General features: G+C 62.4%; 388 protein-coding genes and 13 pseudogenes (1 of these 401 cut by a window edge). 221 read left to right on the top strand and 180 right to left on the bottom strand.

From position 1 onward, the window contains the following. Positions 1 to 297: 297 nt before the first annotated feature. The 4 genes and pseudogenes from OH764_RS09945 to OH764_RS09930 form a co-directional block, all read left to right on the top strand. Positions 298 to 585: pseudogene (locus tag OH764_RS09945) on the top strand (RraA family protein); the annotation flags it as partial. Positions 586 to 606: 21 nt separating this feature from the next. Further along, positions 607 to 996 (top strand): annotated as a pseudogene (locus OH764_RS09940) (RraA family protein); the annotation flags it as partial. Positions 997 to 1,021: 25 nt separating this feature from the next. Further along, positions 1,022 to 1,984: an SOS response-associated peptidase family protein gene (locus tag OH764_RS09935; protein WP_498846659.1), complete on the top strand. Its 963-nt coding sequence runs from the start codon at positions 1,022 to 1,024 to the stop codon at positions 1,982 to 1,984. Between the two features lie 71 nt (positions 1,985 to 2,055). Next, positions 2,056 to 2,328, top strand: coding sequence for a hypothetical protein (locus OH764_RS09930; protein WP_498846658.1), 273 nt, complete (start codon positions 2,056 to 2,058; stop codon positions 2,326 to 2,328). Positions 2,329 to 2,479: 151 nt separating this feature from the next. Here the strand turns inward: OH764_RS09930 and OH764_RS09925 are convergent, their stop codons facing one another. Then, a complete protein-coding gene (locus OH764_RS09925) occupies positions 2,480 to 2,932 on the bottom strand; it encodes a DUF3597 domain-containing protein (RefSeq protein WP_408165392.1) in 453 nt (150 codons plus the stop codon). Positions 2,933 to 3,187: 255 nt separating this feature from the next. On the opposite strand from OH764_RS09925, the gene OH764_RS09920 reads away from it, so the two are divergent. Further along, entirely contained in the window at positions 3,188 to 3,466 is a 279-nt protein-coding gene (locus OH764_RS09920; RefSeq protein WP_498846657.1) for an ElaB/YgaM/YqjD family protein, read from the top strand. A 92-nt stretch (positions 3,467 to 3,558) separates the two neighbouring features. Here OH764_RS09920 and OH764_RS09915 read toward each other — a convergent pair whose 3' ends face one another. The 3 genes from OH764_RS09915 to OH764_RS09905 all read right to left on the bottom strand — a co-directional run bounded on the left by OH764_RS09915 (position 3,559) and on the right by OH764_RS09905 (position 5,992). Beyond that, on the bottom strand, positions 3,559 to 4,032 hold the full coding sequence (locus OH764_RS09915) for a PRC-barrel domain-containing protein (protein ID WP_498846656.1): 474 nt from the start codon (positions 4,030 to 4,032) through the stop codon (positions 3,559 to 3,561). 145 nt (positions 4,033 to 4,177) lie between these two features. Beyond that, positions 4,178 to 4,558, bottom strand: coding sequence for a fluoride efflux transporter CrcB (crcB, locus tag OH764_RS09910; protein ID WP_498846655.1), 381 nt, complete (start codon positions 4,556 to 4,558; stop codon positions 4,178 to 4,180). A 231-nt stretch (positions 4,559 to 4,789) separates the two neighbouring features. After that, complete coding sequence (locus OH764_RS09905; protein WP_020070085.1) at positions 4,790 to 5,992, bottom strand: ammonium transporter; 1,203 nt, start codon at positions 5,990 to 5,992, stop codon at positions 4,790 to 4,792. Between the two features lie 404 nt (positions 5,993 to 6,396). Here OH764_RS09905 and OH764_RS09900 point away from each other — a divergent pair, with 404 nt between their 5' ends. Beyond that, entirely contained in the window at positions 6,397 to 8,079 is a 1,683-nt protein-coding gene (locus OH764_RS09900; protein WP_498846654.1) for a sensor histidine kinase, read from the top strand. Between the two features lie 77 nt (positions 8,080 to 8,156). On the opposite strand, the gene OH764_RS09895 is transcribed toward OH764_RS09900, so the two are convergent. Next, on the bottom strand, positions 8,157 to 8,483 hold the full coding sequence (locus OH764_RS09895) for a hypothetical protein (RefSeq protein ID WP_020070087.1): 327 nt from the start codon (positions 8,481 to 8,483) through the stop codon (positions 8,157 to 8,159). 114 nt (positions 8,484 to 8,597) lie between these two features. Beyond that, positions 8,598 to 9,179: a DJ-1/PfpI family protein gene (locus OH764_RS09890; protein ID WP_498846653.1), complete on the bottom strand. Its 582-nt coding sequence runs from the start codon at positions 9,177 to 9,179 to the stop codon at positions 8,598 to 8,600. Between the two features lie 218 nt (positions 9,180 to 9,397). Between OH764_RS09890 and OH764_RS09885 the strand changes: the two genes are divergently transcribed. From OH764_RS09885 to OH764_RS09870, 4 genes are all read left to right on the top strand, one after another. Next, a complete protein-coding gene (locus tag OH764_RS09885; RefSeq protein WP_498846652.1) occupies positions 9,398 to 9,874 on the top strand; it encodes a BCAL1086 family glycoprotein in 477 nt (158 codons plus the stop codon). Between the two features lie 129 nt (positions 9,875 to 10,003). Beyond that, positions 10,004 to 10,459, top strand: coding sequence for an Rrf2 family transcriptional regulator (locus OH764_RS09880; RefSeq protein WP_020070091.1), 456 nt, complete (start codon positions 10,004 to 10,006; stop codon positions 10,457 to 10,459). Between the two features lie 150 nt (positions 10,460 to 10,609). After that, positions 10,610 to 11,257 (top strand): NAD(P)-dependent oxidoreductase, encoded by a 648-nt coding sequence (locus OH764_RS09875; RefSeq protein WP_498846651.1) that lies wholly within the window; start codon positions 10,610 to 10,612, stop codon positions 11,255 to 11,257. A 242-nt stretch (positions 11,258 to 11,499) separates the two neighbouring features. After that, positions 11,500 to 14,184 carry a mechanosensitive ion channel family protein gene (locus OH764_RS09870; protein WP_498846650.1) on the top strand — a complete coding sequence of 895 codons (2,685 nt, stop codon included), beginning with the start codon at positions 11,500 to 11,502 and terminating at the stop codon, positions 14,182 to 14,184. A 10-nt stretch (positions 14,185 to 14,194) separates the two neighbouring features. Here OH764_RS09870 and OH764_RS09865 read toward each other — a convergent pair whose 3' ends face one another. Continuing rightward, entirely contained in the window at positions 14,195 to 14,824 is a 630-nt protein-coding gene (locus OH764_RS09865) for a cysteine dioxygenase family protein (RefSeq protein WP_498846649.1), read from the bottom strand. Between the two features lie 138 nt (positions 14,825 to 14,962). Here OH764_RS09865 and OH764_RS09860 point away from each other — a divergent pair, with 138 nt between their 5' ends. Both OH764_RS09860 and OH764_RS09855 read left to right on the top strand, forming a co-directional pair. After that, positions 14,963 to 15,430 (top strand): Lrp/AsnC family transcriptional regulator, encoded by a 468-nt coding sequence (locus OH764_RS09860; RefSeq protein ID WP_020070096.1) that lies wholly within the window; start codon positions 14,963 to 14,965, stop codon positions 15,428 to 15,430. Positions 15,431 to 15,590: 160 nt separating this feature from the next. Beyond that, positions 15,591 to 15,818, top strand: coding sequence for a hypothetical protein (locus OH764_RS09855; protein ID WP_020070097.1), 228 nt, complete (start codon positions 15,591 to 15,593; stop codon positions 15,816 to 15,818). Positions 15,819 to 15,985: 167 nt separating this feature from the next. Here OH764_RS09855 and OH764_RS09850 read toward each other — a convergent pair whose 3' ends face one another. Next, positions 15,986 to 18,487, bottom strand: coding sequence for an FUSC family protein (locus OH764_RS09850; protein WP_498846648.1), 2,502 nt, complete (start codon positions 18,485 to 18,487; stop codon positions 15,986 to 15,988). 225 nt (positions 18,488 to 18,712) lie between these two features. Between OH764_RS09850 and recC the strand changes: the two genes are divergently transcribed. The 4 genes from recC (at position 18,713) to arfB (ending at position 28,669) form a co-directional block, all read left to right on the top strand. Further along, a complete protein-coding gene (recC, locus tag OH764_RS09845) occupies positions 18,713 to 22,090 on the top strand; it encodes an exodeoxyribonuclease V subunit gamma (RefSeq protein ID WP_498846647.1) in 3,378 nt (1,125 codons plus the stop codon). Beyond that, positions 22,087 to 25,788 (top strand): exodeoxyribonuclease V subunit beta, encoded by a 3,702-nt coding sequence (gene recB, locus OH764_RS09840; RefSeq protein ID WP_498846646.1) that lies wholly within the window; start codon positions 22,087 to 22,089, stop codon positions 25,786 to 25,788. Before recC ends, recB begins: the two co-directional genes overlap by 4 nt. Further along, positions 25,785 to 28,064, top strand: a complete 2,280-nt coding sequence (locus OH764_RS09835; RefSeq protein ID WP_498846645.1) for an exodeoxyribonuclease V subunit alpha family protein — start codon at positions 25,785 to 25,787, stop codon at positions 28,062 to 28,064. The genes recB and OH764_RS09835 overlap by 4 nt, the downstream gene beginning before the upstream one ends. 200 nt (positions 28,065 to 28,264) lie before the next feature. Then, on the top strand, positions 28,265 to 28,669 hold the full coding sequence (arfB, locus tag OH764_RS09830) for an alternative ribosome rescue aminoacyl-tRNA hydrolase ArfB (RefSeq protein ID WP_020070103.1): 405 nt from the start codon (positions 28,265 to 28,267) through the stop codon (positions 28,667 to 28,669). Here arfB and OH764_RS09825 read toward each other — a convergent pair. After that, positions 28,666 to 29,991 (bottom strand): EAL domain-containing protein, encoded by a 1,326-nt coding sequence (locus OH764_RS09825; RefSeq protein WP_020070104.1) that lies wholly within the window; start codon positions 29,989 to 29,991, stop codon positions 28,666 to 28,668. The two genes, arfB and OH764_RS09825, sit on opposite strands and share 4 nt — an antisense overlap. A 539-nt stretch (positions 29,992 to 30,530) precedes the next feature. Here OH764_RS09825 and OH764_RS09820 point away from each other — a divergent pair. Further along, positions 30,531 to 30,821 carry a putative quinol monooxygenase gene (locus OH764_RS09820; protein WP_498846644.1) on the top strand — a complete coding sequence of 97 codons (291 nt, stop codon included), beginning with the start codon at positions 30,531 to 30,533 and terminating at the stop codon, positions 30,819 to 30,821. 98 nt (positions 30,822 to 30,919) lie between these two features. On the opposite strand, the gene OH764_RS09815 is transcribed toward OH764_RS09820, so the two are convergent. From OH764_RS09815 to OH764_RS09805, 3 genes are all read right to left on the bottom strand, one after another. Beyond that, entirely contained in the window at positions 30,920 to 31,177 is a 258-nt protein-coding gene (locus tag OH764_RS09815; protein ID WP_006052974.1) for a hypothetical protein, read from the bottom strand. Positions 31,178 to 31,398: 221 nt separating this feature from the next. Next, positions 31,399 to 31,638, bottom strand: coding sequence for a hypothetical protein (locus OH764_RS09810; RefSeq protein WP_498846643.1), 240 nt, complete (start codon positions 31,636 to 31,638; stop codon positions 31,399 to 31,401). Between the two features lie 217 nt (positions 31,639 to 31,855). Then, the gene (locus OH764_RS09805; protein WP_498846642.1) at positions 31,856 to 32,533 is read right to left on the bottom strand and encodes a YdcF family protein; all 678 of its coding nucleotides are present in this window, start codon (positions 32,531 to 32,533) and stop codon (positions 31,856 to 31,858) included. A gap of 308 nt (positions 32,534 to 32,841) precedes the next feature. Here OH764_RS09805 and OH764_RS09800 point away from each other — a divergent pair, with 308 nt between their 5' ends. Continuing rightward, the gene (locus OH764_RS09800; protein ID WP_020070109.1) at positions 32,842 to 33,165 is read left to right on the top strand and encodes a hypothetical protein; all 324 of its coding nucleotides are present in this window, start codon (positions 32,842 to 32,844) and stop codon (positions 33,163 to 33,165) included. Between the two features lie 390 nt (positions 33,166 to 33,555). Here OH764_RS09800 and OH764_RS09795 read toward each other — a convergent pair whose 3' ends face one another. Then, complete coding sequence (locus tag OH764_RS09795) at positions 33,556 to 33,810, bottom strand: hypothetical protein (RefSeq protein ID WP_027777281.1); 255 nt, start codon at positions 33,808 to 33,810, stop codon at positions 33,556 to 33,558. Between the two features lie 545 nt (positions 33,811 to 34,355). After that, a pseudogene (locus OH764_RS09790) lies at positions 34,356 to 34,751 on the bottom strand (transposase); the annotation flags it as partial. Positions 34,752 to 35,159: 408 nt separating this feature from the next. On the opposite strand from OH764_RS09790, the gene OH764_RS09785 reads away from it, so the two are divergent. The 9 genes from OH764_RS09785 (at position 35,160) to truB (ending at position 48,002) form a co-directional block, all read left to right on the top strand. Further along, a complete protein-coding gene (locus OH764_RS09785; protein WP_087752122.1) occupies positions 35,160 to 36,062 on the top strand; it encodes a LysR family transcriptional regulator in 903 nt (300 codons plus the stop codon). 250 nt (positions 36,063 to 36,312) lie between these two features. Then, a complete protein-coding gene (locus OH764_RS09780; protein ID WP_498846641.1) occupies positions 36,313 to 37,539 on the top strand; it encodes a pyridoxal phosphate-dependent aminotransferase in 1,227 nt (408 codons plus the stop codon). 347 nt (positions 37,540 to 37,886) lie between these two features. After that, the gene (gene scpB / locus OH764_RS09775) at positions 37,887 to 39,020 is read left to right on the top strand and encodes an SMC-Scp complex subunit ScpB (RefSeq protein WP_498846640.1); all 1,134 of its coding nucleotides are present in this window, start codon (positions 37,887 to 37,889) and stop codon (positions 39,018 to 39,020) included. Positions 39,021 to 39,083: 63 nt separating this feature from the next. Then, positions 39,084 to 40,970 (top strand): pseudouridine synthase, encoded by a 1,887-nt coding sequence (gene rluB / locus OH764_RS09770; protein WP_498846639.1) that lies wholly within the window; start codon positions 39,084 to 39,086, stop codon positions 40,968 to 40,970. 474 nt (positions 40,971 to 41,444) lie between these two features. Then, the gene (rimP, locus tag OH764_RS09765; RefSeq protein WP_007182297.1) at positions 41,445 to 41,903 is read left to right on the top strand and encodes a ribosome maturation factor RimP; all 459 of its coding nucleotides are present in this window, start codon (positions 41,445 to 41,447) and stop codon (positions 41,901 to 41,903) included. Next, positions 41,900 to 43,375, top strand: coding sequence for a transcription termination factor NusA (gene nusA / locus OH764_RS09760; RefSeq protein ID WP_020070115.1), 1,476 nt, complete (start codon positions 41,900 to 41,902; stop codon positions 43,373 to 43,375). Before rimP ends, nusA begins: the two co-directional genes overlap by 4 nt. 94 nt (positions 43,376 to 43,469) lie before the next feature. Beyond that, positions 43,470 to 46,415, top strand: coding sequence for a translation initiation factor IF-2 (infB, locus tag OH764_RS09755; protein WP_498846638.1), 2,946 nt, complete (start codon positions 43,470 to 43,472; stop codon positions 46,413 to 46,415). A gap of 177 nt (positions 46,416 to 46,592) precedes the next feature. After that, positions 46,593 to 46,958 carry a 30S ribosome-binding factor RbfA gene (rbfA, locus tag OH764_RS09750; protein WP_027777275.1) on the top strand — a complete coding sequence of 122 codons (366 nt, stop codon included), beginning with the start codon at positions 46,593 to 46,595 and terminating at the stop codon, positions 46,956 to 46,958. A 108-nt stretch (positions 46,959 to 47,066) separates the two neighbouring features. Next, a complete protein-coding gene (truB, locus tag OH764_RS09745; RefSeq protein ID WP_498846637.1) occupies positions 47,067 to 48,002 on the top strand; it encodes a tRNA pseudouridine synthase B in 936 nt (311 codons plus the stop codon). Positions 48,003 to 48,152: 150 nt separating this feature from the next. Here truB and OH764_RS09740 read toward each other — a convergent pair whose 3' ends face one another. From OH764_RS09740 to OH764_RS09725, 4 genes are all read right to left on the bottom strand, one after another. Next, the gene (locus OH764_RS09740; RefSeq protein ID WP_498846636.1) at positions 48,153 to 49,715 is read right to left on the bottom strand and encodes an efflux MFS transporter permease; all 1,563 of its coding nucleotides are present in this window, start codon (positions 49,713 to 49,715) and stop codon (positions 48,153 to 48,155) included. A gap of 30 nt (positions 49,716 to 49,745) precedes the next feature. Then, entirely contained in the window at positions 49,746 to 51,002 is a 1,257-nt protein-coding gene (locus OH764_RS09735) for an HlyD family secretion protein (protein WP_498846635.1), read from the bottom strand. Positions 51,003 to 51,102: 100 nt separating this feature from the next. Beyond that, positions 51,103 to 52,686, bottom strand: a complete 1,584-nt coding sequence (locus OH764_RS09730; RefSeq protein ID WP_498846634.1) for an outer membrane factor lipoprotein domain-containing protein — start codon at positions 52,684 to 52,686, stop codon at positions 51,103 to 51,105. A gap of 49 nt (positions 52,687 to 52,735) precedes the next feature. Beyond that, positions 52,736 to 53,251: a MarR family winged helix-turn-helix transcriptional regulator gene (locus OH764_RS09725; protein ID WP_027777272.1), complete on the bottom strand. Its 516-nt coding sequence runs from the start codon at positions 53,249 to 53,251 to the stop codon at positions 52,736 to 52,738. Between the two features lie 347 nt (positions 53,252 to 53,598). Between OH764_RS09725 and typA the strand changes: the two genes are divergently transcribed. From typA to OH764_RS09695, 6 genes are all read left to right on the top strand, one after another. Next, positions 53,599 to 55,425, top strand: coding sequence for a translational GTPase TypA (gene typA, locus OH764_RS09720; protein WP_020070123.1), 1,827 nt, complete (start codon positions 53,599 to 53,601; stop codon positions 55,423 to 55,425). A 307-nt stretch (positions 55,426 to 55,732) separates the two neighbouring features. Next, positions 55,733 to 58,594, top strand: coding sequence for a 2-oxoglutarate dehydrogenase E1 component (locus OH764_RS09715; RefSeq protein ID WP_020070124.1), 2,862 nt, complete (start codon positions 55,733 to 55,735; stop codon positions 58,592 to 58,594). 144 nt (positions 58,595 to 58,738) lie between these two features. Continuing rightward, positions 58,739 to 60,028 carry a 2-oxoglutarate dehydrogenase complex dihydrolipoyllysine-residue succinyltransferase gene (odhB, locus tag OH764_RS09710; protein ID WP_498846633.1) on the top strand — a complete coding sequence of 430 codons (1,290 nt, stop codon included), beginning with the start codon at positions 58,739 to 58,741 and terminating at the stop codon, positions 60,026 to 60,028. A gap of 151 nt (positions 60,029 to 60,179) precedes the next feature. After that, positions 60,180 to 61,610: a dihydrolipoyl dehydrogenase gene (lpdA, locus tag OH764_RS09705; RefSeq protein WP_498846632.1), complete on the top strand. Its 1,431-nt coding sequence runs from the start codon at positions 60,180 to 60,182 to the stop codon at positions 61,608 to 61,610. Positions 61,611 to 61,699: 89 nt separating this feature from the next. Further along, positions 61,700 to 62,797 (top strand): cell division protein ZapE, encoded by a 1,098-nt coding sequence (gene zapE, locus OH764_RS09700; RefSeq protein WP_020070127.1) that lies wholly within the window; start codon positions 61,700 to 61,702, stop codon positions 62,795 to 62,797. Between the two features lie 171 nt (positions 62,798 to 62,968). Continuing rightward, complete coding sequence (locus OH764_RS09695; protein ID WP_498846631.1) at positions 62,969 to 63,451, top strand: transposase; 483 nt, start codon at positions 62,969 to 62,971, stop codon at positions 63,449 to 63,451. A gap of 102 nt (positions 63,452 to 63,553) precedes the next feature. Here OH764_RS09695 and OH764_RS09690 read toward each other — a convergent pair whose 3' ends face one another. Beyond that, the gene (locus OH764_RS09690; RefSeq protein WP_498846630.1) at positions 63,554 to 64,039 is read right to left on the bottom strand and encodes a DUF2147 domain-containing protein; all 486 of its coding nucleotides are present in this window, start codon (positions 64,037 to 64,039) and stop codon (positions 63,554 to 63,556) included. A gap of 1,041 nt (positions 64,040 to 65,080) precedes the next feature. Here OH764_RS09690 and OH764_RS09685 point away from each other — a divergent pair. Then, positions 65,081 to 65,809 (top strand): DUF2968 domain-containing protein, encoded by a 729-nt coding sequence (locus tag OH764_RS09685; protein WP_498846629.1) that lies wholly within the window; start codon positions 65,081 to 65,083, stop codon positions 65,807 to 65,809. 154 nt (positions 65,810 to 65,963) lie between these two features. Here the strand turns inward: OH764_RS09685 and OH764_RS09680 are convergent, their stop codons facing one another. Then, positions 65,964 to 66,158: a hypothetical protein gene (locus OH764_RS09680; RefSeq protein ID WP_498846628.1), complete on the bottom strand. Its 195-nt coding sequence runs from the start codon at positions 66,156 to 66,158 to the stop codon at positions 65,964 to 65,966. A gap of 328 nt (positions 66,159 to 66,486) precedes the next feature. Here OH764_RS09680 and OH764_RS09675 point away from each other — a divergent pair, with 328 nt between their 5' ends. Then, the gene (locus OH764_RS09675) at positions 66,487 to 66,711 is read left to right on the top strand and encodes a hypothetical protein (protein ID WP_498846627.1); all 225 of its coding nucleotides are present in this window, start codon (positions 66,487 to 66,489) and stop codon (positions 66,709 to 66,711) included. A gap of 29 nt (positions 66,712 to 66,740) precedes the next feature. Here OH764_RS09675 and hfq read toward each other — a convergent pair whose 3' ends face one another. Beyond that, positions 66,741 to 67,208 carry an RNA chaperone Hfq gene (gene hfq / locus OH764_RS09670; RefSeq protein ID WP_020070133.1) on the bottom strand — a complete coding sequence of 156 codons (468 nt, stop codon included), beginning with the start codon at positions 67,206 to 67,208 and terminating at the stop codon, positions 66,741 to 66,743. A gap of 595 nt (positions 67,209 to 67,803) precedes the next feature. Between hfq and OH764_RS09665 the strand changes: the two genes are divergently transcribed. The 5 genes from OH764_RS09665 (at position 67,804) to OH764_RS09645 (ending at position 71,687) form a co-directional block, all read left to right on the top strand. Next, positions 67,804 to 67,941 (top strand): hypothetical protein, encoded by a 138-nt coding sequence (locus OH764_RS09665; RefSeq protein ID WP_498846626.1) that lies wholly within the window; start codon positions 67,804 to 67,806, stop codon positions 67,939 to 67,941. A 14-nt stretch (positions 67,942 to 67,955) separates the two neighbouring features. Beyond that, positions 67,956 to 68,486, top strand: coding sequence for a sigma-70 family RNA polymerase sigma factor (locus tag OH764_RS09660; RefSeq protein ID WP_498846625.1), 531 nt, complete (start codon positions 67,956 to 67,958; stop codon positions 68,484 to 68,486). After that, on the top strand, positions 68,483 to 69,346 hold the full coding sequence (locus tag OH764_RS09655) for an anti-sigma factor family protein (protein WP_498846624.1): 864 nt from the start codon (positions 68,483 to 68,485) through the stop codon (positions 69,344 to 69,346). The genes OH764_RS09660 and OH764_RS09655 overlap by 4 nt, the downstream gene beginning before the upstream one ends. A 268-nt stretch (positions 69,347 to 69,614) precedes the next feature. Beyond that, positions 69,615 to 71,192: an FAD-binding oxidoreductase gene (locus OH764_RS09650; RefSeq protein WP_498846623.1), complete on the top strand. Its 1,578-nt coding sequence runs from the start codon at positions 69,615 to 69,617 to the stop codon at positions 71,190 to 71,192. A gap of 84 nt (positions 71,193 to 71,276) precedes the next feature. Next, complete coding sequence (locus OH764_RS09645) at positions 71,277 to 71,687, top strand: hypothetical protein (protein WP_498846622.1); 411 nt, start codon at positions 71,277 to 71,279, stop codon at positions 71,685 to 71,687. Here the strand turns inward: OH764_RS09645 and OH764_RS09640 are convergent. The 8 genes from OH764_RS09640 to OH764_RS09605 all read right to left on the bottom strand — a co-directional run bounded on the left by OH764_RS09640 (position 71,684) and on the right by OH764_RS09605 (position 83,491). After that, entirely contained in the window at positions 71,684 to 72,712 is a 1,029-nt protein-coding gene (locus tag OH764_RS09640; RefSeq protein ID WP_498846621.1) for a DUF1571 domain-containing protein, read from the bottom strand. The genes OH764_RS09645 and OH764_RS09640 overlap by 4 nt on opposite strands. Positions 72,713 to 72,761: 49 nt before the next feature. Further along, the gene (locus OH764_RS09635; protein WP_498846620.1) at positions 72,762 to 74,582 is read right to left on the bottom strand and encodes an acyl-CoA synthetase family protein; all 1,821 of its coding nucleotides are present in this window, start codon (positions 74,580 to 74,582) and stop codon (positions 72,762 to 72,764) included. Positions 74,583 to 74,673: 91 nt separating this feature from the next. Beyond that, positions 74,674 to 75,975 carry an acetyl-CoA C-acyltransferase gene (locus tag OH764_RS09630; RefSeq protein WP_498846619.1) on the bottom strand — a complete coding sequence of 434 codons (1,302 nt, stop codon included), beginning with the start codon at positions 75,973 to 75,975 and terminating at the stop codon, positions 74,674 to 74,676. 79 nt (positions 75,976 to 76,054) lie between these two features. Beyond that, on the bottom strand, positions 76,055 to 76,990 hold the full coding sequence (locus OH764_RS09625; RefSeq protein ID WP_498846618.1) for a MaoC/PaaZ C-terminal domain-containing protein: 936 nt from the start codon (positions 76,988 to 76,990) through the stop codon (positions 76,055 to 76,057). A gap of 2 nt (positions 76,991 to 76,992) precedes the next feature. Continuing rightward, a complete protein-coding gene (locus OH764_RS09620) occupies positions 76,993 to 78,447 on the bottom strand; it encodes a 3-oxoacyl-ACP reductase (protein ID WP_498846617.1) in 1,455 nt (484 codons plus the stop codon). Between the two features lie 116 nt (positions 78,448 to 78,563). Next, complete coding sequence (locus tag OH764_RS09615; RefSeq protein ID WP_498846616.1) at positions 78,564 to 81,062, bottom strand: acyl-CoA dehydrogenase; 2,499 nt, start codon at positions 81,060 to 81,062, stop codon at positions 78,564 to 78,566. Positions 81,063 to 81,163: 101 nt separating this feature from the next. Then, complete coding sequence (locus OH764_RS09610) at positions 81,164 to 81,997, bottom strand: TetR/AcrR family transcriptional regulator (protein WP_498846615.1); 834 nt, start codon at positions 81,995 to 81,997, stop codon at positions 81,164 to 81,166. A gap of 243 nt (positions 81,998 to 82,240) precedes the next feature. Next, positions 82,241 to 83,491, bottom strand: a complete 1,251-nt coding sequence (locus tag OH764_RS09605) for an MFS transporter (RefSeq protein ID WP_498846614.1) — start codon at positions 83,489 to 83,491, stop codon at positions 82,241 to 82,243. 393 nt (positions 83,492 to 83,884) lie between these two features. On the opposite strand from OH764_RS09605, the gene OH764_RS09600 reads away from it, so the two are divergent. Continuing rightward, a complete protein-coding gene (locus OH764_RS09600) occupies positions 83,885 to 85,045 on the top strand; it encodes a hybrid sensor histidine kinase/response regulator (RefSeq protein WP_498846613.1) in 1,161 nt (386 codons plus the stop codon). A gap of 10 nt (positions 85,046 to 85,055) precedes the next feature. Here OH764_RS09600 and OH764_RS09595 read toward each other — a convergent pair whose 3' ends face one another. Together OH764_RS09595 and OH764_RS09590 are read right to left on the bottom strand one after the other, a co-directional pair. Next, on the bottom strand, positions 85,056 to 87,767 hold the full coding sequence (locus tag OH764_RS09595) for an ATP-binding response regulator (protein ID WP_498846612.1): 2,712 nt from the start codon (positions 87,765 to 87,767) through the stop codon (positions 85,056 to 85,058). A gap of 28 nt (positions 87,768 to 87,795) precedes the next feature. Continuing rightward, positions 87,796 to 89,010 carry a hypothetical protein gene (locus OH764_RS09590; protein WP_498846611.1) on the bottom strand — a complete coding sequence of 405 codons (1,215 nt, stop codon included), beginning with the start codon at positions 89,008 to 89,010 and terminating at the stop codon, positions 87,796 to 87,798. Positions 89,011 to 89,543: 533 nt separating this feature from the next. Here OH764_RS09590 and OH764_RS09585 point away from each other — a divergent pair. From OH764_RS09585 to OH764_RS09565, 5 genes are all read left to right on the top strand, one after another. Next, entirely contained in the window at positions 89,544 to 90,338 is a 795-nt protein-coding gene (locus tag OH764_RS09585) for an OBAP family protein (protein ID WP_498846610.1), read from the top strand. A gap of 11 nt (positions 90,339 to 90,349) precedes the next feature. Continuing rightward, positions 90,350 to 90,517 carry a hypothetical protein gene (locus tag OH764_RS09580; RefSeq protein WP_498848857.1) on the top strand — a complete coding sequence of 56 codons (168 nt, stop codon included), beginning with the start codon at positions 90,350 to 90,352 and terminating at the stop codon, positions 90,515 to 90,517. 152 nt (positions 90,518 to 90,669) lie between these two features. Continuing rightward, positions 90,670 to 91,263, top strand: a complete 594-nt coding sequence (locus OH764_RS09575) for a cytochrome b/b6 domain-containing protein (protein ID WP_498846609.1) — start codon at positions 90,670 to 90,672, stop codon at positions 91,261 to 91,263. 2 nt (positions 91,264 to 91,265) lie between these two features. Continuing rightward, the gene (locus OH764_RS09570; RefSeq protein WP_498846608.1) at positions 91,266 to 92,057 is read left to right on the top strand and encodes a molybdopterin-binding protein; all 792 of its coding nucleotides are present in this window, start codon (positions 91,266 to 91,268) and stop codon (positions 92,055 to 92,057) included. A 58-nt stretch (positions 92,058 to 92,115) separates the two neighbouring features. Then, positions 92,116 to 92,730: a hypothetical protein gene (locus OH764_RS09565; protein WP_020070153.1), complete on the top strand. Its 615-nt coding sequence runs from the start codon at positions 92,116 to 92,118 to the stop codon at positions 92,728 to 92,730. A 163-nt stretch (positions 92,731 to 92,893) separates the two neighbouring features. On the opposite strand, the gene OH764_RS09560 is transcribed toward OH764_RS09565, so the two are convergent. The 3 genes and pseudogenes from OH764_RS09560 to OH764_RS09550 form a co-directional block, all read right to left on the bottom strand. Continuing rightward, positions 92,894 to 93,736, bottom strand: a complete 843-nt coding sequence (locus OH764_RS09560; protein ID WP_498846607.1) for a DMT family transporter — start codon at positions 93,734 to 93,736, stop codon at positions 92,894 to 92,896. A gap of 6 nt (positions 93,737 to 93,742) precedes the next feature. Continuing rightward, a complete protein-coding gene (locus tag OH764_RS09555; RefSeq protein ID WP_498846606.1) occupies positions 93,743 to 94,477 on the bottom strand; it encodes an ABC transporter substrate-binding protein in 735 nt (244 codons plus the stop codon). Positions 94,478 to 94,724: 247 nt separating this feature from the next. Continuing rightward, a pseudogene (locus OH764_RS09550) lies at positions 94,725 to 94,967 on the bottom strand (low affinity iron permease family protein); the annotation flags it as partial. Positions 94,968 to 95,185: 218 nt separating this feature from the next. Here OH764_RS09550 and OH764_RS09545 point away from each other — a divergent pair. Further along, positions 95,186 to 96,046, top strand: a complete 861-nt coding sequence (locus OH764_RS09545) for a class I SAM-dependent methyltransferase (RefSeq protein WP_498846605.1) — start codon at positions 95,186 to 95,188, stop codon at positions 96,044 to 96,046. Positions 96,047 to 96,090: 44 nt separating this feature from the next. On the opposite strand, the gene chrA is transcribed toward OH764_RS09545, so the two are convergent. From chrA to OH764_RS09530, 3 genes are all read right to left on the bottom strand, one after another. After that, positions 96,091 to 97,419 (bottom strand): chromate transporter, encoded by a 1,329-nt coding sequence (gene chrA / locus OH764_RS09540; RefSeq protein WP_498846604.1) that lies wholly within the window; start codon positions 97,417 to 97,419, stop codon positions 96,091 to 96,093. Positions 97,420 to 97,642: 223 nt separating this feature from the next. After that, positions 97,643 to 99,121, bottom strand: a complete 1,479-nt coding sequence (locus tag OH764_RS09535; protein WP_498846603.1) for a uracil-DNA glycosylase family protein — start codon at positions 99,119 to 99,121, stop codon at positions 97,643 to 97,645. A gap of 6 nt (positions 99,122 to 99,127) precedes the next feature. Beyond that, positions 99,128 to 100,342 carry a putative DNA modification/repair radical SAM protein gene (locus OH764_RS09530; RefSeq protein WP_204520987.1) on the bottom strand — a complete coding sequence of 405 codons (1,215 nt, stop codon included), beginning with the start codon at positions 100,340 to 100,342 and terminating at the stop codon, positions 99,128 to 99,130. A gap of 239 nt (positions 100,343 to 100,581) precedes the next feature. On the opposite strand from OH764_RS09530, the gene OH764_RS09525 reads away from it, so the two are divergent. From OH764_RS09525 to OH764_RS09475, 11 genes are all read left to right on the top strand, one after another. After that, positions 100,582 to 101,187 carry a 2'-5' RNA ligase family protein gene (locus tag OH764_RS09525; RefSeq protein WP_498848799.1) on the top strand — a complete coding sequence of 202 codons (606 nt, stop codon included), beginning with the start codon at positions 100,582 to 100,584 and terminating at the stop codon, positions 101,185 to 101,187. A gap of 632 nt (positions 101,188 to 101,819) precedes the next feature. Continuing rightward, positions 101,820 to 102,251, top strand: coding sequence for a DnaJ family domain-containing protein (locus OH764_RS09520; protein ID WP_498848798.1), 432 nt, complete (start codon positions 101,820 to 101,822; stop codon positions 102,249 to 102,251). Beyond that, entirely contained in the window at positions 102,248 to 102,994 is a 747-nt protein-coding gene (tadA, locus tag OH764_RS09515) for a tRNA adenosine(34) deaminase TadA (RefSeq protein ID WP_498846602.1), read from the top strand. The genes OH764_RS09520 and tadA overlap by 4 nt, the downstream gene beginning before the upstream one ends. Positions 102,995 to 103,043: 49 nt before the next feature. Next, positions 103,044 to 103,970, top strand: a complete 927-nt coding sequence (gene ldcA, locus OH764_RS09510) for an LD-carboxypeptidase (RefSeq protein ID WP_498846601.1) — start codon at positions 103,044 to 103,046, stop codon at positions 103,968 to 103,970. A 311-nt stretch (positions 103,971 to 104,281) separates the two neighbouring features. Then, positions 104,282 to 105,070: a GntR family transcriptional regulator gene (locus OH764_RS09505; protein ID WP_498846600.1), complete on the top strand. Its 789-nt coding sequence runs from the start codon at positions 104,282 to 104,284 to the stop codon at positions 105,068 to 105,070. 354 nt (positions 105,071 to 105,424) lie between these two features. Further along, entirely contained in the window at positions 105,425 to 106,906 is a 1,482-nt protein-coding gene (locus OH764_RS09500) for an NCS1 family nucleobase:cation symporter-1 (protein WP_498846599.1), read from the top strand. A gap of 91 nt (positions 106,907 to 106,997) precedes the next feature. Beyond that, on the top strand, positions 106,998 to 107,825 hold the full coding sequence (locus OH764_RS09495) for an aspartate/glutamate racemase family protein (protein WP_498846598.1): 828 nt from the start codon (positions 106,998 to 107,000) through the stop codon (positions 107,823 to 107,825). A gap of 191 nt (positions 107,826 to 108,016) precedes the next feature. Continuing rightward, a complete protein-coding gene (puuE, locus tag OH764_RS09490) occupies positions 108,017 to 108,967 on the top strand; it encodes a polysaccharide deacetylase family protein (RefSeq protein WP_498846597.1) in 951 nt (316 codons plus the stop codon). Then, positions 108,964 to 109,485, top strand: coding sequence for a 2-oxo-4-hydroxy-4-carboxy-5-ureidoimidazoline decarboxylase (uraD, locus tag OH764_RS09485; protein ID WP_498846596.1), 522 nt, complete (start codon positions 108,964 to 108,966; stop codon positions 109,483 to 109,485). Before puuE ends, uraD begins: the two co-directional genes overlap by 4 nt. A 142-nt stretch (positions 109,486 to 109,627) precedes the next feature. Further along, complete coding sequence (gene alc, locus OH764_RS09480; protein WP_498846595.1) at positions 109,628 to 110,641, top strand: allantoicase; 1,014 nt, start codon at positions 109,628 to 109,630, stop codon at positions 110,639 to 110,641. Continuing rightward, positions 110,638 to 111,150 (top strand): ureidoglycolate lyase, encoded by a 513-nt coding sequence (locus tag OH764_RS09475; RefSeq protein ID WP_408171677.1) that lies wholly within the window; start codon positions 110,638 to 110,640, stop codon positions 111,148 to 111,150. The genes alc and OH764_RS09475 overlap by 4 nt, the downstream gene beginning before the upstream one ends. A gap of 374 nt (positions 111,151 to 111,524) precedes the next feature. Here the strand turns inward: OH764_RS09475 and OH764_RS09470 are convergent, their stop codons facing one another. Both OH764_RS09470 and uraH read right to left on the bottom strand, forming a co-directional pair. After that, positions 111,525 to 112,718: a urate hydroxylase PuuD gene (locus OH764_RS09470; protein ID WP_087753202.1), complete on the bottom strand. Its 1,194-nt coding sequence runs from the start codon at positions 112,716 to 112,718 to the stop codon at positions 111,525 to 111,527. Between the two features lie 185 nt (positions 112,719 to 112,903). Beyond that, positions 112,904 to 113,257: a hydroxyisourate hydrolase gene (uraH, locus tag OH764_RS09465; RefSeq protein WP_498846594.1), complete on the bottom strand. Its 354-nt coding sequence runs from the start codon at positions 113,255 to 113,257 to the stop codon at positions 112,904 to 112,906. Between the two features lie 574 nt (positions 113,258 to 113,831). Between uraH and OH764_RS09460 the strand changes: the two genes are divergently transcribed. Next, positions 113,832 to 115,229 (top strand): amidohydrolase family protein, encoded by a 1,398-nt coding sequence (locus OH764_RS09460; protein WP_498846593.1) that lies wholly within the window; start codon positions 113,832 to 113,834, stop codon positions 115,227 to 115,229. Between the two features lie 76 nt (positions 115,230 to 115,305). Here the strand turns inward: OH764_RS09460 and OH764_RS09455 are convergent, their stop codons facing one another. Continuing rightward, positions 115,306 to 116,238 (bottom strand): LysR substrate-binding domain-containing protein, encoded by a 933-nt coding sequence (locus OH764_RS09455; protein WP_007181594.1) that lies wholly within the window; start codon positions 116,236 to 116,238, stop codon positions 115,306 to 115,308. A 249-nt stretch (positions 116,239 to 116,487) separates the two neighbouring features. Between OH764_RS09455 and OH764_RS09450 the strand changes: the two genes are divergently transcribed. The 4 genes from OH764_RS09450 to OH764_RS09435 all read left to right on the top strand — a co-directional run bounded on the left by OH764_RS09450 (position 116,488) and on the right by OH764_RS09435 (position 121,402). Continuing rightward, positions 116,488 to 118,089 carry an ABC transporter ATP-binding protein gene (locus OH764_RS09450; protein WP_458049940.1) on the top strand — a complete coding sequence of 534 codons (1,602 nt, stop codon included), beginning with the start codon at positions 116,488 to 116,490 and terminating at the stop codon, positions 118,087 to 118,089. A 75-nt stretch (positions 118,090 to 118,164) separates the two neighbouring features. Then, positions 118,165 to 119,271: an ABC transporter permease gene (locus OH764_RS09445; protein WP_087753198.1), complete on the top strand. Its 1,107-nt coding sequence runs from the start codon at positions 118,165 to 118,167 to the stop codon at positions 119,269 to 119,271. Positions 119,272 to 119,299: 28 nt separating this feature from the next. Beyond that, positions 119,300 to 120,229 carry an ABC transporter permease gene (locus tag OH764_RS09440; protein WP_020070179.1) on the top strand — a complete coding sequence of 310 codons (930 nt, stop codon included), beginning with the start codon at positions 119,300 to 119,302 and terminating at the stop codon, positions 120,227 to 120,229. 78 nt (positions 120,230 to 120,307) lie between these two features. Continuing rightward, positions 120,308 to 121,402 (top strand): BMP family ABC transporter substrate-binding protein, encoded by a 1,095-nt coding sequence (locus tag OH764_RS09435; protein ID WP_498846592.1) that lies wholly within the window; start codon positions 120,308 to 120,310, stop codon positions 121,400 to 121,402. A 126-nt stretch (positions 121,403 to 121,528) separates the two neighbouring features. On the opposite strand, the gene OH764_RS09430 is transcribed toward OH764_RS09435, so the two are convergent. Further along, a complete protein-coding gene (locus OH764_RS09430) occupies positions 121,529 to 121,738 on the bottom strand; it encodes a dodecin (RefSeq protein ID WP_020070181.1) in 210 nt (69 codons plus the stop codon). Between the two features lie 335 nt (positions 121,739 to 122,073). On the opposite strand from OH764_RS09430, the gene OH764_RS09425 reads away from it, so the two are divergent. Beyond that, positions 122,074 to 123,666 (top strand): ABC-F family ATPase, encoded by a 1,593-nt coding sequence (locus tag OH764_RS09425; protein ID WP_498846591.1) that lies wholly within the window; start codon positions 122,074 to 122,076, stop codon positions 123,664 to 123,666. Positions 123,667 to 123,821: 155 nt separating this feature from the next. On the opposite strand, the gene OH764_RS09420 is transcribed toward OH764_RS09425, so the two are convergent. Then, positions 123,822 to 123,983 carry a hypothetical protein gene (locus OH764_RS09420; RefSeq protein WP_498846590.1) on the bottom strand — a complete coding sequence of 54 codons (162 nt, stop codon included), beginning with the start codon at positions 123,981 to 123,983 and terminating at the stop codon, positions 123,822 to 123,824. 86 nt (positions 123,984 to 124,069) lie between these two features. On the opposite strand from OH764_RS09420, the gene OH764_RS09415 reads away from it, so the two are divergent. The 3 genes from OH764_RS09415 to OH764_RS09405 all read left to right on the top strand — a co-directional run bounded on the left by OH764_RS09415 (position 124,070) and on the right by OH764_RS09405 (position 127,537). Continuing rightward, positions 124,070 to 125,494, top strand: coding sequence for an aldehyde dehydrogenase family protein (locus OH764_RS09415; RefSeq protein ID WP_498846589.1), 1,425 nt, complete (start codon positions 124,070 to 124,072; stop codon positions 125,492 to 125,494). Positions 125,495 to 125,623: 129 nt separating this feature from the next. Beyond that, the gene (locus tag OH764_RS09410; RefSeq protein WP_498846588.1) at positions 125,624 to 126,814 is read left to right on the top strand and encodes an NAD(P)H-dependent flavin oxidoreductase; all 1,191 of its coding nucleotides are present in this window, start codon (positions 125,624 to 125,626) and stop codon (positions 126,812 to 126,814) included. 69 nt (positions 126,815 to 126,883) lie between these two features. After that, positions 126,884 to 127,537, top strand: a complete 654-nt coding sequence (locus OH764_RS09405) for an OmpW/AlkL family protein (protein ID WP_087753193.1) — start codon at positions 126,884 to 126,886, stop codon at positions 127,535 to 127,537. Positions 127,538 to 127,645: 108 nt separating this feature from the next. Here OH764_RS09405 and OH764_RS09400 read toward each other — a convergent pair whose 3' ends face one another. The 3 genes from OH764_RS09400 to OH764_RS09390 form a co-directional block, all read right to left on the bottom strand. Then, entirely contained in the window at positions 127,646 to 127,849 is a 204-nt protein-coding gene (locus OH764_RS09400) for a DUF1289 domain-containing protein (protein WP_020070188.1), read from the bottom strand. Positions 127,850 to 127,886: 37 nt separating this feature from the next. Beyond that, entirely contained in the window at positions 127,887 to 128,078 is a 192-nt protein-coding gene (locus OH764_RS09395) for a hypothetical protein (protein ID WP_498846587.1), read from the bottom strand. Between the two features lie 215 nt (positions 128,079 to 128,293). After that, positions 128,294 to 129,589 carry a divalent metal cation transporter gene (locus OH764_RS09390; RefSeq protein ID WP_498846586.1) on the bottom strand — a complete coding sequence of 432 codons (1,296 nt, stop codon included), beginning with the start codon at positions 129,587 to 129,589 and terminating at the stop codon, positions 128,294 to 128,296. A 561-nt stretch (positions 129,590 to 130,150) separates the two neighbouring features. Here OH764_RS09390 and OH764_RS09385 point away from each other — a divergent pair. The 4 genes from OH764_RS09385 (at position 130,151) to OH764_RS09370 (ending at position 134,251) form a co-directional block, all read left to right on the top strand. Then, positions 130,151 to 131,251: a polyamine ABC transporter substrate-binding protein gene (locus tag OH764_RS09385; RefSeq protein ID WP_498846585.1), complete on the top strand. Its 1,101-nt coding sequence runs from the start codon at positions 130,151 to 130,153 to the stop codon at positions 131,249 to 131,251. Between the two features lie 155 nt (positions 131,252 to 131,406). Further along, positions 131,407 to 132,507 (top strand): ABC transporter ATP-binding protein, encoded by a 1,101-nt coding sequence (locus OH764_RS09380; RefSeq protein WP_498848797.1) that lies wholly within the window; start codon positions 131,407 to 131,409, stop codon positions 132,505 to 132,507. Next, positions 132,504 to 133,433: an ABC transporter permease gene (locus tag OH764_RS09375; RefSeq protein WP_498846584.1), complete on the top strand. Its 930-nt coding sequence runs from the start codon at positions 132,504 to 132,506 to the stop codon at positions 133,431 to 133,433. Before OH764_RS09380 ends, OH764_RS09375 begins: the two co-directional genes overlap by 4 nt. Next, positions 133,433 to 134,251 carry an ABC transporter permease gene (locus OH764_RS09370; protein WP_498846583.1) on the top strand — a complete coding sequence of 273 codons (819 nt, stop codon included), beginning with the start codon at positions 133,433 to 133,435 and terminating at the stop codon, positions 134,249 to 134,251. The genes OH764_RS09375 and OH764_RS09370 overlap by 1 nt, the downstream gene beginning before the upstream one ends. A 91-nt stretch (positions 134,252 to 134,342) precedes the next feature. On the opposite strand, the gene OH764_RS09365 is transcribed toward OH764_RS09370, so the two are convergent. Together OH764_RS09365 and OH764_RS09360 are read right to left on the bottom strand one after the other, a co-directional pair. Then, the gene (locus OH764_RS09365) at positions 134,343 to 135,746 is read right to left on the bottom strand and encodes a methyl-accepting chemotaxis protein (RefSeq protein ID WP_498846582.1); all 1,404 of its coding nucleotides are present in this window, start codon (positions 135,744 to 135,746) and stop codon (positions 134,343 to 134,345) included. A 636-nt stretch (positions 135,747 to 136,382) separates the two neighbouring features. Continuing rightward, a complete protein-coding gene (locus OH764_RS09360) occupies positions 136,383 to 137,315 on the bottom strand; it encodes a LysR family transcriptional regulator (protein ID WP_498846581.1) in 933 nt (310 codons plus the stop codon). A 131-nt stretch (positions 137,316 to 137,446) separates the two neighbouring features. On the opposite strand from OH764_RS09360, the gene OH764_RS09355 reads away from it, so the two are divergent. The 7 genes from OH764_RS09355 (at position 137,447) to OH764_RS09325 (ending at position 144,444) form a co-directional block, all read left to right on the top strand. Continuing rightward, positions 137,447 to 138,322 (top strand): amidohydrolase family protein, encoded by an 876-nt coding sequence (locus OH764_RS09355; protein WP_169491245.1) that lies wholly within the window; start codon positions 137,447 to 137,449, stop codon positions 138,320 to 138,322. 97 nt (positions 138,323 to 138,419) lie between these two features. After that, entirely contained in the window at positions 138,420 to 139,721 is a 1,302-nt protein-coding gene (locus OH764_RS09350) for a dicarboxylate/amino acid:cation symporter (RefSeq protein WP_498846580.1), read from the top strand. A gap of 158 nt (positions 139,722 to 139,879) precedes the next feature. Then, complete coding sequence (locus OH764_RS09345) at positions 139,880 to 140,872, top strand: porin (protein WP_498848796.1); 993 nt, start codon at positions 139,880 to 139,882, stop codon at positions 140,870 to 140,872. A 113-nt stretch (positions 140,873 to 140,985) separates the two neighbouring features. After that, positions 140,986 to 142,011 (top strand): amidohydrolase family protein, encoded by a 1,026-nt coding sequence (locus OH764_RS09340; protein WP_498846579.1) that lies wholly within the window; start codon positions 140,986 to 140,988, stop codon positions 142,009 to 142,011. A 2-nt stretch (positions 142,012 to 142,013) separates the two neighbouring features. Further along, on the top strand, positions 142,014 to 142,697 hold the full coding sequence (ligK, locus tag OH764_RS09335) for a 4-hydroxy-4-methyl-2-oxoglutarate aldolase/4-carboxy-4-hydroxy-2-oxoadipate aldolase (RefSeq protein WP_498846578.1): 684 nt from the start codon (positions 142,014 to 142,016) through the stop codon (positions 142,695 to 142,697). Between the two features lie 15 nt (positions 142,698 to 142,712). Then, a complete protein-coding gene (locus OH764_RS09330; RefSeq protein ID WP_498846577.1) occupies positions 142,713 to 143,420 on the top strand; it encodes a substrate-binding domain-containing protein in 708 nt (235 codons plus the stop codon). Between the two features lie 121 nt (positions 143,421 to 143,541). Next, positions 143,542 to 144,444: an NAD(P)-dependent oxidoreductase gene (locus OH764_RS09325; RefSeq protein WP_498846576.1), complete on the top strand. Its 903-nt coding sequence runs from the start codon at positions 143,542 to 143,544 to the stop codon at positions 144,442 to 144,444. Between the two features lie 379 nt (positions 144,445 to 144,823). Here the strand turns inward: OH764_RS09325 and OH764_RS09320 are convergent, their stop codons facing one another. The 4 genes from OH764_RS09320 to OH764_RS09305 all read right to left on the bottom strand — a co-directional run bounded on the left by OH764_RS09320 (position 144,824) and on the right by OH764_RS09305 (position 148,544). Beyond that, positions 144,824 to 145,012, bottom strand: a complete 189-nt coding sequence (locus OH764_RS09320) for a hypothetical protein (protein ID WP_498846575.1) — start codon at positions 145,010 to 145,012, stop codon at positions 144,824 to 144,826. An 89-nt stretch (positions 145,013 to 145,101) separates the two neighbouring features. Next, complete coding sequence (locus tag OH764_RS09315; protein ID WP_498846574.1) at positions 145,102 to 145,536, bottom strand: hypothetical protein; 435 nt, start codon at positions 145,534 to 145,536, stop codon at positions 145,102 to 145,104. A gap of 408 nt (positions 145,537 to 145,944) precedes the next feature. Next, a complete protein-coding gene (locus OH764_RS09310; RefSeq protein ID WP_498846573.1) occupies positions 145,945 to 146,973 on the bottom strand; it encodes an alpha/beta fold hydrolase in 1,029 nt (342 codons plus the stop codon). A 71-nt stretch (positions 146,974 to 147,044) separates the two neighbouring features. Further along, entirely contained in the window at positions 147,045 to 148,544 is a 1,500-nt protein-coding gene (locus tag OH764_RS09305; protein ID WP_498846572.1) for a flavin-containing monooxygenase, read from the bottom strand. 184 nt (positions 148,545 to 148,728) lie between these two features. Here OH764_RS09305 and OH764_RS09300 point away from each other — a divergent pair, with 184 nt between their 5' ends. Beyond that, the gene (locus OH764_RS09300) at positions 148,729 to 149,457 is read left to right on the top strand and encodes a TetR family transcriptional regulator (protein ID WP_498846571.1); all 729 of its coding nucleotides are present in this window, start codon (positions 148,729 to 148,731) and stop codon (positions 149,455 to 149,457) included. Between the two features lie 107 nt (positions 149,458 to 149,564). Here OH764_RS09300 and OH764_RS09295 read toward each other — a convergent pair whose 3' ends face one another. From OH764_RS09295 to OH764_RS09285, 3 genes are all read right to left on the bottom strand, one after another. Then, entirely contained in the window at positions 149,565 to 150,782 is a 1,218-nt protein-coding gene (locus OH764_RS09295; protein WP_498846570.1) for a tetratricopeptide repeat protein, read from the bottom strand. Between the two features lie 164 nt (positions 150,783 to 150,946). Beyond that, positions 150,947 to 151,627 (bottom strand): PspA/IM30 family protein, encoded by a 681-nt coding sequence (locus tag OH764_RS09290; protein WP_020070205.1) that lies wholly within the window; start codon positions 151,625 to 151,627, stop codon positions 150,947 to 150,949. 453 nt (positions 151,628 to 152,080) lie between these two features. Continuing rightward, complete coding sequence (locus tag OH764_RS09285) at positions 152,081 to 152,713, bottom strand: hypothetical protein (protein WP_498846569.1); 633 nt, start codon at positions 152,711 to 152,713, stop codon at positions 152,081 to 152,083. 475 nt (positions 152,714 to 153,188) lie between these two features. Between OH764_RS09285 and OH764_RS09280 the strand changes: the two genes are divergently transcribed. Further along, a complete protein-coding gene (locus tag OH764_RS09280; RefSeq protein WP_498846568.1) occupies positions 153,189 to 155,690 on the top strand; it encodes a penicillin-binding protein 1A in 2,502 nt (833 codons plus the stop codon). Between the two features lie 388 nt (positions 155,691 to 156,078). Continuing rightward, a complete protein-coding gene (locus tag OH764_RS09275; protein WP_241077914.1) occupies positions 156,079 to 156,930 on the top strand; it encodes a lipid A biosynthesis lauroyl acyltransferase in 852 nt (283 codons plus the stop codon). 337 nt (positions 156,931 to 157,267) lie between these two features. Here OH764_RS09275 and OH764_RS09270 read toward each other — a convergent pair whose 3' ends face one another. From OH764_RS09270 to OH764_RS09260, 3 genes are read right to left on the bottom strand one after another with little or no spacing between them, the layout of a single operon-like run. Continuing rightward, positions 157,268 to 158,848, bottom strand: a complete 1,581-nt coding sequence (locus tag OH764_RS09270) for an outer membrane factor lipoprotein domain-containing protein (protein WP_498846567.1) — start codon at positions 158,846 to 158,848, stop codon at positions 157,268 to 157,270. 2 nt (positions 158,849 to 158,850) lie between these two features. Further along, the gene (locus OH764_RS09265) at positions 158,851 to 161,979 is read right to left on the bottom strand and encodes an efflux RND transporter permease subunit (protein WP_498846566.1); all 3,129 of its coding nucleotides are present in this window, start codon (positions 161,977 to 161,979) and stop codon (positions 158,851 to 158,853) included. Then, positions 161,976 to 163,139 (bottom strand): efflux RND transporter periplasmic adaptor subunit, encoded by a 1,164-nt coding sequence (locus OH764_RS09260; RefSeq protein ID WP_498848795.1) that lies wholly within the window; start codon positions 163,137 to 163,139, stop codon positions 161,976 to 161,978. The genes OH764_RS09265 and OH764_RS09260 overlap by 4 nt, the downstream gene beginning before the upstream one ends. Before the next feature lie 218 nt (positions 163,140 to 163,357). On the opposite strand from OH764_RS09260, the gene OH764_RS09255 reads away from it, so the two are divergent. Then, complete coding sequence (locus OH764_RS09255; protein ID WP_020070212.1) at positions 163,358 to 163,975, top strand: TetR/AcrR family transcriptional regulator; 618 nt, start codon at positions 163,358 to 163,360, stop codon at positions 163,973 to 163,975. Positions 163,976 to 164,023: 48 nt separating this feature from the next. On the opposite strand, the gene OH764_RS09250 is transcribed toward OH764_RS09255, so the two are convergent. Continuing rightward, positions 164,024 to 164,236, bottom strand: coding sequence for a hypothetical protein (locus OH764_RS09250; protein WP_020070213.1), 213 nt, complete (start codon positions 164,234 to 164,236; stop codon positions 164,024 to 164,026). A 273-nt stretch (positions 164,237 to 164,509) separates the two neighbouring features. Here OH764_RS09250 and OH764_RS09245 point away from each other — a divergent pair, with 273 nt between their 5' ends. Further along, positions 164,510 to 165,520 carry a LysR family transcriptional regulator gene (locus tag OH764_RS09245; RefSeq protein WP_498846565.1) on the top strand — a complete coding sequence of 337 codons (1,011 nt, stop codon included), beginning with the start codon at positions 164,510 to 164,512 and terminating at the stop codon, positions 165,518 to 165,520. Between the two features lie 13 nt (positions 165,521 to 165,533). Here OH764_RS09245 and OH764_RS09240 read toward each other — a convergent pair whose 3' ends face one another. From OH764_RS09240 to OH764_RS09205, 8 genes are all read right to left on the bottom strand, one after another. Next, positions 165,534 to 165,923 carry a cupin domain-containing protein gene (locus OH764_RS09240; RefSeq protein WP_498846564.1) on the bottom strand — a complete coding sequence of 130 codons (390 nt, stop codon included), beginning with the start codon at positions 165,921 to 165,923 and terminating at the stop codon, positions 165,534 to 165,536. Positions 165,924 to 166,040: 117 nt separating this feature from the next. Continuing rightward, the gene (locus OH764_RS09235) at positions 166,041 to 166,958 is read right to left on the bottom strand and encodes an AraC family transcriptional regulator (RefSeq protein WP_498846563.1); all 918 of its coding nucleotides are present in this window, start codon (positions 166,956 to 166,958) and stop codon (positions 166,041 to 166,043) included. Continuing rightward, on the bottom strand, positions 166,955 to 167,185 hold the full coding sequence (locus OH764_RS09230; protein ID WP_087752555.1) for a DUF2795 domain-containing protein: 231 nt from the start codon (positions 167,183 to 167,185) through the stop codon (positions 166,955 to 166,957). Before OH764_RS09230 ends, OH764_RS09235 begins: the two co-directional genes overlap by 4 nt. 336 nt (positions 167,186 to 167,521) lie before the next feature. Further along, entirely contained in the window at positions 167,522 to 167,776 is a 255-nt protein-coding gene (locus OH764_RS09225) for a hypothetical protein (protein ID WP_498846562.1), read from the bottom strand. Positions 167,777 to 168,024: 248 nt separating this feature from the next. Next, positions 168,025 to 169,362, bottom strand: a complete 1,338-nt coding sequence (locus OH764_RS09220) for a C45 family peptidase (protein WP_498846561.1) — start codon at positions 169,360 to 169,362, stop codon at positions 168,025 to 168,027. Between the two features lie 147 nt (positions 169,363 to 169,509). After that, positions 169,510 to 171,243, bottom strand: coding sequence for a ClcB-like voltage-gated chloride channel protein (locus tag OH764_RS09215; RefSeq protein WP_498846560.1), 1,734 nt, complete (start codon positions 171,241 to 171,243; stop codon positions 169,510 to 169,512). Positions 171,244 to 171,356: 113 nt separating this feature from the next. Then, on the bottom strand, positions 171,357 to 172,094 hold the full coding sequence (locus OH764_RS09210) for a glutathione S-transferase (RefSeq protein WP_498846559.1): 738 nt from the start codon (positions 172,092 to 172,094) through the stop codon (positions 171,357 to 171,359). Between the two features lie 159 nt (positions 172,095 to 172,253). Continuing rightward, a complete protein-coding gene (locus OH764_RS09205; protein ID WP_498846558.1) occupies positions 172,254 to 173,342 on the bottom strand; it encodes a YeiH family protein in 1,089 nt (362 codons plus the stop codon). Positions 173,343 to 173,458: 116 nt separating this feature from the next. Between OH764_RS09205 and OH764_RS09200 the strand changes: the two genes are divergently transcribed. The 8 genes from OH764_RS09200 to OH764_RS09165 all read left to right on the top strand — a co-directional run bounded on the left by OH764_RS09200 (position 173,459) and on the right by OH764_RS09165 (position 181,420). Beyond that, positions 173,459 to 174,349: a LysR family transcriptional regulator gene (locus OH764_RS09200; RefSeq protein ID WP_408410625.1), complete on the top strand. Its 891-nt coding sequence runs from the start codon at positions 173,459 to 173,461 to the stop codon at positions 174,347 to 174,349. 175 nt (positions 174,350 to 174,524) lie between these two features. After that, positions 174,525 to 175,298, top strand: a complete 774-nt coding sequence (locus OH764_RS09195) for an IolE/MocC family protein (RefSeq protein ID WP_498846557.1) — start codon at positions 174,525 to 174,527, stop codon at positions 175,296 to 175,298. An 87-nt stretch (positions 175,299 to 175,385) separates the two neighbouring features. After that, complete coding sequence (locus tag OH764_RS09190; RefSeq protein WP_498846556.1) at positions 175,386 to 176,375, top strand: sugar kinase; 990 nt, start codon at positions 175,386 to 175,388, stop codon at positions 176,373 to 176,375. 168 nt (positions 176,376 to 176,543) lie between these two features. Next, a complete protein-coding gene (locus OH764_RS09185) occupies positions 176,544 to 177,833 on the top strand; it encodes an MFS transporter (protein WP_498846555.1) in 1,290 nt (429 codons plus the stop codon). Positions 177,834 to 177,837: 4 nt separating this feature from the next. Further along, the gene (locus tag OH764_RS09180) at positions 177,838 to 178,803 is read left to right on the top strand and encodes a 2-hydroxyacid dehydrogenase (protein WP_498846554.1); all 966 of its coding nucleotides are present in this window, start codon (positions 177,838 to 177,840) and stop codon (positions 178,801 to 178,803) included. Positions 178,804 to 178,867: 64 nt separating this feature from the next. Beyond that, a complete protein-coding gene (locus OH764_RS09175; protein ID WP_498846553.1) occupies positions 178,868 to 179,950 on the top strand; it encodes a LacI family DNA-binding transcriptional regulator in 1,083 nt (360 codons plus the stop codon). A 119-nt stretch (positions 179,951 to 180,069) separates the two neighbouring features. After that, on the top strand, positions 180,070 to 180,939 hold the full coding sequence (locus tag OH764_RS09170; RefSeq protein WP_498846552.1) for a YhfC family intramembrane metalloprotease: 870 nt from the start codon (positions 180,070 to 180,072) through the stop codon (positions 180,937 to 180,939). Between the two features lie 115 nt (positions 180,940 to 181,054). Continuing rightward, positions 181,055 to 181,420 (top strand): DUF3022 domain-containing protein, encoded by a 366-nt coding sequence (locus tag OH764_RS09165; RefSeq protein ID WP_020070234.1) that lies wholly within the window; start codon positions 181,055 to 181,057, stop codon positions 181,418 to 181,420. 5 nt (positions 181,421 to 181,425) lie between these two features. Here OH764_RS09165 and OH764_RS09160 read toward each other — a convergent pair whose 3' ends face one another. Both OH764_RS09160 and OH764_RS09155 read right to left on the bottom strand, forming a co-directional pair. Continuing rightward, positions 181,426 to 181,863, bottom strand: coding sequence for a PGDYG domain-containing protein (locus tag OH764_RS09160; protein ID WP_498846551.1), 438 nt, complete (start codon positions 181,861 to 181,863; stop codon positions 181,426 to 181,428). A 190-nt stretch (positions 181,864 to 182,053) separates the two neighbouring features. Then, entirely contained in the window at positions 182,054 to 182,572 is a 519-nt protein-coding gene (locus OH764_RS09155) for a Spy/CpxP family protein refolding chaperone (protein ID WP_498846550.1), read from the bottom strand. Between the two features lie 199 nt (positions 182,573 to 182,771). Between OH764_RS09155 and OH764_RS09150 the strand changes: the two genes are divergently transcribed. The 3 genes from OH764_RS09150 (at position 182,772) to OH764_RS09140 (ending at position 185,744) form a co-directional block, all read left to right on the top strand. After that, positions 182,772 to 183,656 (top strand): LysR family transcriptional regulator, encoded by an 885-nt coding sequence (locus OH764_RS09150; protein WP_088176691.1) that lies wholly within the window; start codon positions 182,772 to 182,774, stop codon positions 183,654 to 183,656. A 66-nt stretch (positions 183,657 to 183,722) separates the two neighbouring features. Then, complete coding sequence (locus OH764_RS09145) at positions 183,723 to 184,181, top strand: Lrp/AsnC family transcriptional regulator (RefSeq protein WP_020070238.1); 459 nt, start codon at positions 183,723 to 183,725, stop codon at positions 184,179 to 184,181. 456 nt (positions 184,182 to 184,637) lie between these two features. Continuing rightward, entirely contained in the window at positions 184,638 to 185,744 is a 1,107-nt protein-coding gene (locus OH764_RS09140) for a saccharopine dehydrogenase family protein (RefSeq protein ID WP_110405111.1), read from the top strand. Between the two features lie 97 nt (positions 185,745 to 185,841). Here the strand turns inward: OH764_RS09140 and OH764_RS09135 are convergent, their stop codons facing one another. Then, positions 185,842 to 186,462, bottom strand: coding sequence for a P-loop nucleotide/nucleoside kinase family protein (locus OH764_RS09135; protein ID WP_498846549.1), 621 nt, complete (start codon positions 186,460 to 186,462; stop codon positions 185,842 to 185,844). Further along, entirely contained in the window at positions 186,459 to 186,599 is a 141-nt protein-coding gene (locus OH764_RS09130) for a cytochrome bd-I oxidase subunit CydX (RefSeq protein ID WP_498846548.1), read from the bottom strand. Before OH764_RS09130 ends, OH764_RS09135 begins: the two co-directional genes overlap by 4 nt. A gap of 228 nt (positions 186,600 to 186,827) precedes the next feature. On the opposite strand from OH764_RS09130, the gene corA reads away from it, so the two are divergent. The 11 genes from corA (at position 186,828) to OH764_RS09075 (ending at position 203,883) form a co-directional block, all read left to right on the top strand. Further along, entirely contained in the window at positions 186,828 to 187,805 is a 978-nt protein-coding gene (gene corA, locus OH764_RS09125) for a magnesium and cobalt transport protein CorA (protein ID WP_498846547.1), read from the top strand. 352 nt (positions 187,806 to 188,157) lie between these two features. Then, complete coding sequence (locus tag OH764_RS09120; protein ID WP_498846546.1) at positions 188,158 to 189,120, top strand: sugar ABC transporter substrate-binding protein; 963 nt, start codon at positions 188,158 to 188,160, stop codon at positions 189,118 to 189,120. Between the two features lie 533 nt (positions 189,121 to 189,653). Beyond that, complete coding sequence (locus OH764_RS09115; RefSeq protein WP_498846545.1) at positions 189,654 to 191,249, top strand: sugar ABC transporter ATP-binding protein; 1,596 nt, start codon at positions 189,654 to 189,656, stop codon at positions 191,247 to 191,249. Next, positions 191,246 to 192,322: an ABC transporter permease gene (locus OH764_RS09110; protein WP_498846544.1), complete on the top strand. Its 1,077-nt coding sequence runs from the start codon at positions 191,246 to 191,248 to the stop codon at positions 192,320 to 192,322. Before OH764_RS09115 ends, OH764_RS09110 begins: the two co-directional genes overlap by 4 nt. A gap of 151 nt (positions 192,323 to 192,473) precedes the next feature. Then, complete coding sequence (locus OH764_RS09105; RefSeq protein WP_498846543.1) at positions 192,474 to 193,514, top strand: LacI family DNA-binding transcriptional regulator; 1,041 nt, start codon at positions 192,474 to 192,476, stop codon at positions 193,512 to 193,514. 80 nt (positions 193,515 to 193,594) lie between these two features. Further along, positions 193,595 to 194,518 (top strand): ribokinase, encoded by a 924-nt coding sequence (gene rbsK / locus OH764_RS09100; RefSeq protein WP_498846542.1) that lies wholly within the window; start codon positions 193,595 to 193,597, stop codon positions 194,516 to 194,518. Positions 194,519 to 194,990: 472 nt separating this feature from the next. Beyond that, positions 194,991 to 196,805 carry a methyl-accepting chemotaxis protein gene (locus OH764_RS09095; RefSeq protein WP_498846541.1) on the top strand — a complete coding sequence of 605 codons (1,815 nt, stop codon included), beginning with the start codon at positions 194,991 to 194,993 and terminating at the stop codon, positions 196,803 to 196,805. Between the two features lie 406 nt (positions 196,806 to 197,211). Then, positions 197,212 to 197,973: a 2-keto-4-pentenoate hydratase gene (locus tag OH764_RS09090; RefSeq protein ID WP_498846540.1), complete on the top strand. Its 762-nt coding sequence runs from the start codon at positions 197,212 to 197,214 to the stop codon at positions 197,971 to 197,973. Positions 197,974 to 198,853: 880 nt separating this feature from the next. Continuing rightward, positions 198,854 to 200,776 (top strand): PrkA family serine protein kinase, encoded by a 1,923-nt coding sequence (locus OH764_RS09085; RefSeq protein ID WP_013339422.1) that lies wholly within the window; start codon positions 198,854 to 198,856, stop codon positions 200,774 to 200,776. 123 nt (positions 200,777 to 200,899) lie between these two features. Beyond that, a complete protein-coding gene (locus tag OH764_RS09080; protein WP_020070250.1) occupies positions 200,900 to 202,171 on the top strand; it encodes a YeaH/YhbH family protein in 1,272 nt (423 codons plus the stop codon). Then, positions 202,168 to 203,883, top strand: a complete 1,716-nt coding sequence (locus OH764_RS09075) for a SpoVR family protein (protein ID WP_027777162.1) — start codon at positions 202,168 to 202,170, stop codon at positions 203,881 to 203,883. Before OH764_RS09080 ends, OH764_RS09075 begins: the two co-directional genes overlap by 4 nt. 124 nt (positions 203,884 to 204,007) lie before the next feature. Here OH764_RS09075 and OH764_RS09070 read toward each other — a convergent pair whose 3' ends face one another. Continuing rightward, positions 204,008 to 205,045, bottom strand: a complete 1,038-nt coding sequence (locus OH764_RS09070; RefSeq protein ID WP_498846539.1) for a nucleotidyltransferase family protein — start codon at positions 205,043 to 205,045, stop codon at positions 204,008 to 204,010. A 271-nt stretch (positions 205,046 to 205,316) separates the two neighbouring features. Between OH764_RS09070 and OH764_RS09065 the strand changes: the two genes are divergently transcribed. Continuing rightward, positions 205,317 to 206,621, top strand: coding sequence for an MFS transporter (locus OH764_RS09065; RefSeq protein ID WP_498846538.1), 1,305 nt, complete (start codon positions 205,317 to 205,319; stop codon positions 206,619 to 206,621). Positions 206,622 to 206,668: 47 nt separating this feature from the next. Here OH764_RS09065 and OH764_RS09060 read toward each other — a convergent pair whose 3' ends face one another. The 5 genes from OH764_RS09060 to mdtD form a co-directional block, all read right to left on the bottom strand. Continuing rightward, complete coding sequence (locus OH764_RS09060; RefSeq protein ID WP_020070254.1) at positions 206,669 to 206,890, bottom strand: hypothetical protein; 222 nt, start codon at positions 206,888 to 206,890, stop codon at positions 206,669 to 206,671. Positions 206,891 to 207,034: 144 nt separating this feature from the next. Beyond that, positions 207,035 to 208,162, bottom strand: coding sequence for a glycosyltransferase family 2 protein (locus OH764_RS09055; RefSeq protein WP_498846537.1), 1,128 nt, complete (start codon positions 208,160 to 208,162; stop codon positions 207,035 to 207,037). Positions 208,163 to 208,375: 213 nt separating this feature from the next. Beyond that, entirely contained in the window at positions 208,376 to 208,555 is a 180-nt protein-coding gene (locus OH764_RS09050) for a hypothetical protein (RefSeq protein ID WP_498846536.1), read from the bottom strand. Between the two features lie 54 nt (positions 208,556 to 208,609). Then, the gene (locus OH764_RS09045; RefSeq protein ID WP_498846535.1) at positions 208,610 to 209,530 is read right to left on the bottom strand and encodes a LysR family transcriptional regulator; all 921 of its coding nucleotides are present in this window, start codon (positions 209,528 to 209,530) and stop codon (positions 208,610 to 208,612) included. A 193-nt stretch (positions 209,531 to 209,723) separates the two neighbouring features. Beyond that, a complete protein-coding gene (mdtD, locus tag OH764_RS09040; protein WP_498846534.1) occupies positions 209,724 to 211,115 on the bottom strand; it encodes a multidrug transporter subunit MdtD in 1,392 nt (463 codons plus the stop codon). Positions 211,116 to 211,394: 279 nt separating this feature from the next. Here mdtD and OH764_RS09035 point away from each other — a divergent pair, with 279 nt between their 5' ends. Next, positions 211,395 to 212,945, top strand: coding sequence for a methyl-accepting chemotaxis protein (locus OH764_RS09035; RefSeq protein WP_498846533.1), 1,551 nt, complete (start codon positions 211,395 to 211,397; stop codon positions 212,943 to 212,945). Positions 212,946 to 213,136: 191 nt separating this feature from the next. On the opposite strand, the gene OH764_RS09030 is transcribed toward OH764_RS09035, so the two are convergent. After that, entirely contained in the window at positions 213,137 to 213,574 is a 438-nt protein-coding gene (locus OH764_RS09030; protein ID WP_498846532.1) for a carboxymuconolactone decarboxylase family protein, read from the bottom strand. A 360-nt stretch (positions 213,575 to 213,934) separates the two neighbouring features. On the opposite strand from OH764_RS09030, the gene OH764_RS09025 reads away from it, so the two are divergent. Continuing rightward, entirely contained in the window at positions 213,935 to 214,951 is a 1,017-nt protein-coding gene (locus tag OH764_RS09025) for an NAD(P)/FAD-dependent oxidoreductase (protein ID WP_498848794.1), read from the top strand. A 73-nt stretch (positions 214,952 to 215,024) separates the two neighbouring features. Here the strand turns inward: OH764_RS09025 and OH764_RS09020 are convergent, their stop codons facing one another. After that, positions 215,025 to 215,261: a hypothetical protein gene (locus OH764_RS09020; protein ID WP_020070262.1), complete on the bottom strand. Its 237-nt coding sequence runs from the start codon at positions 215,259 to 215,261 to the stop codon at positions 215,025 to 215,027. A gap of 375 nt (positions 215,262 to 215,636) precedes the next feature. On the opposite strand from OH764_RS09020, the gene OH764_RS09015 reads away from it, so the two are divergent. Then, on the top strand, positions 215,637 to 216,131 hold the full coding sequence (locus OH764_RS09015; protein WP_027777152.1) for a DUF421 domain-containing protein: 495 nt from the start codon (positions 215,637 to 215,639) through the stop codon (positions 216,129 to 216,131). A gap of 23 nt (positions 216,132 to 216,154) precedes the next feature. On the opposite strand, the gene OH764_RS09010 is transcribed toward OH764_RS09015, so the two are convergent. Continuing rightward, the gene (locus tag OH764_RS09010; protein WP_498846531.1) at positions 216,155 to 217,552 is read right to left on the bottom strand and encodes an MFS transporter; all 1,398 of its coding nucleotides are present in this window, start codon (positions 217,550 to 217,552) and stop codon (positions 216,155 to 216,157) included. Positions 217,553 to 217,784: 232 nt separating this feature from the next. Here OH764_RS09010 and OH764_RS09005 point away from each other — a divergent pair, with 232 nt between their 5' ends. Further along, the gene (locus tag OH764_RS09005; protein ID WP_498846530.1) at positions 217,785 to 217,937 is read left to right on the top strand and encodes a hypothetical protein; all 153 of its coding nucleotides are present in this window, start codon (positions 217,785 to 217,787) and stop codon (positions 217,935 to 217,937) included. Between the two features lie 190 nt (positions 217,938 to 218,127). Here the strand turns inward: OH764_RS09005 and OH764_RS09000 are convergent, their stop codons facing one another. Then, complete coding sequence (locus OH764_RS09000) at positions 218,128 to 218,271, bottom strand: hypothetical protein (protein WP_498846529.1); 144 nt, start codon at positions 218,269 to 218,271, stop codon at positions 218,128 to 218,130. Positions 218,272 to 218,781: 510 nt separating this feature from the next. Here OH764_RS09000 and mprF point away from each other — a divergent pair. The 8 genes from mprF to OH764_RS08960 all read left to right on the top strand — a co-directional run bounded on the left by mprF (position 218,782) and on the right by OH764_RS08960 (position 230,656). Further along, positions 218,782 to 221,334, top strand: coding sequence for a putative bifunctional lysylphosphatidylglycerol flippase/synthetase (gene mprF / locus OH764_RS08995; protein ID WP_498848793.1), 2,553 nt, complete (start codon positions 218,782 to 218,784; stop codon positions 221,332 to 221,334). Then, positions 221,331 to 222,608, top strand: a complete 1,278-nt coding sequence (locus tag OH764_RS08990; protein WP_498846528.1) for a virulence factor family protein — start codon at positions 221,331 to 221,333, stop codon at positions 222,606 to 222,608. The genes mprF and OH764_RS08990 overlap by 4 nt, the downstream gene beginning before the upstream one ends. A 551-nt stretch (positions 222,609 to 223,159) precedes the next feature. Beyond that, positions 223,160 to 224,839, top strand: coding sequence for an acyl-CoA synthetase family protein (locus tag OH764_RS08985; protein ID WP_498846527.1), 1,680 nt, complete (start codon positions 223,160 to 223,162; stop codon positions 224,837 to 224,839). Then, the gene (locus OH764_RS08980) at positions 224,840 to 225,100 is read left to right on the top strand and encodes an acyl carrier protein (protein ID WP_498846526.1); all 261 of its coding nucleotides are present in this window, start codon (positions 224,840 to 224,842) and stop codon (positions 225,098 to 225,100) included. A 40-nt stretch (positions 225,101 to 225,140) separates the two neighbouring features. Continuing rightward, complete coding sequence (locus OH764_RS08975) at positions 225,141 to 227,000, top strand: alpha/beta fold hydrolase (RefSeq protein ID WP_498846525.1); 1,860 nt, start codon at positions 225,141 to 225,143, stop codon at positions 226,998 to 227,000. 242 nt (positions 227,001 to 227,242) lie between these two features. Continuing rightward, on the top strand, positions 227,243 to 228,814 hold the full coding sequence (ilvA, locus tag OH764_RS08970; RefSeq protein WP_498846524.1) for a threonine ammonia-lyase: 1,572 nt from the start codon (positions 227,243 to 227,245) through the stop codon (positions 228,812 to 228,814). Positions 228,815 to 229,069: 255 nt separating this feature from the next. Then, complete coding sequence (locus tag OH764_RS08965) at positions 229,070 to 230,248, top strand: 4-hydroxybenzoate 3-monooxygenase (protein ID WP_498846523.1); 1,179 nt, start codon at positions 229,070 to 229,072, stop codon at positions 230,246 to 230,248. 156 nt (positions 230,249 to 230,404) lie between these two features. Then, positions 230,405 to 230,656, top strand: coding sequence for a hypothetical protein (locus OH764_RS08960; protein ID WP_498846522.1), 252 nt, complete (start codon positions 230,405 to 230,407; stop codon positions 230,654 to 230,656). Positions 230,657 to 230,775: 119 nt separating this feature from the next. Here OH764_RS08960 and OH764_RS08955 read toward each other — a convergent pair whose 3' ends face one another. The 3 genes from OH764_RS08955 to OH764_RS08945 form a co-directional block, all read right to left on the bottom strand. After that, complete coding sequence (locus OH764_RS08955; RefSeq protein ID WP_088174366.1) at positions 230,776 to 231,045, bottom strand: hypothetical protein; 270 nt, start codon at positions 231,043 to 231,045, stop codon at positions 230,776 to 230,778. A gap of 83 nt (positions 231,046 to 231,128) precedes the next feature. Beyond that, positions 231,129 to 231,497: a hypothetical protein gene (locus OH764_RS08950; RefSeq protein ID WP_498846521.1), complete on the bottom strand. Its 369-nt coding sequence runs from the start codon at positions 231,495 to 231,497 to the stop codon at positions 231,129 to 231,131. 54 nt (positions 231,498 to 231,551) lie between these two features. After that, positions 231,552 to 231,674 carry a hypothetical protein gene (locus OH764_RS08945; RefSeq protein WP_020066184.1) on the bottom strand — a complete coding sequence of 41 codons (123 nt, stop codon included), beginning with the start codon at positions 231,672 to 231,674 and terminating at the stop codon, positions 231,552 to 231,554. A gap of 476 nt (positions 231,675 to 232,150) precedes the next feature. Between OH764_RS08945 and OH764_RS08940 the strand changes: the two genes are divergently transcribed. Then, positions 232,151 to 232,705 (top strand): cytochrome b, encoded by a 555-nt coding sequence (locus OH764_RS08940; protein ID WP_498846520.1) that lies wholly within the window; start codon positions 232,151 to 232,153, stop codon positions 232,703 to 232,705. Between the two features lie 261 nt (positions 232,706 to 232,966). Here OH764_RS08940 and kdgR read toward each other — a convergent pair whose 3' ends face one another. The 3 genes from kdgR to kduI all read right to left on the bottom strand — a co-directional run bounded on the left by kdgR (position 232,967) and on the right by kduI (position 235,618). Then, entirely contained in the window at positions 232,967 to 233,842 is an 876-nt protein-coding gene (gene kdgR, locus OH764_RS08935; protein WP_498846519.1) for a DNA-binding transcriptional regulator KdgR, read from the bottom strand. Between the two features lie 85 nt (positions 233,843 to 233,927). Next, positions 233,928 to 234,716 carry a 2-dehydro-3-deoxy-D-gluconate 5-dehydrogenase KduD gene (kduD, locus tag OH764_RS08930; RefSeq protein ID WP_498846518.1) on the bottom strand — a complete coding sequence of 263 codons (789 nt, stop codon included), beginning with the start codon at positions 234,714 to 234,716 and terminating at the stop codon, positions 233,928 to 233,930. A 65-nt stretch (positions 234,717 to 234,781) separates the two neighbouring features. Further along, entirely contained in the window at positions 234,782 to 235,618 is an 837-nt protein-coding gene (gene kduI, locus OH764_RS08925; RefSeq protein WP_498848792.1) for a 5-dehydro-4-deoxy-D-glucuronate isomerase, read from the bottom strand. Positions 235,619 to 235,928: 310 nt separating this feature from the next. Here kduI and kdgT point away from each other — a divergent pair, with 310 nt between their 5' ends. Further along, positions 235,929 to 236,945 (top strand): 2-keto-3-deoxygluconate permease, encoded by a 1,017-nt coding sequence (gene kdgT / locus OH764_RS08920; RefSeq protein WP_498846517.1) that lies wholly within the window; start codon positions 235,929 to 235,931, stop codon positions 236,943 to 236,945. 256 nt (positions 236,946 to 237,201) lie between these two features. Here the strand turns inward: kdgT and OH764_RS08915 are convergent, their stop codons facing one another. Then, positions 237,202 to 238,647 carry an NAD-dependent succinate-semialdehyde dehydrogenase gene (locus OH764_RS08915; protein ID WP_214884421.1) on the bottom strand — a complete coding sequence of 482 codons (1,446 nt, stop codon included), beginning with the start codon at positions 238,645 to 238,647 and terminating at the stop codon, positions 237,202 to 237,204. 324 nt (positions 238,648 to 238,971) lie between these two features. Between OH764_RS08915 and OH764_RS08910 the strand changes: the two genes are divergently transcribed. From OH764_RS08910 to OH764_RS08890, 5 genes are all read left to right on the top strand, one after another. Continuing rightward, positions 238,972 to 239,175 carry a cold-shock protein gene (locus tag OH764_RS08910; protein WP_006052818.1) on the top strand — a complete coding sequence of 68 codons (204 nt, stop codon included), beginning with the start codon at positions 238,972 to 238,974 and terminating at the stop codon, positions 239,173 to 239,175. A 127-nt stretch (positions 239,176 to 239,302) separates the two neighbouring features. Further along, positions 239,303 to 239,683 carry a hypothetical protein gene (locus OH764_RS08905; protein ID WP_288824752.1) on the top strand — a complete coding sequence of 127 codons (381 nt, stop codon included), beginning with the start codon at positions 239,303 to 239,305 and terminating at the stop codon, positions 239,681 to 239,683. A 227-nt stretch (positions 239,684 to 239,910) separates the two neighbouring features. After that, a complete protein-coding gene (hpnJ, locus tag OH764_RS08900; protein ID WP_498846516.1) occupies positions 239,911 to 241,332 on the top strand; it encodes a hopanoid biosynthesis associated radical SAM protein HpnJ in 1,422 nt (473 codons plus the stop codon). Then, positions 241,329 to 242,495 (top strand): bacteriohopanetetrol glucosamine biosynthesis glycosyltransferase HpnI, encoded by a 1,167-nt coding sequence (gene hpnI / locus OH764_RS08895; RefSeq protein WP_498846515.1) that lies wholly within the window; start codon positions 241,329 to 241,331, stop codon positions 242,493 to 242,495. The genes hpnJ and hpnI (OH764_RS08895) overlap by 4 nt, the downstream gene beginning before the upstream one ends. 153 nt (positions 242,496 to 242,648) lie before the next feature. Beyond that, entirely contained in the window at positions 242,649 to 243,746 is a 1,098-nt protein-coding gene (locus OH764_RS08890; protein ID WP_498846514.1) for a lysylphosphatidylglycerol synthase transmembrane domain-containing protein, read from the top strand. Here OH764_RS08890 and OH764_RS08885 read toward each other — a convergent pair. Together OH764_RS08885 and OH764_RS08880 are read right to left on the bottom strand one after the other, a co-directional pair. Beyond that, positions 243,743 to 245,239 (bottom strand): sensor histidine kinase family protein, encoded by a 1,497-nt coding sequence (locus OH764_RS08885; protein ID WP_498846513.1) that lies wholly within the window; start codon positions 245,237 to 245,239, stop codon positions 243,743 to 243,745. The genes OH764_RS08890 and OH764_RS08885 overlap by 4 nt on opposite strands. Then, positions 245,240 to 245,899: a response regulator transcription factor family protein gene (locus tag OH764_RS08880; protein ID WP_498846512.1), complete on the bottom strand. Its 660-nt coding sequence runs from the start codon at positions 245,897 to 245,899 to the stop codon at positions 245,240 to 245,242. A gap of 396 nt (positions 245,900 to 246,295) precedes the next feature. On the opposite strand from OH764_RS08880, the gene OH764_RS08875 reads away from it, so the two are divergent. From OH764_RS08875 to hpnK, 3 genes are read left to right on the top strand one after another with little or no spacing between them, the layout of a single operon-like run. Continuing rightward, positions 246,296 to 246,646, top strand: a complete 351-nt coding sequence (locus OH764_RS08875) for a hypothetical protein (RefSeq protein WP_498848791.1) — start codon at positions 246,296 to 246,298, stop codon at positions 246,644 to 246,646. Between the two features lie 12 nt (positions 246,647 to 246,658). Beyond that, positions 246,659 to 248,032 carry a bacteriohopanetetrol glucosamine biosynthesis glycosyltransferase HpnI gene (gene hpnI / locus OH764_RS08870; protein WP_498846511.1) on the top strand — a complete coding sequence of 458 codons (1,374 nt, stop codon included), beginning with the start codon at positions 246,659 to 246,661 and terminating at the stop codon, positions 248,030 to 248,032. Continuing rightward, the gene (hpnK, locus tag OH764_RS08865; RefSeq protein WP_498846510.1) at positions 248,022 to 248,948 is read left to right on the top strand and encodes a polysaccharide deacetylase family protein; all 927 of its coding nucleotides are present in this window, start codon (positions 248,022 to 248,024) and stop codon (positions 248,946 to 248,948) included. The genes hpnI (OH764_RS08870) and hpnK overlap by 11 nt, the downstream gene beginning before the upstream one ends. Before the next feature lie 23 nt (positions 248,949 to 248,971). On the opposite strand, the gene OH764_RS08860 is transcribed toward hpnK, so the two are convergent. Beyond that, the gene (locus tag OH764_RS08860) at positions 248,972 to 249,895 is read right to left on the bottom strand and encodes a LysR family transcriptional regulator (protein WP_498846509.1); all 924 of its coding nucleotides are present in this window, start codon (positions 249,893 to 249,895) and stop codon (positions 248,972 to 248,974) included. Positions 249,896 to 250,220: 325 nt separating this feature from the next. Between OH764_RS08860 and OH764_RS08855 the strand changes: the two genes are divergently transcribed. The 9 genes from OH764_RS08855 to OH764_RS08815 all read left to right on the top strand — a co-directional run bounded on the left by OH764_RS08855 (position 250,221) and on the right by OH764_RS08815 (position 262,445). Continuing rightward, positions 250,221 to 251,705 (top strand): UbiD family decarboxylase, encoded by a 1,485-nt coding sequence (locus OH764_RS08855; protein ID WP_498846508.1) that lies wholly within the window; start codon positions 250,221 to 250,223, stop codon positions 251,703 to 251,705. Beyond that, entirely contained in the window at positions 251,698 to 252,354 is a 657-nt protein-coding gene (locus OH764_RS08850) for a UbiX family flavin prenyltransferase (RefSeq protein ID WP_498846507.1), read from the top strand. Before OH764_RS08855 ends, OH764_RS08850 begins: the two co-directional genes overlap by 8 nt. Then, a complete protein-coding gene (locus tag OH764_RS08845; RefSeq protein ID WP_498846506.1) occupies positions 252,351 to 255,416 on the top strand; it encodes a xanthine dehydrogenase family protein molybdopterin-binding subunit in 3,066 nt (1,021 codons plus the stop codon). The genes OH764_RS08850 and OH764_RS08845 overlap by 4 nt, the downstream gene beginning before the upstream one ends. Next, positions 255,413 to 256,234, top strand: a complete 822-nt coding sequence (locus OH764_RS08840) for an FAD binding domain-containing protein (RefSeq protein WP_498846505.1) — start codon at positions 255,413 to 255,415, stop codon at positions 256,232 to 256,234. The genes OH764_RS08845 and OH764_RS08840 overlap by 4 nt, the downstream gene beginning before the upstream one ends. 20 nt (positions 256,235 to 256,254) lie before the next feature. Then, positions 256,255 to 256,800, top strand: coding sequence for a (2Fe-2S)-binding protein (locus OH764_RS08835; protein ID WP_498848790.1), 546 nt, complete (start codon positions 256,255 to 256,257; stop codon positions 256,798 to 256,800). After that, positions 256,793 to 258,373 carry an acyl-CoA synthetase family protein gene (locus OH764_RS08830; protein ID WP_498846504.1) on the top strand — a complete coding sequence of 527 codons (1,581 nt, stop codon included), beginning with the start codon at positions 256,793 to 256,795 and terminating at the stop codon, positions 258,371 to 258,373. Before OH764_RS08835 ends, OH764_RS08830 begins: the two co-directional genes overlap by 8 nt. A 5-nt stretch (positions 258,374 to 258,378) precedes the next feature. Further along, a complete protein-coding gene (locus OH764_RS08825) occupies positions 258,379 to 259,185 on the top strand; it encodes an enoyl-CoA hydratase/isomerase family protein (protein ID WP_498846503.1) in 807 nt (268 codons plus the stop codon). Between the two features lie 46 nt (positions 259,186 to 259,231). Continuing rightward, positions 259,232 to 260,980, top strand: a complete 1,749-nt coding sequence (locus OH764_RS08820; RefSeq protein ID WP_498846502.1) for a GMC family oxidoreductase — start codon at positions 259,232 to 259,234, stop codon at positions 260,978 to 260,980. Between the two features lie 79 nt (positions 260,981 to 261,059). Beyond that, a complete protein-coding gene (locus OH764_RS08815; protein ID WP_498846501.1) occupies positions 261,060 to 262,445 on the top strand; it encodes an MFS transporter in 1,386 nt (461 codons plus the stop codon). Positions 262,446 to 262,493: 48 nt separating this feature from the next. Here OH764_RS08815 and OH764_RS08810 read toward each other — a convergent pair whose 3' ends face one another. Next, positions 262,494 to 263,405, bottom strand: a complete 912-nt coding sequence (locus OH764_RS08810; protein WP_027777115.1) for a LysR family transcriptional regulator — start codon at positions 263,403 to 263,405, stop codon at positions 262,494 to 262,496. A 154-nt stretch (positions 263,406 to 263,559) separates the two neighbouring features. Here OH764_RS08810 and OH764_RS08805 point away from each other — a divergent pair, with 154 nt between their 5' ends. After that, positions 263,560 to 264,441, top strand: a complete 882-nt coding sequence (locus OH764_RS08805; RefSeq protein ID WP_498846500.1) for a ProQ/FinO family protein — start codon at positions 263,560 to 263,562, stop codon at positions 264,439 to 264,441. A 56-nt stretch (positions 264,442 to 264,497) separates the two neighbouring features. Here the strand turns inward: OH764_RS08805 and OH764_RS08800 are convergent, their stop codons facing one another. Further along, the gene (locus OH764_RS08800; protein ID WP_498846499.1) at positions 264,498 to 265,838 is read right to left on the bottom strand and encodes a TAXI family TRAP transporter solute-binding subunit; all 1,341 of its coding nucleotides are present in this window, start codon (positions 265,836 to 265,838) and stop codon (positions 264,498 to 264,500) included. 53 nt (positions 265,839 to 265,891) lie between these two features. On the opposite strand from OH764_RS08800, the gene OH764_RS08795 reads away from it, so the two are divergent. Both OH764_RS08795 and OH764_RS08790 read left to right on the top strand, forming a co-directional pair. After that, the gene (locus tag OH764_RS08795) at positions 265,892 to 266,149 is read left to right on the top strand and encodes a hypothetical protein (RefSeq protein ID WP_498846498.1); all 258 of its coding nucleotides are present in this window, start codon (positions 265,892 to 265,894) and stop codon (positions 266,147 to 266,149) included. A 232-nt stretch (positions 266,150 to 266,381) separates the two neighbouring features. Beyond that, positions 266,382 to 267,128: a Rossmann-fold NAD(P)-binding domain-containing protein gene (locus tag OH764_RS08790; RefSeq protein ID WP_498846497.1), complete on the top strand. Its 747-nt coding sequence runs from the start codon at positions 266,382 to 266,384 to the stop codon at positions 267,126 to 267,128. 171 nt (positions 267,129 to 267,299) lie between these two features. On the opposite strand, the gene OH764_RS08785 is transcribed toward OH764_RS08790, so the two are convergent. Beyond that, positions 267,300 to 268,178 (bottom strand): type 2 periplasmic-binding domain-containing protein, encoded by an 879-nt coding sequence (locus OH764_RS08785; RefSeq protein ID WP_498846496.1) that lies wholly within the window; start codon positions 268,176 to 268,178, stop codon positions 267,300 to 267,302. A gap of 133 nt (positions 268,179 to 268,311) precedes the next feature. On the opposite strand from OH764_RS08785, the gene OH764_RS08780 reads away from it, so the two are divergent. Further along, a complete protein-coding gene (locus OH764_RS08780; RefSeq protein ID WP_498846495.1) occupies positions 268,312 to 269,562 on the top strand; it encodes a 2-aminoethylphosphonate--pyruvate transaminase in 1,251 nt (416 codons plus the stop codon). Between the two features lie 74 nt (positions 269,563 to 269,636). Beyond that, positions 269,637 to 270,440: a phosphonoacetaldehyde hydrolase gene (phnX, locus tag OH764_RS08775; RefSeq protein ID WP_498846494.1), complete on the top strand. Its 804-nt coding sequence runs from the start codon at positions 269,637 to 269,639 to the stop codon at positions 270,438 to 270,440. A 6-nt stretch (positions 270,441 to 270,446) separates the two neighbouring features. On the opposite strand, the gene OH764_RS08770 is transcribed toward phnX, so the two are convergent. The 4 genes from OH764_RS08770 to OH764_RS08755 all read right to left on the bottom strand — a co-directional run bounded on the left by OH764_RS08770 (position 270,447) and on the right by OH764_RS08755 (position 277,132). Further along, complete coding sequence (locus OH764_RS08770; RefSeq protein WP_498846493.1) at positions 270,447 to 273,410, bottom strand: Hsp70 family protein; 2,964 nt, start codon at positions 273,408 to 273,410, stop codon at positions 270,447 to 270,449. Continuing rightward, entirely contained in the window at positions 273,407 to 275,266 is a 1,860-nt protein-coding gene (locus OH764_RS08765; RefSeq protein WP_498846492.1) for an Hsp70 family protein, read from the bottom strand. The genes OH764_RS08770 and OH764_RS08765 overlap by 4 nt, the downstream gene beginning before the upstream one ends. After that, positions 275,263 to 275,826 carry a DUF2760 domain-containing protein gene (locus OH764_RS08760; RefSeq protein WP_498846491.1) on the bottom strand — a complete coding sequence of 188 codons (564 nt, stop codon included), beginning with the start codon at positions 275,824 to 275,826 and terminating at the stop codon, positions 275,263 to 275,265. Before OH764_RS08760 ends, OH764_RS08765 begins: the two co-directional genes overlap by 4 nt. Positions 275,827 to 276,232: 406 nt before the next feature. After that, the gene (locus tag OH764_RS08755; RefSeq protein ID WP_498846490.1) at positions 276,233 to 277,132 is read right to left on the bottom strand and encodes a LysR family transcriptional regulator; all 900 of its coding nucleotides are present in this window, start codon (positions 277,130 to 277,132) and stop codon (positions 276,233 to 276,235) included. A 137-nt stretch (positions 277,133 to 277,269) separates the two neighbouring features. Here OH764_RS08755 and OH764_RS08750 point away from each other — a divergent pair, with 137 nt between their 5' ends. Continuing rightward, on the top strand, positions 277,270 to 277,929 hold the full coding sequence (locus OH764_RS08750; RefSeq protein WP_498846489.1) for an NADPH-dependent F420 reductase: 660 nt from the start codon (positions 277,270 to 277,272) through the stop codon (positions 277,927 to 277,929). A gap of 120 nt (positions 277,930 to 278,049) precedes the next feature. On the opposite strand, the gene OH764_RS08745 is transcribed toward OH764_RS08750, so the two are convergent. From OH764_RS08745 to OH764_RS08735, 3 genes are all read right to left on the bottom strand, one after another. Further along, positions 278,050 to 279,225, bottom strand: a complete 1,176-nt coding sequence (locus OH764_RS08745; RefSeq protein ID WP_498846488.1) for a substrate-binding domain-containing protein — start codon at positions 279,223 to 279,225, stop codon at positions 278,050 to 278,052. Positions 279,226 to 279,344: 119 nt separating this feature from the next. Next, on the bottom strand, positions 279,345 to 280,346 hold the full coding sequence (locus OH764_RS08740) for an ABC transporter permease (protein WP_088174391.1): 1,002 nt from the start codon (positions 280,344 to 280,346) through the stop codon (positions 279,345 to 279,347). Continuing rightward, positions 280,343 to 281,974 (bottom strand): sugar ABC transporter ATP-binding protein, encoded by a 1,632-nt coding sequence (locus OH764_RS08735; RefSeq protein WP_498846487.1) that lies wholly within the window; start codon positions 281,972 to 281,974, stop codon positions 280,343 to 280,345. Before OH764_RS08735 ends, OH764_RS08740 begins: the two co-directional genes overlap by 4 nt. A gap of 249 nt (positions 281,975 to 282,223) precedes the next feature. Between OH764_RS08735 and deoC the strand changes: the two genes are divergently transcribed. The 7 genes from deoC (at position 282,224) to OH764_RS08700 (ending at position 291,670) form a co-directional block, all read left to right on the top strand. Beyond that, entirely contained in the window at positions 282,224 to 283,237 is a 1,014-nt protein-coding gene (gene deoC / locus OH764_RS08730) for a deoxyribose-phosphate aldolase (RefSeq protein WP_214884343.1), read from the top strand. An 11-nt stretch (positions 283,238 to 283,248) separates the two neighbouring features. Then, complete coding sequence (locus tag OH764_RS08725) at positions 283,249 to 285,636, top strand: aldehyde dehydrogenase family protein (protein WP_498846486.1); 2,388 nt, start codon at positions 283,249 to 283,251, stop codon at positions 285,634 to 285,636. 138 nt (positions 285,637 to 285,774) lie between these two features. Further along, the gene (rbsK, locus tag OH764_RS08720) at positions 285,775 to 286,737 is read left to right on the top strand and encodes a ribokinase (protein WP_498846485.1); all 963 of its coding nucleotides are present in this window, start codon (positions 285,775 to 285,777) and stop codon (positions 286,735 to 286,737) included. Positions 286,738 to 286,771: 34 nt separating this feature from the next. Further along, a complete protein-coding gene (locus OH764_RS08715; RefSeq protein WP_498846484.1) occupies positions 286,772 to 287,845 on the top strand; it encodes an ABC transporter permease in 1,074 nt (357 codons plus the stop codon). Positions 287,846 to 287,947: 102 nt separating this feature from the next. Next, positions 287,948 to 288,952 (top strand): autoinducer 2 ABC transporter substrate-binding protein, encoded by a 1,005-nt coding sequence (locus OH764_RS08710; RefSeq protein ID WP_020066133.1) that lies wholly within the window; start codon positions 287,948 to 287,950, stop codon positions 288,950 to 288,952. Positions 288,953 to 289,012: 60 nt separating this feature from the next. After that, positions 289,013 to 290,560, top strand: a complete 1,548-nt coding sequence (locus tag OH764_RS08705; protein WP_498846483.1) for a sugar ABC transporter ATP-binding protein — start codon at positions 289,013 to 289,015, stop codon at positions 290,558 to 290,560. A gap of 75 nt (positions 290,561 to 290,635) precedes the next feature. Continuing rightward, entirely contained in the window at positions 290,636 to 291,670 is a 1,035-nt protein-coding gene (locus OH764_RS08700) for an ABC transporter permease (RefSeq protein WP_087754723.1), read from the top strand. 74 nt (positions 291,671 to 291,744) lie between these two features. Here OH764_RS08700 and OH764_RS08695 read toward each other — a convergent pair whose 3' ends face one another. Next, the gene (locus OH764_RS08695) at positions 291,745 to 292,470 is read right to left on the bottom strand and encodes a DeoR/GlpR family DNA-binding transcription regulator (protein WP_087754581.1); all 726 of its coding nucleotides are present in this window, start codon (positions 292,468 to 292,470) and stop codon (positions 291,745 to 291,747) included. Positions 292,471 to 292,724: 254 nt separating this feature from the next. Between OH764_RS08695 and OH764_RS08690 the strand changes: the two genes are divergently transcribed. From OH764_RS08690 to OH764_RS08675, 4 genes are all read left to right on the top strand, one after another. Then, on the top strand, positions 292,725 to 293,024 hold the full coding sequence (locus OH764_RS08690; protein WP_498846482.1) for a DUF2934 domain-containing protein: 300 nt from the start codon (positions 292,725 to 292,727) through the stop codon (positions 293,022 to 293,024). A 34-nt stretch (positions 293,025 to 293,058) separates the two neighbouring features. Beyond that, entirely contained in the window at positions 293,059 to 293,325 is a 267-nt protein-coding gene (locus OH764_RS08685) for a hypothetical protein (RefSeq protein WP_027777092.1), read from the top strand. 162 nt (positions 293,326 to 293,487) lie between these two features. Then, positions 293,488 to 294,543, top strand: coding sequence for a glycosyltransferase family 4 protein (locus tag OH764_RS08680; protein ID WP_498846481.1), 1,056 nt, complete (start codon positions 293,488 to 293,490; stop codon positions 294,541 to 294,543). 38 nt (positions 294,544 to 294,581) lie between these two features. Continuing rightward, entirely contained in the window at positions 294,582 to 296,429 is a 1,848-nt protein-coding gene (locus OH764_RS08675) for an HAD hydrolase family protein (protein WP_498846480.1), read from the top strand. 49 nt (positions 296,430 to 296,478) lie between these two features. Here the strand turns inward: OH764_RS08675 and OH764_RS08670 are convergent, their stop codons facing one another. From OH764_RS08670 to OH764_RS08655, 4 genes are all read right to left on the bottom strand, one after another. Beyond that, positions 296,479 to 299,400, bottom strand: a complete 2,922-nt coding sequence (locus OH764_RS08670) for an ATP-binding protein (RefSeq protein ID WP_498846479.1) — start codon at positions 299,398 to 299,400, stop codon at positions 296,479 to 296,481. A gap of 175 nt (positions 299,401 to 299,575) precedes the next feature. Continuing rightward, entirely contained in the window at positions 299,576 to 300,490 is a 915-nt protein-coding gene (locus OH764_RS08665; protein ID WP_498846478.1) for a helix-turn-helix transcriptional regulator, read from the bottom strand. Between the two features lie 441 nt (positions 300,491 to 300,931). Continuing rightward, positions 300,932 to 301,753, bottom strand: coding sequence for an alpha/beta fold hydrolase (locus OH764_RS08660; RefSeq protein ID WP_498846477.1), 822 nt, complete (start codon positions 301,751 to 301,753; stop codon positions 300,932 to 300,934). 352 nt (positions 301,754 to 302,105) lie between these two features. After that, positions 302,106 to 302,624: a Dps family protein gene (locus OH764_RS08655; RefSeq protein ID WP_498846476.1), complete on the bottom strand. Its 519-nt coding sequence runs from the start codon at positions 302,622 to 302,624 to the stop codon at positions 302,106 to 302,108. 350 nt (positions 302,625 to 302,974) lie between these two features. Between OH764_RS08655 and OH764_RS08650 the strand changes: the two genes are divergently transcribed. From OH764_RS08650 to OH764_RS08605, 10 genes are all read left to right on the top strand, one after another. Beyond that, positions 302,975 to 304,846, top strand: coding sequence for an amidohydrolase (locus OH764_RS08650; RefSeq protein ID WP_498846475.1), 1,872 nt, complete (start codon positions 302,975 to 302,977; stop codon positions 304,844 to 304,846). Between the two features lie 63 nt (positions 304,847 to 304,909). Then, positions 304,910 to 306,379 (top strand): mechanosensitive ion channel domain-containing protein, encoded by a 1,470-nt coding sequence (locus OH764_RS08645; RefSeq protein WP_498846474.1) that lies wholly within the window; start codon positions 304,910 to 304,912, stop codon positions 306,377 to 306,379. Between the two features lie 202 nt (positions 306,380 to 306,581). Beyond that, positions 306,582 to 307,223, top strand: coding sequence for a phosphohydrolase (locus OH764_RS08640; protein WP_498846473.1), 642 nt, complete (start codon positions 306,582 to 306,584; stop codon positions 307,221 to 307,223). Positions 307,224 to 307,246: 23 nt separating this feature from the next. Continuing rightward, positions 307,247 to 307,525 (top strand): DUF1427 family protein, encoded by a 279-nt coding sequence (locus OH764_RS08635; RefSeq protein ID WP_498846472.1) that lies wholly within the window; start codon positions 307,247 to 307,249, stop codon positions 307,523 to 307,525. A gap of 139 nt (positions 307,526 to 307,664) precedes the next feature. After that, positions 307,665 to 308,615, top strand: coding sequence for a VOC family protein (locus OH764_RS08630; RefSeq protein WP_020066116.1), 951 nt, complete (start codon positions 307,665 to 307,667; stop codon positions 308,613 to 308,615). Between the two features lie 160 nt (positions 308,616 to 308,775). Beyond that, positions 308,776 to 310,218 carry an alginate export family protein gene (locus OH764_RS08625; RefSeq protein ID WP_498848789.1) on the top strand — a complete coding sequence of 481 codons (1,443 nt, stop codon included), beginning with the start codon at positions 308,776 to 308,778 and terminating at the stop codon, positions 310,216 to 310,218. Between the two features lie 65 nt (positions 310,219 to 310,283). After that, the gene (locus OH764_RS08620; RefSeq protein ID WP_498846471.1) at positions 310,284 to 312,011 is read left to right on the top strand and encodes an FAD-dependent oxidoreductase; all 1,728 of its coding nucleotides are present in this window, start codon (positions 310,284 to 310,286) and stop codon (positions 312,009 to 312,011) included. Between the two features lie 11 nt (positions 312,012 to 312,022). Further along, the gene (locus tag OH764_RS08615) at positions 312,023 to 313,012 is read left to right on the top strand and encodes an MBL fold metallo-hydrolase (protein WP_498846470.1); all 990 of its coding nucleotides are present in this window, start codon (positions 312,023 to 312,025) and stop codon (positions 313,010 to 313,012) included. Positions 313,013 to 313,084: 72 nt separating this feature from the next. After that, positions 313,085 to 313,600, top strand: a complete 516-nt coding sequence (locus OH764_RS08610; RefSeq protein WP_498846469.1) for a DUF3331 domain-containing protein — start codon at positions 313,085 to 313,087, stop codon at positions 313,598 to 313,600. A 113-nt stretch (positions 313,601 to 313,713) separates the two neighbouring features. Beyond that, positions 313,714 to 316,740, top strand: a complete 3,027-nt coding sequence (locus tag OH764_RS08605; protein ID WP_498846468.1) for an ATP-binding protein — start codon at positions 313,714 to 313,716, stop codon at positions 316,738 to 316,740. A 48-nt stretch (positions 316,741 to 316,788) separates the two neighbouring features. Here OH764_RS08605 and OH764_RS08600 read toward each other — a convergent pair whose 3' ends face one another. Next, a complete protein-coding gene (locus OH764_RS08600; protein WP_498846467.1) occupies positions 316,789 to 317,721 on the bottom strand; it encodes a LysR family transcriptional regulator in 933 nt (310 codons plus the stop codon). Between the two features lie 147 nt (positions 317,722 to 317,868). After that, positions 317,869 to 318,780: an MBL fold metallo-hydrolase gene (locus tag OH764_RS08595; protein ID WP_498846466.1), complete on the bottom strand. Its 912-nt coding sequence runs from the start codon at positions 318,778 to 318,780 to the stop codon at positions 317,869 to 317,871. A gap of 203 nt (positions 318,781 to 318,983) precedes the next feature. On the opposite strand from OH764_RS08595, the gene OH764_RS08590 reads away from it, so the two are divergent. After that, positions 318,984 to 319,775 carry a phytanoyl-CoA dioxygenase family protein gene (locus OH764_RS08590; protein WP_440782779.1) on the top strand — a complete coding sequence of 264 codons (792 nt, stop codon included), beginning with the start codon at positions 318,984 to 318,986 and terminating at the stop codon, positions 319,773 to 319,775. A 57-nt stretch (positions 319,776 to 319,832) separates the two neighbouring features. On the opposite strand, the gene OH764_RS08585 is transcribed toward OH764_RS08590, so the two are convergent. Together OH764_RS08585 and OH764_RS08580 are read right to left on the bottom strand one after the other, a co-directional pair. Beyond that, positions 319,833 to 320,732, bottom strand: coding sequence for a LysR family transcriptional regulator (locus OH764_RS08585; protein WP_498848788.1), 900 nt, complete (start codon positions 320,730 to 320,732; stop codon positions 319,833 to 319,835). A gap of 88 nt (positions 320,733 to 320,820) precedes the next feature. Next, a complete protein-coding gene (locus tag OH764_RS08580; protein WP_498846465.1) occupies positions 320,821 to 321,774 on the bottom strand; it encodes a 2-hydroxyacid dehydrogenase in 954 nt (317 codons plus the stop codon). 383 nt (positions 321,775 to 322,157) lie between these two features. Between OH764_RS08580 and OH764_RS08575 the strand changes: the two genes are divergently transcribed. Continuing rightward, entirely contained in the window at positions 322,158 to 323,555 is a 1,398-nt protein-coding gene (locus OH764_RS08575; protein ID WP_498846464.1) for an MFS transporter, read from the top strand. 75 nt (positions 323,556 to 323,630) lie between these two features. On the opposite strand, the gene OH764_RS08570 is transcribed toward OH764_RS08575, so the two are convergent. Both OH764_RS08570 and OH764_RS08565 read right to left on the bottom strand, forming a co-directional pair. Further along, positions 323,631 to 323,924, bottom strand: coding sequence for a TFIIB-type zinc ribbon-containing protein (locus OH764_RS08570; protein ID WP_498846463.1), 294 nt, complete (start codon positions 323,922 to 323,924; stop codon positions 323,631 to 323,633). A gap of 86 nt (positions 323,925 to 324,010) precedes the next feature. After that, positions 324,011 to 324,763: a TerC family protein gene (locus OH764_RS08565; RefSeq protein ID WP_498846462.1), complete on the bottom strand. Its 753-nt coding sequence runs from the start codon at positions 324,761 to 324,763 to the stop codon at positions 324,011 to 324,013. A 132-nt stretch (positions 324,764 to 324,895) separates the two neighbouring features. Between OH764_RS08565 and OH764_RS08560 the strand changes: the two genes are divergently transcribed. After that, positions 324,896 to 325,777, top strand: coding sequence for a LysR family transcriptional regulator (locus OH764_RS08560; protein WP_498846461.1), 882 nt, complete (start codon positions 324,896 to 324,898; stop codon positions 325,775 to 325,777). Here OH764_RS08560 and OH764_RS08555 read toward each other — a convergent pair. The 11 genes from OH764_RS08555 to catA all read right to left on the bottom strand — a co-directional run bounded on the left by OH764_RS08555 (position 325,750) and on the right by catA (position 336,321). Continuing rightward, the gene (locus OH764_RS08555; protein ID WP_481366594.1) at positions 325,750 to 326,211 is read right to left on the bottom strand and encodes a TerB family tellurite resistance protein; all 462 of its coding nucleotides are present in this window, start codon (positions 326,209 to 326,211) and stop codon (positions 325,750 to 325,752) included. The genes OH764_RS08560 and OH764_RS08555 overlap by 28 nt on opposite strands. Before the next feature lie 169 nt (positions 326,212 to 326,380). Continuing rightward, complete coding sequence (locus tag OH764_RS08550; RefSeq protein WP_498846460.1) at positions 326,381 to 327,808, bottom strand: aspartate aminotransferase family protein; 1,428 nt, start codon at positions 327,806 to 327,808, stop codon at positions 326,381 to 326,383. A 52-nt stretch (positions 327,809 to 327,860) separates the two neighbouring features. Further along, positions 327,861 to 329,195 (bottom strand): glutamine synthetase family protein, encoded by a 1,335-nt coding sequence (locus tag OH764_RS08545; protein WP_498846459.1) that lies wholly within the window; start codon positions 329,193 to 329,195, stop codon positions 327,861 to 327,863. Positions 329,196 to 329,255: 60 nt separating this feature from the next. Beyond that, positions 329,256 to 330,026, bottom strand: coding sequence for a gamma-glutamyl-gamma-aminobutyrate hydrolase family protein (locus OH764_RS08540; protein WP_498846458.1), 771 nt, complete (start codon positions 330,024 to 330,026; stop codon positions 329,256 to 329,258). A gap of 321 nt (positions 330,027 to 330,347) precedes the next feature. Next, positions 330,348 to 330,569: a hypothetical protein gene (locus OH764_RS08535; RefSeq protein WP_498846457.1), complete on the bottom strand. Its 222-nt coding sequence runs from the start codon at positions 330,567 to 330,569 to the stop codon at positions 330,348 to 330,350. Positions 330,570 to 331,175: 606 nt separating this feature from the next. Next, positions 331,176 to 331,574: a RidA family protein gene (locus tag OH764_RS08530; protein WP_498846456.1), complete on the bottom strand. Its 399-nt coding sequence runs from the start codon at positions 331,572 to 331,574 to the stop codon at positions 331,176 to 331,178. A gap of 26 nt (positions 331,575 to 331,600) precedes the next feature. Continuing rightward, on the bottom strand, positions 331,601 to 332,377 hold the full coding sequence (gene benD / locus OH764_RS08525) for a 1,6-dihydroxycyclohexa-2,4-diene-1-carboxylate dehydrogenase (protein WP_498846455.1): 777 nt from the start codon (positions 332,375 to 332,377) through the stop codon (positions 331,601 to 331,603). Further along, entirely contained in the window at positions 332,374 to 333,396 is a 1,023-nt protein-coding gene (benC, locus tag OH764_RS08520) for a benzoate 1,2-dioxygenase electron transfer component BenC (RefSeq protein ID WP_498846454.1), read from the bottom strand. The genes benD and benC overlap by 4 nt, the downstream gene beginning before the upstream one ends. 39 nt (positions 333,397 to 333,435) lie before the next feature. Continuing rightward, the gene (benB, locus tag OH764_RS08515) at positions 333,436 to 333,924 is read right to left on the bottom strand and encodes a benzoate 1,2-dioxygenase small subunit (protein WP_214884260.1); all 489 of its coding nucleotides are present in this window, start codon (positions 333,922 to 333,924) and stop codon (positions 333,436 to 333,438) included. Then, entirely contained in the window at positions 333,921 to 335,279 is a 1,359-nt protein-coding gene (locus OH764_RS08510; protein WP_498846453.1) for a Rieske 2Fe-2S domain-containing protein, read from the bottom strand. Before OH764_RS08510 ends, benB begins: the two co-directional genes overlap by 4 nt. Positions 335,280 to 335,385: 106 nt before the next feature. After that, positions 335,386 to 336,321 (bottom strand): catechol 1,2-dioxygenase, encoded by a 936-nt coding sequence (catA, locus tag OH764_RS08505; RefSeq protein WP_498846452.1) that lies wholly within the window; start codon positions 336,319 to 336,321, stop codon positions 335,386 to 335,388. Positions 336,322 to 336,497: 176 nt separating this feature from the next. Here catA and OH764_RS08500 point away from each other — a divergent pair, with 176 nt between their 5' ends. From OH764_RS08500 to catC, 3 genes are all read left to right on the top strand, one after another. Next, positions 336,498 to 337,421, top strand: a complete 924-nt coding sequence (locus OH764_RS08500; protein ID WP_498846451.1) for a LysR family transcriptional regulator — start codon at positions 336,498 to 336,500, stop codon at positions 337,419 to 337,421. A 104-nt stretch (positions 337,422 to 337,525) separates the two neighbouring features. Then, positions 337,526 to 338,653, top strand: a complete 1,128-nt coding sequence (locus tag OH764_RS08495; RefSeq protein ID WP_498848787.1) for a muconate/chloromuconate family cycloisomerase — start codon at positions 337,526 to 337,528, stop codon at positions 338,651 to 338,653. Positions 338,654 to 338,728: 75 nt separating this feature from the next. After that, positions 338,729 to 339,007, top strand: coding sequence for a muconolactone Delta-isomerase (gene catC, locus OH764_RS08490; RefSeq protein ID WP_498846450.1), 279 nt, complete (start codon positions 338,729 to 338,731; stop codon positions 339,005 to 339,007). Positions 339,008 to 339,561: 554 nt separating this feature from the next. Here the strand turns inward: catC and OH764_RS08485 are convergent. After that, a pseudogene (locus tag OH764_RS08485) lies at positions 339,562 to 340,302 on the bottom strand (methyl-accepting chemotaxis protein); the annotation flags it as partial. A gap of 147 nt (positions 340,303 to 340,449) precedes the next feature. Beyond that, the gene (locus OH764_RS08480; RefSeq protein WP_498846449.1) at positions 340,450 to 341,349 is read right to left on the bottom strand and encodes a LysR family transcriptional regulator; all 900 of its coding nucleotides are present in this window, start codon (positions 341,347 to 341,349) and stop codon (positions 340,450 to 340,452) included. Positions 341,350 to 341,842: 493 nt separating this feature from the next. Here OH764_RS08480 and OH764_RS08475 point away from each other — a divergent pair, with 493 nt between their 5' ends. From OH764_RS08475 to OH764_RS08460, 4 genes are all read left to right on the top strand, one after another. Next, a complete protein-coding gene (locus tag OH764_RS08475; RefSeq protein ID WP_498848733.1) occupies positions 341,843 to 342,796 on the top strand; it encodes a LysR family transcriptional regulator in 954 nt (317 codons plus the stop codon). A gap of 63 nt (positions 342,797 to 342,859) precedes the next feature. Further along, positions 342,860 to 344,269, top strand: a complete 1,410-nt coding sequence (gene tcuA / locus OH764_RS08470; protein WP_498848732.1) for an FAD-binding dehydrogenase — start codon at positions 342,860 to 342,862, stop codon at positions 344,267 to 344,269. Further along, the gene (gene tcuB, locus OH764_RS08465; protein ID WP_498848731.1) at positions 344,256 to 345,470 is read left to right on the top strand and encodes a tricarballylate utilization 4Fe-4S protein TcuB; all 1,215 of its coding nucleotides are present in this window, start codon (positions 344,256 to 344,258) and stop codon (positions 345,468 to 345,470) included. The genes tcuA and tcuB overlap by 14 nt, the downstream gene beginning before the upstream one ends. A gap of 62 nt (positions 345,471 to 345,532) precedes the next feature. After that, positions 345,533 to 346,852, top strand: coding sequence for an MFS transporter (locus OH764_RS08460; protein WP_498848730.1), 1,320 nt, complete (start codon positions 345,533 to 345,535; stop codon positions 346,850 to 346,852). Between the two features lie 56 nt (positions 346,853 to 346,908). Here the strand turns inward: OH764_RS08460 and OH764_RS08455 are convergent, their stop codons facing one another. The 3 genes from OH764_RS08455 to OH764_RS08445 all read right to left on the bottom strand — a co-directional run bounded on the left by OH764_RS08455 (position 346,909) and on the right by OH764_RS08445 (position 350,037). After that, complete coding sequence (locus OH764_RS08455) at positions 346,909 to 347,697, bottom strand: class II aldolase/adducin family protein (protein WP_498848729.1); 789 nt, start codon at positions 347,695 to 347,697, stop codon at positions 346,909 to 346,911. A 47-nt stretch (positions 347,698 to 347,744) separates the two neighbouring features. Further along, a complete protein-coding gene (locus OH764_RS08450) occupies positions 347,745 to 348,899 on the bottom strand; it encodes an MFS transporter (protein WP_498848728.1) in 1,155 nt (384 codons plus the stop codon). Between the two features lie 148 nt (positions 348,900 to 349,047). Further along, a complete protein-coding gene (locus tag OH764_RS08445; RefSeq protein ID WP_498848786.1) occupies positions 349,048 to 350,037 on the bottom strand; it encodes a D-2-hydroxyacid dehydrogenase in 990 nt (329 codons plus the stop codon). Positions 350,038 to 350,302: 265 nt separating this feature from the next. Here OH764_RS08445 and OH764_RS08440 point away from each other — a divergent pair, with 265 nt between their 5' ends. Continuing rightward, entirely contained in the window at positions 350,303 to 350,635 is a 333-nt protein-coding gene (locus tag OH764_RS08440) for an amidohydrolase family protein (RefSeq protein ID WP_498848727.1), read from the top strand. Positions 350,636 to 350,890: 255 nt separating this feature from the next. Here OH764_RS08440 and OH764_RS08435 read toward each other — a convergent pair whose 3' ends face one another. The 6 genes from OH764_RS08435 to OH764_RS08410 are packed head-to-tail and all read right to left on the bottom strand — an operon-like array spanning position 350,891 to position 356,772. Beyond that, entirely contained in the window at positions 350,891 to 351,586 is a 696-nt protein-coding gene (locus tag OH764_RS08435) for an SDR family NAD(P)-dependent oxidoreductase (protein ID WP_498848726.1), read from the bottom strand. A 20-nt stretch (positions 351,587 to 351,606) separates the two neighbouring features. Then, entirely contained in the window at positions 351,607 to 352,947 is a 1,341-nt protein-coding gene (locus OH764_RS08430; RefSeq protein ID WP_498848725.1) for an NAD(P)/FAD-dependent oxidoreductase, read from the bottom strand. A gap of 23 nt (positions 352,948 to 352,970) precedes the next feature. Beyond that, positions 352,971 to 353,768: an amino acid ABC transporter permease gene (locus tag OH764_RS08425; protein WP_020067597.1), complete on the bottom strand. Its 798-nt coding sequence runs from the start codon at positions 353,766 to 353,768 to the stop codon at positions 352,971 to 352,973. Between the two features lie 54 nt (positions 353,769 to 353,822). Next, positions 353,823 to 354,635: a substrate-binding periplasmic protein gene (locus OH764_RS08420; protein ID WP_498848724.1), complete on the bottom strand. Its 813-nt coding sequence runs from the start codon at positions 354,633 to 354,635 to the stop codon at positions 353,823 to 353,825. A 33-nt stretch (positions 354,636 to 354,668) separates the two neighbouring features. Beyond that, the gene (locus OH764_RS08415) at positions 354,669 to 355,394 is read right to left on the bottom strand and encodes an amino acid ABC transporter ATP-binding protein (protein WP_498848723.1); all 726 of its coding nucleotides are present in this window, start codon (positions 355,392 to 355,394) and stop codon (positions 354,669 to 354,671) included. 52 nt (positions 355,395 to 355,446) lie between these two features. Continuing rightward, the gene (locus tag OH764_RS08410; protein ID WP_498848785.1) at positions 355,447 to 356,772 is read right to left on the bottom strand and encodes an NAD(P)/FAD-dependent oxidoreductase; all 1,326 of its coding nucleotides are present in this window, start codon (positions 356,770 to 356,772) and stop codon (positions 355,447 to 355,449) included. A 149-nt stretch (positions 356,773 to 356,921) separates the two neighbouring features. Between OH764_RS08410 and OH764_RS08405 the strand changes: the two genes are divergently transcribed. The 19 genes from OH764_RS08405 (at position 356,922) to OH764_RS08315 (ending at position 379,518) form a co-directional block, all read left to right on the top strand. Further along, positions 356,922 to 357,824, top strand: a complete 903-nt coding sequence (locus OH764_RS08405) for a LysR family transcriptional regulator (RefSeq protein WP_498848722.1) — start codon at positions 356,922 to 356,924, stop codon at positions 357,822 to 357,824. A gap of 251 nt (positions 357,825 to 358,075) precedes the next feature. Then, positions 358,076 to 359,098 (top strand): methyl-accepting chemotaxis protein, encoded by a 1,023-nt coding sequence (locus OH764_RS08400; protein ID WP_498848721.1) that lies wholly within the window; start codon positions 358,076 to 358,078, stop codon positions 359,096 to 359,098. A 444-nt stretch (positions 359,099 to 359,542) separates the two neighbouring features. After that, positions 359,543 to 360,568 (top strand): GlxA family transcriptional regulator, encoded by a 1,026-nt coding sequence (locus OH764_RS08395; protein ID WP_498848720.1) that lies wholly within the window; start codon positions 359,543 to 359,545, stop codon positions 360,566 to 360,568. A gap of 147 nt (positions 360,569 to 360,715) precedes the next feature. Further along, on the top strand, positions 360,716 to 362,404 hold the full coding sequence (locus OH764_RS08390) for an ABC transporter substrate-binding protein (protein ID WP_498848719.1): 1,689 nt from the start codon (positions 360,716 to 360,718) through the stop codon (positions 362,402 to 362,404). Positions 362,405 to 362,475: 71 nt separating this feature from the next. Beyond that, complete coding sequence (locus OH764_RS08385) at positions 362,476 to 363,495, top strand: ABC transporter permease (protein ID WP_498848718.1); 1,020 nt, start codon at positions 362,476 to 362,478, stop codon at positions 363,493 to 363,495. A 4-nt stretch (positions 363,496 to 363,499) separates the two neighbouring features. Then, positions 363,500 to 364,375: an ABC transporter permease gene (locus tag OH764_RS08380; RefSeq protein ID WP_498848717.1), complete on the top strand. Its 876-nt coding sequence runs from the start codon at positions 363,500 to 363,502 to the stop codon at positions 364,373 to 364,375. Then, positions 364,372 to 366,477: an ABC transporter ATP-binding protein gene (locus tag OH764_RS08375; RefSeq protein ID WP_498848716.1), complete on the top strand. Its 2,106-nt coding sequence runs from the start codon at positions 364,372 to 364,374 to the stop codon at positions 366,475 to 366,477. Before OH764_RS08380 ends, OH764_RS08375 begins: the two co-directional genes overlap by 4 nt. After that, positions 366,474 to 367,910: an amidohydrolase family protein gene (gene hydA, locus OH764_RS08370; protein WP_498848715.1), complete on the top strand. Its 1,437-nt coding sequence runs from the start codon at positions 366,474 to 366,476 to the stop codon at positions 367,908 to 367,910. Before OH764_RS08375 ends, hydA (OH764_RS08370) begins: the two co-directional genes overlap by 4 nt. Continuing rightward, positions 367,907 to 368,677 carry an SDR family NAD(P)-dependent oxidoreductase gene (locus OH764_RS08365; protein WP_498848714.1) on the top strand — a complete coding sequence of 257 codons (771 nt, stop codon included), beginning with the start codon at positions 367,907 to 367,909 and terminating at the stop codon, positions 368,675 to 368,677. Before hydA (OH764_RS08370) ends, OH764_RS08365 begins: the two co-directional genes overlap by 4 nt. 48 nt (positions 368,678 to 368,725) lie before the next feature. Further along, complete coding sequence (locus tag OH764_RS08360; protein ID WP_498848713.1) at positions 368,726 to 369,751, top strand: NAD-dependent epimerase/dehydratase family protein; 1,026 nt, start codon at positions 368,726 to 368,728, stop codon at positions 369,749 to 369,751. Positions 369,752 to 369,768: 17 nt separating this feature from the next. Further along, on the top strand, positions 369,769 to 370,701 hold the full coding sequence (locus OH764_RS08355; RefSeq protein WP_498848712.1) for a polysaccharide deacetylase family protein: 933 nt from the start codon (positions 369,769 to 369,771) through the stop codon (positions 370,699 to 370,701). A gap of 43 nt (positions 370,702 to 370,744) precedes the next feature. Beyond that, a complete protein-coding gene (locus OH764_RS08350) occupies positions 370,745 to 372,391 on the top strand; it encodes a thiamine pyrophosphate-requiring protein (RefSeq protein WP_498848711.1) in 1,647 nt (548 codons plus the stop codon). Positions 372,392 to 372,415: 24 nt separating this feature from the next. After that, the gene (locus OH764_RS08345) at positions 372,416 to 373,753 is read left to right on the top strand and encodes a dihydroorotase (RefSeq protein WP_498848710.1); all 1,338 of its coding nucleotides are present in this window, start codon (positions 372,416 to 372,418) and stop codon (positions 373,751 to 373,753) included. Beyond that, a complete protein-coding gene (locus OH764_RS08340; RefSeq protein ID WP_498848709.1) occupies positions 373,740 to 374,513 on the top strand; it encodes an SDR family NAD(P)-dependent oxidoreductase in 774 nt (257 codons plus the stop codon). Before OH764_RS08345 ends, OH764_RS08340 begins: the two co-directional genes overlap by 14 nt. Positions 374,514 to 374,547: 34 nt before the next feature. Then, a complete protein-coding gene (locus tag OH764_RS08335) occupies positions 374,548 to 375,519 on the top strand; it encodes a LysR family transcriptional regulator (RefSeq protein WP_498848708.1) in 972 nt (323 codons plus the stop codon). 109 nt (positions 375,520 to 375,628) lie between these two features. Next, a complete protein-coding gene (locus OH764_RS08330) occupies positions 375,629 to 376,414 on the top strand; it encodes a Rossmann-fold NAD(P)-binding domain-containing protein (protein WP_498848707.1) in 786 nt (261 codons plus the stop codon). A gap of 249 nt (positions 376,415 to 376,663) precedes the next feature. Further along, positions 376,664 to 377,827: a porin gene (locus OH764_RS08325; RefSeq protein ID WP_498848706.1), complete on the top strand. Its 1,164-nt coding sequence runs from the start codon at positions 376,664 to 376,666 to the stop codon at positions 377,825 to 377,827. A gap of 48 nt (positions 377,828 to 377,875) precedes the next feature. After that, positions 377,876 to 379,075: an MFS transporter gene (locus tag OH764_RS08320; protein ID WP_498848705.1), complete on the top strand. Its 1,200-nt coding sequence runs from the start codon at positions 377,876 to 377,878 to the stop codon at positions 379,073 to 379,075. Between the two features lie 98 nt (positions 379,076 to 379,173). Continuing rightward, positions 379,174 to 379,518, top strand: coding sequence for a 5-carboxymethyl-2-hydroxymuconate Delta-isomerase (locus OH764_RS08315; RefSeq protein WP_498848784.1), 345 nt, complete (start codon positions 379,174 to 379,176; stop codon positions 379,516 to 379,518). 1,134 nt (positions 379,519 to 380,652) lie between these two features. Here OH764_RS08315 and OH764_RS08310 read toward each other — a convergent pair. Continuing rightward, positions 380,653 to 381,294, bottom strand: a complete 642-nt coding sequence (locus tag OH764_RS08310) for an HD domain-containing protein (RefSeq protein ID WP_498848704.1) — start codon at positions 381,292 to 381,294, stop codon at positions 380,653 to 380,655. 125 nt (positions 381,295 to 381,419) lie between these two features. Beyond that, entirely contained in the window at positions 381,420 to 382,418 is a 999-nt protein-coding gene (locus tag OH764_RS08305; RefSeq protein ID WP_498848703.1) for a GlxA family transcriptional regulator, read from the bottom strand. Positions 382,419 to 382,805: 387 nt separating this feature from the next. Between OH764_RS08305 and OH764_RS08300 the strand changes: the two genes are divergently transcribed. From OH764_RS08300 to OH764_RS08275, 6 genes are all read left to right on the top strand, one after another. Beyond that, the gene (locus OH764_RS08300) at positions 382,806 to 383,429 is read left to right on the top strand and encodes an HD domain-containing protein (RefSeq protein ID WP_498848702.1); all 624 of its coding nucleotides are present in this window, start codon (positions 382,806 to 382,808) and stop codon (positions 383,427 to 383,429) included. 151 nt (positions 383,430 to 383,580) lie between these two features. Next, on the top strand, positions 383,581 to 384,177 hold the full coding sequence (locus OH764_RS08295; protein ID WP_498848701.1) for a carbonic anhydrase: 597 nt from the start codon (positions 383,581 to 383,583) through the stop codon (positions 384,175 to 384,177). A gap of 183 nt (positions 384,178 to 384,360) precedes the next feature. Further along, positions 384,361 to 385,242, top strand: a complete 882-nt coding sequence (locus OH764_RS08290) for an NAD(P)H-binding protein (RefSeq protein WP_496418899.1) — start codon at positions 384,361 to 384,363, stop codon at positions 385,240 to 385,242. 32 nt (positions 385,243 to 385,274) lie between these two features. Continuing rightward, complete coding sequence (locus OH764_RS08285; protein WP_498848700.1) at positions 385,275 to 385,994, top strand: SDR family oxidoreductase; 720 nt, start codon at positions 385,275 to 385,277, stop codon at positions 385,992 to 385,994. Between the two features lie 662 nt (positions 385,995 to 386,656). After that, positions 386,657 to 388,084 carry an ISNCY family transposase gene (locus OH764_RS08280; protein ID WP_498848699.1) on the top strand — a complete coding sequence of 476 codons (1,428 nt, stop codon included), beginning with the start codon at positions 386,657 to 386,659 and terminating at the stop codon, positions 388,082 to 388,084. A gap of 269 nt (positions 388,085 to 388,353) precedes the next feature. Further along, positions 388,354 to 389,364, top strand: coding sequence for an IS110 family RNA-guided transposase (locus OH764_RS08275; RefSeq protein WP_498848698.1), 1,011 nt, complete (start codon positions 388,354 to 388,356; stop codon positions 389,362 to 389,364). A 567-nt stretch (positions 389,365 to 389,931) separates the two neighbouring features. Here OH764_RS08275 and OH764_RS08270 read toward each other — a convergent pair. The 6 genes from OH764_RS08270 to OH764_RS08245 all read right to left on the bottom strand — a co-directional run bounded on the left by OH764_RS08270 (position 389,932) and on the right by OH764_RS08245 (position 397,173). Next, positions 389,932 to 391,569, bottom strand: a complete 1,638-nt coding sequence (locus OH764_RS08270) for a gamma-glutamyltransferase family protein (RefSeq protein WP_392393226.1) — start codon at positions 391,567 to 391,569, stop codon at positions 389,932 to 389,934. 66 nt (positions 391,570 to 391,635) lie between these two features. Beyond that, positions 391,636 to 392,520, bottom strand: coding sequence for an ABC transporter permease (locus tag OH764_RS08265; protein WP_288829049.1), 885 nt, complete (start codon positions 392,518 to 392,520; stop codon positions 391,636 to 391,638). After that, positions 392,520 to 393,464, bottom strand: a complete 945-nt coding sequence (locus tag OH764_RS08260) for an ABC transporter permease (protein ID WP_027780164.1) — start codon at positions 393,462 to 393,464, stop codon at positions 392,520 to 392,522. The genes OH764_RS08265 and OH764_RS08260 overlap by 1 nt, the downstream gene beginning before the upstream one ends. Before the next feature lie 5 nt (positions 393,465 to 393,469). Continuing rightward, on the bottom strand, positions 393,470 to 394,966 hold the full coding sequence (locus tag OH764_RS08255; RefSeq protein WP_498848697.1) for an ABC transporter substrate-binding protein: 1,497 nt from the start codon (positions 394,964 to 394,966) through the stop codon (positions 393,470 to 393,472). A 42-nt stretch (positions 394,967 to 395,008) separates the two neighbouring features. After that, positions 395,009 to 396,154, bottom strand: a complete 1,146-nt coding sequence (locus tag OH764_RS08250) for an ABC transporter ATP-binding protein (protein ID WP_498848696.1) — start codon at positions 396,152 to 396,154, stop codon at positions 395,009 to 395,011. Then, entirely contained in the window at positions 396,151 to 397,173 is a 1,023-nt protein-coding gene (locus OH764_RS08245) for an ABC transporter ATP-binding protein (RefSeq protein ID WP_498848695.1), read from the bottom strand. Before OH764_RS08245 ends, OH764_RS08250 begins: the two co-directional genes overlap by 4 nt. A 127-nt stretch (positions 397,174 to 397,300) precedes the next feature. On the opposite strand from OH764_RS08245, the gene OH764_RS08240 reads away from it, so the two are divergent. Beyond that, positions 397,301 to 398,182, top strand: a complete 882-nt coding sequence (locus OH764_RS08240; protein ID WP_498848694.1) for a LysR family transcriptional regulator — start codon at positions 397,301 to 397,303, stop codon at positions 398,180 to 398,182. A gap of 28 nt (positions 398,183 to 398,210) precedes the next feature. Here OH764_RS08240 and OH764_RS08235 read toward each other — a convergent pair. Continuing rightward, positions 398,211 to 398,606 (bottom strand): annotated as a pseudogene (locus tag OH764_RS08235) (transposase); the annotation flags it as partial. Here OH764_RS08235 and OH764_RS08230 point away from each other — a divergent pair. Further along, positions 398,599 to 398,786 (top strand): annotated as a pseudogene (locus OH764_RS08230) (UPF0182 family protein); the annotation flags it as partial. The pseudogenes OH764_RS08235 and OH764_RS08230 sit on opposite strands and share 8 nt — an antisense overlap. Positions 398,787 to 399,174: 388 nt before the next feature. On the opposite strand, the pseudogene OH764_RS08225 reads toward OH764_RS08230, so the two are convergent. Then, positions 399,175 to 399,387 (bottom strand): annotated as a pseudogene (locus tag OH764_RS08225) (ISNCY family transposase); the annotation flags it as partial. Positions 399,388 to 399,631: 244 nt separating this feature from the next. On the opposite strand from OH764_RS08225, the gene OH764_RS08220 reads away from it, so the two are divergent. Beyond that, on the top strand, positions 399,632 to 400,333 hold the full coding sequence (locus OH764_RS08220) for a sterol desaturase family protein (RefSeq protein ID WP_498848693.1): 702 nt from the start codon (positions 399,632 to 399,634) through the stop codon (positions 400,331 to 400,333). Between the two features lie 353 nt (positions 400,334 to 400,686). On the opposite strand, the gene OH764_RS08215 is transcribed toward OH764_RS08220, so the two are convergent. From OH764_RS08215 to OH764_RS08195, 5 genes are all read right to left on the bottom strand, one after another. After that, on the bottom strand, positions 400,687 to 402,060 hold the full coding sequence (locus tag OH764_RS08215; RefSeq protein ID WP_498848692.1) for a M14 family metallopeptidase: 1,374 nt from the start codon (positions 402,058 to 402,060) through the stop codon (positions 400,687 to 400,689). A gap of 349 nt (positions 402,061 to 402,409) precedes the next feature. Then, entirely contained in the window at positions 402,410 to 403,168 is a 759-nt protein-coding gene (locus OH764_RS08210) for an aspartate/glutamate racemase family protein (protein WP_498848691.1), read from the bottom strand. 14 nt (positions 403,169 to 403,182) lie between these two features. Beyond that, positions 403,183 to 404,598, bottom strand: a complete 1,416-nt coding sequence (hydA, locus tag OH764_RS08205; RefSeq protein WP_498848690.1) for an amidohydrolase family protein — start codon at positions 404,596 to 404,598, stop codon at positions 403,183 to 403,185. Between the two features lie 10 nt (positions 404,599 to 404,608). Next, positions 404,609 to 405,337 carry a maleate cis-trans isomerase family protein gene (locus tag OH764_RS08200; RefSeq protein WP_498848689.1) on the bottom strand — a complete coding sequence of 243 codons (729 nt, stop codon included), beginning with the start codon at positions 405,335 to 405,337 and terminating at the stop codon, positions 404,609 to 404,611. A 43-nt stretch (positions 405,338 to 405,380) separates the two neighbouring features. Beyond that, a complete protein-coding gene (locus OH764_RS08195; protein WP_498848688.1) occupies positions 405,381 to 406,676 on the bottom strand; it encodes an MFS transporter in 1,296 nt (431 codons plus the stop codon). A gap of 111 nt (positions 406,677 to 406,787) precedes the next feature. Here OH764_RS08195 and OH764_RS08190 point away from each other — a divergent pair, with 111 nt between their 5' ends. Beyond that, the gene (locus tag OH764_RS08190; RefSeq protein ID WP_498848687.1) at positions 406,788 to 407,603 is read left to right on the top strand and encodes a GntR family transcriptional regulator; all 816 of its coding nucleotides are present in this window, start codon (positions 406,788 to 406,790) and stop codon (positions 407,601 to 407,603) included. A gap of 358 nt (positions 407,604 to 407,961) precedes the next feature. On the opposite strand, the gene OH764_RS08185 is transcribed toward OH764_RS08190, so the two are convergent. Next, positions 407,962 to 408,195: a hypothetical protein gene (locus OH764_RS08185; protein WP_498848686.1), complete on the bottom strand. Its 234-nt coding sequence runs from the start codon at positions 408,193 to 408,195 to the stop codon at positions 407,962 to 407,964. A 240-nt stretch (positions 408,196 to 408,435) separates the two neighbouring features. Continuing rightward, the gene (locus tag OH764_RS08180) at positions 408,436 to 408,564 is read right to left on the bottom strand and encodes an immunity protein Imm33 domain-containing protein (RefSeq protein WP_498848783.1); all 129 of its coding nucleotides are present in this window, start codon (positions 408,562 to 408,564) and stop codon (positions 408,436 to 408,438) included. Between the two features lie 302 nt (positions 408,565 to 408,866). Between OH764_RS08180 and OH764_RS08175 the strand changes: the two genes are divergently transcribed. Beyond that, positions 408,867 to 409,649, top strand: a complete 783-nt coding sequence (locus OH764_RS08175; RefSeq protein WP_498848685.1) for a class I SAM-dependent methyltransferase — start codon at positions 408,867 to 408,869, stop codon at positions 409,647 to 409,649. Positions 409,650 to 410,079: 430 nt separating this feature from the next. Beyond that, positions 410,080 to 411,045: a glycosyltransferase family 2 protein gene (locus tag OH764_RS08170; RefSeq protein WP_498848684.1), complete on the top strand. Its 966-nt coding sequence runs from the start codon at positions 410,080 to 410,082 to the stop codon at positions 411,043 to 411,045. A gap of 255 nt (positions 411,046 to 411,300) precedes the next feature. On the opposite strand, the pseudogene OH764_RS08165 reads toward OH764_RS08170, so the two are convergent. From OH764_RS08165 to OH764_RS08155, 3 genes and pseudogenes are all read right to left on the bottom strand, one after another. Then, positions 411,301 to 411,426 (bottom strand): annotated as a pseudogene (locus OH764_RS08165) (DUF1810 family protein); the annotation flags it as partial. A 459-nt stretch (positions 411,427 to 411,885) separates the two neighbouring features. Further along, positions 411,886 to 411,966: pseudogene (locus OH764_RS08160) on the bottom strand (IS6 family transposase); the annotation flags it as partial. Between the two features lie 542 nt (positions 411,967 to 412,508). After that, positions 412,509 to 412,874, bottom strand: a complete 366-nt coding sequence (locus OH764_RS08155) for a BON domain-containing protein (protein ID WP_498848683.1) — start codon at positions 412,872 to 412,874, stop codon at positions 412,509 to 412,511. 1,140 nt (positions 412,875 to 414,014) lie between these two features. Here OH764_RS08155 and OH764_RS08150 point away from each other — a divergent pair. From OH764_RS08150 to OH764_RS08130, 5 genes and pseudogenes are all read left to right on the top strand, one after another. After that, the gene (locus OH764_RS08150) at positions 414,015 to 415,130 is read left to right on the top strand and encodes a hypothetical protein (RefSeq protein ID WP_498848682.1); all 1,116 of its coding nucleotides are present in this window, start codon (positions 414,015 to 414,017) and stop codon (positions 415,128 to 415,130) included. 15 nt (positions 415,131 to 415,145) lie between these two features. Further along, positions 415,146 to 415,454, top strand: a pseudogene (locus OH764_RS08145) (transposase); the annotation flags it as partial. 46 nt (positions 415,455 to 415,500) lie between these two features. Further along, entirely contained in the window at positions 415,501 to 416,526 is a 1,026-nt protein-coding gene (locus tag OH764_RS08140; protein ID WP_498848681.1) for an IS110 family RNA-guided transposase, read from the top strand. A 266-nt stretch (positions 416,527 to 416,792) separates the two neighbouring features. Continuing rightward, positions 416,793 to 417,730, top strand: a pseudogene (locus OH764_RS08135) (IS3 family transposase); the annotation flags it as partial. Positions 417,731 to 417,740: 10 nt separating this feature from the next. After that, positions 417,741 to 418,799 (top strand): hypothetical protein, encoded by a 1,059-nt coding sequence (locus tag OH764_RS08130; RefSeq protein ID WP_498848680.1) that lies wholly within the window; start codon positions 417,741 to 417,743, stop codon positions 418,797 to 418,799. 745 nt (positions 418,800 to 419,544) lie between these two features. Here OH764_RS08130 and OH764_RS08125 read toward each other — a convergent pair. The 9 genes from OH764_RS08125 to OH764_RS08085 form a co-directional block, all read right to left on the bottom strand. Next, positions 419,545 to 420,675 carry an IS110 family RNA-guided transposase gene (locus OH764_RS08125; protein WP_498848679.1) on the bottom strand — a complete coding sequence of 377 codons (1,131 nt, stop codon included), beginning with the start codon at positions 420,673 to 420,675 and terminating at the stop codon, positions 419,545 to 419,547. A 187-nt stretch (positions 420,676 to 420,862) separates the two neighbouring features. Next, positions 420,863 to 421,798, bottom strand: a complete 936-nt coding sequence (locus OH764_RS08120; protein WP_498848782.1) for an electron transfer flavoprotein subunit alpha/FixB family protein — start codon at positions 421,796 to 421,798, stop codon at positions 420,863 to 420,865. Between the two features lie 31 nt (positions 421,799 to 421,829). Next, positions 421,830 to 422,579: an electron transfer flavoprotein subunit beta/FixA family protein gene (locus OH764_RS08115; RefSeq protein WP_498848678.1), complete on the bottom strand. Its 750-nt coding sequence runs from the start codon at positions 422,577 to 422,579 to the stop codon at positions 421,830 to 421,832. Continuing rightward, positions 422,576 to 424,216 carry a GMC family oxidoreductase gene (locus OH764_RS08110; RefSeq protein WP_498848677.1) on the bottom strand — a complete coding sequence of 547 codons (1,641 nt, stop codon included), beginning with the start codon at positions 424,214 to 424,216 and terminating at the stop codon, positions 422,576 to 422,578. The genes OH764_RS08115 and OH764_RS08110 overlap by 4 nt, the downstream gene beginning before the upstream one ends. After that, a complete protein-coding gene (locus OH764_RS08105) occupies positions 424,213 to 425,436 on the bottom strand; it encodes a CaiB/BaiF CoA transferase family protein (RefSeq protein ID WP_408163152.1) in 1,224 nt (407 codons plus the stop codon). Before OH764_RS08105 ends, OH764_RS08110 begins: the two co-directional genes overlap by 4 nt. Next, positions 425,429 to 427,207 carry an L-aspartate oxidase gene (locus OH764_RS08100; protein WP_498848676.1) on the bottom strand — a complete coding sequence of 593 codons (1,779 nt, stop codon included), beginning with the start codon at positions 427,205 to 427,207 and terminating at the stop codon, positions 425,429 to 425,431. The genes OH764_RS08105 and OH764_RS08100 overlap by 8 nt, the downstream gene beginning before the upstream one ends. A 12-nt stretch (positions 427,208 to 427,219) precedes the next feature. After that, a complete protein-coding gene (locus tag OH764_RS08095; protein ID WP_498848675.1) occupies positions 427,220 to 428,401 on the bottom strand; it encodes an acyl-CoA dehydrogenase family protein in 1,182 nt (393 codons plus the stop codon). 20 nt (positions 428,402 to 428,421) lie between these two features. Beyond that, positions 428,422 to 429,246: an HpcH/HpaI aldolase family protein gene (locus OH764_RS08090; protein WP_498848674.1), complete on the bottom strand. Its 825-nt coding sequence runs from the start codon at positions 429,244 to 429,246 to the stop codon at positions 428,422 to 428,424. A gap of 12 nt (positions 429,247 to 429,258) precedes the next feature. Continuing rightward, positions 429,259 to 430,740, bottom strand: coding sequence for an NAD-dependent succinate-semialdehyde dehydrogenase (locus OH764_RS08085; protein ID WP_498848673.1), 1,482 nt, complete (start codon positions 430,738 to 430,740; stop codon positions 429,259 to 429,261). 242 nt (positions 430,741 to 430,982) lie between these two features. Between OH764_RS08085 and OH764_RS08080 the strand changes: the two genes are divergently transcribed. From OH764_RS08080 to OH764_RS08065, 4 genes are all read left to right on the top strand, one after another. Continuing rightward, the gene (locus tag OH764_RS08080) at positions 430,983 to 432,011 is read left to right on the top strand and encodes a TRAP transporter substrate-binding protein (protein WP_498848672.1); all 1,029 of its coding nucleotides are present in this window, start codon (positions 430,983 to 430,985) and stop codon (positions 432,009 to 432,011) included. A 77-nt stretch (positions 432,012 to 432,088) separates the two neighbouring features. Next, positions 432,089 to 433,960, top strand: a complete 1,872-nt coding sequence (locus OH764_RS08075) for a TRAP transporter large permease (protein ID WP_498848781.1) — start codon at positions 432,089 to 432,091, stop codon at positions 433,958 to 433,960. A gap of 34 nt (positions 433,961 to 433,994) precedes the next feature. Next, on the top strand, positions 433,995 to 434,705 hold the full coding sequence (locus OH764_RS08070; protein ID WP_498848671.1) for a GntR family transcriptional regulator: 711 nt from the start codon (positions 433,995 to 433,997) through the stop codon (positions 434,703 to 434,705). A 17-nt stretch (positions 434,706 to 434,722) separates the two neighbouring features. Further along, complete coding sequence (locus tag OH764_RS08065) at positions 434,723 to 435,652, top strand: D-2-hydroxyacid dehydrogenase (protein WP_498848670.1); 930 nt, start codon at positions 434,723 to 434,725, stop codon at positions 435,650 to 435,652. A gap of 363 nt (positions 435,653 to 436,015) precedes the next feature. On the opposite strand, the gene OH764_RS08060 is transcribed toward OH764_RS08065, so the two are convergent. From OH764_RS08060 to OH764_RS08045, 4 genes are all read right to left on the bottom strand, one after another. Then, positions 436,016 to 436,708, bottom strand: a complete 693-nt coding sequence (locus tag OH764_RS08060) for a hypothetical protein (protein ID WP_498848780.1) — start codon at positions 436,706 to 436,708, stop codon at positions 436,016 to 436,018. Next, positions 436,708 to 437,190 (bottom strand): glycoside hydrolase family 108 protein, encoded by a 483-nt coding sequence (locus tag OH764_RS08055; RefSeq protein ID WP_498848669.1) that lies wholly within the window; start codon positions 437,188 to 437,190, stop codon positions 436,708 to 436,710. Before OH764_RS08055 ends, OH764_RS08060 begins: the two co-directional genes overlap by 1 nt. Positions 437,191 to 437,271: 81 nt before the next feature. Then, positions 437,272 to 438,702: a tetratricopeptide repeat protein gene (locus OH764_RS08050; RefSeq protein ID WP_498848668.1), complete on the bottom strand. Its 1,431-nt coding sequence runs from the start codon at positions 438,700 to 438,702 to the stop codon at positions 437,272 to 437,274. Between the two features lie 419 nt (positions 438,703 to 439,121). Next, a complete protein-coding gene (locus OH764_RS08045) occupies positions 439,122 to 439,748 on the bottom strand; it encodes a CobW family GTP-binding protein (RefSeq protein WP_498848667.1) in 627 nt (208 codons plus the stop codon). Positions 439,749 to 440,315: 567 nt separating this feature from the next. Between OH764_RS08045 and OH764_RS08040 the strand changes: the two genes are divergently transcribed. Beyond that, positions 440,316 to 440,627, top strand: coding sequence for a DUF4148 domain-containing protein (locus tag OH764_RS08040; RefSeq protein WP_498848666.1), 312 nt, complete (start codon positions 440,316 to 440,318; stop codon positions 440,625 to 440,627). A 136-nt stretch (positions 440,628 to 440,763) separates the two neighbouring features. On the opposite strand, the gene OH764_RS08035 is transcribed toward OH764_RS08040, so the two are convergent. After that, a complete protein-coding gene (locus OH764_RS08035; protein ID WP_498848665.1) occupies positions 440,764 to 442,107 on the bottom strand; it encodes a hemagglutinin repeat-containing protein in 1,344 nt (447 codons plus the stop codon). Positions 442,108 to 442,230: 123 nt separating this feature from the next. Continuing rightward, positions 442,231 to 442,563 carry a hypothetical protein gene (locus tag OH764_RS08030; protein ID WP_498848664.1) on the bottom strand — a complete coding sequence of 111 codons (333 nt, stop codon included), beginning with the start codon at positions 442,561 to 442,563 and terminating at the stop codon, positions 442,231 to 442,233. A 479-nt stretch (positions 442,564 to 443,042) separates the two neighbouring features. On the opposite strand from OH764_RS08030, the gene OH764_RS08025 reads away from it, so the two are divergent. Then, complete coding sequence (locus tag OH764_RS08025; protein ID WP_498848663.1) at positions 443,043 to 444,179, top strand: AI-2E family transporter; 1,137 nt, start codon at positions 443,043 to 443,045, stop codon at positions 444,177 to 444,179. A gap of 23 nt (positions 444,180 to 444,202) precedes the next feature. Here the strand turns inward: OH764_RS08025 and OH764_RS08020 are convergent. Beyond that, a pseudogene (locus OH764_RS08020) lies at positions 444,203 to 444,391 on the bottom strand (hopanoid biosynthesis associated radical SAM protein HpnJ); the annotation flags it as partial. A gap of 411 nt (positions 444,392 to 444,802) precedes the next feature. Here OH764_RS08020 and OH764_RS08015 point away from each other — a divergent pair. The 3 genes from OH764_RS08015 (at position 444,803) to OH764_RS08005 (ending at position 448,745) form a co-directional block, all read left to right on the top strand. Beyond that, a complete protein-coding gene (locus OH764_RS08015; RefSeq protein WP_498848662.1) occupies positions 444,803 to 445,273 on the top strand; it encodes a hypothetical protein in 471 nt (156 codons plus the stop codon). A gap of 100 nt (positions 445,274 to 445,373) precedes the next feature. Beyond that, positions 445,374 to 447,794 (top strand): phosphoenolpyruvate synthase, encoded by a 2,421-nt coding sequence (gene ppsA, locus OH764_RS08010; protein WP_498848661.1) that lies wholly within the window; start codon positions 445,374 to 445,376, stop codon positions 447,792 to 447,794. A gap of 18 nt (positions 447,795 to 447,812) precedes the next feature. Beyond that, a complete protein-coding gene (locus tag OH764_RS08005; protein WP_498848660.1) occupies positions 447,813 to 448,745 on the top strand; it encodes a 1-phosphofructokinase family hexose kinase in 933 nt (310 codons plus the stop codon). Between the two features lie 135 nt (positions 448,746 to 448,880). On the opposite strand, the gene OH764_RS08000 is transcribed toward OH764_RS08005, so the two are convergent. From OH764_RS08000 to OH764_RS07985, 4 genes are all read right to left on the bottom strand, one after another. Continuing rightward, positions 448,881 to 449,531: a BON domain-containing protein gene (locus tag OH764_RS08000; RefSeq protein ID WP_498848659.1), complete on the bottom strand. Its 651-nt coding sequence runs from the start codon at positions 449,529 to 449,531 to the stop codon at positions 448,881 to 448,883. Positions 449,532 to 449,844: 313 nt separating this feature from the next. Then, positions 449,845 to 450,321 (bottom strand): universal stress protein, encoded by a 477-nt coding sequence (locus OH764_RS07995; RefSeq protein WP_498848658.1) that lies wholly within the window; start codon positions 450,319 to 450,321, stop codon positions 449,845 to 449,847. 132 nt (positions 450,322 to 450,453) lie between these two features. Further along, entirely contained in the window at positions 450,454 to 450,960 is a 507-nt protein-coding gene (phaP, locus tag OH764_RS07990) for a TIGR01841 family phasin (protein WP_498848657.1), read from the bottom strand. Positions 450,961 to 451,005: 45 nt separating this feature from the next. Further along, a complete protein-coding gene (locus OH764_RS07985; protein ID WP_498848656.1) occupies positions 451,006 to 451,695 on the bottom strand; it encodes a CBS domain-containing protein in 690 nt (229 codons plus the stop codon). A 242-nt stretch (positions 451,696 to 451,937) separates the two neighbouring features. On the opposite strand from OH764_RS07985, the gene OH764_RS07980 reads away from it, so the two are divergent. After that, positions 451,938 to 453,608 (top strand): bifunctional aminoglycoside phosphotransferase/ATP-binding protein, encoded by a 1,671-nt coding sequence (locus OH764_RS07980; RefSeq protein WP_498848655.1) that lies wholly within the window; start codon positions 451,938 to 451,940, stop codon positions 453,606 to 453,608. 113 nt (positions 453,609 to 453,721) lie between these two features. On the opposite strand, the gene OH764_RS07975 is transcribed toward OH764_RS07980, so the two are convergent. The 7 genes from OH764_RS07975 to mgtA all read right to left on the bottom strand — a co-directional run. Next, positions 453,722 to 455,107 (bottom strand): outer membrane factor lipoprotein domain-containing protein, encoded by a 1,386-nt coding sequence (locus OH764_RS07975; RefSeq protein ID WP_498848779.1) that lies wholly within the window; start codon positions 455,105 to 455,107, stop codon positions 453,722 to 453,724. Positions 455,108 to 455,195: 88 nt separating this feature from the next. Next, the gene (locus OH764_RS07970) at positions 455,196 to 456,281 is read right to left on the bottom strand and encodes an HlyD family secretion protein (RefSeq protein WP_498848654.1); all 1,086 of its coding nucleotides are present in this window, start codon (positions 456,279 to 456,281) and stop codon (positions 455,196 to 455,198) included. Next, complete coding sequence (locus OH764_RS07965) at positions 456,278 to 456,976, bottom strand: ABC transporter ATP-binding protein (protein WP_498848653.1); 699 nt, start codon at positions 456,974 to 456,976, stop codon at positions 456,278 to 456,280. Before OH764_RS07965 ends, OH764_RS07970 begins: the two co-directional genes overlap by 4 nt. 2 nt (positions 456,977 to 456,978) lie before the next feature. After that, positions 456,979 to 458,115 (bottom strand): ABC transporter permease, encoded by a 1,137-nt coding sequence (locus tag OH764_RS07960; RefSeq protein ID WP_498848652.1) that lies wholly within the window; start codon positions 458,113 to 458,115, stop codon positions 456,979 to 456,981. 408 nt (positions 458,116 to 458,523) lie between these two features. Beyond that, positions 458,524 to 459,216, bottom strand: a complete 693-nt coding sequence (locus OH764_RS07955) for a hypothetical protein (protein ID WP_498848651.1) — start codon at positions 459,214 to 459,216, stop codon at positions 458,524 to 458,526. A gap of 660 nt (positions 459,217 to 459,876) precedes the next feature. Then, positions 459,877 to 460,473, bottom strand: a complete 597-nt coding sequence (locus tag OH764_RS07950) for an NAD(P)H-dependent oxidoreductase (protein ID WP_498848650.1) — start codon at positions 460,471 to 460,473, stop codon at positions 459,877 to 459,879. A gap of 445 nt (positions 460,474 to 460,918) precedes the next feature. Further along, on the bottom strand, positions 460,919 to 461,373 hold the 3' portion of the coding sequence (mgtA, locus tag OH764_RS07945; protein WP_498848649.1) for an HAD family hydrolase. 2,218 nt of this gene lie beyond the right edge of the window; 455 of the gene's 2,673 nt are visible here — the last part of the coding sequence; its start codon lies beyond the right edge, outside the window; it ends in the stop codon at positions 460,919 to 460,921.

The following is a 461,373-nucleotide window of genomic DNA, read 5'->3' as shown; positions in this document are numbered from 1 at the left end:
CGCTGTATATCGCGAGGTGGGACGAACTTCTCCCTCTTCTATCGCATGTCTCCGTAGCGAGTATTGTCCTCGTGATTTCGCGTCGCAATACGTCGACCAAGCCCTCGGCAGTCGCGTCGAAATGGTGCTTAACGACGGTGCGCGAGCATAGACCTTTAATTGTCTCGTCGTTCTTGCCAAGATGCCTAGGTGTCTGCTCCGTGCCGACGACAGTAACACCGAGCACCTGCGCAATTTTCCCCAGTCGAAAGGCCTGACTTACGACCAACGTACCCTCGTGGATGACAGGCATGACCCTACCCGGTGTTTGGCCGTGGGGTAACGATGATTAGCGCGCGCAATCGCGTCGTGCAGGTCGACTCAGGCAAGCCGGTCGAAATCGCTGGTGTCACCGTCAATGAAGACGATTCCGTGATTGCCGACCGATGCGGCACTGTCTTTGTGCCAGCAGCCAGGATTGAAGAAGTTCTCGAACTTGGCGAGCGCATTGTTCGCCGTCAGGACGGTATGGTCGCGGCGGTACGGGCGGGGCGCTCCGTTGCCGAGGTCATGCACGACAAAGAATTCGAAGCGATTCGGGCCTGATAATTACTACTGGAGCTCCCCATGACGAATCCAAAAACCGCATCCGTTGAAGACCGCGAGTTAATCGAGCTTTTTGCAGGCCTGGACACGCCGGGTGTATCAGACGCGCTCGACAAGCCGGGCATTCACGGTCAGGCGCTTGGCATTGCACCGCTTGCAAACTACACCCGGGTTGTGGTCGGGCCGGCCTTCACGGTCAAGTACGTTCCAGCAAGCGTGCCGCCGGGAACGGTCGGTGACTTCATTGACGACGTCGCTGAAGGTGACGTTGTTGTCATCGACAACGATGGCCGAACCGATTGCACGGTATGGGGCGACATCATGACCCAATACTCGGGCCTGCGCGGTATCGCGGGTACCGTGATTGATGGGGTATGCCGCGACGTGAACAAGGCCTTGGGCGACGGCTATCATGACCACATCAAACGGAGGCACCATGTGCTACTCGGCTCAAGTCGTGGCGGACTATCGAAAATTCGTGCGTACCTTTGGCGCAATCATCGACATCCACGAGTTTGCGCGGTTGTTTTTTGAACGAACGGAGGGCATCGGCAAAGCGAAGATACCCAAAGCTATGGAAGGCGCCTTTGCCGATCCGCAGGACGAAGCAATGCGTGAGGTCAATGCTCTTATAGCGCGCTTCACATCGGCGCAAGTGACCAAGCTGGAACAGGATCTGTTCAAACAGCGCACGCGGCTTGCGGACGCCGAACGCGCGCTGCAGACGAAGGTCACGAAAGCCGCAACGGAAAGTCAGCGCATTGCCACCGACAAAATTGCATGGGTCAAGGGAAAACTTGAAGACCTGCAGCGAACCGACCTACAGCCGCGGGACTCGCGGATCTTTCCCGGTCACTACGCGCCAGTCATGGTGATGGAGAATGGGCAACGGGTCGTCAAACCTATGCGGTATCAATGCCGCATTGCAGGAAAACCTGCGTCGTACGATACGAAGTATCCCGGAACATACAATGCGCGACGGGATAGTCTTGAAGGTTTCTGGGCTCCATGCTTTGGGTACACGCATGCCGTCCTGCTTGTCGAAGTTTTCTATGAAAACGTCAGCCGGGCGAAGTACGAAGGCACGTTACTGGAAACTCACGAGCGGGACGAGAACGTCGTGCTGGAGTTTCGTCCGGGCAACGGGGAATTAATGCATGTCGCCTGTTTGTGGTCGCGCTGGTCCGCACCGGGCGAGCCGGACCTGCTGTCATTTGCGGCGATAACCGACGAGCCGCCACCGGAAGTCGCGGCGACCGGTCACGATCGTTGCATCATTCCTATCAAGCCGGAAAACGTAGATGCATGGCTCAACCCAAACCCGGACAACCTTGAGGCAATGTATGCAATTCTTGATGACAGGGACCGGCCGTACTATGAGCATAGATTGGCCGCATAGCGGTGACGCGCCCCAGATCGATGCGGCCTCACCTTGCTCCAGATGGCTCGAACGATCGGAAGGAGACTTGCATGATACGAAAAACGCTCAATGCGTCGCAGCTTCAGCAGGAGGTCAACCGGCGACTCCATCGGCTGCCGGAAATCGTCGAAGACGGCGTCAAGATTCGCGTGCCGCGACCGCAGTTGCAGGAGGCCGACAAGACAGGCTGCAACTGGACGATGACCAATTTCGGCAACGCGATCGGCTTTGAGCGCGACATCGAGAGCGTGCTAAAAGCCGTGCGCGCCGAATACAACCTCAGTACTGAAGTAAAAGACACGGGCAATCCGTTCGGAGACTGACCGCCAAAGACGCTTAACGTGTCATCGTCGGTCGCGCCGCTTACACGCCCGCTGGACGACAAGGCGCTGGCGCTCGGGTCTCTTCAGTCTGCGAGGCTCGAACGAGGACCCCGCGCGCCTTGCCACGCCCAGTTTGCCGCATGTGACCGGCTTAGTTCTTCAAATCATCGGGCACCTTGCCACCGTTTTCAGCGAGCTTCGTCATCACCTGCTTGTGCAGCCAGATGTTCATCGAAGCTGAATCCTCGGTACTACCCGTGTAGTGCAACTCGGATGCGAGTTCCTTGCGGGCCGCGAGACTGCTGTCGAGTCCAAGCAGCTTCAGCAGATCGACAATGGACGTACGCCAGTTCAATGTTTCGCCACTGCTTTCCTGCATTTTTATTAGAACTGCTTCGACGTCGACCGTCGGCATAGGGGTAACGGGAGGCTGTGAATTGCCGGCGGCGGCAGTGGAGGGTGTTGCTGGCGTTCCAGCCGGCGCAGTCGCGCTGCCCGGCGCCGCCGTCGCCGCGGCTGCCGGTCCGGCGGTGCCGCCCGAGCCCGTGTTCGCCGGATGATCATGCGGGAAGATCTTGTTGAGGATCGTCGAAAAAATGCTCATTTATCGCTCCTGGTTCGCGCCGGTCACTGCGACCGGCGTTTGGGGCGCGCAACGCCCGTGCCTGTGCTGACATACTTCGAGCCTCCTGGCATAGGGAGTGATATCACTCGTCATACTTCTGAACTGCATGGGCGGCAAGTTATATCGTGATCCTAACTAATTTAGCAGACTCGAAACGAGACCTGCCTCGAAAACATTGCGCGAGGCACGCTGTTTGCTGAAACTTGTCCACTTAACGGAGACAGGGAGGGTCAAATGGCCGAGTCTACTCAAGCCACCAGTTCGGGTTCCGCCGATGCATCGCGCGATGACAGCGTCGCCTCAAGGCCGAACGGCAGCGACGAACTTCGTGCCCGCAGCGCACAGAAACTTTCCGAATTGAAGGGCAGACTTGCGGACGCGCAGGACGTTGTCAAAACGAAATACCGCGTTGTATCTGAATCTACCGACGATTTCGTCCACGACAGTCCGTGGAAAGCGGTAACGATGGCGTTGATCGGCGGCCTGATCATCGGGATGCTGGCGGCCCGATAACGCGCGTTCTGCGCAATGTGCCCATGTCACCGCAGTACAACGCGGTGACATGGGCACTCACAGGTCTGCTACGGCTTGAGCGCTAGCTTGCGTCAATGCTCACTGGGCCGGATGGCGGGGTCTTCCTCGACGACTTCACGGGTCGCCGACCAGTACGGCTGCCGGTTGTAGTAGCTATAGGTCGATTCGCCCCAAGTCGGGTCGGCCATTGACGGCCAGTGGTCCGGGTCGAAGCCCGGGTCGTCCTTCAGACGTTGCGCCGTGATGTCGACGAAGAAGCATTTCTGGTCGGTATCGAGAGTCAGCGCGCTCCAGGGAATGGCGTGCAGATTCGCTCCCATGCCAAGGAACCCGCCTTCGGATAGAACCGCGTACGCGATACGTCCATTGCGGACGTCCAGCATGATGTCGGAAATCTTGCCGACATGCTCACCATCCGACGACATCACCTTCGTGCCGTCGAGCGTGGCCGCAGCCATGACGTCGGGCCCCGGACCTTCGCCGATACCGCCGCCGACAATTTTCGCTCCGCCGCCAAGGGCGCCTTGCGGATTGATTGAGCCCATCTTTCACCTCCTTTATGGAAAGGGTGCGCTTTGAAATGCGCAAGCGCTGTGCCCGCTGCTGGCCGCGGGAACTGCGGCCAGCAGCGGCAAAGCGAGTGCCATGAGGAGATGAAAGAAGCGAGGGGCCCGGGCGGGGCAGCGTTACTTAACGCGACAGCAGCGTAACCGTGGCAATGCCGAGAATCGTCATGACGAGCGACGCGCCCACATGTATCGCGACTTCGCCGGCGGCCCAGCCGAGGCGGCCGTCCTGCAGGTGCTGCACCACTTCGGCCGAGAAGGTCGAGAAGGTGGACAGTCCGCCCATCATTCCGGTGATCACGAAAAGCCGCCACTCGGGCGCAATTTGCGGCGCGCGCGCGAAGCCCGCGACGGCCACGCCGATGATGTAGCCGGCGATCACATTCGCCGCGAAGGTGCCGAGCGGCAACGAAGGAAAAAGCCCATTCAGACGCAGGCCGAGAAACCAGCGAAATAACGAGCCAAGTGCGCCGCCGACGGCGACCGCGAGTATCGACCAATACATGAGAGTGCCAGGCGAGACGTGGGAGTCAACAAACCGGGCAGAGGGCACGCAACAACGCGTTGGCTCTGTTCCGGGAAAGCAGGCATCGTTCGGAACGGGGACATGATCGGCATGCCATGCCGAGCGCATGGCAACCCTTTCGAGTGTTCAGCCTGCAGCGCGCAAGTCTATCATTCGCTATTCCATGGGGACAGGTCGCGCCAGCCGGCCCGGCGCGGCCGGCGCATGCCATCAGCCCAGGCTTTCGCGCTCCGGCGTAGCAGAGATTTTGTGGATCGACAGGTCGGCGCCGTTGTACTCGTCCTCCTGATCGAGGCGCAGGCCCACCGTCAGGCGGATGGCGCCGTAGACGAGCGTGCCGCCGAGCGAAGCCACGACGATACCGCCCAGCGTGCCGAGCACCTGTGCGCCGAACGAGACGCCGCCCAGACCGCCGAGCGCCCGCAAGCCGAAGATGCCTGCTGCGATGCCGCCCCACGCGCCGCACAGACCGTGTAGCGGCCAGACGCCGAGCACGTCGTCGATGCGCCAGCGGTTCTGCACGCACGTGAACATGTAGACGAACAGCGCGCCGGCGATGCCGCCCGTGACCAGCGCGCCGAGCGGATGCATCAGGTCCGAGCCGGCGCACACGGCGACGAGCCCGGCGAGCGGCCCGTTGTACGTGAAGCCCGGGTCGTTGCGTCCCGCGAGCCAGGCGGTCAACGTGCCGCCGACCATCGCCATCAACGAATTGACGGCGACGAGGCCGCTGATCTTGTCGACCGTCTGCGCGCTCATCACGTTAAAGCCGAACCAGCCGACGGCCAGCACCCACGCGCCGAGCGCGAGAAACGGAATGTTCGATGGCGGATGCGCGGCAATACCGCCATCGCGGTGATAGCGGCCGTGGCGCGCACCGAGCAGCAACACCGCGGGCAGCGCGACCCAGCCGCCAAACGCGTGAACGACGACGGAGCCCGCGAAGTCGTGGAACGGCGCACCGAACGTCTGGCTGATCCAGTTCTGCACGCCGAAGCGCTCATTCCAGGCGATGCCCTCGAAGAATGGATAGACGAAGCCGACCAGAACGAAAGTCGCGAAGAGTTGCGGATTGAATTTCGAGCGCTCGGCGATGCCGCCGGAGACGATTGCCGGAATGGCGGCGGCGAACGTCAACAGGAAGAAGAAGCGCACCAGCGCGTAGCCGTTGTGAACCGCAAGCGATTCGGCGTTGCCGAAGAACTGCACGCCGTACGCGATCGTATAACCGATGAAAAAATAGGCGATCGTCGAGACGGAGAAGTCCACCAGAATCTTCACCAGCGCGTTGACCTGGTTTTTCTTGCGAACCGTGCCCAGTTCAAGGAACGCAAATCCTGCGTGCATCGCGAGCACCATCGCGGCTCCGAGCAGGAGAAAGAGGGTATCGGTCCCGGATTTGAAACTTTCCATCGATTATTTCCGCTTGTGCCAAAAAGCCGCGCAAGAATGCAAGAAGCGGGCCAAAACGGTGCTGTTAAGCGCTGTGTCGGTGCAGTGCGCACTGCAAGGGACTGCACGTGCGCGGTCATGGTCTGCGCTGTCGCGTTGCGCACCTCTGACGCACATTGAAAGCACAATAGATGTGCGTAAACGTTCCGTTTTGGTATCGCATGAACCAAGTTGGTTCGTAATTTTTCGTCTTGCTTACGGATGCTGCCGATGCCGGGGAACACCCGCGAGTGCTCTCACCGGCTCCTAGATGCATTAGCAGGTGACGCTCAGCCGGTGGTGCACCGCTTTGTTTCGTAAGCAAACGCCGACATAATGTGCCGTACCGCGCACAATCTGCCGGCCCACATCTTCAACGCGTGCGCATGCGACTTACCACTAAAGGCCTGCTGCTGATTGCGATTCCTGCTGTCTTCGAACTGGCCCTTCTGTCCGGCCTGGTCAAGGCGCAGTCCGACGCCGCCGAAGCCGAGCGCACGGCCGCTCACGGCCAGGAGGTGATGCGCCAGACCACGGCGATTCTGGATCCGGTGCTAGGCGAGTCCGTCGCGTTGCGCGGCGCGGTGCTCGCCTCCGACAACCGTTTCGTGACGCCGTTGTCCGTATGGATCGACGTCGATCGACGCATAGATCAACTCGCCGAACTCGTGTCGGACAATCCGGCGCAGGTCGAACGCGTGGTCCAGGTGCGTCAGGCGGTGCAGGCCTATCGGCAATGGTCCGATCGCACGCAGGACATGTTGCATTCGGGGCGCCGCAAAGACGTTGTCAGCCGGTTCAGCGAACTGGCTCAGGCCGACGTGCTCGATCGTTTTCGCCAGCAACTGGCCGCCTTCCAGGCGGAAGAGCGGCGTCTGGACGCGCAGCGTGCGAGTGACGCCGATGCCGCCCGCGAACGGCAGCAGACGCTCGTGGTCGCAGCGGTGTTCGGTTCATTACTGTTCGTGGCGCTCGCCGTGTGGCTTTTCACGCGTGGGGTGCGCGGGCGGCTTGCGCTTCTTTCCGACAACGCTGGGCGCCTTGCAGGCAACGAGCCGCTCGCGCCTATCGAGCCGGGTCACGATGAAATCGCGCGCCTCGATCTGACGCTGCATGAGACCAGCCGGCGTCTGCTGGAAGCAGAGCGGATCCAGGCGCGCTTTCAGGCCGACCTTGCGCGCCGTGCGGACGAACTGTCGCGCATCAACGAAAGCTTGCGACAGCAGACGCAGGAAAACGAGATGTTCATTTACAGCGTGTCGCATGACCTGCGCGTGCCGCTTGTCAACCTGCAAGGCTTTTCGAAAGAACTGATCCGCGCCTGCGAGGAACTGCGAGTGGCCGTCAGCGACTCGTCGCTGCCCGCGCAGACCCGGCAGCGCATCGAACGGATAGTCGATGAGGATATTGGGGAAGCGCTCCACTATTTGCAGACGGCGGTGCTGCGCGCGTCGCACATCATCGACGCGTTATTGCGGCTGTCTCGCATTGGCCGCGTTGAATACCGGCAGCAGAAAGTCGAAGTGTGCGATATCGTGCAGCGCGTGATCGACGCGATGCAAGGCTCGATTCGCGCTCGCAACGCGCAAGTGCATGTAGGCGAATTGCCGGCTGTGTGGGGCGACCCGACCGCGCTCGAACAGGCGTTCGCCAATCTGATCGGGAATGCGGTGAATTATCTGGATCCGTCGCGCGAAGGCCGGATCGAGATCGGTACGACGCCTGCGCCGCCCGGCGTGCAATCGCTGCGGATTTTCTACGTGCGCGACAACGGTCTGGGCATTCCGGCGATCGCGCTGCCCCGGCTGTTCAACGCTTTTCAGAGATTGCACGGCACGGCGGTGGCGGGAGAGGGCATCGGCCTCGCGCTCGTGCGGCGCGTCGTGGAGCGGCATGGCGGACGCGTGTGGGCGGAGTCGACGGAAGGTGCGGGCACGACGTTCTACCTGTCGCTGCCCGAAGCCGGCGCACGGTCGGCATTAGCGGCTGCCGAAGTCCGTGCCGGGGCGCACGCCGCGAACGATCAGGCGATGGCCGATGAACACGAAAATTTGCGGATGGGGCGTTGAGGCGGGCTGGCAGGCTTCGTCGTAAAGCCTGCAGCCCATGAGCGCGGTGGGCGGCGCCACTTGAGCGCCGTCGCCGGCTAGCAGGAGATAAACAGACGGCGTGGCTTCAGGAGCCGCCGACCGCGCACCGACCAGTAGCAGCCGCACGCAAGCAGAATAGCCACGACGGCGAGCACTTCCTGAAACGTCGGGCGCAGCCCGAGCAAACCGTCAAGCGCGAACACACAACGCGCCACGATCAGCAAAGCTGCCCAGACGGAGCAGGCAGCTTGCACCAGCATCCGCGTTCCTGCCAGGCGTCGCGCGCGGTTCTCTCGCGACCAGCCGGCCGGCGTGTGCGCGCAGCGAAAAGCAATCGTCATCAGCGTGATGGCGAGAATCACGATCCAGTCGGTCAGTTCCATCGAAGAGCGCTCCCAAGTCAGCCCGTGACTATAGGAAGGCCCTCCAATGCGAACTATAGGACGACTCTCAAATGCCGCGCTTGCCAGCAATAGCGGCGCGGCGCTTGAACTGGCTCAAAGCTCAATACGCGTGCCCAGCAACACCAGGAACTGACGAAGCCATTCGGGATGAGCAGGCCATGCAGGAGCGGTCACGAAGTTGGCGTCGGTGATGGCGGCGTCGACCGGAATGTCGGCGAACTCGCCGCCAGCGAGTTTGACCTCGGGCGCGCAGGCCGGGTAAGCGGAGATGCGCTTGCCGCGGATCACGTCGGCGGCGGCCAGCAACTGGGCGGCGTGACAGATGGCGGCGATCGGTTTGCCGGCTTCCGCGAACTGCCGCACGAGCTCGATCACTTTGGGATTGAGACGCAGATACTCGGGTGCGCGCCCACCGGCGATAGCGAGTGCGTCGTACTGGCGCGGAACGACGTCTTCGAACGACGCGTTCAGCGCAAACAGATGGCCCGGCTTTTCCGTGTACGTCTGATCGCCTTCGAAATCATGAATCGCGGTCTTGATCCGATCGCCTGCTTTCTTGCCGGGGCACACGGCGTCCACTACATGGCCGACCGCCTGCAGTGCCTGAAACGGCACCATCGTCTCGTAATCCTCGGCGAAATCGCCGGTGAGAAACAGAATTTTCTTTGCCGCCATCGTATGCCTCCGATTGATCAATGGAACACAGCTAACCTGGACGGACCTTGGTTGCCCGCAGCCAGTCTACCGCACAACGTTTGACAGAACGGCGACTGCCGCGGCCGGCCAACCGCGTCGATCCGTCCTGCATGACTGCTTGCGGGGCGCTTCGCGGCAACGGCGTATGATGGGCGCGTTTTCGTCAGCTAAGCCGCCTCCTGCGGTTCAAAATACACATGACTTTATCTTTCCGTTCTCCGTTGCTGCGCCGTGCCGCCGTGGTCCTCTTCGTCTTCGGCGGTCTCGCGGCTTGCCAGAAGAACGATGCGTCGGCGGGGCAGGTCGCCGGCAAGCTCAACGACGCGGCGCAGGCCGCTGGCCAGAAGCTCGATCAGGCGGCGAGCTACGTCGGCCAGAAGGTCGACGAGACGAAATCCGCCGCGCAGCAGAACCTCGAATCCGCCTCGGCGCCGACGGTCACCATCGACCCCAATGCGCTCGCTTCGAGCGCGCAAGCCAATCTGCAAAACGCGGCCAGTACAGCCAACCTGCAACTTGGCAAAGCGGCGTCGCTGACGGGCCAGAGCCTGGAGAGCGCCGGGCGCAAGCTGCAGGAATGGTCGGCGCAAAGCTCTGCTTCGTCGACGAACGCCGCTGCCTCGTCGTCCGGTTCGAACTATGGCGGCGACGCGCAAAAGCAGATGGACAAGTGAGATGCGCATGTGCACGCTGAACCGCGTGCGCCTGCTCGGCCGCGATAACCATGCGTCCAGCAGCGTGTTTGACAGCGGCTATAAATGTAATTACCATGGTTACACATTGTCGTCGCAGGACGGGTTGTTGTGAACACGAGTAGCCGGTTTGCGTTTGCGGTGCATGTGCTCGCGTTGCTGTCGCTTCAGGAGGGCGCTCCGCTTTCGTCGGAAATGATCGCGGGCAGCGTGAATACGAATCCCGCGCTCATCCGGCGGCTTCTGACCATGCTTGCCGAGGCGGGCCTCACCACGTCGCAACTCGGCGCGGGCGGCGGCGCGTTGCTGGCTCGCGCGCCCGAGCAGATTTCCTTGCTCGACGTGTACCGCGCGGTGGACGACGCGCAGCTGTTCGCGCTTCACCGTGAGGAGCCGAATCCGGCCTGCATGGTGGGACGCAATATTCAGGTCGTGCTGCGTGGAATCATCGACGAAGCGCAGCAGGCCATGGAGGCGTCGCTCGCGCAACGGACGCTGGCCGATGCGACGGCGGACCTGTTGCGTGCCGAGCGCACGAGAGAGCGCAAGCGGCGACCGCCTGCGTGAGGCGGGCGTTTTCTGCTGCGGCGAGCGTCGATTCGGAATGAATGTTTTTCAATAATTGTTTTGCAGGAACCCCGGGGGCCATGCCCCTGTTTTTTTCGATGTATATGTAATCAATACGGTTACATATAAACCATGACAGGAGCAGTTGAAATGAGCAAACAGTTGAAGATCGCGTTGTTCGGCGCCACCGGCATGATCGGTTCGCGTATCGCGGCAGAGGCAACGCGTCGCGGGCATCAGGTGACGGCGCTCTCGCGCAACCCGGCGCGCGTGCCGGCTGGTGTGCCGAACCTGGTAGCGGCACAAGCCGATCTGCTCGACGCGGCGAGCGTCGGCGCGGCGGTGCGCGGTCACGACGTGGTGGCGAGCGCGTATGCGCCGCCGCAAGCCGATGTCAGCTTGCTGGACAAGGCGACCCGTGCGCTTGTCGAAGGTGCGCGCGCGGCGGGGCTCAAGCGCCTGGTCGTGGTGGGCGGCGCAGGCTCGCTCGAAGTCGCTCCGGGCAAGCAGCTCGTCGACACCGAGGGTTTCCCGGACGCCTATAAGGCCGTCGCGCTGGCTCACCGCGAGGCGTTGAACTACTACCGCAGCGTCGCGGATCTCGACTGGTCGTTCTTCTCGCCGGCCGCAATCATCGCTCCCGGCGAGCGCACCGGCACGTTCCGCACCGGCACCGACTCGCTGATTGCCGACGCGCAGGGCAACAGCCGGATTTCCGCCGAGGATTACGCAATCGCGTTCGTCGACGAACTGGAGCAGGGCCGCTTCGTCCGCCAGATCGCGACTGTCGCGTATTGAGCGTGGGCGTGCGTTGCTTGCGCGGCACCACGGCACCGGCGAGAACTTCGGGCACGCCGCACAGCAGGCGATAGCCGGTCCGGTGCCGCCTGCAACGACCGCAACGCGCGCTAGCCCGACCGGCGCCGCGCACGCGGTGTCCAAGAACGCATGCAAGCGTCCTAACAATCGGTTACGCATGTCCGGTTGCAGGCGGCCAAACTGGGGCTACACTGGCGTCTCCCGTTTTCTCACGGATTGCCATGCAGTCATGCCCGTCGCGGCGTGAGTCTGAGGCTGCGCCGTCAAACGGCGGGCTTTTCGCGATTCACGCTGCATTTCCTCGTCTTTTTGCCCGGATCGGATTCCTGATCCGTCGCGGCGCGTGCGCACCCCGCGCGGCCCGGCTGAGCGTATGGCCGGTCGCGATCTTCGTCGCGCTCTTTCTTTGGACCGTGTGGCTCCCCACCAGCGCGCACGCAGCCGACGCGAGCGCCGGCACGCCCGTCATCCCGGCGTTGCAAAGCCTGATCAATAGCGCGACCGTGGCGCCCGCCTCGGCGGCGTCCGGCGCATCGGCTGCCGACTCCGCGTCGGCGCCGTCGCCCGCTAGCCAGGCGGAAATCGCGCGTTCGCTTGACAGCGTTATCGCCACGCTCGACAACGACCGGCAGCGCAGTGCGCTCGTCGCCCAGTTGAAGAAACTGCGCGACGTCTCGCGAACCGTCGGCCCGCTCGCGCCCGCGCCGGCGCAACAGAGCCCGGGTCTGCTCGGCGCGATTGCGTCGGGCATCGCGTCGTTCGAATCGGACGTGCATGAAGGCCGCACGCCCGTGCGCTATTGGGGCGGGCGCTTCAACGCCGCAGGCAACGAGCTCTACACGATCATCTCGGGCCAGGGCCACGAAAGCCTCGGCCGCATCCTCTTTTCGATGTTCGCGATGCTGGCCGGCTGGGGCGCATGCGCAGCCGCGCTGATCTATCTGCAGCACCGGCTCTACCGGCGACTTGGCATCGTAATCGGCCTCAATCCGAATCCCACCACGCGGGAGCTGCTCATCTTCGCGTTGCGGCGCGTCGGGCCGTGGGTCATCGCGTTCGTCGCCGCGCTGCTGTTCGTGCGCGCGATGCCCGATGCGCTCGGCCGCACGCTCGGCATGGTCGTCGCGTATGCGATTGTCGCGGGTGCGGTGTTTTCGGCGATCTGTCTGATCATGTTTTCGCTGTTCGGCTCGGGACACCGGCGAACCGCGGTACGTTTGCTGATCGATCATGCGCGTCGCCTGCTGTTTGCCGTCGGCGTCTTCGGCGCGCTCGGCGATGCGGCGGTCAACTACGACGTCGCGCATCAGATGGGCTCGAATCTGGCCGCGCTGGTTTCGACCGCCGCCAACATGACGGCCGCCGTGCTGACCGGCTATTTCGCACTCGCGTTTCGCCGGCCGGTCGCTCATCTGATCCGCAACCGGCCTTACGACCAACGCAACGATCATAAAGCCGCGACCGATGCTTTCGACGTGCTCGCCGCGCTCTGGCACGTGCCCGTTCTCGTGCTGGCGACGGCCTCGGTGGTCGCCACGCTCGGTGGCTCGGGTTCGAGCGAAAACGTGCTGCAAATTTCGGTGGTGACTGCACTGCTGCTGGTGCTGGCGTTTTTCCTGTCGGCCATCGTTTTGCGCATGACGCGTCCACGCAGCGCGCGAGCGCGGCGACGCTCTCCGTATCTGACGCGGTTGCTGCGTTTTTGCGGCACTTTGCTGACGCTCTTCATCTGGCTGTTTTTCTTCGAACTGGCGGCCAGATTGTGGGGCGTTTCGCTTGCGGCGGTCGTCGAGGAAAACGTGGCCGCGCGCGGTATCGCGCATGCGGTGACGGCGATCGTGGCGACCGTGTTCATTGCGTGGCTGCTGTGGATTCTCGTCGACACCGCGATCACCGAGGCGCTCAACCCCGGCAGTGCGCGCAACAAGTCGCGCGGTCCGAGCATGCGGGCCCGAACGATGTTGCCGCTCGTGCGCAATGTGCTGCTCGTCAGCATCATGACGATAGCGGGCATCGTTACGGCGGCGAATCTCGGCATCAACGTGACGCCGCTGCTCGCGGGCGCCGGAGTGATCGGCCTCGCGATCGGTTTCGGCGCGCAGTCGCTCGTGACCGACCTGATCACGGGACTTTTCATCATCATCGAAGATACGATTTCGGTGGGCGACTGGATCGACGTGGACGGCGGCCATGCAGGCACGGTCGAGCATTTGTCTATCCGCACCGTGCGGTTACGCGACGGCCAGGGTGCGATCCACGCAATTCCGTTTTCGCAGATCAAGATCGTCAAGAATCTGTCGCGCGACTTTGCCTACGCAGTGTTCGAAGTGCGGATGTCGTTCTCGACTGACGTCGATGAAATTACTCAACTGATTCGCGAAGTCGGTGCCGATCTGATGGCCGACTTCCGCTACCGCCGCGAGATGCTGGGACCGATCGAGGTGTGGGGGCTCGACCGTTTCGACCCGAACTGGATGGTAGTCAAAGGGCAGATCAAGACGCGGCCGCTGCAGCAATGGAGTGTGGCGAGGGCGTTCAATCTGCGGCTGAAACGCAAGATGGACGAGGCCGGCATTGAGATCCCGGTGCCGCAGATGCGCTTGTTCACGTCGTCTAAAGACAGCGAGGGGCAGCCTTTGCGCGACGAAGACGTGCTCGGGGCCGGGCCGCATGAGCATGCGGATGCGCACTCGAACGTCCGAGCGGAAGCCCACGCGGAAGGACGTGCGGGCCAGCACGAGCATGCAGTCGGGCATCAGGAGAAAGCGCCGCCAATACGCGGCGCGCATCCGGCTGTCGTCGCAGCGCGCGATGTGTCGCATGAGCCACGGCCGGCGCCGCCGCCGACGGGACAGACCGCGCCAATTCCGCCTCAGATTCCCACGGCGGGCGAGGGCAAGGTTTGACGCTCAGGCGCTAGACAAGCTCGGGTGCGACACGCACCACATCGTTGACATGCGTTCCGATGCACGCGCCCGGCACGCCATACACGTGCAACGACACCGCGGGGGCATCGCTGCAATTGCCCAGCCGATGAATGTTGCCCCGGCCGCTGCGCACAAAAGAAATCGCGCCGCGCGGGCGCGCCTGCGAGCGCGTCGCGATGGCGAAGTCCTCCGAGCCGTTCCATTCGAAAACAGTTTCGTTCAACGTGCCGTCGAGCACCGCATATCCACACCACGTGTGATGCGCATGCACTGGACTCGCCTGATGCGGCAGCCAGACGAGTGCGGCAATTGCGTAGCGGCCCTGCGGATCGGCGGCGAGCATATGCCGCCGGTAGTTATCCAGCGATGCCTCGCGCTGCCCGGGCGTCAGCAACGCGGGGTCGGCCGCGGCTTGCGCGAGCGCGATTCGCATGCTGCGCGCGAAGAACGCGGAATGCGAAGACTCCGCAGAAGTTGCGCAGGCTTCGAATATCGCGTCGAGTGCGTTGCACAGTCGTGCGAGAGGCTCGTGATGCCCGGCGTGCCGCGAAGCATGTAGCCCGTGAGGCTGCGCGAACTGATCGGGGAGGCGGGCGAGGGAACGGAGGTCGTGGTCCAAGTTCGTTGAGCGGCATGGCTTGCCGACGTTTTTCAGGTTGGAACATTTATACCGTTTTGCCCGGAGAAAGAGTTTCCATATAATTCCCCGTGCAGTTTGAAAAGTAGAATAATTTCCTAAAGGGGCGAGACGGTGGGAATGGATATCATCGACCGGAAGTTGCTGGAACTGTTGCAGGAAGACGCGACCATGCCGATTGCCGAACTGGCACAGCGCGTGAATCTGTCGCAAACGCCTTGCTGGAAGCGGCTGCAGCGTCTGAAGGAGACCGGCGTGATTCGCGCGCAGGTGGCGCTGTGCGATGCGCGAAAGCTCGGGGTCGGCACGACAGTTTTCGTCGCCGTGCGCACGAATCAGCACACGCAGGCGTGGGCGCAAAGCTTCACCCAGGCGGTGCAGGACATTCCCGAGGTCGTCGAGGTGTACCGGATGAGCGGCGAGACGGACTACCTGCTGCGCGTGGTGGTCTCGGATATCGACGACTACGACCGCGTGTACAAGCAGTTGATCGCGGCGGTGCCGCTGTACGACGTGAGTTCGAGTTTCGCGATGGAGCAGATCAAATATTCGACGGCGCTGCCGGTGCGGCCCGCCGCAGTCGTGTAAGGCGAGCTTCGGGCGAAGCGCGCGTTCTCCGCGTACGGGCCGTGGCGGCCCCCTCAGTCATTCCGCGCTGCCGGCTGCAAGGCGAGTGCAAGGTGGGTCGGCGTAGAATGCCGCCTTCTCCGCTATCTTCCGCGATTCGCCTCGCGGTCCGAGCCGTCTCATGAACAAACCGCCGCGCAAAAAAAATCCGACGTTGGGCATCGCCGTATTCATCGTGGTCGCGGTGCTGCTGGTGATTGCCACGCTGTTCTACAACGCGATCAAGGAAAAGCGCGAGTTCGACAGCAGCAATGCGCCGGCGGTATCTATTTCATCGGGCGCGGCTGCAGCGACGGCGACGAGCGCGGCGGCCACCGCAATGAAGCCTGCGAGCGGGACGGCACAGTGAGGTTAGGGCGCTCAGCGTGTCTGAGCGCCGATCTGGCTATGGCGGCAAGTCGCGCGAGACGGAAAGCCACGGTTTGCGTCTCGTAGGAATCGCCGAAGTCACGCAGGAGCCAATGCCGGAGCCATGCCAAACCCGGGCGAACCTCGGTTGAACTTCAGTCCGCCACGTCACTCATCGGGCAGGCGAATCACACTTGCATCCTTGCGAATCAGTGCCGCCGCTGCCAGCATCTGCTTGCATTGATGCACGAGCAGCTTCATGTCGTGCACTGCTTCCGCCGAATATTCCTTCGATTTCTCCGCTTCGACCACCATCGTGTCGAGTTCGCGGGTGAGTTGCCTGATCTGCTCGCCCTGATCCGGGGGCGGCGCAGTGCCGGCCTCGGCTTCGGTGAGATTGTCACGCACGAGGCTCAACGCCCGTTGCAGCGGCTGTAGCGATACGCTATCGGCCTGTTGCGTTGACGTGCGCAGCAGCGGTGCGGCCGCTGTGATCTGCGAAGCGAGCACATGGCTGCGCACGAGCAGGTCGTTCAGTTCGGGAACGAACTTTTGCGCCGATTTCGGTTCGAGCATCATGCGCTGGAACGCCTGCCCCAGATTCGCAAATGCCACGTGCACATTCTTGCGCGCGAGTCGATAACGGTAATCGCGATCGAGTGCGGTTGCGGCAGCCGCGGCCGCTGGCGACGCGCCTGCAACGGGCTTTGTCGCGGCATTGCCGAGCGCGGAAACGCCCGAGCCGGCCAGTCCGTTTGCTCCCTTACCCGTGTTTGCGGGAGTGCTGGTGCCCGCCGGTTCTCCGGCCTGCAAACTGGCTTGACCGGCGCCTTCCAGTACCTGGCCGGCAACTGCCAGCACGGGCTTGCCGAATTCGATGGCGGGATCGGCCATTGCCGCGGCCGGCGCCCGCGCGCCGGCTTCTGTCACCGTGGCGACCGAGGCGGCGGCCGGCTTGCCGCTCCACCACCAGCTTGCTTCTAGAAACTGGCGCGTGGCGCCGATCATGTTGTTGACCAGCTTGCCCATCAGGCGATATTCCCAGTACGGGAACAGGTGGCTCGCGGCAATCGCAATCGCGCAGCCCACCACGGTGTCAATCGCGCGTTCACCGATGATCCGCATGCTGCCCGGCGCGAGCAGGTGGAACATCAGCAGCACATAAGACGAAGTGAACACCACGCTCGCCGTGTAGTTGAAGAGCAGCAGGCTATAGCTCATCACCATCGACGCGAACATCACCACCAGCAGAATGTGCGGCTCCTTCACGAAGATCATGAGCGCGATGCTCGCCGTGCAGCCGATCAACGTCCCTACGATCCGCTGCCCGTTGCGCTGTTTGGTCAGCGAGTAGCCCGGCTTCAGAATGATGACGGTGGTCATCACGATCCAGTAAGCGTTGGTGAGCGGCAGCAGGCGGCCGAGCCAGAAGCCGACCGCCACCGCGATCGTCACACGCAGTGCGTGACGAAAGCTCGGCGAGGCCATGGTCAGGTTGGAGAAGATCTGGCCGAACGGTACGCGGCGGCTCGACACGAAACGGTTCAGCGCCTGGTCGAGGCGCAGCTCCGTCTCCGTCGTGCTCGGATCGCTCGACAGACTCCTGCGCATCTTGTCGATCAGACGCGTGGCGCTCCAGACACGGCGGAACGTGGACGACACCGCTGAATACGCCTCGGGGTTCTTCGCCGGGAGTTCCTGCTTGCGCATCAGTTCAATCTCGAACTCGATCGCGCGCAGCTCCGCCTTCACGTTGACGCGCGCCCTTGGCGCATGGTTTTGCAGCACAGCGAGTCCTATCTCTTCGAGATCGCTCGCGGCCTTGCAAATCAGGTCGCGGTAGAACACCAGCAGGTCGGTGCCGCCGAAGGTATTGCGCACGAGCGGATAGTCCGTATGCGCGCCGACGAACAACTCGTGCAGGTCCACCGTATTGATGAACAGATTGAACAGCATGGCCCGGCGCGGTTCGAGCTTGCCGCTCTTTAACTTCGGCAGATTGCGCAGCACGATGTCGCGTGCCGCGTCCTGCCGCTCCACCGCGGCAATCTGCTTGTCGACGAGATTTCGATAACACTCGTCCAGGTCGTTGTCGAGGTCGTAGAACGCGGCACGCGCGAGCAGATAATCGGCGCAGGCAAAGACGCTCTCCGCCAGCGCCTGCTGTTCGATGCGATGCATCATCCAGCGGCTAACGGCAGTCGACCAGTACGTGTACCAGAGACCGCCAAGGAGAATCCACGACGCGTTGACGAGCGCCTGCATCGGCGTGAAATGCTCTTCCAGCGTCATGATCATCATGAACAGCGTGGCAAAGCTGATCTGCGGCCAGCGGTTGCCGTATACCACGATCAACGACAGCACGAACGTGAGCGGCACCACCGTGCACCACAGCGCCACCGGGTTCACGGTGGCAAGACCGGTGGCAAGCGCGGAGAGAAAACCGATTACCGAGCACGCCAGCATTTCGTTGTGCTTGTACTTCAGCGGGCCCGGCATATCGACGACACAGGCGCCGAGCGCGCCGGTTGCAATCGTGAAGCCCAGCTCGCGGTTGTGGAACACGATCAGGCACAGCATCGCCGGCAGGGACACGCCGACCGCGATGCGCAGGCCGCCATAAAAGTACTGGCTATAAAGGAATTTTTTTATTTCAACCGAATAGCGCATCGACTGCCTGATTCCATTCACTGACAAGAAGCGGTTGAAGGCACGAGCCCGGGGACAGCCCCAAAACTGCCGACGAGTCTAACTGATTTTGCACCTCATCTGACCTCCTCCATTCGGCCAGGTTCTGCGCGGCGGGCGGCTTTGTTATGCTGTCGCTTCAATGTCTGCCGCGGTTCGCGCGCTTGTCGCGAATGCGGCAACGCCACACCGCCTTGTCCGGGATCCATGCTCCAGCTCTTCTACTCGAACCGCTACGAAACGCTTGTCGGCGCGCTGCTCGATGACCTCGCGCAAGCGCCTTCCGACGCCTGGACCGCGCAGCCGGTGATCGTCCCGAGCGCCGCTGTGCGGCGCAGGCTCGAGCTCGATATCGCCGCGCGCCAGGGCGTCTGCGCGAACGTCAGCTTCGGCTACCTCGCGCAATGGTTGTGGGCGCAAATCGGTGGCGTGATCGAGGTGCCGCGCCATTCGCCGTTCGCGCCGGACAGGCTCGTGTGGCGCTGTTATCGTCTGCTGGGCGATGCGCATGAGTCCCTGCCGTGGAACGCGTCACCGCGTCTTCGCACCTATCTCGATGCCGCGGATCCGTCGATGCGCTACGAACTGGCGCGGCGTGTCGCAACCGTGCTCGATCACTATCTGACCTATCGTCCGGAATGGCTGCTGCAATGGCAGAAGGGCGGCTCCATCTTCGCGGGCAGCGGGGCGGACGACACAGGCCCGCGCCTCGTCGGCGCGAGCGATGCGGAGCGCGAGGACGAACGCTGGCAAGCCGCATTGTGGCGCGCTGTGCTGACTGAACTTGCCGGCAACGAGCAAACGCCCGACGCCGCATTGCCGCCCGCATACCGTTTTCTCGATGAGATCGGTACGCTCGACCTGGACGCCATTTCAAAAGCGAATTGGCCGGAAGCGGTGAGCGTTTTCGCGCTGCCCACCATGCCGCCGCTGCACGTCGCATTGCTGCGTGCGCTGTCGCGTTGGGTCGACGTACGTCTCTACGTCATGAACCCGTGCCGCGAATTCTGGTTCGACGTAGTGAGCGAAGGCCGCGTTCAGGCACTCGACGCGGCAGGTCAGCTCGACTATCAGGAAGTCGGTCATCCGCTGCTTGCGGAGTGGGGGCGTCAGACTCAGGCGCAGTTGCATATGCTGCACGAGCTCACCGAAAGCGCGGCTTCCGGCGAGGCGGGCGAGTTCTCTGAAAATCCGGAGCCGACCTGGCTCGCCGCCGTGCAAAACGGCATTCTCGATCTGCGCCCGGAGAACGAAGCCGACGAGTTGCCGTACGAGCGCGGCATTGAAGTTCACGTGTGCCACAGCCTGTCGCGGCAGCTCGAAGTGCTGCACGACCGTCTGCTCGGCTGGTTCGACGAATTCGACGATCTGCAACCGTCCGACGTGCTCGTCGCGGTATCCGATCTGGCCGCTGCCGGTCCGTTGATCGACGCGGTGTTCGGCACTACACCCAGTGGCGATACGCGCCGCATTCCATATCGGATTACCGGCTTACCGCCTTCGCAGGCCAATCCCGTCGCGCGCCTCTTGCTCGACTGGCTGGCTTTGCCGGAGCGCAGCGTCGGCGCACCGGACCTGATCGAATGGCTGCGCGTCGACGCGGTCGCCGTGCGTTACGGCATCGACGCGAGCTCACTCGAAGACGCGCAGGAGTGGCTCGCGGCGGCCGGCGCGCGGCGCGGCCTATCGCCAGCGGAGCCGAGCGGCGAACACGTGCCGGTCGCGCGACACACCTTCGCGGATGCGCTGACCCGTCTGTATCTCGGCTATGCGATGCCGGAGGGTGGGGAGCCGGTCGACGCTTGGCTGCCTGTCGAGGGCGCCGACGGTTCAGACGCGGACTTGCTCGGCCGCCTGTCGCGTTTCGTCGACGACATAGACAGCTTCGCTGTGCGCTGCGCGACGGAACAGACTCCGGCCGAATGGACGCAATTGCTGCTCGAAACGCTTGCGCAGTGTTTCGACGGCGGCGTCGAATTCGCGGAGTCGCTCGCCGCCGTGCGCGACGCGATCGACAAGATGAGCGATGCGATGCAGGCGGGCGCGCATAAGGTCGCGATGCCCGCGGCAGTCGTGCGGGTCGCGCTCACTGAAGCACTCGACGACCCCGCGCGCGGCGGCGTGCCTTGGGGCAGCGTGACGTTTTCGTCGCTGACGAGCTTGCGCGGCTTGCCGTACCGCGTGGTCTGTCTGCTCGGCATGGACGACGGCGTGTTGCCGAGCCTCGCCCGTGCGGACGAATTCGATCTGATGGCCGCGTTCGGCAAAGCCGGCGACCGGCAGCGCCGCGACGACGAGCGCAATCTCTTTCTCGATCTGCTGCTCGCCGCGCGCAGCCGGCTCTTCATCGCTTATACCGGCCGCAGCATCCGCGACAATGCGCCGTTGCCGCCGGCCGCGCTCGTCGACGAACTGCTCGACCACCTCGCGCAGGTGTCAACGGGCGAGGCTGCGAGTCCCGCGCAGCTTGAGGAAGCGCGCCGCGCGTTCATCGTCGATCACCCGTTGCAGGCGTTTGCGTCGGAGTACTTCACCGCGCAGCCCGATCTGTTTACCTACGACGCCGATCGCGCGGAGCTCGCCACTTTGCTCGCGGCGCCGCAGCAGCGAGGCGCCGCACCATTTTTCGATCAACCGTTGCCCGCTGAAGATGCCGCGCCCGTCGGATTCGACGAGTTCGTGCGCTTCTGGCGTCATCCGGCGCGCGCGCTGCTGCGTGACCGCCTCGGCATTGTGTTGTCGGACGCCCAAGGCGAATTGCTCGACACCGAGCCGTTCGAACTCGATTACACAGGACGCGATGCATTGGCCGGGCGCCTGTTGCCCGTGCTGCTCGACGCTGACATAGAAGACGACGATCTCATATTCGACCGAGTTCGCCGCGTGGCCGAGGCGAGTCCCGAGTTGCCCGGCGGCGCGACCGGCGCCGTGTGGCGCGCGCGAGAACTGGGCGCGTTGCGCCAGCTCGCCGACAGTGTGCGCCGCGAGGTGGCATCGGGCGTCGAACGCTTGCCGTTCGTGCTCGACATCGCGCCGCGTTGGCCGGATAACGCGGACATTGCGGGCGAGCTGTTCGGCGTTCATGACGCGGAGCTTCGCGAGGCCGCGCTGACGCCGCTGCAACTGCACGGCACGTTGAATCTGCTGACTGAAACCGGACAAGTGATTTTTCGCTACGCCAAACCTACTGCACGCGACTATCTTTCTGCATGGCTCGCACATCTCGCCTATTGCGCGGCGCTGCCCGACGGTCCGCGTCGCACGGTCTGGCACGGCAGCGGTGAGAGCTTCGAGCTCGCGCCCGTTGCTGCCCCGCTCGACGAACTCGCGCCGCTTGCCGCGCTGTTCAGGTCGGGGCGCAGGCTGCCGCTGCGTTTCTTCCCGAAGAGCGCGTGGGCGAAGGTGAGCGAAAGCGATTCGGCGGCGCAGGGCGTATGGATCAACGACCGCGTGCGCGGCGAGTCCGACGACCCCGCGTTGCGCATCGCCCTGCGAGGTACGCCGCTTACGCTCGACGAACCGTTTGGCAGCCTCGCGTCAATCGTTTTCAAGCCGTTGCTGCAGCATCTGCGGAGCGTGTCATGAGCGGCGCGCTGCATCGTCATGCGCTAGCCGCTGAAGAGCTCGATGTATTTGCGTGTTCGCTCGACGGCGTTAATCAGATAGAGGCGTCGGCAGGTACGGGCAAGACGTGGAACATCTGCGCGCTCTACGTGAGATTGCTGCTCGAGAAGAATCTGAACGCTGACCAGATTCTCGTCGTGACCTTTACGAAGGCTGCGACCGCCGAACTGCACGAGCGCATTCGCGGGCGCCTCGCCGAGTTGCACCGCGCGATTGAAGTGGACGACGACGGCGGCGATCCGTTCATTCGCCGTCTTTTCGAAACGACGCTCGCGCCGGAGCGTGGCATTGACCGTGAAGCGGCATTGAAGGTGGTGCGTCGAGCGCTGCGCACATTCGACCAGGCGGCGATCCACACGATCCACGCGTTTTGCCAACGGGCGTTGCAGGAAGCGCCGTTCGCCGCCGCAATGCCGTTCGCGTTCGAAATGGAAGCAGACGACGCCGCTTTGCGCTTCGAATTGGCGGCCGATTTCTGGCGCGAGCAGGTTGAGCCCGTCGCGCATGCGCATCCGGCGTTCGCGGCCTGGCTAGTGGCGAAGCGAGCCGGCCCGGCGTCGCTCGACGAACAACTCGCGCGACGCCTCAAAAAGCCGTTGGCGCAACTGCGCTGGGGCGTGATAGACGCCGAGGCGAGCGCCGATCCGCGAGCCGGCTTCGACGCTGCATGCGAACTGTGGCATGCGGAGCGCGATGCGATCATGGCGCTGCTCGAACAGGCGCAAGACCGTTTGAGCAAGACCACGCACAAGCCAGATCATGTGAGTGCCGCGATCGCCGCCTGGACCGAGTACTTCGCTCAGGGCGATTGCCATTCGCCGCCGCCGCGGGCTGCGCTTAAATTGACGGCGTCCGCGTTGAAGAAAGCCACCAAGGTCAAGTTCGAACCGCCGGAGCATGCGTTCTTCGAGCATGCGGAAGCGCTGGCGGCAGCTGTGGTTGCAGCCGAAGCGGCGCATCGCGCGCGCTGGCTCGCGTTGATGCAGACGTGGCTCGACTATGCGCCGGCCGAACTGGTGGCGCGCAAGCGCACGCGCCGCGTCGTTTCGTTCGACGATCTGCTGTCCAATCTCTACCGCGCGCTCGCATCACATCCGTGGCTCGCCGATGCGCTGCGAGCACGTTATCCCGCTGCGTTGATCGACGAGTTCCAGGACACCGATCCGCTGCAGTTCGCCATCTTCAGCCGCATTTTTGCGCCGGCAGGTCCGCTCTTTCTGGTCGGCGATCCAAAGCAGGCCATCTACAGTTTTCGCGCGGCGGATTTGCATACTTATCTGGCGGCGCGCGCGTCGGCTTCGGCGCGCTACACGCTTGCCGTCAACCAGCGCTCGACGGCGCCGATCGTCGAAGCTTGCAATCGGGTCTTCGAGGCAAACCCACAGGCGTTCGTGCTCGAGGGGCTCGACTATCAGCCGGTGCGAGCCGGCGAACGGCGCAGGCCGCCGTTGTCGGACCCGGACGCCGATGCTGGCGATTTTCGCGTCTGGACGTTGCCGCAAGGCGAGGGCGCATTGACCAAGCGCCAGGCTCAGCGCGAGGCGAGTGAAGCGTGCGCGGCTGAAATTGTGCGGCTCCTGCGCGGTGCTCGCGAGGGCACCGTCAAGATCGGCGACGCACCCCTCGCGCCCGGCAACATTGCGGTGCTCGTGCAGACGCACAAGCAGGGCAGTCTGATCAAACGCGTGCTGGCGGCGTGGGGCGTCGGCAGTGTGGAACTCGCGCAGGCCTCGGTGTTCGCAACGCTCGACGCAGAGCAGATCGAGCGCGTTCTCGCAGCCGTCGATACGCCTGGCGACCTGCGCCGTTTGCGCGCCGCGCTCGCCACCGATTGGCTCGGGCTGGACGCCGCGGCGCTATGGCGCCTGGAACAGGTCGCCGACGCACCCGCTGTCGCCGACGATCCCGCGCACGCGGCAGACGCAATGGGCTGGGTCGAACGTTTTTCGCGCTATCGCACGCTCTGGCATGAGCGCGGCTTTGCCGTCATGTGGCGCACCCTGATGCGCGAACTGCGCGTCGCGCAACGGCTCGTCGCGGCGCCGGAGGGCGAGCGGCGTCTTACCAACGTCAATCACCTTGCCGAACTCGTGCAGGCAAGGGCGGCCTCGCAGCCGGGCATTGCGCCGACGTTGCGCTGGCTCGCCGCGCAGCGTACCCAGGGCGGCGGCGAGGAGGCGCAACTGCGGCTGGAGTCGGACCGCAATCTCGTGCAGATCGTTACCGTGCACAAGTCGAAGGGGCTGGAATATGCGGTCGTGTTCTGTCCGTTCCTGAACGACGGCGGCTTGCGCGAGCCGCCGTCGTCGGGCTTACCGGACGCACGCGAGTATCACGATGCCAGCGGCGACGCGGTGCTGCACTACGGTCGTGACGACGACGAGGCCGAACGCGCGACCCGTCATGCGGCGCGCGAGCAGGCGGCCGAACGGGCGCGGCTCGTCTACGTTGCGCTGACTCGCGCCGTGTACCGCTGTTATCTCGTCGCGGGCACGTACCTGTCGTCGCGCTCCACGAAAGAGTCGCGACGCAGCGTGCTGAACTGGCTGGTGGCGGGCGGTGGCTACGAGTTCGACGGCTGGCTCGCCGAGCCGCCCGACGAGGCCGCGTTGTCCGCGCGCTGGCAAGCGCTGGCGGGTGGTCCGATCGCACTGCAACCGTTGCCGAAGGTCGAGCGCCGCACGCCGCTCGAAAGCATGCAGGAAAGCAGCGCTGACAAGCGCGCGCGCAGCAATCGCCGACCCTTGCGCGATCAGTGGCGCATGGCGAGCTTCAGCGGTCTGATCGTGGCCGGCAGCAAGGCCGAAGACGCGCAACCGCCTGTGGAAGAAGTGCGGCCCGATCACGATGAAATCGCCGACGCGCCCGTCGCCACGCCGGTCACGGTGTCCGAGCTGGCGCTGGAGGCGCAGTCCCTCGCCGCCGACGACATTCTCGCGTTTCCGCGCGGAGCCGCGGCGGGCGAGTGTCTGCACCGCATGTTCGAACTCGCGGATTTCAGCGATCCGCAAAGCTGGCCGGATGCGATCCGCGGAGCGTTGCACGAGCGTCCCGCGCCGGCGTCGCCAGAGCTGGCTCCCCGTTTGCCGGCGATGATGCACAAACTTCTCGCAGACGTCGTCAGCACCGAACTCGTGCCCGGCATGACGCTGGCGCGACTCGATCCGCGGCGGCGCCTGAACGAACTCGAATTCCTATTCGCGGCGCCGTCACTCGACTTCGCCGCGCTGCGCGAATTGCTGGTCGCACACGGCTATCCGGACGTCGCGCTGGAGCCTGGCGTGCTGCGAGGTTTCGTCAAAGGATTCATCGACATGATCGTCGAGCACGACGGGCGGTTCTGGATTGTCGACTGGAAATCCAACCATCTCGGCGATACCGAGCAGGATTACGCTGCCGCGCCGGTCGAAGCGGCGATGGCGAGCCATGCCTATCATCTGCAGGCGCTGCTTTATACAGTCGCGCTGCATCGTTATCTGAAGACTCGCGTGCGCGATTATTCGTACGAGACGCATATCGGCGGGTATCTGTATCTGTTCGTGCGCGGCGTTCGTCCGCATTGGCGCAACGCGGGAGCGCAAGCCGGTGTGCATGTGAGACGGCCTGCGTTCGAACTGGTGGCGCTGCTCGACGCGGCGATGATCCGAGGTGCTGCATGAGCACGTTCAATCAGACCGTATCGGCGCCGCTTCAGCTCGACGATCTCGGCGTCAATCTGCCCGCACCGGCGGATTTCAGCATTGCGCTAGCGGAAGGTTTCGCCCGGCGCATCGGTGTCCTGGCGCGACGCGGCGGGGCGTCGACAGAAGCCGTCAGATGGGCGGCGCGCGCCGCGTTCGCGGCGAGCCGCGCGACCGCGGAAGGGCACGTGTGCGTACCGCTGGCCGCGCTTGCGCGTCGGTTCGAGGCGTCGACCGCCGAAGTGCGGATGGCCTTGTTTGCGAGCGGCATGGCGAGCGACGGGTCGCAAGCGGCAGCCGCACTGCGGCCGCTGGTGATCGACGCACAAGGGCGGTTGTACCTCGCGCGTTACTACGAGTACGAGCGGCGTCTCGCGCGGGCGCTGGTCGCGCATGCGGGTGCGCCGATACGTGCGAGTGTGTTGGAGGGCGGATGGGGCGTTGGCGGCGCGGGCGAACGGTCGGCTGAGCATGCCGCCGGAACGTCGCCAGCAAGCGTTCGCGGCCGAGCCGACGGGGAAAAGGGCACGGCCTTCGGTAGTGAGGCCGCAGTCGGTACGAGCGCGAACGCCGACACCACCCAAACCCTCCATCAACGGCTCGTGCGCTACTTCGGCCCCCCGAAAGACGATGAAGTCGACTGGCAGCGCGTGGCCGCTGTCATGGCATTGTCGGGGCGGCTCACCATCGTTAGCGGCGGTCCCGGCACAGGCAAGACCACAACGGTGGTCGGCGTGCTCGCGTGCCTGCTCGACGCGCGCGCCGATTTGCGAATCGCGCTCGCGGCGCCAACCGGCAAGGCGGCGCAACGCATGCAGGAAGCGCTGCTTGCGCGTGCCGGGGATTTGCCGCCTGAACTCGCCGCCCGTTTGCCGCAAACTTCATACACGTTGCATCGTCTGCTCGGCTCAGGACCGGGCGGGCGCTTCCGGCATCATCGCGATAATCCTCTGCCTTATGACGTGGTCGTGATCGATGAAGCATCCATGATCGACGTCGCGATGGCAGCCCATCTGCTCGACGCCGTTGCACCGCACACGCGGCTCGTGATGCTCGGCGATAAAGATCAGCTCGCGGCGGTAGAGGCCGGTGCTGTGTTCGCCGAGCTGAGCGCGCGGCCCGCGTTCAGCGCGCAGGGCGTGAAGCGAATCGCCGGTGCGCTCGGCATCGGCGAGGGGCGACTCGCGCAGGCACTGCCGCGACTGGCCGAAGACGTCGTCGAACGGCCGGAGCGCTTTCGGCAAACCGATCGTTCGGCGGATCACGCGTCGGATCTTTTCGATGCACCACCCGACGACCTGTTCGCCGCGCCCGGCAACGTCGCCAGCAACTCAGCCAGCAACGTCGCCGACCGGCGCCACGCAGATCCGTACGGCGCCGATGCATCAGCCGCCAGTGCGCGATTCGGAACGGCGGTTCACGAGTCGCAAAGCCCACTGGCGGATTGCGTCGTCTGGCTCGAGCGCAATTATCGATTCGGGCTCGAGTCGCCGATTGGCCGTTTGTCGCTGGCGATTCGCAATGGCGCGGCAAGCGCGGCGCTCGACGTGCTGCTCGACGACGCCACCCAACGTGCCGCGTCGCTTTACGAAGACGCGCACGTGGCGCTGGCCGAACGCACTGTCGAGCGCCTCGCGGCCGGTTTCGCGCCTTATGCGAATGCGCTTGCCGCAGCGCTCGCCGCGGAAACTCCGGACCCGCTGCCGCTATTCGACGCGTTGAATCGCTTCAGGGTTTTATGCGCGACCCGCTTGGGCCCGCGCGGCGTCGATCAGGTAAACGCGCTAATGGCCGCGCAGGTGCGGCGCTCGGCCGGCGTGACGCTTGCGGTCGGTGCGCAGTGGTTCGCCGGGCGGCCGGTGATGGTGACACGCAACGACTACGCGCTGGGGCTCTTCAATGGCGACATCGGGATTGCGCTACCCGGCGCGGGCGGCGCGCTGCGCGTCTATTTCCGGACTGCGGACGGCGGTCTGCGCGCGGTGTCGCCGGCCGCGCTGCCGCCGCACGACACCGCGTTCGCGCTGACCGTGCACAAGTCGCAAGGCTCGGAGTTCGAGCATGCGGTGTTGATGCTGCCGTCCACGTTCAGCAGGGTGTTGTCCCGCGAGCTGGTTTATACGGCGATCACCCGCGCTCGCGAGCGCGTCGAAGTGATCGGTGCTAGCGCGGTGCTAGCTCAGGCCATCGCCACGCCCACACAGCGAGACTCCGGTCTTGCCGCGAGAATCGAGGAGGCGTCGCGCGGCCGTTAGCCGATGCATCGCGATACCGCCGGCGAGCGCTGCATCGCCAACCAGGCGCGAGGCATGCGTCTATGCGTTCGCGCTGCGTCGTTCGGGCCGCGCCGGCCGATGCTGCAGATCCGCGGCACCGGCCTAATCGCGCGCGCCACAGCGCAAAGGTTGCGCCACTCCCGCCATCTACATTTGAGTGTTTTCTTCAATCTAGCGTCATGACATCCCGCTATTTCATTCCGCCGAACGAGATCGAACTGACCGCAGTGCGTGCGCAAGGAGCGGGCGGTCAGAACGTCAACAAGGTGTCGAGCGCGATCCAGCTGCGCTTCGACGTGCGCGCTTCGTCGTTGCCCGAAGTGCTCAAGATGCGCCTGCTTGCGTTGTCCGATCGCCGCATCACGCGTGAGGGCGTGGTGGTCATCAAGGCACAGGAGCACCGGACTCAGGAACTGAATCGCGCGGCGGCGCTCGCGCGGCTCGATGAACTCGTGGAAAGCGTCAGCGTGACGCGCAAGCCGCGCGTTGCGACGCGGCCGACACGCGCATCGAATGTACGGCGTCTCGAGAGCAAGCTAAGGCGCAGCGAGATCAAATCGGGCCGCAGCCGCGTGGACGACTAACGAGGCCGTCCGCCCGCGCGCAACCCTATTGCGGGACCGGCCGGCATCGTCGGCACGAAGTCGACGCACAGGACGTGTGTCTTGCCGTCGCGATCGAAGGCGAGCGCCGCGGTATAGCAGTCTTCGCCGTCCGCAAGCGAGTAGTGCGGACCCATCATCGCGACGCGTCCGCGTGCGGCCAGCGCGTGCTTGAGATAGGCGCGCCGCGACCAGTTGCTGCAGGCGCTGCTCGCGATCGGTGCGAGCCGCTGGGGCGGCGGCGGCACGAAGGCGGCGGTGACGGATGCCTGGGTCTGCTGACCGTGCTCGTCGGTGATGAACACCCGGCGCGCTTCACCAAGGTGCCACACGTTATGCGCGGCCTGCTGCAAGTCGCCCGTCGTCCGGTAAGCCTCGGCGGCGGCCATGACCGCTTCGGCGAAACCTTCGAAGCCGAGTTGCTTGTGACGGGCATGCGCGCGCTCGTACTCCGCGAACTTGCCCCACATCGATTCGATCTGCGCCGGCACTCTCGCAATGGCCGCCTCGACCGAACCATTGGGTTGGCCGAGCCAGAAACCCTGGACGAAATCGACGTCGGCCTGCATCAGGATCATCAGTTCCTCGTCTGTTTCGACGCCTTCGGCGAGCACCAGCGTGCCGGACTGATGCAGCATCGCAATCAGATGGCCGATCATTGAGTCGTCGCCTTCGCGCTTGCCGGCGCGCGCAACGAGCGAGCGGTCGAGCTTGACGATGTCCGGCCGGAAGCGCCACACGCGGTCGAAGTTCGAGAAGCCGGTGCCGAAGTCGTCGATCGCAATCAGAAAGTCGCGAGGCTGCGAGGCGGCCAGCATGCTGGCGACGGCGGACTCGTCGTCGGCGGGCTGCTCGAGCACCTCGATCACGATACGTTCCTGCGGCAGGCCGAAGTGCGCGGACAACTCGTCGATGAAAGTGCGCTGCGGCCAGCCGGTCTCGAACACTTGGGGGCGCGTATTGAGGAACAGCCATCCGCTACTGATGCCTTGCTCCATGAAATTGGCGACGTGAAGGCAACGCGCGATGCGGTCGAGTTCGCGCGCGTCGGCCGCCGAGCGGGTGCCCGAAAAGAGAACCTCGGGCGAAACGGGCAGGCCGACCGGATCGAACGCGCGCAGCAGTGCCTCGTAGCCGACCACGCACTGATGCGTGACCGACAGCACAGGCTGAAACACGCTATGCAGCGTGAGCGCGCGCCACGTTGCGGTCCAGCCCGATTCGTCCCGGACCAGATGAGGAAGCAGGCCGCTCAGACTGACGTCGCTGACGGATGGCATAAAGACGGGCGAGAGAGCGGACATGGTGGCATCGCGGCAATCGGGTGACGGGGTGCGCACGCAGACTCGGCGCACAGCGGATGCGCAACGTAATACTCAACGCGGACGCCCGCACCGCGCAGTGGGACGAACCCTGGAACGCTGAGAGCAGTGCCAGCCATGCGGAACTCCGCGGAGTGGTCAAAATGAGTCTAGCAGCTTGCAAATTGCATGAATGTGCGGGCTATCACAGAGGAGCAAACCAGCCAGGTCAACTGTGAGACCAAGTGGCCCCTCCTCGATGACGCAGGCCGCGGCGCCGGGTGTGCCTCGCCGCCGTTCCCGCCTATGCGGCCTTGCGTCAATCCGGACCGATCGCCATCCGGCATTCATAAGCTTGCATGAGCCGAGGGTAGCAGGGCGGCCCGTGTATGCCCGCCAAACTTCAGTTCCTGATGCTTATTGCATATTGAACCTATCCGGGCGCGGCTGTTCGTGCATTCCACGCTGTGCGCGTTGCGGGTTGCCTGCAACACCGGCGAGCGGCGGGTATGCTGCTGCTTTTCGTGAGATGGAGAGAAAGGATGTCGGAAATCGCGGTGGTCGCAATTTCAGTAGCGAAACCTGGCTATGAGGAGCAGTTGCGCGAGGCGCTCGAAGGTATTGTCGGACCGACGCGCAACGAGCAGGGCGCGCTTCAGTACGACTTGCATCGCGACGTTCAGGAGCCGCGCCGGTTCGTGTTTTTCGAACGTTGGGAAAGTCAGGAGGCGCTGGCCGCGCACGCCAGATCCGCTCACATCACGGCCTACAAGGCGGCAGTGGCGGACTGGGTGGAACACGCGGAAATTCGCGTTGTGACGAAGATTCGGTAAGTCTTCCGCGCACCTTGCAAAGCGTCAGGGCCGCGACACGTTCGTACGACGAGTGATTGCCGGGCCGCTGCAGGCCCGAGCGACGCTCGCCGTCGACGTTAATGCGTGGCTTGCGGCACGTCGAGAATCAGGATGATGGTCCAGTCCGCTTCGCCGTCGTGATGATATTGGCGCTCGGCGACGATAAACGGCTGCTGTTTGCCGTCCGGGCCGAGAAACAGCACGTCGCCTTCCATCGGCAGGCATTCGACGGGAGGCAGCGCAAGGAACGCTTCCTGACCGCCGCGCGGCATCAGTTTTTCAATTTTGCGGGATGCTGCTTCGGTCCATTCGATATCAAGCTGGATGTTGCTCATGCTGTCCTCCGCACCAGGGTGCGCACGGGTTAGATTCCGGCAGGGCGCCGGTCGGTGCGCGACTTTAGCATACCGGGCATCGCGCGCCGGCCGGTGCATCAGACAATAAAAAAGCCGAAGCCGACGATGCCGGCTTCGGCTTTTCACCTTCGCGGCGAGGCTACAGGTGCACTCACCGATTGCGCCAGAAAGCGCCGGCTACCGGCGTGTCTGGCGACCGCTTACGAACTCGACGCGTCGGACTTCATGCCTTTCTTGTGATGCGGCGAGCTCTTGTGATGCTTCATGGGTGCAGGCGTGCTTTCCATGGTTTGCGGGCGATTTTGCAATTCCTGCGCGCGCTGCTCGACGTCGGCTGCCCGTGCCGGGTCGGTGCTCATGGTCACGCCGCTTTCCTGCGCGTAGGCCGCGCCGGTTACGGCACCGAGGGAAATCAGGATCGCGAGGGACACTTTCTTCATTGCTACCTCCGCAGAGTGGTTGTGGACCCAGGTACGTTCTGTCCATGGGACGGACAGTTCATTCTAGTCAGCAATATGCGCTCCAGTGCGGTGCTTTGTAACTGCGAACGCGCGTGGCTTACATCTTGTTACTTGACGCGTATGCGTAACGCCTGGATACGCACTCGACGCTTCGCGGTGTTCTCATCGCGGGGTAGACCGATGGTGTCACCTCGCGTCAGAAAACACCAATGGCGCTGTACACGTGATATTGCGCGATGCCGATAAGCTCGTGCAGCGCGATCTCCGCGTTCACCAGGTTGGAGTAGCGCGGCAGCAGGCCGAGATGGGCGCGGCGCGAGCTGGAGATCAGCGGCTGTGGAAAGAGGCCGAAATGCTGGAAGTCGAGCATCGCGCGCGGCATGTGGTACGCCGAAGTGACGAGTATCAAGGAATCGTAACGTGACTGGCCGACAATAGCGGATACGTTGCGCGCGTTTTCGTAGGTCGTCCGGCTACGGTTTTCCAGCACGATGTCCGAGCGCGGCACCTGTTCGCGTAGCAGGTACGGCAGGTAGGTGTCGGCTTCCGTCGCGGGATGCCGCTGCGGATTGCCGCCGCTGACGATCACGCTGCAGACGCTTGCGGCGCGCTTGCACGCCGCGTAGTTCTTCGCGCTGACGTCAATGCGCGTCATCACATCGCGCGGCGGTACGAGCACCTTGTCGCGGTTGTACACGGTGCCTCCGCCGAGCAGGATGATCGCGGTGCGCGGGGCGAACTGTGCGGGCGTGCTGGTTTGCGCCTGCGGCTGGGCAAGGCGCAGCAAGGGTGCCGTGAGCCATCCGGCGGAAACCAGCCAGAAGAAGGCAATTGTGCAAAAGGCGAGAGGTCGTCGAGCGCGCTTCCATATCACGATTGCTGCAAAAAAAAGCGCTAATAAAATGAATAGAATCAATTTAGATGGGGTAACGTATGTCTTTCGGGATTAAATCTTCGAGCCTGCTATCGCGCCGCAGCGGTTGCATCGTCGGCTCGTAGGTAGAACGCTAACATGCCGTTCTGACGGGGGTTCCGAATCAAGACCAAGGCAGCACCTGGCGGAATTCGGCCGTAGCACTTGCGGCCAGCTTCCAGCCACGGGCGGGTGCCAGGCGCGTCACTGGTGGCGCGGTGACGTGTTGGCATAGATGTGTCATAGCTGCACTTTAAGAAAGAAGTGAGATGACCACGTATTCCAACGAAGCGGTACTCGAAGCGCTGCGGCGAGCGCAATATCGCCAGGTGCCATGGGCCAGACGGCCCGGCGTCTTCCAATATCTTCGCGCGCTAGGCCTCATGGACACAGTTCGGCAGCGCACTGTCGCGCCGGCGCCGGGCTTTCATGCTCCTGTCGACATTGCCGTCCTCACAGAGCGAGGCCGCGCAGAATTCGCCCGGCTCTCACACGACGAGGGCCTCCTCACCTGGACCGCGCAGCGCATGAACGACTATGTTCTTGCTGCAGTAGAGAGCCGTTCACCGATGCCGCTCGAAGCTCGCCCGTAGCTGTTCGGCACAGTTCGAGCAGGCCTCTCTACGATCCTTCACGGCCAGGCCGTCCCTGGTGGTCGAATGGCTTGCTGGTCTGCGCAGCGGCACGGTCCAGTCGGGCCTCCTATGCTTCGGGTTTCCGGCCGCGCCACGCGGACGGAGACCTATCGCGTCTTCCTTGAATCCTCAACCACTGCGAGCTTGCAAGCGCAGATTCGGCGCGAGCAAAAAAAAAGCCCGTATCACGAAGATACGGGCGTACCGGAATTACTACTGCCACGCTGTGCTAATGGCGTTAAGTCAGACCGGTGACGCGAGCCGTGGTTCCCCAATATTCGCTATGCGTTCCCGGCGCTTTCGCTTGCTCGCACGCTGGAGCGCCGCGAACGCCGCGAACGCCACGAGCTAACGGCGGCGCGACGGCTCACCGTGCGGCGCTTCAGGCCGCGCGCGCACGTTGCTCGCGATATCGCCGCGCAAGTCGCCCCGCGGCGTGGGCGGCGTGAACTCGCGGCTACGCGCAGCGCTTTGCTGCCATGCCTCCATCGAAGCCGTCCGATCAGGGCGCCAATTCCAACCTTGCGGGCGTTCTTGCGCGAGCGTCGAAGCGGCCATTGATGAAAGCACAATGCCGCACAAAAGCAGTGACATTGGTTTCATGCTGAGCTCCCGTCCAGGCCCCGTGCATACCAGGCATGTTTGCATACCCATAAGGTATGTCCGCAGACGAAAGCACGCTGTAAGTAATGGTAAATGGATGTTTCATCCGCAACTCTCGGATGGCGTCAGACGTCTGAGGCAGGCGCAGGTGATTGCAAGGGCAGTGGAAGCGCGCTCGTCGTGCTGCTGTTCGCCGGGAGAGATAGGGAGCCTGTCGCAGCTGCCGTGAAGAGGCGTGCGAAAACGATCGACGGAGGAAGTCGCTGAAACGCGGAGCCGGACGAGCCGGTAGGCAGTGAAGGCGTGGGAATAGGCCGACTTGAATAGCCGTCTGGGATGCATTGACGGCTGTCCGCCTACCGGCAATGAACCGTCGGAACAGAAGTCCTCGCAACGAAGCTACCGGAACGGAAACCGTCCGAAGCGCTACCGTCGAGTGAAGCCGCCGAACCGAGGCCGTCGAAGAAACCCGCCGGGCAGTCGCCGGGCGGTTCCAGATATGCTTCGGGCGCCCGCAGGCGCCCGGAGACAGACGATTTCGCTTAAGCCATTTTGACCGGCGCGCGCCACGATTCCGGATTGGTCCAGAATGCGCCGCGCAGACGGTCACGGCTCGGCGGTGCCGGCGGCTTGGCCGCGGTGGCGCCAATGCGGCCGCGCAGCGAGATTTCGCGTCCGCTCGTGCCCAGTCGCTTAACTATTTCGGCGAGCGTACCATCGGCTTGCCACTCGTCGAAACGGCGGCGGCAGGTCGGCGGCGACGGATAGCGGCCCGGCAGTTTGGACCAGCCTTCGCCTGTCGACAGCACCCACAGCACGGCGTTGACGACGGCGCGCGCTTCGACGCGCGGTCGACCGCGACGCTCGCTCCGTGCAGGCTCCGCACAGAACAACGCCTCGACCAGCGCCCACTCGTTGTCTCTCAAATCGTCGAACAGCATCATGTTTCACCTCAGCGAAGCTAACTCCGGTGCGCTGCCCCGCGCCGCGCACTCTCCACGCACTCGATAGGCGAGTGCCAAGGGGGTCGGGTTTGCCACGGTCTGCTATGCAGTCAGAAGTCATGGCGCCGACCCTGTGAGCATGTAAATGCAGGATGTGTGCCAAGTTGAGTCCAACCGCCTGAAAGCCCCGTGACAGCGGGCCAGCGCGGGCGCTAGCTAGGGCCGTATGAGAATCCAAAAAACCCAACTCGCAAATCGGGACAATCACCAATCTTGTGCAGCTAGGCCCGCAGCGCGTGCGTTTGCGCCTTATTGCTGCATTGCAGCGGTGTAGGGGAAGGCAGTGCTGGACGGCCACGGACGAGTACAATGCGCATCAAACAATGCCATTAATGAGCCAAACAAATGAATGTCACGCTGCGCCAGCTAAGGGTTTTCATTGAGGTCGCGCGCCTGCAGAGCTTCAGCCGTGCGGGCGATGAGATCGGCTTGACGCAGTCTGCTGTGAGCCGTTGTGTGCGTGAACTGGAAGGGGAAATCGGCCTGAAACTGATCGACCGGACGACGCGCGAGGTACAGCTCACCGACGTGGGCGGCAATCTGGTCGCGAGCGTTTCGCGCCTTCTGATCGACCTGGACGACGCATTGCGCGAAATTCGCGAAATCGGCGAGCAGCGTCGTGGGCGCGTCGTCGTGGCCGCAAGTCCGACTGTCGCGTGCCGGCTGATGCCTGGGGTGCTGGCGTCGTGCGGCGAGCGTTTTCCGCACATTGCGCTCGGCTTGCGTGACGACGTGCAAAGCGACGTCGTGCGCAAGGTCAAATCCGGAGAGGTGGACTTCGGAATGGTCATCGGCCCGTTTTCCGCCGACGATCTGTTGAGCGAATCGCTCATGACCGACTCTTTCTGCCTCGTGTGTCGTGACGATCACCCGCTCGCGCGGCAGAAGGAAATAGGCTGGGCCGATCTCGAGGGCCAGCCGCTCGTCATGCTCGATTACGCGTCCGGCAGCCGGCCGATCATCGACGCTGTCATGCACGAGTACGGTGTGAACGCCAACGTGGTGCAGGAACTCGGGCATTCCGCGACGGTTTTTGGGCTCGTCGAGGCGGGCATTGGCGTGAGCGTACTGCCGTGGCTCGCGTTACCGTTGCCCGCAGGCGCCGCACTGGCCGCGCGGCCCTTGGTGCCGAGGGCTGAGCGCACGGTCGAACTGGTGCGGCGTCGCGATCGCTCACTGTCGCCGGCAGCTGAGGCCGTATGGGATCTGATCCGCGAATTACCGGCGCGGGCCGAGGATCTGACCTGACTTGTTCAACGGACAGCACCCTTTTGGGGCTTGCGGCAGCACGTATGTCGGATGCTCCTGACCGTCGCCTTCGTGGCTCCGTGCCCGCGACGTGTGCGTGGCTCGGCGTCTGGACGCTAGACGCCAGGCTAAACTCCCGTCTGCGCTCGCTGCCGGTTGTGCCCGCCCGGAGCGCTCTAGCTGACATTCCCGTTGACGCTTAGCCCTTTGCTTAGCCATTTTTCTATCTCGATATCACCTGGAAGCCTCGATGAGCGAATCGGAATTCTCCGTGCCATCCGTCCCTAACGCGCGCGATGCGGTGCGCGCGCTGCGTCCCTCGCAGATCCGCGAAGTGGCCAACGCCGGCTTCGGCGTCGCCGACGTGCTGCCTTTCTGGTTCGGAGAATCCGACCGCGTGACGCCGGCCTTCATCCGCGACGCCGCGAGCACCGCGCTGTCCGCGGGCGCGACGTTCTACACGCACAATCTCGGCATTGCGCCGCTGCGCTCGGCGCTCGCGGACTACGTGAGCGAACTTCACGGCAAGACGACGCCGGACCATATCGCCGTGACGAGCGCGGGCGTGAACGCGCTGATGCTCGCGACGCAACTGGTGGTAGGCGCGGGCGACCGGGTGGTTGCCGTCACGCCGCTGTGGCCGAATCTCGTCGAAATTCCGAAAATTCTCGGCGCGCATGTCGAAACAGTCTCACTCGACTATGGCGAACAGGGCTGGCAGCTCGACGTGGAGCAATTGCTGTCAGCGCTCACGCCCGACACCCGTATGCTGCTCGTCAATTCGCCGAACAACCCGACTGGCTGGGTGATGACCCGTGAGCAGCAACAGGCGGTGCTCGCACATTGCCGACAGCACGGTATCTGGATCGTCGCGGACGAAGTCTACGAGCGTCTCTATTATCCGGACCATTCCGGCGACGGTGAAAGCGCAGTGGGCGCGCGCACCGCACCGTCGTTTCTCGATCTCGCCACGCGCGACGAGCGCGTGATCTGCGTGAACTCGTTTTCAAAGGCGTGGCTGATGACCGGCTGGCGGCTCGGCTGGATCGTCGCACCCGTGAGCCTGATGGACGATCTGGGCAAGCTGGTGGAGTACAACACGTCGTGCGCGCCGGCTTTCGTGCAGCAGGCGGGAATCGCTGCAGTCCAGCAGGGCGAGCGCTTCACGCAGGAACTGGTGCGCGACTTGAGGGAGTCGCGGGACCATCTGGTGCGGGCGTTGTCAGCCGTGCCCGGCATCGACGTCAAGACGCCTGCCGGCGCCATGTATCTCTTTTTCTCGATGACGGGCGCCTCGCGCAGTCTGGAGCTCTGCAAAGCCATGGTGCGGGAAGTGGGTCTCGGGCTCGCGCCGGGCAGTGCATTCGGTCCGCAGGGCGAGGGGTTCCTGCGCTGGTGCTATGCGTGCGACGTGTCGCGGCTCGACGCCGGCGTCGAACGCCTGAAGCGGTTTCTGGCATTGCATCGAACGTCGTAGTGTCCGCGTGGCGCGCGGATGAACCTCGATGACAAACGCACTCCGGCAAATGTAGGCGCGTTGTGCAGGCTGCGTCGGCTCATGCATTACGCGCCGATGCGGCGGGCATTTTGTCCTTGGGTTCGGCTTTACGCACCGATTGTTTTTGCGTAATATGGCGCTCAGTCACGCGATTCCTGTCCGGAATATCGCTGCTCCGTCCGGCTGGGTTTGGCTCGATAGTCTGTTTCGCCTCCCCCCGGTGCGTGCTCCCATCAATATGACCGATCAGAATCGGGCGAGCGCGTCTTCAGTTCCACATCGTCTGTTTGATCCGGTTCTTTGACCACAGGGTCTGACCTAGCTGCATGAATACCCAAGAGGCGAAGATCGTCCTCGAGACAGCCTTGATCTGCGCGCAGGAGCCGTTAAAACTCGGCGATTTGCGCAAGCTCTTTGCCGACGGCGTGTCGGCAGACACCGTTAGGACTTTGCTCGAAGACCTGAAACAGGATTGGTCGGGGCGCGGTGTGGAGTTGGTCGGGCTGGCGTCGGGCTGGCGGTTTCAAAGCAAGCCCGCGATGCGTTCGTATCTGGATCGTTTGCATCCCGAGAAACCGCCGAAATACTCGCGCGCGGTGCTCGAAACGCTCGCGATCATTGCGTATAGGCAACCGGTTACGCGCGGCGACATCGAAGAGATTCGCGGCGTCACGGTGAACACGCAGGTCGTGAAGCAGCTCGAAGACCGCGGCTGGATCGAGGTGATCGGGCATCGCGACGTGCCGGGGCGTCCCGCGCTGTACGCGACGACGCGCCAGTTTCTCGACGACCTCGGTCTGCGGGCGCTAGACGAATTGCCACCGCTCGCCGACCCGTCGGCGCAACTGAATGCGGATCTGCTGGGCCAGCACGCGATCGAGTTTTCCGACGTCGAATCCGCGGAGGCACCGGCGTCAAACGAAGCGAGCGAAGACATCGCGCTCGAACAGCCTGAGGCGACCGGCGCAGAAGCACCAAGCGGCGCCGATCTGGCGGCAGGAACGGAAATCGCTGCGGAAAGCGGTGAGACACGACAGGGTGAGGCACGCGAGGCGCAGCATGTCGAAGGCGTGCAGCTGGAGCCCGCTGAGCGGTTGGAAGCGGCGGCGGAGAGTACCGCGAGCGTCGACAGCCACAAGAGCGTTGAACAAGTCGCACCCGAATTAAAGGCAGCGCCTGAAACGGCGGGCGAACCGGGCGAGGCGGCTACGCCGACGCCCACCGACGCGGCAAACGTTGCACCGCTACCCGGCGCCGCAGAGTCTGAAGTGAATCAAGATCCGGTCTCCCAGGCCGATCCGGCAATACCCGCGCACGGTTCGGGCGTACTCCGCGATACGGAGCACGCCGCCGAGCCGAACTCGACCACGGCGGCGCGCGGCGATCAGGAAGATCGTCGCGATGCTGCACAGGACGCAGGCATTCTGACCGACGACGAACCCGAGTCGCGCAGCGCCTGACGTAACCGAACTTTTTTGCCGCGCCCGCAATGGGCGCGCGCGACCTGACATTTTGAGGTTGTTTTGACACATACCCACGACACCGATTCGTCCGAATCCGAGCGCGCCGTGCCGTCGGCGCGGGCTGACGAAACGCGCACCACGCAAGCGTCGGCAGGCGAGGGCGAGCGCCCGGCGCAGACCACGGAAGCAGACGGCGAGGACCGTCCGCGCCGCGGCCTGCGTCGCGGACCGCGCAGCCTGATCGCCCGGCGCCGCGCCGGGGCCAAGACGAAGGCCGCGGAAAGCGCGCCTGGGCAGGCCGCGCCGGTCGTCGCCGAGGCTCCGCCGGACGGCGAAGTCGTGGCGAAGGTGCGCATGCCGCGCAAGGAGGCGGGTGCGAAAGGTCAGGGGCCGCGCCGCAATGCAGGCGGCCAGAAACGCGAAGGCCAACGCGAAGGCGCGCCTCGCGAGGGCGGCTCGCGCGAGACAGCTGCTCGCGAAGGTCAACGCGAGCGCCAGCCGCGTGCAGGCGGTCAGCGCCAGAATCGGAGGGGCGGCGAAGCCCCGACGGCAGCGGCCGACGCGACTCAGGACGACTTGTTCTCGTATGTGACGTCGCCGGCGTTCGACGCCGACAACAGCACGACGGGCGGCGTGCGCGCACCAATGCTGCGCGGTGGCAAGCCGGCCGCGCCCAAGCGCGTGCTCGCCGCCGACGACGACGCGCCGAAGCTCCACAAGGTGCTGGCCGAAGCCGGCATGGGTTCGCGACGCGATATGGAAGAGTTGATCGTCGCGGGCCGTGTGTCGGTCAACGGCGAGCCGGCTCACATCGGCCAGCGCATCATGCCGACCGATCAGGTCCGGATCAACGGCAAGCCGGTCAAGCGCAAGCTCGCCAATAAGCCGCCGCGCGTGCTGCTGTATCACAAGCCGACCGGCGAGATCGTGAGTCACGCCGACCCGGAAGGCCGGCCGTCGGTGTTCGACAAGCTGCCGCCCATGAAGACCGCCAAGTGGCTCGCGGTCGGCCGCCTCGACTTCAATACCGAAGGTCTGCTGATGCTGACCACTTCGGGCGATCTCGCGAACCGCTTCATGCACCCGCGCTACAGCGTCGAGCGTGAATATGCGGTGCGCGTGGTCGGCGAGCTGGCGGAAGGCATGCGTCAAAAGCTGCTGCACGGCGTCGAGCTCGAAGACGGTCCGGCCAACTTCCTGCGTATCCGCGATGGCGGGGGCGAAGGCACCAATCACTGGTATCACGTCGCGCTTGCTGAAGGGCGTAATCGCGAAGTGCGTCGTATGTTCGAAGCCGCGGGCCTGATGGTCAGCCGCCTGATCCGTACGCGTCACGGCCCGATTTCGCTGCCGAAGGGCTTGAAGCGCGGCCGTTGGGAAGAGCTCGAAGACAACCAGGTGCGTGCGCTGATGGCGTCGGTGGGGCTCAAGGCGCCGAACGAGGAGCGCGGTAGCCGCGGCTCCGCACCGGAGCGCAAGCAACCCGATCCGATGCAGACGTCAATGGGCTTCATCAGCCGCGAACCGGTGCTGATGTCGCATAGCCGCTTCGAACAGCCGCAGCGCGGTCAAGGCCGGCGCGGTGCGGCGGGCGGTGGCTTTGGCGGCGGCGCGGGGGCGGGTTTCGGCGGCGGTTACGGCAATCGCGGTGCTGGTCGTGGTGCTGGTGGCTTCGGCGGTCCGGGCGGCGGCGCGGGTGGTGCCGGTGGTGCGCGGGGCGGGCGCGACGTCGACGGCAATCGCGCACCTTCCGGCGGCGGCAATCGGGCGGCGGGCGGCGGCAAGCGCGCCGGCGGCAACGGCCCGAATCCCGGCGGCGGCAATCGTGCGCCGGGCGGCAATCGCCCGAATTCAGGCGGCGGCAACCGCGCGGGTGGCGGCAACGCCAACCCGGGCGGTGCGAACCGAGGTGGCGGCGCGCCTCGCGGCCGTTCGCGCGGGCGGTAATCGCCAGGCATCGGCTGGCGTTGCGCACGCGTTATAACGATATGCAACGCTCGCCGTCATGACTCGGTGTAAGTCTTCCATTCTTGGACACGTGGCGCACGAAGGCTGTGCAGGCGGAAGTAGGGGCAGGTTGTTCTGCCCCGGCTTGCAAAAGTCGCGAGGCGTCGCCATATCGTCCACAGATCCCCATGAAATCAGGCGGAAATGCGCTTGACACGGCGTTCTGCGGTTTGCGTTTGTCCTGAAAAATGGCTACAATCGCGAAGTCGCTGGGCGTGCGGCTTTTCATGTGCGGCTCAGGTGCGACCACCGGTAATAAGATGATGGGCGTTTAGCCCATTTTTTTTTGCCGCTCAGTTCATCGTGGTTCGTCATCTCGGGTAGCACGAACGTGCGCCGGCCAGGCGCGCGGCCCGCATTGGTTGTTTGCAGAACAAGCGGCAGGCTCGCTGCGCGAACATCTAAGAGGGCACTGTGCAACTGACGGAACTGATTGAAACCACGGTCGTGGGACTCGGCTACGAGCTCGTCGATCTCGAGCGCACCGGGCGCGGCATGTTGTGTATTTATATCGACCAGCCGGCCGGCATCGCGATCGAAGACTGCGAGAAAGTCACACGTCAGCTCCAGCACGTACTGACGGTCGAAAATATCGATTATGAGCGGCTCGAAGTATCGTCGCCGGGGCTCGACCGTCCGCTGAAAAAACTGGCGGATTTTGAACGCTTCGCAGGCAGCGAAGTGGTAATCACATTGAAAAAGCCATTGGACGGACGGAAATCGTACCGGGGTATTTTGCATGCTCCGCAAGGCGAGACCATCGGTCTGGAATTTGAAGGGAAGGAAGGCGCCGCGATGCTCGATTTCACGCTCGCGGACATGGACAAAGCACGCCTCGTTCCGAAAGTTGACTTTAGGAGCCGCAAACAATGAGTCGCGAAGTGTTGATGCTGGTGGATGCGCTGGCACGCGAGAAGAACGTCGATAAAGACGTGGTATTTGCCGCGCTCGAAGCGGCCCTCGCTTCGGCCTCCAAGAAACTCTTCGACGAAGACGCGGATATTCGCGTCCATATCGACCGTGAAAGCGGCGAGCACGAAACGTTTCGTCGCTGGAAAGTGGTGCCTGACGAAGCCGGTCTGCAAGAGCCCGATCAGGAAATCCTGCTGTTCGAAGCACGTGAGCAGAAGCCCGAAATCCAGCTCGACGAATACATCGAAGAACCGGTGCCGTCGATCGAATTCGGCCGTATCGGCGCGCAGGCAGCCAAGCAGGTGATCCTGCAGAAGGTGCGCGACGCCGAGCGTGAACAGATCCTGAACGACTTTCTCGAGCGCGGCGAGCACATCATGACCGGCTCGGTGAAGCGTCTCGACAAGGGCAACTTCATCGTTGAAACCGGCCGTGTGGAAGCACTGCTGCGCCGTGACCAGCTGATCCCGAAGGAAAACCTGCGCGTGGGCGACCGCGTGCGTGCCTATATTGCCAAGGTCGATCGCACCGCCCGCGGTCCGCAGATCGAACTGTCGCGTACGGCGCCCGAATTCCTGATGAAGCTGTTCGAGATGGAAGTGCCGGAGATCGAACAGGGCCTTCTCGAAATTAAGGCGGCGGCGCGCGACCCAGGCGTGCGCGCGAAGATCGGCGTGGTCGCTTATGACAAGCGCATCGATCCGATCGGCACCTGTGTCGGTATTCGCGGTTCGCGAGTGCAGGCCGTGCGTAACGAGCTCGGTGGCGAAAACGTCGACATCGTGCTATGGTCGGAGGATCCCGCTCAGTTCGTGATCGGCGCGCTCGCGCCGGCAGCCGTCCAATCGATCGTCGTCGACGAAGAAAAGCATTCGATGGACGTCGTCGTGGACGAAAACGAACTGGCGGTCGCGATCGGCCGCAGCGGCCAGAACGTGCGTCTTGCCAGCGAACTCACCGGCTGGCAGATCAACATCATGACGCCGGACGAATCTGCACAAAAGCAGAATCAGGAACGTGGCGTTTTGCGTGACCTGTTCATGGCGCGTCTCGATGTCGACGAGGAAGTTGCCGACATCCTGATCGACGAAGGCTTCACGAGCCTCGAAGAGATTGCCTATGTGCCGCTCAACGAAATGCTCGAAATCGAAGCGTTCGACGAAGACACCGTCCACGAACTGCGTAACCGCTCGCGCGACGCGCTGTTGACGATGGCAATCGCGAATGAAGAAAAGGTCGAAAATGTAGCGCTCGACCTGAAGAGCCTGGACGGCATGGACGCCGACCTGCTCGCGAAGCTGGCCGAACATCAGATCCAGACGCGCGACGAACTCGCCGAGCTGGCTGTAGATGAACTGGTCGAGATGACCGGAATGGAAGAGGATGCCGCTAAGGCGTTGATCATGAAAGCACGTGAACATTGGTTCCAGTGAGAAATGACCATGGCGCACTAAATTGAACGCGGCCGTCAGGCCGCATGACCCGATGCTAACCGCAAGGAATCGGTCCTTGCATTAAGAGGAATGAATGGCGAGTAACAACGTAGCCCAATTTGCCGCGGAACTGAAAATGCCTGCAGGCGTGCTGCTCGAGCAGCTGCAGGCGGCAGGCGTCACAAAAGCGAGCGAAGCCGACTCCTTGTCCGAAACGGACAAGGCGCGTCTGCTCGACCACTTGCGCAAGTCTCACGGCTCGACTGATGCAGACAAGCGCAAGATCACGCTGACGAAACGGCATACGTCGGAGATCAAGCAGTCCGATGCGACGGGCAAAGCTCGCACCATTCAGGTCGAGGTGCGCAAAAAGCGCACTTTCGTCCGCCGCGACGAAACCTCCGCTGATGGCGGAGATGCATCGAATCATGTGGCCGAGGCCGCCGAAGTCGACGATCTGGAACTTCAGCGTCGTGAAGAAGAGGCGCGTCACGCAGCCGAGTTGCTCGAGCAGCAGGCTCAGGAACTGAAGGCGCGTCAGGAACAGCTGGAACGCGAAGAGGCCGAGCGCCAGGCACGCGAGCAGGCTGCGGAAGCCGAGCGCCGTCGCGCCGAAGAAGAGGCGGCGAAGAAACGCACAGCGGCTGCGGCCGAGGCGGCCGCTCGCGAGAAGGCGCAGCCGGCACCGCAAGTTGCGAAGGTCCAAACGGCGCCTGCCAAACCTGCGGAGCCGGTCGTCGCGAAAGACACCGAGCAGGACGACGAGCGAGCCGCTGCCGAGCGCGCCGCACAACGCGAAGCCGCCAGGAAGGCGGAAGATGCAGCACGTCAAGCTGCGGAAAAGGCGCGTGCCGAACAGGAAGAAATCGCCAAGCGCCGCGCGGCGGCTGAAGCCGAAGCGCGCGCGATCCGCGAAATGATGAACACGCCGCGCAAGGCGCAGGTCAAGGCGCCGGAACCGGCACCGAAGCCCGCAGAGCCGGCCAAGGCTGCTGAAGCCAAAGGCACGTTGCACAAGCCGGCGCGTCCGGCTGGCGAAGCTCCGGCGCGTCCGGCTGCACGGAAGCCGGCTGCGGCGGCTCCGGCCGCCACGACCACGCCGTCCGTCGGCGACAAGAAGAAGCCGGGTGGCAAGGGCGGCTGGCAGGACGACGCAGCCAAGCGCCGTGGAATCAAGACTCGCGGCGATACGAGCGGCGGCGTCGACCGCGGCTGGCGCGGCGGCCCGAAGGGTCGCGGCAAGCATCAGGACCAGAACACTACGTTCCAGGCGCCGACCGAACCGATCGTGCGTGAAGTGCACGTGCCGGAAACCATCACTGTGGCCGATCTGGCGCACAAGATGGCGGTGAAGGCGTCTGAAGTCATCAAGTCGATGATGAAGCTCGGCCAGATGGTCACCATCAACCAGATGCTGGACCAGGAAACGGCGATGATCATCGTCGAAGAACTGGGCCATCACGCGGTTGCGGCCAAGCTGGACGATCCGGAAGCCATGCTGGTCGAAGGCGAAGTGTCGGATGCGGAAGCATTGCCGCGTCCGCCGGTCGTCACGGTCATGGGTCACGTCGACCACGGCAAGACCTCGCTGCTCGACTACATCCGCCGCGCGAAGGTTGCAGCGGGCGAAGCCGGCGGCATTACGCAGCACATCGGCGCTTATCACGTCGAAACGCCGCGTGGCGTGATCACGTTCCTCGACACGCCGGGCCACGAGGCCTTTACGGCCATGCGTGCCCGCGGTGCGAAGGCAACGGATATCGTCATTCTGGTGGTCGCCGCCGACGACGGCGTGATGCCGCAAACGAAGGAAGCGATCGCCCACGCGAAGGCAGGCGGTGTGCCGCTCGTCGTCGCGATCAACAAGATCGACAAGCCGGATGCGAATCCGGACCGCGTCAAGCAGGAACTCGTCGCAGAAGGCGTCGTGCCGGAAGAATACGGTGGCGATTCGCCGTTCGTGTCGGTGTCGGCAAAGACCGGCGCGGGCATCGACGACCTGTTGGAAAACGTGTTGCTCCAGGCCGAAGTGCTGGAACTGAAAGCACCGGTCGAAGCTCCGGCCAAGGGTCTGGTTATCGAAGCGAAGCTCGACAAGGGTAAGGGTCCTGTTGCAACGATCCTCGTCCAGTCGGGTACGTTGAACCGCGGTGACGTGGTGCTGGCAGGTAGCGCTTACGGTCGTGTGCGAGCCATGCTCGACGAAACCGGCAAGCCGACCAAGTCCGCTGGTCCGTCGATCCCGGTCGAAATCCAGGGTCTGTCGGAAGTCCCGCAAGCAGGCGAAGAAGTCATCGTCATGCCGGACGACCGCAAGGCGCGTGAAGTGGCGCTGTTCCGGCAAGGCAAGTTCCGCGACGTCAAGCTGGCCAAGCAGCAGGCCGCGAAGCTCGAGAACATGCTGGAGCAGATGGGCGAAGGCGAAGTGGCGTACATGCCGCTCATCGTCAAGGCGGACGTGCAGGGTTCGCAGGAAGCGTTGGTGCAGTCGCTGCTCAAGCTTTCCACCGACGAAGTGCGCGTGCAGATCGTGCACGGCGCCGTGGGCGGCATCAGCGAGTCCGACGTCAACCTGGCAACGGCTTCGAAGGCGGTCATCATCGGCTTCAACACCCGTGCGGACGCGCAGGCTCGCAAGCTCGCGGAAGCCAACGGTGTCGACATTCGCTACTACAACATCATTTACGACGCAGTGGATGAGGTGAAGGCCGCGATGTCGGGCATGCTGGCTCCGGAGAAGCGGGAAGTCGTCACCGGGACGGTCGAAGTGCGTCAGGTCTTCAAGGTGCCGAAGATCGGCGCGGTGGCCGGCTGTATGGTCACGGACGGCTACGTCAAGCGCTCGTCGTCGGTGCGCGTGCTGCGCAACAACGTCGTCATCTTCACGGGCGAGCTGGATTCGCTCAAGCGTTTCAAGGACGACGTGAAGGAAGTCCGCCAGGGCTTCGAGTGCGGTATGTCGATCAAGAACTTCAACGACATCGTCGAAGGCGACCAGTTCGAAGTCTTCGAGGTCACCGAAGTCGCGCGTACGCTGTAAGTCACGCGGCACGGTTCCAAGGGGCGGAGCGGGCATCAACGCCCACTCCGCCCGTTGTTTTTTTGGAGCCGCCGTTTCGCCTGTCCGCGGCCGTCGCGCCGCGCGAATGCCGCGATTTTTCGAGTTTCGCGGCCGCGAACCATTTTTTGCATCCGCCAAAACGGATCACACAACACCATGCCTAAAAAACGTTCTTCACCCAATCGCAACGTGCAGATCGCCGATCAGATCCAGCGCGATCTGTCGGAACTGCTGCGCGAGGTCAAGGATCCGCGCATCGGCATCGTCACGATTCAGAGCGTCGAACTGACGCCGGACTACGCACACGCGAAGGTCTATTTCACGACGTTGACGGGCGATCCTCAACAGACGCTCGCGGCGCTCACGCATGCGGCGGGTCATCTGCATAATCAGCTGTTCAAGCGCCTGCATATTCACACGGTGCCGACGCTGCATTTCCATTACGACCAGACGATCGAGCGCGCCGTTGAAATGTCCCGTCTGATTGACGAGGCGAACGCCAATCGCGCGAAAGACGACTAAGCGCAGTCGGCGCACTCGTCCCGAGCCGCGCCACGTTGCGTGCGGTAAATTTCGGGTCGTCAAGGCGCAATATGCTGTTCCGGATTCCATAGAAACCCGTCTTCCCACATGACCGCACCTCAACGCCCCCGCGTGCCGCGCCGCGCGCTCGACGGCGTGCTGTTGCTCGACAAGCCGCTCGGCCTGTCGAGCAACGACGCACTGATTCGCGCGAAGCGCCTCTATCTGGCTAAAAAGGCCGGACATACCGGCACGCTGGATCCTCTCGCGACCGGCCTGCTGCCGCTGTGTTTCGGCGAAGCCACCAAGTTTTCGCAAGATCTGCTCGAGGCCGACAAGACCTACGAGGCCACCATGCGTCTCGGCGTTCGCACCACCACTGGCGACGCCGAAGGGGAGCCGGTCGACACGCGCGCGGTAACGTGCGACGAGGCGGCGGTTCTGGCGGCGCTGCCGGCATTTGTCGGCGAGATCGTTCAGGTTCCGCCGATGTACTCGGCGCTCAAGCGCGACGGCAAGCCGCTCTACGAATACGCGCGCGCCGGGCAGACAGTCGAGCGGGAAGGGCGCCAGGTGACGATCCACGTGCTCGAATTGCTCGCTTGCGCGCTGCCCGATGTGACGTTCCGCGTCACCTGTAGCAAAGGCACGTATGTGCGTACGCTGGCAGAGGACATCGGCGAGGCGTTGGGTTGTGGGGCTCATCTGGTTGCCCTGAGGCGCACCGGCGTCGGCGCGCTGACGCTCGAGCATGCGGTGACGCTCGACGCGCTATCGGATGCAACGGAAAGCGAGCGCGACGCGTGGTTACAACCGGTCGACGCCTTGCTGTCGACGTTCCCGTCCGTGCATCTGGACGAAGATGCGACGCGGCGCTTTTTGCACGGTCAACGGCTGAAGCTTTCCGAGCTGAGTCTGAGCAGTGAAGCGGCGAATGCGCCGCGCGTGAGGGTCTACGCCGCGCAAGGGCGTCTGCTGGGCGTCGCAAAACAGGGTGAGGGCGTGCTCGCGCCTGAACGCCTCGTCGTGACGACGGCGAACTAGTCCGGTCACGCGAACTGAAAGCGCGTGAGATACGCGTTCCGGCAGGCAATTCGGCTTAGCTGATTGCGCCGCTGCAATGAAAAAGGCGGGACCGTTATAGAGCGGCCCCGCCTTTTTTGCATCTCGTCGATTAGGGAATGAAACGCGAGATCAGTGCGCCGCCGCGGCTGCGGCACCGGCGTCGCCGCCGGCCTTCTCCGGTTTCGTGACCCAGATCAGCGCGATCAGCGCCACGAAAATGCCGGCGGAAATGAAGAAGATGTCGTTTACGCCCAGTTGTGCGGCTTGTTGCGTGGCCATCGAATTGAATAGGCCATACGCTTGAGGCTGACTGAAACCGGCAGCGCCCATCTGCCGGATCGACTGATCGAACACCGGGTTGTACGCGTTGGCGCGCTCGGTCAATTGCGCGTGATGCATGATCGTCCGATGGTCCCACGCGGTCTGGAAAATCGACGTGCCAATGCCGCCGCACATAATCCGCACGAAGTTCGACAAACCCGATGCCGCCGGTATGCGATTACCCGGCAAACCAGACAGTGTGATCGAAACCAGCGGAATAAAGAACCCGGCCATGCCGATGCCTTGAATCAGCGTGGGCAGTAGCAGCGAGTAGGTATCCACGCCGGTCGTATAACGCGAGCGCATCCAGAAGCACAGCGCAAATACGAGAAACGACAACGTCGCGATATAACGGGGATCGGTGCGCGGCAGCACCTTGCCTGTGATCGGCGACAGCAGCACGGCGAAGAGACCAACTGGAGCCATGACGAGACCAGCCTCGGTGGCCGTGTAGTCGATATCGGTTTGCAGCCACAGCGGCAGCAGAACCAGATTGCCGAAGTAAAGCCCGTAGCCGACCGACAGCGCTATGGTGCCGCCCGTGAAGTTTCGTTTGCTGAAGAGCGACAGGTCGACTACCGGATGCTCGGCCGTCAGTTCCCACACAATAAAGAACGCAAGCGCGATCACCGCGACCAGCGTCAACACGACGATAGTCGTAGACGAGAACCAGTCGAGGTCCTTGCCCTTGTCGAGCATGACCTGCAACGAGCCGACCCAGACGATCAACAGGCCGAGACCGACACCGTCGATCGGCGCCTTTCTGACGACGGAATCACGGTTGCGAAAGATCATCCACGTCGCGAGCGCGGCGATCGCGCCGACCGGAATGTTGACGTAGAAGATCCAGGGCCAGGAGATGTTGTCCGAAATCCAGCCGCCCAGGATGGGACCGGCGACCGGCGCGATCAGTGTGGTCATCGCCCACATCGATAACGCCATCGGCGCCTTGGCGCGAGGATAACTCGCGAGCAGCAGCGTTTGCGACAGCGGAATCATCGGGCCGGCCACTGCGCCCTGCAGCACGCGCGAGGCGAGCAGGAAGGGCAGAGTCGGCGCGAGGCCGCACATCCATGACGAAATCACGAACAGCACGATCGACGCCATGAAGAGGCGCACCTGGCCGATGCGGTCGGTGAGCCAGCCCGTGAGCGGCACGGAGATCGCGTTGGCGACCGCGAACGACGTGATTACCCACGTGCCCTGATCGGCCGACACGCCGAGGTCGCCCGATATGGACGGAATCGAAACGTTCGCGATCGACGTGTCGAGCACGTTCATGAAAACGGCGAGCGACACCGCGATGGTGCCGATCACCAGTTGCGCGCCCTCGAGCGGCGGGTGAGGGACTTGCGCCTGAGCCTGAGCCATTCAGAAGCCTTGTATGAGTCGCCGCGCGGCTTACATCAGTTTTGCGGCTGCGGGCTTGCTGGATCCGGACTGCGCGGCTTTATGCGTGCCTGCGTTCGGACCGGCGTTTTCCGCGATGATGCGAGCAATTTCCGCGTCGGCTTCGTCGCCATATTTAGCAAACACGTCCGTCTGATAGACGGTGTTCTGTGCGTTGCCCAGCTGGCCGCCGTTCTCGTCCTTGATGCTCACGTCGGCTTGCATCGACAGGCCGATACGCAGCGGATGCTTTTCGAGTTCCTGCGGATCGAGCGCGATTCGCACCGGCAGACGCTGCACCACCTTGATCCAGTTGCCGGTGGCGTTCTGCGCGGGCAGCAGCGAGAACGCCGAACCCGTGCCCGCCGAGAAACCCACCACCTTGCCGTGATAGACGACCGACGAACCGTAGACGTCGGCCGTCAGTTCGACCGGCTGGCCGATGCGCATGTGCTTGAGCTGCACTTCCTTGAAGTTGGCGTCCACCCACACGGCGCCCAGCGGCACGATGGCCATGAGCGGCGTGCCCGGCGAGACGCGTTGTCCGACCTGCACCGAGCGTTTCGCGACATAGCCGGTGACCGGTGCCGGCAGCGTGTTGCGCGCATTGTTCAGATACGCGTCGCGGACCTTCGCGGCGGAGGCCTGCACGTTCGGGTGATTCGCGATCGTGGTGTTGGCGGTCAGCGCGCGGTTCGATGCCAGTTGCTGTTGAGCAGCTTCGACGGCGGCTTGCGCGCTCTTGACGGCGTCACGTGCGTGCGAAATTTCTTCCTGCGACACGGCGCCGGTTTGCGCAACCGTCAGACGGCGCTTCAAGTCGTCCTGAGCGCGCGACAGGTCGGACTGACGCTGCGCAACTTGCGCCTGGTACTGGTTGTCGTCGGCGAAGAGACCGCGCACCTGGCGCACCGTCTGCGCAAGATTGGCTTCTGCCTGATCGAGCGCGACGCGGGCGTCGGCCGGATCCAGCACGACGACTGGGTCGCCGGCCTTCACCGTTTGCGTATCGTCGGCGTTCACCGCGACCACGGTGCCCGTAACCTGCGGCGTGATCTGCACGACATTGCCGTTCACATATGCGTCGTCGGTGTCTTCATGAAAGCGCGCCACGAGGAAATAGTACAGACCATAGGCGATAGCGGCGATCAGGATCACGATGACGAGCAGCGTCATCATTCGCTTGCGTTTGCCGCTGTTCGCCGGTTGTGCCGGTTTGTTCGGCTGTGCCGGTTGGTTGTTAGCCGCGGGCTGTTGGGGGGTGCTCATTGATGTGCTCCGGGTTCTCTCAAACGTCGTCGTTTATTCGGATGTTCGTGTGTGGTCTGTTGCGGTCGATACGGTTGCTTGACGGCGCGATCAGTTCGCGTCAGTTCACAGCGGCGGTCGCAGCCGGGGCGGATGACACGCCCGCCGCCGACGTAGAGACGGGTGCCGCAGAAGCCGGTGCTGAGGCGGCCGATGCCGCGGCGGCCGATGCCGGCGCGTCCGTCGGCACGACCAGGCCTGTCTGCGTCGCGTCGAAACCGCCGCCCAGCGCCTTGACGAGACCGATCTGCATGTCGCGGCGACGCATCTTGAGCGTGGTAACCGTCTGTTCGGCGGACAGGCGGTTCTGGTCGGCGGTCAACACCTGCAGTTGCGGAGACAGGCCCGCCTTGTAGCGGATCACGGCCAGTTCGTATGCCTTCGTCGACGCGTCGAGTGCGCGTTGAGCGTCGCCCGCTTGCTGGTCGATCGAGCGGATCGACGACACCTGCGTCGCGACATCCGACAACGCATTGATCAGCGTCTGGTTGTAGTTCGCCACGTTCAGCTCGAAATCCGCATAACGGCCCTTCAATTGCGAGCGCAGCGCGCCTGCGTCGAAGATTGGCAGGTGAATCGCCGGACCGAACTGGATCTGGCGGCTGCCGGCTGTCAGGAATCGGCCCCAGCCGAACGCGTCGAAGCCGAAGCCGGCTGCGAGGTTCACGTCCGGAAAGAATTCCGCCTTCGCTTCCTTGACGTCATGCATCGCCGCTTCGACTTGCCAGCGCGCGGCAACTATATCTGCGCGGCGCGCGACCAGATCGGCCGGCAGATTGTCCGGCAGCGCGACTGTATTGCCGACGCCGAGCGCAGGCTCCGCAATTTGCAGGCCACGATCCGGCCCCTTGCCGAGCAGCGCGCCCAATTGATAACGCACCACGGTGATCTGGCCGTCCAGATCGCTCAGGCTGGCCTGGCTCGACGCGATATTGCCCGTCGCGGTCTGACGCTCGACGTTCGTATCAAGACCCGCAGCAACGCGACCGTTCGTAATGCGGCCGATATCCTGGCGGTTGGCGATTTCGCGTGCGGCGATGTCACGCAGCGCGTAAAGCTGTGCAAGCTGGTTATAGGTGCTCGCCACGGACGCCGCGAGCGTCACGCGCGCCTGCTGCATGTCGGCTTCGGCCGCCTTTTCCTGCGACACAGCCTGGCCGAGGCGCTGACGGTTCTTGCCCCACAGGTCGAGATCCCACGAAGCGCTCGCGAGCACGTTGTTCTCGCTATACCAGGTGCCGCCGTACGGAGGCGGGTACAGCGCGTTGCTCGAGAACAGTTCGCGTGTCCACGAATAGCTGCCGTTGACTTTCGGGTAAAGCGCCGAGCGAGAGGTTTCGATGTACGACGACGCCTTTGCAAGACGCGCCTGCGCCTGCGCGATCGACGGGTTGCCTTCCAGCGCTTCGGAGATCAGCTTGGGCAACTGCGGGTCACCGAACTGGTTGGCCCAGTCGAGCGACGGCCACTGGCCGCTCTGGCCCGCGAGACTCTGGGAGGACTCATATTGCGCCGGCGACGAAATCTGCTTGTCGCTTTTGACACCGAAGTAGTTCGCGCACCCAGTGAGGGCGAGCGCTGCCACCGCGGCGGCGACAGCGGCCCGGCTCGAAAGCGCGGGCGCGGACAGGGAAAGGGATTTCATCGCTCGACTCTTTGAGTGGAATGTAATGATGGACGCTGCAAGCAATTTCTTACGATTTGCTGTCGTAATTGCTTGCCGCATCACGGGTCAGTCCCGTTTGTTCGCCAGAATTGAGCAGCACGCGACGCAGCATGCTCTTCAGAAAGCCCACTTCTTCCGGGGTGAAGCCGGAGAGCAGGTCATCGAGTACACCGTTGAAGATCTTCGGCATTTTTGCCGCGATCGCATGCCCTTCCGGTGTGAGCGCAAGACGCACGACGCGCCGGTCTTCGTTGCTGCGCACCCGCGTGAGCAGGCCGCGCTTTTCGAGACGGTCGATCAGGCGGGTGACGGCGCTTGCGTCAATGCCGTATTCGCGCGCGAGTTCGGCCGCCAGCAGGCATTTCCCGCTCGCGACCATGAACAGGATGCTGCCTTGCTGACTGGTGATACCAAGCTCCGCCATGCTGCGCTGGGTCACAAGGTTCGACATGGTCGATTTCACGCGCGACAGCAGATAGCCGACACTTTCGCCTAGCTGGTATTCGCTGATCTCAGGCGCTGGGGTTGAGGACGGCTCCGTCATGATTCTCGTGCGAATGCAATGGTTGACTAGGCACAATTATAAGAGTCGGATGATTGACGCGGCAAGCGTTATTACAGCTTAGGCAAGGATATTTCCGCGCTCAAGCAAGAATCGGCGCGTTTTTGCGTATGGGTAAGGCCGTCGGGACGTCAGATTTACTCATGGCGAAGACGGTGCCGCAGCGCTTCCTATCAGGGAATACCAGAAAGCGTCATTGGTGCGTGCTATAATGTTGGGTTCCCAAAAGTGCGCATTGGGCTTGTCGTGGTTTTTATCCTCACATTGCTCTTATACGAAGAGCGAAGCGGCATGAGCAAGCGGCGCACTCAACTGTCTCCAGGTTTCCTATGACCCGCGCCCTACGCAACATCGCCATCATTGCCCACGTCGACCACGGCAAGACTACGCTCGTCGACCAGCTCCTCCGCCAGACCGCCACGTTCCGTGACAACCAGCAGGTTGCCGAGCGTGTGATGGACTCGAACGACATCGAAAAAGAACGTGGCATCACGATTCTTTCGAAGAACTGCGCGGTCGAATACGAGGGCACGCACATCAACATCGTCGACACCCCGGGCCACGCGGACTTCGGCGGTGAAGTGGAGCGCGTGCTGTCCATGGTCGACTCGGTGCTGCTGCTGGTGGACGCCGTCGAAGGCCCGATGCCGCAAACGCGCTTCGTGACCAAAAAGGCACTGGCGCTCGGTCTGAAGCCGATCGTGGTGATCAACAAGGTGGACCGTCCGGGCGCACGCATCGACTGGGTGATCAACCAGACGTTCGACCTGTTCGACAAGCTGGGCGCGACCGACGAGCAGCTCGACTTTCCGATCGTCTATGCGTCGGGCCTGAACGGCTATGCCGGTCTGACCCCGGACGTGCGTGAAGGCGATATGCGTCCGCTGTTCGAAGCCGTGCTCGAGCACGTGCCGGTTCGCGCGGCCGACCCGGAAGGCCCGCTGCAATTGCAGATCACCTCGCTCGACTACTCGTCGTATGTCGGCCGTATCGGCGTGGGCCGTATCACGCGTGGCCGCATCAAGCCGGGCATGGCAGTCGCCGTGCGTTCGGGTCCTGATGGCGCGATTCTGAACCGCAAGATCAACCAGGTGCTGTCGTTCAAGGGTCTTGAGCGCGTGCAGGTCGAGTCGGCTGAAGCGGGCGACATCGTGCTGATTAACGGTATCGAGGAAATCGGCATTGGCGTGACCATCTGCTCACCGGAACAGCCGGAAGCGCTGCCCATGATCACCGTCGACGAACCGACACTCACCATGAACTTCCTCGTCAACTCGTCGCCGCTCGCCGGCCGCGAAGGCAAGTTCGTCACGAGCCGTCAGATTCGTGATCGCCTGATGAAGGAACTGAATCACAACGTCGCGCTGCGCGTCAAAGAAACCGGCGACGAAACCACGTTTGAAGTGGCGGGTCGCGGCGAACTGCACCTGACCATTCTCGTGGAAAACATGCGCCGTGAAGGTTACGAGCTGGCCGTGTCGCGTCCGCGCGTGGTGATGCAGGAAATCGACGGTGTGAAGCACGAGCCGTACGAGAACCTGACCGTCGACATGGAAGACGCGCACCAAGGCGGCGTAATGGAAGAACTGGGCCGCCGCAAAGGCGAAATGCTCGACATGGCGTCGGACGGCCGTGGTCGCACGCGTCTCGAATATCGTATTTCGGCGCGCGGCCTGATCGGCTTCCAGTCGGAATTCCTCACGCTCACGCGCGGTACGGGCCTGATGAGCCACACGTTCGACTCGTATCAGCCCGTCAAGGAAGGCTCGGTTGGCGAGCGCCGCAACGGCGTGCTGATTTCGCAGGACGACGGCGCAGCAGTCGCTTACGCGTTGTGGAAGCTGCAGGACCGCGGCCGTATGTTCGTGTCGCCGGGCGAGCCGCTGTACGAAGGCATGATCATCGGCATTCATAGCCGTGACAACGACCTGGTCGTGAACCCGATCAAGGGCAAGCAACTCACCAACGTCCGTTCATCGGGTACCGACGAAGCAGTGCGCCTCGTGCCGCCGATCCAGATGTCGCTGGAATACGCGGTCGAATTCATCGACGACGACGAACTGGTCGAAGTCACGCCGCAATCCATCCGTCTGCGTAAGCGCTACCTGAAAGAACACGAGCGTCGCAGCGCGAGCCGCAAGGGCGCGGTAGATTAAGCAGCGCGCAACGGCTTCTGGCCTTCGCTTGAGTTGTTAGTAAAAAGCCACCTTTGGGTGGCTTTTTGCATTTCCGGAGTGCATTCGCGTTATTTGAAATTGCCGCTGAAGCCCGTCGCTGAAGGCCCGAGCGGCGATCCGTCTGCTATCTGCGATATCCGTTATGTGATATGCTCCCCGGGTGCAAAGTTTTAGGTCCTTCCAAGCAAGACTTGATTCGCGCAATCCGCTAAACGGTCAGGCCGTGTCGCGGAAGGTTCTGTAACCCGCTATTTCTCGAGAAACTCGAAGAAAGGTGAGCGTAAAAATGATGAAGCAATTCCAGTCGAACTCTTATCTGTTCGGCGGCAATGCTCCGTACGTAGAAGAAATGTACGAAGCATATCTCGACAACCCGGCGTCAGTGCCCGAGAACTGGCGCAGCTATTTCGACGCGTTGCAGAACGTTCCTGCATCGGATGGCACTAATGCCAACGACGTGGCCCATGGCCCGATCGTCGAATCGTTTGCACAACGGGCCAAGGCCAACGCCTTCATCCCGCGCACGGCAACCGGCGGCGAAGACCTCGCTACCGCGCGAAAGCAAGTCTATGTGCAGTCCCTCATCGGCGCATATCGCTTCCTCGGCTCGCAATGGGCCAATCTCGATCCCCTGAAGCGCCGCGAACGTCCCGCAATCCCCGAACTCGAACCCGCGTTCTACGACTTCACCGAAGCCGATATGGACGAGGAATTCAGCGCCACGAATCTGTATTTCGGATTCGAACGCGCTTCGCTGCGTGAGATCGTCAAGGCATTGCGCGACACGTACTGCGGCACGATCGGCGCCGAGTACATGTACATCAGCGATCCGGAACAGAAGCGCTGGTGGAAGGAAAAGCTGGAGTCGATCCGCTCCACGCCGAATTTCTCGAACGAGAAGAAAAAGCACATCCTGAATCGCCTGACGGCTGCTGAAGGCCTCGAGCGCTTCCTCCATACCAAGTACGTCGGCCAGAAGCGCTTCTCGCTGGAAGGCGGCGAAAGCTTCATCGCGTCGATGGACGAAGTCGTGCGTCACGGCGGCGCACGCGGCGTGCAGGAAATCGTGATCGGCATGGCTCACCGCGGCCGTCTGAACGTGCTGGTCAATACGCTTGGCAAGATGCCGGCTGACCTGTTCGCCGAATTCGAAGGCAAGCACGTCGACGACCTGCCGGCCGGCGACGTGAAGTACCACAAGGGTTTCTCGTCGGACGTCTCGACCGAAGGCGGCCCGGTTCACCTGTCGCTCGCGTTCAACCCGTCGCACCTCGAAATCGTCAACCCGGTGGTAGAAGGTTCGGCGAAGGCGCGTATGGACCGTCGGGGCGACGACAGCGGCCTGCAAGTGCTGCCGGTGCAGATCCACGGCGACGCGGCTTTTGCCGGTCAGGGCGTCGTGATGGAAACGCTGAACCTCGCGCAAACGCGCGGTTACGGCACGCACGGCACGCTGCACATCGTCATCAACAACCAGATCGGTTTCACGACGTCGGACCCGCGCGACTCGCGCTCCACGTTGTACTGCTCGGACGTCGTCAAGATGATCGAGGCGCCGGTGCTGCACGTGAACGGCGACGATCCTGAAGCCGTCGTTCTCGCCACGCAACTGGCTATCGACTTCCGGATGCAGTTCCACAAGGACGTCGTGGTCGACATCGTCTGCTTCCGTAAGCTGGGTCACAACGAGCAGGACACGCCGGCTGTCACGCAGCCGCTGATGTACAAGACCATCGCAAAGCATCCGGGCACGCGCGCGCTGTACGCCGAAAAGCTGGTGCAACAAGGCGTGATCACGGCCGAAGAAGGCGAGGAATTCGTCAAGGCCTACCGCAAGGCGATGGACGAAGGCCATCACACGGTCGACCCGGTGCTCTCGAACTACAAGAGCAAGTACGCAGTGGACTGGGTGCCGTTCCTGAACCGCAAGTGGACCGACGCAGCCGACACGGCTGTGCCGCTCGCGGAACTGAAGCGCCTCGCTGAGCGCATCACCACCGTCCCGGAAAACTTCAAGGTTCACCCGCTCGTCGAGCGCGTTCTGAACGACCGTCGCGCAATGGGCCGTGGCGAAGCGAAGCTCGACTGGGGCATGGGCGAGCACCTCGCGTTCGCGTCGCTGGTCGCCTCCGGCTATGCGGTGCGCCTGACCGGCCAGGACTCGGGCCGCGGCACGTTCACGCACCGTCACGCGGTGCTGCACGATCAGAACCGCGAGCGCTGGAACGACGGCACTTACGTGCCGCTGCAGAACATCGCCGAAGGTCAGGCGAAGTTCACGGTGATCGACTCGGTGCTGTCGGAAGAAGCGGTGCTCGGCTTTGAATACGGTTACTCCACGGCTGAACCGAACACCTTCGTCGCATGGGAAGCGCAGTTCGGCGACTTCGTGAACGGTGCGCAGGTTGTGATCGACCAGTTCATTTCGTCGGGCGAAGTCAAGTGGGGCCGCGTCTCGGGCCTGACCATGCTGCTGCCGCACGGCTATGAAGGCCAGGGTCCGGAGCACTCGTCGGCGCGTATCGAACGTTTCCTGCAACTGTGCGCAGACCACAACATGCAAGTGGTTCAGCCGACCACGCCGGCGCAGATTTTCCACCTGTTGCGCCGTCAGATGATCCGGCTGTTCCGCAAGCCGCTGATCGTTGCTACGCCGAAGTCGCTGCTGCGTCATAAGGAAGCCGTCTCCGATCTGTCGGAACTGGCGAAGGGTTCGTTCCAGCCGGTGATCGGCGAAGTCGAAGAAACCATCGACGCGAAGAAGGTCAAGCGCGTGCTGGTGTGTTCGGGCCGCGTGTACTACGACCTCGTCGCGCATCGCCGCGAAGCGAAGGCGAACGACGTCGCGATCGTCCGTATCGAACAGCTGTATCCGTTCGCTCACAAGCAGTTCGAAGCGGAGATCAAGAAGTACGACAACGCGACGGAAGTGGTCTGGGTGCAGGACGAGCCGCAGAATCAGGGACCGTGGTTCTACATCGAGCACCATCTGAAGGAAGGCATGAAGGAAGGACAGAAGCTGGCATACAGCGGCCGTCCGGCTTCGGCTTCGCCGGCAGTCGGTTACTACGCGAAGCACTACGAGCAGCAGAAAGCGCTGGTCGAAGGCGCTTTCGGCCGCCTCAAGAGCGCGTCGATCGCTAAATAAAGAGAACAGACGAACCGGGAAAGCGCAGTGCGCTTTCCCGTGCCGCGTTCAGCGACCGCATAAAGGTCCAGACGCGGCAAACATGGTTCGCAGGCGGTCGTCGTTCACCGCGCCGTCACCCGATACGTATTCAGGATATTCATAATGGCTATTGTTGAAGTCAAGGTTCCCCAGCTGTCCGAGTCGGTCTCGGAAGCCACGATGCTGCAGTGGAAGAAGAAGCCCGGCGAGGCTGTTGCCCAGGACGAAATTCTTATCGAAATCGAGACCGACAAGGTCGTGCTCGAAGTGCCGGCACCCTCGGCCGGCGTGCTGGCGCAAGTCATCGCGAACGACGGCGACACCGTCACGGCCGATCAGGTCATCGCCAAGATCGACACGGAAGGCAAGGCAGGCGCCGCCGCTGTCGAAGCGGAAGTGAAACCGGCTCCGGCCGCCACGCCCGCCCCGGCCGCCGCACCGGCGCCGGCTGCTCAAGCCGCATCCGCAACGGGTGCGAACACCGCTGCTTCGCCGGCTGCCGGCAAGCTGATGGCGGAGAAGGGCTTGTCGTCGGGCGACGTCGCCGGCACGGGCCGCGACGGCCGCATCACCAAGGGCGACGTGCTGACGGCAGGCCAGACCGCTCCGGCTGCGAAGCCCGCCGCGCCTGCACCGGCTGCAGCAGCGAAGGCCGCCCGGCCGTCGCTGCCGGACGTCAAGGGCCCGGCATCGGCCGACCAATGGCTGAAGGACCGCCCGGAGCAGCGCGTGCCGATGTCGCGTCTGCGTGCGCGTATCGCCGAGCGTCTGCTCGAGTCGCAGCAAACCAACGCGATCCTGACCACGTTCAACGAAGTGAACATGGCGCCGGTGATGGACTTGCGCAACAAGTACAAGGACAAGTTCGAAAAGGAACATGGCGTGAAGCTCGGCTTCATGTCGTTCTTCGTGAAGGCGGCTGTTCACGCGCTGAAGAAGTTCCCGCTGGTGAACGCGTCGATCGACGGTAACGACATCGTCTATCACGGCTATTTCGACATTGGTATCGCTGTCGGTTCGCCGCGCGGTCTGGTGGTGCCGATCCTGCGCAATGCAGATCAGCTGAGCCTCGCCGAAATCGAGAAGAAGATTGCCGAATTCGGCCAGAAGGCGAAAGACGGCAAGCTGTCGATCGAGGAAATGACGGGTGGTACGTTCTCGATCTCGAACGGCGGTGTGTTCGGTTCGATGCTGTCGACGCCGATCATCAACCCGCCGCAGTCCGCGATCCTTGGCGTGCACGCAACGAAGGAACGCGCCGTGGTCGAGAACGGCCAGATCGTGATCCGCCCGATGAACTACCTGGCGCTCTCCTACGATCACCGGATCATCGACGGCCGTGAAGCCGTGCTGTCGCTCGTCGCCATGAAGGATGCGCTGGAAGACCCGGCGCGCCTGCTGCTCGACCTGTAAGCGCCGCTTTTATCGGTGCCGGCTTGCTATCGCGCGAGCCGGCGCCATATAAAGCATCAGGCAAGCACCACGTCTTTCGCATTCCGCAGTACAGGAACGATCCGCGCCACGAAGTGTGGCCGCGCGCCGTTCCGTCATCAAAAGGATTGTCATGTCCAAAGAATTTGACGTCGTCGTGATCGGCGCAGGTCCTGGCGGTTATATCGCCGCCATCCGCGCAGCGCAGCTCGGCAAGACCGTCGCATGTATCGAAAAATGGAAGAACCCGGCCGGCGCGCTGAAGCTCGGCGGCACGTGTCTGAACGTGGGTTGCATTCCGTCGAAGGCGCTGCTCGCGTCGTCGGAAGAATTTGAAAACGCATCGCATCACCTCGCTGACCACGGCATCTCGGTGGAAAACGTGAAGGTCGACATCTCGAAGATGATGGCCCGCAAAGAGGGCATCGTCGAGAAGATGACGAAGGGCATCGAATTCCTGTTCCGCAAGAACAAGATCACGTGGCTCAAGGGTCACGGCAAGTTCACCGGCAAGGCGGACGCCGGCGTGCAGATCGAGGTGAGCGGGGAAGGCGAAACGGAAGTGGTCACGGCGAAGAACGTGATCATCGCCACAGGTTCGAAGGCACGCCATCTGCCGAACATTCCGGTCGACAACAAGATTGTCGCCGACAACGAAGGCGCACTCGCTTTCGACACGGCACCGAAGAAGCTCGCAGTGATCGGCGCAGGCGTGATCGGCCTCGAACTGGGCTCGGTGTGGCGCCGTCTGGGCGCGGAAGTGACCGTGCTCGAAGCGCTGCCGGAATTCCTCGGCGCGGCTGACCAGGCGCTCGCGAAAGAAGCGGCCAAGCAGTTCAAGAAGCAGGGTCTCGACATTCACGTCGGCGTGAAGGTCGGCGAAGTGTCGACCACGGAGAACAGCGTCACGATCAATTACACGGACAAGGACGGCAACGCGCAGAAGCTCGAAGCCGACCGCCTGATCGTGTCGATCGGCCGCGTGCCGAACACCGACAACCTCGGTCTCGAAGCGATTGGCCTGAAGGCCAACGAACGCGGCTTTATCGACGTCGACGATCATTGCGCGACGGCCGTGCCGAACGTCTACGCGATCGGCGACGTGGTCCGTGGACCGATGCTCGCGCACAAGGCCGAAGACGAAGGCGTGCTGGTCGCTGAGATCATCGACGGTCAGAAGCCGCATATCGACTACAACTGCATTCCGTGGGTGATCTACACCGAGCCGGAAATTGCGTGGGTCGGCAAGACGGAACAGCAACTGAAGGCGGAAGGCCGCGAAGTCAAGACGGGCCAGTTCCCGTTTATGGCGAACGGCCGCGCGCTGGGCATCAACAAGGCGGACGGTTTCGTCAAGATGATCGCCGACGCGAAGACCGACGAACTGCTCGGCGTGCACATCATCTCGGCGAACGCATCGGACCTGATCGCAGAAGCCGTGGTCGCGATGGAATTCAAGGCGGCGTCGGAAGACATCGGCCGCATTTGCCATCCGCACCCGTCGCTGTCGGAAGTCATGCGCGAAGCGGCACTCGCCGTGGACAAGCGCGCACTGAACATGTAATCGCGCGCACGCCTGACTGAACGTACTCTGGCATCACCACAAAGGCGGGCGGGTTCACTCCCTCCCGCCTTTCTTTTCGCAGCAACACGATGAACGTCACCGAATACTACGAAAAAGAACTGCAGACGCGGGGCTACCAATCCGATCCGGCGCAACGCGCGGCGGTCGACCGTCTGCAGCGGTGCTACGAAGAGTGGGTCGAGTACAAGTCGCGTCGCTCGAACGCGTTGAAAAAGCTCATCAACCGCCCGGACCCGCCGCGCGGCGTGTACATGTGGGGCGGCGTAGGGCGCGGCAAGAGCTTCCTGATGGACAGTTTCTACATGATCGTGCCGGTGCAGCGCAAAACACGGCTGCATTTTCACGAATTCATGCGCGAAGTGCATCGTGAACTGGAGGAACTGAAAGGCCAGGCCGATCCGCTCGACGAACTCGCGCGACGCGTTGCGAAGCGCTACCGGCTGATCTGTTTCGATGAATTCCACGTGTCGGACATTGCCGATGCGATGATCCTGTACCGCCTGCTCGACAAGCTCTTCGAAAACGGCGTGCAGTTCGTGATGACGTCCAACTACGACCCCGACACGCTGTACCCTGACGGCCTGCACCGCGACCGCATGCTGCCGGCCATCGAGCTTATCAAGGAGAAGCTCGATGTGATCAACGTCGATGCAGGCATCGACTACCGGCAACGCACCCTCGCTCAGGTGGAGGTGTATCACACGCCGCTCGGCGCGGCCGCGGACAAGGCGTTGCGCGACGCGTTCGCGCGCCTCGCCGCGGTCCCTGACGAAAGCCCGATCCTGCATATCGAGAAGCGCGAGTTGAAGGCGCTGCGCAAGGCAGACGGCGTTGTCTGGTTCGATTTCGCGACGTTGTGCGGCGGTCCCCGTTCGCAGAACGACTACCTTGAACTGGCGAGCCGTTTCCACGCGGTGATTCTGTCAGCGGTGCCGCAGATGTCGGCGCGCATGGCGTCGGAGGCGCGCCGCTTCACGTGGCTGATCGACGTGTTCTACGACCACAAGGTGAAGCTGCTGATGTCGGCTGCGGTGCCGCCCGAGGAGCTTTACGTCGATGGCCCCATGGCTAACGAATTCACTCGCACGGTGTCCCGGATCGTCGAAATGCAGAGCAAAGAGTATCTCGATGCACCGCGCCGGATCGTCGATACGTCGCTGACCTGAGTGGTGCCCGGGCTGTTTCCGCAAACCAGCGGACGGTCCTTTTGCGATAGCTCACGCCGCTTCGGCCTAGCGGACTAGGTCGAAAGGCGTATTTTCAGGATTCGGATTGCTCTGATGTTCCGTGTTTGGGCGACTGGCTATCTTTGTCGAGTATCTGACAAAGGAGAAACCATGAACCCCTACCGCGATATGAACGACGAAGAGTGGCAACGCATTGCGCCGTTGCTGCCCGAACTGCGCCCGCGCTCGGAACTACGCGGACGCCCGCTTGCTAATACCCGTTCTGTCCTGAACGGCGTGTTGTGGGTAATGTATAGCGGCGCTACCTGGTCTGCCATGCCGCGCAAATACCCGTCTTATCAAACCTGTCATCGCCGCTTCAAGGCATGGTACGAATCCGGCGTATTAAAGCGCGTCATGGAGCAGTTGTTCGGCACAGCCAGTGAAGAACTTTGCGCAATGATGGAGGCGCGCATGCGCACGCACCTGAGCGCGGAACAGAAAAGCGTGGTCGCAGTAGAAAAGGCGCCGGTGCCGGCAGCGCCTACGGTGCCCGCGTCGCACACGTCGCACACGTCGCACAAGCCGGCACCGGCCAAGCCCTTGCCGTCTTCTCCGTTTGCTTTCGCGTCGCCCTTCAAACACGCTGCATGACGACTTTAATCACGCGACATCACGTAAAAACGGCCGCACGATAATATCGTCGGCCGTTTGTCTTGGTCTTTTGGATTGATCAGCGCGGGCCGCGCTCATTCGCTATTGCTGACGAACCCACGTTTGCGATCGGCCAAGCAACGACACGCCGATGTATCCGCGCACTACGAGCTTGTTGCCGCCTTCCTCCAGATGCATTTTGCACTTGTATAGCTTGCCGTTTTCCGGGTCGAGAATCTGCCCGTGATCCCAGGCTTCACCGTCCTTTTTCATGTCGCTAATGATGGTCATGCCGAGAATAGGCTGATCCTTGCGCGCGTCGGTGCATGCGGTACAGCGGCGATCCGGCTGGTCGTTCGGACCGAGACCCTTGATTACCTTGCCGCTTAGCGCGCCATTGCCGTCCTGGGAGATCTGCACGAGTGCTTTCGGTTGGCCGGTGTGATCGTCGATAGTCTGCCAGGTGCCTACCGGAGTGTCCGTTTGCGCCATCGCGGTGACGGCGCTGGCGAGAAGCACGCCGGCAAACGCTGCATGTTTCGCTGTGCGAAGCGCAACCGCGCGAGCGCGTTGAGTGGATTGCATCATTGTCTTCCTCCTTGTTAAAAGACGGCGCGATCGTGGTCGCGCAGCGTTTTTGGCATCGCGTGAAGCCGTATCACAAGACGTTAGACTCGTGATCTCGCGTGATGCTCCGTGTTCTCCTGACGCCAGCGGCGCGAGCCCGGGTTCGCGGCTTCGTATGGCCGCTTCATGACGTCAGCGCAGAATACGATAAGTGTGCGTCAAAGTGCGGCTACCGTTTGATAGTGGAACCTCTAATCAGACTGCGGCACTTTGCGGCTGCATTGAACTGATACCAGAGCATAGCTTCGATACGCGGCCTGAACGACGCGCTTTCGGCAGGTGTTTTGCCAGACGCTTGTAGCACCTAAAGGTCCCAGGCTGTAGTGCTTCGTGTCGTCGGTCCGAGGGCTAAGGTGATCGACGAGCCCTCAACGGCGGGTGAGGGCCCGCATGCAGACAAACGCGCGTCATATCGAACGAAACGCACGGGGTGACATGGTGCGGAGTTTCGTTAAACCTCTGCGAACGCAGGGCAGATCTGCGGCATCGGCCGTGGCCCAAGTGGCCCAAGTGGCACTGCGCGTTGCCCGCTGATCGCTTTAATGTGGACCACTAATGACTGACGGAAAGCAAAGCTGTACGGCGATGTCGTGAGCCCGCTGGTCAAACTGTTCAAGAGCGCTAGAACTGCTGAAGCTGGCTAAGTCGGCCACCACCAAACTCGCGACGCCCGGCAGCTCCAGGAGCAGGGCGCTGACTGGACCAAACGCTCGACTGTATGCGCGCAGAACTGGTCGGCGCGGCGAGGCAGTCGGCGTTGAGAGCGCATGCACCGCGCGGCGATCTCCGCTCCTCACGCAGCGATCGCAACCGCCGATCCGTGACAGCGGCTGGGACCGCGCAAGCCCGAATGTGCGCCGACTTAAGAGAACCCTCCGCCGGAATACCTGGCTCCCGACCACCGGTCGGTACAAATTTTTGACGAAAAGCCCGAAGTTCGCGAAAGTGAGTAATAATGAGATGATCGGGAACTAAAACAAAAACTATTGAAGCAGGAACTACATGGACCAAATGTTGAAACTACGACAGATCGCCGTTGCCGCGATCATGGCGTTGGGGGTAGCACAAGGCGCGTACGCACAGACTCAGCCGGAGGCCGATAACAGCGCAACGCCCGGGTTGGCCGCCGAACCGGGCACCGCCACCGCACTGGCGTCCGCTGCGCTGCCGGCACAGACGCAAGTGCAAACATCCGCGCTCACGCAGGACGAGGCCAGGCAATCCGCTGCGGGGAACGTCGCGGAACTGCAGCAGTTGATCAAGGGCTCGGAGCTCAGCGAGTTGCGCACCACGTACAACGCCAGCTATGGAACGAGCTTGCTATTCCACGGCAAGGAGATGACGTATTACGTGGCGCTTTTCCAGCAGAAGAACTTTTGGCGCGTGATCAAGACGCAAGACGCGGCGCGCGCCGAAATGATCTATCGCGATTTCGTGCGCCAGACTGTGCAATTGTCGAACGTAGAGATTCGCCGCACGCAACTCGAAGCGCAGAAGGCGTTTACCGAACGCATGATCGCGTTGTCACAGGGCCGCGCCAACCGTCTGCAAGCGGACCTCGACGTTGCCCGCCAGCAGCAGACGATCGTTGCGAACCAGCAGCAGCAGACGCGCGCGGAAGCGGTGGCACTGGCCCAGCAGAAGACGGCCGCGCAGGAGCAACTGCGCGTCGCCCAGCGCCAGGTGCGCGACCTGCAGCGCCAGCTCGAAAGCGGCTTGCCCGCGCACTAACCGGGGCTGGGTCGAACGGCTCATCTCAAGGCCGGGCGCGGCGGTGCTTTACCGCAGCCCGGCCCGCCGAAACGACGCGTTGCCAGGCGCCGGCAATCTCATTCGCGCCGACTGCGCTGCTCTTCGTAGCATGCGCTTTCCTTCTTGCCGCGCGCTAGCGCCGCTTCTTTTCTGCCACCGGCTGCTCGTTTTCCGATGCCCGACGCGGCTCGTGCTCGTGGACGGCGATCGGGTCGCTCGCGGGAAAGCTCTCTTCCAACGCCTCGTCGAGGCGACTATCCGTCGAGTCTATCGCCGGTTCCGCCTGCTTTCCGGCACCGGGCAACGCAGTGTGCTTCTTGCTCGTCATGACAGGCTCCCCTATGAACGAAGTGGACGGTTGAGCATAACGCAAAGGGAGCATCGGCGACATCGGCCGAACGGCATAGGACGCGCTTGCGTGCTCGTCGGAGCACGCGAGGATCGACATGTGGCCGGTGCGCGCCAATCTGAATAAATAAAAACTTCAAACGTGAGCCTGCCCGCTCGTTTTTCGAGTGTCGCAGGAATGCAGTGCGGAAAAATAGAACAATGACCGGTCGCGTGGACCGGTCCATCAGACCGCCTGCGCCAAACCTGCAATGCTCAGCTCGGGAGGAGCGCAAACACGATCGGCGAACGACAAGGCAGCAGACACCATGGACAAGAAACCCGTGCGCGCCAAGCGTTTCAACGCTTCACACGTGGTGGAGGCAGAACTGGAACATCTGGATTGGGCAACGAAGCAGCCGGCGCAACGGATGTTGGACGCCGGCTACTGGCGGCGTCGCGTGTTGGCGGTCAAATGCAAGTTCGAGCTGACGGACCAGCAGGTGGCGAGGGTAGAAAAAATTCTGCAGCGGCTCGGTCCTCTCGCGAAGTGACCGTCGCCGCACCGCGGGCCGGTCGACGCTTACGCGTGACCGCCGCCGCCATGATTACCGTGGTTGCCGCCGTCGCCGCCCGTGCCGAACAGGCGCCGGCGGCGTGTCACCACTACGGGCGCGTCTGACGCGCTGCCGCGCTCTGGCGCAGGCCGGTCGGATGACGGCGCACCGTACGATTCGCGCGGTTCACGTGGTTCCCGATGCTCGCGCGGCTCCCGCGAGCCGTGCGGGCCGCGCGTGGTGTGCTCGCCATGCGACGGACGGCCCGCGCGCGGAGCGGGACGGGTTCCGGTATCGAGCTGGATCGTCGAAATGGCGCGCTTGTAGATGCCTTGCAAGCCGACGGGCGTGCGCAGCATCACCAGATACTGATCGAACGACTCGATGCACCCTGTCAGGCGGATGCCATTGACAAGGTAAATCTCAACGCGCTTTCGTTCTTTGCGCGCAGCGTTCATGAAGTCGTTTTGCGGATGCGATTCTGCGGAAGCCATGGACAATTCAGGTTAGAAAGACGGTTGTTCGCCGCGATTCTACCCTGTGTGGGGGCAGAACGCGTCGACGGGCGAACTGGGTCCACTATAACGGCTTGCGCTGACATAAGCACCTGGTAACTATTGGCTGTAACGTTGAGTTACGAAATCCGCCGACCATTGGCCGGCTTCTTCGGCCACGATCCGCGTTTGCTCCCGTCGATGGCGGAAAATGGCGGCATTGTGAGCGGGTCGATGGAATAAATTCCGGGTCCAACGCGTTTAGTCAAGGACAGGGTTAAGCACTGAGAAGCAGGAACCGAGGCGCTAACGCTGGTCGAGACAGTTTTTGCATGGGGCCGAAGTAAACGCTGAAGCTAAACGCTGAAGCGCTAACTCCGGCCGGCAGCTTTGCATGGGACCGGACTAAGCGCTGAAGCGCTAAGTCCGGTCGACCGCTTTGCATGGGACAGGACTAAGCGCTAAAGCGCTAAGTCCTGTCGACCGCTTTGCATGGGACCGGACCAAGCGCTAAAGCGCTAAGTCCGACCGACCGCTTTGCATGGGACCGGACTAAGCGCTAAAGCGCTAAGTCCGACCGACACAGGAGACTCGTATGAAAGCAATTCTCAGCATCGTCGCGATGACATTCGCACTCGCCGTGGCGTCGCTCGCGACCAGCGCCTGCTCCTCGACCGCCGACAACAGCGCGTCGAGCTCCAGCGGCGGCAATAGTAGCGGCGGCGGCTACTGAGAGCCACACGCCGCGTGAGCTTTGAAGCAGAAGTGATCTCGTGGCTCCCGCAGTTGCGCCGCTACGCGCGCGCGCTGACGGGGGACCGCGCATGGGCCGACGACCTGGTTCAGGACACGGCGGAGCGCGCGCTTGCGCGCTGGGCGGCGTTCCGGCCAAACAGTAATCTGCGTGCGTGGCTGCTCACCATCCTGCGGCATCTTTATATCGATCAGTTGCGCGGCCGCCGCGAGATTGCCGTCGACGAAGAAAGCGCGCCCTGGCGCAACCTCGAAGCGCCGCAACGCGAGGTCGACGGTCTCGTGCTGCGCGATCTGCAGCGCGCGCTGTATCGCCTGCCGATCGAGCAGCGCGAGGTGTTGTTGCTCGTCTGCGTCGAAGAACTCAGTTATCAGGAGACGTCGAAGGCGCTCGGCGTGCCGGTCGGCACAGTGATGTCGCGGCTGTCGCGCGCACGCGAACATCTGCGCGGGTTGCTGGAAGGGCCCGCTCAGGAGCCGGCCCGTAAGCCGCCGCCGCTGAAAGTAGTGAGAAACCCGCGATGAATGACGACCACGATTCCAGCTTGCCCGACGGGGTAGACCTGCAAGCGCTATCGGCGTTTGTCGACGGTGAAATGTCGGATGCAGAACGGGAACGCATCGCAGCGCTGCTCGCCGCGCATCCGCAAGCCGCTGCGCGCGTCGCGGCATGGCGCGCGCAAAAAGCAGCGCTGCAGGTATTGTGCGGTGCGCCGCAGGACGACGCGCGCCGCGCGCCGGGTGGCCAGGCTGCCGAGACGGCGCGCAGAGCCGACGATTCCGGTGAGCCCACCGTCATCGTCCTGCGTCCGCGCACGCCCTGGTGGCGGCGTGCGGGGATCGCGGCCTGCTGGCTCGCGGCGGGCGCGGGCCTCACGCTGGCGTTGGGGCCGCTCGCGCCGCGTCTGACTGGCGGCGCATGGAACGGTCTCGGTGCGCAGGCGCCGAGCTTCGCCGAACGCGCCGACGTTGCGTATGCGGTTTATACGCCTGAGCGACGTCATCCGGTGGAAGTCGCGGCGAGCGAAGAAGAGCATCTGATCAGCTGGCTCTCCAAGCGTCTGAACCGGTCGCTTTCTGTGCCGTCGCTGCAGGAATACGGCTATTCGCTCGTAGGCGGCCGTCTGTTGCCCGGCGAAGCGGGGCCTGCCGCGCAATTCATGTACGAGAACCGCGCCGGCGCGCGGCTCACCCTGTATGTGACCGGCACTGCGCGCGACGAGACCGCGTTCCGTCTGCTACGCGACGGCAACCGGCGCACCTTCTACTGGATCAGCGACGGCATGGGTTATGCGTTGTCAGGGCCGATCGCGGAAGGCAAGCTACGCTCGATTGCCGTCGACGTCTGCAGCGCGCTCGGTGGCAAGCCCGAAGCGTGGCAGTAGCGTGACAATAGAGCGGCTGTTGCCGTGCGCGGCGCGTCCGGCATCCCGACTGGGAACTATCACGCCGCGCGCCCCAAGCACGCATGTGAGGCGCACCGCGCTAGCGCATCGGGCGAATCAGGCGCGGCGGCGCAAACTGTGCGAATGAGCGGATGCCCCGAGCGCCACAAATGCCCCAGCTGCCGAAAACGTCCCAAGCGCCCCAAGTACGCGGATACTGAAATACCCGACCACGCCACGCAAGCCTTCCCCCGCTGAAGGAGAACCCTTGATCCGCCACTTGCCGCCGGGAGTTTCCGCCGCGCAGTTCGACCGGGCGCTCGCCGCCTGGCGCTCGATTGTCGGCGAGCCGCATGTCGTCGATTCGGCGGCCGGACTCTCCGCTTATCTCGATCCCTTCGCGCCGGGAGAGCGCGAAGCGTTCGCGGCGAGCGCTGCGCTCTTGCCCGCATCCGTCGATGAAATTCGCGCGGTGCTGCGGGTGGCGAATCAATATCGCATTCCGTTGTGGACCGTCTCCACCGGGCGCAATTTTGCATACGGCGGCGCGGCGCCGCGCCTTACCGGTTCGGTCGTGCTCGATCTGCAGCGGATGAACCGCATCGTCGAAGTGAACGAGACGCTCGCTTATGCGCTCGTCGAGCCGGGCGTGAGCTACTTCGATCTTCATGCGCACCTGCGCGATAAGGGCTACAGGCTGTGGGTCGATCCGCCGGCCGCCGGCTGGGGCAGCGTGGTCGGCAACACGCTCGAACGCGGTTTCGGCTACACGCCGTACGGCGATCATGCGGCGACACAATGCGGAATGGAGGTGGTGCTGGCAAACGGCGACGTGTTGCGAACCGGCATGGGTGCAATCGACACCAGCACCGCATGGCAGCTTTACCAGCCCGGTTACGGGCCTTCGTTCGACGCTATGTTCATGCAGTCGAACTACGGCATCGTGACGAAGCTCGGCGTCTGGCTGATGCCCGCGCCGCCCGCGTATCTGCTCGGCGAAATCCAGTTCCGGGAAGAGGCGGATCTGGAGACCATCGTCGACATATTGCGGCCGTTGCGGCTCGATGAAACCATCCGCAATCACGCGGTGATCGAGGGCGGCTTGCGGCGCGCAGCAGGATTGTCGGCGCGCGCGCAATGGTACGACGGGCCTGGCGCAATGCCCGAAAGCGCGGTCGCCGCGATGCTCGAGAAACTTGATGTTGGCCGCTGGAATTTGCATTTTGCGCTGTACGGCACGCCCGAGGTGGTCGACGCACACTACGCAATCGTGCAGCGCGCGTTCGCGCGTGTGCCTCACGCGCGGCTTCTGGCAAAGCGTTATGCGGGCGATGCGCAGCCCACCGCGGGCGGTGACCGTAATCTCGCCGGCATTCCCGCAATGAGCGCGTTTCGCATGCTCGACTGGCGCGGCGGCGCGGGCGCGCACGTGGACTTTGCGCCAGTGTGTCCCGCGACCGGGCGCGATGCGCTGCGCCAATACTCGATGATGAAGGCCCGCGCGGCCGAGTACGGTTTCGACTACTACGGCGGCTTTACAGCGGGCGTGCGTCATCTGCATCACATTTTCGCGGCGATTTTCGATCGCGACGATAAGAACCAGGTCGAGCGGGCGGGCGCCTTGTTGCGCTCGCTGATGAGCGATGCGCGCGCGGCCGGTTACGGCCAATATCGCACGCACCTCGCGTATATGGATTTCGCGGCCGCTCAATACAACTTCAACGACGGCGCATTGCTGCGGCTGTCGGAAACGATCAAGGACGCGCTCGACCCGAACGGCGTTCTCGCGCCGGGCAAGCAGGGCATCTGGCCTGCGGCGTGGCGCGATCGGCGCGGCTATACATGAGCGTCAGGCGACATCTGGCGGACACGGCGCAACTGTCCGGCGAGCATTGCGCTCGCTGAGCGAACCAGGAGGCGGACCAAGCAAATGGACCGGCGCACCTTCATGATGACGAGCGCATGGCTTTCCAGCACGGCAGGTTCTGCGTGGCCATGGCTCACGTACGCCGCCTCGCGTCGCGACACGTTGGCGATCGCCGATTCCACGCTCGCGTTCAGCGCTGCGTTTGCCCGCTACGCGGCGGCGATGAAGTTACCGGTATTCGAAACCGGCGACGACATCGGCTTGTTATGGCACACGGCGCTTGCACCGATGCTGCGGGCGACGACTAACGAGCACCCGACGCCGTGGTTAATCGGCGTGACGCGCGCGTCAGACTATTTCGTGCTCAAAGAACTCGCCACGTGTGCAACGCATCGCATCGAGCACGGCTACGAACGGGGCGACGAGCAAGGCACGCAGTCCGCCCACGTCAGCTTTGTCTTTGCGCCGCGCTAGAACTTGTAAGCCTTGTTCTTAGGATCGAAAGTGGAATCGTCGAAAGTTTTCGGCGTGATCGTTTCGAACACGATCTTTTCGAAGATGCGCCCGTCGTTGTCGTAGGACTCGACAGTGCGGAAATACGGATGCCGCAAATCCAGCCCGAGCGTTTCCCGCTTTGCGTAGAACTGCGGCTGGCCGACGGGTGTCTCGAACGTAAACGCGACGACGCGCACACCGTCGATCGTCTTCACTTCGATCTGCGTCTTGCGGGGCAAGCCGGCTTCGGCAAATTTCTTGCCCTCGGCGAGGTATTGCTCTGCAATGTATTCGGTCCCGAGATCGCGCACGTCGTGATTCGATTGCGAGCGGGCGAGGGCGCCGTTTAGCGATGTCCATAACGGCATCACGTTCATGAAGCCGCCCAGATGTCCGTACATTTCGTCCGCGCGCTTGGACTCGTCGTAGAGGATTTCCTGGCCGGCATGCGCACCGTCGGGCAGCCACTTCGCGTAGATGCGAAGCGGGTCGTGCGCGACCCGCACGAGCATATGGTCCGGCTTGTCGGGCCACTGGCCGCGAATGCGTTCCGAACGCGACATCGTCATTTCATACGACGCGTAGCCGTTCGGCCCTTCCTTGATATAGCGCGGCAACGCGAGCGGATCGAGCGACTTGAAGAGCGCGACAAGTTGCGCGTCGCCGAGCGCTTCGAGCGCGCCGCTTTGTTGCGCGGCGCGCAGCCATTTGACCTGCTGATCGAGCGTCAGCTTGCCGACCTGCGACGCGGGCGTGGAGGGCGCCTTCACAGCGCTCGCGGCTTCGAGCGGCGGCGGTTTGTCGTCGTTTTGTGCGAACGCGGGCACTGTCGCGGTGCTCGCCGCGCCGGCCATCAACGCGCCCAGCAGCAGCCTGCTGAAACCGGACCGATGCGATGCACTGTGGGACGCTGCGAGCGCCGGCGCGGTGCCGCCGGCGATAACGTGAGCATCGGGCCGCACGAAACGGGCAATGCGCAGACGTGCGAACAGGCGGTGCGTCATCGAACTCTCCGAAAGGGCGGCGCAAGACATCATGCAAGCGCCTTGCCTCTCAGGCAGTCTTTTGCTTCGCGAGTTCCTCGTCGCGTAGCGCACGGCGCAGAATCTTGCCGACGTTGGTTTGCGGCAGCTCATCGCGAAACTCGACCACCTTCGGCACCTTGTAGCCCGTCAGATTCTTGCGGCAATGTGCGATCACCTGCTCGGCGGTCAGCGACGGATTGCGCTTCACGATGAACACCTTCACGCGTTCGCCCTGGGCGTCGTCGGGCACACCGATTGCAGCCACCTCGCGCACGTCCGGGTGCGCCGCGATGACATCTTCGATCTCGTTCGGATAGACGTTGAAGCCCGAGACCAGAATCATGTCTTTCTTGCGGTCGATCAGCCGGATGAAGCCGCGCGAATCCATGACGCCGATGTCGCCGGTCGCAAGCCAACCTTCGTCGTCGATCACCTTGGCCGTTTCTTCCGGCCGGTTCCAGTAGCCTTTCATGACCTGCGGTCCCTTCACGCACAATTCGCCCGCTTCGCCGATGTTGGCCCAGCTGCCGTCGTCTTTGCGGAAACGGACTTGCGTGGAGGGCGCGGGCAGGCCGATCGAGCCTTCGAAGTCGCGCAGGTTCGAGATGTCGACGGGATTCATCGACACGATGGGCGAGCATTCGGTCAAGCCGTAGCCTTCGATAATCGGCTTGCCCGTGACCGCCTTGAAGCGCTCGGCCACTGAGCGCTGCGTTGCCATGCCGCCCGCCATTGCCAGTTTCAGGTCGGAGAAATCGCGCTTGCGGAATTCCTCGTTCTCGAGAAACGCGTTGTAGAGCGTGTTGACCGCGGTCATGCCGGTGAATTTCTCGTGACGGATGATCATCATTACGCGCTTCATATCGCGCGGATTGGCAATCAGAATGTTGCGCCCGCCGAGACCCATGAAGATCAGCGCGTTCACCGTCAGCGAATAGATGTGATAGAGCGGCAACGGCGTGAGTACCGTTTCCACTTCTCCGCTCAATTGACCTTCGGCCCACGCCTTCGCCTGCAGCAGATTGGCGATGATGTTCCGGTGCGTGAGCATCGCGCCCTTCGCGACGCCGGTCGTTCCGCCGGTGTACTGAAGAAACGCTATATCGTGATGCGTCGGCCGAACAGGCGTGAGCGGCCGCGCATAACCAATGGCAAGCGCCTTCAGCAGCGGAACGGCGTTCGGCAGACTGTAGGCGGGCACCATCTTCTTCACGTGCCGCAGCATGAAATTGAGCACACGTCCCTTCACATTCAGGCCGTCGGCGAGCAGGTCGCCGAGTCCTGTCACGATCACGTTCTGCACTTTGGTGCCCGGCAACGCGTCTTGCACCGTCTTCGCAAAGTTCTCGAAAACGATGATGGTCTGCGCGCCGCTGTCCTTCAACTGATGCGCGAGTTCGCGCACGGTGTAAAGCGGATTGACGTTGACCACCACCGCACCGGCTTTCAGTACGCCGAACAGCGACACCGGGTATTGAAACGTATTGGGCAGCATGATCGCGACGCGCTCGCCCGGCTTCACGCCGATACTTTGCAGATACGCGGCGAAGGCGGTCGCCTTGCGGCCGAGTTCGCCATAGGTCATGCTCGCGCCGACGCTGACGTACGCAACGCGCTCACGGAATTGCGCAATGCATTCGTCGAAAAAGTGCACGACGGACTCGTATTTTCCGACGTCGATCTCATGCGGCACGTCGGCGGGATACGACGCATACCAGATGCCGTCGGTGTTCGGAGCCTGGTTAGTGCGCCCCGTGGCGCCTTGCATTGCCGCCGCATCTGCATGAGCGGCCCCGGTTGCCTGATTCGCAGCGGCGGGCGAGAGCGAGGCTTGAGTGGGGTGGGTCATCGGTCGTCTCCTGAAGCCTTCGCTTCAATGGTTTGTGTGCTGGTTGAAGCGGTCCAGCATGTTGCTGCATTTGCTATAGCCACCGTAAATCTCAGCGCTCGATTATTGCCACCACGCCCTGGCCGCCCGCCGCGCAGATCGAAATCAGTCCACGCGCCGTGCCCGCCGGCTTGTCGAGTTGAGCGAGCATCTTCGCCAGACCCGCAACGATGCGCCCGCCCGTCGCCGCGAACGGATGCCCGGTTGCGAGAGAGCCGCCGTTCACGTTGAGCTTCGCGCTGTCGATCGAACCGAGCGGCGCGTCGAGGCCAAGCTGCGTGCGGCAGTATTCGTCATCCTGCCATGCCGCGAGCGTGCACAGCACCTGCGCTGCGAACGCTTCGTGGATCTCGTAGAAATCGAAGTCCTGCAACGTGAGTCCGGCTCGCGCGAGCATGCGCGGCACCGCGTAGGCGGGCGCCATCAAAAGGCCTTCTTTCTTGTCGAAGAAGTCGACTGCCGCGGTCTCCGACCAGCTCAGATAGGCGAGCACCGGCAACCCGTGGCGCGCGGCCCACTCCTCGCTTGCAAGCAGTACCGCGGAGGCGCCGTCAGTGAGCGGTGTGGAATTGCCGGCGGTCAGCGTGCCCGCGTCGCGATCGAAGGCGGGCGAGAGCGCGGCGAGCTTGTCGAGCGTGAGGTCCGAGCGCAGATTGTTGTCGCGCGCGAGGCCGCGATACGGCGTCATCAGATCGTTGACGAAGCCGCGCGCGTAAGCTTCGGCCAGCTTGCGGTGACTCTCGTAAGCCAGCACGTCCTGCGCTTCGCGCGAGATGTTCCAGCGCTTGGCCATCAGTTCGCAGTGCTCGCCCATCGAAAGGCCGGTGCGCGGCTCGCCGTTGCGCGGCAGGAGCGGCTTGAAAAACATGGCGGGCCGCAGCTTTGCGAGCGCGCCCACTCGCTCGCCCGTACTCCTGCCGCGATTCGCTTCGAGCAGAATCTTGCGCATCTTTTCGTTGACGCCGATGGGCGCATCCGATGTCGTATCGACGCCGCCCGCGATGCCCACTTCGATCTGACCCAATGCGATCTTGTTGGCGACGAGTATGGCGGCTTCGAGCCCCGTACCGCAGGCCTGTTGAACATCGTACGCGGGCGTTTCCTTCGCGAGTGTGGTGGACAGCACGGATTCGCGCGTCAGATTGAAGTCGCGCGAATGCTTGATGACGGCGCCCGCCGCAACTTCGCCGAGACGTTCGCCGTGCAAGCCAAAGCGGTCGATCAGTCCTTGCAGCGTGAAGGTCAGCATGTCCTGATTCGACGCGCTCGCATACGCGGTGTTCGAGCGTGCAAACGGAATCCGGTTACCGCCGATTATCGCGACGCGGCGCACGGGTGGCAGCGGGTGGGACATGCCTGGCTCCTTCGGGTTGCGTATGTTTCATGGTAGGTGGAACGAGTGCGCGCGCCGTTATCGAGCACAGGGCGCGCGCTCATTGCAATCTCCATTGCATGCGGCCGCGCAAATGCGGCTTTTCTCCGGCGATGTCGCGCACCTCGATATCGCGTTCGATCAGCGAAGACGACGCGCTCCACAGCGACGCTTCGCCGGGCAGCAGCATCGGCAGCTTGAATTCGGCACTGAGCGTCGCTTCGGCCAGCGGCTTGGGCGGCTGCAAGGACGATGCCGCGCGAGCGAGCGTCCACATGCCGTGTGCGATAGCGCGTGGGAAACCGAATGCTTTTGCAGAGAGCGCGCTCAGATGGATCGGGTTGTAGTCGCCCGACACGCTCGCGTAATCGCGGCCGAGTTGCGAGGCAAGCTGCCAGCGCGCGATGCGTTGCAGCGCTGCCGTATCGACCTGAAGCGGATCGAGTTGCGCGCCGCTCGCGGGCACGCCGCGCTTCAGGTAAACGCTGTCGCCGTCCCACACCGCTTCGCCGCGCCGGTAAATGCGGGTATGCAGCAAAAACGCCTGGCCCTTGTCGTGGCGCAGCAGCGCGCCGAATTCGACCTCCACGCGCAGCAGGTCCTTGTACGCGAGCGGCCGGCGCAGACGCACATGATTGGCCAGATGCAGCAGGCCGACTGCGGGCCACGGGAACGCCGGGTCGGTCAGCATCAGCAGATGCAAGGGGAATGCGAGCAGATGCGGATACGTGAGAGGCACGCCATGCTCCGGGATGAAGCCGCACACGCGTGCGTAACGCCACGCGGGCCCCGGGTCGAGCGCGACAGCGGGGCGCACGAGGCGCAATGCGGGCAACTGCGTCGGGCGCGCGCGTTTGACGATGCCCGACAAAGCGCGCGCATAGAGCTTCGCCGGCGTCGGCAAGGTTTCGACGACGACAGTTCTCGGCCGCACCGCAAGGTGCGGCGCGAGCTTCGATGCATGATTCCCGCCAAACGGATCCCCGGGTTCATCCATGCTTATGCTCCGATCAGGCTTTGTCCGCACACGCGCACGACCTGGCCGCTGATGCCGGCCGATCCTGGATGCGCGAGCCACGCGATGGTCTGGGCGACGTCGACCGGCAGCCCGCCCTGGCCGAGCGAGTTCATCCGGCGGCCTGCCTCGCGAAGGGTCAGCGGCATCTTCGCGGTCATCTGCGTTTCGATGAAACCCGGCGCGACTGCGTTGATCGTGATGCCGCGCGGGCGCAGCAGCGGCGCCATGCTTTGCACGCGGCCGATCACGCCGGCTTTCGACGTCGCGTAATTGGTCTGGCCGGGATTGCCCGCGATCCCGCTGATCGACGACACGCCGACGATTCGCCCGCCGTCGCGCAGGATGCCCGTCGCGAGCAGCGCGTCGTCGATGCGCTCCTGCGCGCACAGGTTGATGTCGATCACGCTTTGCCACGCGCCGCCTGTCATCTTCGCGATGGTTTTGTCTTTCGTGATGCCGGCGTTGTGCACGACGATATCCACGCCGTGATCGTCGAGCGCGGCGGCGATCTGCGCGGGCGCTTCGGGCGCGGCAATGTCGAAGGCGAGGGCGGTGCCGTTCAACTGGCGCATGGTGGCTTCGAGCGCGTCGCGCGCGGATGGAATGTCGATCCCGATCACGTGCGCGCCCTGCGCCGCGAGCACGCTCGCAATCGCCGCGCCGATGCCGCGTGCGGCGCCGGTCACGACCGCGCGCCGGTTCGCAAGCGGCTGGTTCCAGTCGAACGGCGATGCGGCGTCGTTAGCGCCATCATGGGTTACGGCAACGCGATTCACGACGCCATGCAGTCCGTCTGCGGCGATTCGCACCACCTGGCCCGACACATACGCCGAACGCGGTGACAGAAAGAAACGCAGCGTGGCTTCCATTCCATGCTCGGCGCCTTCGCCGACATAGACCAGATTTGCCGTGATGCCGCGCCGCGCTTCCTTGCCGAGCGAACGCGTGAGTCCTTCCAGCGCACGTTGCGCAGTCCATTGACGCGGACTCGCGCAAGCTTCGGGTGGCCGTCCCAACACGACGATGCGCCCGCATTTCCCAAGCGAGCGCAGCGTGTTGTGAAAGAACGCGTGCAACGGTTCCATCTGGCTGCTGTCGTCGATACCGCTCGCGTCGAAGATCAATGCGCCGACGCGCGCCGCCGAGCCCGACTCCGCGGGTTCGAAGCGCCCCGTCAGCAGACCGTGACGATGTGCGAGGGGCATCCACAATCCCGCGCTTTCATGTGCGACGCTCGTCACGCCGATGCTTGCCACCAGGTTCGCCAGCGAATCGAGCAGATGCGGCTCGCGCCCGGCGCCAATCGCGACCAGGCCGCCGAACTCGGGCTCGTCGGCGCGATAGCGGCGCAGCACCTCGGGCTTAGGAAGGCCCAGAGAACGGGCAACGCGTGCGCCGAACGGCGAATTGACGAAGTTCAGGTAAGAGTCGTTCATATTGTTCGTTGCTCCGCTGGACACGCCCGCACGTCTGTCAGTGTGCACTGAGTTTGGTGCATCGGCGTGTCGCGCAGCGAGGTTTTTTCATGCGTTCGCGCAAGCGTCCATTGGAATCACAGCGCCGCTTCCATCACCTTTTCGAGCGTCTCCTTGCGTTGTTGCAGTTTGGCGAGGATGTCGAAATCGGCGGGGAAATCGTCCACTTTCACGACCTGTGCGGCATAGCGCGCGTAGTCGCCGAGCACGCGGCGCTCGTCGGCGTCGATCAGGCCTTGTTGCAGCGCGGCGTCGGCCCACGCGGCGAGTTGCACGACGCTCTGCGGCATTGGCTGGAGGCGCCGCTCCTTTACCGCTTCGCGCAGCTTCTGCTCGATTTGCGTAAAGTGCGGGTTCAGCTCGAACACGAGTTCGCCGTAGCCGAGCGCGTCGATGTCCGGGTGCGGCACGTAGGAGTCCGACACCAGCCGGTTGCGCGCGGCGCCAGGCGTCTGCATCAATTCGGCGATCTCGCTGCCGAGGCGGTCGGACGGTTCGCGATGCGGCAGCCCCAACGGGAACGCCAGCGCACGCACGAGGCCGGCGACGAAGCGGTTCGGATAGTTCGCGAGCACGCCGTCGAGCGCCTGTTGCGCGCGATAGAGCGAATCTTCGACGCCCCAGCGCACGAGCGGCAGATCGTCTTCCTGACGGCCTTCGTCCTCGAAACGCTTGAGCGTTGCGGAGATCAGATAGAGCTGCGAGAGCACGTCGCCAAGGCGCGCCGAAATGCGTTCGCGGCGCTTCAGGTCGCCGCCCAGCACGAACATCGAGACATCAGCAAGCAGCGCGAAAACGGTGGCAAGCCGCGTGGCCGAGCGGTAGTACGCATGAAGCGGCGCATGCGCGGCGCGCGGCTTCGCAATGAATGCGCCGCCCGTGATGCCGTAAACGAAGCCGCGTACCACGTTCGACAGCGTGAAGGCGACGTGGCCGAAGAACGCATCGTCGAACTCGCGCAGCGCTTTGGCACTGTCCGCTTCGCGCGTCGCGCTCATCTCCTTCAGCACATACGGATGGCAGCGAATCGCGCCCTGGCCGAAAATGATCAGGCAGCGCGTGAGAATGTTCGCGCCTTCCACGGTGATCGCAATGGGCACCTGCTGATACGCGCGCGCCAGAAAGTTGGACGGCCCCATGCAGATTCCCTTGCCGGCGGCGACGTCCATCGCGTCGTTGATCACCATGCGGGCACGTTCGGTAATGTGATACTTGGCTATTGCCGAAATCACCGAAGGCTTTTCGCCAAGATCGACCGCATGGGCGGACAGGCGGCGCGCGGCATCCATCACATAGAGATTGCCGCCCATGCGCCCGAGCGCTTCCTGCACGCCCTCGAATTTGCCCACAGCCGTGCGGAACTGGCGACGAACCGCGGCATACGCGCCCGTACCGCGCACCGCGAGCTTCGCCATGCCGACATTCGACGACGGCAGCGAGATCGCGCGGCCCGCCGCGAGGCATTCCATCAGCATCCGCCAGCCGTTGCCCACCTGAGCGCGTCCGCCGATCACCCAGTCGAGCGGAATGAAGACGTCCTTGCCGGAGTTCGGGCCGTTCTGGAACACGGCGTTCAGCGGCCAATGACGACGACCGATGTTCACGCCCGGATGATTGGTCGGAATCAATGCGCAGGTAATGCCGGGTTCGTCGGTCGAGCCGAGGAGATGCTCGGGATCGAGCGCCCGAAACGCAAGGCCGAGCACGGTCGCGATCGGCCCGAGCGTGATATAGCGCTTGTCCCATGTGACACGAAAGCCGAGCGTCTCGCGTCCGTCGAACATGCCCTTGCAAACGATGCCGACATCGGGAATCGCGGCGGCATCCGAACCGGCGTACGGGCTCGTCAACGCAAAGCATGGGATTTCCTCGCCGCGCGCGAGACGCGGCAGATAGTGGTTCTTCTGCTCTTCGGTGCCGTAGTGCATCAACAGTTCGGCGGGGCCGAGCGAGTTCGGCACCATCACCGAAACGGCTGCGGCCGAACAGCGCGTGGCCAGCTTCATGATGACCTGCGAATGCGCGTATGCGGAAAACTGTTTGCCGCCGTACCGCTTCGGAATGATCATGCCGAGAAAGCCACGCTCCTTGACGAACTGCCATGCTTGCGGCGACAGGTCCTGCCACACCATGGTGGTTTCCCAGTCGTTCGCGAGATCGCACAACTGCTCGCATTCGTTATCGAGGAATGCCTGCTCTTCCGTCGTCAATGTCGCGGGCCCGTAGCCGAGCAGCTTGTCCCAATGAGGCCGTCCGGAGAAGAGTTCGGCGTCCCACCAGACCGTGCCGGCCTCGATCGCGTCGCGTTCGGTCGGCGACATCTCCGGCAGGATTTTGCGAAACACGTCGAGCACCGGCTTCGTGAGCCACGCGCGGCGCAGCGGCTTGACGGCGAACACGAGGGCAGGGAGGGCCAGTACGATGGCCCAAAGCGTGGTTGCAGCAACGCCCGCCGCTCCGCTCACTCGTATCGCCGCAACCCAGACGATCATGAAGGCGAGCCACGATAATGCGCGCGCCTCTACGTAGACAAGCGCAAGAGCGCCGGCAACCAGCAGCAGGATGAACCACAGCATGACGTTTCCTCCCTGTTTTCATGATGCGTGCAAACGCATCCACGTTGCGTGGACGGTTCACGTTGTTGTCGTTGTTGTGCGAGCGGCTCGGCGTCTTTGCCCTACGTTTGCGACGCGCCGTGCAACGCCTGCTGGAACGAGCAGGCTTCGATCGTGCCGCCGCTGTGTGCTTCACTCGGCGCATCGCCTGCGCTATGCGTGCTGCCGTCGAGAGCGCTGTCCGCGCCTTTATCGTCGGCATCGCCCAGCACGGCGGCGAACATCGCCAGTTGCGATGCGTCGGGCAGCGGCGCTTTTAGCGCAGCGACCATTAGCGACGCAAGCCGTGCGATCAGTTGCAGATCGTTCATCGACTTGCCTTGCGAGAACTCGGCGATCAGGCTGTCCGTGTCGGCGCCAGCGAGCACGCCCGACAGCGCGCCGATGGCGAAGTGCAGCCGCCAGCCCAGTTCCTCGCGCGGCAGATGTGGCAGCGCGCGTTGGAACGCGTCGAAAAAGCGCACGGCCACCGACGCATAGTGGGCGCTGAGAAAGTCGCGAATGAAAGCGGAGGGGTCCGTATAAGCGCGGCCGAGCAAGCGCAGAAAAGCTTTGCCGCCGACGCGCGGATCGCGCGAGAGCCGCAGCGCCGGAATGAACATCGCGCCGAGCACATGCTCACAGGTCAGACGCTCGCCGAGCATCCGGTCGAAGCGTTCGAGCAGCTTCACCCGCTCCTGGTTGAGGCGGTCGAGACGGCGCGACAGCATCGCGTGAATCAACGACTCCTTGCTGCCGAAGTGATAGTTGACGGCCGCGAGGTTGACCTCGGCGCGCGAAGTGATCTGGCGCAGCGACATGGCCTCGTATCCACAATCGATGAAGAGCGCCTCAGCCGCATCCAGGATGCGTGACTTCGTATCGCCGGCGTGCCGGCCTGTTGTGCGACCTGCCATTCGCGTCTCCTGGTTCTCGGCGCCCGCTCTGCGAACAGGCGATTCAAATAGGCATTTGAAACAGCCGTTTTTTTCAGGATAAGAAGGAAGGTCGATCTGAGCAAGGGTCGGATGTCGATTAACTCCTCTAGAAGACCTCGCGCCTGGCGCCCAGCGCGTGTTCGCATCACGGGAATAAAAAAGCCGTTCCGGAGAATCGGAACGGCCTGGCGTGAAAGAGGAACCGTGGTCGGCTTCTAATGCTTAAACCTCTCCTCCAACCGCACTTCCTTGCGCAGGATGGGTGCCGACATGTCTCGCCGACTGGGTCATGTCGATGCCGCGGCGCTCCCGGCTAAACGGAATCAGTGCGCAAATAACGGCGGCGACGATGCCGATCACCACCGCCATGACGAGCGCATAGTTGTTGCCGTGCGCTTCGGCGGCGCTCGCCTGCAGCGGACCGTTGACCGAAGCGATCAGATTGCCCAGCTGATACACGAGACCGGGGAAGGTCGCGCGGATTTCGTCGGGCGAGATCTCGTTCAGATGAACCGGTATGACGCCCCATGCGCCTTGCACGGAGATTTGCATCAGGAACGCGCCGAGCGCGAGCAGCACCGGCGTGCTCGAAAAAGCCCACAGCGGCAGCACCGGAAATGCGATCAGCGCGGCGATGAAGATCGCGCGCTTGCGCCCGATCTTCTCCGACAACATGCCGAAAAAGAGCCCGCCGCAGATCGCGCCGACGTTCAGCGTGATCGTGATCCACGACACCGTATGTGCGTCGAACTGATGCTGGACGCGCAGGAACGTCGGATACAAATCCTGTGATCCGTGCGAGAAGAAGTTGAACGCGGTCATCAGGACGATTGCGTATAGCGACAGCTTCACGTTCTGCTTCAGCGTTGCGACAAGGCCAGGACGCGCCTGCTTCTCGAGCGTCTTGAAGGCGGGCGATTCCGGGACGTGCGCGCGAATGTACAGCACGAGCAGCGCAGGCAGCACGCCGACAAAGAACATGCCGCGCCAGCCGATGTACTGATAGAACACGCCGAACACGACCGAGGCGAGCAGATAGCCGCTCGGATAGCCGGCTTGCAGCAGGCCGGAGACGATGCCGCGCGATTTCGGCGGCACAGTTTCCATGGTCAATGCGCCGCCCACGCCCCATTCGCCTCCCATCGCGATGCCGAATAGCGCGCGCAACACGAGCAGGGTGGCCAGGTTCGGCGAAAAGCCGGACAGCAGTTCGAGCAGAGAGAAGCACGCGATGTTGACCATCAACGTGGGCCGGCGACCGTAGCGGTCCGCGAGCCAGCCGAAAATCAGCGCGCCGACCGGGCGCATCATCAGCGTCAGCATTATGCCGAATGCGACCTCGGGGATTTTCGTATTGAATTCCGCCGCGATATCTTTCAATACAAACACCATTAGAAAGAAATCGAATGCGTCGAGTGTCCAGCCGAGATAGGCGGCAATCGTGACGTTTCTCTGTTCCCGTGTCCAGTTCATTGATGTTCTCCTGGTCTCCAATAACCCGCGGTCGATGTAGAGGTGCCCGGTGCGCCGTATGGCATGGGCTTCGAGCGCGAGTGTACGCTCACCGTTAAGCGGCTGCAGGAAAGAGCGCAGCTTTGTCGGTGTTAATCCTGGGAGCAATTATCGTGCTGAATGCAGGGTCGAAGCTAATCGTCGGTTGGATGTAATTATTGTATTGTGAATGTCTGTGGGAGCGTCGGTGATCTGTAATGGGATTTATTGCCGACTGCCTTTATGCCGGTCGAATTGACTTAGTCGTTTTACGCCCGGCCGACGGCTTCCGGGTTTCGGTCCGGCCTTGTGCGACGGTAGAATGCGAGCGAACCCCGACTGTCGACGTCCGCCAATGGAACCGCCCGAAACACGATGAGTGACACGATACAAGCGCCGTTTTCCATCCTGTTCGTCGATGACGACGAGATGTCGCGCACCCACTTTGCGCGCGCCGTGCGTGACGATTACCGCGTGCACCTCGCGCAGGGCGCCGACGAAGCCATGGCGCTATTGCAGGAATTCGGTTCAGAAGTCGCCGTGCTCGTCACCGACTTTCGCATGCCGGGGCGCGATGGCGGCCATCTGCTGCGCGAGGTTGCACAGGCGTATCCGCAGACCGTGCGCATCCTCGTCACCGCCTACGCCGACAAGGACATGCTGCTGCAAACGTTCAATACCGGCGACCTGTTCCGCATCATCGAAAAACCGCTTCGCATGGAGTCGGTGCGCGAGGTGCTGAAGCAGGCGGTGGCGCGCTATGTCGAGCGCGAAACGCGCCAGCAAAGGCTGCTTGCAATGGACGAGACGCTCGCGTTCCTCGCTCACGAACTCAACACGCCGCTTGCCGCGATATCGCTTTTTGCGCGCTCGGTCGAAAACGATGTTGCTCAGGAATACGACCCGCAGCGTCAACAGGAAATCGGCACTGCGGCTACCTCGATGCTGAACAACGCGCAGTACTGCCTGACGCTGATCTCGTCGTTCTGGGCGACGGTGCACAAAAGCGGCGGCCCACAACCGGCGACCGGCAACGCCGCGCGCGAGGTCAGGGCGACGCGCCTCGTCGCCACGCTACTCGACTCCTATCCGTTCGCCGGTTCGCAGCGCGAATGGATCGGCCTGGAAATGCGAGGCGATTTCGTCGTTCACGCTATGCCGAATTGCGTGGCGCTCGTACTTTCTTCACTGCTGTCGAATGCGTTGCGCGCGCTCGACGGCTGCCCGGCGCCTTCGTTGCGGATCGAAGTGATGAACGGGCCCGAGCCGGAAATCCGCCTGCACGACAATGGTCCGGGTATCGCACCGGAGATCAAGGCGCGCTTGCTGCTCGATCCTGTGACGACGCACGCGGGGCGTGGCGGCCATGGCATGGGCATGATCTTTTGCAACCGCATCATGCAGTCGTTCGGCGGCGGGCTGCGGATCGAATCCACCGTCGGTGAGGGCACCACCGTGACAATGCGTTTTCCCGGCATCAGAGGCCGGGTGCATGACGGCGTGAGCGAAGCGGCGTCGGACAGTCACGCCGCCTGAGCAGTACGCGCTAGTTCTCGCGCACGGCGAGTCCGTCCGTGGTGGTGGGTGCGGGCGTGGTCGTGCTCGTACTCATGCCCTTACGTGCGGTGTCGCCCGGTCCTTCAGGCTGGTCTCGCGCGGCGTTTGCAGACGCCAGATAGCGATACAGCGCGTCGGCCGAACGCTCGCTCAACGCTTCGATCCGCTCGAGCCAGTCCGATTCCGCGGGCCATTCGCCTTCCAGCATGCGTGGATAGATGTGCCGCGTGAACTGGTGCAACGCCTTTGCTCCGACGTTGCCGCTCGCGCCAAGCAGCACATGCAACGCGCCATGCGCGGCGTCGACGTCGCGGTCCGCGGCGTTCGCGCGAAGCTGCGAAGTCAGCGCGCGGATCTGCTCAATCCCATTCGCGAACGATTCGTCGATCAGGCCGAGCGCCGCCAATTCTTCAAGATGAGTGGCGTCGAGCAGATCGTTCTCGCGCACCACGGCGAGACCGCCCGTGCCTGCCGACGCAGCTTGCGCAGGCAACGCCGCCGGGCCTGCCGAGCTAGACGATGATGGCACCTTGGCCGACACCGGCGAGCGCCGCGCCTCGGCCGGCGCGCTGCCGTTGCTGCCACTGCCGGTGCCACTGCCGCTGCGCTGCTGCGCGAACTGTCTCGTCAGGCACGCATAGAGCGCACCGACCTGCACGGGCTTGATCATGACTTCGTTCATGCCCGCGCTGATGCACGCCTGTACCGAGCCGATATCCGACTGGCTCGTCAACGCGATGATCGGCACGTTCGCGTAGCCGTCGGTGCGGGCGCGAATCGCCGCGGCCGTTTCGAGGCCGCCCATTCCCGGCATGTTCATGTCCACCACGATTGCGTCGATGACGACCTCCTCGTCCAGCCGGTCCAGCACGGCCTGACCATGTTCGGCCTCCACGACGCTCGCGCCGAAGCGCTCCAGATAGGCCTTGGCGACGAGCCGGCTGTAATTGTCGTCGTCGGCAACGAGAATCGACTTGCCGGAAAAGTCGTCGAAGCGCTGGTTGAGATGGCGCCGGTTGCCGTTCTCGAAAAGCGCTTGCAGCGACGTGAACAGGTCCATCACGCTGCAGGACTTGCTGATCATGTCGTCCATGCCGGCCCGGCGTGCCAGCACGCGCGCGATGTTGCCGGGCTCGGACGTGTAGGCGGCGACGAGCACGTTCCAGTTCGGATGATTGCGGTCGGTGCGCAGCTGCTCGGTGGCCGAATAGCCGTCGAGCACCGGCATGTTGACGTCCATCAGCACGAGGTCGTATGCCGACGCTCCGCGCAGCATCGCCAAAGCGGCCGCGCCGTTTTCGGCTTCGCTCACCTCGGCGCCCACTTTTGCCAACGTGCGTCGTGTGCGGGCGCGCAGAGCGGCGTCGTCGTCGGCGAGAAGGATGCGTTTGCCGTTGAGCACGCCCGTGGCGCGCTCGACGATTGCACGCTCGTGTGCCGCTACCTCGCTCTCGGTGACGGGCGGAAATTGCAGCGTGAATTGCGTGAACTTGCCGAGCTCCGACTTGCACGCGATGCTGCCGCCGAACGCGCGCATGGCGCGCTGACAGTAAGCGAGCCCGAGGCCCGTACCCGCCGAGTTGCCGGCGGTGCGGAACGGCTCGAACAGATGCGGCAGGATCTCAGGGGCGATGCCGCTGCCGGTATCGCGAACGCTGACGCAATGCCGGTCCACCGTCAGCGTCAGCGTGGCAGAAGGAAGCGGTGCGATGTGATGCAGCGCGTTCTTGATCAGATTGAAAAGGGTGAACAGGTAGACGGTTTCGTCGACCTTGAAGGTGAAATCTTCGAGCACCGCAAGGCGGACCTTGCCGCGTTCCTTCCTGTCGGCGAAGCCGTATTCGTCGAGCGCCTTGCGCGTGGTCGCGCCCGCGCTCAGGTAAGTGAGCGAGTCGGAGCGGATCTGTTTGGCACTGACTTCATCCAGCGTCATTGCGATCACGCGCAGGCCGCGCTCGATCGACAACTGCCCGTGCGCGAGATGCCGGTAAAGCAGCGCTGCGCCCCCACCCGACGGCGCGGATGCGCGGCCATGTTCGGTGAGGGCGGGCAGCGTTTCTTCCACGCGATCCAGAACGTGTTTCAACTGGCTGAGCGGGTTGCGCATTTCATGCGCAATGGACCCGGCCAGTGCCTGCAATGCGCGGTTCTTTTCGACGAAGATGCGCCCTTTGCTGATCGCATGACTGAAGGCCATGCTGCACAGGACGACTACCGGAAGCACCGCGAGGTCCGACTGATTCGCCGTGCTCAGCACGATCGGAGCCGGGGAACTGGCGACCGCAGCCAGACCGCCGGACAGCATGCCGATGCCGATACAGCCCATGAGCAGAAACGGATTGTCGATGCAGAGCGCCATGATGAAGATCATCATGACCTCGGTCATCATCCACATGGTGGAGAAAGAATTCCTGATCGCGAGGAACGTGCAGACGAACGGCAGCACGTAGATCAGACACAGGTGCCAGTAGATCAGCAGGTACTGATTGAACCGTTTGGGCCAGCGCGCCTGAAAGATCAATGGCACACAGATGAGCGCCGCGCTCAGACGCAATGGCAGATTGTCGTACGGCTGCGGCAGGATGTAAGTCCAGACCAGGTAATAGACGGGGTGGCACACGAGGCCGAGTGCGCCTCCCCATCGAATTGCAAACCGGCTTCTTTCCAGCACGTCCTGCATGCTTTCGCGCGGTATTAGCATCTGGCCTCCAGTGACATGTACGAGCCCGTCAATTCATAGTTGCTGTCACACCGAGATCGAGGTTGATCGCCGAGCCGTCCTTTCCGTGAAAAGGTCCGACCGTAAATCCGTACTTTTTCAACAGGCCGTGAGTGTAGGAGACCGACCACACAGGCGGGCTGCCGATGATGAAGTCGGAAGCGATGCCTTCCTGCCAGGCGGCATAGCCCTCGGCGAAACAGGTATAGCAGTCGCGCGTGCTCGGCAGCCTGAACGGGAATCTGGAATCGAGGCCTGCGGGCCCGCGCGCGAAACATTCAATATATAGCGTATGTCCGCGAGACGCGAGTTCCGCTTCCACACTCGCCGCGCGAGGGTGCGAGTCGTCGATCCAGAAGCGGGCCCGCTTGAGGTCCGAGGCGGTGAGATACGGCACGCTGGTGCTGCTCGCGAGGATGGCGCCGTCGAACTGCGGTAAGGCGGTGTCGGGGCTGAACGTATGGACCGACACCTTGGTGCGTCCGAGCAGGTCAGCCGCCATCAGCTCGCGTGCCTGGTCCGCGAGCAGGTTGACCTTGTCCGGCAAGTCGATCAGCACGAGTTCCTTCGGCGCTTCCTTGTACAGCAGGTACTTGGCGACCGTCGTGCCGAGCCGTCCGGCCGCGCCGAAGAGTGCGAGCTTCGTGTTGCCGAATTCCAGATCGAGCTCGTTGCAGCAGTGCATTGCCCAATCTTTGAGCATTGCCGCGGTGGCCGCGTGGCCGGTCGTGATATGCGGCGGCTTCGTTTGCCTTGGCAGCGCGCCATAGTTGCACGCGTAAGGCGTGGAGGCGCCCATCGCAACCATGTTCAAACCGGCCTGACGCGCCAGTTCCAGCGCCGGGAAGAACTGCGTCTCGCGAAACCGCTTGATGCCGCGAGGGCTGCCGAGCCAGAGTTCGAGCGGCACCGGACACGCGATGTTCGCGCCGATCATCTGCGAGCCCGAATAGATCGGCGATGCAATGAACGGCTTGGTGCGCCAAAGCTCTTCTTCGAACGACTCGTTTCTTGTTTTTACGTTGTGGAAGGAGAGGGAAAGCGTATCCCAGTCTGTAGCGTGAAAGAGAAACCCGACACCGCCCTGGCCCGTGGGCAGATTGTCGCGAATCTGCTCCGGGTGGATCGTGTGTTTGAGCGCCAATGGCGCACCGGACGAGGGCAGGCTGGTGGTGCTGCGCCGGTCGTCAATGGTCGATATTTCGTTGTGAAGAGACGTTCCCATTTGGTTTTCCTTTGATTTTCCTTAGGTTGACCCGCGCTGCGAGTCAGCGCGGCTTCGTCAGCCCGCATTGGCTGACGATCCATCAACTCTAGAGAAAACCAATAGTTTTTGTCCGTGTGTTCGTGCGCATCGTCGGTCGGGACGGGAAAAGAGGGGCGCCGGCCTGGCCGCGCATGTCGCGCCGGGCCGGCTGCAGCGCGTTCTGCCGGGCATAGGCGATGCTGGATTGCCGAGGCTGCGCGCGATGGAGGCGACCCCACGCGGGCGACCGTCGACAACGATCTGGCCGCATATCGTTGCGCCGTCTACGACCGGTCGCCGGCGAGATCGGCTATCCCGCCGACGTCGAAGCGGCGCGCGGCCGCCTGCAAGGCCCGGGCTGTGAGCCGGCTACGGGCGGGCCGGTTGCGCCTGCAGACGGCTCCGGCGAAAGCAACGCGATGCGCAGACTCGGCCGGACACCGCATCGGAACCGAAACTGCGAAGCCGACATGCAAGTGTTGGCGACGCGCCCATCCGTACAGGAAACGCACATGAACCGACCGTTCGCCAGCGGCTGCCGCCGCGCTTTCACGTCGTCGATATTCAAGGGCATGTTGCTGCTGCCTTTTGCCGGCCTGTTCACGCCCGAAGCGCGAGCGCAACACAAAACCGACGCACCGCCGCCCGGCTCCCAACGAAGTACCAGAAGCAAGATTCTCGACACCGGTGCCGACGTTTTGCAGAACAAGAAGCCGATCGACGCAATGAGCGCCTATCTGAACGGCTTTCATTTCTACGCCGACGACATGGGCCGACAGGTCGAGGCGCATCACTTCTGCACGCATCTGACCGAGGACTTCCATCAGTGCGTGATCTTCGACTCCAACGAGAGCAACGCGAAGCTGATCGGCATTGAATACATCGTCAGCGAACGCGTCTTCAACTCGCTTCCAGACGACGAAAAGAAGTTGTGGCATAGCCACAATTACGAGGTGAAGTCCGGCGAACTCATTACGCCGCGTATTCCCGATGTCGCTGAACATGCACTGATGCAGGACCTCGTGACGACCTACGGCAAGACGTGGCATACATGGCAGATCGACCGCGACGCGACCTTTCCGCTAGGCATTCCGCAACTGATGATGGGCTTCACACGCGACGGGCAGATCAATACGCCGATGGTTGAAAATCGCGACAAGCGGTTCGATGTATCGACTGCCGGGCAACGGCGCAAGCGCGCGGACATTGCAGAGCGGCCGGTGGTGAATGGTGCGAATGCGTGGCAAAGCGGGACGTCCGTGCAATTGACGCTGGCTGAAGTGCAGGTGAAAAACCTGCGGCGCTGAACGAGCGGTAGTTGACGTCCAGCCGATGCGCGCTGCTGCATGGGCTTTCGAACCTGACCGGCGTGCCACCAAGAGACGTGGCGAAGCGTATCGACAAACTCGTACCGGACTGCATGGTCATTGGCAGCGCGGGCGGCTCAATGGGCTCGATGGAAAACTCGACGGCACGCTCACCGTAACGGAACTTCACAAGCAGTGAGCTTGCCTTGGGCGGGCGGGGGCAGCCATTCGCCGCAAAAATAAATTTCTCATGCGATGGAATACCTGCCCGCCGGCGATGTTTACGTCGGTAACCCGCACGTTTCTTCCAGCTACCAACCACGAGGCCGCTTTGAGTTACACCACGATTCAACCCGCCTGGGTCCGCATCGCACACTGGGTCAACGCGTTAGCCGTCGTGCTGATGGTGATGAGCGGCTGGCAGATCTATGACGCATCGCCTATCTTTGCGGGCTTACAGTTTCCTTCCGCTATCACCTTGGGCGGCTGGCTCGGCGGAGCCTTGCAATGGCACTTCGCGGTCATGTGGCTACTGGTCGTCAATTTTCTCGTCTATGTCGGGCTCAACATCGTATCGGGGCGCCTGCGTCGCAAACTGCTGCCGGTGAGCATCTGGTCGATCGCAAAAGATCTCACGGCGGCGCTGCGCGGCAAGCTGGAGCATGAAGACCTTTCACGCTACAACGCGGTGCAGAAGTTCGCCTACCTCGTGGTGATCGTCGATATTGCCCTCGTCATTCTGTCGGGGCTCGCGATCTGGAAGTCCGTGCAGTTTCCGTTGCTGCGCACGCTGATGGGCGGATACGACAACGCACGAGTCGTGCATTTCGTCGCGATGAGTGTGCTGGTCGCATTCTTCGTCGTGCACATTGCGATGGTCGCGCTCGTGCCGCGCTCGCTGCTCGTGATGATTCGGGGACGCTAACCATGAGCCTTCGCAACAAGTCCACAAAACTCAGCGCGTTTGCGCAGTCTCATGCAGAGACCATCATCAAGGATGCGCGCGGCGAACTCAAGAATCCCGCACGCCGCCTGCTGGGCCAGCGCATTCTCACGCTCGGCGGGATTGCGCTGCTGTCGGGCTGCGATCTGTCCAACGACAAATCCGTGAATACGATGCTGCGCAAGATGTCGTCCTTCAACGACGACGTGCAGGCATTGCTCTTCAGCCCGAACACGCTTGCGCCGACGTATCCCGAGTCGATGATCACGCGCCCGTTTCCGTTCAACGCGTTCTACGATATCGACGACGTGCCCGAGGTCGATGCCGCCAGCTACCGGCTGGAGGTGAGCGGCCTCGCGAATGGTAAGCGCGTGTGGACGCTCGACGAGCTGCACGCGTTGCCGCAGGAAAGTCAGATTACGCGCCATATCTGCATCGAAGGGTGGAGTGCGATCGGCCGTTGGGACGGCGTGCGCTTTGCCTCGTTCCTGAAGCGCGCGGGTGCCGACATCACGGCAAAGTACGTGTCGCTGCATTGCGCGGACAACTACTGGACGAGCATCGACATGCCGACGGCGCTTCATCCGCAAACGCAACTCACGCTTGGCTACGACGGCGGCCCACTGCCGCCGAAATACGGCTTCCCCATGAAGCTGCGCATGCCGACCAAGCTGGGCTACAAGAATCCGAAGCATATCGTCGCGATCAGCGTGACGAACGATTATCCCGGTGGTTACTGGGAGAACCAGGGCTACAACTGGTTCGGCGGTTCCTGATGTTCACTGGCCCGTTCAGGGCTTTGCAGTCCTCTCAACCGTTTCTCATGGAGTGTTCATGTCTATTCGCCTGAAACTCGGCGTCACGCTTGCGGCGCTGTCTTTTGCCGGTGCCGCGCTTGCGCAGACGCCCGCCGCCAAACCGTCGCGCATCCGTGGCGATATCGTCGCGCTCGACGGCGACGTCCTCAAGGTGCATCGCCGCAGCGGCGACACGGTGTCGATCGAACTGAAGCCCGCCGTCACCGTGTCGGCAGTCAAGGCGATGCAGCTTTCCGACATCAAACCTGGCTCGTTCGTCGGCACGGCGGCCACGACCGGCACCGACGGCAAGCTGACGGCAACCGAGGTGGTGGTGTTCCCGGAAGCCGCGCGCGGCACGGGCGAAGGCCACTATGACTGGGACCTCGGCCCGAACAGCACGATGACCAATGCGAACGTCGACACGGTCGTTCAGGGCACGAGCGGCCGGAACCTGAAGCTGTCGTACAAGGGCGGCAATAACGAGGTGACGGTGCCGCCGAATGTACCTATCGTGACCTTTACGACGGCCGCGCGCACCGACCTGACGCCGGGCAAGAAGGTGTTCATCGTGGCGACGGCGGCGTCGCAGGGTACTTATGTCGCTCAGCGTGTGGTTGTCGAGAAGGATGGCGTTGCGCCGCCGATGTAAAGCGCACGATGTAAAGTGCATTGACGTACGGAGGGCCGACCGCATTGGGTGTCTCACCAACGGGTACGGCCTTCCAGCAAGCAGCACAGCTGGCTTCCGGGCAACGACCCGGCGAATCGCTCGGGCAATCGCATTGCCACTTGCCGGACCAGCGAAGGTCCGCTCACAGTCCGAGGCAAATCGCGCCGGCGGCCACGACCACGCAGGCGAGCCAGCGCTTGCCGCTCACCGTTTCGCCGAGAAACATCCGCCCGATCAGCACCGCGAACACCACGCTGGTCTCGCGCAACGCCGACACCGTTCCCATCGCGCCCGACTGCATCGCCCATATGACGATGCCGTATGCCGCGACCGATACAACGCCGCCCATTAGCGAGGAGCCGACCGCCATTGGCGACGAGCGTATCGGCGTCCATAGCGCGGGCACGCCGCGCATCGCGACGAACAGCACCGGCATCAGCCAGTAGAAGAGGAACATCCATGCGGTGTAGGCAAGCGCTTCGCCGCCCGACAGGCGCACGCCTATGCCGTCGATCACGGTGTAAAGCGCGATCGTCGCGCCGGTGGTGAGCGCGGCCAGCACGCCGGCGCGCGACACGCTTCCCGCTTCGAGCGCGATCGCAATGATGCCGCCGGATATCATCACGATCCCGATAGCACGCAACGGGCCGATCGCCTCGTGCGCGAAGAGCGCCGCGCCGAGCGTGACCAGAAGCGGCGACGAGCCGCGGGCGATCGGATACGCTTGCGCCAGATCGCCACGGCGGTAGGCCCGCACGAGGCTTGCGTTATAGCCGATATGCACGAGCCCCGACGCGACGATATACGGCCATGCCGCGGCCGCCGGCAACGGCGCGAATGGAATGATGAGCGTGGCGATCGCCGCGATGGCGATGCTCATCCACGTCATGGAAAGGAAGCGGTCGCGATTGCCGTGCAGCAACGCGTTCCAGCTTGCGTGAAGCAACGCCGCGAAAAGGACCAGGCCGCCCGTATAGCTGAGCATGCGCGATCAGGCCGCGGGCGCAACCGATGCGCCGGCAATCCGATGGCGCGCGAGCGATTCGGCCACGAATCCCGACGCCTTCATTTCCTCGACGAAGCTGCGTAGTGCGGAAGCCGCCGCTTCACCGCGGCTTTTCGGCGTGCCCATTGCCTGTTGAATGACCATGAAGCGCTCGTCGAGAAGCCGCAGTCCCGATGCGTTGCGCGCATCGGCTTCGAGTTGCTGCTTCACGCCGGCCGCGACTTCGAGACCCTGTTCGAGGAACGTCTGCACGACCGTCGGGGAGGTAGGCGCACGAACGATCTGCGCGGCCTTCAGCTCGCGTGTGAGGAAGAGGTCATAGGCGCTGCCTTTGCCGACCGCGACGCGGTTGTGCGGCTGATCGACGTCCTCGTTCGTTCGGACGGGCGAGTCGTCGCGCACCAGATAAAAGCCCTCGATCAGCACGTACGGCGCGGTAAATGCAATCGTCTCGCCACGTAGCGGATCGACCGCGAAGAAGCCGAAGTCGGCACGCTCCTCGCTCACGGCCTGCACCGATTTGCCCGCTGCGTCGAACACCACCAGTTCCAGTTCAACGCCGAGCTTTTGTGCGAACGCCCGCGCCAGATCAACCGATACGCCGAATGGTTCGCCGGTATTTGGGTCCTGGTTAGCGAGAATGGGGTTGCCCAGATTGATCGATGCCCGCACTTTGCCGGCAGGCGTGAACGACGAGACAACGGCTTGATCGATGGTCATGGTGTTCCCGTATGGTGTTCCCGCACGGTATTCCGGGTAGGCGCGGGCCGCATGAGTTGAGGAAACGGTTCGAGGTTCGGGGATCGTGCTGATGCGAGGACAGTGCGTCGAGCGTTCTGTCCCGTTCCATCTTAAAGAAAATTGGCGGACTTGCCCAGGCGGCCGGCAACGTGCCATGGCACCTTCGATTGCGGGCCGGCTCCAGCGTCCGATCATTGCAAACTCTGTAAGTGATAACCGACCTGGGCTAGTCTTTCCGCTCACGTTTTGCAGGCTCGTTATGGGCGGCATCGTCGTTCTCTGCATCACGCTATTTTTCGTCGGCCACTTCGCGATTCGCGACGAACGGTGAATTGGTATCGCTGCCACCTTCACGCGGCGCGGTTCGCGCTTCCTTGGCGAGGTTTTCATACTGCCTGCGAAAGCGTGTCAGGTCTTTCTCCTCCAGTTCTTCAAGATCGAGCAGCGCGTTATGGGCGCCTTCGATTGCGCAGAGCGCATAGGAGAGGTGGTCGGGCTCGGTCTGATCTGAGTGTTTCGCGTGCGTGCCGTTGACGGTGACTGTCTGCTCGGTGATATTCTTTTCGTTGCCTGGTTTGCGTTTGCTCTGCGCTTGCCCCGTGCTTGCTCCATGCTTGCAAAGGCGGCGACGGCAGGGCGCTTTCCCTCATTGCTTGAAGACCGCACGAACGGCAAGGACCGGCGCTTATGAACGATCAGCGAGATCTGGCACCCGACAGCACCGCGGCCCGCGTTGCGCTGTGGCGGGCGCTGCACAAGGAAGTCGACGACGCGCCGCATGTTTTCGACGACTCGGTCGGCCTCAAGCTGCTGTCTCCCGGCGACGACTGGCGCCAGCGCGGCGACATGGACCCGCAGTTCACGCGTCCGTTTCGTGCGTCGATCGTGGCGCGCGCACGTTTCATCGAAGACCTTGTGGTCGAACAGACGGCGCGCGGGATCGGCCAGTATGTGATTCTGGGGGCGGGGCTCGACAGTTTCGCGCAGCGCAGGCCGGAGATTGCTTCGCGCCTTACGATATTCGAGGTCGATCAGCCGGGGCCGCAGGAGTGGAAACGTCAGCGGCTCCGCGAGCTTGGCTTCGGCATCCCGCCATGGCTGCGCTTTGTGCCGGTCGATTTCGAGGCTGGCGAAGCATGGCAGGACCGGCTCATGGCGCACGGCTTCGACGACAGTAAGCCGGCAATCGTTGTCTCGACGGGCGTGAGCATGTATCTCACGCGCGATGCAAATGCGGCCACGCTGCGCCAGATCGCGGCCTTCGCCCGCGGATCGACGCTCGCCACGACGTTTCTGCTGCCGCTAGACATGGCGGATCCCGAAGTGCGCCCTGGACTGAGAATGGCAGAGAAGGGCGCGCGCGAAAGCGGCACGCCCTTTCTCAGTTTCTTCACGCCGGCCGAGATGCTGGCCCTTGCCCACGAAGCCGGCTTCGCGCAGGCGCGGCACGTCTCTGCGGCCGACCTTACGCAACGCTACTTCGTCAACAGAAGCGATGGCTTGCGTCCGCCGAACAATACCGAGGAATTGGTAGTAGCGAATACCTGACCACGTTCCTCACATGCGTCGCGATAAGGCCGGCGACTTGCGCGTCACACCAGCAACCGGATCGCGAGCCCCGCCGCGCCGCACACCAGCACCACTGGTATCACCCCGACCTTGAAGCGAAAGAGCGCGAGCGCAGCCGCCAGCCCGATGACGAGCGATAACCAGTCGAAGCTCCCATGCAGGCCATGCGGCCATAAAACGTGCAGGGCAAAGAAGACGGCAAGATTCACGATCACGCCGACGACCGCGGCCGTGATCGCAGTGAGCGGCGCGGTGAATTTCAGATTGCCGTGCGTGGTCTCGATGAACGGGCCGCCCAGCAGGATGAACATGAACGAAGGCAGAAAAGTGAAGAACGTCACGATCGTCGACGCGACGACGGCGGACAGGAGCAGCGCGTCCGGACCGAATATCGCTCGCGTCCATCCACCGACAAAGCCGACGAAAGCGACGACCATGATCAGCGGGCCGGGCGTCGTCTCGCCGAGCGCAAGACCGTCGATCATTTGAAGCCCCGTGAGCCAATGCTGATGCTCGACCGCGCCCTGGTAGACGTAAGGCAGAACCGCGTACGCGCCACCGAATGTAAGCAGCGCTGCCTTCGTGAAAAACCAGGCCATTTGCGTGAGCGCGCCGTTCCATCCGAAAAGGGCGGTTAGCGTACCGATCGTCACCAGCCATATGAGGACAAAGCTTGCCAGGACGATAAAAAAGCGCTTCCAGGTAAAGATCGCGTGGCGAGGCGTCGGCGTGTCGTCGTCGATCAGCGCCGGGCCGTGAAGCTGCGCAGCGGCGCCGTGCTTGCTGCCAATCACGAACGTGCCGGGCGCATATTTCCCTCCAACGTAACCGATCACGCCCGCCACGAGAACAATCAACGGGAACGGCACCTTCACGGCGAAGATGGCAAGAAACGCCGCAGCGGCGATCGACCACAGCCAGGCATTCTTAAGCGCGCGCGAGCCGATCCGATATGCGGCGAACACGACGATCGCAGTCACGGCCGGCTTGATTCCGTACAGCACGCCGGCCACAGCCGGGACGCTGCCGAACACCAGATAGATCCACGACAGGCCCATCAGAATAAATAGCGACGGCAGCACGAAAAGGCCGCCCGCGATCACGCCGCCCCACGTGCGATGCATGAGCCAGCCGATGTAGGTCGCCAGTTGCTGCGCCTCGGGTCCGGGAAGCACCATGCAGTAGTTCAACGCATGCAGAAAGCGCTTTTCCGAGATCCAGCGCTTTTTCTCGACGAGTTCCTGGTGCATCAGCGCAATCTGCCCGGCCGGACCGCCAAAGCTTATGAAGCCGAGTCGCAGCCAATACCAGAATGCAGTGGAGAGCGGAACGCGGGCGACGTCGTCTTTCATCAGATGGTCCTGTTCGTTTTGCCTGGTGCTGGAGCGCGGGCTTCGACCGGTCGCAAGTATCTTTTGGCTAGCGAGGGTCTCAAGGGTGTTCGGGCGATGACGATTCGCCACTCAAGACCGGCTTGCTGACTTTAAGCTTTCCGGTCACTGACGATCTGGTCATTGATTCGTCCGGTCATTGTCCCCTTAACCGCATGACGGAACGTGCCGCGCAGTCTAGCAGTTAAGGCACGCTGCGCGGTTTGGCTTGTACCGATGCCGCCAGTTTCCTCGCTTCGACGAGTGCTTCGCTGATGGCGCTCAGCACTTTGTCGCGCGCGGCGTCGTCCTGCTGACGCAAGGCGAACGAAGGATGATACGTTGCGATTCCCCAACCGCCTTCGAGCTCGAACGGCTTACCAATATAGTCGCGCAAGCTCGCCTTTTCGCGCAGCAACGCATTGAGTGCCGTTGCGCCCAGAGCGACGATGACCGATGGCCGAACCGTTTGCAACTCCTGATCCAGCCAATACGAACATGCTTCGACCTCGCGTTGCGCGGCGGTTTTGTGCAGCCTGCGCTTGCCGCGAGGTTCCCATTTGAAGTGCTTGACCGCGTTCGTCAAATAAAGCTGCTCACGCGACAGGTCGGCGCGGACGATCGCGAGGTCTAGCAACTGTCCCGCCGGCCCGATGAAAGGCTCGCCGCTCAGATCCTCCTGATCGCCGGGCTGCTCACCGATCAGCATGATGCGCGCGTCACGAGGCCCCGAACTGCCCACGGCTTGCGTCGCATTGCGCCACAGGTCGCAACGCCGGCAGGCGTCCAGCGACGATGGCTGATCGCGGGCGGGCTGAGCGAATTCGGCTTCGACAGGAATGGACTTGCCGCCGAGCGCCGCGACCCCGCTCGCTTGCGCAACGCGCCGCGCGCCGCTCTTTGCTTCGCTGATCATGGCGGGAATCAGATGGCCTTCCGGCAGCCCTTTCCAGAACCGCACCGGCATGTGCTGTTCGAGCGCGGCTTCGTTCAGACGCGCAGGATTGAAGGTGCTGCGGTAGTACGCGAGCCACAACGCCTCGGCTTCGTCTTCAGTGTCGCAGCGATGCTCGTGGCGCAGAGCAGGGCGCGCTTCGATATGTAGTTGCTGGCCGTTCCAGAACGCGGCGCCGTGAGGCGTCGCGATTATCCAGGACGAGCGCCCCATGCGTTGCGCGAAATGTTCCGCGGCCCACGCGAGAACGTCGTGTTCCGGTTCGTACCAGGCTATGTACCCGGGTGTTTGAGCGTCCGGTTTCTGCTTGCGAAAGCGCACGTACGCAATCATGTCGTGCTTCGCACGACGCACCGCTTTAGCCATCCGGTAGAGCCGGGCGCCGTCGACGTCGGCTGGCGACGCCGCCGCGCGATCGCCGCATTGCCAGCGCCAAAGCACCTTGTAGAGGAACGCCCATCGGTCCGGCCGCCGATACAGCGCCGCATCGTGCAGCAGCGCCGACAGTTCTTTCGAGACGTGAACGGCCGGGCCGTCCGACCCGAGCTCCGGGTTGCCGGAGGTGTCACCGTAATCGAGTGCCGTTTGACCAGACAGCGAACCATCACCACCCGCGCCTTCTTTAACGCGCCACTCGATCGACTCCGGCGCAAGCCCTTGAGCCAGCGCAACGAGAGTCGCTGCGCGCCACGCGGCAAAATGGTTTTCGATCGCGATGCAATGAAGCACGGCACGTCACCACAACTGCATTTGCGTTTGCATTGGCGGCGTCAGGATTCGCCGCAGATGCGCCGACGACGCGTCGTGCATGGCCGCGCGATAGTCTTGTGTAACGACGAACGGCTTGATCTTTTCCAGCGGACACCGCAGGCGCACCAGGTCTTCATAGCGCACCCGCCGGGAGCGCCGCAATTCGACCAACCGCTTGGCATTGCGCATGCCGATGCCCGGCACCCGCGCGATCATGCGAAGCGGCGCGCGGTTCAGGTCGACCGGGAACTGGTCGCGATGCCCGAGCGCCCATGCGAGTTTCGGATCCATGTCGAGCGGCAGATTGCCTGGTTGTTCGAACAGTTCCGCGACGTTGAAACCGTAGCCGCGCAACAGAAAATCTGCCTGGTACAGCCGATGTTCGCGCAGCAGCGGCGGCGCCTCGCCCGGGACCGCCGAAGGACTGTCAGGGATCGGGCTGAATGCCGAGTAATACACGCGCTTAAGCTTGTACGACCCGTACAGCGTTTCCGCGGTCTGCAGGATGGTGCTGTCGTTCGTCTGATCCGCGCCGACGATCATTTGCGTGCTTTGGCCGGCAGGCGTGAACCGGGGCGCTTTTGCGTCGCCCAGCGCCTCTTCCTGCGCAAGCCGGATCGACCCCATGGCGAGCTTGATCGTGCGCACGTCTTTCTCCGGTGCAAGGCGTGCGAGACTGCCTTCGGTCGGCAATTCGATGTTCACGCTCAGACGGTCGGCATAGCGGCCGGCTTTGGCGATGAGTTCGGGGTCTGCGTCGGGGATGGTTTTCAGATGAAGGTAGCCGCGAAACTGGTGATCTTCTCGCAGCGACTGCGCTACGCGCACCAGTTGCTCCATGGTGTAATTCGACGACCGAATGATGCCTGAACTTAAAAACAGCCCGTCAATGTAGTTGCGCCGATAAAAGTCGAGCGTGAGGTCCACAACTTCCTCAGGCGTGAAGCGCGCCCGCGGCACATTGCTCGAACGCCGGTTGACGCAGTACTGACAGTCATACAGACAGAAATTGGTGAGCAGGATTTTCAGCAGCGACACGCAGCGCCCGTCTGGCGTGAAGCTATGGCAGATACCGGCGCCGGTGCTGGCGCCCAGACCTTCCGTGCCGCGCGACGCGCGCTTAGGCGCGCCACTACTGGCGCACGATGCGTCGTATTTGGCCGCGTCGGCCAATACTTCGAGCTTCTTCTGCAATTCCACGTTGCCGCCGATACTGTATGGATGTACAGTATTGTACGTGGGCAGTTCGCAAGCGCAAGCGTTTTTTGGCAGGGTCGGCGGCGGGGTTGAGTGCTCGCTGGCGTGCTGTCGGACTGTGCGGTTACTGCTTGGTTGCTTGTCGTTGCTTGGTCGTTGCTGGTAGTTCGCTGGCGTCCGCCAGTTCGGTTCATGTGAAGGGGGATTCGTGTAGATGCCGGATTTCAGCACGCAGGAGCAAGATGCCTGAACAACTGTGGTTGCCCGGGCTCGAGGCGCCGCCAACGCCAACAGACGGCTTGTTTTTCGCTGTCTTCCCGGATGCGAATACCGCGGCCAGCATTTCAAAGCTAGCGCAAGAGCTTTGCGGAGAGGCGCGCGCCCGCAGTAAGCCGCTTGCCGCCGGTCGTTTGCACGTCACGCTGCGTCATATCGGCAATTTCGCGGGCGGCCTGCCGCCGGCACATGTGGAGGCCGCAATGCAAGCGGCTGCCGCGGTCCGCATGGCGCCCTTTAGCGTCGAGTTCAATACGGCGGAGAGTTTCGCGTCGAAACCGCGGCCGGGACCGTTAGTGTTGACAGGGAGTGAGGGCGTGTTGGGTCTGCATCGACTTCATGACGCATTGGCGCAAGCGCTGCACGTCAATGGCATCGAAAGCCGCGCCGGTTCCGCGGCAGTGGCTTATACGCCGCATGTCACGTTGGCTTACGGCTTGCCTTGGGCCGCCGCGCGTCCGGTTGAGCCGGTCTGCTGGAATGTGCGTGGTTTCGCGTTGATACACAGTTTATTGGGGCGTACCCGGCATATTGTGCTTGCGCGCTGGTCGCTTGAAGATGCCGCGCCTTAGTGGCGTCGGCACGACGATTGGTTGGTCGTGAAGAGGAACATGAAAGGGGATGGGCAGCGAGGCGCGAGTTGGGCTTTCGTTTTTTTTGGGGATTCGGCGTGTGTTTAGAAGCGCATCCCAGTAGCGCAAACGCCGCCGAAGCCACCGCCGCTTCCGCCGGCTCCGCCGCAGAATACTGCGCAGCCGGAAAGCAAGGCGGACATCGCTGCGGCTACACATACAGCGCGTAGGGTCGTCTTGAATGAGCGTCCGTCGACGCGGGCACGACTCGCGAGCGCTGAAGCGCGGCGTTCGCGCGCCCGGATTGCGGGCGACGGTGCAGTGTCCGTAGCAGTGATTCGTGCTGCGTGGTTAAGGCGTGAGTGTGTCATTTGCAATTGCATGATGGATGGCAGAAAAAGCAGGAAATAGAGAAGCGAAGTAGGTGAGCGAGGTAGGCGAACGAGGGAGCGAAGCAGGCCGCCAAAGCACGCCGCGAGCGTGCCGCGCAAAGAGTGTCGAAGCCTAGCTTGCATCCATTCGAGACTCCAATACGCAAAATCCGAAAAGCCGGCGGGTCGGGTGAATCCGGCGAAAGGAACACTCGTGCGCTCCCTGATAGAATGCTTGGGCCGCAACGTAGTGGATTGCAGATGAGATTGCTTGATGCATTAGTCGAACAGCGTATTGCCGCCGCCGCCGCACGTGGCGAATTCGACAATTTGCCGGGCGCAGGCGCGCCGCTCACCCTGGACGACGATGCTCTGGTCCCGGAAGAAGTGCGCGTCGCCAACCGGATTTTGAAAAACGCGGGGTTTGTGCCCCCCGCAATGGAGCAGTTGCGCGCGTTGCGTGACTTGCAGGCCGAACTGAATGCCGTGAGCGATCAGGCTACGCGGTGCCGTCTTCAGGCTCGCATCCTGGCTCTCCATATGGCGCTCGAATCGTTACGCGGAGGCCCTTTGGTGCTGCCGCGCGAATATTGCCGCCGGATTGCAGAGCGATTGTCCGAGCGAGCCTCCAACAGCGATATGTCCGCGGTAGAAAGCTCTGCCGCGAATGTCGCCGGCTCGAGGACACAGTGAGCGAGCCCGTCGTCGGTCGCGGGGCCTTGGGCTCGAACTTGGACTGGATCGAGGCAGGAAAGGAGCCGGATATGCCGCCTGTTACTGTCGGTGGTGTTGTCACCATCGTCGGTGACTTCGCAAATAGCGAGCCGGGTGTCGCTGCCGCGCCGCCCATCGCCTCGTCCAATCCCCCCGAGCGGCTCGCAACGGCTGCCGACCCCACCGCCAACCCCACCGTCTCCGACCGCGACCGCCGGTTCATGGCCCTGGCGCAAGCTGCCGCCGAAGAAGCGCGGGCGGCTGGTGAAGTGCCCGTTGGCGCAGTGCTCGTGCGTGGCGATGAAGTGATTGCGAAAGGTTTCAACCATCCGATTGGCGCGCATGACCCTTCGGCGCACGCGGAAATGGTCGCGTTGCGTGCCGCGGCACAGGTCGCGCAGAACTATCGCTTGCCGGGCTGCGAACTCTATGTGACCCTCGAACCTTGCCTGATGTGCGCGGGTGCCATCATGCACGCCCGTATCGCGCGCGTGGTGTTCGGCGCTCGCGATCCGAAAACAGGGGCGTGCGGCAGCGTCGTCGACGCATTCGCAAACCCGCAGTTGAATCATCACACTCAGGTGACCGGCGGCGTGCTCGAAAGCGAATGCGGCGCTGCGCTGAAGTCGTTCTTTGCCGAGCGGCGGCGTGCGAGCCGCGAAGCACGCGCGGCGGCACGTGCGGCCGACGTCGCGGAAAGAGACCCGTCCGACACACCCTGAATCGCAACGCTCTCCAAACCGCGCGGAACACTTAGACCAGAGCCTATCGATGAGCGTCCACCGTACCTTCAACCTGATTGCGCCTTCCGGCTATCCGCAAGAGGCGGACGTGCTCAACCGAGCGTTGCAGCGCCTGCGCGCACAAGGGCATCGCGTGGAAGGAGTAGATGCGACGCGGCGTCGTTATCAACGCTTTGGCGGCACCGACGGCGAACGCGCGGCGGATTTGAACCGGCTCGCGGATGCTTCCCGCGCGTTGCCGGACATCGTCCTCGCCGTGCGCGGCGGATACGGCGCGGCGCGCATTCTGCACGGCCTCGATTACGATGGGTTGCAACGTCGTCTGAACGGCGAGCCGGTTGCGCTGGTGGGCCACAGCGACTTCACGGCGATTCAGCTTGCTCTGCTCGCGCGCGCCGGCTTGAAAACGTTCAGCGGCCCGATGCTGATGAGCGACTTCGGCGCAGAACATGTCAGCGACTTCACCATGCAGCACTTCTGGTCCGCGCTGACAAAGCCGACGCTAACCATTGCGAGAAACGTGCCGCAAGCGCACTCGGTGGACGTCTCGGGCACCTTCTGGGGCGGTAATCTGGCGGTGCTCACGTCGCTCGTCGGCACGCCTTATATCCCGTCGGTGCAGGGCGGGGTGCTGTTTGTCGAGGATGTCAACGAGCAACCGTTTCGCATTGAGCGGATGCTTTATCAACTGCATCTGTCGGGCATTCTCGGCGAGCAGCAGGCGCTCGTGCTTGGCGATTTTTCCGGCGGCAAGTCGTACGACTACGACAACGGCTATGACCTGCAAGCCATGATCGACCAGATGAGGTCGGTGATCGGCATTCCGATCGTCACCGGCTTGCAGTTCGGCCACGTGCCGGACATGCTTACGCTGCCGGTGGGCGCCGACGCGCACCTGGTTGCAGATGCAAACGGCTTCAAGCTGACGTTGTCGAATTATCCCTGCCTGCGTTGAGCGGACGCTAGCAAAGCGGTGCTGGCGAGACCGCCTTTTCGCCAGTCCTTTGCGTGGCCCGGGGCCGGCAAGTGCGGCTTTTCAGTAAAGCCCGAAGACCACCGCGCTCGACTATTTTGTCGACAAAATGCGCCGCGCCAGCGACGTCAATCATCATACTGAATCCAGCCTTCCCAGTCGCTGCAAGGATTCCAGCCAAGCAGCCTGGCGTCGCCGCACGCCGCGCCTCAAAGATTGTCGATGATGCCAACAAAAATTGTTGACAATCTTTATGTCCATCCTATTATGACCTTCGTACCGAGACACATATCATGTCCGACACCGAATCAGTCAACGCAAATAGTTCGAGGCACGAAGCAATTGCAGAGCGCATTCGCGCAGCGATTCTCGAGCATCGGCTGGCGCCGGGCGCGAAGCTGACCGAAGCGCAGTTGTGCGAAGTGTTCGGTGTGAAACGTGGTCCGATCCGGCAAGCGCTAGCGCAACTGGCGACCGATCATCTTGTGGATCTCGAGCCGAATCGCGGTGCGTTTGTCGCGAGCCCGTCGCTTCAGGAGGTGCATGAGGTGTTCGAGATGCGCCGCATCATCGAGTTGGCCGTCGTCGAAAAAATCTGCGGCGGGCATGGCATGCGGCGGTTGAAGAGCATTGGCAGCATGATCGGCCGCGAACGCAAGGCGTTCGAAACCCGCGATTTTTCGTCGTGGATTCGTCTGTCCGGCGAGTTTCACACGGAACTCGCTCAGCTAACCGGCAACACCGTGCTGTGTGACTGCCTGAACGGACTCGTGGCGCGCTCCACGCTGATTTCAGCGTTGTACGAGTCATTGGGGCGAAGCCCGTGTTCGTTCGAAGACCACGAAGCGATTCTCGCCGCGCTTGACGCCGGCGATGCAAAAGAAGCGGCGGCGCTCATGTCGCGCCATTTGCAAAGCGTCGAGTTGAAGATGCTGGAGCGGCCCGCACGTGGCGCAGCCGATCTGCACGAGGTATTCGGCGCGGTTAACGGCGCCGGCAAGGCGTCATCTAAAGACTCGCCTAAAGAGTCATCTAAAGCATCACCCAAACAGTCACTGAAGGCCAAGTCCGCGCCAAGCTGAGGCAAGCGGCCGGCGTCCGCCCGTTGCTGGTGCGCGCCGCACTGAACTGAACGGATTGATCGAGCATTGCAAGGCGGCCCTGCGCGGGCGCTGCCGGCTTGCGCGCGCACGTCCGTCGCCTGCGCGACGGGCCTTGAATGCAGTAACGCATTGCCGGACATCCGCGGAAGGGCGGCAATGCGATAACCACAAGTACTTCAGTACGGAGACAACCGCGGCGTGGCCATGGCGGCGGCTCGAGCCTCGTTCGTCCAGAACGACGCAAAGCGCGAGCGAGACGCCAGAGCCGCAACTGGCATGGCCAATGCAATGCCCTTCGATTCGCAATCGACGGTTCCATCACAAGGAGGAATCATGGCTCAGTTCAGCGCAGCGCCCGGCAGTTCAGCAATCCCCCCTTATGCAGACGGTGACGCCGCCGGCGATGTGTCCATGCCGGCCGGTTACAGCGAGCGGTTATACAACAAGGACCTGGCGCCGCTGCGTCACCAGACCTGGGGCGCCTACAACATCTTTGCGTTCTGGATGTCGGACGTGCACAGCGTCGGCGGTTACGTGTTTGCCGGCAGCCTCTTCGCCTTGGGGCTGACGAGCTGGCAAGTGCTGATTGCGCTGCTGGTGGGCATTGGGATCGTCAACCTGTTGTGCAACATGATTGCGAAGCCGAGCCAGGCCAACGGCGTGCCGTATCCGGTTGCGTGCCGTGCGACCTTCGGCGTGCTCGGCGCCAATGTTCCCGCGGTGATTCGCGGTCTGATCGCGGTCGCGTGGTACGGCATTCAGACGTACCTGGCCTCGAGCGCGCTGGTGATCGTCGTGCTGAAGTTCGTCCCGCAGTTGCTGCCCTATGCGGACGTTCATCGACACGGCTTCATGGGCCTGTCGGCGCTCGGCTGGTCCGGCTTCATGTTGCTATGGGTGCTGCAGGCACTGGTCTTCTGGCACGGCATGGAGACGATCAAGAAGTTCATCGACTTCGCGGGCCCGGCCGTTTATGTCGTGATGTTCATTCTGGCCGGCTACATGGTGTATCGGGCCGGCTGGCGCAACATCGGCATCAACCTGGGCGGCGTCAAGTATCACGGCATGCAGGTATTGCCGGTGATGATCACGGCAACCTCGCTGGTCGTGTCGTACTTCTCCGGGCCGATGCTGAATTTCGGCGACTTTTCGCGCTACGGCAAGAGCTTTCGCAGCGTACAGCGCGGCAATTTCTGGGGGCTGCCGGTCAACTTCCTGGCGTTTTCGCTCGTGACCGTGATCACGACCGCGGCGACGCTGCCGGTGTTCGGTCAACTGATTACCGACCCGGTGGAAACGGTGGGCCGCATCGACTATCCGACGGCGGTGATTCTCGGCGCGCTGACGTTCACGATTGCGACTATCGGCATCAATATCGTCGCGAATTTCGTGTCGCCGGCCTTCGACTTCTCGAACGTGGCGCCGAAGCTCATCAGCTGGCGTGCGGGCGGCATGCTCGCGGCGGTCGCTTCGATCTTCATCACGCCGTGGAATCTGTTCAACAACCCTGCAGTGATTCACTACACGCTCGACGTGCTCGGCAGCTTCATCGGACCTTTGTACGGAATCCTGATCGTCGATTATTACCTGGTGAAGCGCCAGAAGATCGTCCTCGACGATCTGTACACCGTGGCGCCGACGGGAACGTACTGGTATCGAAACGGCGTTAACTACCGCGCGGTTGCTGCACTGCTGCCGGCTGCGGTCATCGCGGTGCTGTGCGTGATGGTGCCGTCGCTCGACGGTATGGCGAATTTTTCGTGGTTCATTGGCGCGGGCCTCGGGGCACTGTTCTATCGCGTCCTCGCTCGCTGAGCATCGAGGCGCGGGCCATGCTGTGACAGCAATGACAGGTGGCGGCCGACGGTGACAGCGCCGCGGTCATTGCAGTCGAAAAGGAGACAAGATGCGCATCAAACTGATCAACCCGAACACGACCCAACGCATGACCGACGCAATGGGCCGCTGCGCGCGAGAAGTGGCCGCGCCGGGCACCGAAGTGATTGCGGTCAGTCCGACAATGGGACCGCCGTCCATCGAAGGCTATTACGACGAAGCGCTTGCCACGCCCGGTCTGCTCGCCGAAGTGATGGCGGGCGAGCGCGAGCACTGCGACGGCTACGTGATCGCCTGTTTCGGCGATCCTGGTCTGTACGCTGCACGCGAGCTGGCGCGCGGACCAGTGATCGGCATCGCGGAGGCGGCCATGCACGCGGCAAGCGTGCTGGCGCCCGGTTTCTCGGTGGTGACGACGCTTGCGCGCACGTGCGGGATGGCGTGGCATCTGGCCGAGCGCTACGGCATGCGGCGTTTCTGCCGCAACGTGCGGGCGACCGACGTCGCGGTGCTCGACTTGGACAAGCCCGGCTCGGCGGCACGGCGCATCATCCTCGACGAGTGCCGACGTGCGCTTGCCGAGGACGGCTCCGACGCGATCGTGCTCGGTTGCGCGGGCATGGCCGAGCTGTGCGCGGAGATCGAAGACGCGCTCGGCGCGCCGGTGATCGAAGGCGTGACGGCGGCCGTCAAATGGACCGAGGCGCTGATCTCGCTGCGTCTTTCGACGGCCAAGCGCGGCGACTACGCGCGCCCCTTGCCCAAACGCTATGACGGCGCGCTGGAATCGTTCAGTCCTGGCGCGACGGATCAGAATCCCGCGCCGCCGCGTGTTGTCAAAGCGGACTCGTTGCGGGTAAACACCAGCGAATCCGAGCCGCACATACATTCAGTCTGACACGCACTATCTGCCGGGGTGTATGGGCGCACCCGGGCGTTTTCGCTACACTGGTCCAACTCGGCGCGGGCTGCCCGACATGCTTTCCGACGCTGCCCCGGCTATTGCCGCTGTAACACGAGGCACGCCGGCGGCAGCTTTCCAACGCACCTTGCCAGCACAACGTATCGTCACCACGCATTCGTCAAACCATGGCACTCGACCCCAACTATCCACGCGATCTGATCGGCTACGGCCGCCACCCGGTGCAAGCGAACTGGCCAGGGCGAGCGCGCGTCGCAGTGCAATTCGTCCTTAATTACGAGGAGGGCGGTGAGAACTGCGTGCTGCACGGCGATCCTGGCTCGGAGCAGTTCCTGTCGGAGATTGTCGGCGCAGCGGCGTATCCGGCGCGTCACATGAGCATGGAGTCGATATACGAATATGGCTCGCGCGCAGGCGTATGGCGCATTCTTCGTGAATTCGAAAAGCGCGCGCTGCCGCTTACGGTTTTCGGCGTCGGCATGGCGATCGAACGGCATCCCGAACTCGCGCGCGCGTTCGTCGAACTCGGTCATGAGATCGCGTGTCACGGCTATCGCTGGATTCACTATCAGGACGTATCGCCGGAAAAGGAAGCCGAGCATATGCGGCTCGGCATGCAAGCCATCGAACGTGTCACGGGTGAGCGGCCGCTTGGCTGGTACACCGGCCGCGACAGTCCCAACACGCATCGGCTGGTCGCCGAATATGGCGGCTTTCTGTACGACTCCGACTACTACGGCGACGACTTGCCGTTCTGGATGGATGTGCAAGTGACAGGCGGCACGACTGTGCCTCAACTGATCGTGCCGTACACGCTCGACACGAACGACATGCGCTTCGCGAGCCCGCAGGGCTTCAACACGGCAGACCATTTTTTCACGTATCTGCGCGACGCGTTCGACGTGCTTTACGAAGAAGGCGACGAAGCGCCGAAAATGCTGTCCATTGGCATGCACTGCCGGCTGCTCGGACGCCCCGGGCGTTTTCGCGCGCTGCAGCGCTTTCTCGATCATATCGAGCAGCACGATCGCGTATGGGTGACCCGGCGCGTCGATATCGCGCGGCACTGGCGCGAACATCATCCCTATCAGCAACATAACCGCGGGGCTGCGGCATGAAGGCGATGCAATACACACTGGACCAACTCAACACCATTTCGACCGACGCGTTCGTCGCGGCTCTGTCGGGCATCTTCGAGCACTCGCCGTGGGTCGCGGAAATTGCGGCGCATGAGCGGCCGTTTGCCGACATCGACGAACTGCATCGCAAGATGTCGAAGATCGTCGAGACGGCGGGCGAAGAGAAGCAACTTGCGCTGATCAACGCGCACCCGGAGCTGGCGGGCAAGGCAGCGGTTCGCGGCGAACTCACGGCGGAATCGACGCGTGAGCAGAGCGGCGCCGGTCTCGCGCAGTGCACGCAGGAAGAGTTCGACAAGCTGCTCGCGCTGAATACCGCGTATCGCGAGAAGTTCGGCTTTCCGTTCATTCTCGCGGTGCGCGGTTACGACCGTCACGGCATCATCGCGAACTTCGAGGCGCGCGTGAACAATAGCCGTGCCGACGAGCTTCGCGCGAGCCTCGATCAGATCTACCGTATCGCGCGTTTCCGGCTGGACGACCTGATTGGCGCGTGACGAGCGCGCAATGAAAGCGCAGTGAACGCGCGATGCATTGACGATCGCGCGCTGCGCTTCGAGCTTCGGCATTACGTTGCAGCTTTACGCTGCGGCTTCGCCGGAAAATTTCTGGCACTAACAAACATCAAGGAAGACACAGATGGCACTCCCGATTCTCGATCCCAACGCACCCGAATTCACGCGCCGCTACGTGAACCTGGCGGACCCGCGCCTGGGCGCGCAGGCGCTCGAGGCCAGCGACGACTTCTTCGCCCCGAAGGAGCGCATGCTGAACCCGGAGCCGGCCGTCTTCATTCCGGGCAAGTACGACGAACACGGCAAGTGGATGGACGGCTGGGAAACGCGCCGCAAACGTGTGAGTGGCTACGACTGGTGCATCGTCAAGCTGGCGCGCCCCGGCGTGATCAAGGGGCTCGACCTCGACACGAGCCACTTCACGGGTAACTTTCCGCCAGCGGCGTCGGTGGAAGCGGCGCGCGTGGTGGACGGCGTGCCGAACCAGTCGACGCAATGGACCGAGATCGTTCCGTCCACCACGTTGCAAGGCAACAGCCACCACTACCTCGACGTGAGCGACGCAAACGCGTATACGCACCTGCGCGTGAACATCTACCCGGACGGCGGCATCGCGCGTCTGCGCGTGTACGGTCAGCCGCAAGTCGACTGGTCCGGCGCGAGCCGCACGGAACAGTTCGACCTCGCCGCGATGGAAAACGGCGCGTACCTGGTCGCGGCGAATAACCAGCACTTCGGCGCGGCGTCGACCATTCTGATGCCAGGCCGCGGCGTCAATATGGGCGACGGCTGGGAAACGCGGCGCCGCCGCGAACCCGGCAACGATTGGGCGATCGTCGCGCTTGCACAACCGGGCGTCATTTCGAAGATCGAAGTCGACACTGCGCACTTCAAGGGCAATTATCCCGACCGCTGCTCGATTCAGGCCGCATATGTAACCGGTGGCACCGACAGTTCGCTGATCACGCAAGCAATGTTCTGGCCTGTGCTGCTCGGCGAGCAGAAGCTGCAAATGGACAAGCAGCATTACTTCGAAAGCGAGATCGCCGCGCTCGGGCCGGTCACGCACGTGCGCTTCAACATCATTCCGGACGGCGGCGTGTCGCGTTTGCGCCTGTGGGGCACGCTCGCATCATGAAGACGCTTGCAATCGAACCGCTGACGAAAGAATCGTTCGCCGCCTTTGGCGATGTGATCGAACTCGAAGGCGCGAAGCAGATTCCGATCAACCTCGGCACGACGATCCGTTATCACGATCTGGCCAAAGTGGACGTGACCGACGAGAACGGCCGCGCGCTCGTGAACCTGTTTCGTGGACAGCCGCGCGTGCTGCCGTTCGAGGTGAAGATGCTCGAACGCCATCCGCTCGGCAGCCAGGCGTTCGTGCCGCTGAACGACAAGCCGTATCTGGTGGTGGTCGCGCCGGCAGGCGAGCTCGACGAATCGAAAATCCGCGCCTTCGTGACGAGCGGCTGGCAAGGCGTCAATTACGCGAAAGGCGTGTGGCACCATCCGCTGATTGCGTTGGGCGATGTGAGCGACTTCATTGTCGTGGATCGTGGCGGGGAGGGCCTTAATCTGAACGAGCAGGATCTGACGGAGTCGCTCTGGCTGACTGAAGATGCATTGAGCGCGGTGACGGTTTAAGGTTCGTGCTTCGGCGCGAGGACCCGCCGATGTTCAGAAAGCCCACGGCAGCAACGCCGTGGGCTTTTTGCTTTTGCAATGCCAGCGTTCTTGCGTGCGTAGCCTGGCGTAGTGCGTCCCTACATGTACGTCCCGCCTGCACGCGCGGGATGAGTGCAAGGCCGAAACGAACGACGTCCTCCTGCCGCGCTGCCGGAGCAACCCTCAGCGTTGCAGGCGAGCCCGCTATCCATGCGCACGTAGTCCCGGCAACCGGCAACCGGCAACCGGCAAAGAGATAGAAACCAGCCAATAAAAAGCGGGCTTTCCGCTCCCGCGAAAAGCCCGCTTCGTGACGCTCGACTACACCTAGCCGAGCAGAGGCCAGAGTTCGACTATTTTGCCGCGCCACCCTGGAACCAGGCAGCGATCTTCATCCGTTCGTCGTCGGTCATGTGGGTCACGTTGCCAAGCGGCATCGCCTTCAGCGTCACTGCCTGCTGATAGATCCGCTGTGCGTTCTGCGAGATTTCATCCGGCGTATCGAGCAGCACGCCGGCGGGGGCGCTGCCCATCATCGTGGGATGCGCGGAGTGACATGCCACGCAGCGCTGCTGCAGCACTGGTGCAATGTCGGCCACTTTCAGCGTCGGCGCGTTGGCCGCCTGGGCTTGCGGCACCATCGGCTTCGGCATGGTCCAGAAGAGCGCGCCGAACATCAGCGCAATGCCGGCGAGCGGCAGATACCACAGCACCTGGCCGCGATGACGCATGACGAAGAACTGACGGATCAGCGCGCCGGCCAGCATGATGACCACCAGCACCGCCCAGTTGTAGGGATGCGTGTAGGTCATCGCGTAGTGATTCGACAGCATCGCGAACACCACCGGCAACGTGAAATACGTGTTGTGCACCGAGCGCTGTTTGCCACGCTTGCCGTAGATCGGGTTCGGCGTGTCGCCCTTGAGCATCGCGTCGACCATCTTGCGCTGGCCGGGGATGATCACGAAGAACACGTTGGCCGACATGATCGTCGCCAGCATCGCGCCCATGATCAGATACGCCGCGCGCCCCGCAAAGATGTGACAGGCAAGCCAGGCCGCGATCAGCACGTACACGCCGACGCAGATGCCGAGTACCTTGTCCTTGTTGCCGAGAATGCGGCACAACGAGTCGTACACGATCCAGCCCGCAGCCAGAAAGCCGAGCGCCGACGCGACGGCAACCACCGGTCCCATATCGAGCACATTCTTGTCGATCAGATACGTGGACGGAGAAAACAGATACAGCACGGTGAAGAGACCGAAGCCCGACAGCCACGTGGTATAAGACGGCCACTTCGACCAGTGCAGATCGTCGGGCATTTCAGGCGGCGCGACGGTGTACTTCTGCATGTTGTAGAAGCCGCCGCCGTGTACGTGCCACAGTTCGCCGAACACACCGCGCTTGCGCTGGTTCGGGTCGTGCGGCGGCTTCAGGCTGTTGTCGAGCGCGACGAAATAGAACGACTCGCCGATCCATGCAATCGCGGCGACGACGTGGAACCAGCGAATCGCAAGGTTCAACCAGTCGGTGATAAAGCCTTCCATGAAACTCCTCCACTTCTGATTCGTTGTACGCGCGGCGACGTTCGACGCCTTTTTGCACCCGGCCGATAGACGAGGGCGGGCAGAGCGTCACCGCGCGGACTGCGGGGTGAAAGACGCGGTGCGCTCAGTTCGCACGACGTCGTTGTTGTTAGGGGTTAATGAGCGGCGCCGTTCGGCGATACCTGTCAACTGCCGCGATACGTGCTGTAAGACCAAGGCGACACGAGCAAGGGCACGTGATAGTGCGCAGCGGCGTCGGCGACGCCGAAGCGCAACACGACGCGGTCCACGAAACGCGGCTCGGGTACCTTGGTACCGATCGAAGCGAAGTAGTCGCCGGCGGCGAACACCAGTTCGTACTCGCCTGCAACGAGCGCGTCGCCTTGCAGCAACGGTTCGTCGCAGCGGCCGTCGTCATTGGTGATGGTGGTTTTCAGCGCGCGGCGCGTGTCGCCCGCGAGCGCGAAGAGTTCGACCTTGATGCCCGCGCCGGGACGACCGTTCGCGGTGTCGAGCACATGGGTAGTGAGCTTTCCCATTCGCAATTTTCCTTGTGTGTTTGCGAGGTTTCGGCGGCAGCCCGATCCAGATACGTTTGCGGCGGATCGAGGCTCCACGTCAGTGGCTACATACCCGTCGGCGAATTGAAGCGAGCGCCGTTGCAGCCATTGTAGAAAGTTGTTCCGTCCAGCGCGGGCGCGATAAGAAAGATAATAGCTGGCGCATGACGGACGGTCTGCCGAAAGGCGCAGCGAGCAATCTCGCGCAGCCGTTGCAGCGCATAGCACTTCCGTTCGATCGTACCGGCGTCAAAAATGCCCCACTATATCGGCAGCCTGAAGATGGTTATCGCAACGGCGCGTGTTGTCAGCGTTATTTTGACGGCCGAAGGTTACGCCTGTGCGCCGCAGCAACGGGAAGGCTGAGAGGCTTTGAGCGCGGCACACGTCCCGAAGACGGCGCAATACGCTGGGTAACCGGGCCAACGGCGTTCGACGGGACGCGGCGGCGTAACCGGGCCAACGGCGTTCGACGGGACGCGGCGGCGCGGCTTACGCGCCGTCACATCGCGTTCGGACGACTTTGCACGGAAGCAATCAGGCGGAGAAACGGATGACGATGGAACACGCAGCACAACAAACGGGCAAGCCGAACAGAACAATGCTGGTCAAGCACGCAGACGTGCTCGTCACGATGGACGGCGCACGGCGCGAACTGCGCGACGGCGGTCTCTATATCGAGGACAACCGCATTGTCGCCGTAGGGCCGACAGCGGATTTGCCGGAAACCGCCGACGAGGTGCTGGACATGCGCGGGCATCTGGTGATTCCCGGACTCGTGAACACGCATCACCACATGTATCAAAGCCTGACGCGCGCGATTCCGGCCGCGCAGAACGCCGAGTTGTTCGGCTGGCTCACGAGCCTCTACAAAGTGTGGGCGAATCTCACACCGGAGATGATCGAAGTCTCCACGTTGACGGCAATGGCCGAGTTGTTGCTGTCCGGTTGCACGACGTCGAGCGACCATCTGTATATCTATCCGAACGGCAGCCGGCTCGACGACAGCATCGCCGCGGCGCGCAGCATAGGCATGCGTTTTCATGCGGCGCGCGGCAGCATGAGCGTGGGACAGAAAGACGGCGGCTTGCCGCCCGATTCGGTGGTCGAGCGTGAAGCGGACATATTGAAGGACACGCAACGCCTCATCGAGACGTATCACGACGAAGGGCGTTACGCGATGCTGCGCGTCGTCGTCGCGCCATGCTCGCCGTTTTCAGTGAGCCGCGATCTGATGCGAGAGTCGGCCGCGATGGCGCGGCAATACGATGTGTCTCTGCATACGCACCTCGCCGAAAACACGAACGACGTCGCGTATAGCCAGGAGAAGTTCGGCATGACACCCGCACAGTATGCCGAAGACCTCGGCTGGGTCGGGCGCGATGTGTGGCATGCGCACTGCGTGCAACTCGACGACGCGGGCATCGAACTGTTCGCGCGTACCGGCACGGGTGTCGCGCATTGTCCGTGCTCGAATATGCGGCTCGCGTCGGGTATTGCGCCCATCAAGCGGATGCGGCTTGCGGGCGTGCCGGTGGGTTTGGGGGTGGACGGCTCGGCGTCGAACGACGGCGCGCAGATGGTCGCCGAAGTGCGCCAGGCGTTGCTGTTGCAGCGAGTCGGTTTTGGCCCGGACGCGATGACGGCCCGCGAAGCGCTGGAGATCGCCACGCTCGGCGGCGCGAAGGTGCTGAACCGCGACGACATTGGCGCGCTCGCACCGGGCATGGCGGCGGACTTCGTGTCGTTCGATTTGCGTCAGCCGCTCTTTGCCGGCGCATTGCACGACCCGGTCGCGGCGCTGGTGTTCTGCGCGCCGTCGCAGGTAAGCCATAGCGTGATTGGAGGCAACGTCGTCGTGAGGGACGGACAGCTGGCGACGCTCGAACTCGGTCCGGTGATCGAGCGGCATAACCGCCTGGCAAAGACGCTTTACGAAGCGGCGGCATGACATGAAGCGTCGCGGCGCCTGCGCACAATCACACACGCAAGCGCCGCCAGTGGTCAAACGCCTAACGTCTCAAGGCTCAAGGCTTGTCGATCAATGTCCTGGTCGCTTCGGCGACGAGGCTGCGCAGCCAGCGCACTTCATCGGAGTAATGCACGCGCTCGTGCCACAGCTGGTAGTACTGCATCGGCGGAAAGTCGAGCGGCGCGGGCACCACGGTCAGCGGCAGGAACTTGGCGTAGTAATCGGCGAAGAGGCGCGTTGTCGTGAAGATCAGGTCGGACTTGATCAGCACGTATGGCGCGAGATTGAAGTACGGCAGCGTGACGACCACGTGGCGTTTGAGCCGCTCGCGCGCGAGGTGCACGTCGATCGCACCGCGCTGACCCACCGAGTACGGAGTAGGCGCGAGATGCGGGGCGTTCAGGTATTGGTCGAGCGTGAGCCCGCCGCGTTTGGCGAACGGATGTGCATTGCTCATCAGGCAGACGATCTGATCGACGAACAGGTTCGACAAATGTAGCTGCTCGGGCGGCTCGGGCCAGTTGCCCACGACAATGTCGAGCTTGCCGTCTTCGAGCGCGAGTTCGTAGTCGAACGCGGGACCGAGCGAGTGAAACTCGAGCGTCGCGTTCGGCGCCGCCTGGCGAAACCGCTCGACCACCGTCGGCACGAACAGCACGTTCAGGTAGTCCGGGCAGCCGATGCGGTAGCAGCGAATGGAAGTGGCCGGGTCGAAATTGTGTTGCTGGAACTTGATGCGTTCGATCTCGCGCAGCGCGTTCTGCACCGGTTCGAGGAGGCGCAGGCCGTATTCGGTGGGCACCATGCCGGATTTGCCGCGCACGAGCAGCGGGTCGCCGGTAATGTCGCGCAACCGGCGCAGCGCGGCGCTGATAGCGGGTTGCGACTGGTTCAGTTTGACGGCCGCGCGCGTGACGCTGCGTTCCATCAACAAGGTGTGCAAGACGCGCAGAAGGTAGGTATCGATCGCCTCGCGTTGCTGACTCATGACTTCTCCGAAATATATGTTCTGGCTGATCGAATGGGGGCGTGGGTATATGCGTTTTAATATGAACGAAAAACGGCGTCAAGAGAGACATACCCGCAGAGCTTGCTGTGGCGCGGGTTTGCGGGAATTTTGGCGGCTCGACTGAGCGGGTCGAATTAGGTATTGTCATCCGGTTGTGGTGACGGATCGCCCGCCGGCAAGGTGGACGACCGCGCAGCAACCGCAGTCACCGACGCACTACGGAATCACATGAGCGACTCTTTCTATAGCGACGGCGCCGCCGCGCAGCCGGCAACGAGGCCGGAACAGGCGGCGCCCCGGTTGATGCTCAAAGGCATCACCAAACAATATCCCGCCGTGCGGGCCAACGACGACGTCACGCTGATCGTCGCGCCGGGCGAGATCCACGCCGTGCTCGGCGAGAACGGCGCGGGCAAGAGCACGCTGATGAAGGTGATCTACGGCGCGGTGCGGCCCGATGCCGGAGAGATTCAATGGGAAGGCGAAGCGGTCGAGATCGCGAGCCCCGCGGCGGCGCGCAAGCTCGGCATCGGCATGGTCTTTCAGCACTTTTCGCTGTTCGAAACGCTCACGGTCGGCGAAAACATTGCGCTTGCACTCGACGAACCCTTCGATCTCAAAGCGCTTTCGAAACGCATCCGCGAAGTCTCCGCCGACTACGGCCTCGACATCGACCCGCAGCGTCACGTGCACAGCCTGACCGTGGGCGAGCGGCAGCGCGTCGAAATCGTGCGCTGCCTGCTGCAGAACCCGCGTTTGCTGATCATGGACGAACCCACGTCCGTGCTCACGCCGCAAGCGGTGCGCAAACTCTTCGCGACGCTGCGGCGGCTCGCGGCCGAGGGCTGCAGCATTCTCTACATCAGCCACAAGCTCGACGAAATCCAGGAACTGTGCGACACGGCGACGGTGATGCGCGGCGGCCGTGTCACCGGCCACGTGAAGCCGAAAGAGGAAACGCATGCGTCGCTCGCGCAGTTGATGGTCGGCCATTCGCTGCCCGACTACACGCGTCGCGAGCACAATCCGGGCGCGGTGCTGCTCGATGTGAAGGCGTTGTCGGTGACGAGCGACGACCCGTTCGGCACGTCGCTCGAGAACGTGTCGTTCGCCGTTCACGCGGGCGAGATCTTCGGCATTGCCGGCGTCTCGGGCAACGGTCAGGCGGAACTGCTGTCGGCGCTCTCAGGCGAGAAGCGCGGCCTGCGAGCGGACGCCGTCACGATATGCGGCAAGCCCGCGGGGCGGCTTGGCGCGGGCGGCCGGCGTGCGCTCGGCTTCGGCTTCGTGCCGGAAGAGCGCCTGGGCCGGGGTGCCGTGCCAGCAATGACGCTGTCCGAAAACGCGCTGCTCACCGCGCATCGTCAGAAGATGGTCAACTCGGGCTGGATCAACTCGGGCGCGATGCGTGCATTTGCCCGGCGCTGCATTGAAGCCTTCGATGTACGATGCGGCGGCTCCGAGGCGCTCGCGCAAAGCCTGTCGGGTGGCAATCTGCAGAAGTACATCATGGGCCGCGAGATTCTGCAGGCGCCGAAGGTGCTGGTGGTCGCGCAACCTACCTGGGGCGTCGACGTCGGCGCGGCGGCCTTCATTCGCCAGCAGTTGCTCGATCTGTCGGCAAGCGGCGTGGCGATCCTCGTGATTTCCGAGGAACTCGAAGAACTGTTCGACATCTGCGATCGCATTGCGGTGCTCGCGGGCGGCAGGCTCTCGCCGGTACGCGCCACCGGCGCGACCAACGCCGAGGAAATCGGCCGCTGGATGGCGGGCCTTTTCGGTGGCCGCGAGGGCACGGCGCCTTCAGCGGAACAGCCGGCGCATGTTTGAGCCGCAGTATCTCGCTGTATCGCGCGGTATCCATCTCCGCGTCCGTTACTGGAACCAAAAAAACACACGCTACCCATGATTCTTCCGTATCGACTCGAAGCGCGCACGACGCCCTCGCGCACCATGCAGCTCGCCGTGCCGCTGATCGCGGCATTGCTCACACTCGCCATCGGCTTTGTGATTTTCGGCCTCGTCGGCCGCGACCCGCTGCAAGCGATGCACGCGTTCTTCATCGAACCGCTGTCGAGCGTGAACGGCTGGTCGGAGCTTCTGCTCAAGGCATCTCCGTTGTGCCTGATCGGTCTCGGGCTTGCGATCGGATATCGCGCGAATGTGTGGAACATCGGCGCGGAAGGGCAGATGCTGCTCGGCGGCATTGCCGCGAGCGGCGTCGCGATCTATTTCGATCAGGCGACCGGCTGGTGGATTCTGCCTCTCATGATGATCGCCGGCGTGATCGGCGGCATGTTGTGGGCGGCGATTCCCGCGCTGCTGAAAAGCCGTTTCAACACCAACGAGATTCTCGTGAGCCTCATGCTCACCTACGTGGCCACGCAACTGCTGATCTATCTGGTGAGCGGCCCTTGGCGCGATCCGCAGGGCATGAATTTTCCGCTGTCGGAAATGTTCAGCGGCGATGCCCTCTATCCGACGTTTTACGGCGACTGGCACTGGAAATGGCTGCGCGGCACGCGTCTGAATGCGTCGGTATTCGTCACGCTGATTGCGATTCCGCTCGTCTGGCTCTTCATGCGCAAAAGCTTTGCCGGTTACCGGATGAACGTCGGCGGTCTTGCGCCGCTTGCCGCCCGTTATGCAGGCTTCTCCGATAAGAAAACTATCTGGATGTCGCTTCTGATCAGCGGCGGACTCGCGGGCCTCGCGGGCATGGGCGAGATCGCCGGGCCTATCGGCCAGTTGCAGGCGACGTGGTCGCCGGGTTACGGCTTCACGGCAATCATCGTCGTGTTCGTCGGACGGCTGCATCCTGTCGGCATCGTGCTCGCAAGCCTGCTGATGGCGTTGCTGTATCTCGGCGGCGAAGCAGTGCAGACTTCGATGCAGTTGCCGCAGGCGCTCTCAGGCGTGTTCCAGGGACTGCTGCTGTTCTGCCTGCTCGGCGCCGATCTGTTCGTAAATTACCGCGTACGCCGGCGCTCCGTTGCCGCGCAAGCCCACTGACCCGTCTACCGCTTCGTTGCCGCAATCCATGGATATTCAACAAGCCAGCGCGCTCACTTCGAGCGCCGTCACCGCCGCGATTCCGCTGATGTTCGCGGGCGCGGGTGAACTCGTCACCGAAAAGTCGGGCGTTCTCAATCTCGGCGTGGAGGGCATGATGCTGATGGGCGCCGTGACCGGCTACGCGGTTACTGCGATCACAGGCAGCCCCTGGCTCGGGGTGCTCGCCGCGATCGGCGCGGGCCTCGCCATGTCGCTGCTGTTCGCGTTTCTCACGCTGACCATGCTCGCCAACCAGGTCGCCACGGGTCTGTCTCTGACGATTTTCGGCATCGGCCTTTCCGCGTATGTCGGCAAGCCGTACACGTCGGCGGCGGTACGCGCGACCATCGACACGTGGACCATTCCGGGTCTCTCGAAGATTCCGGTGCTCGGTCCCGCGCTTTTCAGTCTCACGCCGCTCGATTACCTCGCGTTCTTGATGTTCGCGGTAATCGGCTGGTTCCTCTATCGCACGCGCGCGGGGCTCGTGCTGCGCTCGGTCGGCGAGTCGCCGCAGGTCGCGCATTCGGTTGGCTTCCCGGTGGTGGGCGTGCGCTATGGCGCGGTCGCATTCGGCGGCGGCATGGCGGGACTGGCCGGCGGCTATTATTCGATTGTCAATCTGCACCTCTGGCAGGAGCAACTCACATCGGGGCGAGGCTGGATCGCGCTCGCGCTTGTCGTATTCGCGACGTGGCGCCCGGGGCGCCTGCTGATCGGCGCGCTGCTGTTCGGCGCCGTGACCGGCCTGCAGTTCTACGCGCAGGCGATCGGCGTGCCGGTGCCGACGCAATTCCTCGCGATGCTGCCGTACGTCGCGACGGTCGTCGTGCTCGTGCTGATCTCGCGCAACCCGAACACGATCCGCCTGAATGCGCCGGCATCGCTTGGCAAGCCGTTTTTCTCGGCAGGCTAAGGATCGTCGGCATCGTCAGCACCGTCTGCAAGTGCTCCCCGAATCTCAAATCAATCGATAAACACGACAGGAGAAAACATGAAGAGAAGAAATCTGCTGACCGCTTTTGCCTGGGGCGCGGCGTCGCTCGGGCTGGTTGCGTCGCTGCCGCAGGCCGCCCATGCCGCCGACGCGCCGGGCGTGGCGTTCGTCTATCTCGGCAATCCGGGCGATGCCGGCTGGACGTTCGCGCACGATCAGGGTTCGAAGGAAGCCGAGGCGAAGTTCGGCAACAAGGTCAAGATCACGCGCATTGAGAACGTGCCGGAATCGGCCGACTCCGAGCGCGTATTCCGCGATCTGGCGAACAAGGGCAACAAGATCATCATCGGTTCGAGCTTCGGCTATCAGGACTTCGAACTCAAAGTCGCAAAAGACTTTCCGGACACCGTTTTCCTGCACGCGACCGGGTACAAGAAGGCGCCGAATTTCGGGACATACGACGTGCGCATGTACCAAGGCGCGTACCTCGCCGGCGTGGCCGCCGGTTACGTGACGAAGACGAACACGCTCGGCTTCGTCGCTTCGGTGCCGATTCCGGAAGTGGTTCGCAACATCAATGCGTACACCCTCGGCGCGCGCTCGGTGAATCCGAAAGTGCATACCAAGGTCATCTGGATCAATAGCTGGTTCGATCCGGGCAAGGAGAAGCAGGCCGCTGAAACGCTGATCGGCCAGGGCGCGGACGTGCTGTTGCAAAACACGGATTCGAGCGCGACGCTCGCGACCGCATCCGAGAAACATGTGCACGCGTTCGGCTGGGATTCGGACATGAAAAAGTTCGGTCCGAGCGCGCATCTGGGTTCGGTGGTCGCTCACTGGGGCGTGTATTACAACGCGGCGATCCAGCAGGTGCTCGACGGCAAATGGAAGAACGACCCGGTGTGGTGGGGCATTCCGCAGAAGGCCGTCGATCTGGAGGACCTGAACACGTCGGCGATTCCGGCTGACGCGCAGAAGAAGGTCGCCGCGAAGCGCGACGAACTGGCGGGCGGCAAGTGGGATGTGTTCGCCGGTCCGATCAAGGACCAGTCCGGCACGGTGAAGGTGCCGGCCGGCAAGACGCTGACCGATCCGGAACTGCAGCGCCTGAACTGGTACGTGGAAGGCGTGGACGGTTCGTTGCCGAAATAACGCGCAACGTTACGGCGGGCCGCCGCCGCATGAAAAGACTGCTGGAGCCGCGTCCGCCACGGACGCTGCTCTTCCGGTTTCAGTCGGGCGCCGTCCGGCGGCTCCACGTCGCCGGCGTTAGCCGCATCAATCGTCGATGCGCAAGCCTACTTTGATCGTCACCTGCCAGAAGGCGACTTTGTCGTTTTCGATCTGGCCCCGGGTTTCCGTCACTTCGAACCAGTGCAGATTGCGCAACGTTTTCGACGCCTTCGCAATGGCGGTGCTGATGGCGTCGTCAATCGATTTGGGCGATGAGCCGGTCAGTTCGATCTGCTTGTAGACGTGGTCTGACATGAAGTCTCTCCTTTGATCTTCGTTGGCGTTCAGGAAGTATAGGTAACGCGCACGGGTAAAACGTCAGTCGCGTGACGATCCGACGTTGCACGGCGCGTGCCCGCTCAACGAGGCCGGAAGGGCCGATGGCCGCTATTTGCTGCGCGCCTGGCGCCCGCTGAACGTGTTGAACCGTGCGCGGACGGGCCGAGGCGAGCCGGATTTCGGCGTTCATCGACATTTTGCAGACGCCGCGCGCCGTCACCGGCCGGCACCGCATCGCGCGCGGGCTAGATTCGCGATAACCTGCTAAAATATTGGGTTTTTCGCCGATATCACATTCAAAGGGACGCGCCGTGCTGTCTACTGCCAACATCACCATGCAATTCGGGCCAAAGCCCCTGTTCGAGAACATCTCGGTCAAATTCGGGGGAGGGAACCGCTATGGCCTGATCGGTGCTAACGGCTGCGGCAAGTCCACGTTCATGAAAATCCTGGGCGGCGATCTGGAGCCGAGCTCGGGCAACGTGATGCTCGAGCCGAACGTGCGCCTCGGTAAATTGCGCCAGGACCAGTTCGCGTATGAAGATGTGCGCGTGCTCGACGTCGTGATGATGGGCCACGCAGAAATGTGGGCCGCCATGACCGAGCGTGACGCGATCTACGCGAACCCCGACGCGACCGACGACGACTACATGCACGCGGCCGAACTCGAAGCGAAGTTCGCCGAATACGACGGCTATACCGCCGAGGCGCGCGCGGGCGAATTGCTGCTCGGCATCGGTATCGCGATTGAGGATCACAACGGCCCCATGAGCAACGTCGCGCCTGGCTGGAAGCTGCGCGTGCTGCTCGCGCAGGCGCTGTTTTCGAAGCCGGACGTGCTGCTGCTCGACGAGCCGACCAACAACCTGGACATCAACTCGATCCGCTGGCTGGAAGACGTGCTCAACCAGTACAACTCGACGATGATCATCATCTCGCACGATCGGCACTTCCTGAACCAGGTCTGCACGCACATGGCCGACATGGACTTCGGCACGCTGAAGGTCTATCCGGGCAATTACGACGACTACATGCTGGCCAGCACGCAGGCGCGCGAGCGTCAGCAGAACGCGAATGCGAAGGCCAAGGAGCGTGTCGCCGACCTGCAGGACTTCGTGCGCCGCTTCTCCGCGAACAAGTCGAAGGCGCGCCAGGCAACCAGCCGTCTGAAGATGATCGACAAGATCAAGATCGAGGAATTCAAGCCGTCGTCGCGGCAGAATCCGTTTATTCGCTTCGAGTTCGAAAAGAAGCTGCACAACATCGCGGTGGTCGCGGACAGCATTTCGAAGAAGTACGAGCGCACGATCTTCAACAATTTCAGCATCAGCGTGCAGCCTGGTGAGCGGATCGCAATCATCGGCGAGAACGGCGCAGGCAAGACCACGCTGTTGCGCTCGTTGCTCGGCAATCTGCAACTCGATCACGGCACGGTGAAGTGGGCCGAGAACGCGAACGTCGGCTATATGCCCCAGGACACGTACGAAGAGTTTCCGAACGACGTCACCTTGATGGACTGGATCGACTCCTATCGCAAGGAAGGCGACGACGAGCAGATGGTGCGCGGCACGCTGGGCCGTCTTCTGTTCAATGCCGACGACATCCGCAAGTCGGTCAAGGTGCTGTCGGGCGGCGAGAAGGGCCGCATGATCTGGGGCAAGCTGATGCTGGGCCGCCATAACGTGCTGCTCATGGACGAGCCGACCAATCACATGGACATGGAATCGATCGAGTCGCTGCAAATCGCGCTCGACAAGTTCGAAGGCACGTTGATTTTCGTGTCGCACGACCGCGAGTTCGTGAGCGGGCTGGCCAACCGGATTATCGAAGTGAAGACCGACGGCACGCTGAACGACTTCGGCGGGAATTATGAAGACTTCCTGTTGAGCCAGGGCGTGCAGTAAGCGTCTGACGAGCAGGGTTGGCGAAGCCATCGACCGTCGGATTTGCCCCGCCGGAAACATGGCTCCCGAGAACGGCGGTTCGGCATGCCCTGTGCATGTCGGACCGCCGTTTTTCATTTCGCCGGCGGCTGACCCGATGACAGGATTGTGCTTAGCTACTTCTGACTCGCCGGCGGCAGCCGTGCAAAGAAGCAGAAGTTGCCCAGGCCGGCGAGAAGATCGGCCACTGGATGCGCGGCCTCCTTCGTGAGGTCCAGTTCGGCTTCAGACGCCGCGTCCGGCGCCGATTCCGCCGCGCACGCGGTACCTGCTGTCACGGCGATAGCTATCAGCGCGCCGACGCGTTCGTCCCGACGCTGATTACAATAGGACGATCAATGTCCGCAGACAGAGGCCGACCATCATGAAGACCTACGACAAACTCTATATCGACGGAAAATGGATTGAGCCCTGTGGCACGGGCACGATCGACGTGGTGGATTCGGGCACCGAGGAAGTCATGGGGCGCATCCCTGAAGGCGTCGAAGCCGATGCCGAAAGCGCGATTGCCGCCGCGCGCGTGGCCTTCGACGGCTGGGCCGGGACGCCCGCCGCGCAGCGCGGCGAGTATCTAAGGCGCATTGCCGAAAACCTGAAAGCGCGCACCGATGAACTGGCTGCGCTGATCGCGGGCGAAGTAGGTATGCCGCTGAAGCTCTCGCGCGCCATTCAGGTGGGCAGCCCCGTGTACAACTGGAACGCGTATGCGAAGCTCGCCGGCGAGTTCGAATTCGAGACGCGCGTCGGCAATTCGCTCGTCGTGCGCGAACCGGTCGGCGTGGTCGCCGCCATCACGCCATGGAATTACCCGCTCAATCAGATCACGCTGAAGGTGGCGGCGGCGCTCGCCGCCGGTTGCACGGTGGTGCTCAAGCCTTCGGAAATCGCGCCTTTGAATGCCTTTGTGCTTGCCGAGGCGATCCACGAAGCCGGGCTGCCCGCCGGCGTGTTCAATCTCGTCAGCGGTTACGGGCCGGTCGTCGGCGAGATTCTCGCTAGCCATCCATCGGTCGATATGGTGTCGTTCACCGGTTCCACGCGCGCGGGCAAGCGTGTGTCGGAACTGGCGTCGGCGACGATCAAGCGCGTCGCGCTCGAACTCGGCGGCAAGTCGGCCTCGGTGATTCTCGACGACGCCGACTTCGCCGCCGCGGTGAAAGGCACCGTCAGCGCGTGCTTCCTGAACTCGGGGCAAACGTGCTCCGCGCACACACGCATGCTGGTCCCCGAGGCGCGCTACGACGAAGCGCGAGCGCTCGCGAAACAGGTGGCCGAGACATATGCAGCCGGCGATCCACGCGACGAGAAAACACGCCTCGGGCCATTGGCGTCGGCGGCGCAGCAGGCACGCGTGCAGCAATACATCGCCAAAGGAATCGAGGAAGGCGCCGAGCTCGTAACCGGCGGCGCGGGGCTGCCTGACGGCGTGTCGAAAGGCTTCTTCGTCAAACCTACCGTGTTCGGCCGGGTACATCCGAAAGCGACGATCGCACAAGAGGAAATCTTCGGCCCGGTCTTGTCCATTCTGACCTACAAGGACGAAGAAGAGGCGATTCGGATTGCCAACGATTCGCCGTATGGACTAGGCGGCGCGGTGTGGGCGGGCAGCGACGAGCGCGCCCAAGGTGTTGCGCGCCGCATCCGCACGGGTCAGATCGACATCAACGGCGGCGCATGGAATATGGCCGCGCCGTTCGGCGGCTTCAAGCAATCGGGCTTTGGACGCGAGAACGGGGTCTACGGGCTCGAGGAATATCTCGAACTCAAATCGATGCAATTCAAAGTTTGATCCGGATGACCGGCGTCAAGCAACCGGCGCGCGCGCGAACCCCATTCGCGCGCTGCTTGACCTGACGCAACCCCGGCTGCGCCCGACGGACGATGATCGGCGGTTCGCTAATCGTCCGTCGGATCAGTCATGCTCCACTCTCACTCCTTTTCACCGCTAGTTATCCGCGGCCGCTCGCTACTGCCGATCGTGCAGGGCGGCATGGGCGTCGGTATCTCAGCGCACCGGCTCGCAGGCAGCGTCGCACGCGAGGGCGCGCTCGGCACCATTGCCAGCATCGATCTGCGCCATCACCATCCAGACCTCGTCGAGCGTTGCAGCCGGTCGGCCGACCACGCCACGCTGGAACAGGCCAACCTCACGGCGCTCGCACGCGAAATCCACGCGGCGAAGGCGCTCAGCGAAGGCCGCGGCATGATCGCCGTCAACGTGATGAAGGCGGTCAGCGCGCAGGCCGATTACGTCCGCGTGGCTTGCGAAAGCGGCGCCGACGCAATCGTAATGGGCGCGGGTCTGCCGCTCGACCTCCCGGAGATGACCCAGGGCCACGATATCGCGCTGATTCCGATCCTGTCGGACAGCCGCGGCGTTGGGCTCGTGCTGAAAAGGTGGATGAAGAAAGGCCGCTTGCCCGACGCTGTCGTGATAGAGCATCCGGCGCACGCGGGCGGGCATCTGGGGGTCGCGAACATCGCCGATATGAACGATCAGCGCTTCGACTTCATGCGGATTCTGCAAGAGATCGACGCCGTATTCGTCTCTCTCGGGCTCGATCGCAAGCAGGTGCCTTTGATCCTCGCGGGCGGCATCAATAGCCATGAGGCCGTGCGCGCGCTGCTGAACGCGGGTGCGAACGGTGTGCAGCTCGGCACGCCGTTCGCCGTGACCGAGGAAGGCGACGCGCATCCGAACTTCAAGCGCGTGCTCGCTGACGCGGCGCCGGAAGATATCGTTGAATTCGTCAGCGTGACCGGCTTGCCCGCGCGCGCGGTGAAAACGCCATGGCTCACGCGCTATTTGCGGCACGAAAGCAGGATTCGCGACAAGGTCGGCGCGCTCAAACACGCGTGCCCGACTGCGCTGGAGTGTCTGAGCGTGTGTGGCTGGCGCGACGGCGTGGAGAAGTTCGGCCATTTCTGCATCGACACGCGGCTCGCGGCTGCCTTGCGTGGCGACGTAGCGAATGGCCTCTTTTTCCGCGGTAAAGAAGCGCTGCCGTTCGGCCAGGCGATTCGCAGCGTGCACGACCTGCTCGAACTGCTGCTGACCGGTGTGACGCGACCGGCTGTCGCAGGGCGCTGTGCTTTCTCGCCCGGTTGACGGGAGTCAACTTGCCGCACGGCGAGAGCTTCGACAATCCCCGCACATTACCAACAATCGGGGAAGTAGATGAAACTCTCGCTCAACAGGATCAGGACCGCCGCCATTGCATCGAGCCTGCTATGCGCGGCCGCGGTAGCGCCGCAGGCACATGCCGCCGGCGACGACACACTGAGCGGCATTCACGCCGGCGATGTACTCGTGCGTCTACGCGCCATCAGCATCGTGCCGAACGTGGACACGACAGGCACGTTGTCGGCGCTGAACGTCGGCGTCAACAACGCGACCGTGCCTGAACTGGATCTGACCTACATGATTCGCGACTATCTCGGCGTCGAATTGATTCTCGGCACATCGCGTCATCAGCTCACGTCGAGCGTCGGCGGTCTGGGCGGCGTGAACGTATTGCCGCCGACACTGCTGCTGCAATATCACTTCAATCACGCGGGGCGCGTGCGTCCGTATGTCGGCGCGGGTCTGAACTACACGCTGTTCTACAACAACGGTCTGCACGTTGGCTCGCAGCCGGTGTCGATCAGCAATCACAGTTTCGGTCCGGCTTTGCAGGCGGGCGTCGACGTCCAGGTGACGAAGTCGTTCTTCGTGAACGCGGACATCAAGAAAATCTGGATGCATACGGACGCGTCGCTCAACGGTCAGCCACTTGGCCGCGTAAGCATCGATCCGGTGGTGGTGGGGCTAGGTGTGGGTATGCGCTTCTAGTCGCAATTAGTCGCATCCTGCTGGCTCGAGCGAGGCACTACCTGCGCGTTCTCGTCGAGCCACGAGCGACGTCGCCGGAATATTCTGCGTGACTATTCCGGCGAAGTTTCAAAGCTTGTCGTTCTGAAAGCGCATGGCTGTGCCTTCCTGCTCGATGCGTACCCACACGGCCCGCTTTTCTTCGTCGCTGAGGAAAACCCAGTTCGACACTTCGCCGGCGGTGCGGCCGCAGCCTTTGCAGATGTCGTCGAACAGCGTGGAACACACGCCGATGCAGGGGCTGTCGGGAAGAGCGTGGAGATTGGAAGCCATCGGAAACCTTGCAGCAGGGAAGCGGAGTTCCGCTATGTTAACCGATACGAAGCGTGAGACCCGCCGAGCCGTGCAGCGAATCGGAAAGTGCAGCCAGTTGCACATCGACAAGCGTATCGACGAGCACAGCGACCCACACGCACCGCTGCCTCCTCCACAGTGTCACCGCGCAATGCTGTAACCGATTCGCGCCATCCAGTGCTGCGCGGCGCGTCTCGAGTGAGATCATGCGGCGCCTGCTTCCGCCGCCGCGTCGATGCGAGAGGCGAGGAAGTGGCAAAAGAATGGCTGCCGGGCGGCTACGACAACCGCAGGCAGCAGCACGGCACGGCGCCACGGCAATCGGCGGCGTCGCACGGGTTGAAATACTAAAAGATTATTTACAAGTTGACTGCAACCGTCGGCGAACTTGCATCACAAGCGGAGCGCAAAGCCGAGGCGCCCTCAATTGCCGAACGCGACCTGCCAGAGCAGCGCTCCATTGAGCATGATGATGAAGGTGGCCGACAGCCAGGCCAGCACCAGCGCCACGCCGTGCACTCGCCAGCCGCGCATCAGACGCGCATCCGATGCGTAACGGATCAACGGTACGACCGCCAGCGGCAATTGCAGGCTCAGCACGACCTGGCTTGCGACCAGCAACTGGTTGGAGCCTTCCTGGCCGTACATCGTCACGGCCACCAGCGCGGGACCGATCGCCAGCGCACGCGTGAGCAGCGCGCGTTTCCAGCGCGGCAGGCGCAGTTGCAGGAAGCCCTCCATGACCGCCTGGCCCGCCAGCGTGCCCGTCACGGTCGCGCTCAGGCCGCACGCCAGCAGCGCCGAGGCAAACAGAATGCCGGCCCAGCGGGTGCCCAGCAGCGGCGCAATCAGGCGGTGAGCGTCTGCGAGATCGGTGACGTCGCGATGGCCGCTCGCATGAAACACGGCCGCCGCGACGATCAGCAGCGCCGCATTGATCACGAAGGCAAAGAGGAGCGAGCCGATGGTGTCGATATTGACGACATGCAACGCGGCCTTGATCTGCGCGTCGCTGCAGTCGGGCGCGTGATGCTTGACGAGCGACGAGTGCAAATAGAGGTTGTGCGGCATCACCGTGGCGCCGACGATGCCCGCCGCGAGCCACACCATCCCCGCGTTGCGCAATAGCTCGACGCTCGGCGCCGTGCCCGCCAGCGCCGCATGCCAGTCGGGTCGCGCGAGCGCCAGTTCGATCACGAAGCACAAGCCGACGAAACCGATCAGTGCCGCGATCACCGCTTCCAGCTTGCGGCCGCCTTTCTGCTGAAGCGCGAGCAGCGCGAATGTGCAGACAGCCGACATCAGCACGCCGACAGTCAGCGACACTCCCAGTAGCAATTGCAGCGCGACGGCGCTGCCAACCACCTCGGCGACGTCGCAGGCGATGATCGCGACCTCGCTCGTCAGCCACAGAAAGATCGTGCGGCGGCGCCCCGAATGTTCGCGGCAAACCTGCGCGAGGTCGCGCCCGGTTACGACGCCGAGGCGCGACGACAGCCATTGCAGCAGCATTGCCATCATGCTCGCGAGCACGACCATGCCCAGCAACTGATAGCCATAGCCGGCGCCCGCGCCGAGCGCCGTGGCCCAATTGCCAGGATCGATATAGCCGACCGCGATCAGCGCCCCGGCACCGACGAACGAGAACCAGTGCGCGGGTCCTTTTTCGGGTAGACGTCGACGGCGGTTAGGGCGCAGCGCGAACGGATTGGTGTTCATGGATGCCTGAGGTCAAAGACTGCGTGATTCCGCAAGGGCCGTGCCCGCGGGGCTGGTGTGAGCCCCGGCCCGCGACGCGGCGCGCCGCGCGGGATAAGCCGTGCGGCGCGCTGCCGAGTCTCGCGGGCGGCCGCACGCACGCTACCGAGGCTCGGGCCGTCGCGATCTGCGCCTGTCAGCCATTGTGCTCCGTCGCACGGCATTGCGTCGTCGGGCGATGCCGGCGTAAAGCCGGCTGCATTGCGGCGTCCGGCCAGGCGGCGCGAAGCTCCCGCGCTGGGCGGCCTGCAGCCCTCACTCCGGCGGCAACTTCGCAGCGTGTCGCTCGCCGGGGTTTTTTTCGGGTAGACACACGCTCATAACCCGCTAAAATTGCGCCCATTTTCAGGCGGCGCGGCTTACGCTGTACCGTTTGCGCGACAATGCGGCGTTTTTTTTGGACCGCGCAATAATTGGTGGTAGTTTTCGGGTTTTTCAGGGGAGCCGTGGGCGCTGCGTTCGCACCGCGTCGCGGCATGCGTGAGGACGGCCGGTTCGGACCGGTCAAGATCGGAGAACGGGATGAAAAGACGGGTAGTGGGGCAAGTGGCTGCGCTGGTCTTGTGCGCGGCGCCGTGGCTGACGGCTGCAGCGAAGGATACGCAGCTCAACGTGTATAACTGGTCCGATTACATCGCCAAGGACACCATTCCGAATTTCACCAAGCAGACCGGCGTCCAGGTCAAATACGACAATTACGACAGCGACGACACGCTGCAAGCCAAGCTTCTGACCGGCAATTCCGGTTACGACATCGTCGTGCCGACGAGCAATTACGCGGGCAAGCAGATCGCAGCAGGCATCTTCTCGCCGCTCGATAAGTCGAAACTGCCGAACCTGAAGTACCTCGACCCTTCGCTGATGTCGCTCGTCGCGGGCGCCGATCCGGGCAACAAGTTCACGGTGCCTTGGGCTTACGGCACGACCGGACTGGGCTACAACGTCACGAAGGCACAGCAGATCCTCGGCAAGAATGTGCCGCTGGATAACTGGGACATTCTGTTCAAGCCGGAAAACATCTCGAAGCTGAAGGCGTGCGGCGTGTCCGTGCTCGACGCGCCGGATCAGATGTTCGCCGCGGCGTTGCACTACATCGGCAAGGATCCGATGAGCACGAACCCGGCCGACTACCGCGCCGCGCTCGCCATGCTCAAGAAGATCCGTCCGTACATCACGCAGTTCAACTCGTCGGGTTATATCAACGACCTGGTTGGCGGCGACGTGTGCTTTGCGTATGGCTGGTCGGGCGACGTCGTGATTGCCAAGCATCGCGCGATCGAGGCGAAGAAAGCGTACAAGATCGAATACTACATTCCGAAGGGCGGCGCGCCCGTGTGGTTCGACGTAATGGCGATTCCGAAAGACGCGAAGAACAAGGAAGCCGCGCTGGAGTGGATCAACTACATCGAAACGCCGCAGGTCCACGCCGCGATCACCAACGCCGTCTACTATCCGAGCGCGAATCTCGAAGCGCGCAAGTACGTGGACAAGGACGTCGCGAACGATCCGGCTGTCTACCCGCCGCCCGACGTCATCAAGACGTTGTTCCTGCTCAAGCCGCTGCCGCCTGAAGTCCAACGGCTGCAGACGCGGCTCTGGACCGAGTTCAAGTCCGGCCGCTAACCCGGCCAGGTGAATGGGTAAGCATCATCAAGAAGCCCTCGGTGTCCACCGGGGGCTTTGTTCGTCAAACGCCGGAGTAAAGCATTGTGATGAGTAGTGAGCAGTCGGGCGCGCTGGACCGGGTGGCCGCGCCGTCCGCTGGCGGCAACGCCGCGATGAACGACGCAGCCGAGAACTTCGTGCAGATCGTCGACGTCGTGAAAAAATTCGGCGAGACCGTGGCGGTCAAGCAGGTCAATCTGTCGGTGAGAAAGGGTGAATTGTTCGCGCTGCTCGGTAGTTCCGGCTGCGGCAAGTCCACGTTGCTGCGCATGCTGGCCGGACTCGAGACCGTGACTTCCGGCAAGATCCTGATCGACGGCGAGGACCTCGCACAACTGCCGCCGTATCGCCGGCCGGTCAACATGATGTTTCAGTCGTATGCGCTTTTTCCGCATATGACGGTCGAATCGAACGTCGCGTTTGGTCTGAAGCAGGAAGGCGTGCCCAAGGCCGAATTGAAGGACCGCGTGCAGACCGCGCTCGAGCTCGTGCAGATGGGCCGCTTCGCGAACCGCAAGCCGCATCAGCTTTCGGGCGGACAGCAGCAACGTGTCGCGCTGGCACGCTCGCTCGTGAAGCGGCCCAAGCTGTTGCTGCTCGACGAGCCGATGTCCGCGCTCGACAAACAGATCCGCCAACGCACGCAGATTGAACTCGTCAACATTCTCGACACGGTCGGCGTGACCTGCATCATGGTGACGCACGATCAGGAAGAAGCCATGACGATGGCGGGGCGTCTCGCCGTGATGAGCGAAGGCGAAATCGTGCAGCTCGGCACGCCGCACGAGGTGTACGAGTATCCGAATAGCCGCTTTTCGGCCGAGTTTATCGGCTCGACGAATCTGTTCGAAGGACATACGGTCGAAGACGAGCCCGATCACGTCTTTATCGAAACGCCCGATCTCACTTGCCGCTTGTATGTGAATCACGGCATTACCGGTCCGCTCGGCATGCCGGTGACGATTTCCGTGCGGCCCGAACGCATTGCGCTGACGCGTAAGCCGCCTGAGGGTGCATACAACTGGGGCAAGGGCGTCGTCACCAATATTGCTTACATGGGCGGCTATTCGCTGTACCACGTGAAGCTCGATAGCGGCAAAACGGTGATCGCCAATGTGACGAGCCTCGCGCTCACCGAGATCGATCCGCCGACCTGGGGCGACGAGGTGTATGTGCGCTGGAGCGCGTCGGCCGGTGTGGTGCTCACGTCATGAAGCGCCAGTTCAATTCGTTGGTCAACTGGCCAGTGCGGCGCTTCAACCTGACTGGCCGCACCGCGGTCGTGGCCGGTCCGTTCGTCTGGCTGCTGCTGTTTTTTCTCGTGCCGTTTCTACTGGTCGTCAAGATCAGCTTTGCCGATCTGCAGCTTGGCATTCCGCCGTACACCGAGCTGACGAGTTTCGTGGACGGCGCGATCAACCTCAAGCTCGACCTGTCGCATTACGCGTTTCTCGTCACGGACAGCCTGTACTTTGCGACGTACGTGAATTCGGTGGTGGTTGCCGCAATCTCGACGCTGCTGTGTCTGCTGATCGGCTATCCGATGGCGTATTACATCGCGCGTTCGGATCCGGCGCGCCGCAATCTGCTGATGATGGCCGTGATGCTGCCGTTCTGGACGTCGTTCCTGATTCGCGTTTATGCGTGGATCGGCATTCTGAAGAACAACGGCTTGCTCAATAATTTCCTGATGTCGATCGGTGTGATTCATTCGCCGATCGAGCTGTATCACACGAATACCGCCGTCTATATCGGCATGGTGTATTCGTATCTGCCGTTTCTCGTGATGCCTCTGTATGCGCACCTGGTGAAAATGGACATGACTTTGCTGGAGGCCGCGTATGACCTCGGCGCGAAGCCCTGGAAAGCGTTCTGGCAGATTACGTTGCCGCTCTCGAAGAACGGCATTATCGCCGGTTGCCTTCTCGTGTTCATTCCGGCGGTGGGTGAGTACGTGATTCCGGAATTGTTGGGCGGCGCGAACACGCTGATGATCGGCCGCGTGATGTGGAATGAGTTCTTCGACAATGCGGACTGGCCGATGGCTTCCGCTGTGACGTGTGCAATGGTGCTGCTGCTGTTGGTGCCGATGGCGTTCTTCCAGTATGCGCAGGCGAAAGCAATGGAGGAAAGGCGCTAATGAAGCCGAACCGGATTTTGCAGTTCACTGCGTTGGCGTTGGGCTTTCTGTTTCTGTATGTGCCCATTGTGAGTCTGATCGTCTATTCGTTCAACGAATCGCAACTGGTCACTGTATGGACGCGCTTTTCAACGCGCTGGTACGCGGCGTTATTGCATGACGACGAGTTGATCGCTGCGGCGTGGCTCTCGTTGAGGGTGGCGGTGCTGACGGCGTTTGCGTCGGTGATCATCGGCACATGGGCAGGTTTCGTGCTCGCGCGCATGGGGCGTTTTCGCGGCTTCACGCTCTATACCGGCATGATCAATGCGCCGCTGGTGATTCCTGAGGTGATCCAGGGCATTTCGTTGCTGTTGCTGTTTATCGAAATGGCGAAGTGGCTCGGATGGCCGGCGGGGCGCGGCATATTCACGATCTGGATCGGACACGTGATGCTGTGCATTTCGTACGTGGCGATCATCGTGCAGTCGCGCGTGAAGGAGTTGCATCCTTCGCTGGAGGAAGCGGCGCTCGATCTCGGAGCGACGCCGCTTCGCGTGTTTTTCTCGATCACGTTGCCGTTGATTTCGCAGGCGCTGGTGTCGGGGTGGCTGTTGTCTTTTACCTTGTCAATCGACGATCTGGTCCTCTCGGCGTTTTTATCGGGGCCTGGATCAACGACGTTGCCGCTCGTGGTTTTCTCGCGGGTGAGGCTCGGTTTGAATCCGGAGATGAATGCGTTGGCGACGCTGTTTATCGCCGTGGTGACCGTTGGGGTGGTGGCGGTTAACTATTTCATGCAAAGAGCGGAGAGGAGGAGGGTGGTGGTGGCCGTCTAGCGTTTGCCGCTGTCTGATTCTTGTTGGCCTTTCCTTGAAGACAAGGAAAGGCCGGGAACAACGGTAAGCACAAAGCGATAGCGCCTGAAGCCTATACCCTGTAACCGATCCTAACCCCACCCCAATGCCGCCCCTGCACGAAAACCGGCGCCGACGCATCTTTCATCAAAACGAACTCTCCACCTCCCATATCGCGACGATAAGTCTGAAGCAGAAACTTCTTCGTATGCGATCCAGCAGCAAGTCCGGTCCGGTCATTGAAAATGCGCCGGTTGCGGCAATTGGCCATGTTCCAAACGACATCTCCGCGTTGCGGCAAGGAAAATTTCAGATTGTGTGTCGGCAGATAACCGCGCACGTCGATTGCCGCGGAGAACGCCACGCGCGGATCGAGATCGAGTAACGGCTCCTGAATCGCCGGCAAAACGCGATCGGTGAACGCAGTGAAACGAGTCATGAACTGTGGCGGATTAGTGCCCGGCACTGGCACGTAGTGTTGATCGAAAAGATCGTCGAGAGAAATCTCGCCGTGCGCGACAGCCGCCTCGAATACCTTACTTACCTTGGCGGCAGCCTCCTGCACGGCTTCAATAAAGCGTGTGTCAGCGGTTTCGACGCCCGCCGCCGCTGTCAACTCGATCAACGTCTCCGACACGCCCAGCAAGTTGCCGAGACGATTCTTCGCCTGCACGAAGTTCTCGCTCGAATCTTCGACGCCGCTCGCCATTTCGAGCACTTGCGCCTCGAGTCCGTCGCACTGCGTTTCAATCTCGCCGGTCAATGCCGCGATCTGCTCGGCCTCGTTGTTCAGATGCGCGATGGCGTCGCCCGTTGCATGCACGACGTCGCCGATCTTGCGCGTGCCCTCACGCACCCGGTGCGCTCGCTCTGTATTCACCGAGCCTTCGTTGATGAGCTGTTCGGTCTGCTGCGTGAGTTGCGCGAGCGTCGTCTCGATCTGACCGGTTGCCTGCGCGGTCTTTGCCGACAGGTTCTTCACCTCGGCCGCCACGACGGCGAAACTGCGACCTGACTCGCCGGCGCGCGCCGCTTCGATCGCGGCGTTCAGCGCGAGCAGATGCGTCTGCCGCGCGATCAAGGAGATTTCCTCCGAGACGCGGCTCACGTGTGCAAGTGCGCTGCGCAGCGCGCCGATCTGGCTTTCGATCACGGTCACGCCTTCCACCAGACCGTGGATATCGGCGAGCGATGCCTCCAGCGTCTCCTGCGATTCCTGCACGCCGGTTGCTGCATGCGCCGAGACTTCGCGCATGCCTCTCGCGGCAGTCGCGATCCGATGATTGCCCGCGAGCGTCTGCGCGGCGGACTCGCGCAACGCCTTGCAGACTTGAGCCTGATGCTGCACGCGCGCGGCGACTTCATCGACGTGGCCGGACACATCGCAAATTTCGATACCGAGTTTTCCCGCCTGCGAGGCAATATCGCCGACTACCGCCTCGGAGCGGGCCGGCCGGCGAAAGCTGAAACGCGACATGGACGTCTCCTTTGACGCTAACGGCGCTGGCGGTTGGCGCACAGCGTCTTCTCAACGCGTTTACGGCTGGCTTTCGGTGGACTTGATACGGGGTATCCCGCAGTCGCTATCATGTGCGGTTTGGCGCCGCGACAGCCGCAATCAGGCGTGCGGCGGCGGCCATCCCTTTTTCCGACGGTAATGATGTACGACTCCTTGGCGCGCGTTTCGGGCTGGCAACAGCTCTATCATTTGTGGGAGCTGATCGTCATGCTCTGCAAGTTTCTTTGGAGCTTGTTGCGCTTTCTTGGGGGCGGGGGTTAGGGGTGTGCGGGGGGAGCGGAGTTCGTGAGAGCGGAAAGACTGGATTGATGACTGCCGGGATTGTCCTTGCGGCAAATCGACGGCAGGGCGATTTATCTGGTATTAGGAGACTCCAAGTTGCTGGTACATGACCACCAGGGCAGTGACGTGCTCGCGGATGTGGGTCGTGCGGTGTCGGACCGACTCAAATCGACCCGGAGCCGTCCTTCGACCCGGCGCGAGCGCTACGGCGGCTTCCAAACTGGAACGGCCGTTCGAGCAGCCGTCTCGATTGGCATGTCATCGGCCAAGCAATAGACAGGAAATCGAAAGGTTGCCGACCTTTCTCAAGCCTCATTCCAGTCGCATTGCTCCGGGGTCCCGGTTAGCAGTGTAGAGCGGAAGCACCTCGGCCTCGATCAGGCCGATCGCCTCCATCGCCAGGTGTGACAAGGTATGCTGGCTGCTCGTCGCGATTGCGAGACGGCTGTGCAGCGTCGGGTGCCGTATGCGGGTCACGGAGAACGGGCGCCTGAGCGGATCGGTGGCCGGCGCATTGATGGGCAACACCGCGTAACCATAGCCCTCGCATACGAGGTCGAGAATCGCCCCGACCGCATCCACCTCGAGCGCGATGGAGAGCTTGACGCCCTCCTCAGCCGCGCGCGCTTCGACGACCTGCCGCAGCGCATGCATGCGCCCTGGAATGACGAGTGGATAGCGAGCGATGTCCTTCAGGCGGATCTGTTCCGGTGCCTGACCACCTGTGCCCTCAGCCATGCCTATCAGGAACAGTTCCTCCTCAAACACTGCGCGCTTCTCGACGAGTGCGGTGAGCGAAGTGTCGTAAAGCACGGCCGCATCGATGCGGCCCATCATCAGCCACTCTGTCAGATAGGTGGAAAGCCCCTCTGCCACGGAGATCGTCGCATCTGGAAACCGCTGCCTGAACTGCCGGATCAACTCCTGCGTGGCAACCTTTGCGAAACTCGGCGCAAGGCCGATGCTGAAGTGTCCGCTGACCGTCCCCTTCAATTGCCGAAGATCGTGCCGCGCGCGCTCGGCCTGCAGCAGCATCCCCTTCGCATGACCCAGCATGACCTGCCCAGCATCGGTTGCCAGGACGCCGCGCCCGTGCCGCACGAGCAGGGTCTGCCTTAATTCCACCTCGAGCTGTCGTACGAGGCGGCTCAAGGTCGGTTGATTGGTATCGAGGATCGTGGCCGCGCGCGTAAAGCTCCCTAGCTCAACCACATGCACGAAGGCCTCGAGCTGCTTCAGTTCCATTTTGGCTCCTATACGGTTTTCGTATATCAGCTAGTCGGCTATGTCGATTGTATTGGCCAACTCGAATCGCCACAATGATCCTCATTCGTTGTCATGCCTCGCAACTTTTCTCAATGGAGTTCAGCCAGACCATGAAGTCCTGCCTTCCGCCAGATCCAAACCCAGTCAAACCATCGCATGGGCTTCCCCCGCTCGCGTGCGACGCCCACTGCCACGTATTCGGCCCCGCTGAGCGTTTCCCCTATGCCGACGATCGCAGCTACACGCCACCCGACGCGCCGTTCGAATCGCTCGCTGCCCTGCATGACCATCTGGGGCTTGCGCGCGGGGTGATCGTGCAGGCGAGCTGCCACGGCACCGACAACACCGCGATGCTCGATGCGATCGCCCGGGGCAACGGGCGATACCGAGGCGTTGCCATCGTCGATGCAGGCGTGACCGATGAAACGCTGAAGGCGCTCAACGAAGCGGGTGTGCGTGGCGTACGTTTTAATTTCGTCGCCCATCTGGGCGGAGCGCCCGACCTGGACGTATTCGAACGCGTGCTGCGGCGCATCGAAGCGCTTGGCTGGCATGTCGTTCTGCACCTCGACGCACAGGACATCGTCAAATACGCCGATCTGATCGGGCGGATTCGCGTGCCATTCGTAATCGACCACATGGGCCGCGTGCGCGCCGAGGCGGGTCTGGATCAGGAGCCGTTCCGGCTGCTGCTGGAATTGATGCGGAATCCGCTCGCGTGGGTAAAGGTGTGCGGCTCCGAGCGAGTCTCGGCGGGCAAGCGCCCCTTCGACGACGCGATTCCCTTCGCGCGAGCACTCGTTCATGCCGCACCGGATCGTGTGTTGTGGGGCACGGATTGGCCGCATCCAAATATCTCAAAGGACATGCCCAATGACGGTGAACTAGTGGACCTGCTGTTCCGCATTTGCGACGACCCCGTGCTGCTCCACAAGATCCTGGTCAAGAACCCTGAACGACTTTACGACTTCGGCGCTGCTAAATAACAGACGGTCAAGAAGGCCGCAAGACAACATATCGGAGACAAAGCATGACCCAAGCCAACTTTCGTTCTCGCATCGCGTTTGCCACGGGGCAGCCGCGATGAACGCCACCACCTCATCCCCTGATACGACACCGCGCAGACGCGTCCCCTTTTACCGCCAACTCTATGTGCATGTGCTGGCTGCGATCCTGATTGGTGTCCTGCTCGGCCACTTCGCGCCCGCGCTCGCCGTCCAGATGAAGCCACTCGGTGATGCGTTCATCAAGCTCGTCAAGATGGTGATCGGCCCAATCATTTTCTGCACCGTGGTCGCGGGCATCGCGGGCATGGGTGACATGAAGAAGGTCGGCCGCGTCGGCGGAAGAGCCCTGCTTTATTTTGAAGTCGTCTCGACGCTCTCGCTGATGATCGGGCTCATGGCTGGACATCTGTTGCGCCCGGGTGCCGGTTTCAACCTCGATCCGTCGAAAATTGATGCTTCCGCGCTTTCCGGCTACGCGACCCAAGCCCATGAGCAAAGCACCGTCGAGTTCCTCATGCACATCATCCCGAACACTGTGGTCGATGCGTTCGTGACGGGCAATGTGCTGCAGATTCTCCTCATCTCGGTGCTCTTCGGCGCCGCGCTTGCCGCGCTCGGGGAACGGGGCAAGCCGCTGGTCGAGTTCATCGGCGGCATCGCCAACGTGTTCTTTGGCATCGTTCACATCATCATGAAGACCGCTGCCATAGGAGCCTTCGGTGCGATCGCCTACACAATCGGAACATATGGAGTCGGATCCGTCTTGCCGCTGATCAAGCTGATCGGCGCGTTCTACCTGACGCTTTTTGTGTTTGTTGTGGTCGTCCTCGGCGCGATTGGGCGCGTGATGGGCTTCAACATCTTTCGCTTCATGAGCTATATCCGCGAGGAGATTCTCATTGTTCTAGGCACGAGCTCATCCGAAGCGGCGCTGCCCGGGATGCTCGAAAAGCTCGAACGCCTGGGCTGCTCCAAGCCGGTGGTAGGGCTCGTCGTGCCTGCGGGCTATTCATTCAATCTCGATGGCACCAACATCTATCTGACGATGGCGGTCCTGTTCATCGCGCAGGCCTTCAATATCCAACTCACCTTCACGCAGGAGATGACATTGATCGTGGTCGCAATGCTCACCTCGAAGGGCGCGAGCGGCGTGGCCGGTGCTGCGTTCATCATGCTTACCTCGACTCTGCTTGTGTTCCCCGTCATCCCTGTGTCAGGCATGGTGCTGATTCTCGGCATTCACCGATTCATGGGCACCGGACTCGCCGTCGTCAACACGATTGGGAATGGTGTCGCAACGCTCGTTGTTTCCGCCTGGGAGCGCGAGCTCGACCGCGACAAGCTCGACGCCGCCATGAAGAAGCGCACGGTCAGCTAGAGCACGGCTTCGTGTAGGGGGCCCGCTTTAGGGCTGGCCGCCGCCGTACAAGACAATCCAAACACCAGGGAGACTGCCCCATGAAGATCAGGAGAACTGCACGCCCCAAGAGATCGTGCACAGAGCGATCACGCTTGCAGGCCGGCGCTTGCGCAGCAATGACATTGTGCGCAGCCAGCGTCAGCGCGCAGGTCCATGACGCCTCGCAGGTCCAGCTTTACGGAATCGTCGGCACCTATGTCGGCAGTGTCAAACGTAGTGACACGCCGCAATCTACGGCACTGATGGGAAGCGGCGGACTTACCACTTCGTTCTGGGGGATTCGCGGCAAGGAAGACCTGGGCGGCGGCGTCAGCGCCATCTTTGAGCTTGAGAGCTTCTTTCAACCCCAAAACGGCGCGCTGGGTCGCAGTGCGACGGACCCATTCTGGTCCCGCAACGCGTTCGTGGGCTTTCAAGGCGACTTTGGCCAATTGACCTTCGGGCGGCAAAGAAATCCGACCTATACGGCAGAGTCCCTCGTCAATCCGTTCGGATCGTCGACCGTCTTTTCCCCGCTCGTCCTCCAGACGTTCGTCACCAATTATGGAGGCACGATCATCGGAGATACGGTGTGGAATAACACCGCCGAGTACACGACCCCGAACTTTAAGGGTTTCGGCGCAACGGTAATCTACGGCCTTGGCGGCGTCGCGGGTTCGCCTGGCATCGGTAACCTCGGCGTTCACTTGAATTATCAGGGTCACGGTCTCACGGCAGTGCTGTCCGGCCAGCGCGTGCGCTACACCGCAGCAGGGCCGGTGGGCGCACAGTACGCCTACCTCGCGGGCGCAGCATACGACTTCAAGGTCGTGACGCTCTACGGGGCGTGGGCGATGACAAGTGACGTCAGTACCCCTACAGGCAGCCATACCTACCAGGCGGGTTTGTCGATCCCCTTCTCACCTGCCGACTTCCTGCTTGCAGAGTGGGCGCGTACGCAACGGTCCGGGCCTAAGCCTGCGACCAACAATCTTCGCAACACAGCCTCTCTCGGTTACGACCATCTTCTGTCCAAGCGGACGGACATTTACGCGATTTACTCTTTCGACAAGCTGAGCGCCCACCCCACCGGCAACACATTTGCCGTTGGGGTCCGGCATACGTTTTAAGTCGCGGCGCGCGCAGAGGTCGTTTCCTTCGCGCCGGTAGCCGCTTAATGCAGAACCAGCGCATGGCACTCGTCATGTCGCGCTGACAATCGAATCAGTTATTGGGAGCGACGATGATCATCGACATTCATGGCCATTACACCACCGCGCCGAAGGCGCTGGAGAACTGGCGTAACCGCCAGATTGCGGGCATCACGGGTCCGTCCGAGATGCCGAAGGCGTCCGAATTGCACATCGGCGACGACGAGTTGCGCGAGTCGATCGAAAGCAATCAGCTGCGGCTGATGCGCGAACGCGGTCTCGACCTCACGATCTTCAGCCCGCGAGCAAGCTTCATGGCGCATCACATCGGGGACTTTCAGGTCTCCAGCACCTGGGCGGCGATCTGCAATGAGCTGTGTTTCCGCGTCAGCCAGCTTTTCCCCGAGCATTTCATACCGGCCGCGATGTTGCCGCAAAGCCCCGGCGTGGATGTCGCCACGTGCATCCCCGAACTCGTCAAGTGCGTGGAGGAGTACGGCAACGTCGCGATCAATCTCAATCCGGATCCGTCGGGCGGCCACTGGACCAGCCCGCCGCTCTCGGACCGCTACTGGTATCCGATTTACGAGAAGATGGTCGAGTACGATATCCCGGCGATGATCCACGTGAGCACGAGCTGCAACGCGTGCATCCACACGACCGGCGCTCACTACCTGAATGCCGACACCACCGCTTTCATGCAGTGCCTCACGTCGAACCTGTTCCGCGATTTTCCGACCTTGCGCTTTGTGATCCCGCATGGCGGAGGCGCGGTTCCCTATCACTGGGGCCGCTTTCGCGGGCTCGCGCAGGAACTCAAGAAGCCGTTACTGAAGGACCATCTGCTCAACAACGTCTTCTTCGACACCTGCGTCTACCACCAGCCGGGCATCGATCTGCTTACGCGCGTGATTCCGGTGGACAACATTCTGTTTGCGAGCGAGATGATCGGCGCCGTGCGCGGCATCGATCCGGAGACGGGCAACTATTTCGACGACACCAAGCGCTACATTGAGACCGCGCATCTCGACGCAGACGAGCGGTACAAGATCTACGAGGGTAACGCGCGGCGTGTCTACCCGCGCCTCGATGCGGCGCTCAAAACGAAAGGAGATTGATCATGGTTGAACTAGGGGTCGTATATCGAAACATTCAGCGCGCGGATGGCGATACGGCCGCCAAACTCGGCGCGCTCGGGTCCGCGACTGTCCACGAGGCGATGGGGCGCGTGGGCCTGATGAAGCCTTATATGCGGTCGATCTATAACGGCGCGCAGACGGGCGGCACGGTCGTCACGGTCCTGCTCCAGCCAGGCGACAACTGGATGCTGCACGTCGCGGCGGAGCAGATCCAGCCTGGCGACGTCGTCGTTGCGGCTGTCACGGCCGATTCCACCGACGGCTTTTTCGGTGACCTGCTGGCAACAAGCTTCAAGGCACGCGGCGCACGAGGGCTCATTATCGACGGAGGCGTGCGCGATGTGCGCGTGCTGGCGGAGATGAACTTCCCGGTATGGAGCAAGGCAATCTCGTCCAAAGGGACGGTCAAAGCCACGCTCGGGTCGGTGAACATTCCCGTGGTATGCGCCGGCGCGCTGGTGATGCCCGGCGATGTCATCGTCGCGGACGACGATGGTGTGGTCGTGGTGCCGGCGGCATCGGCGCAGAGTGTTCTCGAAAAGGCGGCCGCGCGCGAAGCCAACGAGGGCGAGAAGCGCGCGAAGCTGGCCGCCGGCGTGCTCGGCCTGGATATGTACAACATGCGCGGACCGCTGCAACAAGCCGGCCTGCGCTATATCGATTGAAAAGAGGCGACAACCATGGTCACTGGTCAAACCATCAATGCACGGATCACCGGTATCTCGTCGATGGCCACGCGCAACGTGCTTTCCGAGTTGGTCGAAGAATACGAGCGGCTATCGGGACGACCGGTGGTCATCGAATCTGTCGGTGGGGTCGCTGCTGCCCGTCGCGTCCAGGAAGGCGAGCCATTCGATATCGTCGTGCTTGCGGCCGACGCGATCGACCGGCTGGCCGCGGCCGGCAGGATCGATCCGGCCAGTCGCGTCGACCTGGCCCGTTCGGGCGTGGCAATTGCGGTGGCGGCCGGGGCGGCTCGACCGGAGACCGGTACTGAAGCCGCCGTTCGCGACGCTATTCTGGCCGCGCGCAGCATCGGCTATTCGACGGGTCCCAGCGGTTCGCACCTCAGCCGCTTGTTCGAGCGCTGGGGCATCGCTGAAGCCATTGGGCCGCGCATCGTGCAGGCGCCGCCCGGCGTTCCAGTAGGCACGCTCGTCGCGCGGGGGGAAGTCGAGCTGGGTTTCCAGCAATTGAGCGAATTAATGCCCCTGGCAGGCATTGATGTCATCGGCTCTCTGCCGCCCGAGATTCAGGTCATCACCGTATTCTCGGCAGCCATATGCGCAGCGTCTAGGCGGCATGAAGCCGCGGAGGAACTGATCTCCTTTCTGGCCTCGCCCTGGGCTGATTCCGTCAAGCTTCGTCATGGCATGGAACCACCATGAGGGGCTCCCCAATCGCGGGGTTAAGGTCGCGGTTCGCGCTCCCGCCCTGCTACAGCTTCAATATCGAATGCGCAGACCACGTCCCCCCGCCTTCTCAAACCTTTACTCGCAGAGAATCAGCATGGATCAGAACAGCAATCAGCATATAGGCCGTGTCGCGATCATCGGCTTCGGAGAAGTCGGGCCTATCTTCGCGCGAACATTGTCCGCCGCCGGCCATGAAGTTTCGGTCTTCGACATCAAGCTGCAAGATGCTGCAACGCGGTCGACGATCGTGCAGCGGGCCCGCGACTGCGAGGCCCATATCGCCGACGACCTCGCAACGTCACTTCGAGATGCCCAACTCGTTTTCTCCGTAGTCACGGCAAGCCAGGCGGAAGTGGTTGCCACGGCTTCGGCCGAATATCTGACGAGCGGTCAGACCTATCTCGACCTCAATTCTGTATCGCCCGCTGTCAAGCAGCGCAACTGCCAGCAGATCGAGCGCAACGGCGCGGATTACGTGGAAGCCGCGGTGATGGCGCCGGTCCCGCCGCAAGGCGTAAGAGTGCCAATGCTGTTGGGCGGCCGGCTAGCCTCGCAAACGGCGGATATCCTCAACGGTCTGGGCATGCGCACGGAGGCCGTAGCTCAGGAAGTCGGCCTCGCTTCAGCCATTAAGTTGTGCCGCAGCATCATGATCAAAGGCATGGAGGCGCTTTGCGTTCAGTCGATGTTGGCGGCCAAACAGTTCGACGTAGACGGCCGCGTGCTTGCGTCGCTCGCGGCAAGCTTTCCGGGCATGGGCTGGGAAAAGGGCTATGAAGCGTATCTGATCGGCCGGGTAGTCGAGCACGGACAACGACGCTCCGAAGAAATGCGTGAAGCCGCGCTGATGCTCGAAGGTCTGGGCATGTCGGACGTCCTCGCCAGCGCGATTGCCGATGTGCAACAGGAACTTGCGGCGCGCGCAGCCCCGCTGGTCGGAGCGCTCGATCCCAAGGGCAGCTTGTCCGGATGGCGAAGCCTGCTGAAACCCGTCTGATGGCGTAGCAATATTCTTTCCCCTTTTATGCGCAGGTATTGCGCAATGCTATTGATTCGCGATCACACGCAGAGTCTCGTGCCGCGCCGAGGATCACTGCCTGGACTGTTGTGCCCGTAGCGCACAGCAACGAGATTGCCGGGCAGACCCTCCCGTTCGAATCCCATGGAGGAATCCGCCCGACCACGTTCGCTTGACGCCCGATAACGCCACGGCAGGGCTGCTGGTTTCGCTGCGTTATTGTCATCAACGCTATGAGCCGACGTTAAGCTTCGCAGGCCCAATGGCCGTTTTCTGGTGCGGATCCGACATCTGAACGTCCGCATGGCCGTACAGGCGAATGACGCCTCCTGGCCGCACTGCGTCTCCCGACCCAGCCCTAGAGCGCCTCTGCGCGCTTTCCGCCGATATGCAGGGCGATCACGCCGACCGCCATGGCGACGAGCGCGCGCGAGAACCAGATCCTAAACGGGGTCGGCAGATCGAAAGCGTCGAATGCTTGAATCAGGCTGTAAAGTCCGAAGCAGATCGACGCGATGCCCAGCGCGATCAGGGAGACGACAAGCATCTCAGGCGCCGACCGACGACGCACGTCATTTACTTCCTCTGGAGGCTGTGCTGTCGCAGATCGCTCGTGACGCGGCTTGCAAACCGGCCTCATATACTCAGCTTCCGCAACTGCGGGTCGCGACTGATAGGCGAACCGCTCGTCTCATCCGTGAGCTTGCCGACTTGAACAAACTGTGCCATGAGGCACAGCACAAAGCAGAGAATCATGACGCACCGGACCGTCGAGAAGAATGCACTCTTCCCTGGCACGACGATGTTCACGACGGCTACCCTGTTGTGGGCGACAACACCTTGTGCGACGGTGGATCGTGAACTCGGCCCCTGCAATGCGGCGGGAATGCCCTGGATGAAACGAGTGATGGCAAGCGCGCCGACGAATGCGCAAGCCACATGTAAATAGATCAACCAGGACGGCTGCGGATATTCCGGACGGTCGAATACCAGGTTCAGGCATGCCACGATACCGGCACACGCTGCGCTCAAGGCGAACGCCAGCAGCCATGATTTGAATCGCTGGGTCATGAGTTTCGGCTTCAATGAAAAGGACGCTCGACTTTAATATCGGCAAACAGTCGAAGTTCTTGAGTGATCCAGACGCTGCACGCGACGGTTCCGGCCGATGCACGACTAGTAGTTCAATCGTCGAACCTGGAGCGCGCGAGCAACAATGCGTGCCAATCTCGCGCAATTTCAACTGGTTGTTAGCGATTTGGAGGTCGAAGTCAAACGTCCCGAATCGGCCGCACTCAGCCGTTCACCAACCGGCGCAACCCGAGCGCACACACTGGCAAACCAACCAATTCGCGTCACAAATCCGCCGAGTCCGGTTGATTGCGTTCCGCGTCACAGACGCGTGACCGAATTCGTTACTAAGACCTTCATCCTGCGTTTAGCCCTGGTCCAACCCCCAGCGCGCCGTCCCGCTGCCCCCTACACCGACGCGCGTCGCGAGCCTTCTTCTCGCAGCAGCAACTCTTCACTGTTGCCCGCATTACCGCCGAGAAAAGCCCGCAAATCTGCCAGCACGCGCTCGGGCGCTTCTTCCATTGGAATATGTCCAAGGCCCGGATACATGACCGACTTCGCGCCCGGAATGCGCCGAGCGAATTCGGCGGCGTGCGCTGCGGGAATCCAGCGGTCCTTCGCACCCCACAAGACGAGCGTGGGAACCGCGAGCTTAGTCAGCACGTTTGTATCGAGTTCTTCGAAATCGAGCGTCGGCACCATCTTGCCGATTGCGGCGCGCGTGCCTTCGCCATGGAAAAAGTCGACGTAGCGCCGCAGCGTGACGGCGTCGAGTTTGCACGCATCGCCATACACGTTTCGCACGGCGCTTCGGATGATGATTTCCGGCAGCCATCGCGGCGAACTCGCGCGCACCAGCGCGTGATTGAAAAGATCGATGTAGATGGGCAACTTCATCGGGAAGCCGGCCGAGTCGATCAGTACCAGTCGCTCGGCCGCGTCGCGATGACGCACCGCGTAGTCCCACGAAATAAGCCCGCCGAGCGAATTGCCGATGAATATCGCGCGTGAGACGCCGAGCGCTTGCAGGAACGTGTCGATGAAACGCCGGTAGGTCGGCAGGTTCATCGTTTCAATGACGCCTGTGCTGGAGCGCAGCGGTCCCGTCACGCCAAACGGCGGCAGGTCGAGACGAATCACGCGGTGCGCGTGCTTGAGTTCATCGGCGACACGGTTCCAGGTGTGCAGCGAAGACGCGAAACCATGAATCATCACGATGATGTCGCCACTGCCTTCGTCGACGTAATGAACGTCCGCGCCCATGATCCGGACGAACCTGGAGCCGCTTTGCGTGTAGCGTCGCCGCAATTCGTCGCGCGGCACACTCGTAATGCCGAGGCGAGCGGCGAGCGAGCGCGGCGGCAGCGCGGCAGAGTTCGATGGTCTCGTAGATGACGAGCCCGATGCCGACGACAGAGGTCCTCTGCTTGCCATGTTTTGCGTCTCCCTTTTTGTTCGAATCGAAACTGCAAACGGACATCGAGCCGACCCCAGCCACCATTGAATCAAGGCAAGAAGCGATAATCCCGCGGCCGCACACGCCGCGTCCGTTTGCGAAAGCTGAACGTGAAGCCCGGCCACAGCGCGGTCACCTTGCCGCTTCCTGTCTGATACCAGCTATGGCAGCCGCTCGACCATACAGAGCGCTGCATATTCTTCTGCAGGCGCGCGTTGTAGTCGCGTTGCACGTCGGGGCGCAGGTCCATCGCGCGTACGTTGCGCTCGCGTAGCAGGCGCAGGCAATCGCCGATGTACTGCACTTGCGACTCGATCATGTAGATCATCGAGTTGTGGCCGAGAAAGGTGTTCGGACCGGCGATCATGAAGAAGTTGGGAAAGTCGGCGATGCTCGTGCCGAGATACGCTTCCGGACCGTCGCGCAGCCATAGCGCACGCAGATCCGTGCCGCCGATGCCCGCCACCTCGAACGGCGCGCCGAAGCCGTTGAACTGAAAACCGGTGCCGCAAATGATCGCGTCCGCCGCGTGATGTGCGCCGTCTTGTGTCACGATGCCGTCCGCGACCACCTCACGAATGTCCGCTGTAATCACGTTCACGTTCGGTTCGACGAGCGCGCGATAGTAGTTGCTCGACAGCAGAACCCGCTTGCAGCCGAGGCGGTAATTCGGCGTGAGCTTCGCACGCAGTTCCGGGTCTGTCACACGCCGTGCGAGGTAGCTGAGGCACAGCTTCATCGGGCGCTTCATCAGTTGCGGATGCCGCACGAAAGCGATGGCCTGCGATTCGAGCTTCCAGTAGATCGCACTGCGTACAACTTGCTGCGTGAACGGCACATGCTCGAAGAGCCAGCGCGCGCGTTCGCTAATGCGCTTGTTGGGCTTGGGCATGATCCATGGCGCGGTGCGTTGGAACAGATCGAGTTGCGCGACGCGCGGCTGGATTTCCGGCACGAACTGGATCGCGCTCGCACCGGTGCCGATAACCGCAACGCGTTTTCCGTCGAGCGGATACGCGTGGTCCCAGCGCGCGGAATGAAACAGCTTGCCTTTGAAACTATCGAGCCCCGCAATTTGCGGCATGGAGGGGCGGGATAGTCCACCGCTCGCTCCGATCAGCACATCCGCCTCGACGTGCTCGCGCTTGCCGTCGACATCCAGTTCGATGTGCCACACGTGACGCGCTTGATCGAACCGCGCAGCTAAAACGCGTGCATTGCAACGCACGTAACGATCCACGCCGTACTTGCGCGCGCAGTGCTTGAGGTAAGCGAGAATTTCCGCCTGGCCGCTGAACTCGCGCGACCACGCCGGGTTCGGTTCGAAAGAAAACGAATATAGATGCGAAGGCACATCGCACCCAGCGCCCGGATAGGTGTTGTCGCGCCAGGTGCCGCCGATGTCGGCGGCGGCCTCGTAGAGCGTGAACGACGTAATGCCCATTTTTAGCAGACGCACGGCCATGCCGATGCCGGCGAAGCCGCTCCCCACGATTGCAATGCGCGGAGCGGCGGCTTGTGTGAATGCGGCGGATGAAGCGGGCGTCACAGCAATCTCCGGCAAGGAAGTTCGGGCCGTGTCGACATTCAGGAGACGCGGCGTGGCCGCGAACAGGCGGCCGCTCGAACGTTACGCGCAGGGTAGACAACTGTGCACCTCGCGTCAAGATCGTTTAGAGTACGTCTATTAAACGCGCGTGCTGCGCGGTGATTCAAAACCCATCACCAAGGCCATGACATCCGTATTCGAAGCCGTGCCGAATGCCGGCGACACTGCGGCCACTCAGGAATTGCCGGCCGGCAAACGCAAGCTGATCGAAGCGGCGTTGCGGTTGACCGCGGGCGGGCGCGGCTTCGCGAGCCTGGGTCTGCGCGAACTCGCGCGGGAGGCAGGGCTGAACCCGAACACGTTCTATCGTCATTTCGATACGCTCGACGATCTCGCGCGCGAAGCTGTCGATTCGGTAAGCCGTCGGTTGCGGCCGATGCTGCGCCGCGAGCGCTGGCTTGCCGCGCACGATGAACCGCACAGCGTGCCACGGCGCGCATGCGTGGCGTTCTTCGCGTTCGCATTGGAAAACCGCGAGGCGTTCCTGAGCGCTTTAGCCGAGTATCACGGCACGTCGCCTGCGTTGCGCGAAGCCGTGCGCGCGACGCTTCATGCGGTGGCGGCGGAAATGGCGGACGACGTCGTGCAATTGCAACTGATGCCGGCACTCCCGCGCGATGTCGTCGATGAAGTTTGCACGCAGATCGTGCTGCAACTGTTCCATCTGTCAGCGGAGTTTATCGGCGCAGATGTGGACGCGAACGAAGAAGACGACGATAACGCAAAGGCCAACGTCGCCCGCCGCGATGCGCTCGTGAGTTATGCCGAGCGCTTTGTCGTGCGGCTATTTGCCGGCGCGATGTCGCTCGCGCGGCACGAGGAAGCGCAGGCGGCCGTATCGAAGCGTGCGTGATTCGTCGAGTGTGCAAAAAAACAGGCTCCATGAAGGGAGCCTGTTTTGCATCGTATCGTCAGGTGCACCACGGTGCACCGCGCTTTGAGCGGCGCGGCGGGCGAGGGCTAGGTGTTGTCGCTCCAGCCGCCGGAATCGTCGCTGCTGCCCATGTCGATGCCGCCGCCGCTGTTATCGTTCCAGTCGTTCGAGCCCTGGCCGAAGTCGAGGCCGCCGCCGTTGTCGACGTCGTTGCCGCGCCGGCGCGTTTCATCGTCGACGATGACGTCACGCTCAACCACGCGTTCACGTCCGGAGTTCAGCGCTTCTCCAAGCAGAACGCCGGTGAGCAGCCCGCCCATGCCGCCGCCGAAACCGCCGCCTTGCTGCACGATAACCGGCGGTTGCTGCTGTTGATAGGGACCTTGCTGTTGATAAGGCGGCTGCGACGGATACGGCCCTTGCTGCGGATTGCCAAAGCGCTCGGCTTCGCGTGCATACGGCGATTGCGCGCTGTCAGCCGCGGCGCTCGCATTCGGATCGGGCCGGCCATCGGCTCGGGCACGCAAGCTGCCGATGCGCTGCTCCAACTCGTCGAGCTGATACGGCGGCACTGGATTCTTGCTGTTCGATAGCGCTTCAACGAGCGTTCGCAACTGGTCCTCCGTTGCTTCGACTTCTTTCTCCAATGCTTCGTGCCCCGGCGCGGTGGAAAGCTTCACGTCGAGCTTGAGCGAGCGCACTGAGTTGAGCAACTCGGTCGCACGCTTGAGTTGCACGCGACGGTCGTCGTCCGCGCGCGTATCGTCCTGCGAGCGTGCACGGCGCAAGGTCCAACGCAGCACCAGCGCGATCACGCCAACGAGAATCAGAATGCCGACCCACATGCCGATGCCAGGACCATGGCGCTCAGGCGCTTGCTGCACGACCGGCGTGTTCTGCTGGCCGAACGGATTGGTCGTGCGGTTCGTCAACGCGCCAATCCCGCTTTCACCACCGTTGCCGCTCGTGCTCGCAGTGCGTTCGGCGTCGCGGCGAATGCGTGCCTCGACTTGCGCGAAGCGCGTCGGATCGGTGAAGCGGATCTGCGGATCGAGCGTCTTGGCCTGCTGGACTTGCGCGAGCGCGTCGCCATAACGACCTTCACGGTCGAGCACCTGGCTGTACAGGTAATGCGCGTGTGCGTTGTTCGGATGCGCCTTCAGCACTTCGGACAGGCCGGCATCGGCCTGCTGCCAGTTGCCTTGCGACATTGCCGATTCGATCTGCTGAACCGTGGGCACGGCAAACGCTGCCGTGGATACGAGCATCAGCGAGACGAACGCACTTGCAATAACTTTTTTCATTTGCAGACCGGGCGCCACGCGCCCGTCTCCTTCAGTCGATTGCGGGGGCCGGCCAACCGGAGGCCGGCTTACCGGGGGTCGGCCAACCGGAGGCCGGCTTACCGGAGGCCGGCTAACCGGGGGCCGGCTTACCGGAGGCCGCCTTACCGCCCGCTGCGACGCAATTACTGAGCCGGCGAGTTGATCTGCTTTTTCAGTGCTTCCAGACGGTCTTCCACCGACGGGCCGCGGTTCAGGTCTGCCAGCTTGTCGTCGAGCGCCTTACCGCTTTTGACATCGGCGGAGTTCAGACGTGCGTCCGAACGGGCATTCGACAGCGCGACCTTGTCTTCGAGCTTCTGAAAATCCTCGGACAGGTTTTTCCCGCCGATGCCGCCCAACGCCGTTGCAGCGACGTCTTTCGCTTCGGCGATCTGTTGCTTGGCTTGCAGGATGTTCGAACGCGCATTCAGATCGTTGCGACGGCTGCGCATGTCCTCGATCTGGCTCTTGAGTTGCGCGACCGACGGCTCCAGCGTAGAGAGTTCCTTCGTCAGCGCATCGCGTTCTGCCTCGGCCGTGGCTTGCGCGCCGAGCGCTTCGCGAGCCAGCGCTTCGTCGCCGGATTGCAGCGCGCGCTTTGCGCCGTCTTCGTACTTCTTCGCCTTGTCGGCCGCAACATCGCGCTTGCTTTGCTGTGTGGCCACTTGCGCCTGGATCTCGATCAGCGAGTTCTCGGCGCGGCCGATGCTCTCGTCGAGTTCGCGCACGATCTGGCGCGAATCGCGCGACGGGTCTTGCACCGAGTCCGCAGCGTCGTTGAGGAGACCTTTTAGCGTGCGCGAAATGCTGTCAAAAAGCGACATGAAAACCTCCAGAGAATGATGTCGGCGCTGAATATCCTGCGCACTCAACTGCTTGTCACTACTACTTTACGCCGCCGCGCGAGAAGCTGCGCAGCGTTCGGACCGGAGGTCGGGGCTTGCTCGCCGATTGCAATAGCGCAACAGCAAATTGTCGGTTTCACCTGCGCACTTATCGCATGACAAAGCGAAAGGTTTTCGGCGATGAGCGCGCCGACCCGTCCCTCTGTAGCTCGCGGATATTACACCACGGGCTCTCTTAAAATGGGCTTAAAGGGAGCGATGAGCGAGCTGCTCAGTGTGCTTGCGGCGAGTGTCGCCAACGTGAACGGCGCAAGCGTCGCCAAGGAGGAAGCGAGTGACAATGCGCAGTCGACCGCTTACAAGCTGGTGCATGCCGGTGCAAGCCGCTTGCATCGACGTTGCGCATTCCAGTGCTGCCCGCTATCGCGAGGGTTACGCGAAGCGACCGCCTTCGGGGCCAAGATCGCTGTGCGGATCGTCTTCATCGCGCATGGGGTCGAGACGAGGGCGCTTCAGCACGCTTTTCACGTGAGTCTGCACCGTCACGGCGGCGGGCAGCAGTTCCTCGATCGCGGCAGCGCGTGCCGCCGCCATTCTCGCGACAGCCTCGGCCGTTGCCACGGCGTCTTCGTCGACTTCGGCGGTAAGCGCCGCCAGCACATCAGCAGGCAGCAGCGGGGCAGGTGCAGGCCCGGGTGGCACATTTTCAACCGGAGTTGCAGCGGCGGACGCCGTCGAATTGCCCGCGACACTTGCACCATTGCCATCCGAACCGGCCCGCAGGCTCACGCGCGTCTGCAACGCGGCCGGCAGCGCGTCGCGCGCAACTTTCGCGTCGTGCGCGACGCGCTGCAGCGCCGCGTCGAGCGCGTCAGGCGCGCGGGGCACATTGAGCCGATCGACGATACTCGCTGCTTTCACCTGCTCGCTGGTCGCGCTGAAACTCAGCACTGCGCGCCGCATGAGCTCGCTGACGCTGATGCGGAGTTCGTCCGCAGTGGCGGCGATCGCGCGTTTCTGCGCGGGTGTGACGAATACGACGATGCGTTCGCTGGGCTTTGTCATGATCGGCTCGCATACTTGTTGGCATGGCGCCTGACGGCGCGCATCGGCGCACATCGGTATGCGCGGAGTCCATCATATGACGAGTTGCGCCGATCGCAAACGGGCGCTTCATGAAAATGCCGTGACATCAACGAGTTGTCGCGCTTTTTGTGGTCTTGTCCACAGGCCTTTCAACAAAAACTGGGGATAACTTCGCGAATGTGCGCAAGCGCCTCGTGAGCCTGCCGAATCTACCCACGGTCTGCCGCCGGGCGTAGAAGCGAAGGGAATTCTTACAAAAAAACTCCGTTGAGCGCCGCTTGATTTCTTTAAAATGCGCTGTTACGTTGCGCCGGACAATGTCCCGGGTGCGCCGTGGCGACTCGCCGGGGCACAGAGTCGCACGGCGGTCTGCGCCCAGACTACGCCGCGCACGATTCATGCGCGCCTGGCGCGCGAGAACAAGGCGTGGAGTTACGCGCCCACTATTCCAGTCATGCCAATCATCAAACGACCGCATTCCTCGCAATCTCCGGCCGGTCAAGACCGGGACTCCTACCACCGCACGCAGGGACGCAACGCCGCTTCGCGCGACGCCGAAGAGGGCGGCCGCTCGATCGGCGCGACAGTTGCGATCTGGTTTGCGAGCCTCGTTGCGATCGTCGCCGTGGTGGGCGCGCTGATCGTCGGCTACGCACTTGTCGTGATGGGGCCGCAACTGCCTTCGCTCGACGCGCTCACCGACTATCGTCCGAAAGTGCCGCTGCGCGTCTATACGGCGGACCATGTGCTGATCGGCGAATTCGGCGAGGAACGGCGCAGTCTCGTGCGCTTCCAGGACATTCCCGACCAGATGAAGAAAGCGGTGCTCGCAATTGAAGACTATCGCTTCTACGAACACGGCGGTGTCGACTTCCTCGGGATCCTGCGCGCCGGTTTTGCCGACCTCGCGCACGGCGGCGCGTCGCAGGGCGCGAGCACGATCACGATGCAGGTCGCGCGCAACTTCTTTCTGTCGAGTGAAAAAACCTATACGCGCAAGATCTACGAAATGCTGCTCGCCTACAAGATCGAGCGCGCGTTGACGAAAGACCAGATTCTCGAGCTGTACATGAACCAGATCTATCTGGGCGAGCGCGCTTACGGGTTTGCTGCGGCAGCGCGCGTGTACTTCGGCAAGGATCTGAAAGACATCACGCTTGCCCAGGCCGCGATGCTCGCCGGTCTGCCGAAAGCGCCGTCCGCGTATAACCCGGTCGTGAATCCGAAGCGCGCAAAAATCCGTCAGGAATACATTCTCAGGCGCATGCTGGAGTTGCGCTACATCACACAGGAGCAGTACGCCCAGGCGGTGAAAGAAGAGATTCACACGCGGAACCCCGGCAACGAATACAGCGTGCACGCCGAGTACATTGCCGAAATGGTTCGCCAGATGATGTACGCGCAGTACAAGGACGAAACGTATACACGCGGCCTGAATGTCACGACCACCATCGATTCCGCCGACCAGGACGCCGCGTATCGCGCGGTGCGCAAGGGCGTGATGGATTACGAGCGGCGCCACGGTTATCGCGGGCCGGAAGGCTTCGTGCAATTGCCCGCGCCTGGCGACGACCGCGATCAGACTATCGACGACGCGCTCAACGATCATCCCGATAACGGCGAGATCATCGCCGCTGTCGTCACGGACGCGAGCCCGAAGCAGGTGAAGGCGCAACTGGTCGACGGCACGCAGGTGACTATCGGCGGTGATGGCTTGCGCTTTGCCGCCAGTGCGTTGAGCGCACGCGGCGCGGCGGCAACGAAGATCAGGCCCGGATCGATTGTGCGCGTGATGAGCGACGCCAAAGGCAACTGGCAGATCACGCAGCTCCCGCAGGTGGAGGGCGCACTCGTGTCGCTCACGCCGCAGGACGGTGCGATTCGCGCGCTCGTCGGCGGGTTCGACTTCAACAAGAACAAGTTCAATCACATCACGCAAGCCTGGCGTCAGCCGGGTTCGAGCTTCAAGCCCTTCATTTATTCGGCGGCGCTCGACAAGGGACTCGGACCGGCCACGATCATCAACGACGCGCCGCTGTACTTCCCATCGAGCACGCCGGGCGGCGACGCGTGGGAGCCGAAAGACGATGACCAGCCCGATGGGCCGATGCCGATGCGCCTCGCGTTGCAGAAGTCGAAGAACCTGGTATCGATCCGGATTCTGTCGTATATCGGCACGAAGTACGCGCAAGACTTCGTTACGCAACGCTTCGGTTTCGACGCCGACAAGACTCCACCCTACCTGCCGATGGCGCTCGGCGCGGGGCTCGTGACGCCGTTGCAGTCGGCGGGTGCGTATTCGGTCTTCGCGAACGGCGGTTATCGCATCAACCCGTATCTGATCAACGAAGTAACGGACGCACGCGGCGAGCCGCTGTCCAAAGCGCAGCCGCTTACCGCGGGTCGCGACGCGCCGCGCACGCTTGAGCCGCGTAATGCGTACATCATGAACAGCCTGCTGCATTCGGTCGCGACCGCGGGCACTGGCGCCGGCACCAACGTGCTGCATCGGTCGGACCTGCAGGGCAAGACCGGAACGACCAACGACGCGAAGGACGGCTGGTTCGCCGGCTATCAGCAATCGCTCGTCGCGGTCGCATGGATGGGTTACGACCAGCCGAAGACGCTCGGCAGCCGCGAATTCGGCGCGCAACTCGCGCTGCCGATCTGGGTCGAGTACATGCAGCGCGCGTTGCGCGGCGTGCCGCAGAGCGAGCCGCCGCAGCCCGAAGGGGTGACATCCGTCGACGGCGAACTGTTCTACTCGGACATGACGCCGGGCAACGGTTTCGTCGCCAGCATCGGCCTCGATTCGGCGAATCCGACGGCGGGTGTGAACGACGCGATTGGAGGTGTGGGACCCGCGGGCTTGACGCCGCCGGCAGTGCCGCCGCCGAGCGTGTCGTCCAATGAGAAAAAGCAAATCATGGATCTATTCGAGTCGAATAAGCCGTGATGAAAAATGCGCGTGCTGGCCGATCGGCCGCGCGCGCAAAGTGGTGCCCGCGGCACTGACACCGTGCGGGCTTCACGGTTTCCGGCTGCGCTCGGCCGGTAGCTAGCCTGCCGATTCTGTTTGCGAGACGCACGCTGTGTTTTAATCACGCCTGCGATGCTCGATCGGGGTCCATTAGCAGGCTGGATTCGTTAGCTGTTTCCATCTCGAGCATGGCTGCGTCTTGCGGCGAGCAAGGCGTCACCATCCCTCAAGCGCGCCCGGACCCGGCCGGATGCGCGCACATGCCACGTTGAGCGCTGGCGGCACAAGAGCCGCAGCCGCCGACGTGTTTGCCTTCCAGCATCCACCGGGTTCCGCATTGAAAAGTCGAATTCTCATCTGTCTGATGACGGGGCTGCTGCGCGCCTTCGCAATATTGCCGTATGGGCTCGTCGCGCGGTTCGGCAACGGCGTCGGCGCTCTGCTGTACCGGATTCCGAGCACGCGCCGGCGGGTGGTGCATACCAACCTGAAATTGTGTTTTCCCGACATGAGCGACGCGGCGCGCGAACGTCTTGCGCGCGCGCATTTCTGCCATGTGATCCGCAGTTATGTCGAGCGTGGGCCGCAATGGTTCGGCAATGCGCAGGCGCTGGCCCGTCTCGTCGAAGTGGAAAGCGCAATCGATCTCGCGGAGGTTCGGTCTCAACCGACGATCTTCGTCGGCTTCCACTTTGTCGGCATCGAGGCCGGCTGCATGATGTATTCGACGCGGCATCCGGTGGCGTCGCTTTACACGCCGATGTCGAACCTGTTGCTCGACGCGATGGCGAGGCGCCAGCGCGGACGTTTCGGCACTGAGATGATTCCACGCAGCGACAGTGTGCGGCGCGCGTTGCGTGCCTTGCGCGACGGCACGCCGGTGATGCTCGCGGCGGACATGGACTTCGGCTTGCGCGATTCGGTGTTCGTGCCGTTTTTTGGCGTCCAGGCCTGCACCCTCACATCGGTCTCGCGGATGGCGCGCGCGGCGAACGCCCGGGTCGTGCCGTTCGTGACGGAGGTGCTGCCGGGCTATCGCGGCTACAAGCTGAGCATCTTCGAGCCGCTAGCCGGTTTTCCGTCGAACGACGTCACGGTGGACGCACGACGGATCACCGAGTTTCTCGAGACGCAGGTGCGACGGATTCCTGACCAATATTATTGGGTGCACAAGCGCTTCAAGAATCGTCCGGAAGGGGAGGCGGGCGTTTATTGACGCAGCGGCGCGCGTATGTACGTGCTGTTGTTGCGCGGGTAGTGGCGGCAAACGCGTCACGAGGGCAAACGCTTGTGCGTTCAAGCACTTGGCTGTTGTGTCCTATGGTTATCCACAAAGCTGTGAACAAAGTCTGTGGATAGATTTGTTCCGGGACGGATAGGGGCTATGACCATATGGGCTACCGACGTCTGATCCGACGGACGCTTCCCATCCTATCGACCCATGCTTCATTCCACGCCGCCACCCATAACACCAGCCAGCTCAATGAGTTAGCCTGCTTGTCAGAAGGTTTTCAACAGCCTATTCAACATCAACTGGGGATAAGTGCGGGACGTCAATTCGGATTACCTGGTTCGGCCCCGGACGCGTGCGCAGTTGCCCTTGATGTTGCCTGCGTACTTGCGCCTGGACTTGCTCCCGAACCCGCCGCCTCGACGGGCGGATTGCCCATCGCCTGAAACAGCGCCGCCGTGTCCGTCAGACGCGCGCTCGTATAGCGAATTTCGTCGAGCTGCGCGTTGCGAAATTGCTGCTCGCTCGTGCGCGTGGACGATACAGGTACGGCGCCGAGCCGATAGCGGCCGGAGGTTTCATCGAAAATTCCCTGAGCGGAACGCGTCGCTGTATTCGCGGCGTTCAGCGCCTGCGCGTCGTGTTCGAGCGCGGCCAGCGTGTCGGCGACATTCTGGAACGCGGCAAGCACCGTCTGCTTGTATTGCGACACCGTGGCCTCATAGGTGTTCATGGCCGCGCGGCGCTGCGCCACCAGCGCGCCGCCGTGAAATAACGGCTGCGATAAAGAGGCGCCGATGCTCCAGATGGCGCCCGCGCCGGAGAGCGCGACGGGCCAGCTGAAGCCGCCTTGTCCCATCGATGCGCTTAGCGACAGGCTCGGGTACATCTGCGCGGTCGCTACGCCCACATCGGCGGCCGCAGCTTTTAGCGCGGCGTCGGCAGCCTGAATGTCGGGCCGAGCCTGTAACAGTTCGCTCGGCACCACTACGGGCACCTGCTCGGGCAGATGCAAGCCCGCGAGTTCCAGATCGGCTGGCGCGGCGTCCGGGGTACGACCGAGCAGCACGGCCAACGCATGACGGGTGGTTTGCCATTGCTGCCGCAACCCCGGCAGGCTAGCGGACAAGCTCGCCGCACTCTGTTGTGCGCTCAACTGATCGGCATGCGACACGGCTCCGAGCGCATAGCGTCGTTGTGTGTCGCGTGCCTGATCGTCGGCAAGCGTCACGAGCCTTTCGGTGGTGTCGATCTGCGCGCGCAACGCGGCGCTCGTAATCGCGGCGCTCACGATGTTCGCGGCGAGCGCGCGACGGGCAGCGTCCAACTGATACGCCTGGACATCCACGCGTGCGGCCAGTGCGGCGTCGGCGAGGCGCGAAGCGCCGAACAGGTCGATCGTGTAATGCGCCTGCAATTGGCCTACGAAGATGTTGTACAGGAATGTGTTGGGCCCAATCTCCGGAATCGCGAGCGCGCGATTGCGCGTCGCCTGGCCGCCTGCGTCGATGGTGGGCAGCATCGAACTGCCAATCTGGCCGCGCAGCTGTTCGCGCGCTGCCGCGAGACTCTGCTCGGTCGCCGCGAGGGTCGGGCTGTTGCGCAGCCCTTCGTCGACGAGCGCATTCAGCGCGTCCGATCGATACAGCTTCCACCATTCGGGTACCGGCTTCGCGCCGACCACGAACTGCTGCGCGACGCCTTGCGCCAGGACCGTCTGCGCCGGTTGCGCTTCGCTGCCGTAGTGGACCGGCTGCGGCATCGCCGGCGGCTCGCCGTTAGGTCCGAACGAACAGGCCGCCAACACAAACGCGGAGCCCGCGAGCGCAACGCTCGACGGCAGATGTGCCGCCTTCAAACCGCCGAAGCATCGAACGACGCAGGAACGTGCGAAGTGGATCATGCTCAATTCCCCGTATGCGCCGCGCCGGACGCGGACGGCGTTTGCGGCTCGCGCTCGTCGTTGCGTACTCTGAACGACATGGCGTAAAGAGCCGGCAGATAGAACAAGGTGAGGACGGTCGCGCTCGTGATGCCGCCCATCAGCGCGGTCGCCATCGGACCAAAGAAGTTGGAGCGCAAGAGCGGAATCAGCGCGAGGACGGCGGCTGCTGCGGTCAGCGTGATCGGGCGGAAACGCCGCACCGTGGCGCCGACGATCGCGTCGAAACGTTTGTGCCCCGAAGCAATGTCCTGCTCGATCTGGTCGACCAGAATGACCGAGTTACGCATGATGATGCCGAACATCGCGATCACGCCGAGCATTGCGACGAAGCCGAACGGCTGGCCGAACAGCAGCAGCGTGAAGACGACGCCGATCAGGCCGAGCGGCGCGGTGAGCACTACCATCAGCACACGCGCGAAGCTCTGCAACTGGATCATCAGCAGCGTCAGCACGGCGATGATCATGATCGGCATCTGCGCATTGATCGACGTCTGGCCCTTGCCGCTTTCCTCGACCGAACCGCCTATCTGGATGCGGTAACCAACGGGCAAGCTCGCCCGGATCGGACCCAGCGCCTTGTCGACAGCATGCGTGACGTCGATGCCTTGCGCGCCCGGCGCGACATCAGACTGCACGGTGATAGTGGGCTGCCGGTCGCGTTCCCAGATCACGCCGTACTCCAGATCGTTGCGCAAATGCCCGAGCGTACCCAGCGGCACCGCGCCGTTCGGCGTCGGCATGGCGAGCGTAAGCAGCTTCGCCGGATCCACGCGCTCCGCCTTCGGCGCACGGAGATCGACGCTGATCAGCTTGTCGCGCTCGCGGTATTGGGTGACGGTGTAGCCGGACAGCGTCATCGCGAGGAAGCTCGAGATGTCGTCGGAGCTCACGCCGAGTTCCCGCGCCTTCTTCTGATCGACTTCAAAGCGTACCGAGCGTTCGGCGGGCTCGTCCCAATCGAACTGCACGTTGCGCGTGCCGTGGTCGCTGCGCAGCGTCGCGGCAACGCGTTCCGCGATCGAGCGGACCGTCGCGATGTCGTCGCCGCTCACGCGGAACTGCACCGGATAACCGACGGGCGGCCCGTTTTCGAGGCGCGACAGGCGCGTGCGAATGGCAGGGAAGTTGTTGCGCAATTCGGGTTCGAGCCATTGGGCGAGTTTCTCGCGGTCCTTCACGGATTTCGCCGTAATCACGAACTGCGCGAAATTGGGCTGGGTCAACTGCTGGTCGAGCGGTAGGTAAAAACGCGGCGCACCGGTGCCGACGAAATCGACCGTGTGATCGATTTCGGGCCGGCCCACCAGCACTTTTTCGAGCCGCTGCGCCTCGCGCAACGTGGCATTGAACGAGGCGCCCTCAGGCAGCCGCACGTCCACCAGCAATTCGGGCCGATCGGAGCTCGGGAAGAACTGTTGCGGCACGAGCGTGAAACCCGCCATCGCGAGCACGAACAACACGACGGTGATGGCAAGCACGACAAAACGCCGTTCGATACACCAGCCGATCCAGCCACGCAGACGTGAGTAGAAACGCGTGTCGTAAATGTCGTGCTCGTGGTCGTCGGCTTCATGCGCCGCACGCTTGCGCTCGGGCAGCAGGTGATAGCCGAGCAGCGGAATCAACACGACCGCTGCGAGCCACGACGCAATCAGCGCGATGGCGGAGACTTCGAAAATCGAGCGCGTGTACTCGCCTGTGCTCGACTTGGCCAATGCAATCGGCAGGAAGCCGGACACGGTGACGAGCGTGCCCGTCAGCATCGGAAACGCGGTACTGGTGTAGGCAAAGGCAGCGGCACGCGTGCGGGTCCAGCCTTGTTCCAGTTTCACCGCCATCATTTCCACAGCGATGATCGCGTCGTCGACGAGCAAGCCGAGCGCGAGCACGAGCGTGCCGAGCGACACCTTGTGCAGCCCGATGTCGAACAGGTACATGCACAGCGCGGTGACGGCGAGCACGACCGGAATCGAGATCACCACCACCATGCCGGTGCGCACGCCGAGCGACACGAGACTCACCACGAGCACGATGGCGACGGCTTCTGCCACGGCTTCGAGAAAGTCGTCGACGGAATGGGCGACCGCGTGCGGCATGCTCGACACTTCGGTCAGTTGCAAGCCCACGGGCAAGGCTTTGCGGAGGCGGACCATTTCCGCGTCGAGCGCCTTGCCGAGACGAATCACGTCGCCGCCCGGCTGCATCGTCACGCCGATGCCGAGCACCGCCTTGCCGCCCGCGCGCATCTGCGTGACGACCGGATCGTCGTAGCCGCGCTTGATCGTCGCGATGTCGCCGAGACGGAACGAACGGCCGTTGATGCGAATCAGCGTGTCGGCGAGCGCGGCCACGTCCTTGAACTGGCCGCTCGGGCGCACGAACACGCGGTCGTCGGTCGTGGTGAGCGTGCCCGCTTGCGACACCGCGTTCTGCGAGTTGATCGCCTGGCCGAGTTGCTGGGGCGAAATGCCGAGACGCGTCAACTGCGTATTCGTTATTTCGATGTAGATGTGCTGATCCGGATCGCCGAAATAATCGACTTTGGCGACGCCGGGCACGCGCAGCAGAACAGTGCGCAACTGGTCCGCGTAATCGTGCAGTTGCGCGGGAGAAAAGCCGTCGCCTTCGAGCGTGTAGATGTTGGTGTAGACGTCGCCGAACTCGTCGTTGAAGAACGGCCCCTGGATGCCTTGCGGCAACGTCGCCGCGATATCGCCGACTTTCTTGCGCACCTGATACCAGGTTTCAGGCACGTCCTTCACTGGCGCCGAGTCTTTCATCGTGAAGAACATCAGCGACTCGCCGGGGCGCGAGTAACTGCGCACGAAGTCGATTGCGGGCGTTTCCTGCAACTTGCGGCCGATGCGGTCCGTGACCTGTTCCTGCACCTGCCGCGCGGTCGCGCCGGGCCAGAACGTGCGGATCACCATGACGCGGAACGTGAACGGTGGATCTTCAGATTGCGCAAGCCGCGTGTAGGCGAGTATGCCGAATGCAGTAGCAAGCGCGATCAGGAAGACGACCAGCGCCTGATGACGCAGCGCCCACGCGGACAGATTGAAGCGTCCCTCTTCATGCGTCGTGCTCATGAAGCGAAGTCCTCGGGATGCAGCGGTGCGATTGCGCGGACTTTCTCGCCGGCGCTCACCGTGTGCACGCCTTGCAGCACGACATGTTCGCCGTCTTTGAGGCCCTGGCTGACGACGATCGTGCGTTCGTTATAGCGGGCGACGGTGACGCGGCGCAGTTCGAGCATGCTGTCCGAGGCACGCACGACCCACACGGCCGGCTGCGTGCCGTCATGGAAGAGCGCGGTGGCCGGCAACACGATAAAACCGTGCTGGTCTTGCGCGCCGCTCGCCGACGACGGAGCAGGCGCCGCCAACGCGATGTCCGCGGTCATGCCGAGGCGTACGTCGGGGCCCGGATTGTCGAGTGTGAGTTTCGCGCGGTAGGTGCGGCTTTGCGGATCGGCGGCGGGCGAGAGCTCGCGCACGCGCGCCGTGAACTTGCGCCCCGGCAGCGCGCCGAGCGCGACGTTTGCCGTTTGTCCGACCGCAAGCCCGGCCAGCGCGCTTTCCGGCACGTCGCAGACTACGTCGACTTCGCCGCTCCACGCGAGGTTGTAGACCGCCTGGCCCGCCGACACATTCTGGCCCGTGTCGGCCTGCTCCGCGGTGATCACGCCAGCGTGATCCGCGACGAGGGTGGTGTATTGCAACTGGTCTTTCGATAAGGCTGCCTGCTGCGCCGCCTGATCGCGCTGCGCGGCAGCCGATGCATACGCATTCGTGGTCTGCTCGAGCTGCGCGGGTGCGATCAGATTTTCTTTTGCCTGCGCCTGATCGCGGTCCAGTTGCTGCTTCGCGTATTTGTAGCTGTGCTCTGCGGCGGCGAGTTGGGCCTGCGCGCTCGCTGCGTTCTTCTGCGCATCCGCCGGGTCGAGCCGCGCGACGATCTGGCCGTTCCTGACCACGTCGCCAAGACGCACGCGCCTCTCGACGATCTTGCCGCCAACCCGGAACGACAGCGGCGTCGAATAGCGCGCCTGCACTTCACCGGGCAGCGACGTGACGGGCGCCGTATTGCCGTCCGCATGAACCGCAACGGCTACCACCGGACGCGGCTCGGGCGCGCCTGCTTCTTTGTTCGAACATGCGTTCAACGCGACGACGCCTGCAAGAGCGAGCGCGAACACGGCGCGGGGCAGAGACCCTGGCCGCGCGAGACGATGGGACTGCTCGCGCATCGCCGACGATGCGGGAAAAGCGGGACGCTTCACAATTACCCCAACAGGAGACAGCGAACAAACACGGCAAGCCGCAGCGGCTCGCCAGCGAAGAGCGCATGCCGGTTGATGCAACTGGCATACGTGTCTGACTTCCAATGATGAACCGCATTCTAATACACACCTGTATTTGAATGTGGAGGCGAATTGGAATTCTTTTAGGTGCTAGACTCTTGCCCATGAAACGGCAACGATTGACACGCGAGCAAAGCAAAGACCAGACACGTCAGCGTCTGCTCGACGCTGCGCAAGCAATTTTTATGAAGAAGGGCTTTGTCGCGGCGAGTGTCGAAGACATTGCCGGGGCGGCAGGCTATACGCGCGGCGCGTTTTATTCGAATTTCCGCAGCAAGAACGAGTTGTTTCTCGAGCTACTGCGGCGCGACCACGAAACCATGCAGGCGGGTTTGCGGGCCATTTTCGAAAACGCGGCCACGCGGGAAGTGATGGAAGAGCGCGTCATGCGCTACTACAGCAACCTGCATCGCGAGAACAAATGCTTTTTGCTGTGGGTGGAGGCGAAGCTTCTGGCGGCGCGAGACGGACGCTTCAGGCTGCGTTTCAACGCGTTCCTGCACGAGAAGCTCGAACAACTGGCCGCCTACGTCCGCGAATTTTCGGCGCGGGTCGGCACGCCGCTGCTATTGCCGCCGGAGATGCTGGCCATGGGCCTGATGGGCTTGTGCGACGGTGTGCAGTTCTTCTATACCGTCGATCCGCAGAATGTGCCGAGTGAAATGGCAGAAGCGGTGCTGGCAGGATTCTTTTCGCGCGTGGTGTTCGGCCGCAGCGCATAACGCCGAGGGGCGACCGGTTCGGCCGCCTCTCGCGCGACGATGGCTCAATCAGTTAGTCGCGAGTTGCGTGCAGCTATCTGCAACCGGGCTCGCGCAGACGAACGAATACTCCCCGCTGGTACGCAAAACTTCCTCGCCCGCATGGAGGACGACCTGGATATCCGGGCAGCGCTCATAAGCGATGAAAGCCGAGCAGGCCGCGGCGGACCAGCAGACCAAAGAAAACGCAATTTTTTCGAAGAGTTGGAAACGATGTGGCATGGCAGTTGGCGAACGGTGTAGCGGTGAATTTCATCCGGTCGCCATCTTACCAGCGGCTAAGGGTTTATACCTAGCCAAAAACCGCAATAATGCTTGAAACAGTGGTGCGTGCGCATCGGTAAAGCTGACGTGATTGTCATGTACGGGTCAGGGTTGGGACAGGTCCGGTCGATACAATCGATTCGTTGGGCAAATCCGCGCGAGCCTTGCCGCGCGGGGTGATACAGGCGGCAGCGCTGCGCCGGCCCGGCATCTCGAGGCAGGAGTCGTCCCATGAATCAATTGCAGTCGATGCGCGTGTTCGTCAAGGTGGCGGACCTCGGCAGTTTCGTCCGCGCGGCGGGCGCGCTGGATCTTTCCACCGCTGTCGTCACCCGCCATGTGGCGGATCTGGAGGCGCGTCTCGGCACCCGCCTGCTGAATCGCACCACTCGTCGTCTTTCGCTGACCGAATCGGGCACGACTTATCTGGAGCGCGTGCGCCACATTCTTGACGAGCTCGACGGCGTCGAGCAGATGGTGGTGGCGCGTCATCACGAGCCGGTCGGCACGCTGCGCATCGTGGCGCCGGTCGTCTTTGGGTTGCAGAGCCTCGCGCCGGCGGTCCAGTCGTACACCGCGCGCTATCCCGAGGTGGTGCCCGACGTGACGCTCGCCGACCGTCATGCCGATCTGGTCGAAGAAGGCTTCGACGTGGGTATTCTGGCCGGGCGCCCGGCGCGCAGCGCGAGTATCGTCACGCGTCGGCTGACTACCTGTCAGCTGACGGTCTGTGCGACGCCTGCCTACCTGACCCAGCACGGCACGCCGACGCGGCCGGAAGATCTGCTGGGTCATCCGTGCCTGAGCCGGCCGCCCGAGCAGGGCGGCGAGGAGCGTGTGTTCAGCGGGCCGGAAGGGCTCGTCCGCGTGAGGCCCGCGACCGCGATTGCCGCGAACAATAGCGAAATGCTTCGGCAATTCGCGCTGCTCGGCATGGGCGTGGCTATTCTGCCGAGCTATCTGATCGCGCGCGACCTCGCGTTTGGACGGCTCGTCGAACTGCTCGGCGACTACCGTCTGCCGGAAATCGAGATCACGATCGCTTATCCAAGCCGCCTGCACTTGCCCGCGAAGGTGCGCACTTTCGTCGATCACCTCGTCGAGCATTTCCAGTCGGACGCGACGGCGCCCGCGCGCGATTCGCGACGCGCGAAGCCGGCGCGCCCAACTGCCGGCGCGGTCTGTCAGCCGTGGCCGCGCCCGCCTGCAAACGCGCCGCTGTCGGCGCCGTTGCCTGCATAGCGGCTAGTCGCGCTCAGATCCACAGGTCGTTGGCCGCCGTGCGTTCGTTGGTTTCGTCGCCGGTGTTTTTGACGCCGCGCGGCTCGATCAGCAGCAGCTTGACCTCGCGTTCGGCGAACGGCTTGTGCTCGGTGCCTTTCGGCACGACGAACATTTCGCCCGCCGACAGCATCACAAAGCCGTCGCGCATGTCGATGCGCAACTGGCCGTCCAGCACGATGAAAGTTTCGTCCGTGTCCGCATGCTGGTGCCACACGAAATCGCCCTCGATGCGCACGACCTTGAACTGGTAGTCGTTCATCTCCGCGACGACCCGCGCTTGCCATTGATCGCTGAAAAGCGCGAGCTTGTCAGCGAAATTGATCGCGCGGTAGGTTTTCTGGGTTGGCTGAGTATCCGACATGCTGTGCTCCTTCTCCAAGATGATTGACGTCTCTGGAACGAGCGTACTGCGCGAAGTGCCGGCGAGTCTTGAACGTTTGTGGGCGAGCGCCGCGCGCGACGCGCGGCATTCTCGCGCCTAGCGCGTGGCTGGCGATGTCGCCCCGACCATATTGAGCCACTGTGCGGGCGCCACGCCCCATGCACGCTTGAAGTGCCGCGTCATGTGACTCTGGTCGGAAAAGCCGCTCGCGGCGGAGGCGTCGGCGAGCGGCATGCCGGCCAGCGCGAGTTGACGCACGAGGTCGAGACGCCGCATCGTGAGGTAACGGTGCGGGCTAGTGCCGAACAGCGCGCGGAAATCGTGCGACAGGCTCCATCGGTCGCGTCCTGCGGCCGCCGCGAGTTCGTCGAGCGTCACCGTGTGTTCGAGCGACGCCAGCAGATACTCGCGGGCACGGCGGGCAGCGGCGTAATCCACCGGGCGGCGCACGGGCCGGGTGCCCGCTGCGGCGTCAAGCGCCGTCGCCAGTTCGTAGAGCCCGTCGTCCTGTTCCAACGGATCCATCGCGCGGTCCATGCTGCGCAACAGGTTTTCCGTGGCCGCGAAAAGACGCGGGTCGTTCGACAGGCCGCCATGCACGAAGGGCAGGGGCTTGCCGCCGAGCGCCTGCTGGAAGAGAGCCGGGTCGACATAAACCATGCGGTAACGGAAACCTTCGCCGGTGCCGGCTTGGCCGTCGTGCGGTTCATCCGGATGCAGCACCATGGTGCCGCCGGGCAAACTGTGGCGCAGGCTGCCGCGATAGCGGAAGCTTTGCACGCCAGCCAGCGTGCGGCCGATCGCGTAGGTATCGTGGCGGTGCATCGCATAGCCGGCACCGTGGAAAAACGCCTCGATTCTTTCGATGCCGCCTGCGCCATGTCTGTCGCCGCGCCCCGAGCCGCCGGGCGGGCCGCCCGTGCCGCCGGATTGCGGCGAGCGATAGATCCAGTCCGCGCCGCGCCGTTCCAGCGGTGCGGCGAGGCGTCGAGGCGCCTTTGCGTGTTCGCTCACGCGCTCAGACCTGGTCCGTAATTGCCGCCGATCAGTTTCGTGACCGACGCGACGTCGGCGTAATCCTGCTCGGGCAGGCCGTCGAGCATCGACAGGACCTCGTTGCTCGCGCCGGCTTCGCGCGCGGCGTCGACCAGAGCGTCCTTGTTAGCCGGGAAGTGGACGTCGCTGAGCACGTCGGAAATCTGCAAGTCGATGGATTCCCCGGGGATGGACGATGTCGTCATGCAAGCTCCTGTTGGTACGGTTGGGCGGGATTGGCGTTCGTTCGGCGTCTGTTGTTGCGTATTGTCGCCGGATTGGCGGGTAACTGCCGCTGCTTGCCGCTCAAGAATCCGAAATTTTCGCGTCGTCTCGAGTTCGCTCAAGCTCTTTTTCGAGACGCTCGGAGGCCGTCAGAGCCGGTCGAGCAGGAGGGGCGGTGTCGCTAGTCGAGCTTAGCGCGCTTTTCCTCCCGCTAGGTACCGCTCGGGGCCGCTCGGTCCCGCTTGCCCGCGCCCCGCCACGATTCCTCGCGCTTCCTTACGACCAGCCAGAAAAGCGCCATAGCTCCAACGCCGCGCTCAGGTCTGCAGCCGCTCGCTGTGCGCCGCGAAGCCTCGTTCGGGATGTCGCGATTTCGGCAACACGATATGTTGCCATTCCTGTGGACGATTCTCGTCCATGACCGCCACCTCCGGCGCCGGCGGGGCGACGGGTGCGGCGTTGGCGGTTTCGGCAAGGGCGTTCGCGGCCATGCCGTCCGGCGCCGTATGAACCGGCGCGGCAAAGCACGAAGCGGACAGCATCACCATGGTCAACAGTGTCGAGGTTTTCATGCCCGACCTCCTAAGCTCATGCGGCGGTAACGGTTGAGCAAGTGCTGTGCCGTCCACGCACCAAAGAATGGCGCAAGCCGCGCATGGTCCGGGCCTGCAGGCCGCGCGCTTTCGTCATGCCCGACGCGCAAATCCTTCAACCCGCGCTTCGCGACCACTCATTGTAGATCGCCGATAATGGCGCGGGAATGGCAGCCCGATTGCGGATGCGCCCCAAGCGCCCACCCGAGCCGCAACGAACGCCCCAGCTAGCGCAAAATCTCAAACCGGGTCCACGGCCATGACGGCCGGTCCCGCATATAGCCGTTCAGCCAGTTCCACTGCGGATGCCGTTTCATGAACGCCTGGGCGTCGAACGGCCGCCCGCACGGATGACCCCAGCGCGCGGCGAACGCCATTTCTCGGGCCATCTCGCTGTCGATCACCTTGCCGTCGTTCGCGCCCCAAGGGTTGAAAGGTCCGTGATCCGAGCCGCCGAAGCGCGCGTCATCCAGTTCGAGATGCCCGCAGATCGTGCGCGAGCACGGGTTGTCGCTGCGATCCAGATAGACGTCGTGATGATCGGCGATCATCGCCTTGGCGAGTTCCACGTCGATTTTGCCGTGGTGCATTTCCTCCAGCTGCATGAAGCGCAAACGTCGCGCGCCGTTTTTGCGCACGTCCGTATAGTCTTCGCCTTCGCCGATGCACTCCTGGTTGCGGATCTTCAGATCGGTCGCCGTGTTGTAGCCGCTGTAAAAACCGTTCTTCGTGCTTTCAAAGCCGGAATAGTGCAGCCCCAGTTCGTAGCGCGCGATTTCGCCGGTCTTCGTGTCGCCCAGCAGCCAGCTGTTCGCGTAACCGCCGTTGTTCGCAATCGAGAACATCTCGCACCATTCGCCGATGCTGTTCGCGTACTGCGACGCCCGCCGCGAGCGGTAGAACTCGGGCGCGCCTGCCGCGTTGTAGCCCACGAAGTTCGATATGGTGGTTTCGGTCACCATCAATCCGGCTTCCGTCACCCAGAAATCGGTGAGGCTCGAAATGCAGCCTGGCACGCCCTGCATCAGGATCCGGTTGCCCCGGTCCGGCACGATGTCGAACACGACATTGAATGCGTCGCCGGCGGCATAGCGGTCCCAGGAATTGTGCGCCATCACGATGCGGCCGTCGCGGGTCGCATTGCCCGTTGCGATGAACGCGCTGCAATGATGGCCGCGCCGACCGCGCCACGGTTTGAGCCCCAGGCTCGGTTTCTGCTCGGCCGCGTGCGCGGGCCACCAGCTTTGGAGTAGATCCATGTAGCCGTTCCAGGCGAGCACTTCGGCGAACGGCAGCTTTGCGCCGTCGGCAATGCCCTGGATTTCATCGGCGAATTCGGTGTCGAGCTTGCTGGCGAACTGGGAGACGGCGGCTTCGACGAACGTGTCGAAATCTTCCCCTGTGTCCCACTTCGCGAGGTAGCGGGCGGTTCGGATAGCGTTGTGAATTTCCGCGGAAAGCAACTGGCCGTGCTGTTCGCCGCGATCGTACGGCTCGCCTTCGATGTGCAGGAAAATCCAGCCCGCCTGGTCGCGGCGTACAGCGTCGAGGGACGGTTCGCTCATCTTCGCTCCGATCGAATGGCGGGCGTCCCGGCGCGCCCGTCTTCGCGTAACTGCACTGCGGCGCGTGACCGCAGCGTCTTCTCATTGTAGAGAATTTGTCGTGCTTTGCATGGCGCGGCCCGCGTGCCGCGCCCGCGCCGACCGGCGTCAGCGCGTCGGATTCATGCGGAAATACGCGTCGAGCAGCGACGTCTTATAGACCACGCCCGCGAGGCGCGGATGCGCGGCGCTTTCGACAACCGGCAGCCGCTCGCCCTGGAAAGCCATGAAGTGCTGCAACGCGACGCCGAGCGGCATGTCGGGCGTGAGCACGTCGAAATGCGGCTGAAGATAGTCGGCGGCCGTTCGTGTCGAGGTGTCGCGCTTGTCGAGCAGGTCGGAGGTGATGTCCTTCAGTGCGACCACGCCGAGAAACGCGCCCGATTCGTTCGCCACATACAGATACTTGACCGGATATTCGAGGAACACCCGCGTCATGTCGTGCACGGTCGCATTGGGCGGCACGACGGTTTGCGCGGGACGGATCAGCTCGCGCATCTGCGTGGCGCGCAGGCGCGTGCGCTCCATTTCTTCCTGATTGCGGCGCAGCGTGATTTCATACATCGAGGTCTTGCCGATCGCGCGCGACACGAAATATGCAACCACGCACGACAGCATCAGCGGCAGCACGACCTGGTAGCTGAGCGTCATCTCGAAGATCATCAGAATCGCCATGAGCGGCGCCTGCGTCGCACCCGCGAGGAAGGCGCCCATGCCGACCATTGCATACGCGAACGGCGCCGAGGTGCCGTGCGGCCACAACCCATGCATGGCGAGGCCGAATAGCGAGCCGACCACCGCGCCGACGAAAAGCGTCGGCGTGAACACACCGCCTACGGCTCCGGAGCCCGCGGTGGCCGCCGTTGCCACCAGCTTGAACACCAGGACGACGACGAGCGCGGTCCACGTCCACGGCGAGTGCAGCACCGAGTTGACGACGCTGTAGCCATTGCCCCAGACCTCCGGCGTCCAGACCGACAGAATGCCGACGACGAGCCCGCCAAGCGCGAGCCGCCCGGGCAGCGGCAACGGCAGCTTGCGGAACAATCTCTTCGAGCCGTCGAGCAGCCGCAAAAACTGCGGCGCCGCCGCGCCGCACAGCAGACCGAGCGCGACGAACAGCAGCACTTCGATGCCCGCCACCGGCGGAAACACCGGCATTTCGTACGGCGGTTTGTAACCAGCGAACTCACGCATCGTGATATTGGCGACGACGGCGGCGACCACGACCGGCCCGAAGCTTTCCATTGCGATCGAGCCGAGCACGATTTCAGTGACGAAGAACGCGCCCGCGATCGGCGCGTTATACGCCGATGTGATGCCCGCCGCCGCGCCGCACGCGACCAGCAAACGCAGCCGCGGCGGGTCGAAGTGGACCCAGCGTCCGATCAGCGAGGCGGCGAGCGCGGCCAGCTGGACCATCGGACCTTCGCGGCCGATCGAACCGCCGCTCGAGATCGTGAACAGCGACGAGAGGCTGCGCCACAGGCTCAGCTTCACGGGCACCACGCCGTCGCCGATCGCCACCGCCTCCATGTAGTCGATGTGATTGCACTTGTCCGCGTGACGCTGCGCGATCAGCAACAGGAAACCGGCGACGAGCCCGCCCGCCGCCGGCAGCCAGATCCGCACCGTCCACGGCAGGCTGCGGGCCATTTCCACGAAGCTGCCGGACTTGCCGGCGACCAGCAGTTGCAGCAACTCGATGCCCTGACGGAACGCGATCGTCGCAAAGGCGCCCGCGACGCCGACGACCACGGACCAGACCAGCATCGTATGGGCGTCCGAGAGACGGAAAAGGTCATGAGCGCGGGTGCGCAGCTTCAGCAGGAATGAGAGCACGTCGACGGTACGGGGCGTGATGAAAAGTTAGAAAAGCGCACACGACAACAGCAGCGCGCCCGCTGGACGAAGCGGGCGCGATGCCGGGCATGAGCGGGGAATCGCGGCGCGGGTCATGCCGCCGCCTTGTCGAGTTCGGGATAGTGCCTGAAGATGCACGCTTCGTTATGCGCGAGGCGGCGCTCCGATTGCAGGTACGCGGCGATGTTCGGCCGCTCCTTCACGGCCGCGTGCAATGCGGCGAGCCGCGGGTAGTGCTCGCCGAAGCGCTTCAACGCGCGCGGGAACGCATACAGCAGCCCGTCGATCAGCTGGAACATGGACAGATCGACGTAGGTCAGCGAGTCGCCCACCATGAATGTATCGCCGGCGGGATTCTGCTTCAGCACGCGCTCGAAGTACTTCATGAACTTCGGAATCCGGTTGTCGATAAAGTCGTGCGCACGCGCCTTCGCCGCGTCTTTCTGATCTTCGTAATAGAGGTTGCTTGCGAGCGGATGATGCGTGTCGTGCGCTTCGGTGACCACGTCGGCGATTGTCAATTGCAAGCCGTTTGCCACGTAACGCAGGCTCTCCCCAGAGGGCGCGAGGTTCAGGCGCGGACCCAGATAGAACAGGATGTTCGCGGTCTGCGAGATCACCAGGTCGCCGTCTTTCAGGAACGGCGGCGCGAACGGCGGGTACGGTTCGTCCTTGCTCTTCAGCACCGCCATCATCGCGCCGGTGCCGAGACCTTCGGACGCGTCGCCGCGCGCTACTTCGACATAGTCGGCGCCGGCTTCTTCCAGCGCCAGCCGCACAAATTCGCCACGGCCTTGCAGGCCGTCCCAGTAGTAAAGTTCCAGGCTCATCGATTGGTCCTCATTCCGGTTGCATGAACGCTCGTTCAACGCAGCGCGCACGGCTCGTGCGCCGCTCGGGCAGCCAGTATGCCGCGCGAGCGCACCGGGCGCTCGCGCATAACGCACAAAACCCCGCGCGCGGCGGGGTTGGCTTCTGAGACGAGGGGCTTAGCCGAGGAAGTGCTGGACAGTCCATGTGATTCCGAGTCCGCCCGCAATCAGCCATACATAAAGAATCAAGCCGGTGGTCAGCGCGCGAGGGCCCGCTTGACGAATCTGCGAGAGCCGCGTTTCGATGCCGAGCGCCGTCATGGCCATGGTCAGCGCGAAGGTATCCAGCGTATTCAGCGTCGTAGTGGCGGCTTGCGGCAACACATGCAGCGAGTTGATCACGACGAAAGCGAGGAAGCCGAGTGCGAACCAGGGAATCGCAAGCTTGCCCTGATGAACGGCAGCGCCTTGCTGCGCACCTGCAACTGACGCGTCGCGGCGTGCCGCGCGGTTCACCCACAGCCCCACCAGAAGCAACACCGGCACGAGCAGCATCACGCGAGTCATCTTGACGATGGTGGCGATATGCGTGGCTTCCGGGCTCACGTTGCTCGCCGCGCCGACCACCTGCGCGACTTCGTGAATCGTGCCGCCGAAGAAGAGGCCCGCGCCAACCGTGTCGAGGTGCAGCCAGCCTGCCTTGAACAGAACCGGGTAAAGGAACATGGAAAGCGTTCCGAACAGGACCACACTGCCAACGGCCATCGCGCTCTTGTGCGGCTTGGATTGCAACGTGGACTCGAAGGCGAGCACGGCCGCCGCGCCGCAAATCGCACTGCCGGCAGCCGTAAGGAGCGCCGTGTCCCGGTCCAGCTTCATGATTTTCATGCCGGCCCACGTGCCGATCAGCAGCGTGCTGACGACGATCAGTACCGATTCCGCAAGACCGGGCAGGCCGACTTGGGCGATCTCCTGAAGACTCACTCGCAGTCCGAAGAAAGCGACCGCAATGCGAAGCAGCTTGCGCGCCGAAAAATTGACGCCGGCGGCCCAGCTTGCCGGCATGCCGTCGCGCAGCGCGTTGCCGTAGATTGCTCCCGCGACGATGCCGACGATCAGCGGGCTCAGGCCTAGCCCCGCCACGGCCGGGATTTCGGCAATGCGCGTGACGGCTGCGGCGAACAGCGCGACGAACAGGATGCCGTTGAGTTGCCCGCGGGTTGACGACTGTTCGGAGGTAGCGGCGGTGAGTCGAGCGGTGGTCATGGTTGCAGCCTCTGGGACTGACTGGATCGGATAGCTCTAATCCTAATTTAGATATATGGATATGAAAAATCGTCATTTAGAATGACAAGTATCAGCGAATCCGATATTTTCATACGATGACCCCCGATCAGCTTATAACGTTTGCCGCAGTCGCCGAGCACCTGAATATCAGCCGGGCGGCGGTGGCGTTGCATCTGTCGCAGCCCGCGGTGTCTGGGCAACTGCGCCAGCTTCAGGATGAGTTCGGCGAGCCGCTCTATCAGCGCGAAGGGCGCGGCGTGCGCCTGACCCCGGCCGGCGAGCAACTGGCGAGCTATGCCGCGCGGCTGCGCGACACGTGGCGGCAGGCTCATGCATATAGAGACGCGTTGCGAGGTCTTGAGCAGGGCACGCTGCGGATCGGCGCGACTACGACGCCTGCGAGCTACCTGCTGCCGTATCTGATCGCTGATTTTCACCGGCGATATCCGGAAGTGGCGCTGCATACGGCCGACGGCAATACGACCGACATCGTCGGCGCGCTGGGATCGGTGGATATCGCGTTGATCGAAGGTCCGGTCGGCGCGGATCTGCCGCCGGACACCGCAGTTCACGCGTGGCGCGAAGACGAGATCGTCGCGATCATGCCGCGCGCGCATCCGCTTGCAGCGTCCGCGTCGGGGGCTGGCGTCGATCTCGCGGCGCTCGGTGCGGAGCCGCTGATCGTGCGCGAGGCGGGGTCGGGCGTGCGCCAGATTGTCGAGCGCGCGTTCGCCCGCGCAGGCGTGCCGATGCGCGTGGCGCTGGAAATAGCGGGTGTTGAAGGCGTGAAGGAAGCAGTGCGAGCCGGTATGGGCATCGGCTTCGTCTCGGCGATGTCAATGCGGCACGAAGACGGCGCATTGCGCGTGTTTTCGCTCAGCCCCGAGCCGTTGACGCGACGGCTGTCTATTGTCGTGCCGCACGCGAGCGCGCCGTCGCGCGTGGTGCAGCAGTTTCTTGCGCTTTGTCTCGCAGATGGCGCTTGAGTTATCGAACCGGTGGGCATGCTCCAACCGCCGCCGCCTGGGGATTTCCACTATGGTGCGCGGCGCGCGCCTCGGCGCAATATTCGGGCATTGCAAGCGCTTCGGCGCTTTTTTGAAAAATGCTTTTGGAACCGGTTCCAAGACGCAGAAGCAGCGCAAATAACGGTAGCCATAGATGACAGATGCAGTGGAAATAGCGATTGTCGCGAGCGCCTTTGGCGCCGATGCAGTGCGCACGGCGGGTCATCGCAAGTGGGCGGAGGCGAGCAAGCGCGCCGGCGCGGCCGGTTTCGAAGTGCGTCGGGAGCTGTTCGGTTACGAGGCCGACGCCTCGCTGTTGCGCCTTCGGGAACTGGGCAAGCAGATTGCGGAATTGGGTTTGTGGTCCGTGTATTCGACGCCGGCTTCGCTCTACGCGGAAGGCGGCCGGCTCGACGCCGCCGCGTTGCGCCTCGCGCTGGACGAAGCGCTCGCGCTCGGCGCGCGCCTCGTGAAACTGCAACTCGGCGGTTTTGCTAGCGAGGCGCACGGCGATGCAATCGCCGCGCAGTTGCAAGGCGCGGACGTGCGGCTCGTCGTCGAAAACGGGCAACTGGCGCAGGGCGGCTCGCTGTCGCAATTCGTCGGCCTGTTCGACGCACTCGAGCGTGAAGGCCGCGCAGATGTCCTCGGCATGACTTTCGACGTCGGCAACTGGGCGTGGTGCGGTGTGTCGTCGCTGGACGCAGCCGTGGCGCTGGCGCCTTACGTCGAGTACGTGCACTGCAAGGTCGCGGCAGGCGAGGGCGCACGGCGGTTTGCGGCGGCGCCTGCCGTCGACGACGCCCGCTTTGCCGACGTGCTGCACCGACTGCCGCGCCACGTGCCGCGCGGAATCGAGTTTCCATTCGACGCCGCCTGTATCGACGAAGACGCGGCGCGCCGCGTCGCGTGGCTGGCTGCCGCGTGAGCGGCGAGTAGAACCTGAGAGAAGCAGCAACGAGCGCGGAAACACACCGGCAGCGGCGACAAGCCCGACGCACACGCAGGAGCGAACATGAGCAACACAAGCGCAGCACTGGACATCATCACCTACGGCGAAGCAATGGCCATGTTCGTGGCGACCGAGACTGGCCCGCTCGCGAGCGTCGGCCATTTCACGAAACGCATTGCGGGCGCCGACCTGAATGTCGCGATCGGTCTCGCGCGGCTCGGCTTCAAGGTGGGCTGGATGAGCCGCGTGGGCAACGATTCATTCGGCCAGTATGTGCGCGACACGCTGACCAAAGAAGGCATAGACCAGCGTTGCGTGAGCACCGACGAGCGCTACCCGACCGGTTTCCAGTTGAAGTCGAAGAACGATGACGGCAGCGACCCGGCAGTCGAATACTTCCGTCGGGGTTCGGCGGCGAGCCATCTTTCGGTCGCCGACTACGTGGCCGACTATGTGTTGCCCGCGCGTCATCTCCATCTGACGGGCGTCGCGCCCGCGATCTCGGCGAGCTCGCGCGAACTTGCATTTCATCTGGCACGTGAAATGCGCGCAGCCGGCAAAACCATTTCGTTCGATCCGAACTTGCGCCCGACGCTGTGGCCGTCGCGCGCCGCGATGGTGGAAGGTCTGAACGCGCTCGCCGCGCTAGCCGACTGGGTGCTGCCCGGCATCGGCGAGGGGGAGATTCTGACCGGCTATACGAAGCCCGACGACATCGCGAAGTTTTATCTGGAGCGGGGCGCGCGCGGCGTGATCGTCAAGCTCGGCGCCGAGGGCGCGTACTTTCGCACCGCCGATGATGCCGGCGTGATTGCCGGCCAGCCGGTCGCGAAGGTTGTCGATACGGTCGGCGCGGGCGATGGCTTCGCGGTCGGCGTGATCAGCGCGCTGCTCGAAGGCAGGACGTTGCCGCAGGCCGTCGCGCGCGGCAACCGCATCGGCGCGCTGGCGATTCAGGTGATCGGCGATTCAGAAGGGCTGCCGGGCCGCGCCGAACTCGATGCGCTCGAACGCGCCGACCTGTCGAACGAGAGCCTTACACGCGCAGCTTGAGGCACGTGCATTGGCAAGCACCGCCGAAAAAAGCATTTCGTAGCCCGACAGCATCGCGGTTCTGAACGGAGCCGCAAGCCGGGCTGCATCGATAACAGCAAGAGCGCTTGGCAAGCGCCGCACAAGCTCAGCTCATCATTGTTTCGGGAAGCCGTTAAGGAGACACCCATGACTTCATCTCTCGCCATTCGCCGCTGGTGGACGATCATGCCGATCGTATTCATCACCTACAGCCTCGCTTACCTCGATCGCGCAAACTACGGTTTCGCGGCGGCGGCCGGCATCAACCAGGACCTCGGCATCAGCAAGGGACTTTCTTCGCTGATCGGCGCGCTGTTCTTCCTCGGCTATTTCTTCTTTCAGATTCCGGGCGCGATCTACGCCGAGCGCCGCAGCGTCAAGAAGCTCGTGTTCTGGAGCCTCGTGCTGTGGGGCGGTTGCGCGGCGCTGACCGGCATGGTCAGCAATATTCCGTCGCTCATGGTGATCCGCTTCGTGCTCGGCGTGGTCGAAGCCGCGGTGATGCCGGCCATGCTGATCTTCATCAGCAACTGGTTCACGAAGAGCGAGCGCTCGCGCGCCAACACGTTTCTGATTCTCGGCAATCCGGTTACGGTGCTGTGGATGTCCGTGGTATCCGGCTATCTCGTGCATTCGTTCGGCTGGCGCAATATGTTCATCGCCGAAGGCATTCCCGCGATTCTGTGGGCGGTGTGCTGGTGGTTCATCGTGCAGGACAAACCGCAGCAGGTGTCCTGGCTCACGCAGCAGCAGAAGGACGATCTTGCGCAAACGCTGCGAGCCGAGCAGGCCGCGATCAAGCCGGTGCGCAATTACAGCGAAGCGTTCCGCTCGTCGGCTGTGATCAAGCTGTGCGCGCAGTACTTCTGCTGGAGCATCGGCGTCTATGGTTTCGTGCTGTGGCTGCCGTCGATCCTGAAGAACGGCTCCACGCTCGGCATGGTCGAGACCGGCTGGCTGTCGGCGCTGCCGTATCTCGCCGCGACCATCGCGATGCTTGCGGCGTCGTGGGCATCGGATAAACTCAACCGCCGTAAAGTGTTCGTCTGGCCGTTCCTGCTGATCGGCGCGATTGCGTTCGCGGCGTCGTATGCGCTGGGCTCCACGCATTTCTGGCTGTCGTATGCGTCGCTCGTGATTGCAGGCGCCGCGATGTACGCGCCGTACGGCCCGTTCTTCGCGATCGTGCCGGAACTGCTGCCGAAGAACGTCGCGGGCGGCGCGATGGCGTTGATCAACAGCATGGGCGCGCTCGGTTCGTTCGTCGGCTCGTATGTGGTCGGTTATCTGAACGGCGCGACTGGGACGCCCGCGGCATCGTATGCATTCATGAGCGTGGCGCTGATCGCCGCGGTGATCCTCACGCTGATCGTCAAGCCGCAACAGCAGACGGTTGAAACGCCGCACAAGCTCGCCACACCGTTGCAAGGAAAATAAGCCGATGAAGAAGATCGTCGCCTGGAAGTCACTGCCTGAAGATGTGCTCGCGTATCTGCAACAGCACGTGGAAGTCGTGCAGGTGGATCCCGCCCAGCATGACGCGCTCGTCGCCGCTTTGTGCGACGCGGACGGCGGCATCGGCGCGAGCGTGAAGATAACGCCGGCGATGCTGGAAGGCGCGACGCGGTTAAAGGCGCTGTCGACGATCTCCGTCGGCTTCGATCAGTTCGATGTCGCCGATCTCACGCAGCGCGGCATCGTGCTCGCGCATACGCCGGACGTGTTGACGGAATCGACCGCCGACACGGTCTTTTCGCTGATTCTCGCGTCGGCGCGCCGCGTGGTCGAACTCGCCGCATGGGTCAAGGCGGGGCAGTGGCAGCACAGCATCGGGCCCGCGCAATTCGGCGTGGACGTGCAGGGCAAGACGCTCGGCATCGTCGGGCTCGGGCGCATTGGCGGCGCGGTCGCGCGGCGCGCGGCGCTCGGCTTCAACATGAAGGTGCTCTACACGAACCGCAGCGCGAACCGCGAGGCGGAAGACGCTTACGGCGCGCGGCGCGTCGAGTTGCCGGAACTGCTCGCCAACGCCGACTTCGTCTGTCTGCAGGTGCCGCTCACGCCGCAAACGCGGCACATGATCGGCGCGAAGGAACTCAGCTCGATGAAGAAAAGCGCGATTCTTATCAATGCGTCGCGCGGTGCGACCGTCGACGAAATCGCACTGATCGAGGCGCTGCAAAACGGCACGATTCACGGCGCGGGTCTCGACGTGTTCGAGACCGAGCCGCTGCCGGCCGACTCGCCGCTTCTCAAGCTGGCAAATGTGGTGGCGCTGCCGCATATCGGTTCGGCGACGCACGAGACGCGCCATGCGATGGCGCGCAACGCTGCAGAAAATCTCGTCGCCGCGCTGAACGGCACGCTCACGATCAACATTGTCAATCGCGAAGTGCTGCAACAGTGAAGAGCGCCGTGAATAAGCGTTTGCCTGCCGGCGCGTGCGTCGCGCGCTGGACTGCGTGGCTCCGATGAGCACTGCGCCGACTCGCCAGGCCGCACCGCGCCGCGCAACGATCACCGATGTCGCGCGCGAAGCGGGCACCGGCAAAACCAGCATCTCGCGATATCTGAACGGCGAGATGAGTGTGTTGTCGCCGGAGTTGCGCGCGCGTATCGAGGCCGCTATCGAACGGCTCGACTATCAGCCCAACCAGATGGCGCGGGGGCTAAAGCGTGGCCGCAACCGGCTGATCGGCATGCTGCTCGCCGACCTCACCAATCCCTACACCGTCGAGGTGCTGCAAGGCGTCGAAGCCGCGTGCCACGCGCTCGGCCTGATGCCGCTCATCTGCCATGCGGCCAACGAAGTGGAAATGGAGCGGCGCTATCTGCAATTGCTGACCACGTACCGCGTCGAAGGCGTGATCGTGAATGCGCTCGGCGTGCGCGAGGAAACGCTGCGCCCCGTGGGCGGAGGCGGAATCCCGGCGGTGCTGGTGGACCGCTCCGTCGAAGGACTCGTCGCCGATATCGTCGGGCTCGACAACCGGGCGGCTGCGGAACTCGGCACACGTCATCTGCTCGACTGCGGGTTTCGCGACATCTGGTTCGTCGTGCAGCCGTTCGAGCAGGTCAGCTCGCGGCGGCTGCGCGAGGCGGCGTTCCGTGAAGCCATGGCCGCTCATGAAGCGGCGGGCGCGCACACTGCGCGCGGCCACACGCTCGTACTAGATCTCGCGGACGCACAGCAGGCGGATCAAAGCCTCACGGCGCTGGACCGCGCGATCGACGCGTCGAGCGAACACGCGGGCGCCGTCAGCAACGCCGCGCGCGTCGCGGTATTCGCGGCCAATGCGCCCGTCGCGTTACGGCTTGCGCTGCATCTGAAGGCGCGGTACGGCGCCGGCTGGCAGGCACGCGTCGCGCTGCTTTCCATCGACGACCCGGACTGGGCGGAATTGACCGGCGTTACAACCATCCGTCAGCCGACCTACGACATCGGCTACCGGGCGGTAGAGTTCCTGCATGAGCGCATCGAAGGCGTGCAGACGGGCGCGCGCGACTGCCTGTTGCCGGGCGAACTGATCGTCCGCGCGTCGACGTCAAGTTGACGTGAAGGCCATCGCTTGAGCCGACGTCCGCGCGAGCTTCCAGGCCGATTTTCCGCCGATCTGCGATGATTCGGGCTGCGGCGCGCAGCGGTTGCGCGCCTGTCATCGCAAGGAAACTCATGGTTGTTGCACCGCTTACCCTGTCGAGCCTCGTCCTCGCGACGCTGCTGGTCGCCGCTTTGCCCTTTGTCCTTTACCGCCGCCTGCGCCGGCCGCTCGCGCTAAAGCCGCGCGACGCGATCGCCGGCATCGCCGTGTTCGCGTTGTTCGCCATGGTGATCGAGCGCGCGTTGAACGACTACATGCTGCATCGGAACGAGGCGACGGCCACCTTTCTGTCGAATCCGCTCGCGTTCGTCGTCTACGGTGCGCTCGCGGCAGGCATCTGCGAGGAAGTGGGGCGCTTCATCGGCATGCGCCTGCTGATGAAACGTGCGGCGGCTAGTGCTGCGGCGAAGGCTGCCGCGAGTGCGTCAGCGGTGGCTTCAACGACGCACGCTACGCGCACCGATGACGGCACCGCGCTCACCTACGGCCTCGGTCATGGCGGCGCGGAAGCGTGGCTCGTCGGCGTGCTGGTGCAGATTCAATGGATTCTGTTTGCGGTGCTGGAAAATCGCGGTGAACTGGACGGTTATCTGAGCAACCTGCCGACCGAATCGTTGATGCGCATCCATCTGATACTCGCCAGCCTGACGCCGCAAACAGCCGGTATCTTTGCGCTCGAACGCGTCGCCGCGCTGATTTTTCAGATCGGCTTGTCGGTGCTGATGTGGCGCGGCCTGCGGGCGGGCTGGCGCGGGATCCTGCCGCTCGCTATCGTGTTGCATGCGCTCGTGGACGTGCCCGCCGCACTGTTCCAGGCGCAACTCGTGCCGCTTGCCGCAGTCGATGCCGTCTATGCATTAGGAGCGCTCGTCGTAGCGGGGCTGCTGTTCCGGGTGTTCAGGCGGCCGGGCGCCGAGCGCATGTCGGAACTGCCTCGCTAGCGCAGCGGTGCAATACAGCCGGTGCTTTACAGCCCGTGCTCACAGCCTGTGCTCGCGGTCGCTGCTTTACAATCGGCCGCCTGCTACGGCTGGATTACTCTCTTTCGGCACATCCATGGAAGCTTACCAATACGACTGCGCGAATCCTGAGTTCGAGGAACTGGCGCGCGTTATCAGCGATCTCTTTCCAGAGCAGACACAGTTTATCCAACGGCCGGCCGAAGACGGCACGCCGACGCTCGCGATTCACTGGGTGGCCATGCGCTTCGGCGCGGCCGCACGGCGTATCGTGATGACGGTGGAAATCGCGCCGGCGGCGCTCGCGCGTTACCGCGCGTTGCCCGCGCGCTTGCGGGGCCGCAGCTTCGCGGTGTTGCGCGCGTATGTGGAGGCGAGCATCGGCTCGCTCGAGGAGCAGTATGCGAACGGCGAAGCGGTGCCGCGCGAAGTCACGGTGGATCTCGGCGACGAGTTCGCGTGACGGTTTCAGTCTGCGAGACGGTAGACCTTCGCGAAGCGCGCGGCCTGCACGACGCCGTAATCGCCCGGCGCGTATTGCATGATCCAGTCGCCGGCCGCGCCACGCAGCACGTCGCCGCCGGTCGCCGAGCGGGCTAGCGAGAACGCATCGTTCATCTGTTTTGCGAGCACGACGGCGGGGCGATTGCGATATGCGCCGGCCTCGCCATGCGAACGTGCTGCGTCGGCCGGAACGTATTTGGCGTCGAAGCGCTCGCGCGAAACGACCCAGCGGTCGCCGGTCGATCCGGTGATCAAGGCGTCACCAGGCAGGTAGCGATTGGGGCCTTCCAGGCTCATCAGTTCGCCGTGCGTGGCGGCGAATTCGACATTCACCGTTTCGTCTTTGACGACACGCCGGGCGGCGGGATCATCGCGCAAGTCGAGGTTTTTCAGATCGTTCATGATGCAGGCAAAGGGTTGTTGACGGCGACGTCGCGACTTCGCGTCGGCTATCGCGGACCTGCATCATGCCAGACGCATCCGGTTGCCGGCCTTTTTGGGCACGTCGGGCACGGTGCGGCAAGAACCGCAACGCGCCCCGTGCCGAAGTTGCGCCAGGCGCGTGTGCCAGATGAGTCGCGTGGCCGCTCAGTTACGGCTTGACCGTGGCGTCGCTCGCCGCAGCCGGTGCCGACTTGTCGCCCTTACCCTTGCCATGATGACGCGGCCGGCCGTCTGCGCCATGTTGACGGAACGTTACATCGGCGAGCTTCTTCTGTTCGGGCGAGAAGCTGTTGTAAAGCGGATCGAATGCGTCCACCAGCTTTTTCATGCCGTCTGCGTGCGCCTGTGCGATGGTCGCGTACTGCTTCATGTCGTCGAGAGCAGACACGCTCGTGGCGGCGCGGCGCTGCTTGAACAGTTTGCCCATCGTCTCGCCGTTGCCGCGCATGACATCGGCGAACGCCTTCCACTGCGTTTCCTGTTCCGGCGTGATCTTCAGTTGCGAATGCAGATAGGCGATGCGGTCTTCGACATTGCGCTCATGACCGCCTTTCGCGACGGCTGCGGAAGCCGTCGTGCCCGAAGACGCCGCAACAGGTGCGGACGCTTGTGCGAATGCGCCGCTCATCGCGACTGCGGAGGCCAGCATGACCAGTGCTTTTTTCATCGAAACTCCTGATGTCTGTTCGAATTGGAAGTGGGACAAGGCGTGCGGCGAGCGGTCCCGGCAATGCGCCACATCGCGCGCGACAGCACTACGTGCGGATCGCTCAACCTGGCCGTGGGCGCTATTAGTAACACGTTATCCCTACAATGCGGCTCTTATGCGACAAACGCTTACAACCGAAACGAACAGGAAATAGCGGGTGGATAAATTCGTCAGCATGGAGATTTTCGTGGCCGTGGTCGAGGCGGGCAGCCTGACAGCGGCGGCAGAGCGCTTCGAGATTTCGTCGGCGATGGTCGGCAAACACATCCGCTCGCTCGAAGCCCGGCTCGGCACGCGCTTGCTCACGCGTACGACCCGCCGTCAAAGCCTCACGGAAATCGGGCGCCAATACTACGAGCAATGCAGGCGCATTCTCGCCGACGTGAAGGATGCAGAGTCGCTCGCGGAGTCCATGGCCGCCGCGCCGCGCGGCGTGCTCAAGGTAACAGTGCCGCTCACCTATGGCGTCGAGATATTTTCTCCTGCGATGACCGACTATCTGAGCGAGTGGCCCGAGGTCACGCTCGAGCTCGACCTGTCGAACCGCATGACCGACCTGGTGGAAGAGGGCTTCGACGCCGCCGTGCGCATCGGTCAGTTGCAGGATTCGAGCTTCGTCGCGCGGCCGTTGAAACCCTATCGCATGCGCGCCTGTGCGTCGCCGGCGTATCTCGCGCGAGCGGGCATTCCACGTACACCCGCTGATCTCGCGCATCACGAATGCCTCGGTTTTCTCCATTGGGGCCGCGAGGGCGCATGGCGCCTGGGCGGTGAAAGCGCCGCCGAAAACGCGTTGCGCGCGGGGCGCTTTCGCGCGAACAACGGTCAGGCGTTGAAGGTGGCCGCCTTGCGCGGCTTTGGCCTCGTGTTGCAGCCGGAGGCGCTGCTCGCACGCGAGATTGCGAGCGGCGAACTGGTGTCGGTGCTGGAAGAGCATTTGCCTGAAGGCGCGCCGGTGCATCTCGTCTATCCGCGCGACCGGCGGGCCACGCCGAAGCTCACCAGTTTCATCGACTTCGTGATAGAGCGTTTCGGCGCGTGATGCTTGCCGCCTGACACTGAAGACGCGCGATAATCCGCAGCACTGCGACCACTTTCTTCTCCCCCGATGAGACCTCCGCGCCTCGACCAACTCGACGATCTCGACCGCAACCTGGTAGCGCTGCTTCAGGCGAACGCGCGCGAGAGCGTCGCCAATCTCGCTCGCCAACTCGACGTGGCGCGCACCACCGTGATCGCGAGAATTGCGCGGCTCGAGCGCAGCAACGTGATTGCGGGCTACAGCGTGCGGCTCGGCCAGGACGTGCTCGATTCGAGCATCTACGCGTACGTGGGCATCATCATCGCGCCGAAGCATGGGCCGGCCGTGCAGAAGCGCCTCGGCAAGATGCCCGAGGTGCAACTGTTATGCGCAGTGAGCGGCGAGTTCGATTACGTGGCCTGGCTGCGAGCGGATTCGCCGGATCGTCTGAACGATCTGCTCGATCAGATCGGCGGGCTGGAAGGCGTGGAGCGGACCACGACCTCGATCATTCTCGCGCGCAAGATCGACCGCGGGATGGTGTGAAGTGCTGCATGCTTTTACGTCGTTTTAATGCGTTTTCGACGTTTCGTCGGGGTGGTTCGTCAAAACGTCGAAGTCGGTAGTCATTGCGCAGCATTTTGCGTGTATGAACTGTTTTTGCTTCTCCCTAAACTGTCGCTCAAGGGTTCAGCCCGCCGCGCGCCGCGCCTTCATGGGCGGTGCATTCTGAAACTGGAGACAGCGCACAGAAAAGGCCGGACAGGCGCGGAAGCGCTGGCTTCGGTCGACCGCTGTGCGTGGGACCAGAGTAAGTGCTGAAGCGCCAACTCTGATCGACCGCTGTGCATGGGATCAAAGTAAGTGCTTTGCATGGGACTGGAGTAACGCGCTAAAGCGCGAACTCCAGTCGACAGCTAAAGCGCCAACTCTGATCGACCGCTGTGCGTGGGATCAGAGTAAGCGCTAAAGCGCCAACTCTGATCGACAAAGGAGAAGAATATGAAAGTTGCCATCGTTGGTGCAGGTTTGATCGGTCACACCATCGCCCATATGCTGCGCGAAACCGGCGACTACGACGTCGTCGCGTTCGACCGCGATCAGCATGCGCTCGACAAACTAGCCGCGCAGGGAATTTCAACCCGCCGCGTGGACTCCGCCGATGCAGCCGCGCTGCGTGCCGCGGTTCATGGCTTCGACGCGCTCATCAACGCGCTGCCGTATTACCTCGCGGTGAACGTGGCCGCTGCCGCGAAGGGCGCAGGTGTCCATTACTTCGACCTGACCGAGGACGTCCGCGCCACTCACGCAATCCGCGCGATCGCCGACGACGCCGATCACGCGTTCATGCCGCAGTGCGGTCTCGCGCCGGGGTTCATCGGCATTGCCGCGCACGAACTGGCGAACCGCTTCACCGAAATTCGCGACGTCAAGATGCGCGTCGGCGCGCTGCCGCAGTTCCCGACCAATGCGCTGAAGTACAACCTCACGTGGAGCGTGGACGGCCTCATCAACGAATACTGCCAGCCGTGCGAAGCGATCCGCGACAGCCGCACGCAGTGGGTGCAGCCGCTCGAAGGTCTCGAACATTTTTCGCTCGACGGCACCGAGTACGAGGCGTTCAACACGTCGGGCGGTCTTGGCACGCTGTGCGAAACGCTGTCGGGCCGCGTCGAATCGCTCGATTACAAGTCGGTACGCTATCCGGGCCACCGCAACCTGATGCAATTTCTGCTTGAGGACTTGCGTCTTTCGAGCGACCGCGACACGCTGAAAACGATCATGCGCCGCTCGGTGCCGTCGACCGCACAGGACGTGGTGCTCGTGTTCATCACGGTAAGCGGCATGCGCGACGGTCAGCTCGTGCAGGAAGTGTTCACGCGCAAGATCTTCGCGAAGACGATTTGCGGCGTGCCGATGAGCGCGATTCAGATCACCACGGCGGGCGCGATGTGCGCAGTGCTGGATCTGTTCCGCGAAAAGAAGTTGCCGCAACGCGGTTTCGTGCGTCAGGAACAGGTCTCGTTGCGCGAGTTCCTTGGCAATCGCTTCGGCCAGTTGTACGAAGGACAAGCGTTGGAGTCGCTGCAAAGCGCAGCGACCGTTTAACAAGCAGTGTCGACGCAAACGAACGCCCCGCATGCGGGGCGTTTTTCGTTTGCTTCGTCATGCTGCGCCTGCTTGACGTTGCGCCGCAGCGCGGCCATCACACAGGCAGCGGAGGCACCGTTGCCGACGCCACCTGCGGTGCGCCGAGAATGCGCGTGAGCAGTGCGTCATGATCCGCAGCGCTCGGCGCAGTGTTGTCGAACATCAGCAGATCGCTGCACATGTCGCCGGACGGCACGAAGCGCCGCTGCCGGTACTCGTCCCAATGCGCGAGCTTGTATGCGTCGCTCGGATTGGCGCGTTCCATGATCCGCTGATGCGCCGTCTCCTCCGGCACCTGCACCCACACGACCCGCACGGTGACTTCTTCGCCGATCCCGAGCCAGGCGCGATCGAAAAGCCGCCGCTCGCGGACTTCACGCGAGAGCGGCGCGACTACCAGCGCGCTCACGCCCAGTTCCAGATTGTCGCGCGCGGTTTCGACGAGACCCCGATACTCCGGCTCACGCAGATGCTCGAGGAAAAGCGGGCTGTCCCGATCGTTCGCGTTGCCGGTCAGCATGTGCATTGCGGCTGCGCTATAGCTGCCGTACAGCGTGTCCTTGTCCAGCAGACAGAACGGCGAACCCGTTGCTTTCATCAGCGGGCCGATCAGTTTCCTTGCGAGGGTCGTCTTGCCCGTGCCCGCGTGACCGCAAATAAAGATCAGACGGCTCACGAAAATTGACCCTGCGCTTCGATTGCCACGCGTTGCGATTCGCGCGCAAACTTGCTATTAGCTTGCAGCCCGATTGCATTGACGGCGCCAACGCCCAACGCCGGACCCATGCTGGCAATCCAGCTGATGTAGCACATTGCGGTCTCCCTAGTTTCGCTGTTTGCAACGATCATGAAGAAGAACGCGGCGGCACGCAAGGTCGGATGTGCGCGTCCTTGCACGCTATTTGCGCCGCTTAACAATTCGATACGTGAGAGCCGCCGACAGCCCTTAACATGGCGGCTATCGCACTCCATTCATGCAGACCGGGCTACGCATACGCAACGCGTTGCAAGGCCGCTCTGTTCGCTTTCAGGGTAATCAACATGCTGATCAATTGTGCCGCCTATCAGGACGGCCGGAAGCTGGCAGACATCGACATCGATAGCATCAGCGACTATGTGGCCCGTCCCGAATGCTTCGTCTGGGTCGCGCTGAAAGACCCGGGCCCCGGCGAACTCGCAGTGATGAAGCATGAATTCGGCCTGCACGACCTCGCGATCGAAGACGCGCAGAACGGACATCAGCGTCCGAAAATCGAAGAGTACGGCGAGTCGTTGTTCGCCGTGATGCATACCTTGGAGATGGACGAGGATTGCGAACTGCTGATCGGTGAAGTAGACGTATTCGTCGGAGCTAACTACGTGCTGTCAGTGCGGCGCGGCACCCGCACGGGCTTTCAGAATGTGCGCGCACGCTGCGAGCGCGAGCCGCAGTTGCTCAAGGCGGGCGCGGCGTTCGTGCTGTATGCGCTCGCCGACGACATTGTCGACCGCTATTTTCCGATCGTCGAGGCGATGAACACCGAAATCGAAGCGATCGAAGACCGCATCTTCGAGCATAACGACTCGGCGGGTTCGCGCGCGATCATCCAGGATCTGTATTCGTTGAAACGGCGCCTCGTGATTCTTCAGCATCACATCGCGCCGTTGCAGGAGGCGATCAGCAAGCTGACGGGCGGTCGCATTCCGAGCGTTTGCGAAGGCATGCAAGCTTACTTTCGCGATGTTTACGATCATCTTGACCGGATCGTGCGCATCATCGACGGACGGCGGGAAATGGTCGTGACCGCGGTGCAGGTGAACCTCGGCATGATCTCGCTGGCGGAGAACGAAGTGACCAAACGGCTCGGTTCGTTCGCCGCGCTGTTTGCCGTGCCCACCATGATCGCCGGTATCTACGGCATGAACTTCCAGAACATTCCGGAACTGCATTTCCGCTACGGCTATCCGCTGTGCCTCGCGATCATGCTGACCGTCGACGTCATCCTTTACTTGCGTTTCCGTAAGGCCGGCTGGCTCTGATCCGACTCACGCCAATGTGTGGTCCCCGCTTGCATGCGGCGCAATAAAAGTCCAGCATAGGCGGCCCGCCGACTGCCGAAGTTGCAGCCGGCGGCAAGACCGTCACGCGCGGACCGAGCGAGGACCTATTGCTACACACCACCAGCACAGACGCACGGCTCACGTTTCGGCGCGAGGCGAGGGGCCGTCTGCGCAAGACTGGCAGCACACTGCAGTTTGTGCGTGCCGGTGCACTGCAACACCACGATTCGTTGACAATCCGGTCGCACTGCGCTGAGAATGAGTCCCGCAAACGTTTGCGCGTAACTAAAAATACGGTTCGACCTTGAGCCGACAAACCCAGGAGATATGCATGAGCAACCGCATTCGCCGCCGCATCGTCGCGGCCGCAATCCTCGCCACCGCTAGCACCGCTTTGCCGTTTTCCGCCGCCTATGCTCAGAACGCACCCGCGCATAAGCCGAAAGTCGCGCTGGTGATGAAGTCGCTCGCCAACGAGTTCTTCCTGACCATGGAAACCGGCGCGAAGGACTACCAGAAGCACAACTCGTCGCAGTTCGACCTGATCACGAACGGCATCAAGGACGAAACCGATACGGCGAACCAGATTCGCATCGTCGAACAGATGATCGTGTCGAAGGTGGACGCGATCGTGCTGGCTCCGGCCGATTCTAAGGCGCTCGTGCCGGTCGTCAAGAAGGCCGTGGACGCGGGCATCATCGTCGTGAATATCGACAACCGGCTGGACCCCGACGTGTTGAAGTCGAAGGACCTGAACGTGCCGTTCGTCGGACCTGATAACCGCAAGGGCGCGCAAAAGGTCGGCGACTACCTCGCGAAGAAGCTGAAGGCGGGCGACGAGGTCGGCATCATCGAGGGGGTTTCGACCACGACCAATGCGCAGCAGCGCACCGCGGGCTTCAAGGACGCGATGCAGACCGTCGGCGCGAAGGTCGTCTCGGTGCAGTCGGGTGAATGGGAAATCGACAAGGGCAATGCAGTTGCGTCGGCCATGCTCAACGAGTACCCGAACCTGAAGGCGCTGCTCGCGGGCAACGACAACATGGCGATCGGCGCGGTCTCCGCAGTGCGCGCGGCAGGTAAGCAAGGCAAGGTGCTGGTGGTCGGTTACGACAACATCAACGCGATCAAGCCGATGCTGAAAGACGGCCGCGTGCTCGCCACCGCCGACCAGTACGCCGCGAAGCAGGCTGTGTTCGGTATCGATACCGCGCTGAAGGCCTTGAGCGAGCACAAGAAGCAATCGCAGTTGTCGGGCGTGGTGGAAACGCCGTGCGATCTGGTGACGAAGTAAGCGTCGCTGAGCCGACCCTGATCGACTGGCAGGGCGCGCGGAGTCGCGCGGACGAGGCGACGCAAACGCGGCTGGAGTCTTGCCGTGAATGGGGTCTGGTAGTGGCTGTAGTGGTGGCTCGGAGTGACAAAAGTCATGCGGGCGGCGGGTGTGCCAGGTCTCGGTGAAAGCCGAGGCGGAAGCAAAGCCGATGGCAAAGCAAGGCCGAAGCAAAGACCGCAGCCGCGCCACCACGAAGCCACAACCGGGCTACAACCGGTCCACAACCAGGCCAAACCAGAACACAAGCGCCGCCCAAAAAACAACGACTCCGCGCTTACTTTTCAATGGACGCTCAATAGCCGCTCAAGAAACCTGCCGGGCCGCCGTTAATTCAGAGGTAAGCGTCATGACGGCGGCTGCGCGGCGGAGGGAGCGCAGCCTTAGCGCCTGCGCATTCCGCGCACTGGGCCGGCATTGACCACACGGCGCCGGACGCGCCCTCGTCGAGCCAATCGTACGAGGCGCGCCTGACGCGGTGAAACAGGATCGCGATGGATTCAACCGACCACGACGCCTTGCCTGCCATTCTGTCCGTTAGCGGCATTGGCAAGACTTACGCCGAACCCGTGCTCGCCGACGTGTCACTGTCGTTGCGCGCCGGCGAGGTATTGGCGCTCACCGGCGAGAACGGCGCCGGCAAGAGCACGTTGTCCAAGATCATCGGCGGCCTTGTCGAGCCGACCGCCGGCACCATGCGCCTCGCGGGCCAGCCTTACGCGCCGGCTAGCCGGACCGAAGCCGAAGCGCTCGGCGTGCGTATGGTGATGCAGGAGCTGAATCTGCTGCCCACGTTGTCGGTCGCGGAAAACCTGTTTTTGAACCGCTTGCCGCGCGCGGGCGCGTTCAGCTTCGGCTGGATCGACCGGCGCAAGCTGCGTGAGGATGCGCGTCACGCGATGGCGCAGGTCGGGCTCGACGCGATCCATCCGGATACGCTTGTCGGCGAGCTCGGTATCGGCCATCAGCAGATGGTGGAGATCGCCCGCAACCTGATCGACGATTGCCGCGTGCTGATCCTCGACGAGCCAACGGCGATGCTGACCGCGCGCGAAGTCGATCTGCTGTTCGAGCAGATCGACAGGCTCAAGGCGCGCGGCGTCGCGCTGGTCTATATCTCGCACCGGCTCGAGGAGCTGGCGCGAGTCGCCGAGCAGATTGCGGTGCTGCGCGACGGGCGTCTCGTGCACGTCGACGCGATGGCCAATCTGACGAGCGACGAAATCGTCACGTGGATGGTCGGCCGCGAACTGGGCGAGCAGATCGATCTCGGCGTGCGCAATATCGGCGCGCCGCTGCTGAAAGTGGATCGGCTCACGCGCGGCAAGGTCGTGCGCGACGTGTCGTTCGAAGTCCGCGCGGGCGAGATTTTTGGCGTCAGCGGTCTGATCGGCGCGGGCCGCACGGAGTTGATGCGGCTGATTTACGGCGCTGATCCGAAAGACGGCGGCACGGTGGCGCTGGCCGCCACGCCGGGCGCGCCGCCCACGCCGGTGCAGATCGATTCGCCGTCGGACGCGGTGCGCGCGGGGATCGCGCTCATCACCGAAGACCGCAAGGGCGAGGGTCTGCTGTTGCCGCAGCCCATTGCGGCCAACGTGTCGCTCGGCAATATCGGCAGCGTGGCGCGGCACGGCATCGTCGATGCAAAGCGCGAAAACGCGCTGGCGAAAAAGCAGATCGACGCAATGCGGATTCGCAGCTCCGGACCGGGGCAGATTGTCGGCGAGCTGTCGGGCGGCAACCAGCAGAAGGTCGTGATCGGCCGCTGGCTCGCGCGCGATTGCCGCGTGCTGTTATTCGACGAACCTACGCGCGGCATCGACGTCGGCGCCAAGTTCGATATTTATGGCTTGATGGGCGCGCTGGCTCGTGAAGGACGCGCGCTCGTCGTGGTGTCGAGCGACCTGCGTGAGCTGATGCTGATCTGCGACCGGATCGGCGTGATGTCCGCAGGAAGCCTGACGGGTGTGTTCGAACGCGATACATGGTCGCAGGACGCGTTGCTGGCCGCCGCTTTTGCCGGCTACCGCAGCCGCGAAGCGCTGTTGCACACACTCGATACCAATGAAGCAGGGAGTTTGTCATGACCGATCAATCGTTGCGCGAAACGTCGGGCGCAAAGCAGGGCGGAGCGGCTGCAAACGGCGACACTAACGCAAACGGGAAGGTGAACGCAGTCGCGGCCGATCCATCCGCGCCGCTCGCGAGCGGCAAGCCGGCCGGCACGCGGCTGGGATTCTCGAATTACCTCGGCCTTGCCGGCGCACTGCTTGGCATGATCGTGTTGTTCTCGCTGCTGAGTTCACACTTTCTGACGTACGACACGTTCAGCACGATCGCCAATCAGATTCCGGATCTGGTCGTGATGTCGGTCGGCATGACGTTTGTGCTGATCATTGCGGGCATCGATCTGTCGGTCGGTTCCGTGCTGGCACTCGGCGCCTCCGTGGTGAGCGTGGCGGCGCTGAAGTGGGGCTGGGGGCCGTTGCCGGCGGCGCTGCTCGGCGTCGCCGCCGCCGCGCTGACCGGCACGATCACGGGCGCGGTCACGGTCGGCTGGCGGATTCCGTCGTTCATCGTGTCGCTCGGCGTGCTTGAAGCAGCGCGCGGTCTCGCCTATCAGATGACAAATTCGCGCACCGCGTACATCGGCGACGCGTTCGACTTCCTGTCGAACCCGATCGCGGTCGGCATTTCGCCGGCGTTCCTGATCGCGGTGGCGGTAATGGTGATCGCGCAACTCGCGCTGACGCGCACGGTGTTTGGCCGTTATCTGGTCGGCATCGGCACCAACGAGGAGGCCGTGCGGCTCGCGGGCGTCAATCCGCGGCCTTACAAGGTAATCGTGTTCGCCCTGATGGGCGCGCTCGCGGGCCTCGCGTCGCTATTCCAGATTTCGCGTCTGGAGGCGGCCGATCCGAACGCGGGCGTCGGCGTGGAACTCCAGGTGATCGCGGCGGTCGTGATTGGCGGAACGAGTCTCATGGGCGGGCGCGGTTCGGTTATCAGTACATTTTTTGGCGTGTTGATCATTTCGGTGCTGGCGGCCGGGCTCGCGCAGATCGGCGCGAACGAGCCGACCAAACGCATGATTACAGGCGCGGTGATCGTGGTGGCAGTGGTGCTGGATACATACCGCAGCCGCCGCAAGCGTGCCTGACGCCCGGAAGATTAGCGCGTGTCGGGCGGTTGCAGGGCTGTTTGCGGTAAAGCGTAAGAATTGACGAGTGTGACGTGCCTTCGATAAGGATGTCTTGCAGGTCTGCAGTAAGCATGACCGGCGGGAAAAACAGGCGGGAGAGCAACAGGTTATGGCGACGATCAAGGATGTAGCGGCCGTGGCGGGCGTGTCATTCACCACGGTGTCCCACGTGGTGAACAACTCGCGTCCCGTGTCGGCAGACGTGCGCGCGAAGGTCGAGCACGCCATTCGCCAGCTTCACTATGTGCCGTCGGCGGTGGCCCGTTCGCTGAAGGCGCGCGCCACCGCGACCATCGGACTCGTCGTGCCGAACAGTACGAACCCGTATTTTGCGGAGCTCGCGCGGGGCATCGAGGACGGTTGCGCCCGCAACGGCTATTGTGTGTTCTTCTGCAATTCCGACGACGACCCAGCGAAGCAGCGCAACTATTTGCGCGTGCTGCAGGAAAAGCGGATCGACGGATTGATCGTCGCGTCTGCCGGCGACGACGCGGTACTCGCGCAGACTCTCGCCGACGCGCGCGAGCCCCTCGTGATCGTCGACCGCAATATTGAAGGCGTGAACGCCGATCTCGTGCAGATCGACCATGAAAAGGGTGCGTATCTGGCTACCCGTCATCTGCTCGAACTTGGACATGTGCAGATCGGCTGCATCAGCGGACCGGTCGAGACGGCGGTGAGCGCGATGCGGGTCCACGGCTTTATCCGCGCAATGACCGAACGCGGCATCGAGATTCCGCCCAATGCGATCGTCGAAAGCGACTTTTCGGGAACCGGCGGGCATCGCGCGGCGGCGCAACTGTTCGACACGCTCAAGCCGTCGGCCATTTTTGCATGCAACGACATGATGGGCATCGGCGCGTTGCGCGCCGCGGCGGAGCGCAATATCAGCGTGCCACGCGACTGTTCGATCATCGGTTTCGACGACATCGAACTCGGACGCTTCACGTATCCGGCGCTGTCGACAGTCGGGCAATCGGTGCGCGCGCTCGGCGACATGGCGGCTCAGACGCTGATCGAACGCATCGCGGGCAAGTCGTCGGCGAGCGCGCGGCCAGCCGGTCGTCGACGTGTGGTCTCGCCGCGGCTCATCGTGCGCGAATCGACGTCGGCATGGGCCGGCGTGGGAAAACGCGATCTCGCGGCTTGAGCGCGGAGTTCCCGCTCGGACGTGTGTCGAACCGCAAAGCACATCGGCAGGTTTGGAAAGCTGGATTTCGGGAGAAACGAGTGTCAAGTAACGAAACGCGTGCACGCGTGGCAGTAGTCGGCAGTCTGAACATGGATCTGGTCGCGCGCGCGCCGCGTTTGCCGCATCCCGGCGAAACGCTGGCTGGCCGCACGTTCGCGCAGGTCGCGGGCGGCAAGGGCGGCAACCAGGCGGTGGCCGCGGCCAGACTCGGCGCGCAGGTGTCGATGCTCGGCTGTGTCGGCGCGGACGCGAACGGCGCCCAGTTGCGTGCGGGGCTCGAAGCGGAAGGCATCGATTGCGCGGCGGTTGAGACCGGCCGTGAGGCGACGGGCGTCGCGCTGATCGTCGTCGACGATGCGAGTCAGAACGCGATTGTCATCGTTGCGGGCAGCAATGGTGAAGTGACGCCCGACACTATTGCGCGTCATGAAGCGGTTCTGTCCGCCGCTGACGTGGTGATCTGCCAGCTCGAAACGCCGCTCGACACGGTGCAAGCGGCGCTGGCCACGGCGCGGCGGCTCGGCAAGACGGTCATTCTGAATCCGGCGCCGGCCACGGGTCCGCTTCCCGCCGAGTGGCTGCCGCTCATCGACTATCTGATACCGAACGAACTGGAAGCAGCGACGTTGACCGGCTTGCCCGTCGGCTCGCCCGAAGAAGCGGCCACTGCGGCTGCCGTGTTGCGCGCGGCCGGCGCGCGCAACGTGCTGGTGACGCTCGGCCCGCGCGGTGTGCAGGCGGCGCTCGAAGGCGCGGCGCCGGCCTTGTACGACGCGCCGAAGGTCAAAGCCGTCGATACGACGGCGGCCGGCGACACCTTCATCGGCGGTTTCGCCGCGCAACTTGCGCAGGGTGCGAGCGTGGAGGCAGCGATCCGCTTCGCGCAGCGTGCCGCGGCGCTGTCGGTCACGCGCGCGGGCGCGCAACCGTCGATTCCCACGCGGGATGAAGTGGAAGGCTGAGTGTCGGGATGAGGGAGGCGTCGGGCGGCTGGCGTCGATCCTTGCATGCCGTGCTGCGATGTTCGGGGCGCGTGCGGTGCCTGTTGAATATGCCGTGCACCCGTCGCGCTTGACACGCTCCACGCCGCCTCGTTTCTTGCTCCCGCCGATCTGCTCGTCTGCCGAACCGCCGAGTGTCGAGCCCGCCGGCCAGTTAGCCAGATAGCAGGTAGCCGGTTCACCACGTCAACATTCCCACGCCGCCAACGCTCACTGCCACCAAACGTCAGCGTCCGTCAACCCGGCTTCACGCATCACATCCCATCCCCGCACCGCACCCCCGCCCGATCTTCCTTGCATTTCTTGCTAACTTCGGCGAAACGACTTTCTTCAGACGATAAGCGCTTCAAGTATCCCGCTTACTTGCCGTAAACGAGGCTAATAGAGCAAGACGTCTAAACACGCTCTCATCCGTCTACTTACAGGAACAAGCATGTTGAACAAAGGAATTTCGATCAAGGCGCGGATCGGCCTGACGATGGCTTTTCTCGCAGCGCTTCTCGTTGGCATCGGCGCATTCGGTCTATTCGGCATGGGCCGTTCTAACGACGCGTACAAGGATACGTTCACCAACTCGATGCCGAGCGCGGTCAACATCGGCAACGCCGAGTTGTTCGCGGCGCGCGAGCGTCTTGCACTCGACCGCGCAGCGTTCATGATCGGTACGCCCGAGGCCACGGCGACGCTGGAGCGCGCGCGCGGCATGCGTACCACCTCCGACATGTGGTGGAAGAAATACATGGACCTGCCGCGTGAGCCCGACGAAGACCGCCTCACGCAAGTCGTGGTCGGCAAGCGCGATGCACTGCATCAACAAGCCGACGCGTTCTCAGCAATCGTCACGGCTGGCGACCAGAGCAAGTTGATCGACGGCGCCAAACGCCTGCAGATCGCCTACAACGAACTCGCCACTGCCGACGAGGCGCTCAGCAAATATCAGTTCGATCAGGCCCGGGAGGGTTTCGAATCCGCTCAGTCGAGCTTCGAGATGTTCCGCATGGTCAGCCTCGGCGCGCTGTTCGCCGGTGTCCTCGCGGCGGTGCTGTCGTATGTGGCGCTCAGCCGGGCAATCGCCCGCCCGCTCGCCGAGGCGCTGGGTCATTTCGACGCGATCGCCGCAGGCGACCTGCGCCGTCAGGTCGTCATCACATCGCGCGACGAAATGGGGCAGGTGCTCGAAGGTATCGCGAAGATGCAGCGCAGTCTCACCGAAACGGTGCGCGCGGTGCGCGGCGGGAGCGAGTCGATTGCGACCGCGACGCGTGAGATCGCGGCAGGCAACATCGACCTGTCGTCGCGCACGGAAGAGCAGGCGTCCGCGTTGCAAGAAACGGCGTCGAGCATGGAAGAATTGACCGGCACTGTGAAGCAGAACGCCGAGAACGCCCGCCAGGCAAGCTCGCTCGCGGCCAATGCATCGGAAATCGCCAACAAGGGCAGCGCGGTGGTCGGCCAGGTGGTCGGCACGATGGGCGAGATCAACCAGAGTTCCGCGAAGATCGCCGACATCATTTCGATCATCGAAGGAATCGCGTTTCAGACCAACATCCTCGCGCTGAATGCGGCTGTGGAAGCTGCGCGTGCCGGCGAAGACGGGCGCGGTTTTGCGGTCGTCGCGGGCGAAGTGCGCAGCCTTGCACAACGCTCGTCGGCGGCGGCCAAGGAAATCAAGGAGCTGATCGATACGTCGGTGGACCGCGTGCAGTCGGGCTCGGCGCTCGTCGACGAAGCGGGTCGCACGATGACTGAGATCATTGGCGCGGTGCAGCGCGTGACCGACATCATGGGCGAAATCGCCGCGGCCTCCGAAGAGCAGAGCAGCGGTATCGACCAGGTGGCGCGCGCCGTCACCCAGATGGACGAAGTGACGCAGCAAAATGCCGCTCTCGTCGAAGAAGCGGCCGCAGCGGCGTCTTCTCTGGAAGACCAGGCCGGCAAGCTGCGCAGCGCGGTCGCCGTGTTCCAGCTCGAAGACGGTGGCGCGCAAATGTCGGGCGGCTCGCTGTCCCGACATCTGCCGACGCCTGCTCGGGTCGCCCCGGCTGTGCCGCGGTCGGCGCCTCGTGCAGCCCCACGCGCAAGCGCCACGGCGCCGGTTCAGCATGTAAGCGCTGCTCCCGCGCCTTCGGCAGCAGCCGCGCCGGCACCCGCGCCCGCCGCACCGAAAGCCGCTCCGGCGCCGCGTGCGCCTGCGAAGGCTGCGGCCGTCGCCAGCGCCGGCAGCGATCAGGACTGGGAAACGTTCTGACCGGACGTCTAATGTAGTGGCCTGTACGCCGCTCGGGCCGTGGGAGTGTGCGTTGCAATGATCGTTCCCGACGCGTCGGCTGCGGAAGCCGTGGCGGCTGAGCCGCCTGCAAAAAAAGACCGCGCTTGCATATGTAAGCGCGGTTTTTTTATGGCGTGTGCATTAAGTCGCGTTTGTCGAGCGGCCGACGCCCTGGCGGGCTTCACGATCCGGTACATTGACGGGCGCGGCTACGGTAATTCGTGACCGGATCGCGGCTGTCGGCTGTCCGGTCCTGAAGAGGGCGCTGCCGCGCAAACCGCTGCGCAGCACGTCTCGTCGCGCTTTACCACTCTTGACCACCGCGAACCATCGCTAACCACCGCGCTGCAGTAGCCGTTAAATGCGCCAGCCATAAAGGACCGACATGACGCCACACGACCTCGCGCACCGCCTCGTCGAAGCACGGCGGCAGCATCGCCCGATCGACGGGCTCGTGCCCGAACAGATGCCGCCGGACGCCGCCACCGCTTACGCGATCCAGCAGGCGGTTATCGCGGGTCTCGGCGACTCCACCGGTGCGTGGAAGATCGGCGCGAAGGTGCCCGGCGGAGCCGCCTCTGGCGCGCCGATCCCCGCTTCGCTCGTGCTGCCTTCGCCCGCGCGAGTGGCTCACGCGGGCTTCTTTCGCGTGCTGCTCGAACTTGAGATCGCGTTCCGCTTCTCCGAGGCGATCGAGCCCCGCGGCCGTGCCTACGCGCGCGACGAGGTTCTCGCGCTGGTCGGCGAAGTGCTGCCGGCCATCGAGATCGTCGATAGCCGCTTTGCGGAATGGCCCAACGTCGCGCCTCTCGCCCAACTCGCCGATGCCCAGAATAACGGAGCATTGATCACCGGCCACCCGGTGCCGTACGCGGGACTCGCGCGCGGCTTCGATTTCGTTTCGCCGGAACTGGAACTGAGCTTCGACGGCGATTCGCTCGTGCCGGACGCGACCGGTAATCCGGCGGGCGATCCGCGCGAACTGCTGGTGTGGTTCGTCAACCATTGCGCCGCCATGGGCATCACGATCGAGCCGGAGTGGACTTTGACCACGGGCTCTTATGTCGGTGCGCACAATGTGGGCAAACCCGGCGTTGTGCGCGGCCATATCGACGGACTTGGAGAGGTCGAGATCGAACTGACCTGAAGCCGTGACACTGTGTGATGTGACACGGTGCCCGGTTTCTATCGCATGTCGTTCTTGTAACGGCGCATTACAAACACCGCGTTTAACGGCTGCCAATGGGCGGCCGTTTTACATTTGATGCGTCTGCGCTTACTGCTTAGCCGTATACCCTATTGAACCGTTTGAATACCGCGCCGTTATCCAGTTAACGGAGAGCGAAGAGAGCGAACAGCGAGCGAACAGAGCGGCCGCGAGCGGTAAGAAACATACATGCGCGACACCGGTGGCGCACATTCTGCAACAGGTATGAGTGAGTGCGAGCGATGCAGGCAACCATGTCGTCGACGCGGTTATGTCAAAGCGGCGAAGCAGGGAAACCGGCGGCTCGATAGCGAAGCACGGAGAGCGGCACAACGATTTCTGAGTGGATGTGAATCGCGATGGAACAAAACCTCGCGTACATGGACGAACAGCATGGAACTGCGCCGGCGGACCGCGCACGCAACGGTGGTCGACCGACATGTAACAGATGCGAAGACATGTAGACCAAACGCATGTCCAAGCGTTAGGAAGAAAAGTGCGATAGCAAAAAGAGCGGGGACGTAGCGCGAATTTTGCAAGGCGCTGGCTTCAAGGTACGCGGTGTGCGTGTGCAGCCATCGCGTGAATGTAAGTGTTGGAGTGACTCGGTGAGCGGGCTGTTCGATCGTTCGACGCGCAAGATTGTAGGTCGTCGAAACACGCTTTCCAAGTGATGAATGTTGGGAGGCGAATGCGGCGCGATTTTCGCAACGTAGTTCGTGAAAAAAAATTTAAAAGGGTTTAGGATGAATTCGAGCGATGTCGTTTCCGAATAGCGCGCCGCGCACGACATCGGTCTAGACTTCGGCGAGGAGGTAGCATGGATATCTACAGCAGTTTCGCGACCCGCTTCGAGAAAACACGAGAGGACGAACTCTCGCTCGAGGAGTATCTCGCGCTCTGCAAAGACAATCCCGCCGCGTACGCCACGGCTGGCGAACGCATGTTGACGGCAATCGGAGAACCCGAACAGATCGATACTCGCAACGATCCGCGTCTGTCGCGCATCTTCGCGAACAAGGTCATCAAGGTATACCCCGCATTCCGTGAGTTCTACGGAATGGAAGAGGTGATCGAGCAGGTCGTCGCCTACTTCCGGCACTCGGCCCAGGGGCTTGAAGAGAAGAAGCAGATTCTGTATCTGTTAGGCCCGGTCGGCGGCGGCAAATCGTCGATCGCGGAACGCCTGAAGCAGCTCATGGAGCGCGTGCCGTTCTACGCGATCAAGGGTTCGCCCGTGAACGAATCGCCGCTCGGTTTGTTCGACTACGACGAGGACGGTCCGATCCTCGAAGAGCAATACGGCATACCACGCCGCTACCTGAAAAGCATTCTGAGCCCGTGGGCGGTCAAACGCCTGCACGAGTACAACGGCGACATCCGTAAATTCCGCGTGGTGCGGCGCTATCCGTCCATCCTGCGGCAAATCGGTATCGCCAAAACGGAGCCTGGCGACGAGAACAATCAGGACATCTCCTCGCTCGTCGGTAAGGTGGACATCCGCAAGCTCGAACAGTATGCGCAAGACGATGCGGACGCATATAGCTACTCGGGTGGCTTGTGTCTCGCGAATCAGGGCCTGCTCGAATTCGTCGAAATGTTCAAGGCGCCGATCAAGGTGTTGCACCCGCTGCTGACGGCGACCCAGGAAGGCAACTTCAAGGGCACGGAAGGCTTCGGCGCGATTCCTTTTGACGGCGTGATTCTCGCGCACTCGAACGAGTCGGAGTGGAAGGCATTCCGCAACAACCGCAACAACGAAGCATTGCTCGACCGGATCTTCGTCGTGAAAGTGCCGTACTGCCTGCGCTACTCGGAAGAGATCAAGATCTACGAGAAGCTGTTGCGCAATTCGTCGCTCGCCAATGCGGTATGCGCTCCCGGCACATTGAAAATGATGGCGCAGATGTCGGTGCTCACGCGCTTGCAGGAGCCTGAAAATTCGAGCCTCTTTTCGAAGATGCAGGTCTACGACGGCGAGAATCTGAAGGACACCGATCCGAAGGCGAAGTCGTACCAGGAGTATCGCGACTTCGCGGGCGTGGATGAAGGGATGACCGGCGTGTCGACCCGCTTCGCGTTCAAGATTCTGTCGCGCGTGTTCAACTTCGATTCGACCGAAGTCGCGGCGAATCCGGTGCACCTGATGTACGTGCTCGAACAGCAGATCGAGCGCGAGCAGTTCCCACCGGAAACCGAGCAGAAGTATCTGTCGTTCATTAAAGACGTGCTTGCCTCGCGCTACGCGGAATTCATCGGTAAGGAGATTCAGACCGCTTATCTGGAGTCGTACTCCGAATATGGGCAGAACATTTTCGATCGCTATGTGACGTATGCCGACTTCTGGATTCAGGATCAGGAGTTCCGCGATCACGACACTGGCGAGAGCTTCGACCGCGCGGCATTGAACGCCGAGCTGGAGAAGATCGAGAAGCCCGCCGGCATCAGCAACCCGAAGGATTTCCGCAACGAGATCGTGAACTTCGTGTTGCGCGCGAGAGCTGCAAATGCAGGGAAGAATCCTGCGTGGATCAGCTACGAGAAGCTACGCGTGGTGATCGAAAAGAAGATGTTCTCGAACACGGAGGAGTTGCTGCCTGTCATCTCGTTCAACGCCAAAGGCTCGGCGGAAGAACAACGCAAGCACGAAGACTTCGTCAACCGGATGGTGGCGAAGGGCTATACGCCGAAGCAGGTGCGCTTGCTCTGTGACTGGTATCTGCGCGTGCGCAAGTCGTCATGATCCGCATCGCGTGCCGCCCGCGCGGTCCGACCGCGCGGGCACCCTGCGAGGCGCAAGCTGCATGGACATAGCACTGGACCATGCAGCGTACGTCTCGCGACGAGTCGACAAGGGAGACGAGGCGTGCTTCATCAAATCATCGACCGCAGGTTAGCAGGCAAGAACAAAAGCATTGCAAATCGCGAGCGTTTTTTGCGTCGCGTTAAGAACTATATTCGTCGCGCCGTTTCGGAAGCGGTGCGCGACCGCAGCATCAAAGACATACAGAACACGCAGAGCATCACGATTCCACGCAAGGACATCGCAGAGCCGTCGTTCCGGCACGGGCCGGGCGGCCGGCGCGAAATGGTGCATCCAGGCAACTCCGACTACATCCGCGGCGACAAGATCCAGCGTCCGCAAGGCGGTGGAGGCGGAGGCGGGGGCGGCCAGGCCAGTAACGAAGGCGAAGGGCAGGACGACTTCGTGTTCGAACTGAGCCGCGAAGAGTTCATGCAGTATTTCTTCGACGACCTCGAATTGCCGCGGCTCGTTAAAACTCACCTGATGGCCGTGCCGACGTGGAAGAGCATTCGCGCCGGCTGGGCTGCCGAAGGCACGCCGAACAATATCGACGTGGTCCGTTCGTTGCGCAGCGCTCTGGGCCGTCGCATCGCACTCGGCGCACCGCTCGTCAATCAGTTGCACGAGATGGAGCGGCAACTCGAGGTCATGAAAGCCGACCCCGACGACCGTCGCGAAGACATCAAACTGCTCGAAGAGGAAATCCACCATTTACGCGGGCGCATCTGGCGCATTCCGTTTATCGATCCGTTCGACCTGCGTTACGTGAACCGCGTGAAGCAGCCCACGCCGTCCAGTCAGGCCGTGATGTTCTGTCTGATGGATGTGTCGGGTTCGATGGACGAGCAGCGCAAGGATCTCGCGAAGCGCTTTTTCATCCTCCTGTACCTGTTTCTCAAGCGCAACTACGAAAAGATCGAGGTGGTGTTCATCCGCCACCACACGCGCGCGGAAGAGGTCGACGAAGACACTTTCTTCCATTCAACGGAAAGCGGCGGCACGGTCGTGTCGAGCGCGCTCGAACTGATGCAGAAGGTCATGGACGAGCGCTATTCGCCGACTGAATGGAATATTTACGGCGCGCAGGCGTCGGACGGCGACAACTGGACCGACGACTCGCCGAAGTGCCGCAAGATACTCTCGGATGACATCCTGGAGAAGGTGCGCTATTTTGCGTATATTCAGGTGACGCCCGAAGAGCAGAATCTGTGGCTCGAGTATGCGCAACTGGCGTTGAGCCAGCCGCATATGGCGATGAAGAAAGTCGAAACCGCGGCCGACATCTATCCGGTGTTTCGCGAGTTGTTCGAAAAGCAGGTGGCGTCGTCATGACGGACAAGCACTTGCACAACGAAGCGCGCGGCTATCAGCCGGAGCGTGGGAAAGGCGTGCCGCAGCGTCAGTCGGGGCATGCCGAGGCAGCGGCGGACGAGGTCCGACCCGTCGCAGCCGGAGCAGTCGACAACGCTGAAGCACGGGGACACACCGGAACGCCCACTGAGGGGCAAAGGGAAGTCCGTATGAACGTAGCCGATAGACGGCCTCTGCCGTGCCCGTCCGACTGGACCTTCGAGTTGATCGAAGAGTACGACTCGCACATTGCCCGTGTTGCGGAGCAATATGAGCTCGACGTGTATCCGATCCAGCTGGAACTCATCAGCGCTGAACAGATGATGGACGCTTATGCGTCCGTCGGCATGCCGGTGAATTACCGGCACTGGTCGTTCGGCAAGCACTTTCTCTCCACCGAAAAAAGCTACCGTCGCGGGCAGATGGGGCTGGCGTATGAGATCGTCATCAATTCGAATCCCTGCATCGCGTATCTGATGGAAGAGAACACGATGACGATGCAGGCGCTCGTCATCGCGCATGCGGCGTATGGGCATAACTCGTTCTTCAAGGGCAACTATCTGTTCCGGCTGTGGACGGATGCGCATGCCATCATCGACTACCTCGTCTACGCGAAGAACTACATTGCCGAATGCGAGGAGCGCTTCGGGCTGGACCGTGTCGAAGAACTGCTCGATTCGTGTCATGCGCTAATGAACTACGGCGTCGACCGCTATAAGCGTCCGCAGAAGCTGTCGCTCGAAAAGGAGTTCGCCGCGCGCCGCGAGCGCGAGGCGTACCTGCAGTCGCAGGTCAACGAACTGTGGCGCACGCTGCCCACGCGCCATACGCCGTTGCCCGAGGAAATCGAGGAGCGTTATCCGCCGGAGCCGCAGGAAAATCTGCTGTATTTCGCGGAGAAAAACGCGCCGCTGCTCGAGCCCTGGGAGCGCGAGGTGATCCGCATCGTGCGAAAGGTCGGACAGTATTTTTACCCGCAGCGGCAGACGCAGGTCATGAACGAAGGCTGGGCCACGTTCTGGCACTACACGCTGCTCAATACGATGTACAACCAGGGCAAGCTCGAAGACGGCTTCATGATGGAGTTTCTCCATTCGCACAGCAATGTGGTCTATCAGCCGCCCGTCACGAAGCCTTACTACAGCGGTATCAATCCGTACGCGCTAGGTTTTTCGATGATGAGCGATATTCGCCGCATCTGCGAAAACCCTACCGACGAAGACCGCAAGTGGTTCCCGGAGCTGGCCGGCAGTCCGTGGCTTCCCGCCATGCACTACGCGATGCGCAATTTCAAGGACGAGAGTTTTGTCGCGCAGTATCTGTCGCCACATCTGATCCGCGAAATGCGTCTGTTCTCGGTGCTCGACGACGACATGCGCGACGCGCTCGAAGTCTCCGCGATTCACGACGACAGCGGCTATCAATATGTGCGCCAGGCGTTGTCGCGGCAGTACGACATGCATCATCGCGAGCCGAATATCCAGGTGTGGTCGGTGAATACGCGTGGAGACCGCAGTCTGACGCTGCGGCACTTCATGAGTGACAACCGGCATCTTTCGTCCGACAGCGACGAAGTGCTCAAGCACATGGCGCGTTTGTGGCAGTTCGACGTGTATCTCGAAAGTGTCGATGAAAACGGCACGGTCAGGAAGCGTTACGAGTGCCGCTACGTGCCGCCGGCCGTAAGGGCGTAACGGTCTCTTAGGCGCGCCCGCCGCTGTTGTGGCCGGCGCGCCTGTCTCTGTATGGAGTCCGAAGCCGAGCTTGGCTTTACCGACGGGTTAGCCGGGACAGGTGGCGCGCGAGCCTGGTTACGGGTTACGCGTGGGTGCCCAGATCAGCCAAGAAATCCCGCGCCCGCTCCGACAAGCCCGGGGCGAGGTTCAACGCCTGAGTGGCCGCCGTGGCGACCCGGGCGCGCGCGTTCTCCTCCAGTTCGTCGGCGGCTGTCGTCAACCAGTCGGGAAACTTCTCCGCGAGCGCGTCGATCAACACGGCGGCCTGGCGCCGGTCCTTGTCTGCCTTGAGCGCACGCGAGGGGTCGCGAAGCGTGCTGACGATGAGCTTGTGAAGCGCGAATCTGGCGGGGTCGGGCAGCATCACCGGCACCACGTGTTCCTTGCCGAGGATAAAGCCGCGCGTAGGGTTCGATACCAGATACCTGAAGTAGGGAAGCCCGGTCGCGTGGGCGCGCAACTGCGGCAAGGCCTTCGTCTCGTACGCCTCGGTACCCGGCACGAGTAAGTCCACCTTGAGGGGTTGTCCGCGCGCCTTGAACGACGTGGACGGCTTTCGCGAGTCCAGTTCCGGCACCTCGAGAAACGGAATACCGCTATCACGAAGAATGTCGAGAAAGCTGCGCTCTTCGGGAATGGCCACGGAAATGCTGCCGGTGCTGCCAATGTCGATGTCTTCTGTCCTGTAATTCGCAGGCAGCCGGACGCCGAGACTGTTCAGAAGCGCGCCAAATGCGTGGGAGCCGACCAGCACTCCGCCGTGGCTGAAAATGCCGGCGTTAAAGAGTGTGGCCAGGGTGAGCGCCGAAGAGTTGTCCGCGGCGGCAAAGTTCGCCTTGCGCAGTATCTGGACCTCGGCGGCGAGCACGCGCATCTCCGCGCTCTCGAGTAGTTTTGCCTCTAGCGCAGCTTCGGTAGCAGGCTCGCCTGCGCGGCCAAGCGAGGTTTCCTTATGTTTTCCTGAGGCCAGATAGACGCGCCAGTAGGTGTACGTTTTCCCGTCGACGGTCTTCTGGGCCGCCGATCCCGGAGAGTGCAGGGGAATATGGCCTTGTGCGCTGGCGCGCTCAGTGACCGACGAATACAGCGTTTGCAGTGCGTCGTTGTGAAAGCTGGCCATGGCTGGCGTCTCCTTATACCCTATGGTCACACATTAAGGTGTAAACGGACGGAGGTCAAATTTATACCTCACAATCTAACCGCGAGGGATAAATCGCGAAACAACCTCAAGACGGGCCGGGACCGGTCTGCAGACAGTGCTTGCCGTAGCGCTTGCCAACAAACCCCCAACTTCCACTTGCGATTCTGTAAAATTCGCGCACGCCAAAAACCGCGTGCTGAAGGCGGCGCCATGACCGCCGCCTCCGTTCAAGAGACAAGGAAGACACAACATGACCGACCTCACAGACCACAGCGTGGCCTCCGCCCACGACACACGGCGCCGCATCTTCGCAATTGTCGGCGCGTCATCGGGCAATCTCGTCGAATGGTTCGACTTCTACGTCTATTCGTTCTGCGCGCTTTATTTCGCACCCGCATTTTTTCCGAGCGGCAACACTACGACACAATTGCTCAACACGGCCGGCGTGTTCGCGGCGGGCTTTCTGATGCGTCCGATCGGCGGCTGGTTTTTCGGCCGTCTCGCCGATAAACATGGCCGCCGCATGGCGATGATGGTGTCGGTGTTCATGATGTGCGGCGGCTCGCTCGTCATCGCCGTGTTGCCCACATACGCGCAGATCGGCGCGCTCGCGCCTGCGCTGCTGCTGGTCGCGCGTCTGTTCCAGGGACTGTCGGTGGGCGGCGAATACGGCACGAGTGCGACCTATATGAGTGAAGTCGCGCTCAAGGGACGGCGTGGCTTCTTCGCGTCGTTCCAGTACGTGACGCTGATCGGCGGCCAGTTGTGCGCGCTGCTCGTGCTGGTCGTGCTGCAACAAACGCTTTCCACCGCGGAGCTCAAGGCTTGGGGCTGGCGAGTGCCGTTCGTGATCGGCGCGCTGGCCGCGTTGATCGCGTTGTATCTGCGTAAATCGCTCGATGAAACCACCACCGCCGCGACGCGTCAGCGCAAGGAAGCGGGCACGCTGCGCGGCTTGTGGAAGCACCGCGTCGCGTTTATGACGGTGCTCGGTTTCACCGCGGGCGGCTCGCTGATTTTCTATACGTTCACCACGTACATGCAGAAGTATCTGGTGAACACGGCGGGCATGAGCGCCAAGACGGCAAGCAATGTGATGACCGCGGCGCTCTTCGTCTACATGGTGCTCCAGCCGGCCTTCGGCGCATTGTCGGACCGCATTGGCCGCCGCAATTCGATGCTGTGCTTCGGCCTGTTCGCGACCATCGGCACGGTGCCGCTTCTGCACACGCTCAAAGACGTGACGAGCCCCTATGCGGCGTTCGCGCTCGTCGTGGTGGCGCTCGCGATCGTGAGCTTCTATACGTCGATCAGCGGCCTGATCAAGGCAGAGATGTTCCCGCCGGAAGTGCGCGCGCTCGGCGTCGGTCTCTCGTATGCGGTGGCCAATGCGATTTTCGGCGGCTCGGCCGAATACGTAGCGCTGTGGCTCAAGTCGGTCGGCAGCGAGTCGATGTTCTACTGGTATGTCACGTTGCTGTGCGCCATTGCCGGGCTCGTCGCGCTGCGCATGCGCGATCCGTCGAAAGAAGGCTATCTGCGTCACGAACCGTAAGTCTCCCGACCATCCGCGCGCTTTCCACAAGCGCGCCGCGCACTTGCTCAGGACACCACGATTTCGGTGCCGAGCACGTGCAGCAGATCGCGCAGCGCTTCGGCCTGCGCCATTTTCGCGTCGCTGCGCAAATGAATCCGCACGGCTCGCCCAGCAATTCCGTCAACGGGTTGGGCGAGCCACAACTCCACCGCGAGCCCTAAACCCTCCGGCTGATTGACAGCAACCGGCTCGATCACGCGCGGCTTGAAACAGGCACTGTCGGACATGGCGAATCACCTCGAAGCTGATAACGTGTCCAGCTCATCGTAATCAGCGTCGTGCGCGAGTCCAAGCAACAAATACGTGTTTGCTAAGCAGAGGATGCTTAGCAAAAAAAACGCTGACCGCGCATGTCGGCGAGACCCGGACGATCAGCCCGGCTCGGTCGTATCGGCGGCCAATTCGACGACGAAATCGCTCACTACCGCGCCGGTATCGCCGCTCAAGGCCGCCGACGCGACAGGAGCGACCGGACTTACAAGAGCGACCGAACCCACAGGCGCGACAGGCGCCGCAGCGGCGGCGATCGCCACGGCCCGACCGCGCGCGCTCATTGCGGCTCGCGAGAGCATCAGCAAATGGTAGTAGAGCCGCGCGCTCAAGCCATAGTGGTACGCAAACAGGTGAGCGAGTGCGATCTTGAAGCCGAGCCGCGCCTGGCGGTTCCTCGCATGTACCGACACCACGATAGGCGCGAGCCGCCGCAGCGCGAGCTTGCGTGAGGGTTCCAGTTGCGGCGGCAGCTTCAGCATCTTGACGAACGCGTAAGCACTGAGCGTGGCCGCCGACGACGTGCCGCGCGTGCTCTGCGAAATGGACGTCGCGGTTTTGCGATACACCGACACGTAATCGTGCAGATAAAACACCTCGCGCGCTGCGAGGCAAAGTTCGGTGCCGAATACGAAATCGCAGCACACGCCGTACTGTTCTTTATAGCCGATGCGTTTCACGAGTCGCGCGTCGGCCATCCAGCCGTTGTTCGGGAACATCTGAATGAGCCCGGTCCTGCCGGGCAGCGGTTGCAACCCTTCGGCGTCCTTTGTACGGCGGAATGCCGCATTGAGCCGCGTGCTCGCCTCGACGTCGATCGCGCCGGAATGATCGGCCTCATACTGCGCGCCGAACGCGGCATCAAGCCGTGGATGCAGGTGCCAGAGCGACACCAGTTTCTCGACGCCGTCGGTCGCAAGCAGGTCGTCGTCGTGAATCAGCATAATCCTGTCGCCGCGCGCACGCTGGAAGAGGCTCGCGACATTGCGCGCCTGGCCGAGCGGCGGCTCGTTCCTCGTATAGCGGATGCGCCGCTCGTTCCTGTAACGCGTCGCGATCAGTTGTTCGGTGCGCGCGTCGCGCGAGTCGTCGCCGATCACGATTTCCGCATTGCCGTAGGTCTGCGCAAGACACGAGTCGATGCACTCGACGACCAGTTCCGGCCGGTTGCAGGTCGGCAGGCAGATCGAGACTTTGGCGGACTGGAAAGAGGGCGAGGGAATGAACATGGGCGTCGCCTTTGTTATCTGTTGAAGGGGCGGCAGCCGGTCTGCCTGAGTCGCATACGTCGCTGCAAGCAGAAAAATAGTTCATCAAGCCGAAAAAATATTCGGTAAAAAAACGGAAAAAACGTCTGGCGTATGAAAGGCGGTGGAAGGGAAATATTTATGCAGCTTTGCCGCGTAAATGCAGCAAAGCCGCTTGTAGACCCACGTTTAATTTCAACCCACTGACGGTTCGCCTTCGCCCGGCTTCTGGCCGGGGCGATCGGCGGGCGACTGATCGCGTCCTTCGTCGCCGCGCTCCGGCAGCTTGCTTTTCTCGTTGTCGCTATGCACTGCCGGCTGCGGATGGGCGATGTCGTCCGGCTTGTCGCCGGGTTGCTGCTTGGTGTCGGCCATGGCTTTCTCCTTGTGAAGACTCACCATATGGAGCAAAGCCCGGGCCTGCGTTCGCTAATCGCTCTGTCCGGCGCCCGTCAGCGAAACGATGAAGTCGAGGAACGCCCGCACCTTGGCCGGCGGATGGTGCCGTGACGGGTACAGCGCATATAGCGGATAAACCTCGTCCCCCCACTCGGGAAAGAGTTCGACGAGCTTACCGGTCGTCAGAAGCGACTCCGCGCCGAGCGAGAGAATCTGCGCGACCCCCTGGCCTGCGGTGCATACGCTGTGCAGCGTGCCGACGTCGTTCACGGTCAGCCGGCCTTGAGGCGTGACGACCATTTTCCTGCGGCCGCGATGAAACTCCCACGTGAACGGATAACCAGTAAGCGGATCGCGAAACTTGATGCATGCATGCGCGCCGCTCTCGAGTTCCGCGGGGTTGGCCGGATGTCCGTGTTTCTTCAGATACGAAGGCGCGGCCACTGTGAGAATGCGCGTGTCCAGCACCTTGCGCGCGATCAGCGACGACACCGGCGGCTCGCCGAAGCGGATCGCGACGTCGAAACCGTCGCCGACCATATCGCCCAACTGGTCGCGCGTGATCAGTTCGAGTTGCAGATCGGGGTGTTTGTCGACGAAACCGCCCAGTCTGGGTCCAAGCACCAGCCGCGAAAAGAACGGGTCCATGTTCACGCGCAGGCGACCGCGCACCGCTGTCGCGCCTTGCGCGGCCGAGGCTGCCGCTTCTTCGAGACCGCTTAGCAGCGGCACGATCTGTTCGTAGAAGCGCCGGCCTTCGTCGGTGAGCGTAACCGAGCGCGTAGTGCGGTCGAACAGCCGGATACCCAGGCGCGCCTCGAGCCGCGCGACGGAACGGCTCACACCCGACTGCGACATGTCGAGCGCCACGCCTGCCGCCGCGAAACTTCCGCAATCGACGATCGCTGTCAGCACGCCCATGCCGTTCAGCATGCGCTCGTCAAATGGCATCTGTCAGTCCTTTCTTATTCGTGAACGGCGTCCATGCTAACGCGAAACGCCGTGCCGCAACCCGAGCGAGAACAGCGCGTAATCCGCTAATGCGTATCGCATCAACAGCCAGCATCCAGGCAACAACAAAGCAACCAGGCAACCAGGCAACCAAGAAACCAGGCAACACGGCGAGCGCGCAGTGACGCTCGCTTCAACGCCCGACACCTTGGCTGGCCGGCGCGCGCACGCGGGGCGCGGTGTCGAGATGACGGAACACCCATGCCGACATCAGCGTGATCGCGCCGACACACACGAAGCTCAGGCGGAAGCCGAGCGCGGCCGAGCCCCATTGCGCGGAAAAGAGTTTCACGAGGCCGCCGCCAATGGATACGCCGAGGCCGATCGCCAGCATCTGCACCATTGAAAACAGGCTGTTGCCGCTGCCGGCGTCTTCATGCGAGAGGTCCTTGAGCGTGACGCTGTTCATCGCGGCGAACTGCATCGAGTTGGCCGCACCGAACACCGCCAGGATCACTATCTCGACGAAAAGCGGCGTGCCGCGCGTGATCAATGCGAAGGCAACAATGGACGAACCCACGACCAGCGTATTGACCAGCAGAAACAGGTCGTAGCCAAAGCGACGCACGAGCGACGCGATCCAGCGTTTGACGACCGTGCCCGCGAGGGCCGCGGGCAGCATCATCAGACCGGAATGCAGCGGCGTATAGCCCAGTTCAAGTTGCAACAGCAGCGGCACGAGGAACGGCACGGCGCTCGAGCCGATGCGGCATACGAGATTGCCGATCAGACCCACGCTGAAGTTCGGTTCGCTGAAGAGCGCGAGCTTGAAGAGCGGGTTGCGCCGCCGTCTTGCGTGCGGGATATAAGCGAGCGCGCTCACTACCGCCAGAGCGAACAATGCCGCCGACCACGCAGCCTGGTGGGTCGGCGCGGGAGCGTCAACGGCCAGCGAAAAGGCGATCATGCATAGTGACAGCAACCCGCAGCCGATGAAATCGAACGGCGGCGCCTGCCTCTCACCGTGCGATGGAAGAAAGCGCTGCACCGCGTAGAGACCCGCGGCGCCGATCGGCACGTTGATCAGAAAGATCCAGTGCCATGTGATCGCCTCGACGAGCCAGCCGCCGAGCGTCGGCCCGGCGATCGGCCCCAGTTGTCCTGCGACCGAAATAAACGCGAGCGCGGAAACGTATTGTTCGCCGGAGACGCTGCGCAGCACGGCAAGGCGTCCTATCGGCAGCAGCATCGAGCCGCCCACGCCTTGCAGCACGCGCGCGATCACGAGTTGGCCGAGGGTATGCGCGCTCGCGCAGCAGACCGAGCCGATCACGAAAATCAGGATCGCGGCGAAATAGACCCGCCGCGTGCCGAAGCGGTCGGCGAGCCAGCCGGATGCGGGCGTGAGCATCGCCATTGTCAGCGTGTAGGCGACCACGATCGGCTGCATCGCAAGCGGCGCGACGTGCAGGCTGCGCGCGATCGACGGCAGCGCCGTATTGACGATCGTGGTGTCGAGCGACTGCATGAAGAAGCCGGCGGCGACGATCCACAGTAGCGCGGTATGCGACGAATCCCTGGTCATGTGATGGCGAATGGTCGGCGCACGGCGCCGTTGTCTGAGGTTTTGTCAGCAAACGCTTCAATGATATGGGTATCGCGAAGGCGCGGGAAGTCCAGAGATGGTGCTGACGGGGCCGCGGCGCATGAGCCGGCCAGTGTCGCGTCCAAGCCACCCGTGTCGATTTTGTTTTTTGACGCAAACCCAAATCGTTATAATTTTCCATATACGGTACATTGTTTCGTATAAGGAACAAGCACCGCTTGAGGAAAATAACGATCACCGGGGAAGAGACACACCGTCATGGCCAGAAAGCTCACCATCAATCTACGCATCGCAATCACGATTGCATTTCTCGGCGCGCTGCTCGTTGTCATTGGCGCGCTTGGCATTTTCGGCATGGCCGAAAGCAACCAGGCACAGCGCGAGGCGTACGACGTACATTTCGCGTCGGTGGTGGCGCTCGGCAAGTCGGGCACGGCCATGTCGCGGGCGCGCTTCGGGCTCGACTGGGCAATGAGCAATCCGCACTCACCGCAACTGAACGCGCAACTCGAACGCGCGCGCATGTTGCTCGGCGAATCGGATACGTGGTGGCGAAGTTTCCGCGATCTGCCGAAAACGCCCCAACTGCAACGCCTCACCGACGACCTCGACGCAAAGCGTACCGCCGTGCGGCGCGACGGCATCGACCAGTTGATCGACGCAATCCGCACCGGCGACGCGAGCTGGATGGACGAGACGCGCGCGAATCGGCTAATAGCTTTGTACACCGCGATGAACGCGAGCCAGGGCGCATTGGAGGCCTATCTGAACCAGCAGGCCGCCGACGCTAACAAGCGCTCCGCCGTGCTCTTTCATGGTTTGTTGGGTGCGAGCATCGGCAGCGTGCTGATCGGTCTCACAGTCGCATTTTTCAGTTGGCGCACGTTGCGCCGCGCGATCATGGACCCGCTGCACGCCGCGCTTCGCCAGTTCGATGCAATTGCCGCGGGCGAGCTGACGACGCGCGTCGCGATCCGTTCGAACGACGAAATGGCGACATTGCTGCGCGGACTCGCGTCGATGCAGGACAAGCTTCGCGCGACGGTGACGAGCGTGCGTGCCGGATCGCATTCGATCGCGTCGTCGACACAGCAGATCGCGGCGGGCAATCTCGATCTGTCGCAGCGCACGGAGGAGCAGGCCGCGTCGCTGGAACAAACCGCCGCGGCGATGGAAGAGCTGACCTCGACCGTGCAGCTCAATGCCGAGCATGCGCACCATGCGAGCGAGCTGGCCACCAGTGCTTCGGAAATGGCCGTCCAGGGACGCGATTCCGTGGGAGGCATGGTGGAGACGATGCACGCGATTCATGCCGGGGCCGCGAAGATGACCGGCATCATCGCCGCGATCGAAGGCATTGCGTTCCAGACGAACATTCTGGCATTGAACGCGGCGGTCGAAGCGGCGCGTGCCGGCGAAGAAGGACGCGGCTTCGCTGTCGTGGCCGGCGAAGTGCGCAGTCTCGCACAACGTTCAGCGGCGGCCGCAAAAGAGATCGGCTCGCTGATCGCCGAGTCGAATTCGCGCGTGGAAAGCGGTGCGGCGCTTGTCGATCGCGCGGGCAGCACCATGCGGGAAATAGAAGCCGCGATCCAGCGCGTGGCGCGCATCGTCGGAGAAATCGCGGCGGCTTCCAAAGAGCAGAGCGAGGGCATCAAACAGGTGAGTCTCGCCGTCACGCAGATGGACGAGGTGACCCAGCAGAACGCGGCGCTCGTTGAGGAAAGCGCGGCCACCGCGAACTCGCTCGCGGATCAGGCACGGCAGTTGAGCGAACTGACTGGGGCGTTCAAGGTCGCGCTCGCATGAATCGCGTTGATGCTTGATCGCTTGCTACGGCGCGAAGCGGGCGCATTGCGAGCCGCTGGATGCCGCTTGATGCCACTTGATGCCGTGGCTGCCTGCCCACGCTTCGCGTTGCGATTCACTGCTTTATTTACTGCTTCATTGAGCGAGATGGGAACGCGAATCGCGGTGCAATGCATTCGCGCAACCGGTGCTCATGCAGGCATCTTGCGGAACGAAATGGCAAAGCGGTTCCACGCGTTGATCGCCGAAATAAGCAGCGTCAGGTCGACCAGTTCCTCGTCGCTGAAATGCGGGCGCACGGCTTCCCAGACGGCGTCGGGCACATGGTCGTGCGAGACGAGTGTGAGGGCTTCCGTCCATTCCAGCGCGGCGCGCTCGCGATCGGTGAAGAACGGCGTTTCGCGCCAGGTGACGACTGTAGCGAGGCGCCGGTCCGTTTCGCCGGCTTTGCGGGCGTCGGCAGTGTGCATGTCGACGCAGAAAGCGCAGCCGTTGATCTGCGACGCGCGCAGGCGAACCAGTTCCGCGAGCGACTTTTCGATAGACGATTTTCCGATGCGTTCTTCAAGACCCAGCATGGCTTTGATAGCGGCGGGACCGGCTTTGTAGAAATCGAGACGTTGTTGCATGATTCACTCCTTGGCGTTTGGTGGAACGCATCAGGTGATGCGATGAGTGAATACTAGCCCCGGCATTGGCTTCGCAAAATGGCCATTTTTCGAGATTTTTAGGTGACCACTTTTGTGTTGTAAAAACCGGTTGGCGGCTCGCCGAGCGTCCTTGTTCACTGTAATGGCATCGTTGCCGCGCTTACGGCGATTCGGTATGGTGGGTCACTGGTCCCATCGAAGAGATACTGAATGACGTCCGCCGCCGAGCCTCCTTCACCGAAGGGCTCAGAATCAGCTTCGCAGCCCGCTTTGCAGTCAGCTTCACAGACTGCCTCCGGGCCGATCTCGAAGCCGTCCGCTGAATCGATCCGTTCCGATGTGCTAATCGTCGGAGCGGGCCCCGTTGGCCTCTTTGCCGCTTTCGAAGCCGGGGTGATCGGGCTGTCCTGCCAGATAGTCGATGCGCTCGGCAGGATTGGCGGCCAATGCACCGAGCTGTATCCGGACAAGCCGATCTACGATATTCCCGCGATTCCGTCTTGCACCGCGCGCGAACTGGTGGACCGGCTGCTCGCGCAATGCAAGCCGTTCGATGTTCCCATTCATCTCGAACAGCGGGTCGAATCGGTCGAGCAACGCAGCGACGGCCGTTGGACCGTGCGGACCGATCGCGGTCTCGTGTTCGACGTCGCCGCAATTCTGCTTGCGGCCGGCAACGGCGCCTTCGTGCCGCAGAAGCTGCCACTTGCCGAAGCCGCGCCGCTCGAATCGCGCTATGTGCATTACAGCGTGCAGCGTCTCGCCGATTTCGCCGACAAGACCGTTGTCGTGGCAGGCGGCGGTGATTCCGCGCTCGACTGGGCGCTTGCGTTGCGCAAGGTCGCTCGGCGCGTCACGCTCGTGCATCGGCGAAATGGCTTTAGTGCGGCCGATTCCAGCGTCGAGTTGATGCGGCGCGCAGTGGAAGCAGGGGAGATGGACTTTATCGTCGGTGCGATTTCGGGGCTGACCGTCGCAAGCGATGCGGAAGCCGATGCGCTTAAATCCATCACATTGCGACATATCGAGGGCGAAACCGAACTGGAAGCCGAACAGCTCGTCGTGCTGTACGGACTGGTCGCCGATCTCGGTCCGATCGGTCAGTGGGGCTTGAGCATTCACGGCGGCCGTGTGGACGTGGACACATCCAACTACGAAAGCTCGCGACCAGGCATTTTTGCGGTCGGCGACATCGCCAATTATCCGAACAAGCAGAAGCTCATCTTGTCGGGCTTTCACGAGGCTTCGCTCGCGCTGAGGAGGGCCTATTCATACGCGTACCCGGACAAGAAACGCGTGCATGTCCATTCCAGTTACGACGCGAAGCTCGCGGAGAAAGTCAGCGCGGCGGGATAGAGTCGCACACGCTTGCAAAAAGACCCGGTTGCGATCGCTGGATCGAGCCGGGTCTTTTTTACATCAGGACGCTTTATTTTCCCGCAGGCTGACTTGCGGCAGCCGCGGCGCTTGCGGCCTTGTCCTTCTTCTTCGCTTCATGATGGCCTATTGCACAGCCTGCTGCTGCGCCGGCCACGCCGTGACCGCCCGCAACATGGCCACCGACGCCGCCGACAACCGCGCCCTTGGTGCAGCCTTCGGCGTGCGCTGCAGTGTGCATGAAAGCGAGTGACGCCACGAGAGCCGTGGCAAGAGATGCACGTTTCAATGGAAGCTCCTTGTGTTGTTGATCCAATCGTAAGTGGTCCAAGCAATTGCGGGACCTGACGAGTGACAGCGGTCCGAAAGCTTCGGACAAAAGATCGATGAACATCACTACAGAGGCGCGATGCGTCGCACGGCATCGCGATGCAACGCGTCACCTCGGCAATTGCGGCGCTGTGAACGGCATGCGGTTTGCTGAGCGCAGACATGCGCGGAGAAGTTGCCGATACCGCCTGACTTTACTCCCGTGCCTTCAACTGTCTGATCGACCCGTTTGACGCAGCAGGCAACGTGCGCTCGACCCTCTCATGCGTCGTCAGCCGTTTCACAGAACCTCAAAAAGACAGGCGGCGCGAGACCGCTACAAGGAGGACAAACGATGATGGACGCGATCTATCTGCTATTCGGGCAAGGCAGGGATCTCGACCCGCTGCAGATGAGCTTGCGCGCCTTCGTGGTGTTTCTCGTCACGCTTGTGCTGATCAGGATTTCGGGCCGGCGTTCGTTCGGCAAACGCTCGCCGTTCGATTCAGTCGTGGTGATTCTGCTCGGCGCGACGTTGGGCCGCGCGATCGTCGGTGCATCTCCGTTCGTCGCGACGGTTCTTGCGTCGTTGATGATCGTGGTGTGTCACCGCGTCCTTGCATGGGCATGCGTTCGCTCTTCGGCGATCGAGCGGCTCATCGGCGGCGTCGAGCGTGAGGTCTACCACAACGGTGCATTCAACGAACGGGAAATGAAAGCTGCGCTGATGACACGGAACGATGTATGCGAAAGCGTGCGCCAGAAAACCGGCTCGCGGTCGTTAGACAAGGTGGCGGCCGCCATTCTCGAACGCAATGGCGACGTGAGCGTGATCCATAAGGACCAGTGAGCAGGCCGGCCGACGGTCTGGTGTCAGCCGCGGCCACCGCGTGAGATTTCCTCGCCGGCGCGAGGGGGCAGGCGCAGCGTAACCGGAATCGACGCGAAAGAGCACAGTCCGACCACGAGAAACGCAGGCCAGAAATCCGACCACATGATGGCTTCATGGCCGTGCAGCAAACGCGAAATCTGCAACACGATGCCGCCGACCGTCACGCCGAGGCCGAGGGACATCTGCTGCACGACGCTGCCCAGGCTCGTTGCGCGTCCGACGTCGCGGCTCGCGATTTCGGCATAGGTCAGTGAATTGAGACTCGTGAATTGCAGCGCGGGAAAGAAGCCGCCAAGCAGCACGACCACCCAGATGATCCACGTTGGGGTGCCCGGAAAAAACAGTCCGCAGGCCGCGATCGAAACGCCGGACAGCGCGGCGTTGACCACCAGCACGGAACGAAAGCCATAGCGATGCAGCACGCGCGACGCAACGGTGCGCATGAACATCCCGCCGAATGCGGACGCGCAGGTGATCAGCCCCGATTGAAACGCGCTCATGCCGTGACCTTCCTGCAGCATCAGCGGCAACAGGAACGGCAGTGCGCCGAGGCCGATGCGGAACAACGACCCGCCGAGCACGCTTGCTTGAAACGTCGGCACCTTGAAGAAGCGCAAGTCGAGCAGCGGCAGTCTTGCGCGCTGCGCATACGCGACATACAGGGCAAGCAGGACGGCGCCCAGCGCGCACATGCCAAACGCGTTGAGATTCGAAATCAGCTCGCCGCCAATCAGCGACAGTCCCAACAAAAGAAGCACCGCGCCCGCCGCCGACAGAAAAAAGCCAATCCAGTCGAGCGGCCCGGGGTGCGGCTCGCGCGTGTTCGCAATATGTTTGTTCGTCAGATAGATGCCGAGAATCCCGATCGGCACGTTGATGAAAAAAATCAGACGCCAGTGCAAATACGTGGTGATAAAGCCGCCGAGTAGCGGGCCGGCCGCGGGGCCGAGCATGGCGGGCACGCTCAGATAATTCATCGCGCGGATGAAATCGGTTTTGTGCACGACCCGGAAAATGATGATTCGCCCGACCGGCACCATCATCGCGCCGCCGACGCCTTGCACGAAACGCGCGAGGGTAAAGGTGGCAAGCGAGTTGGAGGCCGCGCACAGTAGCGAGCCCGTGACGAAGATGCCGATGGCGGTGCGAAACACCGTCCGCGCGCCGAAGCGGTCGGCGAGCCAGCCGCACACCGGAATGAACACGCCGAGGCCGAGCACGTAGCTTGTCACCGCGATTTTGAGCGTGACGGGGTCGCGCCCGAAGTCGCGCGCCATGGCGGGCAGGGCCGTGACGATCACGTTCGCGTCGACGCTTTCCATGAACATCGCGCACGCGACGATAAGAGGCGCAATAAGGGCTTTCTCGGCGACGGTCATGGAGGATGCCGCGGCGGGCTGTCGCGGGCAAAAGGGTCATTATTGCACCCGTACGGTGCGGTTTGTTAATACTGCGCCCGGCCATTGAGCCCTTTTTTGCTCGCGCCGCCTGTGCCACACAGTTTGGCGACCGTGACTCTGGCGCAACACGTTTGTTTTTTGTTGCGCTGCGCAATAGGAAGACTATAATCGGGTTATTCCCTAGGTAGAAACCCTATACAGGAGCCCGACCATGAACACCGCCTCTAACGCTGCATCCGCTCGCAACACCGTCGCCACCAACGGTAACTGGCTCGCAAAGCTGCGCGCACTCGCGTTGCATGCGCTGAATCTCCATCTGCAAAACTGCGCTGTGATCGCTGAAGCGCATCGCCGCCCGCAGTAAGCCTCGCGCTGGTGCCCGCGCCTCGAAAGGCCGGGTGCAAGCTTGCTTGCGCCGCACTGACGCTTTCCGCCGATACGGCGCGGTAAAGCGAAAGTCTTTGCAGGGCGATCAGAGAGAAGCAAGCGGAAACAAGCGGCGCATTTGCGCCGCTTGTGCTTTGTGCGTCTGCTAATTCCAAGTTGTGTCCCGCTTATTCCCCCGAGCGACGCGGTATTCTCGCAAGCGTTTGACGCACTTTCGTCGCTCCCGCAGACAAAGCGCTAATCACGAGCGCGGTCGACACCAGACCGACCAGATACAAGCCCGCCATCATCCAATCCTGTTCTGCCATCATCGTTCTCCAGTCAAGTGCCTCGTTCTTGCGGCTAATGCGTCGCATCTCGTGAGGCTGATGCTTGCGATTACGGCAGATGCGGCGAAAAGCTTAACCGGCGCTGTTCGCGCCTACGAAGTTCTCCCACTCCGGTCCACCCGCGCGGATATGCACGCTTAACCCACGCTAGTGCACGTGCAATGCCGCTACCGCAGCGTTGCGATCCGGCAAATTGCGATTCTTCGTTCGCGGCGCCGAATAAGCGTTTAAACTTCAGCCCCCAGGATTCAACACCCGCCGACCGAGCGCCAGAACGCTCCGCGAAGCCCGCCCGTTGCACACAATCGGCCCAGGTTAAACCCCGGCGCCAAGGCCTGCACTGTCAACCTTTTAACCTGTCTGCCGTTATCCAGTTGTAATCGCCGAACTGGCGACCTTGCGGCAGACGGCCCGTCGCCGCGACAGCTCCACGCAAGGCCCGCATTGACCATGTTCCATCGAGATAAGAATAATTTCGGCCAGATAGGCGCGATGTTCGTTCGTGCATCGAAGACCTCTCGCATCAGGGGATTACTCTCGCCCGTTTTCGCGCTTGCAATCTGCGCGCTGCTGCTCGTCGTGCTCCAGCATCTGTCGCAGGCCGTCGATTACCGCTCGGTCATGCACGAACTGCGTCGGCTGACGGCCGGCGAGTGGACCGCCGCGCTCGCCGCCACGGCGCTTAGTTATGTGGCACTGGTCGGTCGCGATGCAGTCGGCCTGCGCTATCTGGGCGCGGCCGTGCCTCGCGCAGCGCTCTGGATCGGCGCCACCGCGGGCTCCGCGCTGGGCAATGCCACCGGCTTCGGCGCATTGACGGGCGGCGCGGTGCGCGCCCGGGTGTACGGCGTGGCGAACATCACGCCCGCACAGATCGGCCGCATGACCGTATTCACGAGCGTTTCGCTCGCGCTCGCGCTTGTACTGATGACGGCGCTCGGCATGGTGTGCGTGGGCGGCAGGCTTGCCCCGATGCTGCATCTGTCGCCCGCCACCGTCCGCTGGGTGGGTGCATTGCTGCTGGTTGCGCTCGGTCTGCTGTGCGCCGCATGCCGCGTCGAAACACGCTCGATCCGCACGCGCTGGCAGTGGCTGTCGTTCGACATTCCCGCTCGCCGGGATCTGCTCGAACAGGTTGGGCTTGCGGTCGTCGATGTTGTCGCCGCCGGCCTCGCGTTGTGGGCGCTGCTGCCGCACGCCGACGTGAGCTTCGTCACGTTCATCACCGTCTATGCCGCGGCCATGCTGCTCGGCATGATCGGTCATACGCCCGGCGGCGTCGGCGTGTTCGAAGCTGCAATGGTGTTCACGCTGAACGGCAGTGTGGCCACGCAGCAGATGGTCGCCGCGTTGCTCGCTTATCGTGCGATCTATTTTGGCGTGCCGCTGGTCGTTTCGGCTGCGCTGCTCGCCGGTTTCGAAGGCCGCGCGTTGAAAGGCCGCCTGCCGTTGCGGCACGCCGCGGGCGCGTCGAGACTCGCGCCGCTCTTCCTGAGCCTCGTCACGTTCGTGGTCGGCGGCATGCTGGTGGTCTCGAGCGCAACGCCCGCGTTCTGGCAGCGTCTTCATATTCTGCGCGACGTGCTGCCGCTGTGGGTTCTGGAAAGCTCGCAGATGCTGTGCAGTGTGCTCGGCGTGCTGTTGCTGTTCGTCGCGCGCGGTCTGCTGCGGCGTCTCGACGCCGCGTGGTGGATGACCCTGGCTCTCGCCGTGCTGAGTCTCGCGCTGTCCTTGACCAAGGGCCTCGCATTCGTCGAAGCAGGTGTGCTGTGCACGCTGATCGTGCTGCTGCTTGCAACGCGCCGGCGGTTCAATCGTCATTCGTCGCTGTTTGCGGAGCGCTTCACGGCCGGCTGGCTCGTGTCGGTTGCGATGGTGCTGATGCTCGCCACCTGGGTCATGCTGTTCGCTTTTCGCGACGTTCCCTATACGGGCGACCTGTGGTGGCAATTCGCTTTCGACGAACGCGCGCCGCGTGCGCTGCGCGCGACGCTGGCCGCGAGTCTGTTTGCGGCGACGTTCTCGTTCTGGCAGTTGCTGCGCCCCGCGCCGGGCCACTTCGTGAAACCGGCGCCCGAAGATCTGCACGACGCGGCGCGCATCGTGCGCGCGCAGGAGCGCAGCGACGCCGGTCTCGCGCTGATGGGCGACAAGAGTTTTCTGTTCTCGGAGTCGCGTGAAGCTTTCCTGATGTACGCCAAATATGGGCGCACATGGGCCGCGCTGCACGATCCGGTCGGGCCGCGCGAAGAGTGGGCGGGCCTCATCAGCAAGTTCGTCGCGCTCGCGCATGCGCATGGCGGACGCGCGGCGTTCTATCAGGTGCGCGCCAACGCTTTGCCGTTGTACCTCGACGCGGGCCTTTCGCTGATGAAGCTTGGCGAGGAAGCCCATGTCGTGCTGGACGACTTCGATCTGAAGGGTTCACACCGCGCGCATCTGCGCTACGCGCTCAAGCGCGGCGAGCGCGACGGTTTCACCGTCGAAGTGATCGATCAGGCGAATGTACCGGCGTCGCTCGAAACGTTGCGCGGCATTTCCAACGGCTGGCTCAACAGCCGCGACGCGCGTGAGAAGAGCTTTTCGGTCGCTGCCTTCACCGACGAATACCTCGCCGCGCAGTCGGTCATGCTGGTGCGCCAGAACGGCGAGCCGGTCGCCTTCGTCACATTCATGACGACTGACCTGAACACCGAGGCGACTGTCGGCGTCATGCGTCACGTGGAAAGCTCGTCGCCGTATGCAATGGAATATCTGTTCACGCAGTTGGCGTTGCATCTTAAACAGGCCGGATTCCGCTCGCTGAGTCTCGGCATCGCGCCGCTCTCGGGTATGCAGCCGACGCCGCTCGCGTCGCGCTGGCATCGGGTTGCGGGCATCGTGTGGCGCTTCGGCGGCCGCTTCTATAACTTCCGCGGACTGCGCGCTTTCAAGAGCAAGTTCCAGCCGCATTGGGAGCCGCGCTATCTCGCGGCGTCGGGTTCGGTAGGCGTGGTCTTCACGCTCGCCGACCTGTCATTGCTGGCAGGAGGCCGGCGTTCATGACCTTGCATTCGTTTTTCAGGCTTGCTGTGGTAGCAGGCCTCGTCAGTTGCAGCACGCTCGCCAATGCGGCGACGACCACCGTTCCCGGCGGCCGCTACGGCAACGTCACCGTCACGCAGCCGGTGGGTCCGTTGCGCGGCTTCGTGGTGCTCTACTCGCAGGCAAGCGGCTGGAGCGCGGCCGATCAGCAAAGCGCCGAGGCGCTCGCCAAGGCCGGCGCATTGACCGTGGGCGTGGATACGACACGGTATGCGGCGAACCTCGCGACGGATCTGGCGCAGAAGAAAGAAACCTGCAATCAGCTCGTAGGCGACGCCGAAGCGTTGAGCCATCAACTCGAACGGCAATCGCAGTCGAGCCACTATTTCGCGCCGATCGTCGCGGGCACCGGGCAGGGCGCGACGCTCGCCATGCAGGTGCTCGAACAGGCGCCTTCGAACACGATTGCAGGTGCTGTTTCCGTGGATGCCGAGCCCACGCTCGATCGGCGTTTCCGGCCTTGCCCGCCGGATGCAACCATCATTCGCGACAAGATTCCTGGCTTCGTCGAAAAAGCGTCGACAGGGAACGCCGATCGCGCGCGGCTCGTCGCGTTGATTGCGCCGCATCTGCAAACCATATCGGCCCATGACGACGACGTCTCCGATCTGCCGTTGATCGAGTTGCCGGCGGCGCATCCGAACGGCTTGATGGCGATCGTGATATCCGGCGACGGCGGCTGGCGCGATCTCGACAAGACCATCGCGCAGGCCTTGCAGAAAGACGGCGTGTCGGTGATCGGCTGGGACAGCCTGCGCTACTTCTGGAGCGAGAAGCCGCCCGCGCAAACAAGCCGCGACCTCGCACGCGTGATGCAAACGTACGGCGCGCGCTGGCACGCGCAGCACATCGCGCTTATCGGCTATTCGTTCGGCGCGGACGTGATGCCTTTCGCATACAACCGCTTGCCTGACGCGTTGCGCGCAAAAGTGTCGCTGATTTCGCTGCTCGGCTTCGCGCCGGACGCCGACTTTCAGATCCGCGTAGGCGGCTGGCTCGGCATGCCCGCAAGCGATAAGGCGTTGAAGGTGCGCCCCGAGTTGACCCGCGTGCCGCCCGCGATCGTGCAGTGCATCTACGGCGCGGACGAAGAAGACACGCTGTGTCCCGCACTGACGAAGACGGGCATCGACGTGATCCGTACGTCGGGCGATCATCACTTCGGCGGCGATTACAACGCGCTCGAACGACGCATTCTCGCCGCGTTCAAGAAGCAGAGCGGCGTGCAAGACTGATTGTTCAAACGGCGCGTCATGCGCCGTTGTTGCATGGGTGCTTCATCGACGTTGCAGCGACGCTTCATCGGGGTTGCGCTGCCTCGTCGTTCGAGCGTCCAGTTCTGGGCATCGGCCTCACGTATCCCCGCGGCCATCGCTGCGGGCTCTTCGAATACGCGCACGATTCATCAACGCGTTTTTCTCCTCTACGCTCGAACGCGACGTGCACCCGATCAATGCCGCCGCCGCGTCCGCCGCCAGCGCGACGCGCGTGCTCGCGCACGCTCGATCGCGGTGGGAGAGCGTTATCGTACATATACCGGCGCGGCCGGATTCTATGATCTTTCCAAATCCTTCAGCGTCCGGCGGCACGAGTATTCACTCGCGCAACTGACGTTGCAAGGCGCTGTTTTCATTCATTCTGGTTACGACATTCCGCTGCGACAACTCAGTGCGCCACCGCGCACTGCTGCTTCGCGGCAGTGTGTGTCCGACATGACGGAGAATCGCTTTCGCCCGGTTGCCGACCGTGCGCGGCGTGGCCGTGCATGTGCAACGCGAGGCCGTGAATGCTGGATTCCTTTTTCTTCGACACTGCCGCGACCGAGCCCGAGAGGCCTGCGCTATGGGTCGATGAACGCCTGTATTGCTATGGCGAACTCGCTTCGCGTGCGAGCCGTATCGCGGCCGGACTGACATCCGCAATGCCCGCCGACGGCGCTCGCCGTTGTCTTCTTTTCGCACACCGCAGCGTCGCCGCCTATGCGGGCTTGCTCGGCATCATGAAGGCGGGCTTCGCCTATGTGCCGCTCAATCCGACGCTGCCCGCCGCCCGTATCGCGGTGGCTGTCGAGCAGTCGGAGGCGCCCGTGCTGCTGGTCGATCGCCGCTGCATGGCTTTGCTCGATCAAGTGCTCATGCTGATAGACGAGTGCCCCCAAATCTTTTTCATCGACGATGAGGAAGATCTCAGTGGCATGGGCGACTCTCCGGTGGATCGCCGCGTGGCGAATCTGCCTCGCTTACCGGATTCAATGTGCGTCGAGCCGTGCCGCGCCGTTCAACGCGCGCCGCACGATCACGCCTATGTTCTCTTCACGTCGGGCTCCACGGGCGCGCCGAAAGGCGTGGCGATCTCGCACGCGAATGCCTGCGCCTACGTCGCCGTGCAACTTCAATTTCTCGGCCGGCTGCCTGATGCACGTTATGCACAATTTTGCGAACTTTCATTCGATCCTTCGGTGCACGACATGTTTGTATGCTGGGCGAACGGCGCCTGCCTGTACGTGCCGAAAACGGTCGAGCCGATCTACAACGCGGCTTTCATCCGCGAACATGGGATCACGCATTGGAACAGCGTGCCCTCGGTGGCTACCTTCATGCGGCAGTTGCGCAAGCTCGCGCCCAACCAGTTCGCGAGCCTGCGCGTGACGTGCTTTGGCGGCGAACCGCTGCCCGTTTCACTCGCGCAGGCATGGCAGCAGGCGGCGCCGAAGAGCCGCATTTTCAACTTCTATGGGCCGACGGAAACGACCGTCGCGTGCACCGCTTTCGAAGCCACACCGCAATTTCTCGCCGATGCAACGAACGCCGTCATGCCGCTTGGCCAGGCCTTGCCCGGCATGGAACTACTGATCGTCGACGCAACCCTGCAGCCGGTCGCACAAGGCCAGAGCGGTGAATTGCTGATCGGCGGCCCACAGGTCGCGGCAGGCTACCTGCGCGCGGACGAACCCAACAATTGCCGCTTCGTCACAAGGCGCTATGTGGGCTTGCGCTCATCGTACTGGTACAGAAGCGGCGACGCCGCACGCGAGGTGCCGCAACGGGGCATCGTCTTTGAAGGGCGTCTTGATACGCAAGTGAAGATACGCGGCAATCGAATCGAGATCGAGGAAGTCGAGCAGGTGGTTCAGACGAGTAGCCGCGCCGCGCTTTGCGCGGTGATCGCATGGCCTGTCGATGAAGCAGGCCGCGCGCACGGCTTGCTTGCGTTCGTGACGCACACGCCGGTCGACGTCGCGCAGATTCTGCATGCGTGCCGTCAGCGCCTGCCGGCCTACGCGGTGCCGCAGCGAGTCATCGCGCTCGATGCAATGCCGCTGAACGCAAACGGCAAGATCGACAGAAGGGCGCTCGCGGCTCATTGCGCGAGCGGCGATGCGGTCACCGTACGGACGCACAGCACCGGCGACGGCGACGGCGACGTTCGAGTGGCGCGCGAGAAATTCACGCAATCGGGGAAATAAATGAAACAGCATGTGCGCCGCATTCTCGAGGAGACCGCCTGCCTCGATGTCGAAGTCGATACGCTAGGCGATAACGACGATCTGTACGCCGCCGGTTTGTCGTCGCTCGGCACCGTGCGAGTGATGCTGGCCGTCGAAGAAGCGTTTGCGATCGAGATTCCGGGCTCGCTGATCACCCACGACCTGTTCGCGAGCATCGCCGCGCTGGCCGGCGTGATCGCGCAACTCGTGCCGGAGGAGTCGATTGCAACGCGAAGCTGAGGCTGTGCTCCGGCAATCTCCTGCAATGGTCACGAGTACGATGAGACCGGTTGCATTCAACGACTGTTCGGGATGGCTGCACGGGCCGGCCGCTTTGCAAGCCGAGATGGGTGTGGTGCTGTGCAATCCGTTCGGCTATGAGGCGCTTTCCGTGTACCGCGGCTGGCGCGAACTCGCGGACGTGCTGGCCGCACGCGGTGCGGTCGCATTGCGCTTCGACTACCCCGGCACGGGCGATTCGGGCGGCAACGAGGAAGACCCGCTGCGCTGGCGCGCGTGGATCGACAGCATCAAGGCCGCGGTTGGATTTCTGCGTGCGGAAACTGGCGTGGAGCGCGTCACGCTGTGCGGTCTGCGCGTAGGCGCGACACTCGCCGCACTCGCTGCACAAGAACTGGGCGGCGTCGACAACCTCGTACTGTTGATGCCCGTAATTTCCGGCAAGTCATACATACGCGAACTGGAGCTTCAGCAGCATACGTGGCTCGCTGCCCAGACCGCGCTTGGATTGCATCTCGACGAAGAGTTGCCACGCACCGTCGGCGCGCACGGCTTCAGGCTCTATCCGGACACGCTCGAACTGCTTGCAAAAGTCGATCTCGAACGGGCTGCAGAGTACGGCGCTCCGTGCGGCAGCGCAGCTGCCGCCGAGCCTCCCGCGCGCCGTGTGCTGTTGCAGGACCTGGCGGGCAGCGCCCGCTTGAAGCGGCTCGCCGCTCGATACGAAGCGCTCGGCGCGCAAGCGGACGTGCAGTTCTTCGGCGAATACAGTAAGTTTCTGGCCAATCCGAGCTATAGCGAGTCGCCTCGCCGTGCGTTCGACAGCGTGCTGCAATGGCTCGGCGCCGGCACTGCGGCAGCGCCGCTTGCGAAGGTGCAAGTGCTGGACGCCGCGGCATCGGCGAGTATCGCTTTTGCGCACGGGCGCGAGACGCCGGTCGTGTTCGGCGGCTACGCCGGTGTGCTGTGCGAACCACAACGCGCGCTCGACGCAGCGCCGGCTGTTCTCTTCGTCAACACGGGCGGTGTGCACCGGATCGGCGACAGCCGCTTCACCGTGCTGATGGCTCGGCGGCTCGCGGCGCAGGGCATCGCATCGCTTCGCATGGATCTGAGCGGTCTCGGCGACAGCCTGCGCCGCGACGCAACGCTTACGCTCGATGCGCTCTATTCGACCTACTCGATCGACGATGCCTGCGCGGGTGTCGACCGGTTGAACGCAGCGGGTCACGCAAAGGTCGTCATGGCCGGCGTCTGCAGTGGTGCATATGTAAGCCTGCATACCGCGCTCGCGCATTCCGCCGTGGTCGGGTGCGCGTGCATCAATTTGCCGTTTTTCAAGTGGGGCGGCGCTCGCGTTCGGCCGGGTGCTCAGTACGTCGCGCCGAGCGAGGTGTATCGGCGGGCGATGCGCAATCCGCGCAAATGGCTGCGCTTGCTGAGCGGCCAGGCCAATACTCGCGCGATCACCGCCGAGCTCGCGCGCAGATTGTCGGCGCGCGTCGCCGCACGCGTGGGTGCCGTGCTCGAGACGCTCGTCGGCGAGCGCGTGCCCGGCAGCGCCATCCGCAGACTCGTGCTCGATCTGGAGCGAAAGGGCGTGCAAACCGCGCTGCTCTACGGAACGCTCGACGAAGGCCTCGACGAACTCGACATTCACTTCGGCCCTGACGGAGCCAGGTTGCGCAAGCTGAAGAATCTCTCGGTGCAGAAGATCAGCAAGGTCGATCACGCGCTCTTTTCACGCTGCGCGCGCGAAGCGATGATGGCGCAGCTGGATGCGTTTTTGCGCGAGCGCATACTCGGCGCGCGCGCCGGATCAATGGCTTTTGCAGGCGGATTTCGCGGTCCACTGCGACGAGCAAAATCGCAACGGAACCTGAAACCGCAGCGTCCGTAATAGATCGCGGCTTACGGCACCGGCATTGACAAAGCTCGGCAAGTCAACGATGATCGGCCACATGAACTGCCTCGACATCCGTATTGCGCTGATTATTAGCATCATTCATCGAATGGTGGGTTAGCGCGCGTCTGATAGCAGTCACACATAACCCGCCCCACGAGGCGGGTTTTTTTATGTCCGCCTGCTCCCGCCTCCTGGTCGCTTTTCGATGCTACGCGCTTGCCGCACAGGAGCTTGCCTTGCCGTCACACCAACTCGAACAGGTCGCCGAAACGGCCGACAGCGTCGCGCTTCGACACGACTATCTGAAGAAAACCCTCACCGCACGCGTCTACGACGTGGCGCGCGAGACCGAACTCGAACGTGCGCCGCAACTGTCGGCGCGCCTGCGCAATCCGGTCTATCTGAAGCGCGAGGACAACCAGCCGGTGTTCTCGTTCAAGGTGCGCGGCGCGTACAACAAGATGGCGCATATTCCCGCCGAGGCGCTCACGCGCGGCGTGATTACCGCGTCGGCGGGCAATCATGCGCAGGGCGTCGCGCTGTCTGCCGCGCGCATGGGCGTGAAGGCGATCATCGTCGTGCCGGTCACCACGCCGCAGGTCAAGGTCGATGCGGTGCGCGCGCACGGCGGCCCGACCGTCGAAGTCGTGCAGTTCGGCGAGTCGTATAGCGACGCCTACGGCCACGCGGTGCAACTGCAGGAAGAGCGCGGACTGACCTTCGTGCATCCGTTCGACGATCCGTATGTGATCGCCGGGCAAGGCACGGTTGCCATGGAAATCCTGAGCCAGCATCAGGGCCCGATTCACGCGATCTTCGTGCCGATCGGCGGCGGCGGACTCGCGGCGGGTGTTGCAGCATATGTGAAATCGGTGCGTCCCGAGATCAAGGTGATTGGCGTGCAGACCGACGACTCGTGCGCGATGGCCGCATCGCTGAAAGCCGGCGAGCGCGTCACGCTAAACGAGGTCGGCCTGTTCTCCGACGGCACCGCGGTGAAGCTCGTCGGCGAAGAAACCTTCCGCCTGTGCAGCGAATATCTGGACGACGTGCTGCTCGTGGACACCGACGCGCTGTGTGCCGCGATCAAGGACGTCTTTCAGGACACCCGCAGCGTGCTCGAACCGGCGGGGTCGCTTGCCGTCGCGGGTGCCAAACAGTATGCGGAGCGCGAAGGCATCGAGAACCAGACGCTGATCGCGATCACGTCGGGCGCGAACATGAACTTCGACCGCATGCGTTTCGTCGCCGAGCGCGCGGAAGTGGGCGAAGCGCGCGAGGCGGTGTTCGCGGTGACGATTCCCGAAGAGCGCGGCAGCTTCAGGCGCTTTTGCGAACTGGTGGGCACGCGCAGCGTCACCGAATTCAATTACCGGATCGCGCAGGCCGAGTCCGCGCACATTTTCGTGGGCGTGCAGATCAGGAACCGCAGCGAATCGGCGCAGATTGCGGGCGCGTTCGAGGCGCACAACTTTGCGACCGTCGATCTGACGTTCGATGAACTCTCGAAGCAGCATATCCGTTACATGGTCGGCGGCCGCTCGCCGCTCGCACACGACGAACGCCTGTTTCGCTTCGAGTTTCCCGAACGGCCGGGCGCGCTGATGAAGTTTCTTTCGTCGATGGCGCCTGACTGGAACATCAGCCTTTTCCACTACCGCAATCAGGGCGCGGACTATAGCTCGATTCTCGTCGGCATTCAGGTGCCGCAGACGGACAACGCGGAGTTCGAGCGCTTCCTCGCCACGCTCGGTTATCCGCATTGGGAAGAGACGCACAATCCGGTGTATCGGCTGTTTCTTGCCTGAAGTTTTGCGACTGAGATCGCGCTCGGGGTTTACCTTGAGTACCTGTTCGGCGCGGGCTCGGACCGCATGGCGAACGGTCGCGCCGCGAGCGGCGTCAGTAGGGCGTCGCGCGGTATTTGCGCAATTCAGCAACGCTTGACCTCCAGATGCCTTATCGCAAAACTAGATAGAGCGTATCTCGCATATCGCGTTGCGCGATAGCAGGGCCGATCGTCAAACTGGGCGCAAATCAAACTTGCACTCAGGAGACACATCATGCGCACCCAGGTTGGCATCATCGGCGCCGGGCCCGCGGGCCTGCTTCTTTCGCATCTTCTTCATTTGCGCGGTATCGAATCGGTCGTGCTCGAGACGCGCACGCGTGAGCAAATCGAATCGACGATTCGTGCCGGCGTGCTCGAGCAGGGCACGATGGATCTTCTCAGCCAAGCCGGCGTCGGCGAGCGCATGAAGGCGGAAGGCGCGCTGCACCATGGCTTCGAACTCGCGTTCGAGGGCAAGCGTCGCCGGATCGATCTCACCGGACTAACCGGTCATTCGATCACCGTCTACGCTCAGCACGAGGTGATCAAGGATCTCGTCGCGGCGCGCGTCGCCGCGGGCGGGGCGTTGCGCTTCGGCGTAACGGACACGTCGCTGCACGGCATCGATACCGATAAGCCGTCGATCCGCTACCGTCACGAAGGCGAAGCGTCCGAGTTGCAATGCGACTTCGTGATTGGTTGCGACGGCTCGCAAGGCGTGTCGCGCGCGGCGATTCCGCAGGCATTGCGACGCGACTTCGAACGCGTGTACCCGTTTGGATGGTTCGGTATCCTGTGCGAAGGACCGCCGTCGTCGGACGAACTTATTTACGCGCGCCACGACCGCGGCTTTGCATTGATCAGCACGCGCTCGGCCAACGTTCAGCGTATGTATTTTCAGTGCGACCCGAAGGACTCCGTCGACAACTGGTCGGACGATCGCATCTGGGCGGAGCTGCACGCTCGGGTGGATTCGCACGACGGCCAGCACGTGGTGGACGGCAAGATCTTCCAGAAGAACATTGTCGGCATGCGCAGCTTCGTGTCGGCAACGATGCAGCATGGACGGCTCTTTCTCGCAGGCGACGCCGCGCATATCGTGCCGCCAACCGGCGCGAAAGGGATGAACCTGGCCGTCGCCGATGTGCGTCTGCTCGCGAAAGCATTGAACGCGTTCTATGTCGAGAACCGCACGGATCTGCTCGACGGCTATAGCGAAACGGCGCTCAAGCGCATCTGGCGTGCGGAGCATTTCTCGTACTGGATGACGAGCATGATGCACCGTATCGAAGGCGCGTCGGCGTTCGAGCGGCAGCTTCAGGTGGCGGAACTCGAATACGTGACCACATCTCGCTCGGCGGCTACCGTCATGGCAGAGAATTACGTCGGCGTGGCCGTGCCGCAGGACTGAGCGCGGCTCGACCGCTTCCGATTGTCGGCGCAACCGCAACACTGAATTCAGGATTAACGGATTTATCCTGGGTCGCCGCGCGCCTACACTGCTTTCATCGCTGCGAGCAAATCCCGTTTGCAGCATACGCAGAAGAGATGACCGGAGGTGGTCAAAATGAAATCACTTATTCAGGCTGTTGCAATTGCTGCGGTGCTTGGCGCACCGATCGCTTCGTTCGCGCAGCCGTCTGCGCAAGCTGGGACGCAGGACACGCAGGCTGCGCAAACCGAGGCCGCAGGTCAGCAGGGCTTCGCGCGAGCCGATAACAGCGGCTATGGTTCGGGCAGCCACGGCACCTGGCAAGCGGGACGCGGCGGTGACGTTACGTTCAGTTCGTATTCGCCGCCGGTGTACAACGCGCGGTAAGTGGCTGAAAAGCGATCGCGGAAAAGGTTTTGAAACGAGGTCCGCAACGCAGGTGTTAGAAGCAGACCGGTGAGACGCCGGTCGAGAAGCGCGCAACGCATCGAGCGTCGCGCGCTTTTTTATTTCTGCGACGCATTTCCTTGCGGTGTGCGCAACAAGGTCATCTCGTTGCGTAGCAACGCGAGCAGGTCGTCGTCGGTGGGACGCGTGCCCCAATGCCGCGCGCCCGCCACCGACGCAATCGCGGTCCACGAGTGCGGCGGGAACCATTCACGAACGAGTGTGCCGTCCTGGCGCAAACACAATTGGCCGGTCTGCTCGCTGTATTCCGCGCAGACGAGCATGCCGTCTACCTGCGCGGTGACTCGCCGTAGATCAGTGCGTAGCAAACTGTCGCTCCTGCAAAGTGCGGACGCGCAAACCAATGCCGCGCGGCGCGATGTTCATCGACAATAACGCCGCGCAGCAAGCGTCAATGATCGCCGCCGTGGCCGTGCCACTCATCATGGCCGTGGCCGTGGCCACGCCAGTCGCCGTGCGGACCGCGCGCATCACGCCATTCACGTTCGCGATGACGTTCTTCCCACTCGCGTCGCTCCCAGTAGCGGTGGCCGTCGTAGTAACGCTCGCCATACCAGCCTGGGCTCACGACCACGACCGGTGGCGCCGGCGCATAGACGGGCGGCGGAGGCGGCGCATAGACAGGCTCGGGCGCATACGCGACACCGGGCACGCCGATGTTCACGCCGACGTCGACGTGAGCAAGCGCGGCGGTAGACGCGCCGATACCAAGACCCGCGACGATTGCGATGGACAGCAAACGGTTTTGTGTTCGATTCATGTTGGGGTTCCCGCGTTTTTATGATTGAGCGTGGACGGTCCGTGTGTGCCGCGATCAGTAACGATCGTGGTAACGATAATGGTCGTGATAACCGCCGCCGTCGGGGACCACGATGCAACCGCTCAGTGCAGTGCCGAGCGTCACCGCCAGAATGGCCAGCGCGAAAATTCGTTTCATGAGGTTTGCTCCTTTTCCTGTTGATCCGAACTCTACTGAGAGGCGGAATTACCGTTGTGTTCGTGTGTAACAGAACGTGTCGATAGCATTGCGCGAAAGCAATGCACGGCACGCAGGCAGGCGAGGGTGAGCAAAGGCGGTGAAGTGAGCAGCGCCGTGGTGCGGGCGACAGGCAAGCCGTTGAGCGTGCTGCGAAAACGCCGGGTGATTGCGGACTCAACTAGTTGCGGCGCGTTGAAGCTTCGCTGCTGCCGACACCAGCAAGCCGCGACAATGACGAGGAACCGCGCGTATGCCTCGCGGATACATTCGGTTGCAGACTGGCGCTTCGTGTCGAGCCCTGGCGTCATTCACGCGTGAGCGAAGTGGCGCGCGGCGCGACATCAGCTTTTCTTAAGATTCGCGCCGTAGCATACTGGCTCCCATGCGGCCGCGACACGCGGCTTCCCACGACGCTTTGATAACGGCCCCCTCTCATGAGCATGCAATCTATCGATACTCGTTCGCACCTTTACGCGACCGGCTATGATGGCGTCGCCAAGTTCCTTCACTGGCTCGTGGTCGCGCTGATCGCGGCGCAATTCATAATCGGCTGGACCATGCCTGACATTCACAAGGGCACGCGGCCCGAAGGGCTAATCGCGTGGCATCTGGGAGTGGGCGCGGCCCTGGTTGCGGCCGTGGTTCTGAGAGTCGTCTGGCGACTCACGCATCGGCCCGGGCCCGCACCTGTGTCGCCATTGCTTCGCACCGTCTCGCATGTCACGCATGGTCTGCTGTACCTTGCGCTCATCATCGTGCCCTTGCTGGGATGGGCGAATGCGTCGTCGCGCGGCTGGTCGGTAAAGCTCGCCGGTCTGCTGCCTTATCCGTCGCTTTCGCCAGTAGGCTCGAGCGTCGGTCATGAAATGGGCGACATACACGGTTATCTTGCGTGGGCGTTGCTGGTCCTGATCGGCTTGCATGTCGCCGGCGCGCTTTATCATCGCTTTGTTCTCAAGGATCTGGTTTTGCAGCGAATGCTGCCTTGAGCGAAACGTGCGCCTGCGTATCGGCGCAGCTTCAGCGCTATTGATGTGTCGCGCTGTGCCGATATGCCAACCATTTTCCGCGACCGCTACGGCGCGTGGCGATTGCCGCCTCGTGCGTGACAAGCACATGAGAAGCAGGTTTCCGCGGATCAGCCGTCGGTAGACTTCGCGCAACACGCAAGGTTGAGCCCGCTTCGTTGCGCAACGTGCACGGTCTGATCTGCGAGTGCAGCCGCGCGCTGCACTCGCATTCGCATCCGCTTAGCCGGGCTGCACGGCCGCGTGCTCAGGCGCGGCCTCCTCGCGATAGCCGAGCCGCGCCGAAATCGCCTGGCCGGATTGCTTCAGCAGCGCGACATAGTGCGACTTGGTATCGGCACCGCAGCGCATCGTCGGAAACGAAACCGACAGTCCCGCGATCACTCGGCCGAAACGGTCGAAGACAGGCACCGCGAGACACTGCAAGCCTTCCTCCTGTTCTTCGTTATCCTCGCCGTAACCTTGCTCGCGAACGCGCGGCAGAATGCTGAGCACGGCCTCGGCCGACGACAGCGTCTTTTGCGTCGACTTACGGAATTCGACGTGAGAGAGCACCTCACGCGCTTCGGCGGGGTCCATCCATGCGAGCAGCACTTTGCCGATTGCCGTGCTATGCAACGGATTGCGCCGGCCGATGCGCGACTGCATGCGCAGTCCGTAGTCGGCGTCGATCTTGTGGATGTAGATGATCGCGTCTTCGTCGAATGCGCCCAGGTGCACCGCCTCGCGAGTCACCGCGCCGATGCGGCGCATTTCCACATCGGCTTCGCGCACTAGATCCACGCTTTCGAGTGCCTTCGCGCCCAGTTCGAACAACCGGATTGTCAGGCGATAGCGCTCGGTCTCGACTTCCTGGGTGACGTAGCCGAGTGCCTTCAGCGTTTGAACCACGCGGTGCACGGTGGTCTTCGACATGCCGAGGCGTTGCGACAATTCGCTGATGCCGATCCGTCCGCTGTCGCCGATCGCGGCGAGAAGAGCGAACACGCGGCCAATGGACGAAGCCGATTCGCCTTTGTCGTTGCCGCAGTCGACGCTCTCTACGTCATGCGTGAGGGCTGCGGGGTCGCCCTTGCGCTGTTTGCCGGTTGCTGCCATTTCCGAAATTCCCTGATCGAACTCTTTTCTGTACCGCGTGTTGACGAACGCCCGGAGCATACCGTTTCGCGCGCTTTTTGCGGAGTCAGCGCGCGAGCCATCCGCCGTCTACTGCCAGTGTATGCCCGTGCACGTAGTCCGACGCGGACGATGCGAGGAATACCACCGGTCCGGCCAGATCGTCCGGCGCGCCCCAGCGCCCGGCTGGGATGCGGCTCAGGATTTCATCGTTGCGCTGCGCGTCTTCGCGCAACGCGGTCGTGTTCGCCGTCGCCATATAGCCCGGCGCGATTGCGTTCACGTTGATGCGCTGCGCGGCCCATTCGTTCGCGAGAAGACGCGTGAGGCCGAGCACGCCGCTTTTAGACGCCGCGTAGGACGCGACGCGTATGCCGCCCTGGAACGACAGCATCGACGCGATGTTGATGATCTTGCCGCCGCTTTGCTGTTTGACGAACTGCCGGGCGGCCGCCTGGGCGAGAAAGAAGAGGCTTTTCAGATTGAGGTCCATGACCGCGTCCCAATCGTCCTCGGTGAAATCGAGCGCGTCCTGGCGGCGAATGATGCCCGCGTTGTTGACGAGCACGTCGATGCGTCCGAACGCTTCGACGGCAGCGCGCACGATGTCCTCGACCGGCGCGGTGGACGAAAGATCGGCCCGCACGTCCGCGAATCTTCGGCCGGTGGCTTCGACACGCGCCGGCGTATCGCCCGCATCGGCCCGCGATACGCCGACGATATCGCAGCCCGCCTGGGCAAGCGCGAGCGCCATGCCGGCGCCAAGGCCGGTGTTGCTGCCGGTGACGATGGCCACCTTGCCGCCGAGGTCGAACGGATTTGCTGCAGAGCGGCTGATTGCCGGGGTAGTCACCATGTCAGAGCCCATGTCGTGTGTTGCATATGCGATGGTTTCGAGGCCGATACACGCGAAGCACACTCTCAACGCAGATCGCGCACGGCGATGTGGTCCATGTCGCTGAATACCTGATTTTCGCCGACCATGCCCCAGATGAACGTGTAAGCCTGCGTGCCGACGCCCGAGTGGATTGACCAGCTCGGCGAGATCACAGCCTGTTCGTTATGCACGACGATGTGCCGCGTCTCGTTCGGCTCGCCCATCATGTGGAAGACGGCGGCGTCGTCGGCGACATTGAAATAGAAATACACCTCCATGCGCCGCTCGTGCGTATGGCAGGGCATCGTATTCCACAAGCTGCCGGGTTCGAGCTTGGTCATGCCCATCGAAAGCTGGCAGGTGGGCAGCACCTCCGGCACGATGAACTTGTAGATCGTGCGGCGGTTGCTCGTCGCTGCGTCCCCGAGCGTTTGCGGCGACGCCTCGCCAAGCGAGATCGTGCGGGTCGGATGCGACGCGTGGGCGGGCGCGCAGTTCAGGTAGAACTTTGCCGGCCGCGACGCGTCGCTGCTGCCGAATGCAACCGACTGCGCGCCGCGCCCGACGTAGATCGCTTCCTCATTGCGCACGGTGAAGCGCGTGCCGTCCACATCGACCCAGCCATCGCCGCCAATGTTGATCGCGCCGAGTTCGCGCCGCTCCAGCAGGTAGTTGACGCCGATCGACTTGCCAAGCGAACCGGGCACTTCGACCGCTCGCGCAACAGGCCACGCGCCGCCCACGATGATCCGGTCGATGTGGCTGTAGGTGAGCCGCAGCGCGTCGCGCTCGAACACATGGTCCACCAGCAACTCCTTGCGCAATCCGGCGGTATCCAGCGTCTTGGCGTATTCGCTGTTTATGGCCTGCCTCACTTGCATGCTCGCTTCCACGATCTGTCTCCGATGATTGGCTCGACCTCGCGCATTGCTGCGCGGGCGACGTGTGTGGCATCGACTGTAGCGCGTTATTCACAATTCCGGAACAGTGGTCCACAAATTTCAGTGGCGGGCTAAAAGTCTGCTTGGCAGGCCCACTTTAAGCCGGGTAAACGATTACCTTCGCTCTGAAAATAATCGGAACGACGTTCCTTTTACGATGCTATATTGCGCCGAAAGGGAGCAGTCGGCGCAAGACCGGTTCTTATCCTTATTCACCCGAAAACTGGACGCGAGGTCCACGGAGGAGACAATGAAGCTCAAGAAGGCCATCGACCGTATTCCTGGCGGGCTGATGCTGGTGCCTTTGCTGCTCGGCGCCTGCGTTCATACATTTGCGCCGGGCGCGGGCAAATATTTCGGGTCGTTCACCAATGGACTGATTGCCGGCACCGTGCCGATTCTCGCGGTGTGGTTCTTCTGCATGGGTGCGACGATCGACTTGCGGGCCACCGGCACCGTGCTGCGCAAGTCGGGCACGCTGCTCGTCACGAAGATGGTGGTCGCGTGGATCGCGACGCTCGTGGCGTCGCACTTCATTCCTATCGACGGAATCAAAGGAGGGCTCTTTGCCGGGCTCTCCGTGCTGGCCATCACTACGTCGATGGACATGACCAACGGCGGTCTCTACGCGGCCGTGATGCAGCAATACGGCACGAAAGAGGAAGCGGGCGCGTTCGTGCTGATGTCGGTCGAGTCGGGGCCGCTCGTGAGCATGATCATTCTCGGCGCCACGGGTGTCGCTTTCTTCGAGCCGCGGCTTTTCGTCGGCGCCGTGCTGCCGTTTCTGATCGGCTTTGCGCTCGGCAATATCGACAGCGACCTGCGCGAGTTCTTCGGCCGCTGCGTGCATCCGCTGATTCCGTTTTTCGGCTTTGCGCTTGGTAACGGTATCGACCTCAACGTGATCGCGAAGAGCGGCATGGCAGGCGTGTTGCTGGGTCTTGCGGTGATCGTCGTGACGGGCATTCCGCTGATTCTGACGGACCGCTGGATCGCGGGCGGCAATGGGGCGGCGGGACTCGCGGCGTCGTCGACGGCGGGCGCGGCAGTGGCGAATCCGGCGATCATCGGCGAGATGATTCCAAGCTTCAAGCCGCTCGTGCCGGCCGCGACCGCAATGGTTGCAACCGCGTGCCTCGTTACCGCGATTCTGGTACCGATGCTGACCGCGCTATGGGTGCGCAGGCATCACGCGCGCGACACGCTGCGTAAAGAGTTGCTAGTGTCGGCTGCACCGCCGCTGAAGGAGAGCGACATGCATGTGTGAGGGTCGCTGAGGGCATGAGGTAAAGCATGATGCGCGCGCGCTTTACATCGCTTCGAGTGCCTGGCGCAGCAGCAGACATTTCGCCTCTGTATTGGCCGCCGAGCGTTGAGCCGATGCGTCTGCCGCTGCATCGGTCAACGTGGGTTGCATCTGCTCACGAAACGCCCTTGTGGATGGAAAAAAAAGTCCGCGAGCGTGAACTCGCGGACCCTGTACGGCTAGCAACGATCGGGCGCAGCTTGCCCGACCGGATGTCTTAGGACGACATCACCGTCACGGACTTCGTGACCAGATACGCTTCCATTGCTTCCGGTCCGCCTTCGGAGCCGTAGCCCGAATCCTTCACGCCGCCAAACGGCATTTCAGGCGTGGGCGTGGCGGGCTGGTTGATCCACAGCATGCCGACTTCGAGTTGCTGCGACAGCAGATGCACGTTGCTGAACGACTTCGTGAACGCGTAACCGGCGAGGCCGAACGGCAGACGGTTGGCTTCCGCGATTGCTTCTTCGAGTTTGTCGAAACCGCGGATGGCCGCGATCGGGCCGAACGGCTCGTTGTTGAACACGTCGGCTTCGAGCGACACGTTGGTCAGCACGGTCGGTGCGAAAAAGTTGCCTTCCGAGCCGACGCGCTCGCCACCTGTCTCGATCTTCGCACCCGTCTTGCGCGCGTCGTCGAGCACCTTGCTCATGGCCGTCAGACGGCGTGCATTGGCGAGCGGCCCGAGCGTCGTGCCTTCCGCGAGACCGTCGCCGAGCTTGAGGCTTTCGGCGTGCTTGACGAGCGCCGCGGCGAACTCTTCGCGAATGCTGTTGTGCACGAGAAAGCGCGTGGGCGAGATGCAGACCTGGCCCGCATTGCGGAACTTCGCGCCGCCCGCTGCCTTGACGGCGAGCGCCACATCGGCGTCTTCAGCGACGATCACCGGCGCGTGACCGCCCAGTTCCATCGTGGCGCGTTTCATGTGCGCGCCAGCCAAGGAGGCCAGTTGCTTGCCGACCGGCGTGGAGCCGGTGAACGTGACTTTGCGGATGACCGGATGCGGAATCAGGTAGCTCGAGATTTCGGCCGGATCGCCGAACACGAGACCCACGGTGCCTGCCGGCACGCCTGCTTCGACGAAAGCCTGCAGCAGGCCCGCTGGCGACGCAGGGGTTTCCTCCGGCGCCTTTACGAGGAACGAACAGCCGCTCGCGAGCGCCGCGCTCAGCTTGCGCACGATCTGGTTGACCGGGAAGTTCCACGGCGTGAAGGCGGCGACCGGACCGATCGGCTCCTTCAATACGAGTTGCTGTGCGGCGAGATTGCGCGAGGGCACGACGCGGCCATAAAGGCGGCGGCCTTCGTCGGCGAACCACTCGATGATGTCCGCCGCGGCCAGCACTTCGATCTTCGCTTCGGCGAACGGCTTGCCCTGTTCCTGCGTCATTAGACGGCCAATGTCCGACGCGCGCTCGCGCACGAGCCCGGCTGCCTTGCGCATAACCGCGGCGCGCTCATGAGCCGGCACCTTGCGCCATGCTTCGAAGCCGCGTTGCGCCGCTTCCAGCGCGCGATCGAGGTCGGCGATGCCTGCATGCGCCACCTTGCCGATCACCTGGCCGGTAGCGGGGTTGACGACGTCGATAGTCTTGCCGCTGGCGGCATCGCACCATTCGCCGTTGATCAGAAGTCGGGTATCGGTATAGCTCGAAATTGCCATGCTGGTTCCTGTAAATGGGAAAACGACAGGCTGCGGGGCGTTCGGAGAAGGAGTCGAACCCGCGCTGCCGAGAATGGACTGCCGATACGAACATCTTATCTGATTGTTTCCAAACGCACCGGCGGCGGGCGCATCCGAGCGGGCGAGGCACGCGTCTTGCTCCAGATGCTAGGGGGACCCTGGAAGTTCGCTGCCTGAGAAGGCGCGAAGGTTCGTGGAGCAAGCGCAGCCGCTGCGACGCCGCGCAAACAGGCGTACAGTCGAGCGGCAGTCCCCGCCCGAGAATTGCCAGTTTAGTCAACCAGATGCACATGAGGAATCGACATGCCTACCGGTACAGTGAAGTGGTTCAACGACGCGAAGGGCTTCGGCTTCATCACACCCGACGACGGAGGTGAAGACCTGTTTGCCCATTTCTCCGAGATTCGCTCGGAGGGCTTCAAGTCGTTGCAGGAAAACCAGAAGGTCAGCTTCGAAGTGAAGCAGGGGCCCAAGGGCAAGCAGGCAGCGGATATCAAGCCCATCTAGAGTCAAGCCCAGCACGCGGGACGACAGCGAAGCGGCGGCGGCCGGCTTGCGCGCCCGGCGCATGGCCGGCACGTCGACTGGCGCATGGCCGGTACGGCGATCGGCACCGCGCGCAGGCGAGGTTCGTGTGGACAGACAATCCGCTTATCAGGAAATCGACGCCAACGGCGGCGAAGCGTATGCGAAGTTCTTCGCTGCGCAAAATCCGGAGGCACCGCTCACACCGTTCTGTCATCGTTATCTGTTTGAAAAGGAACAGGCGCGGGCCGACGACGAGCGCGGCTTCGCCTTGAAGTCGCTCGCGCAAATGGAGTCCTCGTCCCATGTGGCGCAGGTGGCGGCCAGCGCGTCGCGCGATGCCGCCAACGCCGCGCATACCTCCGCAACGGCCGCGCGGCGCTCCGCATTCTGGACGATGATCGCGGCCATTGCGTCGGCCCTCGGCGTCGCCGTGAACGCCGCCCTCAATCTTGGCTGGCTCGATTGGGCCCGACATCTTGCGCGTTGATCCGGCTTTCGTTTCTGACAGTTCAGCAGGTCATTGGTCAGCATGCCGAAACCTCATGTTCAGGCGAGCGGGACAAGCTCCGCTCGCGTCATTTTGCTTAAGGTTTCCTTCAGCTTTGCTCCGTAGCATCTGCGCGAATGCATGCCCTTGCTCGCCCGCGGCGAGCGCCCTCCGACAGTTGTTCGACAGAAAACAGAAAGCGCCTGTTCAAGGTTGCTGGAGCATCCATGAAAACTCTGTTCTTGCAGGCGCCGTCATATGACGGCTTCGATGGTGGCGCCGGTTCGCGTTATCAGGCTAAACGTGAAGTCCGCTCGTTCTGGTATCCGACGTGGCTTGCGCAACCGGCCGCACTGATTGCCGGCAGCCGCGTGCTCGACGCACCCGCCGATGGTTTGTCGGTCGAAGCCACGCTCCACATTGCGCAGCAATACGATCTGGTGATCATTCACACCAGCACGCCGTCTTTCCCCTCCGACGCGCTTTTCGCAGAAGACCTGAAAAAGCGCAAGCCGTCGCTGCTGATCGGCATGGTGGGTGCAAAGGTCGCCGTGGACCCGCACAACTCGCTCACGGCGAGCGAGGCGATCGACTTCGTCTGCCGCGAGGAATTCGACTTCACTTGCGCGGAGATCGCCGAGGGCAAGCCGTTCGCGCAGATCCTCGGCCTCAGCTATCGCGCGCCGGACGGCTCGATCGAGCACAATGCAGCGCGCCCGATCCTCGAGAACATGGACGAGTTGCCCTTTGTTGCACCCGTCTACAAACGCGATCTGAAGATCGATAACTACTTCATCGGCTATCTGAAGCACCCGTATGTGTCGATCTACACGGGGCGCGGCTGCCGCTCGAAGTGCACTTTCTGCCTTTGGCCACAGACAGTGGGCGGTCATCGCTATCGCACGCGCTCGGTCGAGAACGTGCTGGAAGAAGTGAAGTGGATTCGCGACAACATGCCCGAAGTAAAGGAGATCATGTTCGACGACGACACCTTCACCGACTTCAAGCCGCGCGTCGAGGACATCGCTCGTGGTCTCGGCAAGCTCGGCGTGACGTGGTCGTGCAACGCGAAAGCGAACGTGCCGTACTCCACGCTCAAGATCATGAAGGAAAACGGCCTGCGGCTGCTGCTCGTCGGCTACGAATCCGGTGACGATCAGATTCTGCTGAACATCAAGAAGGGGTTGCGCACCGACATCGCCCGGCGCTTCAGCGACGACTGCCGCAAGCTCGGCATCAAGATTCACGGCACGTTCATTCTGGGTTTGCCCGGCGAGACCCAGGAGACCATCCAGAAGACGATCGAATACGCGAAGCAGATCAATCCGCACACCATCCAGGTGTCGCTTGCCGCGCCGTATCCGGGCACCCGCCTTTACGAGCAGGCGGTTGAAAACGGCTGGCTCGAACAGAACAAGATGATCAACCTCGTAAGCAAAGAAGGTGTTCAGCTCGCCGCTATCGGCTACCCGCATCTGTCGCGCGAAGAGATTTATCACCAGCTCGAAAACTTCTACAAGCGTTTCTATTTCCGTCCGTCGAAAATCTGGGAAATCGTGCGCGAAATGCTGACCAGTTGGGACATGATGAAACGGCGCTTGCGCGAAGGCGTCGAGTTCTTCCGATTCCTGCGCGCACACGAGGCGTGAGCGCCGCGCATTGGTTCGCTGCGGCGATTGCCTACGCATGCGCCGCGTGCGCGGTTTCCGGCGTAGGCTACACGCTGCTGGCAAGCGTGCTGATCGGGCGGTTCTTTGCGCGCGCGGTGGCCGAACCCGGCAGCTTCCCGGATATAACGGTCGTGAAGCCGTTGCACGGCAGCGAAGGCGCGCTGCTGCGCAATCTGTCCAGTTTCTGTGAGCAAAACTACGCTGGCGCCGTGCAGTTCGTATTCGGCGTACACGATCCGGCAGACCCGGCATTGCAGGCCGTCCATGAATTGAAGCGCCTGTATCCACAGGCCGACATCACGGTGATTTCCGACACCCGCCTGTACGGCCCAAATCGCAAGATCAGCAACATCGTCAATATGCTGCCGCACGCGCGGCACGGCGTGCTTGTGTTCGCCGATAGCGATGTCGGCGTCGGCCCCGACTATCTGCGCCACATCGTCGGCGAACTGGAGAAGCCCGGCGTTGGACTCGTGACGTGCGCATATCGCGGCGAGCCCGAGCCCGGCTTCTGGCCGCGCCTGTCGGCAGCCGCGACTCAGTATCAGTTTTTGCCGGGGGTGGTCACCGGTATCGCGCTCGGTCTTGCGCGGCCCTGCTTTGGACAGACGATTGCGATGCGGCGCGCCACGCTCGACAAGATCGGCGGCATGCTGCCGTTCGCACGGCATCTCGCGGAAGACCACGCGATAGGCGAAGCGGTACGCGCAATCGGCGAAAAAGTCGCGATTCCGCCTTTCGCCATCTCGCACGCTTGCGTGGAGGCGAGCGCGGCCCAACTCGTCTCGCACGAGTTGCGCTGGAGCCGGACGATCCGCTGCGTCGATCCGCTCGGCCATCTCGGCTCCGCGTTCATGCATCCGCTCGCCTTTGCATTGCTCGCGGTGGTGTTCTCGGGCAGCGCGTCATGGAGCTGGGGGATTGTGGCGCTCGCGCTGTTTGCGCGCTTCGCATTGAAGCTTTGCGCCGATCGCGCGTTGCAGCAGGAGCATGGCGGGCTGTGGCTCCTGCCGATATGGGATATCGTGTTGTTTGCAATCTTCGTGGCGAGCTTCGGCTCTTCGCGCGTGATCTGGCGGGGCTTCAGCTTCGAGGTGGACGGTGACGGCCTGCTGTCGCCCGCGCGGGACGAGTCGCGCTGAATCACGCTGAATGACGATGAGCCGCGAACAGGTGGCGGAAGTAGAGGAGGTTAGGGCAGCAATGATGCGTAGGTCTTCCGAAACGAACGATGAGCGGCAAGTCCCTTGCACGACGCGCGAGACCCGCGCGACCCGCACGCGCGAGGTCTTCGCATGATGAAGCATTTAGGCCGCGTCGCCGCGCTCGCGGGCCTCATCGCGTCGCTGTGGCTCGTCTGGCAGGACAACCCGGGTGCGGTGCTCGGCGCATTGCGCGCGGCTGGCGCGGGTCTCGTGCTCGCGGCGCTCGCGCACGTACTGACGATGCTCGCCAACGCCTGTGACTGGCGCTCGCTGATTCGCGGCGCGAACCGGCCGCACCTTGCGAACATGCTGCACCTCGTGTGGGTGCGCGAATCCGTCAATAGCATGCTGCCGGTCGCGCGCATCGGCGGAGAAGTGGTGTCTTTTCGCATGCTCAGGCGTTGGGGCGTGCGGCCGTCGATGGCGGTGGGCAGCATCATCGCCGACATGCAGTTGACCGTGATCAGCCAGCTGCTTTTCACGATGGTCGGCATCGGCTTTCTGTTCGCGCATGCCCATTCCGACACGCTGCGGCTCGGCGGACAACTCGCGTGGGGTGTGGTCGTGCTCACGCCGCTGCTCGTGTTGTTCGCGCTCGTGCAGCACGCCAGTCCGTTCGAGCGCATGACGCGCGCGCTCAATCACATGACGAGCGGCAAGCTCGCCGCGCTCGTGGGGCAGTCGGCGCAGATCGATCGGGCAATCAAGCTGATCTGGCGACGCCGCGGCGTAGTGTTGCGTTATCTGTTTTTCTGGCAGCCGCTGCAGTGCTTTTTGGCGTCGCTCGAAATCTGGCTTGCGCTGTATTTTCTCGGCGCGCGAGTGACGCTTGTCGAAGCCGTGGTTATCGAGTCGTTGATCCAGGCCATCAGCAGCGCAGCGTTCTTCGTGCCGGGCGGTCTCGGCGTGCAGGAGGGCGGCTTCATACTGATCGGCGGCGCACTGGGTCTGGATCCGTCGACCTGTCTGGCGCTTGCGGGCGCACGCCGGATTCGCGATCTGCTGATCTTCGTGCCGGGGCTGATCGCCTGGCAGTTTGCGGAGACGTCAAAACGCGATCGCGCCGACACTTCCACGCTGCGGGCGAACCGGCCAGAGCGTCGTCGCGAGCGCGCCGGCGCCGCTCGCAGCCCGCAACAGGCTCCCCTCGCCGAAGGCAGCGCCGCGGGCGAAAGGAGCCGCCGCTAGGCGGCTGACTTCAAAGGTCCGGCAGACGCCGCCGTATAAGCGGGGAACGATACGTCGACGGCAAGCCCGCGGCCGTCGAGGCCGGTGCCGAATCGCACGGTAGCACCGAAATGTTGCGCGATGCGCGCGACAATCGACAGGCCGAGGCCGCTGCCAGTCGCCTGGTTGCCGGTTGCGCGAAAGAAGCGGTTCGTGAGACGTGCCAGATCTGCCGGCGCAACGCCCGGGCCGTCGTCGCGCACGCTCACCACAATGCGCTCGGATAATGGCTCTTTCACCGGTTCTTGCAGCGGCTCTTTCAGTGGATCCTTCAGTGGCGCCAGAACCTCCTCTTTTTGACGCCGCACCGCGATCTCGATCGTGCCGCCGTCGCTCCCGTATTTGATCGCGTTATCCAGCAGATTGTCGAAGAGAATGCCGATCAGCACCGGCTCCGCATTGATCTCCGCGCGCATGTCGCAGTTCAGCGTCACGCAAATGTTTTTCTGCTGTGCATTGCCCGCGTTCGCCAGCAATGCGCTCTTCGCGACGGCGCCAGGCGCGAGCGGTGCCGTTGCCATCTTCTCCTGCATGTCCAGACGCGCGAGCAACAGCAATTGCTCGGCGAGCCGCGCGCTTCGGTCCACGCCTTGCACGACGCGCTCCATGGCGAGCCGCTGACGTGCGGGGTCGGGTTCGGCCAGCGCGACTTGTGCCTGGACCTTGATCGCGGCAAGCGGCGTTTTGAGTTCATGCGCGGCGTCGGCAGTGAACGCGCGTTCCCGTTCCAGCGAATGTAACAGGCGCGAAAGCAGCAGATTGATCGCGTCGACGAGCGGCCGCACCTCGATCGGCACTTGGCCGATATCGACGGGCTCGAGGCGATTGATGTCCCGCGAGCGGATCGCATCGGAGAGCATGCGCAGCGGCGCGAGGCTCCAGCCGATGCTCCACCACACGAGCAGTGCCAGCACCGGCAGCGCGATCAATGCAGGGCGCGCAATGCGGCTCGCGACGCCGCTCACCAGATCGCTGCGGGTGTTGGCCTGTTCGAATACGCGGACCGTGTGCCCGAGCGGCGTGTCCCGAAGCGTGAACGAGTGATACGTCTGGCCACCGAGCACGACGTCCTGCACGCCGGTGACGGGCGGTACCGGCAAATCCCACGCGTTGAGCGCGCGCAAGGGCGGGCTGCCGGCAATCACGTCGCCATCGCGCGTGCGCACCTGGAACAGTGCGTCGCGCGGCAGTGAGTCATCGTCGTCGGTGTCGTTCGCACTTGTTTCTCCGCCTCGTTCTTCCTCGCGCACGTCGATGTGCGCATTGGCGAGCGTGGCGAGATTGGACCGGTCGAGCAACGCGAGCATCTGTGCGAGTTCCGCGAGGCGGGCTTCCTCCCACTCCGCCACTTCTCGCGTGGCCTGGCGATAGCTGGACGCCAGAGCGATCGCCCACACGAGCCCGATGCTGGCGAGCACGAGCAGCATGAGCCGCCGGCGAATGGATGCGCTCATCTACTGTTTCTCCACCACGTAGCCAATATTGCGCACGGTTCGTATGAGGTTTGCGCCGAGCTTCTTGCGCAGGTTCGACACGTGTACCTCGATCGCATTGCTTTCAATTTCCTCCTGCCATCCATACAGGCTTTCTTCGAGACGCGAGCGCGATTGCGGAATGCCCTGATTCGTCAGCAACTGGATCAGGATCGCCCATTCGCGCGACGTCAGCGGCACGCGTTTGCCGGCCACCTCCACAGTTTGCGACGCCGGGTTCACCGTGAGCTCCCGATAGCGGATCAGCTCGACACTGCGGCCTTGCGCGCGTCGCAGCAGCGCACGGCAACGCGCGATGAGCTCGGTGAGGTCGAAGGGCTTGCCGAGATAATCGTCCGCGCCTGCTTCGAGACCGCCCACGCGGTCCACCACCGTGCCGCGCGCGGTCAGCACGAGCACCGGCACGTCATTGCCGGCGTCGCGCAGCCGTTTCAGCAGGTCCATGCCAGAGACGCGGGGCAGGCCGAGATCGAGCACGACGAGCGCATAGCTCGTGGTGTCGAGCGCGAGACTGGCCTTGTGGCCGTCTCGCGCCCAGTCGACAGTGAAACCTGCTTGACGCAAACCTGCTTCGATCCCGCAGCCGATCAGATCGTCGTCTTCAACGAGAAGTACACGCATAGAGCAGAAATTCCGTAGGTGTTTTTATCGTGGGGCGGTACGCATCGAATGAACCTAGCGGCTGCAGCTTCCAGCGTCAGCCATGCGGTCCGCTAGCAGCGTTATACCGCGTTTTGCTTAAGGTTTCCTTCAGCTTGAATCGATACCATCGCTCATCAACGGCTTACTGTTGTATTGGCATCATGAATTCGCCGAATGAATATGCGACATGAGCACACGGCATTGCCCTCTGTTGTCGGTCTACTGAAACGAAATCGTAAGTACATCGACGGAATGCACGGCAGGCGCCTCGCCATGGTGACCGTTCTTCTTCTTGCTGACGATTGCGTCGAAGAGCGGGCGCTGGTTGCTTGCGAGAAGCCGCAAGATGCGTTCATCAGGCCACGAAACGAAGCCATGAAGCCAGCCACCGTCGATATGCTGCGAGCCCATCTCATGGTGGCCTCGCTCACGGCTCTCGCAGCCGACGTGCTCGCCTGTGTGACGGTAGCGGCGCTGCCGGGCGCGCAACATCTGTTTGTCTCCGCGGCTTTCCGGCTCGCCGCGCTCGCCATGGTGGCGGGCGGCGTGATCGGTGCGCGCCAGGTTGCCCAAGTCGCATTCCACCTTGCCGTTGCCGATCGCTACGTGAACGCTGTGGGCCTCTACGCGAGGCCAGTCGCCGTCGACCCGGATTGTCCGCGGCTTTGGCTCGTCATCTTGCATCTTCGCCTTACTGGGACACCGTTCGTCTTGCGCGGACACTGACGGAATCCGCCAATGGTTGCGCACGCATTCACAATAGGCGAATGGATTCTGCTCGCCGTTTGCATCGCGGCGTCGCTGTATACGCTGGTCGCTGCGGTAGCAATGCCGTTCTCTACCGTTCGTGGCCGCGCCGCGTTGGATCACGACGATCTGTCGCCGGCCGCTCCCGCAATCGATCCGACAAGCCTCGTGCACGGTGCGAAGTTCCGCGCGCCCGCCTCGTGCCGAACTGATCCGTTGCCGCATGCGGGCGTGACTGTGCTTAAGCCGCTGTGCGGCGCCGAGCCGCGTCTCTATGAGAACCTGCGGACGTTTTGCGAGCAGCGTTATGCGAATTTCCAGCTCGTTCTTGGTGTGTGTTCTCCTGAGGATCCCGCGATTGCCGTCGCGCGTCGTTTGCAGGCTGCATATCCGTCGCTCGACATCGAACTTGCGATCGACACGCGCGTGCACGGCAGCAACCTGAAAGTCAGCAATCTGATGAATATGGTCGAGCACGCGCGTCACGACGTGATCGTGATTGCCGATAGCGACATCGCCGTGCGGGCCGATTATCTGGAGAGCGTGGCAGCGCCCCTCGCTGACCCACGCATCGGCGTTCTTACCTGTCTTTATGCCGCACAAGGTGTCGGCGGTTTCTGGCCGCGCGTGGGCGCGCTATTCGTCAACGAATGGTTTGCGCCCTCGGTACGCGTCGCGCACATGGCCGGTTCGCGCCGCTTCGGTTTCGGCGCTACGCTCGCGTTGCGACGCGCCACGCTCGAACGCATCGGCGGTTTCGAGGCCCTTAAGAACTGTCTTGCCGACGACTACTGGCTAGCCGAACACGTGCGCGCGCTGGGCTTGCAAACGGTGCTCTCGCGCGTGATGGTGGCCACCGACGTGACCGAGCCCACCTTTGCAGAACTGTGGCAACGCGAGACGCGCTGGTTGCGCACCATACGTTCGGTGAATCCGCTCGGTTTCGCTTTTCTGTTCATCACGTTCCCGACTCCCTGGCTCGTTGCCGGCGGGTGTCTGAGCGCTGCCTTCGCGACCGGCGCGAACGGCGGCGGGCCTGGCTGGGGCGCGCTCGTCGGCGCGGCCGGCACAATGGCGGGACTGGCCGCGCGTTTGATGCTGCATCTGCGTGCCGCGCGCCATGAAGTCGCATTGGGGTGTGCGTTTCCCGGTGAAGCGGCGGAGTCGCTCGGGCGTGCGTTCTGGCGCGATCTTCCGCTTCTGCCGTTGCGCGATACGATGCTATTGTTTCAGTGGCTCGCTGCGGCTTTCGGTTCACATGTCACGTGGCGTGGCACGCGCGTTCGGGTCGGAAGCTCGCATTCGGCTACGCGCACGAGGCCGTTGCGCTCGATGGACGTGATGGAGGCATCCGATGGCCGCTGAGGTGGATGTACCAGCGCCGCACGCATTAAAGCCGCCTGGCTCCGGGCCGCGTGCATCCGGGCCGCAAGCATTCGAGTCGCGTTCCGTCGAGCCGTGCGCCGAAAGGCCCCGCGCGTTGATCATCACCGCCGACGACTTCGGCTTGCATTCTCGTGTGAATCTGGCCGTCGAACAGGCGCATCGACACGGCGTGCTCACCGCCGCCAGCCTCATGATCGGTGCGCCCGCCGCAAACGATGCAGTCGAGCGCGCGCACGCGATGCCGCACTTGCGCGTGGGCCTCCATCTCGTCCTCGCCGACGGCGACGCTGTCTTGCCGCGCACCCACATTGGGGCGTTGCTGGATAAGCATGGCCGCTTCGGCGACGACATGGTCCGCGACGGCGTGCGGTTCTTCTTTCTGCCGCATGTACGGGAGCAGTTGGCGCGCGAAATTCGCGCGCAGTTCGAGGCGTTTGCCAGGACCGGACTCGCGCTCGATCACGTGAACACGCACAAGCATTTTCATGTGCATCCGACGGTGCTTGGCTTGATCCTGGAAATTGGCCGGGAATTCGGCATGAAGGCGATGCGTTTGCCGTTCGAGTCGAATGCGCCGCTGTGGCTGAGGCCGTGGATCGCGCTCGTCAAGGCACGGCTCGACCGTGCAGGCATCTTTCACAACGACTATGTCGTCGGCATCGCCGGCAGCGGCCGCATGGACGAGGCCGCGTGGCTCACGGCGCTCGCTTCGTTGAAAGGCGGGGTCGCAGAAATATACTGTCATCCTGCCATTGGAGGCGAGCGCGCATTGACCGACGGCATGCGCGATTACCGCCATGCCGACGAACTGCAAGCACTGCTTTCGCCGGACGTCGCTCGCGCCATTCGAGCCCTCGGCGCAAGGCTCGGCGGCTTCGCCGATGTGTCAGGGTAATTGAAGGTTCGCGCCTCGCGTTGTTATTCGATCGAGGCCTCTATCTCCGACGCGCTCGACACCTTGCGCAACTCATCGGCGATTACCGACACGAGCGCATCCGCTGCCGCGGTCAAGGGCCGCCGCGGATGCGTTACGCACACAATGTGCCGCACGATGCGCGGTGCGAGAATCGGATACGCGCGCAGGCTGCCCTGATGCACCGCGCGCTGCACCGCGATGCGCGGCAGAATAGTGGCGAAGCGCGTGCTTTCCACGAGCTTCACGATCGTGCTCAATACGTCGATTTCGAAGCGCGGTGCGAGCAGCACGTCCTCGTGCTGGGCGGCCGTATCTAGCACGCCGCGCAGGCCGTGGCGCTTCGTCGGCAGCACCAGTTCCAGTTCGGGAAGCTGTGCGAGTTCAATCGCGTGAGGCAGTTCGGGGCCGTTCGCGGCGCTCGTCACGAGCACCATCTCCTCGTCGAGCAGCGGCTGTGCGTCGAGCGAGAGACGCGCGCGCGGTTTGTTGATGAGCGCCGCGTCGAGCTGACCGCCCGCCACCCAGTCGATGAACGTCGCGCTGTAGCCGTCTGCCACCGTCACTTCGACATGCGGATAGCGCGCGTGAAAGCGCGACAACGCATCGGCGAGCACGCTTTCGGTCACCGACGCAATCAGCCCGATCGATACATGCCCGGTCACCACTTCGTCTCGCTGTACGAGTTGCTGACGTGCGTGCGCGAGGTCCCGCATGATCGGCAGAAAGAGGCGATACATCAGCCGCCCGGCCGCGGTCGGCGCCATGCCATGCGCGTTGCGCTCGAACAGTTGCTGATGCAGTTCCTCTTCCAGTTTGCCGATCTGCATACTGAGCGCGGGCTGCACGATATTCAGCCGTTTAGCGGCGCGGGTGACGGAGCCGTCCTCGAACAGCGCGATGAAGTACTGGATTTGCCGCAGGTCCATGATGGTATGAGTGAAACATCAACAAACGTAATGAGGGGGGCGCGGCTTATCAGAACACACGCGGCGGACCGAACGGCACATCACGAGCAGCGATGAACAGCCTCGCGCATGGGCCGCTACATGCGGATAGTTGATTGATAACCTGCCTACAAACGGCTGTCATTGGTGCTAACACCCATATCATCGGGAATGATTCGAAGCATCAATATTCCATATTAGAAGTTATACGCGGATCTCGTTACGCTTTCATCATCAACTGGCGCTCCGTTCCGACATGAAGCGGGACTCAAGCGGGGCATGAAGCCAGTCATCGATGGAGACGTAGATGAATACACGCGATGCCGCGCCGCACGACACCTCACATCCAGACTGGGCCCGCAAAGGCGGAGCCCTTGCTTTGCGCGACTGGCTCGCGCATCTCGCGCGAAGCGGACGCCTGGCGACGATCGACCAACCCGTCGCGCTCGAACACGAGCTCGCGGCGATCGCCAAGCGCCTCGACGGCACGCAGGCGGCATTTTTCACGCGACCTGACGGTCACCGCGTGCCGGTGGTGAGCGGCTTCATGTCCCGGCGGGCATGGATCGCGGAAGCGCTCGGGGTGGATGAAAGTGAATTGCTCGCGCGCTTCAGCGATGCTGCGGAGCATCCGCTCGCGTCGCGACTCGTGCCGCGCGACGAAGCGCCGTGCCAACAGGTCGTGCATACGAAGAACATCGACCTTCACGCGCTACTGCCGATTCCTACACATAGCGAACACGACAACGGCCCGTACATTACCGCCGGCCTCGTGATTGCGCGCAATCCCCGCACCGGCGTGCAGAATGTGTCGATCAACCGGATTCAGGTGCACGCTGCGGACCGCATGGCGATTCTGCTGTTGCCGCGTCATCTTCACGCATTCCAGAAAGCGGCGGAAGCGGCCGGCGACGCGCTCGACGTGGCCGTTGCGATAGGCGTCGATCCGCTCACGATGCTCGCGTCCCAAGCTATTTCTCCAATCGACTCCGACGAACTGGAGATCGCCGGCGCGTTGCATGGCGCACCGCTGCCGGTCGCAAAATGCGTGAGCAACGGAGTACATGTACCGGCGTTCGCTGAAATCGTGATCGAAGGCCGCATCTTGCCGAACGTGCGCGAGATGGAGGGGCCGTTCGGCGAATTCCCGAAGTACTACAGCGCACAGGAAGCGCGCGAGGTGATCGAGGTCACCGCCGTTACACATCGCAACGACCCGATTTTTCATACGATCGTGCCCGCCGAGATGGAGCATTTGCTGCTCGGCGCAATTCCCCGCGAGGCGACGCTGCTCGCGCATCTGCAACGCAGCCATCCGAACGTGAAGGACGTGCATCTGTCGGTGGGCGGAGTGTGCCGTTATCACCTGTGGGTGCAGTTCGAGAAGAAGCGTGAGGGCGAGGCGAAGAACGTGATTCTGTGCGCATTCGGCGCGCATTACGACATCAAGCAGGTGGTCGTGGTCGATACAGACGTGGACGTGCACGATCCCGCCGAAATCGAATGGGCAATTGCCACGCGCTTCCAGGCGGATCGCGATCTCGTCGTGATCGAAGGCGCGCAAGGCTCGCCACTCGATCCGTCGACTACCGTCGGCCAGCCCGAGGACGCACCACCGTATCTGCAGGGCATCAGCGCGAAGATGGGACTCGACGCGACGCGTCCGGTTGCCTATGCATCGCACGTGTTCACCCGCGTGCGGATTCCCGGTGAGGACACAGTGGATCTGAACGCACTCGTCGCGGCGGATAACGCCGCGTTCGACGCTTATCTCGGTGACGGTCATGTCTGAAGCGAGGCTCGACACTAACCGGCATGACCTGCGCACAACTCGCACGCAGCGCATCGTCGTCGGCATTTCAGGCGCTAGCGGCGCGCTGATCGGCGCGCGCCTGCTCGCTGCATTGCGCCGTCTCGGCACACACGAGACGCACCTGATCGTGTCCGCATCGGGCGCCGTCACGGCTGCGCAAGAACTCGGCATGACCCGTGGCGACCTCGATAGCATGGCCGACGTGGTCTACAACGTGCGCGATATCGGCGCGGCGGTGGCGAGCGGTTCGTTCATCACGGCGGGCATGGTGATCGCACCGTGCTCGATGAAAACGCTCGCGGCCGTAGCGAACGGTTTCGCCGACAACCTGCTGACGCGCGCCGCAGACGTGATGCTCAAGGAGCGTCGCCGCCTCGTAATGGTCACGCGCGAAACGCCGTTGAATCTCGCGCATCTGCGCAATATGACTCACGCGACCGAGATGGGCGCGATCGTGATGCCGCCGGTGCCCGCGTTTTACGCGCATCCGAAAACAATCGAAGACGTAGTCGATCACACCGTCGGACGCATTCTCGATCTGTTCGGTATCGAGCATGGCGAGATCGCCCAACGCTGGAGCGGCCTCGCCGACGAATTCGCGCAACGGCAAGCGGGAGGCGAGCAATGAACCAGCGCGATCTGGTGAATACAGCCGATGCGGCCACACAGGAACGTGAGGCCGAAGCCGCACAAGGCGGGCAGCGTCATGTAGGGCGCCCTATGCAGCGTCTCGAGGATCCGGCGATTCTCACGGGCCGCGGCCGCTATGGCGACGACATCGGCGTGCGCCCCGGCACGCTGCACGCGGCGGTCTTGCGCTCGCCGCACGCGCATGCGGAACTGCTTGCAATCGATACGCAAGCCGCGTCGCAACTGCCAGGCGTCCGCGCGATTCTCACACGTGACGATCTGCGCGCATGGTCGCGCCCGTTCGTAGTGGGCATCAAATCGCCGATGGAGCAGTGGGCACTCGCGATGGACCGCGTGCGGTATGTCGGCGAACCGGTGGCGGTCGTGCTGGCCGAATCGCGCGCTATCGCTGAAGACGCACTCGATCTCATCAAGGTCGAATACGCGACGCTGGAACCTGTAACGTCGATCGAGGAAGCTGTCGGTGATAACTCTGCGGTGCTGCACGAGAAGGTGGGCAGCAACGTGATCAGCGACCGGCATTTCCGCTACGGCGAGCCGGAGGCGGCGTTCGAAAAAGCGCCGCATCGCGTGAAACTGGTCGCGCATTATCCGCGCAATACGTGTGCGCCGATCGAATGCGGCGTGGTGATTGCCGAGTATCTGCCCGGCGACGAAGGCTATGACGTCACGTCGAATTTCATGGGGCCGTTCTCGCTGCACGCGGTCATGGCGATGGCCTTGAACGTGCCGGCGAATCGTCTGCGTCACAAGGCACCGCGCGATTCGGGCGGAAGCTTCGGCGTGAAGCAGGCGGTGTTCCCGTATGTGGTGCTGATGTGCCTCGCGTCGCGCAAGGCCGGCGCGCCGGTCAAATGGGTCGAGGATCGGCTCGAGCATTTGAGTGCGGCGACGTCTGCCACGGCGCGCCTGTCCACCATTGAAGCGGCGGTCGACAACGACGGCCGCATCACCGCGCTGTCCTACGACCAACTCGAAGACTGCGGCGCATATGTGCGTGCGCCGGAGCCCGCAACCTTCTATCGCATGCATGGGTGTCTCACGGGCGCCTACGCGATCGACAATCTGCTCGTGCGTAACCGCGTCGTGCTGACCACCAAGACGCCCACCGGACTCGTGCGGGGCTTTGGCGGACCGCAGGTGTATTTCGCGCTCGAACGGCTCATGCAGCGTATCGCGGCCGAGCTCGGGCTCGATGTGCTCGACGTGTATCGCCGCAACTTCGTGCGCGCCGATGCGTTCCCGTATCGCGCCGCGGCAGGCGCGCTGCTCGATTCGGGCAACTATCAGGAAGCGTTGCGCCGCGCGCTCGACGAAGGCGGCTATGACGAACTGCGTGCACGCCGTGAGGCCGCGCGTAGCGAAGGGCGCCTGTACGGCATCGGCTTCTCGGCGGTCGTCGAGCCGTCAATCTCGAACATGGGTTACATCACGACCGTGATGCCCGCTGAAGCGCGTCGCAAGGCCGGTCCGAAAAGCGGCGCGATTGCCAGCGCGACGGTCAGCGTGGATCTGCTCGGCGGCGTCGTCGTGACAATTGCATCGACGCCTGCGGGTCAGGGCCACATGACGGTATGCGCGCAGGTGGTGGCCGACGTGCTCGGCATTGCGCCGCACGAGGTGGCCGTCAACGTCGAATTCGATACACACAAGGACGCGTGGTCGGTCGCCGCGGGCAATTATTCGAGCCGCTTTGCGGGCGCGGTCGCGGGCACAGTGCATCTCGCGGCGATGCGTGTGCGCGACAAGATCGCGCGCATCGTGTCGAAGCAACTGAACTGTGCGCCGCAAGATGTCCGCTTCGAGGGCGGCCGCATCTTCGCGCAAGGCGCGGAAGATCGCGCGCAACCCTTCGGCCGGGTCGCCGCGAATGCGCCGCATTGGGCACCTGCGTTGCTGCCCGAGGGCGAGGAGCCAGGCTTGCGCGAGACGGTGTTCTGGAATCCGCCGAACATGGCGGCGCCCGATGAGAACGACCGCATCAATACTTCGGCGGCCTATGGTTTTGTGTTCGACATGTGCGGTGTCGAAGTGGATCGCGCAACGGGCCGCGTGCGCATCGACCGTTATGTGACCGCGCATGACGCAGGCACGTTGCTCAATCCCGCGCTCGCCGACGGCCAGATTCGCGGTGCGTTCGCGCAAGGACTCGGCGCGGCGCTGATGGAAGAGTTCCGTTATGGCGCGGACGGCAGCTTCCAGTCGGGCACGCTTGCCGACTATCTGATGCCGACCGCGTGCGAGGTGCCCGATCCGGTGATCGTGCATCTGGAAACACCGTCGCCGTTCACGCCGCTCGGCGCGAAGGGACTCGGCGAGGGTAACAACATGAGCACGCCGCCATGCATCGCGAATGCGGTGGCCGATGCGCTCGGCGTCGACGACATCCGTTTGCCGCTTACGCCTTCGAAAGTAATGGGGCTGATCGGCATCGACGACCCCGAGCCCTCGCGCCCCGAGTTGCGCGAAGCACCCGCGCCGAAGAACCCCGCGATGTCCGGCGGCGGCAAGGCACTCACCGCGCAAGGCAGTGTGGATCTGCCCGCAACGCCCGAAGCCGTGTTTGCCGTGCTGCTCGATCCGAACGCGCTCGCGAAGGTGATTCCCGGCTGCCATGCGCTCGAAGCCGAAGGTCCGAATCAGTATCGCGCGGACGTGACGGTGGGCGTCGGCATGATCAAGGCGCGGTTCGAAGCAAAGATCGGTTTGTCGGAGATCGACGCGCCGCACCGTTTGCGCCTCGCGGGCGCGGGCATGTCGTCGCTCGGCAGCGCGCGTGGCAGCGGTCTTGTCGAACTGACGCCGATCGCGACCGGCACGCGTCTTTCGTACGACTACGAGGCGCAGGTCTCGGGCAAGGTCGCGGCGGTCGGCGCGCGGATGCTGGAAGGCGCGGCGAAAGTCGTGTTGCGTCAACTGTTCGAATCGCTGGGACGCCAGGCCGGGGGCAAGCCGCTCGCCGCGTCTGCTCACAGTTCTAGTGACGGCGGCGGTTCGTGGCTGTCGCGCTTGTTGGCCCGCTTCAGGAGACAACGATGAAACCCGCGCCGTTCGATTACCTGCGCGCAATGAACGCGCAGCATGCGCTCGACGCACTGGCGCAACACGGTGAAGACGCACGCGTCCTCGCGGGCGGCCAATCGCTGATGGCCGTGCTGAACATGCGGCTCGCTCAACCGCGCATGCTGATCGACATTTCGCGCACCGGCGAACTGGACTCGGTGCGCGTCGACCGCAAGGCCGGTTCATTGACGGTGGGCGCGGCGGCGACGCAAGGCAGCGTCGAATGGCGCGCGTCGCTACGCGACGAAGTGCCGTTGCTCGCAATGGCCTTTCCGCACATCTCGCACTTTCAGATCCGCAATCGCGGCACCGTGTGCGGCTCGATCGCGCATGCGGACCCGAGCGCCGAACTGCCGCTCGTGCTGAGCGCGCTCGGCGGCGACGTGATGCTGCGCTCGAAAAAGAAGCCGCGCGTGCTTTCGGCGGACGCGTTTTTTCAGGGCATGTTGATGACTGCGCGCGAACCCGACGAACTCGTCGAAGCGGTGCGTTTCCCGCTTAAGCGCGAGGGCGAGCGTTATGGCTTCGCGGAATTCTCGGCACGTCATGGCGATTTCGCGATTGTCGCGTGCGCCGCAGTGGTCACCGACGATGCCATCCGCCTCGCCGTGGGCGGCGTGGCGGACCGGCCGGTGGTCGAGCGATGGCCGCGTCTGTCCGGTGACGATTTGCGCGGGGCGTTGAACGATTTGAGCTGGAAGCTGGGCGCGCAGGACAACGCGCATATCAGTGCGAGCTACCGCCGGCATCTGGTCCGGCAACTCGGATGGCGCGTGATAGAGGAGGCAAAGTGAGCAACACATCCAACGGAAAAATGGCAGACGGCCTGCCGCAAGTCTTGCGGCGAGACGAACGGCAGTGCGTGACGCTGACCTTCAACGGCCGCGAACGCAGCGCATATTGCGAGCCGCGCGATCTGCTGTCCGACTTCATTCGTCACGAACTGGGGGCGACCGGCACGCACGTAGGCTGCGAGCACGGCGTCTGCGGTGCGTGCACCGTTAAGGTAGGCGGCGTTGCGGCGCGGTCCTGTCTGATGCTGGCCGTGCAGGCGCAAGGGCAGCGCATCGACACTGTCGAAGGTCTTGCGCCAGACATGGTGCTCGGCGATCTGCAGGAAGCGTTTCAACGCCATCACGCATTGCAATGCGGCTTCTGCACGGCAGGCATCCTGATGTCGTGCGCCGACTATCTGCGACGCGTGCCCGACCCGAGCGAAGCGCAGGTGCGTGACATGCTGTCCGGCCACTTGTGCCGCTGTACCGGCTATACGCCGATCGTCGCGGCCGTGCTCGATGTGGCCGCGCGCCGCCGGCACCGCAACGTGACGGGTGACGCGCTGGAGGCGAGCCATGCTTGACCTCGGACGTACATTTTTGCAAAGCGTCGAGCGCAGCCCGAACGCATTGGCACTCGTGGACGGCGAGCTTGCGCTCACGTATGCGCAGTGGCACGACATCATCGTCAATGTGGCCGACGGTCTGCGTGGGATTGGCCTCGCGCACGGCGACCGCTTGCTTGTAGTGCTGCAAAACCGCTGGGAAATGGCGACGCTGCACTGGGCGTGTCAGTTTGCGGGCATTGTGATCGTGCCGTTGAACTGGCGGGCAAAACCCGAAGAGCTCGATTACTGCGTGAGCGATGCGGGCGCGAAGGCAATCGTCTACGAGCCGGTGTCGGCCGAGGCGGTGATGCAAAGCCCCGCGGCGCAACGCGTGCCGCGTATCGGACTCGACGTTGCCCCTGGGCGCAGCGCGGGCTTCGACAGGCTGCTCACAGAGGTGGCCGGCCGCGCGAATTCGGACGCGGATGCACATGCCGGCGCGGACGATTATTCGCTGATTCTCTATACGTCGGGTACGACGGGCAAGGCGAAGGGCGTGCCGCGGCGTCACCGGCAGGAACGCGCGGCAGCGCTCGCGCATGTGGCGCAAAACCTCTACCGTCATGGCGAATGCACGCTCGGCGTGATGCCGCTTTATCACACGATGGGCGTTCGCTCGCTTCTCGCCATGGCGCTCGTGGACGGCACGTTCGTTTGCGCGCGCCGCTGGAATGCACGTTTCGCGCTCGAGGCTATCGCGCGTCACAAGGTCACGTGCCTCTATCTCGTGCCGACGCTTTACCACGATCTGCTTGGCGACCCTGCGTTCGCGTCGACGGATACGTCCACGGTGACCAAGCTCGGCTTCGCCGGCGCGCCGATGAACGATGGCTTGCTCAAACGGCTCTCGGCGGCGTTCGAACCGGAACTGTTCGTCAATCACTACGGCTCGTCTGAGGTCTACACGTTCAGTATCGACCAGGACGCGACGAAAAAACCGGGCAGCGCGGGGCGCGCGGGCATCAACACACGTTTGCGGGTCGTGAAGCTCGACGCCGGTACGCCCGGCGATTTCGCGGAAGTCGGCGAGGAAGGGCAGATCATCGTCGACCTGCTGGGCGACGAAGCGTTCGAAGGCTACTGGAACCGGCCGGACGCGAACGCGAAATCACTGCGCGACGGCTGGTACTTCACGGGCGACACGGGCTATATCGACGGCGACGGCGATCTGTATGTGTCGGGCCGCGTCGACGACATGATCATCAGCGGCGGCGAGAACATTTCGCCGGTCGATATCGAGTCGGTGCTCTCTCTGCATCCGGCCGTGGACGACGTCGCGGTGGCCGGCGTGAAGGACGAACGCTGGGGCCAGCGCGTGGTGGCATTTATCAAACGGCGTGAATACGTCGACGCCGAAACGCTCGATGCGTATTGCCGCACGTCGGACCTCGTCAACTTCAAGCGCCCGCGCGAATACGTGTTCGTGGATGACATACCGAAGTCGCCGGTCGGCAAGATTTTGCGCCGCAAGCTGTCCGCGGGCGAATACCTGACAGACGAGCGCGGCAACGACACCATTCAGAAGCAAACCGAAATCAACAAGGAGTGATTCTCATGACCGAGCTGACCCACCGCGGCCAGAGCCTGCTGCAAGACCTCGACGGCTTTTCGATCGAGACTGACGCCGAACGCGAGCGCGCCGACATTGTTCTGCACCGGCCGCCGTTCAACGTGATTTCGATGCATGCGCGGGATCAGTTGCGCGCAGCCTTCGAGGCACTCGACGAAGACGAGCGCGTGCGCGTGATCGTGGTGCGCGCGAAGGGCGAGCATTTTTCGAGCGGCGGCGATATCAAGGGCTTCCTGGAAGCGTCGCCGGAACACGTGTCGAAGCTTGCCTGGAATATCGCGGCGCCGGCGCGCTGTTCGAAGCCGGTGATTGCCGCCAATCGCGGCTTCTGCTTCGGCGTGGGCTTCGAATTGTCGCTCGCCTGCGACTTCCGGATTGCGACCGACACCACTTTCTATGCGCTGCCTGAACAGAAGCTCGGACAGATTCCCGGCTCGGGCGGATCGGCGCGCTTGCAGCAAATGGTCGGCGTAGGCCGCACCAAGGACATCGTGATGCGTTCGCGCCGCATTCCGGGCAAGCAGGCATACGAGTGGGGCATCGCGGTCGAGTGCGTGGCCGACGCGCAACTCGAAGCGGCTACCGATGCGCTCGTCGACGAACTGCGTGCGTTCTCGCCGCTCGCGCAGCGAACCGCGAAGAAGCTGCTCAACGATACCGAGGACGCACCGCTGTCGATCGCCATCGAACTCGAAGGACATTGTTATAGCCGCTTGCGCACGTCCGACGATTTCCGTGAAGGCGTCGAGGCGTTTCATGGCAAGCGCAAGCCGGTGTTTCGCGGCAGTTGAACAACCGCGGTGCCGTAGCACATAAAACGATTCAGGAGACACGCAGATGGAATACTTCGATTACGTGATCGTCGGTGGCGGATCGGCGGGGTGCGTGCTCGCGCAGCGCCTCTCCGCGGTCCCGTCGCTGCGCGTCGCGCTGATCGAAGCCGGCGCGGACACGCCGCCGGGCCGCGTGCCCCCGGAGATTCTCGACAGTTACCCGATGCCAGTGTTTTGCGGCGACACGTACATCTGGCCTGAATTGACGGCGCGAGCCACGCGCGATTCGGCGCCGCGAGTCTATGAACAGGGCCGCGTGATGGGCGGCGGCTCCAGCGTCAATGTGCAGTCGGCCAATCGCGGTTTGCCGCGCGACTACGACGGGTGGGCAGCGAACGGCGCGAGCGGCTGGGGCTGGCAAGACGTGCTGCCGTATTTTCGCAAGCTCGAACGCGACGTCGATTTCCCCGACGGCGAACTGCACGGCAAAGAAGGACCCGTGCCGATCAGGCGCATCATGCCCGCCGATTGGCCGCCTTTCTGCAACGCGTTCGCCAGCGGCTTGCGCAAGAACGGTGTCGCGCCGCTGCACGACCAGAATGCCGAATTCGGCGACGGCTTTTTTCCCGCCGCATTCTCGAATCTCGACGACCGCCGTGTGTCCACGGCAATCGCGTATCTCGACGAGTCCACGCGCAAGCGCACCAATCTGCATATCCATGCCGATCTGCGAGTGGAGCGCATCGTGATGGAAGGGCGCGTCGCGCGCGGTGTGGTCGCGCTCGCACGCAACGGCGAGCGCGTTCGTTTCAACGCGAACGAAGTCGTGTTGTGCGCGGGTGCGTTGCAGTCGCCCGCGATGCTGATGCACGCAGGCATCGGCCCCAAGGAGGAACTGAATGCACTCGGCATCGACTGTCTCATCGATCTGCCGGGCGTGGGACGTAATTTGCAGGATCATCCATCGCTCACGTTCTGCCATTTTCTCGCGCCGCAATTGCGCATGCCGTTGTCGCGGCGACGCGCGAGCATGATGGCCGCACGCCTGAGTTCAGGCATCGCGGGCGGCGAAGCGTCGGACCTGTATCTGTCGAGTGCGACCCGCGCCGCCTGGCACGAACTCGGCAACCGGCTAGGCCTCTTTTTTCTCTGGTGCAACCGTCCCCACTCGCGTGGCCGCGTGCAACTCGTTAGCGCCGATCCCGCCGCGCCGCCGCGCGTCGATCTGAATCTGCTCGACGACCCGCGCGATATCGCGCGGCTCGCCTCCGGCGTGCGGATGCTCGCGAAAATCGTTGCGGCCTCGGGTTTCGGCGAGAACGCCCGCGACTTCTTTCCCGCTGCGTTTTCCGCGCGGGTAAAAGCGCTGAGCCGCGTCAGTGCGAGCAATGCGCTGCTCACGTCGCTGCTCGGCCGTTTGCTCGACGGCCCCGCGCCGCTGCGGCGCATGTTGATCGAACGCTTCTTCACGCGTGGTCAGCGGCTCGCCGACCTGCTCGCCGACCAGGGCGCGCTCGAGGATTTCATTCGCGCGAACGTGTTCGGCGTCTGGCATGCGAGCGGCTCCTGCCGCATGGGCGACGCCAACGATCCGGCGGCCGTCACCGATACGGCGGGCGGTGTGCGCGGCACACAGGGTTTGCGCGTCGTGGACGCGTCGTTGATGCCGCGGCTGCCGTCCGCGAATACGAACATCCCGACCATCATGATGGCCGAGAAGATCGCCGACGCAATACTCGCGCGGCGCCTGCCCGGGCGTGCGGACATTGCGAGCCGCGCCGATTATCGCCACGCATTCCTCAAGGTTTCTTAACACCACCCAAGCACGCGAAAGAACGTGCGCCAAATCGCGGACGATCGAGAGACGCCCGCAGACAGTCAAGGAGATGACGATGTCCGTAGCAGCGCAAAATAGCGCCGCCTTGCCCGCGATCGATCAGCGGCAAGTGATGGGTGCAGTATTCGCCTCGTGCCTGGGTTGGGCACTGGATCTGTTCGACCTGTTCGTGTTGCTGTTCGTCGCACCAGTGGTTGGGCGGCTGTTCTTTCCGTCCGATCACGCGATGCTGTCGCTCGCGGCGGTTTACGCGTCGTTTGCGGTGACCTTGCTGATGCGCCCGCTCGGTTCGGCCTGGTTCGGCTCGTATGCGGACCGCCATGGACGCAAGGGCGCGATGATCATCGCCGTGGTCGGCGTAGGCCTTTCCACTGCCGCATTCGGCGCACTGCCGACGGTCGCGCAGGTCGGCCTCGCCGCACCGATCATCTTTCTCGTGCTGCGTCTCGTGCAGGGCGTTTTCGTGGGCGGCGTGGTGGCGTCGACTCATACGATCGGCACCGAATCCGTCGCGCCGAAATATCGCGGCGCGGTGTCGGGTCTGATCGGCGGCGGCGGGGCAGGGCTCGGCGCGTTGCTCGCGTCGCTCACGTATCTCGCGATGTCCACGCTGTTCCCCGGCCAACTCTTCGAAGTCTGGGGGTGGCGCTGCATGTTCTTTACCGGCATCGTCAGTTCGGTGCTCGGGTTGTTCGTGTTCAGCAGCCTCGAAGAATCGCCGCTGTGGAAAAAGCTCGCGGCCGAAAAAGCCGCCAAGGCCGCGGCTGCCTCCACGTCGGCGGTGAAGGCGCCGGTCGAAGTGGTGCGCTCGCCGGTGCGCACGCTGTTTTCGCGCGACTACCGCTCGATCCTCTTAGTCAATCTGCTGCTGACGGTAGGCGGCGGCAGCGGTTATTACCTCACGTCGGGTTACCTGCCGACTTTCCTGAAAGTGGTGAGCCACGCGCCGAACGGCGCGGCCGCTGCGATCCTGATGCTGTGCAGCGTGGCGGTGGTGATTGCATCGGTCGCCGCTGGACATCTAAGCACCTTCATCGGCCGCAAGACGGCGTTCGTGTGGCTCGGGCTGATTCGTCTCTTCGCGTTGCCCGCGCTCTTCCTGCTGTTACCGGGCGCATCCAGCATCACGATGGTCGGCGTCTATGCGGTGATTCTCAGCGCGCTCGGCAGTGCCGGCTACGCGCCGATTCTGATCTTCCTGAACGAGCGCTTTCCCACCGCGATTCGCGCGACCGGCACGGGATTGTCGTGGAATATCGGCTTCGCTATCGGCGGAATGATGCCGACGGCTGTCTCGCTCGTCGCAAAAGATGCGAGCCAGTTGCCATTGACGCTTGCGGTCTTTGTCGGCGCGATCAGCGTGATTTTCCTGACCGGCGCGTTCATCGTGCCGGAAACGCTCGGCAAGCTCGATCAGGGTGCGGTTCGCGAACCGGTATGAAGCACCGGCAGCGGTTCAGCGTTTCGTTTGCTGCGAAGACCACGGCGCTCAGGCGAGCGCCGTGCCGGTCGTCACCCGGCGGATCTCCTCGGTGATGATGTCGATGAGCGCCAGCGCGGCCGGGCCGAGCGGGCGCTTCGGATGACTCACGAGGATGATGTGCCGCACGATGGGCGGCGACGCGATTGCACGCACGCACAAAACGCCTTGATCGACCTTGCGCTGCACGACGACGCGCGGCAGGATCGTCGCCACGCTGCTTTGTTCGACGAACTGCACGATCGTATTCAGCAGGTCGATCTCGAACTTCGGCTTGATCACCACATTGGCCGCGAGGAGCGCGGCGTCGAGCACGCCGCGCAGGCCGTTGCGCCGTGTGGGCAGCACCAGTTCCACGTCGGCGAGCGCGGCTAGCTCGAGTGTCGGCGGCAGCTGCGGACCGAGCGCGGCGCTCGTCACGAGCACCATCTCTTCGTCGAGCAGCGGCACGACGTCGAGTGTCAGGCGTCCACGCGGCTTGTTGATGACGGCTGCGTCGAGCCGACCCGCTTCGACCGCGTCGATCAGTTGCGCGCTGAAGCCGTCCGCAACTGAGACCTCGACCTGCGGGAACATCGCATTGAATCTTGCGAGGGATTCCGGCAGCACGCTTTCCGCCTCCGACGACACCATGCCGAGCGCGACGCGGCCAGTGACGATCGCATCGCGTCGGCTCAACTGCTCACGCGCGCGCTCGATGTCGCGCATGATCGGCGTGTAGAGGCGATACATCTGGCGCGCGGCGTCGGTCGGCGTCATGCCGTGCGGCCCGCGTTCGAACAGCTTCTGATGCAGCTCGGCTTCCAGCTTCGAAATCTGCATGCTGAGCGCCGGCTGCACGATATTGAGCCGCTTGGCTGCCCGCGTGACCGAGCCGTCCTCGAAAAGTGCGATGAAGTACTGGATTTGCCTGAGGTCCATGAAGCGCGAGTGCCAACTGAAAGGCCTGAAATGCCGAGTGTAATCGCAAGCTGGCGCAAAGCTCGCGGCGGCGGCTCGGACGGCGTTGCAACGCCGTCACGAAGGTCTTACCGAGCGCTGCTACAATCTCGTCTTTCTCGATTGGTTGTGCGCTATGGGTTTCGAACAACTTGCTGAACTGAAGAAGCAACTGGCCGCGGCACGCGCCCAGTCTGCGCCTGCCGCGAAGGCCGACGCCCGGTCCGGCGCAAAGGCCGAGGGCAGGTCGGACGCACGGCGCGATGCCAGGAATGACGGCAAGCCTGGTGCGAAGCCCGCAAAGCCTTCCAACGCGGCGCACTCCGCGAACTCCGGCACGGCGCCCGGCGCGAAGGCGGACCGGCGGCCTGGCGGCAAGCCGTCGCATCAGCGCCGTGGTGCTGGCGGTGGTGCCGGCGCGGCAAGGCCCGCAGCAGCGCCCGCGGCCGACGCCAAACCGGTCGATCCGGTGGTGAAGTCCATCGGGCGTCTGCAAAAGCGTTTCCCCAATGCGTTCCCGAAGAACCCGGCGCCGAAGCTGCCGTTGAAGGTCGGCATCTTCGAAGACCTCGTGGTGCACGCGAAGGACCTGTCGCTGAGCGAAGCCGAACTGCGCGACGCGATCAAGACCTGGTGCCGCGGCAGCCGCTACTGGAAGTCGCTCGTCGAAGGCGCCGCCCGCGTGGATCTAACGGGCGCGGAGGCCGGCAAGGTCACGGCGCAGGAAGCAGCGGGCGCGCAACGTTTGCAGGCGCATCGCGCGGCGAAGAGCGCGAAGGCGGCGGCTGCGTCGGCCGATTCTCAGAAAGAAACGCCCGCCGCAGGCTCCGTCGATGCTGCCGCGCCGGTTCATGAAGCCGTGCAGGACGCTCCGAAGGACGCTTCCCTCGAAGCTTCACAGCCTGGCGACCAGAAGAATGCGCAAGCCGGTTCTCCGGATGCGTCGCCTGACGACAAAGTTGCTGCGCAATCCGCCAACGGGTCGGAGACCACTCCGGCCGACATGAAGCCCGAATGATGTAGAAGCCGGCCACCTGGAACTCACGGTGGCCGCTTATCACCGTGGCCACTCACTCAATGCGCCGCAGCCGCAAGTCTCGCGCGCACGAATCCGACGTGTTCGCGCAATACATAGAATGCGTCCGCATACGCTAACGGCATGCGCAGCCGATTCAGCGATTCCTCGATCTGATCAAGTTCCGCGAAGAGCCGCTTGCGCTCGTCGTCGGTTGTCTGCGCGAGCGCGCCGCGCTCGATCGCAATCAGCGAACCGTAATAGCGGTAGATGCGCGAACGCACTCGCCACGCATACAGCGCCGGGATCAGCCGCATCGCGGGAAACAGCAATACGGCCACCGGCAACAGCAACACGAGCGTGCGATCGCCGATGCTCGCGAGCCAGAACGGCAGCGTCCGGTACAGAAAGCTCTTGCCCGTGCGGTAGTAGCGTTGTGCGTCTTCGCTGATCTGATACTCGTGCGCGGTCGGGCTTGGGAATTGGCCCGCGCGCTGTAACAGGCCCGGCATGCCATGCACTTCCTGCGCCGCTTCGATCAGCAGATCGGAGATTGCCGGATGCAGATCGGTTCGCGCCACCAGTTCGACCGTCGGACTGATCAGATGCACCGTCTCAGGCGGAATTTTGTGTCGCAGATCGAGCACGCCTGGCGGCAGATCGATCTGATCCAGATACGGAAAGAGCCGCGTATAGGCGCTGGCTTCGTCGAAATTCAGCACCGAAATGCCCGGCACGCGAAGCAGGCGCAGCATCAGCCCACGCGTGGCGGAATCGCCGCTCAGGATTGCCGCGTCGACCTCGCCCTTGACGAGTTGCGTGGCCGCTTGCAGCCCGTCGCTCGGGATCAGCGTTGTGCCGCCGCCAGGTTCGATGCCGTTTGCATCGAGCAGCTTGAGCGCGAGCAACCGTGTGCCGCTGCCTTCGCGGCCCACCGCGATGCGTTTGCCTTCGAGTTGGGACAGCTGCGTCACGCCCGTGCCGCGATAAAACACCACCACGGGGACATAGAACACACTGCCAAGCGACACCAGCGACGACGTGTCGAGTCCGTCCGCCACGCCGCCCTGAACGAGCGCGAGGTCGACGTGCTGCTTCGGGTCGAGCAGGCGCTTCAGGTTCTGCACGGAGCCGTCGGACTCGAGCACCTTCAGCGTTACGCCGTTTTGCGCGAGGATCTTTTTATATTGATCGGCGGCGATGACAAACGAACTGTCGTGCGGGCCGGCGCTCAGCGTGATCGTCTTCGGCGGAGCGGGGTCGACGACCCATACGATCAGCGAGACCATGAGCAGGATCACCGCCGCCACGACGATATAAGGCAGCGTGTGATCGCGCCACTCGGCGTGCGGAGCATCGCGAGCGAACTGCGGAGGACGATGCGGACGCTGCGCTTTCATAGGCGTTTCGTGCGATTGCCGGGATAGGGCATTGTCCACCGCCGCAGGTAGAGTTGTCGTCGGCAGTTCGCTCTATTGACGACGAGGCGCGACCCGATGCGCAGCGCAGGCGGCCAGGCCGCCGCGTCGAGCCCGAACAGTTGCCGGAGTTCCGCGAAAGTCCTTTAATCGGTCAGGTTGCCAATCGTTCCTCAAGCAGTGACTACGCTAGCAAGGAGACGATCGTGTTGTCTGCTGCATTGGATACTCTGGGTGCGTTGGCGGTGCTGTTGAGCATCGCCGTGCATATCGCGCTCGCCCGCAAACGCTGAAGCCGCGTCACCGGGCCGGCAATCCCATCCCCTTACAGTCCGCTTGCTGATTGTTCCGCGATTGTTCGGCTGTCCCGACGTATCTTTTCGCCGCGAGCCGCTTTATCCGCATGGTCGCCTTGCTTACATTGTGTCCAGTGCCAGCGCCGCAGCAGTTCTGCTGAAACAGCGTGAATGCCGCGAATCGTCGCGGCAGCACTGAGGCGCTAACCCAACTCAAGGACATACGATCATGAGCAAGCTCGCAGGCAAGGTTGCAGTTGTAACGGGTGCATCGAAAGGTATTGGCGCGGCGATCGCGAAGAGCCTGGCCGCGCAAGGCGCGTCGGTGGTAGTGAACTACGCGTCGAGCAAGGCCGGCGCCGACGACGTGGTCGCCGCGATCACGGCCGCTGGCGGCAAAGCGGTAGCGGTGGCTGGCGACGTGTCGAAAGCCGCGGATGCGAAAGGCATTGTCGACGCGGCGGTGGAGACCTATGGCCGCCTCGATATTCTCGTCAACAACTCCGGCGTGTACGGCTTCTCGCCGATCGAAGAAATCACCGAAGAGCATTTCCATAAGCACTTCAATGTGAACGTTCTGGGCCTTTTGCTGGTCACGCAGGCAGCGGTCAAGCATTTGGGCGAAGGCGGCAGCATCGTCAACGTGAGTTCGGTTGTGAGCCGCATCACGCCCCCGGGCAGCGCGGTCTATACGGCGACGAAGGGCGCGGTGGACGGCATCACGGGCGTGCTTGCGAAAGAACTCGGGCCGCGCAAGATTCGCGTGAACTCGGTGAATCCGGGCATGGTGGCGACCGAAGGCACGCATAGCGCGGGCTTTATCGGTTCAGACCTGGAAACGTGGGCGGTGAGCACAACGCCGCTCGGCCGCATCGGTCAACCGGACGACATCGCCGAGGTCGTCACGTTCCTCGCCTCCGACGAAGCACGCTGGATCACCGGCGAAAGCCTGATCGCAAGCGGCGGAGCACGTTAAGAGAGCGGCGCGCGCCTTAATCGGGCGCGCGCCGTTGATTCGGACACCGATTCGAATGCGTCGCACAGATTGAAGAGAAGCAGCACGAAGGCAAGCGGCGCAGAAGGTCGCTGAAAACGCCGCTGAAGAACGCCGCTGAAAAACGCCGCTGAAAAACGCCGCTTGCCGGTGTCACACAGTCGTTGCCTCGATGCCCGGCAACTGAACAGCAAACAACGCGTCGAGCAGATTCGACCCCGGCCGCTCTGCGAGCCGCGTGAGCGACTCGGTCATCCGCACCTGACAATCGTCGAGCGGGATCATCCGGATACGCCGCGACTGGTTGAATTCCGCTCGGGCAATTACACCGACGCCCATGCCCTGGGCCACCGCTTCTTCGAGCGCCTCGCGGCCGTCTACATACATGACCGGCTCCACTTGCAGCGACTCGCGCACCAGTTCGATCTCGAGCAGCTGTTGCGTGACCGATTGCGGCTCGCGAAAGATCATCGGCTGCTGTACGAGCTCTCGATAGCTCAGCTTGCGTTTCTTCGCGACCGGATAGCGCACCGGCACCATGGCCACCAGCGGATCGCGCCGCAGCACGCGCGATTCGAGCCGGCTGTGAACCTGCGGCGCGGCGGTGATGGCCGCGTCCACCGCGCTCGACAACACCCGCTGCATGCAGTCCGCCGCGTTGGCGATGGACAGCGTCACCACAATGCCCGGATGCAGCTTGCGAAACGCGCTGATCAGCGCGACCGCGAGATCCGGTGCGTCTGCCGCAAGCGACAGCGAGCCTGACTCCAGCCCGCCGGCCGATTCGAGCAATTGCCGCGCGTCGCGCTCGCAGCTGACCATATGCCGCGTCACGCTGAAGAGGCGCAGCCCGAGTTCGGTGGTTTCGACACCGCGCGGTCCGCGCTCGAACAGTTTTACGCCGTAATCCTGCTCCAGTCTGCGCACATGATCCGACACCGCCGGTTGCGAAAGCGACAGCGCCTGTGCCGCCCGTGAAAATCCGCCGTGTTCGGCCACCGCATGAAACGCCCGCAATTGTGCGTATTGCACGTAAGCCTCCGTGGCATTGGAATCGGCTAGCTATAAGTATTTGCGATATGTGCATCGATTATATCGATTTTACCGATGCATGGCGTTTCGGTACTGTAGGCGCTATCCAAACCAGCAAGACTGGAGTTCCGGCATGGAAAGCGCGACTGGCAGTTCCCCGGCGAAAGCGCAAACAAGCGCCACAGGCGCGCCGTCACGGGGCAACCCCGCGATGGACCAACCGTCACAAGGCGAACCGTATCTGCTGACGCCAGGCCCGTTGACCACCGCTTTGTCGACGAAGCAGGCAATGCTGCGCGACTGGGGCTCGTGGGACGGCGATTTCCGCGCAATGACCGCTCACCTGCGCGGCCGGCTGCTCGACATCGCCGGCGACGAAGCGGGCGAATACGATTGCGTACCGTTGCAAGGCAGCGGCAGTTATTGCGTCGAAGCCATGCTGGGCAGCCTGCTTCCGCGCGACGGCCACGCGCTCGTGCTGGCCAACGGCGCGTACGGCAAGCGCATTGCGACCACGCTGCGCTACCTCGGCCGCGCGCACACGGTTCTCGACAAGGGCGATTATTTGCCGCCGCGCGCCGCGGAAGTCGAACGCATGCTCGACGCGGACGCGAGCATTACGCATGTCGTCGCTGTGCACTGCGAAACGAGCTCGGGGATTCTCAACCCAATCGAGGAAATCGCCGCGGTCACGGCGGCCAAAGGCCGCAAGCTGCTGATCGATTCGATGAGCGCATTCGGCGCCGTGCCGCTCGACGTACGCAACATTGCCTGCGAGGCGTTTGTGTCGTCGGCGAACAAGTGTATCGAGGGCGTGCCGGGCTTCGGTTTCGTGATCGCGCGCAAGAGCGCGCTAGAGGATGCCCGCGGACGCAGCCATTCGCTCGCGCTCGACGTGCACGATCAGTGGGACGTCATGAACCGCACTGGCCAGTGGCGCTTCACACCACCGACTCATACGGTGGCCGCGTTTATCGAGGCGCTGCGTCTACACGAACTTGAAGGCGGGCAGCCGGCGCGCCTCGCGCGCTATGCGAACAATCGCGACGTGCTAGTCGCGGGCATGCACGAACTCGGCTTCGAGCCGCTTCTGAACGCGCGCTGGCGCTCGCCGATCATCGTGACGTTTTTCTCGCCGGCGCATCCTTCGTTCAGCTTCGAGCGGTTCTATGAATTGATGAAGCAGCAGGGTTTCATCATCTATCCGGGCAAGCTGACGGTGGTGGAGAGCTTTCGGATCGGCTGTATCGGGCAGGTCGACGAGCATGTGATGCGCCGCGTCGTAAAGGCGTGCGCAAGCTCGCTGCGAACAATGGGCGTCAATCACGCCGCGCCGCCTGCGGCTGCGATCGAAGAGCGCAAGGTGCTTGCCGAGGCCGCCTGAACAACCTGCAGTGACCTGACCACGACCTGGCCGCAACATAGTCCCAACCACGCGGCAATACGAAACGGAAGTCAATGAAACACGTTAAAGCAGTGATCTTCGACTGGGCCGGCACGGTGGTCGACTATGGTTCGCTTGCGCCGATGGGCGCGTTTGTTGAAACGTTCGAGCAGTTCGGCGTATCCATCACGATCGACGAAGCGCGCGGACCGATGGGCATGGCCAAGCGGCCGCACATCGCGGCGCTGATGGCGCTGCCACGCATCTCGCGTGCATGGGCGGACAAGTACGGGCATGCGCCTCGCGAAGAGGACATCGACGCGGTCTACAACGTGTTCGTGCCGAAAAACATTGCGGTGGCCGCGAGCTATAGCTCGGTGATTCCGGGCGTCGCCGAAGTGGCGAGCGCCTTGCGCCGCGACGACATCCGCATCGGCACGACGACCGGCTACACGCGCGAGATCATGGCGGAGATCGTGCCGGGCGCGGCAGCGCAGGGCTTTTCGCCGGACAGCATCGTCTGCACGGGCGACACGCCGGAAGGGCGGCCGTCACCTTACATGATTTACAAGACGCTGCCGGAACTCGGCGTATGGCGCGCGAAAGAGGCGATCAAGGTCGACGATACCGAGGTCGGCATCGAGGAAGGAATCAACGGCGGCACGTGGGCCGTTGGCGTGGCCGTGAGCGGCAACGCGTTCGGGATGGCCGAAGACGACGTGAAGGCACTCGCGCCCGCTGACTTTGCGCGGCGCCGGGACGCGGCAATCGAAAAATTGCGGGCCGCGGGCGCGCATTACGTGATCGACAGCGTCGCGGATCTGATGCCGGTCGTTCACGATATCGACGCGCGGCTCGCGCGTGGCGAGCGGCCCTGAGCGCCGCTAGTCGGAGATCAGTTTCAGTCCCGCCGGCAACGACTCGCCGAACACGCGGCCTTCGTCCGCGTTATCCAGCTCGACGTTTTCACTGACCATCGTGATCCACGCGCGCGGCGCGCTCGCGGCTTCGAGTCTGCGCAGCACGGCGTGGCGCATCTCATCGGGCAGATCGCGCGAACGGTCGCCCGTCATGCGCGCAATCTGGACCGCGGCGAAGGCGGCCGGGTCCACCTTTTTCCAGTCGAGCGCGAGAATCGCATCGAGCCACTGACTCGCGACGTCGGCCGGCACGACGCTGTGCGCGCTGCCATAGAACGGCCGGCGCGCGCCGATGCGCCCGACCGCCCACCAGCCTTGATGATTCTCCGAAGGTTTCTGCAAACGCGCGAGCACCGATTCGCCGAGTTCGATCTTGCGCGCAACTGGGATGCGTTCGAGCGACGCGCTCAGGCGAACCATGTCGGCGGTGCCTGTTTTCGACACGTCGAACGGCAGCTTGTGACGCGATTGCGCGGCCGTCTGCAGATAGTGCATCGCATCGAGCACGCGCAGTTGCGCGCCTTCGTCTAAGCCGCCCGCGGCGCGGCGCCAGAGCGTCCACCATTCGGACCACACCTGGCTTTCCTGGACGTACTGAATACCGTCGTCGAATAACGACCATAATTGCTCGACGCGCCATTCGTCGAGTGGATAGCCAAAGCCCGGCCGTACGCAATAGCCGGCCAGATTGAGCCATAGTCGCTCGTGATCCGCCGAGCGGCGACGTCTGCGCGCGCGTTCCCAAAGGGCGCCGAACAGTTCACGCAGCAGCGCGCTGTTCCAGCTTTCCCTCGAGCCCAGCAACTGTTCGAGTTGCGAGCGCAAGCGTTTCACTTCCTTCTTGTCGACGTTTTGCGAGCGCGAGCCGAAGCAACGGTCGATCTGCTCAATGGCTTCGTCAAGCCGCGGATGCCGCGCCTGCGCGGGATCGTCGGAGAGGCTCACCTGCGCGTCTTCGCGGCGCAGCTGGAAGTCGAGCAGCCAGCGCTCGGCGGGATTGTCGCGATCGATGCAGTGAACTTCGAGCGTGCCGACCTCGGTGAGCGACGTGGCGATCCGCACGGCGGTCTCGCGCGCGCTGCCGGCGCCGCGCGGCTGCACGATGGTCGCGATGGGCGGCAAGCGGACGAAGTCGGCGCCTGAAAGATCGGCGAGCTCGCCGGGCGCGTACACAGTGTCCGCACTCGACGACACGAGGTGAAAGCGCACCGGATGCCCGAGGCGCAGCGCGAACGTACGCTCGGCGATCAGGATTTCGTGGCCTTCTTCGGTGCCGCGCGGCAGCAGACAGATACCGCGTTGCGCGGGCTGTGAATCCGGCTTGCCGCCGGCGGGTTCGTCGAGTACGAGGAAGTAGCTGCGCGGCGAGCCGCCGCCGATTTTCGGCGCGCCGCCCGCCCGCGCAAGGCTATAGGCGACCGCGCCGCGCGCGACGGCGACGTCCGGATTGTCGTTGTGCAGCACGTTAAGCGGCTCGCCGCGCCACGCGCCCAGCGTGGTCGCGAGGCGCTGTGTCAATGCGTGCGCACGGAACACGCCGCCGTTCAGCAGCAGGGTGTCGGGCACGGCGAGTGGTGGCGGCCCGCCGGCATTCGACGCAGGCTCGACGCCCGAGACACCGTGGGCGTCGGCAGCGGGCCCGGCGTCCGCGCCGGGGCCGGCGCCTGCATCGTTCTGAACCCACCCCAATGCCTTGCGCGACTGAGCCTCGAAGCGGCTCAGAAAAGCGGCGATATGGCGCGTGACGGCCGCATCGGTCGCGTAGGGCAAACCGAACTCTACGATCGCGCCGCGTGGCCGACCCGGCCGCTCGTGCGGCCCAACCGCAGGAAAGAATCCGTCGACGATCACGCGCTCCACTTCATCGCGCGTGATCTGAGCCGTGCGCGCTCCGCCGACGAGCTTCGAGCCCGCGCCGAGCAGCGTGATCGACGCCGAGTCTGGTGCCTGCGGTCCCAGTAGTAGTTCTTTCGCGCCGCGGCAACGTTCGACGAGTTGCGAAAGACTCGCCGCCGACAAACGCGTGCGCTCGCCGCCGCCGGCGAGGCGCGCTTCGACGAGGTGCGCGAGCGCGAGGTCCATGTTGTCGCCGCCGAGCATCAGATGGTTGCCCACGCCAATTCGCGTGAGCTGCGGTTCGCCGTCCGCCATGCCGACTTCGATCAGCGTCAGGTCGGTGGTGCCGCCGCCCACGTCGCAGATCAACACGAGCCGCGTATGCGCGAGTTCCGCCCCGAGCCGTTCGCGATGGTGGAACAGCCAGTCGTAAAACGCCGCTTGCGGTTCTTCGAGCAGCCGCAGCGAGGGCAGGCCCGCCATGCGCGCCGCCTCTACGGTCAGCGCGCGGGCGCCTTCGTCGAACGAGGCCGGCACCGTGAGCACCACGTCCTGCCGTTCCAGCGGCGCGTCGGGAAAGCGTTGATTCCACGCCGCGCGCACGTGCGCCAGATAGCTCGCGCTGGCTTCGACCGGCGAGACCTTGTGGACGTCGTCGGCGGCGCCCCAAGGCAGGATTGGCGCAACGCGGTCGACGGATGCATGCGACAGCCAGCTTTTCGCGCTCGTGACGAGCCGCCCCGGAACCTGAGCGCCGAGCAGCCGCGCAAGCCGGCCGATGACGACGGGCTGCGCGTCGACGCCATCGCTCGACAGCTTGCCGGTGTTGCTCGCCGCGCGCCGATCCGCATCTCGCGACGAAACCGATTCCCCGTCGCTCCATGGCAATTGCAGATCGCCCGCGCTCAACTCGCCTTGCGCGGGGTGATACCGAACCGACGGCAGCAGCGGACGCGCGGCGACTTCGCCGGGACTCACAAGCTGTTCGATCTCGAACACGCGAATCTCGTCGGACCCGGCTTCTGCATAAGCCAGCACCGTGTTGCTCGTGCCGAGATCGATGCCGACGCTGTACCGCTTCATCTCACTCATGCATTCGCGTTGCCGCGCACGTCGAACTCGACTTTCCAGCGCTCATCGGTGCCGCGCGGCACGGCTTCGAGTTCGAGCGTGCCGGCTTCCGTCACACGCGCATGCAGCTTGACCGGCACCACTTCACCGGCTGTGCGGCCTGCGGCGGGCAGCGTGGCCTGAATCTCCTCGAGTTCCTGCAACTCGTCGGGACCCCAGAAGTCGAGCAGCGTTCCAACCTGATCCTGACGACGCACCGACGACCCGAAGAACCGGAAGTGCACCGGCTCGCCGACGACGAGGCCGAACTCCTGCGCGGGCAGTTCGGCGTCGGTCCCTTCCTCCATGCCGAAGGGGGCAACGCACAGTGCCTGGATCGGCGGCTCCAGTCCTGGCACGGCGGGCATCGCCGACTCGATTGCAATGTAGTAAGCCCGCGCCGTGCCGCCGCGAATCCGTACGCCCTGACCGCGTCGCACGTAGCCGTAGTAGGCTGCGCCCCGCGCAACGGCCAGATCGAGATCGGCGCCTTCGAGCAGCCGCGCAGGAGCGGCGCCCTCTGCCGCGAGCCAGCCATTGAGCGTGCCCATGATGCGTTCGACGAGGAGCGCCGACTTGAACACGCCGCCGTTGAACAGCACCGCCGTGGGATGCAGGAAGCTCGCGCTTTGCGCGGCGTCGTGCGATGCCGTCTCGCCCAGACCTTCGAGTTCCGCGAGCGCGCCGACCTGACGGGCGAGGAACGCGGCCAGGTGCCGCGTGATGCCCGCGTCCTGCGCATAAGGCAAACCGAGCTGCGTGAGACCGGCACGGGCGCGGCTCACCGGGCGTGCGCCGCTGTCCACCTGCGGGAAAAAGCCGTCGAGAATGGTCTGCGTCAACTCCGCGCGCGTGAGCTCGGTGCGGATCGATCCGCCGATCAGCTTCGAGCCGCGGCTCGGCACGACGAGCGGTACGGTGTCGGTGGCCGGGTCGCTCAGTAGCGTTTCCTTGGCCGCGCGGCATGCATAGGTGAGGGCGCGCAACTGCCACGCATCGGCCTGAGTGCCTTCGGCAGCGAGTTTGCGGGCGACCACGTGCGCAAGCGCGAGGTCCATATTGTCGCCGCCCAGCAGAATGTGTTCGCCGACGGCCACGCGATGCAGTTCGAGATTGCCGTCGCGCTCGATGACGGCGATCAGCGACAGGTCGGTGGTGCCGCCGCCCACATCGACCACGAGAATGATGTCGCCGACCTTGACCTGCTTGCGCCACTGGCCGCCGCTTTTCTGAATCCAGCTATACAGCGCGGCCTGCGGTTCCTCGAGCAGCGTCATGCGGCCGTAGCCGGCGGCCTCGGCGGCTTCGGCGGTCAATTCGCGCGCGGCCGGATCGAACGATGCGGGAATCGTGACCGTGATGTCCTGCTCGCGAAACGGCGCGTCGGGGTGCAGATGGTCCCAGGCTTCGCGCAAATGCGTCAGATACCGCACCGAGCTTTCGAGCGGCGACACGCGTGCGACTTCGGGCGGAGCATCGTTGGGCAGGATCGCCGCGCGGCGATCGACGCCCGGGTGGCACAGCCAGCTTTTCGCGCTCGACACGAGCCGGATCGGCGTGGCCGCGCCGCGGCTGCGCGCGAATTCGCCGACGGCGAACTCGCGCTCGCCGGTCCACGGCAGGTGCAGGTCGCCGGGAGCCAGTTCATCCGGGTGCGGCAGATACAGGAACGAGGGCAACAGATCGAGGTCGGCAATCGCGCCGGGCCCGGTCAGCTGGGCAATGGGTAGCACCGTCAGCGCGGTCTTCTCGCCGTCGCTTGCACTCGTATCCACATACGAGAGTGCGCAGTGCGTCGTGCCCAGGTCGATGCCGATGGAGTAGGGCGCGTCGCTCATAGCTCCACCTCCGCCGGCGCGATCACCTTCGCGTTGTGGCTCTCCGCGAGCTTCGGCAAGCGCACTTCTTCGACTCGCCAGCCGCGATGGCTGATGTTGCCGCTAAACGGCGCCTTGCCGACGACGTTGCCGGTCAGGCGAATCGCGCTTGCGTCGAAACCTTCCTGAAGCGTGACGCGGCTGCCTTCGGCTTCGTCGCGCACCGGGCGGATCGTAAAGTGCTCGCGCAGCGTCGCGCGGCAACCTTCGTGGACGAGCCGTGCGGCGGCGCCGATATCGGCGTCGCTGAAACGCTTGATGTCTTCTTCGACGAAGTCGATGAAACGCGCGTCGCGTTGCAGTAGGCCGAGCAGTTGCAGCGCAGCGTCAGGGTTGGCTTCCTTTAGCGACGGCGCCGGCTGCGCAGCGGGCGCGCTCGCCTGCGCCCGTGCCTGGGCAGCCGTGTCGCCGTCGCGCACGCGCAGCACGCCGGCGGCGAATTCGCCGTCGCCGAGAATGCGGAAAAACGCGCTGACGGCCAGTGAAATCCTGCCGAGGAAGGACGGGTTCGAATCGGTCATAAATGCTCCTGAGATGCTCTGTTAAAGGACGAGCTGTCCCGAGTGCGCCACACGCGACGGGCCGGCATGGCCGCCGTCGCGCGATGTCTGGAAGGCGCGCCGCGTGGCGGCGGCCGGTGCCCAATGGCTGCCCGTGTCGCCGCGCTTTGCGCGCGCAAAACCCGTATTTTGCCTTGTGCGGCGCTCAACGCGGGCAAAGCCGGGGATTCTCGCGGGCAATGCAGCGAGATTGGCGGCTTTTCGGGGCGCGTTGAGGTGCTGCATGGCGGGTGCACTGAAGGCCCGTTGAGCTGTATTTGAAAGGCTCCGTGCAGACCTGCATTCCAGGGATTCGATACGAGGCCGGGTGTGAGGCCACCGTTTGAGCGCACTGCGCTCCGGTGGGTTCTTCGTACGCTCCCGGTTCTCAAGCGGCAGAGGGCCCAAACTCCGCAACCACCTGGTCGATGAACGTGCGCAGCTTCGGCGTCACACGGCTCGCCGGAAACACAACGTGCATGGTTCGCGGGGGCGCTTCATACCCGTTCAGAAGGTGCACCAGACGGCCCGCCGCAAGGTCGTCCCGCACGGCAACTTCGGGCGCGAGCATGATCCCCGCGCCGTTGAGCGCGGCCGCGACCAGCGCTTTCACGTCGTTGGCCTCGAAACGGCCTGCAACCGGCACGACGTGCTCACGCCCGGCATTGTCGATAAAACGCCATTCAGTTGCGGCCGGCATGCTCGTGAAGGCGAACGCGAGGCACTCGTGCGCGGCCAGCGCCTCGGGCGTCGCGGGCTCACCACGCCTCGCGAGATAAGCAGGCGACGCGCACGCGACCAGCCGGTACGGCATCAACGGCCGCGCGATCAGCGTCGAATCGGACAGCGTGCCGAGCCGGATCGCGGCCTCATACGCCTCGTCGATGAGATCGACGAAGCGGTCGGTCAGCGTCAGTTCCACTCGCACGTCGGGATGCGCTTCCAGGTAACGGGTAATCATCGGGGCGAGGCAGCAGGCGCCGAACGTGACGGGCGCGGTGATCCGCAGGCGCCCGCGCGGCGAGGCCGACAATTCCTGCGCAACCGACTCCGCCGCTTGCGCATCCGCGAGCAGGGCCTTACAGCGTTCGTAAAAAATCTGGCCGATCTCGGTGAGACTCTGACGGCGTGTCGTGCGATTCAGCAGTCGCGCGCCGACGCGCTCTTCCAGCATGCCGACATGCTTGCCGGCCATCTGCGACGAGATGCCGAACGCGAGCGCGGCTGCCGCGAACGAGCCGCTCTCGGCGGTTTTGACGAACACAGCCATGCTGGTGAGCCGATCCATGCACATTCCCCACTGTTGCTTTCGACACTCGTCATTATTTGCGCATTTATCACGCATGAGTTTTGAATCATAGTGCCTGTCAACCGATGAGCGGGTGTTCACCGGAGCGATTCTCAGACATGCATGGAGTGTGGAACATGAAGATAGGCATTCTCGGCGCGGGCTTTCTCGGCCGCGCGCTGGCGACCGTCGCTCAGCGTCACGGCCACGAAGTGATGATCGCCAACTCGCGCGATCCGAACACCCTGATCAGCACGGCGGCGGCGCTCGGCTGCGCGACCGGCACCGCACAGGAGGCGGCGAAGTTCGGCGACGTCGTCGTGGTGTCCGTGCCGTTCGGCCAGATCGGTCATCTGCCGGTTGCGGCACTCGACGGCAAGATCGTGATCGACACCTGCAATCACTATCCGGACCGCGACGGTCCGATCGAAGCACTGCAAAACGGTGTGACGACGACGAGCCAGATGCTCGCCGCCGCGCTGCCCGGCGCGAGAGTCGTGAAGGCGTTCAATGCGATTCTCGCGAAAGATCTCGAAACGGCCGGCACGGCGCCCGGCACGCCGAACCGCCGAGCGTTGCCGCTAGCCGCCGACGATCAGCAAGCGCGGCACGTGGTGAGCGCACTCGTCGATCAATTCGGCTTCGATCCCGTCGATGCAGGCCCGCTCGCGGACAGCTGGCGCTTCGAGCGCGCGAAACCCGTCTACTGCATCCCTTACGACCGGGCGGGCATGGTCGCGGGCCTCGCGGCCGCGCGGCGAGATAAGGAATTGCCGCACGGGTCGTGGCGGCATTGATGTTCCGTTGAATGAATCAGCCAGGCCATGTCGGCAACGGTAAATGCATGACCCGTTCCGCATGCTGCGTCACCTGATCGCCCAACCTTGCGGACGATCACGTGACGCGCTGACCGCAGTTCATCCGCAAGCCGGCTTAGCCTTCTTGCACGCGTCCGCGAGTTGCGGCGGCGGGTCTTTCTTGAACACCGTCTTGTAGGCTTCGAGCACCGTCGACTGAACCACCGGCAAAGACTGCACGCCGATCCATGCGGGCGGCGTCTGTCCGATCAGCGCTTTCATCATCGCCATGGCTTCGGCCACGCCCTGATCATACGGACGCTGCGAGCCGGTCGCCTTCAGCGGTCCGCCCTTGGCGATCTCGATTGCCGACTGAAGACCCAGGTCGACGGTGGTGACGGGAATGTTCACGCCTTGCGCGCGCATCGAAGTCAACGTGTCGAGCGCCGGTTGATCCCACACGGCGAAGAGCCCCTTGACGTCCGGATTGCCTGTCAGAAAGTCGCCCGCAATCTGGCCGACCTTCGACGGGTCCGTGAAGTCGACCTGCTTGATCTTGATGTCCGGACGGTTCTTCTTCATCCACTCGTTGACTGCCTTCGTGCGCTCCTTCGTGCTGAAGTAGTCAACGCCGAAATTGACGAGCCCGATGGTCGCGCCCTGCGGCACGCACGAGGCGAGCACTTTGGCCGCGATCTGGCCGTTGCCTTCGCTGTCGGCGGAAATCATCGACGCGTATTGCTCAGGATGCTTGAGCCCCGTCGGCACGTTGTCCATGAACACGAGCTTGATGCCGGCGGCGGAGACCTTCTTGTACGTCGCAGCGGTCGCGGTGCCGTCGACCGGAATCGAGATGATGCCGTCGGGATGACGTTGGATCGTGTTCTCGATGTCTGCAATCTGCTTGTCGACCTGGTACTCGGCCGACGCAGTGCCGATCACGTCGACGTCGTACTTCTTCAGCGTGTCGGTAATGCCTTGCACCTGCAGTTGCGACCAGTCGAGGTTCATCGTCTGCATCGAAATGCCGACCTTGAATTTGCCCGCTTTCACTTTGGCCGCCTCGGCGGCGGTGAGCTGGACGGCGTCGACCGAAGCGGCTTTCTCGCCGTTCGGTCCCTGGCCGACAATCGACTTCGGTCCGATCGATCCCGCTTGCAGACTGCTCACGCATTGCGCGCCGGCGCTGGCGCAAGCCAGTGCGGCGGCCAGGGCGGCGCTCACAGTCACGACGGCCGCCGCTGACGAACTCACGCCACGTGCCGCCCGGCTTGTCGAGCCATGACAATGTTTCATGTTCTCCTCCGTTGGTCTTTACGTCTGTGTTGAGTCGGGATTAAGTCTCCAGCTGGTCGGGCAACCTCACGCGCGTTTCGCGCCGGGGTCCGCGTTTCACGAGTGATCGGCGTGCCTCGTCACTTCTTCGTAAATGCGACTGCTGCAACGATGATGATTCCCTTGATGACAAGCTGTAGCGACGAACTCACGCCGAGCAGCACGAGTCCGTTGTTCAGCGTGCCGATGATGAGACTGCCGAGCAGCGTGCCGAGCACGAAACCGCGCCCGCCGAACAGGCTGCATCCGCCGAGCGTGACGGAGGCGATCACATCGAGCTCGAGTCCTTGCACGACGTCGGGCCGCGCCGCATGCGAGCGCGCGGACAGCACCAGCGCAGCAAGTCCGGCCAGCACGCCGGTGAGAATGAACGCGAGGGTGGTCACGCGGCGGATGTCGATGCCCGAGTAGCGCGCGGCCGTCGGATTGCCGCCTGCCGCATACACCTGGCGGCCGAATACGCTGTAATGCAGCAGCAGAATGCCTGCGATGACGGCGAGTACCGTCCAGATGATGGGCACCGGCACGCCCGCAATATCGCCTTCGCCGAAGATCGCGATGAACGAGTCGTTGGTGATGATGACCGGCTTCGTGGTCGTGACGAGCAGTGCAAGTCCGCGTGCGGCGCTCAACGAACCCAGCGTCACGAGAAAAGATGGAATGTTCAGCCGCGTGGTCACGAGTCCGTTGATCGCGCCGACCAGCGCGCCCGTGCCGATGCCGGCCACTGCACCGATCAACCAGTGATCGCCGATGTACGCCATCGCGAGCGCGGCGGACATGCCGGATAACGCGAGCGACGACCCGACGGACAAGTCGATCTGCCGCGCGATGATCACGAACGTCATGCCGATGGCGATGATGGAAACCAGCGCGGTCTGCCGGCCGATGTTCAGGAAGTTGTCGATCGAGAGAAACCACGGCGACGCGAAACTGAAGACCACCAGCAGCACAGCGAATGCGATATAGAGCGCGTACGGCCGGTCGCCTTGCAGCAGCAGTTGCGCGATGCGTCGCGCGCGGCTGCGCGGCGCCGAAGCGGCCTGCCGTTCAGCCGTCAGCGGCGAAGCGGAGTCGTTCATGTTGCGTGAGCCCCGTGGGGAGTCCCTTCACGAGACTCGGTGGATGAGCGGGAAAGTTGCAGCAGGTGATGCAGCGCCTCGGCGTTCGCAAGCGAAGCGCGCGCCACGGTCTTGACGATGCGGCCGTCGGCGACGATCGAAATGCGGTCGCATAAGCGCAGCAGTTCATCGAGATCCGAGGACACGACGAGCACGCCGGTGCCGTCGCGCGCCGCCTGATGAATCACGCCGTAAATTTCCTCTCTCGCGCCGACGTCGACACCGACCGTCGGTTCGTCCAGCAGCAGGAGCCTGGGCCGTGGATGGTTCCATTTGGCGAATACCACTTTCTGCTGATTGCCGCCCGACAGGAGTCTGACCGGCGTCGAAGCGCCGGGCGCCTTGACGGAGAACGCCTGCATCGCGGTCTTTGCCTGCGATACCGCAGCCTGGCTGCGCAACCAACCCCAGCGCGAAAACTGCGGCAGGCGCGGCAACGTGAGATTGCGTTCGATCGAATGATCGAGAACCAGCCCTTCAAGATGGCGGTCCTCGGGCACGAGGGCAACGCCGAGCTTGATCGCCTCGGCGGGCTTCAACTGCGAACGCGCTTTGCCGTCGATCGCGATAGTGCCGCTCTCGATCGCGCGAAGCCCGAAGATCGTTTCCAGGATCTCCGTGCGTCCGCTGCCGATCAGCCCCGCGAGGCCATGTATCTCACCTTGTTCGATATTCAGATCGACGTCTTGCAGACGGTCGTTACAGACGCAGGACATGTTCAGCGCCGGTGTAGTCGAAGCACTGGCCGCCGCTGAAGCTAATGGAGACGTTGCCGTGCCGGCCGGCGCACCGGTGCCTTCAACGGCGTTTGCTTTTGCCTGCAAAGCGGCATGCTTCGGCCCGACGATTGCCGCGACGAGTCGTTTCATGTCGGTTTCCGCGACCGCGAACATGCCGGCATTTGCGCCGTCGCGAAACACCGTGACACGCTGCGCGATACGGAATACTTCATTCAGCCGATGTGTGACGTAGATCACGCCCACGCCGCGCGCCGTGACTGTGCGAATCGCGTCGAAGAGAATCCGTTCCTCACCGCCGCTCAGCGCCGAAGTGGGTTCATCAAGAATCAGCACGCGCACGTCGCCCATCAGGGCTTTGCAGATTTCGGTCATCTGCCGGTACGCAAAGGGCAGGGCGCCGACCGGTGTGCGCGGATCGAGCGGAATGCCGTGTGACGTGAGAAACGCGCTGACCGTCGCCATCAACTGGCGATTTTTGACGAAACCGAGGCGGGTGCGAGGCTCGCGCCCGAGCATGAGATTCGCGCCGACCGACAACGATTCGACGAGGCTCAGGTCCTGATAGACGACTGCCACTCCAGCATCACGCGACTGCGCGGGCGAGTCGAACACGACCCGCTCGCCGGCAATCTGAATGACGCCTTCGTCGTACGCATGGACGCCGCTGAGTATCTTGATCAGCGTGGATTTGCCCGCTCCGTTTTCGCCCAGCAGCGCGTGGACTTCTCCGGGCAGGACTTCGAGATCGACGCGGCGCAGTGCCTGTACGCCGCCAAACCGCTTGGTGACGCCGGCCACGCGGAGCAATGGCGTGCGGGGCGATGAAGCGAGCGCGACCGGTTCACTCATCTGGCTTGTCTCCTTCGTCGGCGCAACGAAATTCTATTTGTGTCTGCCGCGATGCGCGCTAGGTGTGTTGTGATCTTCGCATCATGGATTTGGTGCGTCAATAACATTTACGGCGTCACACGCCGTGACATCGTCAAAATGTGACGATCGACGCGTAACGCTTGTGATAATCCTGTCACGCGATGTAGCATAGGCAGGAGTCATTCGCCGGCGCCTCGTTGTGCCGTGCACCAAAATTCCGGACGCCTCATGCCTGATCCTTCTTTCTCGTCGTCGTCTTCGGTCGTCGCATTGCGCGGCGGGCCGCTCGTTCATCCGGTACGCAACCCGGGCATGCCGTTCGACGCGTCATGGCTCGACGGTCTGCGCATCAACCAGTCGGCGGTCGAGCGCCGCACGGCGACACTCGCGACGCGCCGCACCGTCAAGAAAGAGGCGCAGGCCGCCTGGCTGCTCAAGGCCGTCACCTGCATCGATCTCACGACACTCAGCGGCGACGACACCGAAGGCCGTGTGCGGCGCCTATGTGCGAAAGCACGCCAGCCTGTTCGCGCCGACCTTCTCGAAGCGCTTGGCATGACGCCGCAGCGCATCACGACCGGCGCTGTGTGCGTCTATCACCGCTTTGTCGGCGCGGCCGTCGATGCGCTCAAGGGCAGCGGCATTCCGGTCGCGGCGGTGTCGACCGGCTTTCCGGCCGGATTGATTCCTCATCCACTGAAGCTGAAGGAGATCGAGGCCTCGGTCGCGGACGGCGCGGCGGAGATCGACATCGTCGTCACGCGTGAATATGTTCTCACCGGCAACTGGCAGGCGCTTTACGACGAAGTCCGCGAATTCCGCGCGGCCTGCGGCCCCGCGCATTTGAAAGCCATTCTCGCGACCGGCGACATTCGCACGCTGTCGAACATCGCGCGCGCGTCGATGGTCTGCATGATGGCCGGCGCCGACTTCATCAAGACATCCACTGGCAAAGAAGGCGTGAACGCGACGCTCGACGTGTCGCTCGTCATGGTGCGCATGATCCGCGAATATCACGAGCGCACCGGCGTGCCGATCGGTTTCAAGCCGGCAGGCGGCGTGTCGAGCGCGAAGTCGGTGCTGTCCTATCAGATTCTGATGAAGGAAGAACTCGGCCGCGCCTGGCTCGAACCGGAGCTCTTTCGCATCGGCGCGTCAAGCCTGCTTGCCGACATCGAGCGGCAACTCGAACATCACGTGAGCGGCCGTTATTCCGCTTTCAACCGTCACCCCGTAGCCTGAAGCAGACCACCATGAGCGTAGCGGAGTATTTTTCTTCGATGGATTACGGTCCCGCACCCGAGGACGATCAGCCCGCGCGCCAATGGCTCGCGCAACATGACGCGCGTTTCGGGCATTTCATCGGCGGCGCGTGGCATGCGCCGGCGAACGGCGCGCAGTTCGTCTCACATGCGCCCGCAAGCGGCGAGCGACTCGCCGATATTGCGCAAGGCGACGCGGCCGATATCGACGCCGCGGTTGCCGCCGCGCGCGCGGCGCAGCCGGGCTGGCTCGCGCTCGGCGGCAAGGGACGCGCGCGGCATCTGTATGCGCTCGCCCGCATGGTGCAGCGGCATAGCCGGCTCTTTGCGGTGCTCGAAGCGCTCGATAACGGCAAGCCGATCCGCGAGACGCGCGACCTCGACGTGCCGCTGGTCGCGCGTCACTTCCTGCATCACACGGGCTGGGCACAGTTGCAGGACAGCGAGTTCGCGGATCATGCGCCGCTTGGCGTGATCGGCCAGATCGTGCCGTGGAATTTTCCGCTGCTGATGCTCGCATGGAAGATCGCACCCGCTATCGCAACGGGCAATTGCGTCGTGTTGAAGCCGGCCGAATACACGCCGCTGACCGCGCTCCTGTTCGCCGAACTCGCGCATCAGGCCGGCCTGCCCGCAGGTGTGCTGAACGTCGTCACTGGCGACGGCTCGACGGGCGCAGCGTTGGTCGAGCATCCGCAAGTCGACAAGATTGCGTTCACCGGTTCGACCGAGGTTGGCAAGCTGATCCGCTCGGTCACGGCGGGATCGGGCAAATCGCTGACGCTCGAACTCGGCGGCAAATCGCCATTCATCGTATTCGACGACGCCGATCTCGACGGCGCGGTCGAAGGCGTGGTCGACGCCATCTGGTTCAACCAGGGGCAAGTCTGCTGCGCGGGCTCTCGTTTGCTGGTGCAGGAAGGCGTCGAGGCACGCTTCATCGCAAAGCTCAAGCGCCGCATGGAGACACTGCGCGTGGGTCCGTCGCTCGACAAGAGCATCGACATGGGGGCGATCGTCGATCCGGTGCAACTGGAGCGGATTCACTCGCTCGTCGAAATCGGGCGGCGCGAGGGATGCGCGATCTGGCAGGCAGCGGATACCGCATTGCCCGCCAACGGCTGCTTTTATCCGCCAACGCTCGTCACTAACGTTGCGCCCGCATCGACTCTTGCACAGGAAGAGATCTTCGGTCCCGTGCTCGTCACGATGAGCTTTCGCACGCCCGACGAAGCGATCGCGCTCGCGAACAATTCACGCTATGGACTCGCCGCCAGCGTGTGGAGCGAAACGATCGGCCGCGCGCTCGATGTCGCGCCGCGGCTCGCGGCGGGCGTCGTCTGGGTCAACGCGACGAACCTGTTCGATGCGGCCGTCGGTTTTGGCGGGTATCGCGAATCGGGCTATGGCCGCGAGGGCGGACGTGAGGGCATTCACGAATATCTGAAACCGCGTGCGTGGCTCAATCTTCCGAAGCGCCAGCCGGTTAGCACGGCGACGAATGCGAGCGACGATCGTCAGGTTTCGAATCTTGCGTTGATCGACCGCACGGCCAAGCTCTTTATTGGCGGAAAGCAGGTGCGTCCGGACAGCGGCTATTCGTTGCCGGTTCATGCGCCCGATGGAACGCGGGTCGGCGAAGTGGGTGAGGGCAACCGCAAGGACATTCGCAACGCGGTGCAGGCGGCGCGTGCGGCGCAAAAGTGGTCGCAGGCTAGCACGCATAACCGTGCGCAGGTGCTGTTCTATCTTGCGGAGAATCTGGCGGTGCGTGCGGACGAATTCGCGCATCAACTGACGGTGCGAAACGGCGCGACGGATGCCGCGGCGCATGCGGAGGTGGAAGCCTCGGTCACGCGTCTGTTCACCTACGCGGCGTGGGCCGACAAGTTCGATGGCGCAGTGCATACACCGCCGCTGCGAGGTGTCGCGCTGGCCATGCACGAGCCGCTCGGCGTGATCGGCATCGCATGTCCGGACGAGGCGCCGTTGCTTGCTTTCGTTTCGCTCGCGGCGCCGGCGCTGGCAATGGGCAATCGCGTGGTGGTGTTGCCGGGCGAGGCGTGTCCGCTCGCGGTGACGGACTTTTATCAGGTGGTCGAGACGTCCGACGTGCCCGGCGGCGTAGTGAACATCGTCACGGGCGAACGGGAAGCGCTGCTGCCGGCGCTCGCGCGTCACGACGACGTGGACGCGGTGTGGTCCTTCGGCAGCGCGGCGGATGCGACGCTGATCGAGCGTGAGTCGGTCGGCAACCTGAAGCGCACCTTCACCGACTACGGCCGCCAGTTCGACTGGTTCGACCGTGCAAGCGAGGGCCTGCCGTTTTTGCGTCAGGCCGTGCAGGTGAAGAACATCTGGATACCGTACGGAGACTGACCGCGCAGCCAATGCACGCCAACCAGAAAATGGAGGAGACAACGTGCTGAACACTCATTACCTGCAGTTGAAGAACGACATGGTGCGGCACGCGCCGCATCGCGCTGCGATGAACACCTCGCGAGGAGGGCTGCGTTCATGAGCTCGCAGCCACAACAGAGCGGACGCGTCGTCATTCTCGGTATCTACGTGACCGATCTGACGTTTCGTGCGGCGCGCATGCCGCTCGTCGGCGAGACCATTGCGGGTTCCGCATTTGCGATGGGGCCAGGCGGCAAAGGCTCGAACCAGGCAGTCGCCGCGGCACGGGCGGGCGCCGAGGTCGTGTTCTGCACGCGCATCGGCAACGACGCATTCGGGTCCATTGCACAAGCAACATGGGCGCGCGAAGGCATCACGGCGCGCGCCTCGGTGGTCGAAGGCGTCTCCACGGGCGCCGCGCATATTTTCGTCGACGACACCACCGGCATGAACGCCATTATCGTTGCCGCGGGCGCGGCGGGGACGCTGAGCGCGGCCGACGTCGATGCCATCGAAGCCGATATAGCGGGCGCGCGCGTCTTCGTCACGCAACTCGAACAGCCGCTGGCGGCCGCGCGGCGCGGCCTGGAAGTGGCACGCAAGCATGGGGTCACGACCGTCTTCAATCCTGCGCCTGCATTGCCGCTCGACGACGACATCTTCCCGTTGTGTGACTACATCACGCCGAACGAAACCGAAGCCGCCGCGCTGACGGGCGTGCCGATCGCGAACGTCGACGATGCGCGGCGTGCAGCCGACGTATTGCTCGCGAAAGGCGTCGGCACCGTGATCGTGACGCTCGGCGAGGGCGGCGCATTGCTGCATGACGCGACCCGATCGATATGGTTGCCTGCGTTCCGGTGCGGTGCGGTGGTCGAAACCGCCGGCGCGGGCGACGGCTTCACAGGCGGCTTTGCGGCCGCTCTCGCGCGCGGCGAAGACGCGATTTCCGCCATGCGTTTCGGCTGCGCGCTCGCGGGCATATCCGTCACGCGCGCGGGCACGGCGCCTTCAATGCCGACGCTCGCCGAAGTGAACCGTGTACTGAGCGAGTCGGCTCAACCAGCGCAGGCTTCGTAATCATTCGTGCAGTGTCAAGGAGATCGTCAGCGCCATGAAGTCTTCGTTTGCTGCGGGAAAACTGTTTGCCGACCGGCAACTTAATTTTCTGCTGATCGTCAACGTGCTCGTCGTGCTGGTCGCGACGTGGCTCTCGCGCGGCCAGTTTGTAGACATCGACAATCTTCAGTCGATGGGCGGCCAACTGCCGGAACTCGGCTTGCTCGCGCTCGGCATCATGCTCTCGATGGTGTCGGGCAACGGCGGCATCGACCTGTCCGGTGTCGGGCTCGCGAATCTGTCGGGCATGGTCGCCGCGATGCTCGTGCCGCGCCTCGTCAACGGTGACGATTCGCCGGTGCTGTACACGTCGCTCTTCTGCGCGATCGTGCTCATGATGGGGCTGCTGGGCGGCCTGCTCAACGGCGTGGTGATCGCGCGCCTCAGACTCACCCCGATTCTTTGCACGCTCGGCACGCAGCTTCTGTTTACCGGCTTTGCGGTTGTGATCAGCAACGGCGCGTCGGTGCATGTCGATTATGTCGAGCCGTTGTCGGATATCGGCAACGGCACCGTGTTGCAGGTGCCGATTGCCTTCTGCATCTTTCTTGCCGCAGTGATCGTTCTCGGGTGGCTCCTCAAGCGCAGCCCATTCGGCTTGCGACTCTATCTGATGGGCACGAATCCGAAGGCCGCGTTCTACGCGGGCATTCCGCGCGCGCGCATGCTGATCACCACTTACGCGATGTGCGGCGTGCTGGCCTCGCTCGCCGGTCTGATCAGCGCGACGCACACCTCCAGCGCGAAGTGGGACTACGGCAACTCGTATCTGCTGATCGCCATCCTGATTGCGGTGATGGGCGGCGTGAATCCGGCCGGCGGCCATGGTCGCATTATCTGCGTGTTCTTCGCGGCGACGGTACTGCAGTTTTTGTCGAGCCTCTTCAATCTGCTGGGCGTGTCGCAGTTTTTCGGCGACTGCGCGTGGGGCTTTTTGCTGCTGCTGTCGCTGGCGTTCGCGGGCGGTGAACGCGTGCGGGCGATTTTCGGTCTGGGCGGTGGAGGAGGCTCCACCCAGCCCGCGAAGACCGCGGCTTCCGGCAGTGCGGGCGCGACGCAGAGGCGGTAACGCAATAGCGGGTTCTCGGTAAAGGCGGACAGGTTGCCCTGCCTGTTCGCGACGGCTGACACGGCCAGCACGGGCGACATCGAACGATAAAGGAGACTTTGCATGAAATTGACTCGACTGGGCGCCGCGCTCGCAGCAGCCGCTCTTACGGTGGGCGTGATCGCCGCGGCGCAGGCCGCGACCAACGAGACGATTGTCACGGTCGTCAAGGTGACGGGTATCAACTGGTTCAACCGGATGGACGAAGGCGTCAAGGAGTTCGCGAAGGACAACCCCGGCGTGACCGCGTACCAGACGGGCCCCGGCCGGGCGGATGCGGCACAGCAACTGAAGATCATCGAAGACCTGATCGCGAAGAAAGTGAACGCGATCGCCGTCGTCCCCTACGATCCGCCGACGCTCGAACCAGCGCTGAAGAAGGCGATGGATCGCGGCATCAAGGTGGTCACGCATGAAGCGGACAACGCGAAGAACACGATGGTCGACATCGAGGCCTTCGACAACACCGCTTATGGCGCCGGTCTGAATGAACGCCTTGCTTCGTGCATGCACAACGAGGGCAAGTGGGCCGTGCTGGTCGGCTCGCTCGGTAGCCGCTCGCAGGTCCAATGGGCCGACGGCGGCATCGGCAACGCGAAGGCCAAATACGCGAAGATGAATCTGGTCGAGCCGAAACTCGAAACCAACAACGACGGCGAGCGCGCCTATGAAGTCGCAAAAGAAGTACTGCGCAAGCATCCGGACCTGAAGGGCTTCCAGGGTTCGTCGTCGCTGGATGTGATCGGCATTGGCCGTGCGGTCGAAGAAGCGGGCATGCAGGGCAAGATCTGCGTGTACGGTACGGGTCTGCCGACCGAGGCCGGCAAGTTCCTCGAAAGCGGCGCGATCAACGGCATTGCGTTCTGGGATCCCAAGCTTGCCGGCATTGCGATGAACAAGGTCGCGAAGATGCTGGTGGACGGCAAGACCGTGGAGAACGGCGCGGATCTCGGCATTCCGGGCTACACGAAGGTGACGGTCGCGAAGGGTCCGGGCAAGGGCATCATCGTGCGTGGCCAAGGCTGGGTGAATGTCGACAAGTCGAACTACAAACAGTATCCGTTCTGATTCCGTTGTTCACTTCGGGGCGCGTCCGGCGGGCGCGCCCCGGCACCGCGACCGATCATCATGAATCAACAAGAAGTATCTTCCGCGCCGTTGTCGCAACCTTTCCTGGAAGTGGTCGGCGTGCATAAGCGCTTTACCGGCGTACATGCATTGCGTGGCGTGAGTCTCTCTTTCCAGCGCGGGCAGATCTATCACCTGCTCGGCGAAAACGGCTGCGGCAAGAGCACGCTGATCAAGATCATTTCCGGCGCGCAACCGCCGGACGAGGGCCAACTGGTTATCGAAGGCGTGCCGCACGCGCGGCTGTCCGCGCTCGAGGCGCTCGCCGCCGGCATCGAAACCGTATATCAGGATCTCTCGCTGCTGCCCAACATGAGCGTCGCCGAAAACGTCGCGCTCACGTCGGAGCTTGCGACACACGAAGGACGGCTCGCGCGTACCTTCGATCGCCGCGTACTCGCCGCCACCGCCGCGCGCGCGCTCGAAGCCGTGGGCCTGCCCGGCAACAGCGAGTTTCAATCGACGCTGATCGAGCAATTGCCGCTTGCGACGCGCCAGCTCGTCGCCATTGCCCGCGCGATTGCGAGCGAGGCGAAGTTCGTCATCATGGACGAGCCCACTACGTCGCTCACGCAAAAAGAAGTCGACAATCTGATCGCAGTGCTCGCGAACCTCCGCGCGCAAGGCGTGACGGTGCTGTTCGTGAGTCACAAGCTCGACGAGTGCTATGCGATCGGCGGCGAAGTGATCGTGTTGCGCGACGGACAGAAAATGGCGCAAGGGCCCATTGCTGGGTTCACCAAGGCGCAGATCAGCGAACTGATGACGGGCCGCCATCTGTCGAATGAACGTTACCGCGAGAGCGCGCATGCGCAGGACATCGTGCTCGACGTGCGCGGCTTCACGCGCGCGGGGCAGTTCAGCGACGTCTCGTTCAAGCTGCACGGCGGCGAGATTCTCGGCGTGACCGGGCTGCTCGATTCCGGGCGCAACGAGCTTGCGCGCGCGCTGGCGGGCGCCGCACCGGCGCAATCGGGCGACGTGCTGCTCGACGGGCAGCAGATCGCGCTGCGCACGCCTTCCGACGCGAAGCGCCATCGCATCGGCTATGTGCCCGAAGACCGCTTGAACGAAGGCCTTTTTCTCGACAAGCCGATTCGCGACAACGTGATCACCGCGATGATTTCGAGCCTGCGCGACCGCTTCGGCCAGATCGACCGCACGCGTGCTCAAGCGCTCGCGGAACAGACCGTGAAGGACTTGCAGATCGCAACGCCTGGCGTCGACAAACCGGTGCAGTCACTATCGGGCGGCAACCAGCAACGCGTGCTGATCGGCCGCTGGCTCGCCATCGACCCACGCGTGCTGATTCTGCATGGACCGACTGTGGGCGTGGACGTGGGCTCCAAGGACATCATTTACCGGATCATGCAGCGGCTGTCGCAACGCGGTATAGGCATCATTCTGATCAGCGACGACTTGCCCGAACTTCTTCAGAACTGCGACCGCATTCTGATGATGAAGAAGGGCCGTGTGGCTGCGGAATATCGCGCCGACGAACTGAGCGAAGCCGATCTGTATCACGCGCTGCTTTCCGAAGCGGCATAGAGGACGTCAACCGCCATGAACTCGCGCATCCCGTCGCACATCGACTCGTCCAGCGACTCGCCCAGCGCATCGCCAATGAAGCAGACCATGACCACTCCCACCGTCGTCGAAATCGCGCCGAGCGTCGAAGCGCCAGGGTTGCGCACGCGGCTCGCGCGCAACCCCGAGTGGTTCACCGTAGCGCTGATCGTGGTGACCTGCCTGATCGTCGGCGCAATCAATCCACGATTTTTCCAGTTCGCAACGCTGTTCGACCTGCTGCATTCGGCGACCACGATGTCGCTGTTCGCGCTCGGCACGCTCGTTGTACTTGCATCGGGCGGCATCGACGTGTCGTTCACCGCGATCGCCGCGCTGACCATGTACGGCATCACGAAAGCCGTGTTCGCCTGGTGGCCGGACGCGCCGTTCGCGTTGATCCTCGTCACCGGTGCGCTCGGCGGCGTCGTGCTCGGCATGGTGAACGGACTGCTGGTGCATCGGCTGAAGGCGCCTTCGCTGATCGTCACGATCGGCACGCAATATCTGTATCGCGGGCTTTTGCTGACGTTCATCGGCACGACGTTCTTCATGAACATTCCGCACAGCATGGATCGATTCGGGCGCATTCCGCTGTTTTTCTATCACACCGCGGACGGCTTGCGCGCGGTGCTGCCCGTGTCGGTCCTCGCGCTGGTCGCGGCCGCGGTCGTCACATGGTGGCTGCTGAATCGCACAATGATGGGCCGCGCCGTCTACGCGATGGGCGGCTCGCTGGCGATTGCCGAGCGACTCGGCTACAACCTGCGCGCGATCCATCTGTTCGTGTTCGGTTATACAGGCATGCTCGCGGGCATCGCGGGCATTCTGCACGTGTCGAACAACCGCCTCGCGAATCCGTTCGATCTGGTGGGTTCCGAACTCGACGTGATCGCCGCAGTCATTCTCGGCGGCGCCCGCATTACGGGCGGTACGGGTACGGTGGTGGGAACGCTGCTAGGTGTGGTGCTGGTCACGCTCATCAAGAGCGTGCTGATTCTCGTCGGCGTACCGAGCACCTGGCAAAAGGTGATTATCGGCGCGTTTATTCTGCTTGCCGGGACGCTCTTCGCGCTGCAGCGCAAACGCTGAGCATCTGCGGCTGGGCACGCGCTGCACTTCGCATGTATCGAAGCGCAGCGCGGGAACGCAAGGGAAAATCTGCGCTATCTGCGCTTGCGGTGCTCCTGGCCGCGCTCGGTGATGATCGAATCGAAGTCGTCGATCTGCGAGAAGCGCACGGCCTTGACGACGCCGAACTTGCTCATGTCCACCACGAGGTGCCGTTCGACGGCGCTCGCCATTGCCGCCTGTTTCAGCGCGACTTCGTGAAAATTCCAGCACGTCACGCCGCGCGCGGGGTCCACGCCGCCCGCTGAAATAAACGCCTTGTTGATGCCCATGCGGCGCAGCATCTCAAGGCTTTCCTCCCCCGCAAACGAATCCGACGAAGGCACGTACACGCCGCCTAGCAGGATCATCCGCACATTTGGCTTGCGCCGCAAAATCTCGGCCACGTTCAACGAATAGCAGACCACCGTGACATGCCGCTCGGGGGGAATGAGCCGCGCGAGCGTGGTGAGCGTCGTGCCGCAGTCGATAAAAAGCGTTTCGTTGTTGCCGATAAGCCCCGCGGCGATTGACGACGCCTCCGCCTTGGCCTGCGCGAAGTGGTCCTTTTCCTGTTCGAGCGAATAGCCGGCGTTGTTCGGCACGTCGGTCGCGCTGACGATGTAGCCGCCGAGATACGTGAAGCGATCCGAGTTGGCCGCAATGTCGCGGCGCACCGTCATTTCGGACACGCCCAGCAAAGCCGCGGCGTCGCGCAGACGCATCACGTTTTGCCTCGTCAAGGCATCGGCGAGAGCGCGAAGACGATCGGGTTTCGGCATGGGAATCCTGGCGCGAGGGCAGCGTGAGCGGCGTTATATTTGAATCAGAACTGCTGAAAGAATTATAACAACTGGCCGGTGCTACGGCGAGCGCGCCAGCGCGAGTCTGTGCGAATCCTGGCAAGTGTTTTCAAGTATCTGCGACTCGGCGTCGAGTTTCACCGTTTGACACATGGGAACGTGCTTTGCTGGGTCACGTGCGCGGCCGCCGCGTGGCGCGCGTGCGTCGACTCACAACCCGTATGGAGATTGCAATGGCAGGCTTACCGGTCGAACCGACAGTAGAGGACCGAATTCGCAAGCGCGCGTATGAACTGTGGGAGAGCGACGGCTCGCCCGAAGGGCGGCCCGACGATTACTGGCTGCGCGCCCAGGCACAGATCGAAGCGGAAGGCGACGCGGGCGACGCCGAGCCGCCGATTGCGGCGGAACAGTCGGGCAAGGGCCGACGCGCGGCGGAGGCAATCGACGACGAGAGCGTGGAAACATTGGAAACCGCGCAGCCCCGCACCTCCGCGAAGACGCGCGGCAACGGCAGCGCGAAGCGCAGCTAGCGCTGCATAACCACCACACGCGGGAGAAGACATCATGGACTTCGAATATGGAGGCTGCATCGTTCATGTCACGGCAGGCGTCGACGACGGCGCGATCGTCGCGCACGTGAGGATCGAGGTGACGCAAGGCGCCGTGAGTTCGAGCGACGATACGCACGATATGGAGTTTCATCGCGATTTCGTCGACGAGCATGAGGCGATCGAATTCGCGCGCGAGCGGGCGACGGACTGGATCGACGAGCACGTCGAGCGAGTCGAGCCCGCATCGCCCGCCGACGGCTACAGCGGCCCGATAGCCTAGCTGCCCGTCACCCGCCATAACGTTTAAATTTCATCGCCGACCTGTACATTTTTCCAACGACGACAATCTTCCAACGACGACAATCGCGGCGGCTCACACGCGACATTGCCGGGCATGCACGATGCGGCGCGCTACGCATCGGTTCGTCGAGCGGAGCAACGCATGCGCATCGCCCAGGTGTCACCGTTGTACGAGAGAGTTCCGCCCGTCGCTTATGGCGGCGTGGAAAGGGTGGTGGCATGGCTGGTGGACGGCCTCGTCTCGCTAGGCCACGACGTCACGCTATTTGCAACGGGCGATTCCCGCACCCGGGCACGACTCGTCTCGGGCAGCGATTGTGCGATCCGCCTGATCGAGGATACGGCCGACGCGCAGGCATTTCACTTCGCGATGCTCGAGGAAGTGGTACGGCGCGCGGATGACTTCGACCTCGTCCATTTTCACACCGACTACACGAGCTTTCCGTTCGCACGGCGATTGGGATGCGCGTCGCTGACCACCTTGCACTGGCGACTCGACATACCTGGCTTGAGCGCGTTGTATCACCAGTTTGCCGATATGCCGGTGGTGTCGATTTCTGAGGCGCAGCGCGCGCCGCTTCCATGGCTCGACTGGCGCGCGACCGTCCATCATGGCTTGCCTGCCGATCTGCTGCGTTTTCATGAAGAGCCGGGCGACTATGTGGCGTTTCTCGGTCGCATCTCGCCGGCCAAGCGGCCCGACCGCGCAATAGAAATCGCGCGGCGCGCGGGCCTGCCGTTACGCATCGCCGCAAAAATCGCCCACGATGACCGCGAGTATTTCGAGCGGGAGATCGCCAGCCTCTTCGAGTTGCCGCACGTCGAGTATTGCGGGGAAGTCGACGACGCGCGCAAAAACGACTTTCTCGGGCAGGCACGCGCGTTACTTTTCCCCATCGACTGGCCCGAGCCTTTTGGCCTCGTGATGATCGAAGCGCTCGCCTGCGGCACGCCCGTGATCGCGTTCAACAACGGCGCCGCGCCGGAAATAGTCGAACACGGCGTGACGGGTTTCCTCGTTGATTCCGTTGACGAAGCAGTGGCCGCGCTCGCGGAAATCGGCACGATCGAGCGCGCTGCATGCCGGGCGGCATTCGAGCGCCGCTTCACCGTCGAGCGGATGGTCGATCAGTACTCGCGCATTTACGAAGCGATGCTGCGCGGCACTCGCGGCGCGCAATCGGGGCAGAACGACTGAAGCAAGCCGAAACGAAACAGCACTACGGAGCGTCTTTCATGCGATTTCTTGCCATTGCGACCGACTACGACAACACCCTCGCATCCGACGGACGCGTCGCCGACGCAACGTGGGATGCGCTCGACCGCCTGCGCGCCTCGGGCCGCCAGGCGATCCTCGTGAGCGGCAGGGAGATGGACGACCTGCTCGCCGTCTGCCCGCGGCTCGACATGTTCTCGCGGGTGGTCGCCGAAAACGGCGGTGTGTTGTACACGCCGGCGACGGGCACACGGCGGCTCCTGGCGCCGCCGCCGCCGCCCGTTTTCGTCGATGAACTGAGGCGCCGTGGCCTGCATCATTTCAGCGTCAGCGAAACGCTCATTGCGACGATGAAGCCCGCCGAGCAGATCGCGCTTGCCGCGATTCGGGACCTGGGACTCGGCTTGCAGATCATCTTCAACGGCGAGGCGGTCATGATCGTCTCGCCGGGCATATCGAAAGCAAGCGGCTTGCAGGAGGCGTTAAGCGAACTGGCGCTGTCCGCGTTCAATGTGGCGGGAGTCGGCGACGCCGAGAACGATCATGCGCTGCTCGACGCGTGCGGGTTTTCGGTGGCGGTTGCCAATGCTCTGCCGGCCCTGAAGGAGCGCGCCGATATGATCACGAGCCAGGCGGCGGGCGCGGGTGTCGCCGAACTGGTCGACGCGCTGGTAAAGGACGACTTGCGCGAACGGGCGAGCATGACGCCGCGCAGTCGCGTCCTTGTTGGACATGCGCGCGACGGCGGCGGGCTGGCCGACCAGTATTGCGCGGCGCATGGCACGGTGGCGCTGCTCGCCGGTGAATCGGGATGCGGCAAGTCGACCGCCTGCGCGGGCCTGCTTGAACGGTTGGCGGGTATGCACCAGCAGTTGTGCATCATCGATCCAGAAGGCGACTACCAGAACGACGAGGACACGATCGTAGTCGGCGATGCGCACACCGCCCCGCTGATCGAGGAAGTCGTGCAGTTGCTGCTGCGCCCTCCGCGCGCTGCGGTAGCCGTCAATCTGCTGCGCGTGCCGCTGCCCGAGCGGCCCGCATTCTGCGCGTCGTTGCTACTCGAAGTGCAGCAGTTGCGCGTGCGAACCGGGCGGCCGCATTGGCTCGTGTTCGACGAGGCACATCATCTGTTTCCCGCTGGATGGGCAGGGGCCAGCCAGACCATTCCGCAGACGCTTGCGACCGCGCTTGCGATCACGGTGTCTCCGCAGCAACTCGACGGCGCGTTCCTGCGCCAGGTGAATCTGATGCTCGCAATGGGTCCGAGCGCGGGCAAGGCCGTGCGGGAACTTGCGAAGGCGACGGATCGCACTGTGCCGAACGTCGACGACATGCTCGGGCAAACGCAGCTGCAACCCGGCGAGGCCGTGCTATGGCGTCTTACCGAGCCGGCGCCCGAAGGTGTGATCCGGCTGGAACCGGGCACGAAGCACCGGCTCAGGCATCGGCGAAAATATGCGGAAGGGCTGTTGATTCCCGAGCGCAGTTTCTATTTCCGCGGGCCCGAGAGCGCATTGAATCTGCGCGCGCATAACCTGGTACTGTTCGTGGAGATCGCGGAGGGGGTCGACGCCGCTACGTGGCAGTATCACCGCGAGAAGGGCGACTATTCGCGGTGGTTCGAAAAGGAAATCGGCGACCCGGATCTCGCGGCGCAGGCGCGGCAGATCGAGCAGGACACTTCGCTCGATGCAGCCGGGAGCCTCGCGCGAATCAAGGCTGCGGTGCAGGAACGCTATACGCAGCCAGAGAATCCGTCGATGCCGGCCGTGCTGACCACGAAGCGTGAAGCATCGGCGCCCGACGATTCGGTGACCGACGATTTGAAGCCCGAAACCTCGGCTCAAAAGGATGGCGCGGCGTAGTGGAAGATGTTACGGATACCGTAATAAATCGGCGTGTGCCACGCATCAGTTAGTCGACGCGTGCAAGGCTCCCGCCTGTCTTGCGCGCGCCTCGCCTCGGTGAATCGGTTCCCGCGGAATTCACTGTGACCGCTGGCGCAGCATTCTCGTGTTTGGTGCCGCGCAACGTCGCGAGCGTATCGAACAGTCGCTGCACGTCGGTCGCGTTCGACGGCGCATCGAAATACAGTGCCATGCGTTCGAGCATTTGCAGTGCTTCGGCAGCGCGGCCGTCTTCCTGCCGTATGCCGGCCAGTGCCAATGACGCGCGCAGTTCCCACATTCTTGCGCCCTGTGAACGCGCCATGTCGATTGCCTTGACGAAGCAGGATTCGGCGTCGGCGAGCTTGCGCTGCGCCTGTGCGGCGACGCCGAGCACACGCCACAGTTCGGGCGCGAACACCATCTCGCCGTTGGCCTCGCAAAACTGTAGCGTGTCGGTGAGCCGGCGCGACGCTTCGTCGATCCGTCCGGCGGCCACGAGCGCCTCGGCATAGGCGCTGATAAAGAGCGTGATGAGGCGCCGGAAACCACGCTCGATCAGCGCGCTGAGCGAGGTTTCCAGCAGCGCGACGCCACGCTGCTGGTCGCCGCCGAGAATGTCGCGATACGCGCACAGACAGTTGCAGTAATCGCGCCAGACGTCGAGGCCATGCAGCGCCGCCTGCGAGCGCATGATCTCCAGATACACTGCGCCGCGCTTGAGGTCGCCGCACATCAGCGCGAGCGGCGCGGCCGAGGCGCCGAGCGTGTGCGTGAGCAACGGCTCCATGATGTCGGGGCGCACGAGGCCGACGAGCGTATCGACGAGCTTCATCGCCTCGCCACAATGTCCTTCGATCCACGCAATGCGCGCGAGCGTGCCGTTGCAGTAGACAAGCGGATGGACGGCGATCGTGTTGTCGCGCTGCCCGCTGTATTCGAGTTCTGCAAAGCGGTCGCGCGTGCGCAGCAGTTCTGCTTTCGCCTCGGCATGTCGGCCGAGGCAATGCAGCGAAATCGCGACAATCTGATCGGCCAGCGTCTCCTGCCACGGGTTGGCGCGAGCGTGTGCGAGCTGACGCAAGCGCTTCGCGAACTGCATCGACTCGTGGATGTTGCCGCTCGAAATCATGGTGGTCCACAAGCCCCAGAGCGAGCGTGCCTGAAATGCTGCGTCACCGTGTTCGGTCGCGAGCGAGAGGACATCACGCCACAACCGCTCAGACGTCGACACAGAGCCGCGCACGTGCGGCAGCGCGGAAGCCAATGCCGCGCGTACGCGCATCTCGCCAAGCGCATCGACGCTGCCGGCGGGCAGCGTGTCCAATGCATCGACCGCGCGGCTTGCGCGCTCACAGCATTCCGCGATCATGCCACTGTCGAGCAGCGCGCCCGTAAGGTTCGATGCGAGCTCGATGCCCAGTTGCACATCGCCGTCGGCGGAAAACGCCCAGTCGTCTGCGTTGCGTGCGTCGTCGAATGTGTGCCTGAGGGCCGCGGCGCTGTCCGCGTTGCCATCCACTGTTTGCGCCGTGTGTGCCATGAAACATTGCGATAGGTAGCGCGCGTGGCGCAACGCCATGTCCTGTCGCTCGCCTTCCGCCTGCAGCTTTTCGAGCGCATACGCACGCGTCGATTCCAGCAGACGGTAGCGCGCCACGGGGCCGTCGAACTCCACGTTCACGAGCGACTTGGCAAGCAGTTCGCTGATCGCGCTGATCGCATCGGCGACCGTCAGCGATGCGTCGCATGCGACCGCGCACATCGCTTCGAAGCTGAAGACGCCGCCGAACACCGCGCTTCGCCTGAAGAGCGCTTGCGAATCCGAATCGAGCAGCGCGAAGCTCCAGTCGAACGTCGCGCGCAGGGTCTGGTGGCGCGGCAACGCAGTACGATAGCCGCCTGCGAGTATCGCCATGCGGTCGTCGAGCCGTTGATGCACACCGACCACGCCGAGCGTCACCACGCGCGCCGCCGCCAGTTCGAGTGCAAGCGGAATGCCGTCCAGACGCCGGCATATTTCGCCGACGAGCCGCAGTTCCGCGCTATCTGCGGCGACTTCGCGCTGCAGCGAGTTGGCGCGCAGCAAAAACAGACTGACGGCCGATTGCTGCAGAATTTGCGCGTCGGGGCAGCCAGGCTGCGGCACGTCGAGTGGCTCGACGCGCAAGATCGCTTCGGCCATGATGCGCAGCGGCTCGCGGCTCGTTACAAGCACCCGCAGATTCGCGTTGGCAGCAACCAGTGCCTCGACCATTTCAGCGACGTGCGCGACCACGTGTTCGGCGTTATCGAGCACGAGCAGACGGCGCTGGTCCGCAAGCACCAAGGCGATTTGCGCGAGGCCCGGCGTCCCGTGTTCGACCGGCAACCCGCAGCCTTGCGCGGTGGCTGCCAGCACTTCGTCGCGCGTGCCGAGCGTGGCCAGTTCAACGAACCACACGGGCTCCGCAAAATCCGCGGCGGCATGACGGGCGGCTTCAATAGCGAGGCTCGTCTTGCCGATGCCGCCCGCGCCCGCTAACGTCAGCACGCGCGTGTGTTCGAGCATCGAGCGGATTTGTGCGATGGCCGTGTCGCGTCCCACGAGTGGCGTGCGCGAAGGCGGAAGAGGGCGCCCGGCGGGCGCAGGCATCGGCGGCGTCGCGGCGCTGGCGGCTCGATGACGCTGCACGAGTTGATAGCCGCGGCCAGGCACGGTCAGAATCAGATCGCGGTCCGCGCCGAGAATCTTGCGCAGTGCAGACAAATGCACCTGAATATTATTTTCTTCGACGATGGTATCCGGCCATACAGCGTCCATCAACTCGTCTTTGGTGACGAGGCGTCCGCCGGCCTTGACGACCATTGCGAGAATTTCGAAGGCGCGCGAGCCGAGCGGCACACGTTCGCCGTCACGCCATAAGGTGCGCAGTTCCAGATCGATTTGAAAGCGGCCTAGTTCAATCATGTCGTTTTCAACTTCCGGGACAACGTGCTTGGTGAGAAGAACCTGCAGTACGACAAGACGGAAGTTACCGGATCAAATCGTTCGCGTCTTGTCGGTTAGTGCGATGCTTTGTACGAAAGTCCATTTGCATGGGCTGCGCACCGTCAAAAATGGTGCTGTCGGAATCGATGATTATTTATCGGAGCGCCTCACGACGCCAATGTCCTGGCGGCATGCCGACGAGCTGCGAAAACGTACGCGTGAAATGGCTTTGATCGGAAAAGCCGCAAGCCATGCCGATCTCCGACAGCGAATGGTTCGAGTGTTTCAGAAGCTCACGGGCCTGATCGATACGCCGCTCCAGCAGCCATTGATGCGGCGTGCGCTGTGTGGTCTCGCGAAATGCTTGAATGAAGTAACTGCGCGACAGGTTGCACGCACTGGCGATCTCTTCAATGGACACACTGCCCTGAGATCTGGCGAGCAGCATCTCTTTTGCGCGGGCTTCCTGCAACGCGGACAGGCCCCGGTTGTTGCGGTTCGACCGAGTCGAGGCCTCGCCGTAGCGATCAAGCAGATGCGTGCCGATGGTCACGCCGAGTTGTTCGAGGAAGAGCGGACTTGCCCCGCTTTGCGCATCGAGCGTGAGCGCGAGCACCTGCGCGAGATGCCCGAGTACGGGGTCTTTGCGGCCAGCAACCGTTGCGATGCGCGCGAGGCCGCTGCCGCCGCGCTCGTGGCAGGCGTCGCTGACAAAATTGCGCGACAGTTCGATCAGCACGAAGTCGAAGCCGCCTAGCAGTTCGGCGCGGTAGTCGTCGGCGAAATCGCGGACGTAGACGCAGTCGCGCTCGAACTCGTGCGTGACCCAGCGATGTTGCGAATAGATGCGCCGGCGATGTCCTGTTTGCAGCGACACGCCAATCAGAAAGCCGCGTCCCGAGCCGTCCATTGCGACCGGACTCGTGTCGCTGCCCAACGTGCATTTGCGGTAAAACTTGAATTCGCCGGTGTCGAGTTCGAGGTCCTGGCGCAGTTGACTCGACAGACACCCGAGGGAGTCTTTAGGACGTGCGGCCGTGGCGGCGGATGCATGAATATCGTTGAACATGTTCGTCACCTCGGGTCGTCGCAGCGCCTCAACTGCGGTTAGTCGTTACTCGAAAATTATCATTTGTAAGTCATTTGTCATTATGCCGGTTTTCCCGAGGTTGGGAAACGTCGATAAAATAATGCGCGCTCAAATAATAAGCATCAAACATCATAAGAATTACGCGAGTCCCCGCCATCAGAGCTTTGGCGCTTATCACAAATGATCCGCGCTCGAAAAGCGACGCGATTTATTTTTTGATCGACATATTGCCGTAACGGATTTTCGCTCAGAAGATTTCCGTCACGTCGATTCATGTATTCGCGACGCTTCTATTAATCGGTCTCGCAATTCGAAGCTGATTACATCGGCGCCCGGAAGGCGGCAATCTGCGTCAAGAGAATTAGACGCGAAGGGAAAAGCAGGGGCGGCGCCGCTGGACGCGGCGCGCGCCCGCCAGGTTTAGCTCTGCAGGAATTCGAGCAGGTCGGCGTTGACCTTGTCGGCTTGCGTCGTGCACATGCCGTGCGGTGCGCCCGCATAGACCTTCAGCGTTGCATTCTTCACGAGCTTGGCCGACAGACGGGCCGAGTCGTCGATCGGCACGATCTGGTCGTCGTCGCCGTGAAGGATCAGCGTGGGCACGTCGATCTTCTTCAGGTCGGCGGTGTAGTCGACCTCGGAGAACTGCTTGATGCACTCATACTGGCCTTTGATCGAGCCGAGCATGCCTTCGCGCCAGAATTCGTCGATCATGCCTTGCGAAATTTTTGCGTTCGGCCGATTGAAGCCGTAGAAGGGCACCGCCAGGTCCTTGTAGAACTGCGAGCGGTTCGCTGCCACATTCGCGCGAATGCCGTCGAACACGGACATCGGCAAGCCGTTCGGATTGGCTTCGGTCTTGACCATGATCGGCGGCACGGCGCCGATCAGCACGGCCTTGGCAACGCGCGACGTGCCGTGGCGGCCAATGTAGTGAGCGACCTCGCCACCGCCCGTCGAATGGCCGACGAGCGTGGCTTCCTTCAGGTCGAGCGCCTCGATCACGGCGGCGAGATCGTCCGCGTAGGTGTCCATGTCATTGCCGTGCGACGGCTGATCCGAGCGGCCATGGCCACGGCGGTCATGAGCGATCACACGGTAGCCCTTCTGCACGAGGAACAGCATCTGCGCGTCCCATGCGTCCGCATCGAGCGGCCAGCCGTGCGAAAAGACGACCGGCTTACCCGAACCCCAGTCCTTGAAAAAAATGCGCGTGCCGTCTTTGGTCGTAACCGTGTTCATGGTGTGTCGCTCTCCGTGCTTTGAGTGAGAAGAATTGCCCGCATGGCTGCTGGCGCCGGCCGTTGCCGCTAGCGCGACGCCCGGCGCTGCGATAGCGGCAACGGCCGCGCCTGCGCCTGCTGCGAGCAGCTGGCGGCGGTTCGCCGATGGAATTGCGGATGAGTTGGCCAAATTTTTTCTCCGTGCCTGTGACGTTGTGATGTGCGTGCCGGCGCAACGTGACGCGGCATCGCAGAGTTGCGAATCCTACGGGCGCGAATATTCCCCGTACTTTCAGATTGCTTAATTGTTGTTAAGGCGGGTGACTGAACGTGTGCCGCCAGTGGCGCGCGCTGGAGAGGCCAGTGCGCTATCAGTCGTGGCGGCCCGACTCGAACAGGAACCACACGCGCTGCTCCGCTTCGTCGATCCAGTTTTCGAGCAGGCTCGCAGTCGCGACATCGCCGTATTCATCGCACAACGAATGCGTTTCGCGCATATAGCCGGCGAGCGCCAGGTTGTCCTCGCGCAGTTCCGCGAGCATGTCGCCGGGCGTGACGAAGTCGGCGTCGTTATCGGCGATACGTTGCAGCTTCGTGATGTGGCCGGCCGAGCGCAGCGTTTTGCCGCCGATCTTGCGGGCGCGCTCCGCGACCGGATCGGTGGTCGCGTAAATCTGGTTCGCCTGGTCGTCGAGCAGCAGGTGATAGTCGCGGAAGTACGGCCCGGACATATGCCAATGAAAGTTCTTTGTCTTCAGATACAGCGCGAATACATCGGCGAGCAGGGTGGTCAATGCGGCGGCGATGTCACGAGTCGCGTCTTCGGTAAGGCGGGTCGGCGTCCTGAGCGATGCCGCGCGATGCGCCGCTGCCTGCTTTGGGTCTTTCATGGCGAGTCCTTGATCGAGGGGTGAGTGGCGCTGCGAGCGTGCCCGTTCGTATGCACATTGAGCGCCCAGTCAGTGTAGGAAGAGCGCGTGTATAAAGTCCTGCAAAAATAATGAAAACTTCTGAGGCGCGTGCGCCACTCGCCGCGATTGTTGTCGCGGACGCGACATGAACCCGTTTTGAGAACCAGCCTCACCAACCAGCATTAAGAACTTGCATTAAGAACTATTAAGGGCTTCGACAAGGACCTGGCAAAGCGCCGTCGATAGACTGCCTCCCAGTTCGACTCGCCATCCAGGCGAGCGCGGCACGTCTCATCAGCCTGCCTGTCCTTTCTCTCACGGAGCCCGCCATGTCCAAAGACCTGTCACCCGGATTCACCCCGGCCGAGGTCGTCTTCTTCAACGGCAAGATCGCGACGCAGGACGAGAAGCGCTCGTTCGCCGATTCGCTCGCCGTCGCGAATGGCCGCGTCATCGCCGCTGGCTCGCGCGATGCCGTGATGCGTCACGGGAACGACGCCACTCGCCATGTCGACCTGAAAGGCCGCACGGTCATTCCGGGTCTGAACGACTCGCACCTGCACATTATTCGCGGCGGTCTGAACTTCAACATGGAGTTGCGCTGGGACGGTGTGCCGTCGCTCGCGGACGCGCTCGACATGTTGCGCAAGCAGGTGGCCCGCACGCCGGCGCCGCAGTGGGTTCGCGTGGTGGGCGGATGGAACGAATTCCAGTTCGCCGAGCGGCGCGGCCCGACGCTCGAAGAGATCAACGCGATCGCGCCGGATACGCCGGTCTTCATCCTGCATCTGTACGACAGCGCGCTTCTGAATGCGGCGGCGCTGCGTGCGGTCGGCTACACGAAAGACACGCCCAATCCGCCGGGCGGCGAGATCCAGCGCGACAAGCGCGGCAATCCGACCGGCATGCTGATCGCGCGGCCCAACGCGGGCCTGCTTTACGCGACGCTCGCCAAAGGCCCAAAGCTCGCGCTGGAAGACCAGCGCAATTCCACACGTCACTTCATGCGCGAGTTGAACCGGCTCGGCGTGACGAGCGCGATCGACGCGGGCGGCGGCTATCAGGCTTATCCGGACGACTACGCGGTCATCATGGAAATGGCGAAGCACAATGAGTTGACCGTGCGAATCGCCTACAACCTTTTCACGCAGAACGCGAAGAAGGAAATCGAAGACTTCGCGAAGTGGGTGAAGATGACGAAGCCCGGCGAAGGCGACGACTTCCTGCGCGTGAACGGCGCGGGCGAGATGCTGGTGTTTTCCGCCGCGGACTTCGAAGACTTCCTGGAACCGCGGCCCGATCTGCCCGACACGCTCGAAGCCGAACTCGAGGCCGTGGTGCGGTTGCTCGTCGCGAATCGCTGGCCGTTCCGTCTGCATGCCACTTACAACGAGTCGATCGAGCGCTTTCTCAATGTGTTCGAGCGCGTGAACGCGGACATTCCGTTCGACGGCCTGCGCTGGTTCTTCGACCATTGCGAGACCATCACGCAGAAAAACATCGAGCGGGTGCGCGCGCTCGGCGGCGGCATCGCGATCCAGCACCGTATGGCCTATCAGGGCGAGTACTTCATCCAGCAATACGGCGAAGAGGCAGTCAAGCACACGCCGCCTATCCGCCAGATGCTCGACGCGGGTCTGCCGGTCGGCGCGGGCACGGACGCCACGCGCGTCGCCAGTTTCAATCCGTTCGTATCGCTGTACTGGATGGTGTCGGGCAAGACGGTTGGCGGCACGGCAATGTATTCGAGCGCGAACAAGCTCGATCGCATGGAAGCGCTGCGCCGCTATACGGTCGGCAGCGCCTGGTTCTCGAGCGAGGACGACCGCAAGGGCGCGCTCATGCCGGGCCACTTCGCCGACTTCGCTGTGCTGAGCGACGACTACTTCAGCGTCGAGGAAACCAGCATCAAATACCTCGAATCGGTAATGACGGTGGTGGGCGGCAAGGTCGTCTATGCGGCCGACGAGTTCGCGCCGCTCGCACCGCCCGATCTGCCGGTGAGCCCGTCGTGGTCGCCAGTGGCGGAGTTCGGCGGCTATAGCCGCTATAAGCCGACCGCCGTCGCCTGCGTGGACGGCTGCGTGAATCTGTGCGGCGTGCATGCGCATGCGCATGGCTGGGCATGGCGCAAGAACGTGCCCGTCAGCGATTCCAACGGCTTCTGGGGTGCGCTCGGCTGCAGCTGCTTCGCGTTCTGACGCGCGGCGCGCTGCTCTACTTGCCCCGACCTTCATCGTGCCTTGCCGTAAGCGGGAATCACTATGCCGACTCTGACCGATGGCGTGCTCTATGGGCTCGGCATTCTGGTTCTCGACTTCCTCGCTTGGCGTTTCATGGGCCGCCGCAATGCGAACGCGCGGCTCGCGTTGCGCGTGATCATGTTTGGCCTGTCGAGCTATGTGCTCTTCACGCACGGCATGAATCCGCTGCGCGAGGCGCCGTGGGACGCGGAGCCCGTGCGCCATCTGCTCGCGCAGATTCTCGAAGTGATCTGGTGGCTGCAGGGAGCGCGGCTCGTGACCGTCGTGCTCGATCGAATGGTACTGCCCGAGACCTGGCACAAGGAGCGTCTGTTTCAAGACGTGCTCGGTGCTCTCGTGTTTCTGGCCGCCACGGTCGGCGCGATCGCGTTCGTGTTGCAGCTGCCGGTGCGCGGGCTGCTTGCGACTTCCGGAGCGGTTGCGGTGGTGCTGGGTCTCGCGATCCAGAGCACGCTGAACGACGTGTTTTCCGGCGTGGTGCTGAACGCGACGCAGCCGTTCCGCATAGGCGACTGGATCACCATCGGCGAAGTGGAAGGCAAGGTAGTGGAAAGCAACTGGCGCGCGACGAGCCTGTTGAACGGGCAGGGCAACATCGTCGTGATCCCGAACAGCGTGGCGGCACGCACGAACATCGTCAATGCGAACCAGCCAATGGATACGCATGGCGTGAGCGTGTTGCTGCCGGTGAAACCGTCGATTCGTCCGGCGACTGTCCTGCAGGCGTTGATGCATGCTGCCGCCAGCTCGCCCGAGGTGCTCGCCGAGCCGAAGCCGCTCGTGAGCGTGAAGCGCGCCACTAACGACGCGATCGAGTACGAGATCGTCTGCTACGTCGACGCATGGAACAAGAAAATCGGCGTGCGCAACGACCTGTATGACCTCGCGCACCGGCATCTGCTTTCACGCGGCGTGGTGTTGCGGCCATTGTCGGTAGCGGAACCCACCGGTGAGCCCACGGACGAAAAGCAGCGGCTGTTGCGCAACGTCCTGATCTTCCAGACGCTCGACGACGCGGAGATCGCCGAGCTCGCCGGCCAGCTGACGCTGCACGAGTTCGATGTCGACGACACGATCTATACCGCCGCCGACGAAGGCGGCCATGAGTTGCACATTCTCGCGCGCGGGGTTGCCAGGGCCGTCGTGCAGAAAGACGGCGGCGAGGCTGAACTGCGCAGGCTCGCGCCGGGCGACTCGGTGGGCCAGTCGGGAATACTCGCCGGCGTGAGAACCGGGGTAGTGGTGCGCGCGCTCACACGCGCCACGGTGTTCCGGCTCGACAAAAGCGCACTTACTCCGATCCTCGCACGGCGCCCCGAAGTCGCGCGGGAAATGTGCCGCTTGCTCTCGGTCCATCACGAAAGCGAAAAGATGCTGCTCGCGACATCGGTCACCGCAGATGAAGGCAGTGGCGGCCTGCTGCAATGGATCCGCGATGGCGTGCGGCGCTTTCACGAGCTTGCACTGTGAGGGCCGGGCCATTCGAATTCAGCTTTCGCTTAAGGCTTTTTAAGGTCGCGCCAAAGCTTTTATCGACGGCAATCGGTACGCTGAATGGGATTGGAAGGCGGCCCCGTAACGAGCCGCCATGCGCTGCATCGTGCGCAAACGAGGGCCCGCTGGCGACGAGGCTCGCGCAGATCGCTGGCGGTCGGCATAGGGAGGAGGTGACATGAAGAAAACCATTGCGGGCATCGACATGCCCGACAGTGCGATGGCCCGTGGGGCAACCGAACGGATTCGCGCGACCGAGTCTGCGTTGATGTTCCATCACGCGCAGCGGGCGTTTCTGTTCGGTGCGCTGACTGGCTATCGCGAGAACATGGTTTTCGACATGGAACTGCTTTATGTGGGCGCGATGTTTCATAACGTCGGCCTGAATAGCGCGCATCGGCGTTCGTCGTGCCGCTACGAAGTCGATAGCGCGAACGCCGCGCGCGATTTCATGCGTGAGCATCGGGCGGCGGCAAGTGCAATCGATGAAGTATGGATGGCGATTGCATTGCACACGACGCCGGGCATTCCCGAGCATCTCGCGCCGCTCGTCGCGTTGCTCGCCGCAGGCGTGCAGATGGACGTGCGCGGCGCGCGCTACGACGAATACGCCGTCGACGAGCGTGACGAAGTCGTGCAGGCGTGTCCGCGCGAAGTGGGTTTCAAGAAGCGGATTCTCGAGGAATACGCTCGCGGCATGGAACATCGTCCGCAAACGACGTTCGGCACGGTCAACGCCGACGTGCTCGACCGGTGGGATCCGAATTACCGGCGTCTGAATTTTTGCGGGCTGGTGCTTGGTTCGGAATGGCCGAACTGACCCGCCCTGGATAGGAGATTGGCATGGGCTACATCATTTCACTGGGAGTCGGCTTCGGCGTCGGACTCCTCTACTGGCTGCTCAAGGTGCAGTCGCCGGCGCCACCGCTGATCGCGCTCGCCGGCCTGCTCGGCATGGTGCTCGGCGAGCACGCGATACCTGTGGTGAAGGCACAATTCTTCGCACAGAGCGCGGCGGTGGAGGCGGCGTCGCCCTCGTCGACACTGCCGGTTGCCGCGCCGATGCCTGACAGCTCCACGCAAAAGCCAGGCGCGCCCGGCGCCACGAAACAGGGCGGTTGATTGCAGATCGAGGCGCAGGTCCTGATCTGAAGCCATGACTCAAAGCCTTGGCTCAACCGCTGGCCCGCTCCCTGGTGCAACCCGTATCCACTGGACCCGTATTGCACTCGAATTCTTCCAACATCATCAGGTAGATCACATGATCCATTTGCTTCAGCGTTTCCGTCCTCTCGCGGCGGTTTCCGCCGCGTTGCTGATCGGCCTCGCGCCGCTCACATCCGCTCACGCCGATGCCGGCCCGCCCGAAGTCGCAACCGCAAACACCGCGCTCGCCGCGCGCCAGCCGGATGTATCGGTCGGTCCGCAATACGACACGACGCACGTGTATGTGGCGTCTGCGGATCTGGACGCGTTCGTCAACAGCTTTATCGCGACGTTCGGCGGCAAGGCGTCGCCGCGCGCGGTGTTCACCGTCACGCCGACGCCGAGCAAGACCGCGTCGCAATATGTGCAGACGCCGGTCGGCATGCTGTCGGTGTTCGGCTTCGAAACGCCGGTTCCGTATCCGTTCGGCAATGAGCGCACGGGTTATCTGGTCACGAACATCGATCAGGCGGTGAAGGCCGCACGCGCGGCGGGCGCGGATGTGCTCGTGGACAGCTTCGACGACCCCATTGGCAAGGACGCGATCATTCAGTGGCCGGGCGGTCTTACGATGCAACTCTACTGGCACACGAAGGCGCCGAACTATGCGCCGCTGCAGAGCGTGCCGGATAACCGCGTGTATGTGTCGCGCTACGAGGCGAACAACTTCGTGCGCCGCTGGCTGCACTTTTCGCACGGCAAGATCGTCTCGGACAATCCGCGCGCCGACGCCGGCGTGATCGGCCGCCCGGGCGAAACGATCCGCGAGATTCGCATCGCCTCGGGCTTTGGCCGCATGGTGGTGTTCGTCACCGACGGCAAGCTGCCGTTCCCGTTCGGCCGCGAGACGACCGGCTATGGTGTCGACGATCTTGCACAGACGCTGCAGCGCGCGCAGGCGGCTGGCGCGAAGGTGGTTTATGCGCCGTATAACAGCGCAACGGGCAAGACGGCAGTGCTCGAATTCCCGGGCGGATATATCGCCGAAGTGCACGATGGCCGGTAAAGCGCGCGCAATCACAGCGCTGCTGACAGTGGAGCCGCGTCGGCCGCGTTCGTCAGGGCGAGCCGCGCGGGCGCGGCTTGGGGGGAGCGTCGCGCTGGGTGCGTGGCTGCTCGGCAAGCGGCCCGCAGCGAGCCTCAAGGCCAGCCTCAGCGCACGGCTCATGGCTGCGGGGCTTACCCTGGGGCTCACGGCGGGCCTCACAGCGGCACTGCCGGCAATGGCAGCCGACACCGCGCTCGGCAGCGCCGACGACACCGCGGCCGTGAGCGCTCCGGCGGCAAGCACCTCGTGCGCGCGCCCGACGGTGATGTTCAACCGCTGGCAGGAAAACTGGTCGGCGCTTGCGAATCCTTGCGTGCCCAAGCGCCCGTTCGACTCGCTCAAGTACATTCCGCTGTTCGGCAATCCCGACGCGTACGTGTCGCTCGGCGTCGTGCTGCGCGAGCGGCTCGAAATGAACGACGCGCCGCTCTTCGGTCTCGGCGCGGGGCACGACGATACGTATCTGCTGCAACGCCTCGAAGTGCATGCGGACGTGCGCCTCGGTCCTCACGTGCAGATCTTCACCCAGTTCGAGGACGCCCGTCCGTACGGCAAGGACAATGTCACCCCGGTCGACAAGAATCCGCTCGACTTGCGCCAGGCTTTTGTCGCTATCGTCGAGCCGCTCGGCCCGGGCGTCGTGAAGTTCCGGGTCGGCCGTCAGGAGATGGCGTTCGACTTGCAGCGCTTCATCTCCGTGCGCGACGGCCCGAATGTACGCCAGGCCTTCGACGCGATCTGGGCCGACTACGAGACGGGTTTGTGGCGTTGGATCGCGTATGCGACGCAGCCGGTGCAATACCGCGACAACAGCGATTTCGACGACGTGTCGAACCGGCATCTGACGTTCAGCGGCGTGCGCGTCGAGCGCAAAGCGGTCGGCCCCGGCGACGTATCCGCGTATTACTCGCGCTACAACCGCAGCAACGCGCGTTTTCTCGACGCGACCGGCGACGAACACCGCGATGTGTTCGATGCACGCTATTCGGGCACGCTGAACCACGTCGACTGGGACATCGAGACGATGTATCAGTCGGGGCATGTAGGCACGAAGACGATCGGCGCATGGGCGGTCGGCTCGCTCGCGGGCTATACGTTCGCGTCGACGCCGTGGACACCGCGCGTCGGTATTCAGGTGGATGCGGCTTCGGGCGACACCCATCCCGGCGATGGCCGCGTCGGCACCTTCAATCCGCTCTTTCCGAACGGCTACTACTTCGCGCTTGCGGGCTACACCGGCTATACGAACCTGATCCACGTGAAGCCGTCGCTGATCATCAAGCCGACGAGCAAGCTCTCGCTGCTCGCGGGCGTCGGCCTGCAATGGCGCGAGACCACCGCCGACGCTGTCTATCAGCAAGGCTCGGCGGTCGTGCCGGGCACGGCGGGGCACGGCTCGCGCTGGACCGGTTTCTATACCCAGTTGCGCGCCGACTGGGCAGTCACCGCGAATCTCGCGGCGGCGCTCGAAGCCGTGCATTTTCAGGTGGGTCCGTCGCTGCGCGAACTGGGCGCGCGCAACGCCGACTACATCGGCGCGGAACTGAAGTTCGGATGGTAGCGGGTAGGTAAGTAGCGGCTGATATCGGATCGATTGAGGCCGTCACGAAAACAAAGGTCATCGTTATGAGCACTTCCGGTTTATCGCCCGATGTGGCGCAACCGTCCGAGCTGGAGTTCCCGTATTCGTCGCTCGAATACCGGCAACATCAGATGTTCCCGCGTTTGTCGCCTGCGGAAATTCAAAGCTTGCGCCGCTTCGCGCGGCCGATGAGCTTCAAGGCAGGCGACCTGATCTTCGAGACCGGGCAGGTCGCGCTGGGGCTTTTCGTGTTGCTGCATGGCCGAGTGCGGATCTTTTCGCGTGACAGCTTCGGCCGCTCGACACTCGTCACCGAGCACGACGACGGCCATTTCATGGCGGAGATGGCGCAGCTTTCCGGCAAGCCCGCGCTCATCGACGGCCTCGCTCTGACCGATGTCGAGACGCTCGTGATCGAACCCGAGCGTCTGCGAGCGCTGATCGTCGCCGATGCGCAACTCGGCGAGCACATCATGCGCGCGCTGATTCTGCGTCGGCTCGGACTGATCGAGCAGGGGCTCGGGCCGATCATCGTCGGTAATGGCGACGACGCACGCCTCGTGGGCCTGCAAGGCTTCCTGCGGCGCAATGCTTATCCGGCGACCGTGATCGACGCGCGTTCCGATCCCGAAGCCGTGACCCTGCTCGGCGGCATGACGACCGGCCCTGGCGACTTTCCGCTCGTGTTCTGCCCGAACGGGCATGTGCTGCGCGCGCCGGACGAGGCGCAACTCGCTTCGTGCCTCGGACTCGTGCCGACCTTCGAGCAGTCGCACAGGTACGACGTTGCGATCGTCGGCGCGGGTCCGGCCGGACTGGCGGCGTCGGTCTATGCGGCCACCGAGGGACTCTCGGTGGCCGTGTTCGATCAGCGCGCGCCCGGCGGCCAGGCCGGCGCGAGCTCTCGCATTGAAAACTATCTCGGCTTTCCCACCGGCATCTCCGGGCAGGCGCTCGCCGCGCGTGCGTTCCAGCAGGCGTTGAAGTTCGGCGCGCACCTCGCCATTCCCGGCAAGGTCACGGAAGTAACGCGGCAAGACGGGATGTTTGTGCTGACGCTCGTCGACGGCCAGCGCATCAGCGCGCGCACGGTCGTGGTGGCGAGCGGTGCCGCATACCGCAAGCCGACAGTGCCGGGCTTCGAACGTTTCGAGGGACGCGGCACGTATTACTGGGCGTCGACCATCGAAGCGAAGCTCGTCAAAGGCCAGGACATCGTGCTGATGGGAGGCGGCAACTCGGCGGGCCAGGCTGTGGTGTTTCTCGCGAACTTCGCGCGCAGCATCCGCATGCTGATTCGCGGCCAGGACCTCAACGCGAGCATGTCGAAGTATCTGATCGACCGCATCGGCTCGCTGCCCAATGTCTCGTTGTGTACGGGCTGCACGCTGCGCGCGCTCGAAGGCGACGAAGCAGGTCTCACGCATCTTCGCGTGCGTCACGAAGCGAGCGGGGAAGAGGAAGTCCTCGCTTCGCGGCATCTCTTTCTCTTTATCGGCGCCGAGCCGAAAACGGATTGGCTCGCCGCAAGCGGCGTCGAACTCGACAATCGCGGCTTTCTCTTGACCGGCATGGGGAGAAGCGGGCAGGGCGCGTCGGCGGCCAGTGCGCACTATCCGCTCGAAACCAGTGTGCCGGGCATGTTCGCGGTCGGTGACGTGCGCTCGGATTCCGCGAAACGTGTCGCCGCCGCGGTCGGCGACGGCGCGGCCGTAGTCGCCCAGATTCATGCGTACCTGAGCCAGTCGACGAAGCTCGCGGCCAATCCCTGACGGAGCAGACGATGAAGTCGATTCAACGTAGCGCAATCCTGCATGCGACGGGCTGCTGCGTGCTGCTATTGAGCGTCGTCACGAGCCTGTGGAGCGGCGTGGCGTTTGGCGCCGCGCCTCAGGTGAGGACTCAGGGCCCGGGCTTCTACCGGATCATGCTCGGCGGCTTCGAAGTGACCGCGCTGCTTGACGGCACGCATCCGTTTCCAATCGACACCGTGATCGAAGATGTTCCGAAGGCGGAGATTGCGCGCGACCTGGATCGCGATTTCCTGCACGCGCCGGTGCAAGGCTCGATCAACGCGTTCCTGATCAACACGGGCTCGAAGCTGATTCTCGTCGACTCCGGCGCGGGCGTGCTTTATGGCGATTGTTGCGGCAAGCTGCTCGCCAATCTGCGGGCGGCCGGTTATCGGCCCGAACAGATCGACGAGGTGCTGCTGACGCATCTGCACAAGGACCATGTGGGCGGCATCGCGACGAGCGGCGCAATGGCCTTTCCTCATGCTGTCGTGCGCGTGAGCCAAACCGAAGCCGACTACTGGTTGAACCCGGATAACAAGTCCAAAGCGCCGGCCTTTCTCAGCACTTTTTTCGACGCCGCCAGTGCGAGCGTCGCCCCCTATATCGCGGCGGGCCGCTTCAAGCCTTTTCAAGGCGATGTCGAGCTCGACCCAGGCATTCGCGCCGTCGCGCTCGATGGACACACGCCCGGCCACACCGGCTATCTGGTGCAAAGCGGCGCGAATCGTCTGCTCGTGTGGGGCGACATCGTGCATGTGGCGGCAATCCAGTTGCAGAACCCGACGGCATCGGTCGAATACGACACCGATGCCGGCGCGGCCCAACGTTCGCGACGCACCGCACTCGAACTCGCTGCGAGCGAGCGTTATCTGATCGGCGCCGCGCATATCGCCTTTCCGGGCCTCGGGCACATCAGACAGAACGGCAACACGTACGACTGGGTGCCGGTCAATTACGAAGCGGCGCCGGCTCAGTGAGGCAGCGTAGCCGGGCGACGCTGACAGCCGCTTCTGTTATGGGCGCTGCGCCAACTTTCGAGGAGAATCACGATGCACATCGAAGCCCCCGCCACGCAATGCACGAATGCACCGAGGTACGAAGCGGGCGTGCATCATGACGCTTGCCGCATAGCGCACGACGATCACGCGGCCACGCACGACGAGAGCCTTGCGCCCGTATGGAGTCACGTGATCAAGCGGCTCCTTGCCGGCTATTGCGGCGAAGCGGAAGGCGAAGCCTATCTTGCACCGCCGCTTACGCGCGAGGCCGCCAATGAACCCTCGCGGCACCGGCAGGTCGAGGTGATCGAGCGCCTGTCCGAGACGTCGATCGCTGTTCTCTGGCAGGACGCCACGCTATGCCGTTACGCGGACCAGGTGTGGATCAGTTGCCGCGCCAGACTGAAGGGGCGCTGCGCGGTGAGCGGGGCGACGATCCGCCGTAACGATCTGATCTACAAACCGAGGGTGCGCAGCGCAGTCCCGGTTAACGCGGCCGCGATGATTCTGGCATCGGTCGTCGACCTGCAGCATCCGCTCGTTCAATACAAAAATTTTGAACGATAGCTTCAGTTTTTTCCGCGCATGCGAAGTTGCGGTTAGTCTAGACTTCGGGGACTCATCGCCGGGCCGCAATTGCCCGGCAGCTTCTCCACCGGTTGCGTCCTGGATACCGCCTCATGATTCGCATCGGACCTCTTCAAGTGGATCTTGCCAGTCGGGAACTGCTTCTCGACGGACAACCCGTGCGCATCGGCAGCCGCGCATTCGACATGCTGGCCGTGCTGATCGCCGCGAAGGGCGAGCTCGTGTCGAAGAACGACATGTTGAAAGAGGTGTGGCCCGACACCATCGTTGAAGAGAACAATCTTCAGGTTCATATGTCCGCGCTGCGCAAGGTGCTGGGCGACAGCCGCGGACTCATCCAGACCGTGTCGGGCAGGGGCTACAGGCTCGTCGCAAGGCAGTCGCCGCTGCCGCCCGCCAACGGCGTCAACCAACCCGATTACCGCGCGAACGATGACCGGCAGGTTCGTTCCGCCGGTCATGTGCCACACAATCTGCCCGCGAGTTTTTCGCCGCTGATCGGCCGCGATGGGGCGCTGCGCGACGTCGCGCGAACGCTCGCGTCGGCGCGGCATGTCACGCTTCTCGGCGCGGGCGGCATCGGCAAGACACGCCTCGCAGTCGAAGCCGCGCGAGCTCTGCTCGACCAATATCCGGACGGCGTCTATCTGGTCTCGCTTGCGTCCACCTCGGACGCAAACAGCGTACTGGCGATGTTCGCTGCGAGCGTGGGCGTGAGCAAGGCGAGCGGTCCGCTCACGCTGACGCGGGTCAGCCGGGAGTGGGGCGAACGGCGCGTGCTGTGCGTGCTCGACAACTGCGAGCACGTGCTCGGCCCCGCTGCGGAACTCGCTGAGGCACTGCTCAATGCGGGCCCTGGCGTGCGTGTTCTCGCAACGAGCCGTGAGCCGCTGCGCGTCACCGAAGAGCATTTGTATTGGGTCGCCTCGCTCGACGTTCCCGCGCACGACGATCAAGGTCAGCACGTGCTTCAGTGCAGCGCAGTGCAGCTATTCATGTCGCGCGCCCGCGCAATGGACGCGCGGCTATCGTCCGACGAGCGAAGCATTCAGCTGACCGGCACAGTGTGCCGCCGGCTGGACGGCATACCGCTCGCAATCGAACTGGCGGCGGCCCGCGCGGCGATACTCGGCATAGAAACGCTCGCGGATCATCTCGACGATCGCTTCAATATGCTCACGGGCGGCAATCGTACGGCGCTGCCACGGCATCAGACGTTGAAGGCCACGCTCGACTGGAGCCACGGGCTGCTCGACGACGCGGAGCGCGCAACGCTGCGCAGGCTCGGCATTTTCGTCAACAGCTTTTCGATGGACGCGGCCATCAGCGTCGTGACGGACATCGGCTTGCGCGAACAGGAGGTGATCGCGGCACTGTCGGGCCTCGTCGAAAAATCGCTGGTCGTCGCCAACGTGGAACGCGGCCGCGCGAGCTACCGGCTGCTCGAAACCACTCGCACGTACGCACTGCAAAAGCTCGACGACAACGGCGAGCGGCGCGCGGTCACGCTCAATCACGCGCGCTATTTCACCGGCTTGCTGGAGCGCTACATGTCGGCCGAAGCACGCTCCGAGGAAGCCGACGCCGACCGTTGGCATTCGCGTATGCGCGAATGGCTCGACGATCTGCGCGCGGCGCTCGGCTGGGCGCTTTCGTCGAAGGGCGATGACGCGCTCGCAGAGAAGCTCGCGGTCAAAGTGGTCGCGCTGCTGTACGAACTGTCACTCGTCGACGAATGCTGCGCGTGGGCGCGGCGCGCGCTTGATAGCGTTGCGCGAACGCATGGCGGCTCGGGCTCGACTCGGCATCTGCGAGTTCGCATGCAACTGCTCGCCGCGCTCGGTGCGGCGCTCGTCTATGTGAATGGACCGAACCGCGAAACGCTCGCGATCTGGGCCGAGGTGCTTGCGCTGGCCATCGCGCTCGGTGACCACGCATTCGAAGCGCGCGCGTTGTGGGGTATGTGGAACGCGAGCCAGTCTTCAGGCGCGGCGCGAAATGCACTTGCGTTCGCGCATCGATTCGCGTCGCTCGCGGCGCAGACGGGCGACGCAAGCAACGACATTCTTGCTTCGCGCCTTCTCGGCATCGCGTCGCACTACGCTGGCGACCAGCAACAGGCGCGCGCGTCACTCGAACGGTTTCTTCAGCACACTGACACGCTGCAGCACGGCCTGCCGCTCGGGCAGTCGATCGACCAGGGCGTAGTGGGGCGCGCCACGCTTGCGCGTCTGCTGTGGTTCCAGGGCTCGCGCGACGAGGCGCTCGATCTGGCCGAAGCCTGTGTTGCGAGCGCGTGCGCGCAGGACCAGGCCATCGTCACCTGCTACGTGCTGGTCGAAGCGGAGATCCCGCTTGCGCTGCTGTCGGGCAAACGCGAGCGCGCGGCTGAAGCAATTGCGTTGCTGCGCGATGTGTCGGCTCGTACGGGTCTCGGTGTATCGCAGGCATGCGGCCGTGCTTTCGACGAGTATCTGCGCTCGCTCGAGGACGTGAGCCCCGAGCGGCTGAATGCGTTTCGCGCCGCTCTCGACGAGCTCGACGCGCTGGAGTACGGTGCTCAACGCGCGTTGCTCGTCGCGCGGTACGGTCTTGCATTGGGGCGCGCCGGGCGACGCGACGAGGCAATCGCAGCGGTGACGCGAGCCTTGGCGCAGTGCGACGAATGCGGCGATCACTGGTATGTGGTCGAACTGCGGCGCGCGTACGGCGAACTGCTTTTGCTCGGCGCTGCAGGCTCGCCGCCAGGTGGCGATGTCGTCACGGATGCCGAGGCTTGCCTGACCGCCGCGATGGAAGAATCGCTCGCGCAAGGGTGCCGGTCGTTGCAATTGCGCGCCGCGACGAGTCTGGGCCAGTTGTGGTGGGCGCAAGGACGCGCTGCCGACGCGGTGCGTCTGGTCGAATCTGCGTGCGCGAGGCTAAGCCAGGGGCGCGATCTCGAGGACTTCGCGGCCGCGCAACAACTGCTCGATGCCGCGAGAGTTGCGTCCCGGGTCGTGACGCCGTGCGTGGACAGACAGGGCGATGTGGACCTGCGTCTGAATCCGCGCCTGAATCCGCATCTGAACCCGCGTCTGCCGAAGCGTACCCGGCAGAAAGTCAGCGAAGGCCGCTAGCCTGCGCCGAGCGGTTGGGTCGCACTGCGTGGCATGGCTTTCGCCATGTCACGCGTTCACTTGCGTCTGCTGCATCTGCTGTTGTACCGCTTTGTCGATCAGATCGGGCTGGTCCAGCCGATCGACCCACCAGCGCAGTGCCTTACCCGTCTCGTCGTCGCGCCACGCCAGATAAAAGTGCGTGACGTCACGCATGCCGAGCACTTCTTTCTGAATGAGTTCACCGCGCCTGAGCGCGTCGATCGCGAGGCACTCCGGAATCGTGCCCGCAGCAAGCCCGCGCAATTGCGCGGCGAGCTTCGTTTCGAGTGTGGGCACGGTCAGCACTTCCTGATTAGCCGCAAGCGCAATGGTGCGCGGTGCGAGATCGCGCGACGTATCGCCAATTGCAACCGCGCGATGCCGTGCGACTACATCGAGCGTGAGCGGCCCAGGCAGCGACGCAAGCGGGTGCTGCGGCGCCACCACGAACACGTGCCGCAGCGAGCCAATAGGCTTCGCGACGAGATTCGGAATTGGCGGCGGATCGCCCGCGGCGCCGACGATCAGATCGGCACGGCGTGTAAGCAGCGCATCCCACGAACCGCCCAGCACTTCTTTGGACAGATGCAGGCGCGTGTCGAGCTTCAGCCCGTAAAACTCGTCGACGTGATCCCACAGCAGCGCGAATGGAATGATTTCGTCGACGGCGACGTACACGTCGGACTCCCAGCCTTGCTCGATGCGCTTTGCCTTGCATTCCAGGTCTTCCGCCGCGGCCAGAAGACGGCGGCCTTCCTCGACGACCACGCGCCCCGCATGCGTGAGGGTGGCGCGCCGGCCGCTGCGGTCGAACAGCTTGACGCCAAGATCAAGCTCGAGTTTCTGCACGAGATAGGTTAGCGACGAAGGCACCTTATGCAGTGTTTCGGCGGCGCTTGCAAACGTGCCAGTTCGATCGACGGCGTCGAGTACCTGGAGAACTTCAAAGGAAAGGTTCATGGCGAAGAGCAAAATCCATCTGGGCCGGACGGCTGAAGCGCCCAGCATACTGGATTTCATCGCGTTCGCGGGTATCTCGCCGTTGCGCTTCTCGTCCCGCTTCTCGTCCCGCTTGTCGTACCGCTTGTCGTACCGCTTGTCGTACCGTCACGCAATGCGGCTGTTTGACGACAGCGAGGCTTGCATGGCGGTGGACCCATGTCCCGGCCTCTGCGCAGGCACATTTGCAGCGCGCTTCGCGAGCCTTTCGAATTCGGTCACGTCGTGACTGCAGAATATAGTCACAGCGGACTCGCGTTGCGCGAGTTCGCGTAAGCGCCGCTGATTGTCGAAACGCGCAGTGCGGTCCTTCTCCAGCATCCACTGATACATGCGCAGTCCCGGCGTGCAATGCGGATTCGCGTGCATCTCCGCGTGATAAAAGTAGGCATCCGCGGCGTTGAAAAGCCACTGCTCGCCAGTCGTGTTCACGGCGATCCCCGCATGCCCGAACGTATGTCCACGCAACGGAACGACGAGTAGTTCAGGCGGCAGTCCGTCGAGTTGCTGCACTCGCGAGAAGCCGTTCCACGCTTCGCCTGCGCTTGCCTGATACACGCGCCAGTTCCCTGAAGTGGACCACTGTTGCGGACGAAAACGCTGGCGGTCCATCCACGTCTTTTGCTCGAACGCGTAATCGCGCTCCACTTGCAACATATGCACGGTCGCATGCGGAAAATCGTCGAGACCGCCGGCGTGATCGAAGTCCAGATGACTCAGCACGATATGCGTGACGTCGCGTGGACTGAATCCGAGACGCTGAATCTGGCGGATCGCAGTCATCTCCTCGCGGAAATCGGGACTCACGAGCCCGAGAAAGAAACGGCTGATACGCGAGCGCGGATCGGCGACGTCGCGCAGCCCGAAGCCGGTGTCGACCAGCACGAGTCCCGCGGAGGTCTCGACAAGCAGGCAGTGGCAGGTGAGCAGCCCGCGCTCGGCGAGCGACCGGGTGCGCCCGTCCATCAGGCGGCCGCCCAACGGACAGGTGGAGATGCAGTTCAGATGGTGCACGATCATCGCTTTTCTACCAGAGCGGGAAGGTTCCGCAAACTGGCGCAAGCGATATACCCGGCCGCGCCCGTTACGCCGTTATCTCGACATGTGCTGCGAGGCGCGCTGCAAAAACGGTGCACACACGCGTGCGTCTTTTTCCACGCTCAAGACAGCGCGTCGCCGACGCGGTACATTTGAAGTCCGCACAAAAAATCACGGAGACAAATGTGGGACGCTATTCAGAGGACCAGCTTGACGAGTTCGCCGCGGCGTTCGAACGCGACGGAATGGTCGTATTGAGAAACCATTTTCCGGCGGAAAAGCTTCGCGCATGGGCCGAGGCTTTCGAACCGTTGCTCGACGAGCGGCTTGCATCCAAAGCGACGGCCGTACGCGGCGAAAACCGGCATTACATCACGCTGCCGTTTACCGGCGTGTTTGCCGACGAAACCATCTTTTGCGATGCGGACGTGCTCGCGATAGTCGAGCGCGTGGCCGGTGACGATCCTGTCATGTGCCAACTCGCCACCGACACGCCGCTCAACGGCTCCACTTATCAGGACGTGCACCGCGACACGCCGGCGCTGTTCGACGGCGAGCCGGAAACGCCTTCGTTCCAGCTTGCAGTGAACTTCCCGTTATGCGATGTCACGCTGGAAAACGGTCCCTTCGAGACCACGCTCGGCACGCATCGTATGCGCTCGGAGGAGGCGTTGCAGGCGTGGCGCGAAGGGCGCGTGCCATTGCAGGCGATTCCAATGAAGCTGGGCGATGTGATGATTCGCGACGTGCGGGCGCTGCATCGCGGCACGCCGAACAAGACCGACGTCCCGCGTCCAATGGTGGTGATCGGTTACAGCAGAAGCTGGTACTTTCGGCCCGAAGTGCATATCGACGTACCGGCGGCTGTCTACGACCAGCTGAGCGCGCGGGGCAAACGGTTGTTGCGATACATGCCGCGGGTCGAAGAACTGGATACGGCACCCGGTGCCGAGCACTATCGCAAGTTTGCTTATTGACGGGTGTCTTTGCGTTTCGTGTGATGCGTTGGGAGGCGCGGATGCCGGACCGGAAAATCAGCCCCGCGCCTTCCGTGCAAAGTACTCCGCAGCCATTAACCGGAAAGCAATAACGGCCGGATTGTCCTGATCCGCTCGCCAGGCCATGCTCATCTCGGCCTGGATCGAATGCTGCGCAATGAACCGGAATTCCACGTTGTCGTAGTGGAACCGCTGCGCCGACGCGGGCAAAATCGCAACGCCTAGCCCCGCGCGCACGAGCGACAGAATGGTGGGCGTCTGATCGATGTACTGCGCAATATTCAGATTCACGCCTTCGGTCGCGAGCATGCCCATGATGCGGTCGTGAAAGTACTTGCCCTGCGTAGGCGAATGCATGATGAACGGCTGCTCGTCGAGTTGCTTCAATGCGATCTGCTCGAATTGACACAACGTGTGCCGCTTCGGCAGCGCGACGATCAACGGCTCTTCGTCGACGAGAAGGAACTCGAGCTTTTGTCTGGATGGCAACGGCCGGAGAAAGCCGAGATCGATCGCGTTCGCGGCGAACGCCTCGATCTGCGCGGCCGAGACCAGTTCGAGCAATACCACGTCGATCTCGGGCAGCACGTCAGCTGCCGCTACCAGCAATTCGGGGATCAGTTCATAGCCTGCGGCGCCGGTGAAGCCAAGACGCACGCGCCCGGTTTTGCCCTTGCTCGCGCGCCGTACCGTGCTTTCTGCCTGCTCGGCGAGATTGAGCAGACGCGTGGCGTCCGCGAGAAAGACGCGGCCTTCCGTCGTCAGCTTGACCGTGCGGCCAATGCGTTCGAAGAGCATCACGCCCAGGTTGTCTTCGAGTAACTGGATCTGTCTGCTCAGCGGCGGCTGCGTCATGTTCAGCAGCGCAGCCGCGCGCCTGAAGTTCAGTTCTGTTGCCGCCGCAACGAAGCAACGCACTTGTCCGAGATCGAGCATTCTTGTATCGACGTGGATAGGGAAGTCGACGGTCATTATAGGTGCGCACGCTCTCGCTCGATCCGGGCATGGCAGAACAGCCGCTGCGTCACGTCGTGAGGCTGCCTTCTGGACGTTGCCCAGCCAGTGCCTGCGCGAGACTGGCGAGCACCATTTCACCCATCGCCGTGCGCGATTCGACCGTGGCGCTTGCGCGATGCGCCTGCAGCACGACACGGTCCATTTCGAAGAGCGCGGATGGCACATTCGGTTCGTCGACGAACACGTCGAGACCCGCGCCCGCGATTACGCCGCCACGCAACGCGTCGACCAGATCGCTTTCGACCACCAGCTTGCCGCGCGCCACGTTGATCAGGTAACCGTGCTTGCCCAACGCGTCGAGCACCGCGGCATTCACGATGCCTTGCGCCTTGTCGGCGGCGGCCGCGAGCACCAGAAAATCGCAGCCGCGCGCGAGCGACAGCAGGTCGGCAACGAACGGATACGCGACATCGTCCATGCGTCGCAAGTCGGTGTACGTGATCGGGCAATTGAATGCAGTCGCGCGTTGTGCAATTGCGCGACCGACTTTACCCATCCCGACGATGCCTACCCGCTTTCCGCTCAGACGGTGCGACAACGGCAATGCGCCCGGATGCGGATTCTTCTGCCAGTTGCCCGATTTGACGAACTCGTTGCCCGCGCATATTTCGCGGCACACCGCGAGCATCAAACCGATCGCGAGGTCGGCGACATCTTCGGTCAAGGCGCCGAACGTTGCCGTGACCGGAATGCCGCGCGAACGCGCGAATTCGAGGTCTACCGCATCGGTGCCCACGCCGTTCACCGCAATCACCTCCAACGCGGGCAAGCGTTGAATCATGTCGTTCTCGATGCCGGTATGGCCGCCGGTGATCACGCCTCTGATCGACTGGCCGTGCTCGCGGATATACGCGTCCTTGTCGCGTTGTTCGAACAGGCGATGCACGGTATAGAGCGAGGCGAGCGTGTCGTTGATCGAGGGAATCAGAATCGGGTTCAGTTGCAGAATGTTCGGTTTCATTCCGTGCGCTCCTTTGTTGTAGTTGGCGGTCGTCGCGACGCCGTACCCGGCGCACGCATCCAGTCGCAATGTCGGCGGATGATGGGCTTTTTCATTCGCCGCGTCCAATCCCAAAACGCTATCAGTTGATCCACGGATCGACGCGTGAGGGGCGAGCGCTATCGATTCAATTCCGGCATCAATCAATAGCGAGAAAAGATTGGACGGCGTATGGCACCGCGGACAGAATCAAAACCGTCAGAAGGAGCGTTCCTTCGCCCACTTCCCAGCAGGGAAGGGAAATAAGTTTCAAGCACATTGGAGACAAACGTGAAAACGTGCCGCCGTATCGCGCCCATTGCTTTTACGCCCCTTTTCCCGCGCAACACCGTGAGGGGACCGGTATGAACAATGCCGAGGGTGTCGTCGCGGGCGCGAAAGCGCAACCGGTCGCGGAGAAGCGCACCGGCCACCGTTGGATCGTAATGGGGCTGATCTTTTGCGTCTGGGCCATTGCCTGCGCCGATCGCGCCAATTTCGGCATTGCCTTGCCGTACCTGAAGAAGGAATACGGCATTACGAACACGCAGGCGGGACTGATCGTGAGCCTCTTTTCTTTTGCGTACGGATTCGTGCAGATTCCGGTCGGCCTGCTTTATAAACGGCTCAGCGAAAAGACCACCGGCTTTCTGTTTTCGATCTTCATGATACTCACGTCGGTGTTTACTGGCCTCATGGGTACCACGTCGTCGGTGTTTCTGTTGCAGGCATACCGCGTGGGTCTGGGTCTATCGGAAGGCCCGCTGGGTATCGGCTGCACGAACGTGATCAACCGCTGGTTTCCCGCAAAAGAGAAGGGCACGGCGACGGGACTGTGGATCGCGGCGTCGAAGCTCGGTCCTCTGATCGTACCGTCGGTATGCATCGTCGTGATCCAGTTGTGGGGATGGCGAGAAATCTTCTATGTATTCGCTGTGCCAGGCATTTTGCTCGCCATAGTCTGGATGTTCACGGTGACGAACTCGCCGAGCGAGAACCGCTTCTGTTCCGAGGCCGAACAACGCTATATCGCCGACGATACGCCGCGCCAGGCCCACGGCGCGCACACATCGCGGCGCAACGAAGTTGCGCATATTCCGTATCTGGATGCGTTCAATCGTACAAGGCGTGTTGCTCAACTCGAGACGATCCGGCAGGTGTTCGGTTCATGGAATATCCTGGGCGTCGCGATCGGCTACGGTTGCATGATCGGGATCAGCAATATCTTCATGTCGTGGATGCCGACGTATCTCGTGACCGTCAAGGGTTTTGCTTCTGTAAAAATGGGCTTCCTCGCATCGGCGCCATTCATTGGTGCGGTGGCCGGCAACATGCTGGGCGGCGTGATCTCCGACCGCTTGCTGGGTGGCCGCCGCAAGCCGATGATGATGCTCGGCGCGCTCGGCACGATGCTGATGATGCTTCTGCTGATCGACGCGCCCGACAGCGTCGCGTATCTCGGGGTTGCGCTGATACTGGCGGGCCTGATGCTCGGCATCGGCTTTGCAGGCTATTCCGCGTATCCGATGGGACTCGCAACCAAGTCCACGTATCCAGCGGCCTTCGGTATCGTGAACTGCTTGGGCCAGATTGGCGGCGCATGCGCGCCGCTGGTCGTCGGCATTCTGCTCGACAAGTACAGCTGGACGAGCGTGTTTCTTTATATGGTCGGCACCGCGCTGTTGTGCCTGCTGCTGCTCTTCAGCGTGATCGAACCGATTGCCGCGGGGCGTGGTGATAGCGCCGACGGAAAAGCGAAATAGGAGCGTGGGTAGTGGCCGCGGGCGGCCCACGCGACCACCACGTCGTAGCTATGCTCGAAAAAACGTGGTGAGCGCTTAGTCGAAATCGAACACGTCGAAAATCGAACGCTTCTTCTTTTGCGTTCGATAACCCGAGCGATGATCGTCGTACCGGCGGTCACTGTCGTAAGCTCGATCATGCTCCCGGTGGTCATGGCGGCTTGCGCGCGCAGCACTGCGCGAGCCGGTCTCCGCGGTGTCTTGCGCGATCAGCTTGTCGAGCTCGCCACGATCCAGCCATACGCCGCGGCAGTTGGGGCAATAGTCGACCTCGACCGAGCGACGCTCGGTCATGAGCAGATCAGTTGTCTTGCAAGCAGGGCATTTCATGGTGTCGCTCCTTATAGTACAAGTACAAAGACGCCGGGTGCCCGATCCGACACGCTACCTGATCGGGCGGGAAAACGCCGATCCGGTTATTCACCGGTACCGATTGCGCGTTTGGTTTTCGCGCGGCGCACCAGCATGTTCACCGCCTCGACGAACGCGGAGAACGCCATCGCCACATAGATGTAGGCCTTCGGCACATGCGTTCCAAAGCCCTCTGCAATCAGCGTCATGCCGATCACGAGTAGAAAGCTCAATGCGAGCGTCACAATGGTCGGGTTGCGCTCGATAAACTGCGACAGCGGACGAGCAGCGAACAGCATCGCCATAACGGCGCTAATGACCGCGAGAAACATGATCGGCAAATGCTCGGTCATGCCGACAGCCGTGATGATGCTGTCTACCGAAAACACGATATCGAGCACCAGAATCTGGCCGATTGCGCCAGCGACGGTCAACTGGACAGTGCTGCCCGCGCTGCTGCGTTCCTCTTCCGCGTGAACCACGTGGTGATGCAGCTCACGCGTTGCCTTCCACACGAGGAAGAGACCACCGCCGAGCAGAATAAGATCGCGCCACGAGAACGCGTGGCCGAGCAGGGTAATGGCGGGCGCGGTCAACTGCGCGATCCAGGCAACCGTACCGAGTAGCCCGAGTCGCAGCCCTAGCGCGAGCATGATGCCGAGACGCTGCGTGCGAGCGCGCTGCGCCTCGGGCAGCTTGTTGCTGAGGATCGAGATGAAGATGAGGTTGTCGATGCCGAGCACGATCTCCATCACGACCAGCGTGAGGAGCGCAATCCACGCGGCAGGGTCGGCAGCGAGTGTGAGCAGGGTGTCCATGGTGTACGTCTGCTTATAAATGGATGACGTTGGAATAACGCTCATGATCGCCGCGCTCGGTGATCGGATAAACCAGTGTTAATCTGAGAGATAGATCGGTTTTTCCGAAGTTCATCGTCGCGGACCACATACATGCTCAACTACCGTCACTTGTACTATTTCTGGATCGTCGTTAAGGAGGGCGGCTTCGCGCGCGCGGCTGAGCGGCTCGATATGGCCGTTCAGACGATCAGCGCGCAGGTGCGTGAACTCGAGAAGTCCATCGGGCGTCAATTGCTCAAGCCCGCTGGCCGAGGCGTCGCGATGACAGAAGCCGGCGAGACTGCGTTTAGTCGCGCCGAGCAGATCTTTCAGCTCGGTGAGGCGTTGCTCGATGACATGCGCGAGGCGGGCGGCGAGGGCGTCGCCCGGTTGGCGGTCGGTCTGTCCGACGGCATTTCGAAGCTGGCGGCGCACGCACTGCTCGCGCCGGTGCTTGGCACGCCGTCGCTCCGGCTCTTGTGTCATGAAGGCGAGCACGCGCAGTTGTTATCCGAACTCGCACTGCACCGGCTCGATCTCGTGCTCGCATGTCAACCGGCGCCGCATAATTCCGATCTGCGCGTGGTGAGCCAGCGGCTCGTCGGTTCGCCGGTGGACTGGTACGGTCCGGCTGAAATCGCGCGCAAATCGGCGCGCGCCGGGTTTCCGCAGTGCCTGGCCGACTTGCCAGTGCTCCTGCCGACGCGCCACGGCGCGTTGCGTGGGCGGCTAGACCGCTGGTTCGATTCGCAGGGTATCCGGCCGCGCGTCGTCGGCGAGTTCGAGGACAGCGCGCTGATGGCGGTGTTCGCCGCGCGCGGCTTGGGCGTATTTCCGCTCGCTGAACTGGGTGCGGAAGATTTGTCGCTACTGCGCGGCCTGCGCTGGCTCGGCCGCGCGGACGGAGTGATCGAAGAGATCCACGCCATCCGCTCGCGCCGCGGCCAGCATCATGCGCTAGCTTCTCAGGTGGTGGCCACTGCGCGCCCATGAGCGCGCGACGCAGGCCACTTAAGCCCCGCGCGGCCTGCTGCCGGTTTCAGATCGTGTCCCCATGCGTTGAAGACCGCAGCGAGCAACGCAATTTCGCCGTCGGCCAGATAGTCGTCCGCGACCGTTACCGCGACACAAAGACGAATGATCTTGCGACGCAAGACGGGATCGTCGATTTCGTCGATGAGTGTCGTGAGCATGGCCGCGTCCAGACGGCCCATTGGAGGCGCGGACGACATCTGCGCAATCGAGCGATCCTCGCAGAGCGTCTGCACGATGTGCGCGAACTGGGCCGGCGCGAGACCGAGTTCGCCCGCGATGTCCAGCTTTTCCAGCACGCGTTCTTCCGAACTGCACACATGGCCGTCCGAAGTGAGGGCCAGCGCGACGATACGTGCTGCTGCCTGGGGGCTATTACGCGGATAGGTTCGCATGATCGGGTCCTTGGAGGCGATGTCCGTGTTGAAGTGAGCCCAGTCTGCGGCAATACCCGAGTCGGATAAACCTGTTAATAGCGAAGTTATGGTTCGGAAAAACCGATGCTTCAGGGTGCTGTCAATCGCGGCGCCGGTCGCCTCCAGTTCCATGCAGGTAAGACTCGCGTCATGAAATGCCGAGTTGCGTTGCCGTGGCGTCGATCGCCTTCTTCGCCTTCGAAACAAGCTCGTCGATTTCCTGTTTGCTGATGACCAGAGGCGGCGACAGCAGCATACGGTCGCCGCTTGCGCGCATGATCAGATTGCCGTTGAAGCAGAAGTCCCGGCAAACGCCGCCTATATCACCGCCATTAGCAAAGCGTTTGCGCGAGGCGGGCTCTTCCGCAAGCTGCAATCCCGCCACGAGTCCGGCACCGGCAATTTCGCCGACAATCGGATGGTGCGCGAAGGTGTCGCGCAGCTTCTTCTGGAAGTAGGGTCCCGTATCGGTCTTGACGCGCTCGACAATCTTTTCGTCGCGCAGCAATTGGAGATTTGCTACCGCAACGGCGGCGGCCACCGGATGGCCCGAGTATGTCAGACCATGATTGAACTCGCCGTTTCCGATAATCGCTTTGGCAATGCGGTCGTTCAGGCCGACGGCGCCCATCGGTATGTAGCCGCTCGTCAGCCCTTTCGCCATTGTGATCAGATCGGGCTGGAAGCCGAAAAGTTGATGAGCGAACCATTCCCCGGTGCGGCCAAAACCACCAATCACTTCGTCGGCGACTAGCAGGACGTCGTACTTGCGGCAGATGCGCTCAATTTCCGGCCAGTATGAGGATGCCGGAAAGATGACGCCGCCTGCACCCTGGAAAGGCTCGCCGATAAACGCAGCCACGTTTTGCGCGCCCATTTCCAGGATCTTCATTTCGAGTTGTTGCGCCCGGGCAAGCGCGAACTCTCCCGGTGTCTGACCGCTACTTGCTTCGCCGAAAAAATAAGGTTGATCGATATGCACGATGTTCTCGACTTTCGACGGCATCTGCTCGTGCATGTAGCCCATGCCGCCAAGCGTACCGCCTGCGATCGTCGAACCGTGGTAGCCGTTCTTGCGCGAAATCACCACCTTTTTCGAGTGCTTACCATGCGTCGCCCAATATCGATGGATGATACGCAGCACCGTATCGTTGGCTTCCGACCCACTATTGCAGTAGAAGAAGTGATTGAACGGCTCCGGCGCGAGTTCCGCGAGCAACGCCGACAACTCGATTACCGGCGGGTGAGTGGTTTTGAAGAACGTGTTGTAGTAAGGCAGTTCTTCCATTTGCCTGTACGCCGCATTGGCCAGTTCCTTGCGGCCATAACCGACGTTGACGCACCACAGGCCCGCCATGCCGTCGATGATCTTGTTACCTTCCGAATCCCACAAGTACACGCCGTGGGCTTTCACGATCACGCGGCTGCCGCTCCGATTGAGCGCGCCCATGTCGGAGAACGGATGAATGTGGTGCGAGGCATCCAGCGCGCGGTACTCCGCGGTGGTGCGTTGCTGCGCGGCGCGTGCGCCTGCGGCAGGTTGCACGTAGGCGATTTCTTCGGTCCTGTAGCTCATACTGCCTCCGGGTTTTATCAGGTCTGCGTTCGCGTTCGGGTTCGCGTTTGATTCAAACGTGCAATAGCAGATGCCGGCGTTCCCATGAACTGATCACCCGAAAGAACGCTTCATATTCAGTCTCTTTTAGCGCAAGGTACGCCTGCACGAACTTGTCGCCGAGTACTTCTGCAATGGGCTCGCAGGTCCCCATTAACGTCAGCCCCTCTTCGAGATTGCGCGGTAGCTGGTACGGCAACTCATATCCGTCGCTCAGCAGCGGCTCGGTTGCGTCGAGCTTTTGTGTCATGCCGAGATAGCCGGCCGCGAGCGTCGCCGCTATCGCGAGATATGGGTTGCAGTCCACGCCGGGAATCCGGTTTTCAATGCGGCGCGCAGCCGGCCCCGAATGCGGAATGCGGAAGCCGACCGTGCGATTGTCGTAGCCCCAGGCGACATTGATCGGCGCGGCCATGAAGCGCGAGAGACGCCGATATGAATTGATGTATGGGGCAAAAATCGGCATCAACGCGGGCGTGTATTTTTGCAAGCCCGCTATGTAGCTGGTGAAAAGCGACGTGGGCTTACCGTCTGCGCCGGTAAAAAGATTGTGGCCGGTTTCCCCGTCAACGAGGCTTTGATGCATATGCATGGCCGAGCCCGGCTCGCCTTCCATCGGCTTGGCCATGAAGGTGGCGTACATCTTGTGACGCAATGCCGCTTCGCGCACCGTGCGCTTGAAGAGGAACACGCTGTCCGCGAGTTTGAGCGGGTCGCCGTGCATGAAGTTGATCTCCATTTGCGCGGCGCCAACCTCATGAATCAGCGTGTCGACTTCCAGTTCCTGAACGTCGCAATACTCGTAGATGTCTTCGAAGAGCGGGTCGAATTCGTTGACGGCTTCTATAGAGTAGGCCTGACGTCCGGTCTCGGCGCGCCCGGTGCGGCCAATGGGCGGCTGCAGCGGAAGGTCGGGGTCCTTGTTCATATCGACCAGATAGAACTCGAGCTCGGGTGCAATGACCGGTTTCCAGCCCTTCGCCTTGTACAGTTCGAGCACACGGCGCAGCACGCGGCGGGGCGAGATGGCGACAGGCGTGCCGTCGAAGTGAACGCAATCGTGAATCACCTGAGCGGTCGGATCGACGGCCCATGGAATCATTCGTATCGTGCTGGAGTCGGGTACGCACACCATGTCGGGGTCGGTGACGCCCGTGAGTGTGCCGCCGTCCGGATAGTCTCCGGTGACGGTCTGGATCATCACGGCCTGCGGCAAGCGCATGGACTCGCCCGACTCGAACTTGCTGCGCGGAATGATCTTGCCGCGAGCAATGCCCGCCATATCCGGGATGATCGCTTCGATTTCAGTCACGTGATTTTTCTTCAGAAATTCGTCGATGTCATGCATGATTTGCTCTCTGTTTGTTGCGCTATCGCGCAGGCCTGCCTGGCGTCGGCAAGCTGAGTCTCATAGCCAGTTCTCGCGTTTGGCACGCATACGTTCGCGGCACGCATTGCCGAACGCGCAAAAGATCGCGGTGGAGAGGAGGTCGCTGGCATGCTTCCACTCCGGGTGCCACTGCACGCCCAGCGCGAAAGCGCGTGCACCGCTCACGCTCACCGCTTCGATCAGTCCGTCCGGCGCAGTGGCTTCGACCACGAGACCCATGCCCAGCTGCTCGATACCCTGGCCATGCAACGAGTTCACGCGCACTTCGTTTGGGCCGCCCGCGAGACGCTGCAACAAGCCTCCTTGCGTCAGCGAGACCGTGTGAGACGGTGCGTATTGCAGGTCGAGGCGATCCTCCTTGTTCTCGCGATGGTCGCTGAAGCCCGCGACCGCATGAACGCTTTGATGCAACGTCCCGCCAAACACCACGTTCATTTCCTGCAAGCCACGGCATACGGCGAGCACCGGCACGCCCGTCGCAATCGCGGCGCGCATCAGCGGTAACGTCGTCGCATCGCGGGCTGCATCGTGCAGCGTGTCGGTCGCACAAGGCTTGCCGCCGTAACGGTGCGGCTCGAGATTCGAATAACTGCCGGTGAAAAACAGACCGTCGACAGTAGCCAGTACATCTTCCGTGGACTGACGCTCACCCAGCGCAGGCAGCAGCAATGCGAGCGCCTGCGACCCGTCGACGATCGCAGCGATGTATTTCTCACCAACCTCGTGCGAAGGATGATGTCCTGTCGTCGTTCTATCGGCGGTAATGCCAATCAATGGTTTATTTCGCATAACGAATTGACGTGTGTATTCAACCGCGCGACGCGGCCGATTCGAGACGCAGCGTACGCACCGTGAATGGCAGCGCGACACCAGTCCTCAGCCAGACGCCACGCGTCAAGCCGACGGAATAAGGCAGGCGGTCGTCGTCAACGAAACGCGCCGCGCGTGATGATCAGATTGGCCGTTCGATTAGGGCGGGTGCGCTGCACATCCGGGCCGACACGTGCGAAACACATGGATGGCATTAAGCACCGCACATGCGCAAACGCGCGGCTCGAGCGAACGCGTTCGCGCAGACGGACGAATCCAACGGCGAAAAATAGGGAGGCGCTAGGGCAACAGCGACGCGACTTCGTCCGTACGCACGGCAATGAAAGCGCGGGCGGAGATAGAGTTGTGACGTCGAACTGAACGACGCGAAAGGATTTTGAAGACGGAGACGAAGCGGCGGAACGCAAGGCTGCCGCTGCTGCCGTCGGCGATGGCGCCGTCAGCGCGAGGACAACTCGCCTGGCTGCGGTTCCATTTCACCAAAGGGCCACGGACTCTCACGATTACACTCGACTGGCAACGTTGAAAGTGTTGAACGGCCTGCTCATCCGCACGGGGCGTTTAAAGAAACAGGACGTTGGGATGGTCGCCTTGAACCACTGTGAAATGATTTCGCTGCATCGCAAAACACAAGCGAGTGTCCTGCGATGTGCGAACAGCGACCGCCTATAAGTCAGGATATACGAGCCAATAACGCCGTCAAACCATTTCTGGAAAAACGCGCTCGGTGCTTTCCCGAGGCGGTCCGCAAATTCGCCGCTGAAAAGAAGGACTGTTGCGTATTGGATATTTCGGAGCATTCACGGTTTGCTGTCGCGAAGCGGAATTGAAAAAGCGCTCGAGCGGTGTGGCCGGAAACTACATTGAAAAACGTTTTCTGACCAATCAGGATTTGCGGTCACCATTGAAGACCGCGTCACAACTTTTGCTCTCTTCGTCTCCCATCGCTGTCGACATCAAATACAGATGTTTTGCTTGAACACAGTCCCCAATCCTGCCGCGTCGTCCGCTCGACCAACCAGTATTGCGGCAGCATGGCGCGTTGCTTGCCGGCCACTTTCGCCACACCCGCCCCCTCGGTCTCCTCGGAAATTGGTCGCTCCACGGTTAATCGGGCAGGACGGCGACGGCCTTGATTTCGACGATATAGCCGGCTGTGCCCCCGAGCATATGCGCGCCGATGGCCGTCCATGCCGGCATGGGATGCGTCGTGAGGTAGCGGTCGCGTATCTCCAGGAATACAGGTAAGTCGCGCATATCGGTGTGGAACGTCGTGAGGTCCACCACGTCGCTCAGCGAAGCGCCTGCAGCCTCGAGTACTTTCTTCAGGTTCTCGAACGCTTGAATTGTCTGCGCTTCGCGACCTTCGACGAGTTGCATCTTCGCATCGCGACCCACCTGGCCAGACACATATATGGTGTTCCCGACCTTGACTGCGGGGGCGTAGCGAATTCTTTCGTACACCGCCTCCATTCCGGCGGGCACAACGGCTTTGCGTTCCTTCATTACCGCGTCTCCAGACTGATTAGGCTCTAGCCGTTGTCGCCGCCGGCAACCGGCAACACGGCGCCCGTGATGTAGCCAGCTTCGTCGGATGCAAGAAAGAGGATCGGCGCGACCTGCTCCTCAAGCGTTCCATAGCGCTTGAAGAAGGTGGACTCGACCACCTGCTTGACGGCTTCGCTCATCCAGGTTCTCTCCGCTTCGGTATCTCCGGCTTCGTTGCGAGGCACGCGTCGAGATGGCGCCTCTGTCCCACCAGGGGCGGCAGCGACCACGCGGATGTTGCATTCGCCGTATTCCATCGCGAGCGACTGGGTGAGAGCATTGACGCCGCCCTTGGCAGCCGAGTAGGGCACGCGGCGAATACCTCGCGTGGCATTCGATGAGACGTTGACGATCGTTCCACGGCCTTGCGACAGCATCTGAGGCAAAACAGCGTGGCACGCATAGAGGGTCGGCATCAAGGAACGGCGGATTTCAGCATCAATCTGGGCCGGCTCGAACTCCGCGAAAGGCCGCATGCGAATCGCGCCGCCGACGCCATTCACGAGAATGTCGATCCGGCCAAACTTTTGCGCGCCAAAAGCCATTGCCGAAGCCGCACCTTCATACGTTTCGAGGTCAGCGACGAAGCCGGCTGTGCCGGCGCCGATCGCCTCGGCGGCAACATCGTGGACAAACTCAGCGCGGTCCACCAACAGCACTTGCGCACCCTCCGATGCTGCACGCAGAGCAACGCCGCGTCCGATTCCCTGCGCCGCTCCCGTGACGACCATTACCTTGCCTTCGAACCGTTGCGCGTTCATGCGTCCACCGGGGCAACGTTGGGGGTAAATTTTTCGTAGTGAAAGCTGGCTGGCTCTACGCCGTTTTCGTCGAAGTATTGGCGTACAGCGTCGACCATCGGCGGCGGGCCGCACAGGTACACGTCGACATCTCCGTCGTTCAAACATTCTGCGGGCATGTGCTGTGTCACCCAGCCCTTGCGCGGGTGCACGGATTCGGTTGCGGCCACAACGGTGCTGAACGTGAAATTCGGAAGCTTCAACGTATATGCCTGAATGGCTTCGACCAGAACCAGGTCGAGGTCTCGCGTCACGCCGTAGATGAGGTGGACCTTCTGCTGAGAGTTCGCGCGGGCCAACACTTCCAGCATCGACAGGAATGGGGCTAGCCCAGTACCTCCTGCAAGGAACAGCAAGGGCCGTTCGACTGCACGCAGATAGAAGACGCCCATCGGTCCCGTCAACTGAACCTTGTTGCCCGGCTGGGCGGACTCGAGCCATGTGCTCATGACGCCGTCGGAAATCTTCTTGATCAGAAAGCTGATTTTCGATTCGCCGGGCGACGATGAGAACGAGTAGGAGCGATGCTGGCCGCTGCCGGGTACATCGATGTTGACGTACTGACCGGCAAGAAACACGGGCGGAGTGCCGTCAACATCCATTTCTAGCACGACGGCAGCGTCGTTGTGTTTTTCGACTCTTGTGACCGTCGCGGCGAACTTGCTCTGCTCAGTCTTGCAGGCCGTCGACGATGCGGGGACAGCAATGACACAATCGCTTTCGGGAACCATCTGACATGTGAGGACGAGACCGCTTTGCTTCTCGTCGTCGGTCAGCGCGTCTTCTATGTAATCGTCGCCCAGATCGTAGCGGCCACTCTCCGCCCGGCATTTGCAGGTACCGCATACGCCGTCGGAACAGTCCATCGGCAAGTTGATCCTGGCGCGAAAGGCGGCATCGAGAACTTTCTCGCCGGCCTTGCATTCGACGAAGCGGGTTACTCCGTCTTCGAAGTTCAGTGCAATGTTGTAGCTGGACATGTTGTCTCCTACTTCCTTGTCTCTATTCGACCGGTCGCATCAAACGTGATAGACGTCGAGCACCTGGCGGATATAGTCGTTCTTCAGTGCGATCTTCTTGCTGGAAATCAGCAGACGGTCGTCGACCTTGCGCAAGGTTACGTACATCGTGCCGAAGAACTGGTCGGTAATCCTGTAGCGATGAATGAGCGTGTTGAAGTTGTACCGAAGGTCCACCTCGTCATCACGTTCAGCCAGCACTTCTACATTGGTCACGTTGTGGCTCGTGCGCGGTTCCGGCATCGAAGCGCCGCTTCGTTCGGTCTTGATGCGGAACACGCGGTCTTCAAGGCCGCCCCGGTCCGGGTAGTACATCAACGAAATTTGCGTTTGCGGGTCTTCTGTCAGCCTGTCATCGTCGTCCCACGCCGGCATCCAGTAAGTGACGTCTTCGGTGTAGCAGGCGAGCCACTCGTCCCATTGACGGTCATCCAGGAAACGGGCTTCCTGATAGAGCGCGCGACATACTTTTTGATAGTCGAAGCTCATACCGTCGCCTCCGACTGTTCTTTTCGCAACGCTTCGCGCATCACCTGCAGCCAGTACTCGTGTTGAACGACAAAGAGGCCCTCGTCTTCGCTACGCTCTCCCGAGATGAGCGGATTCAAGCCCATGCTCCTGGCGTTTTCGTCGGGTCCGTGAATCCACAGCGGAGCACCGCGCGAGAGGTCGTTCCACATCGTCGTTGAACCGGCGTAACCGGACTGACACGCGCGAAATTCTTCGAGGTCGTCACTGGTCCCCATGCCTGATACGTTGAAAAAATCTTCGTATTGGCGAATGCGGATCGCGCGGTCTTCGGCACTCTCGCCCTTGGGGGCGAAGCAGAAGATGCTGACTTCGGTCCGGTCTACGCTAATCGGACGAACCACACGAATCTGCGTGCTGAACTGGTCCATCAGGAAGACATTGGGATAAAGGCACAGATTGCGGGTCTGGTTGATGACGAATTTGCCCTTGTCTTCACCCACGCGCGCCGTGATTTCGTCGCGGTGCCGATAAACCGGCCTCACTTCAGGGTTCATGGTATTGGTCCACAGCAGGATATGACCATGCTCGAATCCGTACACGCCGGCAATCGACTTGCTCCAGCTATTCGCATCCACTGCCTTGGTGCCTTCTTCCTTGCGTCGGCCCATCGTCGCGGCATAGTTCCAGTGGACGGTGCTGACGTGATAACCGTCGCAACCGTTTTCCATCTGCATCTTCCAGTTGCCGTCGTAGATATACGAGGAGTTTCCGCGCAACACCTCCAGGCCGTCCGGTGCTTGCGCAACGATCTGATCGATGATGACCGTCGTCTCGCCGAGGTAGTCCTCAAGCGGCATCACCTCGGCATTGAGACTGCCGAACAGAAAACCGCGATAGCTCTCGAAGCGCGCAACCTTCTTCAGATCGTGAGAACCTTGCTTGTTGAATTGCACCGGGTATTGGGTGGTCTTCTCGTCCTTCACTTTCAGAAGCTTTCCAGCATTCGAGAACGTCCAGCCGTGAAAAGGGCAGGTGAAGCTGCTTTTGTTGCCGTGCTTGCGACGACACAGCATGGCACCCTTGTGCGCGCAAGCATTGATGACCGCGTGCAATTCGCCGGTCTTGTCACGCGTAATGACGATAGGCTGACGACCAATCGACGTGGTGTAGTAGTCGTTGTTGTCAGGAATCTGGCTTTCGTGCGCGAGATAAACCCAGTTACTCTCGAAGATGTGCTTCATCTCGAGTTCGTACAAATCGGCATTGGTGAAGATGTCGCGGCGGCAGCGGAAAACACCGTTTTCTTTGTCGTCTTGCACTGCGTTACTCAGCAGGTCTTCCAGCTTCAACGCCTTGTCGATAATTGCAGACATGTTTGCTCTCCCTATGCGGGCTCCACGGCGGAGCCCTTGCATCGGTTCAGTGATTTATGCGGAGAATCAGGCAGCGAGTCGGTAAGAAAGCCGCCGTGTCGAGCGGTTAGACCGCGGCTGACGCCCTCGGGCGATTGACCAGTTGATTGTCTTTACCCTCGATCAGGGGGCTCAGCGCAATGTCGAACTGGATTTCTTTGTACGCATCCGCCTTCAGACCCAAGGCAATGCCGCCGGTCTTCTCTACCACGTGAGGTACGAGTTCTTCGCGGGTCGCATAGGCGAAGTCGTCCCAGATCAGCGGATCGCCTTCGATATTGATTTGCGTCGTCAGCTTGCGCGTTTTATCGCTGGTGACGAAGAAGTGCACATGCGCCGGACGATTACCGTGTCGCGCAAGCATGTTCAGCAGTTGCTGGGTCGCACCGTGCGGCGGGCAGCCGTAGCCAACCGGCATGAGCGTGCGGAATTCGTATTTACCGTCGGCACCGGTTCGCACTGCGCCGCGAAGGTTGAACTCACTTTGTGCACCGGTCGGGTCGAAGTGCGAATAGAAACCCTTCGAGTTGGCATGCCAGCACTCGACCACCGCGCCCGCCACGGGCTTGCGATCGGGTCCGGTCACGGTGCCATGAATGACGAGCGGGCCAGCGTCTTCGTCGGGATCGACATCGATTTTCGACACACCGTCACGCACCGGCGCGCCAGCGACATACAACGGTCCTTCAATGGTTCGCGGCGTGCCGCCATGGATGTCTGCTTCGAGGTCCTGCGCATCCATGCGGATGTCGAGATACTTTTCCAGCCCAAGACCTGCAGCCAGAAGCGCCGCTTCGCCGTCTTGCCCGAGCTTATTGAAGTAGGTCACGCCCGCCCAGATTTCATCGGGGGTCATGTCGAGGTCGTCGATGGCCTTGAACAGGTCGCTCAGCAAGCGATGGGTGATTTCCTTGGCGCGAGCGTTGCCGTCCTCGCGACCAAGGTTGGCGGCGGCCGCGAGAAGGTTTTGCACTTCGTTCGTTTCAAACACTTTGGGGTTCATTGTCTGCTCCTGACTCTCTCTATTTTTCGATGGGGTTAACCCTTGATTCTGCGCAGTTTAAGTATGCTCAGAAGGTATAATCGGGTTGTGAAACTCGGTATGAATGCAGGATAGTTGAGGCCAAACCGACCGGTCCAACACCGATTTAGTATCGGGCTATATCTAAGAGGTATTAAATGGAGCTGCGACACCTCCGGTACTTCGTGGCGGTTGCCGAGGAGCGGAATTTCACGCGTGCCGCGCAACGGCTTCACATCGCCCAGCCGCCGCTCAGTCGGCAGATACAGCAACTGGAAGAGACCTTGGGCGTGCAACTCTTCGAAAGAAACTCGCGCCCGCTGAAACTGACCGAGACGGGCAAGTTCTTTTACGGCCACGCGGTGCAACTGCTGGCACAGACTTCAGAACTCGAGTCGATGACACGCAGAGTCGGCAACATCGAGCGCAGCATGTCCGTCGGCTTTGTCGCATCGACGCTATACGGGTTGCTGCCAAAGATAATCCGCCGCTTTCGCGACGAGAACCCGACGGTCGAGCTCAGCCTTCACGAAATGTCCACTACCGACCAGATAAGGGCGCTCAAGGACGGACGCATCGACATCGGGTTTGGCCGCATCCGGCTAGAAGATCCGAACATCCGGCGAGTGGTTTTGCGAGAAGAGAAGATGATTGTCGCGTTCCCTCTCGGCCACCCGCTTTCGATTTCCAGGCCTGTCTCGGCCTTGCGCGACCTCATAAACGAAACGCTCATCATCTACCCGAAAACGCCCCGTCCGAGCTACGCGGACCAGGTCCTCGCTGCTTTTCAGGATCGCGGATTGAAGCCGCGAAAGATCTATGAAGTCCGCGAAATACAAATTGCGCTGGGGCTAGTCGCCGCAGGCGAGGGGATTTCGATTGTCCCGAGCAGCGTCTATGGCTTGAAGCGCGACGACGTGAGCTATAAGGAACTGGACGACCCGACTCTGGTGTCGCCAATCATCATGAGCGTGCGTGCGATGGACGAGTCGCGCGACATCAGCGAGATGCTCGATCTGATTTATCGACTGTACGAGGAAGAGCAGGTGGCATCCGTCGCCCGTACGGACGGGGGTCGGTAAGCCTGTCATACCTCGGGGGTATGGCACTAGACGTCGATGGTCTTGGACAGCGGAAGATTGCACGCGTAATACTTCAGCAACCCATCCATCTCGTCATCTCAGGTATGAATCCCCAAATCACCTCTGTCGAAGCGATTCTGGTTGACCTTCCAACCATTCGCGCGCATCAGCTCTCCATGGCGACGATGCAACAACAAACCATGGTTATCATCCGCCTTCGCGCGAGCGACGACATCGAGGGCATTGGGGAGGCGACGACTATCGGTGGTCTCTCTTACGGCGAAGAGAGTCCCGAAGGCATCAAACTGACCATCGACACCTACCTGGCGCCAGTGTTGGTGGGACAAGACGCGACCAACATCAACAACGTCATGCTCAAGCTGAACAAGGCGGCCCGCGGCAACCGGTTTGCCAAGTCCGGCATTGAAACGGCGCTGCTGGACGCACAGGGCAAACGTCTTGGTGTGCCGCTGTCGGCGCTGCTAGGCGGATCTGTTCGCAAGACGCTTCCGGTGCTCTGGACGCTCGCGAGCGGCGACACCCATCGCGACATCGAAGAAGCCGAAATGCTTCTTGCCGAACGTCGGCACGATACGTTCAAGCTGAAGATTGGACGGCGTAGCGTTCGCGACGACGTAGCGCACGTGTCAAAAATCAAGGCCGCGCTCGGGGACCGCGCAAGAATCACCGTAGACGTGAATCAGGCATGGAACGAAGTCGATGCCGCCTTGGGAATTGCCGCGCTGGAAGCGGCCGGCATCGACCTCATCGAGCAACCCACGCCGCGCGAGCAACGTGGAGCGCTTGCCCGCCTCGCTGCTCGCTTCATCGTGCCTATCATGGCGGACGAGGGCGTCACGGGTCCCGAGGACGCTCTCGATCTTGTACGAGGCTCATGCGCTGACGTTTTCGCACTGAAGATTGCGAAGTCCGGCGGTATCTACGCCATGATGCGGACCGCTGCCGTCGCCGACGCCGCCGGTGTCGCGCTATACGGCGGCACCATGCTCGAAGGCAGCATCGGTTCCATTGCTTCCGCGCATGGATTCAGTGCACTTCCGCAATTGTCATGGGGTACTGAGCTTTTTGGCCCACTCCTGCTTAAGGATGACGTGGTGACGGCTCGCCCCCAGTATCGCGATTTCGACTTGCATCTTCCTGAAGGGCCAGGGCTCGGACTTCAGATCGATGAAGAAAAGCTCGCTTTTTACCGCCGTGATAAACAGGCCTGAGCACACCGGGCCGTTCCACATTCGTTATGACGCAATCGCCAGCAATGGATAAGGGCGTCTCGCAAGGAGGAGAACATGCTGTATCTCGCAAGAATGGATGTACACCTGCCGCAAGATATGCCGGTTGTTCAAGCCAATGAAATCAAGGCGCGTGAAAAGGAATATTCGCAAGAATTACAGCGACAGGGGAAATGGCAGCAATTGCACCGGATCGTTGGGCAATATGCGAACTACAGTATCTTCGACGTCGACTCGCACGACGAGTTACACGAGATCCTTGCGGGTCTTCCATTATTTCCGTACATGTCGATCGAGGTGACAGCGCTTGCACGTCACCCTTCGTCGATACGATAGAAGCAGCGCCGTTGATTGCGTCGGCGCGCGGGTCTTGTACGCGGAGGTACAAGGCACTGCCGCCAACCCTACAGCTTGAAAAAGCGGACGGTGGAGTTGAGTTCGTGGCCCTGCGACTTGAGCGAATCCGAAGCTGCGGCTATTTCCTCGACAAGTGCGGCATTCTGCTGAGTCGATTGGTCCATCAAGGCGACCGCCTGATTCACTTCGTCGCCGTCCGGAAGATTTGTACGGCCATATAGGTCGCGACACCAAGCCCGCGGACGAGCAGAACATGGGCCGGATACGAAAATACGGCAGAAAACATTCAGCTACCCAAAAGAAGCGGTTTTCTCGCGATTCGGTCAGACAGGAGTCCGCGGTCTGAGTATTGAGCGTGCCGAGTTCCTCGATGATTGTTTGCCTCGTTAACACATCCAGTGCCGCGCGACACGCGCCGCATCGACATCTCTCCGTCGTATGAATATGCTGTATAGAAGTTGTACAACGTGACCTCGCGGGCCGCATTTGGTTGCCACGACAGTCCCGCTCACCGTACCGCATCCGAAAACGGACTAACTCAACCGGAAGACCGCCACTGCGTCGCGCAACAGCCTCGCTTGATCGTCGAGCGAAGTGGCCGCAGCCGCTGCCTGTTCGACCAGAGCCGCGTTCTGCTGCGAGACCTCGTCCATCTGCGACACGGCGAGGCTCACCTGTTCGATGCCATCTCGCTGCTCGTCGGACGCGCTCGCAATCTCCCGCATGATTGTGGTCACACGCGTGATCGAGTCGCTGATCTCGTGCATCGTTTCACCGGCAACGCTGACGAGCTGCGAGCCTGACGCAACACGTTCGGCCGATTCGTCGATCAAGGTCTTGATTTCCTTGGCGGCCGCGCCGGCGCGTTGCGCGAGCGAACGCACTTCCGACGCGACCACGGCGAAGCCCCGTCCCTGGTCGCCGGCGCGGGCAGCTTCAACGGCGGCGTTGAGCGCGAGGATGTTGGTCTGGAATGCGATGCCTTCGATCACGCCGGTGATGTCGGCGATCTTTTGTGAGCTGCGGTGGATTTCCGTCATAGTCGCCACGACATTGCCGACGACGTGCGAACCGCGCGCCGTGACGCTATGCGCCGACTCAGTCAGCAGTTGTGCGGTACGCGCGTTGTCCGCGTTCTGCCGGACTGCCGCGGTCAATTGCTCCATGCTGGCCGCCGTCTCCTGCAGCGAGGCCGCCTGTTCCTCAGTGCGCTGCGAGAGGTCGTTGTTCCCGGCGGCAATCTGCCGCGTAGTGCTGGCAATGGATTCCGAGCCGCGGAAAGCATCGGTGCAAGCAATCGCGGGACCCTATCTGAATGAAGCCTGCTCTAACAGCAAAGCGTTTAGGGTCTGATCGCGATCGCTTGTGTCTTGCCACGATCGCGTGCTGATCCGGAACGAGTTGCAAAGGGCGTTTTAGTTTCAATCAGATTTAGCTAATAAGCAGTCGAGGAAGCGTTTCGTCTCGGGATAGTCCGATAAATCTCTATCATTCGAAATGCAAACGTAAAGTTGTCGCTCCGCCCACTCGTCCAGCAATTTTAGCGATTTCAGATTATAAAGATTCAAATAGGGAGAGGCGTTTGGTTCGGGAATCACGCCAATTCCTATCCCTTCTTGGATGAGACGGCATCTGGCCTCGTAATTTCCAACTTCAATTTTGACATCGAGCGGACGTGACAAGCTTCTTCCAGCAAACGATGAGAATGCGTCATAGGTGTGCCGTGGAAAATATCCAACGAAGGGGTACGAATTGGCACGTTCCAGGAAAAGCTCATCAAAACGCGCGAGTGGGTGATCTCGGCGTGTAACAAGGACAATACGGTCCCGCTTGAACGGATAAGATGTCACTCCTGGCGCCGGCGACAATGCGTGATAGATCCCGACGTCCGCATCATTTTCCGCAACCAACCGCGGAATGTCGTAGCTGTAGCGCTCTTGCAGATCAATGCGAGCGGTAGGAGACTCCGAAAGATATCTCCGTGTTATTGGAGGTATATACGCAATGATTGATGATGGATTTGCGGCTAACCTGACTTTGGGATTTCCTGCCTTTCCAAATTCAGCGACAACGTCTTGTGCTATTTCCACACGGCGCAAGATTGCTTTTGCATGATGATACAGCGACAGACCCGCAGGCGTGCCCTGAACGCCACGCGCATGGCGAATCAACAGATCCACTCCCAGCCGGCTCTCGAGGTCAGCGATTCGCTTACTTGCTCCTGACGTTACAAGGGCATTCTCTTCTGCCGCCTTGGTCAAGCTCTTCGACTCAATAGCCGAAACAAAGATACGAAGGCTCTGTAGATCAAGGTTCATCATATTGGGGCGCGAGACTGTTGATCGGAAGTCGATTATCGGAGGTGGCAGCGCTCTTTATTGCCATTGAATCGTTTAGCTGCTGAACCAGCACTATAACAATCCCGGACACGCTTCTTGAAACGACGACCAAGTGAGTCGGTTACAACTGCCTTGGGTGCAGGTTGAACTGGCGGACGCCAGTTGACGTGGATGATCCGCCTTCGATCGATGGCACGTATGGATCGTTCGCTTTGCCATAGTCGCCCCCTTCGGAGTAGCGCGTGGAGCTCGCAGCGGGGCTAGAATTCAGAACCGTCGACTACGACTCCGCGCACAAGGGCAAAGCTCTCTCACTTGCCGCAGAGTTCCCTATACCTTAACGTCTGCGGAGCGCATGTGGAGCGTCTCGATCCTGCTGTTTGTCACGAGGCGGAACTCCCGTCCAGACAAAGCAAGGACAGCGTATCGCTGACTTATTGCCGGAATGCATTTCTACTCTCTGTCCAACGGCTAGATGGAACTCAGACAATTACGCTATTTTCTTGGCGTCGTGAAGCATGGCAGCATGGGCAAGGCAGCGCTGGAACTCGGCGTGGTCACATCGGCACTGAGTCAGCAGATCAGCCGCCTCGAAGGCGAGCTGTCCACGCGTCTGCTGCAACGCACGTCCGGTGGGGTCGTGCCGACCGACGCGGGTCTCGCGTTCTGGCGTCAGGCGCAACTCGCCCTCCGTCATATCGACGATGCCGCGCTCGCCGCGCGCTCCGCCCGTCTGTCTGGTCACGTGAGCGTTGGCATGGCGCCGAGCACGGCGAGCGTGCTGGGCGTCGCGTTCATGCAGGCCATGCGCACGCGTTATCCGGAGGTACGGCTGCACATGGTCGAAAGCCTCTCCGGCTATCTCGCGTCCATGCTTAGCGCGCGTCAGATCGATCTCGCCGTGCTGTTCCGCGAGGAGCCCGCGCAGCGCTTCAGCCTCATGCCGCTGCTCGACGAACGTCTGTTCCTGATCGGCGCGGGCGACCTCGACGGCATGCCCGTGAGCACATCCGTGCGGCTGAAGAATCTCGGCAGGCTGCCGCTCATTCTGCCCAGCGGCACGCATGGGTTGCGCTCGCTGCTGGCATCGGCGTTCAGGCGTGCCGAATACGAGCCAAACATCGTCGCCGAAGTGGATGGCCTCGCGCTGCTGATGGACTTCGTGCGTAGCGGCTTGGGCGCGACCATTCAGCCGGGAGCGGCGCTCGCACGGTCTGAGAACGTAGTCCTGAAGAGTGTGCCCGTGGCGGAGAAGTACGCCACGCGGCCCAACGTGATCGCCAGCATCTCCGATGACGAACTGTCACCCGCGGGCCTCGCCGCCCGCGTGGTGCTCGCCGATGTCGTCCGTCGACTCGTGCAGGAAGGTCGCTGGCCCGGCGCGCGGCTGCGCGAGCCGGGGTCTTCACAAAAACTGAAGACGTCTTGACTGCGCGCTGGTAGCGAAGCGGGCACGAGACCCTTACGATGCGTCCGAAAGGAGACAAGTCTGATGGTCGATGTGCTCGTAATCGGAGGAGGCAATGCCGCGTTATGCGCCGCATTGATGGCGCGTGAAGCCGGCGCGTCGGTCCTGCTGCTCGAATCGGCGCCCCGCGAATGGCGCGGCGGCAACTCGCAACACACGCGCAATCTGCGCTGCATGCACGACGCACCGCAAGACGTGCTCGTCGACGCCTACCCGGAAGAGGAGTTCTGGCAGGATTTGCTCAAGGTGACGGGCGGCATCACGAACGAGCATCTTGCGCGGTTGACCATTCGCGCGTCGTCATCGTGCCGTCCGTGGATGCAGAAGCACGGCGTGCGCTTCCAGCCGCCGCTGTCCGGCGCGCTGCACGTGGCGCGCACCAATGCCTTCTTCATGGGCGGCGGCAAGGCGCTAGTCAACGCGTATTACCGCAGCGCGGAAGCGCTCGGCGTGGAAATCCGCTACGAGACGCCCGTGGATTCGCTCGAACTCGACGGCGGCCGCTTCATCGGCGCGAGCAGCGGCAGGGAGCGCTTCGAGGCGCGCGCCTGCGTGCTGGCGGCGGGCGGGTTCGAGTCGAATCGCGAATGGCTGCGCGAAGCGTGGGGGCAGAACGAGCGCGGCGAATGGCCCGCCGACAACTTCCTGATTCGCGGCACGCGCTTCAACAAGGGCGTGCTCATCAAGCATATGAGCGATGCCGGCGCGGACATGGTCGGCGATCCGTCGCAGTCGCACTGCGTCGCCATCGATGCGCGCGCGCCGTTGTATGACGGCGGCATCTGCACGCGTATCGACTGTGTATCGCTGGGCGTCGTCGTGAATCGCGATGCCGAGCGTTTCTACGATGAAGGCGAGGACTTCTGGCCCAAGCGCTATGCCATCTGGGGGCGGCTCGTCGCGCATCAGCCGGGGCAGACCGGCTATTCGATCATCGACTCGAAAGCCATCGGCCGGTTCATGCCGCCGGTGTTTCCGGGCGAAAAGGCCGACACGCTGCCCGAACTTGCCGGCAAGCTCGGGCTGCCGGAAGCGCGTTTCATGGAAACGCTCACGCGTTATAACGATGCCTGCCGCGTCGGCACCTTCGACCATACCGCGCTCGACGACTGCCATACCGAAGGACTGACGCCGCCGAAGACGCACTGGGCGCGCCGTATCGATACGCCGCCGTTCTATGGCTACGCGTTGCGGCCTGGCATCACGTTCACGTATCTCGGCCTGAAGACCAATGACCGCGCGCAGGTTCACTTCGGCGGCGAAGCCAGCGACAACCTGTTTGTGGCCGGCGAGATGATGGCAGGCAACGTGCTCGGCAAGGGCTATACGGCGGGTGTCGGCATGTCGATCGGCACGGCCTTCGGTCGCATTGCCGGGACCCAGGCGGCGCGCGCCGCACTCAATACAACGGAGGCAGCCAGTGCAGCAGTCTGACGTCCTCGCGCCCCAACGCACGGGTACTGTGTCGCCGGGCGAGGCGAACCACACTATCCACGGCAAGACGGCGCGCGTGATTCCCATCGTGCCGATGAGCAACAGCGAAACCGAAGTCGCGCGGCAGATGCAAATCTGCAACGCGTGCCGCTATTGCGAAGGCTTCTGCGCCGTCTTCCCGGCCATGACGCGCCGCCTCGAATTCGGCAAGGCGGACGTCAACTATCTGGCAAACCTCTGCCACAACTGCGGCGCGTGTTATCACGCGTGCCAGTATGCGCCGCCGCACGAGTTTGGCGTGAACGTGCCGAAGGCCATGGCTGAAGTGCGCCTGGAAACGTACACCGAATACGCGTTTCCCGCGTCGTTCGGCGCGCTGTACAAGCGCAACGGGCTTACGTTGTCGGTGGCATTGTCGGCGGGGCTTGCGCTGTTCCTGCTGTTGGGCACGGCGTTGCATGGCGGCTTGTCGGGCGATGTCGCGCCGGCGAACTTCTACGCCATCTTCCCGCACAACCTGCTGGCCGCGATGTTCGGCATCGTGTTCCTGTTCGCCATTCTTGCGCTCGGCGTGGGCGTCACGCGTTTCTGGCGCGTCGTGGCGGCGGGAACGACGAGCGCGAGTGCGCCTGCGGTCGCGGAAGCGGCGAAGAATGCGCTGACGCTGAAGTATCTCGATGGCGGCCACGGCGATGGCTGCAACGAAAATAACGACGCCTTCACGCTCGCTCGACGCCGGTTTCATCATTTGACGTTTTATGGCTTCATGCTGTGCTTCGCCGCCACTGCCGTCGCGACGCTCTATCACTATGCGTTCAAGCTAGAAGCGCCGTATCCCTTCTTCAGCTTGCCGGTGCTGCTGGGCACGGCGGGGGGCATCGGATTGATCGTGGGGCCAGCGGGACTGTTGTGGCTGAACCTGAAGCGCGTGCCTGAACGGAGCGATGCCCGTCAGCGTCCGATGGACCGCGGTTTCATTGCGCTCCTTGTGTTGACGAGCGCGTCCGGTCTTGCGCTGCTCGGATTCCGCACGACGACCGCCATGCCGTCGCTGCTCGCGGTGCATCTGGGCATTGTGATGGCGTTGTTCGCAACGCTGCCCTACGGCAAGTTTGCTCACGGCGTATTTCGTTCGGCGGCGCTGCTCAAATCGTCTATAGAGAGACGGCAGCGCAACACACTGAGCGTCGGTTCGGACTAGCATTGACAGGGCGCCGCGGGCGTCCTTCCGCATAGATACACAGACAAGAAGCAGGAGACGCAATGAACCCCACAGAACCGATCGCCGCGACGTCCGGCGTTTCGCGCTCGACGCGCGCGGCCGCCGTGCTGCGCGTGACCAGCGGCAACTTCCTCGAACAGTTCGATTTCTTTCTGTTCGGCTTTTACGCAACCTTCATTTCGAAGATCTTCTTTCCTTCGACCAGCGAATTCGCCTCGTTGATGCTCACTTTCGCCGTGTTCGGCGCGGGCTTTCTCATGCGTCCTCTCGGCGCGATCTTTCTCGGCGCGTATATCGACAAAGTGGGGCGGCGCACGGGGCTGATCGTCACGCTGTCGATCATGGCGAGCGGCACCATTCTGATTGCGTGCGTGCCTGGCTATGCGAGCATCGGCCTGCTTGCGCCTGCGCTCGTGTTGCTCGGTCGTCTGTTGCAGGGCTTCTCGGCGGGCGCGGAACTGGGCGGCGTGTCGGTCTATCTCGCGGAGATGGCGACGCCCGGCAACAAGGGTTTCTATACGAGCTGGCAGTCGGCGAGTCAGCAGGTTGCCATCGTCATGGCGGCGGCCATTGGCTATGGCCTGAACCAGTGGTTTTCCGCGCAGCAGATCGGCGCGTGGGGCTGGCGCGTGCCGTTCCTCATTGGCTGCGCGATCGTGCCGTTCCTGTTCATGCTGCGCCGTTCGCTGCAAGAAACGGCCGAGTTCGAGGCGAGGCAGCATCATCCGCAGGCGCGTGAAGTCTTTTCGATGCTGCTTGCCAACTGGCACACCGTCATCGGTGGCATGTTGCTGACGGCGATGACCACTACGACGTTCTATCTCATTACCGTCTATACGCCGACCTTCGGCAAGTCAGTGATGAAGCTGTCCACGGCGGATAGCCTGATGGTGACGCTGCTCGTGGCCGTATCGAACTTCGTCTGGCTGCCCATTGGCGGCGCGGTGTCCGACCGCATTGGCCGCAAGCCGCTGTTGCTCGCCATTTCGGTGCTGGCGATCTTCACCGCGTATCCAGCGCTGTCGTGGCTCGCCGTTGCACCGAGCTTCGTGCGCATGTTGATCGTCCTGCTATGGTTCTCGTTCTTTTTCGGCATGTACAACGGCGCAATGGTCGCCGCACTGACCGAAGTGATGCCGGTCGAAGTGCGGGTCGCAGGTTTCTCGCTGGCATTCAGTCTGGCGACGGCAGTCTTCGGCGGATTTACGCCGGCAGTGTCCACGTATCTTATCCAGGTGACGCATGACAAGGCCGCGCCTGGTTACTGGCTGAGCTTCGCTGCGCTCTGCGGCTTGTGCGCGACGCTCGGGCTATACCGCCGCCGCGCGAGCAGCAACGCTTCGGCGGCATCGTCCGCCTGACAGCGATTGCATCGTCGCGTTTCAGGAAGCCCGGCTTCTCCCGGGCTTTCGCTCTTTTAGTCGCGATAGGATGGATCAATGCGATCCAGCTTGCGCAGCAACGCAGGCCATTCCATCAAGCCGTACGGGCGGCGCGTCTGCGGTTGATAGTTCATGTATGTTTCTTCGAGCACGTGGCGCGGAACCGGATTCAGTTCGGTATTGCACGCCATGGCTGCGAGTTGCGTCCTGCACGACAACTCCAGCCGATGCATCGCGTTGAACGCTTCGGGAATGGTCTTGCCGACAGTAAGCAGGCCGTGATTGCGCAGAATGAGCGCATTGTTCTCGCCAAGATCGCGCAACAGCGACTCACGCTCGGAGACATCCAGCACCACGCCGCAGTAATCGTGATAGCCGATCTTGTAGAAGCGCATGGAAGTCTGCGTGAGCGGCAGCAGCCCGCACTTGAGCGCCGACACGGCCATGCCCGGCCAGCTATGCGTATGAATCACGCATTCGAGTTCAGGCTTCGCCTCGTGAATCGCGCCGTGAATCACGTATCCCGCGCGGTTGATGCCGTAGTCCGCGCCAACGAACGCGGGCTTGCTGAGAATGTTTCCGTCAATATCGATCTTGATCAGGCTCGATGCCGTGACTTCCTCGTACAGCATGCCATACGCATTGATCAGATACGCGCCTTCCTCGCCCGGCACACGCGCCGAGATATGGTTGGCGGCCATGTCGGACATGCCGTATAGCTCTATCAGCCGGTAGCATGCGGCCAGGTCGACGCGCATTTTCCATTCGGCTTCCGAGCATTGCTCGAACATCGATGGAATGGAGAATTCGGGAAGCTTGGTCATTCGAGATTCCTCATCAAAAGGTGATCGGAAAGAGCAGGGCGCGCCGCTTACGACTCCATTTGCATGTCGCTGCGGCGCAGGCTCAAAGTAGCGATCAGCGTGCAGCCGATGCATGCCGACGCATACAGATAGAAACCGCTTTCATGGCCAATGCTCTTGAACCAGAGCCCGGCGTAACTGGCCGTGCCGCCGAATACAGCCGTCGCGATGGCATACGGTACGCCCACGCCCAGCGCCCGCAGCCGCGCCGGAAACAGTTGGGCCTTCATAACGGAGCACACGGACGTGTAGCCGGAGACGAACGGCTGCACAACCATGAACAGCGTTAGCGTCGACAGCGAAAGCCACGCGCTCGTCTGCGCGCTCAACCCAACGGTATTGACGAGGTAGTTGTGCATATAGACCGTGTAGGTGAAGAACGCGAGCGTGCCGCCTGTGGTTAGCCCGAACACGAGCAGAACGGGCCGCCAGTGCTCGCGCAACGCCGACAGCGACACGCCGCGCTTGTCCTTCTCGTCGAGCGCGCGGAAGTCCGGGGTTTCGTCGATATTGCGACGCACCCACCACGCCACCAGCGCGAGTGCCGCGCCGGTGATGAACGGCACGCGCCAGCCCCAGTCGATCAGTTCCGCACGCGGAATCAGCGCCTGCAACACAACCTGCACGAGCGTGGCGAGCAACTGGCCGAGAATCAGCGTGACGTAGTGGAAGCTGCTGTAGAAGCCGCGATGACCGGGCCGCGCGATCTCGCTCAGATACACCGAACTCGCGCCGTACTCGCCGCCGAGCGAAAAGCCCTGTACGAGCCGCGCGAGCAACAAAACGAGCGGCGCGGCCATGCCGATCTGCGGATAGGTGGGACACAGGCCGATGGCGAGTGAACCCGCGCACATGAGGATGACGGACAGCGTGAGGGCGGAGCGGCGTCCGCGCCGATCGGCATAGAGGCCGATTAGCCAGCTTCCGACCGGCCGCAACAGAAAGCCGATGGCGAAGATCGCCGCCGTCGAAAGTAACTGAATGGTGCGGTTCTCACGCGGAAAGAACGAAGCCGCGAAAAAAATGGAAAAAGTCGTATAAACGTGAAAGTCGTACCACTCGATCAGATTGCCGATGGAACCGCCCGCAATCGAGCGCAGCGCGCTGCGGCGACGTAATGGACGCGTGGCAGCGTCGAATTCGGCTGGTGTCGTTTCGTGCATGGTTGTCTCCTTTTATTCGGAATTGCGTGTGCCTCAGTCTCGATTGCGCGCCGACAGCGACGCACCCTGGCGCAGCAAGCGCGCCGCGAATGCCGCCACCCGGCTCACGGGCCCGCCTCGTATGGGGGAACGGCGTGCGGTCGCTGCTTCAACTCGCGAGGTTGAACAGGGGCTCGCCTCGCTGCCAGCGTGCAAGGTTGTCGAGCCAGATGCGGCCGACGGCTGCGTAATGACTGTCCGACTGTCCCGCCATATGCGGCGTGAGAATCACGTTCGGCAAATCCCATAAGGGCGATGCCGCGCTCAGTGGTTCGTGCTGGAACACGTCGAGGTACGCGCCGGCCAGCGCACCGTTATGCAGTGCGGCGATCAGGTCCGCTTCGGCCACGACTTCGCCGCGCGCGACATTCAGCAGATGCGCCTGCTTCGGCAAACGCGCGAGACGGCTTGCATCGATGAGCTTCGTCGTCTGAGGCGTGAGCGGGCAGGCGAGGACGAGCCAGTCGGCGCGCGGCAGCACGTCATCGAGCATCGAGTAATCGATGAAACCTTCGCCCCGCGCCTCGCGGCGTACGACGATCACGTTCATCTCCAGCGCCTCGAGCAGGCAGGCGAGCCGTTGACCGATTGCGCCGTAGCCCACGATCACGGCGGTCTGACCGGCGAGATCGCGCGGAGCGGCATCGAGCAGCAAGGGACGCCATGCGTGTTCGCGCTGCGCTTCGTGCAGCAGCGGCAGGCGGCGTGCGAGCGCCAGCAGACCGGCCAGCGCCGCATGCGCGACCGTGCGCGCGTTCGCGCCGGAGGACGAAGTCACCTGCACGCCGCGTTGCCTCATCTCGACGAAGATCGGACGATCGACGCCCGCGGAATGCGCATGTACCCAGCGGAGATTCGGCGCGGCGCGCAGCGTGTCGTAGAAGTGGCGGGTTTCCGGCGTCAGGTCATGCTTGGTGGAGCGGCCGGTCACGTCGCGGCTCACGAAAGCAATATGCGCATCGGCGCACGATGCATCGTCGGGCGATAGCAGGCGGAATGGCGTCGCGCCGAGCATGCGCGCGATCTCGCCGTGGAAGTGGCGCGCGGCCACATCGGAGAGAAGGATGTTCAGGGCCTGCATTGTCTCCATCACTATCATGTCGTTGATTATGCGGCGCATCCGGCTATCTGGAACGGGAAAGGCAGGTGCGACATGACGTCATTGTGATCAAAGATCAAGCGTGTGTTGAGCGATTTGGTGTAGGCACCGTTTCCAAAAAGGGAAAGCTCGGGAGTATGCGTAGACGAACATGTCTCATCGCCGATGACCGCAGCTACACGCCGCCGCAGAATCCGCCGACGCGTTTCATCGAGCATCTGGATGCGCTGGTTTCGAGCGCGGCGTGGTGTGACGGCGAGCGTCTATGGCATGGACAACGCCGCGCTCGCGGATGCGTTGCAGCGTTATTCCCGCCGTCCGCCCCGGCGTCGCGGTGTTGGGCGCGGATACTCCCGACGCCGAACTCGACCGGCTCACGCAACTGGGAGTGCGCGGCTCAGGCTTGAATCTTTTCAGGCGCGACGGTCAGGCGGTCTATCGCAACGCCGCGGGTCTGGATGCGTTGCGCGCGCTCGCACCGAAACTCGCGGCGCGCGGCTGGCACGCGCAAATCTGGATTCACGCGCCCGACCTGCCGGAGGTAGAGCCGCTCTCGACGACGAGCCGGATGGCGTTCAACGGCACGCCGCGCAGGTGAGTGTCCAGGATGCGATTCGGGATCTGATCCCGGACGATGGATGACTCCATCAGGCCTTGTTACTCGGCGCTCGTCTGGAACAGATGAACGATGGCCAGACGCTTGGCCTCATCCGCACACCTGGCGAATCTCCGATCTCCCATTCTGCCTGCAGGAAGAGGGGGTCGTCCCACATTCATAGGCGTCGGAGATTGCACGCAGGCAGGCAGCCGGGCCACCCTTGCTTGCTTTAACTCAAGAAAGCGCAGGCGGCCGTTAAAGCGTCTCCTCATAGCGGCAATTAACGAGCAGTTCCGCCAGGCTCGTCGTATTTGGCAACTCGATAGTATTCACCACCAGAAGCGCCAGGTCTTGCGGCTGCGTCATCGCCATCGGTTCAATATCGGCGATGCCCGCGGCCATGTCCGTGTTGACGAAGCCGGGGCATACCGCGGTCGCCCGCACGCCGTCGTCCCAACCCGCACGGCGCACCGCATGGGTGAGCGCCACCATCGCGTGCTTCGACATCTGATAGCCGACGTTCAGGTTCTTCACGCGTTTGCCGGAAAGCGACGCAAGCTGCACGAAGCGTCCAGCTCCCGCACGGCGCAAATGCGGCAGCGCCGCCTGCACGAGCCGGAAAGGTGCGTTCACGTTGATCTCGAAGGTTTCGGTCAAGAGCGCATCGGTGCCGGTATCGAAGTCGATCATGCGGCAGATGCCCGCGTTGCTCACCAGCACGTCAATGCGCCCGAAGCGCGCGATCGTCGCATCCACCCAGGCGCGGGCGGCTTCGGGATCGCGCGCCTCGTAGGGATGCAGGATCGCATCGGGCACGCCATCGTAAGCGCGCGTATCGCGCAGACCGAGCGACAGCCTATAACCGCGCCGCGCCAGTTCCAGCGCAATCTCGCGTCCGATGCCGCGGTTCGCGCCCGACACCATCGCCACTTTGTCCAGGTGCAATTCCATGTGCTATCGGTCCTCGCTTATCAGAATCCCGCGTCGATCGTGATCTTCGAGCCGTCGCTGAAGCGCCCAAGACGGAACGCGTGCGGATCGACGAGCGGTGCGTCGCCGTTGACGAGGTCGGCCATCAGCCGGCCCGCGCCCGGCCCGATTCCGAAACCGTGTCCCGAGAAACCGGTGCCGATGAACATGCCCGGCACGCGCGCGACTTCGGAGATGACGGGGATCGCGTCCGGTGTCACGTCGATGTAGCCGGCCCACCGCTGCGCGATGCGCGCGCCCGACAACTGCGGAAACGCTTCGGTGAACGCCTTGAGACCCTTGTCGACGTGTGGCACCACGGGGTCCGGATCGAGCGTACGAACATGTTCGAAAACCGTCGATTCGTTGAGCGCCCAGCGGCGCGGCCGCTTGAGTTCGTCGAAAAAGCGCTTGCCGAGCTGAATCTGTAGCGCGCCCATCTGACTCTTCAATGCTTCAATGTATTTGAAGAAGAGGCGGAACGAATCGGGCGTCAGATCGGCGTGCGTGCGCAGGCCGTACGCGACCGTGTAGCCGCCGTCCGCACGCTTGCGAAACGCGAATTCCTCGTTATTGGCGCTGCACGTGGGACCGCCTTCGAGGGGCTCGGTACGCAACACGGACGCACGCGTGAGCAGTTGCGGCAACTCCACGCCGAGATTGCCGCAGAAATAGCGCGTCCATGCGCCGCCCGCTACGACGACCGCATCGCAGCGAATCGTCCCATGTTCGGTGACGACCGCGCTCGCACGCCCGCCGCTCGTCTCGATGCCGCGCACCGCGCACGGCGTCAGAATACTGACGCCCTTGCGTCGCAGCGCGTTGGCGATGGCGGGCGCGGCCTTTTGCGGTTCCGCGCGGGCATCGCCCGGCGTGAAGATGCCGCCCTTGAGCGTCTGCGTCGCGCCGGGCAGCAGGCGTGAGACTTCATGCGTGTCTACTTCGCGCGTGTCGAAGGCATCGTCGCCTGCTATTTGACGAGCGCGCTTCAGCCAGTCACGGTGACGTTCGAGCACGGCATCATCGTTCGATACGTACATGATGCCGCACTGGTTGAAGCCGGTGTCGATGTCGAGCGTTCTGTCGAGCGTGCGCCAGATTTTGAGGCTTTCGATGCTCAGCAGAAATTCGCGGGGATCGCGCCTTGTCACGCGGACCCAGCCCCAGTTGCGGCTCGACTGCTCGCCCGCGATGTGCCCCTTCTCGCACAGCGCGACGGACAGCCCTTTTTCGTGCAGCGCAAGCGCCGTTGATACGCCGATGATGCCGCCGCCGATCACGACCACATCGGCGCGTTCGGGCAGCTTGATATCGTCGGCGACGGTGTCGACTTTAGGACCCATGGTTTCTTTCAACGAAGTGAGAGTTACGGACGACGCTCGGCCACGGCCGCTGTCTGCGATTGCAGCGCTTCTTCAGCGCGCACGTTGCGCCCGGCGCGTGATGTCTTCTGCTGGCGCGCGGCGGGGTTGATGAAGCGATTGGTCCAGCGGTCCAGATGATTGATCGTGTGCGTGAGGGGCACGGTGATGAGCAGATACACGGCGCCTGCCGCGACGAGCGGCGACAGGTTGGCCGTATTGACCGCCGCGTTCTGCCCGATGGTAAAGAGATCGCGCTGCGAAGTGAGCAGCCCGAGGAAGTACACGAGACTCGAATCCTTGACGATCGAGATGAACTGATTGGCAAGCGCGGGCAGAATGCGCCGCACGCCCTGCGGCACGATCACATGACGCATGCCGCTCCAGTACGTCATGCCGAGCGCCTGACACGCGGACATCTGCCCGCGTCCGACGCTCTGAATTCCCGACCGGAAGATCTCGGCGATATACGCCGACGACACCAGCGCCAGCGCGACGATCGCAAGCGGATACGGATTCGGCCCGAACAGCGAGAGTCCCACCGGCGCCAGCCCCTGGCCGACCACAAGGATGACCAGCGCGGCGGGCAGGCCGCGGAAGACATCCACGAAAACGCGCACGGGCCAGGTCAGCCAGCGCGTGTGCGATACGGCGCAGAGCGCCAGCGCCATTCCTGCCACGATGCCGAGCGCAGTCGAGACCACCGACAGGATCAGCGTGTTCACGAGACCCGTGCCGATCAGCGTCGGCAGCGATTCGACGAGCAGCGGCCAATCCAGGAAGTTCTGCAGGAATGCATTCATGGAGACTCTCTCCTTGCGCTTGACGAGGCGTGGCAAAGCAACAATGGCGGGCGGTTACTTCATCGCGTACGGAGGCATCGGATCAGGCTTCGGATAGCCGGGATTGAAGTGCTGATAGAGCTTGAGCCACGTCCCGTCCGCCACCAGTTCGCCGATCGCCTTGTTGACCGCTCCTTCGAGCTTCGCATTGCCCTTGCGGATCGCGAAGCCGGCGGGAAGATTCGAAGCTGAGATGTCGAGCCTGTCGGCGAGCTTCAGGTCCGGATACTTACCTTGCAGCCCTTCGAGCAACGTCTTGTCGATGAAGTAGCCGTCGATGTACTTGTTGCGCAGCGCGAGAAAGCCCGCGTTGATGTTCGGAAAGCGGACGATTTGCGCGCCCGGCAGATAGCTCTGCGAATACGTGTCCTCGATGGTCCCCTGCACGACTCCGATGCGCTTGTCCTTCACCGATGCCACGTCCGCGCCGATCGTGCTGTCCGCCAGCGTACCGACGCTCAGGAGACCCGTCAGATAGCCTTCCGAGAAATCGACCATCTTGAGGCGTTCCCTGGTGATCGAGATCGAGCCCGCGGCAAGATCGACCTGCTGATTCGCCACGGTCGGCAGCAGACCCGCGAAGTCCTGCGCGCGGAAGTCGGCCGTGAGCCCGAGTTTCGCGGCGATAGCGCGCACCAGCTCGACGTCGAAGCCCGTCATCTTGCCGTTGTCGATGTACGAGTACGGCTTGTTGTTCGCATCGACGCCGGCCACGATCTTACCCGGCGTCAATGTGCCGACGTCATCGGCGGCGTGGGCGGCGGTCGTCGCGCCGACCAGGAACGATGCGGCCACGGCGAGGTGGCGTGCGAGACGAAGTAATCGCATGGTGAGGCTCCCTTGGAATGGACAGCGGTTGGTTCAATGCAGGATGCGCGAAAGAAAGTCTCGCGCACGTTCGGAGCGCGGACGCTCGAAGAAGGCTTCGCGCGTATCGTCTTCCACGATCACGCCGCGGTCCATGAACAACACGCGGTCGGCGACGCGCTTTGCAAAACCCATCTCGTGCGTGACGCACAACATGGTCATCCCGTCCTGCGCGAGCGTGGTCATCACGTCGAGCACTTCGTTGACCATCTCGGGATCGAGCGCGGAAGTCGGCTCATCGAACAGCATGGCGACGGGGTCCATCGAAAGCGCCCGCGCAATCGCCACGCGCTGCTGCTGACCGCCCGACAATTGCGCCGGATACTTGTCCTCGTGACCGCTCAAGCCCACGCGGCGCAAGAGCGAGCATGCGCGCTCACCGGCTTCGTCGCGCGCGCGGCCGAGCACGTTCATCTGCGCGAGCATCAGGTTGCGCTGCACCGAGAGATGAGGAAAGAGTTCGAAATGCTGAAACACCATGCCGACCCGCGCCCGCAGCCGCGAAAGATTCGCGCGCTTCGCCGTCACGTCGATGCCGTCCACGACGATCTGCCCGCTCTGTACCGTTTCCAGCCCGTTGACGGATTTGATGAGCGTGGACTTGCCGGACCCGGACGGCCCGCAGATCACGGCCACTTCACCGCGCGCGATGCTCGCCGTGCAGTGGTTCAATACGCGAATGCCGCCATACCACTTCGAAACGTTATTCAGCTCGATCATTGTGGCTCCTTTAGATGTTTCGGCTTCCTGATTGAATCAGCTCGTCATCGATTCAAGAGAGCGCTGCTCGCACGCGACCGTGCCACATATCGCCGATACGGTACAGTGCACTGCCGACGGGTACCGCAAGCGTGCTGGCCATGCCCGCACCTGAGACGGGAAACGCGCCTTCGCCGAACGCACCGACATCCTGCTCGACACCCGCCATATGTTTGCCGATGCGATGCCCGAGATAGCTCATCAGCGCAACGCCGTTGCCGTTGCAGCCGAGCGCATAGTGCACGCCGTCGTGCTGGCCGATGTGCGCGAGCCTGTCACCGGTCATTGCGACGAAGCCTTTCCAGGAATGCGTGACGCGCACGTCCCGAAGGGCGGGCCACAATTGCACGAGCTTCGCGTACAACCGCCGCGCGGCCTCGCGTTCATCGATTTCGCGGATGGCGGGCCGCGACCCGAAGATCATTCGCGTGCCGTCCGGCGATGGCCGCGTGTAGAAGAGATTGCGCTTCGAATCGCTGATCATGCGGCGGCCCGGATTGAGGACGTCCATGAGGCCTTCGGGCAACGGCTCGGTAGCAATCTGATAACTCGCAACCGGCAACACGCGGCGCGAAAAGAACGGCAGCAGTGGACCCGTATAGCCGTTGGTAGCCAACAGCACCTGCCGCGCATCGAACGCGCCGCGCGCGGTGTGCACGCGAAACCGTGTATTTCCCATTCGTTCGATCCGCTGCACTGCTGCGTGCGAATGCAGCGTCGCGCCGCGCCGGCGCGCGAGGTCGCGTAGCGCACGATGATATTTCGCGGTATGCAGTCCGCCGTATTCGTCGACGAGAATGCCGCCGTAGTAATAGTCGGAGCCAATGACGCCGCGCTGCGCATCGCGCTCGATCACATGCACCGTGACGCCGGTCTTGTCGCGCAACAACTGGCCTTGGCGACGCAGCACGTTGAAATGCGTGGGCGTATAGGCGCCGAAGAAGCGGCCGGTGATGCGCAGGTCTGCGTCGAGTGATTCGTCTCCAATGATTCCCTTGAGATAGTCGAAGCTCGCCATCGACTCCTGCATCAGGCGCGTGAGACGTTCAGCGGACACGCCGCGAATGGCGTTGGTCAGCGCAAGCTTCTGGCCGCTCGACACCATGCCCCCGCTGCGCGTGCTGCCGCCGGCGCCGATCTCGGCGCCATCCAGCACCGCGACACGCGCGCCATGCTTCGCGGCCTCCGCCGCGGCCGACAGCCCGCAATACCCGCTGCCGACGATCGCCAGGTCCACGTTCGCCGGCAAAGGTTCCGGCGCAACCTCGGGCGGTGCGGCATCCCACCAGTACGGGGCGCAACGGAAGGTTTCGTGAAACAGCAACGCATCGGGACGCATGGACTTGACCCTGTTCGTTTGATCGAGTCCAGTGTCGCGCTCGCAAATCATCCGGTCAAATAGCGCCAAAAACGGCTTCCATTCATTTCTGATATGGCAAGCTGAGACTTCGGCCGATGTTTTTGCGCGGCCCACGTCCGGAGAAAACGATGAATCTCAGGCAGGTCGAGGCGTTTCGGCTGGTCATGCTGCGCGGTTCTATGACGGCCGCCGCCGAAGAACTCGGCACATCGCAACCGAGCATCAGCCGGTTAATCGCGGAACTGGAAGCCGCCACGGGACTGACGCTGTTCGTGCGCAATGGCGGACGCATTCATGCCACCGATGCTGGCAGCGCGTTCTATCGCGAGGTGGATCGCAGCTTCGTCGGTCTGGAGAAACTGCAGCATTCGGCGCGAGAGATTCTTGAACTCGGCAGCGGACGGCTGCGGATCGTGGCAGCGCCGGTCCTCGCGCTGTCGTTTCTGCCCGCCGTGATCGCGCGCTTCGCGGACGCCCATCCGCGGGTCGCGGTGTCGCTCGAAATGCGCAGCGAGAGCACGATCCAACGCTGGGTGTCGTCGGGACACTGCGACGTAGGCTTCGCGACCACCACGCCGGATGCGTTCGGCGTGATGAGCGTGGAACTCTATGAACTGGCGGGGCTATGTGCCTTGCCAGCGAGTCATGCGCTAGCGGCGCGCACGCGGATTCGCGCGGCCGACTTGCGTGGCGAAAGGCTCATCCTGCCTTCCTATGCGGACGATACGCGTGCCGCGCTCGATCGCGCGCTGCGTCCGGCGGGCGCGGATCAGGTGCCTGCGATCGAGACGCCGTATGGCGCGACCATCTGCGCGCTCGTGACGCGCGGCGCGGGCGTGGGCATCGTCAATCCGCTCGCGACCGTGGATGCCGATCCGACGCGCATCGTGTTCCGGCCGTTCGCGCCGGCGATCTGGTTTCGCGGCTTCACGCTTTATCCGCAGACGCCGCGAGGCAATCCGTTGGTCGGCGAGTTTCTCGAACTCGTAGGTGAGCAGATGGCGGCGTTGAGGCGGGGCGCGCATATCTGAGCTCACGCTCGTTGACCGAACACAAGCTTCTTGCGACCGACCGTAAATTGAGTTCTAAAGTATTCCCCGTGTGATGCCGTTCATGAGTTGTTTGAGTTGTTTGCACGTCGAAGTATTCAGTTGGCAACAAGCACCGCCCAATAAGAAGGAATAAGAATGCGACAGCACCACAACGGCGCTCGCCAGCATCAATTTGGTGCGGTCGGTCGCACAAGGCAGATGAACCTAAACCGTAGCCCCGGGGAAAAGTCATGGCGGACGCCAATGAGATTGTCGATTTGACGCGAGAAGTTCACCGTATAGCGAAGGGCAACGTATCGGATATCAACGACATCAATCGTGAAACCACCTTTCTCGCCATCAACGCGCTGATCGAATCGGCCCGTGCCGGCGACGCCGGGCGCGGTTTTGCCGTGGTCGCAAATCAGGTCAAGGTAGTGTCGCAACGCATCGGACAGTTGACCAACGAACTGAGCCGCGAGCTCACGGCCCTAGGCGACCGGATGATCACGCAGCTCGAGCAGCAGGAAGCGCAGCGCCTTACGGATCTCGCGCTCAACATGATCGAGATTGTCGATCGCAACCTCTACGAACGCTCCTGCGATGTGCGCTGGTGGGCGACCGACTCCGCGATAGTCGATTGCGTTGCGCACGACACCCTTGAACACCGCGCGTTCGCGTCAGAGCGGCTAGGCGTGATTCTCGACAGCTACACCGTGTACCTCGATCTGTGGGTGATCGACATGGAGGGCAACGTCGTGGCCACCGGCCGGCCCGGCCAGTTCGCCACGGCGGGGCAAGCGAACGTGGCGGACGAGCCGTGGTTCAAGGCGGCCGCGAAGTCGGCGTCGGGCGCCGAGTATGCGGCGGCCGAACTCACGTCGATGGCGGCGCTCAATGGCGCCGCCGTGGCGACCTACGCAGCGGCAATTCGCGAAGGCGGCGCTAACCGGGGGCGTCCGCTCGGCGTACTGGCGGTATTCTTCAATTGGGCTCCGCAAGCCTCGACGGTAGTCAAGGGCGTGCGTTTGTCGGTGGAGGAGTGGACGCGTACGCGCTGCCTGCTCGTCGATGCACGCAAGCGCGTGATTGCCAGTTCAGACGACAAAGGCGTGCTGCAGGAAGTACTGCAGCTCAAAGTGAGCGATCCGAAGGCGGGCGCGTATCGACCGGACGCGGACACATTGGTGGCCTACGCCCTCACGCCGGGCTACGAAACATACGAAGGGATGGGGTGGTACGGCGTGATCGTGCGCAAGCGCGCGGGGCGGTGAAGGGAGTCGCCCACACCATCCGCCGTTTGAGGATGCTATGTCGATCGGGCGCGCCGGTGATCCTGCCAGGGAGGCGAGCACAACGACGGCTTTGAGGCTGGGTTGACATCTTCGAAGGCTGGTTTGGGCTACAGAAGCTACTGCTGACGGAAACCCCTAAAGCCGCGAGAGTTCGGTTACACGCTTTGTCTTCACCGTGCGAGGCCGAACGTGCCAAACCCCGATTTTCATCGAGCGTTGAGTCCGAACGAAGGCCGTTCCGCCCGGCACGACTACTTTTACCCATCTTGTTCTGGCTTCAAGACCCGGAGTCGAACACATTCGCAACTGTAAGGGGCCGACCAAAGCGCTCTGGCCGCTCCTTCCTTTCTGATCAATCGTTGACAAGTCTCCGGCAATAAGGGCAAGTTTGTCGGCTCACAAACGCCGACCGGTGACCCGACGATGGAACGATCCTCCAATAACGCCCTCGAAATGATCGCAGCGGCGGCTGACCCGTTGCGCGTCGGATTCTTTCTGGTCCCTGATTTTCCGATGATGACCTTCGGCGCCGCGGTCGATCCGCTCCGCCAGGCCAATCGCATCTCCGGGCGGGCGCTTTATAAATGGAGCTTCCTATCCGTAGATGGCGCGCCTGTTCACTCGAGCGCGGGCGTCCCGTTTCCGATCGACTATTCGATCGCCGACATGCCCCCCTGCGATCTGATCATCCTCTGCGCGGGGTTGAATCATACGAAGGCTTACAAACCTGCTGTGTTCAAATGGTTGCGCTCGGTGCATGGCCGGGGATGCGTGCTCGGCGGCATCTGCGCCGGTCAGTTCCTGATTGCCAAGGCGGGCCTGCTCGACGGGCGCCGTTGCGCCGTTCATTGGGAGCTACTCGCGGCGTTCCAGGAAGAGTTTCCGCGCAGCGTGGCGTCCAACGCCATCTTTGCGGTGGATGGTCCGTTCGTCACGTCGTCCGGCGGCACGGTGACCCTCGACATGATGCTGCACCTCATCGCGGCGAGCAAAGGCCGCGACATCGCGAACGCGATTTCCGACCAGTTCAATCATCCGGAGATCCGTCAGCAGGATTCGGCTCAACGTCTGCCGGCGCAAATGCGCTTCGGCATCCGCAATCCCAAACTGCTCGAAATCGTCAAGGTGATGGAATCGAGCATTCAGAATCCTGTCGATCTCCAGGTGCTCGCGCGCCGCGTTCAACTGTCGACGCGTCAGATTGAACGCCTGTTCGTCACGCATGTCGGCAAAACACCGTCGGCCTTCTACGCGGGCTTGCGGATGGCTCGGGCGCACGATCTGATTCTTCAGACGGACCTGTCCATCTCCGACGTCGCGGAAATATGCGGCTATATGTCGGCGGCGCGCTTCGGCCGGATCTATCGCGCGCATTACGGCAGTACGCCGAGAGAAGTCCGGCAGGGCGGTGTTGCGCGCCGTCAACCGCTGACTGATTCCTCACGCTGACCTTTCACGACCAATGTCCCGCAAGAAGTGCGATGTCGCTTTTTGTACCTGAAATGTCGCATTCGCGTTTTTGTTCAAATCTTGAATCGACTTAACCTGTCCATCAGCCGTTTACGCCCGCTTCCCACTTATTCCGGAGACCATGCAGTGTCCAACGATTCCGAAGCAACGCCGCATCCTTACATTCCCGTTCTCATCGACGACCTCAAAAGCGGCAATGTCTCGCGCCGTCATTTTCTTCGCACGGCGACGTTGCTCGGATTGTCGGCCATGACGGCGTACAAGCTGAGCGGCGAAACGAATCCGTTCATTAGCGACGCGCAGGCCGCCGACGCGCTGCCCAAAGGCGGGCATCTGCGAATCGGGATGCGCTGTATGGAGATCAAGAGTCCGCATCAGGCCGACTTCGCCGAGAAGTCGAATGTCATCCGGCAGGTTTGCGAATTCCTGACGTTCACCGGCAACGACAATATCACCCGCCCGTATCTGCTGGAGCGTTGGGAAGTCAGCGAAGACCTGAAGACCTGGACACTGCATATCCGCAAGGGCGTGAAGTGGCACAACGGACGCGCGCTAAATGCGGACGACGTAGTGTGGAATCTCAAACGTGTCTGCGACCCGGCGGTGGGTTCGTCGCAACTGGGGTTATTCACCGGTTACCTCGTTCAGGAATACGACTCCGGTCAGAAGGACGCGAGCGGCAAGGCGAAGAAGGCGAGCCGCATCTGGTCCGATAATGCGATCGAGAAGGTCGACGACCTGACGGTCCGGCTGAACTGTTTCGCACCGCAAATCGCCGTGCCGGAACATCTGTTCCACTACGCGATGTTCATTACCGATCCGGCGGACAAGGGCATGTTCGGCGCCGGCTTCAACGGAACCGGCCCGTTCGAACTCACCTCGTACACGGTCGGCAAGAGCGCGGTGTACAAGGCGCGTAAAGACTATTGGGGCACCGGTCCTTATCTGGACTCGTTCGAGTTCGTCGACCTCGGCGACAGCGCGGGCGCCGGCATCTCGGCGATGGCTTCTCGCCAGGTCGACGGTCTCTCCGAAGCCGACGCGGTTCAGGTGAATGCGATGAAGCGCCTGCCGCACGTGCAGCCCTACAGCGTGTTGACCTCGCAAACCGGCGTGGCGCGTATGCGCGTGGATCACAAGATTTTCGGCGACCCGCGCGTGCGCAAGGCGATGAAACTCGCGATCGATCATCAGAAGATCATTGCCACGTCGTTGCTCGGCGCAGGGTTGTCGGCGGAAGATCATCACGTCGCGCCGGTTCACCCGGAGTACTACGCATTGCCCAAATACGGCCGCGACGTCGTGCAGGCGAAGAAACTGCTGGCGCAAGCGGGTTACCCGAACGGCTTCGAAATCGACATGGTGACGCGTCCCGATCCGATCTGGGAGTTGAATACGGTTCAGGCACTCGCCGAGCAGTTCAAGGACATCGGCGTGAAGGTCAACATCAAGCCGCTGCCGAGCGCGCAATACTGGGAAGTCTGGACCAAGGTGCCGTTCAGTCTCACGGGCTGGGGGCATCGGCCGCTCGGCGTGATGACGCTGTCGCTCGCGTACCGGACCAACGCGGCATGGAACGAGTCGGGCTACGCGAATCCCGAATTCGATGCACTGCTCGACCAGGCGGACGGCATTCTCGATCCGAAGAAACGCAGCCTGGTGATGGCAAAAATCGAGAAGCTGATGCAGGAAGACGGTCCGATCGTGCAACCGTTCTGGCGTGCGTTCTCAACGGTGATGGATAAGAAGGTGAAAGGCTTCACGGTGCATCCGTCGCAATACATCTTCGCGAATCAGTACGCCGTGGGCGCCTGAACCGGATAGGCGCGCCTTCAAGGCGCGCCGCGCGAGGTCGCAAGAACGTACCAACTATGGGTTCCGTCGACATGGCTTCATTTCTCGCTAAACGCATCACATTGATGATCGTGACGATGTTGTGCGCGTCATTCGTCGTATTCGCCGTATCCGAGTTCACGCCGGGCAGTGTGGCGCGCCGCACGCTCGGACCGTACGCCACCCAGCAACAGGTCGATCTGCTGTCGCAACGCATGCACGGGAACGACCCGTTGATGGTGCGCTACGGACACTGGCTCGGCGTGCTGGCCGGCGTAATGCCGGATCCGCTCGAAGATCCGGCGAACGGACTGGGTTTTACCGATCCGCGCGGCTCGCAGTACTTCGGCAATTTCGGCTACTCGACGCTTTATAAACTCCCCGTCAACGATGTGATGTGGAAGCGCCTCGGACACACCGCCATTCTCGCGGGGATCGCGTTCGCGTTGATCGTGCCGCTCTCCATGCTGTTCGGCATTCTGTCCGGGCTTAAGGAAGGTGGGGCGCTCGATCGCATTCTTTCTGTCGTCTGCATCACTTTCACGTCGATTCCGGAATTCGCGTCGGGTGTGTTTCTGGTGACGCTGTTCGTGATCCTCTGGCCGATCCTGCCGGGCACGAGCCCGCTCGACGGCAGCGAGGGCGGCCGCTGGTCGGTCGCGTCGCAACTGGTGTTGCCGGTCGCGGTACTGGTGCTCTACGACTTTGGCTACGTCGCGCGGATGATTCGGGTGTCGATGATCGGCGTGATGGAAAAGCCCTACATCCGCACGGCGATCCTGAAAGGATTGAACCCGCGCAAGGTGATTCTCGGGCATGCATTGAGAAACGCGATGATCGCGCCGTTCACCGTGTTGCTGCTGCAGATCAACTTTCTGATCGGTGGCGTGGTGGTGACCGAGATGGTGTTCGCCTATCCGGGCTTCGGCCGGATGCTGCTCGACTCCAGCATGTTCGGCGACATCGCCATGCTGGAAGCCGCCACGCTGGTCACGGTCTTCGTCGCCGTCGTGACGCAGTTTCTCGGCGACCTCGGCTACATGCTGCTCAATCCACGCATCCGTGTGAGGTAATCGTATGTCTTCCATTGATCCCGGCGTGGTGCCGCTCGCGGTGCGTACCTCACGCGCTCCGCGGCGTGCATGGACGCGTCTGTTCAGTTCCCCCACGGCCGTCGTCGGCTTGTCGCTGATCGTGTTCTGGGTCGTCGTGGCCGTGCTCGCGCCAGTGCTGCCGCTGCCGTCGCCCACCGCTCAGGATGCGATGGCGATGGCCGATCCGACGCCGTCGGCCGCGCACTGGCTCGGTACCGACATTCTCGGCCGGGACATCCTGTCGCGTCTGGTCTTCGGCGCGCGCACCGTGTTACTAGTGGCGCCGCTGTCGGTCGCGGTCGCGATGCTCGCCGGGATCACGCTCGGCATGCTGGCGGGCTATTTCGGCGGCTGGGTCGAAGCGATCGTCGACCGTTTTTCGGACCTGGTGCTGGCGTTTCCGGTGCTCGTCCTTTACGTCATCCTGATTGCGAACGTCGGTGCCTCGGTCGGCAACATCGTGCTGGCCACCACGATCGCGTCGGCGCCGGGCATCGGCCGGATCGTGCGCGGGCTGGTACTCGATCTGAAGCAGCAGGAATACGTGGCAGCGGCGCGTCTGCGCGCGGAAAGCACGTTTTACATCATCGTTTGCGAGTTGTTGCCGAACTGTCGCGGACCGCTCTTCGTCGACGCGTGTCTGCGGATCGGCTACACGATCATCACGATCGGTGTGCTCGGTTTTCTGGGGCTCGGTTTGCCGCCGCCGAATCCGGATTGGGGCGGCATGGTGCGCGAAACGACGACCGTGATCAACGTGTGGCCGCTCATGTCGATTGCGCCGTCGGTCGCCATCGTGAGCCTCGTCCTCGGATTCAACCTGCTGGCCGACGGAATGCGGGAGGCCTGGAAGCCATGAATGCGATCATCGAATCAGGCGTGCTGGAAAGTCGCCATGCGCGGTCGTCCGGCGATACGCCGTTGCTGGAAATCCGCGACCTTCGCATCGAGTATCGCGGCCGTTATGAATCCGTCGTCGCCGTGCCGAATGTGTCGCTGACCATCGCGCCGGGGGAAAGCTATGGCCTCGTCGGCGAATCGGGCTGTGGCAAGACCACGACTGCGATGGCGGTAATGGGCTATCTCGGCGGAACCGGACGGGTGACGAACGGCAGCATTCGCTTCGAGGGCGAGGAACTGGTCGGCGCGAGTCTGCAAAAGCTGCGCAACATTCGCGGCCGGCGCGTGGCGATGGTTTATCAGGAACCGATGAGTGCGCTCAATCCGGTCAAGACCATCGGCTCGCAACTCGCCGAAGTGCCGATGCAGCATCTGGGTTCCTCACGGGCCGAGGCGCGCGAGCTGTCTGCGAGCATGCTCGAGAACGTGCGCCTGCCCGATCCGCTCGCCATGCTCAAGCGCTTTCCTCATCAACTGTCAGGCGGCCAGCAGCAACGGATCGTGATTGCAATGGCGTTGCTTGCGCGGCCTGCGTTGCTGCTGCTCGACGAGCCGACGACCGGCCTCGACGTCACGGTCGAGGCCGCGATTCTCGATCTGATCGCGGACCTTCGCAAACAATACGGCACGAGTCTTTTGTACATCTCGCACAATCTCGGCTTGATAGCGAGCGCCTGCGATCGGGTCGGCATCATGTACTCCGGCGAGATGATCGAGGAAGCCGATACGCAGACACTGTTTCGCCAGCCGCGTCATCCGTATTCGCAAGGTCTGCTTGGCTGCATTCCCGGCATCGGGAGCCCGAAGGGCGTGCGAGCGTTATCGCCGATTCCGGGGCATTTGCCGTCGCCGACCGAGCGTCCGCAGGGTTGCTGGTTCGGACCGCGCTGCGCTCACTTCCAGCAGGAAACATGTGGCGGCAACGCGATTGCGCTGGCGCCGGCGGAAGACGAAGCTCATCTGGTTCGATGCATCCGCTGGCAGGACCTTACGCGCGCAAGCGTCGCATTGAGCGGCGAGGCGGCAGTGAGCGTCGATCGTGATACGGCGCTGTCGGTCACCGACGTGTCCAAGCAATACCTGCTCAACGGCGGACGTCGCACCGTGCAGGCCAACGAATCGGTCTCGTTCAAAGTAGGCAAGGGCGAGATCATGGGGCTGGTCGGCGAATCCGGCTGCGGCAAGTCCAGTCTCGCACGCATGCTCGTCGGCCTGGAAGGGGCGACCTCGGGCTCGATACAGTACGACGGCGTCGAGCTAGCCCAGGTGCCGGCGAAAAAACGCGAGCGCGATATGCTGCAGTCGATCCAGATGGTGTTCCAGAATCCCGACAGCACGCTCAATCCTTCTCACTCGGTGGCTTCGCCGATACGCCGCGCACTGCGCAAATTCGGCGGCTACAAGGATAAAGCGGCGATCGAGAAGCGCTTGCAGGAGTTGCTGCAACTGGTCCGGCTACCCGCCGAACTGGCGCAACGCCGACCGTCGCAACTCTCCGGCGGTCAGAAACAGCGCATCGCGATTGCCCGCGCGTTCGCGACGAATCCGTCGCTGATCGTCGCCGACGAGCCCGTCTCGGCACTCGACGTGTCGGTGCAGGCAGCCGTCATTACGTTGCTGCTCGCTATCCAGAAAGAGCAGGAAAGCACGCTGCTCTTCATTAGCCACGACCTTGCACTGGTGCGCCATATCGCGGACCGGATCGTCGTGATGTATCTCGGCCGGATCATGGAAAAAGGCCTCGCCGAAGAGATATTCGCGCCTCCTTACCACCCGTACACCGAAGCGCTGCTGTCCGCCGTTCATAGTCCGGACGCGTCGGTCAAACAACAGGAGCGGATCCGCCTGACCGGCGAAACGCCGAGCCCCATCAACGTGCCGCCGGGATGCCGCTTCGCGTCGCGCTGCCATCGCAAGATCGGCGACATTTGCGACACCGCCGCGCCGCCGGTTCGGCAAGCATCGCCGACGCATGAGATTGCCTGCCATATCAGCCTCGAGGAGTTGCGTACGATGCGCCCCGTGTTTCAGCAAAGCATCACCGGAGGAACCCGCGCATGATCGACGGCACGTTTCCTTTCGATCTCGTGATTCGCGGCGGTACGGTCGTGCTGCCCGACACCACAGCCGAAGTCGATATCGGTGTGCGGGACGGACGCATCGTCGCGATCGAGGCGGATTTGCCCGCCGGACGGCAAGAGGTGTCGGCGGCGGGCCGCATCGTGATGCCCGGCGGCGTCGACGCGCATTGCCATATGGATCAGCAGCCGTGGGAAGGCAAATCCACCGCGGACGATTTCCAGAGCGGCACGCTGTCCGCGCTGTGCGGGGGCACCACGACGATCATTCCGTTCGCCATGCAGATGCGCGGGCAGTCGCTGGCTGAAGTGGTGGCCGACTATCACGAACGCGCGTTGCCGAAAGCACATATCGACTACACGTTCCATCTGATCGTGGGCGACCCGACGCCGCGTCTGCTGGAAGAAGAGCTGCCGCAACTGATCGCCGAAGGTTGCACGTCGGTGAAAATCTATCTGACGTACGAAGGCCTGAAACTCGACGACTACGAAGTGCTCGAGGTGCTCAACGTGGCGCGCCAGGAAGGTGCGATGGTCATGGTGCATGCGGAGAACGACGCCTGCATCCGCTGGCTGACCGAGCATTTCCTGAAAGCGCGCAAGACGCAACTGCGCTATCACGTCATTTCGCGGCCCGCCATTGGCGAGCGCGAAGCGACCTTCCGTGCGATCAGTCTCGCCGAAGTGATCGAGACGCCGATTCTGATCTGCCACGTGTCTGCGGCGAGCGCGACCGAAGAAATCCGCCGGGCGAAGCAGCGCGGCCTGCCGGTGTATGCGGAAACCTGTCCGCAGTATCTCTTTCTCGCCGCCGAGGATATCGACACACCTGACCTGTCGGGCGCGATGTGCGTCTGCACGCCGCCGCCGAGGCCGCGCGAGAACCAGGCGGAAATCTGGCGCGGTTTGCTGGACGGAACGCTCGAAGTGTTCTCGTCGGACCACTCGCCGTGGCACTACCGCGACAAGATCGCCGAAGGTCCGAATACGCCGTTCACACGTATTCCGAACGGTGTGCCCGGGATCGAAACGCGTTTGCCTCTGCTGTTTTCCGCGGGTGTGAACGGCGGACGCATGTCGCTCATGCAATTCGCCGAACTGACCTCGGCGACGCCCGCGCGGCTCTACGGCCTGTATCCGAAGAAAGGCGTGATCGCGATCGGCTCGGACGCCGACTTTGCGATCTGGGATGCGCAGCGCGAAGTGACGATCAAAAACAGCATGCTGCATCACGCGACCGATCACACGCCGTATGAAAACAAGGTGGTGCAGGGCTGGCCCACGACCACGATTTCTCGCGGCGAAGTGGTCTGGCATGAGGGCAACGTCAGTTCGACGCCGGGGCGCGGCCGGTTCATTGCGGCCGAACGTCCGTTCCCCCGGCAGTCCACGTTGCCGTCGGTACTTGAAGCATGAGCGGCATCACGAACACGAGCGATCGCCTTCGAGGCAAGGTCGTGCTGATTAGCGGCGCGGCGAGCGATATCGGTGTGGCAATCGCGGCGCGCTGCATTGCCGAAGGTGCGAGCGTGGTGTGCGCGGACCTCGACGGCACCGCCGCCGCGCGCACCGCCACGCAACTCGGCCCGGCCGCGCAATCCGTGCAATGCGACGTGACGGACATCGAATCGGCGCGCGCGGCGGTCGAGTTGACGCGTGCGAGGTTCGGCCGTCTCGACGGATTTGTTCATAACGCGGCGGCGCCCTGGCACGACGGTTCCGTGGAGGATCTGGCGCCGGCGCACTGGCATCAGGAAATCGACGTGTCGCTCACGGGCGCGTTTCTGCTGAGCCGCTTCGTCGTACCACTGATGCGCGAAAGCGGCGGCGGCTCCATTGTGCTGGTGGCGTCGCAGTTGGGTCACGTGGCGGCGGCGCGGTCGGTGGCCTATTGCGCGGCCAAAGCTGGGTTGATTCACCTTGCGCGGCTGATGGCCGTCGATCACGCGGACGCCGATATTCGCGTCAATAGTCTGTCGCCCGGCGCGGTACGCACGGGGCGGCTGTTGCGCTCGTTTGCGTCGCTCGACCACGCCGATGCGGAACTCGGCCCGGCGCATCTGCTGGGCCGCATCGGCCGTCCGGATGAGATCGGCGCGAGCACGGCATTCTTGCTGAGCGACGACGCGTCGTTCGTGACCGGCACCGATCTGCTCGTGGACGGCGGCTATACGGCGCGTTGATTCACAACCGCCGCACGCGCGCTGCAATCCATTTTGTCAGGGAATGAGATGAACTTGTTGATTACAGGCGGGACCGGTTTCGTCATGAGCGTGGTCGCCCGCGAGTGGCTCGACCAGCATCCCGATCGGCGCGCTGTCATCCTCGACCGCGCCGGACTCGACGACACCGCGCAAGCCTGGTTCGCGTCGGTGCGGGATCGGCTCACAGTGATCGAAGGCGACGTGCGCGATCCGACAGGCTGGGCGGCGGAACTCGACCGTCACGATATCTCGGCGGTCGTGCACGGCGCGACGGTCACGCCGATCTCGCGCGGCAGCGCGGAGGAAGCAGCGCGTCTGCCGCCCGAAGCGCTCACGCCCGCCCGCATCGTCGACGTCAACCTGATGGGTACTGTGCAGGTGTTGGAATGGGCACGGCAGCAGCCCGCGCTCAAGCGTTTCATCTATATCAGTTCCGGGTCGGTCTACCGTCACCAGGGGCCCGACTGGTCGCACGAGCCGTTGCCGGAGGACGGCTACGTCGCGCCGCTCACGCTGTACGGCATTTCCAAATTTGCTTCGGAGATGGTCGTCAACCGTTACGCGGATCTGTTCGGATTGTCGGCGGCCTCGGTGCGGCTCTCGTCGATTTACGGGCCGATGGATCGGGCCACCGAAAGCCGCGATTTCCGCCACGTGCCGAACCGGGTTGCACAGATGGCGCTGGACGGCGAACTCATCAAACCGAACAGTCTGACGCCGGTCGGCGACTACCTGCATTCCGTCGACGCCGCGCGCGCGATTCTCGCGCTCACCGAGGCGTCGCGGCTGCGTTACCGGCACTACAACGTTGCGAGCGGGGTGACCGCGACGATCGGCGACATCATCGGCTGGGCGGCGCAACGGGTCCCCGGCGTTCGTTACGAAGTGACCGGCGAAGCCGACGCGAACGTGATCCAGGCCCCGGCTCTTGCTACCGGCATGTGGGGTGCCTATGACATTTCGCGGCTCGAACGCGATACGGACTGGCGTCCGCGCGAGGGCCGCGTCGCCTTTCACGATTATATGGACTGGCTTGTCGCCAGTCGTTCCTGAACGGGAGACCTGCATTCATGACCGACACTCAAACTCAAGGCCCGGCGCGGGATTTCATCGGCTACGGCGCGAGGCCGCCGCTGGTGACGTGGCCCAACGGCGCCAAAGTCGCGATCAATCTCGTGCTGGTGTACGAAGAGGGTTCCGAATACTCGTGGCTGGAGGACGGCCGCAATGACAACTGGGGTGAGTACAACCTGAGCTCGAGCCCGAATCTGCGCGACCTCGGCACGGAGACGCACTTCGAATATGGCAGCCGCGCCGGTGTCTGGCGGCTGGCGAGATTGTTCGACCGTTACCGGATTCCCGTCACCGTATCCGCGTGTGCGGTCGCCCTGCAGCGCAATCCGGAAGTCGCGGTGTGGATGAAAGAGCGCGGACACGATCTGCTCGGTCACGGCTTGCGCTGGACCGACTATCCCGGCATGAGCCGCGAAGAGGAGGGGCGGCAAATGCGGGCGGCGATCGATCTCTACCGCGAGGTGCTCGGCGTGCATCCGCCTGGCTGGAATTGCCGGTCGTTTCCGAGCGTGAATACACGCGATCTGATTATCGAATCCGGCGGCTTTCTGTACTACTCCGACCCGTGCAACGACGACATTCCGTACTTTGTCGAACACGACGATGGCGAATTGCTGGTCGTCCCGTACTCGAAGACGCTGAACGACAGCCGCTATCTGATGGTGCCGGGCTACAGCAATCCGCGCGATTTCGCCGAGGATTGCCGTTGCGCGATCGACTATCTGATCGACGAAGCCGACGAGGCCGGCGGCAAGATGCTGACCATCGCGGCGCATGCGCGCTGGAGCGGCCAGCCCAATCGCGCGTCAGGGCTGAAGGAGGTGATCGAGCACGTCGGGCGTTCGCGCGGACAAGCCGCTTTCATGCGACGCGAGGACATCGCGCGTCACTGGCTGGCCAACCACACACAGTTTCGCAAGGGGGCCTGAACGTGACGGTGTCAGCCAGGTGGTGGTCGTACCGGAGCGCGCAATGACGGGAGCGCAAACGGTAGCCGCAATTCTCAAGCAGCAGGGTATGAAACACATCATCGGCTTCCCGAGCAGCGGGTTGTTCGATGCGGCGGCGGAGCTGGACATTCCGCCGGTGATCGCGCGCACGCCGCGCGTCGCGGTCAACATTGCGGAAGGACATGCGCGGACCACGGCCACCGACGACCTGACGGTGGTCACCGTGCAATATGGACCGGGCGCCGAAGCGGCATTTGCCGGCGTGGCGCAGGCATGGAACGACCGCGCGCCGGTGCTGTTCCTGCCGACCGGCTATCCGCGCGGCTCGGAAGCGGTGGCGCCGAATTTCGAGGCGCGCCGTAACTTCACACACATCACCAAATGGTGCGAGTCGGTGGTACGGCCGGAAGACCTGCCGCAACTGCTGCATAGCGCGATCTCGCGTGTGCGCAACGGGCCGCCCGCGCCGGTGCTGCTCGAACTGCCGGTGGACCTGCTCGAGCAGGAATGCGGTACGGGCGCGTCGAATCGACCGCTCGTGCGGCGCGCGCGACCGCAAGCCGATGCCGCCGAAATCGACGAGATCGTGCAGGCGTTGCTGGCCGCGCGGCATCCGGTGATCCTTGCCGGACAGGGCGTGCTCAACGCCCATGCGACCACGGAACTCACCGAATTCGCGGAACTCACGCGGATTCCGGTGATGACCACGCCGAACGCGAAGAGCGCAATGTCCGAGCGGCATCCGCTCGCGCTCGGCACCGCGGGGCGCGCGCGCCCCGCCACGGTGGACCGCTTCATCGAGCGAGCCGATGTGATCCTCGCGCTCGGCAGCAGTCTTACGCGGTCGTATTACATCCGGCCCGTGCCGGCGAACAAGCGGGTGTTGCAGGTCAGCATCGATCCCGACGATCTCGGCAAGGACTATCCGGTTGCGCTTGGCGTGGTCGGCGATTGCCGCTCTGTACTTCGCCAGTTGCTCGCGCGGGTTCGAGAGGAACCGGCGGCATGGGCCGAACGCGCTCGCAACGACGGCGCTCTGACGCACGAGATCGCGACGTGCCGCCGCCAGTTCATGGACGACTGGATGCCGCTGCTGAATGCGGGCGGCAGTCCGATCTCTCCGTATCGGGTGGTGTGGGAAATCATGGAAGCACTCGAACGCGAAAAAGTCATCGTCACTCACGACGCCGGCAATCCGCGCGACCAGTTCAGTCCGTTCTACGACGTCACCGAGCCGCGCGGTTATCTGGGGTGGGGCAAGACTACGCAACTCGGCAGCAGTCTTGGATTTGCGATGGGCGCGAAACTGGCGCGGCCGGACGCAACCGTCGCGGCGATCATGGGCGAGTCCGCATTCGGCATGGTCGGACTCGACTTCGAGACGGCGGTGCGCTGCAAGCTGCCGGTGCTCGCGATCGTGCTGCGCAATCATGTACTCGGCGGCTACGCCGCCAGCATGCCGGTGGCTACGAAGAAGTATCAGGCCAACCGCGTGTCGGGCGAATACGCACCCATCGCCGAGGCGCTGGGTGGACACGGCGAATGTGTGATTGACCCGGAGGACCTGAGCGCGGCGCTGCGGCGTTGCGTCGCAACGGTGCGGGACGGGCGCGCGGCATTGCTTGAAGTCGTGACGCACGAAGAAAGCCGACTCGCAGGGCTCTGCTGATGAACCGCTTACTGGAGACCCATCGTGTTTGATCTGGTGCTGCGCGGTGCAACGATCGTCGAGGCCTGCGGAACATTACGCGCCGATCTGTGCGTGAGCGGCGGACGTGTGGCTGCATTGCTCGATCCGGACGCGTCGGCGGCCGCAAAGGTCGAACGTCGTGTGGACGGCTGCTATCTGCTTCCGGGCCTGGTCGATGCACATGTGCATCTGCGCGATCCTGGCCTCACGCACAAGGAAGACTTCACGTCGGGCACGCGGGCCGCGGCGGCGGGCGGTGTCACGACTCTGCTCGACATGCCGACCGACGATCCCTGGACCGACAGCGTCGATACGTTCGTCGACAAGCAACGCATCGCACGAGGGCGCTTGCACGTCGATGTCGGGCTTCAGGTCGCGTTGCGCCGCGACGCGACTCAACTGGAAGCGATCCGGGCGCTGGGTCCGGTGTCGTTCGAAATTTTCACGGCCGACGTTCCGGCCGGCTATCTGCACGACACGCAGGCGTCGTTGCTGCACGCGCTCAGATTGGTCAAGCCGCTGGGCACGCTGGCTTGCGTGTCGCCGGGCGACCAGTCGATCCTGGAAGCCGTCGCGAAAGGCGGCGTGGCCGAATTTCTCGCCAGCCGCTCGCCGCTCGCGGAGGCGACCGGTATCGCGAAGATCATCCTTGCCGCCGCGCAGGCGCAAACACACGTTCATGTGCGGCAGACCAATTCCGCGCTCGGCATCGACACGTTCCGGCGAATGCGCGGTCTTGCGGACGTGAGTATCGAAACCACGCCTCAGTGCCTGCTGTTCACCGCCGACGATTACGCCACGCAAGGCGCCGACCTGAAAGCGTCGCCGCCGATGCGCACGGCGCAAGACCGCGACGCGCTGCTGGCCGCGTTGCGCGACGGCCTGATCGACATCGTCGCGACCGATCACGCGCCGCACTCGCGCGCGGAAAAAACCGCTACGTACGGCAGTTTCGCCGATATCCCCGGCGGCATGCCGGGCGTGCAGACGCTGCTTGCCACGATGCTGCATTTTGTCGCGACCGGCGACATCGATTTGCCTGCGCTCGTTCGAATGTGTTCGACCAATCCCGCGCAGCGTTTCGGCATCGGGGAGCGCAAGGGCACGCTCGCACGCGGACGCGACGCGGACATTCTGGTGCTCGACCCGCGCCTCGACACACATATCGCGCACGCCGACCAGTTCTCGCGTGCCGGCTACACCCCGTTCGACGGCATGCGCGTGCCCGGCAGGCTCACCGCCGTGTATCTGCGCGGCACGTTGATTGACGAAAGCGGCCGCACGGCGACGCCGGAACCGACCGGCCAGGTGATAGGAGCGACGAAACATGGGTTTGCTTGAGAACAAGGTCGCGGTCGTGACCGGGGCGAGTTCCGGCCTCGGCCGTGCGATTGCCATCCGTTACGCCGCCGAAGGCGCGCGCGTGGTGCTGGCCGATCTGCGCGAAGCGCCGATCGAAGGCGGCGAGACGACGCAGATCGCAATCGAACGCGCGGGCGGATTCGCGATCAGCATGCCGACCGACGTCTCGCACTGGGAAGAGGTCGACCGGCTGGTCGCCATCGCCGTGGAGCGTCACGGCCGTCTCGACGTGATGGTCAACAACGCCGCGATCTACACCAGCACGAATCTCGTCGAGACCACGCAGACGCAATGGGAACAGGTCGTCCGGGTCAATCTGACCGGGATGTTCAACGGCTGCAAGCGAGCGGTTCAGCAGATGCTCACTCAGGAGCCTGCCGATGAAGTGCGCGGACGCATCGTCAATATTTCGTCGCAGCACGGGATGGTCGCTTCGCCCGGCGATTTTCCATACGGCGTGACCAAAGGCGGCACGGTGCAGTTGACGAGGCAGATTGCGGTCGACCACGCGCGCGACCTGATCGTCTGCAATGCGGTGGCGCCGGGCAAGATCATCACGGGCAAGCCCGGCGCGGCCAACGATCCGCGCGCGCTGGAGTATTCGCATCAACGCACGCCGTGGCCGAGGCTGGGGCGTCCGGAAGACGTGGCCGGCGCCGCGTTGTTTCTCGCCAGTCCGCTCGCGAGTTTCGTGACCGGCATCAATCTGATGGTCGATGGCGGCTGGATGGCGGGCTAGCAGCCGGTCGATCTGTTTAGGGGGTAGTAGGGACATGAACCAGCTCTCCGCCATGCGCAGTTTCGCCAAGGTTGCCGAGACGCTTAGCTTTACCGCTGCCGCAAAGGAATTGCGGGTGTCGGTCGCGATGGTGACGCGCAGCGTCGCGACTCTGGAGACTCATCTCAATCTGCGACTGCTGAACCGTACGACGCGCAGCGTGTCGCTGACCGAAGCGGGGCAAGAATACTGGCAAGGCTGCCACGAGGTATTGCGGCACCTCGATACGCTCGAGGCGAACGTCTGCTCGGCCGCGCGCGAGGCGGGAGGATCGTTGAAGGTAGCGGCGCACGAATCGTTCGCGGCCGCGGAATTGAGCGAGCTGATCGGCAAGTTCCGCGCGCAAGAGCCGCGCGTGGATTTCGAACTCACGGTGTTCGCGTCGACACACGATCTCACGGTTGGCAGCTTCGACGCGTGCTTCGTTGCGGAGCGGCGTTTGCGCGATTCATCTCTCGTCTGCCGCCCGCTCACGAGGCTGCGGGATGTGATCGTCGCGTCGCCCGCCTATCTCGCGCAGAAGGAGGCGCCGGGTCGGCCCGCCGATCTGGCCGAACACGATGTACTCACGACCTCCGACCCGTGCGTGCGTTCGTGGGAATTCGGCGATGCATACGGCGCTCAGCGTGTCCTGCTGCGACCCGTTCTCAGCTCTTCGAATCTGCTGACGCTGATTCGCGCGGCGAAAGCCGGACTGGGCATCGCCCGCTTGCCGGCCTCGCTGGTCGCCGCCGAGATTCAGGACGGTTCGCTGATACCGCTGCTGGAAGGCTTCGAACTCGAGAGCGGGGTACGCACGCTGTGGATGCTTTACTCAGGGCATCGCTATATGACGCCACGAGTGCGACGCTTCATCGATTTCTCGGTTGCGCATTACCGGCGCGATACGCCGCTGCCGGACAGTCCGTTGCTCGCCCCCGCCTCGCAGGCGAGGCGGACCGGCGCGATGATCGCGAGCCCGTTCTGACGCGCACAGGCGCGTCGATAAAAAGCACCGTTTTTCAGATTTGCACGACCGGCCGGCAGGCCGCTCTTCAACTCAAGCCGGCGCGGTTGCCGGACACACTGGATAGAACATGGATCTCGGAATCAGGAACAGGATCGCGCTGGTAACGGGCGCGGGCGGCGGTTTAGGCGGTGCGATCGCGCTGGCTCTGGCCAACGAAGGCGTGAAGGTCGTGGTGGCGGATATCAATCCGGCCGCGCTGGAAGCCGTCGCTAACCGGGTGCGTGACGTCGGTGCGGAAGTGATGTCGCTGGAATGGGATCTCGGCGATCTCGGCGTCATTGACGCGCGTATCGATGCAATCGAGCAACGCTTCGGCACGGTCGACATTCTGGTCAATAACACCGGTGGCCCGCCGCCCACTCCGGCCTCCGGTCAGCCGGCGGATTTGTGGGAGCGTCATTTCCGCTCAATGGTCCTTTCCGTTATCGGCATTACGGACCGTGTGCTGCCAGGCATGAAAGAGAAACACTGGGGACGCGTGGTCACGAGTGCGTCGTCCGGCGTCGTGGCGCCGATCGCGGGTCTGGCGGTGTCGAACGCATTGCGGATGTCGCTGGTCGGCTGGTCGAAGACACTGGCGCGCGAAGTGGGCCGTGACGGCATTACAGCGAATCTCGTCGTGCCGGGTCGCATCGGCACGGACCGAATCCGCTTTCTCGACGAGTCGAAAGCGAAGCGCGAAGGACGGACCGTGGAGGAAGTCTCCACGGAGAGCACGAGTTCGATTCCGCTTGGCCGCTATGGCCGTCCTGAAGAGTACGCGCAGGCGGTGGCGTTTCTCGCCAGCGAAGCCGCGTCTTACGTGACCGGTTCGATCATGCGGGTGGACGGCGGACTGATCGCCAGCGTGTAAAGCATGTACCGCGAGGACACTCGCGGTACGCAAACGTTAATTAGGATGACAAACAATAGGTAGTAAGTAGCCACGATGGAACACGATTGTTAAGTAGGACTGTGGGTCTGCGGCAACGAATTTCCGTCAATACTGTATTTCACGCTGACATTATTTCCTCCAATTTAGTCTTGCACTGTCTTCGCAACTTTCCGGGCGCAAGAGGAGGCCGGAAAGTCGAATCAATCTTCTTACAGGGGCAATCAACCAATGAACCAAAAGACAAAAAGCGTGCTTTTCTCCCTTGCGGCTGCCAGTGTCGTCGCCGTGCCCACGTATGCGTCGGCGCAGAGCACCGTGACGCTCTACGGTGCGATCGACGAAGGCCTGCAATACACGAGTAACGTGAAAGGCAAGAGCAATATCGAAACAACGTCGGGCCAGGACTCCGGCGACCGCTGGGGCCTCAAAGGTACCGAAGATCTCGGCGGCGGCCTGAAGGCGGTGTTCCAGATCGAGAACGGCTTCAATCTGAATACCGGCGCGCTCGGGAACGGCGGGCGAATTTTCGGCCGTCAGGCGTATGTCGGCCTTCAGTCGGACAGTCTCGGGACGGTCACGTTCGGCCGCCAATACGACCCGCTGGTCGATCTGCTCGGGCCGCTTACCGCCAACGGCAACTGGGCCGGTAGCCTGCTCTCGCACGTCTATGACAACGACAATACCGACAACTCGATCCGGGTGAGCAATGCGGTGAAGTTCGTCAGCAACAAATATGCGGGCTTCACGTTCGAAGGCATGTACGCGTTTAGTAACGCGGCCGGCGGCTTTGCGAACAATCGTCTTTATGGACTGGCCGGGCAGTACTCGAGCGGCGCCGTGACGGTGGCGGGCGCATATCTCCAGGTCAACGGCAACGCGACGACCAATGCCGGCGGCGCGGTTTCCGCGGCCGACACCAACTTCACCGCCACGCGCAACCAGATTTATGGCGGCGGCATCAACTACGCGTTGACGTCGGCGGCCACGGTTGGGTTTGTCTATACGCACACGAATCTGACCAATGCGACAGGCAGCGAGTACTTCGGCGATCTCGCCAACCCGGCCAATTCGCTGAGGTTCAATAACTTCGAAGTGAACGCGAAATATCAGTTTACGCCGGCGTTCTATGCCGGCCTGATGTACACGTACACGATGGCGCATTACGAGAGCAACGCGGGCCAGTCGCGGCCGCATTGGGGTAACTTTGGCGGAATGATCGACTACAACCTGACCAAGCGTACCGACGTCTACATGCAGGTCGCGTATCAGCGGGCGTCGCATACGGACAGCTTTGCGGCGCCGCTCGGACAGGCGGTGCTGGTCGGCACGGACGCGCCGTCGTCGAGTCTCAATCAGACCGCCGTGCTCGTGTCGTTCCGGCACCTCTTCTGATCAGGGCTGGTGTCGGACTTCAGGCGCCGAAGCGGGGCGGCGAACGGCATGACGTCAGACGAGGCCAGTTCCGTGGCGTCGGCGTACGACTATACGGCGCTCGTCGGCTTGCTCATGAGCTATGCGGTATTGATCGTCGGTAACGGCTTGCTCAGCACGTTGGTGCCGGTGCGAATGGTCGACTCGGGCGTGTCCATGTTCGGTGTAGGCCTGGTGCAGTCGTGCTACTACATCGGCTTCGTTCTCGGCGCTGTGTTCAACCGCTCGATGATCGAGCGGGTCGGGCAGCATCGAACCTTTGTTGCATACTCGGCGGGCGTCGCGGTGTTGGCGCTTGCGTTCGCGGCGTTCGAGTCGACGTGGGTCTTCGCCTTGTTGCGACTGCTGGCGGGTTTCGCTTTCATGGGCATCTTCACGGCGGTGGAGAGCTGGCTGAACGGCGGCGTGCCCAATGCGCTTCGTGGCCGCATATTCGGTATCTATCTCAGCATCAACTATCTCGCGCAGGGAGCGGGACAGTTCTTGCTGTCTTCAGGCGATTCCACGGGAGACCGTCCGTTTCTTAGGGTCGCAGCAATCTTCTCTGCCTCGGTCATCCCCGTCACGCTGATGAACGGTTGGCCGGTGAGACTGTCCGACGAACGGCTCAAGCCGCAGCAGAAAGACGCGTGGCGCGCGACTGTCAAGGAGATGCAACGGGCGGCACCGCTTGCGGTGCCGGGCTGCATTCTCACCGGCTTTCTCTACAGTTCGTTTTACGCGATGGTTCCGGTGTACCTCACCCGCATCGGATTCTCTGTTGAGAACCTGTCCGAATTCATGGGCGTTGCGCTGATCGGCGCGCTCGCGCTTCAGTGGCCGATGGGGAAATTCTCCGACCGCTTCGACCGGGCCCTGCTGGTCAGTAAGGTGGCCATGCTCTCAGCGGTACTGAGCGCTTTGCTTGTCGTCGTTCGCAACCACGTGTTGATCGGACTTATTCTGTTCCTCTACGTGGTGGTGTCGTTCACGCTGTATGGACTGATCGTGTCGCATGTGAACGACAGGACTTTGTCCGAGCGCAGAGTCGCGACCAGTGCGATGCTGTTGATACTATTTTCGATCGGCGGCGTAAGCGGACCGCCGATCGCCTCGTTTGCAATGACGGTCCTGACGCCCGCGGGCCTGTTCGTGTTCGATTGCCTCACCTCTATCGCGCTGGCGTTCGCGGCGATTCGAGTGCGCGCGGCCGCGAAGGAAGCGGGGTGATTGTTCTGCGTGCGGTCAAGCTCGTACCTCGAAACCAAGCCAGTCTGTCTATCGGCCAGACGGTCGATCTTTTTTGAACTGCCATGCCATAAGTCAGACTGGAATATTCGTCGAACCTCGATAGTCAGTTCGATCCTGAACGAACGCTGCTACGGCTGAACGAAGCACTCATCGATTCAGGTCTGTTCAGGGAGGTCGACATTAAAAGCCGCATTATTCGTTGCGAGCGCTTTCTGATCGGACGATCCGCCGAAGACCACGCGTTCGTCCACTTGCAGATCATCATATTGTCAGGCCGCGATACAGCGACAAAAGCTGGCCTGTCCGCGCGGATGCTGATTGCGCTGCGAGACTGCTTCCAGCCGCTGGCGGGCGTGCAAACTCAGCTAGGCGTGCAGATACTCGATAACGAACGGGAGACCTATTCGAAGGAGTTTGTGTAGCCGCTCTCTGGACAATGGCCATGAGTGCATTTGCTCACGTCTTTCACTGCGCGATGTGCGGGGGCCCGTCGCACTGCGCTCGATGAGCGCCGGCCGTATTCTTCTACGAGGTCCACCATGGCAGCATGGCGGATTGCTCCGGCAATCGCGGTTGACCACAGTGGCGCCGCCTCGAATCGCCCTGCCAATAGTGTCTGGTGTGCGGAGCCTCCGCCCTGCTGACACGGATCTTCCGGCTGAAAGGTTCGCCGTTTGCGACCACGCCGCAATCGAAACGGACTTGTGGGCGTTGGCTTCTGCAATGCCGACGCAGGGCTACGCGATAAACGCCCACGTCAACTGCAAGCTGGCAAATGCGAAAGAGCAGGGCGCGTTCTTCGGTCACATGCATCGAATCTAGATACGAGTCGTCGGCGCGTCTTTGAGCGCGCTGGCGAGCTCTCTTTAGTTAAAGCATTGCATCAACGATTCATGGATGTTAGTCGACGGTCGAGTGCGCCAAGCGGCGCCGCGGCGCGACGAAATGGCAATACATTGAACTTCTCGTGCGGCAAGTTCGGGATTGGCTGCTCCCGATGGCTCACCCGACATCCGCCTAGGTCCGACCGACTTCCACCTTCGGCGTTTCATTTTTGCGCCGAAAGATGTGCCGGTACGGTGTTTCGCTATAGCCGACATGGCTGCGAGGCATCGATGGAAACTGGGCATTCGACAGTCGTCGCTCAAAATGGCTCCATGACCGCCAAGGTGGCGGTGACAAAGGCGGTGAAGCCAATATGTAAAGCCTCACGCTGAAGTGTGACGACTGCTCCATCGCTTGTCCGGATAGATCTTTTCGATTGAACCAATGCAGTCGATCGTCGATCGCAGCGCGAAAGCCGTCTGGCGCCGACTGCATCCTACGTCCCCAGATGCGGCAACAAGGGCGGACGTAACTTCAGTGGCAAGCGGCCCACCCAGAAAAGCTAGCACTGCCGCAACATGAGAGTCCTTGATCAACACACAGAATGCCGGACTGCTCATTCAGCGCTGCGCGTGCAACCTGCCAATATCGCCGGCAATGGATCGCCCGCATGTCGGTGAAGAAAGCGCCTGCTTCTGCGGCCGTGGCGCAATTGCGGTCGCGCGAGAGGCTCAACTTTCGAAAGGTGCCGCAAGGAGCAGGTCGCAAACGTTGGGAATTTGGAGACCAGGCACAAGGCTACGTCCAACGTCGGCAAGACCTGTTCCGATGGCAGTGTGTGGTTTAAATCTCGCAACCTCGGCTAGCGCCTCCGTGAACGCCCTCTTGAAGCCCAACCGCGGGTAGAGCGCGAGCGTGTCGTCGATCAGCTGCGACGAGATCTCATCCATCCTGAGCCCCAGGACGTCGACGTGAGCGCCGAAGTGGACGAGCGCGACTTCCGGTTCCCTGCGATCGGCGATTTCGGCGGACGAGTGAAGGGCGATGGCATCCCAGACGATGTCTACCTTCGTCTTCGGATAGTCGTGCACGTGCAGAAATTTTCTCGCGGCGTCGGCACCATCCACTTCAAAACGCTTATCCGCAATGTAATCCTCCGACAGACCCAGGTCGTGAAGCAGCGACGCAAGATAAACCAGCTCGCGGTCATACTTCATCTGCCGCTTTTTACCAATGAACTCAGCAAACCACCATGTCCGGTGGACATGATTGAGGAACGGCTTCGAATGGGCTTGCTCGACGAGAGCGGCCGCTGCGCGGACGAGCTCCGAGTCCGGCGCAGCTATGCCTCCGATGATGACAGGGGGGTTCATATATTCTCCTCAAAAGTCTGAGTCGAAAAAATAGTTCACCCTGTCTTTCGCGGCAACGACAAACAGCCCTCGTCCAGGGACATTCGTTCGCTCCGACGGAGAACGCATCTCTGGCGGTTTTCGCGTCAAGATTTCGGCTGTCCGAAGCGGCTGCGATAGTCCTGCGGAGACACGCCATAAACCTTTGCGAATGCCCGGCGCATCCGTTCGTCATCTCCAAAGCCGGTCCGACGCGCGATGACTTGAATAGGATCGCGCGCGGATTCGAGCAGGCGTCTGGCCGCCTCTATGCGGATTTTCTCGACGGCCCGCGCTGGCCTTTCCCCGGTTTCGCGAAGATAGACGCGAGCGAAGTTGCGTGGGCTCATTCGCGCTGCGTCCGCGAGTGCCGGAATCGATAAGTCCGCTTCGAGATGGGTTCGAATCCAATCGTGGAGGTCGTCGAACCGACCGCGCGCGTCGCGCATCTGCTGACGCAGTTCGATGCTGAACTGCGATTGACCGCCGGGTCGCTTGAGAAAAAGAACCATGCCGCGCGCCACATTGAGCGCCGCCAGGTGGTCCAGGTCGTCCTCGATCATTGCCAGCGCCATGTCAATCCCAGCGGAGACACCGGCCGATGTCCAGATATGATCGGAGGTGACAAAAATCGCGTCTGGCTTGACGTTGATGGTCGGGTGCTGGTCTTCGAGCCGGCTGCACGCAGCCCAATGTGTCGTCGCATCGCGGCGATCCAGAACGCCCAACTGGGCGAGGACGAACGCGCCCGTGCAGACGGAGCCGAGCCGACGAGGCCGGTCGAGATAACTCACGAGCCTCGCCCGAAGAGATGCAGTCGCGGCAGCGGGCATGATCAGGTCGGCTCCGGCAACGAGCAGCGTGTCGACGGAGTCGATCACTGCGTCGTCGAGCCGTACGGTTTTCAGCTTGACGCGAGTATCAGTGGAGACCGGACCGCCCGCCTCGGAGGCAAGAACGACGTGATAGGCGGGACGACCATCTTCAAAGCAGGCGTCGCTGAATGCTTGCAGTGGACCGGATATGTCCATCAGCTTGGCACCCTCATAAGCGACGATGACAACCTTGCGAGGTACTTGTCCGTCCGATGTGTCGATCTTAGCCATTTGCCTGAGGCGTCGAGGTGTGGCGAGTTTCAGTTTCCCGGATCGCCGATCCAGCCAGCCACCTTCGAGGTCCGCCGGCACGCACGACGACAAGACCGCCGGGAGAACTTGGCTTGTTGTCGCGTCCTAGCGACAGGCTATCGGCATTGGCGTGCGGCGGCAATGACAATTCCCCCTCGTTTTCTGCCGCCGCTGTGATAGGCCGGCCTGACTGGGCGGCTTGAGGAAGGATGGTTCGACGTGGCCTCACGCAATTCGCACCGTGCCTGCGGGACGGCCCGCACGCTACCAATCGGCAGAAAACGAGGTGTGGATGTCAATCGCGGAACGGTTCGTGAGCCTATACTCTGCTGACCATTTTTGACGTCAGTCAGCCAGGACATTCTCGTGATCTCAGATATCAAGGTACCGGACAGCAGGATTGTCCGCGAGGCTGAGGCGCTTGCACGCTCGGTCTCGAACGAGGCGCTATTCAACCACGTGATGCGATGCTACTGGTTCGGTGAGCTGTTCGCGCAACAAGAAGGAACGAAGGTGGATAGTGAGCTGATGTTCCTGTCAGCCGTGCTGCACGATCTGGGACTTACCGATCATGCCCCCGGTCCTCACCGCTTCGAAATTGAAGGTGCGAGTGCAGCGCGGATGTTCCTTGTTGAACAAGGCGTATCGAAGGATCGTGCACAGAATGTTTGGGACAACATCGCGCTGCATACGTGGGATATGAATCATTTCAGGGGGGACACCAGCCGCCTTACGCAGTTGGGCCTGGCGTATGACGTCTCTGGCGTGGCCGGCGCGCAGCTCGACCCAGCAGACGTCGCCGAAGTGCTACGACGATATCCCCGCCGGAACTTCAAGCGCGCTTTCAACGAAATGCTCAATCACGAAGTCGACTGCAAGCAGCCGTACCCGCACTGGTTTCACATTTGCTCCCGCGTTGCACACAATCGATCGCCGCTCACAATCGTGGATGCACCGGTCGTGCTGGACTGGGCGCCGTTTGACGAATGAGCGGTGCTTCGAGCATCCGTGTTGCTGGCAGAAATCGAGGGCTGAACGTCATTTGTGCCGCGGTTCGACAAACCTATACTCGGTAGCGATAGCAGTACCCGAACGCCGCCTTCGTTTAAGCGCAAAGACCGTACAACGTGGAGCAAGCCAAATGACCAAATACACCGAATTCGAATTCAGGACGCAACCATGGTTTGACCCGGTATGGTTTGATCGAACCGCCTTCCAGGGATTCAATCAGTTCATCCCGATGAAGACCATCGTGATCCACTGCTTTGATCCGCGGGCATCCGAGATACCGCAGGCTGTCGCCGACTATTTCGGCGACGAGGTCTACCCGGGCGAAAACATTCTCGACGAAGCCGGCAACCGGATCGGCAACACGCGGACGCTGTTCGCCGTGTCGAACGCGGGTGGCCGTGCCTTTTCGGCTCTTCAATCGGTCGCGACGATGGACTATCTTTTCAAAGTACAAAACGTCGTGGTGGTGCATCACTCGTTCTGCGGCGCGACGGCTTTCACGCCGGAGACTCTTGTCGATGAGTTCCATGATCACCACCACGCAGATATCTCAACATTGTTCGATCAGGATAGCCTCGCCATTTCACATTTCGAGGAGTCGATCAAACACGATGTCAAACTGCTTCGTGCCAGCCCGGCTGTCCCAAAGGAGGTCAAGCTCTACGGCTTCTTCTATGAGATGAATTCTGGCGAGTTGACGGAGGTGGTGCGGGACATCCCAGCATAGCGGCGTCGCTGCTAGGCGAAATATGGCAATAGACCGCAGCGATCAAGGTATAGACGGACACATCGAACCACGCGTTCGTTCGCCTCATAATGTGCATATGCACACAACGGAGCGGCGCAGAAAGTCTGCCCGCGTCGTGCGTCTTAACGCAGTATCACTCAACCTACGCAATGGAGCATCATCATGCAGCAACGCAAGTACCTCATTACCGGCGCCACGGGCAAGACCGGCGTCTATACCGTCAACAACCTGCTCGAAGCCGGGCACGCGGTGCGCGCCATGGTGCGCATAGAAGACGCGCGCAGCGCTGCGCTGCGTGCCGCCGGCGCCGAAGTAGTAGTAGGCGATTTGCTCAATCACGACGACCTGATTCGCGTCACCTCGGGCGTCACGGGTGCGTATCTCTGCTATCCGGTGCGCCCGGGTTTCATCCAGGGCACCGCCTATTTCGCCGATGCCGCGCGCCGCGCCGGCCTGGAAGTCGTGGTGGAAATGTCGCAGATATCCGCGCGCGAAAACGCGAAGAGCCATGCCGCGCGCGATCACTGGATCGCGGAGCGCTTACTGGAGTGGTCGGGCGTGCCCACTATTCATATCCGCCCGACATTCTTTTCCGAATGGCTGATCTTCCCGTGGGTGCTCGACACCATCGTCAAGGCTGGACAGATCGCACTCCCGTACGGCGAAGGGCGCCATGCACCGATCGCAGCGGAAGACCAGGCCCGTTTTATCGCTACCGTGCTCACGCAGCCGCAGGAGCACGTCGGCAAGGCGTATGAGTTGTGCGGTCCCGTCGAAATGGATCACAGCGACATCGCGAACGAAATAAGCAAGGTCATCGACAGGAGGATCGTCTATCGCCCAACAACGCTCGACGAATACCGCGCGCATTTGCAGAAGTACGATCTTCCCGAGTTCGCGATCCAGCACTTCATTGAAGTCGCCGTCGATTATCAGAACGGTGTGTTCAAAGGCTCCGACCACGTGATCGCACAGGTTACCGGGAAGGCACCACAGACGGTTGGGGAGTTCGTTCGCGCCAGGCGCTCGCTTTTCCGGCCGTGATTCGTTACGCCATAATTACCAAGGAGATTGAAATGAAGATCGAGAACTCCATTGTATTTGTGACCGGCGCCAGCCGCGGACTGGGCCTTGCATTCGCACGCGAGGCACTTGCCCGCGGCGCGGCGAAGGTGTACGCGGGCGTACGCAATCCGGCGGCTTTCAGCGAGCCCGGCTTCGTTCCCATCGCTCTCGACGTGACGGACCTCGCTTCGGTCGAGGCGGCCGCGAAAGCCGCGCCAGATGTCACCATACTCATCAATAACGCAGGAATCGCGGAAATCACCGGGTCGCCACTTGCCGGCAGTGCGGAAGATCACGCTCGCCGCATCTTCGAGACGAACTACTACGGCGTCGTGCGAGTGACTCGCGCTTTCGAGCCCCGGCTTCCCGGCGACGGCAGCGGCGCTATCGTTAACGTGCTTTCCGACGTCACCTGGCGTACTGTGCCGACTCTTGCGCCGTATGCGGCGTCGAAAGCTGCGGCGTGGAGCTTCACCAACAACGTGCGAGCCCATCTGAAGGAAAGGAACATCCGCGTGCTGGGCTTGCACGTCGGCTTCGTGGATACGGATCTCACGAAGGATTTCGACGTTCCAAAGGCGAATCCCGTCGATGTCGTCCGGCAGACGTGCGACGCGCTCGAAGCGGGCGAGAGCGAAGTGCTGGCGGATGCCGGTGCCCGGGCGCTGAAAGCGACGCTTTCTCTCGCAGTCCCGAGCTACATCGATCCCGACATCCTCGAAGGGAAGTGAGGGGAAGAAGCGCCGCGTTTTCGCGGGGTGGCGCGTAATACGGCGCTCGCTGGACAAGGCGTGATCGACCAACCCGCCTTTCTGACTCGAACGTCAGGAATACAGGTAGAAGTCGTCGTTCGGGCGGCTCGTACACAATTCGGGCGAACGGCTGCAGATGGCCGATTGGGTGAGGTCGCCAACGGCCGCTTATTGGCGCTCCAGTTCGCAAAACCTGAAATTAGCTGACTGACCGCTTCGGAGAAAGTTATCTGACCGGAGTGGGTCGACTAGAGGCGGTCGCGCCATCCCGACAGCGGCCGTTTGCGAACCCGGCGATGAGCTCCTGGGATGTGATGTCTTTGTGATGTCTTGGCCACAAATGTGGACGTTGTCCACCAATTACCTCCCAAAACGTCCATCAACTACTTCGCCGCGCTGAGGCGATCTGGGCGCCGAGCTGACCAAGAACAAATTTGCTTTATTTTTTGGAACAAATTTGCTTTAACAGAGGGGAAGTCTTGGTGGCTAGTCGGATTACCTTAGCCATTTGACATAATATAAATTATCAACGGACTGGATGTACGGGCTATATCCTAATGTCGGGTTCTGGCTATTTACAGATGTCGTGTTTCTGAACGCTGGCAAGCTGGCAGGCTGCTGCCACGTTGCGGGAGCCCGCCATGAAGCCGGACAGGACACTGGTGAGTCTGAGCATGCGCGAACTGGACAGGCTGAAGGTCATTCAGGCGATCGTTGAGACGGGCCTCAAGCCTGGTCGTGCCGCCGAACGACTGGGATTGACGGTACGTCAGGTCGAGCGGCTGGTGAACCGTTACCGGGAGCACGGCGCGTCGGGCGTGGCATCCGGGCGGCGTGGCCGCCCGGGCAACCGGAAGCTCGACGACGGGCTGGCCTTGCGCGCCCTGACGCTGATCCGCGAGCGCTATGCGGATTTTGGCCCGACGCTGGCGCGCGAGAAGCTCGATGAATGTCACGGTATCCGGCTGGCCAAGGAGACCGTCAGGCGGCTGATGACCGATGCCGGATTGTGGACGCCGCGTGCGCAGCGCCCGCCGAAGGTGTACCAGCCACGTGCACGCCGGGCCTGCCTGGGCGAACTGGTGCAGATCGATGGCAGCGATCACCGGTGGTTCGAGGACCGGGCGCCGGCCTGCACGCTGCTGGTGTATGTCGACGATGCGACCAGCCGGCTGATGACGCTGCACTTCACGGCGAGCGAATCGACCTTCAGCTACTTTGAAGCGACGCGTGCCTACCTCGAACGTTACGGCAAGCCGGTGGCGTTCTACAGCGACCGCGCAAGCGTGTTCCGCAGCACGTGCGCCGGCAAGACCGGGCACAGTGTGACGCACTTTGGCCGCGCGATGTACGAACTGAACATCGACACGTTCTGCGCGAACAGCAGCCCGGCCAAGGGCCGCGTCGAACGTGCGCACCTGACGCTGCAGGACCGGCTGGTCAAGGAGCTGCGCCTGCGCGGCATCAGCACGGTGATCGACGCCAACGCGTATGCGCCCGCCTTCATGGCGGCCTACAACGCGCGCTTCGCGAAGCCGCCCAGGAGCCCGTTCGATGCGCACCGGCCGCTGCGTGACGATGAAGATCTCGATCTGCTGATGACGTGGCGCGAGACGCGCCGCGTGTCGAAGGCGCTGACGGTGCTGTATGACCGGGTGCTGTACCTGCTGGAGGACACGCCGGCCAACCGCGGGCTCATTCACCGCTATATTGACGTATGGGAGTATCCGGACGGACGGATCGAGATCCGGGCCGATGACAAGGCGCTGGACTGCCGCCGCTACGACAAGCTCGCGGACGTCGATCAGGGCGCGGTGATCGAGCACAAGCGGCTGGCGCACACTCTGCAGGTCGCGCAGGCACTGCAGGCGCAGCGTGACAACCGGCGTATCTCGGGCTCGCCCTCACGCACCAACCGCGGCATCGAGGTCCGCAAGCCCGAACGTAAGCCCGGCACGAAGAAACAGCGCGAGTTCACGCAGGCCGATCTGGATCAGGCCATCGCGCAACTGGCGCAACCATCAAAGGCGCCCTCAACACCTGGCCAGCGGTCTGCCAGAGCGCGCTGAATGGTCTGACACGCCCTGCCCGTTCAACCTGTCTCCTTCGACACTGCGTGAGCTTCAATCCGTGAAAGGCAGACCCAAACCAAGGTCAGAAACCCGACATCTGTATTTAGCCAGCACCCCGACATTTGAATCTGGCTTTGACAAGAGGTGTGACGGCTATTTAGATGGAATGGTCGCCTCCCGCCTTAACGGTCCGCTCGACGTCGCAGTCTTGCAGCCCAAGCGTGTCACATTGCTGGTTCGGCAGTCCTGCCGTCAAGGAGAACCAGATGGAACCCACGACCATTGCCATCGACCTGGCCAAGCGCGTTTTCCAGATTCATTATGTCGATCCTGAGACCGGTGCAATCCACAGCAAGGTTCTCAAACGCGCCCAGCTCGTGCCGTTCTTCGCCAACCGGCCTGCGAGCCGTGTCGTCATGGAGGCCTGCGGCAGCGCCCATCACTGGGCCCGGGGCCTGGCGCGGCTCGGCCACGACGTGCGGCTCATCGCAGCCCAGTTCGTGCGGCCGTTCGTGAAGTCGAACAAGAATGATGCGGCCGACGCCGCGGCGATCTGGGAAGCTGCCCAGCGTCCCGGCATGCGGTTTGTGGCCGTCAAGACCGAAGACCAGCAGGCCATGCTTGCCATGCACCGCATGCGTCAGCAACTGGTCCGGATTCGCGTCATGCAGGTCAACCAGCTTCGTGGATTGCTCTACGAATTCGGCGTCGTACTGCCGCAGGGCCGCCGGGCATCGATAGAAGCCGCCAAAGGCGCGCTGGCTTCACTGGTCGACCAGTTGCCCGCCATGCTGGCAGACAGCCTGCAGGACCAGATCTCGCGACTTCGCGGGCTCGACGAGCAGGTCGCACGGATCGAACGACGCATTCTCGACTGGCGCCGCAACGATGACGCATGCAGACGCATCTCCGAGATTCCCGGCGTGGGCGTGCTCACGGCGACCGCTGCGGTATCGGTTATTGGCCAGGCAAGGACGTTTCGCTCCGGGCGGGAGTTTGCCGCCTATCTGGGTCTCGTGCCACGGCAGAACAGTTCCGGCGGAAAGGTGAAACTCGGGGGCATCAGCAAACGCGGTGACGTGTATTTGCGAACGCTACTGATCCACGGCGCCCGATCGGTCATCTCAAGCGCAAGGCATTTGCCGGAGCGTTTACGCCAGATGCTGACCCGGCGCCCAACGAACGTCGTTGCGGTTGCACTCGCCAACAAGATGGCGCGAACAATATGGGCGCTGCTGGCGTATGGCCGAACGTATGAGGCAGCCCCCTCGCAGTGACCACGCTTCAAAGCCAGTAACCCCATTCACGGTTGCACAGGTGTATTGAACGATGGCAAGACAGGTTGGACCGCGCAAAGGCAAGCCTGAGACATTTCTCGGACCTCGAGTCCGCCATTTAGATTAGGACCTTTGCGGCGAAATCCATCGGGGCCGGCGGGCATGCCCGCGATCGAGTCCGGATATAAGTCCGCAACCACCCTCCTCGCCACGAACAATTGCCTTGCAAATGGGAGGCGACCATATAAGTAATGTCGTATCTGAGCCAGATGGAAATGTCGTGGCTGGCGGTTGATCGGAGCATGCCGGCCCCCCTCGTGACGCGCTTGCGGAGTCCAACTCGGTTCTCCAGGAGCGGATCGGCGCGATGCGCGAGTACTGACTTGCGGTCGAAAAGGCGGCGCGGCGCGTCGAGCGCAAGAACGACGAGGGCAATATTCTCGAATGTAGGTGGCGAAGGCGTCCGCTGACGCCTTCGCGGTTCGCCGCAGGGACGGTCGGCGCGCGACGCGACGCGCCGACGCGCCGACGCGCCGGGCGCCGACGCGCCAGGAGCCGATGCGACGCTCAGAAGCCTGCGGCCAGCCCATCGCGACGGCTGTCGCTTGCAGCGACATAGCCGCGCTCAGGCTCGTTGCGATCGAGCTTCCAGATGAACTGGCCCGAACCGAAATCCATATACGGATCATCGATCGACTTGATCGTGTGGCCCAGGCCTTCGAGCGCGCGTGAGGTCTGCGGATCGAGCGTCGATTCGATATCTATAGAGAAATCGCGGTTGACCTTCCAGCGCGGCGCATCGCATGCCGCCTGCGGCTGCTGGCTGTAATCGAGCATGCGCACCACGGTTTGCAGGTGCCCTTGCGGCTGCATGTCGCCGCCCATCACGCCGAAGCTCATGACCGCTTCCTGCTTGCCGTCCACCTGCTGCGTGAGGAACGCTGGGATGATCGTGTGGAACGGCCGCTTGCCGCCCTCGACCACATTCGGCGACTTCGGGTCCATCGAGAAACCGCAGCCACGGTTCTGCAGCGAAATCCCCATCTCAGGCACGACGCAGCCCGAGCCGAAGCCCATATAGTTCGACTGGATGAAGCTGACCATCATGCCGCGCTCGTCGGCCGCCGACAGGTAAATCGTACCGCCCGCCTTCGGCATGCCGAAGCCGAAGTGCGTCGCGCGCTTCGGATCGATCAGCTTCGCACGCGATTTCAGATAGGCGTCGTCGAGCATTTGCGCAGGCGTCACTTCCATCGAGCGCGGATCGGCGACGTAGCGGTACACATCCGCGAACGCGAGCTTCATCGCTTCGATCTGCAGATGCTGCGATTCGATGCCGTCGAGCTTCAGCGCGGCCACGTCGAACTGTTCGAGAATGCCGAGCGCGATCAGCGCGGCGATGCCCTGCCCGTTCGGCGGAATCTCGTGCACCGTGTAGCCGCGATAGTCCTTGCCGATCGGCTCGACCCAATCGGGCTGGTAGTTGCGCAGATCGTCGAGCGTCATTGCCGCGCCGCAATCGCGGGAAAACGCCGCGATGCGTTCGGCAATTTCGCCTTCGTAGAAGGCGCGCGGACCGTGTTCGGCTAGCATGCGCAAGGTCTTGGCGTGGCCCGGCATCTTCACCAGTTCGCTGACTTCGGGCGCGCGGCCCCGCGGCATGAACGTATCGGCGTAGCCCGGCTGGTTCTTCAGTTCGGGCACGGCGGCCGCCCACTTGCGCGCGACGACGTTTGCCACGGCATGGCCGCGCTCGGCGATCTCGATGGCGGGCTCCATCAGATCGGCGAACGGCAGCGAGCCGAACTTCCGATGCAGCACTTCCCAGCCCGCGATCGCGCCCGGCACCGTCACCGTGTCCCAGCCCCGCACGGGCTGCACGGCGACGCCGTTGTTTTCGCCGTATTTGCGCCTGAAATAATCGACGTTCCACGCAGCGGGCGCGACGCCCGACGCGTTCAACCCGTGCAGCTTGCTGCCGTCCCACACGAGCGCGAACGCGTCGCTGCCGAGTCCATTCGACACCGGCTCGACGACGGTGATCGCCGCCGCTGCCGCGATGGCCGCATCGACGGCATTGCCGCCTTTCCACAGCATGCGCAACCCGGCCTGCGCGGCGAGAGGCTGCGACGTCGACACGATGTTGCGCGCGAACACGGGCATGCGCAGCGTCGGATAAGGGTTCTGCCAGTTGAAGCTTGTCATGTTGTCACTCTGGTGGTTTTGCTGGTTCGACCGCGCGCCATCGAAAGCCGTAGCGCGCGAAAAGCATCACGATTCGCGCGGATCGAGCGCGTCGCGCAGGCCGTCGCCGAGCAGGTTGAAGCCGAGCACGGCCAGGAAGATCGCGATGCCGGGAAAGATCGACATCCACGGCGCCTGGCTCACGAAGTCTTTTGCCGTGTTAAGCATCGAGCCCCACGACGGCGCGGGAGGCAATTGTCCGAGCCCGAGAAACGACAGGCTCGCTTCGGCGATGATCGCGCTCGCCACCGTCAGGCTCGCCTGCACGATGATGGGCGGCAGCACGTTCGGCAGAATGTAGCGCAGCATGATCCGCGCGTGATCGAGGCCGATCGCGCGCGCGCCTTCCACATATTCTTCGGCCTTCACGCTGATGGCCTGGCCGCGCGTGAGGCGAATGAAGCGCGGCATCGCCGAAATGCCGATCGCGGCCATCGCGTTCGTCAGGCTCGGGCCGAGAAACGCGCTCAACGCGATCGCGAGAATCAGAAACGGGATCGACAGCAGCGCATCGGCGATGCGTGAGATCACGCCATCGACGAACCTGCCGAAGTAACCGGCGATCAATCCCAGCGGCACGCCGAGCACGACGGCAATGCCGACCGACACGACGCCCGCCAGCAACGACGCACGCGCGCCGTACAGCAGGCGGCTCAGCACGTCGCGGCCGAGTTCGTCGGTGCCGAACCAGTGCGCCGCCGACGGCGCCTGGCGCACGGTCATGAAGCTCGCCTGCACGGGGTCGTAGTGCGTGAGCCACGGCGCGAACAGCGCCATGATCACGATGAGCGCCACCAGAAACGCACCGAACACGGCCGCGCGATTGCGCATGAAGCGCGTGAGCCCCCGGCGTTTGCGACGCGGCAACGCGGCGGCCGCCGACGCGGATCGGGCATCGATTGAAGTAGCCATCAACTGCGCCTCAGTCGGGGATTGAGCAGGATATAGAGCACATCCGCGCACAGGTTCACGACGATGAACGCGACCGCCGTGACGAGCACGACGCCTTGCACGACGGGGTAATCGCGATTGAACACCGCATCGACGACGAGCTTGCCGAAGCCGGGAATCGTGAACACCTGCTCCGTCAGCACGGCGCCCGCGAGCAGTTCGCCGAACAGCAGCGCGAGCACGGTCACGATGGGAATCAGCGCATTGCGGAACGCGTGCTTGACGACCACGGCGCCGCGCAGCAACCCTTTCGCGCGCGCCGTGCGGATGTAGTCGGTGCGCAAGACGCCGAGCATTGCGCTGCGCGTATGGCGCATCAGTTGCGCGCCGAGCGCGGCGCCCAGCACGAACGCGGGCATCAGCATCGTCTTGATGCTGAGCCAGAAATCCTCGCCCGGTGACACATAACCCGACGACGGCAAAAGATGCCAGCGCACCGACACGATGAAAATCAGCATGATGCCGAGCCAGAAATTCGGTATCGACATGCCCGACAGCGCGAAGATGTTTGCCGCGTAGTCGAGCGGCCCGCCCCTGCTCGCCGCCGAAATCACGCCCGCCGGAATGCCGATGCCAATGGCGAGAATCATCGCCATCACCGCGAGCTGGATCGTGACGGGCAGCTTTTGCGCGATCAACGCGCGCACGGGCACGTCAGTGCGCAAAGACGAACCGAGATCGCCGTGCGCGACATCGCGCATCCATAGCGCGTACTGCGTCGGCACGGACTGATCGAGGTGATACTTGACCCGCAGCGTCGCGATCAGCTGCGGGTCCTGATCCTCGCCCGCCATCGCGCGGACCGGGTCACCCGGCAGCAGCTTCTGCAAGCCGAAAATCAGCATCGACACCAGGATCAGCGTCGGCACGGCCACGAGCAGGCGATTCGCGATGATCGGCAGCATGACGATCAGCCCTTGACCGACACGCCGCGCAGGCGCACCAGACCGTCGGCGTAAGGCGTGAAGCCCTGGACTTTCTTCGACAGCACGAACGGCCAGGGCTGCGCGTAGATGTAGACGATGGGATCGTCGTCGGCGAGGATCTTACCCGCGGCGTCGTAGTCGGACTTGCGCTCGGCCTGGGTCTGCTTGGTGCGCGCCGAATCGAGCAGCGAATCGACCTGCTGGTTGCAGTAGTGCGCGTAGTTCAGGTTGCCCGCGCAGGTGTTGAACTGATGCAGGTTGCCGTCGGGGTCGAGGCGCCCCGACCAGCCCGTGTACATCGCTTCGAAGTCGCCGGTGTGGCCTGCGTTCAGTTCCGTCGCGTAGTCGCTCGGACGCAGCTTCAGCGTGATGCCCGTTTCGCTGAGCATGGCCTGCAGCATCTGCGTGATCTGGCTCGCGACCGTGTTGTTCGGATACGCGAATTCAATGGTCGGATGCTCCTGGCCCGCCGCCTTCAGCAGCGCCTTCGCCTTCGCGACGTCGCGCTTCGGGGTCGGCAGCGACGCGTTGTAGTACGGGCTCGATTTCGGAATGCCCTGGTTCGCGGGCGTGAAGATGCCCGCACCGATCACCTGGTCGATCGCATCGCGGTCGATCGACAGTTCGAACGCCTGCCGCACGCGCTTGTCCTTCAGCGGACCGTTGCCGCGCGGGCCGTTGTTGATGTTGAACGTCACGTAGTAGAAGCCGAGACCCGTCACCGGCTTGAACTGCAGGTTCGCATCGCTCTTGACGGCGGCGACGTCGGAGGGCGCGAGACGCTCCAGCATATCCAGCGAACCCGAGCGCAGATTCGCGAGACGCACGGTGCTGTCGGGAATCGGCTGGAATACGACGCGCTGAACGGGATACTTGTCCGCGTCCCAGTAACCGGCGAACTTCTCGAGCACCACGCGATCGTTCTGCACGCGCTGAACGAACTTGTACGGCCCCGAGCACACGGGATGCGACGCGACGCCTGCCGCGTCGCTCAGCGTTTTCGGCGCGAGCATCATGCCCGCGCGGTCCGACAGCGTGGCGAGCAGCGCGGCGTCCGGCTGCTTCAGCACGATTTTCACGGTGCTGTCGTCGATCACATCCACATGATCGACCGACGACAATTCGCTCTTGCGGTTGCTGGTCGGCAGCGTGCGGTAGCGGTCGAGGTTCGCCTTCACGGCGGCGGCGTTGAACGGCTCGTCGTCCTGGAACTTGACCCCCTGGCGCAGCTTGAACGTCAGCGATTTTCCGTCGTCGCCCGTGGTCCACGACGTGGCGAGCATCGGCACGATCTTCAGATCCGGCGCGACGTCGACGAGCGAATTGCACAGCGACGCGAACACGATCCGGTCGACAAACTGCACGCTGCGGGCCGGATCGAGCGAGCCGATATCGTCCTGCAGGCCGATGCGGATGGTGGTCTGCGCCATCGCGGCGGAAGCGCTCAATGCGAGCGCCGCGGCAATCAACATTCTTCGCATGCGTCGTGTCCTCGTTGCGGTTCGGGTTGCCATGGGTGATCGTTACCGGTTCGCTTCGGCGCTCAGTGCGGCCTGCGTCTGGTTCTGCTTCTCGCGATAGATCGCGAGGCGCTCGTTGAGCTTCGTGCTGACGCTCGCGACGAGCGGCGTGCCGCCGCCCGCGTTCTGCACGTCGCGCCAGAAATGACACGCGACCTGCCGTCCGCCCGGCAGCGTTTCGGACAGCGGGCGCTCCTGCACGCAGCGCGGTTTCGCGTGCGGGCAACGCGTATGAAAGCGGCAGCCGGGCGGCGGCGCCGTCGGGCTGGGCAGATCGCCTTGCAGCGCAGGCTTCGTGCGGCGCTCGTGCGGACTGCTGGCGGGAATCGCGCGCAGCAGCGCCTGCGTGTACGGATGCAGCGGCGCGTCGAACAGTTCGTCGACCTGCGCCAGTTCGACGATTTCACCCAGATACATCACCGCGACGCGGTCGCTCATGTGGCGGATCACGGCGAGATCGTGCGCGACCATGATCAGCGTGAGCCCGAGTTCGGCCTTCAGCGATTCGAGCAGGTTGATCACCTGCGCCTGCACGGAGACATCGAGCGCCGACACGGGCTCGTCGCCGACGATCAATTTCGGCTCGCCCGCCAGCGCCCGCGCGATACCGATGCGCTGCCGCTGGCCGCCGGAGAATTCATGCGGATAGCGCTGCGCATACGCCGGCTGCAGGCCGACTTTGGTCAGCAGTTGCGCGACGCGTTCGCGGCGCTCGCTGCCGCTGTTGGCGAGACCATGAAACGCAACCGGCTCGCCGATGATCTGCCCGATAGTCATGCCCGGATTCAGCGACGCGAACGGGTCCTGAAAGATGATCTGCATGTCGCGGCGCAAGCGGCGCAGCTTCGCGCCCTGCCAATGCGTGATGTCCTCGCCCTGATACAGCACGCGTCCTTGCGTCGCGTCGATCAAACGCAGCAGCATGCGCCCGAGCGTCGACTTGCCGCAGCCCGATTCGCCGACGATCGCGAACGTCTCGCCCGTCTGCACGGCGAACGAGACTTCGTTGACGGCATGAACCGTGGGCGTGCGCGTGAACATCTGCCGCTCGCCGCCAAAGCGTTTGGTGAGCGCGCTGGCTTCGATGATGGGCGTCGCGATGTGTGACGCGATGTGTGACGCGATGTGCGACGTATTCGCGGGCCTCATGTCAGCTCCGTTTGCTGCGCGGGCTTCACGAGTTGCTCGACAGGCGCGAGCCAGCAGGCGACGCGATGCTCGCCTTCGAGCGTTCGCTCGGGCGGCGCGGCGTCGATGCAACGCTGTTCGGCAAACGGACAGCGCGGCGCAAAGCGGCAGCCGCGCGGCATCTGCTCGGGCGTCGGCACGGAGCCGCGTATCGTGGCGAGCGACCCTTCTCGCTTGCCGACGGACGGAATCGCGCCCATCAGCCCGATCGTGTATGGATGCTGCGGATCGTCGAACAGATCGGACACCGTGCCGTACTCGACGATCTTGCCCGCATACATCACCGCCACGTGATCCGCCACTTCGGCGACCACGCCGAGATCGTGGGTAATCAGCAGCATCGCCGTGCCCGTCTCTTTCTGCAGATTGCGCACGAGCGCCAGAACCTGCGCCTGAATGGTCACGTCGAGCGCAGTAGTAGGTTCGTCGGCGATCAACAGGCGCGGGCTGTTCGCGAGCGCCATCGCAATCATCACGCGTTGGCGCATGCCGCCCGACAGCTGATGCGCAAACGCATCGAGCCGCGTTTCGGGCGCGGGAATATGAACGAGCCGCAGCATCTTGAGCGCCTCTTCGCGCGCCGCTGCGCGGCTGACGCCGCGGTGCCGCCGGATGCTCTCGCCGATCTGCTCGCCGACTGTGTAAGCGGGATTCAGTGAGGTCATCGGCTCCTGAAAGATCATCGACATGCGGTTGCCGCGAATGTCGGCGAGTTCGCGCTCGGACAGCCCGAACAGATCCACGCCCTCGAAATGCGCCGTGCCCGCGACGCGACGTGCCGGCGGGCTGGCGAGCAGCCCCATCAGCGCGAGCGACGTCACGCTCTTGCCGCAGCCGGACTCGCCGACCACGCACAGGGTCTCGCCCGCGTGGACGAGAAACGACACGCCGTCGACGACGTTCGGCACGCCGGGCAAATTCGAAAAGTTCAGCGAGAAGCCTTGTACATCGAGAACCGGCCGGCGTTCTGCTGCGGTCATGCCTGTTTACTCCGCATTGCGTGGCTTGTCCTTCCAGATCGTTGTGAAATCGATTATCTGGCTGCCAACGTACAAAAAATATTAAACTTTCTTTTCGACACTTAAGTTTTTCTCATGGATCGAACGGATGCCGACGCTACGCATGCTGAAGACTTTCAGGGCCGTTGCCCGCACCGGCTCGTTCTCGGCGGCTGCCGAAAAGGTCGCGCTGACGCAGGCGGCCGTTAGCCTGCAGATGCGCGGGCTCGAGGAAGCGCTGGGCCGCCAGTTGTTCGACCGCCGCGGGCGGCAGATCACACTGACACAGCACGGGATGACTATCTGGCCGAAGGTCGAGCAGATCCTCGACCTGCTCGCCGACCTAGAAGCGAAGCCCACCGACGCGATGGAGGGCCCCGTCACGATCGGCGCGGTGGTGTCGGTGATCGGCGCGCTGTCGCTCGCCGTCGCGCGGTTGAAGGCGACGCACCCGCGGCTCGACGTGCGGTTGTTGTCGGCGCGGTCGGACGAACTGGCGGGCATGGTCGAAGCGGGCGACGTGGACGTCGCGGCCGTGGTCGCTCGCGCGGACGAGACGCTGCCCGACACGCTCAAATGGACCACGCTCTACACCGAACCGATGGTGCTGGTAGTGCACCGCGACATCGCCGATAACGAGCCGCAGCGCATCTTGCGCGCGCACGGCTTTCTGCGCTTCGACCGGCGCGTGCGCACGGGGCAGGTGGTCGAGCAGGCGCTGGATAAAGCGGGCTTGATGGTCAACGAGTATCTCGAACTGAATTCGATCGAGACGATTGTCGCGCTGGTGCGCGAGAAAGTAGGCGTCGCGGTGCTGCCGCTGCTGATACGTGGCAACTGGCTGAACGACCCGTTGCTGCGCGTGATCCCGATTTCGAGCCCGCCGACGCTGCGCACGGTCGGCATGGTGCAGCGCGCTTCGGATGACAGAAAAGCGCTGATGCGCGAAATCGTCGATACGTTGCAGGCGATGCCGCGCGATCGTTCGTGATGAGGTTGTTGTCGGGGCGTTGTTTCGATGCCATCAGCTGACGCGGGTGCTCGAGGCGCGACAGATCGCCCAGTTCAGACACTAGGCCAGCAGCCGACGTGAAGTTGATGCCCCGCATCGCTGCAGTGCCAGCACCGCGCGATATAAGCGCCAGTCTTCAACCGCTTCGCGCAGCGCTGTCTCCAGCCGTTCGCATTGCGCCAGGCGATCCTCGATCGTGCCGCGGTGTTCGTTAAATGCCCGTTGTTGCCATCCGCTGTCGAACGAGAATATGCTTAACCAGCGTCGGTGGCTCGGCCCCAAGTCAGCACGCCCAATGTAATTCACACCATGCTCGGGCAAGAACGATTTCAGCCGGCATCGCGCCTGCTTGAGGTCGTCTCATCGCTGATGACCAGGAACGGGCAAGGTCGCGAAACGCTTCGGATCTCTGGCAGTCTCCCCGGGAATTGGTCGGAATGGATGGCGGAAGCGCCGCCAGCACTATGCCGCCCTACTACACGATCATGCGACTCCCCGGCGACGGACGCGCCGAGTTCATCCTCGTGCTGCCGATGGTGCCGACCAGCGGCAGAACACGGTTGCATGGCTGGCAGCGCGCTGCGGGCGATTGTGAGCCCCGAACCCGCATAACCCGGAAAACAAGGACTAGCAAATGGGCGAAATATTCCGCAGCCTCAAAGCACTGGCGAAGCGCTCGATGTTGCCAGCTGTTGAAGTTCGTAATTTCCGCTAATGGTGTCCGTTGGAGCGCCAATGGCGTCCGTTGATTCTGCTAGCGTGGCTTTTCCACCGGAACACGAACGCTCCGCCCGGCTCGATTAAGAAGGCGGAGCACGATACTTCGGTTTTGGAAAGCAAAACATTCGGTTGATGAGGAGTCCAACTCAAATCAGGACGTCCCTCCTCGGATAGCGTTTTTGTTCACCCCAAAACATTTGCACCGCCTGAATATAGACATAGTTGACCTTCGATAATCTCGCTTGCCGCCGTGGCTTGCCGTGCGCCTTCAGATACTTGCCAAGCGCCTCGAAATAGCTGAAGGTCGATTCGGTGGCCGTAAAGTGCAGCGCCATCAGGCGCCCGGTTGCGTCGTCGATGAACATCACCAGCGTGCACGCCGGCGCCCGCTGCTCGAACCAGCGATGATCATTGCCGTCAATCTGGATCAGTTCGCCACAACTCGGCCGACGGGTGCGCGGCTGGAAGACCTTCGGCGGCCGCTGCGCCCGTGGGCACCCGTAGTCCGGGCGTCGTACATCCATTGCTGTAGGCGTTCCATTGTGCTAACTAAACGCTGTCAGCCGGGATAACACGGATATCAGCGTCGATGATCCAAGGCATCAAAAAACAGTATTAGATGTTATAGGACGATCTCGCTATGTTTGTGCTCACACACCAGGCTGGGCCCGAGGTCGGATCAGCAGCCGCACTTGGAAGGAGACATGGATGAAATACGACGAAGACGTTCGCACGCGCTCATACCGGTTTCGCGACGAATATGTCGCGGCCACACCGGCGTGGTACAGGGGCGAGATGCACCTGGGCTTCACGCTGCTGTTCACGGGCGGCGTGATTGCGTACTGTATCGCGCAATTGCATGCGCCGACGTTTTCTGAATGGCTCGCCGTCGTTCCGCTTTTCCTGTTCGGCAACTGGGCCGAGTGGGCTGCACATCGTTACGTACTGCATCGGCCCACCAAATATTTCAGCATGATCTACAAGCGGCACTGTGCCGTCCATCATCGGTTCTTCACGCACGTCACGCTCGAGTACAAGGGACAGAGGCACTGGCGCGCGCTGCTCTTCCCGCCGTTCGCACCTGTGGCGTTCGTGCTTGCCGCCGTGCCGTTTGCGCTTCTGATCGGCTATGTCTTCTCGCGCAATGCTGGCTACATCGCGCTGCTTACCATGGCTTCGTATTATCTAATGTACGAAGGCCTGCACACGCTTTCGCATGTCACCGATAGCCCCTTGCTCGACCGTATGCCGTTCGTCAACACCGTGCGCCGGCTTCACGTGACGCATCACGACCCGGAGCTGATGGCGACGCAAAACTTCAATCTCACGTTTCCCATCTGCGACATGTTGTTCGGAACGCGCAGCGACGTTGCGGACACCGCACGCGAGCCGCTCCAACGCACTCGCTAGCCCGCATTCTTCTGGGCGGCATCGAGGTCATGCATATGATCAAGAAAGGACACGTGAAAAGCTCAGAAAAAAACCGTCCTTCTGCTGCCCAGCAGTCCTACTCGCTTTCAACTTAAACAGTACTTGGCATTGCACTTCCATTTATCTTGATTCCCTTATCGCGACAAGACCCTAGTGAGTCCGTTCGTCGCTGGCGACCCAACCGAACCGACCGTGACACTCGGATTTCGATCGCCGAACTGCTGAACTGACGCGTGCGTTAACACAACGGCGAAATCAGGAGGTCGTGCAAGGCCACCCTAAAGGCCGACGCCACCGCGTGATGCTGGTCGAAGAGCTTTGAACCAACACGCTCACTTGGCCGCAATACAAAACGCCAGCAGTCCCGAAGTGACCTCATCAATGATCTGCTTCATCTCAGGATACACGGGATGAAACGGCGTCGAATTATGTTTGCTCCCCCACTCGATCGTGTAAGAGAACACTTTCGCCTTCTTTGCATCGATGATGTGGCGGCTGTACGCGTAGTCGTCAGAGGTGCCTGCCGTCGGATAGAGGCTCATCGACTGCTCGGTCTTGTACACGCGTCCGCGCGACGCCTTGATCGCATCGCGCATCTCGTTGGCAAGTTCGACGGCGATCTTCTTGTCCCCCGCTTCGATGTACTCACGATACGCCTGGTCGCTTGCGATACCGCGCTTGCCATCGTAGGCCGGATTCTGGAAGTTCATGTCGGGATGACTGCTCTGGTCCTCGTCATCACCCCAGTTGTACAGGATGTCTTCCGAAAAGCTATGCAGATCGACGAAATACTGGATCTGCGGATACGTATCGAACATCCACACAGCGTTTTTCGTCTCCGGCTCCGACTCAGCCGACGGTCCAATATAAACCTGGTAGTCGCAAGGATCAGTGGAATTCTGAATGGGACACTGTGGATCGAAGTACTGCGGGAAATTCCACAGGAAGTTATAGTTGCGGTTGATATCCACGCCGCAACATTGCGGCTTCGTATGCCCCGCAGGCGCGGGCCGCCGGTTCTTGCGCCACATCGACTCCGCAGTCATGCTGTAATTACGTCCATCAGGATTCGCTTGTGGAAACACAAAAACGTCTTTCGTTTCGATAACGTTCCTGATATCCATCGCGTCGAATGTGCGGGTGCCGATCGTGATCGACGTATTCGTTCGATACGCATTCGAAAGCAGTTGTACGAAATTAATCAGGATGTCTGGGCTTCCCCATTCGCGTGCGTGCACACCGCCCAGAAAATAGATGCCGGGACGCTTCGCGCCGCTGCCTTTTGCGATCTTCAGCGCGTGACAGGTGCGCTTTTCCCAGGTCGGATGAGGCAGCTTGATCAGTTGCGTGAAGCTGTCGTTGGGCGCAGCGCTTTCGGCGGCGAGCGCGGCTTCTACCTGTTCGACATCGAGATACGCGGTGGCCGCAGCCACCGATAATGCATTGGTCGTGAGCGGCGCCGCCTTCCGTGCGCGTACCTCCGACTGCCGCACCTTACCTTGAGCGTCCGCGTCCTCCAACTGCTCGACCTTGTAGCCCGCCGCCGTCAGCGTCGCGATTTGCTCCTCTGTTACGTGCGCGTCGACACAGTAGCCGTCGGAAACTTTTTCGATCGTGTGGCGCGCGACCGTGATCTTGTATTTCGTTACGAGATCTGCCAAGGCCGCGAAATCGTTTCCTGTGATGCGAGCGTGATAGCGGGACATGTCGATTCTCCTTTGACGCATGGCCGGTCCTTCGTAACAAGAACGGCGAGCGAATCGATTATTTCAATAAGTACTTGCCGGTCGCAAGGCTGGGCGCGTGCGATATTTGTCACCTATTCTTTTTCTTGCTATGAAGTACTGAGGCGTTTTCTTAAATAAACGTAAACGCTTGCCATCAGGCAGTTCATGTCACAGGCTTGTCGCCTAGGAAGACGACCCAAGATTTACGCCACTCTTGGCCACCGATTTTGCCGGTAGGCGCCACCACGCATGGACTTCGACAAAACGAGCACGAGCGGCTCAACATGATCAAGCGCCTCGGGCGTCCGCGCCAACTTGCACTCCCACGTTACGGCGCGCCCCTCAGCTCACGGCCAAGCAGCCGCTCAAGCGGTTCGGGCAAGCCTCGATTCGGCTTGACTGGCGGCCGGGTGAAACTGCCCTTCGCCGCCTTTTTCGGACTGAGCCGGATAAGGCCCTCGAGTTGCGTAATCGCACTCGAAACGCCATCGACCACGGGCACCGGCAATTCGGCACAGATTTCACGTGCAAGCCCCGCGAGCGGCGCGCCCGCGATAATGATGACATCAGCGCCGTCGTCGTCGACTACCTGGTTGCACAGCGCCTTCAGTCTCGCTGCGTAATCTTGCTGTACGCTGCCGATATCGCGCAACGGTTCGTCGAGCGCGCGGATGCTCGCAAGCCGGCTCGACAGATGACTGCGTTCAACCGTCTCGCGATACCACGCCTTGATTCGAGGCGAGATCGCGATGATCGAGAAGCGTTGCCCGAGCGTCGCCGCCGTCATCAGCGAGGACTCCGTTAGCCCGACCGCAGGCACGTCGATCAATTCCTTGATGCCCTGCAAGCCGGGGTCGCCGAACGCCGCCACCACAACGCCATCGTAGCTGCCGTAGCGTTCGGCCGCCACGCACGCCGTCGCGTATGCGCCAACGAGCGCTTCGAAGCGGGTCTCGATGTACGCAACGCCGAATGGTGCCGTCGCGACCTCGATCTCGGTGCCGGGCGACGCGCTGCGCTGCGCTTCTGCCTGAATCAGCGTCGAGACGCTTTCAGAGATGTTGGGGTTGATAACCAGGATCTTCATGCTGCCCTCCGATATCAGAGATCGACGTATTGCGGCTTGCCGGCAGCGAGAAAGCGGCCCCGCCCTGCTTGCGGTTCAAGATAGCGACCGCTCTCGACCAGAAGTTCACCGCGAGACAGACAGTACTTCGGCCAACCCTGGACGGTTCGGCCTTCGTAAGGCGTGTAGTCGACATTGTGATGCAGCGCGTCGTTCGCGATGGCGACGTGCTTAAGCGGATCCCACAGCACGATATCAGCGTCGGCGCCGACGGCAATCGTTCCCTTGCGCGGATAAAGGCCGTACAGCTTCGCCGGATTCAGGGACGTCAGTTCGACGAACTTGTGCAGTGACAGCTTGCCGCGATTCACGCCATCGAACAGCAGCGCCAGGCGGGTCTCGATCCCGGGGATGCCGTTCGGGATGTGCTCGAACGACACCTCTTTGCCGCCGGGCTTTTTGCCCTGCGGATCGTCTAGCGAGAACGGCGCGTGGTCGGACGAGAACACACTGAATACCCCACGCTTCAGCGCGCTCCACACGGCCTTCTGGCTTGACATGTCGCGCGGCGGAGGACTGCAAACGCACTTCGCGCCGTGATAGCCGTCCTCGTGGCCGAGGTCTTCGGCCGTCAAGTACAGATACTGCGGGCACGTCTCGGCGTAAATGTTCAGCCCGCGTTGCTGCGCCCATTCGATCTGCTCGATCGCATCCTGGCCCGACACATGAACGATCAGGATCGGCACGTCGACGAGTTCGGAGAAAGCAATTGCACGGTGGGTCGCCTCTCGCTCGACCACAGCCGGGCGCGATAGCGCGTGATACTTTGGCGCGTGCTTGCCGGCTTCAGTGAGCCTGTCGGTCAGCCACGCGATGCAGTCGGAGTTCTCGGCATGCACCATGACCAGCGCCTGATTGCGACGTGCAACGTCCATCACCTCGAGGATCTCGCGGTCGCTGAGCTTGAGGTCGTCGTAGGTCATGTAGATCTTGAACGACGTATAACCGGCCGCGATAAGCTCGGGCAGTTCGCGTTCCAGCACCTCCGGCGTCGGATCAGAGACGATGAGGTGGAACGAGTAGTCGGTGACCGCGCGACCGTCGGCGCGACGGTGGTAGTCAGCCACTGCGGCCTTGAGCGATTGACCCTTTGCCTGCGCGGCGAAGGGTATGACCGTCGTGGTACCGCCGCACACGGCAGCACGTGTGCCGCTCAGGAAGTCGTCCGCCATCTTCAGCCCGTCGGGCATGGGCTGATCGAGATGGCAGTGCGCGTCGATACCGCCGGGCAAAGTCAGCAGGCCGGTGGCGTCGATCTCGCGCCTGCCTGCGTCGAGATCGCGGCCCAGCGCGACGACGATGCCGTCCTTCACGCCAATATCGCAGTTGAAGCGCTCGGACGCGGTGACCACGTCGGCGTTACGGATGACCAGGTCGTACATGGTTGTCATGGCAGGTCTCTCAGGCAACTTCGGAAAACAGACGACCCCAACCCGCGAGCCGGCTCGTATCGTAGCCCGCCAGCTTCAGCGATTTCCACACTACGGTGGAGATCGTGTCATAGAGCGGTACGCCGTGATGCTGCTCCACTTCCGAGGCCAGATGCGCGGCATGCAGATTGGTACAGAAGGTGACGATCGCCTCGGGACGGTGCGTCGCGACTTCGCGGATTTGTGCGCGCAGCGTCTCTTCCGTTACCTCGGAAAACTGGAAGTTCACTTTCAGGCCGAGATGGTTTTCCGAAGAACAGTCAATGCCGTTATCGCGGTAATTGGCGACGATCTTCTGCTGGACCTCCTTGAGATACGGAGTGACCAGCCCAAATTTTTTCACACCGGTCTTGTCCAGGATCTCGTTGAGCGCCAGCACCGACGTGGTCGCGGGGATGCCGGTCGCCTCCTCGATCTCGCGGCACAGGCGGCGGTCGGTCTCGAAACCGAGCCAGCCGGACGAAGTGCCGTTCCATGCGATCACATCGACCTTGGCGTCGGCCAGCAGCCGCGCCGCCTGAATGATGTTGGTTGTGTCGAACTGTCCGAGCGCCTGATCGGACAGCGAGATCTCGGTGACCGTGAAGCGCGAGAAATGGGCGCTGACACCGGGTAACTGGGCCACCATCGCGCTCGTGACAGGTTCGAGCGCGGTGTTGGATGACGGGGTAAGCATGCCGAGCAGGACGCGTTTGCTCATGATGAAATCAGCAATCAGTTGTTAGAGAGTAAGTGAGCGTGGCTCAGACGGGCAGTTTGCGTTCGTAGTCGATCAGCGTCGAACAGACGAACAGGCCGACGCCTGCGGCAGCGAAGAACATCAGGGCCAGAAAATACGAGCCGGTGGTCTGCACAATCAGGCCAACGATGATCGGCACGAGGACACCGCCGATATTCCCGCCCAGGTTCATCAGACCGCCGAGAAAGCCGACCTTGTTGCGTGTGCCGAGGATGGAAGGCAGGCACCAGTAAAGGCCGCACCAGCGCAGGAAGAACAACGTCGATGCGAGCAACACGACCACTGTCCCGGGATTGCCGACATAGGCGACCGAGAAGATCGACGCTGTGGCCGCTACGGCGGCGATTCCGAACAGCGTACGCATCACGCGGTTGGGCGAACCGCCCGCCGCCTTCCATTTGTCGGCGACCCATCCGCCGATCAGTTCACCCACGAAGCCGCTGAAGAAGATCGCGAAGCTGGCGCCGCCCATCTGCTGGATGTTGAAGCCGTGTACCTTGTTCAGATAGTTCGGCATCCAGGTGAGCAAGCCATAAAACAGCGAGTTGAAGCACATCCAGCCGAAGAACATGCCCCACACGGAGCGATAGCGGAAAAAATCGAGGCTGCGTCCGCTGGCATGAGCCGGCTCGCTGCGGTGTTCCTCTAGCAGGGCCGCTTCGAGATAGTCCGCTTCGGCCTGATTGACGGCGGGATGCTCGCGCGGGTTGTTACGGATGTAGTACCAGGCGAACAGGCCGGCCAGCATGGTGCCGACACCCGCCACCACGAACGAGGTGCGCCAGGAACCGAACTCACTGATCAACCCGGAGATGATCACCGCGCCGAGTGCCGCGCCCAGCGGCGCGCCACCATCGAGCAGCGTCGCTCCGCGGCCGCGTTCGTGACGCGTCATCCACATGGCGTTGAGCTTGCCGCCTGCCGGGTAGATCGGTGCCTCGGCGGCGCCAAGCCCCAGGCGGGTGAGAATCAGCGCAGTGGCCGTCGTGCACACTGCGGCGATGCCCTGGAAAAAACCCCAGAACAACGTGGCGCACGCGATTACGATGCGCGGCTTGAAACGGTCAGCGAGCATGCCGCCCGGGATCTGCATGAACGCGTAGGTCCAGAAGAACGAGCTGAGAATCAGCCCCTGCACTGCAGGAGCGATGTGAAACTCCTTCGCGATCAGCGGCATGGCCACGGACAGCGATGCCCGGTCCACATAGTTGATCGAAATCAGCATCAACATGATCAGAAAGACTCGCCAGCGTACGCCGGTTCTGACCTGGGTCTGCACAGCCGCATTTACGGTTTGCATCAATGTCTCCTCCGTTCGCCTGATGAAGGCCTTCGGGTTTCATGTCTATGGCCGGGACCGCTCGCGGCACCGGTGCGCTGCATGCGCCGATGCAGTATATGATGCCTAATTATGAATTACAAGCGCCACAAACCTTTGATTTGCATGTGTTTTTATTTTTGTAGATCGTTAGCCGAACCTGTAAGACAATTAAGCAAAGGCGGAAGATGCGAAACGACAACGGGCGACATGGATATGAAGTCACTATCGGCTGAAACACGCAAGCGGATCAGCCTGCGCGGCACGGGTATGTATGCGGCGATCGCGGAGCGATTGCGCGAGATGATTCTGGAAGGTGAATTGCCGCCGGGCGAGCATATCGATGAGAAAGCGCTGTGCGACCAGTTCGACATTTCCCGTACGCCTTTGCGCGAGGCGCTCAAAACGCTTGTGACCGAGGGGCACGTGACTCACCGGCAGCACATGGGCTTTCAGGTCGCACCGATCAACAGCGACGAGATTGCTGCCATCTTTGAAGTGCTGCATGGCCTGGAGGAAACGGCGGGACGGCTCGCTGCGCAGCGCATCGACGACAAGCAGATGAAGATGCTAATGGAGCGCCATCGCGCTATGGAAACCTATCATCGCGAGGGCAAGCGCACGGCCTACTATCGCGCTAACCAGAAAGTGCATCAGCACATCGTGGATGTCGCAGGCAACCCTGTCCTTTCCGACATGTACTCATCGTTGATGAGCAAGATTCACCGTGCAAGGGGTGCCGCTAATGCCGATGTGCTGCGCTGGAAGGAGTCGCTTGGCGAACACAGCGAAATACTGGACGCGCTGTCGAAGCGAGACGGAGCAAACCTGGGCCGGTTACTGCGCGAACATTCGGAACACACGGCGGCGGAAGTAATGAAAGTGTTGGAGGCTGCCAACGCGAGTTAGCAAAAAACAAGAACCTTCGAAACTCGCATTAACCGGTGCGTTGAGTTCCACTCCTCCACGCGCCAAAGCAAACCGTCGACGATATGCGCATGGCCTGTCCGTCCGGTTCAGAAGTGATACAGCCGTTATTGCAGATTTCCGTGTTCGCTGAACGGCAGGTTGTGGCCGACTGGTGCGCGATGCGGTCAACTGACGCCGTTTGAGGGGCGTGCCTCTCGTCACCGAGGCACTCAGGCATCTGCGCTCGATTCGAGCAGCGGATTGACTATCTTCAGGACGTCTGCAACGCCTACAACTCTTGGACCCTCTGCTACTTCAACGCGTCGACCGAGCCAAAACGTGTGTGGGTACTGTGCGTTTAGTCGCACGGGATAATGCGTGCATCACGAGAGAATTGGTGCGCCTTCAAAATCGGACCGACCGTTTTGACCAGCAGCGCGGCATGCCGTGCGGTCATGTAAATCGACGCCCGGCTACCATCCAACGCCACCTCGTCTCCGTCAAGTTGACCCGCCCTCGCAGACTTCGCTGCGGCATCTAGTTCGTCCTCAAGACCATGTAGTAGCGTCAAGTCGCGGTTGCCGTAATTCACGACAATCTCAACCTGGCTCCTCTTGACGACATTGTCCCCCCAGCTTCGAGTCGTAGAAAGGGGGATCGAGAGAGACACGATAATTGGAATTAATGAATCACATCTCATAGGTTAGCGGCTTGTTCGATTGCAGCCCTCGGTCTCATAAGATCATTCGCGTAAGACGTGCGGAGCGGAGATGCTGGGACAGCGCTCGATCAAGTGGGCGACATGAAGCGGCTGGTAGGAGTCAGCGTCCGGTCAGTACTTGCCACCGTAGATATACCAACCGCTCGTACCGTTTTCCGGTGATAGCCGAACCGCGTGAAGCGGCAAATTTCTAAGGGACCCAGGCGAGATCCCTACCCTCTGGATCGCCTCGGGCGGCATGTATTCCGCGCCGAATCGCTGGCAGAGGTTTCTTTGATCATTGGACATGGTCGCGCGAAATATGCTTGGCTCGTCGTGATTGCCGCCGATTCTGCGGGGTGTGTTGCCTGTCTCATACTGGTCGACAACTGTGCGATGGGTCAGCCGGCTCTGGCAACGAGAACCTCCGCCGAGAAGACCGCCGACTACGCTTTGTTTCGAGACAAACGCCGCCTTCGCGCCCACTCGCACCCCAGGCCGGCAAGTGACTTTCCGCCATTTGTCCTCCACAGTACGCCCTATCCAAGGAGCGTCATCGATGCATGCACAATCCACCCGTTAGCATGATTTCTGCAACCAATGATAGGCGCCTGCCCATTCCATCAATTCGGGCACTCCGCATCCGCGTTGCTGATGTTGATTTCTCGAAGGAGGTAGCTTTGTTCGATGCCAACGAGATTGTAAGCACTGCGAGACGACTTAAAAAGATTCTGGAATGGCCTATTAATAAGCTCATGCCGGTTGCAATCAAGGCGTGGATTATGCAGCCGAACAACGCCTCGATCTCGAATAAGACATGGAATGACGAGTACGATTCCGGAGCTTGGGACTATCTCTCCAGTACAAAGGAAGTCGGTCGGTACAGCGTGATCGTGGGATATTGCCTGCACTTCAAACCGGCGGCCCGCATTCTTGACGTTGGGTGCGGCACGGGCATCCTTGCGCGCTGGTTGTCGAATGCCGCCATATCCAGTTATCTCGGCATCGACCTATCGGAAGCCGCCATCGAGAAGGCACGCCAATCGAACATCGAAAGAGCAGAGTTCGCTGTGGCGGATGTCACCGCGTTCCAGACTTCACAACTATTCGACGTCATCGTCTTCAACGAAGTACTCTATTACATTAGGAATCCGGACGACTATCTCAGGCGATTCGCACGTTATCTTGCACCCGGTGGAATACTTGTCGTCAGCATGTGGCATCACGCCGATGGCATAAACACATGGAAGCGGTTGAGGGCCGGCTTTGAGGAGCTTGATCGTGTCCGTATCGTGCACGTCCAGTCTAGACTGAGATGGAACGTGGCCGTGCTGATACCACGATAAATGTATCAACCGGTCCACTTGTAAATGCATAGGGCTCGCCCAACCATCAAGCGGTCGTGGTCACCAAAGCGATGCAGACAAATGGTTCAAAGAGCCGAGAGCGAGGCTCAAGGCGAGCAACGTTGCACGAGTATCGATACCTCGGGCCGACCGGATATAAGCTTGCCGAATCGGTCCAAGCCACTGCGGAAGCGTTCGAAAATCCAACGATAACGGCCAGAGTTTCCACTGTTTTCGATCGCGCGCGCGTGACAACACGGGCTCCATTTTCTATTCTTTCGCCGCCCGTCAACACGGTAGGCACACGACCTTGTCGGCGTCGATCCAACCTTCTTTCCAAAGTCGCCGTAACCGGCCGTCCTCCCGCAATTACGGGTATAGCAGCGGGCGACACATGCCAGTTTCAACTACTAGCCAAGGGGGCGTATCTATGCCAGCCTTTTCGATCATCGTGCCGGCCTACAATGTGCAGGACTACATCGAAGAAGCGCTGCAAAGCATTGCGGGACAGTCGTTCACCGACTTGGAGGCGATTATCATAGACGACGGATCGACAGACGCCACAGGCGCGATTGCCAAAAAGCTGTGTGCACGCGACCCCCGTTTCAGATATATCCGTCAGCAAAACCGCGGCCAGTCCGCTGCGCGCAACTTAGGCACGTCGGTCGCAACTGGCTCCTATCTTTATTACATGGATAGCGATGACATCATCGACAAGGATACCTTGAGTGTCTGCTATCACGAATTCAAGGACCGGGAAGTTGACGTGGTCGTCTTCGAGGCAGTGGTCTTCCCGCCCGGCTCACCGGAGTACAGACTCGAAGAACACTACTACCGGCGGCCGCTGGGAGACTCACCGATATGGTCTGGAGATTTCGTCGTCCAATCGCTGCGACAAGGTCGGTATTGCGTGTCGCCATGCTGCCTTATCGCACGACGGTCCGCTATAGGCGACTTGCGCTTCATGGATGGCATCGTATATGAAGACAACTGTTTCTTTGTGTCGTTGCTGCTGAAACAGAGGCTTAAAGTCGCCGTGCTGAACCAAAGGCTATACAAAAGGCGGTTGCGGGCGGATTCGACGATGGTTACAGCAAAAACACTTCACCATTACAACAGCATGTATCGAATACTTCGAGAAATGTCAGGGCTCTCGTTTGATGCACTCGAGCCACCGGAACGGGCAGTGATCAGAGAAGAAATCATCGGCAATGCGCTTGGGGATCTGCACTTTGTCAGCGCGCTCGTCGGTCCCGACATGAGGCTCCGCAAAATGAACGCTGCTGCCACGTGGCATGTTGCGACACACGTCTCGGCGCGGTTATTCACGCCCAAACGTATTCTGCTCGCGCTGGTGCCAGAACTGTATAGAATCAAGGCCGAAGGCCGGCGCTAGCGCTAAAGACCATGTCTGCCCCCCATTGAAAATCGATGCGCATCACTTTCCTCGATCTGGCGCAGCGATACGTGAGTCGACGCTGCAAGGCAAGGGTCACGACCGCATTGTCGGGGAAACCGAATGTGCCGGCAGAGTGCGACGATGAAGAACTCAAAGCCTACTGCGCCTGTTTGAGCGTGCCGCGCATGGGCGAAGACTCGGCTCCTGGCATTTGCCACTCGAAGAGATTCGCGTCGTCTCGAACTGGCTGATTATTTGCGGAAAGATGAACCACATCCAGCGGCTACGCTTCTCGCCGGCGCGCAGTTCGTCGATCACGCGCGCATAGACCGGCTGCTGCGGGTCCAGGAAACGTTGCAGATCATAACGGTCGGCCATAACGATGTCCTCCTTTTTGTCAGTGTGACCCGGCCTGCAACGCCATCGCTTTCCCCGGTTCGCGGCCGTTGTGAAGACCAATGGATGCGAGCATGCCATCTGCGACGACGCCGGACTTGTTGCCGCCGGTAACAGGTAGACCAAGCCGCGCTACGACGTGTTCAGGGCCCAACGACGTTCCGCAATCCGGGCAAGCGGGCTTTACATCCGCGAATATCGGTCGAGGCGCTCATAATCGCCAGTGTGAGAAAGGCGCCTCACAAAGTTGAAGTCTCGGGCTGGCACGACGTTGTCCTTCTGCACTTTAGACAACGCACCCACGGTGGCCGCACGGACGTAACAGATTGAATAACGTAAGCGTTTTCACGTCGCATCCCCATCGTCTCGCTCCAGAACAGGAACCGAGCATCAGAAGTGCCAGGCTTCTTTACGCTGCAACGCTTCCCGCTTTGATGTCCATGCCGCGCTGGAAAAGGCTTTTGCCGCCTTCACGTCGCGCCCGGCACTGAGCCTGAAATCGACCGTCTGCCCTGCCCGATTCCCCCCGGTTGTGGACTCGGGCGCTTCGGGGCGCTCGATCGCATCGGCCTGCTCGGCTGTAATGAGCGAGATGTCGCGTGGCGTGTTATCGGCGACGACGGAAAGGACGTAATGCATACAGTAAGCGCTCCTCGTTCGCGCGCGACCTGAAGCGCGCGCACCGTGGTCTTCGTGCGAGCTTCGACGACGCGCGCGACGACCTCCGGCTGCAACTTCGGCATGGTCTGGTCGAGTGTTTCGCGTAGCGCGCCGTGCACCTTGCGCATGACGATATCCAACGAATCGTCGGGCTTGACATGGTCGTAAATTTCACGCGTCTCGCTTGCGGGTAGTTCCTGCCGGCGGCGTGACGATTCCTCGGCACCGGCGGTAACTTTTTCAACAACGTCAAGGCTGGCCCGTCATTCCTGACGGCCAAGCGAACATAACGTCAATGTAATGTAAGCGTCAGCGTGATCAATCTTCGCTGTACAGAATAAGGGTACTCGCTCCTGTTTCCACAAGGGGGTGAGATCGAAGCCCTCAGTCACGGCGCGTGAAGCTTACTGCCCTCCATATTGGACTGTCAGAACGTTCTTCACCGACGAGACGCCATTCACGTTCTTTGCAATAGATGCGGCTTTGTCGATCTGGGTCTGATCGCTGGCGTGCCCGGCGAGCGTGATTGCACCGCCTTTTGCAATCACGTTGATGCCGTTCATCTGAACGCCGCCCTTCTGAAGCGCCTGGGACACTTTCCGGCTCAGCGCCCTGTTGGCTGTACGAATCTCCTTCTTTGACATTCCCGCACTCGCCGACGGCGCGCCTGAGGAGGCCGCGGCGGTGTCCTGCGTTTGCGACCAAACGTTCACGGAAAACACGGTCGCTAGCGCGATCGCGGCAAGTCTGAGCACATTGACCTTTTTCATCGCTTAGCTCCAAGTTCGCTTGAATGTCATGGGGGGCATGCTGAATTCTAGATGGCCATGCGTGACATCCAAGAGATACTTTATCTTGAAGATAACCAAGCTCAATTCCGGCACCGTTGCGTCGTTACAGAACGTTCGTGCTACTTGTTCTATTTCGCGGGGTACTAACGCTGAGTGCAGAAGGTAACCATCCCCTCGTCGGCACGTCGGCTTCGCGCGTTGATCGGTCAGGTGATCAGCCGCCCGGCAAGCGATGGCAAGATTCGGGAACAAGCTGAACCGTGGCGCGTGGGGTCCCTGCCTGGCGCGTCAGATCGTAAGCGACACCCTCTTCAGTCGTTCGAACTCGCGAGGGGCGAATGGCAGTTTCGCGTTGTTCTTCGGACGTCCGCACCGTTTCTTCGAGCGACATCGTTTTCCCAATAGGGATCGATGCTCCGATTCATGCTCGGGCACGTGGGTCCATGAACCGGCCATGATCGAGGCGTTGCGCAAGGAGAGGCCCACGCGCGCGGACGGCGGCGCCGGACGCTTGTCGGTGGCAGCTTCGTTCGTGAAGCGCTGCGCATCCAGCTTCGCCCGGACGCAATAGAGCAACGCCTGCTGCCCCGGTACTGGGAGAGCGACTTTATCAAGGGTAACTTCAATGGCTTCGCCGTAGGCACTAGGGTTGAGCTCGAGACGCGCGTCGGGATGCCGTGCCTAATGGGCCGCTGATAGCCAAGGACGCGCTCGATGGCTTCACACGGCAAAGGAAGAAACTGCCAGCCTTCTTGCGTGAGAGCCTGGCACCTAAACACTGCAGAGATCCGCGCAAATATTCCCAACCAAAAGTCAATCACAGCAGTGCGCGTGGCCGGCGCCGACAGTATTTTGGCGCGTGCACGACGAGTCACTGGCTTGCGTTTTCGTTAGCCTCGCCTAACGTGTAGCTTACGTACTTCAGCAATGGGAAACTGAAAAGCACTACTGAATATTCGGCAGCATCGGTTCTGCTGTTTGGACCCAAGGCCTGGCTGTCGGTTGCGAGCGATCCGGTCAAGCTTTACGGCGTAAATTTTTTGCTTTAAGCGTTGCGTTGCGCAACCGATAAAAGCATGTGCGCCATGCTCTCGCGAGATTATGAGAGGAGAGATCGCAATGAACACGATGTTAGTTCCCATTGCGCAGCTTTCGAGAAGATTAGCATTCATCCTGCTGATCTGGAGCACCCACGTATTTGCGACCGTTTCCCTAAGTCCTACGTTACCGGGTGCCGCGATACAGAACAGCACGGTACTGCTTGTCGCGCTTCCTATCAAAAATTTTGGCGATACGGACGCTGATAATGTCGTGATTCGTAGCGTCGTACTCCTAGGCGGATATCTCCAGAGCCCGGCTCGTTTGCCTGTATCGCTCGGCACCATTGCTTCGGGCGAGCGGGGAGTGCTTAATCTGAGCTTCATTGTGCGGAAGCTCGACCCAACAAAAACGTACAAGGTGCTCATCGAAGGGCAATATGGTGGTCGAACTGCCGGCGGCGCGCACCACGGCAATAATCGCGACGATCGGCGAGAGTTTGGAAAAGATGGGGACGAAAAGGGTAAGGGCGAACGTGATCACGAATTTCATTTTGTAGTTGATGTGCAACTACCGCCGCCCGCACCGGGTTCGGACACTTCCTCTAGCAACCGTGGTCCCACCCATGCAACGCAGGGGCCCTATCCTCTGCTGCCACAGCCGCCGCAAACTGAGAGCAATGAAGACCGCGCACCGACGCCGATCGGATCCCCAAGCTTTCTGTTCCCCCATACGGCCACCGACACCGGCCCAAAAGCGCTGCAATTAACGTCTTATCCGGGGACATCACCTGACGGAGCGGTAGGCTTCATCGTCAACACGAACGCGAACGGAATTGCAGATCGTTTCCCACCGGACCCGAGCGCCGTCGGGTCTGGAACTTCATCGAATCTGGTCCTGGCTACCGCGAACCTCTACCTCAAGTACTCAACTGACGGTGGATCAACATTTACGACCGTTTCCAATTTTTCAACCGTATTCGGCGATCAGCCGGACGGCGGGTACTGCTGCGATCAGGTGGTTCATTACATCCCGAGCATCGATCGTTTGGTCTGGCTGATTCAGACTAACCAGCCCAAAGATTCGGCAGGAAAGCCGACCGGTGGGAACCGCTTGCGGATAGCCTGGGCGAGACCCGCCGATGTTGCTGGGCCGGCCCCCGCGAAAACCGGACACGAGGTAACGCTTAAACTTTGAGGTAGTCTTACGCCTATGTTTAAGCCCAGCTCTAACGTGGAACCGATTGAAGTTCTGACCCAGCCCGAACAGCGCCGCCGGCGCTCTGTCGATGAGAAGCTCGCGATAGTGCGCGAGACCTTCGAGCCCGGAGCAAGCGTTTCCGGAGTTGCCCGTCGTCATCAGGTGAATGCAAACCAGGTGTTCGCCTGGCGCAAGCTCTATCAGGACGGAAGCCTGTCAGCAGTCAGTGCTGGCGAGCAGGTTGTGCCTGCATCCGACCTGGCCGAAGCGATGAAGCAGATTCGTGAACTCCAGCGACTGCTGGGCAAAAATGGTATGGACGCCTCCTCATCGCATAATTGAGGCCTCGTCCTACCGGAGAGCGCAAATGGAACCGACAGTCGTGGGCGTAGACATCGCCAAGCGGGTTTTCCAGCTGCACTGGATAGTTACAGATACCGGCGAGGTGTTCGACAGACAGCTTCGTCGTACCGAGTTTCTGGAGCACTTTGCTAATCGCGAACGATGCCTTGTTGGGATGGAGGCTTGTGGAGGTTCACAGCACTGGGCACGTCGTCTCATTGAGCTCGGGCACGAGGTCAAGCTGATGCCCGGCAAGCTGGTGAAGGCGTTCGTGACAGGAAACAAGAATGACGTAGCTGATGCGCGTGCCATCTGGGCAGCAGCAAAACACCCGGGTGTGAGGGCCGTGCCGGTTAAGACTGAAGCCCAGCAGGCCGTTCTTGCGTTGCATCGAATGCGGCAGCAGCTCGTTATATTCCGACGCTCCCAGTCCAACTGTCTGAGGGGTTTGCTGGGAGAGTACGGAGAAGTGATGGGCGTTGGGCGTGCGGCAATGAACCGGGCCATGCCAGACGTCCTGCAGCGTCTCGATTCGCGCCTGCCACGGGTATTGATAGATTCTCTTCGAGAGCAATGGCAGCGGCTAGTCGATATCGACAAGCAGATTGCTGTCATTGAGCAGCGACTACGTGCATGGTTACGTGAGAACCCGGCCTGCAGGGCAATCGCAGAAATCCCGGGCGTGGGATTCCTCACTGCTACTGCCGCTGTCGCTTCCATGGGCGACCCGAAAGCCTTCCGGTCCGGGCGGGAATTCGCGGCGTGGCTGGGGCTTGTTCCCGCGCAGTTCGGAACTGGTGGCAAGGTCCGCCTGCTTGGCATCAGTAAGCGAGGAGACCGATATCTGCGGACCCTTATGATTCACGGTGCCCGCTCCGTCATGAAACATGCGAAAGACCCAGGTTCGTGGGCCGTGCAATTAAGCATGCGTCGTCCGCTCAATGTCGTAGTCGTTGCGATGGCAAACAAAATTGCCCGAACTATATGGGCGCTGCTGGCCCACGGTCGTTCATACAGCGCTAGCTACCCACCGCCCGTCGCGGCGACTTGACCCACCACCGTACCACGTCGTTCTGATTCTCAACTCTATCGTTCAAGGTTGCGCAAGGTGACGTTGCAATGGTAAACAGGTAAGACCGAGACTCATCAAACCTGCATCGTCTTCCGGACGTCATGGTCCGTGGCAAAAATGAGGATTGAGTCAGCGGATTCCATTGGGGCCAGCGGGCATCGACCTGCACGGGCCGAATATAAAACCGCAGCCTGCATCTGTTCGACAACGCAACAAGTCCTTGGCAAGCCGGAGGCGTCCATATAAAGACGATGGAAGTGGAAATCCTCCGCGAAGCAGTGGAGTACGGCCGGGCAAAAAAATTGATTGCGCGCTCACCATTGCTGCCGGGGGACGACCGATGAAGACGGTCTGCGAAGTCCTGGGTGTGTCGCGCTCGAATCTCGCGGTGAAATCAAAGCGCGACGCTGAATGGGTCGACAGGCGTAAGACGCCCGCCCGTGACGACATGCCGCTCGTCGCGGAGCTCCAGGAGTTGGTCGCTGATTTGCCAACTTACGGCTACCGGCGCGCCTGGGCCCTGCTACGGCGAAACCGCGACGCACAGGGGCAGCCTCGCGTTAATGCAAAACGGGTTTATCGGGTTATGCATACCTACGGCCTGCTGCTCGAACGCCGCCCGCGCCATGCCCAGTCAACGCGCCGACACGACGGCAGGGTCGCGGTGGACCGGAGCAATGCGCGCTGGTGCTCGGACGGCTTCGAATTCCGTTGTGATGACGGCTCGCCGCTGCGCGTCATCTTTGCACTCGACTGCTGCGACCGGGAGGCCATGAGCTGGGCTGCGACCACTGGAGGCTATACCGGAGACATGGTGCGCGATGTGATGCTTCAGGCTGTAGAAAACCGTTTCGATGGTGCGCTGAAAGCCGACAACGAAATCGAATGGCTCAGCGACAACGGTTCCTGCTACCTGGCCGAGGACACGCTGACGTTCTCGAAAAAAGTGGGCCTGAAACCCATCACGACGCCGGTCAGAAGTCCGCAGAGCAACGGCATGGCCGAGAGCTTCGTCAAAACGATGAAGAGAGACTACGTCTCGTGGATGCCCAAGCCGGACGCGAGAACCGCGTTGCAGAACCTGGCCATCGCGTTTGACCACTACAACGAGTCGCATCCGCACAGCGCCCTGAAATACTGCTCGCCACGCGAGTTTCGCCAGCGAGCAAATTCACCAACCTAAGCGTGACCGCATGTCCGGTCATGCGGGGGCAAGTCCAGTTGCCGCCAACTTCAACACGGCCTGGACATGGTTCGATGTCACTTCAAACTTTCTCGGATTGGGCAGTGATTGGCTGGACTATCCTGATTTGTCGACGTCAGATGGCTACCTCTACGCGTCAGTGGACGATGTGACAGTGGGCGGCCTTGTCGTCATGCGCATCTCCTACAAAGACTTGCAGCTTCCTGCCGGCAATATTGTGACCTGGGATTTCACCGCTCCAAAAAATGCAAAGTCAGCGGTAGCTTCTCACCTGGCTCAAAATGCGACAGGCACGATGTATTGGGCGGGCCATGACGACAATAGTCACTTGCGAGTGTTCAGTTGGGCAGATGGATCGAACCGCTATTTCTGGAGCGCGCCAAAGCCGCACAATAGTTACGCGAGTGCGGACTACACTTCGAAGGCGCCGGACGGCCAGTATTGGTATGCTCCGCGACCGAAGGGGGATAACATCACAAGCGCAGTTCATCGACCGGGCGAGTTGTGGTTCGCCTGGACGGCAGCGCGCGACACTACGTTCGCCCAGCCGTATGTGATCATCGCAAAACTGAGCGATAGCAGCTTCGATGTCACCAGTGAGCTCGAGGTTTGGAACTCAAACAACGCTTACGCCTATCCGGCGCTAGCTGCCAACTCCACGACATCAGAAGTCGCTATTTCGTTGATGTGGGGGGGCGGAGACAAATTCTACTTGAATCATGCCGTCGGATTCCTCGGCGACTTCGTGGTCTGGATCACCACCTCCAGTGACGTGACCTTCTCGCTCAACACGGCAGGAACAATGGGTTGCGACGACGCATCCGGCGGTGCAGTAAAGGGACGCTGCACACGTTCGGGTGACTACCTGTCGCTCCGTAGGGTTGGAAACTCGAGCGGGCTGTTTAGCACCTTGGGTTACGAGATCAAGCTCGTCGATCCAACGCGCTCGACAGACTGCGCGACGGCTCCAGGCTGTCGGCAAGACGTTCGTTACGTTGAGTTCGGGCGGCCTAGGGACACACATGGTGGAGGCGAACTCATTCCGTAAAAAGCGATTGACCCTCGTAGAAGCCGACGTTTCAAAAGCTTTAGTGCGGTCTCGCGATTGTCCGCTTGACGCGTGCCGCCTCCGTCGACCTCCAAAATAGAAGATGCCTCAACTAGGCCGTTGGGAAGTCGCGGGCGACGGTGATCAGCGCGTGCGGAGGACACTGGACTCTTCGGTCCGATGCATTTTTCGAAGCGACCATCGCCGCCTGAAGATATCAGTGCCGAATGACCGCTTTCTGAGTAGAGCCGACGATTGAGTGCCCGGGCTAACCAGCCAGCAAATGACCGTAACTGGCCGACCGCCGCCTGATGCGTCCACTCGTAGCCGAGCCTGAACGGTCACAACAAATGTCTGTGTATCAACGGCTGCTGGCAAGGGACCAGCGGACGCCCAACGTCTGACCTCTGCATATCCGATCGTGCATGGGCGCTCCGAAATACCCGGTGGATATGCCTACAACCTGATATGACTTTCCATGTCAATCGGAATGTAGGGTGTCCAGCGCTCTCCACGCGAATGAATTTCCTGAGGGCGACGTAGCAGTAAGTCTCGACGGTGGATCATGCTGATATCCGCGGGTTGGTTACCGCATTACAGTGGACCGTCTCATGAGCCTGCCGCATTCTTAAGTCGCAAGTCCGGGTGATATCGGTTGCGGGGTTGTGCCGCGGGTTACTCGAGTAGCCGGGCTACGCCGCCTTCAGGAAACTCGTGGATCTATGGGGTGATCTCCATCGTGTAATCAGGTTGTCGGTCTGTTACTGGGTAACGCGAGCGACATCGCCAGGCGCCCGATGTCCCAGATGAAACCCGACAGTTCACGGGCGACGGCCACGACCGTGGTATTGGCATGCTTACCACGCGCGGAGAGTCTCCGGTATCGGCGACACAGTCGAACCTGCGCGTCCCAGGCACGATCGATGATCGCCTTCGGAATGCCTTCATGTCGACGCTGAATGTCGGGACTTACGCGTGCCGGGTGCCGGTAACTCCAGGCAGCCTCGACGAGCAACTTTCTTGCATAGCTATTGCCGGTCTTGGTGATGCTTCCCTGCCGTCGCTTGTCACCCGATGAGTGTTCTGACGGGGTGACGCCGAGCCACGCCATCAATTGACGCGGATGTTGAAAGCGCGACAGATCTCCGAGTTCGGCAAGCATTCCAACGGCCGTGGTGAACTGCACACCGCGCATGGCCTGCAGGCCCAGGACTGCCGGATAGAACCGCCAGTTTGTCACTGCCTCACGCAAGGCACCTTCAACACGCTGGCATTGCGCGAGCCGATCTTCAATCGTGCGCCGAAGTTCCTCAAACGCGAATTGTTGCCATTCGCTGCCGAACGCATACTGGCTCACCCAGTGTCGGTGGGCAGGTCCCCAGTCGGCGTGACCGCTATAGCGTACATCGTGTGCAAGCAGAAACGACTTCAGCCGCTGCCGCGCCTGCCTCAGATCGTCTTTGGCAGTCATCCATGCACGGGCGAGATCGCGAAATGCCTCGTCCTCGACGGTCGGCACGTGTACAGCTGACAGGTCGCCAGCCCGTAGGGACCGCACAAGCTTGACCGCATCGCGCCGGTCCGTCTTGACGCGCTCGCCGGGTTTCCTTGGAATCAGTGACGGTGCGCACACCATGCAGTCGAATCCCTTCTGGACCAGTTGGCGGTAAAGCCCGTAGCCACATGGCCCTGCCTCATAGACGACGCGTACGTGTCGCGCTTTCGATTGAAGACGCTTGCACAGGCGATCGATATCCGTCTTCGTCGTACCGGTCTTGCCGGGCAGTTCGACCTCGCCCGCGCCGAGCGCATAGGCGACCGTGATCGACTCCTTGTGAACATCCAGTCCCACGTACACCGTGCTATCGTTTTCCATGCTGGCCTCCGTGCCGGAAATCGCCAGGTGTGGCGCTGTCCACACCATGCGGCTCTGGCAGAAATGCTAACCCGCGTCTGATTCCTCACGGCGGGCCAGCCTCTGCCTCACGGAAAGTCATAGTGTCTCAAGTGGGTCATGAACCCGCTTAGCCGCAACGTTAGTCGTGCAAGCGATCAGGGCTTAGCTACCTCAGTGCATCGCGAAGTTCCGGCACCAGCGTGAACAGATCGCCAACAAGGCCATAATCGGCAACGCTGAAAATCGGCGCTTCCGGGTCTTTGTTGATGGCGACGATCACCTTGCTGTCCTTCATACCCGCCAGATGCTGGATCGCGCCGGAAATGCCGACCGCCACGTACAGTTGCGGCGCGACGATCTTGCCGGTCTGGCCGACCTGATAGTCGTTCGGCACGAAGCCCGCGTCCACTGCTGCACGCGATGCACCCAGCGCCGCGTTCAGCTTGTCGGCCAGCGGCTCCAGAACCTTGGTGTAGTTCTCGCCGTTGCCCAGGCCGCGGCCGCCCGAAACGATGATCTTTGCCGACGTCAGTTCGGGACGATCCAGCTTCGTCACTTCACGGCTGACGAACTGCGAGATGCCCGCGTCCGCGGCTGCTTCGATCTTCTCCACCGTCGCGCTGCCGCCTTCGGCTGCAACTGCGTCGAAGCCCGTCGTGCGTACGGTAATGACTTTGATCGGATCGGCCGACTGCACCGTCGCGATAGCGTTGCCCGCATAGATCGGGCGCTCGAACGTGTCGGCGGAATCGACCGCGGTGATATCGCTGATCTGCGCGACGTCGAGCTTCGCTGCGATACGCGGCGCGATGTTCTTGCCGTAGGCAGTGGCCGGCGCGAAGATGTGCGAGTAGTCCTTCGCAATGTTCAGCACCGTTGCTTCGACGTTTTCAGCGAGCCCTTCGGCCAGTTGCGGCGCGTCGGCCAGCAACACTTTGGAAACACCGGCGATCTTCGCCGCCGCATCCGCTGCAGCCTGTGCATTCTGACCTGCGACCAGCACATGAATATCGCCGCCGACCTTCTGCGCGGCTGCGATCGTGTTCAGCGTTGCGCCCTTGATCGACGTGTTGTCGTGTTCTGCTATTACAAGATTCACCAGATTCGTCATTTCATTCGTCTCCGTGCGCTGCTCACAGCACCTTGGCTTCGGTCTTCAGCTTCTCGACCAGCGTCTTCACATCCGGCACCTTCACACCGGCAGAGCGCTTGGGCGGCTCGACAACCTTCAGCGTTTTCAGACGCGGCGTGACATCGACGCCGAGGTCTTCAGGCTTGATCGTTTCGAGCGGCTTTTTCTTCGCCTTCATGATGTTGGGCAGCGTCACATAGCGCGGCTCATTCAGGCGCAGGTCGGTGGTGACCACTGCGGGCAGCGTGAGCGACAGCGTTTCGGCGCCGCCGTCCACTTCGCGCGAAACCGTTGCCTTGCCGTCGGCCACGACCACTTTCGACGCGAACGTTGCCTGCGGCAGGTTAGCCAGTGCGGCAAGCATCTGACCGGTCTGGTTCGAATCGTCGTCGATGGCCTGCTTGCCGAGAATCACCAGTTGCGGCTGTTCCTTGTCGACCAGCGCCTTGAGTAGCTTGGCCACCGCCAGCGGCTGCAATTCTTCCGCCGACTCGATCAGGATCGCGCGGTCCGCGCCGATGGCGAGCGCCGTGCGCAACGTTTCCTGCGATTGCGTGACACCGGCCGATACCGCGATGACCTCGGTCGCCACACCGGCTTCTTTCAGACGCACGGCTTCTTCAACCGCGATTTCGTCGAACGGATTCATCGACATCTTTACGTTCGCAATGTCGACGCCCGTGCCGTCCGACTTGACTCGGACCTTTACGTTGTAATCGACCACCCGCTTAACACACACCAGCAGTTTCATACCGTCTCCTTCGAATACGTCGACGACGCGTGCGCCGCCATTGGCGAACGGATCATGTCTGCCGCGCGCTCAGCCAGCATGAGCACCGTCGCATTGGTGTTGGTCGAGGTTATCGACGGCATCACCGAGCCGTCGACGACGCGCAGGCCTGTCGTTCCGCGCACCCGCATTTCAGAATCAACAACGCTCATTTCGTCCTCGCCCATCCGACACGTGCCAACCGCGTGGTACACAGTCGAGCCATTGTCACGCACATATTGCAATAGCGCTTCATCGGTGTCGGCCTGACGGCCCGGTACGGTTTCATCGACGATATAACGGGCGACCTCGGGTTGAGCGAAGATCCGCCGGCCAATCTTGAGTCCTTCCACCATCGTGTTGCGGTCGAGTTCACTGCTCAGGTATGACGGTGCAATGATCGGCGCTGCCGTAATCTCGCTGCTGGTGATGTGCACATGTCCACGGCTCTCCGGGCGCATCTGCCAGACGCCGCACGAGACACCGGGCTCCGACTCGAGCACGCCGATCCGTCCCTCGGCAAAGCTGCCGGGCGCGATCACGAACTGCACGTCTGGACGGGTAGCGAGGCGCGTCTGCGCAAAGCCGCCGACGAGCGCCGCACTATAGGTCAATACGCCGGTCCCTGACACTACGTAGCGCATCATCTCGCGCGCAAGCGCAAGTCCGTGCGCGCGCTCGTTCGCCGTACCGGCACCGCGCACTCTATAGCCCAGCCGAACGACATAGTGGTCCTGCAAATTGTTGCCCACGCCAGGCAACGCGATCCGTGTTCTAACGCCTGCATTGTCCAGCACAGCCTTGTCGCCGATGCCGCTCATTTCGAGCAGCCTCGGTGTGCCGACCACACCCGCGCTCAGAATCACCTCGCGGGTCGCGCGGATCTGCACCGGAATGCCCGCGCCCGTCGTCCCATTGATGCCGCTCACATGCGTGCCGTTCATCTCGAGCGTAGACACCTGAAGGCCGGTCACTACGGTAAGGTTCGGGCGCGCCATTGCCGGCCGTAGATAACCGCGCGCTGCGCTCGAGCGGCGACGTCCGTCGCGCGTTTGCTGGTAGTACCAGATCGACGGACCGCGCGTGTCGCTGTTCGGATCATCGACGAAATCGAGACCCGTCCTCTGGGCGGCCTCGACGACCGCACCGCAAATCTCCGGCGGGTTCTTCACGCGGCTGACCTGGATCGGACCGTTCGTGCCTCGTTGCGGGCTGCTGCCCTCGGTCCACGTTTCCGAGCGGCTGTAAAACGGCAGACAGTTTTTGAAGTTCCAGCCGTTCGCACCCGACTGCTCCCAGCTATCGATATCCTCCGCAAACGGGCGCACATACAGCAGGCCGTTGATGGCACTGGAGCCGCCGAGCCCGCGTCCGCGTGGAAACAGGATGGCACGGCCACTCGTCCCGGCGTCGGCCTCGGTGCGATAGCGCCATGTCACAGTGGGATGATCGAGCAATCGCACGAATCCTGCCGGCACGTGGATGAACGGGTGACGATCGCGCTCGCCGGCCTCGACCAGAATCACGTTGATGGTTGGATCTTCGGTCAGACGGTTTGCGAGCACGCAGCCCGCCGTCCCCGCGCCGACGATCACATAATCCGCTGTGTACGATTTCATGACTTCGCTCCGGCAGCGGCTAACTCACGACCTTCCAGTGCTGCGATCTCCTCCTCGCCGAAGCCGTATTCGGCAAGTACTTCAGCTGTATGTTGTCCGAGCGTAGGCGGCGGACGGCGGTAGGCGACGGGGCTGCCGTGAAAATTCACCGGACTCGCAATGTTCGTTACCCTGCCCGCGACCGGATGCTCGATCTCGACAACCGCATGGTTATGCGAGATCTGCGGGTCCTGCGTCAGCGCGGTGTGATAGTCCTGCACGATCGCGCATGGCACGTCCGCGGCGCTCAGATGCGCTACCCAATATTCCGCGGTATGCAGCAGAAATTGCTGCTCGAGGATCACGTCGAGTGCATGCCGATTCGCAGTTCGCGCGGTGTTGCCGATGAAGCGTTCATCGCTCAGCAATTCTTCGCGGCCAAGCGCGCGGCAAAGGTTCTGCCAGAATTTCTCGGTGAAGCAAGCTGCAAAGAAATAACGGCCATCGGAGCCCTGATAATTTCGGTACGGCACCATCGTTGGATGACCGCTGCCGAGACGCTCCGGGGCTTTGCCGCTTCTCAGCGTCTCGCCGTCGCGCGGGATCGTGCTGAACAGCGCAGCTGAGAGCAGCGACGTATCAATTCGCTGGCCTTCGCCATGCCGTTCGCGATGTAGCAACGCGGCCGAGATCCCGAACGCGAGCAGCGCCGCCGCGCCGAAGTCCGGCAACGGCGCACCGAGCCGGACTGGATTGCCGCCAGCTTCGCCCGTCATGTCCATGAGACCGGCCACTGCCTGCACGATCGGATCGTTCGCGGGCCATGCGGCGTAGGGACCGCTTTGTCCGAACGCCGACACGCTGGCGTAGACGATCTTAGGATTGCGCGCCTTGACGGCCGCGTAACCGATGCCCAGCCGATCCACCGTGCCCGGCCGAAAGTTCTCCACGACAACGTCCGCCTGCTCCGCCATGCGCAAAAACGCATCACGCCCTTTCGGCGACTTCAGATCGAGGCGGATGCTGCGCTTGTTGCGGTTTTGCGAGAGGAACTGGACGCTTTCGCCCTGGACGAATTGATTGCCCAGTTTGCGCGAGAGGTCACCCGCCATTGGCTCCTCGACTTTCACCACGTCCGCGCCGAGGTCAGCAAGCAGCACAGTACCGACCGGACCAGCGGTCATGACGGTGAGATCGAGAATGCGGTAACCCGACAACGGGCCGACTTGTTTCTTATCCATGATGTGCCGCCTGCAAATGCGATGCGTCCGTAAATTCGGCCCGCGGGTAATCGAGCACGTCGAAGGCGAGACGGAACGGGTCGGTCTCACCACGCGTGATGGTCAACGCATGGCCGAAACCGGCATCGTCGCGCTCGGGAAAGTCGGTGCGGTAGTGGCTGCTGCGCGACTCGCGCCGCTCGATACACGCCTGCAAGATGACTTCGGCGGTGGTCGCCATGTTGTCGATCGTCAACGCATCGATCGCTTGCGGCGGCGAGGCAGCGCCACCCGCGGCGAACTGCGCACGCGCCTCGCGAACGGCGGCTAGCGCGATGTTCAGACCACTCTCCGTCTTCTCGACGAGGCAATGCGCTTGCATCGCCGCGCGCAGATCGGCGGCGATACGTCGAGCGTCGAACGAGGCGTTGGGTTTTAGCGCTGTTCCGAGGCGCGTTGCGAGCGGCGCTACGTCGGGCTTCCCCGGCGCACCGCTGTCGCGCGCAAACGCCGCCGCGCCGACGCCTGCGCGATGTCCGAAAACCTGACCTTCGGCAAGCGAGTTGCCGCCCGGGCGATCCGGGCCCCGCACGCCGCCCGCGAGCTCCCCCACCACGAACAGCCCGTCGATGGTCGACATTGCGTCGGTGTTCGTCATCCGCACGCCGCCGTTCAGGCATTGGAAAGCAATCCCGACGTCGAGCAGATCGCGCTTCGGGTCGAGTCCCTTCGCGCGCATCCAGCGCAGGGTGTTCGGAATAGTGGCCGCCAACCGCTCGTCCGGAATATCGGCGAACGAGAAGTGCACCGCACCGCGTTCCGTACCTCTGCCCTGAGCGATTTCTGTTGCGATCGCGATATCGATGTAGCGCGATTCATTCGAGATTGTGAACGGGAAGACTTTCTCGTCCATCGCGGCTTCAGGCGTCACGCCTGCCGGCAGGTAGTCTGCCAGGAATTCATGTCCGTCGCGATTGAGCATTCTCGGATGCAGAATGAAGCAGGACTTGCTGAAGAGTTGCACGTAAGGGTGCACCATCGCCGGCCCGAACTGGTGAAACTCCATGTTTACAAGTTCGGCGCCATGGCGGAAGCAGATGGCCTGGCCGTCACCGGTCATTTCCGCTGTCGAGACCTGCTGCGAGAACAGACCGTGCGCGCCGCCGGTGCCAAGCACAACGGCGCTCGCGGAAACCACCAGCAGCCGCCGCGATGCAAGGTCCATCGCAACCACGCCGCTTGCGCGCCCACTTGTATCACGCAAAAGGTCGATGAGCGCCGCTGGCTGACGCGTCTCGACTCCGAGCTTCCTCGCTTCGTCCGCGAGCGCGCTTACGAAGGCCTTGCCAGTTTTCCCCTTCACGCCCAGCGCACGCGCATACGTGCCGAAGTCGCTGCGGATGAGTTTATAGCCCTCGTTGACCCGGTCGAACGGCACGCCGAGCTTGATCAGGTCGGCAATGCGCTTCGGTGCGTCCTCCGCCAGCACGCGCACCAGCTCGCGGTCGATGAAGCCGCCCGCCGGACGCATCGTGTCTTCGTAATGCACCGTGGCGCTGTCGTCGGCGCTGCCATAACCGGCCGCTCCCATGCTCATGATTTCGCTCGCGCCGTGCACGGTGCTACCGCCCTGCCCGACCGGCGCCTTTGCCAGCACGAGGACCTTCGCACCAGCCTGTGCCGCCGACACGGCTGCACGCGAAGCCGCGCCACCACCGCCAACCACGACTACGTCGGCTTGCGCGTAGTCGACGCCAAAGCCGAGTTTTTCCAATGTCTGAACTGCCGTCACGTCTGTCTCCGCTTACGATTTAAGCGCGCGCGCCACGATGTTGCGCTGGATTTGATTGGTGCCACCGAAGATCTGGAACATCTTGGCTTCGCGGTAATGGCGCTGCATCGCGTATTCGGCAGAGTAGCCATTGGCGCCCATGATCTGGATGCCGTCAGTGGCGACCTGCACGTATGTATCCGATGCGAGGTACTTCGCCTGTGACGACTCGACGTCGCACGTTTCGCCTTCGTCGAGCAGTCTGGCCGCGCGAAACGCCATCATGCGAGCAGCATCGACGCGAGTCTGCATGTCGGCGAGCATGTGCGACACCGCCTGAAAATCGATGATCGACTGCCCAAACTGCTTACGATCGTTCGCATACCAGCGGGCAAGATCGATCGCCGCCTGAGCGCCGCCCACACACATCGCCGACAAAGCAATGCGCTCCTTTGACAGCACCGCGGTGAGTTTCTTCCAGCCCACGTGCAAGCCGCCCACGATCATTTCTCCGGGAACACGGACGCCGTCGTACACCACTTCGCAGGTGCGAATGGCGTGGCCGCCGAGCAGGTCGATCGGATTGATCGTCAGGCCTCTGGATTCTTTAGGTACCAGAAAGAGGCTGATCCCGTCGTGCTTCTTCGCCTCTGGATTGGTGCGCACAGCGGTCAAGATATAGTCGGCCTGCATCGCGCCGGAAATCCACATCTTGGTGCCGTCCAATATGAAGTCGTTTCCGTCAGCCACGCCGCGCGTCGTCAGCGAGGCAGCATCTGAGCCGGAGCCGTTTTCGCTCAGGGCGAAGGCGAGAAAGGCACGACCTTCAGCGAGCTTCGGCAACACCTCGCCCTTGATATTGTCCGGCGCGAAACGAGCCAGCGCGCCGCCCACCATGTTCACGTTCGCATTCCAGAAGCGCGCAAGCGCAATCGTGTGATAGGCGACGATCTCCAGATAAGCGGCCATGTCGAGATAGCCACCGACGCCACCGTACTCTTCGGGCAGCGTGATGCCGAACCAACCCTGTTCCGCGGCCACCTTCACCAGTTCCTCTGGGAAGCGCTTCTCTTCGTCGCACTGGCGGACATATTCCGGCGACGCATGGCGCGTCAGCACACGATTCACTGAATCGCGGAATTCAAATTGATCGGCGTTCAGATACGGTTTAAGGTCGCGCCGGTTGACGAGATTGCTTGCGTATTCGGGATTCACTCTGTCTCCTCCTTGTCCGATCAGGACACCTTGCGTTGCGCCAGGACTTCTTCTGCCTGCTCGAGCGGAATAGCACGCAACATTTGCGAACGCGACTTCGCCCCCGTCATCAGAAACGCGAGATCCGAGCCGCTAAGAATGAAACGCGCGCCTTTCTGCACGTAGGCGGTCATCAGCGCTTCGTCGTACACGCCGCCCACGCCCGGTACCTTGCCGTGCCGGTGGCATGCGGCGCACACGGTGTCGATGGCGGCCGCCACACGCGTATGGCCAAGTTGTCCAGTGATACCCAGATCCGCCGCAAGGTCGGTCGCGCCGACCAGCAGCACGTCGATGCCCGGCACCGCCGCGATCGCATCGGCGTTCTCGAGGCCTTCGCGGGTTTCTATCATTGCTACCACGAGCACCTCGTCGTTGATCGCCCGAACCACATCGGCGATCGGGAGAGCCTGGAATCCGACCTGCGGCAGCATGCCCGGGATCGACCGGCCGCCCGCTGGCGGGAAGCGGCACATATTGGCGATCTGCATGGCCTGTTCGGGCGTACTGACGTGCGGCACCACGATGCCCATCGCGCCGGTATCGAGCAGTCGTGTGGCGTGGAACGGTTCATGGCCCGGCACGCGGATGATCGGCGTCACACCGCCCACCAGAGCCGCGGCGCAGATCTGCGCCGCGGTGTCGATGTCCATGGAGTTGTGTTCCATATCGATGAACAGCCAGTCGAAGCCGGCCGTCTGCGCGATCTGCGCGATGTCGACCGTGCGAGCCTGGCGCAGCCCCATGCCGAGTGCCAATTCACCTGCGGCCAGTTGTGCTTTTGCGTGGTTCTTGATGGTTTGCATGATGGATTCCATTCAGGCGGTTGCGTCGAGCGGCTCGTCGTTAGCCAGTTCGAGGTTGATGAATTTGGTGTCCAGGTAGTCGCGGATCGCGTTCGGACCGCCTTCACGTCCAAACCCGCTGTCCTTACTGCCGCCGAATGGCGTCTCCGCTGTCGACGCCACGAACGTATTCACACCGACGACGCCGGCCTGCAAGCGCTCGGTTGTTTCCAGCGTATTGCGCATCGAGCGCGTAAAGACATAGGCTGCAAGCGCGAATGGCAGCCGGTTCGCCTCGGTGATGACTTCGTCCATCGTCGTGAACCGGTTAAGAGTGCCGACCGGGCCGAACGGCTCGTCGTTCATCAGGCCAATGTGCGGAGCGGGGTTAGCAATGAGCGTCGGCTCGTAGAACCAGCCACGGCCGAATTGCGATGGACGGCGGCCACCGCATAGAACGCTGGCGCCTTCACTTACCGCTTCGTCGACGAGGCGTTCGATTGCCTCGCGGCGCTTCGACGTGGTCAGCGGACCGAGATCGGTGTTCTGCTGCAGCGGATCGCCGACGCGTAGCGCCGTCGAGCGCTCGACCAGCGCCTTCACAGTCTTGTCGAAAATCGATTCGTGGATATAGAACCGCGTCGGCGACGCGCAAACCTGGCCCGCATTGCGGAACTTGCCCAGCGACGCGAGATGCGCGAAAGCATCAATGTCCGCGTCGCGATGCACGATCACGGGCGCATGGCCGCCGAGCTCCATCGTGACCTTTTTGAGCGTCTTCGCGGACATCTCGACGATCTGACGACCGATGGGCACCGAGCCGGTGAAGCTGATCTTCGCCACGCGTGGATCGGCCATGACCGTCGGCGTAATTGCGTCGGCTTTGCCGATCACCAGATTGACCGCGCCCTCGGGGAATCCGGCGTCGACGAAGCAGCGCACCAGTCCCATCGTCGCACCGGCCGCTTCGTTTGACGGCCGGATCACGATCGCATTGCCCGCGGCCAGCGCCGGTCCCATCTTGCGGGCCAGCAGCAGCAACGGGAAATTCCACGGCGTGAAGGCGGCGACGACACCGAGCGGCTCGTAGTGCACCAGATACCGTCCGCCCTTGACGCGGCTTTCGTATGACATGCCGAACACGCGCCGTGCTTCGTCGGCGAACCAGTCGATCGACTCAGCTGACGCGTTAGCTTCCCCCGTGGCCTGGGCGATCGGCTTGCCGGTTTCCAGTGCCACGATTCGTGCGAGCTGCGGCGCGCGTTCGCGGATGAGCGTTGCGGCTCGGCGCAGCAGTGCGCTGCGCTCCCACGGTGTGAGCTTGCGCATTGCGGCTGAAGCCTCGGTCGCGGCATCGATGGCCTCTGTGACCTGTGCCTGCGTGGCCAGCGGCATATAGCCCAGCCGCGCTTCGGTCGCCGGATTGATCGAGACCTGCCCGTTGTCAGCAGTCGCAGACTCCCAGCGACCGGCGATCAGCAAGCCGTGCTCGCGATAGTGCCCTTCTAGTTCCATTGCCTCCTCCTGATAAGTATCACGGACTACCCACCTTCCTAGGTGCTTTCCCGGTGTTTCAGTGCATGCACTCTTTTTCTTATATCAACACCTTGACAGCTAAGTGTCAACACTTTTAGAGTGTGTGTCAGCGAAATACGATTCGTCGCATGCACTTGCGAAACCGACGGATCGCTAAAAAGAACGCCGCGGCGCCGCCGAACGCGTCATGCAGCCCTCCCTTTCCTATGGAGCGAGACAAAATGAGTTCGTATTCCCGTCGTACCTTTCTGCAAACCCTTGGAGCAGCCGCAGTGGCGACAACCGGGACCGGTTTGTTTCCATCGCTGGCGTGCGCCCAGACCGCGCAGTTCAAGCTGAAGTACGCGAACAACCTGGCGCTGTCGCATCCGCTCAATGTCCGCGCAAAAGAAGCGGCGGACGCCATCAGGAAAGAAACTGGCGGCCGCGTCGACTTGCAGATTTTCCCGAACGGTCAGATGGGAACGGATACCGATATGCTGTCGCAGGTCCGTTCGGGGGCCATCGACTTTCTCACTCAAGGTGGCGTGGTGCTGTCGACGCTCGTGCCGGTCTCCGCGATCAACGGCATCGGCTTCGCGTTCAAGGACTACAACCAGGTGTGGGCGGCGATGGACGGCGACCTCGGCAGTTACATCCGCAGGGCGATTTCGAAGGTGGGGCTCATCGCGATGGAAAAACCGTGGGACAACGGCTTTCGCCATCTCACGAGTTCGGTCAAGCCGGTCCTAAGTCCGACCGACCTCAAGGGTCTGAAGATCCGTGTGCCGGTCAGCCCTCTTTGGACCTCGATGTTCAAGGCGCTCGACGCGTCGCCAACCAGCATTAACTTCAGCGAAGCCTATTCGGCATTGCAAACCAAGGTGGTCGACGCGGAAGAAAATCCGCTCGCGCTGATCGAAACCGGTCGCTTCTACGAAGTCCAGAAGTACTGCTCGTTGACAGGCCATATCTGGGACGGCTTCTGGTTCCTTGCCAACGCGCGTTCGTGGGGCAACCTGCCGCCGGACTTGCAGACCATTGTGGCAAAACACCTGAATGCGGCCGCGGTGGCTGAACGGGCGGACGTCGCCGCACTGAGCACATCGCTCGTCGAAACGTTGCGATCGCACGGTATGGCGTTCAACAAGCCCGACATCCAGCCGTTCCGCGCCTCGCTGCAAAAGGCCGGCTTCTATGACCAGTGGCGCAAGAAATACGGCGATGAAGCCTGGGCGTTGCTCGAGAAGTACACGCAGAAGCTCGCATGAGCGCGGACCACCGAAGAGTTTCTGGAGAACGAGTCATGACTTCCCGAGTTCATCCCGAGCAGGTGTTCGCCCACGACATGGGCGCGCCGAAGGAACGACATGCGGCATCGAAGGTCGTGCGCGTCGGCAGCACACTCGATACGGCCATCAAGTGGATCACCGAAGTGCCCGCTGCGTTGCTGCTGGTGGCCGAAGTGGTGCTGCTCCTCACCAACGTTTTCTGCCGCTACGTGTTGCAGGATCCGTTGATCTGGGGTGACGAACTTGCGTCGATCCTGTTCATCTGGCTGTCGATGCTGGGCGCAGTGGTGGCGTTGCGCCGCGGCGAACATATGCGACTGACGATGTTTGTCGACCGAATGTCCCCGCAAAATCGTGCGTTTGCGGAGACGGTCGGAAATTTCATCGTGATGACTTTCGTGCTGCTGCTGGTTCGGCCGGCAACCGACTGGGCGATGAACGAATGGATCATCAGCACGCCGGCGCTCGATCTGCCCAATACCATTCCCGCGGCCGCGATTCCCGTGGCGGCCGCGCTGATGCTCGTGCTCGCCATTACGCGGTTGCTCGAGCGCTCGTCGCTTCGCGATTGCCTGAAGGCTTTCGCGCTCGTGGCCGGTGTTGCCATTGCGCTTTACATCGCACGGCAAGCGCTCGCGCCACTGACCGCGCTGAGTCTGATCCTGTTTTTCGTCGTCGGCGTGATCACGATCATCTGTCTCGGTGTGCCGATCATGGTCGCATTCGGCGTGTGTACGTTTGCTTATCTCGCAACCGTCACTGGCGCACCGTTGACCATTGTCGTGAGCACGATGAATCAGGGAATGTCCAGCCTGATCCTGCTCGCCGTCCCGCTGTTCATCCTGCTGGGCGCACTAATGGAAGCGATGGGACTTGCCGAAGCGATGATCCGTTTCCTCGCTTCGCTGATCGGACACAAGCGTGGCGGCCTCGCCTACGTGCTGATCGGCGCTATGTACCTCGTGTCCGGCATCTCCGGTTCGAAGGTGGCGGATATGGCCGCGCTCGCGCCCGGCCTGTTCCCGGAAATGAAAAAGCGCGGCGCAAACGAAGGCGATCTGGTCGCAATGCTCAGTTCGGCGGCTGCCATGTCGGAAACCATTCCGCCCAGCCTCGTGCTGATAACGATCGGGTCGGTGACGGGAGTTTCGATCGCGGCGCTGTTCACAGGCGGCTTCATGCCCGCCGTGGTCGGCGCGGTAGCGCTCGCGGCAGTGGTCTGGTTCAAGAGCCGCAGGGAAAGCCTGCAAGGCGTACAACGGGCCTCCCGGGGCGAGGTCGGCCGCGCATTCCTGATCTCGCTGCCCGCGCTCGCGCTACCCTTCGTGATTCGGGCGGCCGTGGTGGAAGGCATCGCGACGGCGACCGAGGTGGCGACAATCGGCGTGGCTTACACCTGTGTGGTGGGTTTGCTACTCTATCGCCGCTTCGACTGGAGCCGGCTCTATCCTATTCTGGTGGAAGCGGCGTCATTGTCCGGCGCGATTCTGATCATCATCGGGTGTGCAACCGCGATGGGATGGGCGCTCACGCAGTCAGGCTTCTCCGCGCAACTCGCCTCTATGATGATGGCTGCGCCGGGGGGCAAGCTCGGCTTCCTGGCGATCTCCGCGATTACGTTCGTGATGCTCGGCAGCTTTCTTGAAGGGATCCCGGCGATCGTACTATTCGGGCCGCTACTGTTCCCGATCGCGCGCGCGATGGGCATCTCGGATGTGCACTATGCCATGGTCGTGGTGTTCGCGATGGGACTGGGCCTGTTCGCCCCCCCGCTTGGCCTTGGCTTTTATGCGGCGTGCGCGGTCAGCAAGGTCGATCCGTCCGCCGCGATGCGCCGCGTTTGGCCCTATCTGGGGGCATTGGCGGCGGCCCTTGTCGTGATAGTGCTGGTTCCATGGGTATCGGTAGGTTTTCTGTACGTAAAATAGGTAGCGAAAAAATGGCACAGACAAGGCAATCGTCATGAAAAGCGCGCTCAATGGTGCACAGAACAGCAAGGTGAACGCCCGCGCACCGGAGGTGATTGCGTCGAAACTCGACGACATTCGCGATCAGGTGCGCGCCATGATCCAGCGGGGGGAGTTGCGCCCCGGTGAACGCGTGAACGAGCAGGCGCTCGCCAACCAGATCGGCGTCGGCCGTAATTCGGCGCGTGAGGCGCTACGCTCCCTCGAACAGGCGGGGCTCGTTCGCATTGTGCCGAACCGGGGCGCGGAAGTGCGGCGGCTGTCGCTAGAAGAGGCAATGGACCTCTACGAAATCCGCGCCGGACTCGCACGCACGGCGGGACGCCTCGCCGCGCTGCGCCTGACGACCGACGAGGAGCATCTGCTCGGGCTCCTCCTTGACCAGATGGACGTGGCCGTGGCCGAGCGCGATAGCCGCGAGTATCAGACTCTGAATACCGAGTTCCACCGTCAGTTAATGGCGGCGACCAAGAATCCGCGGCTGATCACGATCAATCAGGCCGTCGAAGACGAGCTGACGCTCTACCTTCACAAGGGCGTGTATTCATTCACGCAGATGCAGCGCTCCTCGAAAGAACACCGCGAACTTTTTGAGGCGCTGCGCACCGGCCAGGCCGACGCGGCCGCGGAGGCTTTCGAGAACCACGTGCAGACGGGAAAGAAACGCATGCTCGACACTGTGTCCACGAGCTCGTCCGAACGTTAATGAAGTGGAGCAGCTTGTTGAAAACCATCGTCTTTCTGGACCGCGCGACGCTGTCGGCCGATCTACCGGATTTTCCGTTTCCGCATCGCTGGATCGAATATCCGTCTACGAGGCCGGAACATGTGGTGGAGCGTTGCCGCGATGCGCATATCGTCGTGACTAACAAGGTTCCACTGTCGGGCGATGTGCTCGAGCAATTGCCGCATCTGGAACTGATCGGCGTGCCGGCCGCAGGCGTCAATCATCTGGATACCGAAGCATGTCGCAAGCGGGGCATCGGCATCGTCGCGTGTCCGGGCTATTCGACGATTTCCGTGCCCGAGCACGCGTTCGCGTTGATGCTCGCGCTTCGCCGCAACCTGATGCCTTACTGGCACGACGTTTATGCTGGCGGCTGGAGCGGATCACCCACCTTTTACGCCGAACTGCATCCGATCCAGGATCTGCACGGATCGACGCTCGGTATCATCGGTGCGGGTCACGGTGGAAAGCGTCTCGCCGAACTGGCGGGTGCGTTCGGCATGCGGGTACTGTTCGCGGAGCGCAAGCGCGCGAGGTGCGTGCGCGACGGCTATGTGGCATTTGACGAGGTGCTGCGTGAGGCCGATACGATCAGCCTGCATTGCCCGCTTACCGACGAAACGCGGCATCTGTTCGGTCTCGCCGAATTTGAGCGAATGAAGCGCAGCGCGTCACTCGTGAACGCCGCACGCGGCGGTATTGTCGACGAGGGGGCGCTGATCGAAGCCCTCGACCGCAAGCTGATCGCGAATGCCGCGCTCGACGTCCTCGAGCAGGAACCGCCCGCGGCCGATCATCCGCTGCTGTCCCGCGCGCGCACCGATCTGATCGTGACGCCGCATGTTGCATGGCGGACACAGGTGGCCATGACGCGGCTCGTCACGCAACTCGCACGAGGCATCGAAGAGCATTACGCTCAGCATTGAGAACAGCACTTGAAGAGGCCGTTGCGCGTCAGCGTGCGAGCGCGCACGTACAGGTCGAGACGGCCACCGTCGTCTCCAGAGGAGATCCGCCAGCGACAAGCGACTGTCGGAGCGCAAACAGCTGTGCTATCCGGCCAAAGCGCAGCTTCAGCAGGCAACTCACCCTGTCGGATGCGCACCGTCGACGGATGAATCAGCAATCGCAATATGCAACCTGGCAGCTTTGCATCGATATGCAGTACATCGAGCAATCGCCCACGAAGGTGTGGATGCCCTATCTGCCGCCTTGGGAATCGCTGCCGGGGCATCTCAGCGCTGACGGTGCAGACGTTGGTGCTCGAAAGGTCCGTGAATCAATCGCCGTCAGCTGCCCGAGTAAATCGGGCCCTGTCCACCCGGTGTGAATTGCTGGAATGCCTCGCTGTGCGATGGAGCCGGCGCCGCTTGTGATCGCGCCGCTGAAGCCGTTGCTGGCTCGCGCAGCGTAAGTGCGCTGTCCGCGGTGATCGGCACGCTGGGCTTGGCGAGCAGTTCGGTCTTTCGCATCGATCCCACCGATGTTCCGAAGTAGTAGCCGATGATGCTGATCCACGCCGTACCCAAAGCTCCGACGACGACGTTGACGAGATCCTTGTTCGTGCCTGGCAGCGGCTGAAAAGCCATCAGCAGCAGAATGCCGAAGAAGCCGGCGGTGACCGCCATCGCAAGGACTTTGGGTACCGAGTCCTTGGTGCTGATTCCCATTGCGCGCGCGTCGGCCCGATCGGCGGCCTGGATACGCGCCATATCGCTTTCATGCGCGAGGCTCGCCTGGGCCGCAGTTACCATCAACTGTTGGAGCTGCAACGAGTTTGCGTTCTCGGCTTGGCGGACCTTCTCGAGTGCACTGGGATCGTTCAACGCGAGTTCCACGACGCCGGGGTCGCTAGGCGTCCCGAGCGCATGCGAAATGATCGCGGCGGCGGCGGTCACGCCCACACCGATTGGACCACCCACGAGGCCCGCGAGAAGCGGTGCGCTGCTGCCGATGTTCGACGCTACTTTAGACCAGTCCATCATGCTGCTCCCAGGAGAAGATTAGCGGCCATTCTTTCGGTCCATCCACGGCTGAAATTGGGCCATGCATGCAGGTTGCGCAGGTAACGCAAGCGATAAGCGGCGAAGCGCATGACAAACTTCAGCGGGTCCGCGCTTTTGACTGCATCGAGTGTGTCCGGGCCGAACTTGCCGTCTTCTTTCGCGCCGGAAGCTTTTTGCATCCACAACACCACCAGGCCGCCGTTGTAATTGGCGTCGAAGATCTGGAAGGCAACGCGCGGGTCGAGCTCGTCGAGATGCAGCGGGTCCCAGTACTTCTGTTTGGCAATCTGTTTCGCGGTATCGAGCGGCAGATCTTTCATAGCGCCGGCATAGCCCGCGCTGCGTGCCACGCGCGCCGTGACTCCCCACATCGTTTCACCGCCAGGGTCATGCGGATTGAAGGAGTAACCGCCCTCACTACCGATCAGGGCCCTGAACGCATCGTCGAAACTGTCCATCGAACATCTCTCCTTCAACCAGGTGTGTACTGCAACGGGTAGATACTGCGGGACTAAGCCACTTTCATGGCTGGGTATTCGTTACGCGGTTTGCAACGCAAGCGAGGCCTGAATCGCAACAGGCCTGACTCCGTCATTGGGCTTCGACGGGTCTGGGCGATCGCCTCCCTGCGCCGCTCTCGCAAGCCGCGCCAGATGACTTTCGCGCACCGACAAAGTCCCGACGTCGAGTTGCAACGCTTGTGCATATTTGCGCGACGCGCCGGACAGATCGCCCTTGCGATCCAGTGCCCGGCCCCATTCCGCGTAGGAGGGCGCCAGATCTGGGCGAAGTGCGACGGCGCGCGAGAGTTTTTCGATAGCTTCGTCGTAGCGGCCGACAGTGACGAGTGCTTCGCCCCAATCGTGCAGGTTGTCGACAGAGTCTGACTTCATTCTGTCTGCCTGCTTGAACGCATCGAGCGCTTCGGAATAGCGATTCGCATGCAACAGCACGTCGCCGAGAAGACGCAAGTTTTCCGCCGTCTTCGATTTCTCGTTCGCGCCGGCTCGCAAGGCTTCAAGTGCGTCGTCGATGCGATGCTGCTGTTCGAGTGCAATGCCAAGGCTTGCGTGCAGCACCGCTGAATGCTGGTACAAGGTCAGCGCTTCACGTGTCTGCCGCTCGGCCTCTTTGGACAACCCCTGATCGGCAAGCAGCCACGCTTTGCCGGCGAGCGCCCATTCGCCTTGCTCGGAGGCAGGCAGTGCGAGCACTTCGTCGTAGATTGCGACGATCTCGCCGTAGTCGCATTGCGCGAGCGAACACTTGGTTTTCTGCACTTGCGAGTAGAGATGACTAGCGAGAATATTCGGCTCCGCAAGACGCATGGCTTTGACTGCGATGTCGTGTACGAACTTCTCCAGATCGCGTCCTTCGAACGACACGGTGCTTTCGCGGGAATTAAACGGACCGCCTTCAATCTGCACATGCGCCACGTAAAAATCCCCGCTGCCGTTGACTTTTGTGATGCCGACATGAACGACCACGTCCGTGCGCTTGATGACGCCTTTGATGAAGCGCACGGTGGTTGCATACGACATCTCCTGACCGGGTATCTGAATGTCCGGTTGTGCGTCGTTGTCTGTCATCGTGTCGTGCGGAATCGACTCGGCGTCCTGACCGATGGCTCGCATCGAAGACATGATGCGTTCCGCGAGAAAATTCGATGTATAGCCGCGTTCCACTAGCGACTGCGGCGTTTCGACGGGCGGCACCAGCAATTGCCGCGTGAGTACGCCGCGCACGACGAGGCAGAAAAAACCGATGGTGAGCACCGCAAAAACCCACGGCAAAACATACGGCCACAATTGTTTCGGGCCTCGTCCAATGAAGCCGGCGGCCCGCAATCCGAACGGCACCCACCCCATCGAGAAGTCGCGCCTTGCCGTATGGCGCTTTGAACGGCCGCTCACGCGAAAAGGCCGGCTTCGCCAGTTCACGGGTCGACGTTGGCTCTGCACACTCGACATGACGCACCTCGATTCAACGGATATTGGTAGTGCACGACTGAGTGGTGTTTAATAGGCATCGACTGTGCCACTGCGCCCAAGGCCTTATCTGGCGGGCGTGTAGAGGACCGCGCTGCATGCGAGCGAGCAATTGTGTTGCGTGGTGGCCAACGAATGTTGCGCGTGAGTTTGCTGACGGGAGACAGGTAGCGGGAGAAGGCGGGAATGAGGTGTTTCGATTAAACACCGTATCCGCGCTGTCGCCCGACAGGACGGATACGGTGTCATGCATGCAACGAAGCCGGGAGCGAATATTCAACTTGCGGCGCGGCTTAGGAACGCATCCAGAACGTACATGTTCGTGATGGGATCACGGAAGGCGCGTTCGTCGGGGTGCGAACTGCACGAGATGCGACGCTGGCCCTACCGAAGCTGATTCTTCAGGCGATGCAGGTCAACATGCGGGCCGGTGCTTTTCCACCTGCGGACGACAACGGCAAGTGCGACCTCAGAATCCCTCGTCGTGAAGATTTGCTCGTCCTGCACGAAGATGTGATCCGGGTCGCCGTCACGTCATCCTCGGACGCGAGGTCGGTCTTGTTGATGACGACCCGGTCCGCGAACGCGACCTGTTCGCGTTCGATATCGTCGGCGAGCTGTTGCTGCGCATGCAGTGCGTCGACGACGGCCACCATCGACTCGAGTTCGACCCGCTCGCGAACGTCGGGGTCGGCGAGAAAGGTCTGCAGCACCGGAGCGGGATCGGCCAGACCCGAGGTTTCAATCACGAGTCGCTGCAAGCCGTCGCCGAAGCGGTCGAGCAGCTCGCGAACGCTGCCGATCAGGTCGGTCCTGACCGTGCAGCGGATACAACCGTTATTAATCTCGATGACGGCGGTTTCGTCGGCAACGATCAGTTGTCCGTCGATTCCGACCTCGCCGAATTCGTTGACGATGACGCCGATCGCGAGGGGCCGCGTCGCGTCGAGTATGTGATTGACGAGCGTGGTTTTGCCAGCGCCGAGAAAACCGGTCACGACTGTTGCGGGGATTTTTCCGGACCGCATTGCGCACCTCGTTGAGCCTCCGGCACGTGCCGGACGTCAAAGCAGGAGCGACAACTGCGCCGGATTTCGGCGGGTGGCCTCGGCCCGTCCCATGTCGGCGCAGATAGCCGGTCAAACGCGCCTGATCGGTCGCAACCGCCAAGTCCGGCCAAAGCGGCGGCGATTTCCCCGCCCCTTTCGCGTTGTGTCCGGCGCAGAACGCGTGCGTCCGGCGCACGCGGATTGTGCGCAGCGCGCAGTCATAACGCACAAGGATTCTTCAGTTCATTTGATTCAAGAACTGAATCAGCCAACGTCGACACGAACCTCATTCGAGGTTCGCATGGCGCGCAGTATCCCGACATCAAAATGAGTTTCCAGTTGCCTCCTGGTGTCGCCGCGAGGGTTCTCTCACCGTCGCGAGATAAAGTGCGCTGGTCGTTCGGGGCGCTGGCAGCGGACTTTCTTCTTTTTGTTCAGTGGCCTTTTCCCGGGGACTCGACTAAGGCAAAATAAACGGGGAAGTCACGCGCGACCGGCGGCGTCGCACCGCTGGCGTTGCGCCAATCGGATGCGTGGAGATGCACTATGGAAAAGCCCGCGAGAACCTGCTCGACGCTTGCTGCGTTGGCGCTGCTGCTGGCTGGATATACGGCCGCCGGCGCCACACAAAGCCGGCCACATCTGAGCCCGACGGAGTGCCGTGACCTGGCCGAGATTAAAAGCAACGCGCCTCGGACGAAGTCGCAACACCATAGCGAGCTTTCGTCCCTGAGGAAAGCGGGCTACAACCCATCACCATGGCACGACGACCCACACTACCCAGCGAATCTACACGCGGCGCAGCGCCGGGTCGACCATTGGTTCGAAACGGACTGCAAGCAGTCGCATCCCAAGTGAGAAGCCCCCGGGGCAACTGCGGAGGCACATTCGAAAGACCGTTTATGGTCGCGCCTTACCTTGGTCGTGCACGGCGATCGCGCCGGGCTGACGCTCATGCGCCGGCGGTTGAACGGGGCCAACGCCGGTTGTTACATCAATTCGACGGCATCCGCTTCAGTTCGTCAATGCGCAGACGATAGCTTCGCAGTAGACACGCTTTATCGCCGCAGGCGTTGCGAGAATTGCGAAGCCATGCTCGTTGATCCGCCCGCAATTGCGTTTTGTTAGCCGCTACGTTCATTTTTCGGGCATAAATTTCTGCCAATGCTTTATCGACACTTGTGAGTTCCGCATCCCCGCAAATCAGCTGCGCCTGGACTGATATCAGCTTGCTGCAATCGAGACTTTGCGTCAACGCAGCCTTCGTCCCGCGCTGGATCTCCAACAGCCCCGGTTTGCATAGCCCTTGCAGCGACTTGCAAGCGGCGTCGCGCCCGACCCATGCCATGTCGGACGCACCATAATGCTTAACGAAACGATTGATGCCTGCGTGGCTTACGCCCCTGCGCATCGCGTTTGCCGCGATTATTTCGTTGCAAAGCGAGTCGTCAGCGTAGGTTGGACCATCGCGCCGGTAGCAACTGTGAAAACCGAGCAGCCCAGTACCAACGACACTTCGGCGCTCCCCTGAAGCGAACAGAATGGAAGCGCAAGCGGACGCGCACCTGGCACTATCTGGAACTGTCGTGTAGACGCGCACGTTGTCCATTGCATCGACCACCCGGAAAGCGGCCTCCACGTTCCCCCCTGGACTATTTAGAACAAGGATGACGAGTCCCTCGTCATCACGATCTGCCTTTTTGGCGAACGACAGAAATTTCTCTGCATCGCCGTCCTGGATCCTCCCCTCGCCAACAACGATTTTCAGCTTGAGTTGTGGTTGGTAGTAGATCTTGAAGTCCATCCCGGAGACCGCACCGGGAATGATCAGCACAGTGAAACAAAGCCAGCAAAGCAATCGTCGGATCAAGCTTTGCGCCGCCGCATCCTCGGCTGTTGGGTGCTCGGTGCTGCGCATACGCTTCTCCTCGGAATATCGGAAGCATAGCCTGCACCGAATGGTTGTTCGACACGCGCCAGTGAAGCCTGTGGCCGTGCCGTTGCTGCCCAGACTGCCGAACTGATGACCGCTCGAGTCCTGATGGTTGGCGCTCGTATCCGGGCCAGTTGACAGGTTGATGGCGCCCTGCTTGGCCACCAGGTGGACACCCTGTGTCCCGGTAATGCCTGAACCGATTGCATTGATGTCGCCGGTATTGCTCTTCACCACCACGCTATTGGCCGCCACCGTCGTCGAGGTCTGAGTGGTCTGCGCCTGCGTCCCGGTCGAACTGCTGCGGCCTGCGTTGTACGGCGGAGGCCTCGTGCCGCCGCTATTGGCCGTACCACTGATCCAGCGGCCCAGATCGCCCCGCGATCGAGGACGCGCCGCCCACATTCACGCCGATGCGCATTCCCCGCGCGCCCCCGACATTCAGGCTAGCCGCGTCCTGTTCGAAGTTACCGCCCGTCACGATCGCTGCATTGCCCGCCACGTTGATGCTCGCCGTCGGCAGATCGTTCAGGTCGGTCCTGATTCCCCACTGCTCGCTAAACTTGCAATCTCTTCAGGAATATCCGACCGCAACGGCTCGTCCAAAGAAAGCCTGATTCGCTGTCCTTCGTAAGGGATCGATCCATATTGCTGCACCGCGCGCAAAATATGTCGCCGTCCCAACTGAAAAGCCAGGCGAATTTGTGCATCCGTGGCGTCAGCTGCCCCGAGCGAATCGACCACCGCTTCATAAGAGATCGCAAATGCCCGATAGCCCCACCCGAAGCCGTACGCGGCGAACCACACTGCGCAATCGTTAGATAGTACGGGCACCGTCATCAAGATCAATGGCTCTTTCATCGCGATCACCCTTGCGAAGGAATCATGTCGTCGACCGGCAAACTGTCTGGCACTTCACAAAGACTAGTCTTCGATGCGGGGGCGGGATTGATATACGTCAATTCCATTTCGGTGCACTGGCGATACGACGCGTGTGGCCATGTTGACCGCGACCTCACGTCGCCGGACCACTCCCCAGGCCACCGCAGCTACGCTCGCTGCTGAAAATGCCGGACTGACCGGCAGGCATCGCTTGACGTGGATCAAGAGGCAAGGCGACTACGCGTGTCTAGTATCAGATAGCGCAGCAAGCCGATCAGAGGACGGCATCACCGTCAGCTTGTATCTCATTGCGTCGCCCGGGTTCCGGGAAAATGTCCGGCAAGCAATCAATGCCGGAGCAGCGGGCGCAGCAATCATCCTTGCAAGCCTTGCAAGGCTTGCAAGGCTTGCACATTGCCCCAGGCGCTGAGGCATTCTCCGAAAAAGGAGGGAGATCGATGTTGACCACGCCGACACCGGAACGAGCACTGTCGAGACAGTTGCTCGATGTACTGATCCGTGCTGGACTGATCGCAGTACTGGCTGTGTTCTGTTTTCGGATCTTCGTCCCGTTCTTCAACCTGATGGTGTGGGCACTGATTCTCGCCATCACGCTCTATCCGTTGCAGGTACGGCTGCGCGCCAGATTTCCCAACAGGGAAGGCTTGATCGCGACGATGATTATCGTCGCCGCGTTCGGCATCATTCTCGTGCCGACGTATCTACTCGGCGTGGCGGTAGCCGATTCGATCGAGCGTGTGATGGCAGTCTTCCGAAACGGGACCTTCCAGATTCCACCGCCAGCAGAATCGGTGGCGAACTGGCCGCTGGTGGGCGAACGTGTGTATGAGTTCTGGCAACAGGCCTCGACTGACCTCACCGGTCTCGCACACAGGTTTGCTCCTCAACTCAAGGAGGTAGGTCTCGCCGTGCTGGGCATGGTCACTGGGCTCGGCGCGGGACTGGTGATCTTCTTCGTCGCCCTTGTGGTGGCGGGCGTTCTTATGGCCCATGGCGAGCACGGCCACGTCAGCGCGGTGCAGATTGCCTCGCGTATCTCAGGCACGGAAACGGGCCCAAAGATCACCGCTCTCTGCACCGCTACGGTTCGCGCCGTGGCCCAGGGCGTAGTCGGCATTGCGTTCATCCAGATGCTGCTGATTGGTATCGGCTTCGTGGTCATGGGCGTTCCCGGCGCAGGCTTGCTTGCGCTCGGTGTGCTGTTGATCGGCATCATGCAGTTGCCCGCGACGCTGATTACAGTTCCAGTCATCGTGTTTGTGACGGTCACAAAGGGGGTCGGGGCCGCGACGATCGTCTTCGCGATCTATGAATTCGTCGCGGGCCTGGCCGACAATGTACTCAAGCCCTTGCTGCTCGGGCGCGGCGTTGCCGTGCCGATGCCGGTGATCCTGATCGGTGCGCTCGGCGGCATGGTCTCAGGGGGCGTAATCGGTTTGTTCATTGGTCCCGTGATGCTTGCGGTCGGCTATCAACTGTTCTGGCGATGGGTGCGAGATCAGGCTGCGTCCGAGTCGCCCAGAGAGAACGTCAGGGCAGTAGCCGGTGACAACGGGCAACTCGAAACGAAATAAGATCTGCAAGGGGTCTCGAAGTATTCGGCGAACGGCCTGTCAGTGCGAAACGAAGGCGTGCTCTTATGGATGATGACGAGATCGCAGTGCTGCGCGATGTCGAGCGTCGCCTCAACAGACAGGCCGCCGGCAAACGCACCGGGCAGGCGGTTGTCGAACGCTGCGGGTTGCACACGCCAGGTCGGATACCAGAACGAGCGGACTTCGCGCCTCGGGAGGCATAGGCCCCTTCGATGAGGCTCTGCCCCATCCGTCTCGCGCTACTGGTGCCCCGTGCCCAAAAGGGGTCCCCGAGGTCGCATGCTCGAGCTAAAGCGAATTGAGCCAGCGCCAGGGGAACGGTGAGCCAGCGCAGTACGATAGAAAGCTATCCTTACGAAGTCATCGAGTGAATCGCTCTCCGGCCACATGACGGCTGTGCGCTGCTCCGCTCTTTTTTCGGTGTCATTCTTCTCACGGTTGATGCACGTCAATCGACCGCAACGCCCCACGCATATGCTGAAAAATCAACGCGTAGGAAGCGGAGCACCGAACCGATTCGCTTCTTCCTCTACGTTGGCGCCGAACGTTATTGACACCGGCAATGGGCAGATGGTCCCCATATGCCGATAGGAGGAGGCAAGATGAACTGGTTGGCAGAATTTTTTGCTCAGCGGACTAGCCCGCTGAGCCTTTCCCTCTGGGCATACCCGCCTCTTCTTGTCGGGCCGGACGGACCCGTGGCGGCACCACTCTATGCGTTGGGCTATCCCGGCGTAGAACTGACGTTCACTCCGCCGGAAGTCGTTAGCATCGGAGACTTCCGCTATGAAATGCCCGCACACTACGACGCCGAGCCGTCGATCGCGTCGACATCGGGCGCGCTCCTGGGTGGGGAATCACAGCGATTCTTCAAGAACGTTTCAATCTACGCGCCGTCCCGATTCAATCCGGATTTTCTGGTCACGGTCAACGACGTCTATTCATTCGTTCCAGCGTTTTCATCAGACGGCAGCCCCGGCTTCTCGGGCACGTGCACCGGTCCGCTCGACGAACCGTACCACGCTTCACAGTTGAAGCTTCCCTGGACATTTCAGGGGTTCATCACGATCTGACGACCGGGCCGAGGTCGGCGACCCCGCCGCGGGGACAATCGCTCCCAATATCCCGGTGTTGCCGGGCTACCGGTGCATCGCCGCGGCCAAGGAGTAGCACATGGACGATAAGCATGTTGTCTGGTTCGAGGAACTTCGGCGCGCAGACGTTCCCCGAGTGGGTGGCAAGAACGCTTCGCTTGGCGAAATGGTGGCCAATCTCGGAACGCGCGGGATCAAGGTCCCACCAGGATTCGCCGTCACGGCCGATGCCTACCGGAACTTCATCGAGGCGAACGGCCTAGCCGAAACGCTTTCGTCGGTTCTCAAAGAATTGGCCGACGGCAAGGTCACTTTGGCGGAGGCCGGACATGCCATCCGTCGCTGCATTTTGCGCGGCGAATGGCCGATAGAGACTGCTCAGGCCATTCGACACGCCTACGCGGAATTGAGTAGCCGTGCAGACGCGTCCGACATGGACGTGGCGGTGCGATCGAGCGCAACAGCCGAGGACCTGCCCGACGCTAGCTTTGCCGGACAACAGGAAACCTTTCTCAACGTCAGGGGCGAGCGCGCGTTGCTTGATGCCTGCAGGCGCTGCTATGCATCGCTATTCACTGATCGTGCGATCAGTTATCGTGAAGCGAAAGGGTTCGACCATTTGAAGGTGGCGCTCTCGGTCGGCGTGCAACGCATGGTGCGCTCGGACCTTGGTGGCGCTGGGGTTATGTTCTCCATCGACACCGAAACCGGGTTTGAAAAGATCGTGCTGATCAACGCGGCGTGGGGTCTCGGCGAGAACGTCGTGCAGGGGACGGTTGATCCTGACGAGTATGAGGTATTCAAACCGTTACTCGTCGACCCCAAGTTCTCGCCCATCGTCGGGAAGAAGCGCGGCGAGAAGGGACTCAAGATGGTGTATACGAATGCAAGCGAGCGGCCTACTCGCAACGTGCCGACCTCCAGGGCCGAGCGCGCCTCGTTCGTATTGAGCGACCAGGAAATTCTGACGTTGGCAAGATGGGCATGTGCCATCGAGCAGCACTACGGCCAGCCGATGGACATCGAATGGGCGAAGGACGGCCGTACCGAGGAAATCTTCATCGTTCAGGCTCGTCCGGAAACTGTCGAGTCGCGACGGGAAGCCAGCGCTGTAAAGACCTATCGCATCACGAAGGCCGGACGCAAGCTTGTGTCGGGTGTCAGCATCGGCGAAGCCATTGCAACCGGCGCGGTCTGCGTGATCGACAGCCCCCGCGAGTCAAGCCGTTTCGTCGATGGTGCCGTTCTTGTGACGCGAACAACGGATCCGGATTGGGTGCCTCTGATGAGACGTGCCTCCGCCATCGTCACCGATCAAGGTGGCCGTACGTCGCACGCGGCCATTGTGAGCCGTGAGCTTGGTCTTCCGGCTATCGTCGGTGCGGGCAATGCAACCCATGTGCTGCACGATGAGCAGAACGTCACCGTTTCCTGCGCCGAAGGACGCGAGGGGTTCGTATACGAAGGCACAGCCGAATACGCGGTCGAGGAGATCGACTTCAACAGCATCCCGTCGACGCGCGTCAAGGTCATGCTGAACCTCGCCAATCCGGCCGCAGCCTTTCGCTGGTGGCGAATCCCGGCCGATGGCGTCGGGTTGGCGCGTATGGAATTCGTGGTGAGCAACCATATCAAGATCCATCCGATGGCCCTCGTCCGCCATGACTCGCTCAAAGACGATGAGGCAAACCGGACCATTGCAGAGCTGACTGCCGGTTACGAACCGCGAACGGAGTATTTCGTGGACCGGCTCGCACGCGGTTTGGGACGGATCGCGGCGGCTCAATATCCTCACCCCGTGATCGTTCGCATGAGCGATTTCAAAACGAACGAATACGCAAACCTCATCGGCGGGTCCGAGTTCGAGCCGAAGGAAGAGAATCCGATGCTCGGGTTTCGTGGCGCTTCGCGCTACTACTCGCCACGTTACCGGGAAGGTTTTGCGCTCGAATGCCAGGCCATCTGTCGTCTGCGCAATGAAATGGGTTTTGACAACGTGATTGTCATGATCCCATTCTGCCGCTCGACGAAAGAAGCCGACCGCGTGCTGGACGTCATGGCGGAAAACGGCCTGAAACGCGGAGAGGCAGGTCTCAAGGTGTACGTCATGTGCGAGATCCCGTCCAACGTTATTCTGGCGAAGGCCTTCGCGCAACGCTTCGACGGTTTCTCGATAGGAAGTAACGATCTGACGCAATTGACCTTGGGCGTGGACCGCGACTCCGTCGAACTCGCCGAGTTGTTCGACGAACAGGACGACGCAGTCAAATGGATGATCGAGAGTGTCGTCACCGAGTCGCACAAAGCCGGCGTGCACGTCGGCCTGTGCGGTCAGGCGCCAAGCGATCATCCGGAATTTGCAGGGTTTCTTATCGAATGTGGTATCGATTCGATGTCGGTGAGCCCCGATAGCTTCATTGCGGTCAAGCAGCGCGCTGCCGCAGCCGAGGCGGCAGCGTCGGCAGTTTCCACGGCCCGGCCCGCCAGGCCTGCCGAATGAGAGGGAGGCTGGCCGACCATGCCGGAGATCGTCACGATCACGCTCAATCCCGCCGTCGACGTAGCGACATCGATCGAACGGGTGGTTGATACCCGCAAGCTGCGATGCAGCCCCGCGCGGCGTGATCCTGGAGGTGGAGGTATCAACGTCGCTCGCGTCATACAGCGTCTTGGCGGAGACTGCTCTGCAATTTATCTCGCGGGCGGGGCAACCGGCCAGATGCTAAGAGAACTGCTGGACGCCGAGGCTTTCGTTGGCGTCGGCATCGAGATCGCGGGGGAGACGCGGGAGAATTTCTCAGTACTCGAGCAATGCACCGGGCTTGAATACCGCTTCGTGCTGCCGGGTCCGACGCTCAGCGCGCTCGACTGGCAGCGCTGCCTCGATGAGTTCAATGGACTAGAAGCTCCGCCGCGCTATCTCGTGATGAGTGGCAGCCTGCCCCCGGGCGCGGCGACCAGCACTTACGCGCAGCTTGCTCGCCTCGCATCTGCGCGCGGCACGCGAGTCGTGGTCGATACATCAGGCCCTGCGCTTGCCGAGGCGCTCGACGCGGGTGTCTGGATTGTCAAGCCGAGCTTGAACGAGCTGCAGGATCTTACGGGGCGACCGCTGCTCGAGGAAGCCGAATGCATTGCTGCCGCCCAGGACATCGCGCGCTCCGGGCGCGCGCGAATAGTAGCGGTGACGCTCGGCGAGCGCGGCGCGCTGCTGGTCACCGCCGAGCGCTGCTTGCGGGCAGCGGGGCTGGCGGTAAAAGTGTGCAGTTCAATTGGCGCCGGCGACAGTTTCGTCGCTGCGCTTATCTGGGCCCTGAATCGCGGCGTAGATATCGATGAAGCGTTCCGCTACGGGATGGCGGCCGCGTCGGCGACTTTGCTCGGCGCAGGCACGACCCTTTGCGAGCGCGGGGAAGTCGAACGCCTCTATCGCGAGATCTCGATCCGGTAGCGACCGGCGTCGCGGCGTCCAATTTCCTCTACGGGAAACCGCGCTCTCGTCCGCCAGCCGGGATTCGCCCCCGTTCGCCCACCCGAAATTGATCGACCAGGAAAATTTCGACAGGATCGCGACGGGGCTGTCACATCAGCCGATCACAAGACGGTCGACAACCGCCTTCACGCCCGGTGTCGAGCGCGCAGCCCCAGTCACGATGGAGCGTTCAACAGTCGAACTGAGACGACCCGACAGTGTCACCTTTCCGTCTTCGACGTGGACGCCTACATGCTTCAGTTCGCGTGCGGTGTGGCGCTCAATGGCTTTGCGGATGTTGCACTCGATATCGATAGAGGAAGCCGAGCCACGAATCCTGATGTCGTTCGTCACCCCGGTCACGCCGCGCATGTGAACAATGTTCTTCTCGGCGATACGGCTGCGGTAACCGTCCTTGACCTCGCCGCTCAATGTGACCCAACCCTTCTCCACCTTGATCCTGATTGCATGTTCCTCGAGGCCCGCAATCCAGTCGAGCACGGCTCGCACGCTCAATGCGATGTCCTCGTCAGTCCTCTCGTCGGACTTGTGCAGTTTGACGTCGATGCCGATCACCACGGCGACGACCCCGGCAACTCTCTGCGCGCACTTTTCGGCAGCGACTTTCGCCGCGTAATTCGGAACATGTCCCGACAGAGTAACGATGCCGTCGACTACGGCGACACCTATTCCATTTGCGTCGACGGCCGGACTCATCATCAGTTCCTCCTCGACTTCCTGCTTCAGTTGACTGTCCGGCTTCATGAAAGTTGTCCTCCTATCTGTCTCTGGCGGCTGTGATCGTCGCTGCGGCGAACCGATGTCGCTCGACGAACATCCCACGAATGGGCTTTGTGCCCCACTGGGATTGCGCCACATAATCAGCCTATTTCTCCCGTGCACGATGTCATTGATCGAAGTCAACAGTGACACGGTCGTTTTGCAGCGCGGACGCGCATCATGCGCGTTATTCCGGTGACCGGTTATCAGCCTCCGCTGCGCTTTACTGACGCCTGCCGGCGCTGGATACAGTTGCCGCCGATCTCGGACGCCGACGCAATTCGGCGCTAGCAGATGCTCACCGGCCCGAAGACATTCCGTTCGCAGCATCCAAAGACCTGACGAGGAGTACGGGAAGATCGGCGCGCCTTACGAACGCTTCCGCAACGCTCCCTAGCACCCACCGCTCTATCCCGTGCCGGCCTTGCGTGCCCATTACCACGAGGCCAGCCCCCTGGCGTTGCACGCAGCGGGCGAGGCAATGCGCAATATCGTCGTCGGCACTCTCTGTCTCCTCAATCTCCGTGTCGCCGGGCACACCGCGCTCGGCCATCGCCTGGCGCGCCGCATCGAGAGCAAGGCGGCCGTCTTCGCGCAGCACCTCACGAAGCTGCTCTGGGTCGAAATAGCCCGCATACGGAGACATGCACCACGGGTGGACGATATATACCGCGTGCAAGCGCGCCTGCGTGAGTTGGGCAACATCGAGCGCTTCGTGCAACGCCCCTCTGGACGATTCGCTGCCGTCCAGCGCCACCACGATCTTCTGGTACATGAATCGCTCCTCGTGGAGGTTGCGCAAGCCCGCCCGACGCCTCGATCGTGTCGTCGCCACGGAGCATGACCAATGCCCTTCGGATGGCGACGTGTATGCGGTTCAACGAAGTGTGAGTCTGGCCGCTGTCGGCTATTCGGAATGCATCGGCGGTGTGGTGTTCTCGTGCGCGCGTTTCGTTGCGCGCTCCATGCCCGCCTTGGCGGCTGCGGGTGCTGCAGCCGCCGAGGACACCAGCGGCCGTGCCGGAACCTCGCAAGGAGCCTGCGGCCGGGCGGGAAGACTGCCGACGACACTGTTCGCAAGAGGGGTTTGCCGGGCCGCGTCGACTGACTGCGGCGGCACGGCAACTTGCTGAAGTTCGGAGAGGATCTGGCAATACTGCCGGCTGTACGACAAAGCTTGCGCGAGTCCGACCGGAGCGAACAACGACGGCAAGGAAAGGACTTCAGGCAGACTACGCGCCGCACCTATGCGAGACATAGCCTCCTGAGTTTCTGCGAGGCCAGACCGCATCGCCTCCAGGTTCAACGCGGTCAGCCGCTCGAGTGCGTCGCAGCATACGCTGGTGATGCCAAACAGTTTTGCGAAGCTTTCGGCCTGCGCGCTGAGCCATTGTTCGGGAATGAGTTGAGTCATCTATGCCTCCAATCGTAATCGCGGAACCGGCGTGGTCGCCGTCTGCTAGATGCCCGGCATCATCTGATACGGCTCAGTGTGATCTTCCACACGTTTGACACCCGGTATGTTTTGCGCGGCGACACGCACCGCATCGACTGCCTCCGCCGACTGGAACACGCCCCACAGGTGCACGACGCCGTCTGCCACGACGAGGTTGCGGCCGGCAAAGCTCCACTTGCGGCCCGCGAGTTCGCCCATCAGCGTCGCGCGGATTTCGGCGTCCGAGAGCGCCACATTCGATGCAGGCTCATCCGGCACGCTCGCCAGTGCCTGCACAAGATTGGCACGGCTCACGATACCCACGAGGCGTCCTGCTTGCGTCACGGGTACACGCTTGATGTGCCGGGTCTCGAGAATGCCCGCCACTTCGCCGAGCGGTGTATCGGGCTGCACAGTCACCACTTCAGCGGTCATGACGTCGCTCACCAGCGCAGCATGGGTTTTGACGTAGTCCCGGGCATCATGGCTTGCGGACCACAGATCGAGCCACGACTTGCGAGAACGCTCGTCAGTGCCGAGTTCGCTGCGGCGAAGCAGATCACCTTCGCTGATCATGCCGGCGACATTGCCGCTTGCATCCAGCACCGGCGCGCCGCTGATTCTGTTCTCGACGAAGATTTTGGCGACCTCCCGAATGGTCATATCGGGCGTGACCGAGATGACGTTGGCGGTCATGACATCAGATGCGCGCATGTTGAGTCTCCTGAACAGTTAGTATCTTGCAATGGGTAACACGGAGCGTTGCGGGCGCCGGTAGGCCCTCCCGCCATTGCAGATTAGGCCGGCGCCGCGTCCTGTCGTTTGACGTGGATCATTGATTGATGTGCATCAAGCGAGCCTCACGGCGGCCCGAGGTGTCTTAAGCATGACTTCAGTCAAGGGACGACGGCGGGCTGCGTCTATCCTGAAGCCAGGATTGCGCAATGGAGACAATCATGGCCCCCCACCTCTCTGCGGGACTGCGCCCGTCCATACACGCGCGGCAACGTGAACGGCTCGCGCAGCGCGGCTGGCGAGCGCTAGACCGCGCGATGCAACGGCCCAGCACGTACCGGCACCCGGCGGGCTGCATCCGCCGTATAGAAACGCACATATCCGTTGTATATCTGGCGGGACGGTACGCATACAAACTGAAGAAACCCGTCGATGCCGGCTTTGTGGATTTCACGCGCACCGACGTGCGCGATCGCGCATGTGAGGACGAGTGCAGATTGAACCGGCGCTTCTCGCCTGAACTCTACTGCGGTGTCACGACGATCGTGCGCAGAGGGCGCGTGTATCGGGCCCACGGGACTGGTCATGCGACCGAGCGCGCTGTTCGTATGCGGCGCTTCGACGAGCGCGAGGTTTTCGCGGCACTGCATGCGCGCGGCGCGCTCGGCTTTGCAGAAGTGGACGCACTGGCCGCGGAGCTCGCATCCTTCCACAGGCGGGCGGCACATGCGCCGCCGCGCGCCATGCTCGGCTCGCCGCCGGTCGTTCGGGAGCAGATGCAGACCGTGCTGAAGGCGATCGAACGCGAGACCGGGACGCCTCTCGGCAGCCATATTTCCGCATGGTGTGAGCGCGAAGGCGAACGCCTCGCCGGTCATTTCGACGCGCGTCGTGCGGGCGGCTTCGTCCGCGAGTGCCACGGCGACCTGCACCTCGACAACATCGTGCGGCGCGTCAAGCGCGTGCTCCTGTTCGACTGCATCGAATTCGACGACGCCTTGCGCTGGATCGACGTCGCAAGCGACCTCAGCTTTCCCCTGATGGACCTGCAGGCGCGCGGTCGTCAGGACCTTGCGGCACGCCTGTTAAATGGCTGGCTGCAACGCACCGGCGATTTCGCCGCCCTGCCGGCGCTGCGCTACTACATCGTCTATCGCGCACTGGTACGCGCTCTCGTGGCCTTGTTGAAAGCGCGCCAATCCCCTGCAGAGACCGGCTTCGCCCGAGCCGCGCCGTATTTGAAGCTCGTGGATCGTTTGACCGCGTCGCAACGCCCTTATTTGTTGTTGTGCCACGGCTACTGCGGCTCTGGCAAGTCCGTGGCGAGTGAAGCGCTAGCGAGCCTGATTGGCGCGGTGCGGCTGTCGAGCGACGTCGAGCGCAAGCGCGGCCGTCTTTTTGCCCCCATCGATTGCAGGCCCCTTCCCGCTGCGTCCTACTCGACCCAATCGATCGATCAGCTATACGAAACGCTGCTGCGACTGGCGGAACAGGCGCTGCTGGCCGGCTATCCCGTGCTGGTCGACGCGACCTTCCTGAAGCGCCTGCATCGTGCCCGCTTCGTCGCGCTCGCCAGCACGCTTGCCGTGCCCGTGCTCCTGCTCGATTTCCATGCGCGCGCACATCAACTCGAAGCGCGCGTGCGGGCGCGTGCTGCCGCGTCGCAGGGCGAATCGGATGCCGGTCCGCTCGTGCTGATCCGGCAACTAGCGAACGAGGAACCGCTGTCCCCGGAAGAACTGCAGCGAACGGTGAGCTTCGACACTGAAGTGCCGATCGCCAATTTTTTCAACCTGGGCTACTGGGGAAAACTGTTGCGGCGGCTCTGCGCGTTGCAAGCGGCCGCAGCGCCGGAAATGGCGCACGGCGAGAGCAGCCCGGAAGTCGTGTGACGCTCGGCCGTCGTCGTCTTACCGCATGGGCATGCCGCCGTTAATAGCGAAATCTGCGCCCGTGATGAACCCGCTTCGTCGGAACGCGATCACACTTGCAGCGGGCGCTTCTCCTAGTTCCGATCGTTCCAGCCGCCGCCCAATGCGACATACAGCGCCACCGTGTCCTGCAGTCTTTGCGCGACGCCCTGCAACCAGGCGATTCGCGCCTGGTGAAACTCCTGATCGGCCACCAGAATCTGCAGGTATCCCACCGTGCCGGCCTCATAGTCGATTTTGACGAGATGCAGTGCCTGTGTCGCGGCATCCATCGCGCGCGTTTGTGCATCCAGCGCGCGGGCGTCGTTGTCCAGCGCTCGCAGCACGTCTGCGACTTCGCCAAAAGCGCTCAACACGACCTGCCGGTATGAAGCGCGGGTTTGCGCGTAGGCATCGAGTGCCGCCTTACGCTGGAACCAGAGTGTGCCGCCATGAAACACGGGCGCGGTGACGTCGGCGGCCACTGCCCACACCTGGCCATTCCGATGAAGAAATGCACTCATCGACGTATTCTCGTAGCCGCCGGAGGCCGTCAGGGTAAGCTGGGGAAACAGATTCGCCGTCGCCACGCCAATATTCGCGCTTGCCACGTGTAAAGCTGCTTCGGCTTGCAAGATGTCTGGGCGATGACGCACCAGCGATGCGGGTACGGTATCCGGCAAGGCGGCCGGTAGCGTGATATCGCTGAGTGAAATCGCTGGCGAATGCCAGTCGGCAGGCAACATGCCGGAGAGCACCGCCAACAGGTCCTCCGCCTGCGCACGCCTCAGCGTGAGCGCGGGCACGGACGCCTCCAGTTTCGCCTGTTCGTTTTCAAGCGTCAGGACAGCCGAGTACGCACTCGCGCCAGCTTGGGCCTGCGCCCGCGTGATACGGACCTCCTCCTGTAGCAACCCAATCATTTCGCGCGTCGCTACAATTTGATCGGCATAGGCGGCGCGAGCGATTTGCGCATTGACGACGTTGGCCGTGAGCGTCAGATAGGTGGCCAGGACGCTATATCGCTGCACGTCGTCACGCGCGCGCAATGCCTCGACCATGCGCGCATGTCCGCCCCAGATATCGAGAACGTAGCTGACGCTTGCAGACAGCGTGAACAGATTGAAGAGCGTCGATGGCTGATCGGAGCCGATGCGTACGGGCGAATATTTCTGCCGTGACGCGCCGAATCCCGCGTCGACCTGCGGAAGGAATACACCGGCGCCGGCCCGCATCTCGTCTTCGCTTTGACGCAATGCAGCCTGGGCGCTCTCGATAGTAGCGTTGCCGGTCAGCGCCTCGCTGACGGCACTGTCGATCGCGGGTGAGCCGAACAGTGTCCACCAGTCAGTCGGGAGATCAGCTAGCGCAGAGAATCGTTGTGACGCGCCAGCCGCTTCCATCGGTTGGGCTGGCAGCCCGCCGGTCACGAATTGACTGACCTTCGGCGGCGGTGGTCGCGAGAAGTCCGGTCCCATCATGCAACCATCGAGCAGGAGCACGCACAGAAACACCGCTGCGCACACGATCGCGTGGCGCACATCAGGTCGCGCGAGAACACCGCGCGTATCATTCGGCCGCGATATAAACATCGACAAGCTGTCCTGGGTAAATGCGCGCACCTTTCGGCATCGCAACACGGAAAATCACCGGTAGCACGCGCACGTCGACTCGCTCGGTGCGCTGATCGCTCAATTCGATTTTGGGTGAGACATAAGGCTGGATCCGCAGAAACTCGAGCGGCGCCTCGACATGTGTGCCACGCACGAACATGCGCGCCTTCAACGCGTGCGGATCTGGCAGGCGGTCGATAAGAATTTCGTCGACGTAACAGCGCACTGCGAGTTGCCCGGCTGGAGAGCCGATCACCAGCACAGGCGCCTGCCCGTTCACGTAGGGCCGATACACGCCTTGCGGCGACACGTACGAACCTTGTGCCGCATTGACAGACAGCACCACACCATCGGCGGGCGCCCGTATAGTGTATTGCGCCACCAGCGCATCCGCCGACGCTGCTGCCTTGCGCAACGCATCCACCTGCTTCTGCTGATTCCGGATTTCGTAGATCCACGCGCCTGCCCGCGTCAGGTTGTACTGGCGCCTCACGACGTTCAGATTGGCGCGAGCGATCTTCAATGCGTTCTCAGCATTATCCAGCGTGTCTTTGCTAACGGCTTTGGGATCGATTGCAAAAGCCTTCTGCTGCTTGTCGAACTGATCTTCTGCCATTTTCAGGCTCGCGGCTGCCGCGCCGACCTGGGCAGTCGCCACGTCCAGCGTTTCCTTGCGCGGCTGGGAATTGAGTTCATCGAGCCTCGCTACGGCAGCATCCGCTTCTGCGGCGAGTTGCGCGGCGCTCGCGCGTTGCACTGAATCGTCGATAGTCAGCAGCACTTCGCCGGCTTTCACCGCTGCCCCTTCCCGTGCGCTCACCGCGGTCACAGCGCCGGCCACGTTCGGATAGATGTTGATGTTCTCGCCGGTCGGCTGTTCGCTTTCGACGATGCCCTGCGCGTACACGCCACGTGCGTAGGGATTGGCAGCCGGACTGAAGACCGGCGGCTGGGGTGCCTGCTGTTGACCGTACACGTACGCTGCCACGATACCCGCGATGAAACCGGCGACCGCAAAGGCGAAGACGAACGCGCGTTTCATTTGACGCTCCCCACGTCGATGCTTTTGAGTCGGCCGTCCTCCATGTGGAGAATGCGGTCCGCGTAATCAAAAATGCGGCTATCGTGAGTGACCGTGACGATACAGCGATGTTCGTTCAGCACCTCATGTTTGACGAATTCGATAATGCTCCGCCCCGTGTCGCCGTCGAGCGATGCCGTCGGCTCATCGAATATGAGAATGTCGGGCTGGCTCACGATCGCTCGCGCGATTGCCACCCGCTGCTGTTCTCCACCCGACAGTTTCACTGGCGGGAGTTGGGCGCGGGTTTCGAGGCCCACATGTTTAAGGTATTTGAGCGCATCGCCGATGGCTTGGTCCCAAGGGCGCCGCTTCAGAATGAGCGGAATCGCTACGTTTTCCGCGGTCGTCAGCCGTGCAAAGAGGTGGTAGTCCTGGAAGACGAAGCCGATCCGGTTGAGCCGGAACTGGGCGATCAAGTCGTTCGGCTGCTTCCACAAATCGACGCCATCCACCACGACATCGCCGCTGTCCGGCCTCAGAATTCCGGAGACGACGCTCAGCAAGGTGGTCTTGCCGCTACCGGAGGGTCCCACGATCAGCAGCATCTCGCCGAAGTTTGCTTCGAAAGAAACATCGCGCAAGGCACACGTGCGCGCGTCGCCCTCGCCGAAAAATTTGGTGATTGCGTGCGCGCTAATCGCCGGATTCGTCATGGCTAGCCCCGGAAGATATCGAAGGGCTCGATCTGCAGCACACGGCGAATACCCAGGTAACTGGACGTCGCGGCAATCACGATCACCATGATGAACGCGAGCGCAAGATTGCCGTATGTGATCATGGCGGCGTAATCGGGAATGCGTAACCGCGCGACATTGATCAGCGCCACGCACAAGCCGATGCCAAGTCCGTAACCGGTCAGTGCCGTGAAGGTGGCCTGAAACAGGATCATCGCGACAAGTTCATGCCGCTTCGCGCCGATTGCCTTTAACGCACCGAACTTGTCCAGGTTCTCAAGAATAAACGTGTAGAACGTTTGTCCTGATATCGAAAGACCCACTACGAAACTGATCACGGTCATCAACATGATGTTTGTGCCGATCCCGGTCTCATACTTATAAAAGCGCGATATCCGGGCCATGAACTCATCTTTTGTGAGGGCCACGTAGCCCATCGCGTGCACGGTTTCTTTGATATGAGCGATGTCGGTTGCCGACTTTGGTTCGACGAGAATGTATGAGGTGGTAAAGCGATTCGATGGGATGTAGCTGACCGCGCGCCGGTACGTCGTGTAAAGCGTCGGTGTGCCGAACAGGCCGCTGCTTGCCACCGTCGCGATTCCAACCACCACGCCTCTATGGTCGTTGAGTTCGAAGTCGGTTCCGAGTGTCGGTTTTTTCAGCTTGACGAACTCCGCATCGTCGATTGCGATGAAGCCGTTTTCCGCATATATGTCCTCTATCCTGCCCTGCTTCATGACCGGCCAGCCAAACAGGCTTGCGTCATCGAGACCGATCACCGTAACAGCCTGGTAGGTGCCGTCTCGCAGTTTGACGAGCGCGGCTCCCGAATACAGCGGTACGGCATACTTCACCCCGTCGACACTGCGTACGGCGTCAAGCACATAGTCCGGCATGCCGATGCTGCTCGCGATTGTCTTAACCGCCGGATCCATCACCCACATTTTGGCGCCGATGTTGATCACGGTGGAAGACGACTTGTTCAAAATGCCAGCGAATAGCGACGTCATTTCCACCATCAAAAACACGGCGAACGAGATGCCCACTAGCAGCGCGGTGAATTTGGCGCTGTCGTTGACGAGAAGCTTGAACGCGAGGCGAAGAATGCCCTTCATTTTGTCTTGGCGACGATAAAGAGGTGATGGATGGAGTACTCATCATCGTCCTTGCAGTGCCATTGCGATTGATTTTCATCAAAGGCGCCGCGTTGCGCGCACCGCCAATATGTCGGCGCGCTACGCGACGGGCGAGGGCTTCTCGTTCGCTTCGTGCGGCGCGGGTGAAGACCCGAGTAGCGTGCCGACATATTCCACTGCAATCGTCACTGCGCCGACTAGTCGCCCGCGGTAGCACTTTTGCGAACGGTAAGCTTCGGCCCAGTGGAATGTCGACTCCGCGGCTGGCCGAGGCTCATCGTCAGGAAAGCGCTTGATGCTGTCGAACGTCAGCGGATGCGCAGGATTTGGAGCGCCGACGGCGGGAACATGTCTTCCGACGCCGCAGCCTCCTGTTCAGCACTGGTATCAGCCTGCGGCGCCTGCACGCACGGCCGGCCACGTCAAGGAAACGTTGATGCCGCCATGCGTCGGTATGGCAATGCTTTGCGAGCGTTCTACGCCATTCAGCGTAGCGCTGAGCCGGTAACGGCCCGGCGGGACCTGGGCGTAAAGGTATGGCCCGTCTGTGGTTGCCGCGAAGATCAGTCTCCCGTCAGGCGTGAACATACGCACCAACACATCGGAGATGAATTCCCCGGTGCTCGTAGTGAAGCGCACACGCATGCTATAGCGTGGCGCAACAGCGCGCATTGCGGCTGCCTCGTCTTCGCCCACCCCTCCCGTTACGTAGGTAATGCCCCGGTTGTGACCGGTCTCCAGACCGGCAGCGGCAGGTGGGCTCGATGTATCCACGGCTGCATCTGCCTGATTGCACGTCACGCCCATCATGTCCATGCCCATATGCATCCCGCCATCATGGTCCATCATGTGTTGTCCATCGTAATTACGCATGCCGGGTGGCAGCTCGACGCCCTGCTCCTTTGCGCGCGCGATCATCAGATCGTGCCATTTTCGCGCGACAGCCTGCCGCTTCGCGCGGGTCGTTGCGCCGCGCATCTGAGCGCAAAAGTCGGCCCGCTCTGCAGGCGTCGTGAGTTGATTCGGCAAGGTGGAGCGTGGCGCCTGCGCAACCTCGGCATTGGAAATAGATAGGGCCAAGCAAGCGACTGAACACACTGTCGTCCTAAGCAGCAGCCCCGGAAGGAATACGCGCATACCAAGTCTCCGTAGTTCTGTCCATTACGATTCAATTTTAGGCACGCGAGAGAGCCTGCCCCGTTGATCTGGGTCAAGCGCTGCAGACCGTCACCACGCGGCCATAGAACCGAACTGAACGGCGCGTCGTGCGGAGTTTCAAGGTACTTTTGTCGGAAGACCCTACCTCCCGACGCGGGCCAGCGGAACATCGCATTGAATACGGGCAGCGCGCAGCCGGTTGAGGGGCCGACAGCCCCGGGAATGGTCGCCACCCCTGCGAGTTGCGCGGGCGCATGGGCCCGACCCAGTGCTCGCGCTGCCAATCTGCGGACGCTTATTGACTCCGTTGCGCCAGAAGAGCAGACACGCCGCGGAGCAGTATCCCCACATCGAGGCCATGCTGATCAGACCGGAGGTGGCAGATATACAAACCCCTGATTGATAGGATTGATCGCCGCGACCCATCTGACTCATCCTGTACAGGCGACGTCATCTTGCTGCGTTCTGCCTAACGATGCGTTCATGGCACCTGCCGCAAGCGGTTCCACGCCGTATCTGTGACGAGGGGCCGCTGCGCAGGCCGGCGCCGTGCCGCCCTGGCGGGCCAGGTGACCTCGGCCGCTAGACCTGCGGGAAATGCTGGCGCGCGCACTCGCGGATTCGGTCCATATGGCGTGCAGCTTTGGCCGGTGGCAACGACGGGCCGATTTCGTCGAAGTGCACGTGCTCGAGAACTTCGAATCCCGCGCTGCGGAAAATGTGTGTGTCCTGCAGCACATGCACTGCATTCCATCTGCCGCGTTCGACGAGCGCTGGCAGCGGCGCGCCCGAGCAAGTGACGAGCACCGCGTGTTTTCCGGTCAGCAGCCCTCGCACGTTGCCGTTTTCGGCTTCGTAAGCGAAACCACGCGCGAACACGCGGTCGATAAAGCCCTTCAGGATCGCCGGCATGGACAGCCACCACAATGGATAAAACACTGTCAGAACGTCGGCCGCGCGAATATCGTCCTGAGCCTGGGCGACGTCGGGACGCACCGCTACACCAGTCGGCGCGGATCTCATCTCGTGCGCACTCAATACCGGGTTGAACTCCATGCGGTAAAGGTCGCATGTCAGCCTGGAATGCCCAAGCCGGTTCAGTTCATCAGCGTAGGCATGTGCAAGGCCCATCGTGAAGCTGTGTTCATCAGGATGCGCAACAACTAGCAAGTGCTGCATGATATCTCCCGCTGCTGGAATCGCGACCTATGCAGTGGACCTCCAAGGAAGGTACCGAGGCCGCACTGGTTCAAGGATTCGTGGATGCGATGTGCGCCGACGCTTTCAACTGCGCTCAAGTCCACCGGCCTATGTCGCTATCTGGCAGGGCCGCCTGCTTGGATTCGCGCGTGCTTTCGAGGTAGAAGACAGGCACAGTGTGAAGCTTGCGCCGCTGTGCACAGCCAGCCGTGAATGCGGATTAGTGCATGATCAGAATCGTCCGCTTCGACTGCGTCTTCAGCTTGATTCAGGTCAAGCCGGAAGCGATTCGGGGAAACGCTGGAACGGCTCGGGCCCGCGTTCGTCAAGTTCGGTCAGCGCCTGAGTCTGTGGCGCGACTTGCTCCCGGAGAGCTAAATCGCAATTCTGCGTTCCACCAGTCGAATCGCGCTGCTCTCAGTGCTCAACTCAAGCCGAATCGCCGGACAAGCCACGTCTTGGTCACATGCGTCAGCACGGCATAACCTAGAAGAATCAGAAGAAGTCCGGCCCAGTAAGTCGGAGGTAATGGAGTAAAGCCCAGGAAGGTGCCGAGCGACGTGAAGGGTATCGCAACTCCAACGGTAGCAATGATGAGACTCGTCGTGATCAACGCCCCGCTCGCTCGACTTTCCACGAACGGCAACTTCGCGGTACGGATAATGTGAATGATCAGCGTCTGGGTGAGAAGCGATTCGACAAACCAGCCGGTCTGGAACAAGGAAGGTTTGTCCCACGCACCGAAGACGTAAAGCATCATGAAGTACGTGACGTAGTCGAAAATGGAGCTGATCGGTCCGATCAGAAGCATGAATTTCATAATGTTGCTGATGTCCCATCGCCGAGGCACGCGCAAATATTCTTCATCGACATTGTCGC

This window comes from Burkholderia sp. M6-3, from assembly GCF_050858985.1.
Classification (GTDB): domain Bacteria; phylum Pseudomonadota; class Gammaproteobacteria; order Burkholderiales; family Burkholderiaceae; genus Paraburkholderia; species Paraburkholderia caledonica.
This window is presented reverse-complemented; position numbering and strand designations above follow the sequence as displayed.

Bases quoted from the DNA above. Each gene is read 5' to 3' on its own strand.
- OH764_RS08640 (WP_498846473.1), top strand. From the start codon at position 306,582: ATGAAGAAAACCATTGCGGGCATCGACATGCCCGACAGTGCGATGGCC.
- OH764_RS09675 (WP_498846627.1), top strand. From the start codon at position 66,487: ATGGACAAGAAACCCGTGCGCGCCAAGCGTTTCAACGCTTCACACGTG.
- OH764_RS08645 (WP_498846474.1), top strand. From the start codon at position 304,910: ATGCCGACTCTGACCGATGGCGTGCTCTATGGGCTCGGCATTCTGGTT.
- OH764_RS09250 (WP_020070213.1), bottom strand. From the start codon at position 164,236: ATGCCACATCGTTTCCAACTCTTCGAAAAAATTGCGTTTTCTTTGGTC.
- OH764_RS09685 (WP_498846629.1), top strand. From the start codon at position 65,081: ATGGACCAAATGTTGAAACTACGACAGATCGCCGTTGCCGCGATCATG.
- OH764_RS08350 (WP_498848711.1), top strand. From the start codon at position 370,745: ATGACGGGAGCGCAAACGGTAGCCGCAATTCTCAAGCAGCAGGGTATG.
- OH764_RS09500 (WP_498846599.1), top strand. From the start codon at position 105,425: ATGGCTCAGTTCAGCGCAGCGCCCGGCAGTTCAGCAATCCCCCCTTAT.
- OH764_RS09785 (WP_087752122.1), top strand. From the start codon at position 35,160: ATGAATGTCACGCTGCGCCAGCTAAGGGTTTTCATTGAGGTCGCGCGC.
- OH764_RS08055 (WP_498848669.1), bottom strand. From the start codon at position 437,190: ATGGACAGTTTCGACGATGCGTTCAGGGCCCTGATCGGTAGTGAGGGC.
- OH764_RS09780 (WP_498846641.1), top strand. From the start codon at position 36,313: ATGAGCGAATCGGAATTCTCCGTGCCATCCGTCCCTAACGCGCGCGAT.
- OH764_RS08495 (WP_498848787.1), top strand. From the start codon at position 337,526: ATGAATCCCCAAATCACCTCTGTCGAAGCGATTCTGGTTGACCTTCCA.
- OH764_RS08580 (WP_498846465.1), bottom strand. From the start codon at position 321,774: ATGAAACCGAACATTCTGCAACTGAACCCGATTCTGATTCCCTCGATC.
- OH764_RS07950 (WP_498848650.1), bottom strand. From the start codon at position 460,473: ATGCAGCACTTGCTAGTTGTTGCGCATCCTGATGAACACAGCTTCACG.
- tcuA (WP_498848732.1), top strand. From the start codon at position 342,860: ATGGTCGATGTGCTCGTAATCGGAGGAGGCAATGCCGCGTTATGCGCC.
- OH764_RS09430 (WP_020070181.1), bottom strand. From the start codon at position 121,738: ATGTCAGACCACGTCTACAAGCAGATCGAACTGACCGGCTCATCGCCC.
- OH764_RS09365 (WP_498846582.1), bottom strand. From the start codon at position 135,746: ATGTCGCGTTTCAGCTTTCGCCGGCCGGCCCGCTCCGAGGCGGTAGTC.
- OH764_RS08040 (WP_498848666.1), top strand. From the start codon at position 440,316: ATGGAAAAGCCCGCGAGAACCTGCTCGACGCTTGCTGCGTTGGCGCTG.
- OH764_RS09740 (WP_498846636.1), bottom strand. From the start codon at position 49,715: ATGGCTCAGGCTCAGGCGCAAGTCCCTCACCCGCCGCTCGAGGGCGCG.
- ldcA (WP_498846601.1), top strand. From the start codon at position 103,044: ATGAGCGTCCACCGTACCTTCAACCTGATTGCGCCTTCCGGCTATCCG.
- OH764_RS09035 (WP_498846533.1), top strand. From the start codon at position 211,395: ATGGCCAGAAAGCTCACCATCAATCTACGCATCGCAATCACGATTGCA.
- OH764_RS09450 (WP_458049940.1), top strand. From the start codon at position 116,488: ATGAGCGACTCTTTCTATAGCGACGGCGCCGCCGCGCAGCCGGCAACG.
- OH764_RS08600 (WP_498846467.1), bottom strand. From the start codon at position 317,721: ATGAACCTTTCCTTTGAAGTTCTCCAGGTACTCGACGCCGTCGATCGA.
- OH764_RS08210 (WP_498848691.1), bottom strand. From the start codon at position 403,168: ATGAAGATCCTGGTTATCAACCCCAACATCTCTGAAAGCGTCTCGACG.
- ligK (WP_498846578.1), top strand. From the start codon at position 142,014: ATGGTTGAACTAGGGGTCGTATATCGAAACATTCAGCGCGCGGATGGC.
- OH764_RS08890 (WP_498846514.1), top strand. From the start codon at position 242,649: ATGATGAAGCATTTAGGCCGCGTCGCCGCGCTCGCGGGCCTCATCGCG.
- OH764_RS08665 (WP_498846478.1), bottom strand. From the start codon at position 300,490: ATGTTCAACGATATTCATGCATCCGCCGCCACGGCCGCACGTCCTAAA.
- OH764_RS09145 (WP_020070238.1), top strand. From the start codon at position 183,723: ATGAGACCTCCGCGCCTCGACCAACTCGACGATCTCGACCGCAACCTG.
- OH764_RS09230 (WP_087752555.1), bottom strand. From the start codon at position 167,185: ATGACGACATCGTCCATCCCCGGGGAATCCATCGACTTGCAGATTTCC.
- OH764_RS08800 (WP_498846499.1), bottom strand. From the start codon at position 265,838: ATGAAAGCGCAGCGTCCGCATCGTCCTCCGCAGTTCGCTCGCGATGCT.
- OH764_RS09810 (WP_498846643.1), bottom strand. From the start codon at position 31,638: ATGAAGAAAGTGTCCCTCGCGATCCTGATTTCCCTCGGTGCCGTAACC.
- OH764_RS08565 (WP_498846462.1), bottom strand. From the start codon at position 324,763: ATGGACACCCTGCTCACACTCGCTGCCGACCCTGCCGCGTGGATTGCG.
- OH764_RS08375 (WP_498848716.1), top strand. From the start codon at position 364,372: ATGAATGCGATCATCGAATCAGGCGTGCTGGAAAGTCGCCATGCGCGG.
- OH764_RS08475 (WP_498848733.1), top strand. From the start codon at position 341,843: ATGGAACTCAGACAATTACGCTATTTTCTTGGCGTCGTGAAGCATGGC.
- OH764_RS09245 (WP_498846565.1), top strand. From the start codon at position 164,510: ATGAATCAATTGCAGTCGATGCGCGTGTTCGTCAAGGTGGCGGACCTC.
- OH764_RS09270 (WP_498846567.1), bottom strand. From the start codon at position 158,848: ATGATCCACTTCGCACGTTCCTGCGTCGTTCGATGCTTCGGCGGTTTG.
- OH764_RS08965 (WP_498846523.1), top strand. From the start codon at position 229,070: ATGCGCACCCAGGTTGGCATCATCGGCGCCGGGCCCGCGGGCCTGCTT.
- OH764_RS08950 (WP_498846521.1), bottom strand. From the start codon at position 231,497: ATGAATCGAACACAAAACCGTTTGCTGTCCATCGCAATCGTCGCGGGT.
- OH764_RS09200 (WP_408410625.1), top strand. From the start codon at position 173,459: ATGACCCCCGATCAGCTTATAACGTTTGCCGCAGTCGCCGAGCACCTG.
- OH764_RS08810 (WP_027777115.1), bottom strand. From the start codon at position 263,405: ATGGACCTCAGGCAAATCCAGTACTTCATCGCACTTTTCGAGGACGGC.
- OH764_RS08405 (WP_498848722.1), top strand. From the start codon at position 356,922: ATGAATCTCAGGCAGGTCGAGGCGTTTCGGCTGGTCATGCTGCGCGGT.
- arfB (WP_020070103.1), top strand. From the start codon at position 28,265: ATGACATCCCGCTATTTCATTCCGCCGAACGAGATCGAACTGACCGCA.
- benD (WP_498846455.1), bottom strand. From the start codon at position 332,377: ATGAACGCGCAACGGTTCGAAGGCAAGGTAATGGTCGTCACGGGAGCG.
- OH764_RS09400 (WP_020070188.1), bottom strand. From the start codon at position 127,849: ATGGCTTCCAATCTCCACGCTCTTCCCGACAGCCCCTGCATCGGCGTG.
- OH764_RS09440 (WP_020070179.1), top strand. From the start codon at position 119,300: ATGGATATTCAACAAGCCAGCGCGCTCACTTCGAGCGCCGTCACCGCC.
- OH764_RS09350 (WP_498846580.1), top strand. From the start codon at position 138,420: ATGAACGCCACCACCTCATCCCCTGATACGACACCGCGCAGACGCGTC.
- OH764_RS08075 (WP_498848781.1), top strand. From the start codon at position 432,089: ATGGGCGCGCCGAAGGAACGACATGCGGCATCGAAGGTCGTGCGCGTC.
- OH764_RS09050 (WP_498846536.1), bottom strand. From the start codon at position 208,555: ATGGCCGACACCAAGCAGCAACCCGGCGACAAGCCGGACGACATCGCC.
- OH764_RS09010 (WP_498846531.1), bottom strand. From the start codon at position 217,552: ATGACCGTCGCCGAGAAAGCCCTTATTGCGCCTCTTATCGTCGCGTGC.
- recB (WP_498846646.1), top strand. From the start codon at position 22,087: ATGAGCGGCGCGCTGCATCGTCATGCGCTAGCCGCTGAAGAGCTCGAT.
- hydA (WP_498848690.1), bottom strand. From the start codon at position 404,598: ATGACAACCATGTACGACCTGGTCATCCGTAACGCCGACGTGGTCACC.
- OH764_RS09345 (WP_498848796.1), top strand. From the start codon at position 139,880: ATGACATTGTGCGCAGCCAGCGTCAGCGCGCAGGTCCATGACGCCTCG.
- OH764_RS09915 (WP_498846656.1), bottom strand. From the start codon at position 4,032: ATGGGCTCAATCAATCCGCAAGGCGCCCTTGGCGGCGGAGCGAAAATT.
- OH764_RS09225 (WP_498846562.1), bottom strand. From the start codon at position 167,776: ATGAAAACCTCGACACTGTTGACCATGGTGATGCTGTCCGCTTCGTGC.
- OH764_RS09410 (WP_498846588.1), top strand. From the start codon at position 125,624: ATGCTCCACTCTCACTCCTTTTCACCGCTAGTTATCCGCGGCCGCTCG.
- OH764_RS08080 (WP_498848672.1), top strand. From the start codon at position 430,983: ATGAGTTCGTATTCCCGTCGTACCTTTCTGCAAACCCTTGGAGCAGCC.
- OH764_RS08500 (WP_498846451.1), top strand. From the start codon at position 336,498: ATGGAGCTGCGACACCTCCGGTACTTCGTGGCGGTTGCCGAGGAGCGG.
- zapE (WP_020070127.1), top strand. From the start codon at position 61,700: ATGAACGTCACCGAATACTACGAAAAAGAACTGCAGACGCGGGGCTAC.
- OH764_RS09255 (WP_020070212.1), top strand. From the start codon at position 163,358: ATGAAACGGCAACGATTGACACGCGAGCAAAGCAAAGACCAGACACGT.
- OH764_RS09030 (WP_498846532.1), bottom strand. From the start codon at position 213,574: ATGCAACAACGTCTCGATTTCTACAAAGCCGGTCCCGCCGCTATCAAA.
- OH764_RS08295 (WP_498848701.1), top strand. From the start codon at position 383,581: ATGACCAAATACACCGAATTCGAATTCAGGACGCAACCATGGTTTGAC.
- OH764_RS09610 (WP_498846615.1), bottom strand. From the start codon at position 81,997: ATGGCAGGTCGCACAACAGGCCGGCACGCCGGCGATACGAAGTCACGC.
- OH764_RS08170 (WP_498848684.1), top strand. From the start codon at position 410,080: ATGCCAGCCTTTTCGATCATCGTGCCGGCCTACAATGTGCAGGACTAC.
- OH764_RS09615 (WP_498846616.1), bottom strand. From the start codon at position 81,062: ATGCTGTGGTTCATCCTGCTGCTGGTTGCCGGCGCTCTTGCGCTTGTC.
- OH764_RS08605 (WP_498846468.1), top strand. From the start codon at position 313,714: ATGATTCGCATCGGACCTCTTCAAGTGGATCTTGCCAGTCGGGAACTG.
- OH764_RS08910 (WP_006052818.1), top strand. From the start codon at position 238,972: ATGCCTACCGGTACAGTGAAGTGGTTCAACGACGCGAAGGGCTTCGGC.
- OH764_RS08980 (WP_498846526.1), top strand. From the start codon at position 224,840: ATGAAACAGCATGTGCGCCGCATTCTCGAGGAGACCGCCTGCCTCGAT.
- OH764_RS08310 (WP_498848704.1), bottom strand. From the start codon at position 381,294: ATGAACCCCCCTGTCATCATCGGAGGCATAGCTGCGCCGGACTCGGAG.
- OH764_RS08365 (WP_498848714.1), top strand. From the start codon at position 367,907: ATGAGCGGCATCACGAACACGAGCGATCGCCTTCGAGGCAAGGTCGTG.
- OH764_RS08815 (WP_498846501.1), top strand. From the start codon at position 261,060: ATGTCCGTAGCAGCGCAAAATAGCGCCGCCTTGCCCGCGATCGATCAG.
- OH764_RS08990 (WP_498846528.1), top strand. From the start codon at position 221,331: ATGACCTTGCATTCGTTTTTCAGGCTTGCTGTGGTAGCAGGCCTCGTC.
- OH764_RS08660 (WP_498846477.1), bottom strand. From the start codon at position 301,753: ATGAACACGGTTACGACCAAAGACGGCACGCGCATTTTTTTCAAGGAC.
- OH764_RS08840 (WP_498846505.1), top strand. From the start codon at position 255,413: ATGAAACCCGCGCCGTTCGATTACCTGCGCGCAATGAACGCGCAGCAT.
- hfq (WP_020070133.1), bottom strand. From the start codon at position 67,208: ATGGCTTCCGCAGAATCGCATCCGCAAAACGACTTCATGAACGCTGCG.
- OH764_RS08760 (WP_498846491.1), bottom strand. From the start codon at position 275,826: ATGACCGATTCGAACCCGTCCTTCCTCGGCAGGATTTCACTGGCCGTC.
- OH764_RS08855 (WP_498846508.1), top strand. From the start codon at position 250,221: ATGAATACACGCGATGCCGCGCCGCACGACACCTCACATCCAGACTGG.
- OH764_RS08845 (WP_498846506.1), top strand. From the start codon at position 252,351: ATGAACCAGCGCGATCTGGTGAATACAGCCGATGCGGCCACACAGGAA.
- OH764_RS08255 (WP_498848697.1), bottom strand. From the start codon at position 394,966: ATGCGAAGAATGTTGATTGCCGCGGCGCTCGCATTGAGCGCTTCCGCC.
- OH764_RS09155 (WP_498846550.1), bottom strand. From the start codon at position 182,572: ATGAAAAAAGCACTGGTCATGCTGGCCTCCGCAGTCGCGATGAGCGGC.
- OH764_RS09635 (WP_498846620.1), bottom strand. From the start codon at position 74,582: ATGACCCACCCCACTCAAGCCTCGCTCTCGCCCGCCGCTGCGAATCAG.
- OH764_RS08510 (WP_498846453.1), bottom strand. From the start codon at position 335,279: ATGTCTGCAATTATCGACAAGGCGTTGAAGCTGGAAGACCTGCTGAGT.
- OH764_RS09380 (WP_498848797.1), top strand. From the start codon at position 131,407: ATGAACGACGCAGCCGAGAACTTCGTGCAGATCGTCGACGTCGTGAAA.
- OH764_RS08710 (WP_020066133.1), top strand. From the start codon at position 287,948: ATGAAATTGACTCGACTGGGCGCCGCGCTCGCAGCAGCCGCTCTTACG.
- OH764_RS09070 (WP_498846539.1), bottom strand. From the start codon at position 205,045: ATGGCCAGCTTTCACAACGACGCACTGCAAACGCTGTATTCGTCGGTC.
- OH764_RS08290 (WP_496418899.1), top strand. From the start codon at position 384,361: ATGCAGCAACGCAAGTACCTCATTACCGGCGCCACGGGCAAGACCGGC.
- OH764_RS08220 (WP_498848693.1), top strand. From the start codon at position 399,632: ATGAAATACGACGAAGACGTTCGCACGCGCTCATACCGGTTTCGCGAC.
- OH764_RS09140 (WP_110405111.1), top strand. From the start codon at position 184,638: ATGAAAGTTGCCATCGTTGGTGCAGGTTTGATCGGTCACACCATCGCC.
- hpnI (WP_498846511.1), top strand. From the start codon at position 246,659: ATGGTTGCGCACGCATTCACAATAGGCGAATGGATTCTGCTCGCCGTT.
- OH764_RS08105 (WP_408163152.1), bottom strand. From the start codon at position 425,436: ATGGATAAGAAACAAGTCGGCCCGTTGTCGGGTTACCGCATTCTCGAT.
- OH764_RS09195 (WP_498846557.1), top strand. From the start codon at position 174,525: ATGACAGATGCAGTGGAAATAGCGATTGTCGCGAGCGCCTTTGGCGCC.
- OH764_RS08550 (WP_498846460.1), bottom strand. From the start codon at position 327,808: ATGAGCTACAGGACCGAAGAAATCGCCTACGTGCAACCTGCCGCAGGC.
- OH764_RS09565 (WP_020070153.1), top strand. From the start codon at position 92,116: ATGTCTATTCGCCTGAAACTCGGCGTCACGCTTGCGGCGCTGTCTTTT.
- OH764_RS09665 (WP_498846626.1), top strand. From the start codon at position 67,804: ATGAAAGCAATTCTCAGCATCGTCGCGATGACATTCGCACTCGCCGTG.
- OH764_RS09800 (WP_020070109.1), top strand. From the start codon at position 32,842: ATGACCACGTATTCCAACGAAGCGGTACTCGAAGCGCTGCGGCGAGCG.
- OH764_RS08880 (WP_498846512.1), bottom strand. From the start codon at position 245,899: ATGCGTGTACTTCTCGTTGAAGACGACGATCTGATCGGCTGCGGGATC.
- OH764_RS08450 (WP_498848728.1), bottom strand. From the start codon at position 348,899: ATGCACGAAACGACACCAGCCGAATTCGACGCTGCCACGCGTCCATTA.
- OH764_RS08060 (WP_498848780.1), bottom strand. From the start codon at position 436,708: ATGGACTGGTCTAAAGTAGCGTCGAACATCGGCAGCAGCGCACCGCTT.
- OH764_RS08540 (WP_498846458.1), bottom strand. From the start codon at position 330,026: ATGCGAAATAAACCATTGATTGGCATTACCGCCGATAGAACGACGACA.
- OH764_RS09045 (WP_498846535.1), bottom strand. From the start codon at position 209,530: ATGCCATTTGACGAGCGCATGCTGAACGGCATGGGCGTGCTGACAGCG.
- OH764_RS09570 (WP_498846608.1), top strand. From the start codon at position 91,266: ATGAGCCTTCGCAACAAGTCCACAAAACTCAGCGCGTTTGCGCAGTCT.
- OH764_RS09855 (WP_020070097.1), top strand. From the start codon at position 15,591: ATGAACAAACCGCCGCGCAAAAAAAATCCGACGTTGGGCATCGCCGTA.
- OH764_RS08560 (WP_498846461.1), top strand. From the start codon at position 324,896: ATGCTCAACTACCGTCACTTGTACTATTTCTGGATCGTCGTTAAGGAG.
- odhB (WP_498846633.1), top strand. From the start codon at position 58,739: ATGGCTATTGTTGAAGTCAAGGTTCCCCAGCTGTCCGAGTCGGTCTCG.
- OH764_RS09455 (WP_007181594.1), bottom strand. From the start codon at position 116,238: ATGAGTCAGCAACGCGAGGCGATCGATACCTACCTTCTGCGCGTCTTG.
- OH764_RS08625 (WP_498848789.1), top strand. From the start codon at position 308,776: ATGGCTGCGGGGCTTACCCTGGGGCTCACGGCGGGCCTCACAGCGGCA.
- OH764_RS08790 (WP_498846497.1), top strand. From the start codon at position 266,382: ATGAGCAAGCTCGCAGGCAAGGTTGCAGTTGTAACGGGTGCATCGAAA.
- OH764_RS09310 (WP_498846573.1), bottom strand. From the start codon at position 146,973: ATGGCAAGCAGAGGACCTCTGTCGTCGGCATCGGGCTCGTCATCTACG.
- OH764_RS08175 (WP_498848685.1), top strand. From the start codon at position 408,867: ATGCACAATCCACCCGTTAGCATGATTTCTGCAACCAATGATAGGCGC.
- OH764_RS09185 (WP_498846555.1), top strand. From the start codon at position 176,544: ATGACTTCATCTCTCGCCATTCGCCGCTGGTGGACGATCATGCCGATC.
- OH764_RS09075 (WP_027777162.1), top strand. From the start codon at position 202,168: ATGACGGACAAGCACTTGCACAACGAAGCGCGCGGCTATCAGCCGGAG.
- OH764_RS09505 (WP_498846600.1), top strand. From the start codon at position 104,282: ATGTCCGACACCGAATCAGTCAACGCAAATAGTTCGAGGCACGAAGCA.
- OH764_RS09130 (WP_498846548.1), bottom strand. From the start codon at position 186,599: ATGTGCTACATCAGCTGGATTGCCAGCATGGGTCCGGCGTTGGGCGTT.
- OH764_RS09920 (WP_498846657.1), top strand. From the start codon at position 3,188: ATGGCCGAGTCTACTCAAGCCACCAGTTCGGGTTCCGCCGATGCATCG.
- OH764_RS08050 (WP_498848668.1), bottom strand. From the start codon at position 438,702: ATGTCGAGTGTGCAGAGCCAACGTCGACCCGTGAACTGGCGAAGCCGG.
- OH764_RS08440 (WP_498848727.1), top strand. From the start codon at position 350,303: ATGGCATGGACAACGCCGCGCTCGCGGATGCGTTGCAGCGTTATTCCC.
- OH764_RS09300 (WP_498846571.1), top strand. From the start codon at position 148,729: ATGACATCCGTATTCGAAGCCGTGCCGAATGCCGGCGACACTGCGGCC.
- OH764_RS08355 (WP_498848712.1), top strand. From the start codon at position 369,769: ATGACCGACACTCAAACTCAAGGCCCGGCGCGGGATTTCATCGGCTAC.
- OH764_RS08680 (WP_498846481.1), top strand. From the start codon at position 293,488: ATGCGCATCGCCCAGGTGTCACCGTTGTACGAGAGAGTTCCGCCCGTC.
- OH764_RS09850 (WP_498846648.1), bottom strand. From the start codon at position 18,487: ATGCGCTATTCGGTTGAAATAAAAAAATTCCTTTATAGCCAGTACTTT.
- OH764_RS08610 (WP_498846469.1), top strand. From the start codon at position 313,085: ATGCACATCGAAGCCCCCGCCACGCAATGCACGAATGCACCGAGGTAC.
- OH764_RS08620 (WP_498846471.1), top strand. From the start codon at position 310,284: ATGAGCACTTCCGGTTTATCGCCCGATGTGGCGCAACCGTCCGAGCTG.
- OH764_RS08585 (WP_498848788.1), bottom strand. From the start codon at position 320,732: ATGCTCGATCTCGGACAAGTGCGTTGCTTCGTTGCGGCGGCAACAGAA.
- lpdA (WP_498846632.1), top strand. From the start codon at position 60,180: ATGTCCAAAGAATTTGACGTCGTCGTGATCGGCGCAGGTCCTGGCGGT.
- OH764_RS09445 (WP_087753198.1), top strand. From the start codon at position 118,165: ATGATTCTTCCGTATCGACTCGAAGCGCGCACGACGCCCTCGCGCACC.
- OH764_RS08155 (WP_498848683.1), bottom strand. From the start codon at position 412,874: ATGAAAAAGGTCAATGTGCTCAGACTTGCCGCGATCGCGCTAGCGACC.
- OH764_RS08615 (WP_498846470.1), top strand. From the start codon at position 312,023: ATGAAGTCGATTCAACGTAGCGCAATCCTGCATGCGACGGGCTGCTGC.
- OH764_RS08285 (WP_498848700.1), top strand. From the start codon at position 385,275: ATGAAGATCGAGAACTCCATTGTATTTGTGACCGGCGCCAGCCGCGGA.
- OH764_RS09825 (WP_020070104.1), bottom strand. From the start codon at position 29,991: ATGTCCGCTCTCTCGCCCGTCTTTATGCCATCCGTCAGCGACGTCAGT.
- OH764_RS09560 (WP_498846607.1), bottom strand. From the start codon at position 93,736: ATGCTCAGCTATACGGGCGGCCTGGTCCTTTTCGCGGCGTTGCTTCAC.
- OH764_RS09690 (WP_498846630.1), bottom strand. From the start codon at position 64,039: ATGATGCAATCCACTCAACGCGCTCGCGCGGTTGCGCTTCGCACAGCG.
- OH764_RS09460 (WP_498846593.1), top strand. From the start codon at position 113,832: ATGACGATGGAACACGCAGCACAACAAACGGGCAAGCCGAACAGAACA.
- OH764_RS09655 (WP_498846624.1), top strand. From the start codon at position 68,483: ATGAATGACGACCACGATTCCAGCTTGCCCGACGGGGTAGACCTGCAA.
- scpB (WP_498846640.1), top strand. From the start codon at position 37,887: ATGAATACCCAAGAGGCGAAGATCGTCCTCGAGACAGCCTTGATCTGC.
- OH764_RS09930 (WP_498846658.1), top strand. From the start codon at position 2,056: ATGATACGAAAAACGCTCAATGCGTCGCAGCTTCAGCAGGAGGTCAAC.
- OH764_RS08320 (WP_498848705.1), top strand. From the start codon at position 377,876: ATGACGTCAGACGAGGCCAGTTCCGTGGCGTCGGCGTACGACTATACG.
- OH764_RS08455 (WP_498848729.1), bottom strand. From the start codon at position 347,697: ATGACCAAGCTTCCCGAATTCTCCATTCCATCGATGTTCGAGCAATGC.
- mprF (WP_498848793.1), top strand. From the start codon at position 218,782: ATGTTCGTTCGTGCATCGAAGACCTCTCGCATCAGGGGATTACTCTCG.
- ppsA (WP_498848661.1), top strand. From the start codon at position 445,374: ATGGACGATAAGCATGTTGTCTGGTTCGAGGAACTTCGGCGCGCAGAC.
- OH764_RS09645 (WP_498846622.1), top strand. From the start codon at position 71,277: ATGGACCGGCGCACCTTCATGATGACGAGCGCATGGCTTTCCAGCACG.
- OH764_RS08005 (WP_498848660.1), top strand. From the start codon at position 447,813: ATGCCGGAGATCGTCACGATCACGCTCAATCCCGCCGTCGACGTAGCG.
- OH764_RS09385 (WP_498846585.1), top strand. From the start codon at position 130,151: ATGAAAAGACGGGTAGTGGGGCAAGTGGCTGCGCTGGTCTTGTGCGCG.
- OH764_RS08070 (WP_498848671.1), top strand. From the start codon at position 433,995: ATGAAAAGCGCGCTCAATGGTGCACAGAACAGCAAGGTGAACGCCCGC.
- OH764_RS08420 (WP_498848724.1), bottom strand. From the start codon at position 354,635: ATGCGATTACTTCGTCTCGCACGCCACCTCGCCGTGGCCGCATCGTTC.
- OH764_RS08125 (WP_498848679.1), bottom strand. From the start codon at position 420,675: ATGGAAAACGATAGCACGGTGTACGTGGGACTGGATGTTCACAAGGAG.
- OH764_RS09495 (WP_498846598.1), top strand. From the start codon at position 106,998: ATGCGCATCAAACTGATCAACCCGAACACGACCCAACGCATGACCGAC.
- OH764_RS08280 (WP_498848699.1), top strand. From the start codon at position 386,657: ATGAAGCCGGACAGGACACTGGTGAGTCTGAGCATGCGCGAACTGGAC.
- OH764_RS09555 (WP_498846606.1), bottom strand. From the start codon at position 94,477: ATGACCATCGATCAAGCCGTTGTCTCGTCGTTCACGCCTGCCGGCAAA.
- OH764_RS09590 (WP_498846611.1), bottom strand. From the start codon at position 89,010: ATGGGAACGTCTCTTCACAACGAAATATCGACCATTGACGACCGGCGC.
- OH764_RS08885 (WP_498846513.1), bottom strand. From the start codon at position 245,239: ATGAGCGCATCCATTCGCCGGCGGCTCATGCTGCTCGTGCTCGCCAGC.
- OH764_RS09875 (WP_498846651.1), top strand. From the start codon at position 10,610: ATGAGCAAACAGTTGAAGATCGCGTTGTTCGGCGCCACCGGCATGATC.
- OH764_RS08805 (WP_498846500.1), top strand. From the start codon at position 263,560: ATGGGTTTCGAACAACTTGCTGAACTGAAGAAGCAACTGGCCGCGGCA.
- OH764_RS08025 (WP_498848663.1), top strand. From the start codon at position 443,043: ATGTTGACCACGCCGACACCGGAACGAGCACTGTCGAGACAGTTGCTC.
- OH764_RS08940 (WP_498846520.1), top strand. From the start codon at position 232,151: ATGAGCATGCAATCTATCGATACTCGTTCGCACCTTTACGCGACCGGC.
- OH764_RS08180 (WP_498848783.1), bottom strand. From the start codon at position 408,564: ATGCCGCCCGAGGCGATCCAGAGGGTAGGGATCTCGCCTGGGTCCCTT.
- OH764_RS08985 (WP_498846527.1), top strand. From the start codon at position 223,160: ATGCTGGATTCCTTTTTCTTCGACACTGCCGCGACCGAGCCCGAGAGG.
- OH764_RS08725 (WP_498846486.1), top strand. From the start codon at position 283,249: ATGAGCGTAGCGGAGTATTTTTCTTCGATGGATTACGGTCCCGCACCC.
- OH764_RS08335 (WP_498848708.1), top strand. From the start codon at position 374,548: ATGAACCAGCTCTCCGCCATGCGCAGTTTCGCCAAGGTTGCCGAGACG.
- OH764_RS09415 (WP_498846589.1), top strand. From the start codon at position 124,070: ATGAAGACCTACGACAAACTCTATATCGACGGAAAATGGATTGAGCCC.
- OH764_RS08000 (WP_498848659.1), bottom strand. From the start codon at position 449,531: ATGAAGCCGGACAGTCAACTGAAGCAGGAAGTCGAGGAGGAACTGATG.
- OH764_RS09340 (WP_498846579.1), top strand. From the start codon at position 140,986: ATGATCATCGACATTCATGGCCATTACACCACCGCGCCGAAGGCGCTG.
- OH764_RS08415 (WP_498848723.1), bottom strand. From the start codon at position 355,394: ATGATCGAGCTGAATAACGTTTCGAAGTGGTATGGCGGCATTCGCGTA.
- corA (WP_498846547.1), top strand. From the start codon at position 186,828: ATGCTGATCAATTGTGCCGCCTATCAGGACGGCCGGAAGCTGGCAGAC.
- OH764_RS08575 (WP_498846464.1), top strand. From the start codon at position 322,158: ATGAACAATGCCGAGGGTGTCGTCGCGGGCGCGAAAGCGCAACCGGTC.
- OH764_RS09295 (WP_498846570.1), bottom strand. From the start codon at position 150,782: ATGAAAAAAGTTATTGCAAGTGCGTTCGTCTCGCTGATGCTCGTATCC.
- OH764_RS09320 (WP_498846575.1), bottom strand. From the start codon at position 145,012: ATGCTTGTCGTCTCCCTGATCGCGCTGGGCATCGCGTCGATCTGCTTC.
- OH764_RS07985 (WP_498848656.1), bottom strand. From the start codon at position 451,695: ATGCGCGCATCTGATGTCATGACCGCCAACGTCATCTCGGTCACGCCC.
- OH764_RS08765 (WP_498846492.1), bottom strand. From the start codon at position 275,266: ATGAGCGACGCGCCCTACTCCATCGGCATCGACCTGGGCACGACGCAC.
- OH764_RS08530 (WP_498846456.1), bottom strand. From the start codon at position 331,574: ATGAAGGAACGCAAAGCCGTTGTGCCCGCCGGAATGGAGGCGGTGTAC.
- OH764_RS09730 (WP_498846634.1), bottom strand. From the start codon at position 52,686: ATGAAATCCCTTTCCCTGTCCGCGCCCGCGCTTTCGAGCCGGGCCGCT.
- OH764_RS09900 (WP_498846654.1), top strand. From the start codon at position 6,397: ATGCGACTTACCACTAAAGGCCTGCTGCTGATTGCGATTCCTGCTGTC.
- OH764_RS09210 (WP_498846559.1), bottom strand. From the start codon at position 172,094: ATGAGCCTGGAACTTTACTACTGGGACGGCCTGCAAGGCCGTGGCGAA.
- OH764_RS08635 (WP_498846472.1), top strand. From the start codon at position 307,247: ATGGGCTACATCATTTCACTGGGAGTCGGCTTCGGCGTCGGACTCCTC.
- OH764_RS09110 (WP_498846544.1), top strand. From the start codon at position 191,246: ATGACCGATCAATCGTTGCGCGAAACGTCGGGCGCAAAGCAGGGCGGA.
- OH764_RS09060 (WP_020070254.1), bottom strand. From the start codon at position 206,890: ATGTCCGACAGTGCCTGTTTCAAGCCGCGCGTGATCGAGCCGGTTGCT.
- benB (WP_214884260.1), bottom strand. From the start codon at position 333,924: ATGAGCTTCGACTATCAAAAAGTATGTCGCGCGCTCTATCAGGAAGCC.
- OH764_RS08480 (WP_498846449.1), bottom strand. From the start codon at position 341,349: ATGATGAACCTTGATCTACAGAGCCTTCGTATCTTTGTTTCGGCTATT.
- OH764_RS08675 (WP_498846480.1), top strand. From the start codon at position 294,582: ATGCGATTTCTTGCCATTGCGACCGACTACGACAACACCCTCGCATCC.
- OH764_RS08410 (WP_498848785.1), bottom strand. From the start codon at position 356,772: ATGCGTCCCGATGCGTTGCTGTTTCACGAAACCTTCCGTTGCGCCCCG.
- OH764_RS09240 (WP_498846564.1), bottom strand. From the start codon at position 165,923: ATGTCGGATACTCAGCCAACCCAGAAAACCTACCGCGCGATCAATTTC.
- OH764_RS09715 (WP_020070124.1), top strand. From the start codon at position 55,733: ATGATGAAGCAATTCCAGTCGAACTCTTATCTGTTCGGCGGCAATGCT.
- OH764_RS08960 (WP_498846522.1), top strand. From the start codon at position 230,405: ATGAAATCACTTATTCAGGCTGTTGCAATTGCTGCGGTGCTTGGCGCA.
- OH764_RS09175 (WP_498846553.1), top strand. From the start codon at position 178,868: ATGAGCACTGCGCCGACTCGCCAGGCCGCACCGCGCCGCGCAACGATC.
- OH764_RS09220 (WP_498846561.1), bottom strand. From the start codon at position 169,362: ATGAGCGAACCGTCCCTCGACGCTGTACGCCGCGACCAGGCGGGCTGG.
- OH764_RS08085 (WP_498848673.1), bottom strand. From the start codon at position 430,740: ATGGAACTAGAAGGGCACTATCGCGAGCACGGCTTGCTGATCGCCGGT.
- OH764_RS08770 (WP_498846493.1), bottom strand. From the start codon at position 273,410: ATGAGTGAGATGAAGCGGTACAGCGTCGGCATCGATCTCGGCACGAGC.
- OH764_RS09355 (WP_169491245.1), top strand. From the start codon at position 137,447: ATGAAGTCCTGCCTTCCGCCAGATCCAAACCCAGTCAAACCATCGCAT.
- OH764_RS08250 (WP_498848696.1), bottom strand. From the start codon at position 396,154: ATGAGGCCCGCGAATACGTCGCACATCGCGTCACACATCGCGTCACAC.
- hpnK (WP_498846510.1), top strand. From the start codon at position 248,022: ATGGCCGCTGAGGTGGATGTACCAGCGCCGCACGCATTAAAGCCGCCT.
- OH764_RS08090 (WP_498848674.1), bottom strand. From the start codon at position 429,246: ATGCAAACCATCAAGAACCACGCAAAAGCACAACTGGCCGCAGGTGAA.
- OH764_RS08275 (WP_498848698.1), top strand. From the start codon at position 388,354: ATGGAACCCACGACCATTGCCATCGACCTGGCCAAGCGCGTTTTCCAG.
- OH764_RS09065 (WP_498846538.1), top strand. From the start codon at position 205,317: ATGACCGACCTCACAGACCACAGCGTGGCCTCCGCCCACGACACACGG.
- OH764_RS08380 (WP_498848717.1), top strand. From the start codon at position 363,500: ATGTCTTCCATTGATCCCGGCGTGGTGCCGCTCGCGGTGCGTACCTCA.
- OH764_RS09170 (WP_498846552.1), top strand. From the start codon at position 180,070: ATGGTTGTTGCACCGCTTACCCTGTCGAGCCTCGTCCTCGCGACGCTG.
- catA (WP_498846452.1), bottom strand. From the start codon at position 336,321: ATGAACCCCAAAGTGTTTGAAACGAACGAAGTGCAAAACCTTCTCGCG.
- OH764_RS09640 (WP_498846621.1), bottom strand. From the start codon at position 72,712: ATGACGCACCGCCTGTTCGCACGTCTGCGCATTGCCCGTTTCGTGCGG.
- OH764_RS08445 (WP_498848786.1), bottom strand. From the start codon at position 350,037: ATGATAGTGATGGAGACAATGCAGGCCCTGAACATCCTTCTCTCCGAT.
- OH764_RS07980 (WP_498848655.1), top strand. From the start codon at position 451,938: ATGGCCCCCCACCTCTCTGCGGGACTGCGCCCGTCCATACACGCGCGG.
- OH764_RS09905 (WP_020070085.1), bottom strand. From the start codon at position 5,992: ATGGAAAGTTTCAAATCCGGGACCGATACCCTCTTTCTCCTGCTCGGA.
- uraD (WP_498846596.1), top strand. From the start codon at position 108,964: ATGAAGGCGATGCAATACACACTGGACCAACTCAACACCATTTCGACC.
- kduD (WP_498846518.1), bottom strand. From the start codon at position 234,716: ATGGTGACTACCCCGGCAATCAGCCGCTCTGCAGCAAATCCGTTCGAC.
- OH764_RS09290 (WP_020070205.1), bottom strand. From the start codon at position 151,627: ATGTCGCTTTTTGACAGCATTTCGCGCACGCTAAAAGGTCTCCTCAAC.
- OH764_RS08655 (WP_498846476.1), bottom strand. From the start codon at position 302,624: ATGAAAGACCCAAAGCAGGCAGCGGCGCATCGCGCGGCATCGCTCAGG.
- OH764_RS09285 (WP_498846569.1), bottom strand. From the start codon at position 152,713: ATGACAAAGCCCAGCGAACGCATCGTCGTATTCGTCACACCCGCGCAG.
- OH764_RS08260 (WP_027780164.1), bottom strand. From the start codon at position 393,464: ATGCTGCCGATCATCGCGAATCGCCTGCTCGTGGCCGTGCCGACGCTG.
- OH764_RS08555 (WP_481366594.1), bottom strand. From the start codon at position 326,211: ATGCGAACCTATCCGCGTAATAGCCCCCAGGCAGCAGCACGTATCGTC.
- OH764_RS09000 (WP_498846529.1), bottom strand. From the start codon at position 218,271: ATGATGGCAGAACAGGATTGGATGATGGCGGGCTTGTATCTGGTCGGT.
- OH764_RS08915 (WP_214884421.1), bottom strand. From the start codon at position 238,647: ATGGCAATTTCGAGCTATACCGATACCCGACTTCTGATCAACGGCGAA.
- phaP (WP_498848657.1), bottom strand. From the start codon at position 450,960: ATGACTCAACTCATTCCCGAACAATGGCTCAGCGCGCAGGCCGAAAGC.
- hydA (WP_498848715.1), top strand. From the start codon at position 366,474: ATGATCGACGGCACGTTTCCTTTCGATCTCGTGATTCGCGGCGGTACG.
- nusA (WP_020070115.1), top strand. From the start codon at position 41,900: ATGAGTCGCGAAGTGTTGATGCTGGTGGATGCGCTGGCACGCGAGAAG.
- OH764_RS08690 (WP_498846482.1), top strand. From the start codon at position 292,725: ATGGCAGGCTTACCGGTCGAACCGACAGTAGAGGACCGAATTCGCAAG.
- OH764_RS09620 (WP_498846617.1), bottom strand. From the start codon at position 78,447: ATGAACGACTCTTACCTGAACTTCGTCAATTCGCCGTTCGGCGCACGC.
- OH764_RS08740 (WP_088174391.1), bottom strand. From the start codon at position 280,346: ATGAACGACTCCGCTTCGCCGCTGACGGCTGAACGGCAGGCCGCTTCG.
- infB (WP_498846638.1), top strand. From the start codon at position 43,470: ATGGCGAGTAACAACGTAGCCCAATTTGCCGCGGAACTGAAAATGCCT.
- OH764_RS08755 (WP_498846490.1), bottom strand. From the start codon at position 277,132: ATGGATCGGCTCACCAGCATGGCTGTGTTCGTCAAAACCGCCGAGAGC.
- OH764_RS08195 (WP_498848688.1), bottom strand. From the start codon at position 406,676: ATGCAAACCGTAAATGCGGCTGTGCAGACCCAGGTCAGAACCGGCGTA.
- OH764_RS09265 (WP_498846566.1), bottom strand. From the start codon at position 161,979: ATGAGCACGACGCATGAAGAGGGACGCTTCAATCTGTCCGCGTGGGCG.
- OH764_RS08265 (WP_288829049.1), bottom strand. From the start codon at position 392,520: ATGGCTACTTCAATCGATGCCCGATCCGCGTCGGCGGCCGCCGCGTTG.
- OH764_RS08835 (WP_498848790.1), top strand. From the start codon at position 256,255: ATGGCAGACGGCCTGCCGCAAGTCTTGCGGCGAGACGAACGGCAGTGC.
- OH764_RS09330 (WP_498846577.1), top strand. From the start codon at position 142,713: ATGGTCACTGGTCAAACCATCAATGCACGGATCACCGGTATCTCGTCG.
- OH764_RS08015 (WP_498848662.1), top strand. From the start codon at position 444,803: ATGAACTGGTTGGCAGAATTTTTTGCTCAGCGGACTAGCCCGCTGAGC.
- OH764_RS08035 (WP_498848665.1), bottom strand. From the start codon at position 442,107: ATGTGGGCGGCGCGTCCTCGATCGCGGGGCGATCTGGGCCGCTGGATC.
- typA (WP_020070123.1), top strand. From the start codon at position 53,599: ATGACCCGCGCCCTACGCAACATCGCCATCATTGCCCACGTCGACCAC.
- hpnJ (WP_498846516.1), top strand. From the start codon at position 239,911: ATGAAAACTCTGTTCTTGCAGGCGCCGTCATATGACGGCTTCGATGGT.
- OH764_RS07960 (WP_498848652.1), bottom strand. From the start codon at position 458,115: ATGAAGGGCATTCTTCGCCTCGCGTTCAAGCTTCTCGTCAACGACAGC.
- OH764_RS09520 (WP_498848798.1), top strand. From the start codon at position 101,820: ATGAGATTGCTTGATGCATTAGTCGAACAGCGTATTGCCGCCGCCGCC.
- OH764_RS09795 (WP_027777281.1), bottom strand. From the start codon at position 33,810: ATGAAACCAATGTCACTGCTTTTGTGCGGCATTGTGCTTTCATCAATG.
- OH764_RS09890 (WP_498846653.1), bottom strand. From the start codon at position 9,179: ATGGCGGCAAAGAAAATTCTGTTTCTCACCGGCGATTTCGCCGAGGAT.
- OH764_RS09405 (WP_087753193.1), top strand. From the start codon at position 126,884: ATGAAACTCTCGCTCAACAGGATCAGGACCGCCGCCATTGCATCGAGC.
- OH764_RS08975 (WP_498846525.1), top strand. From the start codon at position 225,141: ATGAGACCGGTTGCATTCAACGACTGTTCGGGATGGCTGCACGGGCCG.
- OH764_RS09475 (WP_408171677.1), top strand. From the start codon at position 110,638: ATGAAGACGCTTGCAATCGAACCGCTGACGAAAGAATCGTTCGCCGCC.
- OH764_RS09835 (WP_498846645.1), top strand. From the start codon at position 25,785: ATGAGCACGTTCAATCAGACCGTATCGGCGCCGCTTCAGCTCGACGAT.
- OH764_RS09120 (WP_498846546.1), top strand. From the start codon at position 188,158: ATGAGCAACCGCATTCGCCGCCGCATCGTCGCGGCCGCAATCCTCGCC.
- OH764_RS08245 (WP_498848695.1), bottom strand. From the start codon at position 397,173: ATGACCGCAGCAGAACGCCGGCCGGTTCTCGATGTACAAGGCTTCTCG.
- recC (WP_498846647.1), top strand. From the start codon at position 18,713: ATGCTCCAGCTCTTCTACTCGAACCGCTACGAAACGCTTGTCGGCGCG.
- OH764_RS09180 (WP_498846554.1), top strand. From the start codon at position 177,838: ATGAAGAAGATCGTCGCCTGGAAGTCACTGCCTGAAGATGTGCTCGCG.
- OH764_RS09885 (WP_498846652.1), top strand. From the start codon at position 9,398: ATGACTTTATCTTTCCGTTCTCCGTTGCTGCGCCGTGCCGCCGTGGTC.
- OH764_RS09325 (WP_498846576.1), top strand. From the start codon at position 143,542: ATGGATCAGAACAGCAATCAGCATATAGGCCGTGTCGCGATCATCGGC.
- uraH (WP_498846594.1), bottom strand. From the start codon at position 113,257: ATGGGAAAGCTCACTACCCATGTGCTCGACACCGCGAACGGTCGTCCC.
- crcB (WP_498846655.1), bottom strand. From the start codon at position 4,558: ATGTATTGGTCGATACTCGCGGTCGCCGTCGGCGGCGCACTTGGCTCG.
- OH764_RS09115 (WP_498846545.1), top strand. From the start codon at position 189,654: ATGGATTCAACCGACCACGACGCCTTGCCTGCCATTCTGTCCGTTAGC.
- OH764_RS08820 (WP_498846502.1), top strand. From the start codon at position 259,232: ATGGAATACTTCGATTACGTGATCGTCGGTGGCGGATCGGCGGGGTGC.
- OH764_RS08945 (WP_020066184.1), bottom strand. From the start codon at position 231,674: ATGAAACGAATTTTCGCGCTGGCCATTCTGGCGGTGACGCTCGGCACT.
- OH764_RS09095 (WP_498846541.1), top strand. From the start codon at position 194,991: ATGTTGAACAAAGGAATTTCGATCAAGGCGCGGATCGGCCTGACGATG.
- OH764_RS08850 (WP_498846507.1), top strand. From the start codon at position 251,698: ATGTCTGAAGCGAGGCTCGACACTAACCGGCATGACCTGCGCACAACT.
- OH764_RS08240 (WP_498848694.1), top strand. From the start codon at position 397,301: ATGCCGACGCTACGCATGCTGAAGACTTTCAGGGCCGTTGCCCGCACC.
- OH764_RS08435 (WP_498848726.1), bottom strand. From the start codon at position 351,586: ATGGAATTGCACCTGGACAAAGTGGCGATGGTGTCGGGCGCGAACCGC.
- OH764_RS08715 (WP_498846484.1), top strand. From the start codon at position 286,772: ATGAAGTCTTCGTTTGCTGCGGGAAAACTGTTTGCCGACCGGCAACTT.
- OH764_RS08780 (WP_498846495.1), top strand. From the start codon at position 268,312: ATGGAAAGCGCGACTGGCAGTTCCCCGGCGAAAGCGCAAACAAGCGCC.
- OH764_RS09260 (WP_498848795.1), bottom strand. From the start codon at position 163,139: ATGCGCGAGCAGTCCCATCGTCTCGCGCGGCCAGGGTCTCTGCCCCGC.
- OH764_RS08305 (WP_498848703.1), bottom strand. From the start codon at position 382,418: ATGGCTAAGATCGACACATCGGACGGACAAGTACCTCGCAAGGTTGTC.
- OH764_RS09925 (WP_408165392.1), bottom strand. From the start codon at position 2,932: ATGAGCATTTTTTCGACGATCCTCAACAAGATCTTCCCGCATGATCAT.
- OH764_RS09895 (WP_020070087.1), bottom strand. From the start codon at position 8,483: ATGGAACTGACCGACTGGATCGTGATTCTCGCCATCACGCTGATGACG.
- OH764_RS09015 (WP_027777152.1), top strand. From the start codon at position 215,637: ATGATGGACGCGATCTATCTGCTATTCGGGCAAGGCAGGGATCTCGAC.
- OH764_RS08695 (WP_087754581.1), bottom strand. From the start codon at position 292,470: ATGCCGAAACCCGATCGTCTTCGCGCTCTCGCCGATGCCTTGACGAGG.
- OH764_RS09315 (WP_498846574.1), bottom strand. From the start codon at position 145,536: ATGACCCAGCGATTCAAATCATGGCTGCTGGCGTTCGCCTTGAGCGCA.
- OH764_RS08570 (WP_498846463.1), bottom strand. From the start codon at position 323,924: ATGAAATGCCCTGCTTGCAAGACAACTGATCTGCTCATGACCGAGCGT.
- puuE (WP_498846597.1), top strand. From the start codon at position 108,017: ATGGCACTCGACCCCAACTATCCACGCGATCTGATCGGCTACGGCCGC.
- OH764_RS08545 (WP_498846459.1), bottom strand. From the start codon at position 329,195: ATGCATGACATCGACGAATTTCTGAAGAAAAATCACGTGACTGAAATC.
- OH764_RS09435 (WP_498846592.1), top strand. From the start codon at position 120,308: ATGAAGAGAAGAAATCTGCTGACCGCTTTTGCCTGGGGCGCGGCGTCG.
- truB (WP_498846637.1), top strand. From the start codon at position 47,067: ATGACCGCACCTCAACGCCCCCGCGTGCCGCGCCGCGCGCTCGACGGC.
- OH764_RS09085 (WP_013339422.1), top strand. From the start codon at position 198,854: ATGGATATCTACAGCAGTTTCGCGACCCGCTTCGAGAAAACACGAGAG.
- OH764_RS09205 (WP_498846558.1), bottom strand. From the start codon at position 173,342: ATGACCACCGCTCGACTCACCGCCGCTACCTCCGAACAGTCGTCAACC.
- OH764_RS08115 (WP_498848678.1), bottom strand. From the start codon at position 422,579: ATGAAACTGCTGGTGTGTGTTAAGCGGGTGGTCGATTACAACGTAAAG.
- OH764_RS08875 (WP_498848791.1), top strand. From the start codon at position 246,296: ATGAAGCCAGCCACCGTCGATATGCTGCGAGCCCATCTCATGGTGGCC.
- rbfA (WP_027777275.1), top strand. From the start codon at position 46,593: ATGCCTAAAAAACGTTCTTCACCCAATCGCAACGTGCAGATCGCCGAT.
- chrA (WP_498846604.1), bottom strand. From the start codon at position 97,419: ATGAAAGACGACGTCGCCCGCGTTCCGCTCTCCACTGCATTCTGGTAT.
- OH764_RS08360 (WP_498848713.1), top strand. From the start codon at position 368,726: ATGAACTTGTTGATTACAGGCGGGACCGGTTTCGTCATGAGCGTGGTC.
- OH764_RS09605 (WP_498846614.1), bottom strand. From the start codon at position 83,491: ATGAACTGGACACGGGAACAGAGAAACGTCACGATTGCCGCCTATCTC.
- OH764_RS09820 (WP_498846644.1), top strand. From the start codon at position 30,531: ATGTCGGAAATCGCGGTGGTCGCAATTTCAGTAGCGAAACCTGGCTAT.
- deoC (WP_214884343.1), top strand. From the start codon at position 282,224: ATGCCTGATCCTTCTTTCTCGTCGTCGTCTTCGGTCGTCGCATTGCGC.
- kdgR (WP_498846519.1), bottom strand. From the start codon at position 233,842: ATGGCAGCAACCGGCAAACAGCGCAAGGGCGACCCCGCAGCCCTCACG.
- OH764_RS08705 (WP_498846483.1), top strand. From the start codon at position 289,013: ATGAATCAACAAGAAGTATCTTCCGCGCCGTTGTCGCAACCTTTCCTG.
- OH764_RS08460 (WP_498848730.1), top strand. From the start codon at position 345,533: ATGAACCCCACAGAACCGATCGCCGCGACGTCCGGCGTTTCGCGCTCG.
- OH764_RS08110 (WP_498848677.1), bottom strand. From the start codon at position 424,216: ATGAAATCGTACACAGCGGATTATGTGATCGTCGGCGCGGGGACGGCG.
- OH764_RS08395 (WP_498848720.1), top strand. From the start codon at position 359,543: ATGGAACGATCCTCCAATAACGCCCTCGAAATGATCGCAGCGGCGGCT.
- OH764_RS08330 (WP_498848707.1), top strand. From the start codon at position 375,629: ATGGATCTCGGAATCAGGAACAGGATCGCGCTGGTAACGGGCGCGGGC.
- OH764_RS07970 (WP_498848654.1), bottom strand. From the start codon at position 456,281: ATGAAACGCGCGTTCGTCTTCGCCTTTGCGGTCGCCGGTTTCATCGCG.
- OH764_RS09625 (WP_498846618.1), bottom strand. From the start codon at position 76,990: ATGGATGAACCCGGGGATCCGTTTGGCGGGAATCATGCATCGAAGCTC.
- OH764_RS09275 (WP_241077914.1), top strand. From the start codon at position 156,079: ATGACGGGGCTGCTGCGCGCCTTCGCAATATTGCCGTATGGGCTCGTC.
- phnX (WP_498846494.1), top strand. From the start codon at position 269,637: ATGAAACACGTTAAAGCAGTGATCTTCGACTGGGCCGGCACGGTGGTC.
- OH764_RS08140 (WP_498848681.1), top strand. From the start codon at position 415,501: ATGGAACCGACAGTCGTGGGCGTAGACATCGCCAAGCGGGTTTTCCAG.
- OH764_RS09370 (WP_498846583.1), top strand. From the start codon at position 133,433: ATGAAGCCGAACCGGATTTTGCAGTTCACTGCGTTGGCGTTGGGCTTT.
- OH764_RS09395 (WP_498846587.1), bottom strand. From the start codon at position 128,078: ATGATCTCACTCGAGACGCGCCGCGCAGCACTGGATGGCGCGAATCGG.
- OH764_RS09390 (WP_498846586.1), bottom strand. From the start codon at position 129,589: ATGAACACCAATCCGTTCGCGCTGCGCCCTAACCGCCGTCGACGTCTA.
- benC (WP_498846454.1), bottom strand. From the start codon at position 333,396: ATGTCCAGCTACAACATTGCACTGAACTTCGAAGACGGAGTAACCCGC.
- OH764_RS09525 (WP_498848799.1), top strand. From the start codon at position 100,582: ATGCCTGAACAACTGTGGTTGCCCGGGCTCGAGGCGCCGCCAACGCCA.
- OH764_RS09545 (WP_498846605.1), top strand. From the start codon at position 95,186: ATGAACGATCAGCGAGATCTGGCACCCGACAGCACCGCGGCCCGCGTT.
- OH764_RS08650 (WP_498846475.1), top strand. From the start codon at position 302,975: ATGTCCAAAGACCTGTCACCCGGATTCACCCCGGCCGAGGTCGTCTTC.
- alc (WP_498846595.1), top strand. From the start codon at position 109,628: ATGGCACTCCCGATTCTCGATCCCAACGCACCCGAATTCACGCGCCGC.
- OH764_RS08685 (WP_027777092.1), top strand. From the start codon at position 293,059: ATGGACTTCGAATATGGAGGCTGCATCGTTCATGTCACGGCAGGCGTC.
- OH764_RS09935 (WP_498846659.1), top strand. From the start codon at position 1,022: ATGTGCTACTCGGCTCAAGTCGTGGCGGACTATCGAAAATTCGTGCGT.
- OH764_RS08030 (WP_498848664.1), bottom strand. From the start codon at position 442,563: ATGAAAGAGCCATTGATCTTGATGACGGTGCCCGTACTATCTAACGAT.
- OH764_RS08745 (WP_498846488.1), bottom strand. From the start codon at position 279,225: ATGAAACATTGTCATGGCTCGACAAGCCGGGCGGCACGTGGCGTGAGT.
- OH764_RS08595 (WP_498846466.1), bottom strand. From the start codon at position 318,780: ATGATCGTGCACCATCTGAACTGCATCTCCACCTGTCCGTTGGGCGGC.
- OH764_RS09165 (WP_020070234.1), top strand. From the start codon at position 181,055: ATGGAAGCTTACCAATACGACTGCGCGAATCCTGAGTTCGAGGAACTG.
- OH764_RS09870 (WP_498846650.1), top strand. From the start codon at position 11,500: ATGCAGTCATGCCCGTCGCGGCGTGAGTCTGAGGCTGCGCCGTCAAAC.
- OH764_RS09860 (WP_020070096.1), top strand. From the start codon at position 14,963: ATGGATATCATCGACCGGAAGTTGCTGGAACTGTTGCAGGAAGACGCG.
- OH764_RS09680 (WP_498846628.1), bottom strand. From the start codon at position 66,158: ATGACGAGCAAGAAGCACACTGCGTTGCCCGGTGCCGGAAAGCAGGCG.
- OH764_RS09280 (WP_498846568.1), top strand. From the start codon at position 153,189: ATGCCAATCATCAAACGACCGCATTCCTCGCAATCTCCGGCCGGTCAA.
- OH764_RS08130 (WP_498848680.1), top strand. From the start codon at position 417,741: ATGTCCGGTCATGCGGGGGCAAGTCCAGTTGCCGCCAACTTCAACACG.
- kdgT (WP_498846517.1), top strand. From the start codon at position 235,929: ATGAAGCTCAAGAAGGCCATCGACCGTATTCCTGGCGGGCTGATGCTG.
- OH764_RS09470 (WP_087753202.1), bottom strand. From the start codon at position 112,718: ATGGAAGGCTTTATCACCGACTGGTTGAACCTTGCGATTCGCTGGTTC.
- OH764_RS09090 (WP_498846540.1), top strand. From the start codon at position 197,212: ATGACGCCACACGACCTCGCGCACCGCCTCGTCGAAGCACGGCGGCAG.
- OH764_RS08325 (WP_498848706.1), top strand. From the start codon at position 376,664: ATGAACCAAAAGACAAAAAGCGTGCTTTTCTCCCTTGCGGCTGCCAGT.
- OH764_RS09725 (WP_027777272.1), bottom strand. From the start codon at position 53,251: ATGACGGAGCCGTCCTCAACCCCAGCGCCTGAGATCAGCGAATACCAG.
- catC (WP_498846450.1), top strand. From the start codon at position 338,729: ATGCTGTATCTCGCAAGAATGGATGTACACCTGCCGCAAGATATGCCG.
- OH764_RS09815 (WP_006052974.1), bottom strand. From the start codon at position 31,177: ATGAGCAACATCCAGCTTGATATCGAATGGACCGAAGCAGCATCCCGC.
- rbsK (WP_498846485.1), top strand. From the start codon at position 285,775: ATGAGCTCGCAGCCACAACAGAGCGGACGCGTCGTCATTCTCGGTATC.
- OH764_RS09735 (WP_498846635.1), bottom strand. From the start codon at position 51,002: ATGAGCACCCCCCAACAGCCCGCGGCTAACAACCAACCGGCACAGCCG.
- OH764_RS09105 (WP_498846543.1), top strand. From the start codon at position 192,474: ATGGCGACGATCAAGGATGTAGCGGCCGTGGCGGGCGTGTCATTCACC.
- OH764_RS08425 (WP_020067597.1), bottom strand. From the start codon at position 353,768: ATGAATGCATTCCTGCAGAACTTCCTGGATTGGCCGCTGCTCGTCGAA.
- OH764_RS07975 (WP_498848779.1), bottom strand. From the start codon at position 455,107: ATGATGGGACCGGACTTCTCGCGACCACCGCCGCCGAAGGTCAGTCAA.
- OH764_RS08045 (WP_498848667.1), bottom strand. From the start codon at position 439,748: ATGCGGTCCGGAAAAATCCCCGCAACAGTCGTGACCGGTTTTCTCGGC.
- kduI (WP_498848792.1), bottom strand. From the start codon at position 235,618: ATGCAAGTGAGGCAGGCCATAAACAGCGAATACGCCAAGACGCTGGAT.
- OH764_RS08750 (WP_498846489.1), top strand. From the start codon at position 277,270: ATGAAGATAGGCATTCTCGGCGCGGGCTTTCTCGGCCGCGCGCTGGCG.
- OH764_RS09595 (WP_498846612.1), bottom strand. From the start codon at position 87,767: ATGCTAATACCGCGCGAAAGCATGCAGGACGTGCTGGAAAGAAGCCGG.
- OH764_RS09585 (WP_498846610.1), top strand. From the start codon at position 89,544: ATGAACCGACCGTTCGCCAGCGGCTGCCGCCGCGCTTTCACGTCGTCG.
- OH764_RS08190 (WP_498848687.1), top strand. From the start codon at position 406,788: ATGAATTACAAGCGCCACAAACCTTTGATTTGCATGTGTTTTTATTTT.
- OH764_RS09630 (WP_498846619.1), bottom strand. From the start codon at position 75,975: ATGTCCCACCCGCTGCCACCCGTGCGCCGCGTCGCGATAATCGGCGGT.
- OH764_RS08830 (WP_498846504.1), top strand. From the start codon at position 256,793: ATGCTTGACCTCGGACGTACATTTTTGCAAAGCGTCGAGCGCAGCCCG.
- OH764_RS09005 (WP_498846530.1), top strand. From the start codon at position 217,785: ATGAACACCGCCTCTAACGCTGCATCCGCTCGCAACACCGTCGCCACC.
- OH764_RS09055 (WP_498846537.1), bottom strand. From the start codon at position 208,162: ATGTTCATTCCCTCGCCCTCTTTCCAGTCCGCCAAAGTCTCGATCTGC.
- OH764_RS08430 (WP_498848725.1), bottom strand. From the start codon at position 352,947: ATGGGTCCTAAAGTCGACACCGTCGCCGACGATATCAAGCTGCCCGAA.
- OH764_RS07965 (WP_498848653.1), bottom strand. From the start codon at position 456,976: ATGACGAATCCGGCGATTAGCGCGCACGCAATCACCAAATTTTTCGGC.
- OH764_RS09600 (WP_498846613.1), top strand. From the start codon at position 83,885: ATGAGTGACACGATACAAGCGCCGTTTTCCATCCTGTTCGTCGATGAC.
- OH764_RS09375 (WP_498846584.1), top strand. From the start codon at position 132,504: ATGAAGCGCCAGTTCAATTCGTTGGTCAACTGGCCAGTGCGGCGCTTC.
- OH764_RS09360 (WP_498846581.1), bottom strand. From the start codon at position 137,315: ATGGAACTGAAGCAGCTCGAGGCCTTCGTGCATGTGGTTGAGCTAGGG.
- OH764_RS08400 (WP_498848721.1), top strand. From the start codon at position 358,076: ATGGCGGACGCCAATGAGATTGTCGATTTGACGCGAGAAGTTCACCGT.
- OH764_RS08215 (WP_498848692.1), bottom strand. From the start codon at position 402,060: ATGTCCCGCTATCACGCTCGCATCACAGGAAACGATTTCGCGGCCTTG.
- OH764_RS09160 (WP_498846551.1), bottom strand. From the start codon at position 181,863: ATGAACGATCTGAAAAACCTCGACTTGCGCGATGATCCCGCCGCCCGG.
- OH764_RS08340 (WP_498848709.1), top strand. From the start codon at position 373,740: ATGGGTTTGCTTGAGAACAAGGTCGCGGTCGTGACCGGGGCGAGTTCC.
- OH764_RS08150 (WP_498848682.1), top strand. From the start codon at position 414,015: ATGAACACGATGTTAGTTCCCATTGCGCAGCTTTCGAGAAGATTAGCA.
- OH764_RS08825 (WP_498846503.1), top strand. From the start codon at position 258,379: ATGACCGAGCTGACCCACCGCGGCCAGAGCCTGCTGCAAGACCTCGAC.
- OH764_RS09190 (WP_498846556.1), top strand. From the start codon at position 175,386: ATGAGCAACACAAGCGCAGCACTGGACATCATCACCTACGGCGAAGCA.
- OH764_RS08735 (WP_498846487.1), bottom strand. From the start codon at position 281,974: ATGAGTGAACCGGTCGCGCTCGCTTCATCGCCCCGCACGCCATTGCTC.
- OH764_RS08860 (WP_498846509.1), bottom strand. From the start codon at position 249,895: ATGGACCTGCGGCAAATCCAGTACTTCATCGCGCTGTTCGAGGACGGC.
- mdtD (WP_498846534.1), bottom strand. From the start codon at position 211,115: ATGACCAGGGATTCGTCGCATACCGCGCTACTGTGGATCGTCGCCGCC.
- OH764_RS08270 (WP_392393226.1), bottom strand. From the start codon at position 391,569: ATGACAAGCTTCAACTGGCAGAACCCTTATCCGACGCTGCGCATGCCC.
- OH764_RS08630 (WP_020066116.1), top strand. From the start codon at position 307,665: ATGATCCATTTGCTTCAGCGTTTCCGTCCTCTCGCGGCGGTTTCCGCC.
- OH764_RS08200 (WP_498848689.1), bottom strand. From the start codon at position 405,337: ATGAGCAAACGCGTCCTGCTCGGCATGCTTACCCCGTCATCCAACACC.
- OH764_RS07995 (WP_498848658.1), bottom strand. From the start codon at position 450,321: ATGTACCAGAAGATCGTGGTGGCGCTGGACGGCAGCGAATCGTCCAGA.
- OH764_RS08385 (WP_498848718.1), top strand. From the start codon at position 362,476: ATGGCTTCATTTCTCGCTAAACGCATCACATTGATGATCGTGACGATG.
- OH764_RS08700 (WP_087754723.1), top strand. From the start codon at position 290,636: ATGAAGCAGACCATGACCACTCCCACCGTCGTCGAAATCGCGCCGAGC.
- OH764_RS09695 (WP_498846631.1), top strand. From the start codon at position 62,969: ATGAACCCCTACCGCGATATGAACGACGAAGAGTGGCAACGCATTGCG.
- OH764_RS08670 (WP_498846479.1), bottom strand. From the start codon at position 299,400: ATGATTGAACTAGGCCGCTTTCAAATCGATCTGGAACTGCGCACCTTA.